Annotated in this window: 437 protein-coding genes, 11 tRNA genes, 1 other RNA gene, 4 pseudogenes and 1 riboswitch (2 of these 454 running past the window's edge); of the genes and pseudogenes, 231 read left to right on the top strand and 222 right to left on the bottom strand. The window is 62.1% G+C overall.

Annotation, left to right across the window (positions count from 1 at the left end):
- Positions 1-225: the 5' portion of a DUF5802 family protein gene (locus tag SM755_RS13550; RefSeq protein ID WP_323173235.1), read on the bottom strand. 198 nt of this gene lie to the left of the window's left edge; only the first 225 of its 423 coding nucleotides appear in the window; it begins with the start codon at positions 223-225; the stop codon falls past the left edge of the window.
- A 156-nt stretch (positions 226-381) separates the two neighbouring features.
- On the opposite strand from SM755_RS13550, the gene SM755_RS13545 reads away from it, so the two are divergent.
- A complete protein-coding gene (locus SM755_RS13545; protein ID WP_323173116.1) occupies positions 382-804 on the top strand; it encodes an ester cyclase in 423 nt (140 codons plus the stop codon).
- 121 nt (positions 805-925) lie between these two features.
- Here the strand turns inward: SM755_RS13545 and SM755_RS13540 are convergent, their stop codons facing one another.
- The 3 genes from SM755_RS13540 to SM755_RS13530 all read right to left on the bottom strand — a co-directional run bounded on the left by SM755_RS13540 (position 926) and on the right by SM755_RS13530 (position 3,858).
- Positions 926-1,984, bottom strand: coding sequence for a hypothetical protein (locus SM755_RS13540; protein WP_323173234.1), 1,059 nt, complete (start codon positions 1,982-1,984; stop codon positions 926-928).
- Positions 1,985-2,132: 148 nt separating this feature from the next.
- On the bottom strand, positions 2,133-2,699 hold the full coding sequence (locus tag SM755_RS13535; RefSeq protein ID WP_323173115.1) for an HPP family protein: 567 nt from the start codon (positions 2,697-2,699) through the stop codon (positions 2,133-2,135).
- A 73-nt stretch (positions 2,700-2,772) separates the two neighbouring features.
- Positions 2,773-3,858: a hypothetical protein gene (locus SM755_RS13530; RefSeq protein WP_323173114.1), complete on the bottom strand. Its 1,086-nt coding sequence runs from the start codon at positions 3,856-3,858 to the stop codon at positions 2,773-2,775.
- Between the two features lie 364 nt (positions 3,859-4,222).
- Here SM755_RS13530 and SM755_RS13525 point away from each other — a divergent pair, with 364 nt between their 5' ends.
- Entirely contained in the window at positions 4,223-4,789 is a 567-nt protein-coding gene (locus tag SM755_RS13525; protein ID WP_323173113.1) for an FxLYD domain-containing protein, read from the top strand.
- 79 nt (positions 4,790-4,868) lie between these two features.
- Here the strand turns inward: SM755_RS13525 and SM755_RS13520 are convergent, their stop codons facing one another.
- Entirely contained in the window at positions 4,869-5,750 is an 882-nt protein-coding gene (locus SM755_RS13520) for a PspA/IM30 family protein (RefSeq protein ID WP_323173112.1), read from the bottom strand.
- A 119-nt stretch (positions 5,751-5,869) separates the two neighbouring features.
- Between SM755_RS13520 and SM755_RS13515 the strand changes: the two genes are divergently transcribed.
- From SM755_RS13515 to SM755_RS13500, 4 genes are all read left to right on the top strand, one after another.
- On the top strand, positions 5,870-6,490 hold the full coding sequence (locus SM755_RS13515) for a CocE/NonD family hydrolase (RefSeq protein WP_323173233.1): 621 nt from the start codon (positions 5,870-5,872) through the stop codon (positions 6,488-6,490).
- A gap of 198 nt (positions 6,491-6,688) precedes the next feature.
- On the top strand, positions 6,689-7,012 hold the full coding sequence (locus SM755_RS13510) for an FRG domain-containing protein (RefSeq protein WP_323173232.1): 324 nt from the start codon (positions 6,689-6,691) through the stop codon (positions 7,010-7,012).
- Positions 7,013-7,150: 138 nt separating this feature from the next.
- Positions 7,151-7,552 (top strand): hypothetical protein, encoded by a 402-nt coding sequence (locus SM755_RS13505; RefSeq protein ID WP_323173111.1) that lies wholly within the window; start codon positions 7,151-7,153, stop codon positions 7,550-7,552.
- 127 nt (positions 7,553-7,679) lie between these two features.
- Entirely contained in the window at positions 7,680-8,075 is a 396-nt protein-coding gene (locus SM755_RS13500; RefSeq protein WP_323173110.1) for a hypothetical protein, read from the top strand.
- 123 nt (positions 8,076-8,198) lie between these two features.
- Here SM755_RS13500 and SM755_RS13495 read toward each other — a convergent pair whose 3' ends face one another.
- From SM755_RS13495 to SM755_RS13485, 3 genes are all read right to left on the bottom strand, one after another.
- Positions 8,199-10,082 (bottom strand): ATP-binding protein, encoded by a 1,884-nt coding sequence (locus SM755_RS13495; RefSeq protein ID WP_323173109.1) that lies wholly within the window; start codon positions 10,080-10,082, stop codon positions 8,199-8,201.
- Between the two features lie 52 nt (positions 10,083-10,134).
- Complete coding sequence (locus SM755_RS13490; RefSeq protein ID WP_323173108.1) at positions 10,135-10,896, bottom strand: hypothetical protein; 762 nt, start codon at positions 10,894-10,896, stop codon at positions 10,135-10,137.
- Positions 10,897-10,993: 97 nt separating this feature from the next.
- Positions 10,994-11,674: a hypothetical protein gene (locus tag SM755_RS13485; protein WP_323173107.1), complete on the bottom strand. Its 681-nt coding sequence runs from the start codon at positions 11,672-11,674 to the stop codon at positions 10,994-10,996.
- A 325-nt stretch (positions 11,675-11,999) separates the two neighbouring features.
- Between SM755_RS13485 and SM755_RS13480 the strand changes: the two genes are divergently transcribed.
- A complete protein-coding gene (locus SM755_RS13480; RefSeq protein WP_323173106.1) occupies positions 12,000-12,344 on the top strand; it encodes a hypothetical protein in 345 nt (114 codons plus the stop codon).
- Between the two features lie 135 nt (positions 12,345-12,479).
- Here the strand turns inward: SM755_RS13480 and SM755_RS13475 are convergent, their stop codons facing one another.
- Entirely contained in the window at positions 12,480-13,754 is a 1,275-nt protein-coding gene (locus SM755_RS13475) for a DNA double-strand break repair nuclease NurA (protein ID WP_323173105.1), read from the bottom strand.
- 163 nt (positions 13,755-13,917) lie between these two features.
- Between SM755_RS13475 and SM755_RS13470 the strand changes: the two genes are divergently transcribed.
- The 3 genes from SM755_RS13470 to SM755_RS13460 all read left to right on the top strand — a co-directional run bounded on the left by SM755_RS13470 (position 13,918) and on the right by SM755_RS13460 (position 16,630).
- Positions 13,918-14,181 (top strand): hypothetical protein, encoded by a 264-nt coding sequence (locus SM755_RS13470; protein ID WP_323173104.1) that lies wholly within the window; start codon positions 13,918-13,920, stop codon positions 14,179-14,181.
- A gap of 92 nt (positions 14,182-14,273) precedes the next feature.
- Entirely contained in the window at positions 14,274-15,845 is a 1,572-nt protein-coding gene (gene gpmI, locus SM755_RS13465) for a 2,3-bisphosphoglycerate-independent phosphoglycerate mutase (RefSeq protein WP_323173103.1), read from the top strand.
- Between the two features lie 293 nt (positions 15,846-16,138).
- Positions 16,139-16,630, top strand: a complete 492-nt coding sequence (locus SM755_RS13460) for an MOSC domain-containing protein (protein ID WP_323173102.1) — start codon at positions 16,139-16,141, stop codon at positions 16,628-16,630.
- Between the two features lie 110 nt (positions 16,631-16,740).
- Here SM755_RS13460 and SM755_RS13455 read toward each other — a convergent pair whose 3' ends face one another.
- On the bottom strand, positions 16,741-17,925 hold the full coding sequence (locus SM755_RS13455) for an aminotransferase class I/II-fold pyridoxal phosphate-dependent enzyme (RefSeq protein WP_323173101.1): 1,185 nt from the start codon (positions 17,923-17,925) through the stop codon (positions 16,741-16,743).
- Positions 17,926-18,134: 209 nt separating this feature from the next.
- Here SM755_RS13455 and SM755_RS24385 point away from each other — a divergent pair, with 209 nt between their 5' ends.
- Positions 18,135-18,455, top strand: a complete 321-nt coding sequence (locus SM755_RS24385) for an antibiotic biosynthesis monooxygenase (protein WP_369335244.1) — start codon at positions 18,135-18,137, stop codon at positions 18,453-18,455.
- A gap of 255 nt (positions 18,456-18,710) precedes the next feature.
- Here the strand turns inward: SM755_RS24385 and SM755_RS13450 are convergent, their stop codons facing one another.
- Positions 18,711-20,234, bottom strand: coding sequence for an NAD(P)H-dependent oxidoreductase (locus SM755_RS13450; protein WP_323173100.1), 1,524 nt, complete (start codon positions 20,232-20,234; stop codon positions 18,711-18,713).
- Positions 20,235-20,381: 147 nt separating this feature from the next.
- On the opposite strand from SM755_RS13450, the gene SM755_RS13445 reads away from it, so the two are divergent.
- The 5 genes from SM755_RS13445 (at position 20,382) to SM755_RS13425 (ending at position 26,590) form a co-directional block, all read left to right on the top strand.
- Entirely contained in the window at positions 20,382-20,789 is a 408-nt protein-coding gene (locus SM755_RS13445) for a hypothetical protein (protein WP_323173099.1), read from the top strand.
- 436 nt (positions 20,790-21,225) lie between these two features.
- On the top strand, positions 21,226-23,856 hold the full coding sequence (locus SM755_RS13440) for an alkaline phosphatase PhoX (protein WP_323173098.1): 2,631 nt from the start codon (positions 21,226-21,228) through the stop codon (positions 23,854-23,856).
- A 4-nt stretch (positions 23,857-23,860) separates the two neighbouring features.
- On the top strand, positions 23,861-24,688 hold the full coding sequence (locus SM755_RS13435) for a hypothetical protein (RefSeq protein WP_323173097.1): 828 nt from the start codon (positions 23,861-23,863) through the stop codon (positions 24,686-24,688).
- A 45-nt stretch (positions 24,689-24,733) separates the two neighbouring features.
- Positions 24,734-26,071: an O-acetylhomoserine aminocarboxypropyltransferase/cysteine synthase family protein gene (locus SM755_RS13430; protein WP_323173096.1), complete on the top strand. Its 1,338-nt coding sequence runs from the start codon at positions 24,734-24,736 to the stop codon at positions 26,069-26,071.
- Positions 26,072-26,203: 132 nt separating this feature from the next.
- On the top strand, positions 26,204-26,590 hold the full coding sequence (locus SM755_RS13425; RefSeq protein ID WP_006664901.1) for a hypothetical protein: 387 nt from the start codon (positions 26,204-26,206) through the stop codon (positions 26,588-26,590).
- A gap of 128 nt (positions 26,591-26,718) precedes the next feature.
- Here SM755_RS13425 and SM755_RS13420 read toward each other — a convergent pair whose 3' ends face one another.
- On the bottom strand, positions 26,719-26,988 hold the full coding sequence (locus SM755_RS13420; protein ID WP_323173095.1) for a hypothetical protein: 270 nt from the start codon (positions 26,986-26,988) through the stop codon (positions 26,719-26,721).
- A gap of 289 nt (positions 26,989-27,277) precedes the next feature.
- On the opposite strand from SM755_RS13420, the gene SM755_RS13415 reads away from it, so the two are divergent.
- Positions 27,278-27,514: a hypothetical protein gene (locus tag SM755_RS13415; protein WP_323173094.1), complete on the top strand. Its 237-nt coding sequence runs from the start codon at positions 27,278-27,280 to the stop codon at positions 27,512-27,514.
- 230 nt (positions 27,515-27,744) lie between these two features.
- On the top strand, positions 27,745-28,263 hold the full coding sequence (locus SM755_RS13410; protein ID WP_323173093.1) for a DUF5813 family protein: 519 nt from the start codon (positions 27,745-27,747) through the stop codon (positions 28,261-28,263).
- 15 nt (positions 28,264-28,278) lie between these two features.
- On the opposite strand, the gene SM755_RS13405 is transcribed toward SM755_RS13410, so the two are convergent.
- From SM755_RS13405 to SM755_RS13395, 3 genes are all read right to left on the bottom strand, one after another.
- A complete protein-coding gene (locus SM755_RS13405) occupies positions 28,279-28,509 on the bottom strand; it encodes an Lrp/AsnC family transcriptional regulator (protein ID WP_006110508.1) in 231 nt (76 codons plus the stop codon).
- A complete protein-coding gene (locus tag SM755_RS13400) occupies positions 28,509-29,234 on the bottom strand; it encodes a TrkA family potassium uptake protein (RefSeq protein WP_323173092.1) in 726 nt (241 codons plus the stop codon). The genes SM755_RS13405 and SM755_RS13400 overlap by 1 nt, the downstream gene beginning before the upstream one ends.
- A 465-nt stretch (positions 29,235-29,699) precedes the next feature.
- The gene (locus tag SM755_RS13395) at positions 29,700-29,975 is read right to left on the bottom strand and encodes a PadR family transcriptional regulator (protein ID WP_006664912.1); all 276 of its coding nucleotides are present in this window, start codon (positions 29,973-29,975) and stop codon (positions 29,700-29,702) included.
- 322 nt (positions 29,976-30,297) lie between these two features.
- Here SM755_RS13395 and SM755_RS13390 point away from each other — a divergent pair, with 322 nt between their 5' ends.
- The 3 genes from SM755_RS13390 (at position 30,298) to SM755_RS13380 (ending at position 33,289) form a co-directional block, all read left to right on the top strand.
- Positions 30,298-31,011, top strand: a complete 714-nt coding sequence (locus tag SM755_RS13390; protein WP_323173091.1) for a queuosine precursor transporter — start codon at positions 30,298-30,300, stop codon at positions 31,009-31,011.
- A gap of 148 nt (positions 31,012-31,159) precedes the next feature.
- Positions 31,160-32,269 carry an aminopeptidase gene (locus SM755_RS13385; protein ID WP_323173090.1) on the top strand — a complete coding sequence of 370 codons (1,110 nt, stop codon included), beginning with the start codon at positions 31,160-31,162 and terminating at the stop codon, positions 32,267-32,269.
- A 405-nt stretch (positions 32,270-32,674) separates the two neighbouring features.
- On the top strand, positions 32,675-33,289 hold the full coding sequence (locus SM755_RS13380; RefSeq protein ID WP_323173089.1) for a DUF309 domain-containing protein: 615 nt from the start codon (positions 32,675-32,677) through the stop codon (positions 33,287-33,289).
- Between the two features lie 114 nt (positions 33,290-33,403).
- Here the strand turns inward: SM755_RS13380 and azf are convergent, their stop codons facing one another.
- On the bottom strand, positions 33,404-34,147 hold the full coding sequence (gene azf / locus SM755_RS13375; RefSeq protein WP_323173088.1) for an NAD-dependent glucose-6-phosphate dehydrogenase Azf: 744 nt from the start codon (positions 34,145-34,147) through the stop codon (positions 33,404-33,406).
- Positions 34,148-34,288: 141 nt separating this feature from the next.
- Here azf and SM755_RS13370 point away from each other — a divergent pair, with 141 nt between their 5' ends.
- Both SM755_RS13370 and SM755_RS13365 read left to right on the top strand, forming a co-directional pair.
- A complete protein-coding gene (locus SM755_RS13370) occupies positions 34,289-34,681 on the top strand; it encodes a dihydroneopterin aldolase family protein (RefSeq protein WP_323173087.1) in 393 nt (130 codons plus the stop codon).
- Between the two features lie 144 nt (positions 34,682-34,825).
- Positions 34,826-35,305, top strand: a complete 480-nt coding sequence (locus SM755_RS13365) for a DUF5790 family protein (RefSeq protein WP_323173086.1) — start codon at positions 34,826-34,828, stop codon at positions 35,303-35,305.
- A 28-nt stretch (positions 35,306-35,333) separates the two neighbouring features.
- On the opposite strand, the gene SM755_RS13360 is transcribed toward SM755_RS13365, so the two are convergent.
- On the bottom strand, positions 35,334-36,071 hold the full coding sequence (locus SM755_RS13360; protein ID WP_323173085.1) for a creatininase family protein: 738 nt from the start codon (positions 36,069-36,071) through the stop codon (positions 35,334-35,336).
- A 107-nt stretch (positions 36,072-36,178) separates the two neighbouring features.
- On the opposite strand from SM755_RS13360, the gene SM755_RS13355 reads away from it, so the two are divergent.
- A complete protein-coding gene (locus SM755_RS13355) occupies positions 36,179-36,523 on the top strand; it encodes a hypothetical protein (protein ID WP_006664920.1) in 345 nt (114 codons plus the stop codon).
- Positions 36,524-36,559: 36 nt separating this feature from the next.
- Here the strand turns inward: SM755_RS13355 and SM755_RS13350 are convergent, their stop codons facing one another.
- Positions 36,560-38,482 (bottom strand): ABC transporter ATP-binding protein, encoded by a 1,923-nt coding sequence (locus tag SM755_RS13350; protein WP_323173084.1) that lies wholly within the window; start codon positions 38,480-38,482, stop codon positions 36,560-36,562.
- Between the two features lie 131 nt (positions 38,483-38,613).
- On the bottom strand, positions 38,614-39,105 hold the full coding sequence (locus SM755_RS13345) for a DUF192 domain-containing protein (protein WP_323173083.1): 492 nt from the start codon (positions 39,103-39,105) through the stop codon (positions 38,614-38,616).
- Between the two features lie 60 nt (positions 39,106-39,165).
- Between SM755_RS13345 and SM755_RS13340 the strand changes: the two genes are divergently transcribed.
- Positions 39,166-39,239, top strand: a tRNA-Val gene (locus SM755_RS13340).
- A 128-nt stretch (positions 39,240-39,367) separates the two neighbouring features.
- Here SM755_RS13340 and SM755_RS13335 read toward each other — a convergent pair.
- The gene (locus SM755_RS13335) at positions 39,368-39,814 is read right to left on the bottom strand and encodes a hypothetical protein (protein WP_006664923.1); all 447 of its coding nucleotides are present in this window, start codon (positions 39,812-39,814) and stop codon (positions 39,368-39,370) included.
- 224 nt (positions 39,815-40,038) lie between these two features.
- On the opposite strand from SM755_RS13335, the gene SM755_RS13330 reads away from it, so the two are divergent.
- From SM755_RS13330 to SM755_RS13295, 8 genes are all read left to right on the top strand, one after another.
- A tRNA-Phe gene (locus SM755_RS13330) sits at positions 40,039-40,112 on the top strand.
- A 518-nt stretch (positions 40,113-40,630) separates the two neighbouring features.
- Positions 40,631-41,974, top strand: coding sequence for an ATP-binding protein (locus SM755_RS13325; RefSeq protein WP_323173082.1), 1,344 nt, complete (start codon positions 40,631-40,633; stop codon positions 41,972-41,974).
- Between the two features lie 5 nt (positions 41,975-41,979).
- On the top strand, positions 41,980-42,690 hold the full coding sequence (locus SM755_RS13320) for a hypothetical protein (RefSeq protein WP_323173081.1): 711 nt from the start codon (positions 41,980-41,982) through the stop codon (positions 42,688-42,690).
- Between the two features lie 63 nt (positions 42,691-42,753).
- Positions 42,754-44,142 carry a DUF262 domain-containing protein gene (locus tag SM755_RS13315; RefSeq protein ID WP_323173080.1) on the top strand — a complete coding sequence of 463 codons (1,389 nt, stop codon included), beginning with the start codon at positions 42,754-42,756 and terminating at the stop codon, positions 44,140-44,142.
- A 154-nt stretch (positions 44,143-44,296) separates the two neighbouring features.
- Positions 44,297-44,611, top strand: a complete 315-nt coding sequence (locus SM755_RS13310) for a hypothetical protein (protein ID WP_323173079.1) — start codon at positions 44,297-44,299, stop codon at positions 44,609-44,611.
- A 371-nt stretch (positions 44,612-44,982) separates the two neighbouring features.
- Entirely contained in the window at positions 44,983-45,192 is a 210-nt protein-coding gene (locus SM755_RS13305) for a hypothetical protein (protein WP_323173078.1), read from the top strand.
- A gap of 4 nt (positions 45,193-45,196) precedes the next feature.
- On the top strand, positions 45,197-45,409 hold the full coding sequence (locus SM755_RS13300) for a hypothetical protein (protein ID WP_323173077.1): 213 nt from the start codon (positions 45,197-45,199) through the stop codon (positions 45,407-45,409).
- A 176-nt stretch (positions 45,410-45,585) separates the two neighbouring features.
- Positions 45,586-47,892, top strand: a complete 2,307-nt coding sequence (locus tag SM755_RS13295) for a winged helix-turn-helix domain-containing protein (RefSeq protein ID WP_323173076.1) — start codon at positions 45,586-45,588, stop codon at positions 47,890-47,892.
- Positions 47,893-48,085: 193 nt separating this feature from the next.
- On the opposite strand, the gene SM755_RS13290 is transcribed toward SM755_RS13295, so the two are convergent.
- The 6 genes from SM755_RS13290 to SM755_RS13265 all read right to left on the bottom strand — a co-directional run bounded on the left by SM755_RS13290 (position 48,086) and on the right by SM755_RS13265 (position 53,913).
- Positions 48,086-48,352, bottom strand: a complete 267-nt coding sequence (locus SM755_RS13290) for a hypothetical protein (RefSeq protein WP_323173075.1) — start codon at positions 48,350-48,352, stop codon at positions 48,086-48,088.
- Positions 48,353-48,489: 137 nt separating this feature from the next.
- The gene (locus SM755_RS13285; protein WP_323173074.1) at positions 48,490-50,547 is read right to left on the bottom strand and encodes a hypothetical protein; all 2,058 of its coding nucleotides are present in this window, start codon (positions 50,545-50,547) and stop codon (positions 48,490-48,492) included.
- Positions 50,540-51,469 carry a hypothetical protein gene (locus tag SM755_RS13280; RefSeq protein ID WP_323173073.1) on the bottom strand — a complete coding sequence of 310 codons (930 nt, stop codon included), beginning with the start codon at positions 51,467-51,469 and terminating at the stop codon, positions 50,540-50,542. The genes SM755_RS13285 and SM755_RS13280 overlap by 8 nt, the downstream gene beginning before the upstream one ends.
- Complete coding sequence (locus SM755_RS13275) at positions 51,469-52,023, bottom strand: hypothetical protein (protein WP_323173072.1); 555 nt, start codon at positions 52,021-52,023, stop codon at positions 51,469-51,471. Before SM755_RS13275 ends, SM755_RS13280 begins: the two co-directional genes overlap by 1 nt.
- Positions 52,001-52,819, bottom strand: coding sequence for a hypothetical protein (locus tag SM755_RS13270; protein WP_323173071.1), 819 nt, complete (start codon positions 52,817-52,819; stop codon positions 52,001-52,003). The genes SM755_RS13275 and SM755_RS13270 overlap by 23 nt, the downstream gene beginning before the upstream one ends.
- Before the next feature lie 71 nt (positions 52,820-52,890).
- Complete coding sequence (locus tag SM755_RS13265) at positions 52,891-53,913, bottom strand: site-specific integrase (RefSeq protein WP_323173070.1); 1,023 nt, start codon at positions 53,911-53,913, stop codon at positions 52,891-52,893.
- A 449-nt stretch (positions 53,914-54,362) separates the two neighbouring features.
- Here SM755_RS13265 and SM755_RS13260 point away from each other — a divergent pair, with 449 nt between their 5' ends.
- The gene (locus SM755_RS13260) at positions 54,363-54,968 is read left to right on the top strand and encodes a hypothetical protein (protein WP_323173069.1); all 606 of its coding nucleotides are present in this window, start codon (positions 54,363-54,365) and stop codon (positions 54,966-54,968) included.
- Between the two features lie 381 nt (positions 54,969-55,349).
- Here the strand turns inward: SM755_RS13260 and SM755_RS13255 are convergent, their stop codons facing one another.
- The 3 genes from SM755_RS13255 to SM755_RS13245 form a co-directional block, all read right to left on the bottom strand.
- Positions 55,350-56,666 carry a hypothetical protein gene (locus tag SM755_RS13255; RefSeq protein WP_323173068.1) on the bottom strand — a complete coding sequence of 439 codons (1,317 nt, stop codon included), beginning with the start codon at positions 56,664-56,666 and terminating at the stop codon, positions 55,350-55,352.
- Between the two features lie 139 nt (positions 56,667-56,805).
- Complete coding sequence (locus SM755_RS13250; protein WP_323173067.1) at positions 56,806-57,261, bottom strand: RDD family protein; 456 nt, start codon at positions 57,259-57,261, stop codon at positions 56,806-56,808.
- Between the two features lie 579 nt (positions 57,262-57,840).
- Positions 57,841-57,912 (bottom strand) — tRNA-His (locus SM755_RS13245).
- 259 nt (positions 57,913-58,171) lie between these two features.
- Between SM755_RS13245 and SM755_RS13240 the strand changes: the two genes are divergently transcribed.
- Positions 58,172-58,627 carry a DUF5814 domain-containing protein gene (locus SM755_RS13240; RefSeq protein ID WP_323173066.1) on the top strand — a complete coding sequence of 152 codons (456 nt, stop codon included), beginning with the start codon at positions 58,172-58,174 and terminating at the stop codon, positions 58,625-58,627.
- A 125-nt stretch (positions 58,628-58,752) separates the two neighbouring features.
- Here SM755_RS13240 and SM755_RS13235 read toward each other — a convergent pair whose 3' ends face one another.
- The 7 genes from SM755_RS13235 to SM755_RS13205 form a co-directional block, all read right to left on the bottom strand.
- Positions 58,753-59,202 carry a CopG family transcriptional regulator gene (locus SM755_RS13235; protein ID WP_323173065.1) on the bottom strand — a complete coding sequence of 150 codons (450 nt, stop codon included), beginning with the start codon at positions 59,200-59,202 and terminating at the stop codon, positions 58,753-58,755.
- A gap of 142 nt (positions 59,203-59,344) precedes the next feature.
- Positions 59,345-59,971: a DNA-binding protein gene (locus SM755_RS13230; RefSeq protein WP_323173064.1), complete on the bottom strand. Its 627-nt coding sequence runs from the start codon at positions 59,969-59,971 to the stop codon at positions 59,345-59,347.
- Positions 59,972-59,973: 2 nt separating this feature from the next.
- Positions 59,974-60,903 (bottom strand): replication factor A, encoded by a 930-nt coding sequence (locus SM755_RS13225; RefSeq protein ID WP_323173063.1) that lies wholly within the window; start codon positions 60,901-60,903, stop codon positions 59,974-59,976.
- Positions 60,904-61,021: 118 nt separating this feature from the next.
- On the bottom strand, positions 61,022-61,612 hold the full coding sequence (locus tag SM755_RS13220; protein WP_323173062.1) for a MogA/MoaB family molybdenum cofactor biosynthesis protein: 591 nt from the start codon (positions 61,610-61,612) through the stop codon (positions 61,022-61,024).
- A 192-nt stretch (positions 61,613-61,804) separates the two neighbouring features.
- On the bottom strand, positions 61,805-62,296 hold the full coding sequence (locus SM755_RS13215; RefSeq protein WP_323173061.1) for a hypothetical protein: 492 nt from the start codon (positions 62,294-62,296) through the stop codon (positions 61,805-61,807).
- A gap of 7 nt (positions 62,297-62,303) precedes the next feature.
- Complete coding sequence (locus SM755_RS13210) at positions 62,304-63,212, bottom strand: twin-arginine translocation signal domain-containing protein (protein ID WP_323173060.1); 909 nt, start codon at positions 63,210-63,212, stop codon at positions 62,304-62,306.
- A gap of 214 nt (positions 63,213-63,426) precedes the next feature.
- Positions 63,427-63,499: transfer RNA gene (locus tag SM755_RS13205), tRNA-Asn, on the bottom strand.
- Positions 63,500-63,595: 96 nt separating this feature from the next.
- On the opposite strand from SM755_RS13205, the gene cca reads away from it, so the two are divergent.
- Positions 63,596-65,083 (top strand): CCA tRNA nucleotidyltransferase, encoded by a 1,488-nt coding sequence (gene cca / locus SM755_RS13200; protein WP_323173059.1) that lies wholly within the window; start codon positions 63,596-63,598, stop codon positions 65,081-65,083.
- A gap of 44 nt (positions 65,084-65,127) precedes the next feature.
- Here cca and SM755_RS13195 read toward each other — a convergent pair whose 3' ends face one another.
- The 3 genes from SM755_RS13195 to SM755_RS13185 all read right to left on the bottom strand — a co-directional run bounded on the left by SM755_RS13195 (position 65,128) and on the right by SM755_RS13185 (position 68,140).
- Positions 65,128-66,153 carry a histone deacetylase gene (locus SM755_RS13195; protein ID WP_323173058.1) on the bottom strand — a complete coding sequence of 342 codons (1,026 nt, stop codon included), beginning with the start codon at positions 66,151-66,153 and terminating at the stop codon, positions 65,128-65,130.
- A gap of 7 nt (positions 66,154-66,160) precedes the next feature.
- On the bottom strand, positions 66,161-66,592 hold the full coding sequence (locus tag SM755_RS13190; RefSeq protein WP_006110538.1) for a histone: 432 nt from the start codon (positions 66,590-66,592) through the stop codon (positions 66,161-66,163).
- A gap of 63 nt (positions 66,593-66,655) precedes the next feature.
- Positions 66,656-68,140 (bottom strand): single-stranded DNA binding protein, encoded by a 1,485-nt coding sequence (locus SM755_RS13185; RefSeq protein WP_323173057.1) that lies wholly within the window; start codon positions 68,138-68,140, stop codon positions 66,656-66,658.
- Between the two features lie 341 nt (positions 68,141-68,481).
- On the opposite strand from SM755_RS13185, the gene SM755_RS13180 reads away from it, so the two are divergent.
- Positions 68,482-68,554: transfer RNA gene (locus SM755_RS13180), tRNA-Arg, on the top strand.
- Between the two features lie 448 nt (positions 68,555-69,002).
- Positions 69,003-69,317 (top strand): HalOD1 output domain-containing protein, encoded by a 315-nt coding sequence (locus SM755_RS13175; RefSeq protein ID WP_323173056.1) that lies wholly within the window; start codon positions 69,003-69,005, stop codon positions 69,315-69,317.
- A 159-nt stretch (positions 69,318-69,476) separates the two neighbouring features.
- Here SM755_RS13175 and rnpB read toward each other — a convergent pair.
- Positions 69,477-70,009, bottom strand: an RNA gene (rnpB, locus tag SM755_RS13170) — RNase P RNA component.
- A 151-nt stretch (positions 70,010-70,160) separates the two neighbouring features.
- On the opposite strand from rnpB, the gene SM755_RS13165 reads away from it, so the two are divergent.
- Both SM755_RS13165 and SM755_RS13160 read left to right on the top strand, forming a co-directional pair.
- Positions 70,161-70,760, top strand: a complete 600-nt coding sequence (locus SM755_RS13165) for a TIGR00296 family protein (protein WP_323173055.1) — start codon at positions 70,161-70,163, stop codon at positions 70,758-70,760.
- Positions 70,761-70,893: 133 nt separating this feature from the next.
- Positions 70,894-71,040 carry a hypothetical protein gene (locus SM755_RS13160; RefSeq protein ID WP_323173054.1) on the top strand — a complete coding sequence of 49 codons (147 nt, stop codon included), beginning with the start codon at positions 70,894-70,896 and terminating at the stop codon, positions 71,038-71,040.
- On the opposite strand, the gene SM755_RS13155 is transcribed toward SM755_RS13160, so the two are convergent.
- The 3 genes from SM755_RS13155 to SM755_RS13145 are packed head-to-tail and all read right to left on the bottom strand — an operon-like array spanning position 71,017 to position 74,368.
- The gene (locus SM755_RS13155) at positions 71,017-71,292 is read right to left on the bottom strand and encodes a hypothetical protein (protein ID WP_323173053.1); all 276 of its coding nucleotides are present in this window, start codon (positions 71,290-71,292) and stop codon (positions 71,017-71,019) included. The two genes, SM755_RS13160 and SM755_RS13155, sit on opposite strands and share 24 nt — an antisense overlap.
- 29 nt (positions 71,293-71,321) lie before the next feature.
- Positions 71,322-72,482 (bottom strand): nicotinate phosphoribosyltransferase, encoded by a 1,161-nt coding sequence (locus SM755_RS13150; protein WP_323173052.1) that lies wholly within the window; start codon positions 72,480-72,482, stop codon positions 71,322-71,324.
- Between the two features lie 47 nt (positions 72,483-72,529).
- Positions 72,530-74,368: an Hvo_1808 family surface protein gene (locus tag SM755_RS13145; RefSeq protein ID WP_323173051.1), complete on the bottom strand. Its 1,839-nt coding sequence runs from the start codon at positions 74,366-74,368 to the stop codon at positions 72,530-72,532.
- 148 nt (positions 74,369-74,516) lie between these two features.
- On the opposite strand from SM755_RS13145, the gene SM755_RS13140 reads away from it, so the two are divergent.
- Both SM755_RS13140 and SM755_RS13135 read left to right on the top strand, forming a co-directional pair.
- Positions 74,517-75,101, top strand: a complete 585-nt coding sequence (locus SM755_RS13140) for an isochorismatase family cysteine hydrolase (RefSeq protein ID WP_323173050.1) — start codon at positions 74,517-74,519, stop codon at positions 75,099-75,101.
- Positions 75,102-75,182: 81 nt separating this feature from the next.
- The gene (locus tag SM755_RS13135) at positions 75,183-75,344 is read left to right on the top strand and encodes a hypothetical protein (protein ID WP_323173049.1); all 162 of its coding nucleotides are present in this window, start codon (positions 75,183-75,185) and stop codon (positions 75,342-75,344) included.
- A 98-nt stretch (positions 75,345-75,442) separates the two neighbouring features.
- On the opposite strand, the gene SM755_RS13130 is transcribed toward SM755_RS13135, so the two are convergent.
- Positions 75,443-75,940 (bottom strand): PaaI family thioesterase, encoded by a 498-nt coding sequence (locus SM755_RS13130; RefSeq protein WP_323173048.1) that lies wholly within the window; start codon positions 75,938-75,940, stop codon positions 75,443-75,445.
- Positions 75,941-76,056: 116 nt separating this feature from the next.
- Positions 76,057-77,070, bottom strand: coding sequence for a hypothetical protein (locus SM755_RS13125; protein WP_323173047.1), 1,014 nt, complete (start codon positions 77,068-77,070; stop codon positions 76,057-76,059).
- A gap of 73 nt (positions 77,071-77,143) precedes the next feature.
- Here SM755_RS13125 and SM755_RS13120 point away from each other — a divergent pair, with 73 nt between their 5' ends.
- Entirely contained in the window at positions 77,144-77,848 is a 705-nt protein-coding gene (locus SM755_RS13120; protein WP_323173046.1) for a lipoate--protein ligase family protein, read from the top strand.
- Between the two features lie 150 nt (positions 77,849-77,998).
- Positions 77,999-79,066, top strand: coding sequence for a hypothetical protein (locus SM755_RS13115; RefSeq protein ID WP_323173045.1), 1,068 nt, complete (start codon positions 77,999-78,001; stop codon positions 79,064-79,066).
- 257 nt (positions 79,067-79,323) lie between these two features.
- On the opposite strand, the gene SM755_RS13110 is transcribed toward SM755_RS13115, so the two are convergent.
- Together SM755_RS13110 and SM755_RS13105 are read right to left on the bottom strand one after the other, a co-directional pair.
- Entirely contained in the window at positions 79,324-80,175 is an 852-nt protein-coding gene (locus tag SM755_RS13110) for a hypothetical protein (RefSeq protein WP_323173231.1), read from the bottom strand.
- A gap of 323 nt (positions 80,176-80,498) precedes the next feature.
- Positions 80,499-81,260: a DUF5806 family protein gene (locus SM755_RS13105; RefSeq protein ID WP_323173044.1), complete on the bottom strand. Its 762-nt coding sequence runs from the start codon at positions 81,258-81,260 to the stop codon at positions 80,499-80,501.
- Between the two features lie 151 nt (positions 81,261-81,411).
- Here SM755_RS13105 and SM755_RS13100 point away from each other — a divergent pair, with 151 nt between their 5' ends.
- The 3 genes from SM755_RS13100 (at position 81,412) to SM755_RS13090 (ending at position 84,261) form a co-directional block, all read left to right on the top strand.
- A complete protein-coding gene (locus SM755_RS13100) occupies positions 81,412-82,548 on the top strand; it encodes a thiolase family protein (protein WP_323173043.1) in 1,137 nt (378 codons plus the stop codon).
- Positions 82,549-82,776: 228 nt separating this feature from the next.
- Positions 82,777-83,781 (top strand): M48 family metalloprotease, encoded by a 1,005-nt coding sequence (locus SM755_RS13095; protein ID WP_323173042.1) that lies wholly within the window; start codon positions 82,777-82,779, stop codon positions 83,779-83,781.
- A 117-nt stretch (positions 83,782-83,898) separates the two neighbouring features.
- Positions 83,899-84,261 (top strand): hypothetical protein, encoded by a 363-nt coding sequence (locus tag SM755_RS13090; RefSeq protein WP_323173041.1) that lies wholly within the window; start codon positions 83,899-83,901, stop codon positions 84,259-84,261.
- 35 nt (positions 84,262-84,296) lie between these two features.
- On the opposite strand, the gene SM755_RS13085 is transcribed toward SM755_RS13090, so the two are convergent.
- Positions 84,297-85,985 carry an aldehyde ferredoxin oxidoreductase C-terminal domain-containing protein gene (locus SM755_RS13085; RefSeq protein ID WP_323173040.1) on the bottom strand — a complete coding sequence of 563 codons (1,689 nt, stop codon included), beginning with the start codon at positions 85,983-85,985 and terminating at the stop codon, positions 84,297-84,299.
- Positions 85,986-86,123: 138 nt separating this feature from the next.
- On the opposite strand from SM755_RS13085, the gene SM755_RS13080 reads away from it, so the two are divergent.
- From SM755_RS13080 to SM755_RS13070, 3 genes are all read left to right on the top strand, one after another.
- On the top strand, positions 86,124-86,696 hold the full coding sequence (locus SM755_RS13080; protein ID WP_323173039.1) for a magnesium transporter: 573 nt from the start codon (positions 86,124-86,126) through the stop codon (positions 86,694-86,696).
- The gene (locus SM755_RS13075) at positions 86,693-87,292 is read left to right on the top strand and encodes a magnesium transporter (RefSeq protein ID WP_006664982.1); all 600 of its coding nucleotides are present in this window, start codon (positions 86,693-86,695) and stop codon (positions 87,290-87,292) included. Before SM755_RS13080 ends, SM755_RS13075 begins: the two co-directional genes overlap by 4 nt.
- 104 nt (positions 87,293-87,396) lie before the next feature.
- Positions 87,397-87,975: a hypothetical protein gene (locus SM755_RS13070; RefSeq protein ID WP_006664983.1), complete on the top strand. Its 579-nt coding sequence runs from the start codon at positions 87,397-87,399 to the stop codon at positions 87,973-87,975.
- 68 nt (positions 87,976-88,043) lie between these two features.
- Here the strand turns inward: SM755_RS13070 and SM755_RS13065 are convergent, their stop codons facing one another.
- On the bottom strand, positions 88,044-90,086 hold the full coding sequence (locus SM755_RS13065) for a long-chain fatty acid--CoA ligase (RefSeq protein ID WP_006664984.1): 2,043 nt from the start codon (positions 90,084-90,086) through the stop codon (positions 88,044-88,046).
- Between the two features lie 159 nt (positions 90,087-90,245).
- Here SM755_RS13065 and SM755_RS13060 point away from each other — a divergent pair, with 159 nt between their 5' ends.
- Positions 90,246-91,340 (top strand): phosphotransferase, encoded by a 1,095-nt coding sequence (locus tag SM755_RS13060; RefSeq protein ID WP_323173038.1) that lies wholly within the window; start codon positions 90,246-90,248, stop codon positions 91,338-91,340.
- A gap of 59 nt (positions 91,341-91,399) precedes the next feature.
- On the opposite strand, the gene SM755_RS13055 is transcribed toward SM755_RS13060, so the two are convergent.
- From SM755_RS13055 to SM755_RS13045, 3 genes are all read right to left on the bottom strand, one after another.
- Positions 91,400-93,442: a long-chain fatty acid--CoA ligase gene (locus tag SM755_RS13055; protein WP_323173037.1), complete on the bottom strand. Its 2,043-nt coding sequence runs from the start codon at positions 93,440-93,442 to the stop codon at positions 91,400-91,402.
- Positions 93,443-93,592: 150 nt separating this feature from the next.
- Positions 93,593-94,513, bottom strand: a complete 921-nt coding sequence (locus tag SM755_RS13050; protein WP_323173036.1) for an MBL fold metallo-hydrolase — start codon at positions 94,511-94,513, stop codon at positions 93,593-93,595.
- Between the two features lie 53 nt (positions 94,514-94,566).
- Positions 94,567-95,478, bottom strand: a complete 912-nt coding sequence (locus SM755_RS13045; RefSeq protein WP_323173035.1) for a cation diffusion facilitator family transporter — start codon at positions 95,476-95,478, stop codon at positions 94,567-94,569.
- A gap of 175 nt (positions 95,479-95,653) precedes the next feature.
- A riboswitch (Fluoride riboswitch) is annotated at positions 95,654-95,726 on the top strand.
- A 6-nt stretch (positions 95,727-95,732) separates the two neighbouring features.
- Between SM755_RS13045 and SM755_RS13040 the strand changes: the two genes are divergently transcribed.
- The gene (locus tag SM755_RS13040) at positions 95,733-96,158 is read left to right on the top strand and encodes a CrcB family protein (RefSeq protein WP_323173034.1); all 426 of its coding nucleotides are present in this window, start codon (positions 95,733-95,735) and stop codon (positions 96,156-96,158) included.
- Entirely contained in the window at positions 96,155-96,619 is a 465-nt protein-coding gene (locus SM755_RS13035; RefSeq protein WP_323173033.1) for a CrcB family protein, read from the top strand. Before SM755_RS13040 ends, SM755_RS13035 begins: the two co-directional genes overlap by 4 nt.
- A 158-nt stretch (positions 96,620-96,777) precedes the next feature.
- Here the strand turns inward: SM755_RS13035 and SM755_RS13030 are convergent, their stop codons facing one another.
- Positions 96,778-97,986: a TrkA C-terminal domain-containing protein gene (locus tag SM755_RS13030; RefSeq protein WP_323173032.1), complete on the bottom strand. Its 1,209-nt coding sequence runs from the start codon at positions 97,984-97,986 to the stop codon at positions 96,778-96,780.
- A gap of 118 nt (positions 97,987-98,104) precedes the next feature.
- On the opposite strand from SM755_RS13030, the gene serS reads away from it, so the two are divergent.
- From serS to SM755_RS13015, 3 genes are all read left to right on the top strand, one after another.
- A complete protein-coding gene (gene serS / locus SM755_RS13025) occupies positions 98,105-99,484 on the top strand; it encodes a serine--tRNA ligase (RefSeq protein WP_323173031.1) in 1,380 nt (459 codons plus the stop codon).
- A gap of 221 nt (positions 99,485-99,705) precedes the next feature.
- Complete coding sequence (locus SM755_RS13020; protein WP_323173030.1) at positions 99,706-100,653, top strand: ArsR family transcriptional regulator; 948 nt, start codon at positions 99,706-99,708, stop codon at positions 100,651-100,653.
- Positions 100,650-100,991: a HalOD1 output domain-containing protein gene (locus tag SM755_RS13015; RefSeq protein WP_323173029.1), complete on the top strand. Its 342-nt coding sequence runs from the start codon at positions 100,650-100,652 to the stop codon at positions 100,989-100,991. The genes SM755_RS13020 and SM755_RS13015 overlap by 4 nt, the downstream gene beginning before the upstream one ends.
- Positions 100,992-101,209: 218 nt before the next feature.
- On the opposite strand, the gene SM755_RS13010 is transcribed toward SM755_RS13015, so the two are convergent.
- The gene (locus SM755_RS13010; RefSeq protein WP_323173028.1) at positions 101,210-103,396 is read right to left on the bottom strand and encodes an elongation factor EF-2; all 2,187 of its coding nucleotides are present in this window, start codon (positions 103,394-103,396) and stop codon (positions 101,210-101,212) included.
- 218 nt (positions 103,397-103,614) lie between these two features.
- Here SM755_RS13010 and SM755_RS13005 point away from each other — a divergent pair, with 218 nt between their 5' ends.
- Entirely contained in the window at positions 103,615-104,376 is a 762-nt protein-coding gene (locus SM755_RS13005; protein ID WP_323173027.1) for a DUF5781 family protein, read from the top strand.
- A 37-nt stretch (positions 104,377-104,413) separates the two neighbouring features.
- Here the strand turns inward: SM755_RS13005 and SM755_RS13000 are convergent, their stop codons facing one another.
- The 3 genes from SM755_RS13000 to SM755_RS12990 all read right to left on the bottom strand — a co-directional run bounded on the left by SM755_RS13000 (position 104,414) and on the right by SM755_RS12990 (position 106,990).
- Positions 104,414-105,784 carry an MFS transporter gene (locus SM755_RS13000; protein WP_323173026.1) on the bottom strand — a complete coding sequence of 457 codons (1,371 nt, stop codon included), beginning with the start codon at positions 105,782-105,784 and terminating at the stop codon, positions 104,414-104,416.
- A 166-nt stretch (positions 105,785-105,950) separates the two neighbouring features.
- The gene (locus SM755_RS12995) at positions 105,951-106,559 is read right to left on the bottom strand and encodes a 30S ribosomal protein S7 (protein ID WP_006664999.1); all 609 of its coding nucleotides are present in this window, start codon (positions 106,557-106,559) and stop codon (positions 105,951-105,953) included.
- Positions 106,560-106,561: 2 nt separating this feature from the next.
- Positions 106,562-106,990, bottom strand: a complete 429-nt coding sequence (locus SM755_RS12990; RefSeq protein WP_004267302.1) for a 30S ribosomal protein S12 — start codon at positions 106,988-106,990, stop codon at positions 106,562-106,564.
- Between the two features lie 418 nt (positions 106,991-107,408).
- Here SM755_RS12990 and SM755_RS12985 point away from each other — a divergent pair, with 418 nt between their 5' ends.
- On the top strand, positions 107,409-107,963 hold the full coding sequence (locus tag SM755_RS12985; RefSeq protein WP_323173025.1) for a hypothetical protein: 555 nt from the start codon (positions 107,409-107,411) through the stop codon (positions 107,961-107,963).
- 89 nt (positions 107,964-108,052) lie between these two features.
- On the opposite strand, the gene SM755_RS12980 is transcribed toward SM755_RS12985, so the two are convergent.
- From SM755_RS12980 to SM755_RS12950, 7 genes are all read right to left on the bottom strand, one after another.
- Positions 108,053-109,564, bottom strand: a complete 1,512-nt coding sequence (locus SM755_RS12980; protein ID WP_323173024.1) for an aldehyde dehydrogenase family protein — start codon at positions 109,562-109,564, stop codon at positions 108,053-108,055.
- 316 nt (positions 109,565-109,880) lie between these two features.
- Positions 109,881-110,318, bottom strand: a complete 438-nt coding sequence (locus SM755_RS12975) for a NusA-like transcription termination signal-binding factor (protein WP_323173023.1) — start codon at positions 110,316-110,318, stop codon at positions 109,881-109,883.
- Between the two features lie 3 nt (positions 110,319-110,321).
- A complete protein-coding gene (gene rpoA2 / locus SM755_RS12970; protein WP_323173022.1) occupies positions 110,322-111,521 on the bottom strand; it encodes a DNA-directed RNA polymerase subunit A'' in 1,200 nt (399 codons plus the stop codon).
- The gene (locus tag SM755_RS12965) at positions 111,514-114,441 is read right to left on the bottom strand and encodes a DNA-directed RNA polymerase subunit A' (RefSeq protein ID WP_323173021.1); all 2,928 of its coding nucleotides are present in this window, start codon (positions 114,439-114,441) and stop codon (positions 111,514-111,516) included. Before SM755_RS12965 ends, rpoA2 begins: the two co-directional genes overlap by 8 nt.
- Before the next feature lie 4 nt (positions 114,442-114,445).
- Complete coding sequence (gene rpoB, locus SM755_RS12960; RefSeq protein ID WP_323173020.1) at positions 114,446-116,275, bottom strand: DNA-directed RNA polymerase subunit B; 1,830 nt, start codon at positions 116,273-116,275, stop codon at positions 114,446-114,448.
- A gap of 6 nt (positions 116,276-116,281) precedes the next feature.
- On the bottom strand, positions 116,282-117,862 hold the full coding sequence (locus tag SM755_RS12955; RefSeq protein ID WP_006665006.1) for a DNA-directed RNA polymerase subunit B'': 1,581 nt from the start codon (positions 117,860-117,862) through the stop codon (positions 116,282-116,284).
- Positions 117,863-118,090 carry a DNA-directed RNA polymerase subunit H gene (locus SM755_RS12950; protein WP_006110585.1) on the bottom strand — a complete coding sequence of 76 codons (228 nt, stop codon included), beginning with the start codon at positions 118,088-118,090 and terminating at the stop codon, positions 117,863-117,865.
- Positions 118,091-118,397: 307 nt separating this feature from the next.
- Here SM755_RS12950 and SM755_RS12945 point away from each other — a divergent pair.
- From SM755_RS12945 to SM755_RS12930, 4 genes are all read left to right on the top strand, one after another.
- A tRNA-Asp gene (locus SM755_RS12945) sits at positions 118,398-118,470 on the top strand.
- A 475-nt stretch (positions 118,471-118,945) separates the two neighbouring features.
- A tRNA-Asp gene (locus tag SM755_RS12940) sits at positions 118,946-119,018 on the top strand.
- 381 nt (positions 119,019-119,399) lie between these two features.
- Positions 119,400-119,810: a group I intron-associated PD-(D/E)XK endonuclease gene (locus SM755_RS12935; protein WP_006665007.1), complete on the top strand. Its 411-nt coding sequence runs from the start codon at positions 119,400-119,402 to the stop codon at positions 119,808-119,810.
- A 129-nt stretch (positions 119,811-119,939) separates the two neighbouring features.
- Entirely contained in the window at positions 119,940-122,054 is a 2,115-nt protein-coding gene (locus SM755_RS12930; protein ID WP_323173019.1) for a bacterio-opsin activator domain-containing protein, read from the top strand.
- Between the two features lie 222 nt (positions 122,055-122,276).
- On the opposite strand, the gene SM755_RS12925 is transcribed toward SM755_RS12930, so the two are convergent.
- The 6 genes from SM755_RS12925 to SM755_RS12900 form a co-directional block, all read right to left on the bottom strand.
- A complete protein-coding gene (locus tag SM755_RS12925) occupies positions 122,277-123,023 on the bottom strand; it encodes a protein-L-isoaspartate O-methyltransferase (protein WP_323173230.1) in 747 nt (248 codons plus the stop codon).
- A gap of 133 nt (positions 123,024-123,156) precedes the next feature.
- Complete coding sequence (locus tag SM755_RS12920; protein WP_323173018.1) at positions 123,157-123,855, bottom strand: protein-L-isoaspartate(D-aspartate) O-methyltransferase; 699 nt, start codon at positions 123,853-123,855, stop codon at positions 123,157-123,159.
- 155 nt (positions 123,856-124,010) lie between these two features.
- Complete coding sequence (locus SM755_RS12915) at positions 124,011-124,664, bottom strand: HVO_0476 family zinc finger protein (RefSeq protein ID WP_323173017.1); 654 nt, start codon at positions 124,662-124,664, stop codon at positions 124,011-124,013.
- Between the two features lie 136 nt (positions 124,665-124,800).
- The gene (locus SM755_RS12910; protein WP_323173016.1) at positions 124,801-125,856 is read right to left on the bottom strand and encodes a M23 family metallopeptidase; all 1,056 of its coding nucleotides are present in this window, start codon (positions 125,854-125,856) and stop codon (positions 124,801-124,803) included.
- A 77-nt stretch (positions 125,857-125,933) separates the two neighbouring features.
- Complete coding sequence (locus tag SM755_RS12905; protein ID WP_323173015.1) at positions 125,934-126,935, bottom strand: helix-turn-helix domain-containing protein; 1,002 nt, start codon at positions 126,933-126,935, stop codon at positions 125,934-125,936.
- Positions 126,936-126,961: 26 nt separating this feature from the next.
- Entirely contained in the window at positions 126,962-127,921 is a 960-nt protein-coding gene (locus tag SM755_RS12900) for an aminopeptidase (RefSeq protein WP_323173014.1), read from the bottom strand.
- Between the two features lie 193 nt (positions 127,922-128,114).
- Here SM755_RS12900 and SM755_RS12895 point away from each other — a divergent pair, with 193 nt between their 5' ends.
- The 3 genes from SM755_RS12895 to SM755_RS12885 all read left to right on the top strand — a co-directional run bounded on the left by SM755_RS12895 (position 128,115) and on the right by SM755_RS12885 (position 131,527).
- Positions 128,115-129,419, top strand: coding sequence for a PQQ-binding-like beta-propeller repeat protein (locus tag SM755_RS12895; RefSeq protein WP_323173013.1), 1,305 nt, complete (start codon positions 128,115-128,117; stop codon positions 129,417-129,419).
- A gap of 102 nt (positions 129,420-129,521) precedes the next feature.
- Positions 129,522-130,535, top strand: a complete 1,014-nt coding sequence (locus SM755_RS12890) for a type II glyceraldehyde-3-phosphate dehydrogenase (protein ID WP_323173012.1) — start codon at positions 129,522-129,524, stop codon at positions 130,533-130,535.
- Positions 130,536-131,125: 590 nt separating this feature from the next.
- A complete protein-coding gene (locus SM755_RS12885) occupies positions 131,126-131,527 on the top strand; it encodes an Hsp20/alpha crystallin family protein (protein ID WP_006110596.1) in 402 nt (133 codons plus the stop codon).
- A 156-nt stretch (positions 131,528-131,683) separates the two neighbouring features.
- On the opposite strand, the gene SM755_RS12880 is transcribed toward SM755_RS12885, so the two are convergent.
- Both SM755_RS12880 and SM755_RS12875 read right to left on the bottom strand, forming a co-directional pair.
- A complete protein-coding gene (locus SM755_RS12880; RefSeq protein WP_323173011.1) occupies positions 131,684-132,559 on the bottom strand; it encodes a RimK family alpha-L-glutamate ligase in 876 nt (291 codons plus the stop codon).
- Between the two features lie 253 nt (positions 132,560-132,812).
- Positions 132,813-133,343 carry a 50S ribosomal protein L16 gene (locus SM755_RS12875; RefSeq protein ID WP_006110598.1) on the bottom strand — a complete coding sequence of 177 codons (531 nt, stop codon included), beginning with the start codon at positions 133,341-133,343 and terminating at the stop codon, positions 132,813-132,815.
- Between the two features lie 232 nt (positions 133,344-133,575).
- Here SM755_RS12875 and SM755_RS12870 point away from each other — a divergent pair, with 232 nt between their 5' ends.
- The 3 genes from SM755_RS12870 (at position 133,576) to SM755_RS12860 (ending at position 136,789) form a co-directional block, all read left to right on the top strand.
- Entirely contained in the window at positions 133,576-134,838 is a 1,263-nt protein-coding gene (locus SM755_RS12870; RefSeq protein WP_323173010.1) for a site-2 protease family protein, read from the top strand.
- An 80-nt stretch (positions 134,839-134,918) separates the two neighbouring features.
- A complete protein-coding gene (locus SM755_RS12865) occupies positions 134,919-135,992 on the top strand; it encodes an ABC transporter ATP-binding protein (RefSeq protein ID WP_323173009.1) in 1,074 nt (357 codons plus the stop codon).
- Positions 135,992-136,789, top strand: a complete 798-nt coding sequence (locus SM755_RS12860) for an ABC transporter permease (protein ID WP_323173008.1) — start codon at positions 135,992-135,994, stop codon at positions 136,787-136,789. The genes SM755_RS12865 and SM755_RS12860 overlap by 1 nt, the downstream gene beginning before the upstream one ends.
- A 185-nt stretch (positions 136,790-136,974) precedes the next feature.
- Here the strand turns inward: SM755_RS12860 and SM755_RS12855 are convergent, their stop codons facing one another.
- From SM755_RS12855 to SM755_RS12835, 5 genes are all read right to left on the bottom strand, one after another.
- Positions 136,975-137,991, bottom strand: coding sequence for an NADP-dependent oxidoreductase (locus SM755_RS12855; protein ID WP_323173229.1), 1,017 nt, complete (start codon positions 137,989-137,991; stop codon positions 136,975-136,977).
- 283 nt (positions 137,992-138,274) lie between these two features.
- Positions 138,275-140,854, bottom strand: a complete 2,580-nt coding sequence (locus tag SM755_RS12850; RefSeq protein ID WP_323173007.1) for a DUF2309 domain-containing protein — start codon at positions 140,852-140,854, stop codon at positions 138,275-138,277.
- On the bottom strand, positions 140,847-142,346 hold the full coding sequence (locus SM755_RS12845; protein ID WP_323173006.1) for a proton-conducting transporter membrane subunit: 1,500 nt from the start codon (positions 142,344-142,346) through the stop codon (positions 140,847-140,849). Before SM755_RS12845 ends, SM755_RS12850 begins: the two co-directional genes overlap by 8 nt.
- Before the next feature lie 306 nt (positions 142,347-142,652).
- Positions 142,653-143,117 carry an Lrp/AsnC family transcriptional regulator gene (locus SM755_RS12840; RefSeq protein WP_323173005.1) on the bottom strand — a complete coding sequence of 155 codons (465 nt, stop codon included), beginning with the start codon at positions 143,115-143,117 and terminating at the stop codon, positions 142,653-142,655.
- A 141-nt stretch (positions 143,118-143,258) separates the two neighbouring features.
- Positions 143,259-143,453, bottom strand: coding sequence for a hypothetical protein (locus SM755_RS12835; RefSeq protein ID WP_006110606.1), 195 nt, complete (start codon positions 143,451-143,453; stop codon positions 143,259-143,261).
- Positions 143,454-143,817: 364 nt separating this feature from the next.
- Between SM755_RS12835 and SM755_RS12830 the strand changes: the two genes are divergently transcribed.
- The 12 genes from SM755_RS12830 (at position 143,818) to SM755_RS12775 (ending at position 158,480) form a co-directional block, all read left to right on the top strand.
- The gene (locus SM755_RS12830) at positions 143,818-144,012 is read left to right on the top strand and encodes a cold-shock protein (RefSeq protein ID WP_004267330.1); all 195 of its coding nucleotides are present in this window, start codon (positions 143,818-143,820) and stop codon (positions 144,010-144,012) included.
- Positions 144,013-144,203: 191 nt separating this feature from the next.
- Entirely contained in the window at positions 144,204-144,773 is a 570-nt protein-coding gene (locus SM755_RS12825) for a ubiD operon protein (RefSeq protein WP_323173004.1), read from the top strand.
- Positions 144,770-146,341, top strand: coding sequence for a UbiD family decarboxylase (locus SM755_RS12820; RefSeq protein WP_323173003.1), 1,572 nt, complete (start codon positions 144,770-144,772; stop codon positions 146,339-146,341). Before SM755_RS12825 ends, SM755_RS12820 begins: the two co-directional genes overlap by 4 nt.
- Complete coding sequence (locus SM755_RS12815; protein WP_323173002.1) at positions 146,338-147,777, top strand: prenyl carboxy-lyase; 1,440 nt, start codon at positions 146,338-146,340, stop codon at positions 147,775-147,777. Before SM755_RS12820 ends, SM755_RS12815 begins: the two co-directional genes overlap by 4 nt.
- A gap of 244 nt (positions 147,778-148,021) precedes the next feature.
- Positions 148,022-149,698: an AMP-binding protein gene (locus tag SM755_RS12810; protein WP_323173001.1), complete on the top strand. Its 1,677-nt coding sequence runs from the start codon at positions 148,022-148,024 to the stop codon at positions 149,696-149,698.
- Between the two features lie 127 nt (positions 149,699-149,825).
- Positions 149,826-150,992 (top strand): acyl-CoA dehydrogenase family protein, encoded by a 1,167-nt coding sequence (locus SM755_RS12805; protein ID WP_323173000.1) that lies wholly within the window; start codon positions 149,826-149,828, stop codon positions 150,990-150,992.
- 9 nt (positions 150,993-151,001) lie between these two features.
- Positions 151,002-152,801 (top strand): acetyl-CoA carboxylase biotin carboxylase subunit, encoded by a 1,800-nt coding sequence (locus SM755_RS12800; RefSeq protein ID WP_323172999.1) that lies wholly within the window; start codon positions 151,002-151,004, stop codon positions 152,799-152,801.
- Between the two features lie 3 nt (positions 152,802-152,804).
- The gene (locus SM755_RS12795; protein WP_323172998.1) at positions 152,805-154,646 is read left to right on the top strand and encodes an acyl-CoA carboxylase subunit beta; all 1,842 of its coding nucleotides are present in this window, start codon (positions 152,805-152,807) and stop codon (positions 154,644-154,646) included.
- Between the two features lie 78 nt (positions 154,647-154,724).
- Complete coding sequence (locus tag SM755_RS12790; protein ID WP_323172997.1) at positions 154,725-155,090, top strand: cupin domain-containing protein; 366 nt, start codon at positions 154,725-154,727, stop codon at positions 155,088-155,090.
- Positions 155,091-155,221: 131 nt separating this feature from the next.
- A complete protein-coding gene (locus tag SM755_RS12785) occupies positions 155,222-156,331 on the top strand; it encodes an iron ABC transporter permease (protein ID WP_323172996.1) in 1,110 nt (369 codons plus the stop codon).
- Positions 156,331-157,236, top strand: coding sequence for an ABC transporter ATP-binding protein (locus tag SM755_RS12780; protein WP_323172995.1), 906 nt, complete (start codon positions 156,331-156,333; stop codon positions 157,234-157,236). Before SM755_RS12785 ends, SM755_RS12780 begins: the two co-directional genes overlap by 1 nt.
- 122 nt (positions 157,237-157,358) lie before the next feature.
- Entirely contained in the window at positions 157,359-158,480 is a 1,122-nt protein-coding gene (locus tag SM755_RS12775) for an ABC transporter substrate-binding protein (protein ID WP_323172994.1), read from the top strand.
- 77 nt (positions 158,481-158,557) lie between these two features.
- Here the strand turns inward: SM755_RS12775 and SM755_RS12770 are convergent, their stop codons facing one another.
- The gene (locus tag SM755_RS12770; RefSeq protein ID WP_049903394.1) at positions 158,558-159,211 is read right to left on the bottom strand and encodes a hypothetical protein; all 654 of its coding nucleotides are present in this window, start codon (positions 159,209-159,211) and stop codon (positions 158,558-158,560) included.
- A gap of 204 nt (positions 159,212-159,415) precedes the next feature.
- Positions 159,416-159,982 carry a MarR family transcriptional regulator gene (locus SM755_RS12765; RefSeq protein WP_323172993.1) on the bottom strand — a complete coding sequence of 189 codons (567 nt, stop codon included), beginning with the start codon at positions 159,980-159,982 and terminating at the stop codon, positions 159,416-159,418.
- A gap of 386 nt (positions 159,983-160,368) precedes the next feature.
- On the opposite strand from SM755_RS12765, the gene SM755_RS12760 reads away from it, so the two are divergent.
- A complete protein-coding gene (locus SM755_RS12760) occupies positions 160,369-160,914 on the top strand; it encodes a hypothetical protein (RefSeq protein WP_323172992.1) in 546 nt (181 codons plus the stop codon).
- 125 nt (positions 160,915-161,039) lie between these two features.
- Positions 161,040-163,106 carry a DEAD/DEAH box helicase gene (locus SM755_RS12755; protein WP_323172991.1) on the top strand — a complete coding sequence of 689 codons (2,067 nt, stop codon included), beginning with the start codon at positions 161,040-161,042 and terminating at the stop codon, positions 163,104-163,106.
- Positions 163,107-163,271: 165 nt separating this feature from the next.
- On the opposite strand, the gene SM755_RS12750 is transcribed toward SM755_RS12755, so the two are convergent.
- Positions 163,272-163,526, bottom strand: coding sequence for a pro-sigmaK processing inhibitor BofA family protein (locus SM755_RS12750; protein WP_006826727.1), 255 nt, complete (start codon positions 163,524-163,526; stop codon positions 163,272-163,274).
- A gap of 82 nt (positions 163,527-163,608) precedes the next feature.
- On the opposite strand from SM755_RS12750, the gene SM755_RS12745 reads away from it, so the two are divergent.
- The 5 genes from SM755_RS12745 (at position 163,609) to SM755_RS12725 (ending at position 166,532) form a co-directional block, all read left to right on the top strand.
- Positions 163,609-163,681, top strand: a tRNA-Pro gene (locus SM755_RS12745).
- A gap of 88 nt (positions 163,682-163,769) precedes the next feature.
- Entirely contained in the window at positions 163,770-164,000 is a 231-nt protein-coding gene (locus SM755_RS12740; RefSeq protein ID WP_323172990.1) for a hypothetical protein, read from the top strand.
- A gap of 521 nt (positions 164,001-164,521) precedes the next feature.
- A complete protein-coding gene (locus SM755_RS12735) occupies positions 164,522-164,833 on the top strand; it encodes a hypothetical protein (protein ID WP_323172989.1) in 312 nt (103 codons plus the stop codon).
- Positions 164,834-165,258: 425 nt separating this feature from the next.
- A complete protein-coding gene (locus SM755_RS12730; RefSeq protein ID WP_323172988.1) occupies positions 165,259-166,038 on the top strand; it encodes a DUF5677 domain-containing protein in 780 nt (259 codons plus the stop codon).
- 239 nt (positions 166,039-166,277) lie between these two features.
- Positions 166,278-166,532 carry a hypothetical protein gene (locus SM755_RS12725; RefSeq protein WP_323172987.1) on the top strand — a complete coding sequence of 85 codons (255 nt, stop codon included), beginning with the start codon at positions 166,278-166,280 and terminating at the stop codon, positions 166,530-166,532.
- Between the two features lie 200 nt (positions 166,533-166,732).
- Here the strand turns inward: SM755_RS12725 and SM755_RS12720 are convergent, their stop codons facing one another.
- Positions 166,733-167,674: a M48 family metalloprotease gene (locus SM755_RS12720; RefSeq protein WP_323172986.1), complete on the bottom strand. Its 942-nt coding sequence runs from the start codon at positions 167,672-167,674 to the stop codon at positions 166,733-166,735.
- 323 nt (positions 167,675-167,997) lie between these two features.
- Here SM755_RS12720 and SM755_RS12715 point away from each other — a divergent pair, with 323 nt between their 5' ends.
- Positions 167,998-168,150 (top strand): hypothetical protein, encoded by a 153-nt coding sequence (locus SM755_RS12715; RefSeq protein ID WP_006665045.1) that lies wholly within the window; start codon positions 167,998-168,000, stop codon positions 168,148-168,150.
- Positions 168,147-168,535: pseudogene (locus SM755_RS12710) on the top strand (type II toxin-antitoxin system VapC family toxin). The gene SM755_RS12715 and the pseudogene SM755_RS12710 overlap by 4 nt, the downstream one beginning before the upstream one ends.
- A gap of 80 nt (positions 168,536-168,615) precedes the next feature.
- Here the strand turns inward: SM755_RS12710 and SM755_RS12705 are convergent.
- A complete protein-coding gene (locus SM755_RS12705) occupies positions 168,616-168,744 on the bottom strand; it encodes a hypothetical protein (protein ID WP_323173240.1) in 129 nt (42 codons plus the stop codon).
- A gap of 120 nt (positions 168,745-168,864) precedes the next feature.
- Between SM755_RS12705 and SM755_RS12700 the strand changes: the two genes are divergently transcribed.
- Positions 168,865-169,041: a hypothetical protein gene (locus SM755_RS12700; protein WP_323172984.1), complete on the top strand. Its 177-nt coding sequence runs from the start codon at positions 168,865-168,867 to the stop codon at positions 169,039-169,041.
- A gap of 95 nt (positions 169,042-169,136) precedes the next feature.
- On the opposite strand, the gene SM755_RS12695 is transcribed toward SM755_RS12700, so the two are convergent.
- The gene (locus SM755_RS12695; RefSeq protein WP_323172983.1) at positions 169,137-169,652 is read right to left on the bottom strand and encodes a type IV pilin; all 516 of its coding nucleotides are present in this window, start codon (positions 169,650-169,652) and stop codon (positions 169,137-169,139) included.
- 342 nt (positions 169,653-169,994) lie between these two features.
- Here SM755_RS12695 and SM755_RS12690 point away from each other — a divergent pair, with 342 nt between their 5' ends.
- A complete protein-coding gene (locus SM755_RS12690; RefSeq protein ID WP_323172982.1) occupies positions 169,995-170,828 on the top strand; it encodes a hypothetical protein in 834 nt (277 codons plus the stop codon).
- Positions 170,829-170,832: 4 nt separating this feature from the next.
- Here the strand turns inward: SM755_RS12690 and SM755_RS12685 are convergent, their stop codons facing one another.
- Together SM755_RS12685 and SM755_RS12680 are read right to left on the bottom strand one after the other, a co-directional pair.
- Positions 170,833-171,147 carry a hypothetical protein gene (locus tag SM755_RS12685; RefSeq protein WP_323172981.1) on the bottom strand — a complete coding sequence of 105 codons (315 nt, stop codon included), beginning with the start codon at positions 171,145-171,147 and terminating at the stop codon, positions 170,833-170,835.
- Positions 171,148-172,508: 1,361 nt separating this feature from the next.
- Positions 172,509-172,733, bottom strand: coding sequence for a MarR family transcriptional regulator (locus SM755_RS12680; protein ID WP_323172980.1), 225 nt, complete (start codon positions 172,731-172,733; stop codon positions 172,509-172,511).
- Positions 172,734-172,742: 9 nt separating this feature from the next.
- Here SM755_RS12680 and SM755_RS24380 point away from each other — a divergent pair.
- Positions 172,743-172,964 (top strand): annotated as a pseudogene (locus SM755_RS24380) (site-specific integrase); the annotation flags it as partial.
- Positions 172,965-173,199: 235 nt separating this feature from the next.
- Here the strand turns inward: SM755_RS24380 and SM755_RS12670 are convergent.
- Positions 173,200-174,354, bottom strand: a complete 1,155-nt coding sequence (locus tag SM755_RS12670; protein WP_323172978.1) for an ATP-binding protein — start codon at positions 174,352-174,354, stop codon at positions 173,200-173,202.
- 260 nt (positions 174,355-174,614) lie between these two features.
- Between SM755_RS12670 and SM755_RS12665 the strand changes: the two genes are divergently transcribed.
- Positions 174,615-175,298, top strand: coding sequence for a DUF502 domain-containing protein (locus tag SM755_RS12665; protein WP_323172977.1), 684 nt, complete (start codon positions 174,615-174,617; stop codon positions 175,296-175,298).
- Positions 175,299-175,445: 147 nt separating this feature from the next.
- Positions 175,446-178,964, top strand: a complete 3,519-nt coding sequence (locus SM755_RS12660; RefSeq protein ID WP_323172976.1) for an LAGLIDADG family homing endonuclease — start codon at positions 175,446-175,448, stop codon at positions 178,962-178,964.
- 93 nt (positions 178,965-179,057) lie between these two features.
- Here the strand turns inward: SM755_RS12660 and SM755_RS12655 are convergent, their stop codons facing one another.
- Positions 179,058-179,969, bottom strand: coding sequence for a transcription initiation factor IIB family protein (locus tag SM755_RS12655; protein ID WP_323172975.1), 912 nt, complete (start codon positions 179,967-179,969; stop codon positions 179,058-179,060).
- A gap of 289 nt (positions 179,970-180,258) precedes the next feature.
- On the opposite strand from SM755_RS12655, the gene SM755_RS12650 reads away from it, so the two are divergent.
- The 3 genes from SM755_RS12650 (at position 180,259) to SM755_RS12640 (ending at position 183,386) form a co-directional block, all read left to right on the top strand.
- A complete protein-coding gene (locus SM755_RS12650) occupies positions 180,259-181,026 on the top strand; it encodes a DUF2071 domain-containing protein (protein WP_323172974.1) in 768 nt (255 codons plus the stop codon).
- Between the two features lie 167 nt (positions 181,027-181,193).
- Positions 181,194-182,639 (top strand): sugar porter family MFS transporter, encoded by a 1,446-nt coding sequence (locus tag SM755_RS12645; RefSeq protein ID WP_323172973.1) that lies wholly within the window; start codon positions 181,194-181,196, stop codon positions 182,637-182,639.
- 135 nt (positions 182,640-182,774) lie between these two features.
- Positions 182,775-183,386 (top strand): hypothetical protein, encoded by a 612-nt coding sequence (locus SM755_RS12640; RefSeq protein ID WP_323172972.1) that lies wholly within the window; start codon positions 182,775-182,777, stop codon positions 183,384-183,386.
- Positions 183,387-183,514: 128 nt separating this feature from the next.
- On the opposite strand, the gene SM755_RS12635 is transcribed toward SM755_RS12640, so the two are convergent.
- Positions 183,515-184,567, bottom strand: a complete 1,053-nt coding sequence (locus SM755_RS12635) for an ornithine cyclodeaminase family protein (protein WP_323172971.1) — start codon at positions 184,565-184,567, stop codon at positions 183,515-183,517.
- Here SM755_RS12635 and SM755_RS12630 point away from each other — a divergent pair.
- Entirely contained in the window at positions 184,557-184,748 is a 192-nt protein-coding gene (locus SM755_RS12630; RefSeq protein WP_323172970.1) for a hypothetical protein, read from the top strand. The genes SM755_RS12635 and SM755_RS12630 overlap by 11 nt on opposite strands.
- A gap of 18 nt (positions 184,749-184,766) precedes the next feature.
- Here the strand turns inward: SM755_RS12630 and thsA are convergent, their stop codons facing one another.
- Together thsA and SM755_RS12620 are read right to left on the bottom strand one after the other, a co-directional pair.
- On the bottom strand, positions 184,767-186,431 hold the full coding sequence (gene thsA / locus SM755_RS12625; RefSeq protein ID WP_323173228.1) for a thermosome subunit alpha: 1,665 nt from the start codon (positions 186,429-186,431) through the stop codon (positions 184,767-184,769).
- 167 nt (positions 186,432-186,598) lie between these two features.
- The gene (locus SM755_RS12620; protein ID WP_006110632.1) at positions 186,599-187,159 is read right to left on the bottom strand and encodes a KH domain-containing protein; all 561 of its coding nucleotides are present in this window, start codon (positions 187,157-187,159) and stop codon (positions 186,599-186,601) included.
- Between the two features lie 118 nt (positions 187,160-187,277).
- On the opposite strand from SM755_RS12620, the gene SM755_RS12615 reads away from it, so the two are divergent.
- Positions 187,278-188,036 (top strand): PAC2 family protein, encoded by a 759-nt coding sequence (locus SM755_RS12615; RefSeq protein ID WP_323172969.1) that lies wholly within the window; start codon positions 187,278-187,280, stop codon positions 188,034-188,036.
- Positions 188,037-188,099: 63 nt separating this feature from the next.
- Here SM755_RS12615 and SM755_RS12610 read toward each other — a convergent pair whose 3' ends face one another.
- A complete protein-coding gene (locus SM755_RS12610) occupies positions 188,100-188,603 on the bottom strand; it encodes a metallophosphoesterase family protein (protein ID WP_323172968.1) in 504 nt (167 codons plus the stop codon).
- A 44-nt stretch (positions 188,604-188,647) separates the two neighbouring features.
- Positions 188,648-189,901: a tryptophan--tRNA ligase gene (locus SM755_RS12605; protein WP_323172967.1), complete on the bottom strand. Its 1,254-nt coding sequence runs from the start codon at positions 189,899-189,901 to the stop codon at positions 188,648-188,650.
- A gap of 488 nt (positions 189,902-190,389) precedes the next feature.
- On the opposite strand from SM755_RS12605, the gene SM755_RS12600 reads away from it, so the two are divergent.
- Entirely contained in the window at positions 190,390-190,779 is a 390-nt protein-coding gene (locus SM755_RS12600; protein WP_323172966.1) for a hypothetical protein, read from the top strand.
- Positions 190,780-190,821: 42 nt separating this feature from the next.
- Here the strand turns inward: SM755_RS12600 and rio1 are convergent, their stop codons facing one another.
- On the bottom strand, positions 190,822-191,697 hold the full coding sequence (rio1, locus tag SM755_RS12595; protein WP_323172965.1) for a serine/threonine-protein kinase Rio1: 876 nt from the start codon (positions 191,695-191,697) through the stop codon (positions 190,822-190,824).
- Positions 191,698-191,923: 226 nt separating this feature from the next.
- Between rio1 and SM755_RS12590 the strand changes: the two genes are divergently transcribed.
- The 3 genes from SM755_RS12590 (at position 191,924) to SM755_RS12580 (ending at position 195,158) form a co-directional block, all read left to right on the top strand.
- Positions 191,924-192,382 carry a 2Fe-2S iron-sulfur cluster-binding protein gene (locus SM755_RS12590; protein WP_323172964.1) on the top strand — a complete coding sequence of 153 codons (459 nt, stop codon included), beginning with the start codon at positions 191,924-191,926 and terminating at the stop codon, positions 192,380-192,382.
- Positions 192,383-192,488: 106 nt separating this feature from the next.
- Positions 192,489-194,576, top strand: a complete 2,088-nt coding sequence (gene ligA / locus SM755_RS12585; RefSeq protein WP_323172963.1) for an NAD-dependent DNA ligase LigA — start codon at positions 192,489-192,491, stop codon at positions 194,574-194,576.
- A 180-nt stretch (positions 194,577-194,756) separates the two neighbouring features.
- Complete coding sequence (locus SM755_RS12580; protein WP_006665070.1) at positions 194,757-195,158, top strand: pyridoxamine 5'-phosphate oxidase family protein; 402 nt, start codon at positions 194,757-194,759, stop codon at positions 195,156-195,158.
- Positions 195,159-195,265: 107 nt separating this feature from the next.
- Here SM755_RS12580 and SM755_RS12575 read toward each other — a convergent pair whose 3' ends face one another.
- The 3 genes from SM755_RS12575 to SM755_RS12565 all read right to left on the bottom strand — a co-directional run bounded on the left by SM755_RS12575 (position 195,266) and on the right by SM755_RS12565 (position 197,498).
- Positions 195,266-196,192, bottom strand: coding sequence for an ABC transporter permease (locus tag SM755_RS12575; RefSeq protein WP_323172962.1), 927 nt, complete (start codon positions 196,190-196,192; stop codon positions 195,266-195,268).
- The gene (locus tag SM755_RS12570) at positions 196,189-197,115 is read right to left on the bottom strand and encodes an ABC transporter ATP-binding protein (protein WP_323172961.1); all 927 of its coding nucleotides are present in this window, start codon (positions 197,113-197,115) and stop codon (positions 196,189-196,191) included. Before SM755_RS12570 ends, SM755_RS12575 begins: the two co-directional genes overlap by 4 nt.
- A gap of 113 nt (positions 197,116-197,228) precedes the next feature.
- Positions 197,229-197,498: a hypothetical protein gene (locus tag SM755_RS12565; protein WP_323172960.1), complete on the bottom strand. Its 270-nt coding sequence runs from the start codon at positions 197,496-197,498 to the stop codon at positions 197,229-197,231.
- A gap of 185 nt (positions 197,499-197,683) precedes the next feature.
- Here SM755_RS12565 and SM755_RS12560 point away from each other — a divergent pair, with 185 nt between their 5' ends.
- From SM755_RS12560 to SM755_RS12535, 6 genes are all read left to right on the top strand, one after another.
- Positions 197,684-198,451 carry a hypothetical protein gene (locus SM755_RS12560; RefSeq protein ID WP_323172959.1) on the top strand — a complete coding sequence of 256 codons (768 nt, stop codon included), beginning with the start codon at positions 197,684-197,686 and terminating at the stop codon, positions 198,449-198,451.
- 26 nt (positions 198,452-198,477) lie between these two features.
- Positions 198,478-200,289, top strand: a complete 1,812-nt coding sequence (locus tag SM755_RS12555; protein ID WP_323172958.1) for an excinuclease ABC subunit C — start codon at positions 198,478-198,480, stop codon at positions 200,287-200,289.
- Positions 200,290-200,438: 149 nt separating this feature from the next.
- Positions 200,439-202,112 carry a Na+/H+ antiporter NhaC family protein gene (locus SM755_RS12550; RefSeq protein ID WP_323172957.1) on the top strand — a complete coding sequence of 558 codons (1,674 nt, stop codon included), beginning with the start codon at positions 200,439-200,441 and terminating at the stop codon, positions 202,110-202,112.
- A 170-nt stretch (positions 202,113-202,282) separates the two neighbouring features.
- Positions 202,283-202,579, top strand: coding sequence for a translation initiation factor (locus tag SM755_RS12545; protein WP_323172956.1), 297 nt, complete (start codon positions 202,283-202,285; stop codon positions 202,577-202,579).
- Positions 202,580-202,645: 66 nt separating this feature from the next.
- On the top strand, positions 202,646-203,128 hold the full coding sequence (locus tag SM755_RS12540) for a GNAT family N-acetyltransferase (protein ID WP_323172955.1): 483 nt from the start codon (positions 202,646-202,648) through the stop codon (positions 203,126-203,128).
- Positions 203,129-203,263: 135 nt separating this feature from the next.
- Entirely contained in the window at positions 203,264-204,490 is a 1,227-nt protein-coding gene (locus tag SM755_RS12535) for a putative manganese transporter (RefSeq protein WP_323172954.1), read from the top strand.
- 24 nt (positions 204,491-204,514) lie between these two features.
- On the opposite strand, the gene SM755_RS12530 is transcribed toward SM755_RS12535, so the two are convergent.
- Entirely contained in the window at positions 204,515-205,675 is a 1,161-nt protein-coding gene (locus tag SM755_RS12530; RefSeq protein WP_323172953.1) for a PQQ-binding-like beta-propeller repeat protein, read from the bottom strand.
- A 115-nt stretch (positions 205,676-205,790) separates the two neighbouring features.
- Positions 205,791-207,848: an excinuclease ABC subunit UvrB gene (gene uvrB / locus SM755_RS12525; RefSeq protein WP_323172952.1), complete on the bottom strand. Its 2,058-nt coding sequence runs from the start codon at positions 207,846-207,848 to the stop codon at positions 205,791-205,793.
- A 217-nt stretch (positions 207,849-208,065) separates the two neighbouring features.
- Here uvrB and SM755_RS12520 point away from each other — a divergent pair, with 217 nt between their 5' ends.
- On the top strand, positions 208,066-208,332 hold the full coding sequence (locus SM755_RS12520; protein ID WP_323172951.1) for a hypothetical protein: 267 nt from the start codon (positions 208,066-208,068) through the stop codon (positions 208,330-208,332).
- A 63-nt stretch (positions 208,333-208,395) separates the two neighbouring features.
- Here the strand turns inward: SM755_RS12520 and SM755_RS12515 are convergent, their stop codons facing one another.
- The 5 genes from SM755_RS12515 to SM755_RS12495 form a co-directional block, all read right to left on the bottom strand.
- Positions 208,396-208,809, bottom strand: coding sequence for a GNAT family N-acetyltransferase (locus SM755_RS12515; protein ID WP_323172950.1), 414 nt, complete (start codon positions 208,807-208,809; stop codon positions 208,396-208,398).
- A 191-nt stretch (positions 208,810-209,000) separates the two neighbouring features.
- A complete protein-coding gene (locus SM755_RS12510) occupies positions 209,001-209,417 on the bottom strand; it encodes a DUF2267 domain-containing protein (protein ID WP_323172949.1) in 417 nt (138 codons plus the stop codon).
- 79 nt (positions 209,418-209,496) lie between these two features.
- Positions 209,497-209,892: a DUF2267 domain-containing protein gene (locus SM755_RS12505; RefSeq protein WP_323172948.1), complete on the bottom strand. Its 396-nt coding sequence runs from the start codon at positions 209,890-209,892 to the stop codon at positions 209,497-209,499.
- A gap of 113 nt (positions 209,893-210,005) precedes the next feature.
- Positions 210,006-211,136 carry an ORC1-type DNA replication protein gene (locus tag SM755_RS12500; protein WP_323172947.1) on the bottom strand — a complete coding sequence of 377 codons (1,131 nt, stop codon included), beginning with the start codon at positions 211,134-211,136 and terminating at the stop codon, positions 210,006-210,008.
- Positions 211,137-211,287: 151 nt separating this feature from the next.
- On the bottom strand, positions 211,288-213,372 hold the full coding sequence (locus tag SM755_RS12495) for a helix-hairpin-helix domain-containing protein (protein WP_323172946.1): 2,085 nt from the start codon (positions 213,370-213,372) through the stop codon (positions 211,288-211,290).
- Between the two features lie 214 nt (positions 213,373-213,586).
- Here SM755_RS12495 and SM755_RS12490 point away from each other — a divergent pair, with 214 nt between their 5' ends.
- Positions 213,587-215,890, top strand: a complete 2,304-nt coding sequence (locus SM755_RS12490; RefSeq protein ID WP_323172945.1) for a PAS domain S-box protein — start codon at positions 213,587-213,589, stop codon at positions 215,888-215,890.
- Between the two features lie 146 nt (positions 215,891-216,036).
- A complete protein-coding gene (locus tag SM755_RS12485; protein ID WP_323172944.1) occupies positions 216,037-216,255 on the top strand; it encodes a hypothetical protein in 219 nt (72 codons plus the stop codon).
- 101 nt (positions 216,256-216,356) lie between these two features.
- Here SM755_RS12485 and SM755_RS12480 read toward each other — a convergent pair whose 3' ends face one another.
- The 5 genes from SM755_RS12480 to SM755_RS12460 form a co-directional block, all read right to left on the bottom strand.
- A complete protein-coding gene (locus SM755_RS12480) occupies positions 216,357-216,701 on the bottom strand; it encodes a hypothetical protein (protein ID WP_323172943.1) in 345 nt (114 codons plus the stop codon).
- A gap of 76 nt (positions 216,702-216,777) precedes the next feature.
- Positions 216,778-217,728 carry a metallophosphoesterase gene (locus SM755_RS12475; protein ID WP_323172942.1) on the bottom strand — a complete coding sequence of 317 codons (951 nt, stop codon included), beginning with the start codon at positions 217,726-217,728 and terminating at the stop codon, positions 216,778-216,780.
- Between the two features lie 81 nt (positions 217,729-217,809).
- Complete coding sequence (locus tag SM755_RS12470) at positions 217,810-218,646, bottom strand: phosphosulfolactate synthase (RefSeq protein WP_323172941.1); 837 nt, start codon at positions 218,644-218,646, stop codon at positions 217,810-217,812.
- 390 nt (positions 218,647-219,036) lie between these two features.
- Positions 219,037-220,386 (bottom strand): MmgE/PrpD family protein, encoded by a 1,350-nt coding sequence (locus SM755_RS12465; RefSeq protein WP_323172940.1) that lies wholly within the window; start codon positions 220,384-220,386, stop codon positions 219,037-219,039.
- Between the two features lie 161 nt (positions 220,387-220,547).
- Positions 220,548-221,120: a DUF6789 family protein gene (locus SM755_RS12460; protein ID WP_006665095.1), complete on the bottom strand. Its 573-nt coding sequence runs from the start codon at positions 221,118-221,120 to the stop codon at positions 220,548-220,550.
- A gap of 159 nt (positions 221,121-221,279) precedes the next feature.
- On the opposite strand from SM755_RS12460, the gene SM755_RS12455 reads away from it, so the two are divergent.
- The 4 genes from SM755_RS12455 (at position 221,280) to SM755_RS12440 (ending at position 224,702) form a co-directional block, all read left to right on the top strand.
- Positions 221,280-222,560 (top strand): MFS transporter, encoded by a 1,281-nt coding sequence (locus tag SM755_RS12455; RefSeq protein WP_323172939.1) that lies wholly within the window; start codon positions 221,280-221,282, stop codon positions 222,558-222,560.
- 115 nt (positions 222,561-222,675) lie between these two features.
- Positions 222,676-223,512, top strand: a complete 837-nt coding sequence (larE, locus tag SM755_RS12450; protein WP_323172938.1) for an ATP-dependent sacrificial sulfur transferase LarE — start codon at positions 222,676-222,678, stop codon at positions 223,510-223,512.
- Between the two features lie 261 nt (positions 223,513-223,773).
- Positions 223,774-224,130, top strand: a complete 357-nt coding sequence (locus SM755_RS12445) for a hypothetical protein (RefSeq protein ID WP_006665098.1) — start codon at positions 223,774-223,776, stop codon at positions 224,128-224,130.
- A gap of 191 nt (positions 224,131-224,321) precedes the next feature.
- A complete protein-coding gene (locus SM755_RS12440; protein ID WP_323173227.1) occupies positions 224,322-224,702 on the top strand; it encodes a hypothetical protein in 381 nt (126 codons plus the stop codon).
- 93 nt (positions 224,703-224,795) lie between these two features.
- Here the strand turns inward: SM755_RS12440 and SM755_RS12435 are convergent, their stop codons facing one another.
- The 3 genes from SM755_RS12435 to SM755_RS12425 form a co-directional block, all read right to left on the bottom strand.
- Positions 224,796-226,634, bottom strand: coding sequence for a ferredoxin--nitrite reductase (locus tag SM755_RS12435; protein ID WP_323172937.1), 1,839 nt, complete (start codon positions 226,632-226,634; stop codon positions 224,796-224,798).
- A 376-nt stretch (positions 226,635-227,010) separates the two neighbouring features.
- Positions 227,011-229,173: an assimilatory nitrate reductase NasA gene (gene nasA, locus SM755_RS12430; RefSeq protein ID WP_323173226.1), complete on the bottom strand. Its 2,163-nt coding sequence runs from the start codon at positions 229,171-229,173 to the stop codon at positions 227,011-227,013.
- Positions 229,174-229,513: 340 nt separating this feature from the next.
- Positions 229,514-230,494 carry a twin-arginine translocase subunit TatC gene (locus SM755_RS12425; RefSeq protein ID WP_323172936.1) on the bottom strand — a complete coding sequence of 327 codons (981 nt, stop codon included), beginning with the start codon at positions 230,492-230,494 and terminating at the stop codon, positions 229,514-229,516.
- Between the two features lie 175 nt (positions 230,495-230,669).
- Between SM755_RS12425 and SM755_RS12420 the strand changes: the two genes are divergently transcribed.
- Entirely contained in the window at positions 230,670-233,066 is a 2,397-nt protein-coding gene (locus SM755_RS12420; protein WP_323172935.1) for a twin-arginine translocase subunit TatC, read from the top strand.
- 50 nt (positions 233,067-233,116) lie between these two features.
- A complete protein-coding gene (locus SM755_RS12415; protein ID WP_006110673.1) occupies positions 233,117-233,293 on the top strand; it encodes a type II toxin-antitoxin system ParD family antitoxin in 177 nt (58 codons plus the stop codon).
- 58 nt (positions 233,294-233,351) lie between these two features.
- Here SM755_RS12415 and SM755_RS12410 read toward each other — a convergent pair whose 3' ends face one another.
- Positions 233,352-234,128, bottom strand: a complete 777-nt coding sequence (locus SM755_RS12410; RefSeq protein ID WP_323172934.1) for a 23S rRNA (uridine(2552)-2'-O)-methyltransferase — start codon at positions 234,126-234,128, stop codon at positions 233,352-233,354.
- A gap of 161 nt (positions 234,129-234,289) precedes the next feature.
- Complete coding sequence (locus SM755_RS12405) at positions 234,290-235,204, bottom strand: hypothetical protein (protein WP_323172933.1); 915 nt, start codon at positions 235,202-235,204, stop codon at positions 234,290-234,292.
- A gap of 177 nt (positions 235,205-235,381) precedes the next feature.
- Here SM755_RS12405 and SM755_RS12400 point away from each other — a divergent pair, with 177 nt between their 5' ends.
- Both SM755_RS12400 and SM755_RS12395 read left to right on the top strand, forming a co-directional pair.
- Positions 235,382-236,125, top strand: a complete 744-nt coding sequence (locus SM755_RS12400; RefSeq protein WP_006665106.1) for a DNA polymerase sliding clamp — start codon at positions 235,382-235,384, stop codon at positions 236,123-236,125.
- Positions 236,126-236,322: 197 nt separating this feature from the next.
- On the top strand, positions 236,323-236,703 hold the full coding sequence (locus SM755_RS12395) for a HalOD1 output domain-containing protein (protein ID WP_323172932.1): 381 nt from the start codon (positions 236,323-236,325) through the stop codon (positions 236,701-236,703).
- Here SM755_RS12395 and SM755_RS12390 read toward each other — a convergent pair.
- Positions 236,700-237,668 carry an alpha/beta hydrolase gene (locus SM755_RS12390; RefSeq protein WP_323172931.1) on the bottom strand — a complete coding sequence of 323 codons (969 nt, stop codon included), beginning with the start codon at positions 237,666-237,668 and terminating at the stop codon, positions 236,700-236,702. The genes SM755_RS12395 and SM755_RS12390 overlap by 4 nt on opposite strands.
- A gap of 198 nt (positions 237,669-237,866) precedes the next feature.
- Here SM755_RS12390 and priL point away from each other — a divergent pair, with 198 nt between their 5' ends.
- Positions 237,867-239,069 carry a DNA primase regulatory subunit PriL gene (gene priL / locus SM755_RS12385; protein WP_323172930.1) on the top strand — a complete coding sequence of 401 codons (1,203 nt, stop codon included), beginning with the start codon at positions 237,867-237,869 and terminating at the stop codon, positions 239,067-239,069.
- Between the two features lie 26 nt (positions 239,070-239,095).
- On the opposite strand, the gene SM755_RS12380 is transcribed toward priL, so the two are convergent.
- Together SM755_RS12380 and htpX are read right to left on the bottom strand one after the other, a co-directional pair.
- On the bottom strand, positions 239,096-239,356 hold the full coding sequence (locus SM755_RS12380) for a hypothetical protein (protein ID WP_006110680.1): 261 nt from the start codon (positions 239,354-239,356) through the stop codon (positions 239,096-239,098).
- A 122-nt stretch (positions 239,357-239,478) separates the two neighbouring features.
- Entirely contained in the window at positions 239,479-240,366 is an 888-nt protein-coding gene (gene htpX, locus SM755_RS12375; protein ID WP_323172929.1) for a zinc metalloprotease HtpX, read from the bottom strand.
- A gap of 426 nt (positions 240,367-240,792) precedes the next feature.
- Here htpX and SM755_RS12370 point away from each other — a divergent pair, with 426 nt between their 5' ends.
- Positions 240,793-242,412, top strand: a complete 1,620-nt coding sequence (locus SM755_RS12370; RefSeq protein ID WP_323172928.1) for a PQQ-binding-like beta-propeller repeat protein — start codon at positions 240,793-240,795, stop codon at positions 242,410-242,412.
- A gap of 211 nt (positions 242,413-242,623) precedes the next feature.
- On the opposite strand, the gene SM755_RS12365 is transcribed toward SM755_RS12370, so the two are convergent.
- Complete coding sequence (locus SM755_RS12365; protein ID WP_323172927.1) at positions 242,624-243,265, bottom strand: methyltransferase domain-containing protein; 642 nt, start codon at positions 243,263-243,265, stop codon at positions 242,624-242,626.
- 354 nt (positions 243,266-243,619) lie between these two features.
- Between SM755_RS12365 and SM755_RS12360 the strand changes: the two genes are divergently transcribed.
- From SM755_RS12360 to SM755_RS12345, 4 genes are all read left to right on the top strand, one after another.
- Positions 243,620-244,771: a 60S ribosomal export protein NMD3 gene (locus tag SM755_RS12360; RefSeq protein WP_323172926.1), complete on the top strand. Its 1,152-nt coding sequence runs from the start codon at positions 243,620-243,622 to the stop codon at positions 244,769-244,771.
- Positions 244,768-246,123 (top strand): class I SAM-dependent methyltransferase family protein, encoded by a 1,356-nt coding sequence (locus SM755_RS12355; protein ID WP_323172925.1) that lies wholly within the window; start codon positions 244,768-244,770, stop codon positions 246,121-246,123. Before SM755_RS12360 ends, SM755_RS12355 begins: the two co-directional genes overlap by 4 nt.
- 342 nt (positions 246,124-246,465) lie before the next feature.
- The gene (locus tag SM755_RS12350; protein ID WP_323172924.1) at positions 246,466-249,639 is read left to right on the top strand and encodes a S8 family serine peptidase; all 3,174 of its coding nucleotides are present in this window, start codon (positions 246,466-246,468) and stop codon (positions 249,637-249,639) included.
- Positions 249,640-249,770: 131 nt separating this feature from the next.
- Entirely contained in the window at positions 249,771-250,775 is a 1,005-nt protein-coding gene (locus SM755_RS12345; RefSeq protein WP_323172923.1) for a hypothetical protein, read from the top strand.
- 537 nt (positions 250,776-251,312) lie between these two features.
- Here the strand turns inward: SM755_RS12345 and SM755_RS12340 are convergent.
- The gene (locus SM755_RS12340; RefSeq protein ID WP_323172922.1) at positions 251,313-253,202 is read right to left on the bottom strand and encodes an ATP-dependent DNA helicase; all 1,890 of its coding nucleotides are present in this window, start codon (positions 253,200-253,202) and stop codon (positions 251,313-251,315) included.
- A 180-nt stretch (positions 253,203-253,382) separates the two neighbouring features.
- Between SM755_RS12340 and SM755_RS12335 the strand changes: the two genes are divergently transcribed.
- Positions 253,383-253,482: transfer RNA gene (locus SM755_RS12335), tRNA-Gly, on the top strand.
- Positions 253,483-253,724: 242 nt separating this feature from the next.
- Here the strand turns inward: SM755_RS12335 and SM755_RS12330 are convergent.
- Positions 253,725-253,991, bottom strand: coding sequence for a hypothetical protein (locus SM755_RS12330; protein WP_323172921.1), 267 nt, complete (start codon positions 253,989-253,991; stop codon positions 253,725-253,727).
- 111 nt (positions 253,992-254,102) lie between these two features.
- On the opposite strand from SM755_RS12330, the gene SM755_RS12325 reads away from it, so the two are divergent.
- The gene (locus tag SM755_RS12325) at positions 254,103-255,194 is read left to right on the top strand and encodes a YkgJ family cysteine cluster protein (RefSeq protein ID WP_323172920.1); all 1,092 of its coding nucleotides are present in this window, start codon (positions 254,103-254,105) and stop codon (positions 255,192-255,194) included.
- Positions 255,195-255,348: 154 nt separating this feature from the next.
- Here the strand turns inward: SM755_RS12325 and SM755_RS12320 are convergent, their stop codons facing one another.
- Positions 255,349-255,522, bottom strand: coding sequence for a DUF5786 family protein (locus SM755_RS12320; RefSeq protein ID WP_006110690.1), 174 nt, complete (start codon positions 255,520-255,522; stop codon positions 255,349-255,351).
- A gap of 130 nt (positions 255,523-255,652) precedes the next feature.
- Between SM755_RS12320 and SM755_RS12315 the strand changes: the two genes are divergently transcribed.
- Positions 255,653-256,660, top strand: coding sequence for a DUF5784 family protein (locus SM755_RS12315; protein ID WP_323172919.1), 1,008 nt, complete (start codon positions 255,653-255,655; stop codon positions 256,658-256,660).
- A 98-nt stretch (positions 256,661-256,758) separates the two neighbouring features.
- On the opposite strand, the gene hisG is transcribed toward SM755_RS12315, so the two are convergent.
- Together hisG and SM755_RS12305 are read right to left on the bottom strand one after the other, a co-directional pair.
- Positions 256,759-257,613 carry an ATP phosphoribosyltransferase gene (hisG, locus tag SM755_RS12310; protein WP_323172918.1) on the bottom strand — a complete coding sequence of 285 codons (855 nt, stop codon included), beginning with the start codon at positions 257,611-257,613 and terminating at the stop codon, positions 256,759-256,761.
- 67 nt (positions 257,614-257,680) lie between these two features.
- Positions 257,681-258,541 (bottom strand): annotated as a pseudogene (locus SM755_RS12305) (stage II sporulation protein M); the annotation flags it as partial.
- A gap of 178 nt (positions 258,542-258,719) precedes the next feature.
- Here SM755_RS12305 and SM755_RS12300 point away from each other — a divergent pair.
- From SM755_RS12300 to hjc, 8 genes are all read left to right on the top strand, one after another.
- Positions 258,720-259,013, top strand: coding sequence for a hypothetical protein (locus SM755_RS12300; RefSeq protein ID WP_323172917.1), 294 nt, complete (start codon positions 258,720-258,722; stop codon positions 259,011-259,013).
- Between the two features lie 331 nt (positions 259,014-259,344).
- Positions 259,345-259,770 (top strand): hypothetical protein, encoded by a 426-nt coding sequence (locus SM755_RS12295; protein ID WP_323172916.1) that lies wholly within the window; start codon positions 259,345-259,347, stop codon positions 259,768-259,770.
- A gap of 462 nt (positions 259,771-260,232) precedes the next feature.
- A complete protein-coding gene (locus SM755_RS12290; RefSeq protein ID WP_323172915.1) occupies positions 260,233-261,531 on the top strand; it encodes an amidohydrolase in 1,299 nt (432 codons plus the stop codon).
- 160 nt (positions 261,532-261,691) lie between these two features.
- Positions 261,692-262,444, top strand: a complete 753-nt coding sequence (locus tag SM755_RS12285; RefSeq protein WP_323172914.1) for a hypothetical protein — start codon at positions 261,692-261,694, stop codon at positions 262,442-262,444.
- A gap of 251 nt (positions 262,445-262,695) precedes the next feature.
- Positions 262,696-263,979, top strand: coding sequence for an adenosylhomocysteinase (locus tag SM755_RS12280; protein WP_323172913.1), 1,284 nt, complete (start codon positions 262,696-262,698; stop codon positions 263,977-263,979).
- A 167-nt stretch (positions 263,980-264,146) separates the two neighbouring features.
- Complete coding sequence (locus tag SM755_RS12275; RefSeq protein WP_323172912.1) at positions 264,147-265,022, top strand: hypothetical protein; 876 nt, start codon at positions 264,147-264,149, stop codon at positions 265,020-265,022.
- Positions 265,023-265,095: 73 nt separating this feature from the next.
- Entirely contained in the window at positions 265,096-265,923 is an 828-nt protein-coding gene (locus SM755_RS12270) for a type II CAAX endopeptidase family protein (protein WP_323172911.1), read from the top strand.
- A gap of 57 nt (positions 265,924-265,980) precedes the next feature.
- Positions 265,981-266,502, top strand: a complete 522-nt coding sequence (hjc, locus tag SM755_RS12265) for a Holliday junction resolvase Hjc (protein ID WP_323172910.1) — start codon at positions 265,981-265,983, stop codon at positions 266,500-266,502.
- A gap of 29 nt (positions 266,503-266,531) precedes the next feature.
- Here hjc and SM755_RS12260 read toward each other — a convergent pair whose 3' ends face one another.
- Positions 266,532-268,370 carry an acyl-CoA dehydrogenase family protein gene (locus SM755_RS12260; protein ID WP_323172909.1) on the bottom strand — a complete coding sequence of 613 codons (1,839 nt, stop codon included), beginning with the start codon at positions 268,368-268,370 and terminating at the stop codon, positions 266,532-266,534.
- An 89-nt stretch (positions 268,371-268,459) separates the two neighbouring features.
- Positions 268,460-269,092, bottom strand: a complete 633-nt coding sequence (locus SM755_RS12255) for an SWIM zinc finger family protein (RefSeq protein ID WP_323172908.1) — start codon at positions 269,090-269,092, stop codon at positions 268,460-268,462.
- A 233-nt stretch (positions 269,093-269,325) separates the two neighbouring features.
- On the opposite strand from SM755_RS12255, the gene SM755_RS12250 reads away from it, so the two are divergent.
- The 5 genes from SM755_RS12250 to sufU all read left to right on the top strand — a co-directional run bounded on the left by SM755_RS12250 (position 269,326) and on the right by sufU (position 273,182).
- Positions 269,326-269,931 carry a hypothetical protein gene (locus SM755_RS12250; protein ID WP_323172907.1) on the top strand — a complete coding sequence of 202 codons (606 nt, stop codon included), beginning with the start codon at positions 269,326-269,328 and terminating at the stop codon, positions 269,929-269,931.
- A 290-nt stretch (positions 269,932-270,221) separates the two neighbouring features.
- Positions 270,222-271,466, top strand: coding sequence for an aminotransferase class V-fold PLP-dependent enzyme (locus tag SM755_RS12245; RefSeq protein ID WP_006665132.1), 1,245 nt, complete (start codon positions 270,222-270,224; stop codon positions 271,464-271,466).
- A gap of 183 nt (positions 271,467-271,649) precedes the next feature.
- Complete coding sequence (locus SM755_RS12240) at positions 271,650-272,294, top strand: HD domain-containing protein (RefSeq protein WP_323172906.1); 645 nt, start codon at positions 271,650-271,652, stop codon at positions 272,292-272,294.
- Between the two features lie 103 nt (positions 272,295-272,397).
- Positions 272,398-272,646 carry a hypothetical protein gene (locus SM755_RS12235; RefSeq protein WP_323172905.1) on the top strand — a complete coding sequence of 83 codons (249 nt, stop codon included), beginning with the start codon at positions 272,398-272,400 and terminating at the stop codon, positions 272,644-272,646.
- Between the two features lie 116 nt (positions 272,647-272,762).
- The gene (gene sufU / locus SM755_RS12230) at positions 272,763-273,182 is read left to right on the top strand and encodes a Fe-S cluster assembly sulfur transfer protein SufU (RefSeq protein WP_323172904.1); all 420 of its coding nucleotides are present in this window, start codon (positions 272,763-272,765) and stop codon (positions 273,180-273,182) included.
- A gap of 257 nt (positions 273,183-273,439) precedes the next feature.
- On the opposite strand, the gene radA is transcribed toward sufU, so the two are convergent.
- From radA to SM755_RS12205, 5 genes are all read right to left on the bottom strand, one after another.
- On the bottom strand, positions 273,440-274,471 hold the full coding sequence (gene radA / locus SM755_RS12225) for a DNA repair and recombination protein RadA (RefSeq protein WP_323172903.1): 1,032 nt from the start codon (positions 274,469-274,471) through the stop codon (positions 273,440-273,442).
- A 131-nt stretch (positions 274,472-274,602) separates the two neighbouring features.
- On the bottom strand, positions 274,603-275,805 hold the full coding sequence (locus SM755_RS12220) for a PQQ-binding-like beta-propeller repeat protein (protein ID WP_323172902.1): 1,203 nt from the start codon (positions 275,803-275,805) through the stop codon (positions 274,603-274,605).
- 289 nt (positions 275,806-276,094) lie between these two features.
- The gene (locus tag SM755_RS12215; RefSeq protein ID WP_323172901.1) at positions 276,095-276,976 is read right to left on the bottom strand and encodes a hypothetical protein; all 882 of its coding nucleotides are present in this window, start codon (positions 276,974-276,976) and stop codon (positions 276,095-276,097) included.
- Between the two features lie 100 nt (positions 276,977-277,076).
- On the bottom strand, positions 277,077-277,370 hold the full coding sequence (locus SM755_RS12210) for a DUF424 domain-containing protein (RefSeq protein ID WP_323172900.1): 294 nt from the start codon (positions 277,368-277,370) through the stop codon (positions 277,077-277,079).
- A 123-nt stretch (positions 277,371-277,493) separates the two neighbouring features.
- A complete protein-coding gene (locus SM755_RS12205) occupies positions 277,494-278,333 on the bottom strand; it encodes a tetratricopeptide repeat protein (RefSeq protein WP_323172899.1) in 840 nt (279 codons plus the stop codon).
- A 238-nt stretch (positions 278,334-278,571) separates the two neighbouring features.
- Between SM755_RS12205 and thpR the strand changes: the two genes are divergently transcribed.
- The 5 genes from thpR to SM755_RS12180 all read left to right on the top strand — a co-directional run bounded on the left by thpR (position 278,572) and on the right by SM755_RS12180 (position 281,551).
- Positions 278,572-279,132: an RNA 2',3'-cyclic phosphodiesterase gene (gene thpR / locus SM755_RS12200; protein ID WP_323172898.1), complete on the top strand. Its 561-nt coding sequence runs from the start codon at positions 278,572-278,574 to the stop codon at positions 279,130-279,132.
- A gap of 149 nt (positions 279,133-279,281) precedes the next feature.
- Positions 279,282-280,331: a hypothetical protein gene (locus SM755_RS12195; protein WP_323172897.1), complete on the top strand. Its 1,050-nt coding sequence runs from the start codon at positions 279,282-279,284 to the stop codon at positions 280,329-280,331.
- 109 nt (positions 280,332-280,440) lie between these two features.
- A complete protein-coding gene (locus SM755_RS12190) occupies positions 280,441-280,593 on the top strand; it encodes a 50S ribosomal protein L39e (RefSeq protein ID WP_004267621.1) in 153 nt (50 codons plus the stop codon).
- Positions 280,594-280,597: 4 nt separating this feature from the next.
- Positions 280,598-280,876 (top strand): 50S ribosomal protein L31e, encoded by a 279-nt coding sequence (locus SM755_RS12185; RefSeq protein ID WP_006110715.1) that lies wholly within the window; start codon positions 280,598-280,600, stop codon positions 280,874-280,876.
- A gap of 9 nt (positions 280,877-280,885) precedes the next feature.
- Positions 280,886-281,551, top strand: a complete 666-nt coding sequence (locus tag SM755_RS12180; RefSeq protein ID WP_323172896.1) for a translation initiation factor IF-6 — start codon at positions 280,886-280,888, stop codon at positions 281,549-281,551.
- 464 nt (positions 281,552-282,015) lie between these two features.
- Here SM755_RS12180 and SM755_RS12175 read toward each other — a convergent pair whose 3' ends face one another.
- Positions 282,016-282,327 carry an ASCH domain-containing protein gene (locus tag SM755_RS12175; protein WP_323172895.1) on the bottom strand — a complete coding sequence of 104 codons (312 nt, stop codon included), beginning with the start codon at positions 282,325-282,327 and terminating at the stop codon, positions 282,016-282,018.
- Positions 282,328-282,431: 104 nt separating this feature from the next.
- Between SM755_RS12175 and SM755_RS12170 the strand changes: the two genes are divergently transcribed.
- From SM755_RS12170 to thiM, 8 genes are all read left to right on the top strand, one after another.
- Positions 282,432-283,382, top strand: a complete 951-nt coding sequence (locus SM755_RS12170) for a DUF6159 family protein (protein WP_323172894.1) — start codon at positions 282,432-282,434, stop codon at positions 283,380-283,382.
- Between the two features lie 409 nt (positions 283,383-283,791).
- Complete coding sequence (pfdA, locus tag SM755_RS12165) at positions 283,792-284,244, top strand: prefoldin subunit alpha (protein ID WP_006665147.1); 453 nt, start codon at positions 283,792-283,794, stop codon at positions 284,242-284,244.
- A gap of 140 nt (positions 284,245-284,384) precedes the next feature.
- The gene (ftsY, locus tag SM755_RS12160) at positions 284,385-285,821 is read left to right on the top strand and encodes a signal recognition particle-docking protein FtsY (RefSeq protein ID WP_323172893.1); all 1,437 of its coding nucleotides are present in this window, start codon (positions 284,385-284,387) and stop codon (positions 285,819-285,821) included.
- 152 nt (positions 285,822-285,973) lie between these two features.
- Entirely contained in the window at positions 285,974-286,681 is a 708-nt protein-coding gene (locus SM755_RS12155; protein WP_323172892.1) for a hypothetical protein, read from the top strand.
- Between the two features lie 119 nt (positions 286,682-286,800).
- On the top strand, positions 286,801-287,523 hold the full coding sequence (locus SM755_RS12150; RefSeq protein WP_323172891.1) for a phosphatase PAP2 family protein: 723 nt from the start codon (positions 286,801-286,803) through the stop codon (positions 287,521-287,523).
- 70 nt (positions 287,524-287,593) lie between these two features.
- Positions 287,594-288,211, top strand: coding sequence for a GNAT family N-acetyltransferase (locus tag SM755_RS12145; RefSeq protein WP_323172890.1), 618 nt, complete (start codon positions 287,594-287,596; stop codon positions 288,209-288,211).
- Between the two features lie 24 nt (positions 288,212-288,235).
- Positions 288,236-288,904: a thiamine phosphate synthase gene (thiE, locus tag SM755_RS12140; RefSeq protein ID WP_323172889.1), complete on the top strand. Its 669-nt coding sequence runs from the start codon at positions 288,236-288,238 to the stop codon at positions 288,902-288,904.
- Positions 288,901-289,740, top strand: coding sequence for a hydroxyethylthiazole kinase (gene thiM / locus SM755_RS12135; RefSeq protein ID WP_006665153.1), 840 nt, complete (start codon positions 288,901-288,903; stop codon positions 289,738-289,740). Before thiE ends, thiM begins: the two co-directional genes overlap by 4 nt.
- A gap of 47 nt (positions 289,741-289,787) precedes the next feature.
- Here thiM and SM755_RS12130 read toward each other — a convergent pair whose 3' ends face one another.
- From SM755_RS12130 to SM755_RS12120, 3 genes are all read right to left on the bottom strand, one after another.
- Positions 289,788-290,444, bottom strand: a complete 657-nt coding sequence (locus SM755_RS12130; protein WP_323172888.1) for a rubrerythrin family protein — start codon at positions 290,442-290,444, stop codon at positions 289,788-289,790.
- 49 nt (positions 290,445-290,493) lie between these two features.
- The gene (locus SM755_RS12125; protein WP_323172887.1) at positions 290,494-290,703 is read right to left on the bottom strand and encodes a hypothetical protein; all 210 of its coding nucleotides are present in this window, start codon (positions 290,701-290,703) and stop codon (positions 290,494-290,496) included.
- A 168-nt stretch (positions 290,704-290,871) separates the two neighbouring features.
- Positions 290,872-291,738, bottom strand: coding sequence for a sulfurtransferase (locus SM755_RS12120; RefSeq protein WP_323172886.1), 867 nt, complete (start codon positions 291,736-291,738; stop codon positions 290,872-290,874).
- A 281-nt stretch (positions 291,739-292,019) separates the two neighbouring features.
- Here SM755_RS12120 and SM755_RS12115 point away from each other — a divergent pair, with 281 nt between their 5' ends.
- Positions 292,020-292,820, top strand: a complete 801-nt coding sequence (locus SM755_RS12115; protein ID WP_323173225.1) for a sulfurtransferase — start codon at positions 292,020-292,022, stop codon at positions 292,818-292,820.
- Between the two features lie 127 nt (positions 292,821-292,947).
- Here SM755_RS12115 and SM755_RS12110 read toward each other — a convergent pair whose 3' ends face one another.
- The 5 genes from SM755_RS12110 to SM755_RS12090 form a co-directional block, all read right to left on the bottom strand.
- Positions 292,948-293,130: a hypothetical protein gene (locus tag SM755_RS12110; RefSeq protein WP_323172885.1), complete on the bottom strand. Its 183-nt coding sequence runs from the start codon at positions 293,128-293,130 to the stop codon at positions 292,948-292,950.
- A gap of 289 nt (positions 293,131-293,419) precedes the next feature.
- Positions 293,420-293,743, bottom strand: coding sequence for a hypothetical protein (locus SM755_RS12105; protein ID WP_323172884.1), 324 nt, complete (start codon positions 293,741-293,743; stop codon positions 293,420-293,422).
- Between the two features lie 287 nt (positions 293,744-294,030).
- Positions 294,031-295,485, bottom strand: a complete 1,455-nt coding sequence (locus SM755_RS12100; RefSeq protein WP_323172883.1) for a dihydrolipoyl dehydrogenase — start codon at positions 295,483-295,485, stop codon at positions 294,031-294,033.
- Between the two features lie 81 nt (positions 295,486-295,566).
- Positions 295,567-296,106: a hypothetical protein gene (locus tag SM755_RS12095; RefSeq protein WP_323172882.1), complete on the bottom strand. Its 540-nt coding sequence runs from the start codon at positions 296,104-296,106 to the stop codon at positions 295,567-295,569.
- A gap of 93 nt (positions 296,107-296,199) precedes the next feature.
- Complete coding sequence (locus SM755_RS12090; RefSeq protein WP_006665162.1) at positions 296,200-296,421, bottom strand: hypothetical protein; 222 nt, start codon at positions 296,419-296,421, stop codon at positions 296,200-296,202.
- A gap of 359 nt (positions 296,422-296,780) precedes the next feature.
- Here SM755_RS12090 and SM755_RS12085 point away from each other — a divergent pair, with 359 nt between their 5' ends.
- Both SM755_RS12085 and SM755_RS12080 read left to right on the top strand, forming a co-directional pair.
- Positions 296,781-298,166, top strand: coding sequence for a signal recognition particle protein Srp54 (locus SM755_RS12085; RefSeq protein WP_323172881.1), 1,386 nt, complete (start codon positions 296,781-296,783; stop codon positions 298,164-298,166).
- Between the two features lie 257 nt (positions 298,167-298,423).
- Complete coding sequence (locus SM755_RS12080; RefSeq protein ID WP_323172880.1) at positions 298,424-299,440, top strand: hypothetical protein; 1,017 nt, start codon at positions 298,424-298,426, stop codon at positions 299,438-299,440.
- Positions 299,441-299,486: 46 nt separating this feature from the next.
- Here the strand turns inward: SM755_RS12080 and SM755_RS12075 are convergent, their stop codons facing one another.
- Entirely contained in the window at positions 299,487-299,900 is a 414-nt protein-coding gene (locus SM755_RS12075; protein WP_006665170.1) for an RNA-binding domain-containing protein, read from the bottom strand.
- Positions 299,901-300,004: 104 nt separating this feature from the next.
- Complete coding sequence (locus SM755_RS12070) at positions 300,005-300,739, bottom strand: AAA family ATPase (RefSeq protein ID WP_323172879.1); 735 nt, start codon at positions 300,737-300,739, stop codon at positions 300,005-300,007.
- 358 nt (positions 300,740-301,097) lie between these two features.
- On the opposite strand from SM755_RS12070, the gene SM755_RS12065 reads away from it, so the two are divergent.
- The 6 genes from SM755_RS12065 (at position 301,098) to SM755_RS12040 (ending at position 304,874) form a co-directional block, all read left to right on the top strand.
- On the top strand, positions 301,098-301,526 hold the full coding sequence (locus tag SM755_RS12065) for a hypothetical protein (protein ID WP_323172878.1): 429 nt from the start codon (positions 301,098-301,100) through the stop codon (positions 301,524-301,526).
- 160 nt (positions 301,527-301,686) lie between these two features.
- Positions 301,687-301,790, top strand: a tRNA-Arg gene (locus SM755_RS12060).
- 171 nt (positions 301,791-301,961) lie between these two features.
- The gene (locus SM755_RS12055) at positions 301,962-302,201 is read left to right on the top strand and encodes a hypothetical protein (protein ID WP_323172877.1); all 240 of its coding nucleotides are present in this window, start codon (positions 301,962-301,964) and stop codon (positions 302,199-302,201) included.
- A gap of 239 nt (positions 302,202-302,440) precedes the next feature.
- Entirely contained in the window at positions 302,441-302,962 is a 522-nt protein-coding gene (locus tag SM755_RS12050; RefSeq protein ID WP_323172876.1) for a hypothetical protein, read from the top strand.
- Positions 302,959-303,252, top strand: coding sequence for a hypothetical protein (locus tag SM755_RS12045; protein ID WP_323172875.1), 294 nt, complete (start codon positions 302,959-302,961; stop codon positions 303,250-303,252). Before SM755_RS12050 ends, SM755_RS12045 begins: the two co-directional genes overlap by 4 nt.
- 2 nt (positions 303,253-303,254) lie before the next feature.
- The gene (locus SM755_RS12040; RefSeq protein WP_323172874.1) at positions 303,255-304,874 is read left to right on the top strand and encodes a DNA-binding protein; all 1,620 of its coding nucleotides are present in this window, start codon (positions 303,255-303,257) and stop codon (positions 304,872-304,874) included.
- Between the two features lie 326 nt (positions 304,875-305,200).
- Here SM755_RS12040 and SM755_RS12035 read toward each other — a convergent pair whose 3' ends face one another.
- Together SM755_RS12035 and SM755_RS12030 are read right to left on the bottom strand one after the other, a co-directional pair.
- A complete protein-coding gene (locus SM755_RS12035; protein WP_323172873.1) occupies positions 305,201-305,713 on the bottom strand; it encodes a hypothetical protein in 513 nt (170 codons plus the stop codon).
- A gap of 284 nt (positions 305,714-305,997) precedes the next feature.
- On the bottom strand, positions 305,998-307,020 hold the full coding sequence (locus SM755_RS12030; RefSeq protein ID WP_323172872.1) for a hypothetical protein: 1,023 nt from the start codon (positions 307,018-307,020) through the stop codon (positions 305,998-306,000).
- A 242-nt stretch (positions 307,021-307,262) separates the two neighbouring features.
- Here SM755_RS12030 and SM755_RS12025 point away from each other — a divergent pair, with 242 nt between their 5' ends.
- Together SM755_RS12025 and SM755_RS12020 are read left to right on the top strand one after the other, a co-directional pair.
- Positions 307,263-307,517: a hypothetical protein gene (locus SM755_RS12025; protein ID WP_323172871.1), complete on the top strand. Its 255-nt coding sequence runs from the start codon at positions 307,263-307,265 to the stop codon at positions 307,515-307,517.
- 127 nt (positions 307,518-307,644) lie between these two features.
- Positions 307,645-308,541 (top strand): hypothetical protein, encoded by an 897-nt coding sequence (locus SM755_RS12020; protein WP_323172870.1) that lies wholly within the window; start codon positions 307,645-307,647, stop codon positions 308,539-308,541.
- A 56-nt stretch (positions 308,542-308,597) separates the two neighbouring features.
- Here the strand turns inward: SM755_RS12020 and SM755_RS12015 are convergent, their stop codons facing one another.
- From SM755_RS12015 to SM755_RS11990, 6 genes are all read right to left on the bottom strand, one after another.
- A complete protein-coding gene (locus SM755_RS12015; protein ID WP_323172869.1) occupies positions 308,598-308,981 on the bottom strand; it encodes a hypothetical protein in 384 nt (127 codons plus the stop codon).
- Positions 308,982-309,141: 160 nt separating this feature from the next.
- Positions 309,142-310,308, bottom strand: a complete 1,167-nt coding sequence (locus tag SM755_RS12010) for a hypothetical protein (RefSeq protein ID WP_323172868.1) — start codon at positions 310,306-310,308, stop codon at positions 309,142-309,144.
- A complete protein-coding gene (locus SM755_RS12005; RefSeq protein WP_323172867.1) occupies positions 310,301-311,101 on the bottom strand; it encodes a hypothetical protein in 801 nt (266 codons plus the stop codon). The genes SM755_RS12010 and SM755_RS12005 overlap by 8 nt, the downstream gene beginning before the upstream one ends.
- Positions 311,098-311,661 (bottom strand): hypothetical protein, encoded by a 564-nt coding sequence (locus tag SM755_RS12000; RefSeq protein WP_323172866.1) that lies wholly within the window; start codon positions 311,659-311,661, stop codon positions 311,098-311,100. Before SM755_RS12000 ends, SM755_RS12005 begins: the two co-directional genes overlap by 4 nt.
- Positions 311,662-311,663: 2 nt before the next feature.
- On the bottom strand, positions 311,664-313,370 hold the full coding sequence (locus SM755_RS11995) for a hypothetical protein (RefSeq protein WP_323172865.1): 1,707 nt from the start codon (positions 313,368-313,370) through the stop codon (positions 311,664-311,666).
- A gap of 109 nt (positions 313,371-313,479) precedes the next feature.
- Positions 313,480-313,911 carry a hypothetical protein gene (locus SM755_RS11990; protein ID WP_323172864.1) on the bottom strand — a complete coding sequence of 144 codons (432 nt, stop codon included), beginning with the start codon at positions 313,909-313,911 and terminating at the stop codon, positions 313,480-313,482.
- Between the two features lie 99 nt (positions 313,912-314,010).
- Here SM755_RS11990 and SM755_RS11985 point away from each other — a divergent pair, with 99 nt between their 5' ends.
- A complete protein-coding gene (locus tag SM755_RS11985; protein WP_323172863.1) occupies positions 314,011-314,196 on the top strand; it encodes a hypothetical protein in 186 nt (61 codons plus the stop codon).
- Between the two features lie 17 nt (positions 314,197-314,213).
- Here SM755_RS11985 and SM755_RS11980 read toward each other — a convergent pair whose 3' ends face one another.
- Both SM755_RS11980 and SM755_RS11975 read right to left on the bottom strand, forming a co-directional pair.
- Positions 314,214-316,379: a hypothetical protein gene (locus SM755_RS11980; RefSeq protein WP_323172862.1), complete on the bottom strand. Its 2,166-nt coding sequence runs from the start codon at positions 316,377-316,379 to the stop codon at positions 314,214-314,216.
- Positions 316,380-316,419: 40 nt separating this feature from the next.
- Positions 316,420-316,671, bottom strand: a complete 252-nt coding sequence (locus tag SM755_RS11975; RefSeq protein WP_323172861.1) for a transcriptional regulator — start codon at positions 316,669-316,671, stop codon at positions 316,420-316,422.
- A gap of 668 nt (positions 316,672-317,339) precedes the next feature.
- On the opposite strand from SM755_RS11975, the gene SM755_RS11970 reads away from it, so the two are divergent.
- Positions 317,340-318,395, top strand: coding sequence for a tyrosine-type recombinase/integrase (locus SM755_RS11970; protein ID WP_323172860.1), 1,056 nt, complete (start codon positions 317,340-317,342; stop codon positions 318,393-318,395).
- A 1,155-nt stretch (positions 318,396-319,550) separates the two neighbouring features.
- On the opposite strand, the gene SM755_RS11965 is transcribed toward SM755_RS11970, so the two are convergent.
- On the bottom strand, positions 319,551-319,754 hold the full coding sequence (locus SM755_RS11965) for a hypothetical protein (RefSeq protein WP_323172859.1): 204 nt from the start codon (positions 319,752-319,754) through the stop codon (positions 319,551-319,553).
- A 569-nt stretch (positions 319,755-320,323) separates the two neighbouring features.
- Positions 320,324-320,812 (bottom strand): hypothetical protein, encoded by a 489-nt coding sequence (locus tag SM755_RS11960; RefSeq protein WP_323172858.1) that lies wholly within the window; start codon positions 320,810-320,812, stop codon positions 320,324-320,326.
- Positions 320,813-321,124: 312 nt separating this feature from the next.
- Between SM755_RS11960 and SM755_RS11955 the strand changes: the two genes are divergently transcribed.
- The 4 genes from SM755_RS11955 (at position 321,125) to SM755_RS11940 (ending at position 324,016) form a co-directional block, all read left to right on the top strand.
- On the top strand, positions 321,125-321,760 hold the full coding sequence (locus SM755_RS11955) for a VOC family protein (RefSeq protein WP_323172857.1): 636 nt from the start codon (positions 321,125-321,127) through the stop codon (positions 321,758-321,760).
- Complete coding sequence (locus SM755_RS11950; protein ID WP_323172856.1) at positions 321,757-322,434, top strand: dienelactone hydrolase family protein; 678 nt, start codon at positions 321,757-321,759, stop codon at positions 322,432-322,434. Before SM755_RS11955 ends, SM755_RS11950 begins: the two co-directional genes overlap by 4 nt.
- A gap of 114 nt (positions 322,435-322,548) precedes the next feature.
- Positions 322,549-323,082: a hypothetical protein gene (locus SM755_RS11945; protein WP_323172855.1), complete on the top strand. Its 534-nt coding sequence runs from the start codon at positions 322,549-322,551 to the stop codon at positions 323,080-323,082.
- Between the two features lie 154 nt (positions 323,083-323,236).
- Positions 323,237-324,016: an SDR family oxidoreductase gene (locus SM755_RS11940; protein ID WP_323172854.1), complete on the top strand. Its 780-nt coding sequence runs from the start codon at positions 323,237-323,239 to the stop codon at positions 324,014-324,016.
- A 25-nt stretch (positions 324,017-324,041) separates the two neighbouring features.
- On the opposite strand, the gene SM755_RS11935 is transcribed toward SM755_RS11940, so the two are convergent.
- Positions 324,042-324,458 carry a universal stress protein gene (locus SM755_RS11935; protein ID WP_323172853.1) on the bottom strand — a complete coding sequence of 139 codons (417 nt, stop codon included), beginning with the start codon at positions 324,456-324,458 and terminating at the stop codon, positions 324,042-324,044.
- A gap of 93 nt (positions 324,459-324,551) precedes the next feature.
- Positions 324,552-325,793 carry an MFS transporter gene (locus SM755_RS11930; protein WP_323172852.1) on the bottom strand — a complete coding sequence of 414 codons (1,242 nt, stop codon included), beginning with the start codon at positions 325,791-325,793 and terminating at the stop codon, positions 324,552-324,554.
- A 171-nt stretch (positions 325,794-325,964) separates the two neighbouring features.
- On the opposite strand from SM755_RS11930, the gene SM755_RS11925 reads away from it, so the two are divergent.
- The 3 genes from SM755_RS11925 to metX all read left to right on the top strand — a co-directional run bounded on the left by SM755_RS11925 (position 325,965) and on the right by metX (position 329,367).
- Positions 325,965-326,633 carry a DUF6517 family protein gene (locus tag SM755_RS11925; protein ID WP_323172851.1) on the top strand — a complete coding sequence of 223 codons (669 nt, stop codon included), beginning with the start codon at positions 325,965-325,967 and terminating at the stop codon, positions 326,631-326,633.
- 134 nt (positions 326,634-326,767) lie between these two features.
- Positions 326,768-328,108 carry an O-acetylhomoserine aminocarboxypropyltransferase/cysteine synthase family protein gene (locus SM755_RS11920; protein ID WP_323172850.1) on the top strand — a complete coding sequence of 447 codons (1,341 nt, stop codon included), beginning with the start codon at positions 326,768-326,770 and terminating at the stop codon, positions 328,106-328,108.
- On the top strand, positions 328,105-329,367 hold the full coding sequence (gene metX, locus SM755_RS11915) for a homoserine O-acetyltransferase (protein WP_323172849.1): 1,263 nt from the start codon (positions 328,105-328,107) through the stop codon (positions 329,365-329,367). The genes SM755_RS11920 and metX overlap by 4 nt, the downstream gene beginning before the upstream one ends.
- Positions 329,368-329,529: 162 nt before the next feature.
- Here the strand turns inward: metX and SM755_RS11910 are convergent, their stop codons facing one another.
- The gene (locus SM755_RS11910; protein WP_323172848.1) at positions 329,530-329,709 is read right to left on the bottom strand and encodes a hypothetical protein; all 180 of its coding nucleotides are present in this window, start codon (positions 329,707-329,709) and stop codon (positions 329,530-329,532) included.
- A gap of 185 nt (positions 329,710-329,894) precedes the next feature.
- Between SM755_RS11910 and SM755_RS11905 the strand changes: the two genes are divergently transcribed.
- The gene (locus SM755_RS11905; protein WP_323172847.1) at positions 329,895-330,926 is read left to right on the top strand and encodes a hypothetical protein; all 1,032 of its coding nucleotides are present in this window, start codon (positions 329,895-329,897) and stop codon (positions 330,924-330,926) included.
- A 116-nt stretch (positions 330,927-331,042) separates the two neighbouring features.
- Here SM755_RS11905 and SM755_RS11900 read toward each other — a convergent pair whose 3' ends face one another.
- Both SM755_RS11900 and serB read right to left on the bottom strand, forming a co-directional pair.
- Positions 331,043-331,432 (bottom strand): hypothetical protein, encoded by a 390-nt coding sequence (locus SM755_RS11900; RefSeq protein WP_323172846.1) that lies wholly within the window; start codon positions 331,430-331,432, stop codon positions 331,043-331,045.
- 96 nt (positions 331,433-331,528) lie between these two features.
- Positions 331,529-332,173, bottom strand: coding sequence for a phosphoserine phosphatase SerB (serB, locus tag SM755_RS11895; protein ID WP_323172845.1), 645 nt, complete (start codon positions 332,171-332,173; stop codon positions 331,529-331,531).
- 240 nt (positions 332,174-332,413) lie between these two features.
- Between serB and serA the strand changes: the two genes are divergently transcribed.
- Positions 332,414-334,000: a phosphoglycerate dehydrogenase gene (serA, locus tag SM755_RS11890; protein ID WP_323172844.1), complete on the top strand. Its 1,587-nt coding sequence runs from the start codon at positions 332,414-332,416 to the stop codon at positions 333,998-334,000.
- A gap of 164 nt (positions 334,001-334,164) precedes the next feature.
- On the opposite strand, the gene SM755_RS11885 is transcribed toward serA, so the two are convergent.
- Positions 334,165-335,103 (bottom strand): hypothetical protein, encoded by a 939-nt coding sequence (locus tag SM755_RS11885; RefSeq protein WP_323172843.1) that lies wholly within the window; start codon positions 335,101-335,103, stop codon positions 334,165-334,167.
- A 453-nt stretch (positions 335,104-335,556) separates the two neighbouring features.
- Here SM755_RS11885 and SM755_RS11880 point away from each other — a divergent pair, with 453 nt between their 5' ends.
- The 3 genes from SM755_RS11880 (at position 335,557) to SM755_RS11870 (ending at position 337,437) form a co-directional block, all read left to right on the top strand.
- Positions 335,557-335,727 (top strand): hypothetical protein, encoded by a 171-nt coding sequence (locus tag SM755_RS11880; RefSeq protein WP_323172842.1) that lies wholly within the window; start codon positions 335,557-335,559, stop codon positions 335,725-335,727.
- Positions 335,728-335,853: 126 nt separating this feature from the next.
- Positions 335,854-336,267: a phosphoribosyl-AMP cyclohydrolase gene (gene hisI, locus SM755_RS11875; protein ID WP_323172841.1), complete on the top strand. Its 414-nt coding sequence runs from the start codon at positions 335,854-335,856 to the stop codon at positions 336,265-336,267.
- A gap of 9 nt (positions 336,268-336,276) precedes the next feature.
- Positions 336,277-337,437, top strand: a complete 1,161-nt coding sequence (locus SM755_RS11870) for a hypothetical protein (RefSeq protein ID WP_323172840.1) — start codon at positions 336,277-336,279, stop codon at positions 337,435-337,437.
- Positions 337,438-337,555: 118 nt separating this feature from the next.
- On the opposite strand, the gene SM755_RS11865 is transcribed toward SM755_RS11870, so the two are convergent.
- Both SM755_RS11865 and SM755_RS11860 read right to left on the bottom strand, forming a co-directional pair.
- A complete protein-coding gene (locus tag SM755_RS11865; protein WP_006665195.1) occupies positions 337,556-337,783 on the bottom strand; it encodes a helix-turn-helix transcriptional regulator in 228 nt (75 codons plus the stop codon).
- A gap of 4 nt (positions 337,784-337,787) precedes the next feature.
- The gene (locus SM755_RS11860; protein WP_323172839.1) at positions 337,788-338,192 is read right to left on the bottom strand and encodes a hypothetical protein; all 405 of its coding nucleotides are present in this window, start codon (positions 338,190-338,192) and stop codon (positions 337,788-337,790) included.
- A 179-nt stretch (positions 338,193-338,371) separates the two neighbouring features.
- Here SM755_RS11860 and SM755_RS11855 point away from each other — a divergent pair, with 179 nt between their 5' ends.
- Both SM755_RS11855 and SM755_RS11850 read left to right on the top strand, forming a co-directional pair.
- Positions 338,372-338,809: a universal stress protein gene (locus tag SM755_RS11855; protein WP_323172838.1), complete on the top strand. Its 438-nt coding sequence runs from the start codon at positions 338,372-338,374 to the stop codon at positions 338,807-338,809.
- Between the two features lie 107 nt (positions 338,810-338,916).
- Positions 338,917-339,426, top strand: coding sequence for an HPP family protein (locus tag SM755_RS11850; RefSeq protein WP_323172837.1), 510 nt, complete (start codon positions 338,917-338,919; stop codon positions 339,424-339,426).
- Positions 339,427-339,443: 17 nt separating this feature from the next.
- Here the strand turns inward: SM755_RS11850 and SM755_RS11845 are convergent, their stop codons facing one another.
- The 3 genes from SM755_RS11845 to alaS form a co-directional block, all read right to left on the bottom strand.
- Entirely contained in the window at positions 339,444-340,805 is a 1,362-nt protein-coding gene (locus SM755_RS11845; protein ID WP_323172836.1) for an AMP-binding protein, read from the bottom strand.
- 80 nt (positions 340,806-340,885) lie between these two features.
- Positions 340,886-341,692, bottom strand: coding sequence for an alpha/beta hydrolase (locus tag SM755_RS11840; protein ID WP_323172835.1), 807 nt, complete (start codon positions 341,690-341,692; stop codon positions 340,886-340,888).
- A gap of 293 nt (positions 341,693-341,985) precedes the next feature.
- Complete coding sequence (gene alaS / locus SM755_RS11835; RefSeq protein WP_323172834.1) at positions 341,986-344,766, bottom strand: alanine--tRNA ligase; 2,781 nt, start codon at positions 344,764-344,766, stop codon at positions 341,986-341,988.
- Between the two features lie 300 nt (positions 344,767-345,066).
- Here alaS and SM755_RS11830 point away from each other — a divergent pair, with 300 nt between their 5' ends.
- A complete protein-coding gene (locus SM755_RS11830; protein WP_323172833.1) occupies positions 345,067-347,340 on the top strand; it encodes a GAF domain-containing protein in 2,274 nt (757 codons plus the stop codon).
- 25 nt (positions 347,341-347,365) lie between these two features.
- Here SM755_RS11830 and SM755_RS11825 read toward each other — a convergent pair whose 3' ends face one another.
- The gene (locus tag SM755_RS11825) at positions 347,366-350,458 is read right to left on the bottom strand and encodes a replication factor C small subunit (RefSeq protein ID WP_323172832.1); all 3,093 of its coding nucleotides are present in this window, start codon (positions 350,456-350,458) and stop codon (positions 347,366-347,368) included.
- A 139-nt stretch (positions 350,459-350,597) separates the two neighbouring features.
- Here SM755_RS11825 and SM755_RS11820 point away from each other — a divergent pair, with 139 nt between their 5' ends.
- Entirely contained in the window at positions 350,598-351,749 is a 1,152-nt protein-coding gene (locus SM755_RS11820; RefSeq protein WP_323172831.1) for a polymer-forming cytoskeletal protein, read from the top strand.
- Positions 351,750-351,940: 191 nt separating this feature from the next.
- Here SM755_RS11820 and SM755_RS11815 read toward each other — a convergent pair whose 3' ends face one another.
- On the bottom strand, positions 351,941-352,378 hold the full coding sequence (locus SM755_RS11815; protein ID WP_323172830.1) for a DUF5518 domain-containing protein: 438 nt from the start codon (positions 352,376-352,378) through the stop codon (positions 351,941-351,943).
- Positions 352,379-352,751: 373 nt separating this feature from the next.
- Between SM755_RS11815 and SM755_RS11810 the strand changes: the two genes are divergently transcribed.
- Both SM755_RS11810 and SM755_RS11805 read left to right on the top strand, forming a co-directional pair.
- Positions 352,752-353,012: a ubiquitin-like small modifier protein 2 gene (locus SM755_RS11810; protein WP_323172829.1), complete on the top strand. Its 261-nt coding sequence runs from the start codon at positions 352,752-352,754 to the stop codon at positions 353,010-353,012.
- A gap of 632 nt (positions 353,013-353,644) precedes the next feature.
- Positions 353,645-353,995 (top strand): nuclear transport factor 2 family protein, encoded by a 351-nt coding sequence (locus tag SM755_RS11805; RefSeq protein ID WP_006665207.1) that lies wholly within the window; start codon positions 353,645-353,647, stop codon positions 353,993-353,995.
- A gap of 153 nt (positions 353,996-354,148) precedes the next feature.
- Here the strand turns inward: SM755_RS11805 and SM755_RS11800 are convergent, their stop codons facing one another.
- The 3 genes from SM755_RS11800 to SM755_RS11790 form a co-directional block, all read right to left on the bottom strand.
- The gene (locus tag SM755_RS11800) at positions 354,149-355,774 is read right to left on the bottom strand and encodes a BCCT family transporter (protein WP_323172828.1); all 1,626 of its coding nucleotides are present in this window, start codon (positions 355,772-355,774) and stop codon (positions 354,149-354,151) included.
- Positions 355,775-355,965: 191 nt separating this feature from the next.
- Positions 355,966-357,267: a threonine ammonia-lyase gene (gene ilvA, locus SM755_RS11795; protein WP_323172827.1), complete on the bottom strand. Its 1,302-nt coding sequence runs from the start codon at positions 357,265-357,267 to the stop codon at positions 355,966-355,968.
- Between the two features lie 4 nt (positions 357,268-357,271).
- On the bottom strand, positions 357,272-359,788 hold the full coding sequence (locus tag SM755_RS11790) for an FAD-dependent oxidoreductase (protein ID WP_323172826.1): 2,517 nt from the start codon (positions 359,786-359,788) through the stop codon (positions 357,272-357,274).
- Positions 359,789-360,725: 937 nt separating this feature from the next.
- Here SM755_RS11790 and SM755_RS11785 point away from each other — a divergent pair.
- On the top strand, positions 360,726-361,532 hold the full coding sequence (locus SM755_RS11785; protein ID WP_006665212.1) for a hypothetical protein: 807 nt from the start codon (positions 360,726-360,728) through the stop codon (positions 361,530-361,532).
- Positions 361,533-361,547: 15 nt separating this feature from the next.
- On the opposite strand, the gene SM755_RS11780 is transcribed toward SM755_RS11785, so the two are convergent.
- A complete protein-coding gene (locus SM755_RS11780) occupies positions 361,548-361,973 on the bottom strand; it encodes a hypothetical protein (RefSeq protein ID WP_323172825.1) in 426 nt (141 codons plus the stop codon).
- A gap of 214 nt (positions 361,974-362,187) precedes the next feature.
- Here SM755_RS11780 and SM755_RS11775 point away from each other — a divergent pair, with 214 nt between their 5' ends.
- On the top strand, positions 362,188-362,640 hold the full coding sequence (locus SM755_RS11775) for a DUF1467 domain-containing protein (RefSeq protein WP_323172824.1): 453 nt from the start codon (positions 362,188-362,190) through the stop codon (positions 362,638-362,640).
- 26 nt (positions 362,641-362,666) lie between these two features.
- Here SM755_RS11775 and solA read toward each other — a convergent pair whose 3' ends face one another.
- On the bottom strand, positions 362,667-363,821 hold the full coding sequence (gene solA, locus SM755_RS11770) for an N-methyl-L-tryptophan oxidase (RefSeq protein ID WP_323172823.1): 1,155 nt from the start codon (positions 363,819-363,821) through the stop codon (positions 362,667-362,669).
- A gap of 266 nt (positions 363,822-364,087) precedes the next feature.
- Here solA and SM755_RS11765 point away from each other — a divergent pair, with 266 nt between their 5' ends.
- Both SM755_RS11765 and SM755_RS11760 read left to right on the top strand, forming a co-directional pair.
- Complete coding sequence (locus SM755_RS11765) at positions 364,088-365,227, top strand: aromatic ring-hydroxylating dioxygenase subunit alpha (RefSeq protein ID WP_323172822.1); 1,140 nt, start codon at positions 364,088-364,090, stop codon at positions 365,225-365,227.
- A 29-nt stretch (positions 365,228-365,256) separates the two neighbouring features.
- Positions 365,257-365,682, top strand: a complete 426-nt coding sequence (locus SM755_RS11760) for a hypothetical protein (protein WP_323172821.1) — start codon at positions 365,257-365,259, stop codon at positions 365,680-365,682.
- Positions 365,683-365,752: 70 nt separating this feature from the next.
- On the opposite strand, the gene SM755_RS11755 is transcribed toward SM755_RS11760, so the two are convergent.
- The gene (locus SM755_RS11755; protein ID WP_323172820.1) at positions 365,753-366,400 is read right to left on the bottom strand and encodes a helix-turn-helix domain-containing protein; all 648 of its coding nucleotides are present in this window, start codon (positions 366,398-366,400) and stop codon (positions 365,753-365,755) included.
- Positions 366,401-366,635: 235 nt separating this feature from the next.
- On the opposite strand from SM755_RS11755, the gene SM755_RS11750 reads away from it, so the two are divergent.
- Both SM755_RS11750 and SM755_RS11745 read left to right on the top strand, forming a co-directional pair.
- A complete protein-coding gene (locus SM755_RS11750) occupies positions 366,636-367,088 on the top strand; it encodes a GNAT family N-acetyltransferase (RefSeq protein ID WP_323172819.1) in 453 nt (150 codons plus the stop codon).
- Between the two features lie 97 nt (positions 367,089-367,185).
- A complete protein-coding gene (locus SM755_RS11745; RefSeq protein WP_323172818.1) occupies positions 367,186-367,833 on the top strand; it encodes an SHOCT domain-containing protein in 648 nt (215 codons plus the stop codon).
- Positions 367,834-367,893: 60 nt separating this feature from the next.
- Here SM755_RS11745 and SM755_RS11740 read toward each other — a convergent pair whose 3' ends face one another.
- Entirely contained in the window at positions 367,894-370,266 is a 2,373-nt protein-coding gene (locus tag SM755_RS11740; protein WP_323173224.1) for an ATP-dependent DNA helicase, read from the bottom strand.
- Positions 370,267-370,622: 356 nt separating this feature from the next.
- On the opposite strand from SM755_RS11740, the gene SM755_RS11735 reads away from it, so the two are divergent.
- From SM755_RS11735 to SM755_RS11725, 3 genes are read left to right on the top strand one after another with little or no spacing between them, the layout of a single operon-like run.
- The gene (locus SM755_RS11735; protein ID WP_323172817.1) at positions 370,623-370,859 is read left to right on the top strand and encodes a hypothetical protein; all 237 of its coding nucleotides are present in this window, start codon (positions 370,623-370,625) and stop codon (positions 370,857-370,859) included.
- The gene (locus SM755_RS11730; RefSeq protein WP_323172816.1) at positions 370,859-371,257 is read left to right on the top strand and encodes a hypothetical protein; all 399 of its coding nucleotides are present in this window, start codon (positions 370,859-370,861) and stop codon (positions 371,255-371,257) included. The genes SM755_RS11735 and SM755_RS11730 overlap by 1 nt, the downstream gene beginning before the upstream one ends.
- A gap of 2 nt (positions 371,258-371,259) precedes the next feature.
- On the top strand, positions 371,260-371,457 hold the full coding sequence (locus tag SM755_RS11725) for a helix-turn-helix transcriptional regulator (protein WP_323172815.1): 198 nt from the start codon (positions 371,260-371,262) through the stop codon (positions 371,455-371,457).
- A gap of 32 nt (positions 371,458-371,489) precedes the next feature.
- Here SM755_RS11725 and SM755_RS11720 read toward each other — a convergent pair whose 3' ends face one another.
- Complete coding sequence (locus SM755_RS11720) at positions 371,490-372,443, bottom strand: CPBP family intramembrane glutamic endopeptidase (protein WP_323172814.1); 954 nt, start codon at positions 372,441-372,443, stop codon at positions 371,490-371,492.
- 210 nt (positions 372,444-372,653) lie between these two features.
- On the opposite strand from SM755_RS11720, the gene SM755_RS11715 reads away from it, so the two are divergent.
- Positions 372,654-373,289, top strand: a complete 636-nt coding sequence (locus SM755_RS11715; protein WP_323172813.1) for a DUF1684 domain-containing protein — start codon at positions 372,654-372,656, stop codon at positions 373,287-373,289.
- 224 nt (positions 373,290-373,513) lie between these two features.
- Here SM755_RS11715 and SM755_RS11710 read toward each other — a convergent pair whose 3' ends face one another.
- Positions 373,514-374,194, bottom strand: a complete 681-nt coding sequence (locus SM755_RS11710; RefSeq protein ID WP_323172812.1) for a class I SAM-dependent methyltransferase — start codon at positions 374,192-374,194, stop codon at positions 373,514-373,516.
- Positions 374,195-374,533: 339 nt separating this feature from the next.
- On the opposite strand from SM755_RS11710, the gene SM755_RS11705 reads away from it, so the two are divergent.
- Positions 374,534-375,112: a hypothetical protein gene (locus SM755_RS11705; protein WP_323172811.1), complete on the top strand. Its 579-nt coding sequence runs from the start codon at positions 374,534-374,536 to the stop codon at positions 375,110-375,112.
- 98 nt (positions 375,113-375,210) lie between these two features.
- Here SM755_RS11705 and SM755_RS11700 read toward each other — a convergent pair whose 3' ends face one another.
- The 5 genes and pseudogenes from SM755_RS11700 to SM755_RS11680 all read right to left on the bottom strand — a co-directional run bounded on the left by SM755_RS11700 (position 375,211) and on the right by SM755_RS11680 (position 378,408).
- Positions 375,211-375,999, bottom strand: a complete 789-nt coding sequence (locus SM755_RS11700; RefSeq protein ID WP_323172810.1) for a hypothetical protein — start codon at positions 375,997-375,999, stop codon at positions 375,211-375,213.
- Between the two features lie 222 nt (positions 376,000-376,221).
- A complete protein-coding gene (locus tag SM755_RS11695) occupies positions 376,222-376,401 on the bottom strand; it encodes a Zn-ribbon containing protein (protein WP_006665230.1) in 180 nt (59 codons plus the stop codon).
- A 756-nt stretch (positions 376,402-377,157) separates the two neighbouring features.
- A pseudogene (locus SM755_RS11690) lies at positions 377,158-377,295 on the bottom strand (hypothetical protein); the annotation flags it as partial.
- Between the two features lie 60 nt (positions 377,296-377,355).
- Positions 377,356-377,763 (bottom strand): DUF2073 domain-containing protein, encoded by a 408-nt coding sequence (locus tag SM755_RS11685; protein WP_006110825.1) that lies wholly within the window; start codon positions 377,761-377,763, stop codon positions 377,356-377,358.
- Positions 377,764-377,769: 6 nt separating this feature from the next.
- The gene (locus tag SM755_RS11680; RefSeq protein ID WP_006665232.1) at positions 377,770-378,408 is read right to left on the bottom strand and encodes an Era-like GTP-binding protein; all 639 of its coding nucleotides are present in this window, start codon (positions 378,406-378,408) and stop codon (positions 377,770-377,772) included.
- Positions 378,409-379,546: 1,138 nt separating this feature from the next.
- Here SM755_RS11680 and SM755_RS11675 point away from each other — a divergent pair.
- Together SM755_RS11675 and SM755_RS11670 are read left to right on the top strand one after the other, a co-directional pair.
- Positions 379,547-381,532, top strand: a complete 1,986-nt coding sequence (locus SM755_RS11675; protein WP_323172809.1) for an AAA family ATPase — start codon at positions 379,547-379,549, stop codon at positions 381,530-381,532.
- Positions 381,533-381,618: 86 nt separating this feature from the next.
- Positions 381,619-382,224 (top strand): hypothetical protein, encoded by a 606-nt coding sequence (locus tag SM755_RS11670; protein ID WP_323172808.1) that lies wholly within the window; start codon positions 381,619-381,621, stop codon positions 382,222-382,224.
- Between the two features lie 49 nt (positions 382,225-382,273).
- Here SM755_RS11670 and SM755_RS11665 read toward each other — a convergent pair whose 3' ends face one another.
- On the bottom strand, positions 382,274-383,353 hold the full coding sequence (locus tag SM755_RS11665; RefSeq protein ID WP_323172807.1) for a S26 family signal peptidase: 1,080 nt from the start codon (positions 383,351-383,353) through the stop codon (positions 382,274-382,276).
- Positions 383,354-383,484: 131 nt separating this feature from the next.
- Between SM755_RS11665 and SM755_RS11660 the strand changes: the two genes are divergently transcribed.
- On the top strand, positions 383,485-385,071 hold the full coding sequence (locus SM755_RS11660; RefSeq protein WP_323172806.1) for a DNA-directed DNA polymerase II small subunit: 1,587 nt from the start codon (positions 383,485-383,487) through the stop codon (positions 385,069-385,071).
- A 127-nt stretch (positions 385,072-385,198) separates the two neighbouring features.
- Here the strand turns inward: SM755_RS11660 and SM755_RS11655 are convergent, their stop codons facing one another.
- Positions 385,199-385,813, bottom strand: coding sequence for a TetR/AcrR family transcriptional regulator (locus tag SM755_RS11655; RefSeq protein WP_323172805.1), 615 nt, complete (start codon positions 385,811-385,813; stop codon positions 385,199-385,201).
- 163 nt (positions 385,814-385,976) lie between these two features.
- Positions 385,977-386,420: a hypothetical protein gene (locus SM755_RS11650; protein ID WP_323172804.1), complete on the bottom strand. Its 444-nt coding sequence runs from the start codon at positions 386,418-386,420 to the stop codon at positions 385,977-385,979.
- A gap of 226 nt (positions 386,421-386,646) precedes the next feature.
- Between SM755_RS11650 and SM755_RS11645 the strand changes: the two genes are divergently transcribed.
- Together SM755_RS11645 and SM755_RS11640 are read left to right on the top strand one after the other, a co-directional pair.
- Entirely contained in the window at positions 386,647-387,825 is a 1,179-nt protein-coding gene (locus SM755_RS11645; protein WP_323172803.1) for an aspartate kinase, read from the top strand.
- Between the two features lie 221 nt (positions 387,826-388,046).
- Complete coding sequence (locus tag SM755_RS11640; protein WP_323172802.1) at positions 388,047-389,393, top strand: tryptophanase; 1,347 nt, start codon at positions 388,047-388,049, stop codon at positions 389,391-389,393.
- A 99-nt stretch (positions 389,394-389,492) separates the two neighbouring features.
- On the opposite strand, the gene SM755_RS11635 is transcribed toward SM755_RS11640, so the two are convergent.
- A complete protein-coding gene (locus SM755_RS11635) occupies positions 389,493-389,861 on the bottom strand; it encodes a hypothetical protein (protein ID WP_323172801.1) in 369 nt (122 codons plus the stop codon).
- A gap of 62 nt (positions 389,862-389,923) precedes the next feature.
- Positions 389,924-391,009 carry a thiamine ABC transporter substrate-binding protein gene (locus SM755_RS11630; protein ID WP_323172800.1) on the bottom strand — a complete coding sequence of 362 codons (1,086 nt, stop codon included), beginning with the start codon at positions 391,007-391,009 and terminating at the stop codon, positions 389,924-389,926.
- A gap of 118 nt (positions 391,010-391,127) precedes the next feature.
- Between SM755_RS11630 and SM755_RS11625 the strand changes: the two genes are divergently transcribed.
- Positions 391,128-391,859 carry a DUF5518 domain-containing protein gene (locus SM755_RS11625; RefSeq protein WP_323172799.1) on the top strand — a complete coding sequence of 244 codons (732 nt, stop codon included), beginning with the start codon at positions 391,128-391,130 and terminating at the stop codon, positions 391,857-391,859.
- Between the two features lie 15 nt (positions 391,860-391,874).
- Here SM755_RS11625 and SM755_RS11620 read toward each other — a convergent pair whose 3' ends face one another.
- Complete coding sequence (locus tag SM755_RS11620) at positions 391,875-393,185, bottom strand: ABC transporter permease (RefSeq protein ID WP_323172798.1); 1,311 nt, start codon at positions 393,183-393,185, stop codon at positions 391,875-391,877.
- On the bottom strand, positions 393,185-393,955 hold the full coding sequence (locus SM755_RS11615) for an ABC transporter ATP-binding protein (RefSeq protein WP_323172797.1): 771 nt from the start codon (positions 393,953-393,955) through the stop codon (positions 393,185-393,187). The genes SM755_RS11620 and SM755_RS11615 overlap by 1 nt, the downstream gene beginning before the upstream one ends.
- A 126-nt stretch (positions 393,956-394,081) precedes the next feature.
- On the opposite strand from SM755_RS11615, the gene SM755_RS11610 reads away from it, so the two are divergent.
- Together SM755_RS11610 and rpiA are read left to right on the top strand one after the other, a co-directional pair.
- The gene (locus SM755_RS11610) at positions 394,082-394,840 is read left to right on the top strand and encodes a S26 family signal peptidase (protein WP_323172796.1); all 759 of its coding nucleotides are present in this window, start codon (positions 394,082-394,084) and stop codon (positions 394,838-394,840) included.
- Positions 394,841-394,946: 106 nt separating this feature from the next.
- Complete coding sequence (gene rpiA, locus SM755_RS11605) at positions 394,947-395,708, top strand: ribose 5-phosphate isomerase A (protein ID WP_323172795.1); 762 nt, start codon at positions 394,947-394,949, stop codon at positions 395,706-395,708.
- A gap of 6 nt (positions 395,709-395,714) precedes the next feature.
- Here rpiA and SM755_RS11600 read toward each other — a convergent pair whose 3' ends face one another.
- Together SM755_RS11600 and SM755_RS11595 are read right to left on the bottom strand one after the other, a co-directional pair.
- A complete protein-coding gene (locus SM755_RS11600) occupies positions 395,715-396,140 on the bottom strand; it encodes a hypothetical protein (protein ID WP_323172794.1) in 426 nt (141 codons plus the stop codon).
- A gap of 110 nt (positions 396,141-396,250) precedes the next feature.
- Positions 396,251-396,667 carry a hypothetical protein gene (locus SM755_RS11595; protein ID WP_323172793.1) on the bottom strand — a complete coding sequence of 139 codons (417 nt, stop codon included), beginning with the start codon at positions 396,665-396,667 and terminating at the stop codon, positions 396,251-396,253.
- Between the two features lie 139 nt (positions 396,668-396,806).
- On the opposite strand from SM755_RS11595, the gene fni reads away from it, so the two are divergent.
- Positions 396,807-397,877 (top strand): type 2 isopentenyl-diphosphate Delta-isomerase, encoded by a 1,071-nt coding sequence (gene fni / locus SM755_RS11590; protein WP_323172792.1) that lies wholly within the window; start codon positions 396,807-396,809, stop codon positions 397,875-397,877.
- A 134-nt stretch (positions 397,878-398,011) separates the two neighbouring features.
- Here the strand turns inward: fni and SM755_RS11585 are convergent, their stop codons facing one another.
- Entirely contained in the window at positions 398,012-398,179 is a 168-nt protein-coding gene (locus SM755_RS11585) for a DUF1931 family protein (protein WP_006665251.1), read from the bottom strand.
- Positions 398,180-398,437: 258 nt separating this feature from the next.
- On the opposite strand from SM755_RS11585, the gene larB reads away from it, so the two are divergent.
- From larB to SM755_RS11570, 3 genes are all read left to right on the top strand, one after another.
- Positions 398,438-399,196, top strand: a complete 759-nt coding sequence (gene larB, locus SM755_RS11580) for a nickel pincer cofactor biosynthesis protein LarB (RefSeq protein WP_323172791.1) — start codon at positions 398,438-398,440, stop codon at positions 399,194-399,196.
- 118 nt (positions 399,197-399,314) lie between these two features.
- Positions 399,315-399,473 carry a hypothetical protein gene (locus SM755_RS11575; protein ID WP_006665253.1) on the top strand — a complete coding sequence of 53 codons (159 nt, stop codon included), beginning with the start codon at positions 399,315-399,317 and terminating at the stop codon, positions 399,471-399,473.
- Positions 399,474-399,566: 93 nt separating this feature from the next.
- Complete coding sequence (locus tag SM755_RS11570) at positions 399,567-399,878, top strand: GIY-YIG nuclease family protein (RefSeq protein ID WP_323172790.1); 312 nt, start codon at positions 399,567-399,569, stop codon at positions 399,876-399,878.
- A 1-nt stretch (position 399,879) separates the two neighbouring features.
- Here the strand turns inward: SM755_RS11570 and SM755_RS11565 are convergent, their stop codons facing one another.
- A complete protein-coding gene (locus SM755_RS11565; RefSeq protein ID WP_323172789.1) occupies positions 399,880-400,479 on the bottom strand; it encodes an NADPH-dependent FMN reductase in 600 nt (199 codons plus the stop codon).
- Between the two features lie 153 nt (positions 400,480-400,632).
- Between SM755_RS11565 and SM755_RS11560 the strand changes: the two genes are divergently transcribed.
- Both SM755_RS11560 and SM755_RS11555 read left to right on the top strand, forming a co-directional pair.
- Entirely contained in the window at positions 400,633-402,108 is a 1,476-nt protein-coding gene (locus SM755_RS11560) for a phosphoglucomutase/phosphomannomutase family protein (protein WP_323172788.1), read from the top strand.
- Between the two features lie 94 nt (positions 402,109-402,202).
- Entirely contained in the window at positions 402,203-402,580 is a 378-nt protein-coding gene (locus SM755_RS11555) for a hypothetical protein (protein WP_323172787.1), read from the top strand.
- A 101-nt stretch (positions 402,581-402,681) separates the two neighbouring features.
- Here SM755_RS11555 and cysE read toward each other — a convergent pair whose 3' ends face one another.
- From cysE to SM755_RS11540, 3 genes are all read right to left on the bottom strand, one after another.
- Positions 402,682-403,194 carry a serine O-acetyltransferase gene (gene cysE / locus SM755_RS11550; protein WP_006665258.1) on the bottom strand — a complete coding sequence of 171 codons (513 nt, stop codon included), beginning with the start codon at positions 403,192-403,194 and terminating at the stop codon, positions 402,682-402,684.
- Between the two features lie 305 nt (positions 403,195-403,499).
- On the bottom strand, positions 403,500-404,168 hold the full coding sequence (locus tag SM755_RS11545) for a metallophosphoesterase family protein (protein ID WP_323172786.1): 669 nt from the start codon (positions 404,166-404,168) through the stop codon (positions 403,500-403,502).
- Between the two features lie 100 nt (positions 404,169-404,268).
- Positions 404,269-404,865: an IMP cyclohydrolase gene (locus tag SM755_RS11540; protein ID WP_323172785.1), complete on the bottom strand. Its 597-nt coding sequence runs from the start codon at positions 404,863-404,865 to the stop codon at positions 404,269-404,271.
- A 107-nt stretch (positions 404,866-404,972) separates the two neighbouring features.
- On the opposite strand from SM755_RS11540, the gene SM755_RS11535 reads away from it, so the two are divergent.
- The 3 genes from SM755_RS11535 to SM755_RS11525 all read left to right on the top strand — a co-directional run bounded on the left by SM755_RS11535 (position 404,973) and on the right by SM755_RS11525 (position 406,799).
- Positions 404,973-405,746 (top strand): homing endonuclease associated repeat-containing protein, encoded by a 774-nt coding sequence (locus tag SM755_RS11535; RefSeq protein WP_323172784.1) that lies wholly within the window; start codon positions 404,973-404,975, stop codon positions 405,744-405,746.
- A 143-nt stretch (positions 405,747-405,889) separates the two neighbouring features.
- Positions 405,890-405,962 (top strand) — tRNA-Gln (locus SM755_RS11530).
- Between the two features lie 126 nt (positions 405,963-406,088).
- Positions 406,089-406,799 (top strand): rhodanese-like domain-containing protein, encoded by a 711-nt coding sequence (locus SM755_RS11525; protein ID WP_323172783.1) that lies wholly within the window; start codon positions 406,089-406,091, stop codon positions 406,797-406,799.
- A 2-nt stretch (positions 406,800-406,801) separates the two neighbouring features.
- On the opposite strand, the gene SM755_RS11520 is transcribed toward SM755_RS11525, so the two are convergent.
- The 5 genes from SM755_RS11520 to SM755_RS11500 form a co-directional block, all read right to left on the bottom strand.
- Positions 406,802-408,178, bottom strand: a complete 1,377-nt coding sequence (locus SM755_RS11520) for an NADH:flavin oxidoreductase (RefSeq protein ID WP_323173223.1) — start codon at positions 408,176-408,178, stop codon at positions 406,802-406,804.
- Between the two features lie 93 nt (positions 408,179-408,271).
- Positions 408,272-408,787, bottom strand: a complete 516-nt coding sequence (gene cgi121, locus SM755_RS11515; protein ID WP_323172782.1) for a KEOPS complex subunit Cgi121 — start codon at positions 408,785-408,787, stop codon at positions 408,272-408,274.
- Positions 408,787-411,201, bottom strand: a complete 2,415-nt coding sequence (locus tag SM755_RS11510; RefSeq protein WP_323172781.1) for an ATP-dependent DNA helicase — start codon at positions 411,199-411,201, stop codon at positions 408,787-408,789. Before SM755_RS11510 ends, cgi121 begins: the two co-directional genes overlap by 1 nt.
- 123 nt (positions 411,202-411,324) lie before the next feature.
- Positions 411,325-412,725: a hemolysin family protein gene (locus SM755_RS11505; protein WP_323172780.1), complete on the bottom strand. Its 1,401-nt coding sequence runs from the start codon at positions 412,723-412,725 to the stop codon at positions 411,325-411,327.
- Positions 412,726-412,905: 180 nt separating this feature from the next.
- On the bottom strand, positions 412,906-413,967 hold the full coding sequence (locus tag SM755_RS11500; protein ID WP_323172779.1) for a poly-gamma-glutamate hydrolase family protein: 1,062 nt from the start codon (positions 413,965-413,967) through the stop codon (positions 412,906-412,908).
- Positions 413,968-414,158: 191 nt separating this feature from the next.
- Here SM755_RS11500 and SM755_RS11495 point away from each other — a divergent pair, with 191 nt between their 5' ends.
- Complete coding sequence (locus tag SM755_RS11495; RefSeq protein ID WP_323172778.1) at positions 414,159-414,404, top strand: ferredoxin; 246 nt, start codon at positions 414,159-414,161, stop codon at positions 414,402-414,404.
- Positions 414,405-414,429: 25 nt separating this feature from the next.
- On the opposite strand, the gene SM755_RS11490 is transcribed toward SM755_RS11495, so the two are convergent.
- Positions 414,430-415,086, bottom strand: a complete 657-nt coding sequence (locus SM755_RS11490) for a helix-turn-helix domain-containing protein (protein ID WP_323172777.1) — start codon at positions 415,084-415,086, stop codon at positions 414,430-414,432.
- A gap of 80 nt (positions 415,087-415,166) precedes the next feature.
- On the opposite strand from SM755_RS11490, the gene SM755_RS11485 reads away from it, so the two are divergent.
- A complete protein-coding gene (locus SM755_RS11485) occupies positions 415,167-416,603 on the top strand; it encodes a cytochrome P450 (protein WP_323172776.1) in 1,437 nt (478 codons plus the stop codon).
- A 17-nt stretch (positions 416,604-416,620) separates the two neighbouring features.
- On the opposite strand, the gene SM755_RS11480 is transcribed toward SM755_RS11485, so the two are convergent.
- Positions 416,621-417,295: an HAD-IA family hydrolase gene (locus tag SM755_RS11480; protein WP_323172775.1), complete on the bottom strand. Its 675-nt coding sequence runs from the start codon at positions 417,293-417,295 to the stop codon at positions 416,621-416,623.
- 223 nt (positions 417,296-417,518) lie between these two features.
- The gene (mdh, locus tag SM755_RS11475) at positions 417,519-418,433 is read right to left on the bottom strand and encodes a malate dehydrogenase (RefSeq protein WP_323172774.1); all 915 of its coding nucleotides are present in this window, start codon (positions 418,431-418,433) and stop codon (positions 417,519-417,521) included.
- Between the two features lie 90 nt (positions 418,434-418,523).
- Here mdh and SM755_RS11470 point away from each other — a divergent pair, with 90 nt between their 5' ends.
- From SM755_RS11470 to SM755_RS11450, 5 genes are all read left to right on the top strand, one after another.
- A complete protein-coding gene (locus SM755_RS11470; RefSeq protein WP_323172773.1) occupies positions 418,524-418,982 on the top strand; it encodes a TIGR00725 family protein in 459 nt (152 codons plus the stop codon).
- Between the two features lie 132 nt (positions 418,983-419,114).
- A complete protein-coding gene (locus SM755_RS11465; protein WP_323172772.1) occupies positions 419,115-419,552 on the top strand; it encodes a GNAT family N-acetyltransferase in 438 nt (145 codons plus the stop codon).
- A gap of 158 nt (positions 419,553-419,710) precedes the next feature.
- Positions 419,711-420,490 (top strand): Sjogren's syndrome/scleroderma autoantigen 1 family protein, encoded by a 780-nt coding sequence (locus SM755_RS11460; RefSeq protein WP_323172771.1) that lies wholly within the window; start codon positions 419,711-419,713, stop codon positions 420,488-420,490.
- Positions 420,491-420,662: 172 nt separating this feature from the next.
- Positions 420,663-421,820, top strand: coding sequence for a multicopper oxidase domain-containing protein (locus SM755_RS11455; RefSeq protein WP_323172770.1), 1,158 nt, complete (start codon positions 420,663-420,665; stop codon positions 421,818-421,820).
- Between the two features lie 156 nt (positions 421,821-421,976).
- Positions 421,977-422,855 (top strand): phosphatase PAP2 family protein, encoded by an 879-nt coding sequence (locus SM755_RS11450; RefSeq protein WP_323172769.1) that lies wholly within the window; start codon positions 421,977-421,979, stop codon positions 422,853-422,855.
- A gap of 45 nt (positions 422,856-422,900) precedes the next feature.
- Here the strand turns inward: SM755_RS11450 and SM755_RS11445 are convergent, their stop codons facing one another.
- From SM755_RS11445 to SM755_RS11410, 8 genes are all read right to left on the bottom strand, one after another.
- Positions 422,901-425,405, bottom strand: coding sequence for a DEAD/DEAH box helicase (locus SM755_RS11445; protein ID WP_323172768.1), 2,505 nt, complete (start codon positions 425,403-425,405; stop codon positions 422,901-422,903).
- A gap of 339 nt (positions 425,406-425,744) precedes the next feature.
- Positions 425,745-426,794, bottom strand: a complete 1,050-nt coding sequence (locus tag SM755_RS11440) for a poly-gamma-glutamate hydrolase family protein (RefSeq protein WP_323172767.1) — start codon at positions 426,792-426,794, stop codon at positions 425,745-425,747.
- 151 nt (positions 426,795-426,945) lie between these two features.
- Positions 426,946-428,151 carry a Mur ligase family protein gene (locus SM755_RS11435; RefSeq protein WP_323172766.1) on the bottom strand — a complete coding sequence of 402 codons (1,206 nt, stop codon included), beginning with the start codon at positions 428,149-428,151 and terminating at the stop codon, positions 426,946-426,948.
- Positions 428,148-429,281 (bottom strand): poly-gamma-glutamate biosynthesis protein PgsC/CapC, encoded by a 1,134-nt coding sequence (locus SM755_RS11430; protein ID WP_323173222.1) that lies wholly within the window; start codon positions 429,279-429,281, stop codon positions 428,148-428,150. Before SM755_RS11430 ends, SM755_RS11435 begins: the two co-directional genes overlap by 4 nt.
- Before the next feature lie 836 nt (positions 429,282-430,117).
- Positions 430,118-430,720 carry a dolichol kinase gene (locus SM755_RS11425; RefSeq protein WP_323172765.1) on the bottom strand — a complete coding sequence of 201 codons (603 nt, stop codon included), beginning with the start codon at positions 430,718-430,720 and terminating at the stop codon, positions 430,118-430,120.
- Between the two features lie 102 nt (positions 430,721-430,822).
- Positions 430,823-431,056, bottom strand: a complete 234-nt coding sequence (locus SM755_RS11420; protein ID WP_323172764.1) for a DUF2061 domain-containing protein — start codon at positions 431,054-431,056, stop codon at positions 430,823-430,825.
- A gap of 182 nt (positions 431,057-431,238) precedes the next feature.
- Positions 431,239-433,143, bottom strand: a complete 1,905-nt coding sequence (gene glyS / locus SM755_RS11415; protein ID WP_323172763.1) for a glycine--tRNA ligase — start codon at positions 433,141-433,143, stop codon at positions 431,239-431,241.
- Positions 433,136-433,987, bottom strand: a complete 852-nt coding sequence (locus SM755_RS11410; RefSeq protein WP_323172762.1) for a CBS domain-containing protein — start codon at positions 433,985-433,987, stop codon at positions 433,136-433,138. The genes glyS and SM755_RS11410 overlap by 8 nt, the downstream gene beginning before the upstream one ends.
- 140 nt (positions 433,988-434,127) lie before the next feature.
- On the opposite strand from SM755_RS11410, the gene SM755_RS11405 reads away from it, so the two are divergent.
- Together SM755_RS11405 and SM755_RS11400 are read left to right on the top strand one after the other, a co-directional pair.
- Positions 434,128-434,289, top strand: coding sequence for a hypothetical protein (locus SM755_RS11405; RefSeq protein ID WP_006110879.1), 162 nt, complete (start codon positions 434,128-434,130; stop codon positions 434,287-434,289).
- Positions 434,290-434,425: 136 nt separating this feature from the next.
- Positions 434,426-434,935: a hypothetical protein gene (locus SM755_RS11400; RefSeq protein WP_323172761.1), complete on the top strand. Its 510-nt coding sequence runs from the start codon at positions 434,426-434,428 to the stop codon at positions 434,933-434,935.
- Between the two features lie 223 nt (positions 434,936-435,158).
- Here SM755_RS11400 and SM755_RS11395 read toward each other — a convergent pair whose 3' ends face one another.
- From SM755_RS11395 to SM755_RS11370, 6 genes are all read right to left on the bottom strand, one after another.
- Positions 435,159-435,317: a hypothetical protein gene (locus SM755_RS11395; RefSeq protein ID WP_006665285.1), complete on the bottom strand. Its 159-nt coding sequence runs from the start codon at positions 435,315-435,317 to the stop codon at positions 435,159-435,161.
- A 199-nt stretch (positions 435,318-435,516) separates the two neighbouring features.
- The gene (locus SM755_RS11390; protein WP_323173221.1) at positions 435,517-436,875 is read right to left on the bottom strand and encodes an oligopeptide/dipeptide ABC transporter ATP-binding protein; all 1,359 of its coding nucleotides are present in this window, start codon (positions 436,873-436,875) and stop codon (positions 435,517-435,519) included.
- 31 nt (positions 436,876-436,906) lie between these two features.
- Entirely contained in the window at positions 436,907-438,121 is a 1,215-nt protein-coding gene (locus SM755_RS11385) for an ABC transporter ATP-binding protein (RefSeq protein WP_323172760.1), read from the bottom strand.
- Positions 438,122-438,184: 63 nt separating this feature from the next.
- Positions 438,185-439,183 (bottom strand): ABC transporter permease, encoded by a 999-nt coding sequence (locus SM755_RS11380; RefSeq protein ID WP_323172759.1) that lies wholly within the window; start codon positions 439,181-439,183, stop codon positions 438,185-438,187.
- Positions 439,184-439,259: 76 nt separating this feature from the next.
- Positions 439,260-440,258: an ABC transporter permease gene (locus SM755_RS11375; RefSeq protein ID WP_323172758.1), complete on the bottom strand. Its 999-nt coding sequence runs from the start codon at positions 440,256-440,258 to the stop codon at positions 439,260-439,262.
- Between the two features lie 97 nt (positions 440,259-440,355).
- The gene (locus tag SM755_RS11370) at positions 440,356-441,972 is read right to left on the bottom strand and encodes an ABC transporter substrate-binding protein (RefSeq protein WP_323172757.1); all 1,617 of its coding nucleotides are present in this window, start codon (positions 441,970-441,972) and stop codon (positions 440,356-440,358) included.
- 607 nt (positions 441,973-442,579) lie between these two features.
- On the opposite strand from SM755_RS11370, the gene SM755_RS11365 reads away from it, so the two are divergent.
- The 5 genes from SM755_RS11365 (at position 442,580) to SM755_RS11345 (ending at position 448,922) form a co-directional block, all read left to right on the top strand.
- Positions 442,580-442,999 (top strand): PPC domain-containing DNA-binding protein, encoded by a 420-nt coding sequence (locus SM755_RS11365; protein ID WP_006826967.1) that lies wholly within the window; start codon positions 442,580-442,582, stop codon positions 442,997-442,999.
- Between the two features lies 1 nt (position 443,000).
- Positions 443,001-446,765 (top strand): DNA polymerase II large subunit, encoded by a 3,765-nt coding sequence (locus SM755_RS11360; RefSeq protein WP_323172756.1) that lies wholly within the window; start codon positions 443,001-443,003, stop codon positions 446,763-446,765.
- 437 nt (positions 446,766-447,202) lie between these two features.
- Positions 447,203-447,415, top strand: a complete 213-nt coding sequence (locus tag SM755_RS11355; RefSeq protein WP_006826969.1) for a hypothetical protein — start codon at positions 447,203-447,205, stop codon at positions 447,413-447,415.
- A 262-nt stretch (positions 447,416-447,677) separates the two neighbouring features.
- Positions 447,678-447,977: a small CPxCG-related zinc finger protein gene (locus SM755_RS11350; protein ID WP_006665294.1), complete on the top strand. Its 300-nt coding sequence runs from the start codon at positions 447,678-447,680 to the stop codon at positions 447,975-447,977.
- Positions 447,978-448,016: 39 nt separating this feature from the next.
- A complete protein-coding gene (locus SM755_RS11345; RefSeq protein ID WP_323172755.1) occupies positions 448,017-448,922 on the top strand; it encodes a 2-dehydropantoate 2-reductase in 906 nt (301 codons plus the stop codon).
- A gap of 114 nt (positions 448,923-449,036) precedes the next feature.
- Here the strand turns inward: SM755_RS11345 and SM755_RS11340 are convergent, their stop codons facing one another.
- Both SM755_RS11340 and SM755_RS11335 read right to left on the bottom strand, forming a co-directional pair.
- Positions 449,037-449,396: a NifU family protein gene (locus SM755_RS11340; RefSeq protein ID WP_006665296.1), complete on the bottom strand. Its 360-nt coding sequence runs from the start codon at positions 449,394-449,396 to the stop codon at positions 449,037-449,039.
- Between the two features lie 59 nt (positions 449,397-449,455).
- Positions 449,456-449,785, bottom strand: coding sequence for a DUF5783 family protein (locus tag SM755_RS11335; RefSeq protein WP_006665297.1), 330 nt, complete (start codon positions 449,783-449,785; stop codon positions 449,456-449,458).
- 176 nt (positions 449,786-449,961) lie between these two features.
- Between SM755_RS11335 and SM755_RS11330 the strand changes: the two genes are divergently transcribed.
- Both SM755_RS11330 and SM755_RS11325 read left to right on the top strand, forming a co-directional pair.
- On the top strand, positions 449,962-450,351 hold the full coding sequence (locus tag SM755_RS11330) for a hypothetical protein (protein WP_323172754.1): 390 nt from the start codon (positions 449,962-449,964) through the stop codon (positions 450,349-450,351).
- 178 nt (positions 450,352-450,529) lie between these two features.
- Positions 450,530-451,291, top strand: coding sequence for a PHP-associated domain-containing protein (locus SM755_RS11325; RefSeq protein ID WP_323172753.1), 762 nt, complete (start codon positions 450,530-450,532; stop codon positions 451,289-451,291).
- On the opposite strand, the gene SM755_RS11320 is transcribed toward SM755_RS11325, so the two are convergent.
- The 4 genes from SM755_RS11320 to hemC form a co-directional block, all read right to left on the bottom strand.
- Complete coding sequence (locus SM755_RS11320) at positions 451,283-452,857, bottom strand: DHH family phosphoesterase (protein ID WP_323172752.1); 1,575 nt, start codon at positions 452,855-452,857, stop codon at positions 451,283-451,285. The genes SM755_RS11325 and SM755_RS11320 overlap by 9 nt on opposite strands.
- Before the next feature lie 79 nt (positions 452,858-452,936).
- Positions 452,937-453,710: a uroporphyrinogen-III synthase gene (locus tag SM755_RS11315; RefSeq protein ID WP_323172751.1), complete on the bottom strand. Its 774-nt coding sequence runs from the start codon at positions 453,708-453,710 to the stop codon at positions 452,937-452,939.
- The gene (cobA, locus tag SM755_RS11310) at positions 453,707-454,546 is read right to left on the bottom strand and encodes a uroporphyrinogen-III C-methyltransferase (protein WP_323172750.1); all 840 of its coding nucleotides are present in this window, start codon (positions 454,544-454,546) and stop codon (positions 453,707-453,709) included. The genes SM755_RS11315 and cobA overlap by 4 nt, the downstream gene beginning before the upstream one ends.
- Positions 454,547-455,683 carry a hydroxymethylbilane synthase gene (gene hemC, locus SM755_RS11305; protein WP_323172749.1) on the bottom strand — a complete coding sequence of 379 codons (1,137 nt, stop codon included), beginning with the start codon at positions 455,681-455,683 and terminating at the stop codon, positions 454,547-454,549.
- Positions 455,684-455,902: 219 nt separating this feature from the next.
- On the opposite strand from hemC, the gene SM755_RS11300 reads away from it, so the two are divergent.
- Positions 455,903-456,265 (top strand): group 1 truncated hemoglobin, encoded by a 363-nt coding sequence (locus tag SM755_RS11300; RefSeq protein WP_323172748.1) that lies wholly within the window; start codon positions 455,903-455,905, stop codon positions 456,263-456,265.
- Between the two features lie 63 nt (positions 456,266-456,328).
- On the opposite strand, the gene SM755_RS11295 is transcribed toward SM755_RS11300, so the two are convergent.
- Positions 456,329-456,505: the 3' end of a hypothetical protein gene (locus SM755_RS11295; RefSeq protein WP_323172747.1), read on the bottom strand. It continues 495 nt past the right edge of the window; only the last 177 of its 672 coding nucleotides appear in the window; the start codon falls outside the window, past its right edge — the gene reads right to left on this strand; the stop codon is at positions 456,329-456,331.

Raw genomic sequence — 456,505 nt, 5'->3', positions numbered from 1 at the left:
CGCGAGCGTGTTCGTCGGGACGGCACTGTCGCCGTGGACCGAGAAGTGCTGCGAGTCGAGTTTCATCACGAGCGGCGTTTCGAGCGATTCGATCCCCTCTCCGGTCGCGTACACCGCCTCGTTGATCCGCTCGTGTTGTTCGCTGTCCATTAGCGCGCGGTCGGCATCGGTCGGAGTCACGTAGAGTCGGCCGAGGTAGTAGCTTCGGGAGAACTCCTCGAACATGCTAGTTATACCCATGTTCCAGAGTACCATAACTATTGGCGAACACCCTTATACCGCACCGCAATCAGGGACGATGTCGATCGCAAGCGGATGGGTATCCGCCGCCGTATCGACGGGGGGTGGAACCTATTTGGCCGTGGCCGATGACCGTCACTTATGTCCGCAGACAACGAGTACAAGGCGATCGCAAAGCGGTACGTCAATGTCGTCTGGAACGATGGAAACGTCGATGCGATGGACGACGTGCTCACCGACCAGCAAGTGTACCACGATCCGACGGGGTCCGGCGAGGAACCGCTCTCCGAGTTCAAGTCGTTCGTTTCGAACTACCACGAGACGTTTCCGGACCTGCATTTCGAGGTCGAACACTACATGCGGGACGCGGACTACGTCGCGTTCTGGGGACGAATAACGGGGACCCACGAGGGGCCGTTCATGGGCATCGAGCCGACGGGCGAATCCGTCGATATCATGAGTATCCACGTCGTTCGCATCGCGGACGGAAAAATTGCGGAACGGTGGGCGAACGTGGATCTCTTCGGGCTCCTCCAACAGATCGGACACGATCCGCTGGCCTGAGGCGGTCTGGTGTACCGATTACCGATCGTCCGGTACACTCGCGGACGGTCGCGGCTGCGCCGGCACTGCTCCACAGCAGTTCGACTGAGGCGGGCTGACGACAATCGGCGCGGTATCGACCTTAGCCGAGATCCTCGTCCCGCTCGCTTTCGCGCAGGATGAACGGCCCCATCGCGAGCGTTCGCTTCGCGACCGTCACGATCCGGAGGATGTACGTCGTGAACAACACGAACGGAGAAAGCCCGACGACGAACCCCATGCTGGAGACCCAGACGAGATTATCGATGCCGAGTGTCACTCCGGGAAATGAACTCGCATCGACGTACATGAGCAGGGCACCCATGACTGTGAGCGCCGAAATTGCGACATAGAGGAGTACTCGCGAGAGGTTGATCAGTTCCCACTGGAAGTAAAGCGTCTTGAAGTGCTCCCGGGCCGGTGCAAAGAGTCGCAGCGTCGAAATCACGTCTTCGAGATTCTCCTCTGCCTCGTCCGAGAGCGAGTCCGCGTGGTCGACCTGAATCGAGCGAGCGTCATAGATTTTTCGCGAGTAATTATACTGCAGTGCGCCCCAGAGCACCTCGAACGTGCCGAACTGAGCGTCTTCGAGATTGTCCTTGACAGTCTCGGCGTTCTGACGAATGTCGTTCGTGTACTCATCGACGGTCGACCGCAGCTCCTCGTCCCGACTCTCCGAGACGGCCGACTCGAGTTCACCGGCGCGTTCTTGCACGCCGTCGACAAGTTCGTAGAGGAAGGCACCGGGTTCCGGCGGGCTGATGTCCTCGCTGATGGTGTCTTCGGTGTCCTCGCGGAAGGTAGTCGCTTCCTCCATCCGGCTGCGCTGGCTGCCGATCGCACCGAGTTCCTGTGAGAGCACGAGTTGGTTGATCGTAACGACGATGGACGTGCCGGTGATGATCGCACCGATGAACGACGAGAAGATGAAGGCGATACTGCCCTGCGTATCGACGATCCATCGGTGGGGAGCAAAGCCGAGTTGACTGGTGCCGATCAGGATGACGAAAATCAGTACGAGAATCGCGCCGGTCAGAGCGAGTCGATTGACCCGAAGTAAGAGCCACATCCGGAATCCGCCGAGTCTATCACCCCCGTTCTCGTCGGTGATCGAGGGACCATCCGAGGCCTCATCTGTCGCATCCGAACTCGCGGTGTGCATCGACTGTGATGGAGCGACCACGCGGGTGGATAAAAGCCATTGGTTGGAAGACGACGGGTGACGGGTGGTTACAACGGGTGGACGACAGCTGACCGGTAGCGGCTGATAACTAGTGGCCGGGAACTGGTGATCGGTGGAGCCGTTTCTGTCAACGAGGGGCTTCCGGTTCGACCCCATAGAGATCCTGCACACGGTCGACGATTGTATTGTGGAAGCCGACGAGCAGTGCAACTGCGAGGACGATAATGACGACCTCGAGCAGCGTCGACATGAGCCCGAGGGCGACGATCAGGGTCGTCGCGCAGGCGGCAGGATGGTTCGTGTCGGACCAGAGCATGCCGATCGTCGTGAGAAACATCGAGACGATACCGCTGATAACGAGTCGACCGACCTCGGGCGAGAAGGGCTGGGCCTGTTGGAAGGCGTCGACGACGACGACACCGTTTGCGAACAGGACGTAGGAGAGCAACCCGCAGACGGCGGCAACGGCGTGCCCGCCGATCACGTGATACGGTCCTTCTGCACGGTCTTTCTCGCCCGTCGCGAGGAGGTACGCGGAGGGACCGAGACTCGGAAAGAGAAACGGCTGGCCGGAGACCCACGCGAGCGCGCCGAGAAAGAGAAAGTGAAGCGTGACGTTGGTTCCGGCGCTCAGGTCATCGCGGACGTTGATCGACTCGCTGGTGGTGACACGGAGCTTGTTCCAGAACCCCATCGATTGTGGGTAATCACAACCGGTCACATAAACACCGGGCCGGACTGACCAACTGACCGATCCCGGGACCGATCTACTCCAGCGTATCGGTATCCGAATCTGCAAACGGTCCCTCATCAGGATCTTTCTGTGGCATCATCGGACCGACCGATGCGGTCCGGCGCGTGACGGCCGCCGTCCGGAGGATGTACGATGCCAACAGCGCAAGCGGCGAGAGAACGATCGTTATGAGCACACAGACGATGTACGGCAAGACAGCGATCGTCACGTTCGCGCCGGTGATATCCGCATAGAGAAACCCGATCAGCAGCGACGATATGATCGCCGGAACGCCGGTAAGGATCGTCAACTGTGAAAACCGCGTCAACTCACGCTGCAGGTATGTCGTCTTGAAATGCTCCCGGACGGTCGAAAACAACACCAGATCATTGATCAGCGAATCGAGCGCATCGCTGCCTTCCGCCGGCAACGAGTCGCCGTAGCGCCCGCGTATCTGGCGCGCGACGTACAGTTGCCAGGGAGCATCGTACTCGATCGCCGCCGAGAGTGCCCCGAAGGTATCGAGTTGGGAACGCTCTAGGGTCTCGTCCATCCGTTGGCTGCTCTCGGAGGTGTCGGTTGCAAACTGGGTGATCAAACGCCTCGACACGTCGCCCTGACCGCCGGCTTGCGTCTCGTCAGCGCCCGACTCCGGATCAACGGCCTCGGAAAGCGCAACTGCGCTCCCGTGAATCGACTCCGCGAGCAACTCGAGCAACCGCGTCGGCGACGCCGGAGCAGCCGGGACGGCAGCGGTCTCCGCAATCTCGTCGCGAAACGAGAGGACGTCCTCGAGTTGATCGTGCGCGCTCGCCGCCGAGACGAACTCCTGTGAAAGGATCAACTGGTTGATCGAGACGACGAGCGTAACGAGCGAAAACGTCCCCGCAATCATCCCGCTTGCGACCCGCGTCACCGAATTGGCGTTCGTAAACGAAATCAGCCCCACCTCGTACAACCCTACGAACAGCACGAAGACACCGACGGAGATGAGTGCAGCAACCGCCAGTCGATCACCCTCGACCACCAGCCATTCCCGAACCCGCATCAGCGAGTTCGGCTGCTGATCCGTATCGGACCGGTACGACTCGACCGTCTCGTTCGCCTCCGGAGCTGCCATACCACATCGCTCGACGGATATGACAATAAGAACTCACGTTGCATATCCCGTTGCTGCCCCGTTACTGGCGGGCGCGTACGTCGTTCGAGATGCCGGACGGATACGGAACGAGTGACGGGATAGCCAGGCACTGCAAGACACCAAGAAACAGGGAGCGAAAGACAAGACCGCAAGGAACCCAGAAACGAGTTCACACCCACCACGAACCAACCACCCATCACGAACCAGTAGCAGCGACGGTTCAGGGCCCACACTGAAATATATCGGCGGTGATGTCGGAACCAGACATGCCCGGGTACGGTCACGACGAACAGCTGGCAAACCACCGGTTTCGACGGAGGAACACACGGAGGACCACAACTCGATGACCCGACCACCGAACTCGTCTCACGGGTCGTCCCACTCCGCGCGGCCGGATGGAACTCGGCGAGACGGGCGGTACCGTCGACGCTTTCTTGCGTCACTGGGCCTCGGAGCCACCGCAGCACTCGCCGGTTGTACGAGCGGCGAATCCACTCTCGGCGTCGAAACCGGGCCGAGCTACGAACGGGGACAGATCGACCCACCCAGCGACGCCGGGAATCGGTCGGCTGAACAGTTGACCGCCGCAGCAGCCCTCGCAGAACAGGAACCACAGGAAGGCGTCACACCGCTCAACCGCCTCGAGATCACGACCCACGAGTTCACGTTCGAAAGCGGATTCAAGGGATCGACGATTCAGGGAACGATCGAGAATACGGGGTCGGAGCGGGTTCGGCGTGCGGAGGTGCGCGTTCGGGTGTACAACGAGATGGGAGAGCAACTGGGCCGCTATCTGTCGACGAACGGTGATCTCGACAGCGGTGACGTGTGGGCGTTTACGGTGGTCATCCTCAAGTCGCCGTCCGTCCTCGACGAATACGATATTACGGTGCTCGGAACGCCGTCGTAGGTACGCTGTGCGGACGGTAGCGGTTCGGTGCGAGAAGTGTGTAGTGGTGTAGTGGTGTAGTGGCGTGAACCGTCCGGCGTTAGGCGTTTTCCTCGTCCTGTAGCTCCGCGAGTTCGGAGTCGATTTCGGCGTCGTCGATATCAGAGTCGACATCGACATCAGCGTCGTTCGCGGGTTCGGGTTCTGCTTCGGGTTCGCTACCGGTCTCGGCTTCAGCCTCGGATTCGGACTCGGTTGCAGCCTCTGTCTCCGTTGCACTCTCGCCCTCGCCCATCTCGGACTTGAGCGTATCGAGTTCGGCCTCGACGCCGCTGCCCGTCGAGAGATCCTCGAGTTCGCGGTCGATCTGGTCCTTGTCGGACAGCACGTCGTCGAACGCACCCGTTTCGTGGAGTTCGTCGAGAGCGGCTGAACGGGCCTCCATGTCTTCGGTCTGCTCCTCGGCGCGCTCGATGGCGCGGCCGACATCCTCGAACTCCTCGCCGGTTGCGGTCATCGCCTCGGAGACGGTCGAACTCGCTTCCGCGGCCTCGTATCGGGCCTTCATGGTCTCCTTCTTGGTGCGGAACTCTTCGATACGGGTCTGGAGCTCGTTCTTCTGGTCGATCAGGCTGTCCTGTTGGCTCTGGAGCTCCGAGACTTGCCGTTCCAGATCCTCGATCTGGTTCATCTTCGTCTTCTTCTTCTCGAGTGCGCGTCGAGCCAGGTCCTCCCGGTCCTGGCGGACCGCCGTGCGAGCCTGGTCGTTGTGTTTCTCGACGTTTTCCTCGAGTCGGCGCTTTTGCATCTCGAGGCGCTTTTTCTGGGTGGTAAGATCGGCGATACCGCGTTTGACCTCCTGCAGCTGGTCGCGCATCTGCTCGTAGGAGTAATCGAGGGTTTCGGTCGGGTCCTCTGTACGGTTGAGCAGAGAGTTGATTTTCGACCGGATGACGTAGGAGGTCCGAGAGAGGATGCCCATACTCGTACCTAACGCTCGTCACCCTTAAAAACATCACATCAACGACAGACGACGTGAGAATCGACGGACGATCGGCGTTGCTCGCCGTTTTGATTACGTCCCAGTCCAAACGGATGGGTATGACCGACGTACTCGTTCCGGGCGGTCGCGACGTACGCGCTACGCTTACGGAACCGGACGCTGAGACGGATGCCATCGTCGTCGCTTGCCCGCCCCATCCCCAGCAGGGCGGCTCGCGAACCGATAGCCGACTCGTCGCCGTCGCGGATCGACTCCGCGAAAACGCGGTCGCCTGCCTGCGCTTTGACTACGGGGAATGGGACGAGGGATACGGCGAGCGCGAGGACGTACGAAACGCGATCCGGTGGGCCACGGAGCGCTACGACCGCGTCGGCCTCTTCGGCTACAGTTTCGGCGCGTCGCTGGCCCTGCTCGCGGCTGCCGATGTCGATCCCGCTCCCGACGCCGTCGCCGTTCTCGCCCCCGCAGCGCGGCTCGCGAACGACCTCGACGCGGCTGCGGCGCTCAGGTCTCTCTCGAGTGAGACGCCCGTCCGCATTCTCTACGGGGAACGGGACACGACCGTCGACTGGGAGCCGGTGGTCGAACGCGCTCACGAGCGCGGCGACGAGGTCACCGGGCTGCCGGCAGACCACTTCTTCCTCGGGAAACGCGAGGCCATCGCCGAGGCGGCCGCGGGGTTCTTCGAGGGCGAACTGCTCGAGTCGGGGTCACAGTAGCTCGAGACGGCCGAACAGCTCGAAGCGGAACGGAGGGTCGCTGCGAATCGATCGACAACGGGGGCGCGCTGCGCACCGGGCGTTCGATATTTTTGCAGCGCCGTTATTTCCGCGATGGCGCTAGGGTCGAGAATGCTGAACCGGCCTCTCGAGGAGTCCCATTGGACCGCTCACAGCGACCGATGACCGACGACACGGATACCCAGTCGATCGTCCGCGCCGAATCGTGGTCGAAGCTACAGGAGCTGGTCACCGCGGAGATGTGGATACCCGACATCTCCCGGTATCGCTCGCCGTACGTCTTCCGGGGAGCCTCACGTCGATCACCCCCTCGAGACATCGATCAACCGCTTCGTCGTCGAGTCCGGAAAGTGGAACCTCGAGCCGCTCTTGCTTCGGAATTTCGCCCAGTACGCGGCCGACGAGATCGACGAGATCGACGAGTCGCAGTCGATCTGGCACCTGCTCTCGATCGCCCAACACTACGGGCTGCCGACGCGGCTGCTCGACTGGTCGTTCTAGCCACTCGTCGCGGCCTACTTCGCGACGCGAACCGGTGACACCGACCACGACGGAGCGATCTGGGCCGTCGACTACCGACAGCTACACGCCGACCTGCCCGACTTCTACCAGTCGGTCCTCGAGATGACGGAGACCCACATGCTCGACACGCATCTCCTCTCGAACGTGACGCTGGACAACGAACCGCGCGAGTCCGGCCCCGACGACGCCGGATCCGGCCTGACTCGAACCCTCGACGACGTCACCCGCATCGACGAACTCTGGCAGGAGTTGTGGGCACCCGACGAGGGCTTCGAAGACGAGTACGTTGTCTTCTTCCGGCCGCCGCCGATCGACGACCGGATCGCCAACCAGTTGGCCGTCTTCTCGTTCCAGTCCGATCCGCGGCTACTCCTCGATCGGTGGCTCGAAGACCACCTCGATTGCTACCGGAAGATCGTCATCCCGGGCGAGCGCAAACTCGAGTTTCGCGACAAACTGGATCAGATGAACGTCAACCACCGAACCCAGTTCCCCGACCTCAAGGGGCTGGCAACGTAGTTGAAGCAGTACTATCAGCCCCAGTCGGGGGAGTAAACCACGGAGACAGAAATATCCAATTGCGATAGGCACTCCATTATAGACGATATCCCCCGTTTTTTCTATTCCCTCAGTAATCATAATCAATATGGGGAAAGATTCCAGACGATCCCTACCTGACAAAACAGAAGCACTTGGGTTAATTCTATGTAGTATAATAATCATCGCGCTAGCTGTTCAAGCCATTGACAATCCAATTAGCGTGCGTGGGGTAGGACAGATCGTCGGCATTAGCATGGTCTATCTTTTGGTTATCTGGTGGTTGTATGCCAAACCAGTCTCTGGCTTGACTGTCTCTGATTTATGGCTTGGGATAGGCTTATTCTTTATTTCATCTTGTATTATAATAGCAGTCCTTCTTGTTAACTCGCCAATTAAACAAGACTCCATGTTTAGTTTTGTTTCAATTTCAATAGTTATTTTATTATGGTCATTTATTATTGTCTTTCGTCCAGTGATTAGAAAATATTCTGAAAGGAGATGAATTATATACTATTAACAAATATAAAATAATATTAAAGAATCGTTCTAAATGGCTATTTTGATGGAGTCACACGATGCGGAAGTGAAAAACAACCATCGACGGACTACAAGAGTCCGTATAGACTCAGTCCCGTCCGTGACGGGTCAGGCACTTCGAGAGCCCGATCAGTTCCACGGGTTCCGAATTGTCCGGCGAGTAGACGACCATCTGTCCCTTCTCCATGTAGGGCACCTTTGATTCGAGGTTGCTCGGAATGTTCACGCTCTTGATCGCGTCCTCGTCGCCCAGGTTCAGGACGATAGTCGTGTTGATCTGCTTGAAGACCGCGTCGTGGATGTCCTGGGGGTCCTGCGTGATGAGAAAGAGTCCGAGTCGCTCCTTACGCCCCTGTTTGGCGGCCTCGGTGAACTTTTTGATGACCTTCCCCGCCTGCACCGAGTCCGCGTCGGTGAGGAAGTTGTGCGCCTCGTCCATCCCGAGGACGAGCGGCGTCTCCTTGATCCGGTCGTAGGTCGGGTCGTTCGAGAGCTTCTGGTCGATCAGCAGCGAGGATAGCGCCAGCACGATCGTCTCCGTCGCCCGGGTATCGTTGATGTGGTAGGTCGGCACCACGGTCAACCCGCCGGGGCGAACGAACTCGTGTACCAGGTCGGTGATCGGCCGCGCGTCCTGATCGAAGACGTGCCCGAAGCCGAGCACGCGCCGCCGAACCGCGTCGAAGGTCGCCTCGTGAACCCGCCCCGACTCGTCTAGCTCCTCGCGCAGCGCGGGGTCGTCGAGAAAGCGCGTGAACTCGTCGTAGGTCGCGTCGGCCCCGTACTGCTCCCGAAAACGCGGCAAGAGCACGCTGACCAGCGCGCCGTACTGATTGTCGTTCAACCCGCTGCCCGCGACCAGCCACGGGTTCTCGTGGACCATCGAAAACGGAATCGTGAACTCGACCTGCTCCGCGCGGTGGTGGCCCGCCGCGTACGATGACGAGCCCACCTTGGGGATGAACGCCGTCGTATCGTCCACCCCGCCGTAAGCGATCCCCTCCCGCTCGAGTCGGCGGGCGAACTCGTCGTCCAGATCGGGGTTGTCGTCGTGCATCTGGGCGTACTCGTCCTGGGGGTCGAACTGGACGACGGCGGGACCGACCTCGCGGCCGTCTTCCATGGGATACCGCCGCTCGTCGGCGAGGTACTGCCGGAGGACGTTCTTCGCGCCGTGGGTCTTGCCCGACCCGGTGCCGCCAGCGACGAGCGTGTGCCGGAAGACGAGCGGGTCACCGGCCTCGTAGTCGTCTTTCAGCCGGTAGTCGATCGTCGGCGGCGAGGCGGCGGTTCGGACCTTTTCGCCGCCGACCGAGAGGTGCCCGAGGAAGACGCCGTCGTCGGGCATCTTGAGGCCGGTCTTGATCGCCTCGGTGTCGTCGGCCTCCCGAATCACCGTCTGGGGTTTGGGGACGCGGTCGGTCATCCGGCGCTTGAGTTCGCCGTCATCATCGTAGAGGATGGCCACCGGCTCGAGGTTCGCGACGAACTTGTAATCGGCCTCCTCGATGCCATCCGTGCGCATCGCCCGCCGCGCGTGGATCTCCGTCGCGTCGTCGGCGTGATACTGTTGGGCGTACTCCAGGCCCGTAATGCGACAGAACAGCGTCTCGCCGGTCGACGCTCCGCGGCCGCCGTCCGGATACGGCGCGAGCAGGTAGCTCCCGATACGGATCGACGACCGGTTGCCGCGCGTGATATAGGCCCGAAGCGTCGTATCATCGTTGTCCTCGGCGATTCGCAGCCCCTGGGAGACACAGATCGCTCCGATACCGACGTCCTCGCCGCGCGGTTCGACAGCAGTCGACTCGAAGGAGTCATCAACAGTCCCGGTTCCGGCCTCGGTGGCGCCCGCAGACTCGCTCGCACGCGCCCAGTCTGCCCGCGCTGTGTCGTCCGTACCGCCGTCCGACATCCCGGAATCGCCGTCGCCGTCGGCGCTGAACTCGCCGAAATCTCCCAGATCGGTCATACTCATCCCATCTGACCGGTTCCTAAAACGCGTTTCCCTCCTCGGATGACAATCAGTCAGACCGCACGGTTCGAACAGCGAGAACGACGAGCCCGGATGCGATGACGAAGCCGACGCCGAGTGCAGGAACGGAATTCGAGAGCGCATCGAGCGGACCGGTGGTCGCGTCGGTATCCGAATTCTCGTCCGCAGTCGTCGCGTTGGCATCCGCCGACAGCGAATCCACGGGTGGATGATCGAACGACTCGAGTTCAGTCTCGCCGCCGTCGATCACGACGGTCGCCGACTCGCCGACGACCGGCATGGGCCAGTCGGTCGCGAGTTCGACCTCGCTCTCGCCGAAGGCGATCGCGGTTTCGCCGGGCGGGGCGTCCGGCGCGACCGAGACGGTCAGCGTCGCGAGCCGAGCCATTCCCGTCGCGCCGCCGGCGACCGGGTCGCGCCACTGCGTCGAGAGCGCCGTCCCCTGCTCGTGAGCGAGCGTCTGGGTCGCGTACACGTCGGTCTCCTCGTCCTGTTCGAGCCACGGCCCGCGTTCGATGTCGGTGATCTCGAGATACTCGGGATGGTACTGCGCGGCGAGGGTAACGCTGGAAGCGCCGCTGCCGTCGTGGCTCCCCTCGCCGTAGAGGACGACATCGACGGTGAACTCGTCGCCGGGCTGGGCCGTAATCGTCGCGGGGTCGGTCGAGATGATCGCGACGCGGTCGCCGGCAGCGACGGACCCAATCCCGCCGAGCGTCAGTGCGCTGACCAGCACAACGACGAATATGGCGATTCCCAGTCGTCGTGCGTGTCGGCCTGGAGGGGTCACGGACATGCGTCTCGTCGGCACCGTTCGTGGGCCATTCGTATATGATTCTCGGGAGTGGTTGAATCAGGGGAAGCGAACGCGGTAATCGGAAAACAGTCTATAGAAACGACTCCATCTCCGCCGACTGCGAAACTTGGCTTGCCTGTCGATCGTACGCGATCGCGTCGATGTCGGCGAGCGCGGGCAGATGGTTGTGGTGTAGTTCGATCGTCGCCTCGCACCGCTCCGTCGGACCGACCTCCAGCCGCGTCGCAAGCACCGTCGCGAGTTCATCGACCGAAACCGGTTCGTCCTGCGTCTCGATGAACTCGAGCAGGCGGAGTCGGACGGGGTGGACGAGCCGGTCGAGGAGGGTGGCACCGGCGTCGGTGTCGGCCTCGAGGAGCAGGGAGAGGATTGCGGGGGAAAGCGGTGGTTCGTCGATGAGTGAGATAGTGAACGCTGTAGACTCGGTGTCGGTGTCGGTATCGGTATCGCTTGCAGCGGTAGCGGCGGCCTCCCTGTCGAGTTCGACCAGGCCGTGATCAGCGAGTCGCGGCAGGTGAGCGTGAACGAGGCTGAGACGAACCTCGTGGCGGGCCTGGCCGTCCGAAGCGGATGTGTCTTCCCGTTGTAAGAGTTCCGTCGTCAGTTCGGACAGCGAGAGGAAGTGTTCGTCCATGAGAACGGAGAGAATACGGAGACGTCGAGGGTGTCGAAGTGCGTCGTAGCGTTCGTTAGGAACGGTCACTACCGGATTCCGGTCCCCTATATCTCCGAGATGAACGTCCGAACTCATTACCGAACACAACTGCTAGAGCGGGGATAAACCCGTTTCCAAAACGATTTGGTCTCGATATCTGACGGTATTCGGCGTATGGGTTTCTCCGCCGAACAGATAGTTGAGAGTCGGACGGAAAACGGATGAATAGAACGGAGTGACTCTCAAGAATGGTTGATTGTGGGTTTGGTGTGTAGGTATTAATAGCGGACTAAGATTCCAGTAGAGCCGTCGGATCTAGGTATGGGGGCGAGGATAGCCGGACCCGGTCCGGTTTCGAATCAAGTTTTTGGTTCTCGGATCGTGCACGATATTTTTGCGGCTACGGAACATAGTTGGACGTATGCTCATGGTATGCGGGTGTGCAGGAGACACCGAACTTACCGGGACGCTGTACGAACGCGGCGAGCGCGCCCCGTCCTTCGAGGGTGCGCCGAACGAGGACGCTGCATACGTTTGGGTCTGCGACGAGTTCTACGAGGTCGATAGCGGCGGAACCAGTCAACAGGTCGACGGCAGAGAGGTCAATCTCGCGTTCGAGTCGCCGATGCCGCGTGGCTTCGATACGCGAGAACAGGCTGTCGAGAACGCCCGCGAGCACGTCCGAACGCAGTTCGCCAGGATCGGCGTCGATCCGTCGACGGTCGAGTTCAACATCGAGAAAGTGGAGTTGGATACGGACCTGTAGCACGGTTTCCGCCGATGGGAATCGCGGGAGGAGGCGTTCAGGGGGCAAAGCGCACGGTGGCGGGCGAAACACAGCCGTAATACCGGACACCAATACGTGAGGTTCACAACGATTGGGTAGCGCCTCAGTAGCCGCTCAGTATTCGTCGGCCCAGCGGTGATCGTCGTACGTCCGCTTGCGGGACGTGTCGAACTGCGTCTCGAGCGTCTCTCGAAGCGATTGCTTCTCCGGCGCGCTGATCCGCGCGAGTTCGTCCGCCTTCTCGACGATGGTCGGGGGACCGTGGGCGATCGCCACGTCCTGCAGGAGCTGCATCGTCAACCGCTCGCGCGTATCCGGATCGCGCGTGAAGGCGTAGGGGGCCTCGATCCGAAAGAGGAGATCCTCGCGCGGGTCGTAGACGACGAAGAACGTGACCTCGTACTGCTCGCGGTCGAGACGGCGCTCGACGCCGAGCGCGTCGCCCTCGGCCGAGAGGGGCCGGTCGACGCCGCCCCGCGAGCGAAACCAGTTCGTGTAGGTGAGCGCGTCGGTATCTCGCTCCCAGCGCGTTCCCTCGATGTCCTCGACGAACTCGCCGCGCTCGAGCAGTTGGGTGAACAGCGCGGTGTCGTCGGCCCAGGGGACGCTCACGTCGACATCGCGTTTACCTTTCAGCGTCCGTGTGACGACCCGTGTGGCGGGGTTCTTGACGAATCCGACGAGCGGCACGCCGCGGTCGACGAACGACTCGACCAGTCGCACGTAGTTCTCGAGGACCGTCGTCGGGCGCGGGTCCTCGAGCAGGAAGTCGGCCAGGTCGGGGTGCTGGTCGGCCCAGCGGAGCAGCCCGCGCGGATAGAGCGGGCCGTCTAAGACGAGCAGGTCAGACACGTCCTCGGCGTGTGCCAGCGCGTGCTTGCTCTCGGCGAGGTAGAGCGCGAGCGCGTGGACGACGCCCTCCGCAAAGCGGGGTAGCGGCGGAATCTTCACGGCCCGACTGCGACTGTAGCCCGCGTCGAACTTGCCCCACTCCTCGTCGACGGTCATCGTCTCGTCGTTCGAGTGGACCGTCATCACCGTCGTCCGCGAGCGGTGGAGACCGAGTTCGCTCGGCGTCGTGCTCATGGCCGCCTGGGCGATGTCGATGACGAGCCCGTTTTTGAACGTCGTCGGGTTGATCGTCCCCGCGTCGAGGCCGTGCTGGGTCGGAAACTCCCGCTCTCGCAGGGCGACGGCCTCGCAGTCGACCAGCCGTCGGGACCGCTCGTCGACCGGATCGAGGATCGTCCGCCCGTCGTCGCGCAGGGGGTCGAGGAACGACTCCCAGACGGTTTCGGCGAACTCGCGGCGGTCGCGTTCGTCGGCACCGTGATCGATCCGCCTCGCGAGTTGCGCGATGCCGTCGAAGTGGACCGGATCGAGTGTCATGCCAGTTGGCTCCCGCCGAACTCGCAAAAAGCCAGTGGTCGATGGCGGCGGGGCGAAAACGGGCGGCGATCCGGCGCACGCGGGCACAGGGGGTTAACTCGTGAGCGGGTAAATTATCATCAGAAAAATTATATGAGTGGGTCGCATGGCTGTCAGTGTCCCGATGTCCAACCGAGGTATGGAGACCGACGAGCGCGAGGAACACACGGTCAACTGGCGACAGACAAACGGCGAGGTTACCCTCTACGAACCTGACAATCCCGACGCCTGGATTCGGGCCAAATTCGAAGCCGGCGTCGCCCCGGAACATCGACTCTATATGGTCTGTCCCGAGTGCGGCGCGACCCTCGCGCAGCGATGCACGCCCGGCAATGGGACGATCTGTGGCGATTGCGGAACGGCGTTCGATCACGAGTCAGAGGCATAACTCCACACACTCTCGGATTCTTATATGTTCGGTAGGAGTGGCATGTCGCCGACAGCGACAGCTAGTTACGCCAGGCCGGATATCGCCCTGACATGGACGCTGCGTTGATCGTACTCGACGGCTGGGGACTCGGCACTGACGACGGACGAGACGCCGTCGCCGCGGCCGACACCCCCAACTTCGATCGGTTCACAGAGCACGGTGCCACCGGTGAACTCGAGGTCTCGGGCCGGCGGGTCGGCCTGCCGGACGGCCAGATGGGAAACAGCGAGGTCGGTCACCTGAACATCGGTGCTGGCCGCGTCGTCTACCAGGAGTACACCCGCATTGCAGACTCAATCGCGGACGGCTCCTTCCGAGAGAACGACGCGATCAACGCGGCATTCGAGAGCGCACGCGACAACGGCGGACGCGTCCACTTCGTCGGCCTCGTCAGCGACGGCGGCGTTCACTCGGACCAGGAACACCTGCACGCGCTCATCGAACTCGCCGCGGACCGCGAGGTCGAGGCCGTCACGCACGCGATCACCGACGGGCGAGACACCTCGCCGACCGGCGGCCGGGAGTACCTGGAAACGCTCGAGAGTGTCGTCGAGGAGCACGGCACGGGCCATGTCGCGACGGTCTCGGGTCGGTACTACGCGATGGACCGCGACCAGAACTGGGAGCGGACGAAGCGAGCGTACGACGCGATCGTCGAGCGCGAGGCCGACCACGAGGCTGCCTCGGCGGTCGCAGCGGTCGAGGAATCCTACGACCGCGGCGACACCGACGAGTTCGTCGAGCCGACGCTGGTCGAGAGCGAGGCGCTACCTGCCTCGGAGAGCGAACGGCGGAGCCGTGAGCAAGGCGGGCCGGCGCTCGAAGACGGCGACTCGGTCGTCTGGTTCAACTTCCGCTCGGACCGCGCTCGCCAGTTGACGCGCATGCTGGCCGATATCCGTCCGGAGGACTGGTCCGACGAGTTCAGCATCAGTCCGCCGGACGCCGAGGTCGTGATGATGACCCAGTACGACAAGACGTTCGACCTGCCGGTGGCGTACCCGCCGAACCAGCCCGAGAACGTGCTGGGGGAGGTGCTCGCCGACGAGGGACGGACGCAGCTTCGGATCGCCGAATCGGAAAAGTACGCCCACGTCACCTACTTCTTGAACGGCGGCCGCGAGGTCGAGTTCGACGGCGAGATCCGCGAGATCGTCGAGAGCCCGGACGTGCCGACCTACGACCTGCAACCGGAGATGAGCGCGCCCGCAGTGACAGACACCGCGATCGACGTGATAGAGAGCGACGATCCGAACGTGCTCGTGCTCAACTACGCCAACCCGGACATGGTCGGCCACACCGGCGACTACGAGGCCGCGATCGAGGCCGTCGAAACCGTCGACGCGCAACTCGGGCGACTCGTCGCCGAACTCGAGGCGGCCGGGTCGAACGTCCTCATCACCGCGGACCACGGCAACGCGGACGACATGGGAACCCCGGAGAATCCGCACACGGCACACACGTACAACGACGTGCCGCTGGTCTACCTGTCCCCCGACGGCACCGACGGCGGGCGAACGGTCCGGGAGGGCGGCACGCTCGCCGACATCGCGCCGACGATGCTCGAACTGCTCGGCATCGACCAGCCACCGGAGATGACCGGCGAGTCGCTGCTGGAGTAGCTGACTCGCCGTCTCGAGCGATGTGACTTTGTTGAACTCGGGCGGTGATAGATTCAGTACGCTCTGCGCTCGATACAGGGCAAGCAGATACCGAAGCGGCTATCGGTCTATCCGAGATCTACCAAAAATCACCTGCTGAATATTGAGGATGAGTTCAACGCGGCAATTTCGTTTGTTCACTTGGTAGCCAATGACCCAGCTACTCGGTATGATTTGCGGACATACCGCTGAGTTACCTTGGCAACAACACCCACATCCGAGTGTTTATACTGTGTTAAACGCGCATAGAACACATGACCGGGAGTGGCACTGTCGAACGGATTTTTATCGCACCTGAAGCCGAAGCGGAGATGGAAGAACAGACCGACGTTGAAGCAGTTGCTGGGAAGGGACTCCGAGGTGATCGCTACTTTAGCGAGATTGAGACGGGAACCTTCGTCAAGTGGGAGCCAGATGAGGAACGCCACGATGGGTACGACCTCACGTTGATCGAGCAAGAGGCTGTAACAGCAATCGAACGTGAAGCGGGAATCGAACTCGCACCGGGAGAACACCGACGAAACATCGAAACCCGTGATGTCGCACTCAATCATCTCGTTGGACAACGATTCCGAGTCGGTGACGCCATCTGTCGGGGCGATCGGCTGTGTGAACCCTGCAACCATCTTCAGCGCATCACGCAGGACGGCGTATTGCAGGCACTCACCCACCGAGGTGGGCTCCGAGTGGACATTCTCGAAGATGGGATGATTCGCCCCGGAGACGTAATCGAACCGCTCGAATAATCCACGTTCTCTCGTTTAGAAACAGTTCATATTCCGCTTGCGGCTACCATATCTAGTGGGCGATCGACCCGCTTGTAGTACGGGTCGTCGAGGGAGAGAAGAACGTGCGCCTACGGTAGCGCCCTCCGGAGATCCTCGCAGAGGTCATCGGCGTCTTCGAGGCCAACGGATACCCGGACCAACGTCTCCGGGATCTCCGCTGAATCCTCACTCCGACTGAACTCGTCGGGGATCATTAGTGACGGTACCTCAACAAGGCTCTCGACCCCACCGAGACTGGCTCCCGGCGTGAATACCTCAAGTCCCTCGATGAACGCCTCAAGTTCGATGAGCGTACCATCGAACTCGAAGGACAGCATCCCGCTGTACCCCGACATCTGCTCGCTCGCAAGATCGTATTGCGGGTGGCTTTCAAGACCCGGGTAGTGAACCCGAGCGACCCGATCGTGGCTTTCGAGGAACCGGGCAACTGCCATTGCGTTCTGCTCGTGAGATTCCATCCGCGCGGGCAGCGTCTTGATGCCTCGTGCAACGAGATAGCAGTCGAACGGCGAAAGCATATTCCCAAGCCCAACTCGCTGCGCGAACGCCAATTGCTCGTAAACTCCCTCATCGTCGGTGATAACGGCACCACCGATCGAGTCGGAGTGCCCGTTGAGATACTTGGTAGTGCTGTGGACAACGATGTCGGCACCCAGTTCGAGTGGGACTTGGCAGTACGGACTCGCAAAGGTACTGTCCACGCCGAACAGGGCATCGTGGTCATCGGCGATGTCGGCTATCGTTTGGATATCGCACAACCTCATCAAGGGGTTCGACGGTGTTTCTGCCCAGATCAAGTCAGTGTCCGCATTGACTGCATCGGCAACGTTGTCGGGGTCACGGGCGTCAACAAAGTCGATGTCAACGCCGAGATGTCCGGCCATATGTTCCGTGAGCAGTTTTTCGGTTCCGCTATAGATGGTGTCCGAGGAGACGACGTGGCCTCCTGGGGGGACCAGCGACAGCATCGTCGTCGATGTGGCGGCCATTCCGGAGGCGAACGCCAACCCATACTCGCCGCCTTCGAGGCGGGCTAACTGCTCTTCAAGGGCTGCCCGCGTCGGATTGCTCTCGCGCGAATAGTCGTGTTCATTGGCGTCCTCCCCGCTGGCCCACTCGAACGTAGTCGAAAGATGGATCGGCGGGACGACATCGTTCGTTCCATCTCTATGAGGATGCCTCTCGGTTTCAGCTGCGCCGACTGCGATGGTTGCGAATCGATTCCTGTCGGATTGGCTATTGTGTCGTGTCATCAAATACTCTCCACGGGACCCACATAGACCCGATTTAGAGGGGTGTTCACAGGAATGTTCTCAGTTGCGAAGGATAGGTGTGAAGTTTCCGGCGAGGGTGGCCAGAATCCCAAACCCGACTTGGACGTGGGTCAGCGAGTCGTTGGTTGCTACCCGTTGTATGCTCCGAGGGAAAGCGTCTTGTTCGCATGGACGAGTGAATCGTCCTGGTGTATTTGGTAACGTTCCGCCTCGCTCCGGGTGAGTACGATACGGAGTTTCACGAGTTGAATGACGCGATACAAGCGGCTGCTGAGGACACAGAAGGATATCCGGGCAAGCAGACGTGGCATGCACCGGATAGTGAGGAGGTTCTTGTCAGCTACTATTGGGAGTCGTTGGACGCACTCGTGTTGTTTGGAGCGGATACGGACCACAAACGCGCGAAACGGCGGTGGACAGAGTGGTACGATGCGTATGAAGTCACCGTTACGGAAGTCGTTGAGAGATATGGGAGTGGGTTCGGTGACGATCCGAGCTCACTCGTGTAGGGAGATCACCAACTGGTTTGATTAGTGAAGTCCGTAAGTGGATAACGAGTATCTCCCTGTATCGGCCAATTCAATAGCCTCGTTCGAAATTTCCTGTTCTGGAAGATACGCGCCCTGTATTCAGTACGACCGACAAACCTCATTCAAGCCTGATAGAACGCTTACTGGTCAATACACACATGTAGTGGGCGGATATTTCACGATAAACCACCCCGAAGATAGAGCGTCAACAGAGACAACCGGAACCGACCGATATCAGATGAGATTGAGCAGCGGCACGATGGCGAACCAGACCAGAAAGCTTAGCGACGCAACCATCAGCCCGTCGATGCGTGCGGGGGTCGTCCGGTTCCCCAATCGAGTTCGAAGGAGCCAGACAAGTGCGAGCGCGTGGGGCACGCTGAGGGCGACCAGCGGCCCGTAGAGGCCGCCCCCAACACCGAGGGCCGCCCAGACGACCCCCGTCAGGCTGGCAAGCAGCGCGGTCGCCGCCGCGACGGTCGCAGCGCCATCGATTCCGAAGCGGACGGCGATCGTCTCCTTGTCGGCGCTCCGGTCTGCGGCGCGGTCCGGAACGCCCGCCAGCGTGATCGACGGGAGCACGGCCAGCAGAAACGGGATCGAAAGCAACCACGGCAGCGAGTCGGTCGCCGCACCGCCCTGGACGACGTACCCGCACAGCAAGACGCCGGTGCTGTGGGTGAGGGCTACGTCGAGTTCACCGAGCGTTCGGTAGGAGAACTCGAGCGGCGGGAACGTGTAGCCGAGCGCCAGCGCGCCGAGGGCGATCATGACGGCCGCTGTGATGGGGGTCGAACCAAGGCCGACGGCGAGGGCAGCCCCGCCGGCACCGACGGCGAACAGGAGCGCGACCCCGATTCCGCGGCGCAGCGCCGCGAAGTCGAGTTCACCGTCGACGAGCACCCCCGAACCGCCGGTGAAGGGGCCGGCGAACGTATTTTCGCGGTCGGACGGATAGTCGATGAACTCGTTGGAGAGTACCGTCGCCGCCTCGAGAAAGAACAGGAAGGCGAAGCCGAGCCAGTACGGGAGCGACGAGACGGTATCGCTCGAACCCGCTGCCGCCAGCGCGCCGATCGTGTACGCCGCCCACGCCATCGGGTAGAATTGCAGTCGAAGGGCTTTGAGCCACGCCGTCGCCCGGCGGCGAACGCGCGTCGAGCGGGAGTCGGGGCCGTCGTCGAGGCTGCGCCCCAGCCGGGTTGCTTTTTCGAGCCACGCCTCGCGTTCGTCGGGCGTCGACTCCTCGACCGACCCGAGCATCGTGACACGGGTGGTTCGGATGCCGGCGTAGCCGAGCGTCGCCCGTTTGACGGCGTTGGTTCCCGGCTGGCGGTAGATCCAGCGGTAGACCCACGGGGGCATGTCCATCGTGACGAGCAGTTCGGCGGTCGTGTCGTCCAGTAGCCCTTCGTGGCCCGCGCCTTCCCCCTCGTCGTACTCGACGAACGCGAAGCCGGGCGTGAAGACGCGGTCGAAGAATCCCTTGAGCCGCGCCGGCATCGTCCCCCACCAGTTCGGGTAGACGAAGACGAGGTGGTCCGCCCAGCGGATCGATTCCCGGGCCTCGCGGAGGTCGGGTTCCAGTCGCTGGTCGCTGGGAGAGACCTCGTGGACGTCCGGATCGAACGCGAGTTCAGCGACGGCGAGTTCGCGAACGTCGACGCCGGCCTCGAGCGCCCCGTCGCGGTATGCGGCGGCCAGCGACCCGCACAGGCTGTCGGTCCGGGGGTGGCCGAGGACGAGCAGGACGTTCATCGTCGCCGTGATCGTCTCACCGTGGGACGCGGCCGTCCTAAAAGACGGTGCTTGATGGGGTCGGTACGAAGTGCTCCCGAGTGCACAATAGAGCTCATATCAACGTTTAATACTATTTCGAGTCCCGGTAGGGGTAGAGAGACCGTCATGGCAACGTCCGATACTGCACCCGAGACCGAGGCCGTCGTCGAGGAGTACGTGCTTGGCGTTCGGATCGTCGCGACCGATGCCGGCGAGCGCTATCGCTTCGAGGCCCCCGAACACACCGAGATCGTTTTCGACAGCCCCGAAGACGCGCGGCGCTACGCCGATGTCTACTTCGATGTGAACGGCTTCGTCGAGGAGGGAACCGGCGAACGCGGCGTCCCGCCGGAGGTCGTGCAGGCCGGGAAGGATACCCTCGCGACCTACCTCGTGACGCTCCCCTGGGCCGACGTTAACTGGGTCGCCTCCTTCTACGGCGCGACGCCGACCGAAATCGAGCGATATCTCTCGTGGGTCCGCGAGCGAGCGACGGAGATCCGCACGCAGATCGCAGATCGGGACATCGAGTAGGCCGACTGCGAGTTCCGTTCGCTTCGGAACTCGAACGCGATCGTTTTTCTGGCGAATCGGCGGTTCATACTGTCGGATAGAAGTCAATACGAAGTCAGTCGCGAATTTGCGGCCGTCACCCGTGGGAACGGCCGCAGCGGAGCGACCGATCGTCACGCCGTTCTGTCCGACAGTATCAGTTCTCGACGCGGGACAGTGAGGATCGCGTAGCGCAGGCGCTGTGCGCGCCGGCTCCCGGCGCGTCGAAGGCCGAAGACCGAAGCCGTGACATCGTGTGTTCTCGTTCGAAGCGGCCGACCGCGGCTACACAAATCGGCCAGAAGCTATATATGGTACAATAGGGGACAGAGCGCTCGGTGCCGGTCCGGATCGGGATATAATGCACTAGTCACCTATTATAAAATTTCACGTCATTCTCGCTTCCTGAACCGAGTACATGGTCGAATACACCAGGCGGACGCTGATGGCATCGTCGACGGCGGCGGCGCTCGGGGCGGGATTACTCGGGACAGCCCACGCGGCCGAGGGGGAGGACGAACACGACACGAAGACGGCACCGTACGTCAACGGGAACATCAAGCGGTTCTCGACGACGGCACGGGGGGCGGAGGTTACGGGTCCGTTCGTCTTCGAGACGGGCGAGTTGCTCTACAGTCTCCAGCATCCGAGCGGAGACAACCCCGCGCCGTTCGACCGCGGCGGCGTCGGCGTCGTCGACGATTTCCAGTTCACGTTCGACGGGACGAGCGACGAGTTCGACGAGTTGGACGCGCCGCGGACCAACGCGGAACAGGCCGAAGTGCAGTCCGCCGCCGGCCAGTATCGGCTCCTCGTTCAGGCGGGAGACGAGATCAACGGCGGGACCGAGCGCTTCGGCCACCCGCAGACGCCGGCCGGCGAGGACCTCGGCGACATCGTCGAGGAAAATTACGAGGGCATCGGCGAGCAGGCCGACATGAACTTCTTCGTCGCGACGAACGACGACGGGACGGAGGGCTACCTCTTTACCAACAACGAGACGCGACCGGGGGCGATTTCGCGGACGCCGCTGTACCGCGACGCGGACGGCTACTGGCAAGCCGACCTCGAGAACGCGATGGAACTCGAAAACACCGACGCGTTCCGCGCAATCGGCGGCACGAAGATCAACTGCTACGGCGATCTCAGTCCGTGGGAGACGCCGCTGTCGGCCGAGGAGGAGTACGGCCACGCGCGGGTGAACGGTCTCGCGACGGTCGGCGACATCGTCGAGCAAGGAAGCGGCGTCGGCCTCCGCGGGGGCAGCGAGTTCTGGAATCGACCGAACATCCTGGACGTCGAGAACTCGCTCGAAGAGATCTTCGGCGCGGACAGCTGGTACCCGATGGGGCTGAGCAACAACAGGGGGACCGAGAAGATCGCCTACCACCTCGGCGCCGAGCCGGTCGACATCGCCGACGGCGAGAACACGCCCCAGCCCATCGAGGACGAGGTGTTCCCCAACCGCTACCGCTACGGGAAGATCGTCGAGATCACCGAGCCGACCGCCGACGAACCGACGCCCGTCAAACACCACGTCTTCGGTCGGTCCGCCTGGGAGTGCCCCGAAGTCCTGCCCGACGAGCGCACCGTCTACCTCGCCTCCGACGGCGGCGCGAAGGGGATTTACAAGTTCGTGGCCGACGAGCCGATTCCGGCGTACGACGACCCGATGGACGTCCGCGGCACGCTGTACGCGATCAAGGCGAGCGAGATCGGCGAGGGCACGGTCGGCGAAACCGACCTCGCCGTCGAGTGGCTCGAACTCGGCACCGCCAGCAACGCCGAGGTCGAGTCCTGGATCGCCGAGTACGACGGCGTGACGCAGGTCGACTATCTCGAAACCCACGCCGAGACCGACTGGGAGGACGACCTCGAGACGGCGCTCGCCGAGGCCGACGAGGAGGTCGCCATCAACGGCAACCGGGATTACATCACCGACGAGGAAATCGTCGAGTGGGCCGCCCAGTACGAAGAGCGCGGTCCCGACGGCGTCGACGAGGAACTCCGTCGCGTCCCCTTCCTCGAAACCCGCGCGGCCGCCAAGGAGATCGGTGCCAGCATCGAGTTCAACAAGGCCGAGGGGATCGACTCCCACGACGAGGCCGCACCCGGCGACTTCATCTACTTCGGCATCTCCTCGCTCGGCGGCTCCATGACCGACGACGAGGGAGAGCTGCGATTCGACGAGGTCGACACCGGCGTCGTCTACCGCGCCGAACTCGAGTCGGAGTACAACGTTTCGCGGCTCGAGCCGGTCGTCGTCGGGCCGAACGCGAGCGATTCGGAGTCGCTGCAGGACGCCTCGCTCATCAACGTCGACAACGTCATGGTGATGGACGACGGGCGGGTGCTGCTCTGTGAGGACAAGGGAAGCTTCGGTCGTTCCTACCCCAACGACGCCATGTGGGTGTACGAACCGCCGGCGGTGATCCGCGTCGACTCGCTGGCGGTCAGCCAGGAGGCGACCGGCGAGATCGACCTGACGCTATCGTCGCTGCCGAACGGCATCGCAGGCGGTCGCGTCACCGTGACACTCGATCACACTGATGTCGCGTCGATTACGGACGCCACCTACGGCGACGGGTTCGAACTCACCGCAGCGCCGGAGATCAGCGAGGACGGCTCCGCGGTCGAGTTCAGGTTCGCGGACATCGAGAACGAGATCGAGCCGGGGACGACGGAGGCGACGCTGGCGACGATCGAACTCGAGGGTGTTGGCGCGGGAGCGACAGACGTGACGGTCGAGGTTCACGATCTGGACGACGACTCGGGGATGCCAATCGAACCGCAGCGCCGGCCGGGCGTCGTCGTCACCGGCCCGCCGCCGATCGGTGGCGGACCGGGCGGCGGTTCGCCGACCGACCCCGACGGCGACGGGAAGTTCGAGGACGTCAACGGCAACGGCCGGGTCGACTACGACGACGTGGTCGTGCTGTTCGAGAACATCGACGACGACGCGGTCCAGTTGAACGAAGACGCGTTCGACTTCAACGAGAACGGCCAGATCGACTACGACGACACCGTCGCCCTCTACGACGAGTTGTAAGTCGATGTATCGCCACGATAGCGAGCCGGTTTCGGAGACGCGAGATCAGTCGCAGACTCAAAGTCGGACCAGAATCGCGGACGCGGACTGGTCGCGCAGACTCTCCCGCGCGGTCGTCGCCATCTTCGCCCTCGCGATCGCGATCGTCCTCGGACTCGGCGTCGTCGCCCCGGTCAGCGGTGCCGGCTCGACCGCCGGCGTCGCCTCGTCCGGAATCGCCGCCGCGGAAGCATCGACTTCGGCCTCCGTCGCCGCAGACGACCCCGAACTCGTCGTCTCCAACGGGACGATCGCTCCCGGCGACACCGGCACGCACCGCATCGCGCTGACCGACGCGCCGGACGGGCTCGCGGGCTACAAACTCGAACTCGAGTTCAGTCCGGAGGGCGTGGCGACGGTCACAAACGCTAGCTACCCCGATCGGTTCGGGCTGACGAGCGATCCCATCGTCAGCGCGGACGGCCAGTCGCTCACCGTGGAAGCCGCGGACCTGAACGACGAGATAACGGCCGGTGCGACGAACGTCACGCTGGCGTGGATCGAGGTCGACGGCGTCGAGGCGGGAACGGCCGACGTGAGCGTCGCGTCGATGCAGGTCGACGCCGACGGCGGGAGTCCCGTCGAACCCGCGGTCGAGGCGGGAACCGTGACCGTCGGCGATGGTGGGTCCGAGGCGGGCCACAATCGATCCGCTGACGGCGACGCGGAATCCGGCGAAAGCGGCCTCCTCACCGATACCCCCGCCGAGTCGCTGCCCGGCTTTACGGGGACACTCGCGCTCGTCGCAGTTATGGTGGCGATCGTAATCGGGACGGCCGCTCGCCGGGATTGACGCCATCTAGTGGCTTTACGCGCTTCGGCCCTGAACCGTGGTGACATGGGAGACGACCCCACCGACCACCGGTTCGCCACGAACAGCATCCACGCCGGACAGGCGTCCGATCCGACGACGGGGGCGCGCGCACCGCCGCTGTACCAGACGACCTCCTACGAGTTCGACGATACGGATCACGCCGCCGCCCTGTTCGGCCTGGAGGAGTTCGGCAACATCTACTCGCGGATCATGAACCCGACGAACGCGATGTTAGAGGAGCGCATCGCCGAACTCGAGGGCGGCGTCGGCGCGCTCGCCACCGCGTCGGGAATGGCCGCGTTCGATCTCGCGACCTTCATCCTCGCGGACGTGGGCGACAACATCGTGTCGGCCTCCTCGCTGTACGGCGGCACGTACACGTACCTCACCCACACCGTCGCAAAGCGCGGTATCGAAACGAAGTTCGTCGACACGCTCGATTACGACGCCTACGCGGACGCGATCGACGACGACACCGCCTTCGTCCACCTGGAAACGATCGGCAACCCCGCGCTCGTCACACCGGATATCGAACGCGTCGCCGACATCGCTCACGAGCGCGACGTGCCGCTGTTCGTCGACAACACCTTCGCGACGCCGTACCTGTGTCGACCCCTCGATCACGGTGCCGATCTGGTCTGGAACTCGACGACGAAGTGGCTCCACGGGGCCGGGTCGACCGTCGGCGGCGTCCTCGTCGACGGCGGCTCGTTCCCCTGGCCAGAAGGGGAGTATCCCGAGCTCACGGAGCCGAACCCGGCCTATCACGGCATCAACTTCCACGAGACCTTCGGCGAGCAGGCCTTCGCCCTCGCCGCCCGCACGCGCGGCCTGCGCGACCTGGGGAACCAGCAGTCGCCGTTCGACGCCTGGGTCACCCTCCAGAAACTCGAGTCGCTGCCGCTGCGGATGGAAAAGCACAGCGAGAACGCGATGGCCGTCGCCGAGTACCTCGCGGACCACCCGGCAATCTCGTGGGTCAACTATCCCGGCCTCGAGAGCCACGAAACCCACGAGAACGCCCGAAAGTACCTCAAGGGCGGTGAGGCGAGCCAAGCAAGCCGATCCTCGGCGGACGAGACCTCCGCCGTCGGCTACGGCGGCATGATCACCTTCGGTCTCGAGGGCGGGTACGACGCCGCCGAAACCGTCTGCAACGAGGTTGAACTCGCCAGCCTGCTCGCAAACGTCGGCGACGCGAAGACGCTCATCATCCACCCCGCGAGCACGACCCACCAGCAACTCACCGAGGAAGAGAAACTGGCGAGCGGCACCACGGACGACCTCGTCCGGCTCTCGGTCGGAATCGAGGACGTCGACGACATCATCGCCGATCTCGACCGGGCGATCGAACAGATCTGATACGGGATGCTGTCAGTCAGTGCCGGCGTAACCGCGGGGTGAGTCGCAGTTGTACCGGGAAATCGGTACAGCAGCCCGTATGAATCGTCCGGGAGACGAGAGATTAAGGGCTCCGCGTCCAACGGGTCCACTATGGCCACGAGCCTTCTGACCCCGGGAGCCACGGACAAAATCATCACGACCTGCCGAACCGCCATCGGCGATAGCCTCCGCTCTGTCACCTACTTCACCCGCGACGACTACGAACAGCTCTACCTCCGCGACGACCTCGAACGGGACGCCGACCTCTCGACGTTCATCGGCCACGAGTGGCGCGGCTTCAAGACCGTCCAGACCGCCTACGAACGCTCCGAACTCGGCGAGTACAACTACACCATCCGCGTCTTCGACAACGGATTCTTACTCCGTGTGACGACCGACAGCGACGGCGTCATCATCACCACCGACGGGCTCACGCTCAAGGACTTCGAAGAAGTCGCGACCGCGCTGAACTCGGTGCTTCCCGAACTCGGGGCGTAGATCCACACGTCACACACTACACTCCGAGTTCAGTTCGCGATCGAACGCGCGAGGAGGCAGAGAGCAGTGGACGATCGGACGGGAGCCGAAAAGCAGTTTGCGTGGCGAATACCCGCGGTGAACGGCTGTTAGTCCTCTCGTTTCGTTCCGGATGTCGGCGCTTCCCGCACTGGGGTCGAAGCCGCGTGATGGGTGGTTGCATCCGGGTCCAAATCCGAATCTGAATCTGAATTTGAATTCGACTTGAGATCGGACCCTAGACTGGAGGGAGACCCAGACGCGCGCCCGGGATGCCGACGCGAACCAGCGCCGATCGGCAGCCCGGAACCGGGATCACTATCAGTGCCGAGCAATCGCGCGAATCGGCGGCGTTCAGCGGCGTGTCTATCGAGATCCATGCCAACGGAACACGTCGATATCGGTTGTAGTTATGCACGCCATTTATCCCGGAAATCGGGGACTGCGATCGTGAAACGGTCCCGCCTTCTGCTGGCGGTTACGTGCTGTAACAGTTCCCACTAGACGACTCTCACCGCGAGGAATCGCTCTGGATATACACGGGGTGAAAGGGCGTCATAGAAGCCTTCTCACGGAGTTTATCACAGCCGCTTTTCCAATGAGCGGATCGAGACGTGGAGATACTTATTGACCATTGGGTTTATGTGAGAAAGCTATATATAGTGGCGTATGAGAAATGGGTTGAAAAAGAGACTATTTCGACTTGATCGCGAGGGATGGAACAACCCGTGGTACGGCTTCGTTGCTGCGCCAGTTTTGGCGATGGTTGGCGTATTGATCGGTCGGCTGTTCGGTGTTCATCTCGCCTCATCGGCACTTGGAGAAGGGCTAATTGTACTTCTCTGCATAGGGATTACAATGGTTGTTGGATTCACAGGAGTTGCGTTGGTTGACATGAATCGTTGATCTTCCAGAGATGCGGTAGTGTCTTTCCCGTACTTATCGAATTTGGATGCCTACAGAGGAGATGTGAGGCCTATTCTATGACACCTCCGGGGGTGGACCAGTGACAACCGGACCGGAGACGGCTTCGGGAACGGGCGCGGAAGCCGAAGAATGCTGCCTCCGAGACGGGAACCAAGCGTGCAGCGAACGTAACACCCTTTCCGACGAGACGCGTTTTCTTATCCACGCTCATGACGACACTCCCCGATCCGATCGCTACTGAACTCGCGGCACACAATGATTTCGAGGCGGTCGACGACGATCACTACGCGCTCACGACGACGGTATTCGATGCACTCGTTACGGCAGCGGATGCAGCAGGAAAGCGCGACGGGCGGATGACGATCACGGTGACCCTGCCGACACTCGACGCCGCCGTCGCGGGGGAAACCGTCGCGCCAGTCGTCGAGGACGGCTGGTTCGAAACCCTGGAGCGGCGACTCGAGGACGCATTTACCGTCGCCCAGACGGATACCCACGACGAACCGCAGATCGACCGCGACGCCGATACTGTGACCGTCGTCCTCGAGTTCACCGCCTGGGATGCGCGGGACGGCGTCGAGGATGCCAAGGCACTCATCGAGTTCGTCGAGGGGACGTTTGCACAGGGAATCGTACCCGGCTACGAGTACGGTGGCCCGGCGGCGACGCTCCTCGAGAGTGCACAGAATCGCGGCCAGCAACCGCAAAACAGCGATACGCCGATGTGACCGGTCGGTGCCGCGTTAGTCCATCGCGATGTATGTTTGCGTGTCTTCGACGCCGTCGATGCCCTGTATCTGTGTCGCCGCGATTTCCTTGACCGCGGCGGGCGTCTCGACGCGCGCCTTGGCGATAATATCGACGTCGCCGGCGACGATGTGTGCCGACTGGACGCCGTCGATCGCGGTCATTTCGTTTCGCAGTCGGTCCGCCTCGCCCGTGTTCGCTTTGACCATAACGAATGCTGTAACCATCAGTGGATCCCTCCAGTATCAGCGTCGATGCCGGAATCGGCGTCGGCGTTAGCGGTCGCTTGCTTCGGATCTTCGCCGACCAGCAACTGGCGAACCTCGCTCAACACCGCGAAATCAGCCAGGACGATAAGCCGATCCCCGACCGCGAGCGACTCGTCTTCGGACGGGATTCCGAGCGGCTGCTCGTGCTTGCCGAAGGCGAGAACCGTCGCGTCGGCCGGGAGTTCCAGTTCGCTGATCGTGTATCCGTTGACGGGTGCCGCCTCGGTGATCGTCAACTCGACGATCTGCAGGTGCGGGGCGATATCCGCGATCGCGCGAATCGTCCCGCCGAGAAGGGCGTTCTTCGCGCCGATCGCACCCAGTCGCTCGGGGTAGATCACCTCGTCGACCGCATCCGCGTACTTGCGGTAGATACCCTCTCGATAGGCCTCGTCGATGCGCATGACCGTCCGACAGCCGTGGTACTTGGCGATCATACAGGCCGTGAAGTTGACGTTCAGATCGCCGGTCAGGGCACCGAGGACATCCGCTTGCGCGATGCCGGCCTCGTCGAGAACGTCCTCGCGCGACCCGTCACCCTCGACGACGGTGAACTCCTGCGTCCGGGCGCGCCTGATCATCGCCTCATCGCGCTCGATGATCGTCACGTCGTGGTCTTCCTCGCGCAGGACACGCGCCGTCCGAAGGCCAACACGGCCAGCACCGATAATCACGAACCGCATGGACTGGGGTACGTTCGCACCCATCAATAAGGTTGTGCCACAGAATCACACAACACGGATCACGACGAGGGCCAGTGCCGGTCGGTCACATCGCCGGATCGGTTTGTGTCATCACCCGTCGGAGATGGCTGGTTTAATGACTCCTGAGGACAAAACGGATCGTGTCCGGGTTGGCAACTACCTACCACCACAACCACCTACCGACCACCCGGACACACGGTCTCGATGCTGTTCTCGACTCGACGAGCTCGGACTCTGTACGGTGACAGCAGTGGCCTCAACCAACCGCTGGAGACACCAGCGGGAGCAGCGTGGGCGAACGAGGAAGTACAATCTGTGAGTGACTTGTCGGTAGCCCGTCACCGTCTTCAGGATATCAGGCGGAGAGCAGTGGAGGAGTACTCGATGGCGAGGACGAGGCAGCTCAGCGAACGAGTCGGCAAGATGTTGCCATAGGAGACGCGGTCAGGGTTCGACGTACTGGCGCTCCCACTGCCGACGGTCTTCGATCGCGCGTCGACCATCGTCGCTGATCGCGTAGTAGTTCGTTCGTCGATCGAGTTCACCTTTCTCGACGAGTTCCTTATTGACAAGGGTGTCGAGGTTGGGGTACAACCGTCCGTGGTTGATCTCGGCGCTGTAGTAGGTCTCGATCTCGTCCTTTACGTCTTGGCCGGATGGCTGGTCCGCTCCTGCGATGACGTACAGGAGGTCCCGCTGGAACCCGGTCAGATCGTCCATGTTTCACCCATGTGATCACACCACGACACTGACTATTTGTTATCTATCGCGTATCTGGCCCGAGAACGGGGTTGTCGGCGGACTACTGTGCGTTTGGAGGCGCTACTCGAGGCACCGGCCACACGGGGATCAAGCGCACGAACGCAATTCGAACGAGGCGTCCCACGGGCGGCATCCGGATGGCATCCGCGAATTTGACTCGAATATACGGTATCCCTTGCTATCGAATGGCAAGATTAGCACGGCCTTGTGACCGCGTAATCCATCGCATAGCGGCTCCGGATAGTATCGTTTAGGTACGTCGGGCCGAGAGGCGGCGGATATGAACCACCAGCGTGCCACGCCGACGGTCGCCCAGGTCGCACTGATCGGCCTGTTCGTCACGGCGCTCGTCACGGCGCAGGTGACGGCTTCGAAGATCCTCGCGTTCTCGCTCCCGTTTTCCCTCCCGATCATCGGCGCGGAACTCGCCCTCCCCGGGGCGGCGCTTGCGTACGCGGTGACCTTCCTCGCCAGCGACTGTTACGCGGAGTTGTACGGCCGGAAAGCCACGCAGATCGTCGTCAACGTCGGATTCGCGCTCAATTTCGTCGTGCTCGCGCTCGTCTGGTCGACCATCGCGGCACCGGCCGCCGACCCGGCCGTCGCAGCGGAGTTCGCAACGGTGCTCGGGGCGTCGACGAACGTCGTCCTCGGAAGCTTGCTCGCGTACGTCGTCAGCCAGAACTGGGACGTGATCGTGTTCCACCGCATTCGAGCCCACACCGGCCGGGAGAAACTCTGGCTGCGCAATATCGCCTCCACGGCGAGCAGCCAGGCGATCGACACGGTCATCTTCGTCTCCATGGCCTTCGCGATCGCGCCCGCTATCCTCGGCATCGGCACCGTCAGCGGCGGGAGTGCACTGTTCGCGCTGATCGTCGGCCAGTACCTGCTGAAACTCCTGATCGCCGTGCTCGATACGCCCGTCGTCTACGCCGTCGTGTCGATCGTCCGCTCGCGAAATGGGGACGGGACGGTCGAGACGCCGTCGTAGCTGCTATCGACGACTCATAGTCCATGGGTCACGGCTCACGGCTCACAGTTCACGGTTCACAGTTCACGGCTCACGAGTTACGAATTGCGAATTGCGAGCCAGCGCCACAGACGATGACGATTTTATAGACCCGTCCACACGTCCCCGTATGGACGACCGCATTCGCGAACACGCAACCGTACTGGTCGACTGGAGCGCCCGCGTCGAGGCCGGCGACAACGTCGTCCTCTCCGTCGGGCCCGACGCGCACGAACTCGCCGTCGCCGTCGCCGAGCGCCTTGGCGAGCGCGGAGCCAACCTCCTCGCTACCTACAGCTCCGGCGAGATTACGCGCGCCTATCTCCGCGCACACGACGCCCAGGACCGCGAGTTCAGCGAGGATCCGAGTCACGAACGCGCCTTGCTCGAGGAGACGGACGTCTATCTCTCGCTGGGTGGCGGTCGGAACACGAGCGCGACGGCGGACGTGCCGGGCGACGTTCGGAGCGGCTATCGCCGCGCCCGAAGCGAGATCCGCGAGGCGCGCTATGACACGCGCTGGGTGTCGACAGCGCACCCGACGCGCGCGCTCGCCCAGCAGGCCGACATGGCCTACGCGGAATATCAAGACTTCGCCTACGACGCGATACTTCGGGACTGGGAGTCGCTGGCGGACGAAATGGCGCACATGAAGGAGTTGCTCGACGACGGCTCGACGGTCCGACTCGTCTCGGAGGGAACCGACCTGACGATGCGGATCGACGGGCGGACCGCGGTCAACAGCGCCGCCTCGGTCGCCTACGACTCGCACAACCTTCCAAGCGGCGAGGTGTTCACCGCTCCCGCCGGAACCGAGGGCGAGGTCACGTTCGACGTCCCGATGACGCTCCGCGGCGAGACCGTCCGAAACGTCCGCCTCGAGTTCGCGGACGGCGACGTCGTCGACTACGATGCCGACCAGGGTGCGTCCGTGATCGGCGACATTCTCGACGCCGACGACGGCGCTCGTCGCCTAGGTGAACTCGGGATCGGGATGAATCGCGGTATCGACCGCTATACGGACAATATCCTGTTCGACGAGAAGATGGGCGATACTGTCCACCTCGCGCTCGGACGGGCCTACGACGCGTGCCTGCCGGCGGGCGAGTCGGGCAACGACTCCGCCGTCCACGTCGACATGATCACCGACGTGAGCGAGAACTCTCGGCTCGAAATCGACGGCGAGGTCGTCCAGCAAAACGGCCGATTCCGCTGGGAGGGTAATTCGGACGCGGAGTAAGCGCGGCCAAATTCGGGACAGGGCCGGCGTACTGAACGTAAGCGAGCCGTAGTACGGTCGGGAGAGCGAGACTGGCCTCACAGCACAACGGAACCCACTGCATACTAATACGGACCCGCGTACTCGGATCGAGTACCGCCTCACCGGTGGCGGTGAGTAACCGGTTGAGAGTGCGCCCGGCGTCCAGTTTCCGTCATGGTTCGTTCGCACTCTCCGTTCGACAGTTGTCTGCCCGCCCCGCCGGAGGCGGCACGTATCCGGCATTCCCCATTTCCGTTCCCCACTTCCCCTCTTTCTGTAGCTCCCATCGCAGTTCGTCGTCAGCCATCAATAAACCGGTCGTTGGCCGGCCAGCCACCGACGGCCGACCGACAAACCCTCGACGCTCGACCGCCAACCCCGACCATGCGCGATCAGCTCCGGGCCGGCATCGCCATCTACAACGACGCGTTCTACCACGCCGCTCACGATGTCTGGGAGCCGACCTGGCTCGATCTCGAAACCGAAACCGACGACGAGCAGTTGCTTCACGGCCTGATCCAGACGAGCGCGGCAGTTCACCACGCCCACAGTCGCAACTGGGAGGGAGCCGTCGGGCTGGCCGAGCGTGCACACGGCTATCTCCGCGCGCTACCGCCGACGTATCGCAACATCGAGCTTCAGCCGATATGGTCGTTTCTCACGTCGCTCGCCGACGACCCTGAACTCGTCGAACGGCGACCGCCGGTCCGAATCGAGCACGAGGGGACTGTCCCGTCCCTTGCGACGCTCGATCTCGATTCGACGCTGATCGCAGCGCCCGTCCTCGCCGAGGCAACGGGCTACGAGACGGCACCGATCGAGCAAGCCCGCGAGTACGCGGAGAACGATCTCGAGGCGGGGGGAGACGACAGCCGATTCATCGCGTTGCTGTTCGATTTCGTTCGCGAGGACGACGCTCGCGGTATCGTCTACCAGCGATTGACGAGCCACGTCGAGCGACGACAAACCCGCGAGTCGGACGTGGAAGGGCTCTTCTGAGATTGCTGTCGAAACTCGGTCGCAACGGTGCGTGTGTGCGTAGAATCGCGACCGGCCGTCGGCCTGCCAGTCAGCCCGTCGGCGCGTCAGTCAGCCCGTCGGCCCGCCGGCCCGTCAGTCGTGTCGTGCAGAATTATCCTGCGGCTCGTACCCCAGCGCCTCCTTCGCCCGCTCGATCGAGTAGTACTTGCGGTCGTTATCCGAAATGCCGTAGACGATTTCGAACTCGTAGTCGGCGCAGATACAGCGGTCGAACAGGTGCGCACAATCGCGGTAGGACAACCACATCGCCTGCCCGCGCTCGTAATCGATTGGCGGATGCCCCTCCGTCAGATTCCCGATACGAACGCAGGCAACCGACAGTCCGAACTCGTCGTGGTAGTACCGGCCGATCGATTCGCCCGCGGCCTTCGAGACGCCGTAGAGATTCCCCGGCCGCGGGAGTTCGGTACCGTCTAACAGGTAGTCGTCGTGTTCGCGGTACAGATCGGGCGTCCGTTCTTCGGTCTCGTACGCGCCGACGGCGTGATTCGAGGAGGCGAAGACGACTTTCTCGACGCCGGCGTCGACGGCAGCCTCGAAGATCGTCTGCGTGCCGTCGATGTTGTTCGTCAGAACGCTGTCCCAGGGCGCGTCCGGTCGCGGGTCGCCTGCGAGGTGGATCACCACATCGACGCCGTCCATCGCCTCGCGGACGGCCTCCTCGTCGGTGATGTCCGCAACGACGAACTCGCCCGGATGGTCGTCAGTCATCGGGTCGCGATCCATCAGCCGCCACTCGTGTTCGTCCGCGAGGTCGGCGAGGATCGCCGTTCCGACGCGCCCCGCAGCCCCGGTAAGCAGGACCGACTGTGCCATTCGTACGATGGGAGGGAAAGCGTCGATAAGAACCATGCGGTTCTGGATCGGTAGCGCCGCCGACCTCGCATCGCTCCACCCGACCACCGCCCCGTCGCGCCGATCGGAACGCCCTTCCTCCCGGCCCGCGAGCACACGGTCATGACCGACGACTCCGAGACCAACGGCTCCACGACGCCGACGGCCGCCCAGACCGCCTGTTTCGAGGCCGGCATCAAGTTCGGCTCGCTCTACCACCAGTTCGCCGGCACTCCCGTCTCGCCCAGCAGCGCCCCGAGCCTCGCACGCGCGATGGAGGAATCGATCGAGAACCAGCCCCACTGCAGCGCCGTCACCGTCGACGTTCGCACCGACGAACTCGAACGCGAACTCGCCGACTCGACAGCTGACTACACCGAACTCACCGGCCGCTTTCTCGAAGTCGAAATCGTCGTCGACTACGAGGGACGCGAGGTCGTCACCCGAATGGCCATGGAAAACGGCTATCCCCTGATGGAACTCGTCTCCGTCGACGGCCGCGAATCCGACGCGTAGTTCGACGGCATCCCAACCGACGCACGGCAAACGACCTCCCTTTCGAAACCCGTCTGCCGTTCGGTCGATACCGACTCGCTTCTCCCAAATTTCACTTTCACTTTCGGGCGACCTTTTAACCTCAGTCAGCGTGAACGTGGTGACATGAGCCAAGCGACGCTCGGCGACGACGAGGAACTGTTCGGCGAAGCAGCCAACGAGATGCGCGAGGACGTCGAATCCTCGCTTGCCGACGCCTGGGACGCACTCCCCGACGCGGACGACATCTGGGAAGCCGACGCCGACAACGTCCTCGGCGTCCTCAACGCCCTCAACTCCGCGCTCGACCCCGGCGACGCCGAGTCCCACCTCCGGGATGCAAAGAAGTGGTTCACCATGGGCCAACGCGCCGACGCGTTCGAGGATGCGGCCGACCTCGAAGCGGAGATCGAAGCGCTCGAAGAAACGATCGCGGACATCGGCGACGCCGGCGAGCAGGTCGGCGATCTCACCTCGACGATCCCGGCACTCCGCGGGACGCTCGAGGATGCAGGCCCGGCCGACGAGACTGAGTCCAACGAGGGCGACGACGAAACGGACGACGACGCGACTGCCGACGACGAAGAAAGCGACGACGCGGAGTAAGCGCGAAAACGACGCCCGGCCGACAGCGCTATCGGCCGTCCGGACGCGACACGTCCCGTTCAGCCACCGCGTCGAGCAACCGCGCCAACGAATCGGCTGCGAGTTCGAGCAGTTCCTCGCCTCGCTCTTTCTCACCCGCGGCCGGATCGCCGACGACACCGTTCTCGCTGAACTCGGCCGAGTCGTAGGCCAGATTTGCGTGACTCGTCCACTCGCCCCAGCCGTCAGCAGCACCAGCGCGGGCCGTCTCGATCCGCTCTTCGCGGACGAGTTCAGGTGCGACGCGACGCAGGAGTGCAGTCTCGAGCGGCCCGCCGTGGCCCATGTCCGCGGAGTGGTCGCCGACGGCCTCGAACCAGGTGAACGGAACGGTGTAGGCGTCGCCGTCGCGCGTGAGTCGCGCGCCGATCTCTCGGAGGGCATCGACGTTGCCGCCGTGGCCGTTGACGAGGACGACGCGCTCGATTCCGTGGTGAGCCAGGCTCTGCACGGACTCGCGCACGTAGCTCCGAAAGGTGTCCGGCGAGACCCACATCGTCCCGGGGAACTGGCGGTGCTCCTCGGCGATGCCGACCGGAATCGCCGGCGTGCGGATGACCTCGTGATCGACGCGTTCGAGTCCGGCGTCGGCGACGGCCTCGGCGGTGAGAACGTCCGTCCCGAGCGGTGCGTGCGGGCCGTGCTGTTCCGTGCTGCCGACGGGAACGACCGCGAGTTCAGGGTCGCTGTCGCGAACGTCGGTCCACGTGGCGGAAGCGAGGTCCATGCGTGAGTAGGCTCCCCGTTCGACCATGAAACCGTCGGTGGTGTGACCGGCCGTCGCGTGGCGAACGCAAGGTCAACCGGTTTCCGAATCATGGGTGAAATCCCACTATGAGCAACGACAACCGCGAACTCGGCGTCGAACTGGGCGACCTGGCCGACGACCTCGAATCTCAGGAGTACCCGATCGGCCACGACGAACTCCTCGAGAAATTCGGCGACGAAGAACTCGAGATGGGCGAGGAGACGACGACGCTCGAGGACGTGATCGGCCCGCTGAACGAAGACGAGTACGAGTCGGCCGACGCGGTCGAGGACGCGATCATGACCATGGTCAGCGACGACGCGATCGGACGGAAAAACTACAGCGACCGGACGCCGCCCGCGACCGGCGAACAGCGACAGGACGAGGGTGCGCCGGATCAGGAGGGACAGAGCGAACAGGAGTCGTTCTAAGGGCGTCCCTCGGAGACGAACCGAGAGGACTCAGACTCAGTCGTCGTTGATTTCCGTCCGCGCGTGTCGCCGCTGGGCCCGCTCGATGAACTCCTGTGGCAGTTCGTCGATCTCGCCAGCCTGTACGCCCCAGAGGTGCGAGTAGAGACCGCCGTTTTCCAGTAGCTCGTCGTGTGTGCCGCGTTCGACGATCCGACCACCCTCGAGAACGAGAATCTGATCCGCGTCCTTGATCGTCGAAAGGCGGTGTGCGATAGCGAACGTCGTTCTGTCCGCCGTCAGCTCGTCGATCGACCGCTGGATGAGCATCTCGGTCTCCGTGTCGACGTCGCTGGTGGCCTCGTCCAGGATCAGAATGTCCGGATCCTTGAGCACGGCCCGCGCAATGGCGACCCGCTGGCGCTGCCCGCCCGAGAGTTTGACGCCGCGTTCACCGACCATGGTGTCGTAGCCGTCCGGAAGGTTCTCGATGAAGTCGTGGGCTTCGGCGGCTTTGGCCGCCGCGACGATTTCCTCGCGGTCTGCGTCGAAGGTGCCGTAGGTGATGTTCTCCTCGACGGTGCCGTAGAAGAGATAGGACTCCTGACCGACGTATCCCATCGATTGGCGGAGACTGGAAAGGGAGACCTCTCGAATGTTCTGTCCGTCGATTCGGATCGCCCCCTCGTCCGTGTCGTGCAGGCGCAACAGCAGTTTCAGTACCGTCGACTTCCCCGCCCCCGTCGGGCCGACGAGTGCGACCGTCTCACCGCCGGGCACGTCGAACGAGATATCGTCGATGATCGTCTCCTCGTCCGTGTAGCCGAAGGTTACGTCGTCGTACTCGACGTGACCCGCTTCGATATCGAGCGGTTCGGCGTCGGCGTCTTGCTCGATACGGCCCGTTTCGTCCATCAGGCCGAAGATGCGCTCACTCGAGGCCTCCGCGCGCTGGTACATGTTGATCACCTGTCCGAACTGGGCCATCGGCCAGACGAGTTGCTGCGTGAGGAGGATGAACGTGGCGAACTCGCCGACATCGAGCGTGCCGGTAAACGGACCGGGCGCGCCCTGAAACACCCAATAGCCGCCCACGAAGAAGGTGAGCACGAACCCGATTCCGGAGAGGACCTGGAGCCCGGGGAAGAACTTGATCCGAAGGTTGATCGCTCCCCAGTTGGTGTCGTAGTACTTCCGGGAAACGTCATCGACGCGCTCGGATTCGTACCCCTCGGTGTTGCTCGCCTTGATCACCTGAATACCGCCGAGGTTGTTCTCGAGTCGGGAGTTGACGTTGCCGACAGAGGAGCGAACGGCGGCGTACTTGGGCTGGATCTTCTTGACGAAGACGTAGGTGAACGCGGCGATCAACGGCACAGGCGCGATCGAAATAAGCGCGAGCTGGGGATTGATCGTAAAGAGCACCACGCCGACACCGACGACCATCACGCCGAGTCGAAACGCGGAGTTGAGGCCGTCGTTGAGGAATCGCTCGAGCTGATTCACGTCGTTGCTCAGAATGGACATCATCTCGCCGGTCTGCTTGTCGGCGAAAAATTCCATGTCAAGGCGCTGCATCTTGTCGTACGTCTCGGTCCGCACGTCGTGCTGGATGTCCTGTGCGAAGGAGTTGAACCCCCAGTTGCGGACCCAGTGAAACGCCGCGCCGACGAGAAACGACAGGGCGATGATGACAACCGTAAACGTAAACTGGCCGGTCGAATCCGTCGGAAGCCACCCGTCCGGCACGAACCGAACGCTAAACGGCTTGTCTTGCAGGAAAATCGCGTCGATCGCGACCCCGAGCAAGATCGGCGGGATCAGATCGAGCAACCGCGCCAGCACGCTCCCGATAATACCGGCGGTCACGGACCCCCAGTACGGCCGACCGTACTCGAAGAGCAACCGCTTCATGGGACTATCGATGTTCTCCCGTTGCTCTTCGAACGGGTCGTCATCGTCCCAGTCGACACCACTCATTACACTCGCTTGAATGGACGGCCAGCAATAAGCATTTCCTACGAATCGAAACACCACGGTCGAGCGGACCGTCCACCGCGGAAACGGATCACGCCACTCGAAACGCACCCACTCCGTGAACTCGTCGATGGTCACTCCTCGTCGATCACCACCCTGTCACCGACCTCGATCCCCGTCTCTGTCGCGTATCCGCGCGGCACTTCGAGGACCCACTTGGCCTGACCGGTGTACTGGATGTCTTCACCGTCTTCCCCCGATTCCGGCGCTCGGGCGTGCTCGATCGACGTGATTTCGCGATCCGCACCGACGAAGATGATATCGATATCGAAGTCCATCTCTCGCATGACGTAGGTCTGTTCGCCTTCACTCGCGTGGACGAACAGCATCCCCTCACCCGACTCGAGCGAGTTGTGATCGCTCAGACCAGTATACCGTTCCGTGGCGCTGTCGGCGATTTCGGCCTCGACCGTCGCCTTCGGCTCGCCGTCCGCGTCGAGAACGCGGACTGTCGCCTGGTCGGCCGCCCACGGTGCCGACACGATACCGGCCTGCACGACGAGGAAGCCGCCGAGTAAGAGGGCGATAATGACGAGCAACCCCTTCCAGGCGCGCTCGAAAGCCATATCGACAGTGCGGCGTGAGAAAGTAAAGGTTATTCGGACGGGGGGACTTGTTCCGGATGCGGGCTCGTGGTCTAGCTGGTCATGACGCGGCCTTTACAAGGCCGAGGTCGGTGGTTCGAACCCGCCCGAGCCCACTTCCTGCTGCGAGCAAATCCGCGAGCAGCAGGTGCGTGGATCGAGGTCACAGTCAGTACTGAACTCGACGAGAGAGGAGACGGCAAGCGGTTATTCGACTGCCAGAGAGGTGAAACAAGAAGCGCAATTACTGTTTGAAGCGAGCGACGTTCTCGCGGATTTGGCTGAAGAATCCCTCACCGGTCTCGGTTTCGAGGGCAGCGTACAGTGTTGAGTTCTCTGGTTCGTCCTTGACGACGATGCGGAGGTACGGTTCGAGTTGGTCGAAACTGTCCGCGAGGACGACGGTGTGGTTCTCTTCGTCGTGGTCAACGACGCCGGCGTCGGCCAGTTTCGGGACGTGGCACTGAACGGAAGAGACGTAGACGCTTTTGTATTCGTTCTTTGCGACCTCTTCAGGGGGAACATCGTGTTCCCAACCGGCGACCCGTTCTGCGAGTGTCGAGAGTTCGATCGGACTATCCTGGCCACGGAGGGCATACAGGAGGTACCGACGGCGACGGTTTGCCAGTAATTCGAGGATAGTGTCCGCCGAGAGGTCGGACTCCGCTTGGCTCGAGGTAAGTGCCCCCATAACATGATATTACCCACGAGTGCGGAAAAACGTGTCTTGAATATCTATATATCCAACAGACGGGCGTTACTCCGAGCCATCGGAGACTGTATTCCGACCATTATAGAGTGTTGGATAGCCTACTGATGATGAGCGCATCAGGGCAGAAGTGTCACGAGATGTACGTAATGACTGGATGCGATTCGAAATCCTTTTTTATGTCATGGCCGGAGATGTAAGTGCGAGCCGCCTTAGCTCAGACTGGGAGAGCACTCGACTGAAGATCGAGCTGTCCCCGGTTCAAATCCGGGAGGCGGCATAGCGGTTTTCCTCGCTTCTAATTCACGAGACGGCGCTCTACCGTATTTATACACCGCCGCTGCGCGGCGGGAGATTTGACAGGGGACTTTTGCGCGCCTCAACTCCGTCTGGCGTTCTGATTCATTTGACGCCCGGAACCATCATGAAATTACCTCTGGACCGGACTCGGCAGGTAATTCTAATATCGAAGACAGAATCTCTCAGACAAGAACAATGGTCGCAGTCATCATCTATACAGACCCGCGGGAGGAATCGAAAGAGATTGCTTAAGTCACCATCGAAGGCGAGGGAATCGAGAATACGCCAACTGCTGAAACTATCCGGGACAGGATATGCGACGTGCAGGACTCAATCATCAGCAACTACTCTGCCGGGCGAAAAATCCTTCGGGACGCTACAATACGTGGGCAATACGCCCTATGTGTCAGTATCTCTCTCAGTTGAAGGCAACGGGACCCACTACAGAAACGGAGGTCAAAAGTAAACCATTTGAGTGGTAGATGAAATGTAGGACCTATGGATAAACCGGACGTTCTGAGTTTAGTTGATGAGCTTGGGGGTGACGAACACGAGTGGGTAGATTTCAAACAGGATTACTTTGTGAGCGGTGACGGGTACCATACTGCTGAATTCATCAAAGATGTAGCATCATTTTCAAATACCGTCTCTGGGGAAGACCGGCACTACATATTCATAGGATTCACCGAATCCGGTGAACTCGTTGGGATTGACACGGACGAACTTGAGTACTCGGGAGAAGGTCGCCGGCATATCTTAAGCTGTGATGTGGCCGACCTCCGACAAGACCTGAGCGAACATCTAATCCCCACTCCTGATTTCTCGCTACATACATTTGAGGAAGAAGGCTCCCAGTTCGCGGCTCTCTGCATTCAACCGCTAGAACAGCCCCCTTGTGTGACCTCTCGGAAGATTCATGACAGCTCTGGTAACCGTGTAATGCACAAAGGCGCAGTATACACCCGAAAATCGGGAGGAAAGAAAATCATTGGACGGGATGACCTAGAAAAGATTGTTCGCCACCGTATTGAACTCGAAAGGGATTACGTGACTGAAGGTCTTCGACGAGTGGTAGATATTGGACCTGACAAACTGGCCGAGATTGGAACATTAAAACCTAATCAGACCGGGAACGTCGATATATCATATACTGTTAGTGAACAGGGAGACTATGAGGTGACACAAGCGACAGTCACCCGGGACGAATTCTCAAGTCTGGAGGAAGAACTAAATTCTGAAATTCGGAAGTGGAAACGCAGGGACAGCTACTTAGCTGATTTCGAGACTCTGATTGACTATTACTCTAATCCAAGCGAAATCACGATAGACGAAACCAGCGCGAAATTCCTAACCCTAAGCTCGATGGATAATTGGATACCTGGTATTTTCTGGCTCAACCAGGTCTCAGAAACATCCCAGACAGAAATAATTGGTGAGGTGGTTTCTGAGGATATGTACCCCTCGATATATTCCGCTTGCAAAGTTCTCCTACTCCAAGGTCAAACAGACCAACTAAACGAGACTTTGGATACATCTGGTTCCATCAGCACCAGTCAGATGGATTGCGCAAAATACCGGGAGTTGGTAGATAAAGAAATCGCCTCGAGATGTGATTACTTATTCAAAGACTCGTATAAAAATCTGGAACACAATGATTGGACATACCAGATTAAGCCCGCAGAGATGAGTACTGGTGATATCGTTTCGGCTATTCCATCTGTAGCTGACCAGTTGTTAACTGTCGTTGAGAACGGGAAAACCTCAAAGAAGAGCGAGTTGAAATACGGTTTAGTAAACTTAGAACTTGAATTGGCTCGTGAAATTTTCAACGAGTCAAGCTAATTCACATGACACGCTCAAAAGATATCAGTCAGTTCTATGACCTTCTCGAACAGTTAGAAGACGTTGTCGGCGGAAAACAGACACTCAAGAACTGTACCGGCTACATGGACTGGCCCGACCGGGGCGTCTACATCTTCTTCGCTCCGGACGAATACCGAGAGTCTAGTGACCAGCTTCGAGTGACTCGTATCGGAACTCATGCGGTTTCCGAAGGAAGCAGTACGTCGCTCTGGAACCGACTTCGGACGCATCGGGGAGCGATGCGCGGAACATACGAAGGAGGTGGGAACCATCGAGGCTCAGTGTTCAGAAAGCGAGTTGGTGAGGCCTTCGTTGAGCGTGACTCCCTGCATGATGAGTATCCTCTTTGGGGTGAGGGTTCAAGCGCGAAACGGGAACGGCGACTTAGTGAACTCGAGATGGAACAGCGAGTAAGCAATTATCTCCGAGACCTCCCGTTCCTCTGGCTGAATGTGGACGACGAACCAAGCGCCGATAGCCAGCGGGCTTACATCGAACGGAATACGATTGCACTCCTCAGCAACTACCAGCGAGACGCCATTGACGCACGCTCAGATAATTGGCTCGGCAAACACAGTCGAAGCGAAAAAATCCGCAAATCAGGACTGTGGAACGTGAATCATGTTGATGAAGACTATGACTCAGAGTTCCTCAGCTTGCTCGCAGAGCAAATAAGAGAAACATCACCAGTCTAAGGACCAACTGGCCTCGCGACGACAGGGCTACTATTATAACAGTAATGTCTGTACTGCAATAGTATGGCAATTTACGTTGACGACCCTCTCAATGCGAACGACGAAGACTGGGACATCAGCAAGTTCCACAGCGATAGCGAATATTTCGTCAAGCGACCACCCTACCAGCGAAAGAGCGTCTGGGATACGGGAAAAAAGAAGGAACTAATCGACAGCTTCGTTCGCCAACTCTACGTCCCGCCTGTCGTCATCCGACAAGTCGTCCTCGACGGCAATGACCTCCGCCTCGAAGTCGTCGACGGCCAGCAACGAATTACCGCGATTCAGGAATTCTTCGAAGACGAATTCGCGCTTCCCGATAGCCCAGAACTCCGCGAACTCAACCCGGAGCACGAGATTTCGGGGAAACGATATTCCGAACTCAGCGAGGACGTCCAGGAGTATATCGACTCTCAGTGTTCGCTCAAAGTCATCAAGCTGCGTGGAATTGATGACCCCGACGATAAGCGGCATCAAGAGTTAGCAACCAAAGTCTTCTGGCGACTCCAGCAGGGAGAACACCTGACCAACATCGAGAAGAATCACAGTAAGACATACAGCCCCGTTCGGAATTTTATCGTCCAGACGGCAGACGACATCAGCTTTGACCGAGAGAATTACGAGAGCCGTGACGACAATCCGAATCGCCATAAGTTCTTCACCCTTCTCGCTCGGAACAACGACCGACTCCAGCAACTTTCGCTTCTCGCTCGTTTCATCCTGATTGAGATTGATGAAGGTCCGACGAAGGTCACCGGGAAGGAGGTCACCAAACTATTCGACTGCAAGCGTGAGGGATTCACCGTTCACGAGGACCTCGAGGAATTCAAACAACGACCCGAGATTCATCGCGTTCAGCGGATGCTCAACCTCCTCACGGAACTCTACCAAGATACTGACCTCAAGAACTCGAACGGCGAGATAGAGTTCCTGAATAAGGAATACTTCATCCTCAGCCTGTACTCTCTCATCCGTGAATTGGAGTTTGGAGACTACAACTTCGGGCGAGACAACTATGACGAGGTCCGGAATTTCACCGAGCAGTGGTTCAAGCGATTCGAGGTCGAGGATACAGACGACAGCGAAATGCTCCAATTCAAGGAGGCGCGCCAGCAGAATCGAGGCGCGGTCAACAAGCGGCACTATATCCTCGAAAACGCGTTCTGGGAGGCGGAGCCCGATATTCAAGATACCGACAGTCAACGGGCTTTCTCCCGAGCGCAACGGATTAAGCTCTTCATCGAGAGTGACCGTATCTGCGAGATGTGCTTAGAGGACGGGAAAACCGAAGAGGAGGCGAAGGTCTCGTGGAGCAATTGGGATGCCGACCACATTGAGGAGCATTCGCAGGGTGGCCAGACTGTTCTTGAAAACGCGCGGGTACTCTGCCCCTATCATAATCGGAGCCGGTAACTTACTCCAGTATCATTAATATCCTGACAGCCATCCGATTAGATGGCGATTCCAGATAACAGATACACCACTAGCACTGCGTCGACCGAGCCGAAGGGGAAAAAGTACTACCAGAACTCCATCAAGGAAATCCGCTTAGAGCGGGGATAGAAGCATGGTCGAAATCATAATCTATAGAGACCCGCTGAAAGACCCAACAGAGGTAGCTCGTGTTACCATCGAAGGAGAGGTCAAAGGCGATACTCCGACGGCGGAATCGCTTCGAGAGAGGATAGCCGACGAAGATGACCCTATCATCAGCAACTACACGGATGGCCGCGAACTTCTTCAGTACCTCGAGTCCTCGTATTCGAACGGCTATGTCATGGCCGGCTACGATAGCGAAGAATCTCGGCGAATCGTTGAGGACCTGAACGACGAAGCATATCTGGACTGGATTCGAGATTCCGAGCTCGACGCCCAACTCTGAATCCCTCAGACTGTACGCTGGTCGCAATTGCTCAACTGCTCACGCAGTCTTGACCGAATCGAATAGATTGGCTCTCGGTCATTCTCGAACGGCTCTCTACCTCCGATAGGTCACACTCAGTCCTATGCTAGCTTGGGACCGTTGAGTACCGAGATTTAATCTATCAATCGGTAGGTGTCCGCAGGTATCATGATTGCTCCAGAGAACGGTCTTTGGTTCCAGAGGATGACTGATATTCGATTGATGGTAGACGCGTTCTCTGTCACTCACCTTGGGCCTCCTTGCCGTTACAGACCAATAGAGGCTGAATCGGTCCGTTTCTCGGGAGTCTTATGATGGAACAGAGTGATTATCGAGTAAGGTGACTCGAGGTGGCATTGCTCTTTCTGGGACTTAATGAGGACCGAGGCGGCTGGGACGTCCTCGGGAAGATTGTTGATGGCGAGATAGTCGAGGACCCGACCGGCGAGCTTGAGGAGACAGTGAAGGGAGCGTACGATTTGAGTGATGAAGACCACCTAAGGCGAGCGTTCAATAACCACTATATCAACGCTGTCCCGCTGGCAGAGGACGAGGGGTAGACCAATGCGAATTCTCTTTCAGATGTACCACGCCGGCGAGCTACACGACCTCGGAATCATAGAGGACGGCGACGTAGTCGAGAGCATTGAAGAAGGATTTGAGGGCTGGATACGCGAGGAACTAAGCCAACCAACGACTCCAGACCTTGACAACCCTGATAGAATTTTGGAAGCGTATGAAGGACCACATATGATTGCGAAGCTCGTCGACGAGTGACTATATTAAAAATACTATAAATAGGGGAATTCACGACGACATCATTCTACTGACGTCACCTTGTGTGCTTTCCAATGTGGAATGTAATTCCTATCTCGTCCTTAGGTTGACTCCTGAGTTCGGTTGTTCTCCCGAGTTGTTATTACGGTATACGCGAGACAGAACGCAAGACAACAATGACCTCGCTAGAGAACTGGGACCATTATTGGAATACGGTTTCTTCGAGTCGGAAAACGGAGCGTGATAGATTGAAAGATGGCGAAGCGCTGGGAGGAGGAACGCCATTGGCTCAGGATACCCAGTTGGGGTATTTGAGAGAATTGTGCGAGGAGGCGGGTATTGATGACTGGGTTGGCGAGATAGACCACACGATAACGTACGAGTCAAACAAGCAGAAAATAATGGATAGATATGGGGTGCGGGGCTTCAAAGAGGACCAGAAAGCAGCAGCAGCGAGAGGGAAAGCCGAGCAGAAAGAACACGAGGAGCAAGCCCCAGACGACGCACCGTCGTCTCTTGAAGAACAAATGCACCAGCAAGCGAGTGGGAGGAACCAGACGCCAAATAATGTCGGTGTTGAATCTATTGGCAAGAGTTCACAACGCTCATTGTCTCTCTCACAAGTACGCCGCCGATGCCTCGAAGCAGTTGAGGAAGCTTATGCAGAGAATCGCCCAGTTCTAATTGATGCTCTTCCGGGGACTGGGAAAAGCTATGCTGCGATAGAAGCGGTCTCAACTACTGAGACGCCGATTACCATACTCACATCTCGAGGACGGAAGGGTAGATACGCCGAAATCAAATCGTGGTGCCAGAAGCATGGACTCTCTTCCAAAATTCTACCCAGAGCTGACAAGGAGTGTCCTACATTTGCTGGGAAACATGGTTCTCAGGTGGAAGCGAGATTCAAGAGATATCGGGGTTTAGGAGTAACAGTATCAGACCTACACACTTATAGGAATCCACCGTGCCAGAGCGAGAGCAGATGTCCCTATAAGTCTGCGTGGGACTTCAACACAGAGAATTATGATGTCCTCATTGGCCATTACACCCACGCATATGTCGAGAAAGTCATAGAAAACAGAATCGTCGTCATTGACGAGGCACCATCGGATGCTTTCCTTACTAAATTCGAGGACCCTCAAACTACTATTACAAATTTCCTGCAACAAACAGGCTCTATTCCTTTTCCTAATTATCACGGCCTAATTTCTAACACTGACAGAGGGAAAGAGGAATCAGCGCTTGACTGGTTCGAGAACAGAGGAATAAACATTGGTAATTCAAAACAGATTCTCGACCAGAGCACTAAGGACTACCACATTCATGCACCACTCCTTGTCTTAGGAATCCTTGTTTCTAGGGACCTCGGTAATAGTTGGAGTACTGCCGCGCTTGGCGGCGGACAGGTGTTTGCACATAACCAGAACGCAAACGAGATGTATGTTCTTACCCCGCCAACATTGGTCAACGCTAAGAACGTAATTGCACTAGATGGAGCACCGACGCCCCGCCTCTATGACCTTATGTTCGCCCTGGATTTTAAACACAAGCAGGTACTCACGGACACCGAACGAGAGAAGTACATACGCAATACACAAAAATTGCGAATAGTCCAAACGGAAATAAGAAGCATATATCCGTACTCGAGCGGGAAGCATGCAAACGTCGACCGTGACGAGGCACTTCTTCGAGAAGTCGCTGGAAAACACAATTGTGAACCAGCTGTAATTACTTCAAAGAGAGTTCTACCTAAGTTAAAAAGCAGGAATATTCCAATATCGACAAAGAGTACCAACTACGGGAATATCAAGGGTTCAAATGAATTAGCAGACGAGAATGTAGGCGTAATCCTTGGAAGCCGTCATTTCGGTGATAAGTATGTCGAGCAGTGGGCTGCTTTATTCGGAATAGCAGCCACTGGGAGTGGTCAGGGTTCGGCAAAATCATACGGACCATTTGGCGACGAAGTCCTCCAACACATGCGAGAAAATGAGGTTCTACAAGCAATCTTCCGGTTTGCCCGTGATGACACTGAGGCTACTGTCTACGTGAATACTGCTGCAATTCCTCCTTGGCTCTCGAGAGAAATTGCACTCGGCGTAGTACGGACCCGAGTTGATACCGAACGGGACATCATCGATGCGCTTTCAGACGTAGGTACTGCCTCTGGAGCAGATATCGCTAGAAAAACCGGCTATAACAAAAATACAGTTCGTTCTCACCTTCGCAAACTCCAAGATGAAGGGATAGTCCGCAAAACCGGCGAAAAGAAAGGAACAGAGTGGCACGATAACGGTTTGTCGGATGCTAACAAATGTGGTATAGTCGACCTCAGCAGCCTCACTAATCAAACCCATAACATATCTATAGGGGATGTTGGCGATAAAATCGAGCAGCGGTTAGAGCAGTACGGAATTGACCAACAGGAACGAGACCGCCTGCTGGGCGATAGAAGAATGAGCAGTTGGCGTACCAATTAGACCCGACAGCATAACAAGCAAAAATTGACCTCCTAATGGAAACCGCTAGGAGGACAACAGCACGCTGGTCTTCATCAGTCGCTTTCTCACGCAGTCCTCACAGCATTCGATAGATATGATTTACTCAGGTAGCAATGACGTCCAATTACAAACATGAGGACCTCCGTACAGTCTTCGACTCTTGAAGCCTGAATCAGTCCTCAGAACTCCCCTCCTCGTAGCCAGCTTCGTATTCCTCACGTAGCGTGTCCGTGGCTTTCTTCGATGCCTCGAGAACGCCCTTATTGAGTCGACGGATGGCGATGTAAATATACAGCAGGAGCAGATACGGCCAGAGAAATAGTCCGATGACGGCGTATACGACGAGTTTGAGGAATCGATACTCTATCGGACCGATATGGATGCCACCTATTTGGATACCGCGCGATTCGTCTTGCTGGCCGCTGTCTGAATTAGTCATAAGGTTCAACATTGGACCTAATTCAGCGGATAGACTTCTGTCTAGGTCCCATTGATGAATTGTGGGGAGATAATATCAAAATACCTACTTAATTTAGTAGTGCCTCACAGCCAAATCCCTCAGTCGGCTTCAAAAGACTATATTTCGGCGAAGTTCAAAAGCTGAATTCCATTATTACTGAATAGCTCCATTCGCTCATCATCTGGTTCTGCCATTGATACAATTGTCTGATATGATTCTAGATAACTGGGGAGTTCTGTTATCAATGAAGTTACATCTTCTTCATTATGCGGGTCGATATCGTTAGAATAGGGGGAATCAATGACAAAAAGTCGCAGTGGGAAACTATTGTCCCTCTTCGATAGCAGTTTCAGAACTGCGGTATGGAATACTAGAGCATGTAACGTGGCCTCTGCGGCTTCTCTATCTGCCTTTGCAGAATCATATTCTCGTTCTGGAGTGTGGACGACGAATTGGTAGTTTTCATCATTTTTGAAGCTAACTGAGGTGGCATTAGCAAAGTTGCCCGTAGTGAAGAAATCTAAAACGTTCACCATCTCATCTGCAATTGTCTTCTTTAATTTTTTTCTCTGTTCTTTTCGAACAGTTTCGACTATACCTGAGAGTCGGTCTAGAACTTCCTTTTTCCTCTTCCTCTCTTCTAATATATCGACTAGGTGTTCATTCGCCCAGACCTCTCTTTTCAAATCAGCAACCACAGACTCGAGTCTTTCAATCCTAACTTCAGCGTTAACTGATTCCTGGCGCAATTCACGGACTTCTCGCTCAAGGGATTCCCGTTCAGAAATTATCTCATCGAAATCGCTATCGCTAATCCGCTGCTCAATAGCCGAAATGTCTTGTTCAGTTGACTCAATCCGTTCTTCGTACTCCTCAATATCGTACTCCAGTTCGTCTTTCTGTACCTTGAGTTCATCTAGTTCCTGCTGTTGTTGCTCTCTCCGCTGAAGCAGAGAGTCATCTGCTTGATACTCCTGTTCCTTTCTCATTCTGTCATCTGGCATCTCCTTGTCACACAACGGACAATGACCTTCGTGGAGGAGCTGTTTTCGCTGAGCGCCATCCACTGAATTAGTACAAACTGGGCATCTGTCTGGAACCGTCATGAGGTCCCTTAATTCGTCCCCAAGGGCACCAATATCATCTACCAGTTCTGAATCCTCATATCGTTCAATAAGACGTTTTGTCTTTGCTAACTCAGAAACAGATTCAGCACGCTGACTCTTGAGGTCAGCTAACTTAGAACGAAGTGTACTTTTCCGAGACCGGAGCTCATCTAGCTGGTCCTCGGCAGTTGAAATTTGCCTCAAGGCCTCTAAAGACTCTATCTTATCAGCAATCTCTGTTTGAAGTCGCTCCTGTCGTTCTCGGAGCATCGATAGCTCCTCCTGCGTCTCTGCGAGTTCGACTTCTTTTAATTCAAGTTGTGAAGGAGCGCGTGCACTAGCATCTGGAATTATAGCTTCCTTCTCTCTTTTATCATCTACTGCATTTACTACGTTAGTCAGATATACACCGAATAGAGTGTCAATTACCTCGGTGGATTTATTCCAATCTAGGAAGTGGAGGAAATTTCTAGCCATGAGGAAAAATAGAGACATTAGCTCATAGGGTTCATACCCACGATTAATTAGCGGGAGAACGCCGAACCGTTCAAAAACCTCCGATGACTGGTTGTGCCGGTCGTATGGAATGTTGTTTTCGTCTGGATTTTTCAATAGAAGCGGTTCATCATATTCACTTAACTTTCCACCTCGCCCGCTCTGGAGGAGATTCCGAATTAGTAGGTGTTTCTCTTCATCAATTTTCCACCTCCCTTTAGAGACCATTCGCTTTTTTCCACTCGTTATGAGTCCTGTCATCCCATGGGTTTGTCTATCAGTTGGGAGGCCCAAGAGATTGAATTGTATCGATTTTAATAGACTAGTCTTTCCTAATGCATTCCGACCGTATATGATTGCATTTCTATCTTCAAAATCTATCGATTTGGGTCTTGAAATGTTATTGAAGTTTTCCACCTCAAACTCATCTAGAGTTACTTGATGAGGTCCGTAGGGGATTTCGTAATAGTGGTCTAAGACAAATTCTTTGAAATCCTCTATCTCCTCTTCTGAGAATTTACCTTCAGCTTCTATTCTCTCATTGATGTCGTCAATTGGATTAAGGTTATGCAAATTGCATCCCCCCTGCTATTGTAGAGATAGGACCTGCATCATTTGAATCAAAGATGCGAGTACGGCCTGTGAGAATAATGTCTCCATCATTTTTATTGGCATAACTGTCGATGCTAAGCACATAATCACGCAAGCTTTCTGTAGACATTTTCCCAAAGCGCTGAAGCACGTCTTTTTGGCAAATAGCCCATTCTCTCAACAAGTCGCTATTCAACGAGTCTATACTATTGAGGGTCGATTGGAATCTGGTTGTGAAAATTTTTCCAGAAGACCCAAGTTGTATTCGAAATGGGCGGAACTCATTAGGATTTGTGTTTTCAACAATTTCTTTGTCGAATAGGTTCCAAGCATACATTCTATCGACATCTCTAGACAATAAAACGGAGTATGGACCTGAATCCGCTTTTCTAAATGTGTATCGATATCCAGTTCTCTCAAGCAGCCCCATTCCGAGACTTTGCTGAATTGCCGAGTAATCCTTCTGGTTTTTGAGTTCGTTATTGGTTAGAAGCAACAAATAATGTAACCGGTCCTCTGGTTCAATCCAGCCGTCTCCTTGGCTCGTAGGATGGTCATGAACGAGCTTTATGAGCATAATGAAATCAACGAGTTCATCAAGACTATAATTGACTTTGGTGCTCGTTCTGTAAGCGTCTTGGATAGAGTATGACTTGGATTCTAAACCATCTACAAATGACTGGGGAGCATTCAATTTGTGGAGTTTATCAGTAACTCTTTCATCGGGGAACACTTCTTGTTCAAGAAACACAAAGTATTGACTATCAAAATCATAATCTCCTACGCATTCAGAGAGTTTCTCTCTATGAACCTCCCGTGCGAGGTCTAGATAATCCTCTAAAGACTCCCCAGATAACCCAGCAGATTGTCCGACTCGCTCAAGTGCCCGCCATTCATTAGCCATTATCCAAGTGCCTGTTGTATTTCGTAGACGCGGTTGTTCCAATCGATGATGCTTCCAGACCCAAACATAGGGTTTGCAGCGTGTTGAAGGTAATCTTCTAGTTTTCCACATAGCCTCCGTTCACTATACACTACTGCTGCTTTGTCAGAGATTGTTTCGAGTGTATCCCTATCTTCCTCAGTCAAGTCATGACAGTCTTCGTCAGCCCAAATTATGGCGTTCCCCTGCCAAGGGAAAGTGCGAAGCAAATAGATAATATCACTCCTGCTGGTTTGGTCAAGAACAGAGTTGCAATCAATGAGCCAAGCACTGTTTGCAATCAGGGAACGATGGTCTTCCACACTACAGTCAATAGCTCGATTTAGTCCATCTGAGTGTGGTTCAACAACCAGCGAATCATTATACCCAATCAGTTTTGGCTCAATATTTTCGATTATTTCTGTTACTCTCTTCCCGTAGCACTTATCATTCGTACTGAAAAGAACAACTCCTTCTGTGTGGGAATCTAAATCCGTTCCAGGTTCAATATACTCAACGGTCGTTTTTCCTGGCATGGACTACCTTATCGAAAGCAGAAGAATTCATGTCACTTAGTTCTTTAGTGATGGAGACATATTGACTGTAGTACTGAGACCATGGTTCGGCCATCTCTTCAGGAGAAGATGACTCGCCCACCATTTTATTCCGTCCAGTTGTGCTATACTGTTCAAATTTCCTAATCCAACTCTCTAGTTCTTCTTGAATTTGGCTACTAGCTCTAATTGGTTCATCATCTAATTCAGATATTAATGAATTTGCACTATCGATGATATCCTGTTCAATAGCTGAAGACTTTTTGTGACTACCTTGCCGAAATTCTGAGACATAATTCCTGAATTCGTCTATTTTCGATTCCTTCTGCCTGACATCCGTTACCGAAATGATTGACGAAGTATGTGAACCAACGAGTAGTAGCGAATATATCGATGTGATGATTAATCCCGCCCCCATATCCTTGAAGGAAGGGAATAGACGGTTGTGATAGGGGTAAACGAGAGAAAGGTAGCCTAAGTAGACCAGCACGACTGATAATAGAAAGAATAGCAGGCTGGTTCCAGTAATATATCTCGGGGTGTGATGGAGTGGAGAGTATGTTCTATATCCAGATTGTGAAAGAAGAAAGAACAAAACTGGGAAAATAATAGCGGTAGAAAGTATTCCAAGGAACCAAATCGTAGTCGTAGTCATGTCCGCGAAAAATTGGGGAGGCATATCTAATAGAAGAGCAAATAGGATTGGGATAGAAACAACTAACATACCGATAAGAGACACTACCCCTCGACCAAATGAAATTCGCTCCACCAAGCTCATCTCTTTTTCAGTCTATACTCAGAGACAATAAGAATCATAGATAAGAAGTCACCTGAAAGTAGAATAGTTCACTATATATTTGACAGAAACTTTCGTCTTTGCTCCATCTTTTGGCCCGCGGTCCGTTTATCATAGTGCTTATCGAGGACGTCCTGTCCAACATTCATCCGGTCGCTAACAACAGTCTCGGGAACCTCGTTGAGCAGAAAGTGTGTAATGCTGCCTCGTCGAATGGAATGAGGACTCACGTTCAGAGGGCATTTGCTGTAGTGTCCATAGTTCATAGCCTCACAGATATCCATATCTCTGTTGTGAGGGCACTTGTTTGTGTAATAGCAGGGGCGAGTAACTCGATAAACGGCATCACGAATAGAAGCGCCTACCATTCGTCCTCCGCTTGTCGTCAATAGAGGATTCCGGCCATATTCATCTATTATCCCCGTTCGATTCTGCTCAATCCAGTCATCAAGCGCATCGCAGATGTCGGGGTTCAGAGCGACTAATCGCTCTCCCTCCGGTCCATTCTTCAGAGGCGTTTCCTGCTCTGGTCGATGCCGAAGTGTGAGATGCTGATTGTCCGAATCGTAGTCCTCGAGGTCGAGGGAGCGAAGAGCGCCGAGTCTCATTCCCGTGTGCCAGAGGAGTTCCAATATGATGTGTGCCCGCGAGGCGTATTCGAAGCGCCGGAGATAATCAAGAACTTTCTCAGCCTCCTCTGCGTGTAGCGTCTCTTCCCGTTGTTCATCGCTCTTCGAAAGGACAGGCATGGTGATTTTCTCGTGCAATCCTTGTTCTACGCCGTCAATCGATTCGCACCAGCGAACGAAGATTCGGAGTGCATCGAGTTGTCCCTGGAGTGTTATTGGCTTGAGGTCCCCATCGTCTCTCCTCCAAGCTCGGAATTTCTGTAGCTTTCGTCCCGAGAGGTCATTCATATTGTCGAGGTCTTCGACATCCTTGCTCCAGCGAATGAAGTGTTTGAGTCTGTAGTGATAGCCGCTGAGTGTGCTTTCCGATACCTCTCCTTTTCTGGCGTTCAGGTACATCTCCTTGGCTTCGGCTGGGGAGATGGGTTCGAGTTCTGTTTGGCTCATGTTTTCTCCGAACGCCAGCCAGAGTGAGAATGCGTGCTTTGTTTCAGTTGAGCTGTCCCCGGTTCAAATCCGGGAGGCGGCATACCTCTTTTTATGCCTTCGGGTTTCCTCGCTCACTACGTTCGCTGCGGGAGTCTCTCGGTCACAAAAACGAGGTGAAAACACCTCGACACTCCCGTCGGTCAGGTCGGGTGAAACTGCGACTCACTTCGCTCGCCGCGGTACGCTGACGCTCCAGAACCGTATCGTCAAAAAGCTTATGTAGCAATAAGATGGTTGATTTTTTGATGGGAAGACGTGCTTTCCTCACGACGGTTACAGGCTCGGCCCTACTGCTTTCTGCTGGCTGTCTCTCGAACTCGTCACAATCTCGAGATCCGAGTGACTCCTCATCGTCGACTACAACCCATTCTTGCGATGCTGTTGAGATTACCCGAGCGTCCGTATCCGTGGAACCCGTGTGTGATGGCGGCCCAAGGAGGACAGGGAGTGTAGAGGGACAAGCAGGGGACTGCAAGGCGGAACTACTCCTCGAGATCGTCGACGAGGACGAAACCATCGAGGAGGTTACCTTCGAGACCAACAACGGTAGGTGGTCGGTCGGTTTCGGTGAGGGACCAGGACAAGTATGGACGATTCCCAGTCAAGGCGACAAACGTGTACGGATTCGTGGCCCGGATGGGGAGATTCTTGCCTCGGAACGGCTCACCGTTTCTCACTATCTGGATTCACCAGACCTCGCTGTTTGGCGGTCTGAGTTCGAGCCTGAAACAGTGTCAGTCGGCGAGGATGTCACGGTGGTATTCAGCATTGCAACGTTCGGTTCTGAGACGTCATTCACTGCCGCACTCTTGGTCGACGGCAAAGCGGTAGAAACTCGCAACGGAACGGTTGACAGTGGTCCAGACTGTCAACATGCCAGCGGCCCGGAGTACGAGTTCAGTTACACCTTCGAGGAACCAGGAGAGTACGAACTGGCGGGCAGAATTACCGTCGACGGTTCCTCAAAGGGAGATCACATTAGGTCGATTGGAACGGTGACCGTGACTCAGTGAGCCAGGACACATAAGTTCAACACCGGGGGACGGCACTTCTCACGGCGACCAACTTTGGGAGCCGTTCGAAAGCGATCCGAGTGGGTTTGAACTGGACCGAGGTTCTGCGAGCAAGCGAGTTCACTGGAGTAGCTCACAATCCGGGAGGTGGCATCCGTTTGCAACGAGTTCGCTCGCGAGTTCAGGGACGGAGCGCGAACGGATCTGAGGGTGAGAACGCCAAGCAGTGATGAGAGTTCGCAGAGTTCAAATCGGGGGCGGTGGATTTCCACACGATCGAGATTCGAAACGTACGGCATTCGATGAGCCAACGGTTCCAGCCAGTTTGTGAGTCTATGGACGATCAAATTTGAGAGCAACACTCCAGATAGTGGCCCACAATTACTCGTCGAAGCGTGACACGAGACGATGAGAGACATCGGTAAGGTATACTGAGCCCCAGATTGCGACGACAATGGCACCGACGAGATCGTAGAAGAGATCACCGATCGTATCGGTGATGCCGTGCTGGGCGAGGATGACCTCGGAGCCGAACCACTGGGCAAAGAGACCGAGGGTGAACTCCATGAGTTCCCAGATGACGCCGAAGGCCAGCACAAACAGCAGGATGAAGACGAACAGCATTCTCGGGGGAAGGTAGATATCGTCGGTGTACAGGTCGATGGCTCGAACGACCGTATACCCCGTCCCGGCGACGATCGATGCGGAGACGGCGTGAGTCAGGCTGTCCCATGGGCCGAGGAAGCCGTACAGCCCTGCTGAGCCGAGTGCATGGAGAAAGACCGCACCGGTGATCCAGAGGACGAGTTCAGGTTCGAGCGGGAGGCGGAGGTCGCGTTCGAGAAATGCCGGAAGACCCGTGATGGCGAGTGCGATGCCGGCATTGGTGATGGTCGTCGCGTCGAGAGTAAGGAGGCCGTAGAGAAACAGGAAGCCGAGAGCGAGCTGAAGAAGTCGGGAGAGTCGCCTGATGGTTTGGTCGGAGGCGTTGAGGCGGCTGCGGAGAAACGGCGGGACGGTATCGCTCTCGGAGGGCGAGCCGGGCGCGTTTTGTGGGGCCGATTCGGATGGGGAATGGTCGTCGACGGAACGTGAAGGCGGAAATCCGCCGTCGGAGGGTGTCGATCGCATCGCGTATCGGTTGAAGACGATACCGGCGAGGAAGCCGGCGATCGTGGCGTACACGAAGTCCATCATCATCGCGTGGTTGGCTGCGTCCGCCGAACGACCGGCGTCGATGGAGGGCGTTCCGAACGCGAGGGCGGATGTCCACTGGGCGACGTTCCACGTTGCGGCGACTGCAAGGGTCGTAATTACGACGAGCGCAATCGCAAACGAGTGGGTCATTCGAACGGCGGTAAATCGGTGGATCTCGGTGACGGCGACGAGTGCAACGGCAGCGACGGCGATGTAAACGGCGATCGACGTCAGAAACGTCTCTCCCAGTATCGTCGCATCGACGACTGGAACCGCAACGAGCACGAGCAGTTCCCAGGGTGGCATCACACGCGGGTCGCGGTGGGAAGCTGCAGGGAGGAGAACAATCGCGACGGCGAGCCCCGTAAAGACGAACCACCGGAAGGACGACTCGAACGCGTGGATCGTCGCGAGTATGCAGAGGACGGCGACGATGATCCATCCGACGGTAGCGTTGCGATGGGTCTCATCGAGCAGGCCGTCGAGTCGGTCCGTTTGCATGCACAGACGTATGTGATAGACCACCAAAACGTGCTGTCCGGAATAATACACCGCGTCAGTAGCGGCTGGCAGACTACTGTTCGAACAGTCGACAAGCGACGAACTATCGGAAGAAAGCCGTTCCGCTCGAGACGAGACGTTACTCGTCGGTCGAGACGACGATCGTTCGGGCTGCGTGGTCTCCGACTCGCTGGTGTTTCGAGGAGAGATATGCGGTTCCGATACCGATGAGATAGAAGAGCGGAAGGATATCCACGACCCGCAGCAGGTTTCGGAGGGTTGCCGCGACCCACGTACAGCGAGACCCGTCATCTTTGACGACGACGATTCCCCGGGCTCGCTTGCCGATCGTCTGGCCATAGTAGCCCTCAAAGAGGATCTGGTAGACGAAAAGAACGACCGGGGCGAGGAATTGGAGCCCCAGAATGAGTCCGCCGAGACCACCCAGGGAACTGCCGAGGATAATCGTCCCGCCCCCGTATCCGAGGATGCCGCAGACGAGAGCGACTATTAGTGCATCGATCAGCAGTGCTTCTGCACGACTATCGAGAATGCCTGCAGGACTGTCTTCGTTAGGAACTGGATATCGATCCATAGCATACAGTCACGATATATTGTATATCAAACTTCCCAATAACATCTGTTTATATCTATTGTCTAATAATATCAAACTTAAAGAATCATTCGAGAGGAGTCTCTCTGGAATCAGGAGTCTAATCGATGGAAATACAACTAGGAGGACGGATATCACCGAGTCCACCGCTATCTCTCGACTCATTCCTGTTGAGCCACGGTGACAACACGCTTCACCAAGAAACCGATCAGAATTACATCAAAAGGTAACGATGACCAGAAAGCATTACTAATAGTGACAACAATTTATAGCGGTCGAAGGGCACAACGAAGAGGGCCTGCTTACTGTGTCCTATGGCTTCTCATAGGGGCTGTAGCAAGTCAGTTCCGGCACACCCGCGCCCCGTCCTGCGGGTGCGCCGAGAAATCGGTACCGCAGACCGTGTCAGCACGACCGCATCAATACTCGAGTGCAGTAGCGTCAGAGACGGCGAAGGTACATCCAACGTGGCAAATTCCGCGTCACAGGTACCCAAGTCGCGGTATCACACAGGCTCGGCCTGCGAGCTGAACTCGACTGCGAGTGAGACGCGATGAAAAAGTCCGGGTGCGAGAATCGAACCCGCGTCTCAGCCTCCACAAGGCTGAAGGATAACCACTACCCCAACCCGGACACGCTTGCACACTGATGTAGGTCCGGTTGGCCTGAAATACGTTACGACTCACGTTCGATATTATGGTAGCAGCTACCGCGAGAGAGCTGCTCACAGTGCTCAGAACTCAGCACTCAGTGAACAGTGCTCAGCGACAGAGACGAGAAACACTCGGAAACTGCGACAGGAGCAAGTCCTCCGATCCAGGTGTGTGCCGATGCTGTCTGGAGAACGCGACCGAGACGCTTTTCGGCCATGCACCCATAGGAAGGCCAACGCGTGGCCATCACCGACAAAATATACGTCAAGAACCATCGCCAGCTCAGTTCGCAACTCGAGACGAATATCCCCAAAGGGGCGTTCAAGGGTGCAACACTCGATATGCTCTTTCAGGGAGAGGGACTCGAGAAGCTAGACGACGCCACCCGTGATCGAGTTCTCGAGTTCACCGAGGATTTCCTCGACTGTGAGTGTGACAACAATCCCTACTGTGGGTGTCCGGAGCGAAAGTTCATCCAGTACCTGCTCGATCTACGCGCGCAGGGTCTGGGTCCCGACGCCATCGTCGACGTGATGACAGACGATTACATGGTCTATGCCTATCCTGGAGACGTGCTCTCGTTTCTCGATAGCGGGGTCCGAACGCTGGAGGCTGCCGAACACCTCGCGAACGTCGACGGGGCTGTGGACAAACGTGACGAGATTCGGCAGGCAAAACAAGACCTGGCGCGGTAGGAATCGAACCGACGCAGTCCGTATACGGGCGTAAAACCGGCTATTGGCCACGTTGCTTCCGTGCTCTGTGCTCCGTGCGGATTGCAGTTCAAGAGGCAGAGACGAGCGCTGTCAGCGCCCTGTTCTCACCGGAACTGATATGTGCTAGTGTCATCTGACTGCTCCCCTGTCTCGAAGTCGTCGAGATCATCGAGCAAGAGCACCTCGTCTTGCTCGTCGTCGAGTCGGTCCTGCAGATCGGTGACGTAGGCTTTGTACTCGTCTAACTGCTCTCGCAAGTGCTCGGCCTCGAGTTCAAGTCGTTCGTGCTCGCGGATGAATCGCTTCGGTACTTCGACGGTTGGCGGGAACGAGAGATCGGCCTCGTCGCCGGCGTCGCCGTTTTCGCTGGCCGACCGGACGGCGAGTTCGTGCTCGGGGACGACCGTGACCTGGCCGTCGTGGTCGACGAGTTGGTCGACGTAGTCCCGGAAGACGGCCGACAGCGAGATATCGCGCTCTTCGGCGATATCCTGCAGGGATTCGAACGCATCCTCGTTGACGCGAAACGAGATCGTCTTGTTCTTGTTGCCCATGCGTGTTCGTCAGTACGTCACGGGGCGGTCCACTTAACGGTTCGTCAGACGACAGTACGTGCCGTGCCGTATTGTGGTGTGTGGTGTTATGTTGTGGCTGGCTGGAAGCAAGCAGGAAAAGAGTGAAAACCGAGGGCCGTGGTCAGGCAGTCGCCTCGTTTTCCTCGAGTTGTTCGAGGGCCTGAATCACGTCGTTCCGGTAGTTGACGACCGGCGAGTCGTACTGATCGCGAGCCATCTGGGCGTACTCGTTCGTCGGTGCGGTCGAGCCGCTTTCGGGCGCTTCCTGTTCGGCTTCCCACGCCTCGACGGATTCGATGCGGTCGAGCGTTCGTTCTGCGGTCTCGACGACCCAGCGGTCGCGGGTGGCGGCGTCGACGACGGCGATCGATTCGGGTCGCAGAGAGACGTTGACTGTGCCGTCGTCAGTCTGGTAGGTTCGCGGTTTCCCGACAACCGAGACGTAAGCTGGTGGTTCGGTCTCGCGCAGCGTCGAAGCCGCTTCGGGCTGGTACTGGCCGGCGTAGACGAAGAACGTCCCGGTCGGGTCGACGACCCGGCCGCGCCAGTACTCGCTGTCCTCGCCGACGTCCTCGGTTTCGGTGAGCGTTCCGACGACGAAGACGCGGTTCGCGCGATCGCCCGTCGGCAGCAGGGCGAAGTTCGGCGCGCGCTCGTCGTCCGATTCTTTGAACGTGTACGTCGAGTCGTTGAATTCCGATGCGAAGACGCGACGGGCGACTTCGCGGGTGAGTTCTGCCTGGCTCATGGTTACATCGACCTCGCTTTGATCAGCAGTTCCTCCGCATCCGCCGGCCCGTCGAGTTCAGTCACGTCGTCGGCCAGGACGTAGCGGCCGAAGGTTGGACCCTCGATGCGGTAGTAGGTGCCGACGATATCGGCTGCGATTTCGTCGGCGACGACGGTCGTATCGAGGGCGTCCATCGCCATGTCCTTGGCCTCTTCGAGGGAGAGCCCGGTCAGGTTCTCCGTGGCGTCCTTGTCGAAGATGACTTCGTGGGCGTCGAGGCCGTCGTCGACGACGGCTTTGATTCGGAGATCGAACTCGCCTTCGACCTCGCCGTGTTCGTTACAGCGGCCGTTCTGAAGGACTCGGGTGCAGTCGTCCTCGGGGCAGCGCTTGATGAGGCCGCTCCCGTTTTGCATGTCGACGAGTGCGCCCTCGATCTCGCTCGTGTCGTCGCCGACCTCGATGTCCTCGTCGCGTTCTTCGATGATCGTCGTACTGTTGAGTTTGACCGAGTACCGGCCCTGGTACTCGTCGGTGACGACGTTCTGGAGGGAGTAGACGCCGCCCTCCTCGAGTGCCGGCAGGTCGGATTTGGCCCACTTGGTGAACTTGATCGTTCCCGTCGGGTCGCCGAGCAGGCCGACCTGGGCGACGGAGTCGCTCCGTGGGTCCCAGAGTTCGATGACTTTCGCCGTGAGGTCGACCCACTCCTCGGGTTCCTCGACGTCTTCGACGTTCACCGCCTCGCTGGAACCGCTCGAGAGGTCATCGCGCTCGAGGCCGGCCTCCTCTAAGTAGTGGTTGGTGACGCTCCGGCGCGCCTCGTCCATCGGCACTTTGTACTCGTCGACGAGCGTGGCCAGGCGCTCCTCAACGTCCTCGACGCTCACGTCGAGGTGGTCCGAAAACTGGTCGTGGATGTCGTCCGCGTGCTGTCGTACGTCGCTCATTGTGTCACGCCTCCTCCTTGGTTTCACTGGGAGGCATACGTCCATTCGCGCCCGATAGTATTTAAAGTGCCGCCACCGGAGTGAAAGTGAACAGCGATCGGATTCGTCTCGCGGGTACTCACTCCACGCGGTGTCGCGTGGCAAGTCCCGCGAGGTGGGGCGCTTCGGGAACGATCAAGTCCTCGCAGGCGGTCCGGCAGGCGCTTTGGCTCCCGGGCAAGCAAAACACCGGCGTATCGACCGCGATCCCCGCCGTCGCGCGCGATGCCATCGCCCGCGTGCCGACCTCGTCCCACGAGAGCGACCGGAAGAGTTCGCCAAAGCCGGGCAACTCGCGCTCGAACAGCGATGCCGTCGCCTCCGGCGAGACGTCGTCCGCGGTGACGCCCGTCCCGCCGGTGGTGAGCACGACGTCGATATCGTCGCGCGCGACAAGCCCGCGAACCGCCGTTCGGATCGCGGCGTAATCGTCCCGGACCAGCAGCCGTTCTCGCACCTCGTGGCCCGCGTTCTCGAAACACTCCTGTATGGTGTCGCCGCCCGGATCGTCCGGCGCAGCGTTCGAGTCATCGGCCGCCGCCTCGGCGCGTGAACTCGAGACCGTCACGATCGCGGCATATAGCGGGTCAATAGTATCGTGCCCGTGGTCGTCGGTCTGACGGCGAGCTGTCGTCTCGGCGGTATCATCGTGGCGTTCACTGGGTGGCATAGTCGTGTCCATCTGTCTCGCCGGAGTGCGATAATTGCTGTCTTCCGAACGGCAAGCCAGACCGGTGTCGGTAGCGCGACCGGACCGAGCTATCCGAGCAGTAGAATCCGCTTCGAAAGCACAGTGGGAAGAGATATCCTCAGTTACTATCGGAACTCGCCTCGCAGCGGCTAGGAGGTCTGTCCCGAACTGTCAGTCCTGTTCCGACTCACCGGAGCAGTCGTAGCTGAACGCTTGCCATGCGAGGACAGCGTCACCGTCCGTGACTTCGACCCGGAACCGGCCGCCGACTGGCATGGTACCGATCGCCTGCTCTTTGTACACGACCGCGCCGTCTTCACTGGGGTTCGTCGGTCCGGTTTCGCCCACGCTAAGCGGGATCGCATACTCGGGATTCGATGCGTCCATTTTCGGCTCGTACACGTTGATCCACTTCGCACCCGTTTCTTCTAACTCTTCGGCAACAAGCGTCACCCGGAGTGTTGCGTTCTCTCCGTCCCATGGCACTATCTTCGTGTTCCGTAGTGGGGGGTTTTTCTCGCCGTCCTGATCGAACATCGTACAGCTCGGTTCGCTATCGTCGCTCGTCGACCCGATCGTTGATCCAAGACAGCCGCTCAATCCGGCGATTGAGGCTATCGGAGCGGCTTGCAGGATCTTCCGTCTCGGGACCGTGGTGTTCATCGATAATTTAGCACACGACGGGACACTTATTGTATCTGTCTCCATCGACGGAAACCTCCCAATCCCACGTTACGGTTCCACCTGATGGGTCCATCTTGCCCACACACATGCCTAGCAGTTCACACGTGGCCTCGGTCTGCCCTTCGAACGCGGGACAGAACGTGTCCGCACCCATATCCATCTTCGACCGGTGAGGACGGACGGTCCCGCCCCCGATCGTGAACGAACCCGAGAGCGTGGCTGAACCGCCGACACCGCCGGGTTCCCCGGAGACTTCCATCGACATGTCCATTTCGTAGCCGTGTCGGTCTCGGTCACCGCCGGGTTTGTACCGGACCATGTCACCGTTATCCGACGTGAGTTCGATCTCGACTCGCGCGTTTTCCAGGTTGCCGGTCCAGGCAGCGCGGTCCTGCGGTCGGAGCCCGCCCCAGGCGTACCACATGAGATAGCGGTTGCCATCCTCGTCATAGATGGCCGGTTTGTAACAGGTCATGTAGTAGTCCGCATCGACCAGCGACGCGCCCGTGACGGTCGTATCCGAGACGCTCGTCGATTCGCTCCAGACCTGATTTCCGGGAGCATCCGTCGGATCTTCCTGGAGGATATCGACCGTCTCCGACTCCATCGAGGACGCTTCGTCGGACGTCTTCCGAGAGCGTTGCAGAGTCTGCGTGGAATCTCCGTCCCCGATCTCCGTCATAAGAGTTCGGATCCGTTCTCGTTCTTCCTTCGAGATAGTATCACCCGTCGTATCTCCCGACCCGCTCGCCGAAAGGGAATACCCGGAGACGTCCCGCTTTCGCTCCGTCTCTCCCTCGCTGGCGATCGCTGTACCGACCAGTGGAACCGTGGCGGATCCGACGGCCGCTGTTTTCAGGAAGTTACGCCTCGTACCGCTATTTCCATTCGACATTGCGCCTAGATATTCACATAATATGATAAGTATGTTTCGATAACCAGACCAATTATTTGACATGAGGGCGGACAGAGATCCGAGACGGATTGTAACCGGAAGAAGAACGTCAACTCACGGAGCCACGGCAATCTATCCCGCCAAAACTCGCGAGTAACGGTGAAAACGGCACAAATAGCCCGTTATGCGTTCCAAGTAGCTCGAAAAATTCGAACGCCGAAGCCAGGACTCGAACCTGGGACAACCTCGTTAACAGCGAGGTGCTCTACCATCTGAGCTACTTCGGCTCAACTCGTGATTGGCGGGTTCTTTTGATAGGGCTTTCGTTTTCGCTTCCGGCGGTTCGACACCCTTTCACGCACCGCACGAGTAGTTGCGCGCAAATGAGCGACGACGATGCAGTCGACGAATCCAAAATGGATTCGGGGCCCAACTCAGATCCAGACGCAGGTTCAGGCTCAGACGCAGCCTCCGACGAACGCGACACTGGAACCGACAGGCACGACGAAACCAGCAAACGGGACGAGTTCAGTCGCGTCGTCGCCACCGTCCGAGATCGCATCGACCCCGACGAGGCGGAGCGCGAACGGCTACAAGAAGTCGCGAACCGCCTCGCCACCCGCGCCGCCGACGCGGCGACCGACCGCTGCCCCGACGCCGACGTGATACGGGTCGGCTCGACGGCCAGGGACACCTGGATCAGCGGCGACCGCGACATCGATATCTTCGTCCGCTTTCCGCCCGAACTCGACCGGGAGACGCTCGAGGAGTACGGCCTCGACGTCGGTCACGCCACCCTCCCCGAGGGTCACGAGGAGTATGCCGAGCACCCCTACGTCACGGGCACCGTCGACGAGTTCGATATCGACGTGGTCCCGTGTTTTCGCCTCGAATCCGCGACCGAAATCCGCTCGGCCGTCGATCGGACCCCCTTCCACACGCAGTATCTGGAGCGGCGACTCGACGACGCCCTTGCAGCCGACGTGCGCGTCGCAAAACAGTTCCTGAAGGGGATCGGAGCCTACGGCAGCGACCTCCGAACCCGCGGCTTCAGCGGCTACCTGACGGAACTGCTCGTCTGGGAGTACGGCGGCTTCCGACCGCTCCTTGCGGCTGCCGCCGACTGGCAGCCGCCGGTCGAACTCGACCCCGAGGATCACGGCCGGGAAACGTTCGCCGACCCCCTCGTCGTCATCGATCCCACGGACCCCGAGCGAAACGTCGCCGCCGTCTGTTCCCCCGAGAACGTCGCCCGCCTCCAGCACTACGCCCGCGAGTTCATCGACGCGCCGGCCCTCGCGTTCTTCGAGACCGACGACCCCGACCCGCTGACCGAAACCGAACTCTGCGAGCACCTGACGGCGCGGCAAACGACGCCGATCGCCGTTCGGTTCGACGCGCCGAACCTGGTCGCAGATCAGCTCTACCCGCAGCTCCGGAAGTCCCGCGACGGCATCACCCAGGGGCTCGACGACCGTGGGTTCGACGTCTTCCGGACGACGACGTTCGCGGATGAGACCGCCGTGGTGTTCGGCGAACTCGAGGTCGCGGAGCGGCCGGCGGTCGAGCGCCACGACGGCCCGCCGGTCCACGTGCGGGCCCACGCCGAAGGATTCTACGAGACCTACGCAGACGATCCGACTGCGTACGGACCGTTCATCGACGGCGACCGGTACGTCACCGAGCGCGAGCGCGAGTTCACGAGCGCGCGGGCGTTCCTCGAGAGCGAGCGACTGTTCGACGTGGGACTCGGCGCACACGTCGAGACTGAACTCGAATCGGGGTACGAGGTGCTGGTCGGTGACGAGGTGACGGTGTTACTCGGCGAGTTCGGACGCGAACTGCGGGCGTATTTCGAGCCGGAGCCCTGAGGACGCGACTGGTTGCTGGTGCGGCGGCGACGAAACGCGACGACTTACAGGTCGATAGCTACGTCGTGGGCCGCGAGAACGTCTTCGAGCACCGAGACGACCTGCTCGTCGAGTTCGTCATCGTCGGGTTGGATCGGGTCGCGGCCGTCGAACGTCTCGTGGACGATCGAGACGCTGTCCGCGAGGACGTCCAACCCGTAGCCGCCTTCGAGGACGAACGCGAGGGACGCGTCGGTGTCGTCGGCGAGCGTTCGGAGGCGGTCGGCCAGCAAGGCGTAGGCTTCAGTCGAGAGGCGGATGCGCGAGATGGGGTCGTGACGGTGGGCGTCGAACCCGGCGCTGACGAGCAAGAGGTCGGGATCGAACGACTCGAGTGCGGCCGCGATCGGGCCGTCGACCGCCGCGAGGTAGCCGGCGTCGTCCGTTCCGGCGGGCATCGGGATGTTCATCGTCGTCCCGGTGGCGTCGCCGGTACCGGTTTCGTCGATATCCCCGGTACCGGGATACAGCCCCTGTTCGTGGATCGAGACGAAGAACACGTCGTCGCGGTCGTAGAAGATGTCCTGCGTGCCGTTGCCGTGGTGGACGTCCCAGTCGACGATCGCGACTCGGTCGACGTCGTAGTCGTCGTGATCGAGGGCGTGCTGGGCGGCGACGGCGACGTTGTTCACGAAGCAAAAGCCCATCGCGTCGTCCTCGACGGCGTGGTGGCCCGGCGGCCGACCGATCGAAAATGGCGTTTGACGACCCGTTTCGCCCGATAGCGCAGCGTCCACGGCCCAACAGGCCTGGCCGGCGCTGTACCGAATTGCATCCCAGGTATCCTCGACGGCGGTCGTATCGGGGTCCCAGTTCCCGCCGCCGTCGGCGCAGAACGACTCGACCGATTCGACGTACGCGCGGTCGTGAACGGCCGCGATCTCGTCGAGCGAACAGGGATCGCCCTCGACGTACGCGACGCCGTGTTTTTTCTTCAGTCGCTCTCTGATCGCCCGTAGCCGGTCCGAAGACTCCGGGTGGCGCGAACCGGGATCGTGTGCGAGGCAGACCTCGCTGTAGCCAAATTGCATCTCACACTCACTCGAACAGCGAGAAGTACGTCTCGATGTCGTCGTCGATAATCGTTCGCCGATCCGCGTGGCGGGCGAGGATGGCCGATGCTCCTGCGACGTTATCCGCGTAATCCTCGAGAATGTCCGCCAGCGCGACGCGAGCGTCCATCGAGACCCGGTAGCGGTCGTCGATCTCCAGTCTCGCGATCCGGTCGACCGGCGCGACCGGCAACTCGAGTTCGTCCTTTTCGACGACGGTTTCGACCTCGAAATCCGACGCCATCAGCGTCTTCCGTCCGTCCGCGGTGGCGCGGTCGGCAGCGTCGATCGCGAGGTCGCTCCCGCGGTCCTGAATCCGGGCTGCGAGTTCGGCCGACGCGTCGGCGCTCACCCGAAGATCACCCGCGTTCCGCCGGATAATCGTATCCACCGGCGCGAACGGGAGTTCGACGTTCATATCATGCTAGGCGAAGCTAACTCCCTTAACGCTTTTCCTCGCCGATCGCGAGGCGAGGACTGCCTAGAACACGTCGTTTGCATCGAGTCGCCCCTCTCGAACGACGCCCCGCGCGGTGACCTCCTCGCCGAGGCCGACATCGGCCTCGGTCTCGACGCTCATCGTCGTCTCGCCGTCGTCGAGCACGACCGGGCTGCCGGCCTGCACCACGACGCCGGTGAACTCGAGTTCATCGCCGTCCGACGGCTCGCCGGCGTCGGTGGCTCCGGCCTCGTCCGCGGTCGCGCGGCCGTTCTCTTCTTCAGCGGAGTCGGCTGCGGATTCATCACCGGTCGCCCCGGCGTCGTCGGCAGCCGCGTCACCCGCGAACGCAGAGAGTCCCGCGTTTTCGTCGCTCGTCGAACTCTCGTCGCCGGCTGCGCTCGCACCGCCGGCGCTGTCGGACTCCGATTCGAGGATCGTGATCGTCGACTGCCAGCCGGCGGAGGCCTCGAGATCGTCCTGCCAGCCGTCTTGAATCTCGACATCGCCGAGTGCGACCTCGTCGCCGGGGCCGATATCGAGATCCGCCTTCTCACCCCAGAGTGCGACGCGAATGTCGCCGGTGGCATCCTGGACGCGGACGTTCTTGACCTGGCCCTCGGAGCCGTCGTCGCGGTCGAACGTCCGCTTCGGGTCCGTCGATCGAACGACGCCAGCGAGGTCGACCGTCTGGCCGATCTCGAGGTTCTCGATCGGCGTGCTTTCCGGGACGTACTCGATATCGGCGTCGACCGTCTCGACTGCCCCCCGGTTGCCGACGTGGAGTTCGAGCGAGCCGTCGCGCTCGCGAACGTAGCCGTCGACAACCTCGACGGTCTCGTCGGCCTCGAGTTCGGTCGCGAGGTCCGCCTGGTCGTCCCAGAGCGTGACGCGGACGCGGCCGGTCGAGTCGCCGAGGACGAGATTCGAGACCTTCCCCTCGGAGCCGTCGTCGCGGTCGAACGTGCGAACGGTGTCGGTGTCGAGGACGAGTCCGACGAGATTGACGTTCGAAAGACCGAGCGAGAGGTTCTCGACGGTGTAGGTATCCGAAATCTGTACGTCGATTTCGGTGTCGGGATCCGGTTCGACCTCGTCGACGCTGACTTCGACGCCGCTGAAGCCGTCCTTCGGGCGACCCTTGATCCGCAGGACCTGGCCTTCTTCGAGTTCGTCGATAGCGGCGTCGGCGTGCTCGTCCCAGAAGGCCGCGCGGACGGAACCGGTCTCGTCGGCGACTTCGACGTTGACGACCTGGCCGTCCTCGTCCTCGCCGTCGCGTTCGAAGGTGCGGCGCTCGCCGACCGAGAGCACTTTGGCGACGAACTTCGCTTCTTCCATGCCAGGCTCGATATCGGCGATGCCCCCGACCTCGCTCTCGCCGACCTCGTGAGCGATCAGCATCGCCGCCGTCTCCTCGTCCGCGAGTCCCCCCATCTGCTCGACTTTGTCCTCGACGGCCTCGCGAAACTCCTCCAGAGAGATGTCGGCCTCGAGGTCTTCATAGACGCCCTCGATGTCGCTCATTCTATGCTCGTGCATGAGTAGCCCGCGCATAAGCGTTGTCCATTCGTCGTGTGCGCGCTCGATAACCTGACTCCCCGGTCGTGAACCGGAATCGATATCGATACCCCCGAACTGTGACGGTCTCCATCTGTACCCGTTTCTGGGCTCGCCTCCGTACTTGAACTCGCGGTCCGGTCTCTCAGCCGTCCCAGGTGGTACTGAGTGCAGTCTATAACGTGAACTCGAAGCCACCAGCGACCCTAAATCGTGGGTGAGTAAATCAGGCATAATCGGCCGAACCAGGCCCGTTTTCCGGTCACTTTCGAAAGGGCTTTAATGGTCACCGGGTTACGAAGAGATGAGTCCTGATAGGGTAGTGGACTATCCTCTTGGCTTGCGGAGCCAGGGACCGGAGTTCAAATCTCCGTCAGGACGCTTCTCTTTAGTGCAATACCGGTAGCGGGCAGTACGTGGCGAAATCGATACGCAGAAGCAGTACGCGGCGGTCAGTAGCCGCGTTCGAATCCGGAGAACGAACGACGCGAGTGATCGGGACGGCTCCGATATGGACTGCTGTCAGTCAGTGCTGACGCATCCGGACCCGTCCTGCGGGTACGCCGGGAAATCGATACAGAGACCGTCTGAGAATCCACCACGCCAGGACGCACGGTTCTGTGTGATCCGAAATATCCGGTTTTCATCGTCCACTCGATCCCGTTGAGGCAGTTTTCGAACTGAGACGCCGAGTTCAGGTTTCCATTGAAGTGAAGAAATATGCTATTAGTTTAGAAAATTTCCAATGGAAATTGGCAAACGGAGGGAAACTGGACGCGGTTTAGACAGACTTTTATAAGATGGTGTGGCCCTTCTTCCAAGAAGTGGGATGGACTCGGAACTGGGACAGCAGAAAAATGCACGTACCGCATCGTCGACTACCGTTCACCGCGAGTTCGAGATCTCACAGCCCGCATCGCTTGCCGCCGTCGAGACGGTCTCGACGGCTGCCGACTGTGACCCGACCGAACTCGTGCCGCTCTACGAAGTGATCGACCCTGACGCGCTCGATGCTCTCTTTGGTTCACAGAGCGACGTAGCCGATCCGGAGACACGGGTTTCGTTCGGATACGAGGGGTTTACCGTGACCATTGCTCGTCACGGGCAGGAGTTGACAGTGAAAGCGACCCAGCAGGCGGAGTGAGACGGATACTGTCAGAACCGAGAACTACGAAACACGAAACGCGAAACTGCGAACCGTGGGCTTCAAATCTGGGATCTGCCGCGTGAGAGGAGTGATATCGTCGTTGCGATGGTTGCTGTAGACTATCGCTGAAGACAGGCGGTGCTGTGCAGCGAAAAGCGGTGAGAGGAGTAAGCCCCCTTCTGTTCGTCCCGGCATTCGGCTGAGCATCCGTGCCGTTGCGGCGTGGCCGCGTTGTTCGGGCTACCACGGCACGGACTTGCACCGGTGAGGATTCGCCGTTCCATCGGTCCTCGGTCGTCTGAGCGCAGCCGATCGCGTCGTTTGCGGTTGACGGCACGAGCCGCCCGCCCGTGTGATCTCCCGATGGGACACCACGAACCGTCGCGACCCGTGGGTTCGAACCACGGCCAGACTGCACACCCTCTGCGGGTCAACTGCCCTTCCTCGCGGTCGGGGTCGCACGCATCATCGGTCGGACCGAGACGTGTCGTTTCTGTTCCAGAGCCAGCGGTCTCCCGCTCTGGACTTGCGTCCAGTCACCTGCCCGAACAGGTGGGGGGACTTTCCTCGCGGGCGTGACCCCTCCTGGCAGGAGGAGTCACGTTCATCGCGGGTCACCGATCGGTGCCCGCAGTCAACGGGTGCGTCGTTACCGACTCACCCGCCGCGGCAGCCAGGCTCTCTCTCCACCGATTGTAGGTCCCGCTGGTGAATAAGTCCCTCGGTTGGCATCGTCTCGATTCCCGCCGATACGACGCCGTTCTCGCGGGTCACAGCCCTGGTCTGACTCTCGAAACGGAATGGAAGCGTTTTAGGACGCCTATCCCCATGTACATCTGTATGTCCCAGGGACAGGGCGTCAACCTCTCCTACGAAGACGGTGCACGTGCAGTTGAACTCGCGCGTGAATCCGTCGAATCCTACGTCGAACACGGGCAACGAGAACAACCGGGCAGTATGCGAGAAAGCTTCTACGAGCGAACTGGTGCGTTCGTTCGACTCGAATCCACGCGAGGCCGCGGAAGCCTGCGTGGCTGTGCCGGTGGCTACCGTTCGGGTGAACAGCTCGGCCACGTCATCGTCGACGCGGCCATCGAAGCAGCCAGCGAAGATTCGTGCGGCTCCGAGATTAGCCCCTCGGAGCTGCCGAATCTCACTGTCTCGGTCTGTGTGGTGAGAAACGTCATCCTCACCGACGATCCGCTCGCCGATCTCGAACTCGGCACGCACGGAGTCGCCATTGACGGCGGCGAAGGCGGCTGGCTCTACCCGACGGTGCCGGTCGAACACGGCTGGAGCGCGCGCGAATATCTCGACCGGACCTGTCGAAAGGCCAAGCTCGCCCCCAACTCCTGGCAGGACGACGACGTGGTCGTCACCCTCTTCGAGGGCCAGGTCTTCCGCGAGCGCGAGGCCGACGGCAGCATCGAAGAACTCTGAGCAGGCGTCGTCTTCGTGGAAGAACTCGCATCCGAACAGCGACGCGTCGCGAACGCTTCTCGTGCGGAGATTGCCACTGCTGTACCGACGATCATATCGACGGTCTCGAACGGCCACGGCAGTCCGTCGTGCAATGGCACCGACGAGAGTTCAGTTTACCGAAGCCGTCGAGACGATAAGCGCGGCCGCTGCGAGTTCAGTTGTGAAATCGGCGTCGAGTTCGATCGAAACCGTCCCGCCGAGGACGCTTCGCGGGCTACTCGCCGTGCTCCGCGGATGATCGTGCCGGAGAGTGACGGTTCGCCTTGAGCAGTTCGTCGATCGCCGCGAAGAACGCGTGTAACACGAGCCAGAGAACGGGGGTATTCACGAGCAAGAGGAAAATAAAAGCGAGCGGCCCGAACGGGCCGATCTGCCCGGCAAGAAGCAAGGCGAATCCGTTAAAGAAGGCGGCACCGAAACCGATGATGGCGAGTTTGAAGAAGAGTTTGTTCGTGATTTCGATGTGCGGCGGGGAAGACTGTTCCGTCATTATACTAACCGATTTCCGAGAGCGCGTGATTACGCTTCCGATTCTTCGAATCCGACCGCGTCCGCGTCCGCCAGACAGCGCTCGCTCGCCTCGTCGAGGTCGAACTCGCGAACGAGTTCACCGTCGCGGACGAGCGGTTCGAGCAGCGGGTCGGCGTCGTCCGGCGCGTCGCCGTCGGCGAGGGCGACGTGATGACCGCCGTCGGCGGTCCGGTAGACTTCTTTCACGCCCGAGAGCTTGCCCCGCTTGGAGATCGGTTCGCCCTCTATCTCGACGATGTCGAGACTGAAGTCCAGCGACGCTGCCTCCGTGATGTGACTCCCGACGCCGAAGCCGTCCGCAACGTCTCGCAGTTCGCGGATCGAGTTCGGGCCGATCCCGCCGCTACAGAAGATGTCGACGTCCTCGTAGCCGCGGGCGTCGAGTTCCCAGCGCACCTCGCGGACGATGTGGCGAAAGTCGCCGCGACGCGAACTCGTGGTGTCGATGCGCACGCCGTCTAAGTCCTCGCCGAGCGTCTCGGCGGCCAACAGGCTCTCGCTCGTTTCGTCCCAGAACGTATCGACCAGCGCGATTCGGGGCACGTCCTCGGGGACGGCTTCGTCGAAGGCCTCCCAGGCCGCCGCCTGGTTGCCCTCGCCGAAGCAGAACATGAGCGCGTGGGGCATCGTGCCGCTTGCCTCACGATCGAGGATGTCTCCCGCCGCGACGTGTGAGAACCCGTCGAGCCCGGCGAGCAGCGCCGCGCGTTCGACCGTCGATGCGATCGAGGGATGGACGTGGCGAGCGCCGAACGAGAGGACGGACGACTCCGGCGCGGCCAGTCGCGCCTTGAGTGCGGCCGTCGCGAATCCGCTCGGTTGCGACAGAAAGCCGAGCAGCGAGGTTTCGAGTTCGGCGAACTCACGGTACGGACCCTCGATGCGGAGAACGGGACCGCCGTCGAACAGTTGCCCGTCAAGAAGAGCGTCGACGTCGACGGCACAACCCTCGAAAAGCGTCGCAACATCTTTGATGCCGGTAAAGACGTCGAACTCGCCGGTCGGGAACTGGTCTGCGGTCACTTCGGCGACGACGTGCGGGTTCTTGCCCGCGTGCTCGAGAGTCGTGTGGGTACGCTCGAAGTAGGCGTCCGTCGCGGTCCCCTCGAGAATCGCAGCAGGGGGAATGGTTCCGAACGGGTTTGACATAGCGTCGATTTCCTCCGGGGAGCAAAAAAGCTACCCGTCTCCGGCGCTCACGGCGGCGAGGCGGGACGCTGAATCGACGGCTCGATCGGAAGCGAGAGCCCGGACGGAAGCGAAAGCAGGAGCGAGGACACGGTAGCGGAGACGGCGTGGGTTCGACGCAGAACGATCCAGCCGCCAGTCGCGAGGATGAGAACCGACCCGAGAGCGACAGCTCCGATACCGACTCCGCTATCCGGGATCAGCGCGCCGATGAGCGACTGGTCGTCCTCCGAGTCGTCCGAAGCGGTAGAGCCGTCATCCCCGGTACCACCGGCGCTAGCTGTGATCGTATCATCGCCAGCGGGTGCGGCCCCGTCCTCGACGGCGTCGAGTTCAGCGACCGACGGCGCGCGCACGATCGACACCGTCTCGCCGCTCACGTCAAGATAGTACGCTCCCGGGTAGTCCGATTCGATCTCGTAGGTGTTCTGGCGGTCGTCGACCGGTTCGGCATTGTGGTTGGCAAGCAGTTCGAGGTAGGCACCGGCGAACGCCTCGGCGTCGTCGGTCGTCGTCCACTCGGTCCGCCAGACGTATCCCGTTTCGGTGACCGCGTCGTCGACCGTCTCGTTCGAACCGCCGGCGGCGGCATCGGCGGCGTCGTCGGTCACGTACGTCACGAGTTCGTCGCCGGCCCACCCGTCGGTCTCGGGCTGGTCGAAGTCATAGCCCATGCTTGACTCGAGGAACTCGGACTGCTCGATCACGGGCTGGCGGCCCCACTCGAACGCGTCGGCGGTGAACATCGAAACCATGCCGGCTTCGCCGACGGTCTCGTTGGCGACTGCGCCGTCGACTTCGAGTTGCTGCCACCCCTCGGACGATCGGTCCGCGACCTCGACGGAGGCGGGGTCGCGTTCCTCGCCCGGTCGAATCGTCTCCGCCGAACTCGCCGGTGGGTCGTCGTAGGCCGCGTTGACGGCCTCCCAGTCGTACTCGCCCGCATCCCACGCCGTCTCGTCCGTAGCTTGCTCCAGCAAGAACTCGACGTAGTCGGGGCCGTCGTCGTAGGGCTGATAGATCGTCAGGTAGAGCCCCCAGTTGAGATCGGATTGGCCGGGCGTACCGCGTTCGGGTTGGAGACAGGCCCACGCCTCGCCGCAGCGGCGTTCGTACTCGGCGTCGACCCAGGAGGCGTCGCCCTCGATGAGTCCGTTCACGGCGTTGTCCTGATCGATGGTCTCGCGCTCGTAGCCGCTCAGTCCGAACTGCTGGTCCTGCAGCGCGTGGACGAGTTCGTGACCGAGCACGGGTTCGTTGGGCGTCGGCGTTCCCGAACTCTCGGAGACGATGACGATCTGTTCGGTTTCGGGGTCGTAGTAGCCGTTGACGGACCCGCCGTAGAGCGATTCGGCGGCGTCCGCAGCATCGGTGTTCCGATCCACCATGAACAGCGCCTCGTAGTTGACGTTCTGCTGCAGTCGCACGGCACCGGTGGCGTTCGTGAAGACGCTGCCGTTTTCGGTCTGTTCGTCCTGGTATTCCTCGCGGGAGACGACGTCGACCGAGACGTCCTCCTCGAAGGTCAGGTTTCGAATGACCTCGACGCGAGCCATCGACCGCGAGATGACGGCGTCGAGTTCACCCTCGGCGAGCGTCTGGTTGTCGCGGGTGTCGACGGGGAGTTCGTCGTCGTACCAGTAGCCGTCGACGTAGCCGATCGTGTCGTTGGTCGATGGATCGGCCGGTCGGTCGTCCGTCGCCGGGGAGTTCGGTTGCCCGTTCTCATCCGAGTCGGACGGGGGGCCGACGGCGAACGGCAGGAAGCCACCGGCACCGGCGACCACGAGGACGAGAAGTGCGAAAACAGCCAGACCGCCCAGAAGCCGTGTGCGCGTCGAGTTCATCGGGATAGGATAGTCAGTCGTACGAAAGCAACCGGCAAAAGGACGACGGTCGGTGGCCGACCCGTTTCATCGGAAGACCACACTCAGCCGGCGTCGATCACGGACAACCGCCGCGAACGTTTTTGCGAGCGCGTTCGTAGGGACACCCATGACCCTCGACCTCGATCCGACGCGCACGGCGGTCGTCGTCGTCGACATGCAAAACGGGTTCTGTCATCCCGACGGCACGCTGTACGCTCCCGGTAGCGAAGCCGTCATCGACCCCATCGCCGAACTCGTCGCCCGCGCTCGCGACGCCGGCGCGCGGGTCGTCTACACCCGGGACGTGCACCCGCCCGAACAGTTCGAGGACGCCCACTACTACGACGAGTTCGCCCAGTGGGGCGAGCACGTCCTCGAAGACTCCTGGGAGGCCGAAATCGTGGACGGTCTCACCGTCGGTCCCGACGACCACGTCGTCGAAAAACACACCTACGACGCCTTCTACAACACCGAACTCGAGGGCTGGCTAAACGCCCGCGGCATCGACGATCTGGTCATCTGCGGCACGCTCGCGAACGTCTGCGTGCTCCATACCGGCGGCAGCGCCGGCCTGCGCGACTTCCGCCCGCTCATGATCGAAGACTGCATTGGCGCGATCGAAGACGACCACCACGAGTACGCCCTCGAACACGCCGACTGGCTGTTCGGCGAGGTACTGAGCCGGGACGACGTAGCGTTCGACGCGGCCTAACGCAGTGGGCATCCGCTCGTTGATCCAGCGAGACAGCGCCGGAGCAACGAGCGTTTTATCCCTGCGTCCGAATCCCTCCGCATGGAACTGAACTCGCGTCGCCTGCAGTCGATGTACGCCCTCGGGATACTCCTCAACGCAGTCGCGCTGGTGGCCTCGGCGACGAGCGGTGAACTCCTCTACGCCGGCACGTTCGGGCTCATTATGTGCTATCTGGGGCTTCGGCTGTGGATGATAGCCTAACGTAACCAGGAGCCACAACGAGCCACACTCGGCTGTTATCTCTACGGTCGAGTCAGGAGACACTCACGAGAAACAGTCGATGAGCGAAATCGGCACACTCAGTCCGATCCCTGACGGAACACGCGATAGGAGCCCTGGCCCGTCGCAACCTCTCTGGTTTCGCCATCCGGCGTTGTACTCTCGACGGTCACTTCGCTGACGCCGACCGTCCCGCCGACGCGAACCACGTTTGCCGTCGCCGTCAGATCGCCGGTCGCCGGCCGCAGGTAGTTCACGTTGAGATTGATCGTCGCGATCGAGGCGTCGACGGGCTGTTCGAGTTCAGTTCGGAGCGCGAGACCGCCGGCGGTATCGATGAGCGTGGCAGCGATGCCGCCGTGGATGTCCGGGCGCTGGTCGGAATCGGTCGCGGGTGCCGGGCGGACGTTCGTCAGTTTTTGGTCGTAGGGAATTGAGATGGTCATCGAGCCCGGACCGACGCTGTCGACGGTTGTGCCGATCCACGAGAGGAAGTCCTGGTGGTCGTCAATGTACTGCTGGAGGAACTGTGCGATAGCGTCGTAGTCGCCCGTCGCGCCTGCGGTGTCGTCGGTCATGCCCTGTGCTCTGTCACCAACTGTCTTGATGACTGCGCTTTGGTGTTTCTCTCGTGGCGAATATTTCGATCGCTCGGCGGCGAACCGCTTCCGCGGGAAACGAGCGATCGCGTCGCTTATCGTTCCGGTCGAACGCGAACCTGCACTGCGTCGCCAGTCTCGAACGATCGGTCCGGGCAGATGAGTTTCACACCGAAGTCCGAATCGCGCGCACAGAACAGCGACAGCCCCGTTATCGACTCCCCGTTCGCCGTGACGGCCACGTCGTCCCACGTGATTGAGCGTCCATCGTCAGCAGAGCGGACGCCGAGTCGGTCCCCGTTTAGCGAGACGAGTTCAGCGGCGGCCGAACCGGCACCTGCACTTGCACCTGTCTCTGCACCCGATCCTGATCCTGGTCCAGATCTTGATACTGATCCTGAACTCGCGAGGAGTCCGCCGCCGTCGTAGTGCGGCAGGCCACCGTCGAGAACGCCGCGGCCGGAGTGGCGCTCCGACGAGGACCGGCTCACGCTGGTCGGCCCACCGGTGTCGGCGCGGACGCCGACGAACTCGGCACCCGAACCCGGATTCGGGTGTGCCGGGGCATCGAGGATAGCGTAGGTGTCGCCGGTTGCGACGACCGTCCCCGTGCCGTCCCAGTCGAGCGGTTTCGGATCGACGCCGAGTTCGAGCGGCAGCGACCCGGATGCGCGATAGAGGTTCTGTTCGGGGTCGCGAAAGCCGACGTGGAGGTGGTTGTCGACCCACGGGGCGAAGAACCCGGCACGGACGAGTTCGCCGAGCGAGTCGCCGCGGTCGACGCGGTCGCCGGCCGCGACCGTCGGGTCGACGTGGAGGAGCCGAGCGGTCAGGCCGGCGCAGTCGGCGGGGCCGTCGCAGTCGATCAGAACGAGGTGGTCGTGCTCGACGGCGTAGGGTTGCTGCGGCGCGCGGACGGTTCGCGTCTCGCGGACGGTCCCGGAGACGGGGCTCGGCGCGATGGTCGTCCGGCCGTCGCGGGGTGGCTCGGGGTAAAGGTCGATCGCACAGCCGGCGTCGTGTGCGGGATACGGCGAGTTATAGAGCGAGAAGCGGGCGTACTGGGCGAGTACCGACTCGGGGAGTGTAACGGAAGTTGTGGCGGCCATCGGCCGAGTTCACCTGGTCACGTTCGTCTGTGCAGCGGGACTGTTTAGGTGCGTCGACACGAACGAGCCGTGTATGCGAGTGCTCCGCGGTCGTGCCGAGACGATCGACGCGGATCGGCGGGTGACCACACGCCTGCTCGAGATCGCGGCCGACGGCGAGCCTGCCGTTCGCGTCTGGACGCCCCACCGGCAGGTCGCCTTCGGCCGCCGGGATCGCCGGCTGGAGGGATACGACCGCGCTCGCGAACTCGCGGACGAACGCGGCTTTCCATCGGTCGAGCGGGACGTCGGGGGCCGGGCGGTCGCCTACGACGGCGAGGCGACGCTGGCGTTCGCTCGCGCCGACCCCGTTGCGGACTTCCGGCAGGGGACCGACGAGCGCTACGAACGGCTCACCGCGGCCGTCGAGCGCGCGCTTTCGGAACTGAACTGCGAATCCGTCCGCGGTGAACCGCCGAACGCGTTCTGTCCCGGCTCGCACTCAGTTTCGATGCGGACGGCAGACGGCTCACTGCAAAAGCTCGTCGGGCTCGCCCAACGGGTCCGGCAGGACGCGGCGGTCACCGCCGGCATCGTCCTTGTGGACAATCGCGGTGAACTCGCAGCCGTCCTCGCCGCGGTCTACGACGAACTCGGCGTGGCGTTCGATCCCGACTCGGTCGGGACGATCGCGGCCGCAGACGGCCAGATCGATTCCGGCGTCATCCGAGCGCGGTTCGAGGATGCGCTCATCGGCGGGGAAGACGCGGCGGACGTGACGGTTCGTTCCGTGACGTAGGCGATCGAAGCGGGGGGCGACGGTAAACGAGTTCTGAAACCGAAAGCGAGGGACGGGTATCGCCGGACGGGTCTCGATCAGACGCCCAGAATCTGAAAACGTGTCTTCCCGGACAATTGGCCGCTACATTTACAATTCGATGGGAAAAAGATGCGGCCAGCGATCGATTCGAATCCGGCTCGCAGGCGAGAGCGGATACACCGGTCGATGCTCGCGCTTTCGGCGGCAGCGAACGGGGAGCGTTGCCAACGACCGTACGGACACGCACGGCGACCGGACAGCACCGAATCGCATCCGGAGGATCATGATCCGAAGCACGACACTGAGACGGACCAGGGGGATGAGGCGATCGAGACGAATCAGGCGATGGAACGCCTCGAGGAGACGGGTGCACTCGAAGCGAGAATGAGGCCCGCACAAACACTCCCCGACGGGTTTTTTCTCATCGACGTTGCCGATATCCTCACGATCGTCTTCGTCGTCATACTCGTAGTCCTGTTCTGGCGGACATACCAGATACAGGAACTCATGGCGACGATCCAGCAGACGCAGGCGGAGTTGATGGAACAACAGACGGCCTTTCTGAAGGCCAACCACCGGCCGATTATCGACCTCGAAGCGGTCGGTGCCGAGCAAAATACGCTCCACGTAACGCTCCAGAACCGAGGGAACGGCCCCGCACGAAACCTTCAGTTGCAGTGTGTCGTGTACAAACAGAACGGGGAGACGACGAACGGACCGACCGAATTGCGTGATAACGAACAGCATTCCGACTCCGTTGCGGACCCGGCCTGGGCTCACCTCTGGAAGACATCCGCCCCGCAACTGGAGGCCAACCGCGGCACTCAGAATCCCGGCCCGCACGACGGAATCGAACCGAACAGTTTACCGACCCAATTCGAAGCGGACATTTCGTTCGCGGGGACACTCGAAACACGCCCCCATGAATCGACCTTCTCCGAAGTCATGGAACAGATTCGCCGCGAGTGGTCCGTCGAACACATTGCACTCGACTTCCATATCGCGTTCACCGACGTGACGATCGAGACGCACACACAGCCGATCGGTTCGTTCGGCAATATTCCAACAACGACCGTCTACACCCTGGAAGAGGCCATCGACGACGCACAGATCCGCGCCCCCATCGGTGACGCCGTCTCGAGCGAGCACGTTTCGTCGGTGACCCCCGCCGAAATGCAACCGAATACGGCCGAATGACGTGACCCGATCAGAACCGCCCTTTCTCTCACTCTCTCACTCTTTCACTCTCTCACTCTCTCGCTCGCGATAACTGCAACTGCAACTGCAACTGCAACTGTAACTGGAAACATCGTCCCCACGTCGACCGTGCGACTCGCGAGTAACCGGCTCAGCGGACACCGCCCGCGAATCCGGGTCAGGCGGTCTGTATACCGATTTCTCGGCGCACCCGCGCCGTACTGCGTGTGCGCCGGCACTGACTGACAGCAGTCGTCTCAACAGGGATCGAACTCGAGTCGACCGTTCAGTGCCATCGAGTGGTCGTCGTAGTACGCATAGAGGTTCTCCGGCGCCTCGTATCTGCCGCCGTAGTGACCGGCCGGCCCGTTCGAGTCGATGATGTTGTTGTCGTGGTCCTCCGTGAACCGGAAGTTCGTTCGCTCGTAGACGAGTTCGTCATCGAGCCAGTAGCGGACGATGCCGTCCGGATTCGCCACGCCGTTCGTAATCGTGTTCACGCAGACGTAATACTTGAACTCGTACCAGTTGCCGGGGACGATTTCTGGTTGCCCGGAGGCGTACTCCTCGCCGTCCATGATGAAGTCGTGGTCCTGGTTCTGATCGAGGTGGTACGTGTGCGAGAGGAGGTAAAACGGGCCCTCGGGATCGGAATCCCGATTGGTGATGTACATCCGGTTACTCCAGCCGTTGGAACCGGTGGGCATACCGCCGCCGGCGCTGCCCTCGCCGAGTGCCATCGCACAGTTCCAGAGCCGGCAGTTCGCCGGGTAGCGGCCGGCCATTCCCCACCCGGTGTCGAGCCCGAATCGAACGCGGCCGGTGAGTTCGAACAATCCATCCTCGAAATCGTAGTGCGTGCTTGCGCCCCAGTGATTGCCCTCACGGACCTGCAGTTGCAACGCAGTGTTCTCGGAATAGACCGGATCGGTGACGAGGTCGAGCGTCTCGCTGTCACCGTTCGACAGCCGGTAAATGTCGTCCCAGCTATCGTAGTCGTCGTAGTCGAGATGAATCACTTCGTCCGGCCGGTCACACGCCGCTGCCGCGCGGTCGGTGCCAACGCCGAGAACGCCGAGGAGACTCCCCGCACCGAGCGCGCCGCCCATGCGTAGTGTTCGACGACGCGTGACGCCAGCGTCAGTTGATCCGGTCGAAGAACGATCGGTCGATTCCGCCTCGGAATGCCGTGCTGGCGCGTGCCCATCACCGCCAGCGGGATATTCAGCCATGCACGTCCCACTCTCAGACGCCGGTGGATAGTATCGAATTTGCTACCTGACTGTTCCGATAGCAAAAACAGTATTCCACGGTGATTACCATCTGGTCCGGATAGTTCCTGTTGCCACAACAGTCACGACAGCCCGGCTCGTTCCGGGCGCACCGCCAGTCCGCCGAGTGAACTCGATCGCTTTCGCCGTTTGGCGGTGGTTTACGAGTCGTCTTCCGCCCGCAGTTCCTCACTCGCCGCTCGAACCTCCCGCATCACGCTCGAGATGCGCTCTTCGGCCTCGAGTTCGTCCTCGACAGAGAGGTCGACGCCCTCGACTTCGAGCAGGAATTTCGCGACTTCCGTGGATTCGTACATCACGTCGTCGAGTTCTTCGGCGGTGAAAAAGTCACACATCGCGCCGTAGAGGAAGGTAGCACCGGCGGTGCGGACCTTGTCCTCGAAAGACGAGCGGGCCTGGTTGACCGCCTGGGGCGTGTAGGTGTCGGTCATGAACGGCACGAGTTCGGGCAGGTTCTCGCCGATCTTGGTCATCTCGACGCCGGTTTCGGTCCGGAAGTCGGCACAGAGGCGGGCGATGGCCCACTCGCGAGCGGTGATGTAGGTCCGGTCGCGCAGGAACTCGTTGACGCGGTCGTACTGTGCGCCGTCCATTTTCTTGAAGCGGGCGTATTTCTGAACGTCTTCCGGGACATCCGACCCCTCGGGTTCGGTATCCGGAACGCCCGGCATGGAACTGGCCGCCGCGTCGTCACGAGTCGAGTCGGGTTCGGCGGGGTCGGTTTCAGCGGGGTCGGTTCCGGCGGAGTTTGAGTCGGTTCCGGCGGATTCCGATTCCGTTTCCGTTTCGGAGCGGGACGCGGACCCGACTGCGTCGTCGGCTGTCACGGCGGCGGTGGCGGACTCATCAGCCGCGGTCGATTGATCGAGTTCTCGTCGCTCGTTCGGTCCGTCCTCGTCCATAGCCGTGTATTCCGAGACGGGCGAGATAAGGGTTGTTCTCGACGGCGACGCCGCCGCGCGACGGCAGTCGGTCGATGCTGTCCGGATAAACTCCGTCCGCATCCTTCGGAGTTCGACCGGATTTAAGTCCGTTAAGGATCTTCGGTACACTATGCCACAGACGCCAGTCGTAGTCAAGGCCGTGCGGACACCACAGGGCAAAGAGGACGGCGTGTACGCCGATCTTCGCAGCGAAGACCTCTCGGTCCCGCTCATCGACGAGATCCTGGCCGAAACCGGCCTCTCCGGCGAAGATGTCGACGACCTGATGTGGGGTTGCGCCCAGCAGCGCGGCGAGCAGGGCAACAACCTGGCTCGCGTCATCGCCCTGCTTTCTGAACTCGGCGAGAGCGTCCCGGCGACGACGATCAACCGCTGGTGTGCCTCCTCGATGCAGGCCGTCATCTCCGCCTCGGACGCCGTCGCCGCCGGCAACCGCGACGCCGTCATCGCCGGCGGCGTCGAGAGCATGAGCCGCGTCCCGATGGGCGAAAACACCCCGAACGTCCACCCGAAGATGGCCGAACTGTACAACATGGGCGAACTCCAGATGGGGATGACCGCCGAGAAGGTCGCCGAGGAGTACGGCGTCAGCCGCGAGGAGCAGGACGAGTACGCCGCCCGCAGCCAACAGCGCGCCGTCGAAGCTACCGAGGAAGGCCGCTTCGACGACGAAATCGTCCCGATCGAAACCGAAGACGGCACCGTCGAGGAAGACGAGGGCCTGCGCCCCGGCACGACCGCCGAGAAACTCGCCGAACTGCCGACCGTCTTCAAGTCCGAGGGCTCCGTCACGCCCGGCAACGCCTCCCAGATCTCCGACGGTGCGTCCGCCCTGCTGGTCACGAGCGAGGAATTCGCCGAGGACCACGACCTCGAGATCATGGCCGAAATCGGTATGAACAACGTCGCCGGCGTCGATCCGACCGTCATGGGCATCGGTCCGGTCCCCGCAACGCGGGGCCTGCTCGAACGCAACGGCCGCGACATCGACGAGTACGACCTCGTCGAACTCAACGAGGCCTTCGCCAGCCAGTCGGTCTACTCCCGCGACGAACTCGGCATCGACCCCGAGATTTTCAACGTCAACGGCGGCGCAATCGCCATCGGCCACCCGCTCGGTGCCTCCGGTGCGCGCCTGCCGGTGACGCTGATCAACGAACTCCAGAAGCGCGGCGGCGGCCTCGGACTGGCGACGCTGTGTGTCGGCTTCGGCCAGGGTGCAGCGATCGAGTTCGACGTGAACTGATACGGTCTACTGTAACGATTTTCTGGCGCAACCGCGCCCGTCCTGCGGTTGCGCCGGAAACGACTTACAGCAGTCTGTATGAGGCCACCCGTTCGGTCACGGCCGTCGCCGGCCGATCGCTGCGGGGGATCGATACACATTTTGTTACAGACACGTTCGTTCGAGTATGGTCGTCCCGGATAGACTCACCCATCGCTCTCCCCGGCCGTTCGAGTTCATCAATCGACAATGACGATGCCGAACGGGCGAGCACTGCTGGTACGGATGGTCGTCTCGATCGCGTTGCTCGCGCTCGTGATGGCCAGTCTCGTTGCGGGCATCTGGGGCGTGTTCTACGGCCTCCTGTCGATAGTCGGCGTCGGGAATCCGGCGACGCTGGCATCGGTGATCAGCGTCTGTCTACTGGGATCTATCGCTGCCCTCGAGTTCACCCAAGTTTCGACGGTCGAACGATTTGCGGGAGCCACGCCGGTCGACGACGACGCGGAACCGGAACTGTACCGGACGGTGACGGCGGTCGCGGCGATGCTCGACGTGCCCGTACCGACGATCGCGATTTCGGACAGCCGCGCGCCCGAAGCGATGGTCGTCGGCTACCGGCCGGACGCGATTCACCTCGTGCTCTCCGCGGGCACGATCGATGCGCTCGATGCGGATGCACTCGAGGCGGTGATCGCACACGAACTCGCCCACGTGAAAAACAGGGATGCGATGGTGATGACGGCGATTTCGGTTCCGGTGGTGCTCGCGGCGGGATTGCGAACACGCCTTCCCGAACCGGCAGGCAAGGGAGCAGCGTCGATCGTCATCGTTCCGTTGCTGTTCGTTTCGAACGTCGTCTGGATCGCTGGACGAACGATCACGGCCGTTCTCGCTCGCGTTCGCGAGCGCGCCGCCGACCGCGCGGCCGCCGAAGTGACGGGGTCGCCCGCGGTTCTCGCAACCGCCCTGGCCACCCTCGATGATCGAATCGAAGCGACGCCGACCAGGGACCTCAGAGCGGTCGAAAGCGTCTCCTCGCTCTCGATTCTGCCGCTCGAAGCCGATCCGGGGAGTCGAGACATTCGTCTCGGCCCGGAGGGCGATATCGAACCGTCGTACCAGTGGTTCGACCGGCTGAAGTGGCGACTCTTTACGACCCATCCGCCGACCGAGGACCGACTCGAGACGCTTCGGTCGCTCGAACGCGAACGGAGGCTGGAATCGGAACGAGACCGAGAAGAACGAGATTAAAACCGAGAAGAGCGAAATTGAGATCGAGACCGAACCGAAATCGAACAGAGCAACGCAATGCGGTCGCGAGCACCGACAGTCGATTTACAACCCTCGGGCACGTATATCGGCCATCCCATGGACCCGCTGCTCCTGGCCATCGTCGTCGGCATTCCTCTCGCCTGGCACGTCGGGCTGACCGTGTTCACCTACTACGACGCCGGGAAGGTCGGGCTCGAGCCTCCCGCAAAGTGGGCGGCGATCACCGCCGTACTCCCGCTCTTTGGCTTTTTCATCTACCTCTTCGAGCGCAGTGAACTCGACTACGATCCGGAAACGGACCCCTACCGGGGAAACAACTTCAATATCCATCCCTCGCGGGCCGACGACACGCCGCTTCGGTCCCGCGGGGACGACCGACTCACGCCGGAGGGCGAAGTCGGCGAGTGGACCGACGAGGACGCCGACGAAAACGATCGGACGAGTTCAGGTCCGGAGTAGTGCCATAGTGGCGACGGAGACGGCGTCGCGGCGGCTCAGTCGTCCGCGGGTGCCGTCTCCGAAATCGTCTCGAGTTCGCTCGCGGGAACCGTCCCGTCGTCGTTCCAGTCGCGTTCGTCGTAGTACTCGTCGAGACCCTGCTCGAAGTCCGGGATCTCGTAGGGCAGCGTGTCGTCCGCCCGGTCGAAGCCGCGCTGGTTGTTGAAGTGGCGTTCGAGGGCGACGACTTCGCTGCCGATCGCGAGCAGTTCCTCGTAGTCGGCGTCGAGTAGCGTCTCGAACCGCTCGGTGGTCATGAAGTCCCGGGAGAACTTACAGAGGACGGCGCTGTCTTTGATCGCGTTGATGTTCTCGAGTTCGACGAGCTTCGGCGGCTTGTTCTCGAGACCCGCCTTGTCGAAGGCGTCGTCGGCGTCGACCAGCGGGTACTCGTAGGGATAGAACTCGGCGTACATGTGGTCGGCACCGCGGTTCGAGGTCGCGAAGGCGAGCCCCTGGCCGTTCAGCGTGCGGCCGTCGTGGGCGGCGAACTCCATGCCCTTGACCGACCAGTTGTCGACGCCGAGTTCGTCGTGACAGCGGGCGACGCCCTCGGCGAGCGTGTCGCCGATTCCGTCGCGGTAGGCGATCTTCTCGACGGTTTCGTGAATGAGGTCGGCGTCGCCGAACTCGTCTTCGCTGGCGAGGTAGGCGGCGACGACGTCGCCGGCCGAGATGGTGTCGAGGCCGAGTTCGTCGCAGAGCTTGTTCGATTTCATCACGTCGACGATGTCGTCGACGCCGGAGTTCGATCCGAAGGCCATCAGGGTCTCGTATTCGGGGCCTTCGGTCTCGAGGCCGGTCTCTTCGTCTTTTGTCGGAAGCTTGCAGGCGAACGCGCAGGCCGAGCAGGTACCTTTCTTGTACTTTTTCTCCTCGACGCGGTCGCCGCTGATGTCGTCGATGTGTTCGTAGGAGAGTTCGGAGAAGTACCGCGTTGGCAGGGCCTCGACCATGTTCGCGTACGTCGCGACCGAGGTCGTCCCCTGGTCGCGCATCGGGCTGTCGGATTGGGCGGCCTCGCCGTGGATTTCCATCTGGAGCGCCGGGAGGTCGACCTCGCGGGTGGAGTCGCCGTCGAAGGTGATTGCCTTGACGTTCTTCGCGCCGAGCACCGCCCCGAGGCCGCCACGGCCGAACGCGCGCTCCTCGGAAGTCATGATCGAGGCGAAGCGAACTTCGTTCTCGCCGGCGGGACCGACGACGACGGTGTGCTCCGAGCCGAGTCCGTGTTCGTCGTCGATGTAGGCGCAGGTTTCGGGGACGGTCGCTTCTTCGAGTTCGGGGACGGCTTCGAACGAGACGCCGTCGTCGGTGACGTGGACGATGACGAGGTCGTCGCTCGCGCCGGTGATCTCGACGGCGCTGTAGCCGGTCGCGGTGAAGTTACGCGAGAGGAAGCCGCCAGCGTTGGAGGAGAGCAGGCCGTCGGTCAGCGGCGAGACGCCGGTTGCGGACATGCGGCCGGTAAAGCTCATGGTCGCGTGCTGGAGCGGGCCGGTCGCGAAGTACAGGTTGTTGTCCGCCCCGAGCGGGTCGGCGTCGAACGGGATGCGAGCGTGGGCGAGTTTCGTCCCGAGCGCGCGGCCGCCGATTGCCGACTCGAGGAGGTCGTCGATCCGTTCGGTTTCGCTCGTCTGTTCCCCGACGTCGATCGTACACAGTGGCCCCCGGACGTGCTTCATACGCGATACCGTGGGACGTGCGGTGGCAAAACGGTACCGGTACGTTGTCAGCGGATAACAGACGCGGCGTCGGTCTCGGGACGGCGAGTTCATCGAATCAGCCAACGCTTAATGTATCGGCACTGGACGACTTCGATAATGACCGGCCACGACTCCGCCGTCGACATCTATCGGCAGGCGTTACCGGTGATCCTCGTCAGTCTCGTCGCGGGCCTGTTCGCCGGCACGCTGCTCGGCAGCGAAACGATGCGTGAGGGAATCAGCCGCGTTCCCGGGTTGCTGTTGCTGTTGCCGGCCTTTCTCGCCACCCGCGGCGGGGTCTACGGCTCGCTCGGAGCGCGACTGTCGAGCGGGCTCCACCAGGGACTGCTCGACCCTCATTTCGAGTGGAGCGGGCGGCTCAGAAACGCCATCATCGCATCCTTCCTGAACGGCATGATCGTCTCGCTGTTTATCGCCGTGCTCACCTGGGTCGTAATGCTGGCCCTGGGACGGGAGGCCGCGTTGCTCGAACTCGTGATTATCCTCTTCGTCGCCGCTCTTTTGAGCGCCGTCGCGATGCTCGGCGTCTTGCTTCCCGTGATCTTCAAGGGCTATCGCCGCGGCCTCGATCCCGACAACGTCATCGGCCCCGTCGTGACGACCGTCGGCGACGTGTTCGGCGTCTTCTTCCTGCTGGTCGGGATCGCCGTGACGGAGGCACTACTGTGAGCGCCAACGAGGCCCGGGCCGGCGATGAACTCGGGCGAGATCACATCGGCGACTGGACGATCCGGAATATCGTCACGACGCTCGTCCCGCTCCTGGCCGTCCTGTCGGTGTTGCAGATGGTGTCGGGAACCGTCCTCGAGACCTTCGAAGCGGCGTTACTGACGAACCCCGCGTTGCTCGTGTTGGTCCCGGTGATGATCGGGACCGCCGGAAACCTGGGCTCGATCATGTGTGCCCGCCTCTCGACGCAGTTACACCTGGGGACGTTCGAGTTCTCGCCGACCAATCCGGATCTGCGAGCGACAGTCGGGGCGATCGTCGGCCTCGCGGGGACGGTATTCGTCCTGCTCGGTATCGCCTCCTGGGCTATCGGCCACCTGCTGGGCGGCGAGCTCGGACTCGCCCCGCTGCTGGTTATTACGATCACCAGCGGCATGCTGCTTGCCGTCTGGGTCGTCATCGTCAGTACGACCGCGGTCTACGCCTCCTACCGGCTCGGCTACGACCCTGACGACACGACGATTCCAGTCGTCACGAACGTCTGTGACATCACCGGGGTGCTCATCCTCTTTGCGGTGGTTTCAGTCGTTCTCTGAGGCGGTCTTTGCGGTGGTCTCGATCGGTCTCTGAGACGGCAGGACGGTACAATACCCGTTTGACCTATCCCAACATTGGTTATCGCGCGCGGTGAGATTCGAGTATGCACCGCCGTCATCTCCTCGCTGCTGCCGGCATCGGGCTCTCCATCACCGGCGGCTGTCTCCAGTCTTCGCTGCCGACTACCGGCGGCGAAAACCCACCTCCGGTAGCCGCCGAAACGACCGTCCAGTACGACATCCAGCAGTTGGGGGTTCGACACGGGTCATCGCCGCAATTCGACGGCGCAGCCGCGGGACAACTCGACGTGTTCGACTCGAGCGCGGCCGTCCATCGAACGCTTTCGGTTGCCGATTACGACGGCGAGACGCCTGCAAGTCGCGCGTTCGTCGACGAAACGAACTTCGACGCCGAACTTCTCGTCCACGTTACGTCGGTCTGGCCGAAACGGGATTTCCTCGGAATCCGCGTTCGTGAACTCGACAGAACGTCAGACACGCTCATCGGAACCGCAACAGCGATCGGCGACGACCCAACCGAAGGCAATGACGCACTGGCCTTTCCGGCCGCTCTCGTTCGCGTGTCTGTCGGGGAGGATACCCCCGAATCCGTCGAGTTCACGATCGTCGATTACCGGGAGAACGAGACGACCGTCGAAGAACCGATCTCGGCGGACGCATAACGAGCGTCGGATTGCGCCGCCACTAGGCGTGGTCACCGCCATCCGCGAAACGGAACAGCGGTCGCGTTTCAGGCCTCCGGAGCCTGTTCCGTCGCTTCGTCGGCGTAGATCGAGTTCACCTCGTCGGCGAACGCGTCCAGAATCGTCCGGCGTTTCTTCTTCATCGTCGGCGTCAGCATCTCGTTTTCCTCGGTGAACTCGATCGGCACGAGTCGGAACTCCTTGATCGTCTCGTGGGCCTCGAAGTCCTCGTTGACGGCCTCGACCTCCCGACCGATCCGCTCGCGGACCCACTCGTGATCGCAGATGGCTGCCGGGTCGTCCGGCAGCGCAACGTCCTCGGTCTCGGCACGCCGTTCGAGGGCGTCGATGTTCGGCACGATGAGCGCGCCGACGAACTTCTCGCCGTCGCCGACGACCAGACACTGCTCGACGAGTTCGTTCGCGGCGAAGGTGTCCTCGATCGGTGCGGGCGCGACGTTCTTGCCGGTCGAGAGGACGACGAGTTGCTTCGTTCGCTCGTGGAACTCGATGTAGCCGTCGGGGCGGACGGTGACGATGTCGCCGGTGCGGAACCACTCGGCGTCCGCGTCGGTCTCGGACGCGTTCCCGTCTCGGTCGGCGTCGCTCGCCCCCTCCCCCGGCGCGTCCGCCGTGAACGCCCGGTCGGTCGCCGCCGGCTTGTTCCAGTAGCCCTCGGTGACGTTCGGCCCGCGAACGAGGAGTTCACCCGTTTCGCCGGGCGTGCTGGCGGCATCGCCGTCCGGCACGATCGACCCGTCGACGGTCACGTCGCAGTCGATAACCGCCGGCCCGACAGTGCCGATCTTCGGTGCCTCCGGCGGGTTCGTCGTGACGACGGGCGAGGTTTCGGTGAGCCCGTATCCCTCCAAAATCGGCAGCCCCATGCCGTGATAGAGCGTGCAGAGATCCTCGGAGAGCGACCCGCCGCCGCTGACCAGCATCTCGACGTTCCCGCCGAGAGCCTCCTTGACCTTGCTGAACACCAGTTTGTCCGCAACCGAGAGCTTGAACTCGAGGATCGGTCCGGGATCGTCGGCCCGATAGTAGGCTCGACTCACGTCCGTCGCCCAGTCGAAGATGCGCTCTTTGATCGGAGACTCCGTGGCCTCCTCCCGAATCGCGTCGTAAATCTTCTCGTAGACCCGCGGGACGCTCGTCGCCCCGGTCGGCTGGACCGCGCGAAAGTCCTCCTTCAGCGTGTCCGAACTCTCGGCGTAGGCGACGGTCGCCCCCGCGGCGAACAGCAGGAAGTGCCCCGCCGTCCGCTCGAAGACGTGCGCCAGCGGCAGGTACGAGACGAGCGTACTGTTCTCGTCGATGACCGGCGTGTCCGCGTCCTTGTCCGGCCGCGGGCCGTAGCGACGGTAGACCTGATTGACGTTCGTCCGGAAGTTCCGGTGGGTGAGCATGACCCCTTTCGGCTTCCCCGTCGTTCCACTCGTGTAGATGATGCTCGCCAGATCGTCCGGGTCGCGCGCTGCGAGCCACTCCTCGTACGCCTCCGGATCGTACCGCTCGTCTCCCAGTTCGTAGACCTCCGCGAGCGTGTAGCAGTCCGTCGCCGCGTCCTCTCCCGCACCACCTACCTCGTCCATCGACACGATGAACTCGAGTTCGAGTTCGTCCTCGACGGCGAGCACCCGCTCTAACACCGCCTGGTTCTCGACAACGACGCCGCTGGCACCGGGATCGTCGAGCAGGTAGTGTGCCTTCTCGGGCGAGGAGTTCTTGTAGACGGTGGTCACGACTGCACCCGCGGCGAGTAGCGCGAAATCGGTCTGGGCCCACTCCATGCGCGTCTGGGCGAAGATACCGACCCGGTCGCCGGCCTCGACGCCGAGTTCGCGGAAGCCGGCGGCCAGCGCGCGGACGATCTCACCCGTTTCCGCGTAGGTCAGGCTTTCGTAGTCGCCGTGTGGGGCGGGGTCGACCGCCGTCCCGGCGAGACTGCGATCGTAGATGCCGCCCTGATACTGCTGGGCGATCGCGTTCGGATTGCGCTCGACCGACGCCTCGAACATCCCTCCCAGCGGTTCCATACCCAGCACCGGACTCGTGAACTCGCGCTCCGCGGTCTGCCAACCCATGGTATATTATACCAAGAGGAGCGGGGAACTCTTGAAAGTACAGGGAGTTCAGAGCAATTTATCACGATATTTCTGTGGGGGCGGCGGACGATAGTCGAGGTGTGAGGACCTAACCCATACCACCGAAACAGTTCTATCGGGTGCTCGGGAATCCCGCGTATGGGCGACGGTCCAGCGGCACAGGAGTTGTCGGAATCGACCATCGAAGAGATGCTTCGATCCATCGAACGGGAGCGAGAGTCGGGACCGAAACTGGAACTCGTGGAGGCAACAGCGGTCGAGCGCGGCTTTTGTTCCGTGTACCGCATCATTGGCTCCGGCGGAGAAGGTGCCGACAGGAATGCGACGCGAGAGGGATACCTGAAGGCCACCCCCGACGGGCAGACGTGGGGAATTCCAACCGAGTCGCGGATTCAGGCGGTTCTCAACGCTCACACGTCGATCCCGGTTCCGCCGGTCTGCGGCGTCGTCGACGATCACGACTCCCTGCCATCGCCGTTTTACCTCATGCGCGCACTGCCCGGCGAGGAAGTCGCCTACGAGCGCGTGTGCCGATTCGAAGACGCCTCGCTCCGGCGACTCGCTCGAGAAACCGGCGAGTATCTGGCCGAACTGCACGCGGTTTCGGCGGTCGACCGGTTCGGACACGTCCGTCACGACGGCCCCGAACTCGACGGCGGCCAGCCTGTCGGCGATCCGGCGACCCTGACCATCGGTACCCCACGAGAAGCGTGGCCAACCGCACTGCGGAACTACGCCGATCGTGAACTCGACCGGCACGCAAATTCCCGATTTTCGGATCTCACACCCGAACTCCGCCGGTGGGTCGAAACGGGCATCGACGAACTCGACGGACCGTTCGAACCCGTCCTGGGGCGAAACGATCACGGACTCCACAACCTCCTCATCGATCCCGAAACGGGCGAGATTACCGCGATGCTCGACTGGGGGTACACGCTCGCCGTACCGGCGGCTTTCGACTTCGAGTTCGCCGTGTACCTCTACAGCGGAGCCTTTCTCGCGGGACTGCCCGATGTCTCGGACCGGCGACCCCTCGTCCGCGAGGCAATGCTGTCCGGGTATCGGTCGACCGCGCCCGCCCGTGCTGAAAACGCTTCAGCGCCCGAACCGCTCTACGAGACGGTAGCGATGATCCGTATTATGAACGACTTCCATCATCTGGAATTCCCCGACGGAACCGAAATGGCGGTGATGGACCGCATCAGGGCAGACGTACGGGACCGTATCAGCTGATAACGCGACGCCGGAACGGGAACGGGCACGGACACGGGCACTCGAACAGTCGTACTGATTCACGCGTCCTCGTAGATCCGGTCCACTCGGTCCCCGAAGCGGTCCAGAATGACGCGGCGCTTCTTCTTCATCGTCGGCGTCAGCATCTCGTTCTCCTCGGTGAACTCGACCGGAACGAGTTCGAATTGCTTGATCGTCTCGTGTTTTTCGAAGCCCTCGTTCGCGCGGTCGACCTCCCGTTGGACGTACTCGCGAACGCGCTCGTCGTCGCAGATGGCATCGGTATCGTCGGGCAGGTCGATGCCCTGTTCGTCCGCCCACGTCCGGATGTGCTCGACGTTGGGGACGAGTAACGCGCCGATGAACTTCTCGCCGTCACCGACGACCATGCACTGCTCGACAACCTCGCTGGCGGCGAAGGCGTCCTCGAGCGGGCCGGGCGCGACGTTCTTTCCGGTCGAGAGCACGAGCAGTTGTTTCACGCGGTCGCGGAACTCGATGTAGTTGTCCCCGCGCAAGTGAACGACATCGCCGGTGCGAAACCACTTCTCGGCGGTCGAGTCGTCCGCAGTATCGAGTAGAGCGCCGCCGTCGGGCTGAGATAGAGTCTCAGCGGCGTCATCGGCCACAGCCTCGGTGAACGCCCGGTCGGTCGCTGCGGGCATATTCCAGTAGCCCTCGGTGACGTTCGGCCCGCGGACGAGGAGTTCGCCGACTGCTCCCGGATCGTCGAAGGCATCCTGGTCGACGACGCTCTCGTCGATCGAAATGTCGACGTCAGTCAGCGTCGGACCGATCGTCCCGATCCGCGGGTCGTCCGGCGGATTGACTGCGATGACCGGCGAGGTTTCGGTCAAGCCATAGCCCTCGAAGATCGGGAGTCCCATCGCGTGATAGAGCCGACAGAGTTCAGGCGAGAGGCTGCCGCCGCCGCTGATTAGGCTCTCGATTTCGCCGCCGAGTGCCTCGCGGACCGTCGAGAAGACCAGTTTGTCCGCAAGCGTTTGCTTCGCCGCGAGCACGGGGCCGGGCGAGTCGGCACGCTGGTACGCGACGCCGACGTCGGTCGCCCACTCGAAGAGACGCTTTTTGACCGGCGACTCGCTGGCCTGTTCGCGGATCGTATCGTAAATCTTCTCGTAGACGCGGGGGACGCTGGTCGCCGTGTTCGGCTGAACGATGCTGAAGTCCTCCTGGAGCGTATCCGGGTTTTCCGCGTAGGCGACACAGGCACCGCTTGCGAACAACAGGAAGTGCCCCGCCGTCCGCTCGAAGACGTGTGCCAGCGGCAGGTACGACATGGCCTGACTCTCGGCGTCGATAACCGGCACGTCCGCGTCTCTGTCCGGCCGCGGCGCGAAGCGCTTGCGGATCTGATTGACGTTCGCCCGGAAGTTGCCGTGGGTGAGCCGGACGCCCTTCGGCTGCCCGGTCGTCCCGCTCGTGTAGATCAGACTCGCCAAATCGTCCATCGCGGGGTCGTCGACCCACTCCTGGTAAGTCTCGGCATCGAACACCGTGGCACCGCGATCGTGAAGCTCCGCGAGCGTCAGCACGTCGTCCCGGTCGTCGTACGCCGTACCCGCCAGCTCGTCGATCGACACGATGAACTCGAGTTCGAGTTCGTCCTCAACGGCGAGCACCCGCTCTAGCAGTTCCTGGTTTTCGACGACGACGCCGTCCGCGTCCGGGTCGTCGAGCAAGTACGACACCTGGTCGGGCGAGGAACTCGTGTAGACGGTGGTGACGACCGCGCCGGCCCCGAGCAGCGCGAAGTCGGTCTGGGCCCACTCCATGCGAGTGTTGCTGAAGATACCGACCCGGTCGCCGGATTCGACGCCGAGATCGCGAAAACCGGCGGCGAGGTTCCGGACGATATCGCGCATCTCGGCGTAGGAAATCGCCCGGAAAGAATCGGGTTCGGCCGGCGGAAGCACGGCGTTCGAGTCGGTGCCGGTGAGCGAGCGATCGTAGATATCACCCTTGTACCGCTGGGCAGGCCGGTCTCTGTTCCGTTCTGCCGAGTTCTCGAACAGCCGACCGAGCGTCGTCGTCCCGATCACCTCGTCGTCGTACTCGCGTTCGGTGTCCCGCCAGTTCATATCCGTTCAGAGTCGTTCCTGTGCGATAAAACGTGATGAAACTGGTTTCAGTCGACGATTCGTTTATTCAGGTGTGAGCGCCGGCCGTCCCGAAAACGAGCGGATTCGGGAACTGAACTCGAAGCGCGAGAGCGTCGCGCAATCGGGAGTTCACTCTCGGTTGTCGAGATAGCCGATAACGCCGCGGACGTTCATCGCCGCCTCGGCGCTTGCTTTCTGCTCGTTCCAGGCCTCGCCCTTCTCGGTCGCGGACGCGAAGTGATCCATCACGTCCTCGTCGGCGTCGAGTTCAGCGCGTGTCGCCTCGACTGCGGAGACCCACTCGGTGAGGACGGTCGCGTACTCCTCGAGTACGCGTTCGGCGTCGTCGCCGACGTAACGAGGCCCGAAGTGCGTATAGAGGAGGACGTCGGGGCCGATCTCGGCGAGCAGTTCGACGTCTTCGAGACACTGTTCGAGGTCGAAGTCGGAGGGCGGGGAGGTTTCGACGATTTCCTCGCGGTCGGGAATCCAGATGCCGGCGGCGTCGCCGGTGAAGACGGCGTCGTTCGCGGGGTCCTCGAAGACGACCTGATGGAACGCGTGGCCGGGCGCGGCGTGAACGCGGAGTTCGTGGTCGCCGAGGTCGATCGCGTCGCCGTCTTCGAGTTCGACGATTCGATCTTCGGGGATCGGCTTCGGCTCGACGTAGAACTGCCACTGGTCGCCGACGGCGTTTTTCGTGCCGGCGACCAGTTTGCCGGGATCGGCGAGCAGGCTCGCGCCGGCGGCGGGGATACAGATGTCGGCGTTCGGGCAGGCCTCCGCGAGAAAGCCCGCGCCGCCCGCGTGATCGAGGTGGATGTGCGTCATCGTGACGACCTCGATGTCGGCGGGATCGATGTCGAGTTCGGCGAGCGCGTCGAGAATCAGGTTGTGGTTGGTGCCGATGCCGGTTTCGACGATAGCCGGCCGGTCGTCGTTTAGAATATAGACGGCTCCGTAGCCGCCCGTCTCGTACATGCCGGTATCGAGGTAGTACAGGTCCGAACAGTCGCCGGCGGTCACCTCGCGAACGTCACCGATGTCCATACCGGAAGCCCGTCGGCGGACGGGATAAAAGCTCGTGTCCCAGCACTCCGGCATTACCGTTCGAGTTCGTCCGGCTGATCCTTCCACTCGCCGATGCCGGACGGGTCGAGGTGGACGTGCGCGTCGCCGACGTCCTCGAGTCCGCGGAGCTGATCGACGAGTTCAGATTCGATGTCGTGGGCGCGCCGGAAGGGGAGTTCGCCGTCGACCTCGACGTGAACTTCGACTTCGAGGACGGGGCCGTCGTAGAAGACGGTTAGATCGTGGACGCCCTGCACGTCGGGGTGGGATCGGAGCACGTCGAGCACGGCCGTTCGCTTCTCGGGCGTCGGGGCGGCACCGACGAGGTAGTCGACGTTTTCGCGACCGATTTCGACACCCTGGTAGACGACCAGTAGGCTGACGAGTCCGCCGGCGACGGGATCGAGTTGTGGCTGGCCGAACGCGACGCCGATGATACCGACGACCGCGGCCAGCGACGTGTAGATGTCGTTGAGACAGTCGGCGGCCAGCGCCGCGAGGGCGGGCGAGTCGAGGTCCGCGTTGATCGCGACCGTGTACCGGTAAACGAGGTACATGTCGACGATGGCGAAGCCGAGCGAGCCGAGCAATAGCGGACTGAAGGTAACGTCGACCTCGGTGAGCAGTCCCTCGACGGAGCGATAGAGCAAGTTCAATCCGAGAAGTGAGATGACGGCACCCACGAACAGCGCCGTCAGCGGCTCGATGCGGTCGTGCCCGTGGGGGTGGGTATCGTCGGGTTCGTCGTACGAACTCTGTCCCCAGATATAGACGACGATGCTGGCGATGAGATCCGCGATCGAGTGTGCCGCGTCCGCGAGCAGGGCGACGCTCCCGAAGACGAGTCCCGCAGCCCCCTCGACCGCGATTTTCGCGACGTTGCCGAGGACGTTGACCCACGATGCCCGTCGGAACCCGCGTCGCTCGTCCTCGACACTGTCCATGGATGGTTTAGAGCCAGTCTAACCTTGGGTCTTTTCCTTCCGACCGCCCCTGACGGGGGTGGAAAACCGATCACAGGTCATAACGCTCATACGGCCGAGAAGCCGAGTGTATCGCAACGACGAACCGAGCGGCGATGTGGATCGGAAGCGCGCTGATTCCGAATCCGAACTCGGATCGTCCGAGGGCGATGGGGCCCGCCTGACCCAACCGCCGGCACCGACCGCCGGCTGACGGTCCCTGCCACTACACAGCCATGGCAGCCTCCCAACCCCAGCCCCACCCCCTCGTTCGACTCGAAACGCTCGCACTGATCGCCGTCGGCGGCTTCGCCGGTGCGAACCTCCGCTACTTCGCGATGGGCCTGCTCTCCGATGTCCAGTCCGTCCTGCTCGTCAACGTCATCGGCAGTTTCGCGCTCGGATTTCTCGTCTACGAAGCCCAGTACACCGGCCTCGTCGCGCCCAAATCGAGAGTCGTCTTCACGACCGGCTTCCTTTCTTCGCTGACAACCTACAGCACGTTCGCCATCCAATCCGCACTCGCGTCAACCCCCCTCCTGCTCGTCGCCATCGTCCTCGGCAACTACGGCCTCGGCTTTACCGGCGTCCTCGCCGGCCGTGAACTCGCCCGCCGACTCGGCGATCCGGCCGCCGCGACAACCGGCGGTGAGACGGCATGAGCGCGACCGCCGTGGCGTCGCTTGCTGAACTCTGGACGGCGATCGGCGGAGCGTTCGCGTCGGTGGCCGTCCCGAAAGTCGGTCTCGCAGCGGTCACGTTCGATCCCGAACCTGCACACATCGTGGGGACCGGCGGTGCGATCGGTGCGGTGTTGCGCTACGGCGTGTATCAACGGCTTCCGAGCGACCGATTCCCCTGGCCGACGCTGCTGGTGAACGTCGTCGGCAGTTTTGCCTTCGCGCTTGCGATGTTTGCGGGTGCGACCGAGTCGGTCCTACAGTTGCTTGGAACCGGTCTTTGCGGGGCGTTCACGACGTTTTCGTCGTTCTCGGTCGAGACGGTACAGTTGTACGAACGCGGCGATCGGCTGCTGGCAATCGGCAATGCCGGTGCGAATCTCGGCCTCGCACTCGCTGGAATCGGTCTCGCATGGGTCGTCGCCGCGCTGGGGCCCGTTTAGCCGTGTTCTACGGCCGTTCCGAGTCTGTAAGCGCCGAGATTCCCAGTCCGATTGCATCGACCTGCCGCGACTGGTTCTCGTTTGCCTCGTCGATGTCGTTTCGACTTGCCGGAAGTTCGTTACAACGCGGCTGAAACTATCGGTTCAGCCCGATCGGCTCACGCCTGAGACAGGTCGTCGAACGCCGCCGCGGCCGTCCGGGTCCCCTTCGAAATCAACACGTCGCCGGCCCGCAGCGTCGCGTCGGAGTCGCCGACGAGCAACCAGCCCTCATCGGGGCGGCGGATTGCGATCACCGACATGGTCGAATCGGTGTCGGGGACGCCGCTGGTGACGGTCGCACCGTCGAGGGTGCTCTCTGACTCGACCGGAACCCGGGTGATTATCTCGTCGCTCTCCTCGACGGCCATCTGGACGACCGGGTGAACATCGAGATCGCGGAGGACGCCCTCGCTAATGTCGACCGCAGCGTCGCTGATTACCTCCGTGCTGTTGCCGAGTTGGATGAGTCCCCGAAGGACGACCGGGTCGTCGGCGTCGGCGGCCGCTCGAAGCGTCCAGGCTTCGAACCGGGACTCCATCGCGTCGACTTCGACCTCCAGATTGCGGACCTCCTCGGCGAGAGCCTCGCTGTCGAACAGTACGCTGCTGTAAGCCAGATCGACGGCGAGTTCAGAGAGGTTCTTCATGTGGACGATGGTGTCGACCGCCCGTTCGAGGTCGTCGATATCCGGAACGTCGACTGCGGGGGATTCGTAGGGCGTGCCGGTGAGCGTCTCGTAAACCGATTCGATCGACGTATCCGGGCCGCGAAGGAGCGCAACGTCGTCGCTCGCGACCGTCGTGTTCGGGCCGGGATTGAGCAACCACTCGTTGCCGCGTCGAAGGGCGATCACTCGGACGCCGGTCTCTGACTCCAGATCGATGTCCATCAGCGTACGATCGGCGAACGCGGAGTCCGGCGAGACGACGCCCCGAACGAGCGTCTCGGTCGCTTCGGGAAGCGCCGCCCGCATCGCCTCCGGCAACCCGACTTCCTCCAGGATGATCTTCGCGATGTCGCCCGCGGCGTCGCTGATGTCGCCCGCTGCGGCGACGATCCCCAGAACCGGAGCCAGTTGCTCCGCATCGTCTGGATTTCGAACCGCCATCATGAGGCTCATCCGCGCCTGCAGTTCGAGGACGTCCATGCGCTCTTCTAAGCGCAACACTTCCCGCGCGAGGTCGTCGTTACGGTGCAAGACGGCCGAGTACGAGAGATCGATCAACAGCTCCGCCGTATCCTTCATCTCGACCAGGATATCCTTGACACTACGGGGCTCGTACTCGACCGACACCGCCGCGGTCTCCCCCTCGAACGGGTCCATACGTCGACAAACCCGCCGCGTCGAAAAAAACGTTTCCCGCCGGTCCCGTCACAGCTATCACGGAATCGCACGCCGCCTTCCGATACGGTTTTGGACGGCCACACAGAAGCCACGGGCAATGATCGATCGAACCCTTCTTCGCGAACAGCCCGAGACCGTTCGCGAGGCGCTCGACCACCGAGGCGATGACATCGACCTCGACAACCTCATCGACCTCGACGAACGGTGGCGCGAACTCAAAGCCCGCGGCGACAAACTCCGCCACGAACGCAACGAGATCACCGACCGCATCGGCGAACTCGTCGCCGACGGCAAAGACGAGGAGCGAGAAGCCGCCATCGAGGAATCCAAGGAGCTCAAAGCCGAGATCGAGACCGTCGAGGCCGAAGCCACGGAGTTGCGCGACGAACTCGACGAGCAATTGCTCGAAATCCCGCAGCTCCCCCACGAGAGCGTCCCGATTGGCGATGACGAGTCGGACAACGTCGAGGACCGACGCTGGGGCTTCGACGAACTGCGCACGATCCCCGACGACGTCGTCCCCCACTACGACCTCGGCGAGGACATGGACATCATCGACGAGGAACGCGGCGCGAAGACCACCGGCTCCGGCTTTTACTTCCTCAAGGGCGACGGCGCACGGTTGGAACACGCACTTATCCAGTTCATGCTCGACGTCCACCGCGAGCAGGGCTACGTCGACATCGTCCCGCCGGTCCCGATCACCAGCGAGTCGATGCGCGGCACCGGCCAACTCCCCAAGTTCGCCGACGACGCCTACCGACTCGGCGGCCGCAACGACGAACCCTACGAGGACGACGACCTCTGGCTCTGTCCCACCGCCGAGGTCCCCGTCACCAACATGTACGCCGACGACATCCTCCTCACGGACGACCTCCCGCTCAAACACCAGGCCTACACGCCGAACTTCCGGCGCGAAGCCGGCGAACACGGCACCGAAACCCGTGGCATCGTCCGCGTCCACCAGTTCAACAAAGTCGAACTCGTCAACTTCGTCGAACCCGCGGAGAGCTACGACCGACTCGAAACCCTCCTCGGCGAGGCCGAGGAAGTCCTTCGTCGTCTCGATCTCCCCTACCGCGTGCTCGAACTCTGTACCGGCGACCTCGGCTTCAAGGCGACCAAGCAGATCGATCTCGAGGTCTGGGCCCCCGCAGACGACATGGACGACGGCCCCGACGAAGGCGGTCGCTGGCTCGAAGTCTCAACCGCCTCGAACTTCGAGGACTTCCAGGCCCGCCGCGCCGGCCTTCGCTACCGCCCCGAGCGCCACGAATCGGCCGAGTACCTCCACACCCTGAACGCCTCGGGCGTCGCTATTCCCCGCGTGATGGTGGCCATCCTCGAATACTACCAGAACGAGGACGGCACCGTCACGGTCCCCGAGGCGCTGCGCGCCTACATGGGCGGCCAAGAACGCATCGAGGGCCACGAAAAAGTCGGCGAGAGCGCACTCGGTGCCGGCGAACGAGAGTAACGGCTTGCTGACGGCGATCGAGACACCCGACGAATCGATGCCGTTGGGACCCCCAACGCGCACCCGCACCATCACTCGTGACGCCCAAACGAACCGCCAGAGCGAACTAACAGCGGAAAATAGCACCGTCTCTTGAACGATTTTCCAATACCAATTGGAGCGTTGACTGCAGCATCGAACCACCGGTCACGTTTAACTGTGAGACAACCGAACGCATAGCTATGGCGTCATACGAGGAACGGGTCATCAGACTGATCGCCAACCCGGACAACCGCGCGATTCTGACGATTCTCGACGACGCATCCCGACCGCTCTCCGTGGCATCGCTCGCCGACCGACTCGTTTCTCGCGACGCAGCCGTCGTCGACGCAACAACCTACGACCGCCGTCTCGACTCCACGCGTCTCTCCCTCCACCACGCCCGCTTACCCCGCCTCGCCGGCGCTGAACTCGTCGCGTACAACCCCAAGGAAAACATCGTTTCCGCGCGGGAACACGCCATCATCGACCCCGAATGGCTCGAGTTCACTCTCCTCGACGAGTTCCTCTCGCAATTCGGCGGCAAACGTGGCCCCGACACGATCGGTATACTCGAGACCCGAGCAGCGATCTACGACTACAGCCGCGAACTGGCGGACAAAGCCGACGATGAACTCTTCATCATCTATACGTCCGCCGACCTGCTCGATGAGAGCTGTCTTCCGCACACGACACGGGCGATCGAGCGCGGGGTGGACTTTTATGCCGGGTCGCAGAATCACGAGGTCAGGCGGTTCTTCCGGAATAACGTTCCGGAAACGACCATCTGGGAGCCACAGCTAGACTGGATGAACGAGCCATCGCGGTATCCGCGCGTCAGTCGCCTCATCGTGGCCGATCGCGACAAGGTACTGCTATCCCTGCAAGAGGAGCCACCGGTCGATAGCGAGGCGACGGCAACTGAAACGGAGCCCGGGATCGAAGCCGCGGCTGAGACTGAAACCGAAACTGAAACCACGACCAACACAAAAAGCGGGGACGAGACCACCGAACCCGCCGAAACCGCGATGATCGGCGAGGGAGCGACCAATCCGCTCGTCGTCCTCGTCCGGGAACTGCTCGGACCACGCCTCGACCACCTTGATTATCAGAGCGACCACTTCACGGGCGAACTTCCATTCGAACCATGACCGACATTTCACGATCCGGCGGCGACGACGAACCGCCGCCAGCAACTGTCCAATCGACCCACGAGTTCACCGATGACCAACCCCCGAGCGAGACGATCGTTCGGGCCGTCGCCGCACTGACGAACACGCCGGTCCTTGAGCTCGAGCCGCTGTATACGGTTATCGACCCGACGCAGATCGACGAGACGTACGAGAAGACGAGTGCGGCGGTCGAGGCCGAGTTTTCGTTTACCTACAGCGGTTGCGACGTGACGGTGACCCGTGAGGGGGTTCACGTGCGGCGGGTGAGAGACGGAAACGGAAACGGAGACGGAGCGAACGAGGACACGGACGTCTAACCGGGCTATCGCGGCTCTGCGTTCGGCGATTGTCTCTCGTTTTCGGTGGTCGATCAGCCCGGCGGAACTCGTGAGTTGCGAAGATGGTGGTCACCGGTCGGGCGACCGGAACATGGTGTGGCGGCTTCGCTTTGCTGTGTGTCTGTATGACTCGACCGCTCGGGACAGAAGACACAGGAAAGACCGACGGCGTCGGTCGAAACGAAAGGCGCTTGGACTTAGATGTAGTCGATGGCCGGCGGGAGTTCGAGCTTCATGCCCTTGCGCTCGCGGATCTCCATGATCTTCTCGCGCTGGAGCGAGTCGGCCATGACTTCGAAGCCGGCGTTTTCCGTGTTCCAGGAGGCGCGGCCTTCGGTTGCGGAGCGAATGTCGCTGGCGAAGCCGATCATCTCGCCGACGGGGGCGATACCCTCGACGACCATCAGATCGCCTTCCTGGTACATGTCGTCGACGCGGCCACGACGGCCCTGGATTTCGCCGGAGGCGGCACCCATGTGGTCGTTGGGCACGTCGATACGAACGTCCTGCATCGGTTCGAGCATCTTGATCTGGCCGTCGATCAGCGACTTGTGGACGGCCTCGCGGGTTGCCGGGATGACCTGTGCTGGGCCGCGGTGGATGGTGTCCTCGTGGAGTCGGGCGTCGTGCAGGCGGATTAGCGTCCCCTGAACCGGCTCGTTGGCGAGTGGGCCGTTGTCGAGTGCGTCCTCGAGCCCTTCGATGACGAGTTCCATCGTCTCGTTCAAGTGCTGGATACCCTTCGTGTCGTCGATGAGGATGTTCGTCCCGTGGATGTGCTCGACGTTCTGGGACGTGTCCTTGTCCATGCCGGCATCCTGCAGGGCCTCGCGGCGTTCCTGTTCGGGCATGTCCATCGAGGCCTCGCCGAGTTTGATCGTCTCGACGAGTTCGTTCGTCATCGGTTCGATGGAGATGTAAAAGCGGTTGTGGCGGTTCGGCGAGATGCCCTCGACTTCGGCGCTTGCCTGCTGGGGCTGCTCGCGGTAGACGACGATCGGTTCGCCGGTGTTGACGGGAATGCCCTGGTTCTTCTCGATGCGCTGGGTGATGACTTCGAGGTGGAGTTCACCCTGGCCGGAGATGAGGTGTTCGCCGGTGTCCTCGTTGATGGTGATCTGGATCGTCGGGTCCTCCTTGGAGACCTGTCGTAGCGTCTCGATGAGCTTCGGCAGGTCGTCCATGTTCTGGGCCTCGACGGATTTCGTAATGACCGGCTCGGAGATGTGTTCGATCGATTCGAACGGCGTCATGTCGACGCTCGAGACGGTCGAACCGGCGATGGCGTCCTTGAGACCGGTGACGGCGGCGATGTTCCCTGCCGGGACGCGGTCGACTTCCTCGCGCTCGCCACCCATGTAGATGCCGACGCTCTGGACGCGGTTCTTCCCGGCGGTACCGGAGACGTACAGCTCCTGGCCCTTCTCGAGCGTGCCGGAGAAGACGCGGCCCGCGGCGATTTCGCCGGCGTGGGGGTCGATCCCGATGTCGGTGACCATCAGAACGACGTCTCCCGTTTCGTCGACGAGGCGCATGCCCTCGGCGAGATCCGAGTCGGCGTCGCCGCGCCAGATGCGTGGGATACGACGGGGCTGGGCGTCGATGGGGTTCGGGAAGTGCTCACAGACCATGTCGAGCACGACGTCCGACAGCGGCGTTCGCTCGTGGAGTTCCTGGCGCTTGTCCGCGCGCTCGAGTTCCATGATCTCGCCGAAGTCCATACCGGTTCGCTGCATCGACGGCATGGAGACGCCCCACTTGTACAGGGCGGATCCGAAGCCGACGGTGCCGTCTTCGACGGAGACGGTCCAGTCGTCGACGTCGTCCATGTCCTCGGTCATGCCGCGAATGAGTTCGTTGACGTCGCTGATGACCGAGAGCAGACGCTGTTGCATCTCCTCGGGACCTTCCTGCAGTTCGGAGATCAGGCGGTCAACCTTGTTGATGAACAGGGTCGGCTTGACGCCCTCGCGGAGCGCCTGTCGCAGGACGGTCTCGGTCTGGGGCATGGCCCCTTCGACGGCGTCGACGACGACGAGCGCACCGTCGACCGCACGCATCGCGCGAGTCACGTCGCCACCGAAGTCGACGTGGCCGGGCGTGTCGATGAGGTTGATGAGGTGGTTGGTGTCCTCGTACTCGTGGGTCATCGAAACGTTCGCCGCGTCGATGGTGATCCCGCGTTCCTGCTCGTCTTCCTCGGTGTCCATCGCGAGCTGCTCGCCGGCGGTCTCGTCGGAGATCATGCCCGCACCGGCCAACAGGTTGTCGGTAAGCGTCGTTTTTCCGTGGTCGACGTGAGCGGCGATGGCGATGTTCCGGATGTTCTCCGGGTCGTCCATCAACCGTTCACACTCTTGAACGATTTTCTTACGTCGGCCCATATACCCCCCAATACCGGTAGCGGGGTCAAAAGGGTAGTGTTTCGTCGGCGGCAGAATCCGACGCGTATCCCCGTTCGTGCCGTTGAATATCCATTTTGCGTGAGTGAATAACATGCACTAAGAGGGCCGGCGGAGTCGCGGCCCGTTCTGCACTCGAGTTCCACTGACTGCCACCCGGCGTAAGAGACATACCTGCCCATCCCTTGCTATCCTTGCACATGGACATTCGTATCCAGGGTCCCGGTCCGACCTCTCCCTTTCTCAGCGCCCGAGATCTCTTCGAAACCGAACACGACCTCTCACGGCCAGTCTACGTGCGCTTGCGCGATGACCCCGACGAACGTACGTGGGCCGGCCACTACGAGGACCACCACATCCTCAACATCTCCCGGCAGGCCGCCTCCAGCGCGATGGCCCGTGAACTCGCCCTCCACGAGTTTGCCCACATGGCCAGACACGAACAGGAACATCCCTCCCACACCCAATCGACCGAAGAAGTCCTCTATCTCGCACTCGCCGGCAAGAGCGTCGAGCGGCGAAAACTCTCTCACTGCTACCAGATCGCAAACCACATGAAAGACATCTACGCCGACGACATCACGCTCTCGGTCGGTCCCGGAGAGAAGCTCCTCTCCTTTCTCGAGTCCGGCCTCGCAACGGCCGTCGCGAACCGCCCGGACACGCCGTCGCGGCCGGGACTGCGACGGCTCTCGCCGAGCGCCGATCCCGAGATCACGGCCGTTAACGCGGCGTTCGCACTCGCGCTCGCGGAGCGCCACGACCTCGTCGACGACGCGCACACGCACCGCCTGTACGATCTCGCCCACGCGGCCGCCATGGACGCCCCCGAGGTCGACTTCGACGGCTTCAGGCGACGCTTTCGTGAACTCGGGCAGGAGACGGATTCGAGCACGTATCGGAAGGCGCTCGTCGACGCGACGCGCTCGTACGTCTCGATGAGTGACCCTGCCGCGGACTGATGGCCACTCGTCCGTGGGTTCCGGCGGCCGGAGCCAATCACGCGCGTTCGGACGGCGTCGTGTGACGCTCGGCGGATACGACGCGCCGAGCGGAGACAAGCGAGAGCGTCGCTCCCCCGAGCAGGAAGAACCCGCCGAGCAACGCCACGGTTTCGAGCGGACCGGTGAGATCGGCGACGTACCCCGCAACCGGCTTCAACGGGGCACGGACGACTGCATAACACATCGACATCGCACTCAGGACGGTCGCACGCCCGGTCGACCCGATTCGATCGTTGACGTACGCGGTGACCAGCGGCTTCGATAGCGCAGCGGCCCCTTTCAGAAAAACGAACACCGGAATTGCAAGCAGCGGGAGAACCACCGGTGCGACAAGCGCCACTGCGACGGCGACGGGTACCCACACGAGCACCGCACGAATCCCGACGAGTTCCCGAACGCGGGCCGCGCTATCGCTCGCGATCGCGCTGATGACGGCAAAGCAGGCATAGAGCACGCCCAGGAGTGCGGGCTCCGGGAGTCCGGTAGTCACCCCGATCGCTGTGCCAGCCCCCGTCCCGCCGCCCGCGCTCGCACCCATCACCGCCATCGAATCGAGTACCTGACCGAGTACGGTCTCCGCAATCGGCTGGATGAAGGTATCCGCCGCGTTGACGACGGCGAAAAACAGTGCGATGAAGGCGACGAACGGACGCAACGACCCCGAAAGCAGGTCCGTCCGGATGATCGACAGCGACTCGCGAACGCCGACCCGGTCCGTCGCAATCGTTCCCTCATCACCGTGTCCGTTCTGCGGGAGCGAAAGAACGATGCCGATCCCACAGGCGTGCAACGCCGCCGATGCGACGAACGGGTACGTCGGATGGACCACGTAGAGCAGTCCGCCGACGATCATCGTCATCGCCGACGTGTACTCGTAGATCGCCCCACCGCGACCGCGCACGCGAGTGAACTCGTCGTTGTCCTCGGTGCTGTCGTTGTCGCCGTTGCCGCTGTTGTCGTCGTTGTCGTCATTGCGCAGGTCCGTTGCGAGCGTCTCGTACAACCAGGCGTCGGCGGTTCCCGATTGAAACGCGATCGAAACGGCCCACAGCGAGTAGAGGACGACGAACTGCCAGTACGCATCGGCGACGACGAATCCGGCGACTGATGCGGTCATCGACGTCATTCCGAGCGCGAGGGCGTTCCGGTGACCGATGCGGTCGGCAGCGTAGCCGGTCGGGACCTCGAGAAGGACGACGAGCACGGCGGAAATGGCACTCAGTAGCCCGATCTGAGTAAACGAGAGGTCGTTCCAGAGCAAAAAGAGCGTGAAGACCGGCCAGATGAATCCGACCGAGTCAGTCACCTGGTAGCCGTAGTATGTCAGAATCGTCGTGTTCGGAAGCCGATCAGCAGGGGACAGCACTAGGCTATCGTCGTATGGCGTCCCGTTTAGTCGTTCCCTGATCGCAGTTTCTGTAAGTAATTCTACGTGTTTGCCACACGGAGTTGTTCAGTGAGCCACGCTGCTCGAGTTCAGTTGTGACTGCGAGCGGTGACGAAATCGACAGAGGAGAAAGACTCGATCGGCGTTAGCGAGCGGCCGCTGCGACGCGCTCTTTTTCCTCTTTCTGACTGACCGCGTAGGTCTGGACGTCGTAGTTCGCTGCGCCGGTGAGCTGAGAGGCGATGGCCTCAGGAACCGACGTGGACGTCTTGAACGAGGCGTTGTGGACGCCTTCGGCGAGGAACTTCAGCGCCTGATCGACGCGGCGCTGGGGCGCGACGTCGACGGCCTTCGGGACCGAGATGCCACCGTACTTGAGGCGGACGGTCTCCTCGCGCGGCGCTGCGTTCTCGACGGCCGTCACGAGAATCTGGATCGGGTTCTCCTCGGTGCGCTCGTGGATGAGTTCGAACGCCTCACGGACGTAGCTGAGCGTCTTTTGTTTCTTGCCCGTGTTCTCCTCGGTCTGCATGAGCCGGTTGATAAAGCGCTCGACGATGGAGATCTGGGACTTCTGGAACTGCTTGCTGGCGTGGCGACCGGCGGTGTGTGCGACCGGCGTTACGGTGATGTAGCGCTCGGTCGAGGGGTCCTCGTAGGCGATTTCGTCGATTTCCCACGTGCCAAAGAGCTGTGCACCGACATCTGCACCGCCTGCTGGGGCGTCCGGGTCCGGTTGATCTTCTGCCGCCATGGTTATCGCACCGGTTTCTCCGCGTTTCCGCGAACGAGTTCTTTCAGTGCGACGCCGTTGACCTTGTCGACCTTGTAGTTGACGCCGGAGAGGTCACCCATTGCACGACCCTTTGCCCCGCCGATACCGGCGATGGTAACTTCGTCGTGCTCGTCGATGAACGAAATTGCGCCGTCACCGGGACAGAACGCGGTGACCTGCTTGCCGTTCTTGATCAGCTGCACGCGGACGCACTTTCGGATCGCCGAGTTGGGCTGCTTGGCTTCGATGCCGACCTTTTCGAGTACGATACCTCGTGCCTGTGGCGCTCCCTCGAGAGGGTCGGACTTCTCGCGAAGTCCGCGAGCGCGGCGCGCGTAGTCAGAGTCGGACCACCGCTGATTCTGGCGGTCCTTCTTGAGCTTACGCGCGGCGTACTTGCCGTTTGCCATAGTGTCCGTCGCTATCCGACGAAGACACTTAAGCATCCCTGTTTCGATCCGCCGTTACGCCACGAGAGCGCTCGATGTACCCCGCTCGCCGGATCTGAGCGTGTTTCGTGAACTCGAGTTATCGCTCGAGCGTCGATTAGCGGGCCTCGGCAGACTGGAGGTTCCCGAACGGCACCGGTCGTCCGTGCCAGACCACGGTCGGTGTGAACGAAGTGGCAGCCGTTCCCGTGAATTCTTATTTGGTGACAGTTCTACCGATATGATCAAAATCGTATGAGTAACGAGAAGCTATTAGTTAGGTGGGTCACATTCTGCAACCAGTATGACAGTCACTACGGTACTTCTTGGCAATTCATGGATTCAGCGACTTCTCGGTTCTAGTGACAGTAGCTCACAATCAGATGATGAACTGCCGACGGTGCACGATCGAATCGGATACGAGGGATCACTCGAGGATGCGGAGGTTATCGGTCGGAGTCCGCAGTCGTATATCGCTGCCGGCGAATCGGTCTCGACGTTCGTCGGCAAACAGGTGACTACCAAACTCGCCCAGCATGGCCTCGAAGACATCGAGGGCGAGGAGTGGTACTCACTCAAAATCCCACTCGCCGCACTGTACGATATGCGCGATGAGTACGGCGATGTCAGGATGCGGAATATGGGTCGAAACGTCCCCGAGCACGTCGAATTCCCGCCAGAACTGTCCGAGGTCGAGAACGCGCTACCGGGAATCAATCAGGCGTATACCCAGAACCACCGCGGCACGGAGATCGGATCCTACGAGTTCGAGCAAGCAGGATCGAACGAGGGAGTGATGATCTGTGAGAACCCGTATCCGTGCGAGTTCGACAAGGGACTTATCAAGGGCGTTGCGAAGAAATTTGCCGACAGCCACGTCACGGTCGAGGAGGTCGGCGATCAGTGTCGATCGGAGGGCGGCCAGCACTGTGAGTACCGCGTCGAGTGGATATAGCCGAGTACGGGTTCGAATTCTGATTTGGGTTCGGGTTCGAATTCTGATTTGGGTTCGGGTTCGAATTCGAATCGAATTCGAATTCGACGTCAGTACGGATACTCGCGCGGTTCGCGCTGGATCGAGATCCACTTCAGCGTCGTCAGGGTGTCCATGATCCACTCGTCGTTGTACCGGCCCATGCCCGACGCACCGACGCCGCCGAAGGCGACGTGGGGTTCGTCGTTCAGCGGCTGGTCGTTGATGTGGACCATTCCAGTCTCTAACGCATCGGCCACGTCACGCGCGCGAGCGACATCAGATGAGTGGACCGATCCCGACAGCCCGTAGTCAGTGCCGTTGGCGATACGGATCGCCTCCTCGTCGGTCTCGAACGGGATAACCGGGGCAACTGGCCCGAAGTGCTCGTTGCAGGCGGCCGGCATATCGGCCGTGACAGCCGAGAGCACCGTGGGTTCGATGAACAATCCGTCGTGGTTACCGCCGGCTTCGACCGTCGCGCCGCGTTCGATCGACTCCTCGAGGAATCCGACGATTTTGTCGCGCTGGCTCTCGTTGATGACCGGTCCGACGAGCGTCCCCTCTTCGCGCGGATCGCCGATAGGGAGCTGTTCGGCGCGGTCGGCGAGCCCTGCGACGTACTCGTCGTACAGCGACTCGTGGACCAGATGGCGGTTGATCGAGATACACTCCTGGCCCTGGTGAGTGAACGAGCCGAACGCGCCAGCGTCGATCGCACGCGCTACGTCGGCGTCTTCGAGCACGATGTGTGCGTTGTTGCCGCCCAGTTCCAGCGCCGGTTCCGTATACGAGCCGACGGCGCGCTGGCCGACGCCTCGCCCGACTTCCGAGGAGCCAGTAAACGCCATCACTGACGGAACCGAGTGTCCCGAGAAGTGGTCGCCGATCTCGTGGCCGTAGCCGGGGACGACGTTCAGGACGCCCGCCGGCAGACCGGCCTCCTCGAAGACCTTCGCGAGCACGAGCCCGCCCGTCAGCGGGGTGTGCTCGTCGGGCTTTAGCACGACGCTGTTGCCAAGTGCGATGGCCGGTGCGACGACCCGACTGGAGAGATACAGCGGGAAGTTCCACGGCGTGATGACGCCGACGACGCCGGCGGGTTCGCGCACGAGCAGGTTCTCCTTGCCCGGCGTCACCGACTCCTTGCGGCGGCCGCCGTCGCGCATCGCCAGTCCGGACCCGACCTCCATCGTCCCCTGGGCAAGTTGCGTCTCGAAGTCGGCCTTCAGCTGGACACCACCGCACTCGACCGCAAACAGTGTTGCAAGGTCCTCGGCGTACTCACCCAGCAACGCACAGGCATCCGCGACGATCCCGGCACGTTCCTGCGGCGGTCGCTGCGCCCATGCTTCCTGGGCCTCGTCCGCGATCGCGTACGCCTCGTCGACATCGTCCTCGGTACTCGAAGGAACCCTCGTCAGGGTTGTCCGCGTCGCGGGATTTTCGACTTCGATCGGGTCTCGGTCACCGGCCGGAACCCACTCTCCGTCGAGATACAGCGCGTTCCATCCGTTCTCCGGCGCAATATCGAGTTCATCTACGGCACGCTCTTCGGCAGGGAAATCGTTCGTACCCGGCATACGAACTCCGTCTCAGTGAACGCTGTTTACTGTTTTGGTTATGATATTCACAGCCAAAAACTACTTGTACAACACTATACAGTAATGACTATCACCGAAGAGAACACATACGAATTGTTAGATGTCTCCGACCAAACAGTCGAATCGAAACCGGTGAGATCGGCGTCAAGCTAACCGCTTGTGTCCGGTGTCTTGGCCGTTCAGTGACGAGAAACGAAACGAGCGGCGCACCCGCGAGTTCAACAGAGCGGCTTCAACAGGAGAAGTTCAACACAGAAGGCAGATACCGAAACGACCGGGAAACGACCGGGACCGCTCAAATAAGCTGTACGTCGTCGATCTCGCAGTGTCGATCGGCGAGTCGACGAACGGTCTCGATCGTGCGACCGTTCGATCCGATCGCAACGCCGCGGTCGGAATCGGCGACTTCGACGTAGGCGACCGTATCGTTGTTTTCGCTGATCGTCACGTTGTACACCGCTGCGGGTGCAAACGCGTTCGCGACGAACGCCTCGGGATCGTCGGCATCTTCGACGAGTCGAACCGGCAGGCCGATACGCTCCTGAAACTGCGTTACCGTCCGTCCGTCGGGCCCGATCGCCTCGCCCAACTGACCGCTCGCGACGACGATCGTCAACTGAACTCGTGCGCCGTCAGCCTCGGTGTCGATAATGCAGTCGATGCCATCTGCACCCGTCACCTCCTCGAACGTCTCGAGATACTGCCGGGCGTCGTCGTCGAGGGTTACCGCCATCGATCAGTCTGCTTGGCCGCCGGGTCCGGGATTGATCGATCCCATCCGCAGATCGACGTCGCCGGTCCCGAGTTTGATCGGTTTGCCGACGATGACGTTCTCCGCGACACCGTCGAGTTCGTCGATCTCGCCATGGATCGCTGCGTTCAGCAAGTGATTAACCGTCACCTCGAACGCCGCCCGTGCGAGGACGGAGTCTTTCGATCCAGAGATGCCGTGGCGACCGATCGACTCGATCTCGCCGCGATTGGTCATGATGTCCGCGACGAGCATCAGGTGACGAACGTTCACGTCGTCGAGCCCCTGCTCTGCGAGCGTGTTGTTCGTCTCCTCGATGATGGCCTCGCGAGCGGCCTCGATACCGAGGTTGCGGTGGATCTCGTGGATGTTGTTACACGTCGTCCGTGAGGCGTCGACGCCCTCGATCTCGAGCACGTCGCCAAAGGCCGACCCCTCGGTGTAGAGGACGAACTGCTCGTCGCCGTCGTCCAGTTCCTCGCGGCGGATGACAACGCGGGAGACCTCTTCGATCCCCTTGAACGTGATATCTCGCAGTTCCTCGACGAGTTGGAGCAAGTCGCGGTAGGACGGCTCCTCCGGACCGAACTCGATCTCGGTGCCGTTCTGAATCGCCTTCACGCCGAGGTTGTCCTCGATGATTTCAGCCACCTTGTCGGGCGTGATTAGGCGCTCTTCGAGCGTCTCCTCGTTGAGCGAAATCTGCACGCGCATGTCGGCAACGTTCGTCGACACGTCACCCAGCGCGAGGATCTTCGTCGCCTCGATATTCCAGACGACTTCGTGGGCCTTCTCGCGCTCGGTTGCATATTCGTCCTCGAGATACACCGTCATCATCGGCGTATCCGGCGTCTTCCGAGCGTCGACGAGTTCGATCAATCGCGGCAGCCCCTGGGTCACGTCGATCTCTGCGACCCCCGCGTAGTGGAACGTGTTCATCGTGAGCTGCGTCCCCGGCTCCCCGATCGACTGTGCGGAGACGGTTCCGACGGGTTCGAGCGGTTCGACGCGGGTGTCAATGTAGCGTGCCTCGACCGCCTTTGCGAGTTCGTCCGCGTCTTCGACGGTCGCGTCGCCGCGGTCCTCCAGGGTTTCGTAGACTTCGTCCTTGAGTCGCCGCGGGAGGGTGGTGTCCTCGACGACGGCGATCGTGTCGTCGTCGACAGCGTAGTCAACCTCAGTCATCCGAGGGCACCTCCGTTTCCTCGGCAAAGCGAGTATCCGCGTACTCGGAGAGGTTCGTCGGCTGGCGCTTCATGCCGAGGAACTCCTCTTTCTCGGCCTCGGAGGCGAACTCCGAGTCCAGGACGCGATCCGCGATCTGGGCGACCTCGATATCGTTGTCGTCGCCCGAGGAAACCTTGACCGGCGAGGTACCATCCTCGCCGAACTCGAACTGGACGATCGTATCGCTCGTGTCCCGAACCGTGCCGTCGTACTGCGCTTCGAGTTCGGAGAGCGCGTTGATCAGCCGCCGCTGCAGATAGCCCGACTTCGAAGTCCGGACTGCCGTGTCGACCAGGCCCTCGCGGCCACCCATCGCGTGGAAGAAGAACTCTCGCGGCGTCAGACCGCTGGTGTAGGAGTTCTCGACGAAACCGTGTGCCTCCGCGGAGAGGTCGTTCGGCTGATAGTGGCTGAGGGTACGATCCTCGTACCCCCGGTTGATCCGCTCGCCGCGAACCGCCTGCTGGCCGACGGCACCGGCCATCTGGGTCAGGTTGAGCATCGACCCACGCGCGCCGGAGTTCGCCATGACGACCGCCGGATTCTCGTCGGAGAAGTGCTCGTCGGCGATGTTCCCGGCGTTGTCGCGGGCCCGCGAGAGCGTCTGCATGATCTTCATCTCAAGGGTTTCATCGAGCGTCCGACCTGGCAGCGACTCGAGTTCGCCGCGCTCGTAGGCCTCGATGAGTTCCTCGACGCGATCGTTTGCGTCCTCGATCGTCTCATCGATGCGCTCCTGTGCCGCCTCCGGGATCGTCTCGTCGTCGATGCCGATCGAGAACCCGAAGTGCATGATCGCACGCATCGCCAGCGTCGAGACCTCGTTGATGAAGATCCGCGAGCGCGTGTTGCCGTAGACCTTCGTAATAGTGTCGACGATCTCGCCGCCGAACTCGCCGACCTCGTCCTCGGCGACCGTTCCCTCGATCAGCTGGCCGTCCTCGATGACGACCTCGTCGCCGACCGTGCCGGTGAACTCGAGGTTCAGGTCGTCCGGCAGGAGTTCGGAGAAGACATCGTAGCCAGTCCAGAACGGCTCTCCGGCGTCGTCGATACCGCTCGGTTCGGGCAGTTCGTCGATCCGGGTCGCACGCAGCAGGTCGAGCGCCTGCGTCTCGTTGAACCGCGGATTGTCGTGGGTCAGGAGGTACATCCCACTGATGTGGTCCTGAATGGCACCGATGATGTTCTCGCCAAAGCGCGGCGAGAGAATCTGCTCCTGCACTCGCATGAGCACGCGGGCCTCGGCGCGGGCCTCCTCGTTTTGCAGCGCGTGCATGTTCATCTCGTCGCCGTCGAAGTCTGCGTTGTACGGCGGGCAGACGACGGTGTTCAGCCGGAACGTCTTGTACGGCATGACCACGACCTCGTGGGCCATGATCGACATCCGGTGGAGCGACGGCTGGCGGTTGAAGATGACGATGTCGCCGTCGACCATGTGGCGGTTGACCTCCCAACCGGCCTGGACCTTCTCCGCGAGTTGCTCGCAGTTCTTCTCGGTGACCTTCAGTCGGCGACCGTCGGGTCGGCGGACGTAGTTCGCGCCGGGGTGGGCCTCGGGCCCGTTGGAGACGTAGCGACGAGCCTCCGCCAGGTTTCGCTCCGTGACGTTCATCGTCTGGGTCATCTCCTTTGCGACCCGGTCCGGAACGCCGACCTCGTTCAGGCTCAGGGTCGGGTCCGGCGAGATGACGGTCCGTGCGGAGAAGTTCACACGCTTCCCGGACAGCGAGCCGCGGAATCGACCCTCCTTCCCCTTCAGGCGCTGCGAGAGGGTCTTGAGCGGCCGACCCGAGCGGTGGCGAGCCGGCGGCGTTCCCGAAATCTCGTTGTCCATGAAGGTGGTGACGTGGTACTGCAGCAGTTCCCAGAGGTCCTCAATGATTAGCTGTGGCGCTCCCGCCTCACGATTCTCCATAAACCGCTGGTTGATCCGGATGATGTCGACCAGTTTGTGCGTAAGGTCGTCCTCGCTGCGCTGGCCGTTGTCGAGCGTGATCGACGGTCGCGCCGTCACCGGCGGGACGGGGAGGACGGTAAGGATCATCCACTCCGGGCGCGAGCGTTCGGCGTCGATGCCGAGCACTTCGATGTCCTCGTCCGGAATGGCCTCGAACCAGTCCCGGATGTCGCTCGGCATCAGCTTGTTCGTGTCCTCTTCCGTGAGGTCGATATCCAGCGCCTTCTCGATCGCTTTACGCTGACTCTCGCGCGGGCGGAACGATCCCGAGAGAATCTCGTTGATCCGCGAGAGTTCAATATCGGTCTCCTCGGCGAGTTCGTCCGGCGAGGTTCGCTCGATGCCTTCCTCCTCGTCGCCCTGCATCGCGCCGGCGATTCGCTGGGAGTACTCGCTGGTGAGGACCTGCTGGACCTCGTAGTAGGTGGTCGGCTTCTCGTGGTCGATGTCGTACTGGATCTCGCCGCAGAACGGACAGCGATCCTTCTTTCGGGCCTGCCGAATCGCGGCCTTCGTCACGTCGTTTAGGTCCCGACCGAGCTTTCGCGATTCGTCGATCTGGTCGCGGAACTCGCCGCGTTCGTCTTCGGTCAGCAACAGGCGCGAACACTCGCGACAGGTGCCACGCAGGAGCCGGCGGATGAGCTTCGTAAAGCCGACGTGGATGACCGGCGCGGCGAGTTCGATGTGCCCGAAGTGGCCGTTACACGACCCCGAGTGCTTCCCGCAGGTCTTGCACTCCAGACCGGGGTCGATCACGCCGAGCCGTGGATCCATCAGCCCCATGTCGATGGGGAAGCCGTCGTCGTCGTAGGTGTCGGCGGTGATGATCTTCGTCGCGCTCATCTCCCGGTACTCCTCGGGCTCCATCAGCCCGAAGTTGATCGATCCGATATCTTTTGGTGTACTGTTTCGCATTGTTTTAGACAGCGTCTGCCAGTTCCAGTCGCGGTGCGATTCCCAGCGCCTTCATTTCGTCCAACAGGAGCTTGAACGCGTAACTCATCTCGATTTCGTGGATGTCCGTCTCCTCGCCACAGTTCGGACAGTAGACGCGCCGTTGCTCGACGTTCTCGACCGCGCTCATCCCACACTGCCCGCAGACGTTGATGAACTCGCGGTCGGATTCATCAAGCAGTCGTTCCTTGAGCGTCATCGCGGCACCGTGACCGATGAAGACGTCGCGCTCCATCTCCCCGATACGGAGGCCGCCCTCGCGGGCCCGCCCTTCGGTCGGCTGGCGGGTCAACACCTGCACCGGCCCGCGCGAACGGGCGTGCAGTTTGTTCGAGACCATGTGGTAGAGCTTCTGATAGAAGATGATCCCGACGAAGATCTCGGCCTCGATTTTTTCGCCCGTCACGCCGGAGTACATCGTCTCCTTCCCGGCGGAGTTAAAGCCGGCATCCTCCAGCCCGTCACGGAGTTCGGACTCGTCCTCGCCGAGGAAGGGCGTCCCGTCGACGCGCCGTCCTTCCATCGCGCCGAGCTTGCCACCGATCATCTCGAGGATGTGCCCGACCGTCATCCGCGACGGCAGCGCGTGCGGGTTGACGATGAGGTCCGGCACGACGCCGTTCTCGGTAAAGGGCATGTCCTCCTGGGGTGCGAGGTGGCCGACGACGCCCTTCTGTCCGTGGCGGGATGCGAACTTGTCCCCGAGTTCAGGAATGCGCTCGTCGCGCACGGAAACCTTCGAGAGTTTCGAGCCGTCCTCGCCTTCCATCAGCGTGACGGTGTCGACGACACCCGACTCGCCCGAGCGCATGGTAACGGAGGTCTCGCGTCGTTTCTGTGGCGAGAGGCCGCCCATGTCGTCCGGCTCTTCGAGGAATCGCGGCGGGCTCGTCTTGCCGAGCAGGACGCTGTTTTCGTCGACGTCCGTCTCGGGGTTGACGAGGCCGTCTTCGTCCAAGTGCGCGTAGGCGTCCTCACCGCGTGCCCCGCGGACATCCTGGGAAGGGACCTCGAAGCGGTCCTCCTGACCGCCCGGATACCGTCGTTCCTCGCCCTCGTAGGTCCGGAAGAAGTGCGAGCGGGCGAGTGCGCGCTCGACCGAGGCCTTGTTCATGACGAGTGCGTCCTCGATGTTGAACCCCTCGTAGCTCATCACGGCAACGACGAAGTTCTGGGCTGCGGGCCGGTCGTCGAAGCCGATCTGCTCGGTCGTCTGGGTCTTGACCATCGAGAGCTGCGGGTAGTGCAGCAGGTGCTGGCGCGTGTCCGGCCGAATTCGGTAGTTGGCCGAGGGCAGCCCCAGCGACTGCTTGACCATCCCCGCCCCCATCGTAATCCGCGGCGACGCGTTGTGTTCCGGATACGGAATCATCCCCGCACCGATCCCGAAGATGAGCTGCGGGTCGATTTCGAGGTGGGTGTGATCCTCGTTTAGATCGTCCTCGTCGACAGCGACGTAGATGTCCTCCTCCTCCTCGGCGTCGATGAACTCGATATAGCCGTGATCGACGAGATCCTCGAACTCGAGTTCGTCGTTCTGGAGGGCTTGGATCTCTTGGTCGGAGATTCGCGGTTCGCCGTCTTCGACGACGAGTAGCGGGCGGCGAGCGCGGCCCGCATCGGCGTTGACGATCACTTCGCGGGTGCGTTCTTTGACCGAGACGTTGACCATCTCGCTGACGTCGCCGATTCGTCGTGCTTCGCGGATCTGTGCTGCAAGCTCGTGCGGGTCTGGGTGCGTTCCCACCAGCGACCCGTTGACGTAGACCTTGGCGTCTCGTTGTTGGCTGCTCATATTTGATTAGTCGTCTGCCGGTGATGTCGTTCGTTCGATACCTTCGAGACCGGGAATCCCTTCGACCCCCATCGAGGCGAGTTCACGTTTGAGCGCTTGCTCGTCCTCGATGTTCTGAGAGAGTTCCATCGCCTGCGCGAAGTTCTTGACCAGTCCACAGTTCGGTCCCTCCGGCGTCTCGGAGGGACAGATGCGACCCCACTGGGTCGCGTGGAGGTCTCGCGCTTCGAAGTGTGGCTGGCTGCGAGAGAGCGGACTACGCAGGCGACGAAGGTGCGAGAGAACCCCCATGAAGTCGGTTCGGTCCACCAGTTGGGAGACGCCGGAGCGGCCGCCGACCCAGTTGCCGGTCGCGATCGGGTGCTCCAGGCGTTCGGTGAGCACGTCCGAGCGGACGACCGTGGAGACCGACAGGTTCCGATTTCGCATGTTGGCGCGCTCGAGCTGGTACTTCACGTCGCGTGCGAGCTTGTTCAGCGCCGTCCGGAACAGGTCTTTCATCAGGTCGCCGGAGACCTTCAGCCGCTTGTTGGCGTAGTGGTCCTTGTCGTCCGCCTCACGACGGTTGAGCGCGAGCTCGAAGCAGGCCTCGGCCATCCGGCAGAGGTAGTGGGCTTTGTTGATTCGGACGTCTTCTTCCTCGACGCCGTCCTCGTGGAGATGCGGCAGGAGATAGCGGTCGATAACGTAGTTCGCTCGTTTGAGCTGGTAGTTCTTGCCCTGACCGGAGGCGACGCGTTTTCCGAGTTCTTCGATGGCACCCTCCTCGGTCTGGACGTCCGCCTCCTCCAGATTTTCGAGCATGTACTTGACGACCTCGGGGTCGTTCGAGACCTTGTGGACGATCTCTTCGTCCGATTCGAGGCCGAGGGCGCGCACGAGCGTCACGAAGTTGATAGAGCCGGAGACGGAGGGGAAGCTCACCTCGAGCAGGCCGTCACGAGTTCGTTCACAGAGGACGAGCGCGCGGTAGCCACGGCGCTGGGAGAAGGTCTTTGCGACCTGAATCTCGTCGCCGTATTTGGTGTCGTATTCGGCGAGGATCTTGTTCGGCGCGAGGTCCTCGCTGGTCATCAGCACGCGCTCGGAGCCGTTGACGATGAAGTATCCGCCGGGGTCCGCCGGATCTTCGCCGATCTCGATCAGCTCCTCGTCCGAGAAGCCGGCGATGTTACACTTATCGGAGCCGACCATGATCGGCATCCGGCCGATCTTCGTCTCCGTGGAGTCGACGACTCGCTGGTCGCCTTCCTCGCCCTTGACGATCGACATCTCCATGAAGACCGGTGCGGAGTAGGTGATGTTTCGGAGGCGGGCCTCCTGTGGGTAGAGGAGTTCTTCGGAGCCGTCGGCCTCCCGAACGCGGGGCGTGACGACACGCACGTCGCCGAGTTCGACGTGGACCGGTTCTTCGCCTTCCTTGTCGCCGATGTCCGTGTCGATGGTTTCCTTCTCGTCAACGACCTCCTGCATCCCCCGGTTGAGGAAAGAGTTGAACGAACGGTAGTGATGTTCTGCGAGCCGTTCCCTCGAGAAGTATTCGCGTGAGATGTCCCGTCGTTTCTCGCGGTTGAGTTCCATTGCCATTTATTCCACCACAAGTCGGTATACGACTGCCTGATCGGTTGTACGTGAGTCGCGGACGATTTTGATGACGTCGCCGAGCTCCGCCTCGTCCGGGATCGCGGGATCGGTCCGTTTGATTTTCGGCAGATCTGTGCGGTCGATGTCGTACTCGGAGAGGACCTCCTCGAGCGTCTCCTCTTCGAGGATGGAGTGGTCCGGCACGAGTTCGTGTTGGCTTACGTCTACCATGTATTGATGTGCGTGTGCGCTATTGGGAGAGAAGCGGCTGTCACGAGATACTACAGCCACGTAGCGGCGGCAGGCATTTAACGGTTTCTAACTCGATTCAGAAGCGTCGCTGTTCGACCGGGCGGACCTGACCGGAGTAACCGATCACACTCGTGAATAGCCGATTCTCAGTTAAATTCCTTGTGGGTCATGTGAAGGACCCACACAATAATGCGAAAGTCACGGGCAGTTGTGTCCCGATTTCCCGTACCACGGCGCGTTCAATTGGAAACCCTTAATACTCTCACCGGGAAACCAAGAGTTGCAAGCCCGGGTGGTGTAGTGGCCCATCATACAACCCTGTCACGGTTGTGACGCGGGTTCAAATCCCGCCTCGGGCGTCTTCTTCGATTTCAACTTCGTGAGCGACCGGTGTAGCCGTGTCGCGAATACACTGAATCGAGGAGCGACAGAATCAGGATTTGAAAACAAAGAGTCGCACGCCCGGACCGGTCGAACAGAGTGAGACCGCAGCCAGGAACGTCTCTGTCGGGTTCAAATCCCGCCTCGAGCGTCTTCTTCCGAGCACAAGTTTGGTAAGCGACGCGTCTAGGTTCAATACCGGTTGATGATCTACGCGGTGAGTCACGCCGTTATCCGGACGAATTGGAAACAATCCGTGACAGTCGAGTCGCGTGAACTCGTTTCGGATTCCAGAACACTTTCCCGATCTACTGGATGTTGTTGATGTCAACCATGGTTCCGTGTGCGAGGTAGGATTTACCAGCGGCGAGTTCGTAGATGTCCGAATGACCACATGATGGCGGGTGCAGAACAAAACCCTTAATACTCTCACCGGGAAACCAAGAGTTGCAAGCCCGGGTGGTGTAGTGGCCCATCATACAACCCTGTCACGGTTGTGACGCGGGTTCAAATCCCGCCTCGGGCGTTCTCTTCGATTTCAACTTCGTAAGCGACCGGTATAGCCGTGTCGCGAACACACTGAATCGAGGAGCGACAGAATCGGGATTTGAAAACAAAGAGTCGCACGCCCGGACCGGTCGAACAGAGTGAGACCGCAGCCCGGAACGTCTCTGTCGGGTTCAAATCCCGCCTCGGGCGTCTTCTTTCGCGAACAAGTTCGACGAGCAATGCGGTAGTATTTCTCTTTGTCTAGAAGTGGACCACTCGATGGATTTGAATCAGCGAGTTCAGGAGGTCGCGGATAAATTGGGCTCGGCCGCAGGTTAGCGGTCGAAGTGGTAGAGAACCGCTGTGCTCGGACAGCGACGCTGCGATCATTTTTATCGGATTGAGAGCCAACTACGCTATGCGGAACTCAAAGGACATTGGAGACGAGACAGAAGCCAAAGCAATAGCAACACTACTTTCGTGTGGGTACAGCGTCTCGATCCCGTTCGGAGACAACGATAAATATGACTTACTCGTTGATAACGAGGGCGAGATCTATCGCATTCAGTGTAAAACCGGATGGGAAAACAAAAAGAACACGTTCCGGTTTAATACACACACTCAAACGACACGTAATGGGACATATCACGAGGACATATACCAAGGTGAAATCGACGCGTTCTTCGTCTACTACCCCGAAAACGGCACGTTTTATTGGATCGATGCAACCGATGCCACTGAACAGAAAATGGAACTTCGATTCGAGTCTGAAATCGATCATCCATCGATAAATTGGGCAGAAGAGTACGTATTTACGGGCGAGATATGAGAAGCAGGGAGTAGTCTGCAGACGGAACAACGAGCGAACGTCCGCTACTGCGTCACAAACAGTATCTATTTAGTACTTGTTTCGATAGTGTCCAATAATACTAGCTAGAATTCCCCTCTCTTTAAGACAATGTCACAGTCGATCACCGTCCTCGTCGTCGACAACGAGCCAGGATTCGCCGACCTCGCCGGAGAGATGCTCGAACGCGAACGATCCGAACTCGTCGTCGAGGCAGCAACGAGCGGGGAGGAGGCGCTCGAGTTCATCGAGCGACACGATGTTGATTGTATCGTCAGCGATTACGAGATGCCGGATTTGACGGGACTGGAGTTACTCGAGCGCGTTCGAGAGGACGACCCGGAGATTCCGTTTGTGCTCTTTACGGGACGGGGGTCGGAGGCGGTTGCGAGCGAGGCGATCGATGCGGGAGTGACCCAGTATCTACAGAAGGGGACGGGCCGGGAGCAGTATACGTTGCTCGCGAATCAGATTACGAACGCGGTCGCCCAGTATCGGGCGGAGACGGAGTTGCGCGAGAGCGAGCGCCGCTACGAGCGAACGGTGACGACGCTTCACGAGACGACGCGGGAGTTAATGCGGGCTGAGACGAAAGCCGAGATCTACGAGACGGCAGTTGCGACGGCAGCGGAGATGGGTGCGGTGATCGCGGCGGGGGCGTACGCGTTCGAGTCGACGGCGCGGGTGCTTGAACACGTCGCCTCGGCGACGGCTGAGGAGACCTGCGGGGTTGTCGATTCCGAGATCGAAGCCCCGCGCGAAGACGACCTCGTCTGGGAAGCGTTCTCGGCGGGGACGACGACCCGGTACGAGGCGTGTACGCGGCCGGGTGGGATTTTGAAGACCGAACTGGTCCAGCGAAGCGAAATCGTCGTTCCGCTCGGCTCTCACGGAGCGTTAGTTGCGGGGACGGACGCGGAATCGTTCGACGAGACGACGGCCGAAGTCGTCGAGATACTGGCGGCGAATACCGAAGCGGCGCTCGATCGGGCGGAACGCGAACAGTTGCTCCGCGAGCACGACCGGACGTTGACCCGCCAGAACGAGGAGTTGACGCGGCTCAACCACATCAACGAGATCATCCGTGAGATCAACCACGGGGTCGCACAGGCCTCGACACGCAGCGGGATCGAATCGACCGTCTGTGAACGGCTTGCCGACACCGACCGCTACCGGTTCGCATGGATCGCAAGCGATGATCCACCGGTGCCGACGGCCTGGACAGGCGTCGATGCGGCGTACATGGATCGCATTCGAGATGCGGACAATCATGCCCCGGAGGTGACGCTGATTCAGCAGACACTGGAAACGGAACAGCCCTGTGTCGTACGGGATGTACTCGAGGCTGAATCGTGGGAGCAACGCCGAGCGGAGGCGCTCACCTACGGCTTCCAGCGCGTCCTCGCCGTGCCGCTCACGGACGGCGAACGCGAGTTCGGCGCACTCCTGGTCCACATCGGCGGCGGCGACGAGATCGGCGACGCCGAGCGCGAGGTACTTGCTGAACTCGGCGAAACCATCGGCCATGCGATTCACTCGGTCGAACGAACGCGAGCGATGCTTACGGACAGCCGACTCGAACTCGAACTCGAGTGTCGAGACCCCCGGTTGCTTTTCAACCGGCTGACGACCCGTATCGACGAACCGCTTACCGTCGCGGGCGTGATCGACCGACCGAACGACGAGTTCGTCTGTTTCGTGAGCGCGCCGTCGTCGGTGGATCTCCGCCCGGTTGCGGACGAGTGGGCGGTGATCGAGACCTGTTCGGTCGTCTCGGACGGCGACGACGAGACGCTCTTCGAGGTGACGGGATCGACGACGCCGCTTATCGACGTACTGCGGACGTACGACGTGACGGTTCGGACTGCGGTCGCCGAGGCGGGGACCTCGACGCTCGTCTTGGAGGTGCCAAAGCAGGTCGAAGCACGCACGCTGTTCGAGGCGATCAGCGAACGCTACCCGGACACCGAACTCGAAGCGCGCCGCGAGACGGCGAGTGCGCGGTCGGCCCAACAACTGGATACGCATCTCGAAGAGGAGTTGACCGACAAGCAGTACGAGGCGTTACAGGCGGCCCACTACAGCGGCTTTTTCGAGTGGCCGCGGGAGAGTACCGGTGAGGACCTCGCAGGGGTGCTCGACGTCTCTTCGCCGACGTATCAGTACCACCTTCGGGCCGCGGAGCGAAAGCTCGTCACGCTGGCACTTGGTCGGTCATCTAAATAATTAGTATATCTATGAGTGACTACCTACATAGCTAGAAATTATACTTAACCACCAGCCAATCGTATCCGTAAGTGGCGATCTGCGAAGGCTGTCGCCACCCCCTAATCCCCCACCCCCCACTTTCCGTAATTCCGCACACCGTAACGTAGCGATACTATAACGACACCGGTGAGCCAGTGCTGTGCCGATCGTTCCTCCCGGCAAACACAGGGGCGTCAGTCGTCAGTGATCGACCGCGCGATCCCACTCGATCCAGTCCTGTTCCCAGCCTCGTCTGGACTCGGCGCGCCGACGGGCGTGTTCGCGGTCCTCACGAGCCGTCCGATTTCGTTCGATAGCGCCGAGTTGCTCACCGTCGACGAGGAGCGGATCGAACGAAACCGGGCCTCGCTCGGAGCGCGATCCATCGGCCGAGACGGCGACGAGTCGCTGTTGCTGGGTTCCCTGTGGAACGACCAGCCGACCGTCTGCGGCCAGTTGCTCGACTACGGCACGTGGAGGTGAAACGACGGCGGCTTCGAGCAGAATGCGATCGAACGGGGCGTACTCGGGGAGACCGTCAGCACCGTTCCGGCAATCGACGAGTACACCGTCGTAGCCCGCATCCGCAAGGTTCCGGCGGGCTTCGATCACGAGCGGCCGTGCGATGTCGACGGCGTGGACATTCGTCTCGCCGACGAGTTCAGCCGCGAGGGCGGCAGTGTAACCCACACCGGCACCGATGACGAGGACGGAGTCGTTGGCGGTTGGCGCGAGTGCGTCGAAGAGCCGAGCGACGGTGCTCGGCGCGAGCACGCGCGTCCCGAGGACTTCGTGCTCGCGATCGGCGTAGGCCGTGCGATCGTCGTCGACGAACTCGTGGCGGGGCACGTCCCGCATGGCGACGGCGACGGCTTCGTTCTGGAGGACGTCCTTGGCCGGGGACTCGAGTCCGTCGACCATGTCCTCTCGCAGTACCGCGGGGTCCATAGTCGACGTATCCGACGAGCGAGTATGAATGGCGCGCTTGCGCTGCGGCACTGCGATCGGTTCGCGGACGCCGTCTCGGACGACCCCGAGGTACTCGCCTCGTCCATCCGTAAAGAGCACCGTCACCGAACGATCAGCCGCGCATCTGGACGAATCGAACCGCCCCGTGTTCGGTTCGATCGAGTGCCTCGGTTCCGGATTCCCCGGATTCTCCGTATTCAGTCGCGCGTTTCGTCGCCTCGACGAGCGTCTGCCGGCCGGTTCCGATCGGCGCGAGGATCGCTCCCTCGGGCTGGAGTTGCTCGATCACGGGGTCGGGTATCGACGCCGTCGCACAGGTGAAATAGACCCCGTCGTAGGGGGCGTGTTCGGCCCATCCCTCGCGACCGTCGCCGACGCGAACGGACACGTCACCGTAGCCGATCTCCGCGAGCGTTTCTCGGGCCGATTCGGCGAGTTCAGCGCTGAACTCGACGCTGTAAACGTTGGCCGCGCCGGCGAGTTCGGCGGTGACGGCGGCGTGGTAGCCACAGCCGGTGCCGATTTCGAGCACGTCGTCGCCCGGGCCGGGATCGAGCCGCGCGGCCATGATCGCGACCATGTGTGGGGCGCTGATCGTCTGGCCGTCGCCGATGGGCAGGGGCCGATCGGCGTAGGCACTTTCGCGTCGATTCTCGGGGACGAACTCGTGACGCGGGACCGACTCGAGGGCGTCGAGCACGCGCTGGTCGTCGATACGGCGGGCGACGGTTCGAACCAGGCGCTTGCGGGCGGTCTCGTAGTCGTTGGGGTCGTTGCGGCCGTTACGGCCGAAGCGATCGAACGGGGTCATGGTTGTGTGTCGTCGCTCGCGAGCAAGAGAATGACGGGCGCACGTGCTGGCCGTGTGCGGAATCAGGTGTCTCAACGCGTTTTGTGCGGTTCGTCATCGAACGGAACCGAACGAAACCGATGGAGCCGGCGACAATCGCGCCACCGTCTTCTGGGCTACCAGGCGGACCACGCACTCGTCGTCTGATCGTACGCGTAGACCCGCTTCGTGTCCTTTGCGGGCACCGTATCGCCTTCTATCTCGTATCGGTCGCGGTCGTACCCCTGAACCGTATCGCGGACGACGAAGGCGTCGATCTCGAACTCGTCGTCGCCGAACTCCTCGATCTCGCCGACCTCGAACTCGTAGTCGCCCGGGACGTGGACCGTAATGCTTCGGCTGTCGTCCCGCGAGCCGTCCTGCGGGTGGATCGTCACGCTGACCGAAACGTTGTCGACCTCGCGCGTCCAGACGGTCTGTATTTCGTCCGCAGGAGCCTCCTCGACACGTTTGTGCCCCTCGAGTTCGATGCTCGTCACGCGGACCGTCGAGAGGACGGCCTCCGTTTCGAGGATGAACTCGTCGCCGACTTCGACGGGTTCGTCTGCGGGGGTGGTGACGTTCGCCGAGAAGGACTCGCCGTCCTGGGAGACGACGACGTCGAGCGTGACCTCGCGCTCTCGTTCGGGCTGGATCTTGTGGACGTGGCTGCACTCGCTACAGCGGACGGTGAGGGTGCCGCCGCCTTCGGTGAGGACCTCGTGGACCGTCTCGAGGTCCGGCGAGCACGACGGGCACGCCGTCGGAATCCGCTCCGGAATATCGTTCATAGCACGTCGTAGACGCTACGTGCCTAAAAGGCGATTGGACCTCGAATCGGTCCGAGTACTCGATAGCAGCGGGCGTTCTCGCCCACTGTCTCGGGCGGGCAGTCGTCGCCAGTCGTCAGTCGGTCGTTGTCAGTCGTCACTCGGCCGGTTCGGTTTCGTCGCCGAGAGGCGTCACCCGCTGGCCAGCGTGGACGTATCCGCGCTCGTGCGAACGCGACTCCGTGTCCGGGTGCGCTGTCCTGACGTTCGCGAACTGCACCGGGAGCCCGGCCCCAAGGAAGAAATTCGGGCGATCCTGCACGTGAAAGTGGAGGTGCGGTTCCGTCGAGTTCCCCGAGTGGCCACAGCGGGCGATCCGCTGGCCCCGGTCAACGCGCTCGCCCGGTTCGACCGCGACGCTGCCGCGCTGGAGGTGGGCGAGCACGCTGAACTCGCCGCCCGCGTGTTCGATGATCACGTTGTTCCCCAGGATGCTCCGCTGGAGCGGGTCCAGCCAGCCGTCGGTCCGGTGGTAATCGCGGTGGTCGTTTCGCACGCTCACGACGGTCCCGTCGGCGGGAGCCAGGATCGGCTCCCCGAAACAGTAGAACTCGTCGGGCGGGCCGCGGTCGCCCGCGGTCGTTCGCCCATCCTCGTCGGCGATCACGAAATCGTAGGCGTACCGCTGGGCGTACAGCCCCCAGGAGTGTGAATACTCGCGGTCCGGACTCCCGTTGATGACCGTCCAGGTCCCCTCGAACGGCAGCCGGTAGTCAACCTCGCTCTCGTGGTCCGCAGGCGACGGCAGACTCCCCCGGTAGCGCGCAAGGACCGGCAACTGGCCGGCCATCTGTCCGATCCCGGTGACCAACAGCACGGGCTGGAACTGAATCAGGAGCATCGAAACGACCATCCGAAGGGACGTTCCCCGGTCGTCCGTCTCGAGCCAGTCCCTCGGTGCCGGATCAGTCCGGTCGCCGTCCGAATTCGCACCCGAGGGCAGTCCGGGGATCAACTGAAGAATCGGCCAGAAGGCCGCCAGAAAGAAGAGCGCGAACAGTTTGAGCTCCTCGAGCGAGTCGAACAGGTAGCCGGGAATCGACAGAAATCCGAGTAGCGAGACGGTTATCGGGTCGGGAAGGCGACGCATGATCGCCCTCAGCCGGCCCGGATCAGCCCCTGCATCCGAATCGACCGGATGTCGTATTGCCATACTGCTCCACACAGACCGAGTCGGGATCAACGTTTGGCGAAGAACGTTTCTATAACTATTCCGGTATCTTTCGCGACTCAGTCAGTCGTGAACTCGAGTTCAGCGACCGAACCCGTCTCGTCGAGGGTCGCCCGAACGGTCGTATCGCCGATGTCGACCGACAACCGAACGCGATTCGGGTCCGTCCCGCTCGACTCGAACTCGAGTTCGACGGCGGACGTGACGGGGTCGAGTTCCCACCAGTACTGCGTTCGCAGGGGGCGGCCCTGGCGGTGGTACAGCCGTTCGATTTCGGGGTGGGTGAGGAGCGCGAATCCGACCGGAACGGACCAGGCAGCGCCGCAGGCGTCGCAGGCGGCGGTAAAACGGACGGACTGGCCGGCTGTGTCGTCGCCGCTGCTGTCGTCAGCCGACTCGAACTCGGGTGAAATCGACGAATAGCACTCCGAACACGTGCCGTCGACGACCAGTTCGTACGACTGGAAGGCGAGCGTCGTCGCGAGTTCGATCAGGTCTTCGATCGACGCGCCCGCCGCTGCGTTCGGCGGCAGCGCCCAGACGAAAAGCGGATGTTCGTTCTCGCAGGAGACGGTGAGGATCCCGTCTCGGTAGGTTGCGGAGACGGCCGCCCCGCAGAACGTACACGCGCTGTCGACCGGCGTCGGTCCGAGTGCGTCAGTGTCGGTATAGGTTCCGGCGACGATCGCAGTGAGCACCGCGGAGCCAGCGTACGTGAGCCGGTAGCCGCCGTCGCACTTCTCGACGAACGTGCCCCGGAGTTGCTCGAGGTGGTAGCGAAACTGGCCGGAGTCGCGAAGGCCGACGGCTCGCCTAAGCGTCGAAAACTGGACGACCGGAGTGGCCGCCGCCTGCTGGTGCTCGAGGAACGCCCGGAGGATATCGACGCGAATCGAATTCCCGAGCGCGGCGAAGGCGTCAGCGGGATCGACGTTCGCGGGCGCGGCGGCATCCGTATCTGCGTTTTCCGCGGTGAACTCGTCCGGGTCCAGATCTGTGCCCGTATCTGTCTCTCCGTCCGCGTCCATTCCGGCGTCAGAATCGGTTGGCGTGTCGTCCATAGCGACTGGTGTGCGAGCGAAGCCGGTTACTGTCCCGGCAGGTCGAGTTCTTTCCCGTCGGCGTACACCGTCGGCTCGCGGATGATGCCGTCGAGGTGGATCGGCGCTTCCACGTCGCCGCCGATACCCGCGTCGTCGCCGACGGCGATGTGGACCGTACCGCCGGCCTTCTCGTCTAACAGGACCGAGCCGACGAGTTCGGTGACGGCGACGTTGGTTCCGATGCCGAGTTCCGCGAGGTTGCGGGCGGCGTCGCCCACGTCTTCGGCCGCGTTCTCGACGGTTTCGCGGATGTCGTCGTCCGAAATGTCCGTGACGAAGCCGTCCTCGACCTCGAAGGAAAGGGTCTGTCCGTCATCGAGCAGGCCGTGGGGCATCATCGTCCCGTCGACGACGAACGTGCCGGTCGCGGTCTCGGGGCTGACGAACACCTCGCCCGCGGGGAGGTTCGACATGACGCCGGCCTCGTGGACGATGCCGGTGTCCGAGCGGAACTCGCGGTCGCCGATGCCGAACGTGATGTCGGTTCCTGCGGGCGCGGTGACGCGGATTTCGTCCGCGCCGTCGACCTGTTCGCGAACGTCGGCGCAGTGGTCGGCGATCAGTTCGTAGTCGGCGTCGAGGCCGGTGGTGAAGACCTCCTCGGTGATGCCGGGGAGCGTGGCGACGCGCGCGCCGGCCTCGTTCGCCTCGGTGCGGGCGCGGGTGTGGCTCAGGCTCTTGGTCGTCGGGGCGAGGACGACGTCCGCGCCGGCCATCGCGGCCGCGACCGGCGCGGGCGGTTCGCCGCCGTGGGTCTCTCCCGGCGGGTAGCGGACGATCACCGCGTCGTCCGTGATCTCGCTCGCCACCTCGTAGAGGGTCTCGCCGATCGGTTCGCGCTTGTCGTCGGTAATGATCGCGCAGGATTCGTCCGGCTCGAGTGCCAGACACTGTTCGACGGCCGTTTCGGCCGGACCGCGAAGATCGGAATCAGCAGCGGACATACCTCAGCGTGGGCACGGCGGGCGAATATGTCTTCCCCTCCGGCGGTTCCACGCTGGTGAACTCGATAGCCGATCGGCTACGGTCGCCGGTGCGACGACGCCGTCGCCGACGCCGAACGTCCCTCTTGGAACCGCTACAACGACCATTTCACCTTGGCAGATAGTTATAGGAACGACTCGCGACGATCACCGTATGGACGAGTTCACTCGCCGAGGTGTCCTCCGTGCCGTCGGCGCGGCCGGGGCAGTCGGTACCGTCGCCGTTGCAGGGTGTCTCGACGCGTCGGCAGACGGTTCGCCGAACGGCGACGACGGGATCGACAAAGACGACGACTACGACGAGATCGCCTGGAGGTACGACACCGGCGGCAGCGTCGAGACGGTGCGAGACGGCATTCTCTACGGACAAGAGGATTTCGTGGACGGCACCGGCGGCGTCCTCGCTCTCGATGCCGCGACCGGCAAGCCCGAGTGGCGCTTCGGACGAACGGGCGGGTACAGTTCGTACACGGCACCCGTCGTCGACGAGTTCGTCTACACCGGCTACGGCGACGACGCGATCGGTAGCGGCTCGGGGTCAGTGTACGCGCTCGACGACGACGGTACCGAACGCTGGACGGGCGAAACGGGAAGCGTCTATCACCGGCCGCGTCTCGCCGACGGACTGCTGGTCGTCGGCAGCGACGACGGGGCCGTCCGCGGATTCGACCGCGACAGCGGCGACGAACGGTGGACCGTTTCGGTCGAAGGCGAGGGCGTGGGCGTGGGCGACCCCGCACCAACGAGTCCGACGGTCGAAACCGTCGCGGACGGCGTCGCGTACGTCACCACCGACGAGACCCTCTACGCGTTCGACTTCGCGAATGGCGACGAACGGTGGCGCTACGACGCCGGGAACCGGCTCTCGTCGCTCACGGTCACGGATACCGTCTACTTCACCACACGGGATCGCGTGGGAGCGATTTCGGTCGACGGCACCGAACGCTGGACGACCGAACTCGACTCGGTGAAGCGACTCCGCGCCGTCGTCCGGGGAACCGTCTTCGTCGTTCGCGGAGACGACCTTTTCGCGATAGACGCCGCGGACGGAACGGAACGCTGGAGTGACGAACCCGACGCCGGTGCTGACACCGATCGGACGATCCGCATCGCTGCAGGAGCGGAAACCGACGGCGACGAGCGCATCTACATCGCTGAGAGCGTCGGCTCCGATCCTGCAACCCTGCGCGCGCTGGCGCTCGACGGCGACGAACGGTGGTCGACCGCACTCGGCGACGTGAAGGAGTCAACGAAGCCCGAAGCGAAAACCGAAACGGAGCCCCGTTCGATTTCGACCGCCGACGGCTCGGTGTACGTCGTGACCGCCGACGCGATCCACCGGTACGCCTTCGGCGGCGAAAATCACTCGGCGGTGCCGATCGCCGACATCTGGAGTCACACCATCGGCGAACTCGCGTACGTCGGCACTCGCGACGCCGTGTACGGACTCCGCTTTTGAGCCCCCGATCGAATCCGTCTGGAAACTCTCAACCGAGTAAAAATCCCTCGAGAAGCCTCGAAACGGTTATCCGACTCGGTAGTGGACTGCCGGATACAGACAATGATCAAGGTCGCGATCAACGGCTACGGAACCATCGGCAAACGCGTCGCAGACGCCGTCCGGGCCCAGCCCGACATGGAAGTCCTCGGCGTCGCCAAGACGCGGCCGAACTTCGAGGCCGAAACGGCCATCGACAAGGGATTCCCCCTCTACGCCGCCATCGAGGAACGCGAAGACCAGTTCGCGGCCGCCGGCCTCGACATCGCCGGGCCCGTCGCCGAACTCGTCGACGCCGCGGACATCGTCGTCGACGCCACCCCCTCCGGCATCGGTGCCGAGAACAAATCACTGTACGAAGAGTACGACACGCCCGCGCTCTATCAGGGCGGCGAGGACGCTGCACTCGTCGACACCAGTTTCAACGCGCGCTCGAATTTCGAGGACGCCGTCGACGCCGACCACGTCCGGGTCGTCTCCTGTAATACGACCGGCCTCTCGCGCGCCATCGCGCCGCTTCGCGAAGCGTTCGGTGTCGAGAAAGTCCGCGCGACGCTCGTCCGGCGCGGCGGCGACCCCGGCCAGACCTCCCGCGGGCCGATCAACGACATCCTTCCGGACCCAGTGACGATTCCGTCCCACCACGGCCCCGACGTGGAGACGATCTTCGACGACTTGGACATCGACACGCTCGGAATGAAGGTGCCGGCAACGCTGATGCACATGCACAGCCTCAACGTCACGCTCGAGGAGGCGGTCGACGCCGCCGAGGTTCGCGACCTGTTCGGCGACGAGTCGCGCCTGTTCCTGATTCCGAAGCACATGTCGATCGACGGCAGCGGCAAGCTCAAGGAGTACGCCCTCGATGCGGGCCGTCCGCGCGGCGACATCTGGGAGAACGCCGTCTGGGAGGAGTCCATCTCGACCGTCGGCCGCGACCTGTATCTCTTCCAGGGAATCCACCAGGAAAGCGACGTGGTCCCCGAGAACGTCGACGCGATCCGGGCGGTCACCGGCAGCGCCGACGCCGAGGAAAGCATCCGGACGACCAACGAGGCACTCGGAATCGGACTGTAACGTTCTCTCTTGGTTTTGCGATTTCTCTTGGTACAATTCTACGGTCGGACAGTCTATTCCAGATAGCGTTCTATGGCTTAGAGAGAGTGTTGATATCCACCGGTAACCGATTCGTTAACTCCTGTTTTGAAAATAATCCAAAGATGACGACACGATCCCAAGTATTATGAGAAAGAATAATCCGATAGAGAGAAAGAGAAATAGTAATTCAGAATAAATATTGCTAGTTCCTAGAGTATTAAATGCAAGTGTGAATGCGATAATAGACAAGATTGTCTCTTCAACGTCCATAGAGAGGATCAAAACTGAGTATGTTTATAGTTTTCTCTACCAGTACCACAGTAATTGTGGCCGTATGAGTCATTCTGCCTCAATAGCATTCCAAACACACCCTCCCAGTATAGATACGATTCAAATAGGCATTTGAGAGGGGGAGAGAGTCGTCCTAACACTCAGATCAGCGTATGGGGTGTGAAATGAGTTCAGAGAATCATGCGTAGGATTATGGCCGATACTGGGTTTGCAATTACGTATCCGAAACAACTAGTTCCGACAGAAAGTTTTTCCCGCACGGGCCACTACCAGTTCCTATGCGAAGAGACGACCGCGACGAGCCCTTCGACGACCTCTTTCGTGAGATCGAGCGGATGATGAACGAGATGATGAACAACAGCGATGCGAACGTCAACTTCAACACCTCTCGCGATATCGACAGCGGCTTCGGCATGGACACCCACGTCGACATCCACGAGACGGACGACGAACTCCGCGTCGTCGCCGACCTCCCCGGCGTCGAAAAGGAGAATATCGACCTCGAGTGCGACGGCAAGACGCTGACCATCTCCGCCGGCAGCGACCACCGTCAGTACGACGAACGCATCACCCTCCCCCAGCGCGTCAACGAACACACGGCCTCCGCAACCTACAACAACGGCGTTCTCGAGGTCGTCTTCGATCCCGCAGAGCAATCCTCGGGAATCAGTCTCGAGTAAGTATCACTCGCGGTCAGACGGACGTTTCAGCCGCCCCGCCGTCCCCCTCGTCCTTCAGCGTTCAGCGTTCATCGAGTATCGACATCTCTGAGCGGTAGCACGAGAGCATGAGAGCGCGAGAGCAGCACATGGAAAGACGCGCTTGTCGAGAACACGTCAGTCGCCTGCTCGCGCCCGCGAACGAATCGCAGCCGCAAGCCGATCGTAAAAGTCCGGCTCGTACTTCGTCTCCTCGTCGATCGTCGGCCGCGCGTTCGTTTCGTTGACGACGACTGCCTCACCCGTGACGAGTAAATCGACCCCCACGAACGGAATCTCGAGCGTCCGCGCAACCGACTCGGCGAGTTCACGCCACGGTTCCGGCAGGTCGACGCCGGTGGCCTCCGCCCCCCGGTGGACGTTGTGTTTCCACTGCCCCGACGAAACCGCGTCGTCGGGCAGCCGTCGCTCGACCGCGCCCGCGTACTCGCCCTCGAGAACCATCACCCGGTAATCAGTCGCCCCAGGGAGGAACTCCTGGACGAGAAACGAGCGGTCGTCGGTCGCCCGGTAGTCGTGGACCAGCGAGAGGTAGTCGCAGATACCGAGAAACGAATCCAGGTCGTGAGCCTTCGCGACGCCGACACCCCGCGTCGTCGAGTTCGGTTTGACCACGACGGGCGGCTCGAACCGATCGAAGACGGCCGTCAGTTCGGACTCGGACACGTCGTTCGAGACGTACTCCGTCCGCGGGACCGGGAGCCCGGCCCGGTCGAGCCGGGCGAGCACGTCGGCCTTGTTCCGCGAGGTGAGCACGGCGTCGCGGTCGTTGAGCCACGCCACGTCGAGCAGCGCGTCGGCGACGCCACCCTCCATCATCCGCCCCGGATAGACGAAGCCAGCGCTGAACTCGTCGGGCGACCACGGCGGGTCCCCGAGCGGGACAACGCGTTCGCTTACGGGGACGTGGTGGGCGCGAACGCCGCGCTCGGCGAGCGGGTCGCGCATCCGCTGGAACGTCTCCTGGTCGTTGGCGACCGCGAGATCGATCATGCTCGGGAGTCAGGATGGAAGCGATAAAAAGCTGCTCGAGACTGCGACCTGAATGAACTCTGTGGCCGGGAGTGCGACTCGGAGGAAGGAGGAATCACACCGTTCCCAATCGCGAGTGAGCCGAGCCAACGAGCGGGCCGACGACCGATGTGGACGTACGACTCTCTGGAGCGAAAGAACGGAAGGAGAAGTGCTTTTACTCGAATTTTGCCGAGGGCGCGGCGAAGCCGCGTCCGCAGAGCAAAACTCCGAATTACGCGATCAGCTGCTCTTCGCCCTTCTCGACGACGACGCGACACGGCGGCGAAATTTTGTTGTACGCACGACGGAGTGCGTCCTTGGCGAACTCGGCGTCGTCGACGTCACACCAGATCGTGAAGATGCGCTCGCCCTGATCGATCCGGGCGGCGGTGCCGACGATCTTCCCGAACGCCTGGCGCATCCCGTCGGAAACACGGTCTGCACCCGCGCCAGTTGCCTGCTTGTTCTCCCGGATGACGTGGTGGGGGAATTTGCGCAGGATCATCTTGTAGTTGCCCTCGCCGGCGTTTTTCAGCATGTGACGGTTCGCCGAGAGCCGGGAAGCCTCGAGACTACCGTGGCGGAGCTGGACTTCCTCTTCCGTGATGAGGCTAATCTGGATGGGGTAATCCTCGGCGTCTGCCTGCAGGTCGCCCATCTTGTGCTGTGCAATCTTCGAGCCGGGAATGCCAGTGATGTACTCGCGTCGCGTGTAGGCTGGCTTGCTGATTTCCCGGTACATGGAGGCGGGTTTGTCGGACATGGTTGTGGTTACTTACGAAAACGCAGGCCTACCGTCCGGATAAAGCCTTCGAAGCACGCGCTCGAGTTCAGTATCGGCACGTCGTCCGATGGATCGATCCATCGGGGTTCGAAACGACTGCTCGATCGGGCCGGCCACAGTGTGAGTCGCGGATCGTACGCCGCGACATGAACCGCCACAGTCGGTGGAATTCGGCGGCGTCTTTATGGTTCCGCCGCGGGTAACACAAGGCATGTTGAGGAGTTTCCGGATCGGCTCTCTCTTCGGAATCCCGATCAAACTGGATATCACGTTCTTGCTGGTGCTCCCGCTGTTTGCGTACCTCATCGGGTCCCAGATCAGCGATGTCTCGGACATCCTGAACACGACTCTCGGTGCGGGAATCGACATCGGGTACATCACGTCCGGGGTGAATCCGTGGCTCTTCGGCCTTGCGGCGGCGCTCGGGTTGTTCGTGGGCGTCGTGTTACACGAGCTCGGGCACTCGCTGACGGCCCGGCGGTACGGATTTCCGATCGACTCGATTACGCTCTGGCTGTTCGGTGGGGTTGCATCGTTTACCGAGATGCCCGAGGACTGGCGACAGGAGTTCGCAATCTCGATCGCCGGGCCGATCGTCTCGGTTCTCGTCGGCGTCGGCTCCTTTGTGCTCTTTACCGTGACGCCGGTCGGATTCGACGGCGCGCGGTTCGTCCTTTCGTATCTTGCAATCCTGAATATCGCCCTCGCCGCGTTCAACATGTTGCCGGCGTTCCCGATGGACGGCGGACGTGTGTTGCGGGCGTTTCTCGCCCGGTCGAGACCGTACGCGCAAGCGACCCAGCAGGCCGCGAGCATCGGGAAGTTCCTCGCGGTTCTGATGGGGCTGTTCGGTCTGCTTCAGTTCAATATCATCCTCATCGGGATCGCCTTCTTCGTCTACATCGCGGCCTCGAGCGAGGCCCAGCAGGTGACGATGAAAGCCGCCTTCCAGGACGTGACCGTCGCCGACATCATGACCCCTGCAGGCAATCTTCACACCGTATCACCCGAGACATCGGTCGCAGAGTTGGTGCAGCGGATGTTCAGCGAACGGCACACGGGCTATCCGGTCATCGACACGAGCGGATTCGATAACGGACGGCTGGTCGGCCTCGTGACGCTCTCGGACGCCCGCGAGATCAAACCCGTCGAGCGCGACGCCTACACGGTCGAGGAGATCATGACGACGGATCTCCAGACCATCTCGGCAGACTCGGACGCGATGACCGCGATCGAACGGATGCGAGAGCACAATATCGGACGCCTCCTCGTCGTCGAACGACAGTCGCCGACACAAACCCAAACCCAGCCCCTCGGCACCGATGGCTCTACGGAACCCGCCACGGAACTGAGAGAGCCACAGGAAGGCGACGATCTCGTCGGCCTGATCTCGCGGTCCGACGTCATGACCGCCTTCGATATCGTCCAGAAGAGCGGTGCCGTCGGACTCTCACAGACACAGCGTGCGGACTGACACCCCGTTCTCCCGCTAAAACCCCGTCTCCCGTGCCGAGACCAACATTCTTAACCGCAGCCGTGGCCGACGATGTGTCGATGCCACCGGCCATCGATACTGTCGATCTCGTGAAGGATTACGGTGATCTCCGAGCGCTGAACGAACTCTCGCTCACCGTCGAGTCGGGCGAGTTCTTCGGCCTGCTCGGCCCCAACGGGGCCGGCAAAACGACGTTCATCAACACGCTGGTCGGCCTCGTCCGCAAATCCGGCGGCGAGGCGCGGGTCTTCGGCTACGACGTCGAGGACGACTACCGCCAGGCACGCGACGCCATCGGCCTCGCGCCACAGGAGTTCAACGTGGATCGGTTCTTCCCCATCAAGGAGGTGCTGATGCACAAGGCCGGCTACCACGGGATTTCCGAGGACGAGGCCGCCGACCGGGCCGACGAGGTACTCAAGCGTGTCGGCATCTACGACAAGCGAAACGAGCGCTTCGACTGGCTCTCGGGAGGGATGAAACGGCGACTGCTGCTTGCGCGGGCGCTCGTCACCGACCCCGACCTTCTCATTCTGGACGAACCGACGGCCGGGGTCGACGTGCAGTTGCGCCACGACCTCTGGGACCTCGTCACCGAACTCAACGACGAGGGCACGACGATCCTCCTGACGACCCACTACATCGAGGAGGCCGAACGCCTCTGCGACCGCGTCGCGATCATGAACGAGGGCCACAAGGTCACGGTCGCGACGCCGGACGAACTCAAACAGCGCGGCACCGATACCGTCGACGTGCGCCTCGAGTCGCCGCCCGCAGCCAGCATCGCGACCGAACTCGGCGCGTACGCCCACGACGCGACCGTCACCGGCGACCGCCTCGAAGTCCGCGTCGACGACGGCGGCTCGACCGCCCCGCAACTGCTCAGTGAACTCGAGACGATGGGCTACGAGATCGCCGATCTCGAGATTTCGCGCACGTCGCTCGAGGAGATTTTCGTCGACATGACGAGACAGGAGGATCGCTCGGTGACGCGGTCGGATGCACCGAGTGCAGCTACCGGTACTGCCGATGGGCCGAAATCCGAACGCAACGATGGCCGGACAGGTGGAACGCAGGAAGCGGCGACCGACCGAGAACCCGACTCCGAGCGGGAACAGGAGGGGATCGCCTGATGCTTTCCGTCGGCTTTCGCGCGCTCTTCAAGCGAGAGGTGTTACGGTTCGTCCGTCGGCCGAAGAACACGTTCATGCCGCCGGCGATTACGAACGTGCTCTACTTCGCCGTCTTTGGGGTGATTCTCGGCGGGCGCATCGACGAACCAGTCGATGGGATCGGATACATCCTCTTTCTCATTCCGGGGCTCGTCGTCCTCGGAGTGATCTCGAACGCCTTCGAGAACGCCTCGTTCTCGATCTTCCACGGGCGGTGGAACGAGTACATTCACGAGACGTTGACCTCGCCGCTGTCCTACGTCGAGATGGTCGTCGCCTACGTCGCCGCGAGCGCGGTTCGCGGGCTGATTGTCGGCGTCATCGTCGCCGTCATCGGCGCGCTGTTCGTCCCGGTCACTGTCGAACACGCCGTGTTCCTCGTCGTAACGATGGTCGTTATCGCCGCGCTCTTCGCCGGGTTTGGGATCATCGGCGGGCTGATCGCTCGCGACTTCGACGACCTCACCGTGATGAACCAGTTCATCCTTCGCCCGCTGGTGTTCTTCGGCGCGGTCTTCTACTCGCTGACCATGCTCGAGCCGATCTGGCAGGCCGTCTCGCTGTTGAACCCGATGGTATACATGGTCGATAGCGTCCGGTACGGGCTGCTCGGCCACTCCGACATGTTCGACGTCATGCCGGCCGCCGCCGGCGAGTTCGCACCGCTGCTCTCGCTCGGCGTGCTCGTCGTGCTCACCGCAGGCGTCCTCGCGCTCGACGTCTATCTGTTCAAGATCGGATACGGGTTGACGGACTGACACGGACTGCTGTCCTGTCAGTTATTTCCGGGCACCCGCGACACGTCTGCGGTTGCGCGGGGAACTCGTTCCGATAATCCGTACGAGTCGTCGAGCGAGCGATGTACACCTGGCTCAGCATCGAACGATGGGAGGAGAATGACCGTTTGAAATCCCCGTCGAAGTTCGCCGACGGATTCCCGCCTCTAGGCGTCGAGTTCAGCAACCTGGACGAGTTGTTTCCCGATGTTCTCGCCCTCGAACAGACCGAGGAACGCATCGGGTGCGTTCTCGAACCCGTCGACGACGTGGTGACGGTAGCGGAGGTCGTTGTCTGCGACGAACGTCGAGAGCCGATCGAGGGCTACGTCCCAGCGGTCGTCGTAGTCGCCGACGAGGAACCCCTCGACGTGTGCGCGGGTTTCGATCAACTTGGCGAGTTTTCGCGGTCCGGTCGGTACGTCCGTGGCGTTGTAGATCGAAATCTGCCCGCAGACCGCGACGCGGGCGTCGACGTTCAACAGCCGCCAGACGGCATCCGTGATCGGGCCGCCGACGTTGTCGAAGTACGCATCGACGCCGTCGGGACACGCTTCGGCCATCGCCTGTCCAAGATCGTCGACCTCCTTGTAGTTGATCGCGTCGTCGAATCCCAGATCGCCGGTGAGCCAGTCGCATTTCTCGTCGCTGCCGGCGGTTCCGACGACGCGCGCACCCGAAAGGCGGGCGAGTTGACCGGCGACGGAACCGACTGCGCCAGCGGCGGCCGAGACGACGACGGTGTCGCCGGGGGACGGATCGGCGACATCGAGCATGCCGAAGTACCCGGTCACGCCGGGCATGCCGAGGACGCCGAGGGCGGTCGAGACCGGGCCACGGTCGGGATCGACGGGGCGGAGTTCGTCCCCGTCTGCAACGGCGTGCTCGGCCCACAGGAGATTGCCCGTGACGACATCGCCTGCCTCGAATCGATCGTGGTTCGACTCGAGGACTTCGCCGACGATGGCGGCTTGCATCGGGTCACCGACATCCCAGGGTTCGGCGTAGGATTCGGCGTCGCGCATTCGACCGCGCATGTAGGGATCGACGGATTGGTACAGTGTTCGGACAAGGACCTCGCCTTGACTGGGCTCGGGACGGTCGACGGTTACGAGTTCGAAGTTGTCGCGGGTCGGTTCGCCGGTGGGGCGGCTGGCGAGTCGCCACTGTCTGGTTTCTGCCATACCGAACCTAGCGGTCGGCGACGGATGAAACGCCGGCTCGCGGAAGTCAGTGCCGGTGCTGCGATCGACGGGGTCAGTGCCGGTGCTGCAATCGACGGGGAATGAGAGGGGCCTCGAAAGCTGGGCGGCCTCGTCGTTGGCTTCCTGCTTTTCGTGCTCGTCCACTTCATTTCGATTGCGATCCACCGGCTCGAGAAGCGCGAGGAACTGTAACGGCGGGGTAGCATCGAGGAGGACGAGACGGAGAGAAAGAGTCAGCAATCAGCGCTCAGTAAGCAACGGATCAATCCTGTGCCGCTGTTGAAACCGGTCCCTGTCCCTGATCGCGGGCCGCCATTGCCGTCTGTGACTGCGACGTCCACTCGAGGTCGCCCCGATAGTGGAACGCCTCGTTATCGCGCTCCGGATCGATGACGGTCAGGTCGCCGACCCAGCCGTTGTCGACCAGCCGTTTGACGTCCTCGTGGTGACGGAGGATGTCGGTCACACGCTCACGGGGTGCGTGGATGACCGCTGTCAGGCGGAGCGGCTGGTGGTACGGCTCGTCGTCGGAGCACTGCAGCGACTGGAGCGGGAGACCGGTCATCAGATCGCCGCCGTTACCCTGCACGACGCCGACGTTACCGAGCGGGTTCTGCGTGATCTTCGAACCGCTGCCGTAGACGCCGTTGTCCACCGTCGCGAAGTAGTACTGGTTGTTGATCCACTGGGTGACGACCAGCGGGCCGGTCATGATGGCCTCCAGTGCCTCGCCCTCGGGATCGGTCGTCCAGTCGTAGGAGTGGAGGAACGCGCGGCCGTCTAAGCTCTCATCGTCGGTCAACTCTCGCGGGCCGATGACGAACGAGGCGTTGCCGGCCAGCCCCCACTCGGGGCGAGTTTCCGCCCAGTCGGCGGCCTTGCGCTCGACTTCGGCGACGGCCTCCTGGGGGTCGACATCGGTCTCGTCGGTCATCGACTCGAGGCGCTCGGCCGCCGCGTCGGCCTGTGCGCGCTCGAGGTCGGCGCGAAGCTGCTCGAGGTCCTCGCGGTGGCTCTCTGGGACGGCGTCGTCGAACAGGTCGATCTCGTCGGTCGTCGTGTTGTGCTCGCCCGCGAGGAAGACCGTGTCGTCGGGGATCTGGAAGCCGCGCTCGCGGAGTTCCGCCTGCACGTCCGGATTGTTGCAGATTTCGGCGAGCACGCGTGCGTTCGGCCCGCCGGGGTTGCCGGCGCAGGCCCCGCAGTCCAGACTCGAGTCAAACGGATTGTTCGTCGTCTCGCTCGCGTGGCCCGTGAAGACGACCAGGCGGGCGAACTCCGTCCAGCCCATGAGCGCGAAGGCGTTCTGGGCGTACTCGACTTTCTCCTCGAGGGTCATCCCCTGCGGAAGGTCGTGGTCCGCGTGACTGTGATCGTGGTCGTCGTAATCGAGAACGGGCGAACAGAACTCGTGCTGGCTCGGGATACGGTCCTCGACGGCGTTCTCGAGCGAGGCGATCGCCGAGGGGGCGAGCGTCCGCGCGGCCATCGCCGAGCCGTACGCGGCGCCGCCGCCTTCGACGAACGGGAAGGCGGCGACGACGTTGGCCTTGAGCCGCTTGAAGTGTTTCCGGGTCGCCCTCGCGAGGCCGGTCCAGCGGTCGCGTTTCGTCGCCGTCTCTTCGTCGTCGGGCCGATCGACCACGCGGTGTTCGGGGTCGACGATCGGCGGACACGCGTCGACGGCGGCGGTCGCGTCGTAGCCGCGGTAGCGCATCGGGACGCCGAAGAAGCCGGCGTAGCCGTGGGTCTCGTAGCGGCCCTGCCCCTCGATGTGGCGGCGGATGATCTCCGAGCGCGTGTCGATGCAAAACACCAGTTGGGCGGCCGGCCGCGACGACTCGCCCGCGTCGGCGGGGTCGGTCACCGAACCGTCGAGTTGCTCGAGCAAGCGCTCGCGATAGCTTTTCTCCCAGGCGGTCAGCCAACGGTCGGAGAGTGGGGGCGTCTCGTCTTCACCCTCGCTCTCGTCGCCAGCATCGGCGCCGCGCTCGTCGTCGCTCGAGGGCTCGATCGGCGCGTCCAGCAACTCCGCGAGCGTCAGCCGCACCGCGAGGTACTCGCGCAGCGTGATCGGATACGTCGATTGCCAGGGGTCGGTGTCGTCGTCGACGCGCTGTTTGATGAATCCGGTCCAGCCCGGCAGCGCGGCAAAGTGGTGCTCGGCGATGTCGGTCCACTGGCCTTCGGGAAACGCATCGAGGACCGACTCGAGCGCCCCGGTCGCCGTCTCGGGGAGGTCCGACGAGTCGTCGCAGCCGGGTACGTCGCCGTCGTAGGGGACCATCGAACGCCAGGCGGCATAGAACCCCTCCTCGCGGTTCGGCATCGGCCACTTGGCCAGCCCTTCGTCGAGGAAGGCGGCGAGCCACTTCGAGAGCACGCGGTCGAGAATCTCGGTCGCCTCGTCGGACTCAGTGTCGGCGTCGCGCGCCGCTTCGGCCGCGGCCATCTCTTCGAGGAGGGCCTCGGGATCACGATCGATCCCGTGGGCCTCGAGTTCACCGGCGAGCACGTCGGGGTCGATCTGGCCGCGCTCCCAGGCCGTGCGAAAGATGTCGGGGTGTGGATACCCCCGCCCGCCGAACAGGCGCTCGCCGTCGGCGACGGCGCGGTGGAACGGCTGGTCCTCGAACCCCGAAAGAGGGTTGGCCGTGACGAACGAATACAGCGGCCAGACGGCCCCGACCCGCTCGACCGCGCGCTCGATCGTCGTGGCGATGGGGTCCTGATCGGCGTCGGTGTCAGTCTCGGGGTGGTCCGTCGCCTGATCGGATTGCTGTAGCGTCTGTTCGGCTCGGGCGTCGCGTTCGAGTTCGGATTGGGAAGGCTGCTTAGACATCGTTGTACTCCTCCTTGGTCGTGAGCACGGTCGCGGAATCCGGCTGCGAGAGGTTCACCAGCGAGACGTAGAGGCGCTCGCTCGAGCGGTGCCACCCGAGTTCAGTCGCGAGGTAGGCCCCGACGAACAGGGCGACGACGAGGCCGTGGGCGATCGTCACGTCGGTCGGCGCGTGGGTCATCGCGGAGGGGACCACCGCCGAGATCGCGTTGTACAGCAGCGCGTAGCCGCCGATCGCGGTGAGGACGACTAGCGGGACGCTGACGAACCGGACCGACCGGGGCAGGGTCGTCCGGTTGAGGATGTCTCGCGCTGCGGTCAGCGTCGTCAGGACCACCACGAGCGTCAGGATCGTCCCGCTGTCGAACGCCAGACCCGTTGCCTTTCCGGTGAGGGCGCCGAAGAGCACGCCGCCGCCGACGGCCGTCGCCAGGCTGACGGCAGCGCTCGCGAAGCCGAACTCGGTGTGGCCGGCGTGTTTGGCCGTCGATGCGGGCGCGGCCTCCTCGACGGCGGCCCCCGACGAGAGGAAGAGGTAGGCCTTGTAGAAGCCGTGAAGGATCAGGTGGGCGATCGCGGCTGCGAAGAAGCCGAGACCGCACTGGAGGATCATAAAGCCCATCTGGGCCATCGTCGAGCCGCCGAGCTTGCGCTTGACGTTCGTCTGGACGAGCAACATCGCCTGTCCCAGCAGGGCGCTGACCGCGCCGAGGACGACGACGGCCGACATGATCGCGAGGTGGTCGGAAACCAGCGGCGCGAAGCGGGTCAACAGGACGCCGCCCGCGTTGACGAAGCCGGCGTGCATCAGCGCAGAAGCCGGCGTCGGAGCCGTCATCGACGACAGCAGCCACCCGTGGAACGGGAACAGTGCCGACTGGATCAGCGCCGCGAGGACGATCCCGCCGGCGGCGACGAGGCCGACCGTCGCGGAAACCTCCTCGAGACCGCCGAGGATACCGGCGATCGATGTCGTCCCGGTCTCCCAGGCTAGCAGCGCCAGACTGCCGGCAAGCACTGCACTGCTGGCGACGAAATAGCGACGCGCAAGCGAACCGGCGGCCTGCGCCTGCTCCCAGTCGCGGACGTGTCCGATGAGGCCGGCCATCAGCAGCCCCATCGCGAGCCACGCCGCCGCGAACAGCGCGACGTGATCAGCCGCGGTTAGCGTCATCACGACGAGCGTGAACCCGAACACGCGGGCGAAAAAGCGCTCGAGGTCGCGGTCGCCCGCCATGTAGCGCCGGGAGAAACTGTGGACGATACCGCTGAAGAAGGTAACCACGATCCACAGCACCGCGGTCAGGCCGTCGACGACCACGTAGTCGACGCCGGTCCACGGCTCGCCGCGGTTGACCGTCAGCGCGAGGACGCCGACGCTACAGAGAAACAGCGCCCACACCAGCCGCGTCGACGCCCGGGGGACAACCGAATCGTCCGTCGTCGTCAGTTCCGAGAGTTGTACGGCGTCGAGCGAGCGTTCGTCGGTCATGTGTCGAGTATCACCTTCGACCAGCGCGGGCGTTCATACGGGTCAATCCGTCTGGTCGACGTTACCCGCTCTTTGAACACCCTGGTTATTATATCCTTCTGTTCGAACAAATCGTTCGCTATTCCCCGTGTGAGAGAACACCATGGTCTGCCGCAAAAAATGCCGTGAACGAACCTGCCGATCCGACGACGATCCGGAGGGTCAGTCGCGCCACTATGACAGAGACGCCGCTCACCCGCCGTTATTGCCGAAGATGGGCGAGAAGAAGTAGTATAAAAACCGAGCCGGGAATCTGCGCCGATGCGGTCACTCTGCGGAGAACTCGTCGAACGAGGTCGACTTGTGGCTGCGCACGAGCACCTCGTCGGTTATCGTCAGGCCCATGTCCGAGAGGTCTTGAGCGATCGGCGTGATGTCCCGGTCGTTCTTGACGACGGCCGTCACGAGGAGGTTCTCCTCGCCCGTTACCAGTTCCTGCACCGAGACGACATCGGGAATGTCCAGAATGTTGTCGATGTAGTCGCCTCGGTCCGGAATCGGCGCCGTACAGAAGAGGAGCATCCGGATCGGATACCCGGACTTCATGTAATCAATGTTGGCGCTGTACCCCTTGATGACCCCCTCCGACTCGAGGCGCTGGATGCGCTTGCGGACCGTACTCGAGGACGCGTCGGTCCGTTCGGCGATCTCGCCGGACGAAAGGTTCCGGGCCTCCTCCTGGAGCGCGTAGAGGATCTCCCGGTCGACCGCGTCGAGCTCGTACTCGGACATACCGCGTCGTTTCGACCGGCGAATATAAGGGACTTCGCCTGCGTCCCGCGGACCGGGTCCGAGCCCACCGGACCGGCGCTCGCCGGTCTCGAGCCGGCCTCGCACGTCTCACTTTCGACTCGAGGAGAAGCAGCGGCTCGGTTAGTACCCGCCCGCGTCGGAGAAACAGCGACCACACCGGGAGACGTTTCGGTCCGTCGTCGTCCGGTCGATCGAGACGAGGCGGAGTCGGTCGTGAGTCACGTGCGATGTCGCGCCGCAGTGCGTTCTGAAATCGGAACGGCCGGTCTTGTGCTTGTGAACAGTGTTCGTCGTTTCGTTTAGAACCCCATCCATGACACATGGTGGCACTCCCAAAGCATATAGTTTCAGTCCCGGAGTACGTAGGCGACCCGCGTTCTGTGACGCGATCGATTGGCCAGTCGAATCGAAAAGAAAGGCGATGAAGCGCTATTCGGGTTCGAGACGAGGTGCTACGGCACGGTTGACCTCTCCGTTCGTGCCGGTAACGTCTCGATACCGATCCACCGTCACGAAAACGGCGAGTACGCTTTGGCGACTGTACTCGAGTTCACCGCACCAGGGCATCGGAGCGACCGCGATTCGTCTGAACTCGCCAAAAGAGGACGTACGAACGATCTATCCGGGGATCCGGCGAGTCGCAGGGTTTATGCATACAGGGACGTTCTCTTTAGAGGCAATGGCGAAAGGAACCGTTGATTTCTTCAACGACACTGGCGGCTACGGATTCATCGAGACTGAGGACGCGGACGACGACGTGTTCTTCCACATGGAAGACATCGGCGGCCCGGACCTTGAGGAAGGACAGGAACTCGAGTTCGAGATCGAGCAGGCCCCCAAGGGCCCGCGCGCGACGAACGTCGAGCGCCTGTAAGGCGGATTCGTACGGTATCGGCACTTGACTGCAGTATTTTACTTCCGGTGAGCGACGGCGCTTGCAAGCGACGGACGAGTCCCCGCCGACGGACGTGAACGCGACCTTTTATCTCGCTCGACTCTGTACTCCCGAGGTAGTTCACTCGCGGATCGCGTCGCACACGCGGCTACGATCCAATCCACTCGACTATGGCGAACCAGTACATTACCGCCGACGAGCATCTGCCGGAGACGGTGGCGGACGAGACCGTAACGCACCTTCAGATCCGCGACCCGGAGACGAAGGAGATCTTCGAGGCGCGAGTTCACGTCGCGAGGGAGTCGGATCGGCTTGACGACCCGGAGCCGCTGTCGGTCGTCAGAGGGCCGCACGAGAACACGACCGAGCAGTGGTACGTCGAGTTCGTCGACGAGGCGGTCGAGACGGAGCGACTCGAGCGACTCGCCGACGAGCAGCGCGAGCGTTCGAACGTGGTCAACACCCGGTCCGACGATCTGACGGTTCTGTTGCGGTATCTCGTCGAGACCGGCCGCTACGAGTCGACATCGGCGGCCGTCAGAGCGATCTTGTTCGAGCACCTCGCCGACCGCGATCCAGCGGTGCTCGAAGCCTACGACGAGATCCGGACGGCTTACGACGCGGATCCGTTGCGGGAGGCGCTCGCGGATGCAAAACATAGCAACGCCGGCTCAGACGACGAGCCCGCCGTCGTGGTGACGGAGCAGGAGACGGAAACCGACCGGTCCGGGGCCAGATGACCGCCGAGACGTTTCGGGACTTTCTGGGGCTGCTCGCCGACGTCGGCGCAACGAACGAGATCACGACGCCGGTCTCGTGGGATCTCGAGGCGAGCGCGATTACGATGCGGGCGAACGCCACCGACGAGCGGATTCCGGTCTTCGAAACCGTCGAGTTCGACGGCGTGGACGCCCGCCTCATCGGCGACCCGTATCGAGGGCCGCGCGGGCGCGTCTTCGAGCACCTCGCGCGGGCGTTCGAACTGCCCGATCCGGCGGGACTATCGGGACCGGCGTACTACGAACGGGTGATCGATCGACTGGCGAACCAGCGCGATCCGATCATCGTCGATCCGACGACAGCCCCCTGTAAGGAGGTCGTCCGAACCGGCTCGGCGGCCGACCTGCTCGAGTTTCCCTGGCCGTACATCCACCGGCAAGACGGCGGTCGGTACGCGACGCTGACGACGCTCGTCGCGCCCGATCAGGACGGCGAGTGGGGCCGGTGGTCGCGCCACCGCGCGATGATCCACGGCCGCTCGCAGGCGAGTCTGTTGTTTCTCGCCGGCGAACAGCTCCCGAATCGCTACTACTACGAGTTCGAGCGCCGCGGCGAGGCGATGCCGGTCGCGCTGACGGTCGGTGCGCCGCCGGCCGTAACGGCCGCAAGCGAGATGTGGATTCCAGTCGGCCGCCAGGAAGCGACGTTCGCCGGCGGCCTCCAGGAATCGCCGGTCGACCTCGTCCCCTGCGAGACGAACGACCTCCGTGTCCCGGCGTCGGCCGAACTCGTTATCGAGGGCCGCGTGCTTCCGGACGAACGCCTCGACGAGGGGCCGTTCGGCGACTACTTCGGCTACGTCAACGGCCCGCGGCGCTCGATGCCCGTTCTCGCGGTCGACGCGATCACCCACCGCGAGCGGCCGTCTCTCCCCTTCTGTGTGGCTGGATCGGGCGTCGGCTATTCCGAGAACTCGACGAGTTCGCTCCAGGTCGCAGCGGGTGGGCCGGACGCCACCCTCGGACTGCGTGCCGCGGGCTACGACGTGGCGATGGCCGCCCCCTGGCCGTTCACCGAGCGGACGGTCTGGGTGATCGCGACGGAGCGCCCTTACGCAGGCTACCTGCACGAACTCGCGAACTTCATCTTCACGACCTGGGGGATGCTCCACATCGACTTCTTCGTCTTCGTCGACGCCGGCGTCAACCCGCTGCACTCGCGCGCAGTGGTGGAAGCGCTCGCGCTGCACGCCGATCCGGCGACGGACTTCCACCAGTTTGGCGTCGAGCGGATGCCGAAGGTGCCGCTGAACATCTACCAGACGCCCGACGAGAAGGGCAACGCGGCGGTTGGAACCTCGAAGTCGAAGACGGCGAAGGCGTACGTCGATGCGCTTTCGGACGGAGACCGACCGACGCGGGCGATCGGCGAGCGCGAGGACCGCAAGCGCGCCCGCGACCTGCTCTCGGCGGCCGGCGTCGACGGCGCGTTCGAACCTCACCGTGTGACCGACGCCGGCATCGACGCCGATACCGACACCAGAACCAACACCAACACCGAGACCACGATCCACCGATCCAACCGATGACCGCCTTCCGGAATCACCTCGAGTTCCTCCGCCGAACCGACGACTGCTGCGCGCTCGACCGTCCCGACGATCTCTCTCCACAGGTCGTCGCCGCGGAGGCGCTTCGAGCCGACGGCCCCGCGATCGAGTTGACGACCGATGGGCGAGCCGGCGTTGAACTCGCGAGCGGCGTCTACGGCGGTGTCGACCAGACGCGCGGTCGAACGCGGGGACAGCCCCGCAGCCGGTATCCCTGGACCCGTCTCGGCCTCGGCCTCGGAGTCGACCGCGATCCGGCGTATGTCGACGTGCTCGAAACCCTGCTCACACTCGGCGAGCGACGGGCGGAACGCGACGTGACCCACGTCGAACGCGCAGCCGCGGCGACTGAACTCGGCGTGCGGGAACTCGGCTTGCCGACGCCGCCGGACGAGGCCTGGCCACGGTTCACGCTCGGCGTACTCTCGATCGGCACCGACGCGGGATCGTACTGGGCACCGATCCACGGCGCGATCCTCGACGGACGGACGATCCGCGCTCGCGTTCCAGAGGCGATGGCCGCCCACGATCGGCTCTCGACGGGCGCGTCCGCCACGATCGCGCTCGGCGTCCCGTCGGAGGCGCTCGCGGCGGCGCACGTGCTCGCGATCACCGACCGGCTCGCGACGCCGATCGAGGACCGCGGCGTCGGCGCGACGGTCCCGCTCATTCCAACCGCGGGCGGCGTCGTCCCGAGTTCAGCGGAGGTCGTCATCGAAACCAGCGTTGCGGACCGCCAGCCCGACACCCGGTCCGAGAAGCGCGAGTTCTGGGAACAGCTGGTCCCGAGTACGACGCTGACGCTCGACGCCGAGGCCGTCTTCTCCCGCGAGGATGCCGTCGTGCCGTACACGCCGCTCGGAGCGGCGCTGTCGGACGATCTCCAGTTGGCGGCGCTCGCGCTGTCGGCGACGCTGTACGATCGGGTCAACAGCTACTGGGGCGTGTCACCGGTCGACTGGCTGTTGCTCCCGGCGGAGGGACGGCTCGGGCTCTGCCTGGTCGCCTCGGAGATCCTCTATGCCGGCTTCGAGTGGCAACTGGCGAACCTGCTGTTTTCGCTGTCCGACTGCTTCGATACGGTGATCGTCGTCGACACCGAAACCGGCCCGCGAAATCTCGGGCGAGTGCTCGGCGATAGCTGGGTCAAGGCCCACCCCTCGCGGGACTGGCTGTTCAGCGAGGCCGACGCCCCGGCCGCACGGCTGCCGGCCTACGGCCGGGACGGCGAGACGGGTGCGCGACTGTACGTCGACGCCACCTGGGACCCCCGTTGGAAGGACGAGTTCATCGCGCCGCGCGTGTCAGTTACCGACTCCTATCCGCCGGAGATTCGCGCGGCGGTTCGCGACTCATGGGCTGAACTCGGTTTCGAGTCCGGCGGTGCGTTCGAAGAAACGAACGGCTCCGGGAGCTAGCGTGTGCCGTCAGTGCTGGATCGGTGGAAGGGCTGGACGAGTAGCGTCGATCCGATTCTGCGAGTTCGATTCGCGATCGAGTTTGGAGGGAGAGTCGTAGCCGTGTCTTGCGTATACGAAACTGTTTACGCAAGCGGGCGTCGGGGTAGTTCGCTTTCTTGGCAGCGATCAGCGTTCATTGTTCCGCTCGATGGCGCAAAAATTACCGGAACAGTTATCACGACCGGAGTAACCGCTTCGGAGTATGCCAGCGGACCACAACCTGCCGGCCTACGACGAGACGCGCCAAGCGTTTTCGTGGGACGACAGCTACGAGGAAGCCGACTGGGACGCCCCCGAGCGAATAAATATCGCACACGAGGTCTGCGATCGCCACGCTGACAACAAGGAGAAGGTGGCGCTCTACCAGGTCGGCGAGGACGGCGAGTTGACGACGCTTACCTTCTGGGAACTCGCCGAGCGAACCAACCGGTTCGCGAATCTCCTCGCTGAACTCGGAATCGAGCGCGGCGACCGGGTCTTCTCGTATCTGCCGCGCGTTCCGGCTCACTACGTGGCGCTCGTCGGGACGCTCAAGCGGGGTGCCGTCTTCGGCGGTGTCAACGAGCGGTTCGGGCCGGACGGCATCGCCTACCGGCTCGACGACTGCGACGCGAAGGCGGTCATCACGACCGCCGACAACCGAGATACCGTCGAGGCCGCGCTCGAAGACGCGCCGTCGGTCGAGCACGTCATCGTCGTCAGCGACGACGGAACGGGGCTGCGCCGCGGCGACGTGAGCTACCACGCGGCCATGGAGCGAGCGAGCCGCGAGTACGAGACGGCCGAGACGAGCGGCGAGGACGACGCGCTGTTGTACTACACCAGCGGAACGACCGGACTGGCGAAGGGCGTCCTCCACAAACACCGGTGGGTTGTCGGCGTTGCCACGACGCAGCGCTACGCCGCCGACCTCCAGCCGGGTGATTTGTACTGGTCAACGGGCGACCTCGGCTGGCTGACCGGCCCCATCAACACGCTCGGAGCCTGGTTCTGGGGCACTGCCCTGTTCACCTACGAGGGAGAGTTCGACCCCGAGACGTGGGCCGACCTGCTCGATACCTACCCGATCAGCGTCCTCTTCTCGGTGCCGACGGCCTACCGGATGCTCCGGGAGAACGAGAGCGTTCTCGAGGGCACTGCACTCGACCTGCGCCATGCGCTGTCGATCGGCGAACCGCTCTCGGCCGGCGTCGTCGAGTGGGGCGAGGAGACCCTCGGCGTCACCATCCACGACACCTACGGCCAGACCGAGACGGGGAACATGATCATCAACAACTACCCGACGATGGAGGTCCGTCCGGGATCGATGGGCAAACCGCTGCCCGGCATCGAGGCGGACGTGGTCGATCCCGAAACCGGCGCGGTGCTCGACCCCGGCGAGACGGGCGAAATCGCCCAGCGCGGGGACTACCCCTGCTTCTTCGCTGAGTACTGGGAGAAACCCGACAAGACGGCCGATTGCTTCGTCGACGGTCCCGACGGTAAATGGTACCTCTCGGGCGACCTCGCGCACAAGGACGAGGACGGCTACTTCTGGTTCGAGGGGCGGGCAGACGACGTGATCCTCTCCTCGGGCTACCGCATCGGCCCCTTCGAGGTCGAGAGTTCACTCGGCGAGCACGAGGCCGTCGCGGAGGCGGCCGTGGTCCCGAAGCCCCACCGCGAGCGCGGCAACATCGTGAAGGCGTACGTGGTGCCGGGCGGCGACGCGACGCCCTCGGAATCGCTCAAAGACGAGATCACGGACCACGTCAAATCCGAACTCTCCGCCCACGAGTACCCCCGTGAGGTCGAGTTCCGCGAGGAGTTGCCCAAGACGGTGACGGGGAAGATTCGACGGACGGAGTTACAGGACGAGGCGGCGGCGGAGGCCGAATAGCGAGTCGCAAGTAGCAAGCAACGAGTAGCAAGCAGCAAGCAGCGGATGGCGGGTCCCGAGGAACAACTACCGAGACCCGAACCGACGCGAGACAGCGACGACGAAATCAGACACAACGAAGAACACCATGAACTTCGAATCCACGCAGGAACGCGAGATGATCCGACAGACGGCGGCCGACGTCGCCGCCGAGTACGGACCCGAGCACTGGCGCGAGAAAGAACGAGCGGGCGAGTTCTCCGAAGCCTTCTGGGCTGAACTCGCGGACGCGGGCTTTCACGGCCTGTTGATCCCCGAGGAGTACGAGGGTGCTGGCATGGGGATGCAGGAAATGGGGCTGGCGATGGAGACCCTCTGTGCCGAGGGCTGTGGCATGGCCGGAACCTGGTACCTCGTCCTCACCGCAGGGATGGCCGCGGTCGGCATCCGCGAGTACGGTACCGCGGAGCAAAAGGAGACCTACCTCCCGGACATCGCGAACGGGAAGCGCAACTTCTCGATCGGGATCACGGAACCCGAGGCGGGGACGAACACGCTGAACGTGGCAACGAAGGCCGAACGGGACGGCGACGAGTTCGTCCTCAACGGCCAGAAGGCCTGGATCACGTTCTCGGATCGCGCCGAGAACATGATCATCGTCACGCGGACGACGCCCCGTGAGGAGGTCGACCGCGGGACGGACGGGATCAGCCTGTTCATCGTCGATATGGACGACCCGAACATCGACGTCTCGCCGATCGAGAAGCACGGGATCAACTACTCGAAGTCCTGTGAAGTCTTCTTAGAGAACGTCCGCGTCCCGGCCGAGAACATACTCGGCGACGAGGATGACGGCTGGTGGGTACTGGTCGACATGCTCAACCCCGAGCGGATCGGCTTCGCCGCGGCGGGGACGGGGATCGGCAAGCTCGCCGCGAACACGGCGATCGAGTACGCTAACGAGCGGGAGGTGTTCGACGCGCCGATCGGCTCCCACCAGGGCGTCTCGTTCCCGATCACGAAGGCATACGCACAGATGGAGACCGCCGCGCTCATGCGCGAGAAGGCGGCCTGGCGCTACGACCAGGGCGAGGAGTGCGGCTACGAGACCAACGTCGCGAAGGCGACCGCGGTCGCAGCCGGCATCGAGGCCGTCAAGCAGTCCATGCAGGCCTTCGGCGGCTGGGGCTACGCCACGGAGTACGACGTCGAGCGCTGGTGGCGCGAGATCAATCTGACCCGACTCGCACCGGTCTCCCAGCAGATGGCGTACAACCACATCAGCCAGCAGCTCGGATTCCCGAAGTCCTATTGATCTACTAGCATGTTCGACAAACTACTCGTTGCGAACCGCGGCGAAATCGCCGTGCGCGTTATGCAGGCGTGTGAAGAACTGGGAATCGACACCGTCGCGATCTACAGCGACGCGGACCGCAACGCGGGCCACGTCGAGTTCGCCGACGAGGCGTACAACGTCGGCCCCGCGCCGGCGAGCGAATCGTACCTCGATCAGGAGACGATCCTCGAGACCGCCGACCGCGCGGGCGCAGATGCGATTCACCCGGGCTACGGCTTTCTCGCCGAAAACGCCGCGTTCGCCGCCCGCGTCGAGGACGCAGAGGGGATCACCTGGGTCGGCCCGCCGAGCGAGGCGATGGAAGCCCTCGGCGAGAAGACGACGGCCCGACAGGTCATGCAGGCGGCCGACGTGCCGGTCGTCCCCGGCACGAGCGATCCCGTCGACTCCGCCGCAGAGGTTCGCGAACTCGGCGACGAGTTCGGCTACCCGGTCGCGATCAAAGCTGCCGGGGGCGGCGGCGGTCGCGGGATGAAGATCGTCCGCAGCGCGGACGAAGCCGAAGACGCCCTCGAGAGCGCGAAACGCGAGGGGGAAGCCTACTTCGACGACGCGACCGTCTACGTCGAGAAGTACCTCGAGTCCCCGAAGCACGTCGAGGTGCAGATTCTCGCGGACGAGCACGACACCGTGCTCCACCTCGGCGAGCGGGACTGCTCGCTCCAGCGGCGTCACCAGAAGGTCATCGAGGAAGCGCCGAGTCCCGCGCTTGACGCGTCGCTTCGCGAGTCGATCGGCGAGGCGGCCCGCCGCGGCGTCCGCGAAGCGGGCTACACGAACGCGGGTACCGTCGAGTTCCTCGTGGAGGACGGCGAGTTCTACTTCATGGAGGTCAACACCCGGATCCAGGTCGAACACACCGTCACCGAGGAGGTAACGGGGATCGATATCGTCCGGGAACAGTTGCGAATCGCGGCCGGCGAGGAACTCCCGTTCGCGCAGGAGGACGTTGCGATCGACGGCCACGCGGTCGAGTTCAGAATCAACGCCGAGAATCCGGCCGCGGAGTTCGCGCCGACGCCGGGTGAACTCGAGACCTACGTCCCGCCCGGAGGGCTTGGCGTGCGCGTCGACGACGCCGTTACCGAGGGCGACGAAATCGCGGGCGACTACGACTCGATGATCGCGAAACTGATCGTTCGCGCGCCGACGCGCGAGCGGTGTCTCGAGCGCTCCCGGCGTGCGCTTCGCCATTTCGATATCTCGGGTCCCGAGACGATCGTGCCGTTCCACCGGCTCATGCTAGACGATGCGACCTTCCGCGCGGGCGAGCACACGACCGACTACCTCGACAGCGAGGTCGGTGCGGACGAACTCGCGGCGGCGGTCGAGCGGTGGGGCTCGGCGGCCGGAAGCGGGGGCGGTGGCGAGAGTGCGAGCGAGCACGAACTCGTCGTCGAAGTCGACGGGCGGCGGTTCGACGTGCTCGTCGAGGACGATCTTCCGCGGGTGGCGCACAACGGCGGAGCCGGCGCAGGTGCATCCACGGGGTCGGCGGGATCGGCGAGTTCAGGTTCGAACAGCGGCGCAGCCGCAACCGAGCAGGTCGCGGCCGGCGATGCCATCACGGCCGAGATGCAAGGCACCGTGCTCTCGGTCGACGTCGAACCCGGCGACGAGATCGGTGGCGGGGACGTGGTCTGCGTGCTCGAGGCGATGAAGATGGAAAACGATGTGGTCGCGCCGGGGGCCGGCACCGTCGCCGCGGTTCCCGTTTCCGAGGGCGACTCGGTCGACATGGGCGACCCGCTGATCGTACTGGAGTGAGCAATGACGATGGAACTCAGACTCAGTGTAACGGAGACGGGAGGACAGGATGAAAGCGAGATACAGGCGGTTGCAACGGCGCTCGCCGCACACTTCGGCGAATCTGTCGATCTGTATCCCGAGACCGGCGACGAACTCCTCGCGAGCGCGTCGCCGCCGGACAACGGAAGCGGAACCGGAACCGAAACCGAAACCGGGAGCGCCGGCAGCGGTCCGGGACCAGTACAAAGCGCCGGTCGCAGCCGCGACCGAGGGAGCGAGCAGGACGACCTCGAGCCGACCGAACGCGAGGAACTCCTGCGCGAAGAGATCGCAGAGATACTCGAGGGCGGCCCGGAGAAGTACAAAGAGCGCCTTCCGGAGCAGGGAAAACTGTTCGTGCGCGATCGGCTCGACCTCTGGTTCGGCGACGGCGACGAGTCGGGCGGTGGCAAAACGAGCGGCATCACGTTCGAGGACGGAAAATTCGCCAACTTCGACGACGACGACGACGACCTGCCGGCGGACGGCCTCATCACCGGCGCGGCCGAGTTCGAGGGCCGGGACTTACACTTCATGGCCAACGACTTCACCGTCAAGGCGGGTTCGATGGCCGAAAAGGGCGTCGAGAAGTTCCTCCGGATGCAACAGCGCGCGCTGAAGACCGGCCGTCCGGTCCTCTACCTCATGGATTCCTCGGGCGGCCGGATCGACCAGCAGACCGGCTTCTTCGCCAACCGCGAGGGCATCGGAAAGTACTACTACAACCACTCGATGCTTTCCGGGCGCGTCCCGCAGATATGCGTGCTCTACGGCCCCTGTATCGCCGGTGCAGCCTACACGCCCGTCTTCGCCGACTTCACCGTCATGGTCCGGGACGTGAGCGCGATGGCCATCGCCTCGCCGCGGATGGTCGAGATGGTCACCGGCGAGGACATCGACCTGCAGGACCTGGGCGGCCCCGATGTCCACGCCCGCCACTCCGGCAGCGCCGACCTGATCGCCGAAGACGAGGAGCACGCGCGCGAACTCGTGGCGAAGTTGATCGGCTACCTGCCGGACAACAGCGACGAGAAACCGCCGCAAACCGAGGGGACGGCCCCGCGGCTCTCGCCCGACGGCATCGACGCCATCGTCCCGCAGGAACCGAACCGCGGCTACGACATGTTCGACGTCATCGAGCGCGTCGTCGACGCCGACTCGGTGCTCGAACTTCGGCCGGAGTACGGGAAGGAGATCATCACGGCCTTCGCCCGGATCGACGGTCGACCGATCGGCATCGTCGCCAACCAGCCCAACCACCGCGCCGGGGCGATCTTCCCCGACGCGGCCGAGAAGGCCGCCGAGTTCATCTGGACCTGCGACGCCTACGACGTGCCGCTGCTGTACCTGTGTGACACGCCGGGCTTTATGGCCGGCTCGCAGGTCGAGAAAGACGGCATCTTAGAGCAGGGCAAAAAGATGATCTACGCGACTTCCTCAGCGACGGTGCCGAAGCAGTCCGTCGTCGTCCGCAAAGCCTACGGCGCGGGGATCTACGCGATGTCCGGGCCGGCCTACGACCCCGAGAGCGTGATCGGACTCCCGAGCGGCGAGATCGCCATCATGGGTCCCGAAGCCGCGATCAACGCGGTCTACGCGAACCGGCTCGCGGATATCGACGATCCGGACGAGCGCGCCGAGCGAGAGCAGGAACTGCGCGAGGAATACCGCGAGGACATCGACATCCACCGGATGGCCAGCGAGGTCGTTATCGACGAAATCGTCCCGCCGAGTTCACTGCGCGATGAACTCGAGAACCGCTTTGCGTTCTACGAGACGGTCGAAAAGGACCTGCCGGACAAGAAACACGGGACGATCCTCTAGGCGTCCGGCCGCGGTCGGTTTCGAGTGGAAACAAGAGAATCGGATGCTGTTTTAGTCGTGGCCACCAAAGCGACAGGTATGACCGACCCGCTGATCCGCACCGGAGACGAGATCGAGTACGATGCCGTGGATGCCGCGGACGGCCTGGAAAAGGGCATCCTGATCGCCGAGGAGCACGGCGCGCCGAACTTCGCGATCCGCCGGTTTGAACTCGAGGCGGGAGCCACAGTCCCGGAACATACGAACGAGGTCGAACACGAGCAGTACGTACTGCAAGGAGCGTATACGGTCGGTATCGGCGACGAAGAGTACGAGGTCGAAGCCGGCGACTCGCTGCTGATTCCCGCAGGAACGGTCCACTGGTACCGAAACGAGAGCGACGACCGGGGTGCGTTCCTCTGTGCGGTGCCAAACGGCGACGACGAGATCGATCTGATCGAGTGAGACCGCTCGTAGTCCTCGAGTGCACGCGTCGGTCCCGTCCCCGGCCGTCGCGCCCGGATCGTTCTGTCCATCGTTGACATACGATTTCGCAACCGCAACTACTATAACCTTTTTAGGGCTACCTAAATTAGATGGCAGAAGCGCAGTCGATCGACGAGCACGCGGCCGTCCGGGAGCGGGAGGGATGGGTGACCGGGCGGCTCGTCCTCTTTTGTCTGGCAAGCGTGGGTATCACCGTCGTTGCCGGATTGGTACAGGTGAGTTTCGGGGAGTACTCGATGACGTTTGTCGAGGCTTGGAAAGCCGTTTTCAACCCCACGGTGATCTTCAGCCTCGACGCGTGGTCGGCGTTTCTCTTCGGCACTGAACTCCCGAACATGAGCACCGGGAGCGTCGTCGTCTGGAATCTCCGGCTGCCGCGAGTGTTCGTCGGGATCATCGCCGGCGCGACGCTTGCGGTCTCGGGAGCGATCTTCCAGGCGGTAACGCGAAACGAACTGGCGAGTCCGTTCATACTGGGGGTCAGCTCCGGTGCAGGATTCGCCGTCCTGGCGACGCTCGTCGTTTTCAGCGGGCTCTCGCATCTTCTGCCGCTGGTCGCCGCTCTCGGCGGAACGGTCGCGTTCGTGGTCGTGTACATGATCGCCTGGAAAGGGGGAACGAGCCCGGTCCGACTCGTGCTCGCCGGCGTCATCGTCAACATGATCTTCCAGTCGCTCCAGCAGGGACTGTTCTTCTTCGCGGACGACCTGGGAGTCGTCCAGACGGCGATCGCCTGGCTGACGGGCTCGCTGACGGGCACCGGCTGGGGAGAAGTTCGGGTCGCGATCGTGCCGGCGATCATCGCGATCGGCATCGCACTCGCCGGCTCGCGGCAGTTGAACGTCCTGATGCTGGGCGAAACCACCGCCCGATCGCTCGGGATGCAGGTCGAACGAGTTCGGTTTTTCCTCTCGGCCGTCGCGATCCTGGCGGCCAGCGTCGCGATCGCCGTCGCGGGCATCGTCAGCTTCTTCGGCCTCGTCGTGCCCCACATCGTCCGCAACACGCTGGGCGGAGATTACCGGCGGCTGATGGTCGGCTGTCTCTTCGCCGGCCCCGCGTTGATGGTCACCGCCGACGTCGGCGCGCGGCTCGCACTGAGCGGCACTCAGATTCCCGTTGGCATCGTCACCGGCCTGATCGGCGGCCCGTACTTCCTCTACCTGATGCGCAAACAGCAATCGATGGGTGAACTCTGATGGCACACCAGCAACACTCCGCGACGGAGGAGCAAGACCACGACCAAGAACAGGCACAGGAATACGAACACGAACACGAGCAGATCACCGACAGCGACGGCGTGACAGTCGAAAGCGCACTGGTCGGCGACGGTCTCGAACTCAGCTATCCCGCGAGCGAGGAAACCATCGTCGACTGCGCTCGCCTCGACATTCCCGAGGCCGCGGTGACTGCGCTCGTCGGTCCGAACGGGAGCGGAAAGAGTACGCTGCTGAAATCCCTCTCGAACCACCTCGAACCGGACACGGGAACGGTTCAGATCCACGGAGAAGACCTCGACTCGTTCAGTCAGAAGGAACTGGCGCGCGAACTCGGCGTCCTCTCACAGGAGAACGATTCGCTGGGTTCGATCACCGTCGAAGACCTCGTCTATCACGGCCGCTACCCGCACCGCGGCTTTTTCGACTCGGTCAGCGAGGAGGATCACCGTGCGGTCGACCGCGCGATCGAACTCGCGGGAATCGACCACATCTGCGACACCGAACTCGGACAACTGAGCGGCGGCCAGAAGCAACTGGCCTGGATCGCGATGGTGCTTGCACAGGACACCGACGTGCTGTTGCTCGACGAGCCGACGACGTTCCTCGACATCCACCACCAGTTCCGCGTCCTCGAGACGATTCGCCAGTTGAACGAGCAAAAGGGCGTCACCGTGGCCGTCATCCTGCACGATATCTCGCAGGCGGCCCGCTTTGCGGACTACCTCGTCGCGATCCACGACGGCGAACTCTACGACTGGGGCCCGCCCGAGGAGGTCGTGACCGAACAGTTGCTCGCCGACGTCTTCGGCGTCGAGGCGACCGTCAAATACGAGCCCGAACTCCAGGTCCTGCCCAAGCAAGCGCTGCCAGATAATCGGTCATAGTTCCTCCGTGCGGGAGAATCGGTGGTACGCCCGACTATCGACGCTCGTTCGAGACGCCGAAGCGAACCGGTAGACGGCCACCTTCGGAACACTTTTATGATTTTAGGCTCACCTAAACCGTGATGACCGACCAACGACGGTGGACGAGACGAACCGTCCTTCGAACCAGTGGTGCAATCGCCGGCGTGGGTGCGATGGCCGGCTGTCTCGATTCCCTCGGACAGAGCGACCAGGAAAACGAATACACGGTGTCGATGCCGCCAGTTGGCGACGTCGAGTTCTCCGGCGTTCCGGAAACGTGGGCCGCCAACAACGGCACCTGGGCCGGCATGGGCGTCGCGCTCGGCCAGGATCCGCCAGAAGCCGTCTACCTCACCGAGCGGTTTCACACGCAACACTACGAGGAGATCCCGGGCCTGAGCGTCGACAAAGAGGATGTCGGGATGGACTCTCTCTGGGGGGACGAACTGACCACGGAGGAGTTTCTGGAACTCAGCGAGGACGTGGACATCTTCATCATGGATCCGAACTTCATCCGCGGTCGAACCGATAACTGGACCGAGGATGACATCGAAACCATCGAAAACACGGGTACGCCCTTCTTCGGCAACAGCATCTTCTCGCGGGGCTACGAGTGGCACGACTATGACTACCTGACGCTGTACGAAGCCTTCGAGTACCTCTCGCAGGTATTCCAGGAGGAAGATCGCTACGAGGCCTTCGAGACCCTCCACGACGAGTTCCAGAACGAACTCGACGATATCGTCCCGCCGGAAGACGAGCGACCGTCGGTCGCCATCATGTGGCCCCAGCCGGCCGAGGAGCCAGAGACGTTCTCGCCGTACCTCATCGACGAGGGGACGAGCTTCAAGCAGTGGCGGGATCTGGGTGTCGAGGACGCGTTCGCAACAACGGATGTCGAGGACTTCCACGCCGGCCGGACCGAAGTCGACTACGAACTGCTCCTCGAGATCGACCCGGACGTGCTGTTGATCCGCGCCCACGAGCAGAAAAGCGCCGACGAGTTCAGCGACACGGTCGTCTCGCACATGGAGAACCACAACGTCGCCAGTGAGCTGACGGCCGTCCAGAACGGCGACGTCTACCGCGGCGGCCCGCTCCATCAGGGGCCGATCGTCAACCTGGTGCTGACCGAACGCGCAGCACAGCAGGTCTACGGCGTCGACGAGGAACTGTTCGACCGCGACCGCGTCGGCGATATCGTCGCCGGCGAACTGTCGTAACGCCGAACTCGAAAGTGGACCGGTGGCCGTCGACGATAAAAACGCAAAAACGGAGACGCTTTTCCGGCGATCGAATTTCAGACCCGATAGTGACCCGTATATGCGGCCGTGTACGGTCCCTCGTTGCCGACGAACGCGTAGTAGTCACCGGACTCCTCGACCTCGACGGTAACAGAGCCCTGTCCGTTCGACTCCTCGGCGCAGACGATCTCGCCATCGGGAGCCATGAGACCGAGACAGAGATCGGAATCGGCGGCATCCCACGAGACGTCCACTGTCAGGGACTCACCTGCAGCCAGCGAGTGCGGACCGTATGCGGTCCCCTCACCCGGATCGATCGTCCCGTCAATGTCGTACGTTGCAGTCGGACCGGCGTCGTCCGCACCGTCTCCGTCGACGGTTGTCACGTCGAACTCGTCGGCTGCGATCGTCCGGGTATCGTTCGTTGGTGGTTCGAGGACCGTCGTTTCGTCGTCGGTCGTGATGGCTATTGATTCATCAGTGGACGCGTTCGTATCAGCATCGATGACCGATATCGATGTTTCCTCGAAGTCGGTCTCGTCGACTCGCTCGATCGTGAACTCGTCATCGGATCCCGTCTCGGCATCGTCCGCACCGACGATCGAAACGTCGGCGTCGATACTATCGCTCGCAACAACACCGCCAACGCTGAGCGCGAGCGTCATCATCGTGACGAGCGCGAGCATCAGCGAGCGTCGATTTCGTTTCATGGTTGTCAATATATTTGAGATCGACCCGAACCGGTACCACAGCAACCCGTGACCAGATCTCGTCACCTACTGCCACTCTCGTCAGTTCCGGACCGACCTCAAATAAGTCTTGGAAGAAACAACATATAAACAATAGTTGGAAAGCCGTTCCGAAACTCGTGCAGAGCAACTGAAACAGCTGTTACACCCGTTACGATGTCGGACTCAGCGAAGGAACACGACCTTTCCCATCCCTCGACGCCGTCTTTCGACGAGATTTTTCCCTTCCAGGCGGTCGAGTTTCCGGCTGACAGTCGCTTTTGAGTGGTCAGTCTGCGCAACGATGAGACGCTGCTCAAGGACGCCATCAGCGTCGGGGATCTGCTCGTAGATGTCTCGTTCCGCTTGAGAAAGCTTCGGTGCGATCGTGTCCCACTCACGGTGTCGTCGTTCGAGGAGTTCGTCGGATATCGTTACTGAACCGGGTTCGTCTTCAACTTCCAATTGTTTTGAAGTCGGCTCCGCGTCGTCTTCCGCTGGAGAGCGCTCCGTTTCTGCCCGCCAGTCGAGAAAGAGGTACGTACTGCATGCACCGAGGACGAACGACGTAACGAGGACGACACCGACATCACGATACGCAAAAAAGCCGGGAAGGCGTGTCGTCTCCGAACTCGATCCGCTAACGGAAACGACGACTGGTGACGGATGTAATAACTGCAGACACAGTAAGAACGCTGCGACAACGAGGGTCGCCGCAACCAATCGGGAACCGAGGCGGAGACGTGTCTTCATTGCTCGTGACTGATGGTTGAGCCGATTATGATTATAAGATTGAGGATTTCACGGTTGTCGCGTTTTGATAGGCAAATATCGCGGATAGAGGCGACATACTGCAGCCATAGCGGGAATGAAACTATCTGAAACAGTCACGAAACACGAGTGAAACGCGTGTGAAACACGTGTGAAATAAATTGTTAAATAGTATTTCGCACAGAGATACAGATCACGCTTCGAGAGCGGACCGGCAGATAATGGACAGAAATACGATTCAGTCGATCCTTCGAGGCCGTTCAGCTCGGATACTGAGTTTGATCTGTGTCGGGATGGTTTTCGCTCTCGTCCTCTCAAGCGCAGGTATCGATGGAACGGCCGATAGAACCCCTGCAGCAGAAGTACACGTGACAGACGAAGCCGTCTCTCTGGAGTCGGAACCGTTCACCGATCCAGTCGATATATACACGATGTCGGACGAGAAAGACGAACGGCTCCGAATTGCCCGCAACGACAGTGGCATCGAGATTACGGTCGAGTCGCCACCGGTCAACCAGTCCGCGTTCGAAGACAAACCAGCGATCTCGAACGAAACGCACGTACAAGAAATCGTTCGAACCAACGAGACCGTTCAGTCACTCATTGCCAACAGTAGCGAATATGATATCTCGACGCGGGTGGCACTCGATCTGTCGTACAGAGAAGGGGAAGAACCCCGATCCGCAGAAAGCGACCAGACAGCATTCGAAGTCACCGCGTCCAGCGAAAACGAAATCCGAATCCGGCAAACGACACCGCCAAATCTCGATACGACAACTGCAACAGTGGTTCTCCAAGAGGAAGGACAGCAAACGACGTATTCGGTTGCGGTCGATGCGGTCAACGAGACAGTGACCGATATTACTGCGACTACTTCGGAGAACGATGGCGCTCGTGGGACAGGGTCAGGATAGCCGGACGTGAACGAATCGGAACGACCGAATCTGATACAGACACCGACGTGCATTCACTTTCTGACGCGCGACGACAACTGCCGGAGTCCGAATCGCTCAAGTACGCCACGCGTGTATCACGTCTCGTGTCGAAGCAGGTCCAGCAGGTCGAAACGATCTTCTGCCACGAAACCGGCGGCGACTATCTCCTCGTCGTCCAACGGGACGGCAAGCGGCTGTTCCGTGCGAAGCTCGGCCTCTCCGAAACGTCGGCCGGCCCTCGCCCCGCCAAGTTCCGTCTCAAAGACGGATCGAGCGAAGAGCCGCGCCAACCCGACGAGTTCATCGAACTCGCACGCCGCGCAAAGCGCATTCGGATCTCCGAGCAGACCTCCCGAGAGGGCCGCCAGGAACTGACCGAGATGCTGTCGGGCTACCAGCTCGCGGACAAAGCCAAGACCGTTCGGACCTGTCGCTACTGCGCCTCCGCCGGGCGCTACTCACCGATTACGACGGAGACGGCGGTCAAAGACGATGCGGACTGGATCTGCCAGGACTGTGCCCGCCGCGAACTCGAGCGCCAACTGTCCTACTCGGGCGGCGGCGAAGTGACGGGGGCAGCGAAGGACCGACTCGAGGACCTCATGCTCGAAGTGCAGGACCTAGATCGGATCGTCAACCTGCTTCAGGGGCGACTCGATCCAGACCTGACGAAGTTCGATACCATCTCGGCGACGACCGACGAGGTCGATCCCGTTCGCGTGGATTCGCTGAACCTGCACCCGGGACTACAGGGGTTGCTCGAGGACCGGTTCGAGACGTTGCTGCCGGTGCAGAGCCTCGCCGTCGAAAACGGTCTCTTCGACGGCGAGGATCAGATGGTCGTCTCGGCGACGGCCACCGGGAAGACCCTCGTCGGCGAGATGGCCGGAATCAACCGCGTTCTCAACGGCAAGGGGAAGATGCTCTTTCTCGTTCCCCTCGTCGCCCTCGCCAACCAGAAACACGAGGACTTCAAAGCGGAGTACGGCGACCTCGTCGACGTCTCCATTCGCGTCGGGGCGAGTCGGATCGCCGACAGCGGCAACCAATTCGACCCCAACGCCGACGTCATCGTCGGCACCTACGAAGGGATCGATCACGCCTTGCGAACGGGCAAGGACATGGGCGACATCGGTACCGTCGTCATCGACGAGGTCCACACCTTAAAAGAGGAGGAGCGCGGCCACCGACTGGACGGGCTGATCTCGCGACTCAAGCACACCTGCGAGCAGCGGGCCCAGCGCCGCGACGACTACCAGGGTGCCCAATGGGTCTACCTCTCTGCAACCGTCGGCAACCCCGAACACCTTGCCGGCGCGCTGGAATCGACGCTCATCGAGTTCGAAGAGCGTCCCGTCCCCATCGAACGCCACGTCACCTTCGCCGACGGCCAGGAGAAAGTCCGCGTCGCAAACAAACTCGTCAAACGCGAGTTCGACACGGAATCCTCCAAGGGATATCGGGGCCAGACGATCATCTTCACGAACTCGCGCCGGCGGTGTCACGAAATCTCCCGAAAGCTCGAGTACTCCTCGGCACCCTATCACGCCGGGCTGGATTACAAGCGCCGGAAAACGGTCGAACGGCAGTTCGGCAACCAGGAACTGTCTGCCGTCGTCACGACCGCCGCGCTCGCGGCAGGGGTCGACTTCCCGGCCTCGCAGGTCGTCTTCGACTCGCTGGCGATGGGCATCGAGTGGCTCTCGGTCCAGGAGTTCCACCAGATGCTCGGCCGCGCCGGCCGCCCGGACTACCACGACAAGGGGACCGTCTACGTCCTCGTCGAACCCGACTGTGCCTACCACAACTCGATGGAGATGTCCGAGGACGAAGTCGCCTTCACACTCCTGAAAGGCGAGATGGAGTCGGTGATGACCCACTACGACGAACGCGCCGCAATCGAGGAGACGCTCGCAAACATCACCGTCGGCGGCAAAGCCGCGAAGGCGCTCAACGACCGCATGCTCGGCGATGTCCCGACGAAACACGCCATCGGCAAACTCCTCCAGTACGAGTTCATCGACGGCTTCGAGCCGACACCGCTCGGGCGCGTCGTCACGGAGCACTTCCTGGCACCGGACGAAGCGTTCACCCTGCTCGACGGCATCCGCAAGGACGCCGCGCCGGCTGAACTCGTGGCGGATATCGAACTTCGCGATGCGGAGTTGTGACGGGGTGAGTTGCGTGGCTGGTCGAGTAGCGTGTCGTTGTGTCGTTTTCAGGTGAAGAGAGTACGGCGGTTTAGGGTTGAGTGTCGAGTGGACAGTGGATAGCGGAAAGCGAAGAGCAGAGGGGGGATAGCAGAGCGGTGCGAAGAGAACGGTGGCGGTCAGCTGTCAGGGGACGAATGCGACCCCGAACACCGACAGGAGCATGACGAGCAGGGCACCTGGGAAGCCGCCGATCGCGACGATGACGAGGACGATCGGCGTAACGGCAACTGGAAGGCCAAACAGTTGCGCGAGGAATAACGCGATGAGTCCAACGACGGCGTTGACGATGAAGGGGCGGACGGTCTGGACAATCGTCGACGCGCCGACAATAACGGCGAGGACGAGGACCAGGAGGAGGATTTCGAGTCCTGTAACCATAGGCGACACTAGCGTGGCAAGGAACAAAACCATTCGGAACGGAACGAAACCCTTTATGGGCTCCACTCAAAAGGGTTGATACGGGATCGTGGGTTAGCCTGGTATACTTCGGGCCTTGGGTGCCCGTGACCCCGGTTCAAATCCGGGCGATCCCATACGGTATATAAGTGAAGCGGCTGGTTTTGCCGCTTTGCGCTCACCGCTCTCACATCGACCAGCCACCGCATTCTGGGGGTGGTCGGGATGTCGGTAGCGTTCCGCCCACACTCTACCAGCGGCTGCTGTCGCCACTGCGGAGCCCACGTCACTGATCGGTTCCGGCGCGTCTTCGGCGACGACCAGGACCGGGCACACCGTTGCGGTGATTGCGATTCGTACGCGCGACTGACCCGCGGGTCTGCAGCTGGCGTCGACGTTCCGGTCCCCGATCCGGAAACCTCACCCGGCCGTCACGGAGGTGAGGCCGATGCGTAAGCCGGCGTTCGTTCCTGCGAGTCGGCTGTACGACCTCGAGAGTCAGACGCCCATCGCCCATCCAGCCCACCAAGCGACCGACGAGGAAGTTCGGCAGGCGATTGAGAACCAGGAGGCCCGAACGGACGGCGGGGTCGATGTAGACGGTACTGTGGTGCCTGCAATGAAGGGGGATCGGGAAAACAGGGACGAAGTCCCTGCCGAAATGACGAAATCTGCGTTTGCAGATGCTGGTGGAATTCGGTCTCGTAGTGGGTTGCAGGGTGCCTACGAGGCCAGTTTGGAATGGGGAATAAACGCCCATAAACAGACTAGCTGTTTACAACTCTTGCCAAAGAGTGAAAACGGAACTACACAACCTGACTCACAATCTGAGAACTCTACGCGAAATGGAGGGGGTTCGCGATGAGCCACCTCGTCGAATCAGCCGAGTGCGAACGGTGCGGTGACCGAATCACCGGGCTTCGACGACTCTGTACGGACTGTACGCGAGCCGTACGTGACGCGCGGGAGGGACCGCTATGAGTTCTCGAGCGTCGGCGCTGGAGAGTTCGAAGGCCAGTGGTGACGCGCTCGAGCGCGGCGATCGTGACCTCGCCGCTGAACTCGAGTACGACGCGAACGGGAATCCGAAGAAGCTCCGTATCGACGTGATTCTCTCACTGCTGAAGCGCGATAGCTTCGAAAACGCCCGCCAGGTCGCACAGGAGGCGATAGATGCCTGGCAGCACTCAGGGAACGATGTAGTGCCGTTCAGTAAGGTATCAATGGTCTGGCGGACACCTGGCGGCGGGAAAGACTGCCACCGCGTGGGTTCGATCGCCGACTGGTAGCGCAGCCCTCGTGAGTGGCAACGCTCTCTCGACACTTCTTTTCAGCAACTCAGTTTGTATTCTATCGGTGACTATCCAGTTCTGGTTGTAGTCCTCGGCTCAAGGCCGGGGCCGGCAGCCTGATCGCGCCGCGCCGCATGCGGGTCGATTTCGCGCTGCGCGCGAAACGCCCCTTGCCGGGTGTCCCCAAGGGGACAGCGCCAAAAAATTACACCGCCCCGTCCCCTGCTCCGCACGCCGAGTTCCAGATGAAGCACTTGAAGCGGGGGTCTGAATTTCGTCATAGGAATTCATCAACAAGGTTTCTATAACTATTCTGGCTAATCTGGGTTAGATGAACTCACTATTCATGTATCTAAGCTAGTCTTTTACAGTGAATTGCTAGACCGCAATTATTAATATTCAGCCACCTTGATAATCAAGGGATGTATTATAAGAATGATTTTGAACCTTTAGAAGGAGCTTTGATTAGAAATAGTGAGGATTATACTTATAGACATCCGAACTATAATCTTGCCAGCACTTATTTGACAAACATACAGAGTTTTCAAGATGTTCATGACGGAGTTATGGAGACATTCAGTGATGAAATTGAAAACGAGCACAAGTCTCAGTTAATGATGGAACTTCGGGGTGTAAATGCTCTCAAAAGCCTATACTGGTTAGTGAAACACCATTGTTACACTGCGGCATATGGTCGAGTTAGGTTCCTTTTGGAGACGTACCTTATTCTTCGCGGGTTGAATAGGGATAAAAAGAGAGCTAAGAAAAAGTATGAAAAAGCAGTTAAGAAGATAAGGAACAGTGAGGAAAGTTCCAATCTTTTCAATACTATATATTTAACTGAATACCTTTCCGGCGTACGGAGGAACGAAAAAGGCGAATTAGGAAAAGTTGATAAATCGTATTCAGATATGTACGATCACTTGAGTAATATCGGGTCACATCCACAATCGATTACATCAATGTCGAACGATGGATCATGGACACATTCTCAGGAAGGAGATTTATTCCGATTTGGTCTAATTTTTGTTTTTGGACTTGCTTCACAATATGTACAAACTTTCTCTAATACTTCTGCTTATATGGACCTCTTCCAGGCTATTGACCCTATTTTCGTATCTGTGAGATTGACTCTTGATTCAGGCGTGCCCACATTTATGAAAGGAGATTTGAAATATCTTTCCCCATCTGAGTATTGGTGAAAATAAATAATTTCGTGGTAATTCCTTATTCAACCAATTCACCTCGGGGTCGCACGGTGACAAGATCAGTTTCCGAATATGCACACGAGTTCAAGCAGGCCGTGTGCATATTCCGTGCCGATCGACGCCGCGAGATAGGATTCTTCTCTGGTGGGCCGACAGGTTCGGCCGAGTTTGGGCCGATATGGGCCGTTCAGTGAGTCGAAAAAACTAGGATTTTGGGGGTCGTGTGTACGAGTATGCGAATCCGAACCGATGGCGATCATGCGTATCGACGAGACGCTATCGAACGCGCAGCAGACTTCTACGACTGTAACAAGACCAAGGCGGTCGTAAGTGCCTGCGATGACGCGCCGCATTTCGTCCAGGCGGTTCGACAGGTGCTCGCCCGTGATGATCTGACGCTCGAGCAGCGCCGGGAGATCGCCGAGGCGTTATCGACGAGAGCAGTGAATTTCGAGGTCAACACCGAGATCGTCGTCAACACCGAATAGACTACGTCGAGGGTGTCATATGACGGTTCGCATATCCATCCTATGACTACCCAACAAACGGTAAATACAGATGGGCGACGTATCGCAATACAATATGACTCATACGTCAACTGTCAAAAACAGCGCGCAACATTCAGAGGACAGCACGACAGTTCCGTTTGTTACACCAGAGCTACTTCGGACCGGCGTCCCGACTCCGGTCAGGCAGCCACCGACCGAAGCTGCTTGAGGCGCACCTCAAGCGGGGGATGCATCGCACGAAAACCACCCGGATCGCCGTCTCCGTCGAGTGTCGGCAGGACGTTGACTGCGCTTCGCGACCGAGTGTGACGGAGGTCCATCGCTGGTCGTCGCGAGCGACGCTCAGCGAGGCGCTCGAGAGCCGACGCGAGCGTGCCCGGATTGCCGGTTGCCTCGACTGCAGCTCGATCCGCAGCGAGTTCACGGCCGCGAGAGAACACCCCCAGACCGACGAGCGCGACGGCCATGAGCGTCCAGCCGAATGGATCGAATTGCCACTTCTCGTCCTCGTCGTTCTCGTAGACGAACTCGGCGGCGAACAGCGGGACGAGTAGCCACGAGGTCAACTGCAGATCGTCGTTCCCCACATGTGCAAACTCGTGGGCGAGCACGGCCTCGATTTCCGTCTTCGAGAGCGTTCTGACGAGTCCTCTTGAAACCACCACGAACGGCGTCCCCTGCCGTCGAATGGCGACGACGGGATCAGTCGGTCCGTACGTCGTGTACGCAAGTGGTTCATCCGACGGATGTAGTCGGACCTCGGGCGTAACGACACCAAACTGTATGCCAAGTCGCGTCGCCGTAGCCTCGAGTTTCCGGGCCGTTTCGGCGTCGACTGCGTCGGCGCTAACAGTTTCCTCGAGCAGATGCTGTCGCTCTCGCCTGATTGTGTGGCCGATGACGAGTGCAAAGCAGGGGAGGGAAAGGACGGAGCCGGCGGCGAGCGCCCACAGGAATCGCGTCTCAGTGAACTCTAGCAGCCCGAGTTGCATCGGGAGGACTATGAGGAACGCTGCAACGAAGACCGTGACCGTATATGCGCTCACGAGCAACGCCCCGACAGTGATAACGGCCGCGAGAATGGCACGGACGGCCAGACCGATTGGTCCTGTCAGTCGCATATCAGGCCATCACCCGGCGAAGCAAAAAACAGTTCGACTCCTAATCGTTCTCGTCGGTGGAAGTACTACTGCTCTCAGTCTGTGCCGCATATGCGCCCTGTCTTCATCACGACTTCTCGAAGAGAGTCACTGATTGATAGGAATCTCGGCGGTCAATAAGCAGGTGTAGGGAGCAGTCTATTCAGTCCAGAAGGGACGAAAGGAAACGTGTGCGAATCGCTCTATGACTCCTCCAGTGATCCCCTATCGATGTTTGGAACTCCAACACACGTTGTGTTTGAATCACCAGCAACCTTTTGCAACCAGCGGTGGAATCATGGAGTATGAGCCTCACTACCGACGACTTCGCTGAGTTCATGGCCGGTGATCCGGAGGACGACGAAGAGGTTCCGCTGGGGGACGCCCTCAACGAGTTAGCCGTTGACGTTGAAGTGGACGCTGTCGAAGAAGTACGGGACGTTCGCGAGCGGTTATGAAGCTCTTTCTCGATACAAACGTCATTGTTCTGCTGTTACAAAGGACACCGAGCGGTCCGATACCGCCGTCCGTGCACTCAACGAGTTCGATGAGACCTATACATCTGTATTGAATCTCATGGAACTCCGAACCGTGCTCACGAAAAAGAAGAAGATCGAACGGGACCGTGTCGATCAAATCGAGCAGCGAATTAGTTCGCGAGCGACGGTTACGTTCCCCGATGCGTCGGATATGGTTGCGGCAAATCAATTGCAAGAGGAAACCCTTCTGTACCCGATGGACGCGATTGTTCTTGCCGCAGCGAACGCCATCGATGCGACACTCGTCTCGTTCGATGGCGAACTGCGAGAGCACAGGGCAAAACAACCACAAGAAATCGTCTAAAGAGCTGGAGATACCGGTTAGAAAATAGAGTCGATAGAGATTTTGGCCTGCTGGGTCCCACGGTGATCACCGCCGCCGTGTCAGCGAAGTAGGTATACCGAGAACGACGCCAGGACGAAGATCGGCGCGAGCACGCTGTCTGTCGCGTCAATACCGTCTTCCCGACGAATCGTGTCAGTAACGTACTTCTGTGGTAGGCTGAGTATCATACTTCCCCGCGTGGAACCTCCCTGCACGAAAACCTCAGCAAAACCGTGGTACAGCCTTGGTGACACCTTGGTATCGCCGATAGTCACCAACCTTATACGAAGGCGGGTTGCCCGCCGGATATGGTACTGAACAAACTCCGAAAACTCGATCAGAACTCGCTCGGTGTAACGCTTCCAAAGGACGATCTTCGTGTTGAGGGACTGCTCGATGAGAATGGCGACCTACGAGACGAGCACCACATCCACATTCGCCATGTCGCCGAGGGCGAATGGATACTTGAAATAATTGGAAAATGAATTGGGAATATGTCGTTATAATAGCGAAAGAAGATAATATGCCTGTTGTACCTTCACTTGATAATGAGTGGTACAGTTTTGATGAATTTTAGATGTTATGGGGCCGTTCCTTCCTCACTATTTAGGATAGTGTCTGTTGGGTTGTGAATGATTGTTATTTCATAATCGTCTCCAGATGAAATTTCACTGCCGTCAAGAGCCTCAATATCGAGAGAGTCACCAACAGTGAATGTATCTCCGGTGTCAAAGTTGGGCATTTCCACGTCACCACTAGAGAAGCCATTATTTGCGTCTAACGTAACTTCTCCACTGTCTGACTCGAGTTGAACTTCAACTTCATCTGCTTCAACTTCGTCACCACCTTCATGATTGAAGGTACCAAGTACCTCAACACTACCACTACTACCATCCCACGCAGCATTTGATTCATATCCAATCTGACTATTTGGTGTAGAATCACCAATGCTGTCACCCATATCCAGCACGAACGCTGCAATCACAGCCGCGAGAATGACGGTAATTGCAACCATCAGAATAACTCCGATAACGGGCGATACGGCGCGCTCTTCTTCGTTGCCAATCAGCTTGGCGCGGTATTTTGTAAGATCCATTGTTTGCTTTGGTTTCGTTTGCGCACCCACCAACGGTGAGAAGACTTATTCCAGATACCCTGGTAGGCGTCCAGTGACGTTCGAGGGGGTTGGAAATCGCAGCCTCGATCGTCGTCTTCTCGTCGTCTTCCGGTGCTGATAGCAACCAGTGGAGTACCGGTATATATAACTAATCGATAGTGTACTCTTTCGGGTCACATCAGGTACTCCATGAGTTTCAGATCTGATAATCAAGGCCGTGAAGAGAGCTTACAGCACTCCCTTGAACCCACGCCGTCTTGCATTCTCACATCTGATAGTGTCGACGGCAAGAATTTTGTCGATTTACTCAAACTACCATCCATGGAGTGGGACCAGCCGGTGATCGACGAGCGCGACCTTGCGCGCACCTACGATGGGGGTGCGTATGCCGATCCGTGGACCGTCGTTCTCGACTACCAGGCGGTTATGCGCTACGCGAGTCACCACCCAGACAACGGTTCCTATGCGATCTCGACGGCACTCGATATCCCACGGTCGCGAGTTCGCCCATGGACCGAGAACAAGAGTAAGCCAGACCCGGTTCGAGGAATCGAAACTGCCCGGGACTACGGGTGGCTCGACGCAACGTACCAAGATACCGAGTTCACGATACTGAACACGCTCGTCGCGAATATCTTCTCGGGTGGGTCGATCGATGCTGAACGGTACCAGCCGTGGTTTGCGCTCAATCACCGCCACCGGCGCTCGCACGTGATCGACGTGCTTGAGGAAACTAGACTGGGATTCGAGTTCTACCACGACGATGATGCGGGCCGCGCAACAGAGGTTCGGCCAACGGAGGATGCGACTGTACTCGGCCGAACGCTCGCCGTGTTGGGCGCGCCGCTCGGTTCGAAGACCGAAATTGAGGATCTAACGCTTCCGTGGTATCTCGAGGAAGCCCCATACGAGACACGCGAAATGTTCGTCCTCGCCTATCTTGCAAACCGAGCGATCCACCATCGAGACAAGGATACGGTCCATATTCAGGAAGAACGCCCGCAGTCCTATCTCGACGAGCTGGCTGTGCTTATCGAAGACGTTTCGAAAGAAGCGGTGACCGTAGGTGAACAACAGGTGACGATCTCGGCCGCCGCTGCGCGCTCACTTGGGCTACAGCCGCGGTATCGAACGCCGGCAACGACATCGGAATAGCGGGTCAGTGGAGCGATGACGAGAACAGCCCGAGTACGATTAGACTCCAGCCGACGAGCCCGATCCCGTAGAAGAGAAGTCGCACCCGAACTGAGAGGTTCGGGGATGACCCCGGCCAGAGATCCATATCGTCCCCCATCAGGTGTAACCCTGAATCGTCATTGTATCCCGACCCTCCGGCAGGGGCCTGTGCAGCAGCGCCACCGCCGAGTGCGACGAACAGAACCCCGAGAGCAGCCAGTCCGATGATGTACGGCCCGGAATAGGTGAGAGCGTACACGAGCCCAACGGTCAGAAGCCCCAATACGCCGGTATCCATCACCAGTGGTTTCAATAACCGAGTTAGATCCATAGTCACAAGTGTCAATAATTGTTGAAAATGTTATCAACTTTTCTGTGTCAGCGATAAATTTGCAGGACTAGTAAGTGGTCAGTCCACCGTAAAAGAGAGTGGAACCAACACTCTGGATAGTGTGGAAAGTTCGACTACGAATTGATCAGAGATTTGTTTGGAGTGGCGAGGGTGTCATAGAACGGTTCACATACCATCTCCGCGACTCCCCGACGAGAGATAAGTACACGTGAGCGTGTCATCGAACAGTACCCATACCCTCTCTATGACTACCCGACAAACAAGAGTACAATATGCCCACAAATCGATCGGTTCAGGAAGTATAGCCCGGTGTGAGGCCATAGCTTCGATTTGATATAGACTTTTAATGCTAGACACTATATCGGGAATAATGTCTAACCAGCCCTCCAATAGCGATTCACTCAAATCACGTCTTCTGTTCTTCATCGCTGGAATAGTCGTCGTAGTTCTACTGTCTACATTGGATAGTGGCGGAACATGGGTCGTTCTCGCCGGTATTATCGCCTTCATCTTATTTGGTGAGACTTATCTGTCTCTTACAGGTAATCAGTCATCCAGTCAATAAGCAAGTGTAGTGAACGGATGGTTCGCTCCAGATTGGGTGAAAAGAACGCCATGCGGACTGTTCTATGCCATCCTCACAGGGGCAAACGTATCGCTTCATACGGCAAATTGCATACTAATCCCTAATGGCAGAAATTCCGAACAGATATCAACTGGTAGACTCAATTTCGAATTATGCGTGATGAAGACGCCACCTGGATTGTGTTCTACTTAAACTCAATACGTTCTGCTGTAGCCTCTATGACGACTGCCGTCTTGGCCTTTTTATTTGTTTATGTAGGTTCTGATGATATTGGTTTGCTTCTCATTGTTGTCAGTATAGTTCTTCTCATCCATTCCTTCGCTCCTGCATCGCCAAACTCGTAGGTGCTCAATTTGTAGACCTATTTAGCGGGCAATTTACCATAAAAGATAGATGAAATAAACATCCTGGATAGTATGGAAAGTTCGACTATGAATTGATCAGATTTCTCCTGTAGCCTGTCTGCAGAAGAGAGTTCATATGAATCCATTGTTCTTAACTCTCAGACGGAGAGACTATATTTCATGGGTATTCTACTTCAAATTGCTGCGGTCGTATCAGTAGTACTCGGGTTGGCCTATATTGCTGTCCCACAAACGATGCATCGTTTTGACTTACGATACCTCCGTGGCAACTCGTCTAAACTATCTAAAAAAGAAGTCTGGCTCTATCGTTTGGTTGGAATGGCACTTATTGTGTTAATGTTGTCACGGCTGTCCTTCTAGATCTCGGTGTCGAGTTCACCTGCGAGATACGCGCGCCCGTGATCAGTGATCCGATACAGTCCCTCGTCGACGCGATCGACGAGTTCGGCGTCGCGCAATTTTCCGAGCTGCGTGCTCAGGTAGTGCCGCGAGTAGTCGGTGTTGACCGCAAGAACTCGGGGTGAGAGGATCAGGCCGCTGTCTGAGAGGGTTTCGAGAATGCGGTCATCAGCCTGCGTCATCCACGAAAGAGTCACACCCACGCGAGCAAGTGCCCTTCGGCGAGGTCGCCGCACCACGTTCGAACCGGTTCGATCGCTTGGCATCAGGATCGCGGTGTTCCGCGAGAGGTGACGGCGGAACGGGTGAACGCTTCGCAGGACGTTATCGATCGGTACTACGACAAGGCGACCAAGCGCGAGCGGATGGAGCTTCGGCGGCGTCCGCACCTCGAAAAGCTCGAAATCGAATGAGAGACATGACGACGAAATTCAGCAGTTCGATCGCGGTACAGCCCGGCAAAAATCGTCCTAGTACCTATCCGGGCGATCCCATATTGTTGTCGTGAACAAATTCATGAGCGACAGTCATTAAAACCGATCGTACGACGGCTGTGCGGCGGTGTGAGAATCGTTGTGGTCGGTGCTATAGTCGGCAGTTCACGGAGCCGTCTTCAGGGATAGTTACGGGTTTGCGGTCGCCGCGTGATCACTGTGGACGATCGGTTACTGCTGGTAACGAAAACGAGAACGTCGATCCGTCGCCGGGTGTAGAATCAACCCAAATTTCGCCGCCGTGGCGTTCGACAATCCGCTTACAGAGGGCGAGCCCGATTCCCGTCCCTGACGTTTCTTCATGGGTGTGGAGCCGCTGGAACACGTCGAAGATACGATCTTGATCCGCGGGATCGATTCCGATGCCGGTATCTCGAACCGAGATGACCCACTCGTCAGCATCGCGTTTCGCGGAAATACTGATCCGGGGCGGCTCGTCGCCGCTATACTCGATCGCGTTCGAAAGCAGGTTCTGGAAGAGTTGTCGTAACTGTCTCTTATCGCCCACAGTGCGCGGTAGTTCCTCGGTTTCGATAGTGGTGCCAGTCTCGGCGAGTTGGAGTTCGAGATCCTTTCGAACGGTCGCAAGCACCTCGTCGAGAGCAACGGGTTCGAGCGATTCGCCCCGCGTATCGACGCGTGAGTATTCGAGTAATCCCTCGATCATCGCTCGCATTCGTTCCGAGCCGTCGATCGCGTAGCCAAGAAATTCGTCGGCGTCCTCGTCGAGTTCACTCCCGTAGCGACGCTCGATAAGTTGCAGATAGCTCGATACCATTCGGAGCGGCTCTTGAAGGTCGTGGGAGGCCGCGTACGCGAACTGTTCGAGCCGTTCGTTCGATGCCTCGAGTTGCGCCTGGGTTCGTTCGAGAAGGCGGTTTTGCTGTTCGAGCCGATAGGCGTGTGTTTTCGCCTGTGCAGCGTAGGTCCCGACGCCGTATCCGGCGACAGAACTGAATCCAGTGAGGATGAGAACGGATCGGACCGGGTTAGAGATCGCCGGACCGGGCTGGAGGTTGTAGAGCACGAGAATGGCGAGCATCACCCCGATGCCGACGAGACACCAGCCCGCAATAGTGGCGTAGAATCGCGGGTGAATGTCAGTCCGGGGCAATCGATACCCGCCGCCGAGAAGGACGATGCCGGGCCCGGCGATGAAACTGGAGACGATGAGGATGCTCGAGAGGGACAGTTCCTGGGCAACCGGCAGGGATACCCAGATTCCGGCAAGTGCGAGGTACAGGCCACCGAGCACGATAATTACGGTTCTCCCACTGGTAACGGATCTCAAGCGATCCCATGGGAGCATAATGATACGTGTGGATTGACGGTGATTATAGCCCTTGTGTGTTAATCGGATGTTACCTGTTCGGTGTCGGTTCGAACGCTCGTCGGAAAGGGCCGTCGTGGAATGCGATCGAGAGACGACCGCGGGAAACGGACTGACCAATGTGACTCGTGTGCGCAGAAAGGGAGACAGGAAGGCGGTTCTGTGCGGTTGCGTACCCGTACCGACGGGGACTCCTGCAAGCCGAACGACTACCCCCGCCCACAGTACACGCGACACGCATGACGGCTCGTCGAACTCGCGTTCGGACCGCGCTTAAACGATGGCTCGTCAACGGTGTCGCCGTGACGATTCCACTCGTGATGACGCTCGTTATCTTGCTCGTCGTCGATTTCGTCCGCAGCGTTCTCTCGCCCGTCGTCGACGGAATCATTTACACGCTCCCGAACGATCCACCGACTGCAGTCGTTCAACTTGTCACGCTTACGTCGCTGGTTGCCTTCTTCCTCCTCGTCGGTATTATCGTGGACTACACCCCCGGACGATACATCTCGAAACGAGTTCACGCCACGATGGAAACCGTTCCCGGCATCAGCACCGTCTACGAGAGCGTCCGCCGGGCCAGTCGGCTGTTGCTCGACGACGAGACGGGCCAGTTCAAGGACGTGAAACTCGTCAAGTTCCCTCACAGAGACGCCTACACGCTCGCCTTTCTCACCGCAACGACGCCATCCGCGATCGAAGATCAACTCGACAGCGGCGCGATGGTGACGGTCATGGTTCCGCTCGGACCAAATCCGACGACGAACGGCTTTGTCATGCACATGCCTGCGAAACACGTCTACGACGTGGATATCACCGTCGAAGAGGCCATTCGATCCATCGCGACGCTAGGCGTTGCCTCCAACGAAATCGGAACCGAGGTGGAGACCGAACCGTCCACCCCCTCCGAATCACCGGTTTAATAGGGAAACAGATAGACGGCAGAGAACCATCGACACCCGCTATCATCCGATCTTCGCACCGCACGTCAGCCACAGTGAGACTCACCGCTACCAGTTTCGATCTGCTTTGCAACCATTTATACCCGAAGGCAGCCCTACCACAGTGTAATGGCGCAAGCGGGAAATTCTGAACTCGTCGACGCATTCGAGCAGTTCTTCCGCAACTACTACGACAACGAGATCAAGCAGCTTGCGCAGCAGTATCCCAACGAACAGCGGTCGCTTCACATCGACTGGCAGGATCTCTACCGATTCGATCCCGATTTGGCCGACGACGTCTTAGCCCAACCGGAGCAACTCCAGCGCTACGCCGAGGAAGCGCTTCGCCTCTACGACCTCCCGATCGACGTCAGCCTTGGCCAGGCCCACGTCCGCATCAAAAACCTGCCCGAGACGGAGACCCCCGAAATACGCGAGATCCGCGCCCGCGACATGAACTCGCTCGTGGAGGTCCACGGCATCGTCCGCAAGGCGACGGACGTCCGCCCGAAGATCGAAGAGGCAGCCTTCGAATGCCAGCTCTGTGGCACCCTCAGCCGCGTTCCCCAATCGAGCGGTGACTTCCAGGAACCCCACGAGTGCCAGGGCTGCGAGCGACAGGGACCGTTCAAGGTTAACTTCGACCAGTCCGAGTTCGTCGACTCCCAGAAGCTTCGGATTCAGGAGAGTCCCGAAGGGCTCCGCGGTGGTGAGACGCCACAGTCACTCGACATACACGTCGAGGACGATATCACCGGCGAGGTAACGCCCGGCGACCACGTCTCTGCAACCGGGGTATTGCGACTCGAACAGCAGAGCAATCAGGGCGAGAAGACGCCGGTGTTCGATTTCTACATGGAGGGGATGTCCGTCGACATCGACGAAGAACAGTTCGAGGACATGGACATCACCGACGAGGACAAGAAGGAAATCTACGAGATTTCGAACCAGGAGGAGGTCTACGAGCAGATGGTCGCCTCCATCGCGCCCTCCATCTACGGCTACGAGCAGGAAAAACTCGCGATGACACTCCAGTTGTTCTCCGGCGTCACGAAGCACTTACCCGACGGGTCGCGGATCCGCGGGGACCTGCACATGCTGCTGATCGGCGATCCGGGTACCGGTAAGTGTGTTCGCGGGGACACGAAGGTAACGCTCACAGACGGACGAGACGTGCCGATCCGCGAACTCGTCGAATCGAATCTCGACAATCCGAAGCCAATCGACGACGGCTGGTGGGACGAGGTTGACTTCGACGTCCCGTCTTTGCAGGACGATGGCACAGTCGCATCACAACGTGCGACGAAGGTCTGGAAGCGCGAAGCACCCGAGCAGATGTATCGAATTCGGACCTCGAGTGGGCGTGAACTCGAAGTAACGCCGTCACATCCGCTGTTCGTACAGCAAGATGGGAGATTCGAGCCAACCGTTGCAGACGATCTCACAGAAGGGCAGTTTGTGGCTGCACCCCGATGTATCGAGACAGAAGGAAACGATGTGCTTGACGTTACGTTCCGACGTTCACAGTCTCGAAATGCGGTTCAACTCGAGTTACCAGAAAAATGGACGCCGTCACTGGCTCGACTAATCGGATACATCATTGCAAAAGGGTATGTCGAACAACGAGACAACAATACGGGATTCGTTTCAGTTACAAATAACGACCAAGAAGTACTGGACGATGCAACGAACGCGTTAGAAAGCCTCGGTCTCAACGTGACGGAGCGGGACCCGCACGAGGCTAAAGAGGCGCGTGAAGTGCTCTGTTCAGCGGGAGAGTTCGTAAGCTTCCTCAAGACCCTCGAACCGTGTATTCTTGAGTCGTCCGCTAAGCAACGTGTTCCGGATGCTATTTTCGCAGCCACCGACCGGACGAAATCGGAGTTCCTGAAATCGTTTATCGAAGGCGAAGGCCATGTTTCTGAATCCCAGCGAGAGATAACTGTCGCTTCAACAAGTCGTAATCTTCTCGAAGATATTCGAACGTTGTTGCTAGCCGTCGGTATCCGCTCACAGATTCATGAGCGACACAACGACAGCTATCGACTCAGAATAAGTGGCGATGCATTTGCAAAGTACGTGACTGAGATTGGATTCGTGACGCAGCGAAAACGACAAGCTGCTGAGCAGTACGCCGATACAAAAGGGAATACCAATCTTGCCATCGTTCCCGATATCGGTTCTGAACTTCGACAGATTCGAGAATCTCTCTCGCTCACACAGGCAGAATGCGGTCTTCCGCGATCAACGTATCAAAACTACGAACGAGAGTCAAAAAACCCGAGTCGGACCGGTCTTCGAACGGTTCTTACTGCTTTCAAAGATGCTTTGCCGGCGAAAGGAACTCGAAGTGAAGATGTTGCCGTCCCTGATGGAGGTTCTGTACGAGCAAGCATCAATGCTCTAGAAAAGTACGTCGATGGGGACGTTTGTTGGGACCGAATCGAGTCTATCGACAGTATCGAACCTACCTACGAGTGGGTATACGATCTCGAAATCGACGGGACCCACAACTACGTCTCGAACGGCATCATCTCGCACAACTCACAGATGATCGGCTACATCCAGAACATTGCGCCCCGCTCCGTCTACACCTCCGGGAAAGGCTCATCCTCCGCCGGCCTCACGGCCGCAGCCGTCAGAGACGACTTCGGCGACGGCCAGCAGTGGACACTCGAAGCCGGCGCACTCGTCCTCGCCGATCAGGGCATTGCAGCCGTTGACGAACTCGATAAGATGCGCTCGGAAGACAGGAGTGCCATGCACGAGGCCTTAGAGCAGCAGAAAATCTCTGTCTCGAAGGCCGGCATCAACGCCACCCTCAAATCCCGCTGCTCGCTCCTCGGGGCGGCCAACCCCAAGTACGGTCGCTTCGATCAGTACGAACCCATCAGCGAACAGATCGACCTCGAACCGGCACTCATCTCGCGGTTCGACCTCATCTTCACCGTCACGGACACCCCCGACGAGGAGAAAGACCGCAACCTCGCAGAGCACATCCTCACCACCAACTACGCCGGCGAACTGACCACCCAGCGCGAACAGATGACCAACCTCGACGTCAGCCAGGGTGAACTCGAGGAGATGACCGAGCAGGTCGATCCGGAAATCGACGCTGAACTCCTCCGGAAGTACATCGCGTACGCCAAGCAGAACTGTCACCCGCGGATGACCGAGGAAGCTCGCGAGGCGATCCGAGACTTCTACGTCAACCTTCGTTCGAAGGGGACCGACGAAGACGCGGCCGTCCCCGTCACGGCGCGAAAACTCGAGGCACTGGTCCGCCTCTCGGAGGCGAGTGCACGAGTTCGGCTGTCGGATACCGTCGAGCAGTCGGATGCGGAGCGGGTGATCGAGATCGTTCGCTCGTGTCTCCAGGACGTGGGGGTGGACCCGGAGACGGGCGAGTTCGATGCGGACATCGTCGAGGCGGGGACATCGAAGTCCCAACGCGATCGGATCAAGAATCTCAAGCAACTCATCAGCGATATCGAGGAGGAATACGACGAGGGTGCGCCGGTCGATATCGTCATGGAGCGGGCCGAAGAGATCGGACTGGATCAATCGAAGGCGGAGCACGAGATCGAGAAGCTAAAGCAGAAAGGAGAGGTGTACGAGCCGAGTATGGACACGTTGCGAACGACGTAATAGTCCCACGAGCCGGAATGCGGCGGCAGCGCTCGAGACGGTCGAAAGAACACGAGGTCGGGCGGACGAGCGAGGAGGACGAGGCGGGACCGATCAGGAGTCAGCAGAAAGCGAGCGGAGTTCAGTGAGTGTCGAGCGGATCGTTACCGTTGCGACATCGGCGACTTCGGCAGCGGCGGTTTGCGTGATCGATTCGGTGTGCGGACAGTCACAAGCAGCCTTGTAGAGGCAGGCAGCGGCGACGCCGCTTGGATTGCGGCCGCCGATGCGGTTGGCGGTGACGAGGGCATCCAGGTGCTCGCGAGCGCGACGCTCGACGGCTGTGTCGAGATCGAGGTTCGAGGCGAAACGCGGGAGGTATTGACCGGGATCGATCGGGCCAGTTGGAAGGCCAAGATCACGGTTAAGCGCGTCGTATGCGGCTTTAAGTTCCGCCTCGGTGGCGGCGGCGATGGTGACGACTTCGTCGATCGTTCGGGGGAGCGATCGAACCCGACAACTCGCATAGACGCAGGCAGCCGCAAAGCCTTCGATGGACCGGCCTTGCAGGAGATTTTCGGACTGGGCGGAGTCGAACAGCGCACAGGCCTGTTCACGGAGGCAGTCGGGAAGGGAGAGTCGTGCCGTAATCCGTTTGATTTCGGTGAAGCCGAGAACCTGGTTGTACTCGGCTTTCGACGAGATTGTGGCTCGAGTGTGTTCACGGCGGAGGCGCGAGAGTTGTCGCCGTTTCCGACCGGTAATGCGGGTACTATGGTCGGAGACCGAGTCAGTACCGTAGCCGATCTTCGTCGACAGACCGCGATCGTGTCGAGAACGGGTCAGCGGCGCACCGGTTCGACGACGGTCGGTGTCGTCGTCCGCAAACGAGCGCCACTCGGGACCGCGATCGATCGGGTCTTCGCCGAGAACGAGTCCACAGTCCTCACAGACGGTTTCGGTAGCTGTCAGTCGGAGGAACCCACCACACTCCGGACAGGTCGGAGACGAATCGGATTGTGCCATCGGTAAGTAATCTTCATATTGTGTTGAGTGGTCGGGACTATTTAAAATAATCGAAGTATAGAAAAACAAGAGAGTTTGTAGCGGAACGGAACAGGTTTTCGAGAAAGAGGAGAGGTTAAAAAAGAGCGCTGAACGGCCACCGGTTTTGACAGACAACGGGTCGTTTTATGCATCTGTTCAGTGGAGTGGACGGACAGAATCAGGGATCGAGATGAGAGGAACACAGGCGAGACGGCATCAGTCCCCGCACACGCCGAGATCAGGACGGTGGCTGCCACACGTTGGATCGATGACGTTGCGACACGGACTGTTCGTGAATTGGCCGATCGATCCCGAGCGGATTCGGCCCCACGTTCCGTCCGAGTTGACGGTCGACACCCGGGACGGCACGGCGTGGCTTAGCGTGCTCCCGTTCGTGCTCACGAACGTCGGTTTCCGCGGGACGCCGGCGAGTACGCGAGTCGCGTTTGCGGAACTCAACGTTCGGACGTACGTGACGTACCGCGGTGATCCGGGGCTGTACTTTTTCAGCGTCGATGTCGGCCAGCACCTCCTCGCAAGCGTCGCCGGATTGCTCACTCGACTCCCGGTTTTCCCCGCGGAGATGCACGTCAGTGGCGGCAGTGAGGGCATTCGGTTTTCGAGTCGGCGACTGCAAGCATCCAGTTGGCAGCGACGATTTCAGGACGCGATCGGATCTGAGCGGAAACCCGAGGCAACGAGAGGGGCGAACGCGAATGTGGATGCGAGTGCGGATGGTGATACGGAACCGCCCTGGTTCGCCGCGACCTATCGCCCAACGGGACCGATCGCGACTCCCGATTCGGGAACACTCAAACACTGGCTGACCGAACGGCGGCGGTTCTATGCGCCGAATCGCGACAGTGTGCTGGTCGGCGAAGTCGCACACGATCCGTGGCCGCTCCAGCCGGCCGAGGTGACCATCACCGAGAATACGATACTCGACGCGCTCGGGTTGGCACCGACGCGCGATGAACCACTCGTCTACTACTGCGACGAACTCGAGATGACGGGCTCGATTCCACGCCGACGCTGAACGGGGCCGGTGATAAGAGAACCAGATGCCAGAATTCCGCCGGTAGAACCTGTATTGTGGGCGGGTATGCTACTCGGTAGACGTATTTGTAGCGGCATTGAGTGGTTCCTGCCGAGATCGATAGATATGTTACTATCATCCGAGATAATTATTATGGCACACAATCGATGGCACTCTCAGAGACAGACACAGCCTCCGGGAATCAGAACTCGTTCGTGTACGTAGTTGCGGGGTTAGCTGCGCTCAACGGCCTTCTATTCGGGTTCGATACCGGCGTGATTTCCGGTGCAATGCTGTACATCAAGGACACGTTCGACATAACGGTGTTATTCGGCCAGTCGATCCACCCGTCTCTCGTCGAAGGGGTGATCGTTAGCGGCGCGATGGTCGGAGCGATCGTCGGTGCCGCACTCGGCGGCCGACTGGCGGATCGACTCGGACGGCGGCGGCTCATCCTGATCGGGGCCGTCGTGTTCTTCGTCGGTTCGCTCATCATGGCAATTGCGCCGACCACTGAGGTACTGATCGTCGGTCGTATCCTCGACGGCGTTGGCGTCGGCTTCGCCTCCGTTGTCGGACCGCTGTATATCTCGGAGATCGCACCGCCGAAGATCCGCGGGTCGCTAGTGGCGTTAAACCAACTGACGATTACGAGCGGAATCCTCATCGCCTATATCGTGAACTACGCGTTCTCGAGCGGCGGCGAGTGGCGCTGGATGCTCGGGCTCGGGATGGTCCCCGCAGCGATCCTGTTCATCGGTATGCTGTTCATGCCCGAGAGCCCGCGCTGGCTCTACGAACACGGCGACGAGGAGACCGCCCGCGACGTGCTCTCGCGGATTCGAACCGAAGGCCAGATCGACGCCGAGTTGCGCGAAATCACCGAAACGATCCAGAGCGAAACCGGGGGCCTGCGCGATCTGTTCCAACCGTGGATCGTTCCGATGCTCGTCGTCGGCAGCGGACTGGCGATATTCCAGCAGGTGACCGGGATCAACGCGGTCATGTACTACGCCCCACGGATCCTCGAGTCGACCGGGTTCGGAGATACGAACTCGATCCTCGCAACCGTCGCAATCGGTGTCGTCAACGTCATCATGACCGCCGTCGCGGTGGCGTTGATCGACCGAACCGGTCGCCGACCGCTGCTTCTAACCGGGCTCGCCGGAATGACGGCGACGCTCGGCATCGCCGGCCTCGTCTACTATCTGCCCGGCCTCTCGGGCGGACTCGGTGTGCTCGCGACCGGCAGCCTGATGCTGTACGTGGCGTTTTTCGCCATCGGTCTCGGGCCGGCGTTCTGGCTGCTCATTTCGGAGATCTATCCGATGGAGGTTCGCGGCATCGCGATGGGCGTCGTGACGGTACTCAACTGGGCCGCAAACCTGCTCGTCTCGCTCACGTTCCTCCGTCTCGTCGACATCATCAGCGAATCCGGAACCTTCTGGCTGTACGGCATCCTCTCGCTCATCGCCCTCGTCTTCTGTTACCGGCTCGTTCCGGAAACGAAGGGGCGTTCGCTCGAGGAAATCGAGGCCGACCTCCGGAATACCGCCATCGGAACCGATCCGGGCGAAACAGACCGGACCGACGCCGTTCAAACGGACGACTGACGGCCACCGACGCTAGACGAGAGGGACAGACGACAACCGAAACCGAACCGAACTGATCCACACTGTACTCGGTTCGCCGTTCACTCTTTTCCCCGACCCCCATATCATTATCTCCACTACCCGCCTGCTTCGACTATGGACGGACCAACACTGTTTCACCTCCACTTCAATACACCCGACGTAGAGAGCGCGGCCGAGCGACTCGAGCGAGAGGGCCTTCCCTGCACGCGCCGTTTCGGAACGGTTCGTGGAGAGAGTCGATCGTTTGGTCCCGAAGACGACGTTCCGGACGAGTTCAGATTCAAGCTCCAGGTCCATCGCCGCGGGAACGTCGATATCACGCTCGCCCCCGGGAAACGCCCCCGAATTGATCATCTCGGCCTTCGCAGTTCGGATTTCGATGGGACACTCGAGCGGGCGCGCGCTCGCGGCTCGTCCGTTCGGCAGAACAGTCGGCGGACGTTCGTGATGACGCCGTGGGCGTTCCGGGTGGAGTTGCATCCGAGGGCTGACGAGGATCGGGGAGCGGCGGAACGGAGTGAGAGTGACGATACCGTATACCGGATCGAAGACGCGTTGCTCTCGGTGCCGGACGCCGGTGCGGTGCGGACGTATTTCGATGCCGTATTCGGGGCTGTGCCGGGGTTGGCGATCGAATCCGGCGAGGAGATTTGGCTGGAGTCGTTTACGGTCGCTACCGACCGAAAACAGCGGAGAATAGACGTCGCGGAATTACTCGGGGCATAGACGATCCGTTGCGAGTCGCTGCTACATGGGTTAGAACTGCGATCGGGAAGAGGCGTGCTGGGAGAACGAGCCGCCCAGTTCGGGAGACGGAACCGGTACCCGACACTCGACAGTTCCGTTCCTTACCGTTACTGTACGTCCGTATCGATCAGCCCGAACCGCGAGCCGCTGTCGCTCTCGCTCGCGTTTTCGTACACCACGTGTGCTGCGGCAACGTCCTGAATCGCCAGTCCCGTCGAGTCGAACACCGTCACATCCGTCTCGGCCGTGCGGCCGTCCGTCGTGCCGATGACGAGTTCACCGAGTTCGGCGTGGATGTCGGCGTCGGTGAGCGTGCCGTCGGTGTAGGGCACGTTGATCTCGCCGGAGTGAGTGCACTGCTCGTGGTCGTCGATGACGACCGTCGCCGCCTGCAAAAGCTCGTCTGCGAGTTCGTGCTTGCCCTCGGCGTCGGCACCGATGGCGTTGATATGCGTGTGCTCGCCGACGTCCTCGGGTGTGACGACCGGATCGCGGACGGGCGTCACCGTCGAGAGCACGTCACAGTGGCCGGCCTCAGAGATCGAGCCGGCGCGCACGGTGAACTCGTCGTCGTAGGCGTCGATGAATCGTTGGACGCGTTCGTCGTCGAGGTCCGAGACGACGACTTCCTCGATCGGACGAACTTCACTGATCGCGTCGAGTTGGGTGTACGACTGGACGCCCGCACCGACGAGGCCGAGACTCGTCGCATCGGAGACGGCGAGATGATCCGTCGCGACGGCCGCGGCGGCTCCGGTCCGTTTCATCGTGAGCGTCGTGCCGTCCATGATCGCAAGCGGGAACGCGGTTTCGGGGTCCGAGTAGATCATCGTCCCCAGCACGGTCGGCAGGTCGTGGTCGGTCGGGTTGTCCGGGTGGACGTTGACCCATTTCAGGCCGGCGGCGTCCCACCCACCGGCATCGTCAGCATCGCGCTGCGATCCTGATCGGCTCGAGGAAGCGTCGCTTTCTCGAACGGACAGGTAGGCCGGCATCGAGCGAAAGTCCCCGTTGTACTGGGGTAAATCGATATAGGACTTGGCCGGCATCTGGGTGTCTCCCCGTTCGAACGCGCCGAAGGCCTGCTCGACTGCGTCGATGAGCGCCCCCATCCGAATGTTCTCGTCGACATCGTCGCTATCCAGCAGAATGGTGTTCATATCCGCGAATATTGCGGGCGGCACCTTAAGTGATTCTTCCTGTGGTCGCGGCGTGATCGCGGTGGACGCGAGCGACGAATTGAGCGATCGCTATCCGGTTGGGAGTGCAGAGACGAATCGGCAAACGGCAGAAAATGGGCCGCCGCAAGCGGTTGTGATAGCGGTCGAAATCGCGGTGTGAGCGGGGGTTTCCCCTCGCTTACATCATGCCGCCCATACCGCCACCCATGCCGCCCATGCCGCCGCCCATACCGCCTGGGCCGCCGGCGGGCATGTCTTCCTCGTCGTCGTCGTCGGCAACCGCGAGGTCGCCGGCGGCGATGACGTCGTCGATGCGAAGCAGCATGACGGCCGCTTCGGTGGCGGATTCGATGGCCTGGGTCTTCACGCGAAGCGGCTCGTAGACGCCTTCCTCACCCATATCGATGGTGTCGCCGGTGAACGCGTCCAGTCCGGCGGCCTCGTTGCCGCCGTCGTGGTCGGCGCGCAGTTCGACGAGCGAGTCGATGGGGTCGAGTCCTGCGTTCTCGGCCAGCGTGCGCGGGATGATCTCGAGTGCGTCCGCGAAGGCCTCGACGGCGAGCTGTTCGCGCCCGCCGACGGAGTCGGCGTAGTCACGCAGCGCGAGCGAGAGTTCGACTTCGGGCGCGCCGCCGCCGGCGAGCACCTTGCCGTCCTCGAGGGTCGTCCGCACCACACCGAGGGAGTCCTCGATGGCGCGGTCGACCTCGTCGATGACGTGCTCGGTGCCGCCCCGGAGGATGAGCGTGACGGCCTGTGCGTCGTCGACGTCCTCGACGAAGATGCGCTGGTCGCCGGCGATCTCCTTCTGGGCGACGCTGCCGGCGAAGCCGAGGTTATCTTCGGTCAGGTCGTCAACCGTGGAGACCGGCGTTGCGCCGGTTGCGCGAGCGAGTTGAGACTGGTCGCTGGACTTGACGCGGCGGACGGCGATAATGCCCTCCTGTGCGAGGTAGTGCTGGGCCATGTCGTCGATGCCGCCGTCGACGAAGACGACGTCAGCGCCGACATCGGCGACCTGCTCGGCCATCTCGCGAAGCTGGGCCTCCTCCTGCTCTAAGAACTGCTCGAGCTGGTCGGGGTCGGTGACGTTGACTTCGGCGTCGATCTCGGTCTCTTTGATCTCGAGGTCGCCGTCGACGATCGCGACCGAGGCGTCCTCGGCGAAGTACGGCATGTTGTCGGAGACGCGCTCTTTGTCGACGATGACGCCCTCGACGAGTTCGGAGTTCTCGATCGAGCCGCCGACGACCTTTTCGACTTTGACGTTGTCCGTGTCGACATCGTCGCCGTCAGAGACGGACTGGACGGCGTCGACGACGAGGTCGGCGAGCAGGTCGCGGGCGCTCTCTGCGCCCTTGCCGGTCATCGCGGTAGCGGCGATCTGGTGGAGGATCTCGTCGTCGTCCTCGTCGACGTCGACCGCGATCTCTTCGAGGGCCGCCGTGGCCTCTTCGGCGGCCTGGCGGTATCCCTGTGCGAGCGTGGTTGCGTGGATGTCCTGATCGAGGAGGTCCTCTGCCTGGCTCAGGAGTTCACCGGCGACGACGACGGCGCTCGTGGTGCCGTCGCCGACCTCGTCCTCCTGGGTTTCGGCGACTTCGACGATCATGTCGGCGGCCGGGTGGTCGATTTCCATCTCCGAGAGGAGGGTGACGCCGTCGTTCGTCACGATGACGTTGCCCGACGAATCGACGAGCATCTTGTCCATCCCCTTCGGTCCGAGTGTCGTGCGGACGGACTCGGCAACGGCCTTGCCGGCCTGTACGTTCATCGACTGCGCGTCTTTCCCGGAGGTTCGCTGGCTGTCCTCCGAGAGAACGATAAGGGGCTGGTTGCCCATCTGCTGTTGCGCCATAGTCACCCGAAGGATTGATTGTTATTCTATATAAATATTTTGGTGTCGATTCACTCAGAGCGCCTGAATCGACGGGGGCTATCGCTTCGAGAGAGAACGACCGGCGGTTATTTATGAGTGAATCGGACGAAAAACGGGAGTCAAGCGACAGATCAAGACGAGCCGGAGCCGGGGAAGCGGTGGTACTGCATCCCCTGGTGTTTCATCTCGTTGTGTCGCTCCTCCAGGAACGAGTAAACGGTGCCGTGTGGCGCGCCGTCGAGAAGCATCTCTGCGGCGCTGCGGACCGCATCGACCTGCGGCGGCGTGCCGATGATACCGAGCGTCGAGCCGTAGATGACGACTGATGCGCCCGACAGTTCTTCCATGAGTTCGCGCGTTCGGCCACCTTCGCCGATGAGTCGGCCCTTCTGGCGCTTCAGGTCGTTCTTGTTCCGGGCCGCCGCGTCGATGTCGACGACGTCGAACAGCATCATGTCGTCTTCGAGCAACTGCAGCGCCTCTTCGGGAGCGAATCCACGCCCGATCGCACGGACGATTTCGGGGCCTTTGAGGCCGCGAACGGGGTCGCCAACTGTCTCGACGGCAACGGCACCGTCCTCCGAGTCGATGTCCAATCGCACTTCGGCTTCCGCCTCGATCTCGCGCATCGTCTCGCCGCCCTCGCCGATGAGAACTCCGATCCGGTCCTGCGGAATCTTCACGTGCTGCATACACTCGGGTATTCGCTGCGTGAGGTTAAGACCTTGGTCCCCGCGCCAGCACCAGCACCAGCGCCGCCGACCCGCCCGCGGGGCCGACAACTATACTCGAGTTCAGCGTACCGGTCGTATGGCGACCGACCCACAGTATGAACTCGTCACGAGTGCCACCGACCGGCTCGAGGGACCGCTGTTCCTCGCTCTCTCGAATATCGGGTTGGCGGGCCTCACCGCCGCCGATTACCTCGTCCAGCAACTCGAGTTCGACCAGATCGGCTACGTGCGGACGAGAAACCTGCCGACCGTCGTCCCGTTCCGAAACGGCGAGCCGCGGCGGCCGATCCGACTCTACGCGAGCGACGACGCCGACTGCTGCGTGCTACTCAGCGAAACCGTCATCCCAGTCTGGACCGCCGAGACCTTCGTCGATGCAGTCGTCGACTGGCTCGCCGAAACGGCGCTGGATGAACTCGCCGTCTTGCACGGCATCCCGTTTCCGCACGGTCCCGACGAACACGAGGTCTTCTCGGTCGCGACGCCGGACTACCGACGGCGACGGCTGGCCGACGACGACACGCCGCTCGGCGGCGGCGTCTTGGACGGCGTGCCCGGCGAACTCGCGACCCGTCGGTTCGACGGCGACGTTCCCCCGATCGGCGTCCTGGTGACGCCGAATCACCCGCCGGGACCGGACCTCGATGCGGCACTCCGCTATCTCGCGTTTCTGACCGCGCACTACGACCTCGAAATCGACACCGAGCCGTTGCGCGAACGCTCGGAAGCGCTCACCAGATACTACGCCGAACTCGCAGAGCGCATGGCGGCGATGGAGTCCCAGGAGACTCCGCTCGAGGGACGCACGCTTCCCGATGATCGAATGTACATGTAGCACGTGGCTCACCGGCCGAGCAGCGGCTGGGAGAACTCGGACAGCCCCGGCCCGACCCCGGCACTACTCCAAGACAGAGCGGAACCGCACCGACTCCGAACGTGTCTCAAGGATCGCAACCGTCCGGTCCGCCGCGGCCGTCGTCGGAAACTGCGCTCCTGGGTTCAACAACGTTGTTCCCCCATACTCGGTGCGTTCGCTGACGTGGTGGTGACCGTAACAGACGAACTCGTACTCGTCGGCGGCAGCGATCGCCCGCACCTCGTCCATCGACTCGCCGTGGAGAACGGCGATCGAGAGCCCGTCGAACTCGAGATCCGCGAACCGACCGTGGAGTTCGCTCTTACCGCCGAGCGAGTCGAATGCCGCCTGCAGATTGCGAGCGTCACCGTCGTTGTTTCCGAGGACGCCGTGGAGTTCGAAGTCCTCGAAGTAGGGGACCACCAGCGGGGCGACGAAGTCGCCGCAGTGGACGACGATTTCGACGCCTTCGTCCTCGAAAATCTCGGCGATGCGTTCGACCGCGTCGACGTTGTCGTGCGTGTCGGCGACGATGCCGATGTTCATACGCAGTTCCCCGCGGGCGACCGACAAATAGTGTTGGGTCGAACTTAGGTCCCGACGACCGGCGACACCCCGGCGCTGTCGAGCGCCCGTCGCCGTTCCTCGTCGGTGAGCCGGTAAGGTTCGAGTTCAGTTGCGAGTTCATCGAGGGCGTTCCGCCGGCGCTGGTGGGCGGCGAGGAAGTCGGTGATGCGCTCGATCGCGAGGTCTTTCAGGTCGCCGCTCAGCAGGTCGCCCGCGCGGTAGGCCGCGCCGATGCGCTCGAGTTCGTCGTCGTCCGGTTCGAAGAAGAATCGGAGATACTGGAAGGGGACATCAACCGTCGGGTCGCCGCCCTTCTCACGGTGTTCCTCGAGCGTTGCCCGCCCGCCGGTGTAGGCGTGGGTGTGGATCGTCTCGGCGACGGTTTCCGGGTCGTCGGTGAGTTCGATCGAAGGCGCGTCGCCGGACGAACTCATCTTGCCGGGACCGGCGAGGCTCGGGAGGAAGCGCCCCAGGAGCGCACCCGGTTTTCGGACCGGAAGCGCCTCCTTCGCGGCCACGTCGCGGCAGACGCGGACGTGCGGGTCCTGGTCGACGGCGATAGGGACGAGCGTCGGCTGTCGTCCGGCGACGAGTTGCGGGAGCAGGAGGTGGGTCGCCTGCACGGCGGGGTAAAACTGCAGGCCGACGGTCTCCTGCTCGCCGTAGACGGCCTCGACGGTTGCCGGCGTGAGGTGCTTCGCGAGGCGGACCGCGATCGGATAGAGCACGTCCGCGTCGGCGGTGTCGATCACGATCCGCGTCTTTGCGGGGTCGAAACCGACCGCGAGGATATCCCGCAGGTTCTCGCGGGTGTGCTCGCTGATCGACGCAAAGGACTGCTCTTTCGCGAGAAACTTTTCGTCGTCCGACAGCGGGATGTAGACCGTCGCGCCCGTCTCCTGCTGGAAGCGCTTTGCGAGATAGAGCGGCAGGACGTGCCCGAGATGCATCGGCCCCGACGGCCCCCTGCCGGTGACGACCGCGTGCGGGTCGCCCGCCTCGGCGGCCGCGAGGTAGTCGTCCGCATCCCGACCGGCGTAGAACGTCCGCCGCCGGAGCAGCGGGTGGTCGGGAAAGCGTTCGATCTGTTCGTCCGTCAGCGGCTCGGCACCGAAGCGTTCGAGCAGTTTGTCGTAGTCGATCTCCCCGGAGACGGCGTAGGGCGTGACGGTGAACTCGTCGGCATCGGCGCGGCTGTCGGCATCATCCGGTTCGGTACTGTCGCGATCGGGCTGGGAATCGGTCGTCGTTATCTCGGTGTCGTTGGAGTCAGACATCGTTTCGTATCCGTGGTGGTGAAACTACAGCGGTAGCTGGAAGTCGAAACAGCGGAGAACGAACGCAGGGAGCGCCCCTCGCCGCAACCGACCGGTTAGGCCGCGTCGGCGACCGCGAGGACACTGTCCGCTCTCGAACGGGGCTGCCAGCGCCACTGCCACTCGAGAGCGGCCGTCATTACGTGATACTTCGGGGCAGGATAGATTAGCGTTTCGGGGCAGTGAAGACGGACGAGCGGGCACCTGGTGGCGCTGTCGCCACGTGGCCTATTGGAACGCTCGATGGCCTTGTCTTCCCGATTTCCTTGCGAGGATGACAATAGTTAACACGCCCGGCGGCGTGATGAAACAATAGCGCCAGCTATGCGACACGTTCCGACGGGGACCGTTGTATCAGGCGCACCACACGGAGGAGTCGATGGCGACAGCAATAGAGGCCGAAAAAGAAGCGGGACAACGCGGCTGCAAAGCTACCCGGAGGAGACAAAATGACTGATACCATCGTCTACATTGACCGATCATCGGTACATGAGGGGAAGTTGGACGAGCTCAAGGCAGCGATGGCGGAGTTGGTGGACTTCGTCGAGACCAACGAACCCGAGATACTATCCTACAACGTCTACTTCAGCGCCGACGGCGAGCAGATGACCGTAATGCATACGCACGCTGATTCGACGACGCTAGAACAGCACCTGGAAGTTGCGGGTTCAGAGTTCCCGCCGATTGGGGCGTTCATCACGCTCGAGTCCATCGATGTGTACGGTCAGTTACGCGACGAGCTCGTTCAGCAGTTGCAAGCAAAGGCTTCGACACTGGGAACCGGGAGGGTCGTCATACACGACCGCTTCCAGGGATTCAACCGCGTTATAGGCGACTGAACAAGAGGGATCTAACGGAAGAGATCTTTCACAGAGTCACTGTCAGTTGCGAGACGGATCCGGCTCGGGATCGGTCACGAACTCGAGGAGGTCGTCGGCGTCGGCGTCCAAGCCCTGCCGGGAGAAGAAACTCGACACGTTCTCGCAGTCGCGCTCCAGGAAATCGCGGCTGTTGGGATGGTGAACGGTGACGGCCTGTCCGAGGTCGATCACCACGAGTTCACCCTCGTGGAAGACGACGTTGTACTCGCTCAGGTCGCCGTGGACGATGCCGGCCGCGTAGAGGCGGCGCATGTACTCGCGCATGACCTCGTAGGCGGTCCGGGGATTCTCGATGTGAACCTCGCCGAGGCGCTTGGCGCGGCCCTCGTCGTTGCCGATGTACTCCATGACGAGCACGTTTCGTTCGGTGGCGATCGGTTCGGGGACGCGGACGCCGGCTTTCTTGGCCCGCCGGAGGTTCGCGAACTCCTTTTTGGTCCAGGCGAGAACGACGTCTTTCTTCTTGCCGCCCAGGCCCTCGAAGCGCGGGTCGCCCTCGAGATAGTCGCGCATCTGGCGGAAGTTCGAGGCGTTGATCCGGTAGACCTTGACCGCGACTTCGCGGTCGTCGCCGAGCGCATGATAGACGTTCGCCTCCTTGCCCGTCGAGAGCGGCCCGCCGAACGCCTCGACGTAGCCGTCCTGGACGAGTTTGTACAGCGCGGCGAAGGTTGCATCGTCGAATACCGACTGCTCAACCTTGAACTGGTCGGCGTCCGTGATGCGTTCCTCGAACTGCTCGAACTTGCGGTCGCGCTTGCGGGCGATCCGGTCGGCGTCGGTGTCCGATACGTCGATCTCCTCCCACTCGTCGCCCGGCGTCTCGGCCTCGTCGAGGTCGACTAACCCGAACTCCGCGTCCGTTCCCTGTCCCATCTACTCCGTCGTAGGGGGCGCAGGCGGGTAAAGGACCGGGTATCCCTCGCGGTGCACCGACGGCTTCCACCCGCCTCGAATCGGTATGTCGGGCCTGGCTTTTTTCGCTTGGCGTTGTAGAGGTACACGTGAACGGAACGCAGAACGGAACCATGAACGCGAACGGGCCCAGGACCACGATCACGACCGGGCGCGCCACCGCCCAGCCGAGGGTGACGGCCAGCCGATGACCAGCTACGACGTGACGCTCGAGCGGACCGACGGTCCGACCCAAACGATCGCGGTCAACGAGCGTGAGACGATACTCGAGGCGGCCCAGCGGGCCGGCGTCCGGCTCCCGTCCGACTGCCGGAAAGGGACGTGCACGACGTGCGTGGGACGAGTGGTCGCTGTCGAAGCCGAACCTGAACCCGAATCCGAAGTCGAAACCGAACCCGAGGCCGGGGCCGAAGTCGAAGCCGAAGCCGAAGCCGAACCTGAACTCGAAACGCCGTCCGGCGATCGGAGCGGCCACCAACCCGACGCCGCGACCGCCGTCGACTACCGACGGCCGCCGCGGGCGCTCGAGGAGCGCGAACGCACCGACGGCTATGCGCTGCTGTGTATCGCGCTGCCCAGAGCCGACTGTCGAATCGAGGTGGGGCCGAGGGTGCGCGCGGAAGTCGGCGACAGTCCGTGGAAATAGTCGCTCCCGGCGTCCCTCTCAGACCGGGAGCCGGCATCGTCGCGACACCGACGGACAAGCGACTGCGGTAACGTTAACGGGTGCGCATAGCAACGCTCTACCAAGAATGTCTCTCGCCGACGAGAACGCAGACGAAGACAATCCGTATCTTCGTGATCCGCCGACCGAGTTCAGTCCAGTCGATGCGCTCTCAGCAGAAGAGGCCCGTAGACAGGTCGCACAGTTACGCGAGGCCATCCGCGAGCACGACCGCCGGTACTACGTCGAGAACGACCCGATCATCGCCGATCGGACCTACGACGCGCTCTTCTCTCGCCTCCAGGCACTCGAGGAGGCCTTCGACCTCGCCCATCCGGACAGTCCGACCAAGAGCGTCGGCGGCGAGCCCATCGAGGCGTTCGAAACCGTCGAGCACGTCGCGCCGATGCTGTCGATCGACAACAGCGGAGACGCGGCGGCCGTCCGCGAGTTCGACGAGCGCGTCCGGCGGGAGGTCGGCGACGTCGACTACGTCTGCGAGCCCAAATTCGACGGCGTCTCGATGGAGTTCGTCTACGAAGACGGCAGCCTCGCGCGGGCGGTCACCCGCGGCGACGGCCGCGAGGGCGACGACGTGACGCGAAACGCCCGCACCATCGGCTCGGTTCCCCAGCGTCTCCACGGCGATTATCCCGACTTTCTCGCGGTTCGGGGCGAGGTCTACATGCCCAAAGACGCCTTCCAGAAACACAACCGCGAGCGGATCGAACGCGGCGAGGAGTCCTTCGCCAACCCGCGCAACGCGACCGCCGGGACGATCCGCCAGCTCGATCCCTCGGTCGTCGCCGACCGCCCGCTCGACGTCTTCTACTTCGACGTGCTCGAAGCGAGCGATCTGGAGGAGAGCCACCGGGACGAACTCGAGCGCTTCCCCGACTACGGCCTGCGGACGAACGAGCGCGTCGAGGTCGTCGACGACATCGAGGGGGCGATCGACTACCGCGACCGCATGCACGAGATCCGCGACGACCTGAACTACGAAATCGACGGTGTCGTCATCAAGGTCGACGAGCGCGAGGCTCGCGAGGAACTGGGCCGCACGGCGCGCCACGACCGCTACGCCTTCGCCTACAAGTTCCCCGCCCGCGCCGAGGTGACGCCGATCACCGACGTAGCCGTCCAGATCGGTCGCACGGGCCGCGTGACGCCCGTCGCCCTGCTCGAACCGGTCGACGTCGGCGGCGTCACGGTCTCGCGGGCGAGCCTGCACAACCCCGAGGAGATCGAGGCCAAAAACGTCAACGTCGGCGACACCGTCCGCGTCCAGCGCGCCGGCGACGTGATCCCCTACGTCGAGGAAGTGGTCGAGAAAGGCAGCGACGGCCACTACGAACTCCCCAATAACTGCCCCGTCTGCGACAGCGCAATCGAGCGCGACGGCCCGATCGCCTTCTGCACCGGCGGCCTGGCCTGCGACGCGCAGCTCCGCCGGTCGATCGAGTACTACGCGGGCGACGGCGGCCTCGACCTCGAAGGACTCGGCGAAAAGAGCGTTCGGCAACTCGTCGACGCCGAGTTGGTGGAATCCGTCGCCGACCTCTACGAACTCGAGCGCGAGGACCTGACCGAACTCGAGGGCTGGGGCGAGACCAGCGCCGAGAACCTGCTGTCCGAAATCGAGGACAGCCGCGAGCCGCCGCTTCCCGACTTCCTCTCGGCTCTCGGCATCCCCCACGTCGGCCCGGCGACCGCGCGCGAACTCGCCCGCGAGTTCAGGACGTTCGACGCCGTCCGCGAGGCCGCCGAGGACGATCCCGAAGAACTCGAGACCGTCGACGACGTGGGTGAGACAGTCGCCGAGACGATCCACGAGTTCTTCGCGAGCGAGGCCAACGCCGAAGCGGTGGACGCGATTCTGGCGCACGTCTCGCCGCGGGAGGCGACGACGGAGGCCGGCGGCGACGAACTCGACGGGCTGACGTTCGTCTTCACGGGTTCGCTCGCGGAGATGACTCGCAGCGAGGCGCAGGAACTCGTCGAAGCCCGCGGTGGGAACGCCACGGGGAGCGTCTCCGGAAACACGGACTTCCTCGTCGCTGGCGAGAGTCCAGGCGCGACGAAACTGGAGGCCGCGGCGGAACACGACGTGCCGGTCCTCGACGGCGAGGACGAGTTCAGGACTGCACTCGCGGCCCGAGGCATCGAGTTGGACTGAGACGGTCTGTTGTAACGATTTACCGGCGCGACCGCGCCCGTCCTGCGGTTGCGCCGGAAATGATTTACAGCAGTCCGTATGAGAGGAGCGATCAGGTCGGAAACTCCCTTCAACGGCTAGTAGTCACCGACAGTGGCAGGCAGGGTGCGTAACTTAGTACCAGAACGGTGTACCGCGGCTATGGCGTCGATTCCAGACGACTTCCACGACCTGTTCGAGAAGAAAACGTTCGCCCACGTGGCGACGGTGTTACCGGACGACGAACTGCACGTCACGCCCGTGTGGGTCGACTACGACGCGGACGCGGATCGCCTGCTTATCAACACCGAACGAAATCGACGGAAAGCGAAAAACGCCAGCAACGACTCGCGGATCGGCGTGAGCATGACTGACCCCGACAATCCCTATCGGATGCTCTCCGTGACGGGGACTGTCGACGAGATCACGACCGACGGCGCGCGCGAGCACATCGACGAACTCGCACAGCGGTATACGGGCAACGAAGAGTACCAGAATCCGATCCAGAGCGAGCGGGTCATCATCTCGATCGAGCCCGAGGTGGTGCGCCACGCCGCACAGTAGTGTGAACTCGAACGTGGCGGCGAACGAGAACAGGAACGGGAACAGGAACAGAAACAGAAACAGAAACAGAAACGCAACCTCGAACGCAAACTACGAGACGACTGCGCTCAGAGGTCGACGCGGTCGAACCGAAAGAGCGCGATCGCGATCGGGACGACGATCCAGGCGAGCAGGATGATAAGCGAGAACCAGTCCTGGAGATAGAACGGGACGCTACCGAACATCCCCTCGAGTACCATCTCGGTCTGATCAGTGAACCCGCCCATCGAGGTGACGAGTGAGAGAACGTTCTGGTAGGCGCTGTTGAGCGAGAGGCTGTTGAATAGCAAGGCGATCTGGGCGGTCGTTTCGTTCTGGGGAATATAATCGAGATTCATCAGCATCCAGAAGGCGGTAAGAAGGCCGTTCCAGACGGCATAAAACAGCATGAAGATGCCGAACATCGCAGCACCGGCGATTGTCGTCGACCGCGTCACGGACGAGAGCGAAACCGCGAGGCTCGTGTAGGCGACCCCATAGAGGATCGACACCGCGAGTAGTCCGACGTAATCGGCGACGTCGAAACTCCCGAGTAACGCGGCGACGACGGCGGCCGCGAGGACGAAGCCGGTAATCAACGAGACCGACAGCACGGCCGATCGGCCGATGAGTTTGCCGAGCAACACGTCCTTTCGCGAGTGCGGGAGCGAGAGCAGGATCTTGAGACTCCCTGACTGGCGCTCCCCTGCGATCGACTTCCAACCCAATACCAGCGCGATCAATGGGATAATGAGACTCGTCATACTCTGAACCATCCCAACGAGGGCCTCCGTCGTCTGCCCCTGCGCAGCGATGTCGCTCCCGAAGTACGAGAGGAGTCCCGTCGTCCCGACCAGCAGCATGAAAAAGAGGAAACTCAGAGTCCAGAACACCCACGAGCGAATCGAATCCCGAAAGTCCTTGCGCGCGACTGCGCGAACGCTGTCCGGGTTGATCGAACTCGCACTGGACGTCGGTCCCGTTCTCGACGTGCCGGTGTCGGCCTCGGTGCTCATCGCGCCGTCACCTCCGCACCCGTCGTGTACGACTGGAACACGTCTTCGAGCGACGCCTCCGTCGTCGAGAAGTCCCGCACCTCGACGCCGTGATCCTCGAGTTCAGTGAGGACGGCCGTCTTCGAGCCGTCGACCTGGGCGGTGATCGTCGGCGGATCGCGGTTCTCGACGGCGACGTTCGAGACGGCCGGCAGCGACCGAACCGCCTGGAGGGCGTCGTCGTCGACCCGGTCGACGGTGACCCGGAGCGAGGTGCCGCCGCCGATGGAGTCGCGCAGCCCCTCGACGGAGTCGACGGCGACCATCTGGCCGTCCTGAAGGATGCCGACGCGGTCACAGACTGCCTCGACCTGTTCCATGCTATGACTCGAGAAGAAGACGGTCGCGCCGCGAGCGTTCTCCTCGCGGACGATCTCGCGCATCTCGCGGGCACCGTTGGGGTCGAGGCCGGTAGAGGGTTCGTCGAGGATCAGCAAGTCCGGCTCGCCCACGAGCGCCATCGCGAGCATGAGCCGCTGGGCCATCCCCTTCGAGTAGCCGCCGGCCTTCCGGTCGATCGCGTCGGTCAGGCCGACCCGTTCGAGGAGCGCCTCCGGCTCGTCGTCGCTGCCTTTCGACTCGATGGCGAACTCGAGGTGCTGGCGGGCGGTGAGGCGGTCGTAAACCTGATAGCCTTCGGGGAGGACGCCGGTCCGCGAGCGGATCTCGCGGCTGTGGGCCTGAGCGTCGAGTCCGAGGACCTCGACTCGTCCCGCCGTCGGTCGGATGAAATCGAGCACGACGTTGATCGTCGTCGACTTCCCTGCGCCGTTCGGGCCGAGAAAGCCAAACACCTCGCCCTCCTGAACCTCGAAGGAGAGGGTATCGAGCGCGAGTGTCTGCCCGTAGGACTTCGTCAGTTCGTCGACGCGAAGTGCAGGCATGGCTGAGTCATCTCGGCGTTCACCGATAAGAGTTGCCACTTGGGGTGGATAATACACCCGAACACGATCGGTGAAGAAACCGATTCCGACTAGCGAGGCCGACTCGGCGGCGTTCAGATCGAGTCGTCCGGCTCGTATTGCTCTCGGACGCGGTCAACTTCGGTCGCGTACCGATCGCGCGTTTCCGCATCGTCGACCGATTCGAGGTCCGATTCGGGAACGTCGGTCGCCGCGGTAACCGCAGATCCCGTCCGAAGCGCCGTCGAGGATCGTTCGCGCTGATGGTACCGCGATCCGTCGGGCGTCGCGTAGACGAGTGTGACGATGTTTCTCGCACCGAAGTCGCGTTCGACCAGCCAGCACCGGACCGTCGGGTCAGACATACCCGGAGGTTGCGGCCGGACCACCGAGAAAGTATCGCGTCGCTCCCGGGTGTCGGGCCAGCGCAGCCAGCCGTCGCGTGGCCGCCCGGTCAGCGTTCGCACACACAGCAGAACGCCCCAGCGTACTTGACCCCCGGCGGTGCACTCTGAGGCGACGACTCACGTCGATTCCGAATCAGATTCAGATGGCCGTCAACTGGACCCACCACGTCGACACCCTGCGCTACGACGGCGAAACAGAACAGCGGCGACTCGAACTCGAAACCGCGACGATCGTCGTCACGAGCCACCGCGTTCTCGCGTTCGATCGCTCCAGCCGCTCACACTCGCCAGGGACACACCCCTATCGTCACGCCGACCGTCCGAACGTCCAGCACGTCACCGTCAGCCAAAGCGGCTCGACGAAACACCTGCTCCGGAGCCTCCTGGCCGGCGCGCTCGGACTCACGCTGCTTACCATCGCGGCAGTCGTCTCCTTCGGCGAGTTGATTCCTGAACTCGAACTCGACGGAACAGCCGCCGGAGACGGGACGGGGGCGGGAGCGGGAACAGGAACGGGAACGGCAACCGACGCCGGAGATGCCGCCGGGACGACTGCGGCTGTCGACAGCACGTTCGAGACGCTCGGGGTGCTGTTCCAGGTACTCGATACCGGGATCCTCATCGGCGGCATCCTCTCGCTCGCGCTCGCCGTCGTCTTCGCCGGGCTCTACGTCCGCTCACGATCGAGACAACTCGTCCTCGAAGTCGCCGGCGGTGACGACATCGCCGTTCCGCTCGGCGAGACCGACGATGCCGCCCCGATCACCCTCAGCCTCAGCGAGGCCATTCAGCCGGGTCCGACGGCCGATCAGCGCTCGCCGGCCGAAAAAGCCGAGTTCAGCCAGTCCTCGGAGTCGGGCGAGTCCCGCCCGCGGGGCGACCGCCGGCGCGGTCGCGATGAGTCAGGCTGAAAGCCGTCGACGCCCTAGGACCGGCGATGAACGCTGACGGGGTTCGCGACCGCGCGCGATCGCTGCCGCGTGAGCCCGGTGTCTACCAGTTCCGGGCCGACGGAACGACGCTCTACGTCGGCAAAGCCGTCGATCTCCGGAGTCGCGTCGGCTCCTACGCCGACCCGCGGAGCGCGCGCATCCGACGGATGGTCGACCGCGCCGACGGGATCGAAATCGCCATCACCGACACCGAGACGCAGGCGCTCTTGCTCGAGGCCAACCTGATCAAGCGCCACCAGCCCCGCTACAACGTCCGGCTCAAGGACGACAAGTCCTACCCGATGGTACAGTTGACCGACCACCCGGCCCCGCGGATCGAGATCACCCGCGATCCCGACGGCGAGACCCAAGGCGCTACGAGCGGGCCGACCGTCTTCGGCCCCTACACGAACAAACGGCAGGTCGAAACCGTCGTGAAAGCCCTCCGGGAAACCTACGGCGTCCGCGGCTGTTCGGACCACAAGTACGCAAACAGGGACCGCCCCTGTCTCGACCACGAGATGGGACTCTGCACTGCCCCCTGCACTCGCGAAATCGAACTCGAGGACTACGTCGCGGACGTGACGGCGGTCGAGCGCTTCTTCGAGGGCGAGGCGGGCATCCTCACCGATCCGCTGCGCCGGGAGATGGAGGCCGCCGCCCAGGACCAACAGTTCGAGCGCGCGGCGAACCTCCGCGATCGACTCGAGACCGTCGAGGCCTTCCACGGCGAGGGCGGCGAGGCGGTCCAGTCGGTCGGCGACGAGCGCGCGGTCGACGTGCTTGGCGTCGCGATCGAAGGCGAGGACGCGACCGTCGCCCGCCTGCGCGCCGAAGACGGCAAACTCGTGGACCGCGAGCGCCACACGCTCGACGCGCCCGGTGCGGCCGCGGCGGGGGCGGAGGTGGAGGTGGAGGAAGAGGAAGCAACCGGACGCGACAAACGCGGCGGCGTCCCCGCCGTCCTCGCCGCCTTTATCGTCCAGTACTACGCCGAACGCGACCTCCCCGACGCGCTCCTCCTCCCCGAGCGCCACGGCGACGAGGAGGTCGCCGCCTGGCTCGACGCCGAGACCGTCTCCGTTCGGGTTCCGGGTGCCGGTCGCGAGGCCAAACTCGTCGACCTCGCGCTCAAGAACGCCCGCCGGAACGTCGGCCGCCGCGACGAGTGTGGCATGCTCGCCGACGCGCTTGAACTCGATGCCGCCCGGCGGATCGAGGGGTTCGACGTGAGCCACGCTCAGGGATCCTCGGCGGTCGGCAGCAACGTCACGTTCGTCGACGGAAGCGCCGAGAAGGCGGATTATCGCCGGAAGAAACTGCGCGATCAGAACGACGACTACGATAACATGCACGCGCTGCTCGCGTGGCGCGCCCGCCGCGCCGTCGAGGGACGGGACGACCGGCCCGACCCCGATCTCCTGCTGATCGACGGCGGCGAGGGCCAGCTCGAGGCCGCCCGCGACGCGCTCGCCGAGGTCGGCTGGGACGTGCCCGCCGTCGCGCTCGCGAAGGCCGAAGAGACGGTCATCACGCCGGACCGGCAGTTCTCCTGGCCCGCAGACGCGCCGCATCTGCACCTCCTCCAGCGAGTTCGCGACGAGTCCCACCGCTTTGCCGTGCAGTACCACCAGACGCTGCGCGACGACGTGTCGACGGTGCTCGATGACGTGCCGGGAATCGGCCCCGAAACGCGAAAGCGGCTCCTCGGGCGGTTCGGCAGCGTTGAGAACGTCCGCGAGGCGAGCGTAGCGGACTTGCAAAGCGTTTCGGGCGTCGGCGAGAAGACGGCGCAGACGGTCAAGGAGCGGCTGTAGTCCCGTCGACCGGCGGCTGCGGTCAGGAGTGTTACTCGGTCGGAAGTACCATTCGTCGCGGGCCGGAAGTCCAGCCCACGACGGCCGAATCAACGAATCGCGGACTATCACAGCACCTTTTAAATCATGCTATCATGAACCACGTTAGCATGACATCAGAGTTCGGAGCGCTGTCGTTGGTGCCGCCACTGCTCGCGATTGCACTCGCCATCATCACCCGTCGGGCGCTGTTGTCGTTGTTCATCGGCATCTGGGCGGGCGGCGTGATCATCGCGGCCGACGGCGCGGAGACCGCACTCGAGTTCGCGGCGGTCCCGCTCCTGGCCGTCGTGGAAGCCTTCGGGTGGATCGTCGCCTCCTACGGAGACGATACGTTCCACGCCGAGATCATCGCGTTCACGTTCCTGTTGGGTGCCGGTATCGCGCTCGTCTGGCGGATGGGCGGCTCGGTCGCCGTCGCTCAGGCCGCCACCACGAGAGTCGACTCGCACCGCCGGGTCGGGCTGGTCGCGTGGCTGCTCGGGCTGGTGTGGTTCTTCGACGACTACGCCAACACCGCCATCGTCGGCTCGGCGGTCAAGGATATCGCCGACGAGGTCCGGATGTCGCGCGAAAAGCTGGCGTACATTTTGGACTCGACCGCCGCGCCGGTCGCGACGTTCGGCATCTCGAGCTGGGTCGCGTTCCAGATCGGCCTCATTCAGGACGTCTACGACTCCGAGGCGATCAGCGGGGAGACTCCCTCGGCCGTCGGAACGTTCCTCCGGTCGATCCCGTTCAACGTCTACTGCCTGCTGGCGCTGTTGATGGTGCTTATCATCGTGCTCACCCGGCGGGACTTCGGCGAGATGCTCGACGCCGAAGCGCGCGCGCAGCGAACGGGGAAGGTGACCCGGGAGGACGCCACCCCGCTCCAGAGCATGAAGAAGGATCTCGGCGAACCCGCCGTCGACGACCCGCTGCTCCGGACGTTCGTCGTCCCGGTGGCCGTCCTCGTCACCGTCGTCGTCGGCGGCGCGACGATCACCGGTTTCCAGGCTGCAGGCGTGACGCCCGGGGAGGCCCTCTCGGAGACCGGCGCGCTCATCGACGTAATCGACAACACGGACTTCACCGGCGCGCTCGTCTGGGGCTCGTTCTCGATGGTCGCGACGGCCGTCGCGATGGCGCTGTACGACGACGTGCTCACCCTCGAGGAGTCGATGGAGACCATCCTCGACGGCTTCGGGATCATGCTCACCGCCGTCAGTATCCTCGTGATGGCGTGGTCGATCGGCACCGTCGCCGAGGTCCTCGAAACCGGCCAGTACGTGACGGCCCTCGCCGAGGGAATCGTCACCCCCACGTTGCTTCCGGTCGTCGTGTTGCTGTCGACGGGGATCATCGCCTTCTCGATCGGAACGTCCTGGGGGACGATGGGCATCGTGACGCCCATCGCGGTGCCGATGGCCTACGAGATCGGCGGCGGATCGCCGGAACTGCTCTCGGTCGCCGTCGGCGCGATTTTCTCCGGGGCGATCTTCGGCGACCACTGCTCGCCGATCTCCGACACTACCATCCTCTCGTCGACGTTCGCCGGTGCCGACCACATCGACCACGTCCGCACGCAACTGTACTACGCCCTCACCGTGCTCGCCGTCTCCATCGTCGTCTACCTCCTGTACGGCTTCTTCGGCCTCTCCCCGTTCGTCCTGGTTCCGATCGGTGCGGTCGTACTCGTCGGGCTCGTCTACGCCCTCTCGGAACTCGACGCCGCCCGCAAGGACCTCGTCGCAAAGCCGTTCGCCGGCGCGAGAGAGCAGGACGTTCCGAGCGACGACTGAGACGGTCTGCTGTAACGATTTACCGGCGCGACCGCGCCCGTCCTACGATTGTGCCGGAAATGACTGACAGCAGTCCGTATGAATCGAGTTCAGGTCCGCCCGACGCTCGAAACGAGTCGGAAAACCGGACGATGGACATTTCTATGCCCTTCGCGAGCGTAGTCTATCTCGTGTCTAACGACGACCCGCTCGATGACCTGCTCGACGAACTCGACAGCCAAAGCGACCTCGAAACGGCGGAACAAGTTCTCTCGATCCGCATGGAAGAACGACGCTACGGCAAACCGGTGACGATCGTCGAGGGCTTCGACCTCTCCAAGTCCGAGATCGAATCGACCGCCTCCGAGCTTAAATCGTCGCTCGGAACCGGCGGGACCGTCGACGAGGGTCGCATCGAACTCCAGGGCGACCACCGCGACAGAGTGCCGGACCTGCTCCGCGACCGCGGCTTCGACGTGCAGACCTAACCCAGTTGTCCCAGTACAAGTCGAGTTGCGAGTACAACTTTGTGCATTGCTGTCGTGGCCCATACTATGGAGATTCGCCCAGCAACCGCCGACGACCGCAGCGCGATCCGCGACATCGCCCGCGACGCGTGGCACGACACCTACGACGAACTCGCAAGCGACGTCATCGATGACACCGTCGACGACTGGTACGCCGACGACGAACTCGAGCGTGCACTCTCGAAACCCGGAACCGCCGTCCTCGTCGCCGAAACCGATGCCGGCGTCGTCGGCTTCACCCACGGCGTCGTCCAGGACGACGAAGGCGACGTCCTCCGAATGTACGTCCACCCGGATCACCAGCGCGAGGGCGTGGGAACTGCACTGCACGAGCGACTGCGCGACGATCTCGCGGACTTCAACATGAACCGCATGCGAGCGATCGACCTCGCCTCGAACGCGACCGGACGCGCCTTCTACGAAGAACTCGGGTTCGAAGAAACGGACACCGGGACGGTCGAGTTAGGCGGCGAAGCGTACGAGGAAGTCGTCTATACGCTGTCGTTGTAGGCGACGGTCGCTGTCTCACCCACTCCCGGTGTGTAATCGGCGACCAGCGGCAGCTATTTATACCATGATGCTAAAGATATTTTTAGAGATGTCTAATAATCGTGCCGTCGGATCGCAGGTTCCGAGTGAGAACTCGTGAACGAGGCGCTGACGGTCCTTTTGGAATCACTTCGAGATGGTTACGTGCAGGTGAGTGCGTTCGTCGCGGTGACGATCCTCGCGTTCGGGCTGCTCCAGTACTACACCGACGGTGCCGTGCTCGCCGCGATCGAAGAGAACGAGCGATTACAGGTACTGTTCGGCGGTCTGCTTGGATTGACGCCAGGCTGTGGCGGAGCGATTATCGTGATGCCGCTGTACGTCCGGGGAACGGTCAGTTTCGGTACCGTCGTCGCCACGCTCGGGGCGACCGCCGGCGACTCGGCGTTCGTCATCCTCGCGCTCGCCCCCGAAGCCGCGCTGTACGCCTACGCCATCGCGTTCGCGGCGTCCGTGGCGACCGGCTACCTCGTCGACTCGGTCGGTCTGGGCGTCTCCCGGATCGATGCCGCCGTCGCACGGCTCTCGCCCGCCGCGACGCCCGACGGCGGAACCGTCGTCAACAGCAGCGTCGGGCCGAACCCGGCCCACGATTATGGGGGCCCGGCACCGACCCACTCTCACGAAACCGGACCGGATCGCCACTCACGAGTTCTCACGCCGCTCTCGCATCTCGTCCACGTCGGCTGGTGGCTGAGCGCCGTCGCCGGGCTCGTCCTCGGGACGCAGTACCTGCTCCTGGGCGGGCCCGAGGTTCCGATCCGACTCGGCACCGGCTTCGCGGGCGCGTTTACGGCCGTCGGCATCGTCGGTGCGGTACTCTCGTTGTACCTCTACATCGTCGGCCGCCACTACGTGGGTGAAGGAGAGGTCGCCCGCGCTCGCGATTCGTTCGGCTCGGTCTACGAGACGCTTACCCACGCGGCGATGGAGACCAGTTTCGTCACCGTCTGGGTACTCGTGGCCTTCCTCGTCTACGAGTTCGGCGTCCTCTTGACGGGGATAAACGTCGCGACGGTCGCGGCGGCCGCGGGCGTGTTCGCGCCGATCGGCGGCGCGGTCGTCGGGTTGATCCCCGGCTGTGGCCCGCAGATTTTGCTGGCGAGCGTCTACGCCGAGGGAGGATTGCCGTTTTCCGCGCTGACCGCCAACGCGATCTGCCAGGACGGCGACGCGCTGTTTCCGTTGCTGGCGGTCGACGCCAAAGCGGCCATCATCGCGACGGTGTACAACTTCATCCCAGCGGTCGTCGTCGGCGTCGCGCTCCACCTGCTGTGGGGGCCCGTATTCGGGATGGCTGAGTTCGGATTCGGCGTGCTCTGATCGGTTCGTCTTCTCCACTATGGGTCACTCGAACGCGACGAGACGGCCCTCGTCAGTCCCGACGAAGACGGCTCCGTCGGCGACCGCCGGCCCGGTTGCGAGCTCGCCCGCGAGCGAGCGGGTCCACCGCAGTTCGCCCGTCCCAGTATCGAGTGCGACCAGTTCCGGACCGCCGGCCGTCAGGTAGACGCTCTCGTCGGTGATCGCGGGAGCCGAGATCGGCCGTTGACCGACCTCGACGCTCCAGTACACACCGACATCGCCGCGCTTTGCGGCCGCGACCTGACCGCCGGTTGAGCCGACGACGATCGCGTCGCTCGTCACCGCGGGCGACGAGCGGATGTGGCCCGCGAATCCGAACCCTGCACGGGGTCTGCCGGCGTGAGTGAGCACCGAGATCGTGAGCGACGGCGCGACGACAGCACCCCCGGCGATCGTCGGCGACCGCATCCGATCCCCCTCGTGGAGCCACCGCTCGTCGCCGTCGGCCGGATCGAACGCGTGAAGGCCGCCGTCTAAACCCTCCTCGACGCCAACGTAGACGCTGTCGCCGTCGACCGCGGGGTAGTCGACGGCAGGCGAGGCCAATTCGGTCGTCCACCGCTCGGTGCCGTCGGTCACATCGACGGCAGACGCGACCGGAACCCCGCTCGTCCCGACGTAGACAACGCCGTGGGCCGCGGTCGGTCCCGCCGCCGGGCCGGCCAGATCAATCTCCCACTCCCGGTCGCCGTCGGCCGCTGAGAGCGCGACGAGTTCACCCGCGTCGGTGCCAACGACGACGAACCCGTCGGCGACGCAGGGACAGTGCGAACAGCTGCCGGCGAGCGATTCGGCCCACAGTTCATCACCCGATGCCGCCTCGAGCGCGTGAACCGTTCCGTCAGCGGTCGACGCGTAGACGGTGCCCTCGACGACGGCGACCTGCGCCTCGAGCGCACCGGAAAGCGTCGTCGACCACCGCTCGTCGGGATCGGCCGTCGGTGCGGACGAGAGGATGTAGCCGCTGTTTCCCGGCGTCCGCTGGAACGACGGCCAGTCGTCGGTCGGGACATCCGTTCCTGCGTGCTCGGGTTCGCCGCCATCACCGGTACCAGCGTCCGCCCCGTCGCTCTCGCTCTCGCCGGCGTCGCCCCCAACCGAACTCGTACAGCCGGCACCGATACTCAGGGCTGCTACACTCACACTACTCGTCAAATACCGCCGTCTCGACACGCGCATGCCCACTACCGTTCAGTAGCGAATAATAAACCCAATGGAACGAACGGCGACGAGTCACGGCCGAGCCCCGACGACCGATTCAGAACTCCTCGGTCGGCGGCGCGATTCCCTCGTCCTCGTCGGCCCCGAGTTCGAATTCCTCGCGGACCTCGCGAATGCGATCTCGAATGTCGGCTGCCAACTCGAACTCGAGGTTGGACGCGGCTTCCTGCATCTGCGTCTCGAGTTCGTCGATGTAGCGGGCGGCCTCGTCGTCGTCGTCGAGTTCGCGGCCGGAGATTTCGGTGGTATCGGTTTTGCTGCCGGGGAGGGTCGTCTCGCTGACGGCCTTGTCGATGGTGGTCGGTTCGAAGCCGTGGTCGTCGTTGTACGCCTGCTGGATGCGCCGGCGACGCTTGGTTTCCTCGATCGCGGATTCCATCGCGTTCGAGGGGTCGTCGGCGTAGAGGACGACCTCGCCGTTGACGTTGCGGGCGGCCCGGCCCATCGTCTGGACGAGGGTGGTCTCGCTGCGCAGGAACCCCTCCTGGTCGGCATCGAGAATTGCGACGAGGCTCACTTCGGGGATGTCTAACCCTTCCCGCAGGAGGTTGATGCCGACGAGGACGTCGATCTCGCCCAGTCGGAGCGAGCGGATGATCTCGTGGCGTTCCAGGGTATCCGTCTCGTCGTGCATGTACGCGACGTCGACGCCGGCTTCCTCCAGATACTCGGTCAGGTCCTCGGCCATCCGCTTCGTAAGCGTCGTCACGAGCGTGCGTTCGTCGCGCTCGATCCGCTCGTCGATGCGGTCCATGAGATCGTCGACCTGGCCGCTCGCGGGCGAAACGGAGACCTCGGGGTCGACGAGGTGGGTCGGGCGAACGATCTGTTCGGCGATCCGCGCGGAGTGGTCGCGCTCGTAGTCGCTCGGCGTCGCCGAGACGTACAGCGTCTGATCCGTTTTCTCCTCGAACTCCTCGAAGGTGAGCGGACGATTGTCGTACGCGGTTGGAAGTCGAAAACCGTTCTCGACGAGCGAGTCCTTGCGGGACTTGTCGCCGGCGTACTGGCCGCGGATTTGCGGGATCGTCTGGTGGGACTCGTCGATGACGGTCAGGAAGTCGTCGGGGAAGTAGTCGAGCAGCGTGTACGGTGCTTCGCCGGATTCGCGATCCGAAAGGTAGACCGAGTAGTTCTCGATGCCCGAACAGTAGCCCGTCTCCTGCATCATCTCGAGGTCGAACGTCGTCCGCTCCTCGATGCGCTGGGCGGCGAGCATGTCGCCCTGGCGCTCGAAGTACGAAATACGGGAGTCGAGATCGTCGCGGATCTCGTCCATCGCGCGCTCGAGTTTCGGTTCGGGAATCGAGTAGTGCTCCGCCGGGTGGACGAGGACGGCCTGCTGCTCGCCCTGCATCTCCCCCTCGAGCGGGTCGACCTTTACCATGCGGTCGATCTCGTCACCCCAGAGTTCGACGCGGACGGCGTAGCGGCCGTACATCGGATAGATCTCGATCGTGTCGCCGCGAACGCGGAACGTCCCCTGCGTGAAATCAACGTCGTTGCGCTCGTAGTTCAGGTCGACGAGTTGAGCGAGCAACTCGTCGCGGCCGATCTCCTCGCCGACTTCGAGTCGCAGCGACATATCGACGTAGTTTCGCGGGTCGCCGAGGCCGTAGATGGCGGAGACCGAGGCGACGACGATCACGTCCTCGCGGGTCAACAGCGAGCGCGTCGCGGAGTGGCGCAGGCGGTCGATCTCGTCGTTGATCGAGGCGTCTTTGTCGATATAGGTGTCCGTTTGTTCGACGTAGGCTTCCGGCTGGTAGTAGTCGTAGTAGGAGACGAAGTACTCGACGGCGTTTTCGGGAAAGAGGCTGCGGAACTCTTCGTATAACTGCGCCGCGAGCGTCTTGTTGTGGGCGATCACCAGCGTCGGTTTCTGGATCTCCTCGACGGTCCACGAAACGGTGTTGGTCTTCCCCGATCCCGTGACGCCGAGGAGCGTCTGTTTCTCCATGTCCGACCGGAACCCGTCGGCGAGTTGCTCGATCGCCTCGGGTTGGTCACCCGCGGGTTCGAACGGGGCGTCGACCGCGAACGGCCGGTCGACATCGGGACGGTCCGGCTGGAGTGGCCCTCGAGAATCACTCATATCCGTTACACGGACTCGAACCACTTTACGCGCTCGCATGCGGATCGAGACGCGCGTCACGTCCGGGCCGAGCGGTTGTGATCGGCGACCGCACGACACACTCATCGGCGTCAGTTCACAGCTCTCGGCCACTGGCTCACCACACTATCAGCGAAGCAAGTCGTACGTGGCGACTGCTCGCCAAACCGTTATGAGCCGACTCGTTGTGGACCGAACCATGACAGAGCAACTCCAGGCGGCCCGCGACGACCTCGAAGAGGCGGCGAAGTCCGCCGACGACGACGTCCGGGACGACATCCGCGAGACCACCGACGCGTTCGCCGACTACGTGATGGGCGACACGGAGCCCGATCACGCCCTCCTCGACGAGCGACTCAATACGCTCCGCCAGGTCCGCGAGCGAGCCGACGGCAACACCAAAGCGAAGGTCGACTCGGCTATCGAGACGGTCGAAGACTATCGCGAGACGATCGACCAGGCCTGAGTCGACGACGGCTTGAGACCGCGGCGCTATCCGACGGGGGTGAAACGGCGGGCGTAGCGCGTGTCAGTGGAGTTCTTTCTCGACGATGTAACCCCATTTCTCGTAGTTACGGTTTTCGTAGTACTCGTGAACGGCCTCTTTCGCCGATGGTGACGCTAGTGCGACGTACTCACACCCGCTCTCCGTCGCCCACTCTTCGATGAACGCGATCAGTTCGGTTCCGTATCCGTTCTCCCGCCGGGATTCGTCGACAACGAGATCGTAGAGCCACGCGTGGCGAGCGTGATGGAGGACGTGCGTAACGAGAACGCCCGCAACGCCGACTACCTCGCCAGCGACGAACCCGCCAAACAAGCGGTAGTCATCATCCGCCGTCCATTCCAACACGTCCGCCGGGTCGGTATCACGCCATAATTGACGGAGGATCGGAACCGCTTCGCGACGCTCCGCCTCGGCGGTTAGCTCCCGTATTTCCATGCTGTCCGTGACGAGTGACCGGTGAAAAATATAATCGAGGGACGTTACCAATTGGCAGTTGGAACCGAGATCGAGAAACCGCTGTGTCAGTTCCGACCGACGATTGACCATCCGTTCGCGCCTGAAGACGCGCGAATCCCGAGCAGTGAGAGACAACGGATTCCAGAATCAACAGCCGAACGATAGCACGCTCAATACTCGTCCGGCGTCCGCTCGCCCACGTCGACCGCCGCATCCGTCTCCGCGAGCAACTCTTCAAACCCGTACTGACGGAACTGATCGACGACCGCCGCCCGATCCCGCTCGTCGACCGCCTCGAGAATTACCCCCAGAACGCTCGTCGTCGCGTCCTGGGCCGGAACGTCGACAGTATCCATGCGCTGATCGACCCGCGAGACGAACGCTTCCTCGGAGAACCGTTGGCCCGATTCTCCCTCGGTAAGGTGCCGTCCGAGGTCGCCCGGAAGCTGTGCGGCCAGCTCCTCGCTCTCGTCCGCGCTCAATCGCTCGCCGAGCGTCTCTATCACCGCCCGCGTGGCGTTACTTGCTGCCTTCTCGTCCGTATCGAGCCGGTCGCTCACCGTCTCGAATAACACTGATTGCTCCATGTCCCTGCTAACGGCGACTCGGCCCCTCACGGTTCGGGCAGCAACTGCCGGGTCCGACGGATTGGGGCGGAAAACACTCTCACACGGCACCGGGGCCGGATTCCGGTACGACCGACTCGTACCCGAGTTCAGCGAGACGCTCCCGAAGCGCCGCTTGGTGCTCGTCGTCGACGTGCTCGAGCAACGTCGCGACGACGACCCTCGCGAGCCGGTCGGGATCGTCGGCGTCGGCGTGATTACTCCGTTCGTCGACGCTGTCGATGAACTCGTCGTAGGAGCGGTTTCGTCCCGAGGGACCGTCGGTGAGGTGGTCACCGATCTCGTGGGGGAGCTGTCCGTCGAGATGCTGCGAGCGGGTCTCGTCCAGTCGTTCCCCGAGAGCCGAGAGGACGGCCTGTGTTGCAACGCGTGCATCATCCTCTTGCGGGAGGTCCGCCTGTCGTTGGACGGCCTGGTAGAAGTCGTGGCGTTCCATATCGGTCGTTGGACGGAACTGGCCGTGGCGGTTGGGCCGGCGATTGCCGGCCGGCGTCTTCGAGGGGGTCCTGCGGTCGACTACTGTGTCTCGTCGGCACTACTGCGCGAGGGTCACTCGAGTCGATCTAATACAGCCTCTTTTTCGTAGGACAGCGACAGCGACCGCGACCGACCGCGTCCGTCTACCTCCGTGTATTCGGCGTCGATCAGGCCGAGCTGGTCGAGTTTGTTGACGATTTCGGAGTAGCGGGTGTAGCCGAGTTCAGTTTGGTCGCGGAAGGCCTCGTAGACCGCGCCGGCCTGCTCGCCGTCGTGGTTGGCGATGACTTCGATGAGCGTCCGTTCGGTGTCGGTGAGTCCGGACAGCGAGCGCGAGAGGTTGACGTACTTCGACTGTTCGTAGGCTTCGTCGACGTCCTGGCGTTCGACGGTGCGGCTGGCGCGCATTTCGGCGTTGAGTCCGGCCCGGCGCAGGAGGTCGATGCCGACGCGGAGGTCGCCGCTGTCGGCGGTGAGATCGGCGACGTGTTCGAGCGTGTCGCGGGCGATGACGCCGTCGTGGAAGCCCCGCGTGACGCGTTCGTCGAGGATGTCGACGATTTCGGGGCTGTCATAGACGGGGAAGTAGACGTCTTCGGGGCGGAAGACGCTCTGGACGCGCGAGTCGAGTTCGTCGATGACATCGAGCGCGGGGTCGGAAGAGACGACGATGACGCCGATCTTCGCGCCGGGGTACTCCTCGTGGGCGCGAAGGAGCGAGTAGAGGGTGTCCGACGCCTCGTTTTCGTAGAAGAGGTAGTTGACGTCGTCGAGGGCGACGACGAGGACGCGGTCATCTTCGACGAGTTTCTCGGCGATCTGGCCGAAGAGTTTCTTGAACGAGATTCCCGAGGAGGGAGGTTCGTAGTCGAAGGTACCCTCGAACAGGCGCGAGAACACCGAGTAGCGGGTGGCGTTGACCTGGCAGTTGACGCGGATCGTTCGAACGTCGCTGGTCTGGGCACCGACCTCGTCGAAGAGCTTCTGGATGGCCGTCGTCTTGCCGGTTCCAGGCGGCCCGCGGACCATGACGTTGAGGGGACGCGAACCGCGTACGGCGGGGCGAAGCGCGTACGTCAGGTTTCGCATCTGGCCTGCTCGGTGTTTGAACGTCTCGGGGACGTAGTCGATTTCGAAGACGTGCTCGTCTCTGAACACGGACTCGTCCCACGACAGCATCCCCTCTTCGGGGTCGTCTGGCATCACTTTCACCACGCTGTCCGAGTTACTTAGTTGTTTGCCGTGTATCGTATTCTGACCCGCTCGACGTGGCAGTTTCTTCCGACCGACCGCCGATCGGTGATCCCGAAACGGTCGGTTCCCACCGGCGACCGTCGGTGCGCCCGCCCGCGGTTCACTCGAACTTCTCGAGTAACCTCGTGTAGAACTGCGGCTCAGAGACCGTTTCGGTGCCGCCGTTTGTGCGGGCGGACTCGGCCGCCGTTCCGCCCGCCGCGTCCGTGCCGGCCGCACCCGCCTCCGTCGCCAACTTCTCGACGATCAACTCCGGCGTCGACCGCGCGAGGTGGTCCTTCACCGGCGAGCGGTTCACCTCGAGTTCACCGTCGACCAGGCCGACGGCCTCGATGCCGTCGACGGTGACGTCGAAGCCGGCCATCTCGCGGATTTCGTCCGCCAGGTGGGAGACGAAGACGGCCGTCGCGCCGTTCGCCGCCAGCGCTTCGAGGATGCCGGCGATGATCTTCGCCGACGCGCCGGGTTCGGTGATACTCTCGAGTTCGTCCACGAGTACGAGCGAGCCCTCGCCGCCCTGGGCGAGGTCGGCGAACTCGCGGACGGTAGACTCGAACGCGCCGGCGTCCAGCGTGCCCTGCGTTTTGGCGTGGTAGTGCAGGTCGTCGAATCGCCGCAGGCGAGCGTGCTCGGCGGGGACGGGCAGTCCCATGTGTGCGAGGACGACGACGCTCGCAACCAGGTCGAGCAGCGAGGTCTTCCCGCCGCTGTTGACGCCGGAGAGGAGCGTAACGCCCGACACGTCGTAGTCGACTGGATCGATGTCCGCGAGCGACTCGTCGAGCAGCGGGGAGCGGCCGGCCTCGATGTCGAATCCCGCCGCTCTCTCGTCGGCGCTGTCCGCCCCCCAGACGAACGTCGGCATCGTGCAGCCGAACTCGTCGGCGAATCGGGCGACCGCGAGTTCGACATCGAGTTCGAGCGCGTTCCGGGCGAGGTCGCGCGCGCCGGCACGCTGGTCGGCGAGATCGGCCGCGAGGTCGCGCTTGAGTTTGCCCGCGCGACGCTCCTTGGCCGCGGTGAGTTCCTCGCGTAACCGGGTGGTCGCGTCCTCGTCGCGCTCGACCGGAAACGTCGGTTCGTCGCCGAAGACCCGTCTCGCGACCTCGGCCTCGCCCGAATCGAGGTCGAGCGCGTCGATCAGGTGCTCGCGGGCGGCCGCGACGGCCGCGGCGAACTCGTCGGCCAGTTCCCGGGAGAGCAGCGAGTCGACGCCGGCGCCGCGTTCGACGAGCGAGAGGAGGTCCGACCCCTCGATGGTCACGTCCTCCTCGCGGATCGCCTCGCGGAGGTGGTCGTTCGCGACGGTTTCGGCCGTGCCGACAGCCGCGTCCAGGTCGTCGACGGCGACCGTCAGTCGGTCGAGTTCGTCGTCGCCGGCGACGGTGCCGTCCGCCTCGAGCCGCGAGAGGCCGTCTTCGAGGGCGTCGATGTCGCAGTCGGACGGTGGGTCGAGATCGGCGGCCCGGTGGACCGCGATGGCGGCGGTGATCCGGTCGCGATTGCGGGCGAAGAACGAGAGCGGCCGCTCGGGGACGATTTCGGCCGGCTGCTCCAGGGCGTCGGGTCGAACCTGGACGTCGCCCTCGACGGTGACGCCCGCGAAGGATTCGTCGAGCGCGATGACGGTCGAGTAGCCGCGGGCGAGTTCGGCCAGGCCCTGGGCGTCCTCGACGACTTCGACGGAGAGTTCGGGGATCGCCTCGCGGGCCGCGGCGTAGCGCTCGGCGTCGGTCGTCGCCAGACAGCGCTCGCGAACGCGAACGTCGCCCGGAGTTGCGAGCGGTTCGACGCCCTCGAGCGCATCGAGTACAGCGGGGGACGGCTCGCGAGTGATCGCCTCGCGGGCGAACGCCTGGACCTGCTCGATGCGCGAGCGTTGTGAACTCGGGTAGAACGTCTCCACGCGCTGGGCGGCGTAGTCGGTGACGGTCCGTTCCGTGAGCAGTGAGAGGACCTCGCGGTAGATCTCTCGCGCGCGGTCGGTCGCGAGGAAGCCGCCGGGGTCGTCGTGGTCGTGGCGAATCGCACCGCGAGCGATGCGGGCGGCCCGTCCCTGACTGATCCCGGGTGCGGTAGCGAGCGCCGCGACGTCGCCCGCGCGAAGCGCCTGCTCGGGGTCGTCGAGTTCCGACAGTGCCCGAGCGGTCTTCTCGCCGACGCCCGGGATCGACTCGAGGTCCATTGCTTCTCGACGGTCGTATCAAACCGGAGCGAGAAAAAGCTCCCGCCCCGGCCCTTCGATTGCTGTGCTACCATTGATCACGGGCGCGGACGGAGAAGGAAGGCTAGTCGACCGGTGATATATCACGACTCCGTCCAATCGGTATCGACACCGATGTGAGTAAGTACCACGAGTCGGCAGGAGATTTATCCCGTTCAAACCCCATCAGAAAGATATGGGTAGCCGACAGGATAGGACGACGCAATCGCTTTGGGGGGATCTCGATGACGACGGTGCACTCACGCGATATCGGGCGCTCGTAACTGCGATCGACGACGGTATTTGTCAACTCGATACAGCAGGACAGTTCGTTGCGGTCAACGACAGTATTGTCGAACTCACTGGATATACCGATGCCGAACTCCGCGGCGAACACGTCTCTGTAATTCTCGACGAGACCGACACCGAAACGATCGAACGGAAGATCGCCGGCCAGGCGGCGGCCGATACTGCTGCGGTTACCCCGTTGGAACTGGACGTTCAGACGGCTACTGGAACCGTAATCCCCTGTGAATTCCGGCTGACGGGGATCGACGAGGACGGTTCGTTTCGCGGAATCATCGGCGTCGTTCGAAAGCGTTCGGAGACGACACAACGGGTGAACTCGTCCGAATCGGCAGCGGCGAGTGATGACACCGCCGACCAAGAGCGATCCGAACGGGGGATCGGAGAGAGCCAGGAAGCGTTCCAGTCGCTCGTCGATGCGGTCGAAGACTACGCGATTTTCCGGCTGGACGAGGACGGATACGTCACCACCTGGAACCGGGGTGCAAAACGGATCAAAGGGTACGATCGCGCCGAAATCATCGGAAACCACTTCTCGACGTTCTACACTGCGGAGGATCGGGAGACAAACGTCCCCGAGCGAAACCTCGAGGCCGCGATGGAGAACGGTTCCGTCGAGGACGAAGGCTGGCGAATCAGAAAGGACGGCACGCGATTCTGGGCGAACGTCACGATCACGCCCGTCTGGGACGAGGACGGTACCCACCAGGGCTATCTGAAAGTCACCCGCGACATGACCGACCGGCGGAAACGCGAGATGGAACTCAAGAGCGAGCTCCAGCGGATCTTCGATCGTATTTCCGACGCGCTGTACGCGGTCGACGAGGAGTTCAGATTCACGCTCGTCAACGAGCGCGCCGAGGAGTTGCTCGGCTATCCGGAAGAAGACATCCTCGGCGAGAAGCTCTGGGACGTCTTCCCTTCGTCCGCCGAGATCGACGAGGTCTGGGACGCCTTTCACACCGCTCGGGACGAGCAGGTCGCGACCAGCTACGAACTCTACTACGATCATCTCGGGTTCTGGGTCGAGGCGAACCTCTATCCGTCCGAGACGGGGATCTCGGTGTACTTCCGCGACGTGACCGAACGAAAGCGCCGCGAACAGGCCTTAGAAGAATCCGAACAGCGCTACCGAACGATCGCGGAGTACTTCCCGAACGGAATCGTCACCCTGTACGATCACACCCTCGACTACACGCTCGCGGCGGGACAGGGCTTCGAGAGGGTCGACGAAGAGCCGAGCGACGTCGAGGGCGCTAACTTTTACGACGCCTGGTCGGCGGAAACGCGCGACGACCTCGAACCGATCCTCCGCGCCGCGTTAAACGGCGAGAGGCGCTCGGTCGAACTCTGGCACGACGGGAGGGAGTGGATCATATACGCGGTCCCCGTCACCGACAACGAAGGAAACGTCTTCGCTGGCGTGACGATGGCCCACGACATCACCGAACGAAAGGAGAACCAGCGGAAACTCGAGGAGACAATCGCACAACTCGAAGAGTCGAACAAACGGCTGGAACAGTTCGCCTATGCCGCCTCGCACGACCTGCAGGAACCGCTCCGGATGGTCTCGAGCTACCTGCAACTCATCGAACACCGCTACGGCGACGCGTTCGACGAGGACGGCGAAGAGTTCCTCGAGTTCGCCATCGACGGCGCGGACCGAATGCGAAAGATGATCGAGGCGCTGCTCACGTACTCTCGGGTCGAGACCCGCGGTGAACCGCTCGAGCCAGTCGCACTCGACGACATTCTCGCGGACGCCCGCCAGGATATACGGGTCCAGATCGAGGAAACGAACGCCGAGATTACGGCCGTCGATCTGCCGCGGGTCGAGGGAGATGCCGACCAGTTGCGGCAGGTCTTCCAGAACCTGTTGGGCAACGCCATCGAGTACAGCGGAGACGACCGACCACGAGTGCACATCGACGCCGACCGGTGCACGTCTGACCAACGCCAGGAGTGGGTGATTTCGGTTTGCGACGAGGGGATCGGTATCGAAGCGGACGAGCAGGACCGGGTGTTCGAAGTGTTCGAGCGGTTGCACACCCGCGAAGACCACCCCGGGACGGGGATCGGACTCGCGCTGTGCCAGCGGATCATCGAGCGCCACGGCGGCGAAATATGGGTTGACTCTGAACCGGGAGCGGGAGCAACGTTTTCGTTCACGCTGCCGGCGGTAGAAGGCTCGTGATCGCGCCGGGATGCGGGTAGAAGGCTCGTGATCGTGCCGGGATGCGGGTAGAAGGCTCGTGATCGCGCCGGGATGCGGCGTCACCCGCCGAGAGGGCTTGCGCGATCCGGGTGACTCGTTATCCGATCAGCATTCCAACCACGAGTATGGTATTCAAGCGTCTTCTCGGTTCGAAAGTGACTCGGTCGCTCACCGTTGCCTCGGTGCTGCTCGAGATGAAGCGAGCGCTCAACCACGGCAACAACGTCCGTGCACTCCTGTTGCTCGGTGTCGCCGTCCTCGCCTGGCAGTGGGCAGTTATCGGCCTGGTCGCACAGGGGCTCGCAAGCGTGATCCGTCGTGGGAGCCCGTCGGATTCGGGATAAAAATCAAAAATCGCGTACATCCTGAGCGTTTACCGAGCACTCGAAACGCACTATCACGCATCGACAGCAGTACTTCTCGCCAAAATCGGTATTCGACAGTACTACTCCCCGCCAAAGTCGGCATCGTCGAAGTGGTCGTTCGCCAGGTCGTCGAGTAGCGATTCCGTTTCTGCCTGTACGTCATCGTCGAGGTCCGAAACCGCACCGACGCCGTGACCGCCGCTTTTCGCCGTCTGGAGGGCGTTCCGGTTCAACTGCCCGCTCGGATCGACGACGGGGAGCTTCAGGTCGGTGAAATTTGCCGGCGGAAAGCCGGTCGCCGAGAGCAAAAAGTGATCGGCGACGTCGCCCAGGTCGTCGGTCTCGAAGTCCTCGAGTTGGGGCTCGGACCACTCGTCGGTCGTCGTCCCACTGAACTCGGGGTCGTGCAGTTCGTACTCGGTCATATTCGAACCGACGCGCGCGGCGTCCATCGATGTCGCCCCTGCAGTGGCAACGACGCCGAGTGCAGCCGGCGACGGCTCAAACGAAATCGTCGACGAGCGGAAGCGTCGCCAACTGCGCCGCCGACAGGAGGACGCGGTCCTTCTCGAGGCCGTGGGCGATCGATTCAACCATGCCGTCGCTATCGGTGAGCGGAATCAGTCTCACGACCGTCCCGCGTTCGTCGACAGCGAGTTCAACGAGCGCGTGTGGAAACGAGGAGACGGCGGGGACGGTAAGCTCCGTGATGCCGTCGGCGCGTTCGAGCGCGGGAAAGTGGAGGTGCCCGGTGATGACCAGAGAGACGTCGTGGCTCACGAGCAGGTCGACCAGCGGCTCCGGATTGGAGAAGCCGGGGACGCTTCCCTCGACGGGGAGTTCAGCGCTGTATCGTTCATAGAGCGCACCCGTCGCGGGCAGGTTGTGGTGGACGACGACGATCGACGTATCGGCAGCGGACGCAGACTCGGACTCGGACAGCGCCTCGTCGAGCCACATCAACTGCGCCGCGTCGATGCGGCCATCCCACGTCTCCGCGGGCGCATCCGGCGTCGCCGCGTGGCTGTTCAACCCGAACACGTCGAGGCCGCCGAACCGGACGTGAAACGGCAGCCCGCCGGGGGTGTATCGATCCTCGAACGCCCCGATCGGCAGCGAGTCGTGCTCGTCGAACGCCGTCGGGAAATCGTGATTGCCGGGCACGGCGACCGCCGGCGGATCGAACCCGGCGAGTTCATCGAACAACCTGAACTCGTCGGGGTTGCCGTTTCGCGTCAGGTCGCCGGCGATGACGACGCCGTCGTAGTCGCGGTCGTTGACGGCGTCGACGGCGGCTCGGAGGCGGCGCTCCGTGCGGTGAAAGACCTTCCAGGTGCCCGTTGCGTCCGTCGCGAGATGAACGTCCGAGAGGACGCCGAGCCGGGTCGGATCGGTCGCCGTTGGCCGTTCGAGGCGTGCGAGAACCTGTCCGGAATGCGGACGAGTTGGCATCGGTATCGTCCCCAACGGCAACGAGCCGTGTAAGCGCTAGACCGTCATTCGCCGTCGGAACGGGAACGGTCTCCGCCGCGGTTAGCCACCGTCGCCGTCGTAGCTCGCGATCCGCCCCCACGTCGATTTCTTCCCCCAGAGCCCCGAGCGCATGCACTCGAGTTCGACGATCTGGGAGTTATCGACGAAGAGGTTCACCCGCGGTCCGAACTGCTTGATGTACCACTCGAACACCGCGGGATCGGCGGCCTCGAAGACGCAGTGTTCGATCCCGAGTTCGGTCGCGATCTCGAAGGCGACGTCCGTCCGCCAATCGCGAACTCGTTCGGTGATCCCCTCGGATTCGACCATAACTTTGTACGCACCGGCCTCCAGGTGTCGTTTGCCCTCTTCGATCGCGCTCGTCGGATCGATCGCGGACTCGCTTTCGAGTTCTTCGACGCTCGACGCGCCGCCGGCACCGAACTGGACGTTGATCTCGGGTTTCGCCTGCAGGCCGTGGTCCTGGACGAGTTCGGTGAGTGCGACCGTGTCGTCGACGTCGATCGCGAGGAAGCCGCTCGAGATTTCGACGATGTCGAAGCCGAGGTCGGCGGCTTCCTCGATGTACCGTTCGACCCGGTCGTGGTCGCGGATCAGAACGTTCTCGATGAAGCCGCCGGTCGAGACCAGCACGTCGTGGTCGTGGCAGACCTCGATCAGCTCTCGGACAGCGTCTTCGGGCATCAGCGCGAACGAGCCGCCGGAGAACTTGTAGATGTCGACGTACGCGCCCATCGTCTCCAGGATGTCGCGCAGTTCGCGCGGGCCCATCGGATCGTAGTAGGGGCCGCGGATCTCGGTGATGCCGTTCTCACGGGGTTTGTCTTCGCGCTCGTTGACGTGCAGGAAGTCGAACGCACGGTCTGTGTCGGCCATAGAGAGCCCGACCACGAGCAGGCCCAAAACGCTGTCACGCCGCTCGATTGAACTCCTCCGCCGGTGATAGATCCCCGTGGGGGAAGCGACTGAAAGACTATACCGTTCCAAACGCAATTCGGACTATGCCGTCGCTAGAAGGCCTAAAGGCCTGGTTTTACTATGAGGTCCGAATCATAGCGTTCGCCGTCTCCCTGTTTATTATTTTATGGGCGATAAATCGGATTACAGGATATTTAGATGGTCTCCCGCTCACAAGTCCGCAATTTGGACTCGCTATCACGGCGATCTGGGTTGGCACGGTCCTGGTTCTGCTCTGGCTGGCAGGACGATACAACTGACCGGGACGAAGCTCTACGAATCGCCGTTTTCGCACGAGTTCGAACGCGGTCAGGCGAGGAGTGCCGTCAGGTCGGCCACTCTGTGGTCTTCGATCGATCGAATCAACTCCTGAATGTCATCGCGACGCTCGGCGTCGATGAACTCGTCGGTGACCGTCTCGAATTTTTCCGTGAGGCCGTCCCACCCGATCGGATCGGTTGGATGGCCCCGGAAGGCGTCCTTCTCGACCCGGTAGGTGGTCCCGTCGTCCATCGTGACGTCGATGACGGCGGGCATCTCCCCGTTTTCGAAGCGTTCGGTGAGGTCGGGGTCCTCGGAGACGTCGACGACCCGGAGCAACTGCTGGATGTCGTTCCGTCGGATGCGGTCGGGTTCGTACTGCGCCAGCGAGAGGTCGCGATCGAGTAACGCGACGGCGAGCATGTACGGCAGCGAGTGGTCCGCCTGCGCTCGATTGGCGACCTCGTAGCGGTTGCCCTCGCCGCCGCCGATGATGAGCTTCGCGCCGCCGAACGTCTCGAGTTTGATGCCGGCGACCGCCGTCGGATCGAGCTCCTCGCGCTCGGCGAGTTCGACGACGCCTTCGACCGCGGACTGGGCGTAGGTCTCGGCGACGTACCGTTTCGTCATCACGTCGTGAACTCGTTCGCCCGGCGTCAGTTCGACTTCGAACGGCCCCGAGATCACGTCCTGCCACCCTTTCTGCCCCTCGAAGACGTTCCGCGGGCCGGCCACCCCATGTTTCGCGAGCATCGCCGCGTAAACCGCGTTGCGAGCGGCGTTGGCCGACGCGAGCCCCTTCCACTCGTTGATCTCGCCGGTACGGGTCACGCGAAGGGCGTTGTGACCTGTCGCGGCAATGGCGATCGCACTCCGTGTTTCCTCGAGATTGAGTTCGAGTACCTTCGACGCGCCGGCGGCGGCCGAGACGACGGTGTGGGTGACGTGATCGAATCCCCGCTCGCGGACTGGCGCGTTCCAGGCGAGTTCGGCCTGGATCTCGTAGGCGACCGCGAGGCCGGCGAGCAGGTCGGTGCCGGAGTGGTCGGCGAACTCGGCGGCGGCGACGACGGCCGCGACGTTGTCGCTCGGGTGTGGCGTCTCGCCGGGCGCGAGAAAGGAGTCCATGTAGTCGAGGTAGCGAACGAGCGCCGTGTTGTGCATCGCCGCGCCGACCGGAGACGCGGTTCGCTCGCGGCCCCAGAGCGTACAGGGACCGTCGTCCTCGAGCGCCGTGACCGTCCGGAAGACGGCCTGTGGCGGACCGGCGACTTCGGCGGGGATAGCGATCCCGACCGCGTCGAAAAGCCGTCGTTTGAGCGCGTCGCGAACGTCCGGGGAGAGGTCATCGTAGTCAGTTTCCTGAACGAACTCGGCGAGTTCGAGTACGGTCGTCATACGGCCGGTACCACGACGACCGCCAAACGTCTTGGCGTGGTCGGCACGGGTAGCGATCAGCGTCGATGCTATCGTCGATCGCGAGTGGCCCGGTCATCCCGAACAGGAGACGCGCGTTCGATAGCTCGACGGGGCGTCTAACCGGGTAACCGGGTTCCCGGTCAGGGATCGTCGTCGTTGTACCCGTACTCCCGGTCCGGGTCCTGAACGCCTTCCGTGCGCGAGCCGACCCAGGCCCCCAGGGCGAGGCCGTAGACGAGGTGGCCGGCATGAAACAGCGCGAGTTCGTCGGTATCGAGTCGGATGTCGAGCAGTTCCTTCAGCATGATCTGAGAGCCGAACGCGGAGAGAGCCATCCCGAAGACGGTTCCCCAGACGAGGCCGCGTTGCTCCGGTTCGATCGACTCTTCGGCGTCCTGGAGAGCGAAGAGCGCGCCGAACACGGCACCGGCCTGGACGCCGTAGAGGAGATGCAAGGCGATGCCGGCGATCGGATGGTCATCGGGGTCGCCGCCGGAGACGTACTGCGCCCAGAAGTTGGCGGACGGTGGCAGCGAGCGCAAGATTGGAAGCCGAAACGCCGTCATGATGAGCGTCGCGACGAAACCGGCTTGAAGCCCGCGAACTGCGGCACCGCCGGCGTGTGCGAGACGCGACTTGTCGGTTACCGATTCGGAACGCTTCGGTGCCGACGAATCCGACCCGAACTGCTGTAACCGATCGAATACTGACATGGGGGTTTGAGACGCTACCACTGGGAGTTCCTTAACGCTCCGGCGTGATCCTGACTGCAAGCTGTGCGGAAATTGTGTCTGTACAATAGATCGACGTGACTGCCGGTATCGATAGACGGTTACGTCGAATTGACCGACTAGTCAGACGGGAGTGCAAGCGTGGACGAGACACCGGGGACGGACGAGACGGCACAATACAGTTCGAGACGGCAGTATCTGATCATCGGCTCGGTCGTCGCCAGCACCTTTTTCGTCGGCTTCGGCGGGGGCGTTATCTTTCCGATCCTACCGAATTTGGGCGAACTACTGGGTATCTCGCCGTTTCTCGTCGGCTTTATCCTCAGTGCAAACCGGTTCTCGCGGCTCCTCGCGAGCGCGCCGGCGGGCGGACTCGTCGACCGCGTCGGCACGCGAACACCGTTCATCGTCGGCCTGCTCGTCCAGAGCGTCGGCACGTTCGGCTACGTCGTCGCGATGGTCGCCCCGCTTCCCGAAGCCTGGTTCCTCCTCGCGCGCATCGTCTGGGGCCTCGGGAGCGCGCTGGTCTTCGCAACCGCCTATACCATCGCCGCCGACGTCAGCGGGGCCGACTCGCGCGGGACCAGCATGGGCCTCATCCGCGGCGGCAGCATCTTCGGTTTCCCGACCGGCCTCGTCCTCGGCGGCGTCGTCAGCGAACTCGCCGGCATCCGGGCCGCGTTCCTCGTCGCGACGGCGTTCTCGTTACTCGCAAGCGTGATGGCCGCCCTGACCGTTCCGGAGACCCACGTCACCGACACCCGGGAGGCCGTCGCGCCCTGGAACGTCGACACCAGCGTGACGACGATCATCGTCGGCCTGGTCAACTTCGCCGTCCTGTTCGCCTACATCGGCGCGCTGTTCGCGACGCTCGTCCAATTCCTCTCCGTCCACGGAATCGGCGTCCTCGGCTTCGACGCCCAGGGCTCTTCCGGCATCTTCATGGCCGTCACCGTCCTCGCCGCGGCCACGTTCATGTTCGCCGGCGGCTACGTAAGCGACCGAACGAACTCGCGGGTGCCGACGCTGCTCGTCTTCCTGCTTGTCTCGTTCGTCGGCTTCGTCCTTTTGGCGGGTGCGAGTTCAGCGGCGACGCTGACCGTCGCCTGTCTCTTCATCGGGGCCGGACAGGGCGGGACCAGCGGCCCGCTCATGGCGCTGCTCGCCGATCTCACGCCGGACGAGCGCATGGGCCGCGCGTCCGGAACGACAAACGTTCTCGGCGATGTCGGCGGCGGGCTCGGGCCGCTGCTCTCGGTTCCGCTCGTCGATGCGCTCGGCTTTGCGCCGGTGTACGCCGCGTGTGCGATCATGCCGTTGGTCGCGGGCGGAATCCTGCTCGTCGGCATCTACCGCGAGACGGGCGCGTTGCTTCCAGCAACGAGAGAGCAGAGCAGGGCCAGCGAGTCACTGGACGACTAGTATTGGCGCTCAAGATGGCGAGAACTGCCGATGCCAGAACACATCCACCAGGCCGCCGAGTCATAGACGCCATGACGACAACGCGCTTTTGCATATCCGGTCCGAACCAGGCCCCATGACAACCGTCGAGGCCAAACTGGCGGCCGCCCGCGACGAACTGGCGACCTACGACGGCATCCTCGTCGCCTTCTCGGGCGGGGTCGACTCGAGCGTCGTCGCCGCACTCGCTCACGACGCCCTCGGCGACGACGCCGTCGCCTGCACCGCAAAGAGCGAAACCCTCCCCGCCGCCGAACTCGAGGACGCAAAACGCGTCGCCGACGAGATCGGCATCCGCCACGAGATCGTCTCCTTCTCCGAACTCGAAAGCGACGAGTTCGTCGCGAACGACGACGATCGGTGCTATCACTGTCGGACGATGCGCCTCGGGGAAATGGAAGACGCCGCGCGCGAACTCGGCATCGAAACCGTCTGCGACGGCACCAACGCCGACGACCCCGGTGCCGGCCACCGCCCCGGCCTGCAGGCCGTCGACGAACTCGACGTGCACTCGCCGCTGCTCGCCCACGACATCGCGAAGGACGAGGTTCGCACGATCGCCGAACACTACGGCCTCTCGGTCGCCGACAAGCCCTCGATGGCGTGTCTCTCCTCGCGCATCCCGACCGGGCTCGAAGTCACCGACGACCGACTCACGCGCGTCGAACAAGCCGAAGCCCTGCTTCGACAGTGGGGCTTCGACCAGTTCCGCGTGCGCGATCACGACGGCCTCGCCCGCATCGAGGTCGCCCCGGACGAACTCGATCGGGCGCTCGAGCGCGAGTTCGTCGAAACGGTACGCGACGCGCTCTCGAACCTGGGTTTCGAACACGTCACGCTCGACCTCCACGGCTACCGAACCGGGAGCGTGAGTCCGGTGACGGACGCCGCCACGACCGAATCCGACGACTGACTCCCCGTTTCTGATGGTCTGTTGTACCGATTTCCCGGCTAACCGCAGGACGAGTTGCGGGTGCGCCGGCACTGGCGTCCGGTAGTCCGTATCGAACGAGATTCCCGAACGGGCGAATCGAGCGAGAAGAAGCGCCCAATCGACCACAATATAATCAGATTCTGTCCTTGTAATACACCAATAGTACAGAGACTACGAGAGGGACAGACAATATTGCACAATACGATACGAACGTAGCATCTCCCCGAGTATCACGGATCGATGGCTGCCGACGTACCGCCCGACTGGACCGTCCACGTCTCCCGGACGTACACACCCGCCGACACCGACCGAGAATTAGAATACCGCATCTACCGCCACGAATCGGACGACCTCCGGATAAAGGTCGCCCCCGCCTCCCTCGACGGTGACGACCGTCCGGGATACGCACTGACGGCCACGAGCTACCCCGAACTCGAGTTCAGCGAGACACACCAGATCAGGACCGTTCTGACGTTCGAACGCTGCGTTGAACTCGCGCGGGATTTCATGGTGCTGTTTTCGACCAGTTACGACGGGGCGGGGTCCCTCGAAACGGCGCGGGAGTACGCGGCCGAGCGGACGCGGTCGCACCGGTGACACCGGCCTCGTCGTAAACGACGGTGCTACTTCTACGACCGGGATAGCGATACCCGTCCGGGGTACGTGAAGAGCGATCGGCGTCGGGAGGACGAATTCGAAGACAACCACGAATACGCAATTGTCCGGTATGCGGACGGTTCTCAACACCGAGAGACTTTTTACTCATAATCGAGTAAGCGATTACGATGATGGAAATGATGTGGCAAGATCTGGTCTTTCTCGCAGGGAGCGTTCTCTCGATCGTCTTCCTCGCACCGACAATCAAAGACACCTCCGCACGCGTACCGCTCGGATCGAGCATTCCGTCGATGACGATCGGCGCGATCTACGCGCTTACGTACGGCACGATGGGGATGACGTTCTCGGCCGCCGGCTCGTTCGGCGTCGCCACAATGTGGTCGCTGATCGCGTGCTATCGCTCGCCCGGCGAGCAGAAAGGCGTGCTGAACATCCTGCGGTTTGCCCGGACGGTGAACCGACGCCTTCGTGAACTCGTGGGCACTGCCGTTCCCGGACTCGAAGGCGGACGGAGCAATGCGCAGTCGGGCCACCAGCAATCCGCTGATTAACGCTTGTTGTTCGTTTCTCGTTCCTTTCGATCATCTCACTTCGAACTCTCGACGCGATCGCGCGCTCGAACCCTCGACGGTATCGCGACGACGTTAATCGTCCGACGATACCGGGGTTTCACTCGCCGCGGGTGACTCCGCCTCCGCGAACGGATACCACGCCTGTTTCCCGTCGGTCATGTAGGGAGCCTCGAAGTCGGTCTCCTCGGGCTCGCAGAACTCGACGAGTTGCTCCTCGGCCGTCGCGTCGACCCACTGGCGGAACGTCTGTCCCCGGACGGCTTCTGTCTGTGAGCCCGAGGCGCTTCGCGCCTCGCTGTCACCGTCCGCTCGAGACGCCGCCGGAGCCTCGCACTCGCGATGGGCAGCGTAGGCCTCGAGCAGGTTTCGGATCGCGCCGGGAGCCTCGTCGGCCGGCACGCGTTGACGCACCCAGTCGATGAAGGATGGATCTTCTCCAACACCGCCGCCGACGCCGATATCGAAGGCCTCGACCATCTCGCCGTTCTTCCGGGCGCGCATCCCCTGGAGTCCGATGTCGGCGGTCATCGCCTGTCCGCAGTCGGCGGTACAGCCGGAGTAGTGCATCTTGATTTTACCGACGTCGTCGGGCAGGTCGACGTTCTTGTTGAACCAGCGCAGCATCCGCGCCATCCGCCCCTTTGTCTCGGTCAGCGCGATCGAACAGAACTCGGTGCCGGTACAGGCCATCGCGCCGCGTTCGAACGGACTCGGCTCGGCGGGGTATGCCTCGAGCAGCGGTTCGGCGAGCAGCCCCTCGAGTTCGTCGTCAGCCACGTCGACGATGACGGGATTCTGCCGGCGGGTGAGCCGTACCTCTCCGGAACCGTACTCGGCGGCGAAATCGGCCAGTTCGATGGCGTCGTCGGCCGGCAGGCGACCGACGGGGACGCTCAAGCCGACGTAGTTGCGGCCGTCCTGCTGGTCGCCGACGCCGACGTGGTCGTGCTGGCCGTCTTCGACGGGGCGACCGGCGTTGTAGGTGTACTCCGTCCGGAAGTCCTCGCCCGCGGTGTGCATCTCGAAGTCGACGTACTCGTCCTGGAGCGTCTCGCGGATCTTCTCCATCCCCCAGTCCTCGGCGAAGAACCGGGCGCGGTTCTTCGAGCGGTTCTGGCGACCGCCGTACTCGTGGTAGAGTTCGACGAAGCCGCGGCCGACCGCGTAGGCGTTTTCGGGGCGAACGAACACGTCGAGCGGGGTCGCCGCGCGGGGCTGCCGACCGCCGAGACCGCCGCCGATGCGGACGTTGAACCCGCGGACCCGCTCGCCGTCTAACTCCTTAGTCGCCGGCTCGAATCCGATATCGTTGATCGAATCCTGCGCGCAGCCGACCGTACACCCCGACACGCTGATGTTGAACTTCCGGGGCATGTTCGCGAGTTCGTCGTCGCCGCGCAGTTCCTCCTCGAAGCGCTCGAGGAGGGGCCCCGACTCGACGAACTCCTCGGCCTTGCCGTGGAGCGGACAGCCGGAGATGTTGCGCATCGTGTCCCCGCCCGAAGAGCGCGTGTGGACGCCCACCGACTCGAGTTTCTCCCAGATTTCGGGGACATCTTCCAGATCGATCCAGTGCAACTGGACGGACTGGCGCGTCGTCAGGTCGAGCCACCCGTTGCCGAACTCGGGATTCTCGACCGGGCCCGTCGCGTAGTCGCGGGCGACCTCGGCGATCGCGCGCAACTGTCCCGGTTCGAGGACGCCGCTCGCGTTGGTCAGGCGCATCATGAAGTACGATTCCTGGCCGTCGCGCTGGTGGAACAGCCCCCAGAACTTGAAGCGGGTGAACCACTCCTCGCGTTCGTCCTCGGGAATCGCCTCGAAGCCGCCGTTTGCGGCGAACTCGAGAATGTGCTCGCGCACCTCGTCGCCGTAACATCCCTCCTTGATTCCCTCTTTCTTATGCGCCATCGCAAACCACCGCCGGAGGAATTGAACGATCGGTCCCGACGACACGGGATTTGTCACCAAACATATTTCGAGTCACGGTAGAACGACACGATAGTGTGGAATATAATGCTAATCGTTGACATACATCTGTTTTTCACTCTGTTTAATCGAATAGCTCAGATGTTCAATCGAATATGGTCTGTATTAGGGTGTATATCCGAAGGAAATGGCCCACTCTTTTGGGATTGGGCAGCACGCACCACTTGGCGAAGACGCCTCGTTCGGCGGAGAACACGGCAGCTATTGACGGGAAGATCCGCTCACGAGAACGGTCAGTTCGGAAGCGACGGTGGAGACACATCCCCTTCGAAAACCGGCCCGCAGTAACGGACGATCGCTATCGTGAACTCGGCGTCGCAACCGGCCTGTTCTCGCGAGTGCGCACCGGTTCGAGTCGCACCGCACACTGCTTGAAGTGGGGTTCTTTCGAGCGCGGATCGACGACCGGTAGCGTGAGGTCGTTGACCGCCGGGTGATGAATAGGAAGCCAGACGACGCCGTCGGGAATCGACTCGTCGGACTCGAGTCTGACGTGGACCGATGCACGCCGCGAGACGACGCGGCCATCCTGAGCGGAGAGGGGCGCGTCGGCTTCCGGCGATCCCCGTTCCTCGTCCCCGAGTTCAGTCGCAAACGCGAGCGCCGTCGCGGGACTGACGCGGGCGACGGGGGCGTCCGCGTCGGACGGGCGGGTTCGAACGCCGGTGTTGTACGCGTCGGGCTGCCGGCCCGTCGTCAGCGTGAGCGGGAATTCCTCGTTGGGCGGCTCGGGAGCGGGAGCGGCCCGGCCAGCCGAAAACCGTGCGCGTCCCGACGGCGTCGGGAACGACCACGATTCCGCGGCACCGTCCCGATCATCGTCCGGCAACTCGGATTCGTAGTACCGATAGCCACCCGCCGCGTCCGGCTCGGGCGCAGGCCAGCGGACCGCCACGTCTCGCTCGAGGCGCTCGTAGCTGATCCCCGAGAGATCGGCGTCGGTTCCCGCGGTCAGCGCCGCGAGTTCGTCGAAGACCGTCTCGGGCGTCGGCGGCTCGTCGAACAGGTCGGGCGCGAGTCGCGACGCGAGCGTGCCGATCAGGTCGAGATCGGATTTGACGCCGGCGGGCGTCTCCGTCGCGGCGCGGACGCGGGAGACGGTCCGTTCCATGTTCATCGTCGTTCCCTCGGACTCGCCCCAGGTCGCCGCCGGCAACACGACGTCCGCGAGTTCGACCGTCTCGCTGCGGAAGGCGTCCTGGACGACGAGGAACGTCTCCGCAAGCCGCTCGCGAACGCCCGTCGCGTCGGGCATCCCCGCGGCGGGGTTCGTCGCGACGGCGTAAACGGCCGATACGTCCTCGCCGATCGCATCGGCGATGCCGACCGGTCCCGGTCCGGGGTCGTCCGGAAGTCGCGAGAGCGGAACGTCCCAGGCGTCGGCGACGAACTCGCGGTGTTCGGGCGCGTCGAACGGCCGGTGGCCGGGCCAGGTTCCTTTCGACGAGCACACGCGCGTCCCCATCGAGTTCGCCTGGCCGGTGAGCGAGAACGGGCCCGAGCCGGGCCGGAGATTGCCCGTCGCGAGACAGCAATCGATCAGTGCGCCCGCCGTCGCGGTACCGTTGACGCTCTGGTTGACGCCCATCCCCCAGTAGACGAGCGTCGACGCGTCGAAGGCCGCCGCAAGTCGATCCACGTCGGCCGTCGAGACGCCCGCGCGCTCGGCGGCTGCGGACACATCGGGAAGGCGCTCGCGGAGCTCCTCGAATCCCGCCGTCGCCCTCGCGATGAACTCGTCGTCGAGGCGATCAGTTTCGACGAGTCGCGCGAGAACCGCGCGAGCGAGGGCGAGATCGCCGCCGGGGTCGGGTGCGACGTGGCAGTCGGCACCGTCGGTCGTCTCGCTCGCGACTGGGTCGACGACGAGCAGTTCGGAGTCGTCCTCGCCGGCCGATTGCTGAATCCAGCGAAACAGAACCGGATGCGCAACGGCGGGGTTTGCACCCCAGACGAGGTGTGTCCGTGCTGCCGGGATATCGTCGTATGTCGGCGGCGGCGCGTCACTGCCGAAGGCGTCGTAGTAGGCGGTGACAGCCGAGGCCATACACAGGGTCGTGTTGGCGTCGTAGTACCGGGTTCCGAAGCCGCCGCGGGCGAGTTTTCCGAGCGCGTAGGCGGCTTCGTTGGTCTGTTGGCCGCTGCCGAGGACCGCGACGCTGGTGCTGGCGTTTTCGAGCGCTCGGCCGAGTCCGGCCGTCGCGTGTTCGAGGGCGGTCTCCCAGGTGGTCGGCACGAGTTCGCCGTCGCGGCGGACGAGCGGGCGGGTGAGCCACTCGCCGTCGGGGTCGGCGGTCTCGCGGATGCCGCGCTGGCAGGCGAGGCCGCGGTTGACCGGATGGGCCGGATCGCCGCGGACGATATCGAGGCCGTAGCCCTGTTCGACCGGTTGCTGGACGTGTCCACAGCCGACGGCACAGCGCATACAGGTGGTTGGAACCGGGTCGGTCACGCCGCCCACCTCGCGGGGCGATGGGGTGTTCGTCCGCGTCCTAAAAGCGGTGACGCGGAGTACCCGGTTTGGTTCACAATCTCGCACATAGGTACGGAAAGAGAGTACAGACACAACACCTAAACGGTATTCGTTTACAAACGATTGATTTTAGAGCCATAGAATGCGCATCCATCGATATAAGAACGGATACCAAGAATATAAGGAGTAGTACCAGACGAAGGCTGCCGATGACTGCCCGAACGGGCACCAGCGGGCGCATGCGCTGGCGAGAAAAGCGGAGAGAAGCCGTCGCGTAGACGCGACTAAACGTCGACTGAAAGACGGAAAACGGGAGGACGGACCGGTCTCACTCGGTTCCGACCCACTTCAGGATGAACAGCGTTCCCTCGAACAGGAGGATCATCGTGATCCCGACGATAATGGGGGCCATCCCCGTCGGGTCGAACGTGAACATGAACGCCAGTCCGAAGAAGGCCGCCCAGAAGTACAGCCGCTTATTGACGAGCCAGCGACGGGTCGTCACACCCATCATAATCGCGAGCATTATAAAGAGGGGAATCTGGAAGACGACGGCGAGAAAGCCGATCAGCGTGATTATCAGGTCGAACGTATCACCGAGTGCATAAGCGATCTCTGCGCTGCCTTCCGCGTAGAACGTGAAGTACTCGAAGAGCACCGGCAACACCAGCACGTAGGAGAACAACATCCCGACGCCGGCAAGAACCACGCTCGTCGGGACAGCCGCGAGGTAGTACTTGCGCTCGTGCGGATACAGCCCCGGTTTCATAAAGCGATAACACTGGTAGACGAACATCGGCAGCGCCACCATGATCCCGAGCAGCGTCGAAACCTTGATTCGTGTTAACCACAGTTCGAGCGGCTGGTAAATATGTGGTAAGGGCACCTCCTCTGCCGCGTACGGGAACACGTTGTACCAGATGTGCTCGATCGCCCACGAGGCACCCAGTAGCCCGATCGCCGTCCCCGCAGAACCGAAGAGCAAGACCACGGCAAACCGAAGCACCATCTCCTCGATGTGGTCCGCAAGCGGCATTTCCTCGTCGTCCGGGGGCGTCGAGATTCCACCGACATCGTCGTCCGGATCGGGGTACTCGGGGCTTCCGGTCCCGGTCCCCGAGTCGTGGCCACCACCGACGACTCCCTCACCGTCGGTTTCAACCGGTGGATTGGCATCGGTCCCGGTCGACGCCTCGGGTGAACTCGAAGGCGACGCTTCCGATGGCGAGTGCTCCTCGTCGGACCCGCCGTCTTCACGTGGTTCGTCGGGGTCCGCACTGTTCCCCGTCTCCGCCGACTCGTCCGGCATCTATCGGGATATAGATAGGCGGGCAGTTATAGGCCTTTTTCTTGTGCGCACTGGGTCACGGTACCGATCGACGCGTTCGTTCGCGCCGGTCGCCGTCGAATCCGGTGAACGAGCACGATGCGCGGTAGGAGACTCGAAAGGTTGATAACTGGATGTCAGTTACCCATGGTAGTAAATGAGTTCTGCCGTCGACGAGGATACCGCCCGTGCGATCAATACCGGGCGCGAAACTCTTGGTGCGATGCTCTCGAGCGTGCAGACACACCTTCAGAAGGTGTTTATCGTCTTCGTTATCGGCTTTATCGGCTCGTTCTACGCGTTGCGCGTCTTCATCTGGGACTTTCTCAAACAGACTGCAAAGGCGGAAATGTCGCCGTACATCGCCGATTCGACGGAGCTTATTACGCGGACTCCGTTCGAGGTTATTCTCTTGCAGGCCAAGATCGGGATGCTCGTCGGTATCGTCGTGGCGGTTCCCGCGTTACTGTACTTCTCGAGGAATAAGTTGCGCAAACGCGGCTACGACACCATCGTACCCATCTCTCGAAGCTATATCGCGGGCTTCGTCCTGACCGCGATCACGTTGTTCTGCCTCGGGGTCGTCTACGCCTATGCGGTGTTCTTTCCGTACACGTTCGACTTTCTCGCCGGAAACGCCGTCAGCGCCCACGTCAAACCGAGCTTCGGGATCACCGAGTTCACCGAGTTCATCGCGCTGTTGACGCTCTCGTTCGGGCTGGCGGCCCAGTTGCCGCTGTTTATGGGTGTCCTCTCGTACACCGAGATCGTCCCCTACGAGACGTTCCGGGACAAGTGGCGGCACGCGATCGTCGGGATCACCATCTTCGGCGCGCTGTTCTCGCCGCCGGATCCGTTCACGCAGATCATGTGGGCGACGCCGATGGTCGGGCTCTACATCATCAGTCTCAGCCTCGCAAAGGTAGTTGCAAACATCCGCCGACGCGGTGCGGCCGAGAGCGACGGGACCGGGACCGATCATATGAAACGGGTCGTCCTCCGATTCGTCGGCGTTCTGGCTGTTGTCGCCATCGGAACCGGCGCGTTCGTTAATCAGGGTGGATTCGACTACCTCGGGGAAGCGGTCTACCCCAGCCTGCCGGCGTGGCTGCAACCCGGTCCCGAGGGCCCGTTCGGACTCGAATCGCTCGCTGCCGAGCACGGACTCCTCGGTGAGGCCGCTGTTGGGCTTACCATCGCTGCAGGCGTCGGCGTGCTCATCCTGTTCGCCTATACGATCAAAGTGCTCCAGGCACCGATCTACCCGCGGGAGGGAGCCATTCGAACGGCCGAATCGCCCGACGACGTCGACTTCGAGATGCTCACCGCCGAGGACGTGGAGGAAGTGCCAGCGTCCGTCTTCCTCCAGATGAAAGAGGAACAGGCGCTCGAGGTTTCTCGACAGGCGATGTACGACGACAACCGGGAGAAAGCCCAGGCGATCTTGAACCGGTTCGACTCGCTGCAAGACCAACAGGCCGAGGACGGCACAACCGGCGACGGCGAGAGTGCAGCGCTCACCCAGACCGATGACGGTGGCGCTACCGAGGAGGAGGAAGGCAGCTTCCTCGCGGGTACGGCCGCCGGAATGCTCGATCCCTTCACCGAGGAAGAGACGACTGAGGACGACATCGGTGGCTACGCCTACGACATCGCCTTCATCCTCAACAGTCTCACCTCGAAGATGTTCCGCATCGTCGGCGTGTTTATGCTCGTCATGGGCGGAACCTTCTTCTGGCTTTACCAGGGTGGGATCGGCCAGATTCTCACGACGTTCCTCCATCGCGTTCCCGAATCGATCCTCCACGAGGTGGCCGTCCGTAACGGGGTCGACCCCGCCGGGATGACGCTCCAGGAACTCATCACCGAGATGGACATCGTCATCGCGCTCCACCCCGTCGAAGTGCTCATCTTCGAGGTCAAAGTGAGCGTCATCGCGGGGATCATCGCCTCGCTCCCGCTGGTGCTGTACTACGGCTGGCCCGCGATGAAAGAGCGCGGGCTGGTCCGGGGCGACCGCCGCATCTTCGTCGTCTGGGGCGGCTCGCTACTGGGCGGGTTCGCGTTCGGAACCTACCTCGGCTTTTTCTGGGTCGCACCGGCGGTCATCTCCTATCTCGTCTCCGACGCGATCGCCAACGGAATGGTCGTCTCCTACCGGATCAGTAGCTTCTTCTGGATGGTCATCTTCACGACTCTCGGCATCGGTTTCCTGTTCAACATCATCGTCACGATGGCGCTGTTCCACGTCGGCGGCATCATCAACTACCGGACGATGCTCCGACGCTGGCGACCGGCCGTCGTCGGCATCTTCACCGTCGCGGCAATCGCCAGTCCGAAGGGCGTTCTCACCATGCTGATGGTCGCCATCCCGATCGCTCTGACCTACATGCTCGGCCTCGGCGTCCTGTATATCCTCACCGGCGGCGGGCGGCTATTTGGTGGTAGCGGTGGCGGTGGTAGTGGCGAACAAAACGACGCAGACGCCGCCGCTACTGAAGGCGACACCGGCACCGATACCGGCTCCGGACCCCAACCCGACCCGACCACGTAGCGAACTCGTCCGACGGCTTAAGATGGGAGGCATGCGAACGCGTCCCTACGATGCCAAAGATCAGCGTCGAAATCCCGCAGGAACTACTCGAGGACTTAGACGACCACGTTGGCGACGACGGCAAGTTCGTCAACCGAAGCGATGCGATCCGGGCCTCGATCCGAAAAACGCTCGACATTCTCGACGAAATCGACGACCGACACGATCGACTCGACTCCGACGAATAAGCCCGTCTGTACCCGGAAATACAACCGAACAACAACAGGTCGTTACACCACGGACCGCTCAGTCTCGATCGATCCGTTGTGCGAAGCCGAAATTCGGCTTCACGTCCTCGACTCGCACCGTCACAACATCTCCCGTCTCCGTCGCCGGAACGAACAGCCTGTAGCCATCGACCGATGCGATACCGTCACCCTCGCTCCCGACATCGGTGATCTCGACCTCGAGTTCATCGCCCGGTCGCACCGGTGCGGTGAGCCGTCCTTTTCCGATAAAGAAGAGTTCGGAGGATTCGTCCCGTGAGGCCTTCGGACTCGTGGCGCGAACGTACTGGAACTCCGCCTCGACGTCCGCTCTGAACTCATCGACGTCGGGGCCTTCGAAGATCTTCACGACGAAGTCGCCGTCGGTGTCGAGGAGTTCGAGTGCGGTTTCGAAGGCCTGGCGCGCGAGGTGGAGCGAGCGGGCCTGATCGAGCGAGTACTCGCCGGACATGTTGGGTGCCATGTCGGACAGCACAGCATCGACCTCGCCGCCGGCGGCGTCGATGACCCGGTCGCGCGTTCGTTCCTCGGTCATGTCCCCGCGGATGGTTTCGATGGTGTCGTGGCCCTCGATGTCTTTGATGCGCTGAAGGTCGACGCCGATCACCTGCCCGTCGGGGCCGACGGCTTCGGCGGCGACTTCGAGCCAACCGCCGGGCGCGGCACCGAGGTCGACGACGGTATCGCCGCGCGAGAGGACGTTCTCGAGTTCGTCGAGTTGCTTGAGCTTGTAGGCGGCTCGGCTCCGGTAGCCTTCCTGCTTTGCCTTGTTGTAGTAGTGGTCCTTTCGTGCCATGCTCGGATAGTCAGTTGGCTGTGGTACACGGCGAAGACGGATAGGTGTCGCGAAGCGGAGTCACGCGTTGTGCGCGCGAAGTTTCAAGAAGCTGTCGGGGCTTGTGGAGACGTCCAACGAGGCGCGTTATCGGGGCTTGCGGAGACGTCCAACGAGGCGCATTATCGGGACTCCGAGTCGCCGTCTGCTGCGTCGGTATCGGTATCGGCGTCGTCACCGGCGCGTTCGGCGCTCAAATCCGCGTCCTCGACGCGCTCTCGTTCCTCGAGATCGGCCTCCTCGTCGACGTCCAAACCGTCCCCGACCTCGGAATCGATCCGCTCTGGGTCGACGGCCGCGTCATCCCGTCGGCGTTCGTCGATGTTCCCGGGGGCGAGTTCAGCATCCGAGCGCTCATCGAGTTCCATCTCGGGCTCGACTTCGGCGTCCGTGCGTTGGCCGACATCCTCGTCCGGGTCGAGTTCAGCGTCGGGATCGCGGCCGGTCAGTTCGGAGGGATCGACCTCGAGTCCGCGCCCTGCTTCTTCTTCGATCGCGTCCATTTCGTCGGCTGCGGTGTCGGCGGACGATTCCGTCTCGTCCAGTTGCTCGTCCGGGTCGATCCGGGGTTCGTCCTCGAGATCATCGTAGAACTCGTCATCGCGCATCGGCTCCGAGTGGTCGCGTGCCGTCGATCCGGGGCCTTCTTCGGTTCCGTCGACGCCGGTTTCGGATTCGGTGCTGGTTCCGGAGACTGGTTCGCCGGGGGTGTAGTCCGTATCGCGCCGGTCTGATCGGCGCTCGGCGGCTGCTCGTCCGTCCTCCTGTTGCTCGTCGCTCCTGAGACTCTCCTCGGGGAATGCCGCATCGAGTCGAATCGTCTCGTCAGTGATCTCGGTGACGGCGTCGTCGGTGAGCGCCACGGGCTCCTCGGTCTGGTCGCCCCAGTTGAGCGTCGCTTTGATCGAATCGGTAACGCCGGGATCGGGGTCGACATACACGGTTTCCGGCTCGACGGAGACGACGACACCGAGAAGGGCACCGTTTGCACTTTCGACCGTCTTACCGGCATCGTCGGCGGTGAACGTGGGGCACATGGCTGGGCGTAGCGTCGGCGGCGGGAAGCCACTCGTGCCTGCACACCACGGCAGAAAGAATCGAGACGGTCGGGTAGATATCGGGACCGACGGGAGGACGATCGACTACACGAGTAGCCTCCGAAGACCGATCGCAAAGGGTGCCTTTTTATGCCAACCGTTCGTACCCCGACGCATATGTTCAAGGCCATCGTGAGCGCGGAAACGCTCACCAGCGCGCTCGATTCGATCAGCGTGCTGGTCGACGAGTGTAAGATCCACCTGGAGGAAGACGGACTCGAGATCCGAGCCGTCGACCCCGCCAACGTCGGGATGGTCGACCTCTCGCTCGACGCGGCTGCCTTCGAATCCTACGAAGCCGACGGCGGGCTGATCGGCGTCGACCTCTCCCGACTCGAGGACATCGCAGGGATGGCCGAATCCGGCCAGCTCATCCAGTTCGAACTCGACGAGGAGACCCGCAAGCTCCACATCCAGATCGACGGGCTCGAGTACACGCTCGCGCTCATCGACCCCGATAGCATCCGGCAGGAGCCGGACATTCCGGATCTGGACCTTCCCGCCGAGGTCGTCCTCGAGGGCAAGGACGTCAACCGCTCGGTTACCGCCGCAGATATGGTTTCGGACCACATCGCACTCGGCGTCGACGAAGGCGACGACGCGTTCTACGTCAATGCGGAGGGCGACACCGACGACGTTCACCTCGAACTCACCCAGGAAGATCTGATCGATCTGCAGGCCGGTCCCGCTCGCTCGCTTTTCAGTCTGGACTACCTGAAGGACATGAACAAGGCGATCCCCTCGAACACCGAGGTCACGCTCCACCTCGGCGAGGAGTTCCCCGTGAAGATTTACTTCGGGTTTGCGGAGGGCCAGGGACAGGTCACGTACATGCTCGCGCCACGGATTCAAAGCGACTGAATCTGCCCCAGACTGCTGAACTGCAACGAATTCACGCCGGTCGGCCGTGTGGTGGGAATACAACGCCTTTCTTTCCTCGACTGCATCTTGCCAGTTTTGACGAAACGTGTTAGGTGTCGAACGCTCTCACGGGTCGGAAATAAAGCCTGCACAGCGACAGGACAGTCATTACGTGGCCACTACTGGAGGACCGGAGTATGCCCTCCAACGATGACTCGCCAGATAGCGCGATCGCTGCAGATACCGATATCGCGGATGAACCGCACAGACACGCCAGTTCGTCGCTGGACGATCTCGACTATACAACCACGTTCGATCCGACTACCGACTGTGCAAGCGAAACGGTAATTATCACCGTCGCCGCCCTCACCGACTCGACGCCGGTCGATCTTCCGGCACTCGCACGCGTTATCGACCCCGATGCACTCGATGCACTGCTCGATCGCGCGGCACGGGACGACGACCGTGGCGTCCAAGAACTCTGGTTCACGTACGCCGGCTTCGATATCGGGCTGCGAAGCGATGGCAAACTCAGAATAACGCGAGCGACTACGTCGACGAATACAACGACGGCTTAGGTATCGGTGTTGGTCTGAGCGCGGGTCCGTGAACGGTTCCGCGTTCCAGTTCCAGTTCCAGTTCCAGTATCCCGTTCGCCGAGAAACGACACCAGCGCGTCGGAGACGGCGTCCGCCCGTTCGATACACGCCAAGTGTGAGCCACCCTCGATCAGTTCGAGTCGGGCATCGGGAATCGCCTCCTCGAGCAGTCGCGCGTTCGACGACGGAACCACCGCGTCGTCGGTCCCGTGGATCACCAGCGTCGGAACGCGAACGCGATCGAGTTCAGCGCTGGCGTCGAACGCGAGGGCCGCCCCGAGTTGGGCTTCGATCGCCGGGTCGGTTGCGTCTTGCTCGCGTCGCCACTCGATGATTCGGTCCATCAGGTGCGGGTTCCGGTTGGTGAACGACTCGCCAAAGACGGGACGCATCCGGTGACGGAGCGTTTCCCGTTCGTTCGCGCCCGAGGGCGTTTCGAGCAGCCGACCGGGGATATCCGCGGGAATCGCCATCGCGTCCGGACCGCCGTGGGTTGTCGCACACAGCGTCAGCGACGCCGCGCGGTCGTGCTGGATCGCGTACTGCTGGGCGACCATCCCGCCGAGACCAATCCCGACGAGATGCGCGCTTCGAACCCCGGCATCGTCGAGAACTGTTTCGAGATCGGCCGCCAATCCATCGACCGAGTAGCCGGCCGGCTTTCGAAGGAGCGGCGACCGAATGCGACCCGGAAGTCGCGGAACGAGCGGTGGAAGTCCGGCGTCCGAGCGGCCGGTCCCCCGCATGTCCGGCGCGATCACGGGCGCGCCGAACTCGCGGGCAACGGCCTCGCGCTGCCAGCGCCACAGCCACCGCCCGTAGCCGATATCCTGCAGAAAGACGATCGGGGTTTCGATCGCGTGACTCTCGTCGGTCGGCTCGCGTTCGTCGCGGTCGTCGAACTCGTAGTAGATCGACACGCCGTCCCGCATCGCCCGTGGCATGCTCGACACAACGTTCCGGCCCCTCTTGAAATCGAGCCTCCCGTTCCGACCCGTGCGATCACCCGACGAAGCGACGGTGGACCAACGGGCGAGAACCGACTCGATCGAGGGGTAGCGGGGTAATACTATGTTATCGACACTATCGCACTCGATCGACAATCAGTGGACTTAATCCGTCAGAGTAGCTTTCAATTACCGATGCAGCGACTGCACGCTCGATACCCGTTTCTCGAAGCCGCCCGCGAAACCGTGGCGACGGAGACGGTCGATTTAGCAACCGTCGTCGAGCAGGAGCGAGCAGTCGTCGAGCGCGCACGGAAACGCGTGATTACCGCGCTCGAAGACGGCGAGATCGGCGAGCCACACCGCGATCCCCGCACCGAACTGCTCTCTTACCCCGTCGCTCGCGTCCTCGTCTCGATGGTCGACGAACGCGTCCTCGTCCGCAAGTACGCTCGCGCCGAGGCGGCCACCGCTCACGAGCGGTTTACCGCCGACCTCGAATCGACGACCGAACTCAAAAGCGTCGAGTCGACCGGCCTCGAACTCGAGACCCTCCTTGAGGAGTTCAATTTACAGGAGACAGTGACTCCCGCACCCGCAAGTACTTCCCGCGGGGCTGGGACCGCAGCTGCGACCGGCGACATCGACGGCGGCGACGACATCGACGATGTCGACGAGTTCAGGATCGATGTCGGCACCTACCTCCCGCTGGCTGCGGACCTCTGGGACGACGAGTGGGGGCTGGTCAACCAGCCGCTGACGAACGGCGAGGTCCCGGTCGCGCGAGACGACCTCCTCGTGCTGTTGCGGGAGGCCATCCGCGACCGAATCGAGGAGGGCCTTCCTTTCGAGGTTCCCGACCCGGTCGCGACAGGGCTCGAAGACGACGTCGCCGCCGTCCGGGACGTCCTCGCCGATCTCGATCTCACGCGCGATATCGACACCGTCGTTCCCGAACTCTTCCCGCCGTGTATGCAGGCGCTGTTGGATCAAATCCAGAAGGGCGAGCACCTGCCTCACCACTCGCGGTTTGCGATTACGGCCTTCCTGTCGAGCATCGGGATGACGACCGACGAGATCGTTGACCTCTATCGCGTGAACTCGTCGTTCGGCGAGGAAATGACCCGCTATCAGACCGATCACATCCGCGGCGAAACGTCGCCGACGGAGTACTCGCCGCCGTCGTGTGCGACGATGCAGTCCTACGGCGACTGCGTGAACAAAGACGACCTCTGCGAGCGCATTCCCCATCCGATGGCCTACTACGAGGAACGGATCGATGAAGCCGACGAGGATGAACTCGAGGACTGGCGCGAAGGGGACGCGGAGACGGACGCCGACGGGAACGGGAAACGAGAGGAGAGAAGCGAGGAGAGTGGAACGGTCAACAGCGACTGAGAGCGGCCGGCCACCACCGCTCGTACTTAAATAGCGTTCTGCGTCTCGAAGTCGTTGTCGTCATCGCCGTCCTCGGGGTCGTTCAGCATGTAGGCGACGCCGAATCCCGCTGACGTAATCACGAGAATAAAGCCGACGATTGCACCGACGAGCAACTGTGCGCCGCTGGGAGAGAGAGTCCCATCATCACCGCCGTACATCATTCCGATGGCGATCATCGTACCGAGCAATAGCAAAACGGCGGAGACGGCAACGACCAGTTCGATGAGACGCTCACGCTCGAGCATTACTGCTACTTTTATCGGGGCCGTCAAAAGCGCTTCGAACGGGCAACGGGGAGCGCACGGCAGGCGCGCCAGCCGGGTCGTGATTTAACTCGAATCGGTTACGGTTACGGTTACAGCTACAGTTACGCCGTTGCAACCGTTCGTTCGAGATCGCGCAACTGTTCGACACGGCGTTCCGTCGAGGGGTGGGTGCTGAACAGGCGACCGACGATGCCGGACTTCAGCGGGATGATGAAGAAAGCGTTCATCTCGGCTTCCTCGCGCAGGTCCTTATCGGGGACGTTATCGACCTCGCCCGAGATTTTCAGGAGTGCAGAGGCAAGGGCGGACGGGTTGCCGGTAATCGCCGCAGCGCCGCGGTCGGCGGCGAACTCGCGGTAGCGCGAGAGCGCGCGGATGAGCAGGTAGCTGACGACCCAGACGACGAGCGAGACGAGGATGGCGACGAGAATGCCGCCACCGCCGCGGTCGCCGCCGCGGCCGCGGCCGCCGCCGAAGAACGCGCCCCAGCGGACGATCATGAACGCGATGGTCGAGAGGAACGAGGCGATGGTCATGACCATCATGTCCCGGTTTTTCACGTGGGCGAGTTCGTGTGCGAGGACGCCGTCGAGTTCGTCGCGGTCGAGGGTGTTCAGGAGTCCGGTCGTGACGGCGACGGCGGCGTTGCGCTGGTTGCGACCGGTCGCGAAGGCGTTCGGGACGTTCGAGTCGACGACGGCGACCGACGGTTTGGGGAGGTCGGCCTGTTGGGAGAGGCGTTCGATCGAGCCGTGGAGTTGCGGGTACTCGTCGGCCGAGACCTTCTTCGCGCCCATGGTCCGGAGGGTGAGCGTGTCGCTGAAGTAGTACTGGACGAGCGAGAAGCCGCCGAACAGCAGCGCGATCATCCACAGTCCACCGCCGATGTACAGCGTGAGTACGCCGGCGAAGACGATGTACAGTGCAAATAGCAGGAACATCGTCAAAAACATTCGAGCCCGAAGCCCCCAATCCGACTGCCAGTTCATAACCTCCCCTAGGGGCCCTGAGGAAATAAGTATCATGACCGTGGTGGGCGGTTCGTCGGTCGAGTCGAACCGAACGTGTCACTGATAGAAGCGAGAAACAGACCGCCGCTGCAACCCCTTCGTTTCGCATGGAAACCCAGCGACGGGGGCCGTTCGATCCGGACGCATTCGACTGCCGTCTGACGAGCGACTGACGCCGCACGTGAACTCGTCGGACCCCCTCGTTTCGTGTCGAGTTCTCACGCTGTGAGACGTGATTTCAGAAATTCCCACCAAAAGGAAAGAGGGGGCGTCGCAGTGGAGTGTACTGCAACCGTCGGTCGACAACTCTTGTGCCTGCACGAACGGAAGCCACCGACTGTTCGGGGAGAGAAACAGTACTATCAATCGGATAGAAAAGGGGCGACCCGTCCGAGCATGGCCCGTATGGTCGAACATGATCGGCGGAACGTCCTGAAGTACGCCGGACTCGCGATGACCGGCGGCGCACTCGCAACTGGCAGTACAGTTGCTGATACCACCGGATCCGGAACCGGAGTGAACGGGATCGACGGATCGGCGGCTGAATCGCGCGGCTGGTCGTCGATCGGCGGGAATGCGGGCAACAACCCGGTCGTCTCGGCAGACGATGCGCCCGAGACACCGGTCACCGTCGCCTGGGAGTACGACCAGGCCGGTCCGGCGGCGGTCGTCGACGGCACCGTCTACCTGACGACCAACGGCGAGGTCCACGCCCTCGACGCGGCCGACGGCTCGGTCGAATGGCGGACGGACGCCATCGGCGCGAGCGGTACACCCGCCGTCGCGGACGACACCGTCTACGTCGGCGGCGAGCGCCTCACGGTGATCGACGCCGCAAACGGCGACCTCTGCTGTCAGCACGACCTGGGCTACGACGAGGACATCGCCTCGCCCGTCGTCGCAGACGGCCGCGTCCTCACCGTCGGCGACGGAACGCTGTACGCGCTCGACGCCGCCGAACGCGAACTCGCCTGGGAGTTCACACCCGACGGCGACCCGCTGTACGAGCAACCCGTCGCCGTCGGCGGCGACGCCGCGGTCGCGGTCAGCGAGTCCCGGGCGTTCGCACGTGAACTCGCGGACGGAACCGAGCGCTGGCGTCTCGACGAACCGGTCGGCGACGACGAACACAGTCGGTTCGCAAAGCCGAGCCATCGCCAGACGAGTTTCCCCGTCGCGACCGACGACGTGGTGGCGATCGGCAGCGCGGATACGGAGCCGGAAGCGATGTGGCCGCTCGGGTACACGACGCTGTACGACGTGGAAACGGGCGAACAACGCGTGAGCAGCGCTCGCGCGGCGTTCGATCCGGCAGCGATTACCGACGAGAGACTCTACGCACTGGAGTCGCACAACGCTCGGGGACACGACCGAGAAACCGGCGAAGAGGGCTGGGACACGGCGGTCAGCACGTATCAGGTGTCCTCGCTGGCTATCGGCGACGGCACCGTCTATGCGGGCCTGACGATTGACGGGGAGGCGTACGGTCCCGGCGAGGCACCCGAAGACGAAAACGGCGTGTACGCCTTCGACTCGGAGACCGGCGAGGTCGAGTGGAGCGTCGGAACGGACGACATTCCGACGATCGCGGTCACCGACGGGACGATCTACGCCAGTTCCGAGACGCTGGTCGCCATCCGCACTGAGGGCGACGACCGCGACGCTGAGTCTGCCGACGGGGAAGGGAACGAAGACGAGACCGACGGCGAAAGCGACGGAGAGGCGGACGGTAACGGAACCGAGTCCGATAGCTCCGATTCCACCGACGGAAACGATACCGGCGAATCGTCGACCGGCGGCGCGAACGAATCGGCGTCCGGGGCCGGGAACGGAAGCGAAACCGGAAACGGAAGCGGAGACGGCGACTTGGGCGAAGGAAACGTCGAATCGGAAGCCGACTCGAACGAGGAGAGCGAGGGTATGCCCGGTTTCACCGCCGGTGCGGGCGTCGTCGGTGCCGCGGCGGGAATCGAAGCCCTCCGCCGCCGAACCGACACGGACGAGACGGACGAGACGGACGAGTAATTCGGGACACTACCAGTAGTTGGGAATACGGTTTCTTTATTCAGTCATGGTGATGAACCTGAGTCGGTCGAGTCGTTACGTAGCGTTGCTTATCGACCAGTGAACGTCTACCGGGTCACTGTAATGTTCGTCCGTCCTGCTGAATATGGGACGTGATCTCGCGTGCGAACGTGGCCGCAGAGACGAGTCAATCGGTGTCGAAGAGTCAGTCTCACGAACCCCAACGCGCAACGACGAGTTCAATCGGGACGACGAGTACCCGCTCAACGTGGGTCTGAACGATCTCGAAACCGGCCTCAGCGAGGACGCCGCTGACATCGAAAGGGCGACTGTCGACCAGCGTCGGAAAAACCTCGTTGAGTCGCGCGTAGAGTAGGGGGATGGGATCGCTCACTGTAGCCGAGGGGCTGATGACACAGATTCGGCCCCCGGGTTCGAGTACGCGACGGAGTTCGCCGAGCACGGTTGTCCGGTGATCGTCTTCGAACAGTTCGAGCGTGAAGCTCACGAGAACGACATCGAAACTGTCGGAATCGAACGGCAACGCTACTGCATCGCCACAGACAACCGCGGACGGATCCTCGGTTTCGAGGCGATCCTGTGCGAACTGACACATCTGCTCTGCAACGTCGATCCCGACCACGTGGCCCTCGGATTCGACAGCGTGTTGCAACGTGACGATCCCGCGGCCGGTCCCACAGCCGACGTCGAGAACGCGGTCGTCGGGAGACACGCGGAGGGAATCGATTCCGCGTCGACGAAGACGACCCTGAAATGGATCGATGAGGACGTCGTAGTACCGGCTGAGCGCGTTATACCACGCTTTGCTGTGGCGCGTCTGTTCCCGCGTCACTGTCCTGTCCGCTCTTCCGATCCGCGAGAGAACCGACGGAAGAGATAGACGAGACCGAATAGTAGACCCCCACTAATCAGTCCGCCCACAAGTAGAATGAGCAGGATAAGGGTTGTGGGGATAGCAACGTTGGCAATCGGGAGCATCGTCATCGAGCGAGGATCCACGATGATGGACATCGATCAATGGTTCACTTTTGCTACATTTATAAGTTCGTTTGTATTTATCGGCCTCTGTGTATCACAGGAGGGGTCGTGTTGACCCGAGCGGCGAGGGAAACAACATTTGCTGAGCGACGACCGCCCACACGTACAGAGCGCGCCGTTTAACTCTCTCAGCCACCAATCGGTGATAATGAGTGATTCTCGCGCGTTCTGTCCCCGCTGTGGGGACCCTGTTCCCGAGCGATCGGCCGACGAGGCCGACGCCACCGACGCCGCCGACCCGCTGCGCCCCGGCAGCGAGGTCGATCTCTGTGACGCCTGCTATTTCGACGAGTTCGACTTCGTGGACGCGCCGGACCGAATCGACGTGCGTGTTTGCGCCCGCTGCGGGGCGGTCCACCGGGGGAACCGCTGGGTCGACGTGGGGGCGCAGGACTACACCGATATCGCGATCGAACAGGTGAGCGACGCGCTCTCGGTGCACGTCGATGTCGAGGACGTGGCCTGGCAGGTCGAACCCGAGCAGGTCGACGAGAACACGATCCGAATGCACTGTTTCTTCACCGGTGTCGTGCGGGGAACGCCGGTCGAAGAGCAGGTGACGGTCCCGGTCAAGATCGCCCGCCAGACCTGCACCCGCTGCGGCCGGATCGCCGGCGACTACTACGCCAGCATCGTCCAGATCCGCGCGGAGGGGCGCACCCCGACGAGCGAAGAAACCGAGCGTGCGGAGGAAATCGCCCACGATATCGTCGCCGACATGGAGGCGACGGGCGACCGCAACGCCTTCGTCACCGAAATCGGCGAGACCGACGACGGCCTGAACATCAAGGTCTCGACCAACAAGATCGGCAAGAAAATCTCGAACAAGATGGTCGAAGAGTTCGGTGGCACGATCAACGACGCCGAAACGCTCGTCACCGAAGACGAGGACGGCAACGAGGTCTACCGCGTCACCTTCGCCGTTCGCCTGCCGCCGTACACGCCGGGCGACGTTATCGAACTCGATGACGACGGCGAGGGGCCGGTCCTCGTCCGCAGCGCCCACGGGAACCTCAAGGGTGTTCGGGTGACGACCGGCGAGCGATACGAGGCCGATTACGAGGAGGGGGCCTCACCCGACGCCCGCAAACTCGGGGAACACGAGGATGCCGCGGAGACGACCGTCGTCACCGTCGAAGACGAGAACGCCGTCCAAGTGTTAGATCCGGAAACGTACCGAGCCACGACCGTCTCCCGGCCGGAGTACTTCGATCCCGACGCCGAGACGGTGCCCGTCCTGAAGAGCCGCGCCGGACTGCACGTTCTGCCCGACGAGGGCGAGACGGAGGAGCCGACGTGACGGACGACACTCCTGACGACGGCCCGCAGAACGGCGACGCCGGCCCGCAGAACGGCGACACCGGCCCGCAGAACGGCGACACCGGCCCGCAGAACGGCGACACCGGAGAACGGCGAACCGAATCGGCACTCGACCCGGCCGCCGCCGAAGTCCTCGGTCGAACGACCGCCGACGCGCCGCTCGCCGCCATCGTCGAAAAGCCGCGCACGGAGACTGCGATCGAATCGCTGCGCGCCGAGGGCGTCTACGACGACTCGCGACGCGTGCGCGAGACCGATGCCGAAAGAATCGCGCTGCCGATCACCGAGCCGCCCACTGAGACTGCCGTGCTCGATGTCGTCCGGCAACTCGATCCCGAACCGCGCACGACCGACCTTTCCGACCTGCTCGCCGAGCGCGGCTGGAGCGAGGCTGCACTCGAGTCGATCCCGAACTCGTGGGCCGTCATCGGCTCGGTGATCCAGGTCTCGATTCCGGAGGGATTTCCGGCCGACCGAAAGCAAACGCGAGAACGGGAGTTGGGTAACGCACTGCTCGAACTCCACGGCGAAGCCGACAGCGTGATCGCGGACGAAGGTATCGCCACCGAAGGCGAGGCGGGTCGCATGCGCGAACCGCGAACGCGGCACCTCGCCGGCGAGCGCGATACGGAGACGATCCACGCAGAACACGGCACGAAGTACGGTCTCGATCCGACGGAAGTCATGTTCTCGCCGGGCAACCAGGCCGAGCGCGTTCGGATGGGTGAACGCTGTGCGCCCGACGAGCACGTCTTCGACATGTTCGCCGGCATCGGCTACTTCACGCTGCCGATGGCCCGCGCCGGCGCGCGGGTGACGGCGACCGAGATCAACCCGACCGCGTTTCGCTACTTGGTCGAGAACGCACTCTTGAACGACGTGAGCGAGCACGTCGACGCCTACATGACCGACTGTCGCGACCTGGCCGGCGAGATCGACGCCGATCGCGTCGTTATGGGCTACTACGGCAGCGGCGGCCGTTCAGATGAGGAACCGAAAACGGGAACGGAAACGGAAGCAGAAGCGGAAGCGAACGCGGAATCCGAACACGAACTCGAAACTGAATTTGAAACCGAATCCGACCCCGAGTTCACCGCGAGAACAGCCGCCGCCCACACGTTCCTCGACGACGCCCTCGCCGCCCTCGTCCCCGGCGGGACCCTCCACTACCACGAGGCGACTCCCGAAACGCTGCTCTGGGAGCGACCGATCCAGCGCGTCGAAACCGCCATCGACGCCGCCGGCCGAACGCTCACTGAACTCGATCACCGCCGCGTCAAGAGCCACAGCGCCGGTGTCGACCACGTCGTTCTCGACGCGACCGTCGAGTGAGGGTCCTGTGGAACGTGCTGTCGCTTCCGTTGTGGGACTCGCCGTTGACCCTGAGCGGTGCAGTTAGAACCATTACATATCCGAAACCCGAGTTTTCAGAGACTGAGTAGTGGCTTGAGCGAGGAGAACGGCTGAAAACGAGAGTAGACGGTCGGTAACGCGAATTATTGCGCGCGTTTACCCTTACTACATATATACTTTTTGGCCGATTTCTACCGTAGAGAATGGTTATTACCATTTAACGAAATATTCATTAGAGTGTGACTGTGTCGCAAAAGAAAACGTTGCGACACAGACAGAGACATGAGTCGACACACATCGAAATCAGCGGTAATACGGAGTATGGCAGTCGTCTTTGCCCTCCTCATGATCACGTCGGTCCCGGCAATGGCGGGGATCAGCGGATCGAGTGGGGCAACGGAGACAACGCAATCAACATCGGCGGACGCTATCGAGGAGTCGCTCCGCACAGCGGACGGCACGACCGAGATGATCGTCCGGTTCGAGAGCGCAGACACCGCCGCTGCGACGAGTTCAGCCGATGCCGTCGAGATGATGCAATCGCAGGCTGACAAGTCGCAGGTGAAAGCCCAGAATTGGGCGGCAGAGACTGACGGCGTCGAGTTCGTCGAGAGCTTCTGGATCGCGAACGCGGCGCTGCTGGAGGTCGACACGGACGAAGTGTCGCCGAAGGAAGTGCTTCGGTACACCGGTGGCGAGCGCGTTCACGAGAACTTCGAGCTGTCGCTCCCGGAGAACCAGTCCGACGCTGACGAGAGCTACTCGCCGGCCAACGAGAGCGCCAACGTCACGTACGGCCTCGACATGATCAACGCGACCGAGGTCTGGGACGAACACGACACCCAGGGCGGGGGCGCTGGCGTCGCCGTGCTCGACACCGGCGTCGACGGCGACCACCCGGACATCGATATCGCCGACGAGAACTGGCAGGAGTTCGATAGCAACGGCGAGCCCGTCGACTCCGAGCCGAACGACGGCCAGGGTCACGGCACGCACGTGAGCGGCACGGTCTCCGGATCGGACGATCCGGCCGGCGACGTGCCCGCCTTCGGCGTCGCACCCAACGCTGAACTCTACCACGGGAAGGTGCTCGACGACAGCGGCGGCGGCACGTTCGCCCAGATCATCGCCGGGATGGAGTGGGCCGTCGACGACACCGACGCCGACGTGGTCTCGATGAGTCTCGGCGCGGACGGCTACGACAGTCAAATGATGGAACCGTCCGAGAACGCCCGCAACGCGGGCGTCGTGCTCGTCACGTCCGCCGGCAACTCCGGCAACGGCATCAGCGGCGTGCCGGGGAACATCTATCCAAACTTCGCGAGCGGTGCCGTTGACGCGGAGCACAACGTCGCCTCGTTCTCGAGCGGTGAAGAGATCGAGACGGCCGAGGCCTATCCCGACGCGCCCGAGTACTGGCCCGACAACTACACGGTGCCGAACGCTGCAGCACCCGGCGTCGACGTGCTGAGTTCGGTGCCCGGCGGAGGCTACGACGACACCTACTCGGGAACGTCGATGTCCGCACCGCACCACGCGGGGGCGTTCGCGCTGATGATCGCCGCCTCCGGCGGCGACGCCGACCGCGAGATGCTCTACGATGCGATGGAGGAGACCGCCTGGAAGCCGGCCGACTGGGACGAACCCGACGACGAGTACGACACCCGCTACGGCATGGGTATCATCGACGTCGCAGCCGCGACGAACATGGTCGCACTCGACAGCGGAATCGACGGCACCGTCACGGACGCCGCCGGTGAGCCGATCGAGGGCGCAACCGTCGCCATCGAAGACGGTCTCGAGACCGAAACGGACGCGAACGGTGAGTACAGCCTGGTCGCTCCGGCCGGCACCCACACCGTCACCGTCGACGGCTTCGGCTACGAGTCGACCAGCGCCGACGTGACCGTCACCGAAGAAAACACCACCGTCCAGGACTTCGAACTCGCCGACGCGCTCGACGCCGAACTGGCCGACGGCCAGCCCGACGGCGTCGAAGGCGGCGATGCGATCAACGTGACGACAACCGTTGCGAACGCCGAAACGGTCACCGTCGACCTCGCGGGCGACTACGACCCCGCAGACGCGACGCTGTACGTCGAGGGTGAGGAAGCCGCCTTCGGCGAACCGATCGACCTCGGCGGACCGATCTCGGGCGACCTGACGATCACCGTCGAAACGACCGAAGACACCGCGGGTGAACTCTCGCTCGAGCAGACGATCGGCGGCATGGGCGACGAACTGACCGTAAGCACCGGTCCGACGATGGTCTTCGAGGAGTACGTTCCCGTCGCCGTCGTGGACGACGCCGGTGCCCAGGGAGAGGCCGTCGCCGACACGCTCGACGGTTCGCTTCCGGAAATGTACGATCCCGTCGTGACGACGTCCGAGGACGCGATGGACGGCTACGACGTGATCGTCGTGCAGAACATCGAGACGGCGAACGCAGACGAGTTCGTCAGCGCAACCGAAGGGGGCGACACCGGCGTCGTCTACCTCGATCAGTGGGGCGACGGAAGTAACGGCATTCCGGCCCACTCCGAAGCGACCGGCGAGCCGGAATCCACGTTCGAGGACGACCTCGTCTCGCCACCGCTCGGATACGAACTGACCGCCGACCACGAGATCTTCGAGGGCGTCGGTGAGGCCGGCGATACCGTCGACCTCCACAACGCGCTCTTCGGCGATCACACCTGGTTTGAGGGCACCGAGTACGACGTGCTCGCGGAGACGACCGTCACCGGAGAGTCGGTCGGGTCCGGCTTCGCCGTCGACGACGAGAGTTCGACGATCCTGGCGTCGAACCTGGGATACACGGCCTTCGTCACCGGCGGTGACTACACGGCGGACGCCGACGCGATCCTGTCGAACTCGGTCGAGTACCTGGTTTCGGGTGCCGACGAGCAGGAGAGCGCCCTCATGTTCGGCGAGGGCGACTACATGGGATCCATTGGCGAGACGACGACGGTCGAGATCAACACGAGCGCTGAGGCCGTGGCCGGCTACGAGACGCAAGTCCACTTCGATCCCGACGTCGTGCAGGTAGAGGGCGTCGAAGGCGTCGACTTCGCGGACCCGGTCACGAGTATCGACAACGAGAACGGCACGGTCTCGCTCGCACAGGCCCAGAGCAGCACCGAAGCGATGCCGACCCTCGCCGAGATCGACTTTGAGTTCATCGCCGAGAGCGATACCGAAACCGACCTCGTGTTCGACGAGGACAACACCTACCTCAACGACGAAGCGGGCGAGGTCAACGTCACGCTGGTCAACGGAACGATCGCGTCGGCTTGGCCCGGTGACGTGAACGCCGACGGGACGGTCAACACGCTTGATGCGACGTTCACCCAGCAGTATCTCAGCGGCGAAGAACCGAACGGCACCTTCCACGAGGAACTCGCCGACATGAACGATAACGGCGAAGTCGATGCCGGCGACGTGACGAGCATCCTCGAGGAGATCGTCAACACGCACGGTATCCAAGCACTCGCGTAAGCGACCGACGGCACAGTCTACGAAACACACCATCGAATCGCCACGTGGCGATTCCGTCTGTATCCGCGGGTCGTACTGGGACCGACCTCGCGGCCGCAGGCTGCGGAGAACTCACATTATTTCCAGATCCAATGACACGTACGAGATTGACGCCACGACTGTTCGTTCTCACACTGATCGTCGTCCTCGTGACGACAGCGATGGCCGCGACAGCAGCGACGGCGGCGACACCCGTCTCCGAAACGGGCGCGGACGCACAGCCGACGATCCACACGACCAGCGACCAGGGCGCACTGCTTACGACCAATGCGGACGAGACGCTCACGCTCGAGGTCCTCGAGGAAACCGACGAGACCATCACCGTCGCCATCTCCTCGACGGCCGCCGATACCGCCGGCTTTCAGGCGAACCTGAGCTACGATCCCGACGCGACGAGCGTCGCCGACTTCGCGTTCGAGGATCTCGACGGGATGGCCGAGGACAACGTCGACCCCGACACCGGTCACCTCTTCCTGACCGAGTCCGTCGTCGGAGCCGACAGCCTCGACGAACCGACCCTCGCAACGGTGACGTTTACCGTCGGCGAGGACGGTCTGGACGAACTCGAGTTCGTCGACGACGACTCGCTCGTGAGCGACAGTGACGGCGAGGTAATCAGTGGCGAAGACGATGGCGACGACGGCGAGTCGCCGCCTGCAAGCGGTGGCGGTGGCAGTAGCGGTGACGACGATAGCTCCGGGAACAGCGGTGGGGGCGGCGCTGGAACGAGTGATAACGGCGACGAAAACGGAGACAACACTGACGATACCGACGGCGACGGCGGTAACGAAACAGATGACGGAGCGGCCGACGGCGGGTCGGACGAATCGGGCGACAGCGACGGTGACGGTGACGGAAGCGCCAGCGACGATGACGATGCCGGAACGACCGATGGCGACGACAGCGACGGCGATGCAGAGAGCGATGGCGATGACGGCGGGGTAAGCGACGATACGGACGGCGAAACGACCGACGACGGGAACGGTAGCGACGACGAGGGAAGCGACGGACTGCCGGGCTTCACCGGTGGCATCACGCTCGGCGTGCTGGTAGCCGTCCTGGCCGTTCTCGGTGCGACGACGCGCCGACGGGACTAACGGCTCCCGTCTGTGACGGTTTTCGTTGATTTGGCTATTTTGTGGTTTCAACGGGTTTGATTAGTTGACAACACGGATACAGACGAGTTCAGTGCAACTCGACGAGCGATTACGGGAGCGTCGGCGACGACGAACGCGACGTCGGCGACGGACGTGACATTCATACGATCGGAGCGAATCAAGGAAACCATGAACCGAAACCAGATCATCGCGCTCGTCTTCGCGTTCCTCATGGTGACCTCGGTGTTCGCAGGCGTTCTCGCTGCATTTTAGCGCGGGTACCGAGCCGGATTCGAAGACGGAACGCAAACGCCGATCGGACGACGGACGGGATGGGACGTCCGCGCCGGGCAGCGCAGGGCGTATCGCTGGCAGGCAGCGATAGGTAGCACGAGAGGGAGCGTCGGCTTTCATACGAACGACCGTTAGTGCCGGGACAGCCCCACTCGTCTGTGGCTCGGCATCCTCCATACTGTCGTCCTCCGTCCTGCGAGTGTGCCGAGAAATCAATACAGCAGTCCGTCTCAGTAACCCGAATTACGAACCGTCCGTCTCCCAGACATCGGCGAGCGGACTCGACGACGAACGCGACGAGTTCGATGAACTCGATGAACTCGATGAACTCGTCGCGGAGTTCGACGACCGGCCTGATCGGTGCGGTCGGCTCCCGGAACGGCCGCGACGACGCGCGTTCGTTTCTCCATTTGTTGAACGCCCCGTACCGCTTCCAGCGCGGGCGGCCTGCGGATCGAACGCCGGGAGGTCGGGGCGGGTCATACGATCGACCTGCGCACTGAACCAGTCCGGTGTGTCCGTGCGAGCGCGGTCGAACAGATCGAGGAGACTCGAGTCCGCGAGGTAGGTCGCGCCGTGGTCGTCCGGCGCGCGAACGACGCGCCCGCAGGCCTGGATGATAGTTCGTAACGCGGTGCGGTAGTACCAGGCCCACTGGCCCTCTTCGAGTCGGTGGGCGACCCGCGAATCGCCGGTGTTGAGATACGGCGCTTTGCAGAGGACCTGCCAGCGACAGAGGTCACCCTTCAGGTCCAGCGCCTCCTCCATCTTCACCGAGAGAAAGACATCAGGGTCGTCGCTTGCCTTCCACTCCTCTAAGTCGGCGTCGCGGCCGTCGCGATCGTGAACTCGGATGCGGTCGCCGACGCCGAAATCGCACAGGAGTTCGGCGAGCCGTCCCTGAATGTCGTAGGAGTGAGCGTGAATCAGCCCCTTTTCGTCGGGGTGGCGCTGCATGAGACGGACGATGGTGCGGGCGATATCCGGCGTCGTTTCGTCCCGGTGCTCGTAGGTCATCTTCCCCTGCGTCACGTCGTACAACGGCCGGTTTTCGACGGGGAATGTGTGGCCCACGTCGACCAGCGCGACGGCTTCGGGGTCGAGTCCGACCTGCCGGCAGAAGGCCGCCTTATTGAGGATGGTCGCCGAGAGGAGGGCGAACTTGTTTCCGCGGTCCCAGACGGTGTGTGCGAGGTACTTCTCGGGGTTCATCGGTTTGATGGTCAGGGGACCGCCCCGCGCCTCGTCGGTGTCGTCGTCCGTTCCGTCGCCGGTATCGCCCGCGTGCGGCTCGGATTGATCGACCAGCCACGTCGTCGGACTCTGCGGGTCGCGGTAGTCCGAGACGAACCAGTCGAGTTCGCCGATGAGTTCCTGCAGGCGGTCGCGTTCGCGAACTTCGCGTGGCGACAGCGACTCCTGGGAGAGGAGGTCGTCCTTCCGCCGGGTACAGGTCTGTTCGAGGTTTTCGGCGTAGCGGACGGCACGTTCGATGCCGTCGATCTGCGGGACGCGCAGGTCGTCCCAGAAGGGGACGGTTCGTGGGCCGAGTTGGATCGTCGCGTACATTTCGGCCCACTCGGCGAGGCCGTGGGCTTCGTCGATGACGACGACATCGCGCTTGCGAAAGACCTCGCTGCCGGCGGTCTGCATGAAGTACGCGAGCGTCATCGCCGCGATTTCCCGGTTCGAGGCGATGGCGCGGTCCGAAAAGTACGGACAGCGGTGTTTGACCGAGCAGTCGTAGCCGCGCTCGCGAACGCAGGGTGCCTGGTTGACCGGCGTATTGCGTTCCTCGGGGAGGATGCAGGTGTAGTTCGATTTCCCTCGAATGACGTTCAGGTCGGCGAGCAGGTCGTCGGCCGCCACGTCGTCGAGCTGGGACACCTGCGGCGTCGTGTAGTAGGCTCCCGTGGCCTCGCTCGGGTCGGCGTCCTCGACGGTCCGGGCACAGCCGGCGACGGCACGGGCCAGAAGGGACTTGCCGCTGCCGGTCGGCGCGCGAACGAGCACCACGTCGTTGCCGGCCGCGAAGGCATCGCGAATGTCGCGGAGGGCCTGCTCCTGGTTCCCGCGGTAACTGGGGGCTGGAAAGGCTTCGAAGAGCCGATCGGGATTCACCGTCTGACTCACGGACCGGCCGACTCCTAAAGGCTACGGAGCGTCGCTCGCGCTGAACCGTTCGGCTGCAGTGACCGAGTTCAGGCGAGCGATCGTGAACTCGTCAGTGCGGATCGAATCGGCGGTAGGCGCTGGATACTCGGGGGTAACTGACCGATTACAAATACGGATTCCGTCCTCGGATTGACGTGCGGAAGGGTCGCTCAGCGGTAGAGCACCGCGGTGCCAGCCGACACTGTCCCTGGCCCGCGGCGGCAGCATGCCTCGTGGCGTTCAAATCCCACCCCTTCCGTGTACGGTTGCGGGCAACATGACCGTTCCCGTTGCCATTGCCGCCACACGACGGGCGGCTTGCGTGTCCATGGCTCGCGTTCGGTCCGGCTAACGCGAACGCGGGCGATGACTCATGTCTCTTCCGAGGATCGTTCGGTACTGAGGGGTGTTGCGTTGTACCTCACGTTCACGAGATCCACGTCCGCTTCTACCGCGTCTTCGTGCTCCCCTTCCTGCTCCGCGGTCGTACTCAGATCAAAGCTACGGGTGGTTCGAGGACGAACGTGCCGGAGCCACCTGCGAGTTCTCGTGATCGACCCGTTCGAGCCGAGCGATATCGTCGGCGGTCGGGTTGTCGGGAACGACGTCGAGACAGGGAAAACACAGCAGGTGTTCCGTCCCGTCTTGCAGTTCGAGCGTGATCGCCGAGCCGTCGCTGCCGTCGTTTTCGCCGAAGGTCCAGAGGTTGGCGACGCCGCCGGCAACGGTGACCGGTCGCCCGCAGCCGTCGCAGGCGTTCGGTGTCATATCCGATGGTTGTTCCGAGCGCTGAAAGTCGTTCCCCCCGACTTGCGAGGTGAGCGCTGACCGTCTCCCTGCAGCCGGCGAGTTATACGGCATGCAATGGTACCATCGACTATGGAGGTGCACTGTGACGGCTGTGCGGGCTGTTGTATGGACTGGACAGCACTTCTCGAGCGCGACGGTGACGGGAGCGAGAACGGAACCGAACTCGAGTGCAGCACAGATGCCGACAGTGGCAGTTCCGAAGCGGGGCTCTCGGAATCAAGTCCGCGCGGTCGGGTCGGCAATTCGGACGCGGGCGCGACGAGCCGGCCTCCGTTCGACTCGGACGCCAACTTCGTGCCGCTCACCCGCGAGGAGGTTCGAACCTTGCTGGAGCGAGGGCTGGCCGCCGCGATGACGCCCCGGTTCTGGCACGCCCGCGACGAGAGCGAAGCGGTCGAAATCGACGGGCACGCCGTCGCCGCGATCGCGGACCGCCCGGTTTTCTTCGTCGGCCTCCGAAAACCGCCGAAACCCGTCACCCCTTTCGGTCGCACGGAGCCGACGTGGCTCCCAGCCTGCGTCTTCCTCGATCCGACGACGCTCCAGTGTCGCATCCACGACGAGGAGCACTTTCCGACCGAGTGCGGGGCCTATCCCGCCCACAATCTCGAACTCGACCAGGAAACCGAGTGCGAACGCGTCGAAGCCGCCTTCGGCGGCGACCGACTGGTCGACGACCGCGTCACCGACGACGAAATCGCAGACGAGCCGCTACTCGGCTTGCAGGCCATCGGTGAGAAACTCTTCTGTCATCCTCAGCCAACTGAACTCGAGGGCGTTATCGATCGTCTCGAGGCCGGTACCCTCCGACCGGCCGACCGCGCGGAGTGTCTCGCGGTCGCGAGCGCCTCGAGTTCGGGAACGCTGGCGGTCTCCGAATCCCACTACGAACAGGGGAAAGCGCGGGCGCTCGAGGCGATGGACGGCGACACCGGCAATGACAGTGATGACGGCCATGACGACGATACCGACGGTGACGCCGCAGCGGGCGAGTCGGAGACGCGCTCCTGGGTCGGCCCCGCCATCCGCGAGTGGACCCGGCGCTACCGCCACCACCAGCAGTCGACGCCGGGAGACGCCACCCCGCCAGCCGAACTCGCAGTCGACATCGAGGAAGCCCGTGGCGCTCCCGAGACGCCGGGCTGGGACGCGCTCGAGTGAACGAGGGCCGTCGGGTGCGGTCGTCGCTGAACTCGGCGATGTCTCTGTGAACGCGCGAGTGCAGGAGTACAGGAGTCAGTACGACAGTGGAGTGCAGCGGGTAGCCGCGGCTCAGGGCGTAATTGATGGGAAAACGGCGATGGATCGATCGCCACTAGTCCGACTTGATCTCCTCGAACTGGTCCAACAGATCCTCGGCGGATTCGCCGGCGTCGTACTCTACGCGGCCGTGATATATCGTTCGTTCGTCATCGAAGTCGGCATCGACTCTCGACGCCTGTTGTTCGCGGCGCTCGTGTTCGTCTTCGTCATAGGCACCCATTGACATGGCAAGTATGCACATAGTAGGGTCGGTTCGCATATCAATGTAACGGTCGTTCATATCCGAAGTCACTCACGAGGTCGGGACGGTTGAAACGTCTCGCAAAACGTATGCACGGCCGCCCCGTAACACGAGTGTGGCAAAGCCGCTTCGCTTTCGCTATTCGCCCACATCCTGGAGCGAGCAGCGAGTTCGACAGAAGATTCTCCAGCCACTTCGATCGAATATCGGTGCACGTGCAGTGACGCCGCAGTTCGAGATCGGTGCCGACTGGGAAACACACCGCTTCGAGATGCAAAACGACGACGTCGCCCTCTTTGCGCGTACCGACGACGAGGCCTACTGGATGGGCAACACCGAGACGCCCTCGTCGCTGTGGCGGACGGACAAGTACGGCTGGGACGAGATTCCCTATCACGTCTCGCGGTGGGCCCAGCGTGAACTCCTCGCGACGCTTCACGAGGGCGATCCGTGGCTCGCAGACTATCCGCACCTCTCGTGGTACTTTCTGCCGGTATTCATGTCGAAAGACGGGCGCGAATCGACGCGGGCGTTCTTCCGCCAGCACGCCGCGGGCTTTCCCGACGCGAGTCGGCGGGAGACGACGCGATTCTTCGAGGAGTTTCTCACGACCGGCGTTCTCGACGAGTATCGACACGTCATGTCGGGAAAACTCGGCACCAGCGCCCACGTCGACCGCGTTCGGATGAGCGCCGCGATGGGCGAGTTCATCGCCGCCAAAATCCTCGCCGACGCGGGCTATACGGTCACGCCCGAAATCGAGGTAACGACGGGCCACTCGCTCGATTTCCGGGCGGAGGACGAGGAGACGAACGTGCTCGTCGAGGTGACTCGTCCGCAGCCGCCGGGAAATCGGGCCGCATCCGGGCCGGTCGCGGCAGTTCGTGATACGGCGGAAACGAAGACCAACGGCCAACTCGCAGAACACGGCGGCGGCGCGGTGTTGTTCGTCGACTGCTCGAGTTTCCGCGACGACGCCTGGGCGGCGGTTCGTGGCGAGCAGCCGGACGTTCGCCACCGGCCAGCCGTCGTCTACCGGACCCGTCCGAACGGCCGCGTCGAGGGCTATCGAAAAGGATCGGTGCCCCTCGAGTTCGGCGACGCGATCGAGTTCATCGACTGAGACGGTCTGCTGTAACGATTTACCGGCGCAACCGCGTCCCCTGCGGTTGCGCCGGAAATGACTGACAGCAGTCCGTATGACTCGCGATTCGCCGCGACTTACTCGACCAATCGCTCGATTTCCGTCACCAGAATATCGCTCGCACCGGCCTGTTTCACGTCGGTGATCGTCTCGAAGACGGCCCGCTCGTCGACGACCGCGTGGACGGCGACCTTCTCGCCGCCGCCGTTCGCGATGTCCATCACCGTCGGCCCGCCCAATCCGGGGATCACGTCGCGGACATCGTCCAGTCGATCCTCGGGCACGTTCATCATCAGGTAGCGCTTGCCTTCGGCCTGTTTGACCGACGCCAGCGCGGTCCGCACCTCCTGAATCTTTGGCTCCTCGCGAACGTCCTCGCGGGCGAACAGCCGCACCGAACTCGAGAGAACCTCCTCGATGATGCCGAGGCGGTTCATCTTCAGCGTCGTGCCGGTGCTCGTGATGTCGACGATGGCGTCCGAAATCTCGACGTGTGGCGTTAACTCCGTCGCGCCGGTGACCTCCACGACGTTCGGCTCGAGTCCCCGCTCCGCGAAGAACTCGCGGGTGACGTTCGGGAACTCGGTCGCGACGGTTCCGCCCGCCAGGTCGTCGACCGACGCAATCGACCCGTCTTCGGGCGCGGCGAGGACGAGCCGACAGCGACCGAACTCGAGGTCGAGGAGTTCCGCCACGTCCGTAACCTGTGCCTCCCGAACCTGGTCGTAGCCGGTGATTCCCATGTCCGCGGCCCCGTCGGCGACGTACTCCGGAATGTCGGCCGCGCGGGCGAAGAGCACGGACACGTCGGGATCGACCGTATCGGCGTAGAGCTGGCGGTCCGCACCGTTCTCGAGGTGGAGCCCCGCCCGCTCTAACAGGTCGATCGTCGGCTCGTGCAGGCGGCCCTTGTTGGGAACGGCGATTCGCATTGCCACTCCCTTCGGTATCGGCGGGCAACTGTCTTTTCATCGAGGCGGGTTTCGCTGGTCGAACCGGTCACGGCGTCGTCGGGACGGGGCCCGGCTGCTGGACTTGCTCCGCAAACAGCATCTCGAGCAGCGCCGGCGTCACGTAGGCTTCGACGACGGCGGCGAGGACGAGCAAGAGCCAGGCAAACCCGACGAGCGCGGCGGTCCGAGCGAGATACGGCCTGGTGAGAAACGCCTCGCGGGACCCGAGGACGCGCTCGCCGAACCGAGTCACGAGTCGAAAGCCGACGCCGGCGGCGATGAACAGCGCCGGGAGTTCAAAAATACCGTGGGGAACCAATCCCGCGACGATGAACTCGACCCCGACGAGTTCACCGACGGCAGCGCCGACGTTACCGACGATAATGCCGTTGGCGACCATGATGAAGGCGGTGAGCAGGCCGAGCGAGAGCGCGCCGCCGATGGCCAGGAGGAACGGCACGGAGTTGTTCTGGATGAAAAAGGAGGCCGTGAGGTCGAGTTCGAGTTGGCCCTGTTCGCTCCCCGGCCCGGAGTCGGGGGCGAGCCCTTCCTGAAGCAGTTCGGCGAGCAGATCGAGTAAGTTGACGCCGGCGAGCAGGAGGCCGATACCGAGGAGGACGCCGAACGCGAAGAGGCCGGTCGCCGCCCAGGTGGCGCGGCGGTGTTCGTCCCACGCGGCGCTCAGGGCGTCGAACAGTCCCGGGACGGCGGTCCGCGAGACGACGGCGAGTGCCGCGAAGCCGAACCCGAGCGCGGTCGCGCCGATGACGGGGCTGCTATCAGGTTGCGTCACGGCCGTTATCGCGGCCGACAGGAACGAAGCGAGCGCGAGTCCGAGAACGAGCACCGTCCAGTTTCGCCGGGCGGTCGGGCTGGCGGTGGGGCCGTCTGTCATAGCAGTACCGTCAGAGACTGACATAGAACAACCCACACAGCCAGACTCCTATATAAGTCACGGGTGGTCCTCCCGAAATAGAATTATTAATTAACCACCGTTCGGCCACCAAATCAAGTAGGTTCCCAGAAATCCAAACAAGATATGACATAGCAGAAAACATTTCTATAATAATTAGACAAGGTAATCTATGCACAACCCAGGTCGTTCTGAACTGATTCTCGGGGGAGTGCTAATGATTCCGGGTATTATCGCCGGGATTTTTGTCGACGCTCTCCCGAAGCAGGTGTTATTTGATCCGAGAGTTGTTGCTGACAGTATCGTTGGTGCAATATTCATTGGGGGATGGGGACTGTCGGAAGGCGGTGGGAAAGCTGTTCTAGTGAGTATGGCGTTTCTTGGGCTTGCCCTTCTGTCTCTCCTTTACTACGTCGGGGCTGTTGCCGTCATCGTGAGCGTGGCGTCCATCGTCCGTAATAGCTGATAGAGAGGAGTAAACAGCATCTTCCTAGTTGAGGAAAGTATTCTCTCTCAGAGACGGTATCTGGATGGGTTCCAAAAAGGAAGTGTCCCAATCATTACATCCCTTCACCGACCGATCGATGGGAAGGCAGTAGGTATGATATTCGTTCTATGACACCCACGTACCGTCACGGAAATCGGGGATAAATCCGCCGACTGTGTCCGGGTGTCCGACCGCGGGGGCCGTCACGAGCGGTGCGGATCGTTGGTTTCGGTGGTGGTTCCCCGCGAGGCGTCGGCGTGTGAGATTGAAAATCAGAAGAAACATTGACAACTCGGTGGAACAGCATTACATGAGCGGTCGAGTTGGGCCGTCGATGTGGTTCCCGGACCGGTCCCCGACGCGGACGGATATCAGCATGATCGGGGTTGGAGTCGTGCTACTCCTCGTGAACGTGCCGTTTCACCAGCCGTTATCGTGGCGAGCAATCGCTGTCGGATTCGTCGCGGTTCTCTTCGTACTCGGCCCGGGAGCCAACACGCAGCTCGCAGCGTCCGTCGGTCAGTGGTTCCGAGAGATCGGAGCCGATGGCCGGATGGGCGTCATCCTCCTGTACTGCTGTGCGGTGGTCCTACTACTTGTAGTCGTTCCGATACGGCTTACGTTCCTCCCGCACGCCTTCATCGGTGGGATACTGGCGAACACGCTGTACGCCGTCGCCTACGTGGCGTGGGCCAAGAAGGGACGCGGATGGTGGATCAATCAGGACACTAACTGATACGGACTGCTGTAAGTCATTTCCGGCGCAACCGCAGGACGGGCGCGGTTGCGCCGGTAAATCGTCACAGCAGACCGTATGAGAGGGGCAGTGGCTGCCGTGAGAGTAGAAAGGGTGTGACAGAGCACTCCCACCGACCGATTCGCGAGTTCACTGTACCGATCACTAGTGAGCGGAGTCGAGATTTGGGCCGAGACAGGCGACCTCCACGGGGCGAGCGAAGCCAGCGAGCAGATCAGGGCCTACCGTGGATACTGCTGAGACGGTGAGTGCCACGAGAGGAACCCGCCTCGAGTTCGCACTCAAATACGACGGGAGTGGACCGGCGGTGCTCTCGAACGGGAACACCAGTTCCAGTGGAAATGAAGGGGCACAAGCGGCGGGACCAAACGCGACTGGCCACTACCGCGGCGGCGCACTCGTAACCGTTACGCTAACACGGCCGACCGCGAAACGATGCGTATGGCGACACTCGCGATTACCGGCGGACAACTCCTTCGCCCGGACGGCACGATTGCCCGCGCAGACGTGCTCATCGATCAAGACGAGGGGACGATCCTCGAACTCGGCGACGACCTCGCCGGCACCGGCGATGCGACCCTCGACGCCTCGAACGCGCTCGTCACGCCCGGCTTCGTCAACGGTCACTCACACGTCGCGATGACCCTCCTTCGTGGCCACGCCGACGACAAACCGCTCGACACCTGGCTCCAGGAGGACATCTGGCCCGCCGAGGGCGAACTGACGCCCGAGGACATCCGCGTCGGTGCCGAACTCGGCCTGCTCGAGATGATCAAGTCCGGCACCACCGCGTTCGCGGACATGTACTTCGAAGTCCCCGAAATCGCGGCTGCGGTCGACACGGCGGGACTTCGCGCCCGCCTCGGCCACGGCGTCGTCACCGTCGCAGCCGACGAGGCGGCCGCCCGCGAGGACGCCCAGACGAGCATCGACGTCGCTCGTGAACTCGACGGCGCGGCGGACGGACGCATTTCGACGGCCTTCATGCCCCACTCGCTGACGACGGTCGGCGAGGAGTACTTAGACGAGTTCGTTCCGAAGGCCCGCGAGATCGGGGTGCCGATCCACTACCACGCGAATGAGACGACAGACGAGGTCGCGCCGATCGTCGAGGAACGGGGAATGCGACCGCTCGCGTACGCGGCGGAGAAGGGGATGCTCGAACCCGAGGACTTCGTCGCACACGGCGTCCACGTCGACGAGAGCGAGATCGAACTGCTCGCGGAGGCCGGGACGGGCGTCATCCACTGTCCAGGCTCGAACATGAAACTGGCCAGTGGCATGGCACCGGTCCAGCGACTGCTCGACGCGGGCGTTACGGTCGGCCTCGGCACCGACGGCGCGGCTTCGAACAACGACCTCTCCTTGCTTGATGAGGCGCGCGATGCGGCCATGGTCGGCAAACTCGAGACCGGCGACGCGAGCGCGGTTCCCGCCGAGGCCGTCGCCGAGTTCCTCACGCACGGCACCGCCGACGCGATCGGGCTCGACACCGGCCGACTGGAGCCGGGCGCAGCCGCCGATCTCGCCGTGATCGACCTCGACGCGCCGCATCTGACGCCGCCCCACGACCTCGTGAGCCACCTCGCGTACGCGGCCGCCGCGGCCGACGTGAAACACACGATCTGCGACGGGCAAGTGCTCATGCGTGACCGCGAGGTGCAGACGCTCGACGAGCGTGCGGTGTGCGACCGGGCGAGCGAGCACGCCGCGGCACTGGTTGATCGCGCCGCGGAGTGAGGCGACCGACCGTCTCGGCGTGAACGGAATCCGAACGCTCAGAGGACCCAATAAACAGTATACTCGTCTTTTGGACGGTCTCGCTGATTCGAAAACCGACCGAACGAACCCGAACCGCCGGCGGGCTTTATTCACAAAACTCGAACTGTCGTGACTTGCAATGAGTTATCACAACCACGTTGCAATCGCAATCGCTGCACTGGTCGTCCTCTCCGTGGCCGCCTTCCCCGGCGCGGTCGCCGCGGACGAATCGACCAGCGAGCCAGCGCTCGAAATCGACGTTGCACAGGACGAGACGGTGACCGTTACCGTCACGGAAAACGACACCGTCGTCGACGAGATGAACCTGACCGTCACCGCAGTCGATGACAACGAAACGTACGCGGACGCCGGCACCTACACCGGCGTCGACGGCGAGTTCACTCTTTCGCCCCCGGACGGAAACGAGTCGATTGAACTCGCGTTCGACGCGACGGTCGGGAACGCGACGGTCGAAACGACCGAGACGATCGACGGAGCCGCCGCCGAGAACGAGACCCCCTTCGGCGAACTCGTCTCGCAGTTCGTCGCGGACAACAAGAACGAAACCGACGGACCGTTCGGCCTCGCGGTGGCCAACTTCGTCGTCGAGAACAACCCGGGTAACGCGCCCGATCACGCCGGACCGCCCGCACACGCGGGTCCGGGCAATGACGGCGACGCAACCGACCGGCAGGGCCCGCCGGCTCACGCCGGACCGGGCGGCGATGACCCTGCCGACGGCGATGTCAATAGCGAGAACTCGACGGCTGAACTCGACGACGCGGACGACGAGACGGTCGACGAGGAGCAGAACAGCGACGACGACACCGAAGACGAATCCAACGGCGGCGGTCCGCCATCACACGCCGGAGCGAACGGTAACAACCGCTAACGACACCGACCGTACGAAATACCACATCCGCCATCGGACGACAGCTCTCCCATCCAGAGGCACCACCCACCACGTCGCTTTCTCGTCGCCGATGCCGGTCTCGACCGCGGCGGTCATCGCCACCGGCCGTCCATGCCGCTGGCACACCGCCGTCGTCTGTCAGCCTGAACTCGATCCAGATTCGCAGGCAGCGCTCGTTTTGACTGGTTGCCTTCGGTAGCGTTTTGGCCCCCGTCGCACTCACTCGATGTATGAGCGACTATCAGCGGATCAGCGAACAGCTGGACGACATCGCCAACGCTCGCGAGGAGGGGCGTCGGAAGATGGACTGGGCCGCCCAACACATGCCCATTCTCGAACACGTCCGCGACGAGTTCACCGCGGACCGGCCGTTCGAGGGCGAGCGGATCGGGATGGCGATGCACGTCGAGGCGAAGACGGCGATGTTGGTCGAAACGCTCGCCGAGGGCGGCGCGGAGGTGGCCATTACGGGCTGCAACCCGCTCTCGACGCACGACGATGTCAGCGCGGCCTTGGACAGCCACGACAACATCACGAGCTACGCGAAACGCGGCGTCGACGACGAGGGGTACTACGCCGCCATCGAGGCCGTCATCGACCACAAGCCGACGATCACCGTCGACGACGGAATGGACCTCGTCGCCGCCATCCACGAGGACTATCCCGAACTGATCGAGACCATCATCGGCGGGGCCGAGGAGACGACCACGGGCGTCCACCGCCTGCGCGCGATGGACGAGGACGGTGCACTCGAGTACCCGGTGTTCGCGGTCAACGACACGCCCATGAAGCGCCTGTTCGACAACGTCCACGGCACCGGCGAGTCCTCGCTCGCCTCCATCGCCATGACCACGAACCTCTCGTGGGCCGGCAAGACGGTTGTCGTCGCCGGCTACGGCTACTGCGGCAAGGGCGTCGCGAAGAAAGCATCGGGCCAGAACGCGAACGTCATCGTCACCGAAGTCGAGCCCCGGCGCGCCCTCGAAGCCCACATGGAGGGCTACGAGGTCATGCCGATGGCCGAGGCCGCCGCGGTCGGCGACGTCTTCCTCACGACGACCGGCAACCGCGACGTCATCGTCGACGAGCACTTCGAGAAGATGCAAGACGGCGTCCTGCTCGCTAACGCCGGCCACTTCGACATCGAGATCGACCTCGACGCGCTCGCCGAGCGCTCCGTCGACCACTACGAAGCCCGCGACGGCGTCGACGCCTACGAGATGGCAGACGGCCGCCGGCTGAACGTCATCGCCAAGGGTCGCCTCGTCAACCTCGCCGCCCCCATTTCGCTCGGCCACCCCGTCGAAGTTATGGACCAGTCCTTCGGCGTCCAGGCCGCCTGCGTTCGCGAACTCGTCGACAACGGCGACGACTACGACGCCGGCGTCCACGACGTGCCCGACGAACTCGATACGGAAATCGCCGAAATCAAACTCGAGGCCGAGGGCGTCGAGTTCGACTCGCTGACGGACACCCAGCGCGAGTACATGGACAGCTGGGACCAGGGAACGTAACTGCCACACAACGCGTTCGTTCGGAACGCGGGCCTTCGGATCGGGCGTGCTGGGTCCGGATGCTCGGGCGTTCCGGTGTTCGTACGCCCTCTGTTGACTCTCGCGAAGTCGTTCGAGCGGAACGGCCATCACCCTGAACTGGGTCGGGTGTGAGAATCACCTATCGAATGCCAGAGACCCCGTCAGCGTCCGATGAAAGACCGACCGATTCCGCCGAAGCGATCGCTGACGAGAACGCGGGGAAAAGCGACGGCAGTCGCACGGACGAGAAGGAGGAACGCATAGGGGAGGAACACGGAGGGGAAGAACCACCAACGGATCCGCGGTCGTACTCGATCGGGCCGTTGCTCAAACGCTCACACATCGACTCGGACGGCCACCTGGAGGTCAGCATCTACGTCGAGGGCACCGGCTCCCTCGACGACATCGACCTCGACGTGTTTCTCAAACGCCCGCGGATCGACCCCGGCGAGCGAATCGAACTCGGCATCTTCGTCTCGGGCTGTGACTCCGTCGCCGAGGAAACGATCAGCGTCTTTCACGACCACGACGACGTGCTCGATCTGACCGATCCGGGAACGGTGCGTCGAAACCGCGTCGATTCGAGCGAGACCGCGGGACCAACGAACGGGGCGTCGAGCGGCGAGGCGAACGTGACCGCGGCCGACGACGAAACTGCACCCGAAACGGTGGCCTCGCCCTCGACGCTGTTTCAGCACGGAACGGCGACCGACGATCGAGAACTCCGACAGAAGCCGCTCGACGGCAATAGCCGCGATGATCCCGCCTACATCCTCGAGTTCAATACGCGAGCGAGTGCGACGCCCGGGCGATACCGGCTGCCGGTCGTGCTCACGTATCGGTCCGAGGCGGGAATCAAACAGGAGAAACACGTCCAGACCGTTCGCGTGAATAACTGGCGCGAACGGTGGGAGCCGTGGGTGACTCGCGGTGTGCTTCTGGGCGGCGTTCTCGGCGTCTGTAGCGCGGTCTATGGTGGCGGTTCCGTACCAATTCCTGGGGCGCTGGGAGTGGGGTTGTGAAAACGGCGATCGCCACCGGTGTGGCGGACAGGAGAGAGGAACGCCCAAGAGGGCAGCCCGCAAACGTCCGGGCATGGAAACGTCCACACGACAGCGGACGGATGGCCCGGTTCGGTCGACGCTCGTCGGCATCGGGCTGGCGGTGCTCGGACTGGTCGCCTCGCAGTTCACGTCGCTTCCGGCCGCGCTTCTCGACTCGACGTTGCTCACCAACCCGGGTGGCGCATCCAACCTCGCGACGTTCGTCTTTCTCACCCTGAACTTCGCCGGCTTCGTCCTCGTCGGCGGGGCCTACCTCTGGTGGACGGACCGCGGCTGGGGATGGCTGGATCTCGAGGTGCCGACGCGGCGCGGCTGGAGCTACATCGGCCTCGGCATCGTCGCCAGTATCGCGTTCGTCATGGTCGTCAACACGGTCGCAACGGTCCTCGAACTGCCCTCGTCCGAGAATCAAGTCATCACGCTGGTCGGGGACGATCCGACCATGGTCCTGCTCATGATCGTCATCGTCTTCCTCTTTAACGCCCCCGCCGAAGAGTTCCTGTTCCGGAACGTCATTCAAAAGCGCCTGTACGCCGCGTTCAGCCGGATGGGCGCGGTCGTGGCGACGAGTCTCATCTTCGCGGTGCTTCACATCCCTTCGTACGCCATCGCGATGGACGGCACCTTCGCCCCACCCGGCGCGATCGCCGTCTCGCTCGCCGTCGTCTTCGGCGGCGCGCTCATCTTCGGCACCCTCTACGCGAAGACCGACAACCTCTTCGTCCCGATCGCGGCCCACGCCGCGTTCAACGCGATCCAGTTCGGCATCCTCTATCTCGTGCTTCGATACGCCCCCGACGAACTCGAGACCGCGACGGCTGTGTCGCTCGAAACCGGCCTGGCAATCCTGCCGCTGTAGGCCGTCGCCGACCGCGGTCCCGCCCCGTTTATTAGCTCCCGCCGGTGATCCTTCCGTATGTCTCAGGCGAAGGGCGACCGCCGCGAACGCGAACTCGTCAACGAACTCGACGAGGCTGGCTTCGCGGTGATGCGTGCGCCCGCAAGCGGCTCGGCGACGGAACGCGAACTTCCCGACGTACTCGCCGGCGATAGCGAACAGTTCTACGCGATCGAGGCCAAGTCGAGTTCAGGAGATCCGATCTATCTCACCGGGGAAGAGGTCGAGGCGCTGATCTACTTCGCCCAGAATTTCGGCGCGAAGCCCCGCATCGGGGTTCGATTCGACCGCGAGGACTGGTACTTCTTCCACCCCGCAGATCTCCACGTTACCGACGGCGGAAACTATCGGGTCAAAAAGGAGACGGCGCTGGCCGAGGGCACCGACTTCGCCGAGTTCGTCGGCGCGTCCGAGAAGGTGACCCTCGACGAGGTCGGTACGGCGGAAGACGACGGCCCGGACGAGGACGTGCTTCGGGTACTCAACGCGGTCGAGCAGGGCGTGATGGGAGTCGAGGAGGCAGCAGACGCGCTCGAGTAGAGTGTGTCAACACCCAACTCTCAACGCTGCTAGTCCGATTCCGCCGCGATTTCGCGTACTCGGTCGGGATCGATCGGTTCGTAGCGAACGATGGGGTCGTACGCTTCGAGCGCGAACCGGTCACCGCTCGTGATACCGCGCGCCTCCCGGTCCGCGAGTTCGGTTGCGACGAATCGCTGGGCGACGAGCGCCAGCCGGCCGTTTCCGTCGTCGAGTTCTCGCTGGGCGCTCTCGAGCAACAGCGCCGCCGTGAAGACGTCGAACAGGTAGTGCGCCAGCCGTTTGGCCGACAGTTGCGCGTACTCGTCGTCCGCGCCGGCGAGCGTCGCGAGCGCGGTTAGCAGGTCGTGGTACTCGTCCTCGACTGTCGCCGCGGTGTCCGCGAGCGCCGGGTGCGAGACGGTTTCGAGTCGCGCCTCGATCGCCGCCTGCAACGGTTCGTGGGCGTCCTCGCGGGAGAGCGCCCGGAGCACGTCGAGCGAGAGGACGTTCTCGGTGCCCTCCCAGATCGGCAGGACCTGCGCGTCCCGAAGCAGGCGGTTGGTGACGAAATCGTTCACGTAGCCGTTGCCGCCGTGGATCTCCATCCCGTAGGAGGCCGTCTCGACGGCCATCCGAGCGGTTCGGGCCTTGGCGATGGGGATCAACAGCCGCATGAGCCGATAGGCGTCGTCGGCTGTCTCACCAGCGCGCTCGGCACGCTCGCGTTCGGAAAGCAACCGTGCCGCCTCGAAGACGTAGGTCGTTGCGGCCTCGTGGGTGACGGCCATGTCGACGAGATCAGCCCGCATCAGCGGATACTGATCGATTGTCTCGCCGAAGGCCTCTCGGTTCGCGGCGTAGATCTTGCTCTCCAGCAGCACCCGGCCAATGATTCCGCAAGAAGCCGCCGCGTTCGACAGGCGCTCGAGATTGAGCATCTCGGCCATCTGCCGGAAGCCGTTCTCCGTCTCGCCGACGAGAAGCGCCTTCGCGCCGGTGAACTCGACCTCGCCGGTCGGCACCGAGATGGTGCCGAGTTTGTCCTTCAACCGCCGGTAGAGCTGATCGTTGACCGCCTCGGAAGAGAGCGGGCCGTCCTCGAGCCGCTGTCCCTTGGTCAGCGGGCCGTTCTGACCCGAACGATCGGGGTCGGCGTGGGGAACGAGAAACATCGAGAGTCCGGCGGTTCCGTCGGATGCGTCCGCGGTTCGGGCGAGCGCGAGCGTCCCCTCGGCGTCGATATTCGAACAGAACCACTTCTCGCCGAAGAGTCGCCAGCAATCCGCTTCATCGTCCCACTCGGCGCGGGTTTCGTTCGCACCGACATCGCTGCCGCCCTGTTTCTCGGTGAGGAACATCGCCCCCTCGATCAGATCGTCGTACTCGCGGCTCGTCAGCGCCTCGTAGAACGGGGCGTGCTCGTCGCCGCCGAACTTCTCGAGGACGAGCGCGGCACCGGCGGTCATCGCGACCGGGCAGTCGAATCCCGGATCGGCGTAGCTAAGCAGGCACTGCATGGCGAGGTTGTGCGCCAGTCCCATCGGCTCGTCGCGCCCCGGCGGCGCTTCGAACGCGTCCGCGACGATCCCCCGCTCGTAGGCCAGCCGCTCGTTCTCGTACTGGCGTTCCGGGTAGCGGACCAGGTTCTGTACCTCGCCGTCCCTGTCGTAGGGCTCGAGTTCAGGTCCGTGATCGTCGATGTCGTCAGCGTTGGTCGCGATGGTGTGCCCGACGGTCTCGCCGAAGTCGGCGAGACGGGGCTCGGCCCAGGTGAACTCGTCGTCGGTATAGACCCGCCGCACTTCGCGTCTGAGCGTTCGGTCGAGGGTCCAGTAGTTGATGCCCCGCCCGTCGCTGAACTCGGCGTAGTCGATCCCTTCGTCCATACTCGCAATTGTTACCGTGACTCAATAAAATGGGCGTAACAAAACGGATTGTGCGTTTCGTCGCGTTTTCGCTGGGAGGGATTCGCTCGCTACTGAGATCGCTTCTCGAGGCGTGTTCGCGGGAAGACGTATACCTGTAGCGAGGCGGGGACGACGCCGTTCGCCTTCACGCTCGCGTGCGGATAGATTGCGCCGACGACGGGGACGTCCGGGTCGTAGGCCTCGTTCGTCCCGTACTCGGCGACGGTGCGGCCGGTCGTCTCGATCCGAACGGCGTCGGCGCGTCGGTCGGAAACGTCGACGACGGTGAGCCGGTCGCCCGTTTCGCGGTCGACGACCGTGTCGCCCGGCCAGATCGCGTGGTCATCGCAGTAGACCGGACCGCTGTCGGCGTCGTCTTCGTCGACGAAGACCGCGGTTTCGCAGTCGTGACACTGGACGGCGAGTTCACCCGGCGGCGGGGTGCGCCCGTCCGTAATCTCGATCGCAACGCGGCGGATGTGCTTACAGCGGACGCCGCGGAAGACGTGATCGGGACAGGTGCATCGACCGCCGGTGAGATCGACGAGGTAGGTGTGATCGCTGGCGGATTCGACCTCGTAGAGGCCGTCCCCGAGCGGGAGGACGGACATCGGCTCGGTTCGTGCGCGGCGCGAGCGCTGCTCGAGCGTGTCGGTGGACGGTGCTGGAAGTGTCGCTTTCGGTGACGCTGTTGTTTTCATGGATGCGTCAAGAGTGGTGCTGATGGTCGGGTTGCTATTCAACGAGTGTAGGGGCTCAAGGCCTATAACGGGTGTGTTCGTTCGAATTGCTGACTTTCGAACGTGGCTGACCATCGAGGTTCGTGATAGTATTCGCGACTCTCCGCGGTCATAACTGACAACCGGGCGGTGCGAGCATCGACCGGCGGCGCACAATAGGTGAGTTCTAAGAGGATGGCACCGTTCTCCTCGATATGGGACTGCTGGACGGACTCCGTGCCGCCCTCGGATTGCGCGCCGAGACCGACGCCAGACGCGACGCCGACCCCGAGGACCTCTTCGGGATGAGCACCGCCTACCTGACGATGGAGGCGGAGTTGGGCTACCGGTCGCTCGACGTCGGCGCGCTCTGTTTCTCCGGCGTCGACTCGCGAAGCTTTCGCGACACCGTCGCGGAGGTCGAGTCCATTCTTGAGGCCGGCCAGAAAGACACCGGAACCGAGTTCACCGTCACGGACGACGACCACGGCTATCACTGGGTCGTGCTCAGAGACACCGATCCGGAGGATCTGATCACAAGTATGCACTTCGCGGCGGACACGTTCATCGAACGCGACTACGGGTCGCGCCTGCTCGCAGCCGTGTTCGCGTACGAAAACAGCGACGGGCCGGCGTACTGGATCTACTCGTTCCGTCGCGGCGCGTACTATCCGTTCGCTCCACGCGCCGGCCGAGAGCGCGATTCGAGTACCGAGTTCAAACTCGAGTCGACGCTGGACGGCGAATTAGAGATCGAAAGCGAGAAGGAATACTGGTATCCGCTCTGGCCGAGCCAGCAGGGAACCCACCCCTGGGAGTAGGCGAACGGGTTGAACGAGGTCGAACCAAATATATTTGGCATCACGCACTTGTCACACAAGCCCATACGAAATGATACGGCAGGCTTGCCACATCATCCCCACCACACCACTTCACATCCGAACTGCGCCATACACAGTTCGTCGCCTGCCGCATACCACTTCCTTTCCATCCCCTTCGATAGCTGATAGCTGACTCGATAGTCAGTAGTGACTCATCGAGCCGTCTCTCGTGACCGGTTCCCTATCGCGGACCGAAGGAGTGTTTTGCATCGAAGACTTCCTAGAGAGCAATGAGTCACCAGCATCTCGAGGCGCTCGATGTCGCGGCTATCCGCGAGGAGTTCCCGATCCTCCAGCGCGAGTTCGACGGCCAGCAGGTCGTCTACCTCGACAACGCGGCGACGACCCAGACGCCGGACCCGGTCGTCGACGCGATCAGCGACTACTACCGGCGGTACAACGCGAACGTCCACCGCGGGATCCACCACCTGAGCCAGGAGGCCTCGATCGCCTACGAGGAGGCCCACGACCGCGTGGCCGAGTTCATCAACGCGGACGGCCGCGAAGAGATCGTCTTCACCAAGAACACGACTGAGGCGGAGAACCTCGTCGCGTACTCGTGGGGACTGAACGAACTCGGCCCCGAAGACGAGATCGTCCTCACGGAGATGGAACACCACGCCTCGCTGGTCACCTGGCAACAGATCGGCAAGCGAACCGGAGCCGACGTGAAGTACATCCGGGTGCAAGAGGATGGCCGTCTGGACGCGGAGCACGCCCGCGAACTGATCACCGACGACACCGCGATGCTCTCGGCGGTCCACGTCTCGAACACGCTCGGCACCGTCAACCCCGTCTCCGAACTCGTCGACATTGCCCACGAGCACGACGCGCTCGCGTTCATCGACGGCGCGCAGGCCGTTCCCACCCGGCCGGTCGATGTCGAGGATATCGGTGCGGACTTCTACGCGTTCTCCGGACACAAGATGTGCGGTCCGACCGGTATCGGCGTCCTCTACGGCAAGGAGCACCTGCTTGCCGAGATGGAGCCGTACCTCTACGGCGGCGACATGATCAAGAAGGTGACCTTCGAGGATGCAAAGTGGAACGACCTCCCCTGGAAGTTCGAGGCCGGCACCCCCCTCATCGCGCAGGGAATCGCGCTCGCCGCCGCCATCGACTACGTCGAGGAGATCGGCATGGACCGCATCCGGGCCCACGAGGAAGCCCTCGCGGAGTACGCCTACGAGCGACTCGCCGAATTCGACGACATCGAGATTTACGGCCCCGAGCCCGGACCGGACCGAGGCGGCCTCGTCGCCTTCAACCTCGACGATGTCCACGCCCACGACCTCGCCTCGATCATGAACGACTACGCCGTCGCGATCCGGGCGGGCGACCACTGCACCCAGCCGCTCCACGACAAACTCGGCGTCGCCGCCTCGGCTCGCGCCTCGTTCTACATCTACAACACCCGCGAGGAGATCGACAAACTGGTCACCGCGTTGGACGACGCCCGGCAGCTGTTCGCCTGACGATCACTGCTCCCACCGAACCGTCCGGTTCTGTTGGTGAGAGTCACCGTCTATCGGATACGCCGTTCTCAACGAGTCAATACGCTGGCGATTGCGCGGGTTGGCTCTGCCACCGATCCGAGCACGACCGATCAGCATCCAGCAGCGGAGCGCTTATCGGAGTCCCCCGAAAACGCGACCGACATGATAGAACTCGAGACCGTCCGTAATCGCGCCAAACCGTACTTCGAAGACGCGCCGCCCGCCCACGACTGGCACCACGTCCAGCGCGTCGAAGAACTCGCGGAAACGCTCGTCGAACGCCACCCCGAGCCGGAGACGGTCGACGAACGCGTCGTCTCCCTCGCCGTCCTCCTCCACGATATCGGCCGCGAGCGGGAGGACCGCGGCGAGATCGACGACCACGCGACCTGGGGCGCATGGGAAGCGGGCGAGATCCTCCGCGAGTTCAGCGCGACCGACGAGACGGTTTCGCAGGTCAAACACTGCATCCGCGCCCATCGGTACTCGAACGATGTCGACCCCGAAACGGTCGAAGCCGAACTCGTCTCCGACGCGGACAACCTCGATGCGCTCGGGGCGGTCGGCATCGGCCGCGTCTTCGCCCACGGTACCGCAATCGACTCGCCGATGTACGATCCGGCCCTCCCGGTGGCCGACGACGAGGCGGCGGCCGGCACGACGCAGTACAATCACCTCCACAAGAAGATCCTCGACCTACCGGCACGCATGTACACCGACGCCGGCCGCGAACTCGCCGCGGCGCGCGCGGCGTTCGTCCGCGAGTTCATCGCGCAGTTCGATGCGGAAGTCGCCGGCGAGCGGTAGCGTGATCGGTCGGTCGTTCACGGACCTATCAGGCACGATTCTAGAACTGGCACAGCGTTTTTGATTCTCAGGCCGGTACGTACCGGTGCCGAGGTGAGAATCAATGTACGAGAAACGTATCGGGAGTCCGCAACGCGACCCGTTCGATGTCCTGGTCGACGGTCTCGCCGCGGCCGATCGGTACGATTTCATCCTCGGGATCATTCCGATCGCATTCGCGGTTGCACTGGTCGTCGCGACCGTCGCAAACGTGCCGGTGACGCAGCCGCTCGCCGTCGCCGCGCTCGTCGGCATCGTCGCCATCGTCGATGCCTGTTATCGCAACCCGCCGATCGACCAGGGATCGACGTAACGGCGTGATATCGACTGCCAACATGCAACCGTTTTCCGGCGCGCGATCGCCGGTCTCGTCCGGCGAGCGTCGCCCCGGAACCCTTTTACAGGGCACTGGCATATCCGTACACACCGATGGGACTGGGTTCGGATATGTACCGACAGCAGATCCTCGATCACTACAAGAGCCCCCGCAACTACGGGGAACTCGAGGATCCAACGTTTACCCACGTCGGCGAGAACCCGATGTGCGGCGACGAGATTCGTATGGATGTCAAACTCGATGACGACGAGGAAACCATCGAGCGAGTCGCCTTCTCCGGCGACGGCTGTGCTATCAGTCAGGCCTCCGCGAGCATGCTCTCGGGTGAACTCCACGGCAAAACCGTCGACGAACTCCTCGAGATGGACCGTGACGATGTCATCGACATGCTCGGCGTCGATATCTCGCCGATGCGCGTCAAATGTGCCGTCCTCGCGGAGAAAGTCGCCCAGGACGGTGCCGAAATTTATCAGGGTGAACTCGACGTGGAGAAGACGACGACCGAGGACTAAGAACTGCGGACTGCGGGCTGACCGCCACACACTCGTTCTACCGCCGTCTCGATTTCGATTCGAACCGTAAGAACTCGAGAGTTCGGGTTCGGGTCACCGTACCCTGCCGCGTGATCCCGAGTTGGAAGTGTTGTGTAGCGAGTGCGCTCGATCGGTCATTTCGGACGCTGGTGCGTCGCTGGCGGATATCGAAGCACGAATGCACAACGCGCAAAACGACTGCAATGAGAGAGATGGCCAAAACGGCAGTACAGTAGTTACTCTGCTTTCAGCCCGCCGTCTTGGACACGCATAACCGCCTCGCCGTCGGCGAGGTTCGGCGCGTCGACCAGGCGGACGATCCGCTTGTCACCTTTGGACTTGCGGAGGTACATTCGGAAGGTCGACTTGTGGCCGAGGATATTGCCACCGATCGGCTGGGTCGGGTCGCCGAAGAACGAGTCCGGGTTCGAAGCAACCTGGTTCGTCACGATGACGGCCGTGTTGTAGAGGTTGCCGACCTTGTCCAGATCGTGGAGGTGCTTGTTGAGCTTCTGCTGGCGCTCTGCGAGTTCACCGCGGCCGACGTACTCGGCGCGGAAGTGGGCGGTCAGCGAGTCGACACAGAGGAGGCGAATCGGGTACTCGGCCTCTTCGTGCTCGCTGGCCAGTTCCTTTGCCTTCTCGGCCAACAGCATCTGGTGGTTGGAGTTGAACGCCTTCGCGACGTGGATCTTGTCGAGGATGTCCTCGACGAGTTCGTCGACGGCGGCCTCGTCGGCGGCCGAGCCTTCGATGTCGCGGTCTTCGAGCGTCGCGTTGATAACGTCATCCGAGAGACCGCGGACCATGTCGTCGATGCGCTCGGGGCGGAACGTGTCCTCCGAGTCGACGAACATCGCAGCACCGTGGAGGCCGCCGACCTCCTTGGGAAGCTGGACGTTGACGGCCATCTGGTGGGTGACCTGGGATTTCCCCGCACCGAACTCGCCGTAGACTTCGGTGATCGACTGGGTTTCGATACCGCCGCCGAGGAGGTCGTCGACCTCGTCGACCTGCCAGCTCAGTTTGCCGATTTTGTTCCGTCGTTCGAGCACCGTCGAGCCGGTTTCGAAGCCGCCGACATCGGCGGCGTCGCGGGCGGCGTTGACGATGTCGGCTGCAGTGGAGTCGCCGACATCGGCGGTGTTCGAGAGTTCAGCGGGGGCGGCGACGGCGAGGCTCTGGAAGGAGTCAAAGCCCGCGTCGTGGAGTTTGTCTGCGGTTGCCGGTCCAACGCCGGGGAGTTCCTCGAGGTCTGCGTCTGCCATACTCCGTCGTTGTCCCGGCGACCCCATAAACCCTCGTTAACAGGGAAGTGAAAGTGAAAGTGAGGGCAAGCGGCGGGGTAGACAACGATGAGACTAGAGGTTAAAGAGTGAAGGCGGCGAGAACGAGACGATCAACTTGTCGACGCGTCGGCGGGTGACCACTCGAAGCAGGTGAGACGGTCGCCGCTGGCGACGTAGAGGCGCTGTTCGGCAAGTGCGGGCGTGTTCGTGATCGCCCCCTCGAGTTGGGTGTGCCACCGGTGGCTCCAGTCGTCGGCGAGGTCGATACCGTAGAGCGAGCCGGTCGTATCCCCGACACAGAGGATGGTTCCAGCGACGACGGGGCTCGCGCTGACGGTGCCATCCAGCGCGACGCCCTTTTTCGAGAACAGCCAGCCGCGACGCTTTCGCCGGCCGACGGTCGTATCAGTGACGTGGGCATAGCCGTCGGCAGCGCCGACGATCGTTGCCTCATCCTGTGTGAGTACCGTGACGCCGGAGGTGAACTCGTCGGCGATGGAATAGGTGAACCAGGTCTGGCCGGTGTCGGCGTTCAACGCGAGGAGGGTGCCGCCGTCGTCGGCGACGTAGACGCGTCCGCCGGCGACCGTGGGTCCGGCGGGAACGTCGCCGTTCGTGGGGGCAGACCAGAGTTTGGTCCCAGTTCGTGCCTCGAGACACTCGACCGTGCCGCCCTCAGTGGCAGCGTAGAGCCGGGGGCCATCCCAGGAACGTCGTTCTCGTTCCGAGGGCAGCGGGCTGGTATCTGCGTTATTTCGGTCGAGTTGGTCCAGTCCCAGGTCCTGTATTTGCCGGTCGCGTTCCAACTCCCCGTCGTCGGCGATTGCGGGCGAACCCGTCACAGCTGTCTCGGTTTCGGTGGTCCACCGTTCCCGTCCGGAGGTACCGTCGAGAGCGGTGAGGCCGTCCTCGTGACCAACAGAGAGATCGCCGGTTTCGCCCGAATAGACGGGTGCAGTCGTGAGTTGTGCGGGTACTGTCGTCGCCCAGTGTTGCTCTCCCGTTGCTGGATCGAGGGCGTAGATCGTGCCATCGTCGGTGCCGAGATAGAGGTGTTCGTGAGTGACGATCGGCGCCGGCTCGGTTGCCGCGGTCGTCTCGAAAACCCAGCGCCGATGTCCCGTCTCGCGGTCGAACGCGTAGCAGTTGCCACGGCGTGTGCCGACGAAGACGGTGTCGCGGTCGAGAACCGGTGAGCCGACGTGACCGACGAGATCGGCCGTCCAGGCCACTGTAACCCAGCGTGGATCGGTCACGTCGCGTCGAACGCCGGCGTGGCGATGATCTCCCTCGAACTGTGTCCACGAAGTCACTGCCAGTGACTACTGAGCGAGCCGGGATAATGCATGCGGCCCGGTGTCGCAGACGAACGCCGCCGCTGGAACGACGAGAGAACGACAAGCAGAACCCGGCAGCTGAGAGCGGAACCGGAATACGGCACCGTTCGCGATCGTGATCCCCGTTAGATGACGACTGATCGCCTGCCGTATCCGCTACTGGTGAGGCGACTCGATAGGCGCAGTGTCTACAGAATGTGGAACGGCCTGCGAATCGAAGATGCTGGTACCGATACGTCTCACAGTCCGCGCCGGTCGTCGGTCTCTACTGTCTCACTTCGAGAATCCGCGCATCACACTCGTTACAGGTAATTGCGTAGACCTGATACGACCGACAGCAGGATTCGACGGTCTCCTCATCGAGCGAAATCGTCCCGTCACAGCCCGGACACTGCTCGACGAACGCCCGGAGTCCGTTCGCCAACTGACTCCGTTGCTCGAGTGACAGTTGCTCCCACTCCGGAACCTCCTCCGAGAGCGCGCGTGAACTCGCGAGATCGGCGACGAGAGCAGCGTCTGACTCCCACTTGGCGGCGACCCTGTCCTCCACGCGAGCACGAACCGGCGACGTTGCGTCGTCGGGGTGGTCGATCGATACCGACGCCGGCTCCGTTTCGAGAAACGCCGCAACCTGGCTCGCTCGCTCGCCGTCCTGAATCTCGTCGATCGCCCCCTGCCAGGTCGCCTCGAGGTCGTCCGCAAGACAGAGGTCTTCCTGCTCTTGCTCACCATCGTCCGCCGTTCGCGTGCACGGAACGACGAGTTCGTGGTCGAGGAACCACCGTTCGGGTTCGATCGGTTCGCCGGTTGCGTGAGAGCGAGTGGTATCGGCCCCCGTTTCGGCGGCATCGGTTTCGAGCGTCGAACCGCCCGGTTCGGGTGCCTTGTCGAACTTCGCGAGGAGCCAGTCGGGAAAGTATCGCTTCGTCAGTGCCGGCGTTCCCGGAACGAGGTACCCGCGGAGGCCGATGGCAGCAGCGGAGAGAACGAATACGGCGACCGCAGCGATGGGTGATGCGATCGCAACCGCAACGGTCAGGACACCTGCGATAACGAGATTGACGGCAGTGCAGGGGATACAGCGATTCTCACCGGTGTATTCGGGGTTGTGTATCTGGGCGAGGATTGGAAGCTGCGTGGGTCCCATATTTCACCCATTGTATGAAATTACAAAAACGTTTTCCCGCCGGTAATTGCCGGTACTATATCGGGCTCACGACGACGATTCCGCGATACACGCAGTACACTCAGTGCATCCGCAATAACTGCGCGTGGCGCGTCTCCCCGACATCGAGGACGTTCGCCTCGTCGATAAAGCCTTCCTCGATCGCGAGGGAAACGGCGCGGGTGCCGACGATGTTGGCTACGTCAGCCCGCGCGAGGCTGTCGATCACGACCGATTCGTCGACCTCGTCGCCGCCGTAGAACTCGTCGGTGACCGTCAGGGAGAGGTCCTCGGCTTCGAACGTTTCGCCGAGGATGTCACTGTCGCACACAGCGACGAGCAGTCCTTCCGGAGTCTGTCGTTCAGTCACGCGCATGATCGTATCCGCATCTCGTACGTACTGTGGAGTCGTGACCGTATTTGTGTTTATGGGTGTCTGCGGTCACGGGCGCTGGAGTTCGTTCGTCTCTCGGGTCACCGGAACACCGGGTCACCGTCGTCACTCGAGTTCCCACTCGCGATCGCGGTCGGCTTCGCGACCCGGGTCGCTGAGGTCGTCCACACCGGTCGGCTGGCCTTCCATCTCCCGGCGGTCTTCCATGATCTCCTGTTCGGCCTGTTCGCGCAGTTCGTTTGCCTCCTCCGCGATTTCCTCGGCCTCGTCGTACTCGCCGAGTTCTTCGAGAATCTCGGCTTTCTCTTCTAAGACCTTGGCGTTTCGCAGGCCGAGTCGGATCGCGTTGTCGATACACTGCAGGGCTTCTTCGGCCAGCCCGCGCTCCGAGAGGAAGAACGCGCGGTTGAACCAGCCCTCTGCGAAGCGCTCGTCGATCTCGATTGCGCGTTCGGCGTGCTCTAAGGCCTGGGCCGTCTCGCCGAACTCCCAGAGGGCGTAGGCGAGATTCGTCTCGGCCGTCGCGGCGTGTTCGCTCTGGTCATCGATGTCGAGCGCCTCGCGGTGGGCACCGATCGCCGCGTCCCACTCCTCGAGTTCGGCGTGGGCGACGCCCTTGTTGACCCAGGCTTCCTGTTCGAGTCGCTCGTCGTCGGCGAAGCGGGCGGTCCGCTCGAAGGCGTCGGTCGCCTGCTCGTAGCGGTTGATCTGCATGTAGTTCAGCCCGACGTCGAGCAGTTCGCCAGCGTCGACATCGTCGCTCGCGATCTGCTGGCTATCGAGCGTATCGGTGACGACCCGAGAGTCCACCGGGTCGACCTTCGAGGGGTCGATATCCAGTTCCGGCGGATCGAGATCGAACTCGTCGTAGGGGTCGTCGAACCCCTCGCCTTCGGAGAAACGGTGGTCGCGGGGCTCGTCTCCATCGCCCTCTCGGTCAGTCATTACCAGAATTTGGCGTCGCGGACTGTTAAGGGCTGCGACCTCGGGAGTACAGAGATCACAATCTCCGCGGCGAGGACGAGACCTCGATACGCACGAACCGTCTGTCGTCCGTAGTGCAATCGACTACCGGTTCGGAATGCTCGGCCAGTGCCGCGTCGCTCGATACCGCTTCGAGACGCACGATACAGGGCGGTACCAGTCCCCATCCGTTGAAGGACGTCCCGATCGAAGACGCCGTATGCGCCTCTTCGTCAGCGTCGACCTCCCCGACGACCTCGCGGAATCGGTCGCCGATCTCCAGGACGAGTTCAGCGGCGCGAGCGGCCTCACTTTCACCGACCCCGAGCAGGCCCACGTGACGCTGAAATTCCTCGGCGACGTCGACGGCGAGCGAGTGCCCGACCTCGAATCCGAACTCGAGGCTGCGGTCGCCGACGCCGGCGTCGACCCCTTCACGGTTCGCTACGGCGGCCTGGGCGTCTTCCCGAGTCTCGAGTACATCAGCGTGGTCTGGTTCGGCACCGAAACCGGCGGCGAGGAACTTACTTCGCTCCACGAAGCCGTCGAGGACCGGACGACCGACATGGGGTTCGAGCCGGAATCGCACGAGTTCACGCCACACGTGACGCTCGCGCGGATGGAGCACGCAGGTGGGAAAGAGTTGGTGCAAGAACTCGTCCGCGAGCGCGAGCCGACGATTGGCGAGGCGCGCGTCGAGGAGGTTCGGTTAACCGAGAGCACGCTCACCGAGGAGGGGCCGGTGTACTCGACGGTGGCGCGGTTCCCGCTCGACGAGTGACCGACTCCACCCGGCTGTGGCCGCCAGTATGCGTCGTTGTGAGTGCGCTATCGGTCGCCTACAGCCACTGTAGCGCCCGCATACGGCACGATAGCCGAACGATACAGCACCGGGAGTGATAGGGACCGATCCCGTAGCCGGACCGGTCGATGGGGAACTCGTCCACGGCGGATCACGGTCCCGACCACCCCGACCACCCTGACCGCACCACCGCGACCGGCAAGCGTGGCTCTCGCATCGGGCGAACCGCCTCGGTCAGCCGCCGCGAGTTCATCGCCGCGGTCGGCGGCGTCGGCGCAGTTTCGATCGTCGGTACGAGCGGAGGTGGCGATGCGCCCGACACCGAGACGCTCCGGATACGTGTCTCTCCGGGACCCATTCCGCCACCCGTCTGGTTCCGATACGGGATTTCGGGCCTGCGACGCGACTGGCCGGTCCCCTTTCGGGAGTGTTTCGCTGCGATCGAAGACGCCATGGCACAGCTCCAAACCTACGCCGTCTCCAACTCCGACCGCATCGATGCCGATTTCGACATTCGCGTCGAGCGCGGCCAATCCGTCCGGTTTCCCCTGCTCGCAACGCCGCGGCCATCCGAACTCGTCCTTCCCTCGCTGGCGACCGTCCTCGACGTCTTTCGCGAGCAGCTTCGGGACCGCGGTGAACTCGGCGGGCCGGCCTGTCACGTGCTGTTTTGCTGGTCCCCGCTCAACTACCGGGTCGGCTACGGCGGGACGATGTCGCCGAACGATCTGGTCGGTGCAACGGGTTCCAACGGAACCGCCGCGGACGGCGCACAGACCGTCGCCAACATCGGGGCAACCGAAGTCTGGGACTCGCGGGCCATCAGCCGGAACATCGCCATTCACGAAGTCTTCCACACGTTGCTCCCGCCTGAACTCGTCGAGGCGGTCGGCGGGACGGACTGTGACCACGACCTCGGGGCCGCGACTCGAGTTCAGACCGGCGGGGACGACCAAGCACTTCGCGTGACGCCGATGGCAACCGCCTACGCCGGCCCGGACGAACTCGGCGGTGGAACGCGCTTTCACGGCACCGGCTGCTACGATCACGACGAGTTCACCCGTCACGACGGCTACGAAGGCGTCGACCGATTCGAGTACACGACGAGGATGAGCGAGGCGACGCTCGCGGTGGCGACGCGGTACCTAGAACGGATCCGGGAGCGACGGCGAGCATGAGAGCGGAGAGACGATGAGGTGAACTCGTACCGTCCACGGACCACTGCTCACCGACCGGTCCCGAAAGATGGACAAGATTTTAAGCCAGCACGGGCTACGTCCGGCTACTATGGGTAAGAAGTCGAAGGGCAAGAAAAAGCGACTTGCCAAACTCGAGAACCAGAACAGCCGCGTTCCGGCCTGGGTTATGATGAAGACGGACATGGAAGTCCAGCGGAACCCGAAACGACGCAACTGGCGGCGTAACGACACTGACGAGTAATACAATGAGTGCAAGTGATTTCGAAGAACGCGTCGTAACCGTCCCGCTGCGGGACGTCAAGAAGGGAGCCAACCACGAGGCCGCGGATCTCGCCATGCGACTCGTCCGTGACCACCTCGCGAAGCACTTTGCGGTCGACGGGGACGCCATCCGACTGGACCCCTCGATCAACGAGGCAGTCTGGTCGAACGGGCGCTCGAACCCGCCACGAAAACTTCGCGTCCGCGCGGCTCGTTTCGACGAAGAGGGTGACGCCGTCGTCGAAGCCGAGGTCGCCGACTAACCACTACACTTGCAACGCCTCGCCTTCGCCGGGTCGGCCTACGTCGGCGTCTTCGCCCGCGCGACCGACTCGTGCGTGCTCGTTCGTCCCGACATCGACGACGACGCCGTCGCCGACCTGACCGACGAACTCGAGGTGCCCGCAATCGAAACGACCGTCGGCGGCTCCTCGACGGTCGGCGCATTAGCGACGGGTAACGAAAACGGCCTGCTCGTCAGCTCTCGCGTCCTCGAGTACGAACGCGAGACGCTCACCGAGGAAGTCGACGTTCCCGTGGCCGAACTGCCGGGCAGTATCAACGCCGCCGGGAACGTCGTCCTCGCGAACGACTACGGGGCCTACGTCCATCCGGACCTGCCTCGAGAGGCAACCCAGATCGTCAAAGAGACGCTCGACGTGCCCGTCGAACGCGGCGATCTCGCGGGCGTCCGAACCGTCGGTACCGCCGCCGTCGCGACAAACGATGGCGTCCTTTGTCACCCCAAGGCAACCGACGAAGAACTCGACGTCTTGGAGGACGTCCTTGACGTCCGAGCCGACGTCGGCACGATCAATTACGGCGCGCCGCTCGTCGGCTCCGGCCTGCTGGCAAACGAGTTCGGCTACGTCGTCGGCCAGGATACGACCGGGCCTGAACTCGGGCGGATCGAAGACGCGCTTGGGTATCTCGACTGATCCGTCACGCCACGGCTCGAGTTGTTTGACGCGGATCCGGACCCGGACCCTGGGAACCGGACGGCTCGTATTCGTTTCTGATAGCGGTTTCGTGACTGTATCGTGTTCGTAACGTGGCTCGCAGTGACGGGTAACCTCGGTGCGTATCTAGCGATGGGACAAAGACCCGGTCTCAGCGCCGCGGTTCCGGGTGCGCTTGCACTGCTCGGATCGGTAGCTCGCGGTCTCCGGTGACCGTCGCCCGCGCTGATTGATACGGTCTGCTGTAACGAGTTACCGGCGCAACCGCGCCCGTCCTGCGGTTGCGCCAAAAATGACTTACAGCAGTCCGTATGAGAGCGTTCGAACCGACGGAACGGAACTCGGCGTGCAGACAGTGGCGGGTGCTAGAGAAGACGTCGACACCTCGGGGTCCGTCGAAGAACGATCACAGCCGGTTCGCGGGCGCAGCCGGAATCGCAACGCTACTGTCGTTCGAATCGGTGGCGGACGACCTCGCTGTCGTCGTCCCACTCGAAGTCGTCATGGGTGCGGGCGAGCAGTTGCCGGTACGCTTCGAGATCGGCCATCCCCTCCGCTCGTGCGTCTTCGTCGGTTAGCTCGCCGAGCGTACGCTCGGTCACGTCGGTCACTTCGAACGTCGTCTCGTCGATGGTAAACGTATCGCCCACTGACGCGTACTGATGGCCGCGGTGGATCTGGGTGACATCACCTTCGAGTACCTGCGTTTGCAGTCGGTCGCTGGGGAGTAACTCGCTCGGGTCGAGTTCGCTCATACCCGTGCGTACGCGGCCCCGGGCAAAATCGGTTGGCACGCAGCGGACGCCCCGCGCTGTTCATATAGTCAATATTTATACTGTCTTCCAACGATACGTTTCGTATGGTCCTCCAATCGGTATTCGCCCGGTTTCGAACCGGGTTCGAGATCGCGAAGGCATCCTTCGGAGTCTTGCGGCGCGAGAAGTGGTTACTCGCGTTCCCAGTGTTGTACGGAGCATCCTGGCTCGTCGGGTTGATCGGCCTCGTTGGCGGGATCGTTGCGGCGCTCTTCGGCGTCGGCTACGGGATGGCGCTCCTAGAGCAGGTCACGAACGTCTCTCCCGGAACCGCCGATGCGGCTGTAACCGTCACGCTGGTCGCCGCCGCGGTCGGGTTCATGTTCGTCGCAACGTCGATTGCGACGTTTTTCAGCGCGGCGCTCGTCCACGCCGTCGGCACCCTCTTTACGGACGAACCGACGGGGATCCGCGCCGGCCTCGCGGGTGCCTGGGAATCGCGCCGGACGATTCTCGCGTGGGGCGTCGTCGGCGCGGCGGTCGGCCTGCTCTTTCGGGCACTCGAGAGTCAGGACGGATTGCCGGCCCAGATCATCAGATCGGTTGCCGGCTTTGCGTGGTTCGCGATGACGTTTTTCATCGTTCCCGTAATCGTCTTTCAGGACGGGAGCGTTCGCGAGTCGATGCGCGAAAGCGTCGGCCTGTTCCGCGAGACGTGGGGGCAGGTCGGTGGCATCAACCTCGGCGTCGGACTCGTACTGCTGCCGCCGATGATCCTCACCGGACTCGCTGGAATCGGCCTGCCGGTGTTCGTCCTCACCGATCCCTGGTCGGTTCTCACGTTCACGCTCGTGCCGACGCTGCTGGTACTCGGTTCGCTCATGGTCGTCTACCAGGCCGCAACCGGAGTCGCAAAGACGGCGCTGTACCAGTACGCACGCGAGGGGACGCTGCCGCCGGAGTTCGACGGCATCGATCCCGATACCCTGACACGGTCTTCCGGACCGGCCAGTGCGCTGAACCAGCCGCCGAATCAAAAGCCCGGCCAGATATAGACGGTAGTAGCCGCTGAAAGTCGGTGCATACCTGGTCGCGCGGCCACCGTGCGACCAGTGTGCAAACGGTTCAGTTGTGTTACAGAGGAACCCCCTCGAAACCCGACTCACACAGTCCGTCTCCCCCGGAGACGATCGGTCGCGTTGTGACGATCGAGACGCCAGTGCCGACGCGGAAATGGCTATGGAAGGGAAGATTCTTCCGACTGCCTGCCGGAGTGATAGCCATGAGTCAGTTTGCGGTCACCGGCCGGTTCACCGTTCGCGACGGCTACGCGGCGGGTGGAACTCGGCTACGGCCGGAAACGAGGCTGTTGCCCGCGAGTACTCCGAGACTCGTTTCGGCAGCCAGCGTGGACTCACGCGCACGGAAATCGAAGACGACTACGACAACGGAGGTTGATGCAGAATGAGCCAACAGCAACTTCAGCAGCTCTCCCAGGAACTGCAAGAGATCGAAGAACAGATCGACGCACTCGAAGCGAACGTCGAAGAAATCCAGCAAGAGCAGACCGAAGTCGACGAGGCCATCGACGCGCTCGACACCCTCGAGAGCGACTCGACGGTACAGGTCCCGCTCGGCGGCGGTGCCTATCTGCGTGCGACCATCGACGATATCGACGAAGCGATCGTCGAACTCGGATCGGACTACGCCGCAGAGTTCGAACAAGACGACGCGGTCGAGGTCCTCGAACGTAAGAAAGAGACCCTCGACGACCAGATCGACGACCTCAACGATGAGATCGGCGATCTCGAAAGCGAAAGTGACGACCTCGAATCGCAGGCCCAGCAACTCCAACAGCAGGCGATGCAACAGCAGATGCAGCAACTTGGCGGGCAGGGCCAGGAGCCCGACGAATAGTCGATACGCAGTAGTCAGTCCGCAGTTCGACGACCGATCGATTCCGTTCCCTGTTACGAACGCAGTACGCAGTTACCGGGTCCAAGTCACCACCGACCGATCACAGCCACCAACAGTTCCAGTCACAGTTACCGTTACCAATGTTCGATAACCTGAAGGAGAAACTCGGAAGCTTCCGCAAGGACGCCGAGGAAGCAGCCGAAGAGAACGTAGAGGAAGTCGACGAGACAGCAGCCGGAGCCGAAGCTGAAGCTGAAGCCGAAGCCGAGGGAGAAGGAGCAAAAGAAGGGGCAGAAGGAAACGAAATCGACCCCGACACTGCCAAAAGCACTGTCGCGGAAGCTTCCCCCACTCAGGACGCTGCCGCCCACGCAACGGACGAGTCCGCCACGTTAGACGACGCTGCAGCCGGTTCGAGTTCAGCGTCGGACCCCAGCGACGGTGGCGAGGAGACCGGGGCCGACTCTCGGTCGGAGCAAGCGCCGGCAACCGACGCGACACCCGGCTCTTCGCCGGGTTCCGAATCAGCATCACAACACGACAACGAGACGACGACACCGGAAGCTGCCACTGACGCCGACGCTGAACTCGAAGCAGACACTGCGTCGGTAGCCGACGAGAGTGGGGGCGAAGGCGAGGGAGAGGACGAAGACGAAGACGAGGCAGAAGCCGACGACACCACCAGTACCGGCTTCGGTCGCAAAGCCAAATCCTTCGTCAAGGGCAAGTTCGTCATCGAAGAGGAAGACCTCGAGGACCCGCTTTACGAACTCGAGATGGCGCTATTGTCGAGCGACGTCGAGATGGGCGTCGCCGAGGAGATCCTCGACAACATCCGCGATGAACTCGTCGGAGAGACGCGTACGTTTACGACTTCGACCGGAGACGTCGTCGAAAACGCGCTTCGAGAGGCGATCCACGACGTGATCAGCGTCGGTCAGTTCGACTTTGACGAGCACATCGCGGTCGAAGACAAGCCGGTCACGATCGTCTTCACCGGCGTCAACGGCGTCGGGAAGACGACCTCGATCGCAAAACTCAGCCGCTACTTCGAGGAGCGGGGGTACTCGACGGTGATGGCAAACGGGGATACCTACCGCGCGGGTGCCAACGAGCAGATTCAGGAACACGCCGACGCGCTCGACACGAAGCTCATCGCCCACGAACAGGGCGGTGATCCCGCTGCAGTGTTGTACGACGCCGTCGAGTACGCCGAAGCCAACGACATCGATGTCGTCCTCGGCGATACGGCGGGGCGACTGCACACGAACGAGGGGCTGATGGACCAACTGGAGAAAATCGACCGTGTCGTCGATCCCGACATGACGCTGTTCGTCGACGAAGCCGTCGCCGGGCAGGACGCGGTCAACCGCGCCCGCGAGTTCAACGACGCGGCCGAAGTCGATGGCGCAATTTTGACGAAGGCGGATGCGGACTCGAACGGCGGGGCGGCGATTTCGATCGCACACGTGACTGGCAAGCCGATTCTGTTCCTCGGTGTCGGTCAGGGGTACGACGATATCGAGCAGTTCGATCCGGACGAGATGGTCGATCGATTGCTCGAGGAAGACGCGTAGCGGGTAACGGGCCGCTCGTTTTGGACCGAAGAGGTGCCGCAAAAGGGCGACGGATGGCGACCGTGGCTGCACTTGGAATCGGCGGCTCGATTACCAAAGGAAACAGCGATCGAAGACGAAATGTATATTGATGTTGTGACTGACTGAAAAGTATGCGCCCTCCTCGATCTCGGCGGTCCCTTCTTGCGACGGTTGCGGCGATAGTTCCATTTACGGCCGGCTGTTCGGAAGCGTGGTTTGACGACCCCGAAACGCCAGCAGAGACGTCGACGACGGTTACTCCCGAATCGTACGACTGTACCGATCTCTCTCGTCCGGAACCCCGTCCCGAGGCCACGTCGTCCGCATCGACATTTGAGGATGGCTCGGCGGAGCAGTCGCTCGAGCCGCTCGAGTATCCGTCGACGCTCCCGGATGCCGAAACGACGACCGGGGCAGCCACACAGTACGCGATCGAGTTCGAGCAGGCGTATCGACAGAACGCACTGCTCGTCGAATACGGGGACCAGACGCGTACGTTCGATCTCTCAGTCACCGATCGGCAGTCGTCACCGGTCGGGGCGGACGGAGAGATAGACAGCAATGTGACCGAAGCGAACGCAGCAGAAACGGAGGAGCCAGCAACGAACGAGACCGAGTCGGCAACGGGATCGGGATCGAACGGCACCCTCGTCTCGCTCGTCTACAACCTGACAACTGAAACAACCGACGGTAACAACACGAAGTGGGGTGTACGAGCGGTTTATTACGTTGGCGAGGTCGTCCTGCGAGCCGTCTACGACGGTATCGCCAACGACCCGACGTTCGATCCCGACCCCCGAGAGCGAGCCCACAGCGAACTCGTCGCCTGCCTCCGATGAACGAGAACAAGACCGAGAGCGAGAGTGAGAACAAGACCAAAATCAATAGCCACTGCCCCATCGGCCCACCGGCGGCAAAACACCAGTAGCTTATGCGCACACCCTCCATAGCCCTCGATATGTCCCGCGGTATCGGCGTGTTCGATCCGATTCAAGAAACCATCCCCGAGTGGGCCGCCATCGTCGTCGCGCTCGTGACGCAACTCGGCGATATCTGGTTTCTCGCGGTCCTCCTCGGCGTGCTCTACTGGCGTCGCCCACGCGAGCGCGGGGAAATCCTCACCGTTGCCGGCCTCGGCCTGGCCGGATTCGCCCTGATTACGACGCTCAAGTACACCTTCGCGCTGCCGCGGCCGGCACACGCGCTCGTTGAACTCGAGACGCTTTCGCCGACGGTCCGCCCGTTGTACGAGTTCACCGGGACGGCGAGCGGCTACGGCTTTCCGAGCGGGCACGCGCTGGTGACGACGGTCGTCTACGGGAGTCTGGCGGTGCGGCTGTCGCTCTGGACGCTGCGACGGCGAGTGCTCGCGGCGGGAACGCTCGTCACGGTGGTCTGTCTCTCCCGGGTCGCCCTCGGCGTGCACTTCGTCGTGGATGTGGTCGCCGGAATCGGGATCGGGCTGGCGTTCCTACTCGCGGTCACGGGCCTGCTGACGCGATATCCGGACGACGAACAGACGGTCGTCTTCGCAATCGCGGCCGCTCTGAGCGTCGCCGCGGTGGTCGCGAGCAGCGCCACCCTCGATTCGATGCTCGTTCTCCTCGGGTCGCTCGGTGCGGTGGTCGGCTGGCGGCTCGTCGGCCGGGAGCGGCTGACAGCGGTTCCGGGAAGCCGGTGACGGCGATGCGGTGACGGCGACGCGGTGACGGTGACGGCGCGTTTATCACACCCGACCGAAAACGGAGGATATGGAATCCATCCGCGTCGCAACCCGCTCGGACGCGGCCGCCGTCCGGGAAATCTACGCCCCGTTCTGTACGTCCTCGGCGGTCACGTTCGAAGAGACGCCGCCGACCGAGTCCGAAATGGCCGACCGCATCGAGTCGACGCTCGAACGGTATCCGTGGCTCGTCGCCGAAACCGATGCAGGCGTCGCTGGCTACGCCTACGCGGGGCCGCTGCGCAAGCGTCAGGCTTACGAGTGGCTCGTCGAACTCTCGGTCTACGTGGCCGAGGACGCCCGCCGGTCGGGCGTCGGTCGCGCGCTGTACGAGGCGTTATTTGCGGTTCTCAAGCGGCAGGGCTACTGCGATGCCTACGCAGTGACGACGCTGCCGAATCCGGACACGGTCCGGTTCCACGAGCGACTGGGCTTCGAACGGCTCGGCGACTTTCCCGCGATGGGCTACACGCAGGACGCCTGGCACGACGTCTGCTGGTGGCGACGCCCGCTCGCCGAGAAGGAGGACGACCTGGATCGACCCACACCGTTCCAAGCGTTCAGCGAGGCGGGCGACGTGGGCTCGTTGCTCGCAGCCGAAACGGACGAGGTATTCGACACAGCGGGGTCGACCGAAGTCTCTTAGTGACCACCGACTGACACGGTCGCTATGGCACCCTCGAACTGGCGCACCTACCTCGTGACGCAGGCCTCGCTTTCGGCGGGCCGGTCGACGGCGGAGATCGCCCGCAAGGCCATTGCAGGCGGCGTCGACGCGATTCAGCTTCGGGAGAAAGACACCGACGCGCGAGCTCGATACGAACTCGGGCGCGAACTCCGCGAGTTCACGGCCGAGGCGGACGTCGCGCTCATCGTCAACGACCGGGTGGATCTCGCGCAGGCGATCGACGCCGACGGCGTCCACGTCGGACAGTCCGATCTCCCGGTCGCAGTCGCGCGCGACCTGCTCGGTCCCGACGCGATCGTCGGCTGCTCGACCTCGACGGTTGCCGAGGCACGGCGGGCCGAAGCCGACGGTGCGGACTACCTCGGCGTCGGCTCGATCTACGGAACGACATCGAAGAGCGTCGCCGAACACAAAGACGGCATCGGCCCCGAGCGCGTCGCCGAGATCACCGACGCCGTCTCGATCCCGGTCGTCGGCATCGGCGGCATCACCGCCGACAACGCCGGCCTCGTCGCCGACGCTGGCGCTACCGGCGTCGCCGTCATCTCCGAAATCACCGCCGCCGACGATCCACGGGCTGCGACCGAAGCGCTCTCGGCGGCTCTCGAAGCACCAACGCAAAGCCCCTCGAGCACGGAGGGACAGCCATGACTGACTCGATCGACGTACCCAGCGCTGAACTCGCGAATTCCTTACGGGCGATCGACGAGTCAGCGCCGCTCGTCCAGGCACTGACGAACGAGGTGACGATGAACGACGTGGCGAACCTTATCCTGCACTGGGACGGGCTGCCGGTGATGGCGGACTCGCCCGGCGATGCCGGCGAGATGGCCCACGGCGCGGATGCGCTCTTGCTCAACACCGGCCAGGTTCCGGCGACGAAAGTCGACGCCATGCGCGAAGCCGCACAGACGGCGACCGAGCGCGGAATCCCGATCGTCCTCGATCCCGTCGGCGTCGGGTCGACGCCGACGCGCAAGGACGTTGCACAGACGCTACTCACAGACACGACGTTCACCGTGATCAAGGGCAATTACGGCGAGATCAGCGCGCTCGCCGGGGTCGAGGCGGACGTGAAAGGCGTCGAATCGGTCGGCGACTACGAGGAGATCGAGGAGACGGCGCGGTCGCTCGCGGACTCGACCGGGTCGATCGTCGTCGCCTCCGGCGTCGAAGATATCGTCGCCGACGCCGACAGCACCTATCGACTCACCGCGGGCCACGAAATGCTCGGCGAAGTCGTCGGCACCGGCTGCATGCTCGGCGCGACGCTTGCGGCGTTCAACGGCGCACTCGAGGACAAACACGCCGCCGCACTCCACGGCACGCTCGCCTTCGGCATCGCCGGCGAACGCGCCGCCGAACTCCACTACGAGGGACCGGCGAGCTACCGGACGAACTTCCACGATGCAGTCGCCGGGCTGACAGCCGATGTCGTCTCCGAACTCGACCTCGAGTTCAGCGGCCGCGTCGAGCGGGTCGCGTGAGGCGGGTGTGCGGGTATGGCGGATGCGGCGGTGAAGATGAAGAACGCTTAGCAGACCGGCTTCGGGTTCGCGCCCATCGCTTCCATATTCTCGACGTACTCGGCGTAGGCGGCCTCGATAGCGCCCGTCGCGGCGTCCATCGCACGCTCCTGATCCGCCTCGGACTGACAGACGGCCGCGAATACCTCGCCGGTGCGTTCGAGTTGGGCATCTAGGTCGTCGCCGAACTCGCGGAAGACGGCGGCAGTCTGGGGGTCGGCGTCGCCGACGAAGTAGCCGACGACCTGTTCTTTCGAGCGCTTGCTCGCGAGGATGCGACCGGCGAGTGCACCGACGCGTTCGACCGTCGCGTCGATTCCGCGCAGGTGGTCGTGGAGGGCCGGGATCGCGTCCGGTTCGTACTCGTCATCGCCGAGTTCGTCGCGGACGGTCTCGAAGTGGCCCTCCTCCTCCGCGGCGGTCGCCTCGAACGCCTCGCGTGCGCCGTCGTGGGATTCGTCGTCGGCCCAGGCGCTGAAGGTCTGCCAGGCGGCGTACTCGGCGTCGGCGGTCGCCTCGAGTACGGGTTCGGTATCGATGTCCCCGCCCGTCTCGGCGTAGAGCGATTTCGAGGAGCCGAGTCGCGAGAGTTCGGTCTGGGCGGTTTCGCGGACTGTGTCGAGGAAGGCGTCGAAGTCGGCGACAGTGTCGCTATCGTCAGCCATACCGGTGCTTTGGGAACCCGATAGTTAGACCTATCGTCAGCCGCCGACGCTACGAGTCGTCGGTTCGAGCTAGGAGCGCGAGAAAGAGCGCGATCGAACAGACGAGTATCACGACGAGGAGCGTCTCCGCGACGAACCGGATCGACGCGGGGCCGATCTCGCCGACGCTGACGAATCCGGCAGCGAGAACGACGATCCCGAAGGCGAGCAACTGGTTCGTCGTTTTACGGCTCCTGAGCCAGTCGGTGTCGTCGATCATCGGAGTGGAGCCACAGTCGCAGCATCTCCTGTCGGGGAGATAGCAGTTTCGATCGCACGCGGCTTGAAAAAGAATCGGTACGAATCGGCGGAGCCGACGGTCGAGACAACCACAGCGAGCGGTGCCGGTCACCGCATGAGCGCGACCGCGATCGGTCTCGTGGTCCCGTTAGTTCGCGTCGCCGGTTTCGACGGGCGCGTTGACCAGGTTACCCCACTCGGTCCAAGAGCCGTCGTAGTTGACGGCGTCCTCGTAGCCGAGCAGTTCGTGCAGGGCGAACCAGGCGACCGACGAGCGCTCGCCGATGCGGCAGTAAGCGACGGTCGTCTCGCCGCCCGTAATGCCCTTCTCGGCGTAGAGTTCTTCGAGTTCGTCGCGGCTCTTGAACTTGCCCTCGTCGTCCGTAACGGCCGCCCAGGAGATGTTCTGCGCACCCGGGATGTGGCCGCCGCGCTGGGCCGTCTCCTGCAGTCCCGGCGGGGCGAGCACCTCGCCGCTGAACTCTTCCGGCGAGCGGACGTCGACCAGCGGAACGCCGCGCTCGATCGCCTTCTCGACGTCGTCGCGGTAGGCGCGGATGTTCTCGCGCGGGCCGTCGGCGTCGTACTCGACGGCCGAAAAGTCCGGTACCTCCTCGGTCGTCGGGTAGCCGTTCTCGAGCCAGTACTCGCGGCCGCCGTCGAGCAGGTAGACTTCGTCGTGGCCGTAGTACTTCAGTTGCCAGTAGGTGTAGGCGGCGAACCAGTTCGAGTTGTCGCCGTAGAGGACGATCGTCGAGTCGTCGCTGATCCCGTGAGACCCGAACAACTCCTCGAGATCCTCCTTCTCGAGGATGTCGCGGCGAGTCTGGTCCTGCAGTTGCGTCTCCCAGTTGAACCCGACCGCGCCGGGTGCGTGTTCCTCGTCGTAGGCCTCCGTGTCCACGTCGACCTCGACCAGCCGATGTCCGGGGTCGTCGCTCTTGAACTCGTCGAGACGGTCCTCGACCCAGTCGGCCGTGACCAGCACGTCGTTGGCGTACTCGTTCGTTGCCATACCCGATCCCAGGCACCCCAGGGTCATAGTGGCTCATGAACCGGACAATTCGGTCGCCGATCAACTGTTCCGGATGGTATTGCCGGTAGATGCGCGCCCGGATCGCCGATCAACGCCAACACGGCCGTAAGGTGGAGAGAGCCGGCGAACGCCGCCGGTTCCCGGACCCACACCGAGTTCAGTCCGCCACAATCGAGGATCATGTTGCCGCTATTCCGGTATCGAGGGGAGACGTGCCGGGATCGGTGTCCTCTCCGTGCTGGACCGAGTTCGAGCACGCAATGGACGAATCCGTCGTCGTCGATCTCGACTGGCTCGCAGACGCTCGTGAGGATCCGGAGGTACGCCTCGTCGACGTGAGGGACGCGTGGGAGTACGACGGGATCGGTCACATTCCCGGGGCCGTCAACATCCCGTTCGACAGCTATCGGGACGACACCGATATCGACCGGGGAACCCTCCCCGGGGCCGACCCGTTCGCCGACTTGCTCTCGACGGCCGGAATCAGCCCCGAGGATACCATCGTCGCCTACGACGACACCCACGGCGTCTTCGCCGCCCGCTTGTATCTCACCGCGCTCGAGTACGGCCACGACGACGTGCGACTCCTGAACGGCGACTTCAGCGCCTGGAACCTGGAGTACGAGACGACCTCGAACGAACCTGAGTTCGAGCCGACGACCTACGACCCCGAACCGCTCGACCCGGACGAAAGCCCGCTGGTCGACCTGTCGGCCGTCGAAGACGCCATCGAGCGCGACGCGCTGCTGGTCGACACCCGCGAACGCGACGAGTTCGAGGAGGCCCGCCTCCCCGGTGCCGTCCGGTTCGACTGGCGCGAGGCGGTCGACGACGAGACGCGGAGCCTCCTGCCGGCGGACGAACTCGAGGCGCTTCTCGAGGATCACGACATTACGCGCGACCGTGAGATCGTTCTCTACTGTAACACGGCGCGGCGGATCAGCCACACGTACGTCGTCCTCCGGGCGCTCGGCTACGAGGACGTGTCGGTCTACGAGGGCAGCCTCACGGAGTGGCTGGCGATGGACGGCGAGGTCGAAAGCGGACCGGTCGAACGGTAGCGAGTTCGCGAGTTCCGTCTCGGCTACCCTGGGACGCGGGCGTTGATAGTGAGGAGAACGTCGAGTATCACTTCCTTCTCTCGACCTCGTAGAGCGAACGCCTGCGAGAGGACGCCCGAGAACGGGATTACTGCTCCAATCGACTTCGAATCGCGTCGAGCGGAATCATAATCACAAAAAATAGCGCAGCGACGGACACGAGATACCCCCACTCGATCGAGTTCTGGACGTACTGAATGACCAGGAGCGTGAGAAACACGACGAGAGCCTGCACGATCCGGTCTCGAAGCGTCCGGCCGACGAGTTCCATAGTGAGAGTCCACCACGTGATGACAATATGATTTCGTTTTGAATCGAGTTCAGAACTCGGCTGAGCGGATCGGTGCAGGCACCGAGTCACTAGCGCGGACTTCGAACGAGAACTCGCGTCGCGATTTCGGGCCGAGTTCACCGCCGGGTGTGAGCGTGGTGGTTCGATGGGTGTGGTTGGATCGTGATGGTGGTCCGATCGTCTCGAACACCCGACGGCAACTCGGCTGCCCGCCGCGACGCGAGTTCACTCGCGGTGGAACCGCGCTACTGAACTCGGTTCGCGGGGGTTAGTTCGGTTTGGATCGGTCGGTGTCGGGAGCGGTATTGGGACCGGATGGGTTGGTGTCGGTGTCGGCATCGGTACCAGTACTGGCATCGGCAGCGGTGCCGGGGTCGGGGTCGGAGTCGGTGGAGGGGTCCGGCGGAGCGACGCGACAGCCGCAGGGGCCGGCGATGGCTTCGCCGGGGCCGATCATGGTTCGCTGTGCAATTGGCCTCCCACAGCGGGGACAGCGCGGGAGTTCACACTGGGCGAGTCGGTCGGGTTGGTCGGTGTCGTCTCCGTTCCTGCCGTCGCCACTCTGGGCGCTGTCGTCGGCGTCGTCGCTCATCCCAACCGACACCTCGTTGCGCTCGTAATTCGCCAGGAGATACCTGCTGCTGATCGAATAGTGCGATGCATCAGTCGTGCGGGATGTTTATATCCCGTGAGAATGTACGCAAACATGGCTGCAAACCCTCGTAGGTTTGGAAGCCACGTCTCGGATGTTCCTGCATCCGGGGCATTTCAATGCCCGTTTAATGGCTTCCGTCCTAATTGTTGATTGGTAGTGACTTATATCTACCGCTGAGCGCCGGGAAGGAGCAGCATCCCGAATGCTACCGCGATCCACTCCCGTCAAGCGCCGTCGGTATCTCTCCAATCCGGTGCCGTCGAATACCGCCGCGAGGAAAGTTCATCGAACGCCGCGTAGACCGCCTCCGACAGCGCCGGGTGCACGTGAACCGGTTCCGCAACGTCGTCGACGGTCCCCTCCCCGCGGTCCATCGCAGTGACGACCTCCTGGATCAGCGTCGAGGCGTGGGGCCCCACGATGTGACAGCCCAGAATCTCGCCGTCCGAAGCTGCAAGCACCTTGACGAACCCATCGTCGGCGTGGAGGATCATCCCCAGCGGCGCGGCGTCCACCGGCACCGTCACCGCACTGAACTCGCGGCCCGCGTCCTCGAGTTCACCTTCGGTCCGCCCGACGCTCGCGACCTGCGGGGACGTGAAAACCGCGTGGGGCATCGCGCCGTAGTCGACCGTCTCGCCGGCGTCCTCGAGGACGTTCGCGGTGACGACGCGAGTCTCGTAGTCCGCCGCATGCTTGTAGGGTTGCTCGCCGAGCACGTCGCCGAGCGCCCAGATCCCGTCGACACTCGTTTCGAGCCGGTCGTCGGTTTCGACGTGGCCCGACTCATCCGTTTCGACGCCAGTCGCCTCCAGGTTGAGGGTGTCGGTGTTCGGCCGCCGACCGGCCGCGAGCAGGAGGTCGTCGGCTTCGCGGTCGATCGCGTCGCCGCCGTCACCCTCGTCGCCGCTCGGCTCGGCCGTCACGACGATACCGCCGTCGGCTTCCTCGACAGCAGTCGCTTCGTACCCTGTCCGAACGTCACAGTACTCGCCGAGTGAAGTGGTCACAACGTCGCTGACGGCGTCGTCCTCCCGCGGTACCAACCGGTCGCTTCGCCCGACGATCGTGACCTCGGTCCCGAGCGCGCCGAAGAAGTAGCCCAGCTCCGTGCCGATGTAGCCGCCGCCGACGATCACGAGCGAATCGGGCTGGGAATCGAGGAAGAGCGCGTCCTCGCTCGTCAGGAACTCGACGGATTCGAGCCCGTCGATCGGCGGCACGACCGGACGACCGCCGACGGCGATGACGATGGTGTCACCGCGAATCCGCTCGCCGTCGTCGTCGCCCGAATCAGCGTCACCCGAATCGATCTCGATCGTCCGCTCGTCCACGAACCGCCCCGTACCGCGGTAGCGGTCGACGTTCTCGGCCGCCTCGAGCGAGTCAGCCTGCCGATCCGCCTTCTCGTAGACCGCGTCGTGAATCGCCGCGGTGAACTCGCCGTAGTCGACGGCCTCGAGTTCGGCGTCGACGCCGAACTCCGAAGCGCGGCGGAGTTCAGCGATGATGTCCGCCCGGTGAATGAGCGCTTTCGATGGAACGCAGCCGCGGGTGACGCAGGCCCCGCCGAGCGGCCCGGGTTCGACGACGGCGGCGGAGAGCCCGTCGCCGGCTGCTGCGGTCGCGACCTGACTCCCCGATCCGCCGCCGAGAACGACCAGATCGTACGCGTCCATACACGCCATAATCACGGACGGCCGCGTAAAACTGAAGCCTGCTATCCGAACGGACGGTGTCCGCCCGCGGTTCCGTCCCGGTCAGTCCCGGCCGGGATCCTGGCAGCTGACGATCGTCACTGCTCCCGTTCCGGCGAGCCCGTGGTTCCCGTCATCGGTGCGTTCCCACTCGAGTCGACCGCTCGATTCGTCGCCGTCGAACCCGGTTTCGTCGACCGGAAAGTGCAATTGGAGCGCCGTTCGCCCGTCCCCGTTCACATCGACTTCGTGACCGTCGTGCACCGGCCGCGCACCGCCGCCGTCGCCGACGACATCGGGTGCTCCGAACCGATACCGAACGGGCTCGCTCGTCGGATCGAACTCGTCCGTCTGCAAGACGACGACCGGAACGACGCCCTGGCTCCGCGGATTGATCGGGGCCGGATCGCTTCCGCTCCCCGGTTTGATCTCGATCTCGAGATCCGGCGGGAAATGGGCGGCCGCCTGCCCGCCGAGCGCCGCGATTCCGAGCGTCGTCGCCGCAAGTCCCGTCCCCGCCCGGAGAACTCGGCGTCGGTCGACTCCAGTCTCTGCGCTCGTCGCTTCGTCCCGTTGCGATGAATCGCGTCGTGGTCCGTCCATACTACAGGCCATCCCTCACGGTCCCCGGTGGTATTCGCTCTGGTACGGTTGTAGAACGAACCGAGCCGACAGCGAGGAGTACTCGGTCAGTTGTTAGAGCCAGTCGTCACCCGGATCATCTGCAGTCGCTTCCTCGTACGATTCGACTGCGGCCGCGAGGTTTTCGAGGGCCTCCTCCGGGGTCTGTCCCTGACTCGAGACGCCAGTCGCCTCGTCGTCGGCGATGTGAAGTCCGTGATCGTTGACTCGCAGCGTCACGTCCGCATCCTCGAGCGCGTCGTACTCCGAGGGATCGACGTCTGCATCGGAGCTCATACGCGAGTATTGTCGGGGTCGAGTGAAATACTCACCGACGTGCCGACGTACCGACGTGCCGACGTGCGGCCCGTGTGCCCTCACATTACAGATCACAGTTCGGATCGGTTACCCAGCGCGGACACGAGCCGTGTTGCAAGGACCGTGCTGAGAAACGCCTCGAACCCGGCGGGCAGTCGAACGCTCGCCGAGGAACGAAAGCGGATTCTCAGCTCGGACGACCCACAGTCCAGCTCAGCGCGCCACCGATGCGCGACCGTCACATTCGTTGCCGCCGGCCGCTCGTCGGCCAGACACCGGTTTGGAACGGCTGTCGTCTAGATAAAACCTTTAACACCGTCGTCCCGTAGACCGAGCAAATGGTACTCGACGATCTCGGGAGTTCTCTGCGGAGCAGTCTCGATAAACTCCGCGGGAAGTCACGAATCAGCGAGGAGGACGTCGAGGAGATCGTCAAGGAGATCCAACGCTCCTTGCTCTCCGCCGACGTCGACGTGTCGCTCGTGATGGAGCTGTCGGACAACATCAAAGAACGCGCCCTCGAGGAGGAGCCGCCGGCCGGCACGCCGGCGCGGGACTTCGTCCTCCGCATCGTCTACGAAGAACTCGTCGGCCTCATCGGTGACTCGACGGAACTGCCGCTCGAGGAACAGACGATTCTCCTGGCGGGGCTACAGGGGTCCGGTAAGACTACATCCGCCGCGAAGATGGCCTGGTGGTTCTCGACGAAGGGGCTTCGTCCGGCGGTCATCCAGACCGACACCTTCCGGCCCGGTGCCTACGACCAGGCAAAGGAGATGGCAGGCCGCGCCGAGGTCGACTTCTACGGCAATCCGGACAACGACGACCCAGTCGAAATCGCCCGCAAGGGACTCGAAGAAACCAGCGAGGCCGACGTGCACATCGTGGACACGGCGGGTCGCCACGCACTGGAGGACGACCTGATCGACGAGATCGAACAGATCGAGGGCGTCGTCGAGCCCGACACCTCGCTGCTCGTCCTGGACGCGGCGATCGGCCAGGGAGCCAAGGAACAGGCCCAGCAGTTCGACGAGTCGATCGGCATCGACGGCGTCGTCATCACGAAATTAGACGGGACCGCAAAGGGTGGCGGTGCCCTGACGGCCGTCGACCAGACCGATTCCTCGATTGCCTTCCTCGGCACCGGCGAGGAGGTCCAGGACGTCGAACGCTTCGAACCCGACGGCTTCATCTCCCGCCTGCTCGGGATGGGCGACCTCGGCCAGCTCGCAGAGCGCGTCGAGCGCGCGATGGAGCAGACCGAGATCGAAGAAGACGACTGGGATCCCGAGGACATGCTCCAGGGCCAGTTCACCCTGAACGACATGCAAAAACAGATGGAGGCGATGAACAACATGGGGCCGCTCGACCAGGTCATGGACATGATCCCCGGCTTCGGCGGCGGGATCAAAGACCAGCTCCCCGACGACGCGATGGACGTCACCCAGGAGCGCATGCACACCTTCAGCGTCATCATGGACTCCATGACCGAGGCCGAAAAGGAGTACCCCAAAGCCATCGGCGCGAGCCAGATCGAACGCATCGCCCGCGGCTCCGGGACGAACGAGGACCAGGTTCGTGAACTCCTCCAGCAGTACAAGATGATGGAGAAGACGATCAAGCAGTTCCAGGGCATGGGCTCCGAACAGGAGATGCAGCGCATGATGAAACAGATGCAACAGGGCGGCGGTGGCGGCGGCATGGGCGGTCTGGGGCCGTTTTAAGGGGATCTTCTCGGTTCTCTCCCGTCTCTCGCTCTTCGTCCTTGTATCGAGTTCAGCTTGGGAGTTGCAAAGAGCACGTATCGTGACTGTCTCTCCTGTCTCACAGGTACTGAAAGCCAGGTGACCACTCGATAGTTGTGAGTGTCTCCAGTGGGGCAATTTCGGACACAGAACACTTGGTTCGGACACTCACTGACTCACTCTATATGATATATCTACCAGCATGTTAATACAGGAGGACACACATTCTCGATTCGATGAACCGACGGCAGCAACTCGCACAGCTCGGCGGCGTTGGGCTCGCCGCTCTCGCAGGCTGTCTGGACACGCTTCGCAGCGACGACGCAACGGTCGTCGTCGCGGACCGTACCGGCCAGCGCGCGCTCGATCGTGCAATCGGACGCCTCAACGAGGTTGCGATCGAACTCGGAACGCAGACCGACGAGACCCTCGACCGCGGAGCACAGGAATCGACAGCGACGGAAACTGCGTTCGATCCGACCCCTTATTACGAGACGATCGACACCGCTCGCTCGGCACTCGATACGGCCGCCGCCGAACTCGAAGCCGACCGACAACCCGACGTTAAAACCGGTCGGGAGTACGCCGATAGCCTCGAGGAATTAGTTTCGGTAACTGCAACTGTTAGCGATGACGAACTGTCGGCGGAAATCGAGGAAGTCGGCACCGTCTTCGAGGGGGCCGGCGAAGAAACCGACGACACCGAAACGGATCTCGAGCAGGCCACCACGACCATCGAGGACCGAACCGCGCTCCTCGACAAGGCACGGACGACCCACGAGACCGCTCGGACGAGTATCGACGGCCTCGATGAGGACCGGTTCGAGGCCCTGCCGACCATCGATCTCAACCGGCTCACGGACGGCCTCTCGACCCTCGGAACCGTTCTCGACGCCCAAACCGCTCTCGCGGGCAGCTACGGCGACCTTCTCGACGGTTACGCTGCACTCGAGGCCGGCCGCGAGTTCATAGACGACGGTGCCTACCAGGAGGCCGAAGCTTCGTTTGTCGATGCCGAGTCGGCGTTCACGGCGGGACGGAAAACGGTCGCGGAGAGTCGCGACGAGGCACCCGCCGAACTCGCAGCGTCGTTCGAAACGGCACACTGTCAGAGTAGTCACTTGCAGTCGGCAGCGGCGGCGTTCACCGAGGCGGCAGCGGCTGCTGATAACGGAAACTATCTCACCGCCCGAGAATATCAAGACGAGGCCGACGAAGCGCTTGCGGCGGCGGGAGACTGCGGGGATCAGTAGACCAGTAGACGAGTAGGCCAGTAGCAGTAGGCCAGAAGGAGTCGCCTCACCCCTCGACCGGTTGTCCGTCTTCCGTCGGCGGCGCGATGTGATCGATATACTCCTCGACCGTCGGCTCCTCGACGCGGACGCGGACACTGATCTCGCCGAGTTCGTCCGGTTCGCCGACCGAGAAGGTGATCCGGTCCTCGAAGGCGGCCTGCTTTTTGAGCGCGAACGAGAACGTCTCGCCCTCGCGCGTCGAGAAGAACTCGCCGCGAGCGGTGTCGAGGATTTCCTGTCTGTGGAGCAGTTCGGAGAGGTGTTCCATCGAGTGTGTTTCCCCTCGGATTTCGCCGACTGATTCCTCGAGATCGGCGTTCGGGAAAATATTGGCGACGGCGTCGGCGACCCGACTCGTCACCTCGGTATCGTAGATCGGTGCCGTAATTTCGACGGTGACGCGGTAGATGTCGGTCATGTGTATCAGGGTCTCAGTGTCTCAGTAACGGAATCAGTATTGGTATCGATATCGATATCGGTGTTGGGATCGATGTCAGTCGTGGTAGCGGGTGAGTTCGATAGCTACGGCTGCGGTTCCTCTGTCTCGGCCTCAGCCTCAGTCTCGGTCGTCGTGTCGGCCCCGAGTTCAGGTTCAGGTTCAGGTTCAGATTCAGATTCAGGTTCGGGTTCGGCTTCGGGGTTGTCACCACCACTCCCGTTATTGTCACTATCGCGATCGCCATCACGATCGCGATCATGGTCATCACCAGTCGATCCCGTACGGATGATCGACCGGATGCGCTCGTGAAACGCCTCGAGCGAGTTGGTGTTTTCGACGACGACATCGGCGCGATCCATCGCATCGTCCATGCCGAAGCCGCGTTCACGTTCGTCGCGGGCGGCCAGCCCCTCCCCGCCGTCGGCTTCGCGGACGTCACGGCCGCGGGCATCGATGCGGTCGGCACGAACCTCGAACGGGGCTTCGATACTGATCAGCGTGAACGACTCGCCGAATCGCTCCTCGAACGTGTCGACTTCGGTATCCGAACGAATGCCATCGACCAGGACCGTCTCGTGGTTTTGCAAGCGGTCTTCGATCATGGGGAGCGAGCGCTCGGCGATGGCTGCCGGACCGTTCTCCTCGCGCAACGCCTGTGCGACCGTGCCGTGGTCTTTCGTCGGATCGAGACCGCGATCCGCCGTCTCCTGGCGGACGACATCGCCCATTGTCACGACCGGAATCCCATCCTCGCGTGCGACGGTGGCTGCCTCGCCCTTGCCACTGCCGGGAAGTCCCACCGTTCCGATGACGTGCATCGAGGAAACGTACCGGCGAGACGTGCATAAGGGCTGTGTTCGCCGACGCAAGATAGCCCGTGTCCGACGCCATCCAGAAGTTGTAGCTGCCGAAACTAGTTAGGACCGCGATAGTTTGTCCCCTACGGACTCGTTTCTTCCTCCTGAACTCGGTCGGTAGCACTCACAACTGCGCCGTTGAGGCAGTCTCGGAACAACAACGGAGGGAAAATTCGTTGCGTGAGTGAAACCAACACGCTCGGGGAAAACGAGTCGTTCTCGTGGATGGGACCATCGGTAATTCGTCTGAATCGGCATTGTTCGTCCAAACGGACGGTACGCATTATTTATCACTCCATCATCGGGTTCAGGTGCTGATATGACAGCACCAACCCTCAACAGGCGTCGGTTCACGGCAGCTCTTGGAGCCGGCATAGTTACAGCGGTCGCGGGCTGTAGCGACGACCAACAGGAAGACGATACCGGCGGTGACGACGGTATGGGCGGCGGCAATGGCGGCGGAGACGACGGTATGGGCGGCGGCAATGGCGGCGGTGACGACGGTATGGGCGGCGGCAATGGCGGGAACGGTCAGGAGGACACGGGCGGTGAAACGGGCGACGATGGCGGTATGGGAGCCGACGACGGCACCACCGACGGCACAGACGGCAACGAGACTGGCAACGGAGGAGACGGCAACGAGACGAACGAGTCCGACGAGGGCAACATGGACGGAACGACGGACGACACCGGCGGCGGCGATGAAACCGATACCGGTACCGGTACCGAAACGGACGACAGCGGATAGTCCCCTGACAGAGAGCCAGCCACCCTGAACGCAGACACCAGCACAGACCACACCAACCCCTTCCTTTTCGGTTCCCGATTCCGATCGTCCGACCCGCTCGGACCCATCAGTCAAAGGGTATAAATTGGCCTGACGAATACGGACGTGATGACGAACTCGTGGGCACGTAGCTCAGTCTGGACAGAGCGTCGGACTTCTATCCTCATTGGGATTGCAATGGGGGAAGCCATCCGATGGTCGTGGGTTCGAATCCCATCGTGCCCGTGCGAAAACTATCGGTTTTGGACTTCTATTCGAAAGTCCGTGTAGCGACGCCTACCGACCAAATTCGACACATTCGCGGTTCGATAGCCATCCTGAGAATCCGGATCCCGTTCAACAGTTGAACACCCCCCTCCGCCGGCTTGCGTTTTTCATTCTCGTACAGCACTGGGGGTGGTCAGCGTGACGACCGTCCCCTGGTCGCCCGTCGATCACTCGACATGCGAACACTGCGAAGCCCACGTTACCGATCAATTCCGTCGCGTCTTCGGTGACGACCAAGACCAGGCCCACCGGTGCAGCGAGTGTGATACTTACGCGCGGTTGAGCCGCGGGTCTGCAGCTGGCGTCGACGTTCCGGTCCCCGATCCGGAAACGTCGCCCGGCCGTCACGGAGGTGAGGCCGATGCGTAAGCCGGCGTTCGTTCCTGCGAGCCGGCTGTACGATATCGAGAGTCAGACGCCCATAGCCCATCCGGCCCACCAAGCGGCTGACGAAAAAGTTCGACAGGCTATCGAAAGCCGAGGTGAGTCGGCGTGAGCCGCCTGGTCGAATCCGACGAGTGCGAACGGTGCGGTGATCGGATTACCGGGCTTCGTCGTCTCTGCACGGACTGTACGCGCGATGTACGCGACGCGCGGGAGGGACCGCTATGAGTTCTCGAGTGTCAGCGCTGGAGAGTTCGAAAGCCAGCGGTGACGCGCTCGAGGCAGAACTGGTTCAGACGATCGACGCCCTGGAGTTCGTCGGTGATCGGACGGCCACCTGGCACGACGCCAGAACGACGAGTCTCCTCGAACCGGACGAGTCGCTGCCGTTCTACGGCATCGTTCTGGTCGAATCCGGGACACCGGTCGAAATCAAGGGCTGTCAGATCGAGACGAGCAATGGTGACCGCACGACGCGCGGGCGGTTCTACGTCAAGCGAGCCGCCCACGAGCAACTACTCGAAGCCGCCGGGATGTACCTGCTCGTCGTCTACCTGCCGCGGCCGGGACTACCCCAGGTCGCCCGCGCGATCGTACCAGCGACGATCGTCGATGAACTCCTGGCCGGGCGGTGGTACGAGGTTGGCGGGTCGCGTTCCGAACAGGAGGTCGCGAAACTCGCCTGGTCACACATCATCGATCCGGCGGGTGTCGACCCGTCGACGACGGTCGGTGATCGACGATGAGTTCCGGCCTCGAGCACGCCGATCGGGACCTCGCCGCTGAACTCGAAAGTCCTGCAGCCGGCCAGGTTGGGATTCCCGTCGACGCGATTTGCACTGGCTGTGGGCAAATTCGGGTGAAACGTGCGACGCTCAAAACCGTTCGTGAGTCAAGCACCACTACTGACCCGACTGAACTTGAGGTTCCTGACCTCACTTCATTCAAGCACGTCTGTCACCGCTGTCAGACCGCGACGTGGTGGAATCCTGTGGCAGTCCTCTCGGGACTGCTCGAACGCGAGGGAGGTGAGTAGCGGTGTCACAAGTCGAGACGACGCCGCACGAGAGCGAAGGCCGGTGGAAGTGGCCCGACTGGGGCCGCGGTCCCTACGACGCGCTGTCGTCAGTGATGCTCGGACCGCCCTTCGAGGGATACCTCGAACTGGATACGGAGATCGACGGCGAGCCCTGGCACGTCAAAGTCAGTTACAGCAAGTCCGGGTTCGCACCGCGGCTGTCCGACGGGATCAACGCGGAACGGCTCTACGAGTGGGATATTGTGGGCCGTGGGCGCGGTGAGAGCAAGGCGTCGTTCAATATCTCACCGCGGTTCCCGAACATGCGCCACTGGGAAACTGGCGACCCGGTGAACCTGCCCTGGGAAAATCAGGTCGGCGAAGTCGACGGCGTTGACGTCGAGTTCCACACGAGTAACATCGAACCCGAGCGTGGGCTCGAGCTGCTGCCGGAGTTCTTCGCGGCGATCTTCGACGAGGCGAACGAGCGCATTCATTCAGAGTATTTCCGAACGGACCCCCACGAAGCCAGCCGGATGTGGGCGTACGAGCGATATGTCCGTATTCGTCGCGAATGGGCCGAGAAACTGTCTTCGGCCGGTGTTCTGCAGAAAATCGCGCTGCACCTTTCGGACCTGGAGGGAGTCAAAGCCGAGCTGCACATCGACAACGAGGAAGTGATCAACCACCAGAACCGGCTGATACTGAACCCCGCCTCGGCGAAAGAACTCTTCCCGAGTCACACCTACGGCCGCAAGTTCGAGATCTACCAGCTGGCCGATCCGGATGCGGTTTCGAAAGACCACCCGTCGTACCACCCGAAGGTGGAGGTACTGGTAAACAAGAAGATGAACGACGGCGAGGCATGGGCATGGGCCGATCGGCACGAGGTTACCGAGCAGATTGAAGAGACGCTACTGAACGCGCTGCACTGGGAAGATATCCCGCTCGGACCGGACGGTAACGGTGTCTACATTGCCGACGATCATTTCGACGCGGTCGCTCGAGAGGAGTCCATTGAACTCTACGACGATCCCACGCCGCGGCTCGAGGCGAAGAGCGAGCACCTGCTCATGACGACGCTGCAGGACATGGGCGAGACACCGCGGGAAGTGACTGAGACGGTCGCCACCGATGGCGGTTCCACTGTCGATGAACTCGCCGAACAACTCGGCAAGCACCCCGCGACGATCTACCGCGCGATCCAGGACCTCGGCGAGATCTTCGAACTCGACCAGGGTGACGTATCGTTCCGAGTGCGGAAGTACCGCGAGGAGTTACGCGCGCTCGTCGAGTCGGCCGAGTACGCGATCGAGAGTTTCGCCGATCGGATTCAGCACGTGATGGGCCTGGCCGATCACGTCGCCGAGTCCTCGCCCTTCCAGCAGTGGCTCGCCGAGAACGGCGCTGAACTCGAATACGACCAAAACGGAAATCCGAAGAAGCTCCGTATCGACGCGGTTCTCTCGCTGCTGAAAGGCGATAGCTTCGAGAACGCCCGCCAGGTTGCACAGGAGGCGATAGACGCCTGGCGGCACTCAGGGAACGACGTAGTGCAGTTCAGTAAGGTGTCGATGGTCTGGCGGGCACCTGGCGGCGGGAAAGACAGCCACCGCGTGGGTTCGATCGCCGACTGGTAGAACAGTCCTCGTGAGTGACAACACTCTCTCGACACTTCTTTTCAGCAACTCAGTTTGTATTCTATCGGTGACTGTCCAGTTCTGGTTGTAGTCCTCGGCTCGAGGCCGGGGCTGGCAGCCCGATCGCGCCGCACCGCATGCGGGTCGGTTTCGCGCTGCGCGCGAAACGCCCCTTGACGGGTGTCCCCAAGGGGACAACGCCAAAAAATTACAACGCCCCCGCCCCTCCTCCGCACGATCTCCAGTTGAAACACACGAAATGAGGGGAAAGTCCCGATGCTATTGTTCCTGCAAAATGACCTACTAGGATTTTGTTTCTATTTCGGTTACCGAAGATAAAGCGTGACAGATTCGCTCAGTACACCTGTATTGTGTGAAAGATTAAATTCCACATTAGCTGTTTCTCGTCTATTTCGATCGTGGCGGAATTCAAGTTGTAGATCCTGTCTTGAATTATCGTCTACTATTACTGTTTTAGAAAACTCCGAGTTGACAAACTCCTCACCGGTTCGCACATCTTTTCCAACCACCCCCTCTGGTAGTTTCATAGACACATCTATCGTATACTCCACCTCTCCTTCATTTTTGATCTCAAACATCAAAGGAGTTCGTTGGCCCGAGTAGTCAGAATAGATTTTTACCTGTTCCGGTAGCAGATTCGTAGAGAGGTTTCTAGACAACCGAAAGGTGGGCAGACCGATAGTCCAGAATGCGCCACCCATGATAAGTGTGGGAATGAATGGGAGGAGCAGGTTTAAATAATTGACCACTGTTTCCAACCAGCGTTGAGAGGTATAGTCCGTAATAACATTGGCCAAATAATCCGGTGATGTGCTCACTATTATGTGGAAGACAAAGTAAATGAAGGAAAGAGAAACAATGAATAGAGTATTCTCTGACCAATTCTTAAGATTATTTAAATATGGAGATTGTATTTCAGAAAGTTGGTTGAATGCATAGTATGTTATCAATAATAATAAATGTGAAGTGGTAATGATAACGAAGACTATTCCAACACTGCTGTTGACATAATATTCACTATTTGACACACCCATGATTCCAAGGACAACTACAAGGGTAGATAGGAGAAATTGTACCTCAAACCGAATGCTTCGATCCATCCTCAATCGATATAATATTCTTCGTACAGCTCAGATAGGAATTCGAACGCCTCTCCAACAATATTGACACCGACTAACTGGCCTTTTTTCTTAACACTAAGACGGCCATAGTCATCGGTATATCCCACATTAAATGTAAAGTCTGTATCTCGATATTCAAACTCCCCTTTAATTCTAGATATTCTCCCACCTTCGTTTTCAGTAAGTTCAGTCACCTGATCATTGTCAAAGATATCGTCCCATCCCTCCAAATTTGCTCTGCGGAGCTCTCCAGACATTAGCTTAATCTTCACCTCATCAATGTAAAGGATATCTGGGCCATCATCATCATCAGAATAATCTGGAAGATTTCGTTGTTGTCTAATATCATTTAGGGATGAGCGGAGATCTGAAACAAAATCACGGACAGTTTCGTTCGCTTCAGCAGGATCGTCTATATTGTCTAATGTTACAGGTTCGAGATCAAAGCCAATTGATTCAAAAGCAGTTCGTAATTCCCCCACCTTTCCATAGTTATCACCTGTCATGTAGAGATGGTCGCTATCAAGATCAATTTCAAAACCGAAGTCGTATGTTCTTTCAAGGGATTGTAACCTTCTCAGAGCATCTAGTCTGAATGTTTGTGTTTTCGTCCAATAAATACCCGAAACAACTTCCTGATTAGCTTCTTCTACCTTAAATCCGCCCTCATCCAGACCATTTTCATTCAAGGACGCTTCATTTCTAAGAAGCTTGTTTTTTATCTCCTCATGCCTTGGTTGATCAGTTAGTAGTTCAATATTGTCAATTTTTAGCACATAGTGTCCTAAAGGGGCTTTTTCCCGTCGGGCCTTCGAAAATCGCTGTTTCAAATCTTCAAACTGCTCATCGTTCCAAGAGACAGAAAGCAGTGCTTCAATTAGTTCGTCCTTTTTCCGTGAAGTGATAGACAATTCTGGACGCTGGTCGATAATATCCCTAATCTCTCCGATGGGGAAATCTTCACTTCTAAGAATGTTCTCAATCTTCTCCATATCCGCTGTCATGTATCCTCATTATCTAAGGACCATATATGATTTACCTAGATAGCTCCCCGGGGTTGCACGTCAACAAAATCGGTTTCCCGAATATGCACACGAGATCGAGCAGGCCGTGTGCATATTGCGCGCCGATCGACGCTGCGAGACGTGACTCTTCTCTGCTGAACCGACAGATTCGGCCGGTTTTGGGCCGATATGGGCCGCTCAGTGAGTCGAAAAACTAGGGTCTCGGGGTCGTGTGTACGAGCATGCGAATCCGAACCGACGGCGATTATGCGTACCGACGAACCGCAATCGAACGCGCAGAGGACTTCTACGACTGCAACAGGACGAAAGCAGTCGTGAGTGCGTGCGATGACGTGCCTCACTTCGTCCGAGCTGCACGCCAGGTGCTCGCCCGTGATGATCTAATGCTTGAGCAACGCCAGAAGATGGCTGAAACCTTACCAACAAGAGTTGTAAATCTCAATATTGGCGATCAAGTTATTATCAACACAGACTGACAGCAGTTCGCAACTATAGTTCCCAAACACCAAAACTGAATTAATGGTAGCAGGATCGCATACCGAAATTGTAACTACTGGGTTTATCTGTTGTCGATGAAATTGACTATTCAACGGAGCTAGAAGGATGATCTCAGTTCAGTTTTATGGAGTGCTCGCTACCACAGCAAGTATATTTGTCGGTATTTTGACTGCATATCTTGTAACACGGCTTTCTGACTTAAAATCAGAAAGAGCACGTCTTAGACGGAGAATCGAGTCAATCGATGCTGAGCTCAGAGTATTAAGAAGCCGCCACGGTTTCCGTATGGATTGGTTAGAAGAGACCGAGAATCGGTGGGAACAGGAATCTGCTGAAGAGAACGTTGATAATTTCATTGAATTTAATGTTGGTGATGAATGGGACCCTCATCCTGACGACGTTTCTGTCGGTGATGCGATTGATGGAATGTTGGAACATAGAGATATGACTGAAGAAGATCTAATACAACATCATCTGGATACGGTTGAAGAAAGATGGGACGAGATAATTGATAAGATCCAACCACGGGATCCATTTCTTTTAAGTTCCAATATATCTGATGCGGTGATCGAAAGTGATGCGTATACTGCAGCAGGCTGGATCACAGATGCATTGTGGGAAATATATGACCGAGAAAAATACAATTCGAATAATGCGGAGGTGATGAATATTCGACGGAAAGCTAGCCAGTTGGAAAGTGAAAGAGATGTTTTAGTAGAACAATATGAGACGCTAAATCCAAAACAACTTAACGAAGGTATCAGAGCGACTATTGTCCCAATTACGCTCTCTGTAATACTACCTATTTTTGTTAGATTCCTTCATGAACTTGGATGGGTAATAACTGTTCCCTCTATATTGGCTTTTATTGAACCTATAATTGTTCTGATTGCCTGGTTTATTGGCTTCTTCTGGACATTGTATTTTGTGTGGGAGAGAATATCAAATGGGGATGATGAACTTCCCAACTCTCCACTTTCACAGGAAAGCCTTGGTGAGTAGGTCATCTTCCACCGAGATAGAGTATTGTTTATTATAGCTGTCTGCAAAGCTTTGGATCAAAAGATAGAGCCAATCGATATTTTCGCCTGTTGAGTACCACGGTGATCTCCGCCACCGTGCCACCGGAGTAGCGGGAGATCGCACGAACGAACCATCTTGTCCTGGAGGATTGTCAGCCCCGATCGCCCATGTGGTCGGTAGACGACGAAACAGTACCAGCCGTCGTGTCGCCGTAGTTTCTCGTGGTACTCGCGATAGACCTTCCAGTTTCCGGGCTGACCGTTCGAATGCTCGTGCATCGTCGATTTGATCTCAACGGGTGTGCCGTTGCCGAATCTGGCGTCGTGCCAGCTGGCACGCTCGAGTTCAAACCGACGCTTTTCAGCCACCCGTTTCTCGACGATCGTCCCGAAATGGTTCGCTCGCTTCGAGCGGTTCACGCAGACCACGCGCGTCGCGCGCCACTATATATACTGCGCCGGCCGAGATTCGAGTGAGGCGAGCGACGCGATGGGCCGCGGGGACGCGGTCCTGTCGGACCGCGCCGCCCATAACTACAGGGGGGTCGCTTACGCTTTACAGGTTGACACCCCGACGCCCTCATGCGATCACCTGTTCGACCGTGTTAACCCAGTCTGCCTTCTTCCCGCCTTTATCGATGTCTTTCCACCAATTCGAGACGGTAGCGTGGCTGTAGGGAACGAACTCGGCGGTTTCGCGGGCCGACATTCCCTGCCGACGGCACTCTTCCATCGTCCAGGCGGCGACGCGTTTCACGTCTTCCTCGGCGATTGCATCGCCGTCCTTGCCGCCTTCGGGTGCTTCCCAAGACCAATCGGCTTCGTCCTGCGTGTGAAAGTTCCAGTCGGTCGGCGGGATGCCTTCGAGCGGCCGCGGATCGACGTCGACGAGTTTCCCGCCCGAGACGCGATCGGCGACGACCGCGGTCTTCTGCGAGGTCTTTTTGATAATCGTGCCGACGCGCCACAGCAGCGGGTGAATCGACGATTCGTCGTGTCCGATATAGATGAGCGCGCCGCCGTACTTGCGGATCTTGAACACCAGCGGCCCCATCATCTGGCGGACTTTGTGCCCGTCTGCACCCGTCCCCGAAGCGTTCGTGCTGAACTCATCGCCGATGAATAGCTTCGGTTGCTGCGAGTTCGTCACCGGGTCGCCGTCCTGCTGCACCCACTCCTCGAGCAGCGGGTAGTGAGGAATCCAGCCGTCTTCCACACTGCCGTCGTCTTTCACCCAGCTATCGATTCGGTCCAGCGTTCGAATGTTGCTGCCGACGAGTAGATCACCGTCGACCCAGCGCTCACGGAGCTGGCCCAACAGCCCAGCAAAGTCGGTCTTCCCCGCGCCCATCTCGCCGAGCAGGACGATCACCGGCGCGGGCCCGGCGACGATCTCCTGCAGCCGGGTGACCGCTTTGATTCCTGCGAGATCGGCCTGTTGACTTGGGTCGCCGATGTAGTGTTTGAGCGTCACCGTGTCCCCGTTCTCGAGCGCCTGGCATGCAGTGTGGCCACCTTCGGCCTGGAGGATCTGCCTGTTCTTGCGGACGCTGAGGTAGTCCTTCGCGGCCTTGGCTCGCCACCGATCGGGATCGTGGTGCAGCGCCCGCACGGTGAGTTGGCGGTCAATCTGGTTGTCTCGAACGAATCCCGAGTGTGGCAGTACCTCGTCGGGGTCGGGCTCGAGGTTGTTCCGCTGGTACTCGCGAAAGCCGCCGACCGTGTAGTTGTCCTGCTCGTCACTCATCGGTGCCTCCATCGGTTGCTGCCGTGCTTGGTTGCTTGGTCGGGACTGGCGTTCGTGGGCCGTGTTCGTCGGTGTACTCGGTGACGTACTCGGTCATGTCCTGAATTTCGTCTATATCACGCTGTTCGGCGTCGTCTTTGGCCGATTCGAAGTGATCTTTGACTGTGGTTCTCGGGTTCATCAGCCCGCGTTCGTCGGCTTCCGCTTCCTCGTTGATCACGTCGCGCTGAATCTCGAGCCCCATTTTACTGATTCGGCCACGGAGCCGATTGTACTCGAGAAAGGCGTCGACGAGGTCGCCGTGAATGTCCTCGAGCATGGCTTTCGTCGTGACGAGTTTCGAATCCGCGAGTTGGCTGAAGTAACACCCGCGCACGACCAGTTGGTCCGTGTCCTCGTGATAGGTGAACTCGCGCACCTCGTAGGCGTCACCGTCGTTGCAGACGTATGGAGACGGCCCTTCGACAGTCTTCTCGGCCCACACTTCAGGTGCGACGTAGAGTTTCCGGCGTGTGTCGTCGACGCCGTTGATGTGGTACACTTGCTCCATGTGCCGGTTACGGAGCTTTCGAGCACCGGTGATGAACAGCCCGAGCAGCGGCGGTCCTAAGAGTAGCATCGCCGCGAAGATCCCTTTGGCAACCGGTGGGATTCCCGGAATCTCAGGACGAATCCAGATGAGCGCCGCGCCGAGTGAGACTGCAAGGCCGACGACGAGCAGTTGGCCTTCCGCGAGCAGGTAGGTCAACCGGTCGGACCACGAGCCGAACGTGCCGCTCGTGTCTCCGCTCATGCTTCGATCACTCCGTTCTTCTCACTCCTGATGACGTATGCGGCCCCGAGGGCTGCGAGTCCGGTCGTCATGATAACGCCGGTAAATAGCCCAGACTCACCGCCAAACGTGCGGAACGGATTCGATTCGGCCGTGCCCACACTTACAAACGCGCCGGTCTCCTGCTGGAGTGACCGCCGTGTCGCGATTGCAATGCCTGCACCCTGCCGATCGGTGACCGGCATTGTGACTGTGTTCGATCCCTCGTCTAACTCTGTCTCTTGGTAATTGAAGTTCCCTGTGCCCTCCTCGAAATCGCCGGCTTCAGTCATGGAGACCTTCGTTTCCGAGTCTGTCTCGATCTCGATTGTGAACATTCCTGGCTGGTATTCCCAGTCGGTGATTCGTGTCTCGCTGTCGATCTCCTGCATGTAGTCGTCGGTCGTCTCCACTGCAGTCTCGTTGTCCTGGTTGCTCGCGTTGCCGGGGTCCTCCTGCGCCGCAATCGGGACGGTCGCCGCGCCCATGCCCATCGTCAGGGCTACTGCTACGACGAGAGAAAACGAAAGAATCCGATTCATGATTACTCACCCAGGAACGGCAGCGCATTGCTCAGGACTGCGGCAACGACCGTCACGACGGTGAGGAGCAGAACCGCAAGTCCGACAAGCATCCCACCGTCTGCATCTCCCAAGCCAAAACTGGGGAATCCGAACAGTCCATCGTCGACGCCGGCTTCCCGTTGCATCCGCCGCTGTTCCTCACGAATCTGTTCTAACTGCTCCTGAATCGACTCGATGTCAGCAGGATCGTATTCCGATGACGGTTCGGGCTCGACAGTATCGACCTCGTTCCCATCGCTATCGGTAGCCTCGAGGATAGTGAACGGCTGATTGATTTCGGTGAAATCTGTTTCCTCCGTCGCCTCACCGTTCTCATCCTCAGTGATCGACGTATAACGCATCATCACTGCGAAATCCAGTGAGTCCGGATCGTAGGTCGATCCAACGTCGAACCCACCGTCTGGGGCCTCGGTTGAGTAGATCGACCCGGTGACCTCAATCCCATCACTCTCGAGACGGATATCCATCGGCTCCTCTGTGCGTGGAATACCAAGCATTCCAGCAGCGGTCGCCCCAGCGAACGCCTCATCATCTACCTTGTTCTTGAACTCGAGATACGCAGTCGTCGGATCGACAACGTCACCGAGATCAATATCACCCGGATCATAATGCGCATACATGTCCGTCACCAATTCGTTCAGCTCACCGTAAACGGAGTTCCGCGCCGCAGCGAGCTCGTCAAAGGCGGAATCATACCGACCCATTTCGAGGACGATATTGCTCTCATCAATATCTTCAAAGATCGGCTCACCGTCCTCCGTTTGAGAATAGAAGCCGACAAACGAATACAGTGCACCATCCGGACTAAGATCAGAGTTCAAATCAACAAAGTCAGGATACACCGTCATACCCGAATTACTCCCCGACTGGGAGTATTCAGGGACACTCACGTTATACGTCGAACCGTCGGCCAATTCGACATCGACACTGTACTCATCACCGAGATAATCCAGCTCCGACACATACAGATCACCAGCAGCCACGTCATCCTCGAACTCTTCGCGAGTCCCACGATACGCCCAGAGCACATCACTACCTTCAGCCACCTCGTGCTCATTCAGCCGTGCAACATACTGACTATACTGGTCACAGTGCGTCTGATAATGCTTTAAGAGGTCTTCCTGAACACCTGCCACATGAGCATCAATCGCATCAGCCATATTGTTCTCGGCTTCCTCTTGGCTGACCTCATCGTTAAGGGACTCAGCAACCGCTTTCATTCCCTTCGGGAGCAGGACGTTCTCGACGAACTCTGTCAGGTTCTCCAGCGACGAGAGCCCGATCTCGAAGGTCTCTTTCATTCGGACAGCTCCCTCTTCAACGGCTTTCCGAAGCGCGTTTGCGCCCGTGTAATGGTCGTAGTCGTTACTGTCTCCCAGGAAATGTGCCATCGCCACCGTACCAATAGGCCCAGAGACGAGCCCAGCAGCAGCAACAGCTGTAGCATCCGACTTATCATCCCAGTGAATCGGCTCGAAATCGACAGCAGCCGCTCTTCCAACTGGTGAGTGATTCGGTGCCAGTTCCGTCGTTCCGGCCCCAGCCGAAACGAGAACGCCCGACGTAACTGCCAGTCGTCGCATCGCTTCCCGGCGAGTTACCCCTGAGGCGTGGGCTGTGGGCTGTTGTGGGCCGCACTCGGATTCGGGCGTGTCTGAAGCCGCCACTCAGATCACCCCCAGGGCGGCCAGCAGCGTTCCTAGCAGGAGCCCGAGAACCAGGCCCCCGATCCACTCTTGGGTCTTGGATAGATTGTTGAACATTGTCTGAACCTCTCTACTTGTAGGCGATCAGGTAGAAGGCGGCTCCGTTCAGGAAAACGGTGAACCAGCCGACGTACCACATCGATTCGAGCGTGACTGCAACCGCCGGCACGAGCGCCCCGAGAACGTTCAGCAGGACTGCTAACAGCATCACGACCGTTTCCACGTCCGTGTAGTCTGCGGGCGTATTCTCGTTGGTCAGCCAGCCGATCACCAATACCCCCATCGAAATGACGAACGCGTAGGTGATCTCCGTTCCGTGGGCCGCATAGAGCGCATCCGTGAGCGCCAGGTTCAGCGGCTCGCCGAACTCGAGCGTGCCGACCGCCCCGATCGAGAACGACGCCAGGACGAAGATCGGCGCGAGGATACTGTCTGTGAGGTCGATGCCGTCTTCCCGACGAATCGTGTCAGGAACGTACTTCTGCGGTAGGCTCAGAGCCATACGCATGCCCGGATTCTCGGCGTCACAGTAGTCCTACGGAATACCTCGGTGAAACCTAGGGATACCAACTTTTATGAGAAGGCGGGTTGCCCGCCGGGTATGGCACTGAACAAACTGCGGCAGTTAGACCAAGACTCAGCCGGCATTACGCTTCCAAAAGACGATCTCCGAATTGAGGGACTGCTCGACGAAAATGGATTTGTGGACGGCGAGCACCACGTCCATATTCGCCACGTTGGTGAGGGAGAATGGCAACTTGAACTCGTTGATACAATTGGTACGTAATCAAGCGGAGATTGTGATTATATATCGACTGTTTCAAAATCTATATCTAAAAGGCGGAATTTTCTCGTATCTTCTTCTGGACTACAAATCATTGTGCAGTTCTCTTCAGTGCATGCGCGTATTATAGAGTTCTCAATATCACTGTTGGCTGCACTATCTAATCCTAAATTTATAGTTTTTACATTACAATTATCAATCCACCTTAATGTCTCTAAAGAACTTATTTGATCCGTCTCTTCTGCTCTAAACACATATTCAGAAGGTAATATGAAGGTGATATTTGGTCTATTCGTTGAGGATAATCCTCCAAAGGCACGGCGGAGTTTTTCTAAAGCATGATCTGATATGTATTTTCCACCATCTACATCTTCTATTTCTTGGATGATACTATTTATCATTGAGAAGGTTGGTAAGGCATCTCGGTTTGAACACAAAGATAACAAGATTGAATCGTCATCTGTTGATTTCATAATCTCATTATCTCGGATTTTTTCTTGTATGAGCTGTTCCGGATCTTTTTCTACAAGGTCATCTTCGATAGGAGTGTCTTGTAAAACATCAATTACTTCCTCATATTTAGTTGGACCATTTTGGGAAAGATAATCCTCAAGAAAATCCCAATAGGAATTCCGGTGATCTTTTTCTGAGAATCCACTTAGAGACTCAATTTGGTCAACATTTATCCCCATTAATGAGGAAATATTCATTAAATATTTATCACTCGTGAATAAGGTACCTTTTTCAGGGACAGAATCTAAAATAGATAGATCAGTAATCCCGGTATTCTTTTGAATAGAATTATCAATTGACTCGGGTATAGGCTCAAATTCTATATCAAAGAACCCAATCTTATCCATCATATCTATGATGGTCAGGTTTTTAATTCCCTGTTTCGATGCATTTCGTGTTTGTGAATTATTAGAATCTTTATGTCGATTTATCTCACAGAGCACTTGCCACGGGATGATGAATCTACTACCATACACTAATGGGTTTGTTAATATGAATTCCGAGATAGAATTATAATCCACATTCGGTTTCTGTCGATATACAGAGTTTGTATCTAAAACCCATTCACGATTTAGCAATACCTGTTTTGGGGATGGTTCTGAATAATATAACTCGCTTTCAGTACCAAGTGTCTCATCCAAAGCTATGGATATCTCTGGTATTAAGCGATCAAACACCTGGTATTCATTATTGGTTGCGTGTGAGAGAGTAATCTCAATACTATCACCAGCTTTCTGAAAATCAGCAAAGAATTTCGGTTCAAACATGACTTTTAAAAGCTCATCTGACTCATCTATTTCATATTCTAATTGATCGCCAACAATATCATGGTTATCGAATGTTTCTTCAATCGCATCTCTAATTGCACTTGAAGGTATATCAATATCCTCAATAAAATCAAACCGATATCTTCGTGAATTAGTGAACTCAATGTTGTCCTTTGTAGCAATCAACACGTCCCCATCGAAATCATTCTTCATCAACGGTCCATGTGCCTGAGTATCAGAAAGAGAATATTCATAGTTCTTACCAGTCATCATATATTTTTCATCAACAATATGCTCTTTAATCCGATTCTTTTGTTCATCCGTGGTAGATGTATGATATGTGCATATATGAATTGATTGTGGGACATGAATCTCTCCATCAAACGGACATATGTCTATTAGATCTGGTAATTCCCCTAAAAGAGCATCCGAAACGGTCCTCAATTTAACTCTAGAGAACGGTGTCGATATCTTGGAAAATTCACCATTTTCTGTGATAGAAACGATTATATCACTTATACCACATCCAATGATAATATCACTATCAGAGAACCGGTGATTGTTTATATGGTTTATTGATGATATATACTCCCTGAGGCCCTCATAGTTTTTTAGAGAGTCACTGATCGGGTTATCACCATCTATATCTGATGGTGTAATATCACTAAATAAGCCATAATGAAAATCCCCCATTCTATCCAAGCAATAGTGTAAAGAGAAAAATAGAGGATAGAGTTCTTTATCTACCTCAAAATTCGATTTGCTCTCACATTTAAAAACCATATTTTGATCGATTCCATTAAATGATAACATAACAGCATCCCCACCAGTAACATCTAAATCATCCATTTTCTCTTCAGAAAGGAATACTTTATGTTGATTGGCGAATGAAACTGTATAGTCCATAATCAGACATAATATTAGAATGTCTTAATAATATCTATATCTATTTGTCATTATCACCTTCTAACTCTTTAATAGGAAGTTCGCCATCAAGGTATGCTCTTCCTCTCTCAGAAATACGGTATCGGCCATCCTCGATCTTCTCAACAAGACCATGTTGAGTGAATTCAGAAAGTCTGTTAGAAACATGAGGTCTAGTCATATCAAGGTTATATGCAACAATTGTTGGAGACTGAATCTTCAGAATGTTTGGTTCAGCTAATGATTCAAGAATCCGAAAATCGTCACGCGACATCCATTGGGGTCGTTCTCGAATAGACATGCTTGGGTATCACTACTCGTAGATCACCTATTATGGTCATTGACTGATTACGGAACCGTATTTTTTAAAAACGATATCGTAATTAGAGTTAAGTAGTACCCGTTCAACAATAGTGATAACGGTAGTCAGACGGACCCGCCGCTGCCTGGTTGGGTCCCTGGAAGAACGCGGACCCGGTGTAAGGGCACCGGCCCGCCTGGCTCCCGTACCAAAGATACGGAAGCATGCAATCGCTCGACGCAACGGGGGATAAAGCCCCCGATCGGCAGTATCGATTAGGCTACGGCCCACAGCCCACGGCCGAGCCAAACGAGTTCAGAAACACTTCCGGAAACGGAATCGGAAATTATCGGAAATTATCGGAAATTATCGGAAACGCGCGAGAGCGTTCAGAAGTTCCGAAATTCAGTGAAACTGATTTATCGGAAAGAATCGGAAACAACCCTGCAACGACTAAGAACCATCCGTCCCTTCGCTCTAATCTACCGACGGACAGCGGCCGCGCGCGCCCCCAAGTACCAATCAACGGCACGCACGGCGAGTCCGCGGTCCCACAAGTGTGAGACCATGACGAACCAGACACGCGACCACGGTAAGCGTATCGCATTTTGTAACCAGAGCTGCGCGTCTGAGGTGCATCGATGAGTACGGACGGCTTGGAGCCGATCGCCCCGCACGAAGCGGTCGAGATGTACCACGACGCGATGCTTGACGAGCACGCGGAGTCGACCCGCCGAAGCGAGAAACATCGACTGCGTGCGTTCGTGCAGTTCTGCGATGAACACGAAATAGAGAATTTGAACAACCTCTCCGGACGGGAACTATACAGATACCGGACATGGCGTCGTGAAGGCCAGGGTGACGATCGCCAGCCGATCAAGTTGGTCACTCTCAAAGGCCAACTTGCGTCAGTTCGCCGTTTCCTGCGGTTCGCAGCGAACATCGATGCTGTGGAACCGGAACTGTACGAGCAGGTCACGCTACCGACGATGAAGAACGGTGAGGACGTGTCGGATTCGACCTTGGATCCGGAGCGGGCGATCGGGATTCTCGAATACCTCGAACGCGCACAACCTGGATCACGAGACCATATCATCGTGATGCTCCTCTGGCGAACTGGAGCGCGAAGCGGTGCAATTCGTGGGCTCGACCTTCGCGATCTCGACCTCGACGGTTCCCATCCGCGCGTCTCCGGCCCTGCGGTCCACTTCGTTCATCGCCCGGAAACCGATACGCCGCTAAAAAACCAGGACAAGGGGACTCGGTGGAACCGGATTAGCGAGAAAACGGCCCGCTATCTCGAGGACTACATCGAATACCATCGTCCCGAAGTTACCGACGACCACGGTCGAAAGCCGTTGATCACGACGGAGTATGGCCGCCCTTCAGGGAATACACTGCGAAAGACGCTCTACCGCGTCACTAGGCCCTGCTGGCGTGATGAATCGTGTCCGCACGACCGCGATACCGACACGTGCGAGGCGACATACTTGGACCACGCGAGCAAGTGTCCGTCGGCACGATCTCCGCACGACCTACGCAGTGGTCGCGTGACGTTCTATCGTCGAGAGGACGTTCCCCGACGAATCGTTCAAGATCGACTTAACGCAAGCGAAGATATCCTCGATCGGCACTACGACCGCCGTTCCGACCGAGAACAGGCCGAACAGCGAAGCGACTACCTTCCAGACCTATGAGAACCATGAACGCCAATAAGAGGGTCGCAAACCCCGAGATCACCCGATCCCATCGTGCCCGTGCAGAAACTATCTCCGCGTTGGGGGACTGCTCGACGAGAACGGCAACCGACGAGACAACCCTCACATTCGCAGTCGTCACGTTGGCAAGGGGAATAGCGTCTTGAACGCGTGGAATTGAATTACGACCGATAAATACGGAGAGTGGATTAGCTGAAGTCCCAACTCCCAGTAGAGGCCTGGCTTTCTGCGCTCCCGTCTTGTGCTACGACAGTGAATTCACCAGCCGAATCCAGCGTGTAATCGGAGGTGGAACCGTCAGTAGAGAACCCGCTGAAGTTAGACGTACTATTAGACAACGTCGCTGATTCGCCCGCAGCGTTCACGTCTAACTCGATTTCAGCCACATTGTTGAAATAATCACTATTATTGTAACCATGAGAATGACACCAATAACGGGCGAGGCGACGCGCTCCTCTTCGTTGCCGATCAGTTTGGCTCGATATTTCGGACTATCCATCGTCATTTGTGTTAGCTGAAGTCCCAACTCGCCGTTGCAATTTGACTCTCTGCACTTCCATCCTGCGCCACGACGGTCAATTCACCTTCTTGCTCACTAATCTCGTGAACGTTGGCGTTATTACTAATCTCAGATTGTTCAGCGGAATCCGGGTTATAATAGAACGTATCCGATTCGCCAGCAGAGTTCGAATCGAGCGTTGTCTCATCGATATTGTCTCCTCGGACAACAAATGAACTCGCATCCTGTGGGTTTTCAATAGAAATCTCGAATTCTCACATCTGATAGCTTCAGCGGCCGGATTTTGTCTCTCTGCACTGCTGTCACCGATAAACTGAAACCAGTCGGTGATCGACGAGCACGAACTCCCACGCCGACGATGGCGGGGCGGACTGGGTCACAGCACCGACCACTTGCGTCAGTAGTAACGGCTACAATTGCGTTCCTTGCTCTGGGAATTGCGATTCCAATGGGGACTGAAGTGAGAATCGGTACACCGACCATCGTTCAGTTTTGGCCTCGGTTGTACGACGCCGAAAATCAGCGCCGACCTGGTGGTCCATCAACGACAAACAACGAGTTCACCAAACGATCGAAGCCACGGCACGAATACACCGGTGGAGAGAGGAGAGCGACTAGCGGCCAGCCTCGAACCGCTGGAGCACAACAACCACCCTGTAGAGAAGATACGTCACGGCCAAGCCGATTCCCATCCAGAACCACGTGACAACGATTCCGCTGTCCGCTTCCTGCCCGCCGCCGAAAATACCGATTGCTGTACAGACGAGAAGGATACTGATCACTACCTGTCGAATATGAGAACGCTGATCGGTGGCCATACGTCCGGCATTCTGTCCGATTGCCATCACTATTACGATAACTACAACGTCAACGACGGAAACAAACATCAGTGGTTCGGTGTGGGAGGCGACACTCCGCTCGAGAGCTGAACGCGAGGTCTAATGGCCGTTTGGCAGCCGGGTACCGCTGTCAATCGAACGCAAACCCGGCTACAGAGACTGCAAGCCCAGCCGCGAAGAAGGGAAAACCGGGTTCGACGGCAAACCCGAGAAGTGTAAAGTGAAGTCCAAAGATCGTTAGTTTGAGCCCCGTCTGGCGGCTATCGAGTGGTGGCATCACTTCGAATATTCCGTTTCATTCACACCAGTGTTCGGATTTCGACCGGCAACGAGGTTGCGGCAGGCGACTCTCGCTCGCGAGAACGCCGATCCGCGGTGTTAACTGAGACGGCTATGAGCGCGGGAGCGAGCGGTCCACCGGTCCGTCGACAGTACGGAGAACGTATCTGATCAATTCCGTTGCTCAGCGTACGCATGCCGCTGCTTCTGCGAGTTCAGTTCGTTCGATCCGCGCGTCGCCGGAGCGCAATCGCAGCGCAAATCGCCGGTCACGCGGCGGACGACGAGTCTCGGTGAAAACCGATGCGGACGATGCCGTCGGCGAGTTCGTCCGTCGACTGTATCCGGTCGGTTCGGTACGTCGTCTCCTGGTCGAGATCGGCCTCGAACGGCGGAAAGAAGAGCACTCGTTCCTGCGTGTTCTCGTAGCGAATGAGGCGTGTATCGTAATCGCTCCAGTAGAGGTCTCCCAGAAACGTCTCGCCTTCCTGAACCGAAACGGCGGGTTTGTATTCGAGGGAGGAAGAGACCACGCGAAAGCGCGCAGCGGGATAGAAGTCGTTTCCGTAGAGTCGAGCCTGGAAGTCTGGTTCGGCCTCGGATTCAGGTTCGGCTTCGGGTTCCGATTCAGAACTGGACCCGGATTGCGCCGAGACGCGCGTAGCCCCGATCGATCCGGAGGCGAGCGCACCGAGGAGAAGCGACCCGGTTTGCACGACCGATCGTCGCGAGACGGAGTGGTGGCCTGGGTTTGACATAGTTGCCTCGCCGGTTGCCCGGTACTGCGTCGGTCTCGATCGCACGAGTTCACAACTACTCGCCGATCGGGAGGACCCCGCCGCTGGTACACGTCGGAACTGCATAAACGGCGACGATGAGAGTACAGGGCAGCGTAGTGACCGGCGGGGCGTTCCTGCGCCGGGCGAACTCCTCGCTGTCGGGTTCAGGAGGGAGCTGTTCGTGCGGTCTCGGTGGCAGCACTGTCCGGGCGGGTCTAGTAACACGGATGTCACGTGGTTGGTCCCGCGTCTCTGCAGGCTTCATACGTCGCGGTAACATAGTGTAACCACATGAGCGACGAGACGACATCATCGAGTTCGGTGCCGGTAACGCCGGAGCGCCCTGACAGCCCGGTCCACATGCAGGGGACCGACCACATCACGATCTGGGGGAGCAACGCCGAGGACACGATCGAGTTCTATCGCGACCTGCTGGGAATGCCGCTGGTGCTTCGCCAGCCGAACCTCGACGATCCCTCGCAGACGCACCTGTTCTTCGATACGGGCGACGGGCGGATTCTGACGTTCTTCGTCAGCGACGACCGGCCGTCGAACCGGCGCGGGCAGCGCGGCGGCGTCGGAGCCGTCCACCACCTCTGTTTCAGCGTCGACCCCGACGAGTACGAGGAGACGATGCGGGCGCTCGAGGACGCCGGCCACCAGTACAACGTCTTCGACCGGGGTATTTTCCACTCGATCTACACGACGGACAACAACGGGCTCGTCATCGAACTCTCGGCGGACAAGTACGAGATTCCGAACGACCGCCGCGGCGAGGTGCTGGCGAAAGCCCAGGAGCTGCGCGAGGCCGACGGTGCCGAGTACGCCAAGGACGAACACCTCCGCGGAGCGATCGAGGAACTGGGACTCGAGGTCGTCGAGAACGACTTGCCCGACGCGAGCGCGGGCGTCGGTGGTCTGGAATGAGCGACGCGAACGGCGGTATCGACGGTCCCCACCAGGACCAGCCACTCGTCACGGCCGGCACCGAACTCGGGGACGCCACGGCCGCGGTGATCCTGGTTCACGGACGGGGTGCGACCGCCCGGAGCATCGTCCAGATGGGGCGGGAAGTCCACCGCGAGGGCGTCGCCCTCCTCGCACCGCAGGCCGAGCGCAACGAGTGGTATCCGAACTCCTTCCTGGCCCCCGTCGAGTCGAACGAACCGGGCCGGTCCTCGGGGCTGCGGGCGATCCGGGATGCGATCGAGACGGCGACCGACGCCGGGATTCCGACCGAGCGCGTCCTGGTGCTTGGCTTCTCGCAAGGGGCCTGTCTCGCGAGCGAGTTCGTCGCGCGCAACCCCCGACGGTACGGCGGACTGGCGGCGCTGAGCGGCGGCCTCATCGGCGACGAAATCGAGGCCGAGGACTATACGGACACCGACGGCGACCTCGACGGAACGCCCGCCTTCCTCGGCTGTAGCGACGTCGACCCGCACATTCCTGAGGGCCGGGTCCACGAGACGGCGCGCGTTCTCGAGGCGTTGAACGCGGACGTCACCGAGCGCATCTACGAGGGGATGGGCCACGGGGTCAACGAGGACGAACTCGAGACCGTCGCGGAGCTGGTCGCTGAACTCGTCTCGGCGTCGCAGTAAGGTTTCGTCGCCGGCCCAGTTTCGAGTGCAGCGCCCGTTGTATCCGTTAGCAGCGACGACGTTCTGGTTGACGCGGACTGGGGCTTATGCTGCTCTCCGTGCTAGCACCAGCTAATGGCCTCGAACCGATCGGGACGGCGCGCGTTCGTGGCACGCGCTGGTCCGGCGGTCGTGGGAGCGGTCAGTGCCGGCTGTCTCGGATGGGGGAATAACTCGACGGGCGACGCCGAGACCGACGCCGGGACCGACGAGTCGGAGCCGGTCGTCGACGTGGCGGAAACGACGACGAACGACACCGATCCCGATACCTGGGCGTCCGTCTCGACGATCCGACTCGACGCTTTCGTCGGCGGGTGGGTCGGCGTCGAACCCGCACACATCGACCGCGTCGAGAATCCGACGCTCGTGCTCCTCGAGGGTCGGGAGTACGAGTTCACCTGCGAAAATCAGGATAACGTCAAGCACAACCTCGCGATATACGACGCGGCCGAGGAGGTCGTGAATGAACTCGCGACGGGTGTCGTGGCTGACCGGGGAGAGACGGCAAGTCTCACCGTCGAAGCGACGGCGGAGATGACGACCTATATCTGCGAGCATCAGCCGGTGATCCAGCGGGGTGAGATCGAGGTTATCGATCCGGACCGGTAATGGTGTGAGCGTGTGCGTTCGCGTTCGCGTGAGTGCGAATACGAGCGTGGGTGGGGCCGGAGTTCGGGGCCGGTGACGGTTCGAATGTGAGGACCTATTGGCGGGGTGACTGATGGACACTACTTAGCAGACTGGTGTGGTACGACGGTCGGCTATGGCACAGTCACAGATGCTCGAAGACGACGTAACGATCGTAACCGGCGGATCGAGCGGCAACGGACGTGCGATCGCGCGTCAGTTCGCGACGGAGGGATCGGATGTCGTCGTCGCGGATATTCGAGACTCGCCGCGCGAGGGCGGCACACCGACGCACGAGTTAATCGAGGAGGAAACGGACGCCGGCGCGACGTTCGTCGAGTGCGACGTGACGAACGTCGGCGACCTCGAGAACGCCGTCGGCGCGGCCGACGAGTTCGGCGGCGTGACCGTGATGGTGAACAACGCCGGGATCTTCCACGGGGAGGAGTTCCTGGAGGTCGGCGAGGACGACTTCGATCAGATGATGGACATCAACGTCAAGGGGGTCTACTTCGGGGCGCAGGCGGCGGCGAATCGGATGGTCGAGGCGGACGGCGGCCGCATCATCAACCTCTCGTCGATCGCCGGGCTCGAGGGGGCTGGCGATTTCGTCACTTACTGCGGGACGAAGGGGGCGATTCGCCTGCTGACCTACGCGATGGCGGCGAAGTTGGGTCCGGAAGGCGTTCGCGTGAACGCGATCCATCCCGGGCTGATCGAGACGACGATGACGACCGACGATGTCGAAATCTTCGGAACCGAAGCGGAGTCGGGATACCTCGAGACGATTCCCTCACGACGGGCGGGCCAGCCCGAAGACGTGGCAGACGCGGCGCTGTATCTCGCGAGCGACCTCTCGTCGTACATCAACGGCGAATCGCTCGTCGTCGACGGCGGGATGACGAACACGCAGTGAGTCGGCTGTGCCCGTCAGGGGGCGACTACCGAACGATCGTCACCGGCATCGGGGCCCGACGGGCGACGCGTTCCGCAACGCTGCCGAGGAGCACCCGAGAGACGCCGGAGCGCCCGTGACTGCCGACGACGATCTGATCGACATCGTTCTCCTCTGCGAACGCGACGATCTCACGATCCGGCCGTCCCACGACAGTTTCCGTCGTGAACTGGACGTTCTCGCTGTTTGCGAGTTCAGTCGCCTCGTCGCGGAGCGTGTCGGCCGCGGTGTCTTCTTCTTCCTTGAGGAGGTCCTGAGCGTAGTTGATGCTCGCGCCGGTCGAGCCGTCCGCGGCTTCGACGACGCGCAACAGGATGATCTCGTCGTCCGCGTGGGTGGTAAATGCGTACTCCGCGGCCTGCTGTGCCGGGGCCGAGCCGTCGTAGGCGACGAGGATTGTCATCGGTATTCGTTCGTATCGTGCCGGGAGCGTATAAAAACGGCTGTCGTCACGGGTGCACGGAGACGGTGGAGTCCGAGGGCGGAACAACGCGGATTATCGATTGCCGGTCTCGCGTCCGGTGCTGCCGTCCATGGCCGGATCGGACCCGAGCGAGAGCCGGACGAAGATCGGAATCGTGACGATCGCGATGGCGATTTCGAGGCCGCCGACGACGAGAAACGCCAGGCCGTAGCTGTAGGTGCTGGCGACGGTACCGCCGACGAGAAAGCCGCCGAGGAAGCCGAGGCTGCCGGCAAGATTGAATCCGGCCATCGCGAGACCGCGTTCGCGTTCTACCGCAAGGTCGGTCACGAGCGCCATGGTCGCCGGGGAGACCAGCGCGCCGAGGATGCCGACAACGACCATCGCCACGGCGGCGGTGCGTACCGACGGGGCGACGCCGACCCCGAGGATACCGAGCCCGTAGCACGCCGACCCGGCGACGATCGGGATCGTTCGGCCGATGCGATCCGAGAGCGACCCCATCGGATACTGGAGCAGGGCGAACGGCGCGAAGAAACACGCGAGCAAGAGGCCGGTCGTCCCGGCGTCGAGATCGAACGCGTCCTGGAAGTAAAGCGTTCCCACGAGGGCGAAAAAGCCCGCCGTCATCCGATCGATGAAGCCGAACGCGTAGGGGATCGACAGCGTCGGTCGCCGGCGGACACCCTCGAGCAGTGCCCGCGCGCTCCGGCTCGTTTCGGGCGTTCGATCGGCGAGTCGAGAGACGAGCGCGCCGACGCAGACGAGCAGGCCGGCCGCGACAAGCAACGGCGCGATCGGATCGAGTTCGGTGAGTTGGCCGCCGATCGGCGCGCCGAGGGCGGCCCCGAGGCCGATGGCGATGCCGGCCGCACCCATGTTGCGTCCGTGGCCGCCCTCCAGGTCCATCAGCATGGTCATCGTGAGCGAGAACGCGCCGATCGTCATCGCGCCCTGAAAGACGCGCAAGAGGAGGACGCCGCCGAAGGGGATCGAGCCGATCGCGGGAACCGCCGCGAGGACGGCATAGCCGACGGCCCCGGCGAGCGCGCTCGCGACGATGAGGGGCGTTCGCCGGCCGGTCACGTCGCTTATCGCTCCCCAGACGCCGACGAACGCGACGTAGGCGGCGAACTCGGAGACGAGAAACCACATGCTCGCGTCGAGCGTCGTCGCGGTAAGTCCCGAACCCGTCGTCTCCGCGCCTAGCACGGAGACGAGCGTGCCGATGCCGGGGTAGAGCAACAGTTGGGAGAACAACACGGCGAAGACGACACCCGCGAGCACCAGTCGGTCACGATCACTCGAGTGCACGCTGGCCCCTTCGGACTACGGCCCTATGAAGCCGTCCGTTTCGCCGCGTAGAGCGCCGAGTCGACCAGAAGCGGTCCTGCACGACGTCCCCGAACCGAATGACTGTCACTGAACTGTCCCGTTACGAGCCATATCGACGGCTTTTCACTGATCCACGACACCTCGTGAATGATGACATACACGCGTCGACACTTGCTGGCAATGGGTGGGGTGACCGCAACAGCGGCCCTGGCCGGGTGCTCCGGGCGACTCGAAGGAACGCTGTCGGCGGGGCCGGCGACCGTCTCCGCGGACGCACGAGCGGAAACCGGCTACGAAGAACACACCGTCGAAGAACTCGTCGTCGAACGGACGGTCGGCCGGTTCGGTATCGAGCGGACGATCGAAGCGACCAACTGGTACGCCGAGTACGACCGCGCAATCGCCCTCGACAGTCTCGGCCTGACGCGCGCGCAAGCAGCAGTTACTGCGGTGCTTACCACGCCGCAGGTATCCGTCCTCGGGCGAACGTTCAACCCCGTCGGCGACCTCTCGACGGCCGAACTCGTCACCATGATCCAGAACCGGTACGACGGGCTCGAGTCCGTCGAGTTCGAAGACGAGACGACCCTCTCGATACTCGGATCCGAGACGACCGTCGATCGGTACGTGGCGGAGGCGCGCCTGATCGACGCCGGGACGACGGTCGACGTGTTCCTGCAGGTGTCCGAACCGGTCGAACACGGCGAGGACTTCGTGATCTGCATCGCCGTCTATCCGCAGGCGCTCGGATTTGAAACGGAATCGGGCGCGGTCGAAACGATGTTCGAGGGCCTCGAACACGACGCGGAGGGCGACTAGCGAAGGCGCGGCCCACGGTGAACTCGTCTCGCGGCGAAGCGAGAGGCGGCGACTGCGTGCGATGTGTCAGCACGGACAGCGGATTTTGCCGTTACTGCGACGCATATGTGGATGGAGTAGTATGCATACTAAACATGAGTGACGACGCGAGCGACGGGACTGACGCCGAGTTCAGTGCGGACGGATTCGGTACGCGAAGCGTCCACGCCGGGCAGGAGGCGGATCCGGAGACGGGTGCGCGAGCGCCGCCGATCTACCAGACGACATCCTACACCTTCCCCGACGCGGACACGGCGGCCGAGCGCTACGCCCTGGCGGACGACGGCTACATCTACTCGCGGATCAGCAATCCAACGGTCGAGACCCTCGAAGAGCGACTCGCCTCGCTCGAGGGCGGCGCTGGTGCGGTCGCGACGGGCAGCGGCATGGCCGCGCTCGACTCGGCCACGCTGATCCTCGCCGAGGCGGGCGATAACGTGGTCTGTTCGACCGATACCTACGGCGGCACGACGGCCTACTTTTCGAAGACGGCGACGCGACGGGACATCGAACCGCGATTCGTCCCGACGCTCGAATACGACGCCTACGTGGACGCGATCGACGAGGACACCGCCTTCGTCCACGTCGAAACGATCGGAAACCCCTCGCTCGTCACGCCCGACTTCGAACGCGTCGCCGCGATCGCCCACGACAACGGCGTGCCGCTGGTCGTCGACAACACCTTCGCCACGCCGGCGCTGTGCCGGCCGCTCGAACATGGCGCGGACGTGGTCTGGGAGTCCACGACGAAGTGGCTCCACGGCTCGGGAACGACGGTCGGCGGGGTCCTCGTCGATGGCGGAACGTTTCCCTGGGGTGAGCACGGCTACGACGAAATCGCCGGGCAAAACCACGCCTACCACGACGTCGACTTCTCGCGGGACTTCCCCGAGGCTCCCTTCGCCGCCGCGGCCCGGTTCCGATCGCTGCGCAGCCTCGGCAACCAGCAGTCGCCGTTCGACGCCTGGCAGACCCTCCAAGGGCTCGAATCCCTGCCGCTTCGGGTGGAGAAACACTGCGAGAACGCCGCTATCGTCGCCGAGTACCTCGACGACCACGACGACGTGGCCTGGGTCACCCACCCTGGTCTGGAGTCACACCCGACCCACGACAACGCCACAAACTATCTGGCCGACTACGGCGGCATGGTCGCGTTCGGCCTCGAAACCGGCTACGACGGTGGCAAGACCTTCTGCGAGAACGTCGAACTCGCCGGCTTCCTCGCCAACATCGGTGACGCGAAGACGCTCGTGATCCACCCCGCCAGCACGACCCACGGCCAGCTCACCCCCGACGAACAGGAAGAAGCCGGCGTGACACCCGACCTCGTCCGCATGTCCGTCGGCATCGAAGCCCCCGAAGACATTCTCGCGGATCTCGACCAGGCCATCGAAACCGCGACGCGAACACCGACGGGAGGGCACCCGCACACATGACGAGAGACACCATCGACCTCGGCGAGTTCACCTTCGAATCCGGCGAGTCGATTCCCGAACTCGAGGTGGCTTACGAGACCTACGGCGAGTTCACCGGCGACAATGCGGTGCTCATCTGCCACGCGCTGACCGGGAGCGCCCACGTCGCGCGCCGGCCGGACGCCGGCGACGAGACCGCGGGGCAGGCGCGGGCCTGGTGGGGCGACGTGGTCGGCCCCGGAAAGGCGATCGACACGACCGAGTACTACGTCGTCTGTGCGAACGTGCCGGGCTCGTGCTACGGAACGACCGGCCCCGCGAGCACGAACCCCGAAACGGGCGAGCCCTACGGCACCGACTTCCCGCCGGTGACGGTCGGCGACTGGACCCGCGCCCAGCGCCGACTGCTCGACGAACTCGGCGTCGGTCGCCTCCACGCCGTTATCGGCGGCAGCGTCGGCGGGATGAACGTGTTGGACTGGCTCCGGCGGTATCCGGACGACGTTGGCCGGGCGGCCGCCGTCGCGACGGCGGGACGACTCGACGCGCAGTGTCTCGCGATCGATACGGTCGCGCGACGGGCGATCACGAGCGATCCCGACTGGAACGGCGGCCACTACTACGAGGCTGCCGAGACCGAAGCGAACGGCGGCTCGTCGGGCGAGTCCGACGGTGACGGTGGTACCGGACCCGAGGACGGCCTCGCCAGGGCGCGCCAGCTCGGACACATCATGTACCTCTCGAAGGCGTCGATGGCGCAGAAGTTCGGTCGGCGCTCGGCCGGCCGCGAAACGGTTCGCGAGGAGCCGCCGGACCCGGCGGCCGCGTTCTTTCCCTACCGCGAGGTCGAATCCTACCTGGACTACCAGGCCGAGAAGTTCGTCGACCGCTTCGACGCGAACAGCTATCTCTACCTTACACGCGCGATGGACGATTTCGACCTCTCGACGGGCTACGAGTCCGATACGGCCGCGCTCGCCGCCTTCGAGGGCGAACTGCTGCTCCTGTCGTTTACCGCCGACTGGCACTTCACCGTCGACCAGGCCGAAGCGCTCGCCGAATCGGCTCGCGAGGCCGCTCTCGATGTCGCACACCACGTCATCGAATCCGACCACGGCCACGACGCCTTCCTCGTCGAACCCGAAACGGTCGGGCCGCCGCTGTCGGCGCTCCTGGCTGACGGGCTCTCGGGGCGACCGATTACGGACACCGCCGAGTCGAACTCGTCGGCTCCGTCCGAAACGTTCGCCCCCGTTCACACGAGTCTGTTTTCGCAGTGATTCCCAACCGCTGCGCTCGGTCGCTGCGGTCATGAGGTCGATGAACTCGTCCGGGAGATCGGTCGTGCGGACTGTCAGGGTTTGTGGGCGTGTCCGAACGATGGAGAGCGGCGAAAGCGATGCATGGATGAGTTCAAACCGAGTCGACAGTCCAACGACTGCTCACGTCGAAAGACGAAGTGCGAGCACGTACGTGACGATAATCGCCGCAACGAAGAGGAGAATCTGTCCCTGCAAGAGGAAGAAGAACGCGCCGAGTACCCCGGCCGGATACACGAGCGTACTACCGAGACTGCGGTCCGGAGAGCAATCGCTGGGAAGTTCCTCGGTCTCTGCTGCCATACGTTCCGGTATGCGTGCCGAACTAATATGTGTTTATACTTTCATAACCACCTATGCGTCGAGGGTCCGTTCTAGCGAGGAGACGGTACCGTCGAATGCCGTTCGAGGGCACACGCGACAGGAGCCCGGACAGACGGATCGAAACTAGGCTTTTTTATATATCACGTTCGCTGGTGTATTCGTACATGACTAACAGCGGATCGCGGAGCGACCGCGGAAACGGTAGTAAGAAGCGCAGACGGTTACTATCGAAACGGCTCGCCCTCTTTGGCGTAGTTGCCGTGCTCGTGCTGACGGCCGGCTGTCTCGGCGTCCTCGGCGGTAGTGACGGCGAACCCGCCGAGCACGCGCCTGCGGACAGCAACATGCTCTTGCACGTGGACGCGGACGTGTTGAGCGACGAGGACAACCAGCAACTGGTCGACGCGTTCGCCTCCGTGGAAGACGAGGAGGCGGTCGACGACCAGGGAGACGTCGTCAGCGAGTTCGAGAACGAAACGGGACTCGACATCCGCGAGGCGAATCAGTTCCTGCTGTTCGCAAACACCGACGAGGGTCCCGTCGACGAAAGCGGCGGCATCATTGTCTACAGTGACTGGGAAACCGATGCCGTCATCAGTGCGATCGAGGAGGAAGACGAGACGGAGTACGAGCAGACCGAGTTCGAGGGCGAGAGCGTCCTCTACGAACCGGCTGAAGACCCCGAGTACGGAGCGCCGCAGTACGTCGGCGACCTCGGTGACGGCCGGTTCGTCTTCGGACCAGAAGCACCCGTTCGCGGAGCGCTCGAGGTCGAATACGGCGATGCAGACCCGGTCTCCGGCGACGTGCGGGAGGCCTACGACGAGACGCGGGACGGGCACGTGACCCTGGCGATGTCGCTTCCCGACGGATCGGTTCCGGAAAACGATCCGATGACCCCCAACGTCGATGTCAGCGCCTTCCAGAACGTCAGCGTCATCACCGGCGTCTACGACACGGACGGCGGCGAGGCCGGCATCGAGATGGGAATCCACGCCGACAGCGAGGACGACGCACTCGACGTGAAAGACGTGATCGACGGCGCGATCTCGATGTTCAGCGGCTCCACGACGAACGACGATCTCAAGGACACCCTCCGCGAGATCGAGGTCGAACAGGACGGCACGACCGTCGACATCTCGTACTGGAACGACATCGACGAACTCGTCGAGTTAATCGAATCGAACGACCTGTAAGTCAGTTCGAGCGAGAAGGGAAAACAGAAAAGAAAGAAAGAAAGAGCAGTACCGTTCCCGCTGCTATCGAACGTGAAAGCAGCGATTACCGAACAGCACCGGCCTGCAAATTACCCTTAATCGGCTGCGTTACGTTGTCCGTGCTGTTCGTGTCCCGGATTGGCCTGTGCGTACTGATCGACGACGCTGTAACTCGGCCGTCGTCGTGCCGCCCACCGTCGCAAGTCGCTACCGAGTAGGTCGAGGCCGGTCGCTCGCATGAACTGCCGTGCAGGCGGCGATCGAATCATCGTGATCAGGGCCCACATCGTTCCCGCCGTGAACGACCCCATCGCCGAGAACGTCATCCCGAGCGTCAGGAACGTCGCCGAATAGACGTATCCGATCGTCATCGACGGAATGCTCGTTCCGAGCGGCACTCGTGAACTCGGGTTCAACAGCGTCGGCCCGAGAAAGACGATAGAGAGGCCGCTTCCGATCATGAAGACGAAGTCTTGCCACATCATCAAACACGCTTACTCGATTGTGAGTTAAAACTCTCTCGGTCGGGAAATAAGCAGTTACAACCGACATTCGTGCTGAATCGAGGTACCAGATCCGAACTAGGAACGGTCGAGAACGCCCTCCGAAACCAGCGTCTCTTCGACGGCCGCCATCGAGGAGACGACAACATCACAGTGCGGTTCAACGGCCGGTTTCGGCTCGAATCCGATCGCGAGCGACGCAGCCTCAAGCATCGGTAAGTCGTTCGCGCCGTCGCCGACTGCAACGGTGTCCGCAAGCGAGACGCCGACCGTCTCCGCGAGTTCAGCGAGCGCATCGTCTTTGGTGCCCTCGATCAGCGGACCGTCGACCTCGCCGGTGAGTTCGGCCTCGGTTATCGGCAAGCGATTCGAGACGATGTGATCGACGGTTACGCCCTCGCGCTCCAGTGCGGCCGCGACGCCGCGTTCGAAGCCGCCGGTGAGAATCGCCGTCGTCACGCCGGCCTCGTTCAGCGTCTCGATGAGATCGGCCGCCCCCGGTCGGAGTTCGACCTGATCGAAGGCGGCGGTCGCGTCGGCCTCCGGCAGCCCTTCGAGCAGGGCCGCCCGCTCGCGGAGGCTCGTCGCGTACCCGATTTCGTCGTTCATCGCGCGATCCGTGATCTGGGCCATCTCGTCGGCGACGCTCCGGCGCTCGCCGAGGAGCACCGTCATCTCCGAATCCGAGAGCGTCCCGTCGAAGTCGAAAGCGACGACTGTCATTGCCCGCCGATTGTGGCCGGTCGGATAAACCAGTTCAGGTTTCGGGCAGGTTTCGACGGGATCCTGACTGGTTCGACCGGCCGCTCTGTTCGCTCGTCTTGGTCGAGAACCAGTCGAGAACCGGTCGAACGGGAACCCCTCACGAACGTCGCGAACACCGCCACCACCGCTGACACGGTAGTTTTTGCCACCCGTGTCGACAACGGAAGGGTTTACCTGCTCCGCCCGATTGTCTCGCGCATGAACGTGCTCGTCACGGACCCCATCGCGGACGCGGGTCTTGACGTACTCAGAGACGCCGGCCACGAGGTCGAAACGGGCTACGAACTCGAGGGCGAGGCCCTTCTCGAAGCGGTCTCGGACGCCAACGGACTCATCGTTCGCTCCGGGACGGAGGTCACCGAAGAAGTACTCGAAGCCGCCGACGACCTGGTTATCGTCGGCCGCGCCGGCATCGGCGTCGACAACATCGACATCGACGCCGCAACCGACCACGGCGTCATCGTCGCCAACGCACCGGAAGGCAACGTTCGCGCCGCCGCAGAGCACACCGTCGCCATGACCTTCGCCGCCGCCCGCTCGATCCCCCAGGCCCACATCCGCCTCAAGGACGGCGAGTGGGCAAAAAGCGAGTATCTCGGGGCCGAACTCGACGGCAAAACCCTCGGCGTCGTCGGCCTCGGCCGCGTCGGCCAGGAAGTCGCCAAAAAACTCGACTCGCTCGGCATGGACATCGTCGCCTTCGACCCCTACATCTCCGAGGAACGCGCCGACCGTCTCGGCGCCGAACTCGTCGAGTTCGACGACTGCCTCGCACGCGCCGACTTCCTCACCATCCACACGCCGCTGACCCCCGAAACCGAAGGCATGATCGGCGAGGCTGAACTCGACCTCCTCGAAGACGGCTACGTCATCAACGTCGGCCGCGGCGGCATCATCCAGGAGGACGCACTCGCCGCGAAGGTCGAAGACGGAACGCTCGCCGGAGCAGCGCTTGACGTGTTCGCGGCGGAACCGCTGCCCGCCGAGTCGCCGCTGCTCGAACACGACGACGTTATCGTCACGCCCCACCTGGGTGCGTCGACCGAGGCTGCCCAGGAGAACGTCGCGACCTCGACGGCCGAACAGGTCAACGCAGCCCTCTCTGAGGAGCCGGTTTCGAACGCACTCAACGCGCCCTCGATCGACGAGAGCGCGTTCCCCCGCGTCGAACCGTACATCGAAATCGCCGAGACCGCCGGCAAGGTCGCCGCCCAGTTGCTCGACGGCCGCATCGAAACCGTCGAAGTCACCTACGAAGGCGAGATCACCGACGAGGACATCGAGTTCGTCACGGCGTCGGCATTGAAGGGCGTCTTCGAGCCACTCGAGTGGCAGGTCAACGCGGTTAACGCGCCCCAGATCGCCGAGGATCGCGGCGTCGACGTGACTGAATCGAAGACCCACCAGGCCGCGGACTTCCAGAGTTTGATCTCCGTGACGGTCGGCAACGACGAGGACGAGATTTCCGTCGACGGAACGCTCTTCGCCGGCGACGACCCGCGGATCGTCCGCGTCGACGGCTACCGGGTCGACGCCATTCCCCACGGGAAGATGGTCGTCACGCGTAACACGGACGAACCGGGCGTCATCGGCCTGATCGGCTCCGTCATGGGCAAACACGGCGTCAACATCGCCGGCATGTTCAACGCCCGCGAAGCCCACGGCAGCGAGGCGCTGACGGTGTACAACGTCGACAGCCAGGTTCCCGACGCGGCGAAGGATGAACTCAACGAGGACGAGCGGATCATCGGCGTCGACTACATTACGCTGAACGGCCAGAACTGAGCCTGACGCTGAACGGCCAGATCTGAGCCTGACGCTGAACGGCCAGATCTGAGCCTGACGCTGAACGGCCAGATCTAAGCCGCGTTACACTCGATAGCCGGCGTTTGTATTCGAATCGCTGCTCCGGCGACCGTTGAACGTTATTCTGACTGCGTTTCCTGGTCCTATTCCTGATTCTGCTCCTGCTCCGCCGACGGCGACTGCTCCGGCGGCTCCGGCGGCTCCGGTGCCGACCCCGTGATCGTCACCGTCCGCCCCTCGACGCTGCTCTCGTGAACCTCGCTCGTAATCTCCTCAAGTTCAGCCACGACCTCGTCGGTCAGGTCGGTTCCCGGTTCGAGGATGAAGACCCAGGTCATGGTATCCGCCATCGGCGTCTCGCTGGAGACGCCCCAGATGTATATTTCGTCGAGCGTGACCGCATCGCCCGCCGGAGCGTTGTATTCGCCGGTAACGGTCGTCTCGTGTGGAAGTTGTCTGAAGAGGTGGGTGAACTCCTGGTCGACGTCTTCGAGGCGGTCGTGCTCGCCGTTGTGGGCGTCGATCCGCTCCTCGTAATCCGGCCCGACGACGATGGTCTCGTTGCTCACCGCGATGTCGCGCCGTCCCGACGAGTTCGGAATCGCACCGTCGATGACGGCGAAGTCCGCGTACTCCTCGACGAACTCGTATTCGTCGTCGTCCTCGACGCCGTCGACGATGGCCTGCTTGTCGAACGAGCCGAAGAAGACCTGCGTGAGCGACTGGATCAGGTGTGCATCGACGGTGTCGGCGGAGACGCCGAAGTACTCCGGGAAGATGGAGGAGAAATCGGTGTCTTCGGGGAACGACTCGGTGTAGTCGAAGCGTCGGTTACCGCCGTTGAACGGGTCTGCGTCGGTCAGCCACGTTCGGAAGGCGGCGGCCTCGTCCCAATTAGCGTCGATATCGCGGTCCGGGATGTCCCGGTCGAGGCCGTCCTGTTCGCCGTTGCCGTCAGTACTGTTCCCGTCATCTTGATTGCCGTTCCCGGTATCCTTGGAGTCGTTGCTGCCCATACAGCCCGCCAGTCCGACTGCGAGAAGCCCAATGACGCCGCGGCGCGTGACCGTTGAAGATGCCATGTCTATCTGGTAGGCGTCAATCACGGGCAGACGGATAATGACTCGTGACTGTCTATCCGCGTGAGAACGTCCGTAATGTTAAGGTGTCTCGTAGCGCTGCAGGCGCTGGAAGGGTGCGAACGCGGACCGCACATCGGGCGCAGTCCACGACGAGCGGCGTTCCGAGCGGGTAACAGTAGGTATAAGCCACTATAGATCAACAATTAGACCGGAAGCCACACTCCTGAGTGGGGACAACCGCGCAAGCTGAAATGTCCCGGGTGCTAGGCCCACCCGAGACGTGGCTTCCAAGTTTGCACCACTTCGAAGCCATGACCTGGTTCATTCTACCGGGATATAAACGTCCCGACAGATTGACGAATATGCGGGAGAATCAGTGGCATCCGCCGGGTTTGAATCTGACAAGAATAAGAGAAATACGGCCAACAGCTGCGAAGGATCGAGGTGAGTCCAATGGGTGATCGCGATCCACCCGATGACGGTGAGCGGCCGAACGTCCTTTCACTGTCTGCCTGTCCGGTGTGCGGCGGGTCGATCACCCACGTAACAGTTCACAGCCCCTCCAAGGCCGTTTCGACCCCCTGTGGCTGTCAGTTTCCGCCCGCCGGTCTCGAGTTCGAGTAGCCGGTCGCATCCGCAGTATCCACAGCCAGTCGGTACCGAACAGGTTCGGGTATCCAGTGCCCGCGTGCGCGATGTGCGATCGGTAGCGGCAAAAGACCTATCGCCCCAACGGCCAATCCATCACTTATGAACGACGATGCCGACGTCGCGGTCGAGTTCGACGACGACGGACTCGTTCCCGCCGTCGCACAGGACGCCGAAACGGGCGACGTACTCATGCTCGCGTACGTCTCCCAGGAAGCACTCGATCGCACGCGGGAAACCGGCCGCGCACACTACTACTCGCGCAGCCGAGACGAACTCTGGGAGAAAGGGGCAACGAGCGGTCACGTCCAGACTGTCCGGGAGGTACGCGTCGACTGCGACGCCGATACCCTCCTCTATCTGGTCGAGCAGGACGGCGGCGCGTGCCACACCGGCTACCGCTCGTGTTTCTACCGGACCATCGAGGGCGATGTCGTCGGCGAGCGGGTGTTCGATCCGGATGCCGTCTACGACGCGGACGCAGACGGGGAGGAAACGACCGAAACCGAGGGCTAACACGGACGAATGAGCGAACGCGTCCACCCCGCCGCCGACGACGGCGACGAGACACCCACGCCCCTCGAAGCGCTCGAAGCGGCCAGAGAACGGCTCGAGCAGGCAAATCGGCGCATCGAAGACCACGGCAGCGACGCCGTCGCCGAGGCCGCCGAAGCCTACCGCAACGCGGACGACCTCCTGACCGAGTACGTCGACCGAGCCACCGGCACCGGCCGCGAGAACTTCCAGGCCTACGTCGAACTCGAGGGCCAATTCTCGACGCTGGTCGAAAGCCTCCCCGACGACCTGAAAGCGCGCGCGGCGTTCGACGACGCACTCGACGCGATCGACAAACGCCGCCTCAGCGAAAGCGACTTCGAACGCGCACGCGACGCCCTCGAACCCGCCGCCCAGTACGCCGACCTGCTCGACGAACGCGAAGCCGCCCGCGAGGCCCTCGACGACGCCCGAACCGTCGCCGCCAAGCGCCGCCGCGAACTCGACGACGAGATCGGCGAGCGCGAACGACTCGTCGAACTCGGGACCGCCGATCTCGATGCCCCGGTCGAGCGGTTGCGAGACCCGATCGAGCACTACAACGAGGCGGTCCGCGAGGCGTTCTCGGCGTATCTACACGAGACATCGGCTCGCGATGTCTTCACCCTTCTCGAACGAAGCCAGTGGTACCCCTTCGTCGAGTTCAGACAGCCGCCCGCAGACCTGCGCGAGTACGTCGAAGCGAGCGCTGACGGCGAGGACACGATTCCGGAGCTGCTCGAGTTCGCCGACTACTCACGGTCGAAACTCGAGCACTACGTCGAGAGCGCGGACGTACTCAAACGCCGGGTTGCGACCCAGCAGACCTATCTCGACGGAATCGACGCCGAGCCGCTGACCGTCGAGTGGCCGCCCGGTCCCGCCGGCGCGCTCCGACGCCGAGTCCGGGAGTATCGCCCGTTCGTCGCCCGCGTCGCCGACGAGGAGACAGTCGATCAACTCCGAGCGGTCCGCGAGTGCACCTTCGAGGACGAGTACGACCGCCTCCAGACGGCCGCTCAGGCGGTCGTCCGGCTCACGCCCGACGAGCGCGAGCAACTCGCAAGCGGCGCACTCGACGCTGAACTCGAGGCGCTACGAGAGGAGCAGGCCGCACTCGAAGCCGCACTCGAGGTCGACGATCCGGTATAACGCGGTTCGAGACTGTGGCTGTGACGGGGTTTGAAACGCGCGTCTCGCTTAGTGAATAGTGAGTATCGGAGATCGATCATCGAGAAGCGAGAAGCGAGAAGTGAGCATCGAGCATCGATCAGTCGTCAGGACTCGTCCCGTTTTCCGCCGCGAGTTCACCTGGCTCGAAAATGTCCTCGATCGGGCAGTCGAAGTACGCGGCGAGTTCGAACGCGAGTTCGAGCGAGGGGTCGTAGCGCTCGCGTTCGATCGCGTTGATCGTCTGTCGGGTGACGTCGACGGCCGCGGCGAGGTCACCCTGGCTCAGGTCGGCCCGTTCGCGGCGGGTCCGAAGGTCGTTTTGCATACTGTTACGCTCGGAACCGGACGTACGTGTACGTACCGCCCCAGAGCAGCCAGAACGCACACCACGCCCAGAAGACGGAGAGGAGCTCCGAACTCCAGGTGAACCGCCCGAGGAGTTCGAGCGTCCACAGCGAGACGAAGACGGCGAAGCCGCCGAATCCGATCGCCGTCAGGACGAGGTCGCTCGTGCGAGCGGCCAGCGCCTCGTCGCGTTCGTCGTAGACCGGCTGCGGTGACGCTCGCGGGATCGTGACGCCGACGGCAAACGCGGCGACGTAGACGACAGTGCCGATCAGCGCCTCGCCGACGGCGAGACCGAGGAGGAGCGCGGCGATGCCGACGACGTAACTCGCGTTCGAGGCGCGGCGGTACGTCCGGGAACTGAACTCGGAAGTTGGGAGTGCGGTCATGGGTGGTCTCGACGGGAGCGGTGGAAAGCTCCCTTTACAGTAAAGGATGTTTTACACCCTTATGAAACTATCCACTGGTCGGATATCTGATACCGGATCGACCCGGTCGATACCACCGAAGGTGGGCAGAATCGACGGCCGAGCACGGAGTTTTCACCGTCGGTCGCATAACGTCGGCCATGACTCGCCACCTGCTCGTTCCCATGGATGACTCCGAACCATCTCGTGCGGCCCTCGAGCATGCGCTCTCGATATTCCCCCACGACGAAATCACGGTTTTGCATGCCGTCGATGAACTCGAGGCCGGGTACGCTGGCGAGCCGTCGGCCGCCACTGCCGCCGTCAACGAGGGCGACGAGAGCGACGAGTTCGAGCCCGAGTTCTTTGCGACTGTCCGATCGATGGCCGCGGAATACGACCGGAGCGTCGAAACGGCCGTCGTCGAGGGGACGTCGGCAGCAGCGATCCTCGAGTTCGCTCGCGAGGAGGGCGTCGATCAGATCGTCATGGGAAGCGAGGGGCGGTCGGGCGTTTCCCGGATGTTGCTCGGGAGTATCGCGGAGGGGGTCGCCCGACGCTCGACGGTTCCGGTGACGATCGTTCCGCGAGGGGAGTAAGCGAAGGGCTGCGAGTCTGGCGGGTGACGAACGGACGAGTGACGATCTGAGATGACGGATCGGTGGAAACCAGCGGGGTTTTCCACGGCACGTCCCAATCGAGACGTATGGACGACAGGGCGGGGACAACGCTACACACCGGCCTGCTAATCCTGACGACTGCCATGATCGCGTGGCTGTCCGGGCTGCCGATGCTGTTCCCGAGTCTCGGTCCGTCGGCGTTCGTCCTCGCGCTCTTTCAGGACAGCGACGCAACCTCGCCGCGGCGGGTGATCGGCGGGCACGCGATCGGCGTCGCCGCCGGATTACTGGCGTATCACCTGCTCGCGACCGGCGTCTCGATGACGAGTTCGCCGCCGCCGGGGTCGATCGAGGGACTTCGCCTCGCAGGGAGCGCCGTCCTCGCGACAATGCTCACGTCGGGCGGGATGCTCGCGACCGATACCCGCCATCCGCCCGCGTGCGCGACGACGCTGATCGTTTCGCTCGGTCTCCTCTCGACCGTCTTCGAGGGGGTGCTGATCGCGCTCACCGTCGTCGTCCTCGTCGCCGCACACCAACTCCTCCTCGCGACCGAGCGCGCGGGTGCGCGATACGAAAAGCGGCTCCGATCGTGAGGACGCACTCCCCGCGTTCAGCGTCGGACGTAGCGTCCGTCCTCGTCGCGGGCGAACAGGTGGCCGGTGTCGAACCAACCGTCGACGAACCGACCGGCGGCTGATGAGTCCGCATCGGTCGCGTCGGATTCTACTGTCTCGTGCTCCCGTTCCGTCTCCGCTCTCGTATCCGCCTTACTTTCGCTACCGACGGGCGGCGCGCGTTCGTCGGCGACGATCGGTCCCGTCACCTGCAACCGGCCGGTCCCCGCTCCCTCGAGTTCGGCGTCGCCGTCGCCGACCAGTCGCACGCGGCAGTCGAGCACCGGTCGGCCAACCGCGCCTGGGACGGACTGGGCGTCCGCTCGCTCGCCGTCTGGCGTCTCCCGGTTGCGCTCGACCGACTGCGCGAGAACGGTCGGACATTCGAGGCGACCGTAGGCCCGGGAAACGGCGATCCCATTCGCGTTCGTGTTCCTGCGCTCACTTTTGTTTCCGTTCCCGTTTCCATTCCCGTTCTCAGTTCCGGAAATCGCACCGGAGACCTCGCGGTAGGGCTCGAGAACGTCGTCTTCGACCGTCGCATCCGCGATCACCCGCTCGATCGATCCGATCGCGTCGTCGAACGCCGGTTCGGCCGCGAGATCCCGGAGCGCCGGCGTGCGTCCCGCCAGCAGCGTCGCGTTCTCGGCTGCGATCGCCGTCAGCGCGTCGCCGGGATCGAACGCCCGATCGAGCAGCAGTTGACCGCCGGCATAGAGGAGGGGAAGCGCGAGCCGAAACAGCCCGTCCGGCGTCGACAGCGGCGCGACGAGCGGTGCTACGTCGTCCTGCGTGATCCCCCAGGTCACGAGCGCCGTGATGCAGTTCCACTCGAGCGTCCGCGCGGAGAACCCGGCAACCGGCTGGCCGCCGTCACCGTGCAAGCACAACAGCGGGTTCGACGCGTCGGATTCGTCCCGCCAGTCCGCCTCGGGGGAGACGGTCGTCAGTTCTTCTAGCGTCACCGACTGATCGAACGGAATCGAGCGGACCAGATCGCGCTGAGCCGGCTCGGCGACGACGAGTTCGGGATCGATCGCGTCGAAGGGGCGTTCCACGGTCACCGGCGTCAGGAGGTGTGAGATCGGGGCGAGCGTCGCGCCGAGTCGGCGGCAGGCAAAGAGGAGCGCGAGCGAGAGCACGCGGTTGCGCGAGACCAGACAGACGGTATCGCCGGGGTCGATATCGAGCCCCGAGAGCCGGGCACCCGCCCAGTCGGCGAGCGTCGAGAGATCGCCGTAGGTGAGCCGCTCCTCGCTGATCGTCTCGGCGGGCGCGTACAGCCGTTCTTCCGAGATGTCGACGACGGCCGTTCGGTCGGGAAAGCGTTCGGCCCGTCGCGAAAGCGAAAGGGTCACGGGAGCACGAACGACGCTCGCAGCCGTAATACGAAAGGGGTCATTCGCAAGCACGCATCTGACGAGGCGTCGCCGGCCGCTTACGATCCGTCCGCCGGCGAGTTCACCTGCGATTCCAGAAATCCGAGCAACAGATCGTTCGCGTCTCGCGAGCGCTCGACGAACGCGAGGTGGCCCGCCCCATCGAGTTCGGTGAACTCGCCCCGCGGCAATCCCCGGGCGAGTTCGCGTCCGGCCGCGGGCGCGACGAGGTCGTCCTCGCTCCCGTGGACCACCCGCGTCGGCTGTGTCACCTCGACGAGCCACTCCGTCGCGTCGAACTCGTCGAGGGCCGCACGCTGTGCCTCCCAACCCGCCCGGTCGGCGTCGCCGTCGGCCCGCCAGTCGACGATCCCCTCGACCGCGTCGGGTTGGGCGGCGCTGAACTCGTCCGAGAGGGCCGCCTCCAGCGAGTCACGGATCGCCTCGCGATCGGTCGGGGGCGCGAACAGGGCATCGAGACCGAACTCGTCGCCGCGGGCGGCGGTGCCGAACAGCGACAGCGTCGTGACGCGAGTCGTGGTTCGGGCCGCCGCGAGCGCGATCGCGCCGCCGAGTCCGCAGCCGACGAGGTGGGCATTGTGGATATCGCACTCCGCGAGGACCGCCTCGAGATCGGCAACGAGTTCAGACATGGCGTACGGAGCCGGCGGAGCGTCCGAGCGGCCGGTTCCCCGGAGGTCCCAGACGACGGTTTCGAAGGGGCCGGTGAGCGCGGCGTGTTGCCAGCCCCAGAGCCAGCCACCGAGGCCGGCCTCGGAGACGAAGACGACGGGGGCGGCGTCGCCCGCGGTATCGCCCTCGCGGTCGTAGTACAGCGAGACGCTCCCGTTCGATGCGATCGGCATGGCTACGGCAAGGAGACGAGCGAGGGTGAAAGCGACGATTTCCTCACCAGACCGCGAACCGACGCGGGTTCGACCTCCACGTCACCGTCGAGGCGACGTTCGGGTCGGCAGGTAGCCTCGCCTCGGCCAAACGTAGACCCCGAGGGTGAACTCGTTCGGACGCTGCCGGGGATCGATCGGGTCGAGTGAGGAGTGAGATCGGTGCAGTCGATCGACTGCGTGGATTGTCAGTAGCAGGTCGTAGTCGTTCGAGCGAAGTCAATCGACGAACAGAGAAGATCCGAGTGAGCTCGTTACGCGTCCAGGACCTGCCGCAACACGTCCGGCGCATCCTCGAGTGCCGCATCCAGATCCTCGACGTTCGGCCCGCCGCCCTGTGCGAAGTCCGGCGGACCGCCGCCGCCGCCGCCGACCTTCGCGGCGAGTTCACCGACGACTTCGCCGGCGTTGACGGCGACGTCGTCCGGTACCGCGACGACGAACTGGGCACCGCTCTCGCCGCTGCCGAGAACGGCGATACTGCCCTCCTCGGCGATGGCGTTTGCGGTCGCGCGCAGTTCGTCCACGTCGGTATCGAGTCGGTCGACGACGGCCGTCCGATCGCCGATATCGAACTCGTCGCCGCCGCCACCGCCACCGGCGCGGGCGGCCGCGAGCTGTTCCGTGAGATCGTCGATCTGCTTGCCGCGATCCTTCCACTCCCGGAAGAACCGTGCTGCGGTCTCGGGAACGTCCTCCGGAGACACGTCGAGCGTTTCGGCGGCCTCGTAGAGGGCGTCCTCGTTGGCCTGGGTCGCCTCCAGTGCGGCTTCGCCGGCCGCGAAGGTGATCCGCTCGACGCCGTCTTGTACGCGTTCGGTGGTCAGGATCTTGATCGCGCCGATGTCGCCGGTTCGGGCGACGTGCGTGCCGCCGCAGGCCTGCACGTCGTCGGCGACGTGGATGAGCCGGATCTGCTCGCCCGGCGGGATGCCGCCCTGGTAGAGATCGAAGCCGTGTTCGGACTCGGCGTCGTGGCGGTCGGGCCACTCCTGGGAGACCGACGTGTTGTCCATCACGAGTTCGTTCGCGACGCGTTCGATTTCCTTGACGTCGTCGCGGGAGATGCGGTCGTAGTGGCGCAGGTCGATCCGCGAGGAGTCGACGCCCTTCTGGGCACCGGCCTGGCGGACGTGCTCGCCGAGGACCTCGCGCGCGGAGTGGATGATGATGTGCGTGGCCGTGTGATGGCGCATGAGCTGGCGGCGACGGCCGGCGTCGAGTTGGCCGTTGACGAACTCGCCCTTGCCGAGCTTTTCGTCGGTGCGGTGGAGGATGACGCCGTCTTCGATCTGCACGTCGCGCACGTCGACGGTCGCATCGTCGGTCGAGAGCGTCCCGTTGTCGGCGGGTTGACCGCCGCCTTCGGGGTAGAACATCGTCTGATCGAGGACGACGTCGTAGCCGTCCTCGCGTTCGAAGACATCGAGCACAACGGCCTCGAACTGGGTTCGCTGCTGGTCGTCGTAGTAGAGTCGTTCCGTCTCGGGAAGGTCCGCGAAGCGCTCATCTTCCTCGTCGGCCGCCTCCTCGACCGTTTCTGGGGTGTCGTGGCGTTTGGCGACGAGACTGTAGAAATCGTCGGGGACGGCGACCTCGGCACCGGACTCGTCGGCGATCTCCTCGACCATGTCCGGCTGGATGCCGTGGGAGTCGTAGAGTTCGATCAGTTCCTCGGTGGGGATCGGCTCGCCCTTCTTGGCGTACTCCTCCGCGAGGCTCTCGACGCGGCGGCCGCCGCGTTCTAAGGTTTCGCGGTACTTCTCGACCTCGGTGCGGACGATATCGCGGATGGTGTCGCGGTTCTCGTACTCCAGGCGCTCGGCTTGCATGTCGACGAGTTCATCGAGCGGTGCGTCGACGCCGACGGTGTCACAGAGGCGCTTGGTGCGCCGGAGAACCATCCTGGCGAGGTAGCCGGTGCCGACGTTCGAGGGGACGATGCCGTCACCGAGCATGTACGCGAGGGTGCGGGAGTGGTCGGCGATGGCGTAGATGTCCTCAAGGGGCTCCATCAGGTCCTCGAGTTCGCCGGCGTCGACGTCGAGTTCGGCCGCGATGTCGCCGCGGGCGGTTTCCATGTCCTCGGCCTCGTCGATGTCCATGTGGCCCGCGAGTTTGGCGGCGCGGTGGATGAGCGCCTCCTCGTCGTCGGAGTGGTCGATCCCCGCGTTGTCCTTTAGGAACTCGATCATGTCGGGGTAGACCGCCTCGTAGACCGTCGGGGTTCCCTGGGACACCCAGGTCCACCGTTCCAGGCCGTAGCCGGTGTCGACGATGTAGGTGTCCATGTAGGAGTAGCGGTTCCCGTCTTTCATCTCGAACTCGCCGTCGGGGTCTTGCTCCATGCACATGAAGACCAGCGTGGCGAGTTCGACGCCGCGGTAGATGACCTCGATCGCGGGGCCGGCGTTGCCGCCGCCGACCCACGGATCCTCGATGTAGATGACCTCTTCTAAGTCGACGCCCATCGAGTCGAAGAACTCGTCGCAGAGTTCGACGGTGTGGTCCTTCCAGTAGACCTCGCCCTGGTAGGCGTACTGGTCGGGGTCGTCCAGATCCTCGCGAGCGTTGAACGCGTGGTGGGCCATCATTTCGAAGGCCATGGTGTGGCGGCCGGTCTTCCCGACGTTGTCGATATCCTGCATCCGGATGCAGGGCTGGGAGACGGTAAGCGGGTTCGCCGGCGGCGGCGTCTCGCCGCTGGTGACGAGCGGTTGGAAGTCGTAGATCGACGCCTGGGTCAGCAGGACGTCGTCTCGCCAGCGGTTCGCCGCGACCGGATACGGGTCGATCCGTTCGTGGTCGTGGGATTCGAAGAACGAGAGGAACGCCTCGCGCATCTCCGTGAGGTTGTAAGCCTCGTCGAAACCGGGATTGTCGATGAAGTCGTACTCCTCGCAGGGCGGTTCCCCGCAGGTTTCCCGGTCGTGGTCGCGCGTCCAGAAGTGCGCACCACAGGAGGGACATTCCTTGCGGACGAATCCCTCCGTCTCGAAATACTCGAGACGATACTCCTCCTCAAGTGCACTCATTATACACGTGTTGGCCATGCAGGGCGTAAAACAGTTCCGCAACGTTCATTGTCCGAGAATCGCCTTGCCGTCGGCCGGTTCGTAAGAAGTTGAGACTGTTCAGTTATTAGTTATGTCGAGTACAAATAAGTCACAGTGAGATAAATCATCCGGAGAGAGCGTGTTCTCGAATAGTCGACGGCACGTGTATCCGATAATAACAGATAGTTGTATTGTTAGGAAAGGGAGACACTCAGCAGAATCTTTATCGTGGTGATACGGACAGTACGAATAGACGATCAGTCAGAGGGCACCACGACGATGGGGAACGAGACATCACGACACCGACCGCAGACGATCCTCTACGTGGCCGCAACCGACGAGGCGGCCCGGAGCGGAGCGACGGCGCTCGAACGGGTTCCTGCAGGGCCAAAGCGGGCCGTCCGGCCGACGACATCCGTCGAGCGCGTTCGAAACTGGGCTCCGAACGTCGATTGTGTCGTCTTCGCCGAAACGCCAACGACCCCCGCCGGCGCGCACCTCCTCGAGGTCGCCGACGCCTGCGGGTCGACTCCCCTCGTGCTCTTCAGCGAGTCCGCCTACGGCGCGACCGCCGCCCGTTCGACCGACGGCATCGACGGCTACGTCCGCCGTGACACTGACAACGCTATCGCGCATCTCGCCGACGAACTCACCTGGCTGTGCTACAGCGATGAGGCGGCCGCGACAGCCGAGTCCGCCGATCGATCCGCCGGAACGAGTTCAGTTCTCGCGGCCGCCGCCGACCTGATCGCACGCCGCGACCGGGACCGGTTGCTCGAGTGCCTCGTCGAGACCACCGTCGAGGCGATAGACACCGACCGGTGCTGGATCGCGACCGTCAACTTCGGTGAACTCGTGCCGCAGACGACGGCAGCGGGCGTCGATGCAACGGCGATCGAGCCGGTGTCGACCGGCGGCCCGCTCGGGGAGGCGTTCCGCGCGGGCGAGTCGCTCCGGCTCCCGGACCTCAAAGGGCGAACTGAACTCGAGTCGCCGTGGTCGGACGCACGATCGCTGTGTAGCGTCCCCATCGCCGATCTCGGCGTCTTGCAGGTTGCCGCCGACACCCCGGAGGCGTTCGACGATGCCGACGTGGCGCTCCTCGAGTCGCTCTGTGCGGTCGCGAGCGCCGTTCTCGAACGGAACCGTGCCGAGGCGCGCCTCACCGCCGAACGGGATCGGTTACGGAACGAACTCGACGACCGAACGAGCGAGCGAAACCGACTCGCCGAGGAGCAGGCGGTGATCGGGCAGGCCGCCGAACATCTTGCAGCCGAGCGCGATCGCTTCCGAGCGGCGTTTTCGAGCGCGCCGCTGCCGATGCTGCGGTACGAGATCGATGCCCCCCGCTCAAACGCAGACGCTGCGCGAGACGCACGTCCGGACTCAATCCCAGATACGCCGGATTCCGAGCCGGATCAGGCTCCCGAAGCGACCATTAGGGACATCAACACCGCCTTCGAGACGACGTTCGGCGAGGACCGAGCCACCCTTCTCGGCCAGCCGGTCAGCGACTACACCGTTCCCTCGGGAGTGCGCGACCGAGCAACCGCACTCACCGAGGCGCTCCGCGCGGGCGGCCGACGCGAACTCGAGTGTCGCCGCGAAACGACCGACGGCATCCGCGAGTTCAGCGTGACGGTCGTGCCGCTCGAACGGGCGGCGCGGGACCGGCGGGACCGGCAAGGTGGCGACGAAATCGAACCCGGATCGGATACCGAACCCACAACCGACAGCGCACCCACCGACCATCCGACCGGCATTCTCTACTTCACCGACATCACCGACCGGATCCGCACGCAGCGGGCGCTCACGGCCGCTACCAGACGCCTCGACGCCATCGCAGCCCTGCTCGAAGACGAGGTGCAGACGCCGCTTAACGTCGCCCGCGGCTACCTCGAACTCGTCGAGAAAACCGGCGACGGTGACCACTTCGAGGTGATCGACGACGCCCACCTGCAACTGACCGACCACGTCGAATCGCTGTACGAACTCGCCGCTACCGACGAGATCCTCGCCGACACCGAACCGGTCGCGATCCACGATGTCGCGAGACGCGCCTGGCTCACCGTCGACACCGGCACCGCCGAACTCGTGGTCGAATCGACCCTGATGCTCGAAGCCGACAGAGCGCGGTTACGCGACCTGTTCGAGTCGGTCCTGCGACTCGTTGTCTCCGGGGACGATAGCGAAAACAGGACGGGTACCGTCCCACCGTCGGTGACGATCACCGTCGGGGCGACCGAGGACGGCTTCTACGTGGCACGCGACGGGCCGGCAGCCGACGATCCGCGGTTCGATCCCGCTCCCGAGGACCCGGGCAAAGAGGGGGCGGCAGCCGCCGACAGCGACGGGACCGCGCACCGATCGACAGCGACAACGACAGCAAGCGCAACCGACCCCGACCACCCCGAACACCCCGACGCCGACGCCGACGGCGCACGTGAACTCGTCGAACAGATCGCCGATGCGCACGGCTGGGACGTCGGAATCGCTGCAGATGAGGCCCGGACGGCGTTCGCGTTTCGGGGCGTCGACGCGATCGATCTCTAGCGACGACGGCCCGTGTGAACTCTCGTTACTCGTCTTCGAGTGCCAGGGATGCGAGCATCGCTTCGAGCTGCAGACGCTCGTTCGCGCCCTCGGTGATCCGGAAGTCGACCTCGCCGAGTCGTTCGAGCAGTCGCACCGTCGCCTGTTCGGGGATGTCGAACGTCCAGGCCGACCGGTGCAACTGGTCGATAACGTCGCCGCCCGCGAGGCCGCGGTCGGTCAAGAGGTCCTCGAGCGTCGCGCGGGCGGCGGTGAAATCGCCGGCGATGGCGTGGTCGACCATCTCCTCGACCTCTTCGGGCCGAGCCGTGGCGGTGATCGCAAAGACGGTCTCCTCGTCGACCGTCTCGCCCATCACGGCCGCGGCCTGCAGGGCGTTGATCGCCTTGCGCATGTCGCCGTCGGCTGCATAGACCAGCGCGTCGACGCCGTCGTCGGTGACCTCGATCCCCTCCGTCTCGGCGATTTCGCGGACCTGCGCCTCGATGGCGTCCTCGGTGAGTTCGGTAAAGCGGAAGACGGCACAGCGGGACTGGATCGGGTCGATAATCTGGCTCGAGTAGTTACACGAGAGGATAAAGCGGGTGTTGTTCGAGAACTGCTCCATCGTCCGGCGCAGGGCCGACTGAGCGTCGGAGGTGAGTGCGTCGGCCTCGTCTAAGAAGATAATGCGGTGGTCGTAGCCGCCGAAGGAGGCGCGCGCGAAGTCCTTGATTCGGTCGCGGACGACGTCGATCCCGCGCTGGTCGGAGGCGTTGAGCTCGAGGAAGTTCTCGCGCCAGTCGTCATCGTAGACCTCGCGAGCGATGGCTTGCGCTGCCGTTGTGTTGTGCATAACCGTTGGTATGTCTCCCGCGACGTAGTTTCGGGTTCCGGGTACCGTAAGGTCGTAGACCCGCTGCTCGTCCTCCACTTGCTCTACAGTCGACACGCGATCGAAATAGAGCGTGCCGCGGGAGATCCGATCGAGCGCGACCAGTCGTTCGACAGTGTCCATCGAACACATCTCGTCGGCGATGTCGTGAACTCGATCAGCGACGGTCTCGAATCGTGGGAGGGACGCAAGATCGTGGTCATCGTTCTCGACGAGTTGTCGGACGTCTCTTCCGAGCAACTCCGTCCCCTCGGCGATACGATTGTCCGAAACGCCGAGTGCATCGATCACGGTCCGGAGCGATTGCTGTACGGAGGCGATATCCGGCGTTTCAGTGTGCGACTCTACCGCGGCAAGCAACTCTCCTGTGCGACTTGCGGTTGGCGACCGTCGTCCGTCGGAGTACTCGAGTAGCCGGTCCGTCCGGATTCCTGTTTTCTCCTCGACCTCTTTCCGCATCTCGAGCGGCCCCAGTGCGTTCCGCTGACCGATCCACGCCGTTGGAACGGCGGTCACCGACTGAATATCGGATCGAACCTGCTCTATCTCTTGCTTGGCCTGCTGTGCGGCCTCGAGACGATCTGACGCCGCCTCGAGAACGCGGTCGATATCCTCGAGGTGGGATTCACGACCGGGATTGTCGGGGTGCAGGCTCTCGGTCACCAGTGGCTCCTTTTTCAGTGCGAGCGTGCAACAGAGGTCGTCGACGGCCGCCTGTGCAGGCATCGTATCGTAATTCGGGTTCCCAGAGCCGGCCGTCGCGTCGGCGAGACGATCGCGCTTGTAGTCGATAGTGAATCCGACGGCGTCCTCGAAACGCGAGAGCGCCGACACACCCGAGACGTATAGGGTGTGGTATTCACGCTTCGTTTTAGAGCCGTTCGTCGCGGTCTTCTCGGCGCAGTCGCGTCGCGTCTGAATTCCAAACGAAGCGAGCAGATACGAACAGAGTGTGATCAGCGACTCGTCTTTCTGTGTCAGTTCGATCGTTCCCTGATCTGCGACGTAGGCCTCCGAATCGAAAACAGCCCGCAGGAACGCTGCTCGGACGTCTTCCGGGGCATGAACGAGGGTTGAACCGATAGCAGACGCCGACGAATCACCGAAGACATCGAAGGAGGATTCGAGGAGATGATGGAGCGATTTGGTCTGAAGTTCGACGTACGGCACGCCTTTCTGTACACCGCGGGCCGTCTCGACATCGAACAGGTCCTGTGCAATTCGTTCGAACGACGTACAGAGGTCGTCATCGGTGTTGTAGAACTTGATACGGCCGTTGTCGATCCGTGCTTCGCTGATCGCGAATCCAACGAAGCGCGCCAGGTCCGGAGTGAGTTTCCAGGGAGGTGTGATCGGGCTGGACCGCCTGTTGTACCGCGTAACGTAGCTGACGGATTCGACATGAGATCGAAGTTCCGATTCCTCGACATCGAGCGATCGAAGATACGTCAGTGAACAGGTCGTGGACGGTTCGTCGAGATCAACCGAAACCGCGCGTTTGTAATTTTGAGCGGTTTTACGAGAGACATCGGACTCGGCGACGATTTCGTCGATCGAATAGCCGCGGCGGAGACAGCCGATTACCGTTTTCTTCTGTCCGACGTAGTTCTCTTCCACCGGAATCTCGTATCGCTGAGCGAATGACTTCGAGACAGTGACGAACGTCCGATTGCCATCCATTGACGAGAGCCAGTCAAGCGACGGTGATGAGTCGTCGGCGACGGGTGTTTCTAGCGGCCGAGCAATTCGTTCTCCATCAGTGATCGACTCGGCTTGCTTCCAGGAGAGACCCGTCTCGTCAGCGACGAGGAGTTTGTGTTCGGGCGTAACCGTGATCTCGTTTCCATCCCGCGTCTCGATCGAAATGAGATTAGCCGCTTCTTTGGAGAAGACGTGCGACGGAGCGGCGTACTCAAACGAGCCGTCGTCGTTGTACGTGAGGATCTCGAGGTCATCGTCCGGTGTATCGAAGCCGTCAATAGCACCGACGACTGCAGATATCGGGGTGATCCCCTTGTTCGTCAATACCGGTGTCTTGCCGGTAACACACTTCCCGGTGCCGGCCGGCCCCGCAAACATGAGGTGAGGCAGGTCGTCTTGCTCGACGTACCGCTCGAGACGCGGAACGATATTCTCGTGGCCCTTGATCTCGTCGAGTCGCTCCGGGCGGTACTTCTCGATCCAGACCTCGGTCTTGCCGGGAGTCGACTCGGCGACCTCGGCGTCCACGTCGGCGTCGCTCATACCGGACCAAGGAGTGGCCCGAAGATAAAACGACCGAACGACACCGTCGTCGCCACTGCGACCGATCCGGTACGAAACCGACGTATCTAGCCATTGAACGAATGACAGATTTTTCACACTCGTCGGGAAAGATATACTCATGGTGACAAAACAGACGGCCCGGACGAGTTCACGTCGCGGATCAGTACTCCTCGTCCTGGTGCTCGTCATCCTCGTCGGCTGTAGCGTGCTTTCGACACCGGTCGCCGCACAGACCGACACGCGAACCGGGGGGACCATCACCGTCGAAGCGGACGAGACCGTCGATAGCCTCACCGCCGTCGGCGGCACCGTCATCGTCGAAGGGACCGTCACTGGCGATGTGAGCGCCGCTGCGGGCGAAGTTCGGATCGAGGGCGACGTCGGCGGCGATCTCGAAGCGGGGGCTGGGAGCGTCACGATCACCGGCACCGTCGACGGCGATGTCGACGCCGGGGCCGGCGGCTTTGAACTCGCCGAGGGCGCGACCATCGGTGGCGACCTGACGGCCGGCAGCGGCGGGGCGACGATCGACGGGACGATCGAGGGCGACGCCGAAATCGGGGCCGAAACGACCCGCCTCGGCGACGAGGCCGCGATCGAGGGCGACCTGCGCTACGGCGGCGATCTCGAGGGTAACACCGACGCCGTCGCCGGGACTATCGAGTACGACTCCACGTTGGGCAACGACTTCCTTCCCTCGTTCGACCCGATCGGCTCCCTCCTCGTGTCCGCGTACGTCCTCGCGCTGAACCTGTTGTTCGGAGCCATCTTGCTGGCGCTCTTTCCGCTGTTCTCCGATCGCGTTGCAGGCCGCGTCGCGGAGACGCCCGCTCGGTCGGGACTGGCGGGCCTCGGCGTCCTTATCGGTGTTCCGATCCTGCTCGTCGCGCTCGCGATCACGGTCATCGGGATTCCGCTCTCGATCGTCGGCGCGTTCGTCTTCGCGCTGCTCGTCTGGATCGGCGGCATCTACGGCTGGTTCGCCGTGGCAGCGTGGCTCCTCTCGCTTGCCGGCATCGGAAACCGGTGGATCGCACTCGTCGTCGGCCTCGTCGGCGGCGCACTCATCGCACAAATTCCCTGGGTCGGCGGCCCGCTCAACTTCATCGTCCTGCTGCTGGGACTCGGTGCGCTCGCGCTCGCGCTGTTCGGCCACCGGCGAGCGGTCCGCGAGCGGGAACGGCGACGGGACCGAGGGCCGCGGGCGGATACACGAACGGACCGCGACACCCGCGATAGCTTCGATTCCGACGAACCGGCGGCCGAATGAGACGGACCGGCTTTGGGAGGCCTAGCAAAACAAGAATAAATGCGACAGGGACGCCCACCTCGGTGCGTTAGTAGCAAGCGCAATCAACATTGAGAGTGAAATCCACTGATGGCGCTGTAGATGGTTACCGCGAGTTCACGACGCGAAACCACAACCAATAACAATAGATGATTATCCGGTTTGTCCATACTCTATTCGGATGGTCGAAGAGGCCGGAAGCGAGTGGTAACCTCCGCCACCCAATTTCCGACCATGGCACAGATCATCACCAGTATAGCAAGACAGATTACCAGTAAAACGAGTACAAATGGAATTGCGACGACTTCGAGCCTTGGACGTTCACCCAGGGAAGATCTTGCGACAACTTCGATGGCAAACGCCACAACTCCCCCAAGAGACGCCACGAAACCAGCAACCAATCCAGCCCGGTGACTATCCGCAGGCCTTGCATTGAACAGATATCCGACGAGAAGTCCGGTCACTATCATCGGAGCACTATGCAGCAGGGTTGTTGTCTCCCACGAGACGAAGAGTGTGAACGGAACCGAAGCGAAACCGAGAAGCGCGGCGATAAGAAACGGGCTTTCAGTCACCGCATCTACCGTATTCTGAAGGCTGTACTCAGACATATCCTGCTGATATTGTCGTCGAGCTATAATATTACTCCTCCTTGATGACCGCGGGTCTTCGCAGCCGGGCCACCGTATCGCAGACGCTCTATATCGCACACCCGTTCTTGACACATACCACTCACGCCGCTGTATCGATTGGTGTGTGAGTGACCTGGCTGTGACGCTCCCCGGGGCCGACACAATCGGTGCGCGAACCGTTCTCTGATGGCCGCATACCAATACGAACACCGATACGAACACCGACACGAACACCGACAGTACCCGGACCGCAACTCGATCCGCCATCAATTCGTACACCGACACCGCGCGAATACGAACTCGCGACGGACACGAACGACGCGCTCAAGTCCCGCCCTCAACAATCCCGTATATGCGCGTCACCGTCGATATCAAGGGCGAGGGAACCCACGAAATCGAACTCGCAACGCAGAACGAGGAGCGCAGCGACGGCGACGCCACGAGTTCAGCGCAGCCGTCGGTCGCGACCGAGCCGACGTATGCGGATCTGCTTCGCGAGGTTGATCTCAGCCCGCACGAGGTGAGCGTGCTGGTCGACGGACGGCCGGTACCGGAGGATCAGCCGGTCGAGAGCGAGCACGTGACGGTGTTACGGCTGATCAAGGGCGGCTGACGCTTCCGGCGTCGGGTAGAGTGAGTGGCGCGGATGGCATGTATCGCACGGGTGTACGGGTACTACGGCTCGGGAGGGACTTTTCAACGGGTCGATCACCTGCGATGAAGCTACTTAGAGCGAAGCACCGATGACAGTGGTATGTCAAGCACCATCAGAGACGTTGCGCCGACAGTCGCCGACGCCGTCGTGAACGAACGCGAGCGACAGGAGTCGACGCTCGGGATATTTCTCCGGCCAACTCTACGATGTCTTTCAGTACGAGGTCGACCCCGACGACGAGGACGTTCGAAACCGCGTTCGAGAGGGCTACAACGGCTCTGCGAGACGTACTCGATCGACGACTGATACGGATTGCCGTCTCGATTGCCCGGCGTAACCGTACAACTGCACAACCCATAGACGGGTCGCGAGTGGCACCGGAACTGACTGCCAGCAGTCCGTCTACGGCGGCCACCGAACCGAACTCGTTCTGCGAGAGAGCGCCGTCGCGGCATTGGTGTTAGCGGCAACTCACCGTCCGGTTGCCGTTCAGCCGCGTTTTCCCGCAACCCGACAGAACCGTTATGATGGATCGTGTTGAACCAGTACCAATCCCGTCGAGCGGATGAACTCGGCGGGGCCTACATTTCATGACTACGACCGAAGACGTACTGAACCACCACCTCGAAGCGTTCGAGAGCCAGGATCTCGACGCCGTCATGGAGGACTACACCGATGAATCGACCGTCGTCACGAACATGGGGACGTTTCGGGGACTCGCGGAGATCGAGGGACTGTTCGAGACGCTATTCGACGAGTTCGATGCACCGGACGCGTCGATAACGATGGACGAACAACTCGTCGAAGACGAGTTCGGCTACATCACGTGGACCGCCGAGACGCCGGAAAACGACTACGAGTTCGCGACCGACACGTTCCACATTCCCGACGACGAAATCGCGTTCCAGACGTTTGCGGGGAAGATTAGTCCGAAGGAGTGACCGAGCGCCCGATCGATCCGGCGGTGTGGGTCGATCGGGTGCACTCGGCGGCGAGTGCGAGTCGCGCGGGTGAACTCGAGTTCGAGTGCGGAGCGTCACAGAGTCACAGAGTCGGTTGCGATTGCGAGTCGCGTGTTCGAAGAGCGGAGCCGATCAGTCGTCGTCTTGGGCCCCGCCGGTGACGACGTCGCTGGAGCCGGGCATCTCCACGCTGTCTTCCTCGCGGAGGAACAGCGCGCGTTCGGTGCCGAACGAGTACGCCATCGACGCAACGGCGAGGAGGGCGATGATCGAGAACGGGCCGCCGGTGATGATCGCGGCCGCCTGCAGTGCGTCGACGCCGCCAGTGACCATCAGCAGCGACGCGAGCGCGCCAATGAGGACGCCCCAGATGACGCGGTTGATCGTCGACGGTCGTTCGGCACCGCCGGTGGTGAGCATGCCGAGTGCCAACGTCGACGAATCGGCCGACGTGACGAGGAACGTCGTCACGAGCACGAGGAACAGGACCGTCAACAGGCCGCCGAGCGGCAGGGCTTCGAACAGCGGGTAGCCCGAGCCGGCCTCGCCGAGTTCACTGATGACGGAGAGGATGTCGGCTTGACCGGTTTGTTGCATGAAGATTCCCGTGGCTCCCATGGTGGCGAACCACGGGATCGTGACGCCGGTCGAGGCGACGACGCCGGTGACGGCGACCTGTCGAACCGTCCGCCCGCGCGAAATCCGGGCGATGAACAGGCCGACGAACGGCATCCAGGAGAACCACCACGCCCAGTAGAAGATCGTCCAGTCGCCGACCCAGCCGGCGATCGCGCCGCCGGCAGTCTCCGCGGAGCCGGTGTAGAAGCTCATCGTAACGAACTGGTTGATGTACGCCCCGAGCGCCTCGGTGCCGACTGACATGATGTACGTCGTCGGGCCGAGAACGAACGTGATGACGGTCAACAGGGCGAACAGCGCCATATTGAAGTACGAAATTCGGCGGATCCCCTTTCGGACCCCGAGTGCGACCGAGACCGTGAACGCGACGGTGAGGCCGGTAATCACGAGGACGGTTCCGGCGTCGCCGACGCTCGCCCCCGTCATCCACTCGACGCCGACGAGGAACTGATTCCCGACGAGTCCCAGCGTGGTCGCGACGCCGCCGATCGTCGCGAACACCGCGAGGATATCGATGACTTTTGCGAGCGGACCGTCGAGGTTGTCGAGTCCGACCCACGGAGCGATCACCGTCGAGATGCGCAACGGGGCATCGTAGCAGTACGCGTAGTACGCGATCGGGAGCGCCATAACCACGTAGGCCGTCCACGCGGAGATGCCCCAGTGGAAGAAGGTGTACTGGACGGCACCGACGGCAGCCGCGGACGATTGCGATTCGGCACCGATTAACGGCGAAACAGTATCGTAGTGGAAGATCGCCTCGGCCGGCCCCCAGAACACGATCCCGGCGGCGATCCCCGCCGAGTACAGCATCGCAAAGTACGCGAGAAACGAAAACTCCGGTTCTTCGTCGTCGTCGCCGAGCGTAATGTTTCCCCAGGGGCCGAAGATGAGGAACGCGACGAACGCGACGAGGATGAACATCGCGATCAAGTACCACCAGCCAAGCGCCGTCCAGAGGAACTCGTTCGCGTTGTTCATGTATTCCGATGCCTGGTCCGGTCTGAGGATGAACGCGAGCACTGCGATGGCCGCAACGACGAATCCGACGCCGAAGACGACAGAATCGAGTTCATCGCGGAACCTGGTTACTGTACGCTGTGAGCCTGAGTCGTTCATGGGTTGTCACCGTATCACGCCGTGTCCGCCTGTCTCCGTGCTCTCGATCGGTCGACCGTCGATCGAGCGACGCAGTCTCCGTGCTGCGCCCCATCATGTGACGGACAGTCATGGCAATAATTGGCAAATAGGGCTATCAGTGTTCATCTTAATCAACGGTGGGGCTTTTAACTGGTCGAAAAAGAGGATCGTCAGGCGTTGACGTGCGTAACTTCGTAGCCGTGATCGCGGATCGAGCGGATGATCGCTCGTGCTTGCCCTGCGCCGCTGGTCTCGACCTGGAAGTCGAGGTGGGCCTCGCCGACGTCGAGTTCGGGTGCGGATCGATCGTGGCGGACGGTCTGGATGTTGGCGTTGTGATCGGCGATGAGTCCCGAAATCTCCTCCATCTTCCCGGACTGGTCGTCGATACGAACGCGCAATCGAAGCAGTTGTTCGCGGTCGCTCAGCGCGTGGACGAGGACCGTCTGGAGCATCGTCATGTCGAGGTTGCCGCCGCCGAGCAGCGCCACGACCGTCTCGCCCTCGACGTCGAGTTCGTCGCTGATGATCGCAGCGACCGCGGCCGCGCCAGCGCCTTCGACGACCTGTTTCGCTCGCTCTAACAACAGCAAGATCGCGCGAGCGATTTCGCCGTCCGTGACCGTTACGACCTCGTCGACGTGGTCCTCGATGAGCGAGAGCGTCAGGTCCGACACGCCGCCGGTGGCGATACCATCGGCGATGGTGTCGACCGACTCGAGCGCGATCGGGGCCCCCTTTTGCAGGCTGTCAGGAACGGTGGCAGCACCCGTCGCCTGCACGCCGACGACGCGCGTCTCCGGCGACAGTTCCGAGAAGGCGGTCGCAATCCCCGAGATGAGTCCCCCGCCGCCGATCGGGACGACGATCGTGTCCACGGACGGAACGTCCTCGTACATCTCGAGTCCGAGCGTCCCCTGCCCGGCGACGATCGCGGGGTCGTCGTAGGCGTGGACGAACTCGGCGTCGGTCTCGTCGACGAGGTCCCGAGCGTGAGCCATCGCGTCCTGGAAGTCGGTGCCGACGAGTTCGACGGTCGCGCCGTAGCCCCGCGTCGCGTCGACCTTGGCCTGAGGGGCGGTTCGCGGCATGACGATGGTCGAGTCGACGCCCAGTTTCGTCGCGGCGAGGGCGACGCCTTGCGCGTGATTGCCGGCGCTCGCGGCGACGACTTGGTCCGTCTTCGTTTTCGTTTTTGTTTCCGTGTCCGTCTCCGTTGCCGTTTCTACCCCCGTTCCCGACGCCGACTCACCGTCAGCGACGAACTGGGCGATCTTGTTGTACGCGCCGCGGGTCTTGAACGAGCCCGTCCACTGCAGGTGCTCCATCTTGAGGAAGACCTCGGCACCGGTTAGCTCGTCGAGGGACGTACTTCGCTCGACCGGCGTGTGTTTGACGACCGAATCGTCGTCGAGTCGGTCGCGGGCGGCCTCGATATCGTCGACGGTGACGGATTCGAAATCGTGAGTCATCGTATCAGCGCAACAGTTTCTTTCGGTCGGGGTCGAATAATGGTTCGTCTCGTACCGTCGCGGGATGGCGCTCGTTCTCGTACCCGATCTCGACCTCGCGGCCCGCCTCGGCCGCGGCAGCCGGCAGGACGGCGTAGGCGATCCCCGCGTCGATCGTGTAGCCGTAGTCGGCCCGGACGACATCCCCGAGCACGTCGCCGCCGTCGGGATCGAACACCGGATGGCCGGCGTCGACGAGTTCGCCCGGTTCATCGAGCGTAATCGGCATGATTTTCCGCTCGATTCCCGCCTCGCGCGACTCGAGCAGCGCCTCCTTTCCGACGAAATCGGTCTCGAGATCGACGGCGAAGCCGATGCCCGCCTCGTAGGGGTTGAACTCGGGCGTCAGGTCGGTTCCCCACAGCCGGAACCCCTTCTCCATGCTCGTCGAATCGAGGGCCGCCCACCCCATCGGAACGATGTCGTACGCCTCGCCGGCGTCTTCGATCCGCTCCCACAGCCGCGCGCCGTACTCCATCGGCGTGTAAATCTCCCAGCCCAACTCGCCCGCATAGGAGAGTCGAAGCATGGTCACTGGCAGACTCTCGAGGTGCGTCTCGCGCGCCGTATAGAACGGGAACGCGTCGTTCGAGAGATCCGCCTCGACGAGCGGAGCCAACACGTTCCGCGCGTCTGGTCCGAACACGCCGACGCCGCACCGACTCGAGTCGTGCGTGGTCACCGAGACGGAGCCGTCGTCGGGCGCGTGCTCACGGACCCCCCGCGAGTGAAGCGTCGCCGAGTTCCCGCCGCCCGTAAACAGCAGGTACCGATCGTCCGCCAGCCGACTGACCGTCAGATCCGCGAGGACGCCGCCGTCCCTGTTGCACATCGCGGTGTAGCGCATCCGGCCCGGAGAGACATCGACATCGTTGGTCAGCAGTCCCTGGAGGAACTCGCAGGCCCCCTCTCCCGTCACCTCGATCCCGGTGAACGTGGTCATATCGACCATCGCGACGCGGTCGCGGACCGCCTGGTGCTCGACGCCCTGGGCCTTCGACCAGCCGCGGTCGAGCCAGTCCGGCCTGTCCGGAACGTCGTACTCCTCGAGCAGCGCCTCGTTGGACTCGTACCACTGCGGCACCTCCCAGCCGCCCGAATCGTAGAACGCCGCGCCGAGTTCAGCTTGACGCTCGTAGAACGGACTCCGGCGGAGTTCCCGCTGGTCCGCCGGCTGTTCGCGCGGATGGATCAGCTGGTAGACCTCCCGATATTGCTGTGCGCCGCGGCCTCGGGTGTACTCTCGCGAGCCGGCGTGGGGCTGGAAGCGGGAGATGTGTGCGGGCGTCGCGTCGACGCGCTCGCCGTCGAGCCGCGGGACGCCGTCTTCCATCCAGTGGGCCACGATGTTCCCGGCACCCCCGGACTGCGTTACCCAGATGGCGAGCGCCCACCAGAGCCCGTCGATATCCTCAGTGGGCCCCAGGATCGGCATCCCGTCGGGCGTAAAGCAGAACATCCCGTTGATCGCCGACTCGAACTCGGCGTCTCGCAGGGACGGCACGAGTTCGGCCGCCGCATCGGCGGCCGACTGGTCGTGGTCAGGATGCGTGTTCTCGACGAAGTGCTCCGCGGTGAACTCGCGCAAGGACGGGTACTCGAGGCCGAGATCCGCGAGTTTCTCGGGGCCGTAGATGTCGGCAGGGTCGACGAGCAAGGATTCGTGGTTGTACGAACCGATGCCGTAGCGCTCGCCGTGCTGGCGGAAATACAGCGACTGGTCCTGGTGGCGAAGCAGCGGTTGTTCGATTTCCCTGTCCGCACCCGCGAGTGCAGCGAGTTCGTCGGAGACGAGGTACTGGTGGGCGCAGGGGACCAGCGGGATGTCGACCCCGACCATGTCGCCGAACAGCGGCCCCCAGATGTTCGTCGCGACGAGCACCTCGTCGGCCGCGATGCGCCCGCGATCGGTGACGACCGTCTGAATCTCGCCGCCGGCCGTTTCGAGGTCGGTTACCGTCGTCTGGCCGTAGAACTCGGCACCGGCAGCCCGGGCGCGCTCGGCCATCGCGGCGGAGGCGTCGACGGCGTGGGCTTTGCCGTCCGTCGGGACGTAGTAGCCGCCGTAGATGGTATCCGCGTCGATCTGCGGGATCCGTTCGGCGACCTCGGCGGGCGAAAGGAGTTCGCCGCCCTCGACGCCGTACGACTGCCCCCGTTCTCGCTTTCGTTGCAGGTAGTTCCAGCGGTCCTCGGTGGCTGCGACCTCGATGCCGCCGCACGTTCGAAATCCGTCGAGCGCCTCGTACAGTTCGCGCGTGTACGACGCCATCCGCGTCATCAGCTTGCAGCCGCCGGTCTGGAACACCAGTCCGGGCGCGTGTGACGTGGAACCGCCGGTCTCGAACAGCGGCCCCTGATCGAGCACGACGACGTCCTCGCGCCCGAGTTCGGTGAGGTGATAGGCGGCGCTACAGCCCACGCAGCCGGCACCGACGACGACGGTTCCCGCGCTGTCGGGAATCGTGTTCCGTGTACTCATATGACATGGAACGTGCCATGCGACCGACCATAGCTACCCGGGTGGATAACCTGGGGCGTATAACTGCCTTGGGTTAGCGCGACGATTTCAGCGGTGAAACGATCCGAACGGCGCAGGCCTCGCGGCTATTCGTGCTGTCGGATTCCACAGCACCGTCGCCCATCGAAGAACGCTACACGAACCGCCGGTCGCTCCCGTCTCATACGGTCTGCTGTAACGATTTACCGGCGCAACCGCGCCCGTCCTGCGGTTGCGCCGGTAAATGACTTACAGCAGTCCGTATCACGCACCCGGACCGATCCGGTTTCGGTTGCACTGGTCTCACATTTACCGGTCGCGCTGGTACCGCGTTCCACTCGATGAGAGTCAATTCGGAGCGGTGATGGTAACACCATGTTACCGACGCTTGTGACATTGCGGCGATCTCGCACCGCGTTCGAAAGCCGACCGTCACACTGCTTGCGGTCGACAGGCGAGTTCCCGTGCCCGCTCGCGGAGCCGGTCGCGAGAGCAACCGAACTCGTGCCGGCGGAGCCGGCGAGTCGCCGTCGCTCGAAGGCGACCGGGAACGGAACGCCTCATCGAGCCGCGTTCCGAATCGTATTCGGATCCGGATACTGAGCGAAAACTGAAACGATCGCCGAATCGGCGTCGGATCATGACGCCGACCGCAAGCCGATCGTCGATGGCGTCGGTGCCGATCGCGGTCCAATCAACTGTTATCGGCGCTTCGTCTCACGGTTTCGACGCTGCTCGTGGGCGGTCTCGTGTCGGCAAAACGCCTCGTTCAGCGTCGTTTCAAGATAATCCATCTGCCGGATAATTCGCCGTAACAGACGCTTCATCCATCGTATCGGTTGTGCTAGTGAACGGATTTTTACAGACTCTCGAATAGTTGGATAATTACAAAGAGTGGCGGAGCACAAGCGCGACACGTATGGTACAACTCCAACCCGCCCAACAGGTACAGGTACCGGAGTGGTTGCAGGATCCGGTCGCGGAACTGGTCGTGTTCCTCCCCCGACTGATCGGCGCGCTGGTCATCCTCCTCATCGGCTGGGTCGTCGGACGGTTCGCCGCACGGGTCGTCCGACGAATCGCCGACGGCATTGAACTCGACCGGATGGTCCTCGAGACGCCGCTGGGGCGAATACTCGGGGGGACTGAACGGGCCGTCTCCCGGGCATTCGGCAAGCTTGGAAAGTGGTTCGTCTACGCGCTTGCCATCCTCGCGGCCGCGAACGCGCTCGCGATCCCGACCCTCTCGGAGTGGATCGCGACGGCGGTCTCGTACTTGCCGGCGTTCATCGCGGGCCTGCTCGTCATCGTCTTCGGGTTCGTGGTCGCCGACTTCATCGGCGACGTCATCGAACGAACGCGAGCGGCAGCGGAGACGGCGTACGCGAGCTGGTTCGCGAACGGCGCTCGCATGTTCCTCTACTTTACGGCGATCGTCATCGGTCTCGACACGATGGGGATCGACGTCGGCATCCTGTACGTCTTCGCTCGAGCGCTCGCGTGGGGACTGGCGGCCGCCGTGGCCATCGGTGCCGGCGTCGCGTTCGGCTGGGGCGGTAAGGACTACGTCGCCGAAAACATCGACCGCTGGATGGGACGGACGAGTTCAGTCACGCCGACCGAGAGCGATACCAGTAGCGAGCGTCCCCGCGGCAGCGAGTCACGCGGTAGCGACCGAGAACCCGGAACTGAGCCGGGCCCTGGACGGGGCGCGGAAGACGACTAAGTCGCCGCAGTCGCCTCAGTCGGTTGGCGGAGCGGCGTTCTCCGCCGTCCGGTCGGCCTTGGCTTTAGCCTTGGTGCGCGGAAAGAGCGGTTTGACGGGCACGACGACGTAGGACGTGACGAGACGGCCGTCGATCGATCGCCACTTCTCGAGCTGTGCGAGTCGGTGTGTCGCGGCGTAGGCGTCCTCTATTCGCTCGAGTATCGCCTCGAACGCGTCCACATCGAACGTCTCAGCGGAGACGCGGTCCGTGGCGACCGCGATGCCCTGCGACCGAGCGTAGATGTCGAGTCGGCCCTCGAAGGCGTGCTCCAGTTCGTCGATTCGGTCGTGGATATCGCCGACCGGCCGATCCGCCCGCGACGGGAAAGCGACGTACGCCTGGTATTGGTCGGGGCGACCCGTAACGCGGCGTTTCCAGAGGTGTCGTAGCAGCTTCATCTATCCGTGGTCGGTGTGCGGCACCCGGCGTTCGATCGCCCGGTAGCGGTTTCGTTCGGAACCCTGCCGCACCCGGTTTCACGTTCGCCTTGTCCGCACGGGTAATACGTTCTTTGTTGTGCGCTGACGGGCGTCAGCGAACTGTTTCTTCACGGTAAGCGACGGTTCGAAGTTCGCGAAACCTTTGTACGATCCGCTGTAATCGGCGGGCAGTATGCGCCCCACCCTCCCCGCATCGTCGACGCTACTCCCGGCGGTTTCGGCTGGAATCGTCGCGGTCGGCGTGACGATTAATACCGGCTTTCCCGCCGCCGTCCGAACGGTACCCGCAGTGCTCCTGATCGCCGCCGGCCTCTTCGGCGTGGCCAGATCCGTTCGCGGCCGGTCCGTCGACTCCCTTCGACGCACCGCGAGACGGTGGTGGATGCTCGCGTTCGTCGCCTTTCTCCCGTACGGGCTCGCGACGGCACCCTCGAACGAGCAGGCCGCAGCGGTCGGCGAAGCGTTTTCGGGATCCCTTGCAACGACCGCGCTCGAGGGAATCGCCGGGGCCGCTATCCTGTGTGCGGTCGCGGTGACGGTGCTCTACTGGTTCGCGAGATACGGCATCCACCCGGGGCGACCGACGCCCGAAGAGCGCATTCTGGACGACCAGGGGAGCAAGTAGCGGGTCGGTGAGCGCCGTTCTCGGGATTACCCCGTCCCGTCGTCGAACCGGTCGAGCCGGAACATATCGATCGGCTGGTCGGTCTCGCCGTCGACCGCGAGGTCGGCGAGAATCTCGCCGATCACACTGGCGAACTTGAATCCGTGGCCCGAAAAACCCGCACCGACAGCTACCTGCGGATGGTCAGGGAGGGTATCGAGAATGAAGTGTTCGTCCGGCGAGTTCGTAAACAGACAGGTGGCGAGTCGCATCGTCGGCCCGTCGGCCTCGGGGAAGTAGTTCGCCACGACTTCCCGGAGCAGGCGCTCGTCGTCCCGGTCGGGGTCCGTCTCGTAGGAATCCGGGTCGACCCGTTCGTCGCGGTGATGGTACTTGCCGATCTTGAGTCCCGGAACGTCGTAGATCGGCAGCCCGTAGAAGCGCCCTTCGGGGACCTGCAGGTTCCAGACCGGGAAATTATCGGGTTCGAACGTCGATGGCCGCTCGGGTTGGAACCAGCCGAGAACCTGGCGTTCGGGAACAGCGAGTCCGTCGAGTTCGTCTGCGAACTTGTAGTTCCACGCGCCAGCAGCGAGGACCAGCGCCGACGCGTCGTAGGTGCCGCGGTCGGTCTCGACGCGCACGCCGCCTGCCGGCGTCGGCTCCCAGTCGTGAACTCGTTCGCGGGCGCGGACGTCCGCCCCGGCGGCTTGTGCGGTCTCGACGTGCCCAATGATCGACTGTTCGGGGACGACGAACCCGCCGTCGGGCTGATACAATGCCTTGTACCCCTCCGGAAGTCGGTAGCCGGGAAAGCGCTCGGAAACCTCCTCGCTCGTCAGGACCTCGTGTGGAATATCGTGTTGCTCGCAGGAGCGCAGCGAGCCCTCGAAGACGACGGTGTCCTCGGGACCGGCGTCGATCGATCCCGTCCGGCGGATGATCTCGCGATCGGTCTCGGCCGCGAGTTCATCCCAGAGGTCGTACGCCCGCTCGATGAGCGGAATGTACGACGGGTGTTCGTAGTAGGCCCGGCGGATGATCCGCGTGATACCGTGTGATGACCCCATCGTGTGCGGGATATCGTATCGCTCGAGTCCCAGCACGTCGAGTCCGCGCTCGGCGAGGTGAGCGGTCGTCGCGCTGCCCATGCCGCCGACGCCGACGACCACGACGTCGTACCGGTCGTCTGGTGAGTGCATACTCTCGGTCGGTTCGAGGACTGGCACCTTGGTAGTTGGTCTGTCTCACGCCATCCCTTTTTGGCGCAACGGCGGGCGACTTCGCGCTGTGTATCCGGCCCGGAAACGGACGTGTCATGCCTTCGAGACGGCGAGAGAGCAGAAATAAACGGTCCACGGTGCAGCCGTTCTCGATGGGATCGAGGCCGAATCCACCCGCCACTTATACGTCCGAACTACCTGCGATCAACCCTTATTGAACGGTACGCCTTGGCATACCATATAGTATGACGCGGTGGAACAACGGTCTCGACGAGGTAGAGCAAGTGAGCGCCGACATCACCGACGAGACGAACGCGCTCCCGGCGCGATACTTCACCGACCCCGCCGTCCACGAGATGGAGAAAGAGAAAGTGTTCGGGCGGTACTGGGTGTACGCCGGCCACGCGAACTGCATTCCGGAGGCGGGAGACTACTTCACCCGCACCATCGGCGACCGAGAGATCATCGTCCTCCGGAATCACGACGGTAACATACAGGTGTTCTACAACGTCTGCGCTCACCGCGGATCGGCGATCGTCGAGGAGACCCCGATGACCGATCCGGACAACGCACGACGGATACAGTGTCCGTACCACCTCTGGACCTACGATCTCGACGGCGACCTCGCGAGCACTCCGCGGAGTTTCGAGGAGGCGCGGCTGAACCCCGACCTCGAAGACGAGGACGTTCCCGACCTGAACGCCGAGGAAAACTCCCTCATGGAGGTCCACAGCGACCGCATCGGCCCGTTCGTCTTCGTCAACTTCGCCGCCGACCCGATGTCGCTCGCCGAACAGGCCGGCAAACTGAAATCCGAACTCGAATCGCTCCCCCTGGCGGAGTACGAACTCGCCCAGCGAATCGTCTCGGAAGTCGAGTGCAACTGGAAGGTCTTCGGCGGCAATTACTCCGAATGCGACCACTGTCAGGCGAATCACCAGGACTGGGTCACGGATCTCGAACTCCTCGACTCCGAACTCGAGGTCAACGACTACCACTGGGTGCTCCACTACAAGCACAGGGAGGACGTCGACGACGAGATGCGCATTCACGACGAGCACGAGGCACAGTTCCACTACTTCTGGCCGAACTTCACGGTCAACATGTACGGCACCGCCGACGGCTACGGCACGTACATCATCGACCCGATCGACGAGGAGCGGTTCCAGCTCGTGGCGGACTACTACTTCAAGGACGCCGAGTTGACCGACGAAGAAAAGCAGTTCATCCGAACGAGCAGACAGCTCCAGGAGGAAGACTTCGAGCTGGTCGAACGACAGCAGCGCGGTCTCAAATCCGGCGCGATCGCACAGGCCCAACTCGGCCCGAACGAACACACGGTACACAAACTCCACCGCCTCGCACAGGCGGCGTACGAGGCCTAGGTGCCCGATATCCCTCTCCGCAACTACGTATGCCCAACCACACCCATCACACCCATCACACCCACCACTCACACTCCGCACCGTTCGTCGCCACCTGCCCCGACTGTGAGATCGAACGACCCAGTGACTCGGCCGCCGAACTCGTCGCGTTCTATCGGCGACACCACCGGTACACGGGACACGATATCGTCGTCACCCGTGCCGATCTCGAGTTCGGCGCTGCACTCGACGCGGCGGACGACATCGCAGCAGTCGTCGACGGTCTCGACGCCCGGTACGGGGTCGATAAGCACGATAGTACCAAAAGCGGTACCGCCGGGGTGCCGATCGGTATCGTCGTCGCAGCGATGAGCGAGCGAGGATTCACCGTCGGTGAAACCCTCGAGGCGATCGCTGACGTTCGGATGACCGGGGCGCTCTACGAGCCCCGCGACGATCACCTCGCAGCCTTTTGAGCGGCACCGTCCGAGTGCATATCGTCGTCGCGACGGTGCATTCGGTTCTCTCGTCGCTGTCCCAGTGCGATCACCGTTCCTCGTACAACGTTGCTTCGACGAGTTTGCCCATGCCGCGCCGAATGCGGCCGCCGACCGCCGTCGGCGAGATGTCGAGGCGCGTCGCGAGTTCTTCGAGCGACGTTTCGCGGGGCTCTTCGAAGTATCCCTCCTCGTAGGCGTTCACCAGGGCCGCCTGCTGTTCGTCGGTGACATCGGTCGCCGGTCCGTCGACCCACTCGTCCTGGCGGAAGACACGGTGCAGTTCGACGGAAATGTCCTCGGCCTCGCAGAACTCCCACAGCGTTGCAAGCGCGTCCCGATCCGGCAGGTGCAACCGAACGGTCCAGCCGCGGTCGTTACTTTCCGCGTTGAGCATGAGCCCGCCGATTCCGGCGGTTTTCGGTGAGATGAGTTTCGTTCCCTCGGCGTGTTCCAGTCGGTAGACACGCGACGAACCGAAGTCGTCGATAAGCGTCCAGGCCGTGATCGTGTGATCGTTCTCGAGGGCCCGCTCGAACGACTCGTCCGCGCCTTCGACGAGGAAAAAGAAGAGTCCAGTTTCGGGGTCCGTCGTCGAGTGAGAGACGACCTGAATGGACACCTCGGAGCACTCGTCGATCGTCGGCGTCAGCGCAAGATCCGGATGTGCGATATCGAGTATCGCGATCAGACTCATTGGCGCTCACTTCTCAGTGCGGAGTAAACCGGTCGCTCCCTCGACCGTCCCCGCGTCGCCCGTACTGCGAGAACTGCTCGATCGAAGACGGCCACCTCTGCGACCCCACATTGGTGTGTCTTACCACACCACTCCCCTTAACGATTACTACAATCATGCGCGCGAGCCCGCACGAGCGATCGAACCGATTCGAAAGCGACGCGCTGTTGATCGACGCGAACCGAAGTCCCGTCGAATGCGCGTCCACGTTCGCACCGCCGACCCCGACGACGAACTCGATGTCCGCCGGATCATCGACGCCGCCATGCTCGATCTCGGCGATATCGAAGCCCGCATCGGCAACGAAGACGTGCTCGTCGCGGGCGACCAGCGCGGCGTGACCGACGAGTTCACTGAGACGGCCGAGACGAGCGAGCGGGAACGCATCCTCGGCGTGATCGTTCTCGACCCACACACGGACGAACGCGGGGCCCACATCTCGGCCGTCGCCGTCCGCAACCGCCACCGAAACCGGGGCATCGGGCGAGAACTCGTGAGCCGTGCACTCGAGCGCGAAGGGCGGTTGACGGCGCGATTCGATGCGGACGTGCGGCCCTTTTACGAGGCGCTCGAGTTCGCGATCGAACCGGTCGACGACCGCCGGTATCGTGGTGTCGTCGCGCGGTCGGGCGACGGGATCGACGGTTGACCGACGACCGACCGACTGCTGCCAGGTTGCACCCGAGTGCAGCGCCACCGACGCGCGAACAGTTGGAATTATTATATCGGGTCGCTGTCGTAATCACATGGGTCCTCGCCGCTCCGGGTCGAGCACGAACTCGCGTCGCAGGTGGCACGCACGGATCGAACAGTACACGCCGGACGGAGCGCTCGGGCGATGGCTCCTCGGTGCTCCGCTCGGAATGACCGGGCTCTGGCTGCTCGCACTCAGCGTCTTCGAAGTTCCGCGCTGGGGGCTCACCCTCGAAGCGTTATTCTGGGGGCCGGCCCTGGTCGGGGCGGGGCTCCCGACGTTCCTCCTCGCGGTTCTCGTCCTCTGGCCGGTGTACCTCTCGCTCATCGGAAACATCTCGTCGCCGGCGGCGTACTCGGTCGCCGACACCGCAGCGTCCGCGTCGAAACCGGCCGTGAACTCGTCCGGGCCGGTGGCAACCGGGGACGACGCCGGCGAACGCACCGCCGCCAAACGCACCGCCGCCGACTCCACCCGCAGAACGGCAACACCATCGTCGCCGCCGGACGTGAACTCGCCACCGTCGACGCCCGACCCGGTCGAGGACCTCAAACGACGGTACGCGGCCGGCGACCTCGGCGAGGAGGAGTTCGAACGACGAATCGAGGCACACTTTCAGGACGACAGCCGCGATCGAAACGCGGAGACGAACGACGAGCTATCGGCCCGCGAGTCCGAGCGACTCGGTGAGCACGACTAACGAACCACCCAAGCGCGAGCGGAAAAGCGGCGCAGGCGAGGCCAGCGCGAAGAGACACCGTCACGAGAGCCGCGACCGAAACCGGTCGAGGCCGTACTCGAGCATGTCCGGACTCACGGCCTGGAACTCATCGTCATCCGGCAGATACGGCACCACCGAATCCCAGCTTTCGCGGGCGTAGCGCTCGTCCAAGAGCACGCGAACGCCTACATCTTCGGGCGAGCGAATCACCCGACCGATCGCCTGGCGCGCCTTCCGGACCGCCGGAATCGTCAGCGCGTACGTAAAGCCATCACCGAACTCGTCGTCGTAGGCTCGCCGCACCGCCTTCGTGCGCGGACTCGAGGTGTTGACGATCGGAACGCCGCAGACGACGGCCGCAGAGAGGCGGTCGCCGCTGTAGTCGACCCCCTCCGTCAGCGTCCCGCGAAGGCTCGTCACCAGCACCTTCCCCTCACCTGCGAAGAACTCGCTTTTGAGCGACTCCGTCGTCTCGTCGTCGCTCGAGGCGTCGAGCAGGACAGGCTTCGAGAGACGGCCCTCGAGAATCCCGGCGATCCACTCGGCCTCGGCGTAACTCGGCATCCCGACGAGGACGTTACCCGGCAGTCGGCCGACCTGTTCGATCGTATCCGCGTAGTGAACTCGCGTCGGATTGTCGTCCCCCGTCCGTCCCCGATTGTCGTACGTGAACTTCGGCGCGGCGACCGCGAAACTCTCGCGGTTCTCCGCGGGGAAGTGCAGCCCGTACCGGCGTTCGACGACCGGGCGATCCTCCTCGCGCGCGAGGTACTGCAGCCCCGTCACCTCGGTGAATGCGTCCATCGGCTCCAGGGTCGCGCTCATCAAAATCCCGCCGCCAAAGGCCGCGAGTCGATCGCCGATGGCGTCGCTCGGGACGCAGTTGTGCAAGGCGAGTCGGGCCGTGTAGGCCCTGCGCCAGGAATCCGCGGGCTCCGCGTCGTTCCACGTGCGCTCGAGTTCGATCTCGCGGAAGTAGTCGGTGTGTCCGCAACGGTACCAGTCGCCGAGGACGCGCCCGACGGCGGGCGCGGCCCGGGTTCGGTCCTCGTCCTCGGCCTCGTTCAGAATTCGCGCGGCGACCGCGCCGACCGCTTCGGCGCGGACCCAGTCGGCATCGCCGTAGCCCGCGTTGCGCGCCCACTCGGAGAGTTCGTCTTCGGCAGGCTCTGCGGGATCACGAAGCGGAATTTCCTCGTCCGGGAGGTCAGTGAGATTCGACTGCCACCCCCTGTGTTTCCGGTCGAGATGGGCACGCACCCGGCGATCGAGTTCGCTCCGCAGATCCTGGATGAACTCGCGCGTGCGATTGAGTTCCTCGAAGGTAACGTCGCTGTCCTGCAGTTCGGCGCGGACGAGGTCGGCGTCGGCGGTCTGGGACCCGCCCTGTGCGCGGCGGCCCTCGCGTTCGAACTCGATGGGCTGGATGACCCGCGAGAGTTCGGTTTCGGCGTCCCGGAGGGTGGCGTCGGCGACGCCGTCGCTGACGAGATCGCGCACGCGCGGTTCGAGCATGTGGGCCTCGTCGCAGACGACGAACGTGGAGTCATCGAGTAGCGCGCCGGTGAAAGAGCCGGTCGTCCGCGGGTCGAACGCGTGGTAGTAGTTGCCAATGACGACCTCGGTGTGGGCGAGCGCCGCGCCCATGATCGAGTGGGGGCAGGTGCCGTGGCGGACCGAGCGGGCGACCAGGTCCGCGGGCGTGATCATTCCCGCGTCGGTGAAGTCGTAGGGGACCGCTTCGACCGCGTCGCCGTCGCTGCCCTCGTCCGGAAGGTCGTCCAGGAACTGGGCGTAGAACGGACAGAACTCGGTTTCGGCGCTCACGGGACCGCCGTCGGAGTAGGTCGGCATCTCCGGGGGGTAGGCGGCCGTCTCGCCGGCGGTCTCGAGAAAGCGACCGGTCGGCCCGGACTGGCCGCTGTCCGCGAGGCCGGTCTGTTGCTGGCGCGCGCTCGCGGTGAGCGCCGCGGCGGTCGTCTCGCCGCCCTCGCCGGTCAGGTCCCGCGTTCGGTCGCGCAGCGTTTCACAGCGGTCGTAGACGTTGCCGTCGTCGATGTCGCCCGCGCCCTCGCGGTTGTACGGGCAGACGTCGGCCTTGCCGACGAGCGTGAGCCCCGAAATCGGGTTCCAGTCGTCGGGCAAGTTCTCGTTGATCGTCTCGAGGTCGGCTTCAAACTGGCGCAGTTGCTGTTTGACGCTCGTGAGCACGAAGACGCGCTCGTAGTCGGTGTCGGGATCGCGAACGAGTTCGATCCCGGCGGTGAGCGCGATCATCGTCTTCCCCGTTCCGCAGGCTCCCTCGATGACGGTATAGCCGCCATCCTGCCCTGCGTCGATGGCGGTCTCGATGCCGTCTACCTGCGGGTCGTAGGGGTCGGCGTGGCCGAATATCGAGCGCCAGTCGGTCATGCTGGCCGAACTCGTCGTCGGGTAGCCAAAGCGTTGACGGACCGGCCGCGCGAGAACTCGTCCCGGGAGGCCGCGAGTTCGGCTGGCGGCCGGCGGCTGGCAGTTGGCAGTTGGCAGTTGGCAGCCGGTGAATGGCGGGTAGTGAATGACGGATGACGGACGACAAACGAGGATGACGAACGGCGACTCGCGCGCGGAGTCACAATCACAAGAGCGGTCGGCGACATCGTGTAGCGACGGAAGCGACCGAACCGGCACGCGTGCGACGAGAGCAGCCGGGACGCGGATGTTAAGCAACCCACTCATTTTGCAAAGGTAGCTTAACATTTATGTAGCATCAGTAAGGTAGTGAGAATATGGTGCAGAACCCACGGCAGGCGTACGGTGCCCTCTTCGTCGTCATCGTTGCGGCCATCAGCGGCGTTATCATCGCCGCCGGATTCGTCGCGCCCGAGTTCATAATACGGGGAGCAACCTTCTGGCTCTTCATCGGCGCGGTCGGAGTAATGGTCGTCTGTGCGATCATCAGCTGGCTCACGGATCTTCCGGGAATTCTCGCGCGCGAGTTCGGCTCGAACGGGGGTAACCACTGATGAGACGGTGGCTACCAGCGACGTACAACGTTCTGCTGTTTCTCGTTCCGGCACTCCTGTATCCGATTATGGGGCGTTTCATCGGCGAGCCGTTTACGGAGCCGACGATCGTGGAGTTGACCGTTGTGCCGGCTGCGATCGTCCTCGGCGGGAACGTTGCCTACGCCGTCCGCGCCGAGCACGGTGACTCCGGCGTCGTCGACGAGCGGGATCTGCGCAACATCCACACCGCGCTCGCGGGGACGGGTGTCGTACTCCTCGGGTCGCTCGTCGCCGTCTACGTCGGCTACGCGACCGCGACCCGGGCCGCACCGGCCGCCGTCGACTACATCGCGGTGGCCGGGGTCGCGACGGTCTTCGCCATCCTGGGAGGGACGGAACTCCAGCAACGACTGTAGACATGGAAAACAGACTGCGGGTCAAACGCGCGGAGGCAGAGATCACACAACAGGAACTCGCCGACGCGGTCGGCGTCAGCCGCCAGACGATCTACGCGATAGAGAAGTCGAAGTACGACCCCTCGCTCGAACTGGCGTTCAAACTCGCCGAGTACTTCGAGTGTTCGATCGAGGAAGTGTTCGAGCCGGATTTCGAGTAACAGCCGTTCAAACCGGAAGTCGAGTTGTGCCGTTACGTGCCGTTTTCGGGCCCGGTACTGTCGATCTCGGCACCGGAGCCGGTCGCACCCTCGCGTTCAGCCTCGCGCTCGTCGTCGAGCGCCCACTCGCGCGTCAGCGCCGGCGCGCCGCGAACGGCGATCGCAGCCGTCGCGAGGCCGAACACCAGAATTCCGACCGCGCCGACGGGGTTGACCACGAGTTCGGATCCGCCCTGGGCGAAGACGATCATGGTCGTGCCGAAGGCGTTGAACGTGCCGTGGAAGATCGACGGGGAGATGACCGACTCGGCGTTGAGCGTGATGTAAGTGTAGACCGGCGACATCGCGAGGCAGGCCGCGACCATGACCCCGACGCCGACGACGGGATAGTTCGGGTAGTTGTACCCCTCGAGGATCACCGGCGCGTGCCACAACCCCCAGACCAGCCCGGTCGCGGCCGAAGCCGGCCAGAAGCCGTAGGGGGCCAGTTCCGTGAGGAAGACGCCGCGCCAGCCGAACTCTTCGCCGAACGCGAACACCGCGTTGATCGTCACGCCGGCCACGACCGCGACGACGATCGTCACGAGGAGGTTGAGCGGCCAGTCCGGCAGCGACGGCCCGGCGGGTTGCTCCGCGTCGGTCGGCGCGAACTCGGTCCCCTCACCCGTCAACGGGTTCGCGTCCGGAACGAACGAAACGTCGGGGAGGAGCAAGGCGATCCCAGTCCCGAGGAGGATGAGCACGAGCGGGACGGCAACGGCGATTGCGAGCCAGCGAAGTCGTCCCCAGGGCGCGCGAAGCCCGGCTTGCTCGAACGACGGCGACCCGGTCAGACACGTCACGATTCCGGCCACCATCGGCGTGAACATGTACGCCGGCGCGAAGGCGATCATGCTCACGTCCGTCACGCCGGAGATGAGAACGAACGCGCCGGCGAGCACGATCAGCGAACTCAGAAAAACGACGATCGGGCGGCGGTCGGTCATCGATTCACCACCCGAAACGAGGGAGCGTCGTACTGTAACATGGCTGAACTGTACGCAATGGACGACTAAGTATCCTCCTTCTGATCCGGCGTCTGCGTCGGATCCCGAGTCCGGTTCCGGTTCCGGGGTGGGACACTCCCGCACCACAAAGCGGCTCCCGGCGGCCCGCAGAAACACAACACACACGAGTCGCGACACCGAACAGGCTGTATGAGCGACACCAACCGCGAGGAGAGCGATACGAAAGCCGGACCCGGTGCCGACGCTGACGCTGACGCTAACATCGATACCGACCAGTGGCGCGACGAACTCGAGGCCAAACGCGCCGAGAAAGACGAGTTCTTCGCCGAGCATCCACAGTCGCCGATCCCACCCGAAGAACGCGAGGACTTCGAGGGTCTCGACTACTTCGACCCCGATCCGGACTACCGCGTCACCGCGACCGTCGAGGCCCACGACGACCCCGAAGTCGTCCTGATGGAGACGACCGCGGGCCGAGAAATGCGGTACCTTCGAGCCGCTACCCTCACGTTCAACCTCGACCGGGCGGATGCCGACCTCGAAGACACGACGGCCGAACTCGCGGCGTACCAACTCGAGAGCCCCAACGAGGAAGCGTACTTCGTTCCCTTCCGCGACAAGACGACCGGCCAGCAGACCTACGACGGCGGACGCTACATGGAACTGGCAGCCGACCGAGACCTCGAAACCGGCGACGAACTCGTCGTCGACTTCAACCTCGCGTACTCGCCGTTCTGTGCGTTCAGCGAAACGTTCGACTGTCCGCTACCGCCGGAGGAGAACTGGCTCGACGTGGCGATTCCGGCGGGAGAGCGCTACGAGTAACGCTCGGCAGCGCACTGAGACTTTGTGACGCACACACGTCCGTTTCAACTGGACTCGAATAGCCAGTAGACGGGGATACACCATCGACAGAAGCGGTTCGAGTTGAAACAGAGGGGAATCCACCATCAGTGGGGAGGAACCGATGAGCGGCAACCATCAATCACCGCCCGTTGACTCTCTGTCACCGATACTGACACCGGACGTAACCGCCGATCAGCAACACCCTACGGGGCGACGCCGACGGTAAGCAGCGTCCCGAACTCGCGATAGCGTTCGACCATCTCCTCGCGAGTATCCCAGTTCTCCGTCGGGAATTCGGCCTCGGCAGGGATCGTGATCTCGCGGTCGGGAATGGTGTCCTGCTCGGCGACGTAGAGCCCCGACTCCCGGAAGGCATCGCGGTACTGCTCGCGGTCCCAGCGGGTCATCTCGATCGAGATTTTCTCTTGCCACTGGTGAGAGTGGACGTTTTCCTCGTAGTAGTTGACGGCGCAGTAGAAGGTTCCACTAGGACGAAGCACGCGAGCGATCTCCGCGAGCGTTTCGCGCGGATCTGCGGCGTAGTAAAATGCCTCCATCGACCAGACGTGATCGATCGTATTGGCGGCGAACGGAAGCGATCCGAAGTCACCGACGAGGTAGGAAACCTGCTCGTCATCCGTATAGCCCGCCGCGTTGTGTGCCATCTCGGGCGATCCATCGAGCCCGTAAATTCGACCCGCACCCTTGGTGTCTCGAAGCGCCCGGCCCGCATAGCCGCTCCCACACCCCAGATCGAGCACCGTGTCGCCGGGTTCGACCGGAATGCGTGCGAGTGCGTGCTTTGCCGTGTGCCAGTGGCGCTCTTCCATTCCTCGATCGCGACCGCTCGTGGCCCAGTCGTCGAACTCCTCGCGTACGCTCATGTCTCTTCTACGTCGCTCCGTGTGCAAAACGAGTTCGGCTTGCACCGACAGCCGAGACCGGCGACTGGCGTGTCACGATTGCGGTGTATTCTTACAGCGACAGATTCTTTAGGGTAGCCTAAAAATATACGCGTGGAGAGAAACAGGCCGGCCGAACTACCGTGGGCATCGGTGGTGGCCGTCACTGACGGCGCGACTCTCCGAATGGCGATCTTTTAGCGAGTAGCCGGAAACGTACGACAGCAAGAGCGGCATGGGGAACTCGACGGAGACGACGATGGGGGCGAGTTTACATCGATCCGCACTATTAAGTCGATCCCGGAAGTTGTTCACGCCAGTATGGATTACACGCTCGAGATCGAGGAGACACCCACCGCAGTACCGGGTGGGACAGGCATTCTCTTGCTCCATCCAAGTACCGGCGAAACCGACCGCATCGACACCGATTTTCTCAAAACCGATACGGATCATTTCCTCGTCGTCTCCACTCGAACGACTGCCCGCGAGGCCAAGCAGAAACTCGAGTACTACGATGTCGACGAAGACCGCGCCGAAATCCTCGACACCCTCAGCATCGAACACGGCTATTCGCGCCGCCAGAGCGACAGCGTCCACTACGTCGCTGCCCCCGACGACATCGACGGCATCGTCGACCACATCGACGGCTTTCTCGACGCCCACGACGGCAAACTCAGAATCAGCTTCGACTCCGTCACTGAACTCGCCTACTACGCCGGCGATGAAGAAGCACTCGACGCCGTCGACCGCATCCTCGAACTCCTCGCAACGTACGACGCCGTCGGCCTCTTTCACGTCTCCGAAGACCCCCACGATCCCGAACTCGTCGAGCGGTTCCGCGAGCGCTTCGATGGCGTGATCGACCTCGACGAAGACGGGAGCATCGACGTCGATTTCTGACGACGACCGCGGTGAGTTCCCGAAACGCGTCCGCATCGCTCCACCCGAACTCGAACCGCCAGGTGATGTCCGCCTTCTCGTCCCCCAGGACGTCGTTCTCACTCCGCAAGCGCATCGAATGTCTTCTCCGCCCATCTGATCGCGTACTCGGGTCCGTGGTGACGATACGCATCCGTATCGAGCGCCCCGAACGGTGCCGGTAACTCGATCGCGTGTTTGATCGCCGCACACGCGAGTTCAGTCGCGTCCGCAAAATCCGTGTCACCGCGTGCGACCGCCCGCGACAATTCCCCAACGCGGTCTTCGAGTCTCGTTCCCGCATCCTGCCAGGAATCGCCGAGGACTGTGCGGTCGGCCTGGTCGTGCCACGTCGCGAACGTCTCACGCGTCTGCAGCCCCAGCCAGCCGTCGTACAGCGCCGCAGCGATCTGGTAGGTGCTGTTGGGCCCGCGCTCGACCGCCCGATCGAGGTCGACGTACTGCTCTTCGAAGAACCCGAGGAAGTGTTCGGGCGTCTCGAGTCCCAGTTCGACGAACGCCTCCGCGAGCAGGAACTCGATGAACGGGTCTGGAGACCCCTCAACGCGCGGTTTGACGAGCACGATCGGCGGGTCGGTCTGGCGCGTCCAGACGACGCTGCCGTCGCCCGGCATCCCGATCGTCAAATCCGAACTCGCATAGCGAGCGAGCAGTGTCGGGGCATCTTCGGGGAGCCACGCGTCGGGATAGTTCACCGGGTCGAGTCTGTCGACGAGCAGGCCGAGATCCTCCGCCTGCGCCGGCGGCAGCGTCTCGAAGTCACGTTCACAGTCAATAACGAGTGCGTCCGGAGCGTGTTCGTCCCGAACGGCCTCGACCGGGGATGAAAGGTCGCGGGTCTCGAACATCAGGCGAAGACGCTCTGGAAGACCAGCAGGATCGACAGCAGCGCCGATACAGCGACCGTTGCGACGACAACCTTGGTTGCAGTGCTCATGGTCCGAACCTGTCGCCCGTCTCGCTTAAATCCATCTGTCCCGGCCGAACGGCATGCGGTCTTCGGTCTACGGCACGCGGTCTTTAGTCCGCGATTCACGGCTACAGGATCACAACCACAGGAGAAACAGCCCTCACTCGCCCTCATCGCGCCACGAATCCGGAACGTCGATTACGTATCGACCGTCCTCCTGCAGCGAAATAATGTACTCCTCCCGGTTATACAGCTCCATTAGATTAAGCTCGTACTGTCCGGGCTGGACGATCTTGATACTCTCGAACTGCTTGTTGAGTTCTTCCCGCAGTTCTTCCATCGACGGGGTCTCCCCCGTCGGTTCGCTGACGACACGCCCGTGGTCCGGTGACCCTTCGGCAGCCGCCTGTGCATTGCCGGAAGGCGAATCTGTCGGAGGAGCCGAACCCGGACCCGGTGCCGACGGCGATGCCGGATCACTGGGCGAGGACAGAGACGAGTCCGATTCGGACGACACTGTCGACCCGGTCGGCAACTCGTCCGTCGGAACCACCTCGCTCCTGGCGTCCGACTGCGCCGTATTCTCGCTGTCCGCCATCGTCATCCGACTCGGCCTTGTACTCGAATCCGGACCTGCACTCGAACTCGTCTCCGAGTCTGCAGGCGCGGCCGAACGCGGCTCCACATCCGAGCTCGGACTCGGACTCGAATTCGAACCCGAACTCGAATTTGAACTCGATTCCGATACATCACCGTGCCCGCCCTCCGGACTCGTCGATCGGTCTTCAGGACGGCGAGCAGTATCGGGCCACTCCTCGAACGATCCGAGTTCACCCGACTCCGCTTCCTCCGCCGTCTCCGCCGACGAGTCACCAGCTGAACTCGTATCTGCAGCCGCTGTTTCCGCTGTCTCGGAAGAGGAAGGAGACGAAGAGGAGGATCCGGTAGATGGCCACGCCGACGACTCGTCGACCGACGCATCCGCTTCGTCTCTCGAAACCCAATCACGGACGGTTTCTGCGGCGCGAGAGGTCATTCCGCTGGAATCGGGTTCTGATTCCACCCCCGATTTCGACGTTGACGACGACTTCGACTCCGCTCCCGTCTTCACCGAGTCGGATGGCTGCTCCGCCGCCGAGTTCCGGCCGGCGCTCGAATCCGCTGCTGACCCCATCGCCGACGACGGCGTAAACTGAAACTTGTTCCCGTTGCAGTCGGGACAGCCCGAGAGCATCTCCTTGGAGCCATCGGGAAACGTCCGACCGCAGTTCGTGCATTCGTGTGGCATGAGTTTCTAATCACGGGAGACGAGCGCGCTGATCAGCGTTTCGTCCTTGTGTAGGGTCTCGATCTGGTTTGCCGGTCCGATTACCGTCAACTTCGTCTCTGACTCGTTGTTGCCCATGATCCGGCCGAGCAACGACGAATCGCGCGTCTCCGATTTCGGATACGTCTCGATCTCGATCCCGTTGAACTCGTCCGGACTGATTTCCGACATCGTCACCTCGATGAGACGGCTCTCCTCGTCGGGCGTCAACCCTTCTTCTAAGATAACGATGTTGCCATCGTGAACGCCATCGAGGATCATCCGAATCTTCTCCATCGTCGCCATGTTGTCCATTCGCTCGCCGCTGATGAGATCGATCTGGACACCGTCAGAGTCCGGGGAATCCGAGTCGTCCGCGTTAGTAGCCTCTGGCATAGGCGATCACCCGAAGTACTCCGCGATAGAGTCGTACACTTCGTCCATGTTGTCGCCTTCCTTTGCCGACAGCGGGATCGTCTTGTGCTGTGGGAAGGCGTCTTCGATACGTTTGATGCTCGAGTCGTCGAGATCGATCTTGTTCGCGAAGATGAGCACCGGCAGATCGCGAGATTCGATGATGCCGATCAGCATCGTATTGACCTGCGTGATCGGATCCTCGGCACTATCGAGAACGTAGACGACGCCGTCGACGTCCTCTCGAAGCCAATGCATCGCCTCGGCGACGCCTTCGGTCGCCTCTCGCGAACGGCGGATGGCATCGTCTTCTTCCATCTCGTCCGTAAACTCCTCGTAATCGACCTTCGTCGTCACACCGGGTGTGTCGACGATATCGATCGTCACCGTCTTGCCGTCGCGTTCGATCTCGACATTTTCTTTCCTGCGCGCGCGCCGCGTTTCGTGTGGAACGTGGCTTTCGGTCCCGATTGCATCGCCAGTCCAGTCGCGGGCGATTCGATTCGCGAGCGTCGTCTTTCCAGCGTTCGGCGGACCATAGATACCGATTCGTTTGGGTTCCTGTTCGGAGAACAGGCGGTCCGTAACCCGAGAGATACTATCTTTGAGTTCTGTGAACAGTCCCATCTGTAGGGCCCTCCAGCACCGCGGGGTGCATCTGCGCGTACTACTGACTGAACTCACTTAAGCCTACGTCAAACGTATTGAGATTCAGACAACACAGAACGGATATCGATCATGTTCGACATTGATGATCCGTGAGACCGATCGGCGAGCTCCGATGAAAAATGACCCTTCGGGCAAACCGGTCAGTCAAAGCATGACACAAGACCACGTGGTATTATCTACCATCCATCCATGCTCGATACATCATTACGAGTTCAAATCTGCGTCCGGCGGTAGTGAGAAGAGTGAACATGATAGTGCATGAATGAGGATACATTCATTATAGAGTGTTATATACTTCTCCCTCCCCCACCCCTCCGTTTCAACTGGAGAGTTCCGAGAGAAGACGGCGATCTCGATGGCTGAGAGAGAAGAGAGGCCTCCGTTTCACCTCGAACGATGGTCTGAGCCGGTCTTCGTCCAGAATAGCCGGAAATCGACTATTCTAGTAACAGAAAAGAGTTCTCTAGTAGAGTAGATCGGTAGAGAACAGCAGTCTAGTTACATCTAGTAATATTCTTAGATATCCTAGTAAGATATATTCAACTGCTAGTGGTACGGACCGTATTTCTCACCCACCGACATAAATCCCTGCCCTCTAGATAACCCCCTCCCCCACCCCACCCGTTGTAACAGTTCCACCTGAAACGAAGGGGTGGGGGGCATCGGTCCAAACGACAACTCACAATTCACGGTTCGACGCTGTCCGGCTCATCGCTTCCATAATCACCATCACACTACTGGCAATGACATCCACCGACAACGCATGATCTTCAGCGAACCAGTTACGACCTCCCCGTTCGAACGACTCCCGTCCCGAGTACGGTCGGACTCGAGTTCAGTCGGAGTTCACCGGCCGATTGGAAGCGACACGCCGGGCCGAACGACTTTGCACCCGGTCCAGCCTTTGGACTCATCACCATCCGTGAACTGAAGGGAAGAATTTAATATCACGCTCTTCCTCTGTTTCGTTTGCATCAACTGGATCCGAATCGCGTTACTGAAACAGTAGACTAGCCGCTCTGGCTCGTCTATCCTACGAAATCTTCGCTGTCGGGTTCGGATCTGCACCCGAAACGAGGGGGTACGTGTACGACGAATGTCAGACGACGAAATGGACCGAACGAGTTCGGAGACAGCTACAGAGCGGAATGGAACCGAGAACGGCGAGTCCGCATCCAATTCGGGTTCACGTGCCGATATCGATACCGATACCGTCGATGCCGTGTCTGAGGCCGACGCTGATCCCGATATCGGGGATCCAGACGCCGAATCCGACTCCGCGCTTGATTCCGATCCTGCTTCCGCTGTTGCCCCGGACCGGCACGAGAGTCCGGGAGCAGATGGCGAACGCTCAGACGCTGGATCCGAGCACGGTCAGCGCTCACCGTCTGCGGATGCACAACCACACACGCAGGCACAATCACAGTCACAACCGGATACCACCGAATCCGATCGAACGCACGGATTTTCTAACTTGCCCGACACCGAACTCGGAGGCGGCGGAGACGAGGACGATTCGAACCAAGGGCTGTTCGACGATCTACTGAGTGGCGAACCCATCTTTGAGAACAAAGAGGTTCTGCGGCCGTCCTATACGCCCCACGAACTCCCGCATCGAAGCGACCAGATCAACAAGATGGCGACGATTCTGGTCGCCGCACTTCGCGGGGAAACGCCGTCAAACATCCTCATCTACGGCAAAACCGGAACCGGCAAGACCGCAAGCGCGAAATTCGTCAGCAAAGAACTCGAGAGCACATCCCAGAAGTACAGCGTGCCATGTGATGTCGAGTACATCAACTGCGAGGTAACCGACACGCAGTATCGAGTTCTCGCCCAACTTGCGAACAAGTTCATCGAAAAGAACAAAGCTCGGATCGACGATCGGATCGAGTCACTCGATGCGTTGCGCGATCGTATCGAGACGTACGAGAACGGTGAACAGACCTCTATTTCAAATCGAACTGATTCTTCTGAAGGAGCCTCTCCAAGTGGAGATTCTGGATCACGTCCAGTTGAAGGAACGGGGTACGATTCGACGAATGATCCGGCGACGGATTCGGTTGCTGGATCGCCCTCCACAGCGGACGATTCCCAGCCTCAGTCGACCGCCCACCCCCTCGATAGCACCGAATTCGACTCGATCGACGCGGTCGAAACACGGATCGACTCCCTGGAAGCGGACAAGGAATCCTTCGAAGAGGTTCCGATGACTGGCTGGCCGACAGACCGCGTCTACAGCGTCTTTTTCGACGCTGTCGACTACGACGAACGGGTCGTCGTCATCATGCTAGACGAGATCGACAAACTCGTCGAGAAAAGCGGCGACGATACCCTGTATAACCTCTCGCGGATGAACTCCGAACTCGAGAACTCGCGCGTTTCGATCATCGGCATCTCGAACGACCTCAAGTTCACGGACTTTCTCGATCCGCGCGTCAAATCCTCGCTCGGTGAGGAAGAGATCGTCTTCCCGCCGTACGACGCAAATCAGTTGCGCGATATCCTCCAGCACCGCTCCGAAGTCGCGTTCAAGGACAATGCGCTCTCTTCGGACGTGATTCCACTGTGTGCTGCCTTCGCCGCCCAGGAACACGGGGACGCCCGCCGCGCCCTCGACTTGCTCCGGACTGCCGGTGAACTCGCAGAGCGCGCCCAGGCGGAGACGGTCGTCGAAGAACACGTCCGCAAGGCCCAGGACAAGATCGAACTCGACCGCGTCGTCGAGGTCGTGCGCACGCTGCCGACACAGAGCAAACTCGTCCTCTTTGCGATCATCCTGCTCGAGAAAAACGGCGTTCACAGCATCAACACGGGCGAGGTGTTCAACATCTACAAGCGCCTCTGCGAGGAGATCGATGCCGACGTGCTCACCCAACGGCGGGTGACCGATCTCATCAGCGAACTCGACATGCTCGGTATCGTCAATGCCGTCGTCGTCTCGAAGGGTCGATACGGGCGGACGAAGGAGATCAGCCTCTCAGTGCCGATCGACGAGACGGAAGCCGTCTTGCTCTCGGATTCGCGTTTGAGCGATATCGACGACATTCAGCCGTTCGTTCAGGCGCGGTTCGAGAACTGACGTTCCTGCGGTGGGTCAGCAATTGGCGCTTCTTGGCGGGCGGAACTGTCGAAGCATAGATACCGCTGGACTCGCTTCGACAGCATATGCAACGACGAACGGTACTTTCGATGGCCGGTGCGACCGGTGGGATGCTCGCGCTGAGCGGTTGCCTCTCGAATGGCGGACTGTTCGGGTCGAACGATCGAATCAATAAGAACGGCGAAATCGCCATCACGGTCGACGGCGAGTCGTTCGAGACGAAATCACAGTTCCAGTCCGAAAACGTCGACAACGAGTCCGCCGCCTTCCACCTCCACGAATCGAACGGCCGCTGGTACATGGAGGGCAAGGAACCGGTGACGGTTGCGGAAGGGATCGACTTGCTCCCCTCCTTCGAGTTCGAAATGGCATCGGGAACGCCCGTGATGACGATCGACGGCACGGAGTACGACGCTGGCGAGCCGGGAACGGAAATTTCGTTCAGACTCGACGGAGAGGAAATCGATCCGACCGAGCACGAACCATCCGACGGAGATGAACTCGTCGTCGAAATTACGACCGAGGAGGAAGGGGAAGAAGCGGAAAGCGAGGGCGAGGACGCGGCGAACGTATCGGACGAGACGGAATCTGACTCCGAGAACGGAAACGAAGATGAAAACGAAACTGCCGCCGTCTCGGCCGCCTCGGCCGTCTCGAACGGGAACGACTGAAAAGCAACTCTTCGCTTGACGTACCGCGGCTCGCGTTCTTTCGTACTGGTTACGATCGATATCGGCCCGCTGCAGCGACGAGGCCGGCACTTGCGCTCATTCCCGCTCCGGCAACTGCTCCGGTACCGCCGAAACCGATCGGTGCGATGCCGGGTGTCGACGGTGCGAGCATGCCGCCGAAGAAGCTGTCGAACGCGAGTCGGATGTGGCCGAGCCACGGGATCCGGTACATCGCTTTTCCGGTGACCCAGTCTGGGTGAACGATGGTCGTCCTGGCACCGCCTTCGTACTGGTCGTATCCGTTGTTGTTGTCACCCTTCGTCACGAATCCGTCGTGTGGGGCCGGACAGGTGCGGACCTGATTACAGGTCACATCGCCGACGATGTCCTCGTCCGCCTTCGTCTCGATCCAGTTTTCGTCCTCCTCGACCCAGAAGTGGGCGCGGTGGATCACCGGCGTCTGCCGTGAATCGCCGTTCGGGAGGAAGACGATGACATCACCGGAGCCACCGAACTTGTCATACCCGCTCTCCTGTGCATTTTCGCGCGTGACTATCCCAGTCCCGTCGATGGGATTGTCGCCGACGAACCGGTTGTCGTCGACGACGAACACGAGATCGCCACGCTGCATATTCGGCTCCATACTTCCACTCTCAACGGCGACCAGCGGCGGCCAGATACCACTGACAGCAAACAGGAGCAATCCGACCGCCGCGACGATCGCAACGCTGCTCAATACGTCCCTGACGACGACGACACTGCCGTCGTCCGACTGCAGGAACCAGCGGATAAGTCCGTCGTCCTCGATCGTGACTCGGCTCCCATTACCGGTACCATCTCTGTCGGTGGTTCCTCCGTTCGGTCCGGTCCGTGCGCCCGATCGAGCGCTCGCGTGCCCGCTTTCGGTCTCCGTTTCAGTTTCACTCTCAGTCTCGGCCGAGTTCACCGGCGGACCCGTCGGTTGATCCCGGTCGTGCTCGCGCTCGTTATCGCCGGTCGTGTGTGCGGGGGGGCCGGGAGTGTCAGAGCGGTCAGTTGGCCCACGATCGTCGGTATCGTCCCACGCGGAGCCATCACCACTGCGGTCACCACCATCGTCATCGGTACCACCCGAATCAGGGCCGCTCATCGTCCCTGGTTTTGCCGGGGTTCGCAATCAACTTTCTGCTCGTGGTTCCCGAACTGTCTGAATCCGAACGCGTCGCCGGGAACGATAACTGATCCGCTACCCTTTTCTCTCCGGTCACGAATACGAATCGTGTGCCACTCGAGGGGGCAGCCAGGATCGTCAGCGAACTCACGAGCCGCGGGTACAACGCCGAGCGAGAGGCCGTCACGAAGATCGCATCGGCGGAGAACCCGCCCGCGGTGCTCGACCGCGTCGTCGACGAACTGCCGGCAGACGCGCTCGTCGTTCGAACCACCCACGTCGATGCGGTCCTGACGGCTGCGACGCACCCCTCGACGGCGACCGATCCGGATCGTCCGTCCGAACCGCTCGACTCGAAACAGGGGGCCGCTCGGAACGGAACACCATCCTCCGCTTCAACTGGAGTAGAAACAGCCAATACGCACGATTCTGCAGGCGATTCTCCAGTCGAAACAGGGGGGTCTCACATCGATCGTGAGGTCGACCTCTCGAAGCGGTCGCTCGAAATCGCCGGTGACATGACCGGTCAGAGCACGGGCACCGGCGCGTACGAGGATTTCGTGTCCGTCTTCCGGGACCGGCTCGACCGACTCGGCGGCAAGCTCCGCGGCCGGGTCAATCACCGCCCCGCGACGGCCATCCAGAGCATGCCGGGCGGGAGCGAGGCCGGGATGGTCGGACTGGTCAACGACATCCGCTCGACCGCGAGCGGCCACTGGCTGATCGAACTCGAAGACGCGACGGGGACCTTCCCGTGGCTCGTGATGAAAGACCGCGAGTTCGCCGATCTGGTCGATCAACTTCTCTGTGATGAGGTGCTGGCGATGGAGGGAACGCTCTCAGACGACGCAGGAATCGCGTTCGTCGATTCGCTATATTTCCCCGACGTGCCCCGCACGCACGAGCCGTCGACGGCCGATCGCCACGTCCAGGCGGCGTTGATCAGCGACGTTCACGTCGGCAGCCAGGAGTTCATGGCCGACGCCTGGAACGCCTTCGCCGACTGGCTGCATACGGAGCAGGCCCAGCACGTCGAGTACCTGTTACTTGCGGGCGACATGGTCGAAGGGGTCGGGGTCTATCCGGACCAGGATGACGAACTCGATATCGTCGACATCTACGAGCAGTACGAGGCGTTCAACGAGCACTTAAAGCGGGTGCCCGGGGATCTGGATATCGTGATGATTCCGGGCAACCACGACGCGGTTCGGCTGGCGGAACCGCAGCCGGGCTTCGATGAGACGCTCCGGGACATTATGTCCGCACACGATCCGCAGATCGTGAGCAATCCGTCGATGGTGACGGTCGAGGGCGTGTCCGTCCTGATGTATCACGGTGTCTCGCTGGACGAGGTAATCGCCGAACTCCCGGAGGAGAAAGCGAGTTACGAGGACCCGCACAAGGCGATGTACCAGCTGCTCAAGAAACGTCACGTCGCGCCGCAGTTCGGGGGCCATACGAGACTCGCCCCCGAGGAGAAAGATTACCTCGTCATGGACGAGGTACCCGACATCTTCCACACCGGTCACGTCCACAAACTCGGTTTCGGGAAGTATCACAACGTGCTCGCGATTAACTCGGGCTGTTGGCAGGCTCAGACCGAGTTCCAGAAGAGCGTCAACATCGACCCCGACTCCGGCTACGCGCCGATCGTCGACCTCGATACGCTCGATGTGACGGTTCAGAAGTTCAGCTGATCCGCTCGTTGTGTTCTTTGCATCGTTCGCGTTCTTTGTGTCGTTCACATCCGTCTCGTCGTTCGCGTCGGTTCCGGTTTCCGTCGGGTGACGGCAGTGACCGTCGCATTCCCGGCATCAACCGCAGTTACGGCTCTTCTTCGACGACCAACTGCGTTCGGATGTATTCGGAGAGTTCGTCTCGCGCGGCACGAATCGGTTCGTCGCTCCCCGTCGTGACGCGCTGCATTTGTGCGCCGTTGATCGTCGCAACGACGAACGCGGCGGTTCGTTCCGGATCGACCGGCCGGAAGACGCCGTTCTCGATGCCGTCGCGAACGATGTCGGCGAGGTGCGCGCGGAAGAAGTCGTCCGTATCGGCGAACTGCGTGCGGAAGGCGTCGTCGTACGGTGCCTGTCCGCGAAGGGCGGTGAGCGCGCCGAGGAAGTCGGCGTGATTCGAGTCGAAACTTCCGAGGGAGTACTCGACGATCGTCCGCAACTGCTCGCGGGCGTCGTCGAAGCCGTCGGTCGGCACGTCAGCTTTGAACCGCTCGAGGAGGAACTCGAGGAAGGCGACGAGCAACTCGTCCTTGCCGTCGTAGTGTTGGTAGATGAGCGATTTGCTCTTCGGGAACTCGTCGCCGATACGCTGGATCGTCAGGTCCGAATAGCCGTGTTTCTGGAGCGCATCGTAGGTTGCTTTCATCATTTCGGTGCGCGTCTCGTCGGGTGACGATTCGAACGGATCGGGTGCATCCATATGAATGAACATTCATTTACTAGCTATATACTTTGCCACTTCGGCTACCCGTGAGCGAGACGAACGCGATCGATACAACCCACATCGAACTAGCGGACGCTGGCGGGACGGCGGGCGGTCTGTCGTCCGCGGCTTCGCTCACGCGCGGGAGTTTGTGGCACCCCTACGGTTCGAGTCGAAACCGTACCGTCGGCGAGCCGTCGAACTGCGGTCCTCGACCCTGTTTCTCGAAGCCGAGTTCTTCGGCGGCGGTCTCGATCGAGTTCGTCTCGGGGGCGACGAGTACTTCGACGGCCATCGACTCGCCCTCGGCGAATCGGACCGGCTCCGCGAGGAGGCGTTTGCAGGCGTCGCTCGTCCCGTCGAGTTGCGTGACGTGGACGGTGTCCTCGCGCGCGTCGAAGCTGATGAATCCGAGCAGGTCCTCGGGATCGGAGCCGCTGTACTGTGACTCTGAACTCGAGATGTCGGCGTTCGGGTCGCGGCTGCTGTCTTCTGCGACGCGGACAGTGCGGTCGTGGACGAGATTCTGCATCACGTCTGTCGGGGAGTCGGCGATTGCCGCCAGCGCGTCCGCGTCGGCTTCGAGTGCATCCCGTACGTTCATCAATGTGTGGTAATGGCATGCACAAATATAAATCCAAGCCGCGACGTGATCCGGTACTAGAACGATCGAAAATGGAGGTTTTCGGCGACCACAGGGCGATAGAACACCGGAAAAATACGTGAAAGGGGACACAGTTATCTGCCCGCTCTGGTAACGGGGGGAGTATGAGCCACGCCACCAGTATTCGCTCGCAGCCGCGTGTCGAGAACGAGGATGAGGTGTCGGTATGCGCGTTGTAGCCAAGTTCGGCGGGACGAGTTTGGGAAGCGGCGATCGGATCAATCGCGCTGCGGACTCCGTCGCCGCTGCCGTCGAGAACGGCCACGAAATCGCCGTCGTCGCGAGCGCGATGGGATCGACGACCGACGAACTGTTAGACGAGATCTCCTTCGAGACCGACGAGGCGGACCGCGCCCAGATCGTCAGTATGGGCGAACGGACCTCCGTTCGTATGCTCAAGGCCGCGCTTTCGGCCCGCGACATCGACGCCACATTCTTAGAGCCCGGCAGCGACGGCTGGCCGGTCGTCACGGACGAATACGGCGAGGTGGACGTTCCGGAGACCCGCCGGCGCGCGCGGACCGTTGCCGAGGGAATGGACGGGACGGTCCCGGTCATCACCGGCTTCCTCGCCGAAGGACCCGACGGATCGATTACGACGCTCGGCCGCGGCGGCAGCGACACCACCGCCGTCATGATGGGCAAGTACATGGACGCCGACGAGGTCGTCATCGTCACCGACGTCGAAGGCGTCATGACCGGCGATCCGCGGGTCGTCGAAGGCGCGCGAAACGTCGGCGAAATCTCCGTCGACGAACTGCGCAACCTCTCGTTCCGCGGGGCCGAAGTCGTCGCCCCTTCCGCGCTGTCGTACAAGGAAGGCGGCCTCGACGTTCGTGTCGTCCACTACCAACACGGCGATCTCCTCTCGGGCGGCACGAGCATCGAAGGCGAGTTCGAAAATCTCGTCGACCTGCGCGAGCGCCCCCTGGCCTGCCTAACCGTCGCCGGCCGCGCGATCCGCAACGAGCCGGGCATCTTCCATCACCTCTCGGCCGCGCTCAGCGAGAGCGACGTCAACATCGACGCCGTCGCTAGCGGCATGGACACCGTCACGTTCTACATCGACGAATCGGAGGCCGAACGCGCCGAGAACATTCTCCACCGCGAGGTCATCGCCCGGGACGAACTCTCGAGCGTGACCGTCGACTCGCCCGTGGCCGTCGTCCGCGTCACTGGCGGCGAACTGCCCAACCAGCCGGGGATCGTCAGCGAAATCGTCACCCCGCTCGCCGATGAACGGATCTTCCTGCAGGACGTTATCACGAGCGCGACCAGCGTCGCCCTTTTCGTCGACTGGGACGACCGCGAGAAGACCCTCGAGCTGACGCAAGACCTTTTCTAACGCGCACGGTCCTTCGGTCGACCTGCCCTCACGTTCTCCTTACAGTTCAGTCCGCTCTTTACCGTTCGGCTGTCCATACCTCCCCGCAGCCGCGCCGAATCCGATCTGCGAACCCGTGCACCACTGTCCTGACCTGTCCCCTGACTGCCGCCTCGCACCGTCGGCATCCAGGTCCCGTCAATCGATTTGATCACAATCGCGGCCGTGATACGGAGATAGTTATGGTCGCATACAAATCGAAAATGGTCGAACGGATTCGACTTCCCGCACGGAACCAGCGCGAACGCAATCTCGAAGCCGCCGGCTACAATCTCTTCAATCTCTCCTCGGACGACGTCTTCGTCGATCTGCTCACCGACAGCGGTACCGGTGCCATGAGCGACGCCCAATGGGCCGCGCTGATCCGCGGCGACGAATCCTACGCCGGCTCTCGGAGCTTCGCCGAACTCGAAGATGCAGTCATGGACGTGATGGGCTTTTCGAACGTCGTCCCAACCCATCAAGGTCGAGGCGCGGAGAACGTCCTCTACGGCACGCTCCTCTCGGCGGACGACGTTGCGCTCAACAACACCCACTTCGACACGACCCGCGCGCACGTCTCGAACCAGGGTGCTGACCCGGTCGATTGCCCCGTTGCCGTCGCTCACGATCCGGACTCCGAAGAACCGTTCAAGGGCAATTTCTCGCTCGAGCGTGCCCGCGCAGTCGTCGACGAGGTCGGTGCCAATCAGATCCCCCTCGTTATCCAGACCATCACGAACAACTCCGCTGCGGGCCAGGCCGTCAGCGTCGAAAACACCCGCCGAGTCCGCGAGTTCGCGAACGAAATCGACGCGACGTTCGTCATCGACGCCTGCCGGTTCGCGGAGAACGCCTACTTCGTCCGCCAGCGCGAGGACGAGTTCAGCGAGGCGACCATCGCGGATATCGCCCGCGAGCAACTCGGCTACGCCGACGCGCTCGTGATGAGCGGGAAGAAAGACGGCCTGGTGAACGCCGGCGGCTTCGTCGCGACGGACGACGACGCGCTGTTCGACCGCTGTAAGCAGCGCGCGATCCTCTACGAGGGCTTTCCGACGTACGGCGGCATGGCCGGGCGGGACGTCGCCGCCATGGCCGTCGGTCTCCGCGAGGCCGTCGATGAGGCCTATCTCGAGGACCGCATCGAGCAGGTCCGCGAGTTCGGCGCGCGACTCGCGGCGGCCGGCCTCCCGGTGTACACGCCGACCAGCGGGCACGCCGTCTACCTCGATGCCGGCGCTCTGTTCCCGCATCTCGATCCAGAGGAATTCCCCGGCCAGGCCCTCGTTTGTGAACTCTACCGGGAAGGCGGCGTTCGCGGCGTCGAACTCGGCAGTTTCGCGTTCCCGGACACCGATCGCCCCGAACTGGTTCGCCTCGCCGTCCCGCGTCGAACCTACCACCGCGAGCACTTCGAGCACGTCGTCGAGACCGCCGAAACCGTCCTCGAAAAGCGCGAGACGGTCACCGGACTCGAACTCGCGAGCGATCCCGCGATGCCCGAGATCAGACACTTCACGGCTGAACTCGAGCCGCGCTCGTCGTAGCGACGCCGTTCCCGCACGGCGTACATTCGTCTGCGGGTAGTCACGATGTCGAGTCTCGAGTCTTATATATCGAGGAGAGTCTCCGCAAGATCGAGACCGCTATCGATTCGGCAAGAGCCCCCGCGCTCGGTCGCGGACGGTCGGCTCCGGTTCCGACTGCGAGCGCCGGAACCCGCGTTTCGCAGCCGTTCGAACCGCCTCTTTCGCCGCTGCTGATTCCGCAGCGTCGAGCGCCCAGTCGGGAACCTGCGACTCGATTTCCGATCGTTTCTCCGCTTTTAGCTGACTGTATTTCCGGAGTGCGAGACCGATACCGATGAACAGGCCGGCATCGGTGAGTTCCTGTCGAAATCGATTCCTGTCGTCACGGACCGCGATCGCCTTGACCAGCGAGATCGCGCCGATCACGAGGTAGAGCTTCGATGTCCGTGACGGATCGCCGCTGAGTATCCGTTGTGCGATAGCCATGCGCAACGTCGTACCACACTCGTCGTCATAAAACTGCACCGAGTTCTCACGCACGCGAGAAGTCACTCAGGGAACTCGTTCGCCCACTCTCCAAGCCAGCCGTCGAGTTCACCGCGCAGGTCGTCGTACCCGAGCGTTACCGTTTCCGGCGGTTCCCGTGCGTACCTGGGGAATCGATCGTCGAGATCGACGAACTCGGGTTCGACGGCCGGAAACTGGACGTTTCGGGTCGCGAGTTCGGCCTGGGCTGCCGACGAGAGCAGGAGATCGACGAACTCGTAGGCGAGATCGGTTCGCGCGGCCTCCGCGAAGAGGGCGACGCCTTCGGTCTGTCGGTAGCCCGCCCCGTTCAGTGGGGCAATCCGATGGCGTCGCAGGTCCCTGTCGGCGGCGCTGGCGGCGACGCGGTCGGTCGAGTAGGAGACGACTAACGGCCGGTCACCGTCGAGATAGCTGTCCCTGTAGGCCTCGGTCCAGTGCTCGCAGAGCCGAACGCCATTGTCACGAAGGTCGCGCCAGTACGCCGTGAAGTCAGACCCGAACTCGGCGACGGTCCACAGCAGAAAGGCCCGACCCGGATCGGACGTTCGCGGATCCTGGGCCAACAGCGCGTCTCGGAACCGGCCTGCGAGCAGGTCGTCGAACGTCTCCGGCGGCCGTTCGAGTTCGATGGCGTCGTAGACGAGCGTGATGTAACCGGTGTCGACCGGGAGCGCTCTGTCGCGCGGCTCCGCGAACTCGAGAGCGTCCCGCACGCGGTCCGCGTAGTCGAGTCGGCTTCGATCGAGGGACGCGAACAGCCGCGTTTCGTCGTCGAGTGTAGCATCGACCAGCGCGAGTTCGGCTGCGGTGAGCCCGAGAACCACGTCAGCGCCGACATCGGCACCGAGCTGGGCTCGCCGGATGTACTGGTCGATGCCCGATTCTGGAACGTGCCACTCGACTTCTTCGCTGAACTCGTCCGCGACGGTTTCTCGAAGCCACTCGCCGGCGGGTGTCGGGCCTGTTGCCATCGAGGAGTAAGTGACGACCCGGAGCGGTCCCTCGTCCACGGCCGGGTCGTCGGTTTCGCCGTTGCGAGTGAGACAGCCGGCGAGTCCGGCAACTGCCCCGCCGCCGACGCCGCGGACGAAGACCCGTCGGTTCATCAGTGTCCCCCTATGACGGGTGGGGTTAAGGACCTGTCCCGATTCGGAACGGTCTCGCTCGGCGGTATCGACTCTTTCGACCACCGACACTTTTCTCGTTGCCCGTCGTCCGTACGGTATGGTTAGTGGTCGAACCGTCATCCACGCGTTCATCGGTGCCGTTGCCGCCGTGATCCTCTCGTTCGTTCCCGTCTCGACCGTACTCGGGGGTGCGATCGCCGGGTTTCTCGAGGGGCCGGACACTCGAGACGGGGCGATCGCCGGCGCGCTCGCGGGTGCCATCACGTTCGTTCCGTTCGCCGGAATCGCCCTCCTCGTCCTGGGATTCATCGGACTCGGAATCGGCGCTGCCGTTCCGGCCGAAGGCTTCGCGATCGTGTTTTTCGCTTTCGCGATGATCTCGATGGTTGTCCTGCTCTATACCGTCGGCTTCTCGTTACTCGGCGGGATGCTCGGTTCGTACCTCGCACGCGAATATCCCGAGAAACGAGCGCGCACGCACCGGACGATCGGCACGGACCGCCGTAATCGGCGACGCCACGATCGACACTCGCGCCGCTCACGGAACGCACACGCTCGTTCTGACTCACGGCACGAAGCCGAGGCCTCGCGGTCTCGCCCCGACGATGCTGGCGAGTTCACCCGCGCCCAGCCTCGCTCTCGGTCCCAGTCTCGGTCCGAAGAGCCACGCGAGCACCGCTCGGACGCGGAGCGAACGCGAACTCGTGACCGGACAGAATCGGACGTTCGCTGGCACGAATCTCGTGATGAGGAATCCGAATCCGGACCCGAACCGGAATCCGACTCGCGCTCCGACAGTGACGAAACCCATGAGTCTGAACTCGAGTGATCGCTCGATGGCGACTCACTCGTAGCGAAGCGCGTCGATCGGATCGGTTCGCGCCGCCCGCCAGGCCGGATAGAGCCCCGAGAGAACGCCGACGAGGACGCCGACGGCGATTGCGAGGGCGACGTAGCCGTAGGGGTAGACCAGCGGAATATCGATGTACCAGGTTCCGGCGTAGCCGACGAGGAGCCCGAGGGCGGTTCCGAGTATCGCACCGATGACGCCGAGCACGACGGCTTCCGTCAGGAACAGTCCCAGGATGTCCCGGTTCTGTGCGCCGACGGCTTTCATGATCCCGATTTCGCGCGTTCGTTCGGTGACGCTGACCAGCATGATATTCGCGATGCCGATCGATCCGACGACGAGCGAGATGGCGGCGATGCCGACGATGAAACTCTGAAGCAAGTCGAGTACGTCCTGTAATTGCTGCAGTAACTCGGTGCTCGTTTGCATGGTCACCGCGAGTTCGTCGCCGAGCAGTTCGCTCGCATCGGAATCGTCGCTCTCGAGGTACCCGAGTGCGCTCTCGCGGGCGCGGTCGACGTCGGCGTCGTCGGCCGATTCGGCCTGGACGACGATCGCGAGAAAGAGCGCGTCCTCGCCGACGCCGGTGCCGCCTCCGGCGCTCGAACCGTTCTCCGAGGCGTTCTCGCCCCCGAGCCCCGCCGTCGCGCCCTCGACTTCCTCGGTGTAGTACGGGTCGGTCGGGACGTAGACTCGCGGCGACGGCTCGAACCCCTCGAACGGGCTCAACCCCTCGGAGGTGTCGGTGATACCGACGACGGTGACGGTCGTCCGCTGGCCGCCCTGTAACGCGATCGTCAATTCGTCGCCGACGGAGATGGTTTCCTCGAACTGGCCCGCGACGGCGGGGTTGATCACCGCTTCGCGCTCGCCCATCTCGAACTGCCGCCCCTCCTCCAGCGTGTCCGGTCTAATGTAGGGCGGTCCGGCGGCCACGAGCGCGTCGCTCTGGGGCGTGAGTTCGCCCTCGTACGCGAGCGCCTGCGTCGAGATCGGCATGTAGCCGTAGGCTGCGTCGACGCCATCGCGCTCGCTGACCGTATCGAGGTCGTTTTGACTGAACACCGGTTGGGCCCCGGCAAGCGGCCCGCCCTCGGTGTCGGGATCGGCGGCCCAGCCGTAGAGGTTCCGCTGATCGTCCGGACTGATATCGCCGACCAGCCCGGCCTGCAGGCTCGCTCCGAGCGTGACGAACGCGATGACCGCCGCGATCCCGATGACGATTCCGAGCGTCGTCAGCGCCGACCGGAGCCGGTGACTGCGGATCGCCCGCCAGGCGAGCCGACCGAACTCGAGCGGGCGCATCAGCGATCGGCTCCGGACGCCGCTCCCGTCCCGTCGACGCCGTCTCGTTGCCCCTGGGCTACGTCCGAATCGCGGCCGGCGTCCTCGAGTTCTTCGACGCGCTCGATCTTCCCGTCTAACAGGTGGACGATCCGCTCGGCGCGCTCGGCGACGTGGCGCTCGTGGGTGACGACGAGCATCGTCGTTCCTGCGTCGTAGAACTCGTCGAAGAGATCGAGCACGTCGGCTTCCGTGTCGGTATCCAGGTTTCCGGAGGGTTCGTCGGCCAGGACGATCGTGGGGTCGTTCACCAGCGCGCGAGCGAGGGCGACGCGTTGGCGTTGGCCGCCGGAGAGTTCGTTCGGCATGTGGTCGGTTCGGTCGCCGAGTCCCACGCGCTCCAGCAACTCGCGTGCGCGATCGCGGCGTGTGCTACGGCCGACGCCTTGGAAGAGTTGGGGGAGCGCGACGTTTTCGAGAGCGGACAGGCGCGGCATCAGGTTGAACGTCTGGAAGACGAAGCCGACGGTGGTGCCGCGGAGGGTCGTTCGCTCGCGGTCGTCGAGCGTCGTCACGTCCTCGCCGCCGACGACGACGGTGCCGTCGGTCGGCGTGTCGAGACAGCCGACGAGGTTCATCAGGGTCGATTTCCCGGAGCCGCTCGGTCCCATGATCGCGGTGTAGGTGCCCCGCGGGATCTCGAGCGTGACGCCGTCGAGTGCGTGAACCGGTTCGCCCAGTTGGTAGGTCTTCCGGACGTTCTGCAGGCTGACTGCGGTCCCCGTCGCCATGGGCGTTCGACGACAGGCGAAATAAAAAAGCTTCGCCGCTCTGTGGCGTTCGTCTCTCCCTGCGACCGGGGAAACCGATCGATAGCAACAAAACGTTGATAGTCAGTCTTGACAGAATACGAACGAATGAGCGAGCGCCGCCCCGAGGACCCTCCCGCGACCGAGTCAGATCCCTCGCCTGACAGCGTCACTATCGAAGACGACGGTCTGCTCCGCTGGTTGCTGCGGTCGGACGAGGGTGCCGTCGTCATCGTCCGGGATGTCGCGAGTACCGTTGCAATCGTCGCGCTGATCGGTCTGGTGCTGTTCGCCGCAAGCGGCGTCTGGCCGCCGCTGGTCGCCGTCGAGAGCGGGAGTATGGAACCCAACATGCACACCGGGGATCTCGTGTTCGTCGTCGACGACGACCGATTCGGCGGCGAGAACGCCGTCGACGGAACCGGCGTCGTCACGCTCGAGGACGGGCAACACGGCGGCGGTACGCACTTCGGTCGACCCGGCGACGTCATCGTCTTCGCCCCCGACGGCGACGCGAGCGAGACGCCGGTGATCCACCGCGCTCGCTTCTGGGTCGAAGCGGGCGAAAACTGGGTCGAGACGAAAGCCGACGCGGACGCGCTCGACGGAAGAACGTGCGCCGACCTGTCTTCCTGCCCCGCTCCCCACGACGGGTTCGTGACGAAAGGCGACGCGAACGGCCTGTACGATCAAGTTGACGGACAGTATGCCAAGACGACCGTCGTCAAACCGGACTGGATCTCCAGCAAGGCTGCGTTTCGGATTCCCTGGCTCGGCCGCGTTCGACTCGCGTTCGATTCCCTGTTTGCCGTCGTAACTCCTCAGCCGCTCTCCGGACCGTTCTCGTCGCCGATACTGTGGCCGTAACGATCGCAGGCCACAGCCACAACGACGGCCACAGTGACTCACGCCGGCTGCTCGACACGAGATGTACAACGTTTTTCCCCTCGCCGCCCGCCTGAGAAACCAGAGCATGAAGACGGAGGGCGGCAGCGAGACGGCGAAACGAAACGCGGGCGAACGCGCGGCCGAGGAGGTGACTGACGGCTCCGTCGTCGGTCTCGGCACCGGCTCGACGGCCGCCTACGCTATCGAAGCTATCGGTCAGGCCGTCCACGATGGCCTCGACGTGCAGGGTATTCCCACCTCGTTCCAGTCCCGACAACTGGCACTCGAGGTCGGCATCCCGCTGACCAGCCTCGACGCCGTCGATGGCGTCGACCTCGCGATCGACGGGGCCGACCAGGTCCGTGATGATCCCTCTCCGAACGCGGACGCAGATTCGAACGCAACGACCGACGCAGACGCGAACGCAACCGCAGACACCGCCAGCGCGCTCATCAAGGGCGGCGGCGGCGCACACGCCCGCGAAAAGCTCGTCGCCGCCGCGGCCGACCGCTTCGTCGTCGTCGCCGACCCCTCGAAACTCGTCCCTGAACTCGATCGATCCGTTCCAGTCGAAATCCTCCCCGCCGCTCACACGACCGTCGCCGAGCGCGTCCGCGAACTCGGCGGCGAGCCGACGCTTCGCGATGCCGAACACAAGGACGGCCCCGTCGTCACCGACAACGGCAACCTGATACTTGACGTCGCCTTCGGTCCGATCGACTCGCCGGCCGAACTCGCGCCGACGCTCGCTGCGATCCCCGGCGTCGTCGAACACGGACTGTTCATCGGGCTAGCCGACGCGACCTACGTTGGCACTGCCGACGGCGTCGAGAAGCGGACGTACTGACGCGCCTTAGTTGTCTCCCGTCGCGTTCTCTTCCTGCATCGGCGTCGCCACTCGTCTCGCACCCAGCGCCGCGACGAGATAGCACGCCCCCAGCACCCGAGTCAGCGGAACGACCCACGAGTTCACCTCGAGTTCGGCGGCGTTCTCGTAGGAACTCGCGAGCCCGAACTCGAGGGCCGATCGCGGGAACAGGGCCATCACCGCGCCGAGTGCGGCGAACAGCGGCCGGACGAACGCCGGTGGGCCGTCAGCACGCGCGGCGAACCAGGCGAAGAGGAGGCCTTCGAGTCGAGCGATCGGGATCGTCCACCGCCGAAGCCGTCCCGCCTCGGGGTTCTCGAACGCGAGGCGTTCGGCCGGCTCGATGATCCGGTTCGGTGCGATGGCTTCGAGCAGTCCGGCTACGATTACGAGCGCTCGCGTTCGGTGCATACCTCTCACGTCGACGAGAGGGACCAAAAAGATCACTCGCACGGAGAGGGGCGCAGAGAGGTGTTGAACTCGAAACGTGGGTGTGTCTGTGTCTGTATCTGTATTTGTATCTACGCGTCTTCGCCGCCCGTTGCTGTCGAATCACCGTTTACGGGGCGTGCGAGGGCGACGACGAGCAGGTAGAGCACCCCGAGTAGTCGCGTCGCGGGGACTACCCACGATTTCAACTCGAGTTCGGCCGTATTCTCGTAGACCAGCGACTGACTGAGTTCGATGATCGGACGTGGGAGCACGACGAGAATCGTGCCGGCCAGTCCCAGCAGTGCGGTGATGACGGTCGATCCGTCCCGTCCGCGGAGAAGCGCCCAGACGAAGACCAGTCCTTCGAGTCTGGCACCCCAGAGCGCCTGCGGACGGCGCTCGGTTGCGGACGGATTCTCGAGACCGATCCGCTCGCACGCCTCGATGACCGGTCGTGGCTTGGCGAGTTCGGCGAGTCCGAAGCCGAGTAAGAGCTTGCGAAGCATGCTCGAGGGTGTACACCGACCAGCCACAAAAACGCGGCTCCGGCCCTTGCTCGGTACCGGCCCCGTCGGCTCGCGAGGCGTGCGCTCGAATGGACACCTTTTCAATACCGTCCTCCCACCTTCCGGTGGAGACGATTCGATGCCCGAGACATCCGACAGGAAAGACGATCACATCCGTATCATCGAGGAGAAAGACGTCGAGACAGCCGGGACGGGATTCGCCGACGTCGACCTCGTCCACGAAGCACTGCCGGAGATTCACCGCGACGAAATCGACACGACGACGACGCTGTTCGGGCACGAGTTAGCGGCCCCGATCGTCATCGAGAGCATGACCGGCGGCCACGCGAACACGACGAAGCTCAACCGGGCGCTCGCCGAAGCGGCCCAGGAGACGAACGTCGCCATGGGCGTTGGCAGCCAGCGCGCCGGGCTCGAACTCGACGACGAGGACGTCCTCGAATCCTATACCGTCGTTCGCGAGGTCGCCCCCGACGCCCTCCTGTACGGCAACGTCGGGGCGGCACAGCTGCTCGAGTACGACGTCGCCGATGTCGAGGCGGCCGTCGAGATGATCGACGCCGACGCGATGGCCGTCCACCTGAACTTCCTTCAGGAGGCCGTCCAGCCGGAAGGCGACGTCGACGCGCGCGGTTGTCTCGCCGAAATCGAACGCGTCGCGAGCGAACTCTCGGTGCCGGTCGTCGTCAAGGAGACGGGCAACGGCATCTCGCGGGCGACTGCGACACGGCTCACCGACGCCGGCGTCGACGCCATCGACGTCGCCGGACAGGGCGGGACGACCTGGTCGGGCATCGAATCCTACCGTGCGGCTGCAGTCGGTGCTTCCCGACAGGAACAGGTCGGCCAACTCTTTCGCGCGTGGGGCGTTCCGACCGCAGTCAGCACGATCGAGTCCGCAACAGTCCACGACTGCGTGATCGCAAGCGGCGGCGTTCGCTCCGGACTTGACATCGCCAAGGCGATCGCCCTCGGCGCTCGCGCCGGCGGCCTCGCAAAACCGTTCCTCGGGCCGGCGGGACAGGGAACCGATGCCGTCGTCGATCTGATCGAGACGCTCACACTCGAACTGACCACGGCGATGTTCGTCACTGGCTCGGCGTCGATCGCTGAACTCCAGGAGACCGACTACGTCGTCTGCGGGCGGACGAAGGAGTACCTCGACGAACGGTCCGGTAACGACGCGTAACCCCCGTCTCTCTCCTGTTTCAGCCTGCGAATGCTGCTACTCTGTCGTGTTAGTACTGCTCTGCCAGCACGAGGTGCAACCAGGAGCTATCGCTCTCCAACGTAGCGCGCGAAAAAATTGTTTTGACGGTACCCTTACAGGTCGCGCGGCTGGACCGTCTTCCGGTCGTTGGCCTCTGCGCGTCGGGCAGCGTCGGCGAGCAGTTCGTCGACTTCCTCGTCGAGTGCGTCGTAGAAGTCGGAGGCGACGTTCTTGTCATCGAGCGCTTCCTTCACAGCAGCTTTGACGATAAGGTCTGCCATACGATGTAGCGGTTCCTTCTTCCATATTATAAAGGCTTTGGTTGTTCACGGAAATACCGGGGCTGGAGCGGTTGCGACGGCCGTTTCGACACCCGAATCCACCGGAAAGTATATGACTTATGAATCTGCGAACTGGGATTCGCCCCGCTCGAGTTCACGATTCCCGCTCGCGCGCGCCGTTGGGCGCTCTCGCGCGCACTTTCGAAATCCCATCTCGCAGGTCGACGGATTCGAGTAGCGGGACGACCCAGTAGCGATATGCGCGAACTCCTCGAAGCCGTCGCAGACGGCTCGATGTCGCCGGCAGCGGCGGAAGCCGAACTCAACGGCTACGTGACCAGCGAAGCGGGGCGTTTCGACGCGGCGCGCCAGCAACGGCGAGGGATCCCCGAAGCGATCTTCGCCGAAGGCAAATCCGCGGCGCAGGTCGTCGCACTCGCCGAAACCGCGCTCGAGACGACCGGGCGAGCGCTGCTTACCCGCGTCGATGACGAGCGGGCGACGGCGCTTCGGGCGGCGCTTTCCGATAGCAACCCCGAGGCGACCATCGAGCGCCGGCATTCGACCGTCCGCGTGCTCGCCCCGACGTACGACCCACCTGAACTCGATGCGACCGTCGGAATCGTCACTGGCGGGACGGTCGACGAACCGGTGGCTGACGAGGCAGAAGTCGTCTGTTTGGACGCGGGCGCGACGGTCGATAGAGTCGACGATATCGGCGTGGCGTCGCTCGCTCGGACGCTCGATCAGGTCGATCGCTTCCGCGGGGCTGACGTGTTGATCGTCGCTGCCGGACGCGAGGGGGCGCTCCCGACTGTCGTTGCCGGACTCGTCGATACGCCGGTTATCGCCGTTCCGGTCGATAGCGGGTACGGCTACGGCGGTGATGGAGACGCAGCCCTCGCCGGCATGCTCCAGTCCTGTACGGTTCTGTCCGTCGTCAACATCGACGCTGGATTCGTCGCTGGTGCCCAGGCAGTTTTGATTTCGCGCGCGATTGATCGTGCCCGAAGCTAATATTGTTTTCGAGTAGAAAAATCATTCTTTCCTGCCCCAAACTCTTGGGCTTGATCTAGGAAGGATTTTTATCTACTCTCCGAATAGTACTACCTGCCGGCGTTCGCCGGTGTGACCAATGCCCACGTGTGATCACTGCGATGCGCACGTTTCCGAACGGTTCGCTCGCGTGTTCGCCGACGAGCACGGAGAGATCCTCGCCTGCATTAGCTGTTCAGCCAACGCAGGAATCGCCGAAGCCGCACGCGAACGTGCGAATCGACCCTCCCACGACTGACGCGATCCGTCGAGAACCGCCCGTCCCGACCGACGAGTTCGTCTTCGGACGAGTTCGAGTTCCTTTTCGGATCTCCCGCCGTACGGTCGATCGATGTCGGAGCGCGATTCCCGGGGTGACGCTGCAGTCGGACCCGATTCTCGTCCAGCCAGTGGCAGTCACATCGTCTATGTCCTCGAATGTGCGGATAACTCGCTGTACACCGGCTACACGACGGACCTCGAACGGCGCATCGGTGAACACAATGCGGGCGACGGCGCGAAGTATACCCGCGGCCGCACGCCCGTCAAACTACGCCATCATGAGCGGTATGAAACGCGCTCTGCGGCTTTGTCTCGCGAGTACGAAATCAAGCAACTTTCGCGCGCACAGAAAGAACACCTCGTCAGGCTCGACGGCGAGTGATTCAGCCGTCCGCCTCCGTACGCGGGGAACTCACGTCCGGGTCGATGAACGCGTACTCGACGAGCATTCGGCCGAGTTTTTCGACGCGTTCCTGTAACTTCTCCTCGTCGAATACCCGTCCGTCGATCGCATCAGGTCCCGTGTCGTCGACGAACCGACTCGACGCGTTGCGGATGCCGACCTGATGGGGCAGTACCCAGCCGTGCACCCCTCGAACGGTGATTCGGAGGTGATCGAGCGTCGAGCCGTAACTCCCGCCGCCGGCGGTCGCGAGCAGCCCAACGGTCGTGTCCTCGTACTCGTCCCAGCCACAGTAGTCGTGAAAGTTCTTCAACGCTCCCGAGTACGAGCCGTGGTACACTGGCGTTCCGAGCGCGACGGCATCCGCTTCCCGCATGAGTGCGGTGACCTCGCGACTATCACCCTGGTCGCCGATATCGGGATCGTACAGCGGGAGATCGACTTCACGAAGATCGAGGAGCGTCGTCTCGGCACCCGCCTCGGCGGCGGCTCGAAGGACGTACTGGAGTGCGGTTCGGGTATAGCTTCTCTCGCGGAGGCTGCCGCTGACCGCGAGAACTGACGGTGTCGGGCGGCTCATGAGTCCGTCTTGGAGCGGCATCCGGAAAATGTCGTTGTTACTCGTCGGTTTTGCCCATTGCTCGTCTCACGGCCTTCGATTTCTCTGCACGGCCCGCGATCTCGGGGGAGTCAGCAGCGTCGCTTTTTTCGCACCCGACGGTGAGAACCGGATATGGACACGGACACGGACGCCATCACCTTCGGCACCGACGGCTGGCGGGCGACGCTCGAGGAGTTCACGACGCCGCGCGTCCGAACCGTCGGCCAGGCGGTCGCGACGTATCTCACCGACGAAGGACGGACCGCCCCCGTCGTGATCGGCTACGACGCCCGCGAGACCTCTCGCGGCTTCGCGGAAGAACTCGCGCGGGTCCTCTGTGCGAACGGATTCGACGTCCTCTTGCCCGAGCGGGACCGGCCGACACCGCTCGTGGCACACGCGATCGTCGAGCGCGACCTTGCGGGCGGGTTCGCCGTCACGGCGTCGCACAACCCGCCGGAGTACAACGGCGTGAAGTTCATCCCGCACACCGGCGCGCCGGCGCTACCCGCCGTCACGGACGCGATCGCGGATCGACTCGCGGAGCCCCGCTCGCTACCGGAACGCGATCACGGCACCGTCCGCGAGGTCGACCTCGCAACACCCCACGCCGATGCTGCGTTCGAACTCGTCTCGTCGATCACCCGCGGCGACAGCAATGGCGACGGCGAGAACGAAGACCAAGACCAGGACCAGGACCAGGACCAGGACGACCTCGATCGTTCCGATACCGATCTGACCGTCGCTTACGACGCCATGCACGGCAGCGGCCGCGGGACGACAGACACTGCGCTCGAACGGGCCGGTCTCGCCGTCGACCGCCTGCGCTGCGAGCGCGACCCCACCTTCGGCGGCGGCGCACCCGAACCGGCCGCCGAGAACCTCGCCGAACTGATCGAACTCGTCACCGATCCCGACAGCACTCCTGAACTCGGCCTGGCGAACGACGGCGACGCGGACCGGCTCGCCGTCGTCACGCCCGATCGCGGCTATCTCGACGAAAACCTCTTTTTCGCCGCGCTGTACGACTACCTGCTCGAATCCGACGCGGGCCCGGCCGTCCGCTCGGTCTCGACGACGTACCTGATCGACCGCGTCGCCGAGGCCCACGGGGAACCCGTCCACGAGGTCCCCGTCGGCTTCAAGTGGGTCGCTCAGGCGATGGCCGACCACGACGCTCTCGTCGGCGGCGAGGAATCGGGCGGCTTCACCGTCCGCGGCCACGTCCGCGAGAAGGACGGCATCCTCATGGCCTTGCTCGCAGCCGCGATGCACGCCGCCGAACCGATCGACGACCGAGTCGACCGACTGCTCGCCGAACACGGCACCGTCGTCCAGGACAAGACCAGCGTCGACTGCCCCGACGACGAGAAAACGCGTGTGCTCTCCGAACTCGAAACCGAGATTCCGGACGCCGTCGCCGGAACGGAAGTCGCAGATGTCAACACCGCAGACGGGTTCAAACTCCTGCTCGAAGACGGCTCCTGGCTGCTCGTCCGCCCGAGCGGAACGGAGCCCGTGCTGCGAGTCTACGCCGAGGCCGAAACTGAAGACCGGGTTCAGACCCTGCTCGTGGCCGGCACGGAACTCGTCGAGCCGCTCGTCTAACGGCCTGCAGTCGGTGAACCGATCGATCGACACGCCGGCTGGTTGCGAGTTCCGGGCCTGCACTTACCGGCTTCCTTACCGATAGCATACGCATATGCCCCACCGAAACGAGGACGCAGCCTACACCGAACTCACACCCGATACCTGGCACCAGAACGACGAGGGCAACTACTACATCGACTGTCCAGAATGTGGTTCCGCGGCCACGCTGATGAACGTCGTCCAGCATGGCCGCTGCAACGGCTACCTCGACCAACGGGAGGGCGAAACTGAACTCGACGAAGAAGACATGGGCTGTACGGCGAAGCTCTGGTTCGAACTGGGGTACGTTTCCGATCCGGATTCTGATTCCGACCCCACCGCCGACGCCCTAACTGATGAGCCGACATCTGAACTCGACGTAGAATCCGACGACGGCGTCCCGGCCGAGGGCGAACCCGCAGGCACCGACGGAACCGTCGACGACGAGTAACGGCCGCTCGACCGCTTTGATTCCCCAGTGCTCTCTCGGCGTCGTCTCCGTCGCCACGGTCGATCGCGAACTTCTCTCGTCGTCGCTCGCCGTCGCCTCTCTCAGTCGTCGATGCGCCGTGCGGGAACCCCCGCAACCGTCACACCGGGCTCAACGTCGTCGGTAACGACCGACCCAGCGCCGACCGCCGCGTTCTCTCCGATCGTAATGTCGCCGAGAAGCGTCGCTCGTGCGCCGATTTTCACCCCGTCTTCGACCGTTGGATGCCGCTTGACGCGTTCGTTCGTGTCCCCACCGAGCGTGACGCCGTGGTACATATGCACGTCGTCGCCGACCTCGGCCGTTTCACCGATAACGACGCCCATCCCGTGATCGATCGTCACCCGCTGGCCGATCGTCGCCGCAGGGTGGATCTCGACGCCCGTCAGGTGCCGCACGATATGGGACAACAACCGGGCGAGGAGTCGAAACCCACCGTTCCAGAGCCGATGTGTAATCCTGTAGCCCCAGATAGCGTGCACACCGGGATAGGTAAGTGCGACCTCAAAACACCGGCGCGCGGCCGGATCGCGGTCACACATCGCCCGCGTGTCCTCACGAAGTCGGTCGAACATTTGCCCCCGTGTTCGCGTTCAGCGCGACCGTCTGCTCGGCGTGACGACCCTGTCGAACCCGAGTCTGGCCCCACGTGGACCGACAACACCGACCCTCGACGTGACGCGGTTGCGTCCTGCCAATACACGCGAGGCCGCCGGTAACAACCATACTCGCAACTTTACCCGTGGCCCGCCTAAAGGATTCGATTCGCCCATTCTCCGTGCCACCGCTGCCATCAGCCGACATCCTCACACGCTCCGTGACACTGCTGTCGCCCCCTGACACCGCTGCCGCCGGACGACACACCTGCACTCGCTGTGACTTACTCCCCGCGAGCGAGTCGCGTTCCGATTCGCTCCGGAAGCCCCGCCTCCGTGATCGCCTGCTGGACCGCCTCGATGTCGTACTCGACGCGGTGCGTCTCGACGGTCAGCGCCGCCAGATCGACCACCGCATAGCCCGCCCGCGGATCACCATCTCGCGGTTGGCCGACGCTTCCCGGATTAACGACGATTCCCTCCGCGTACTGTGCAGCCCCCTGTACGTGCGTATGCCCGAGCACCAGCACGTCCTCATCGCCGAGCAGACCCGCGCTGAACTCGTCCGGATACGTATACCGAGCGTAACGCTGTGGATCGTCCGGATGTCCGTGCACCAGTTTGACGCGCCCGCTGCACTCGGTTCGTTCCGTCGGTAGCTCACCGAGCCACGCCAGTTGGTCCGCCGCGAGTTCCGCGTTCGCGTACTCGACCCCCGCACGGGCCATTCCGTTGAACCGAAACGGCGTCTCCCCGACGACGGCGGCGTCGTGGTTCCCGAGCACAGTCGGCACGTCTCGCCGGCGCAACTCGTCGACACAATCGCCCGGCCAGGGGTTGTACCCGACCACGTCGCCCGCACAGGCGAGTTCATCGACCGGCGGCATATCCTCGAGTACGGTTTCGAGTGCGACCCGATTGCCGTGGATATCCGAGATGAGCCCGACCTTCATGTGCCACTATAGCTATCCGAAGCCGTTTGTAGGTTAGCCGTGATTCGGGATTCGGGATCCGTGATCACGGATTCCGGCAGCGAGAACCCGGCGAGAAGCGCTAGTCTCCGTTCTCGATCGCCGTTTCGAACCCGTCATCAGTCCGTGCCACACCCGCCGCACAGATCGCGTGTTCGAACTCGAGTTCGTAACTCTCGCTGGCGGCCGTCCCGGCGCTGTCCGCGGTGAACTCGATCGGCTCGGGCGCGTTCTTCTCGTAGGTCGCAACGAGCGTCGGTTCGTCGACGGGTTCGACGAGCAGCGCGTCCTTGCGAACGGTGCCGATCAGCGCCTCGCCGTCGTCACCGATCGTCGCCGCGATCCGGGGGGTGTTGTAGTCGTCCTTTTCGTAATCGAGTGCGAGCAGGCTCTCGGCGAGCGCGTCGCGGGCCGGGTAGCCGCGTTCGAGTTTCTCCGCGATCGGATCGACGTGCGAGCCGTTGCCGAACGCGGCCGTCTGGCCGGTCGGCGTGCCGACGACGCGCAGGCAGTTGTAGGAGACGTATGGATTGTCCGTCTCGGGGGCATCTGCCGTGGGACCCACCGTGAGCGCGTCCTCTCTGGCGGTGATCTCGCGGTTCGGGAACGAGCGCGAGGAGACGCGGTACGCGCCGACCTCGGGCCCGACGACGACGAATCGTCCGACGTACGTACTCATGCCCGAATGTGAACCGGTGGGCGGAATAGTGGTATCGGTTCGAACTCGCGCTGAACGATTGCCGGAGCGGTACTGACGTTTATATACAAATCCACAGCAAACTGGGTGTGACGACCGAAGCGGAGTGTCTCGACTCGTTACGACGAGCCGCCGAGCAACTGGGTGAATCCTCGACGAAAGCGCAGTACGAAGCACTCGGGTTGCGGCCGGCGTCTGCGACGATCATTCGAACGTGCGGTGGCTGGAACGATGCGAAAAAACGAGCCGGTCTGGAAACCTCGCATTCGCGCGGAACTCGCGTCGATCCGAAGCCGGCTGCTGTCAACCTTCCCTCGGGAACGTCGTGGGATGAACTCTCCGTGGATCAGCGGTGGCACTATCGAAACCGTGACCGAAACGCGGAACGAACGTTACGTCGCCGCTCTCAACTGCGATCCTGGCTCGCCGAACAAAAGCGAGAACGCGGCTGTTCACGGTGCGGTGTCGATACTGCGGCGTGTCTCGATTTCCATCATACCGATGCGACGACGAAGATGATGGCAGTCGGACGGATGGTAACATTTGGGTACGGAAAGGATGAACTCCGTAACGAAATCAAGAAGTGTGTGGTAGTCTGTGCGAACTGCCACCGTACGATCCACTATGACCCGCCGAAACGAAAACTCCGAAAATGGGTTGCCGAACAGAAACGCGCTGCTGGCTGCAATCAGTGTAGTACGTCTGACCCCGCACGTTTAGATTTTCATCACGTTAGCGATGAGAAGGAAACGACAGTTGCGACATTGATTTCGGACGATCGGTCAAAAGACCGAATACGGTCCGAGATCGATCGCTGTCGCGTTCTCTGTGCGAACTGTCATCGAAAGGAACATCGAAACTAGATCCGCGTTCTCGGCCGTTAGTTGTCGAATTTAGTCGGGTTCACGTTCCGGTCCCTGTTGGCGGTCGAGTTCGTAACACTCTAATACGAACCCCAACTATCATCTGGTACATCGTCGGTAATCGGTGCCGTCGAAAACATGTCAGTCCATTAGGGTAGTGGCCAATCCTGAAGCCTTCTGGGGGCTTCGACCCTGGTTCGAATCCAGGATGGACTACTTCTCTCACATTTCACTTCGAGTTCTCCGACAGTACCGTCTCCGGATCTCCAGTTGAAACGAAGGGGTATACACCAATCGTTCCGCCACCAGAAGCCATATCTCTCTCACCGCTATAAACGAAATATGAATCGACGGACGGTCCTCGCCGTCAGTGGGGCGACGACGATCGGCGTGATCTCAGGCTGTCTCGGTGATGACAGTAATGCGACCGCAGCGAACGAATTCGACTACGAACTGAAATCGACACCCAGTGGCATCGACGTTCCGCTCGTACCGGTCCGAGACGCCTACCAGTGGTACAAAAACGATGAGGCGAAGTTCGCGGACGCGCGCACTCGAAATCAGTACGAGGAACGGCGGATCAAAGGCGCCGTCTTCTCACCGGCAGATGACGCTGGCGACGTCGAGGAGGATCCGGTCGAGGAATGGTCGACCGATACCCGGATCGTCACCTACTGTGCGTGTCCACATCACCTGTCCTCTCAGCGTGCCGCCTCTCTGATCGATGCGGGATACGAACACACGTACGCGATCAACGAGGGACTCGGCGGATGGATCAATGGCGGCTACCCGCTCAAGGGGTCAATGGTTGACGCCGAATGGGAACTGTACGAGATCGACGGAACGGCCGATTCTGAGTACGCCGGTGAGATGGTTCGACTTGAGCAGATCGAGGAGAACCGCGTCGAAGTAGCGCCGATCCAGGATGACGGCTCATACACGCTCCAGTTACACTATGCGGGGTCGACGGACTCACAGTTCAGAGTCGAGGCGCCCGACTACACCGTCGAGGGTACCCTTGAGGAACTGACGAGCGAAATGATTAGCGGCTGACGCTACGACTCGGGCCGGTCGTACGCGTCCTCGCGTTCGAGTTCGCCGCGCTCGCGCAACACCTCAGGCGTCCGGCAGATACCGGGGGCGCCTGTCACCTGCGGCACCGTACAGTTGTTACAGCTCTCACAGAGAACCCGCATGCGGTCGTGCTCTCTCCCCTCGGCTCCGTCCCCTAGTAGCCGCGCTCCCAACCGGGGTTCAGCGTAGAAGGGACGGGCCATGCCGACCATGTCGCAGGCGGGTTGTTCGTCGCCGGTACCGCTGTCAGCTCTGGGGTCTCCGCTCGAGCCGAGCAGGCGGTCCATCTCCGTGCGGTCGCGAATCCCGCCCTCTGCGAGCACCGGAATCGACACCCGCTCGCGGACCCGCCGGCAGAAGTCCTCGTTCCACGCCGGTTCGAAGTCGTACTGCAGCGACTGCACGCGGTTGGCGAGCGCGACGAGTCGCTTCCGGGTCGCGCCGCCGAACGCCGCGTCGTACTCCTCCTGTAGCCGTTCGTTTTCCCACGCCCGAGCCGGATACTCGCCGCGGATGATACTCATGTCCCAGACGACCGACGTCTGTACGGGGACCACCGCGTCGTAGCCGATCCGTTCGAGCCGCCGCGCGAGTTCAACGCCGTCTCCCAGCGAGAGTTTCCGGCGGACGACGGGCGGGGCGGGGGTCTCCGCCGGTACCTTCGTTAGTAGCGGTACGTCTCCCGCTCGCTCTCGAATCTCGTCGTGAACCAGCGCAAGGAACTCGAGGCGGGACTCGGGCGAGCCGCCGAACTCGTCCTCGCGGCGGTTGTAGAACGGCGAGAGGAACTGCTGGACGATCCCCATGTTCGCTCCCGCGAGGTGGATACCATCGTAACCCGCCTCGACCGCGCGCGCCGCCGCGCGGCCGAAGTCGGCCGCGAGTTCGTAGACTTCGTCGGTCGAGAGTACGTGCGGCTCGAACGCGAGGAATCCCAGCCGGTCCAGCACTCGCAGTTGCCAGGGCGGCGTCGATACCGCGAGCTGTTCGAGTTCGGAATTTGCTCGCCTGAACTCGGCGTGCCAGGTTTCCATGCTCCGGAGGCCGCCGTGTTCGAGTTGGAGGACGATACGGCTGCCATGGTCGTGGATGCGGTCGGTCAGCCGCGAGAGCTGGGAGACGAACGCGGGGTCGTGGACGCGGGTCATGCCGGGTGCGGCGCAGCCGCCGTCGCCGCGGACGATGGTTGCGCCCTGGCAGATGAGGCCGACGCCGGATTCGGCGGCCGGTTCGAGGTCGTCGATCAACGTGTCGACGGCGTCAGGGCCGGTGCCCGCACACTCGAGTAACGGAGCGCGATAGAGCCGGTTCGGGACGGTGAGACCGCCAATGTCGATGGGATCCTCGAGCGTGGCCATCCGTGGTGTTGTCGGCGTTTCGACGGGAACGACCAAGAGTATACCGTCGCTACCAGCCAATTGCTGCCGGCTCACCGAGTGGGTCGCGAGTGCTTACTTTCCAACGTCGAGTAGGGCCACGCGCTCGCCGACCAGCGCCGCGAGCGAGGCGTCCGTCGCGGCCCGTTCGGCGTCCGTGATGTCGAAGAACGTCTGCAGAACGTCTTCGTCTTGTTGATCGAGCGTCGGCTCGGTTCCCGCGAACGCCTCGAGTTCGGTCACCGCGGTGCGGGCGGCGTCGAGGTTGCTCTCGTTTTTGGGGCCGGCGTGGTCGATGAGCACGACGGCTCGATTCTCGCCCTCGTCGACGCCCATCTCGAGTGCGCGGTCGATCTGGCGGCGACCGGCGGCGTACAGGAGGATCTCGACGGCGCGGTCGTGGGCGACGTTCTCGCCCCGGTCGGTCGCGCGGTCGGCGCGTTCGACGGCGCGTTCGAGGTGCGCGCGGTCGGCGACGTATCGCGCGTCGAAGGCCTGGAGCGTCGTGCCGTCTCGCTCGCCGATCGCGGTCAGGTCCGCGACGAACGAATCGAGATCGTCGATGTCGAGGCGGCATTCGAGCAGGTCCATCAGAAGTCACCCAGGCTGGATTGGCTATCGTCCGCCTCGTCGTCGCTCTTGCTCGCGGCCGCGTCAGTTTCGCCTCCGTCACTCGAGTCAGTTGCCGAGGCGGAGCCGCCGTCGATCGGAACCGGCTCGACGCCGTCCATCGATGGGTCCTCGTGGCCGGCGCTTTCGAGGATATTCTCGGCCGTCTTCTCGCCCTTGAGAACATGCAAGATGATTCCCTTGTCGGCCGTTCGCAGATCTGCAGGTTCCTCGATACCAGCCTCGTAGAGTCGGCGAGCACGCTTTCGGCCGATACCGCTCACCGAGACGAGTTCGAGGAGTTCCTCGCCGACGCCGTGTTCGACGCGGGTGCGGGCCTCGCGGACGGCGACGGTCCACTCGCTGTCGATCTCGGCTGCGAGCGATTCGGCGGCTCCGAGCAGCCACTCGGCGGTGTCGACCTTGCCGCGGAGGTCGCCGGGGCCGATCTTGTAGCGTTCGGTGATCGTCTCCTCGTCGTCCTCCGTGGCCCAGTCCTCGAGCAACTTTCCCGTCTTCAGCGCGGCGAGCCAGTCCTCGAAGCGGTCCTCCTCGAACTCGCTAGGCGCGTCGCCCAGCAGTTCTGCCTCGCGCTCGTAGTAGAGTTCGCCGAACTTCTCGTCTTCGCCCGAGCGCAAGTAGAGTTCGTACATGTCGGGCGTACGCGAGACGAGTTGGTAGAGGCCAAGGGCGGTCGGGCGGTCGTCGGCGTCGTCGAGGCCGTGGACGATTTCGGCGGCGCTCATCGGATCGAGATAGAGCCGGGAGACGGTGTGGCCGAGGCTGGTGGCCTCGAGTTCTTCGTCCCGGCCGGTCGCGCTCTCGCTCCCGTCGCCGTCGGCCAGATCGGCCGCCGACGTGAACGCGCTCGCCGCGTCGGCGTCGGTGCCGAGGGTGTCTTCTAATCCGCCACTGGACTCCGAGGCGAGTGGCCGCTCGCGCTCGATGAAGTCGTTACGCTCGAGGTAGTCGAGTACGTCGTCGGTCACTCGCTCGAGGCGTCCGGCCTCGCTCGACTGGCTGGCGTAGAGGGTGGCTTCGAGGAACTCGAGGAGGCCTTCTCGCGTGCGGGCGAAGCCGGAGGCGATGGTCGCGAGCACGTGGGTTCGCAGCGCGGGCTCGGCGGCCAGTTTCGAGCGGACCGGCTCCGGATCGGCCCAGACGTACCGGTCGAACAGTTCCTCGCTCTCGTCGTGGTTTTTCGCGAGCAGGACGGCCTCGCCGTAGGGGTCGAGCCCCGGGCGGCCGGCCCGGCCCATCATCTGGTGGACTTCGAGCACGTCGAGCGGGCTCATTCCACCCGCGCTGGGGTCGAAGCGCCGCCAGTCGCGCACGATGACGCGGCGGGCGGGCGTGTTCACGCCGGCGGCGAGCGTCGGCGTCGCGGAGATCACTTTGAGGAGGCGGTCGCGGAAGGCGTCCTCGACCAGGCTGCGCTGGGTACTCGAGAGGCCGGCGTGGTGAAAGGCCGACCCGCGTTCGACGCAGTCGGCGAGATCCTGACTCGTTTCCGTGTCGCTGTCCTCGCGGATTTCCGCGGCCAGTTCCTCCAGGTCGGCCCGCTCGCCGGCAGTTAGCTCCCGGCTCGAGACCTTCCCGAGACGGCGGGCGGCGGCCTCTGCGTTGCGCCGCGAGTTCACGAAGACGAGCGAGGAGCCGCCCTCCTGCAGGATGTCCCGGACGAGCGCGGCCTCCTGTTTCTCGCCGCCGTCGACGGGCACCTCCCGGGTCGAGCCGTCGTCGAAGTTCAGGGCGTTGCCGTAGTGGACGCCCATCTGGAGGTCGATCGGCCGCCAGTCGGTATCGACGAGGGAGGCGTCGAGCCAGTCGGCGAGTTCGTCCGCGTTGCCGACGGTCGCCGAGAGGGCGACGACCTGCAGTTGCGGGTTTAGTCGGCGGAGTTTGGCGAGGGTGACCTCGAGCGTGGGACCGCGGTTTCGGTCGTCGATGAGATGGACCTCGTCGCTGACGACGCAGGTGAGATCGGAGAGCCAGTCTGCGCCGTTGCGCACGAGCGAGTCGACCTTCTCGCTGGTCGCGACGACGATGTCCTTGGTCGCGAGCCAGTCGCTCGTGCTCTCGTAGTTGCCGGTCGCGACGCCCGTCGTCACGCCGAACTCTTCGTAGGCGTCGAACTCGGCCTTTTTCTCGCTGGCCAGGGCACGCAGGGGGACGATGTACAGCGCCTTCCCGCCGCGTTTGACGGCGGAGAGCATCGACAGCGCGGCGATCATCGTTTTGCCGCTGGCGGTGGGGACGGCGGCGACGAGATTCTCCCCGTCGGTTGCACCGGCCTCGACGGCCTCGGCTTGTGGCGGGTAGAGTTCCTCGATGCCGTCCCGCTGGAAGTGCGAAATCGCCCCGGGCGGGAGCCCCGACAGCTCCTCGACGTTCATTACCCGTGATTGGCGCGTCCCGGGGTTTAAACTGTCGTCTTCCGGGTCGCGTCGTGCTCGCCTTTCGCCGGCCGAGCAGTTGTCCTCGGTGAACGAGAAATCGATGCCGTCGGCCCGCGATACTCAGCCTTCCGTGTCCGGTTTCGGATCGGTCCCGTCCGTTTCAGCCCCTGATTCCGACTCCGACCCCGAACCCGACTGCGGCCGAACGACGACGGTCGAAACACGCATCCCCTCGACGGCCGTCACCTCGAACGCGTAACTTTCGATGGTGACCTGATCACCGGTCTCCGGTGGCCGTCCCAGTTGGTCGAGGACCAGCCCGCCGACCGTCTCGACTGTCTCGTGATCGAAATCGGTTTGCAGCGCATCGTTGAGCGCTGCGAGAGTCACACCGCCGTCGACGACCGTCCCGTCCGCACGCTGTTCGTCGTCGATCGAGGGCTCCCGGGCCGCCACGTCGAACTCGTCGCGGATGTCGCCGACGACGACCTCGACGATATCTTCGATGGCGACGATCCCCTCGAGGACGCCCCACTCGTCGATGATGGCCGCCATCTGGGCTCGTTCCTCCTGAAGTTCCGCGAGGAGTTCGCCCACAGTCGTCGTCTCCGGGACGACCGGCAGCGCGCGTGCGAGTTCACCGGCGGTGATCGGCGTGGACGAATCGCTGGCGTCCGCAATCGTCTCGCTCGCGCGGATGACGTCCTTGGCGTCGACGAGGCCGACGACCTGATCCGGGTCGTCCGCGTCGACGATGGGGTAGCGAGTGTGTCCCTCGTCGACGATGAGCCGGCGGAGTTCCGGGAGGGTGGTGTCGGCGGGAACGCTGCGCACGTCGGGTCGGGGAACCATCACCTCGCGGACCGTCACGTCGTCGAGTTCGAAGACGCGCTCGACCATCTGCACCTCTTCGGTGGCGACGTTGCCTTCTTCACCGGCGCGGGAGAGGGCCATGCGGAGTTCCTCCTCGGAGAGCGTCTCGTCGGTCTCGGAGACGGGCGGAACGCCGAGTAGTCGGGTGAAGGCGTTTGCCGTCCCGTTGAAGACGATGATGCCCGGAATGAACACGTAGTAGAAGGCCTTCATCGGCAGGGCGACGGTCAGCGCGATTCGCTCGGCTTGCGAGATGGCGATGGTCTTCGGTGCGAGTTCGCCGAACACGACGTGGAGAAACGTGATGACGCTGAAGCCGATCGCGACGGCGACGAAGTGGATCAGTCCATCTGGAAGGACTTCGCCGAGGATCGGTTGGATGAGCGACGCGACTGCGGGTTCGCCGATCCAGCCGAGTCCGAGCGAGGCGAGCGTAATTCCCAGTTGCGTGACTGCCAGGTAGGAATCCAGGTTGTCCATCGCCTCCTGAAGCGTCGCCGCGCCGCGTCTCCCTTCGGAAACGAGGGTTTCGACCGCCGTCGCCCGCACTCGGACGTAGGCGAACTCGGCGGCGACGAAGAAGCCGTTGAGCCCGACGAGAAAGAGGGCGGCGGCAAGCCGGCCGAGCGAGAACGCGAGATCTACCATCGTCCTCGGCAGTGTTGTCGTTCGAAATCGACTCGACACGACGTCCGTCGGCGTGAATTCATGGGTAGTCCCTCTCGTGCCGATCACTAAACAGTATGGTCATTCTCGAACGCCACGGTAGGCGGTATCTGGCCGCATGCTCACGGATTCCCGATGGACTGGGTCCGCGAGCAAGCGGATTTACGCGCGCAGCGATTCGATCGCGTCCGTAACCCCGTCGGCCACCGCGGCCCAGTCCGACTGTCTGATATCGGTCGCCTGTTCGATCTGAATCGTCCGTCCGATCGGGGCGAGTTCGTTGAGCACGTTCTCGGGGTTTGCTCCGGTGTAGGCCGTCGCGTCGCGGTCGACGATCTCGACCGTTCGATCGGGCAGGCGTTCCGCGATGGCGTCTTTCACGGTGTCTTTGTCCGAGCGTTCGGCGGTTCCACCGATGAGAACCCCGTCGTCGGCGTACCCGTGGAAGGCAACGCTCCAGTCGAACTGCTGGTCGAGCAACGCATCCAGCGCGGGGAACGATCGACGGTGGAGTTCTGTCGAGTACGTGTGCCAGCGGGTGAACGCGCCCCCGCCGTCGTTGAACCCCGAACAGATCCATCCCGCCCCGTCGACCGCTTCGGCGACCCGGGACGCCTGGAAGTCCGTCCCGTATTCGATATAGCCGCCGTGGGGTGCGATCACTACAACACCGTCACCCTCGATACCGTACTCGACGAACTCGTCGTTCAGTTCCCCCGCTTGTCGGGTGTCGTAATCCGGGTGGGCCGCCTGCGCGCCGACCGCCCCCGTCGAGGAATCGCTTGCTCCGATTCGATCGAGCCCGCTCGCAGTCAGTCGAAGCATCTCGCCCTCGTGGTTCGACGCAACGGTGTACACCGCGTTTTCGAACCCGTCAGCCGTCGCTTCGCGTCCGATCCTGATCTGTTGCCCGACCATCACCCGCTCGTTCTCGACCCACTGACACGGCACCGAACAGTACTGCTCCGAACTCGATCGGGCACCCCAGTCCGCGGTGACCGCTTCGAACGTCGCTTCCCAGTGATCGACGTTCTCACACCCGCCCGCGTACACCTCTTGGCCGGATTCGCTTTGCGCCTTCACTCGTGAGTAGATGATTTGTCCGGCGCCGGTCGTCAACGCACCGATGCCGGTCAGCCCTGCGCCCGCCGCAATGATCTGTCGTCGGGAGCGAGTTCGTCGCTCGGTGTCACTCCTTTCGTTCCCGTTTTCGCTCTTTCCCATCATAATTGTTACCCGCTATTGAGTACAGTTTAATCCACTGGAATACGACATGGAGCCGTTTCTCATCGCGTTCGCTCACTCGCTCCTTTCCCGGTCCCGAATCACGACATGCCCGCTCACCGGCCCATGCCCTCGTTCGATCCCGGCATCGGTCCGGAAGCGGTATGTCGAAGACGCACCAACCATCGCCCATGCGAGTCGAGTTCGACGAGGACACCTGTATCGGGATGTACCAGTGCGTCGCCGAATGGGACGCCTTCGAGGAGGACAAATCGAAGGGAAAGGCGACGCTCGAAGGCAGCGAGGAGGTTGAGGACAGTCTCTTCGTTCGCGAAGTCCCTGACGATGCCGAACTCGATGCGAAGTTCGCCGCCCGGACCTGTCCGGTCGATGCGATCACGATTTACGACGACGACGGCGAGCAGTTGATCCCCTGACTGACGCGTCGATTTCCTAGTTTTCCTAGTAGTTCAGTGCTGTATCCACCAATTCTGACTCGACCGTTCGGAGGAGCGTCGAGGCGGCACTCTCCGAACACTCGAGTGCTGTCGCAACTTCTGAAAGCGACGCCGTCCGTGGAATGTCGTAGTATCCTGCTTCTCGAGCCGTTTCCATCGCCTCGAACTGCCGTGCGGTCAACCGTCCAGCGAGCGTCTCGGTTGTTTGCTGGTGAGCGCTCACTCGCTTAACTTCGACGCCGATATCTTCCGGAAATCGGTTGATCAGTCCCGAGAGGGCGTCGGATTCTCCGAGTACGGTGACGTGAACGGTCTCTCGTCCAGTGTACACAATTGGCGGAACGAGTACAAGGCCGGGTTCGTCGAACGCGCCCAGCAGCGTTTCGTCAGCAGCGCGGACATCCATCACGGCGTACGCGTAGAACGTGTCCCTATCGATCGGCATGAGTTCGAACCGATGGACGACATCCAAGTCGACCGCCGTCTCTCGGACTGCATCACAGTCGCCGACGATCAGTGAGAGGAACCGCACTCGTTCCGTCTCGGCGTCAACGTGCCACGAAAGCAACTCCTCGCGGTGAATCTCTAGTTCGGCGTCGGGTGTGGGAATTGGAAGTTGCATCCGCTCCGGAAGCTGAAGGGTCAGATCCGTCGACTGCATACCGACACATTCCGGACCAATATAAAGAAGTTCAGTGGTTCGAGGGAACGTCGACATCGCTTCCGGTCTCACTATCAGTTATGTCCGAGTCCGAGACCGAACCCTGCACTGATACCGAACCCGATTCCGCCACTGAGACCGATACCCACTCGCTGCAGGCCGACGATACGAGTTCCTCGGAGATTGATCTCTCGACCGCAGACCGACTGCCGGGACCGCGAGGACTCCCGCTGATTGGGAGTACGCTATCGATCGCCCGGGATCCATTCTCGTTCGTCGAGTCGGCTCGAGAATATGGCGATATCGCTTCCTATCGGGCGTATGGCACCGAGTTCGCGCTCGTCTTCGATCCTCACATCGTCGAAACAGTTCTCGTCTCGCGCTCGGACGAGTTCAGAAAGGGCGAGTTCGAGACGGCCTTTGGCAAACTCGTCGCCCCTGAGGGGATCGCGTTCACCGAGGACAGTCAGTGGCGTCGCCAGCGCAAGTTACTGCAATCGTCGTTTACGCCCGATCACGTTCGCGCCGCCGCTGACGAAATCGTCGCAGAGGCGAATGCATTCGTCGACGACTGGGACGACGGTGAGAGAGTCGCGCTCCGGGACACGATGTCGACGTACACCCTTCGCATCCTCACGCGAACGCTGTTCGACCTTCCGCTCGAGGACGACCGTGCAACGATCGTCAGGCGGGCGGCGAACGCCGTGAACACCTATGCGTCTCCGAAGCGACTCGCGCTGGGTTCGATCCTGCCGTCGTGGCTGCCGGATCGCGTCGAACGCGAGTACGAGGACGCGATGGCAGACCTCGAAACACTCACCACGGAACTCGTCGAGACCCGCCGTTCGGCGGATTCGACGGGTGAGGATCTCCTCTCGATACTGGCGCGGGCTGTGTACCCGGACGGCTCGCGACTCTCCCCCGAAACGGTGCGAGATCAACTCGTCACGTTCCTCTTTGCCGGCCACGAGACGACCGCGACGACGCTCGCAATCGCGTGCTGGCTGCTCGCGGACAATCCGCAAGTCCACGCCGAACTCGAGCGCGAACTCGCCGCTGTCTGCGGTGATCGGAAGCCAAATGCCGGCGATCTCGCGAGCCTCGACTACACCGAAGCCGTTCTCAGAGAGGCGATGCGACTCTATCCCCCAGTCACTGGAATTTATCGCGAACCCCTGACGGACACGGCGCTTGCCGGGTTTCGAATTTCGTCCGGGACAACGCTGCACCTTTCGGTGTACGGTATTCACCGCGACGATCGGTGGTGGGAGGATCCCGAAGCGTTTTGCCCCGAACGCTGGCTCGTAGACGCCGACCGACCCGAATGCGCGTACTTTCCCTTCGGCGGCGGTCCCCGTCATTGCCTTGGGATGCGCTTTGCAATGGTCGAACTACAGCTCGCGCTCGCATCTATTCTGCGCCGCGTCGAGTTCGAGTGTGTCACTCCAACTCTCGAGCCATCGCTCGGTGTAACGCTTGATCCAGGATCGGTCGAGACCCGATTTCGGAAACGATAGCGAACGAGTTGATCGTCTCAGCTACAGACCCGTGCCACTACATCGTGCAGATCCTCCACTTCGTAGGTCGGAGACGTTTCGAACGTAACGTCACGACAGTGCGCTCGGCGAACGAACACCGAGTCGAGTCCGGCGCGCTCGGCCGCGACGATATCGCTCTCGCTGTCGCCGACGTAAAGCGCCGACTCCGCCTCGAGATCGGCCAGCGCCCGCTCTAGGTAGTGCGTGTTCGGTTTCTTCAACCGGAGACTTTCGACTGTCATCTCGCGCCCGTAGTAGGTCTCGAAGAGCGCCCCGAGTTCGAAAAACGTCAGGATGAACTCGATCGTGCTGTGGTGATTGTTGCTCACGACGCCGCAGTCGACCGGGAGGTCGGCAATCGCGGTGATGTCATTGTAGCACCCTCGCGTGCCATCTCTGAACGCGTCGAGCTGGGACGCTTCGTCGTGGCGCTCGCGCGCCTCCCAGAACGTCTCGGCGTCGAGATCGTACGCGGTGCAAATCTCGTCCAGCACGGCGGGCGTGACGCCGCTGACGATGGCGTCGACGTGCTGCCGGCTGGGATCGTCGACGCCGACCGCTCGAAACGCGGCCCGCGCCGCATCGGATTGGGTATCGGCCGACGGGGGTTCGACGAGGACGCCGTCGTTGTCGAAGAGAACAGCGTCGTATGTGGGTTCCGGTACTGTCACACGATCTTACTGGTCGGAATCCGCGTTGATCCTTTCGGTTAGGATCCGGTACACCCGACTGGAGACGAACTCGACGAAAACGTGCGTGAGATGGTTGGAATCCGAACGGATTCCGGGCCCGCGTCTGCGCCTATATCTGGGCCCGTATCTGCGTCGCGATCCAGGTCCGGATCGACGTCCGAATCCATCCCTGCATCTGCCGAATCGGCGTAGCGTCTCCGGTTCAGGCGATCTTATCGTACTGTTCCGAGAGCTTCTCCGCCGCCTCGCCGAGTTCGTTGCGCTCGAACTCGGTCAGCTCCCACTCGACGATCTCCTCGACGCCGTTCGATCCTAACTTCGCGGGCACGCCGAAGGCCGTCTCCTCGTGGCCGAACTCGCCCTCGAGTTTCACGCTCGCCGGAAGCACCTCGCCCGTGTCGCGGAGGATCGCCTCGACCATGTGCCCGACGCCGGTCGCCGGGCCCCACTCCGTCGCACCCTTCTTCTCGATAACGTTCATCGCCGAGGCCTGGAGTTCTTCCAAGAGTTCGTTCTTCTCGTCGTCGCTGAACTCGTGATCCTGGCCGTCGACGCGAACCTTCGAGAAGACGGGGACCTGCGCGTCGCCGTGCTCGCCGAGGATGGTCGCCTCGACGTTCTGGACGGGAGCGTCGTACCGCTGGGAGATCACGTAGCGGAATCGAGCGGAGTCGAGGCGGCCGCCGAAGCCGATCACCTTCTCTCGGGCGCGCTCGCCCGTCTCGTAGAGGTGGCGGTTCAGCAGGTCGACGGGGTTCGACGTGGTGACCGTGATGAAGTCGTCGTTGTACTCCGCCACGGAGGAGCCGATGTCTTCCATGATCGGCGCGTTGTCGCCCGCGAGGTCGATCCGGGTCTGGCCGGGCTGGCGCGGGATGCCGGCCGTGATGACGACGACATCCGACCCTTCGGTGTCGGCGTAGTCGCCCTGCCGAATCGTCGTGTTCGAGTCGTAGGCGATGCCGTGGTTCGCGTCGGCGGCCTGGCCGATCGTGTCGTCTTCCTTGTCCGGGATGTCGACGAAGACGAGTTCGTCCGCAATGTCCCGGAGCGCGATGTTGTACCCTGCAGCGGCCCCGACGGTGCCGGCCGCACCGATCACGCTAACTTTCGTCATACCATCTCGTGGTGCGCTTGTATACACGTTAAATCCGTCGAAACCGGTGCTTCTATAGCCGCCAGTCTCCCAGTGGTGGGCAGTTTACACATGCGTGTGAGCGTCATTGGCGGCGGCACGATCACGGACGAGGAGGTCGAAACCGCGGCGGCGGTCGGCCGCGAACTCGGTGCCAGAGGGCACACGGTCGTCTGCGGGGGCCGCGGCGGGACGATGGAGGCGGTCTGTCGCGGGGCCGCTGCGGAGCGTGGGACGACCATCGGGATTCTGCCGGGGGCTGACCGGAGTCTGGCCAACGAGTTCGTCGACGTAGTGATCGCGACCGGGCTCGGACACGCGCGAAACGCGCTGGTGCCGTTGAACGGCGATGCGGTTATCGCGTTGTCGGGCGGCGTCGGCACGCTGTCGGAGATCGGCTTTGCGGGCATTTACGACCGGCCGATCGTGGGCCTCGATACGCACGACGTTGCGGGAGTCGAAATCGAGACGGTCGGGACGCCCGCGGCTGCGGTCGATGCCGTAGAAGCGGCGGTCGACGGGGAGCTGTAGGCGATCGGCACGAGTCGTAGCTGGTGGTCGTCGATCAATGCCCGATGCCTGACGATTGGCGACCGGCGGCCGGCAACCGGTGAGCGGGGGACAACCGATACCGATTTTATCACTCTCCGCGTCCGGTGTGCTATGTCTGACCCAAACTCGGAAGCCCGAGCGGACGCCTACGCGATCCGCGAGGCGGTACCCGATCCCGAAACGTTCGCCGCGCTGCGCGAGGCTGCCGGCTTACCCTCCCGGTCGCGAGAGGGTATCGAACGCGGCCTGCCGAACTCCGTCTTCGGCGTCACCGTCGTCCACGAGCCGACCGGCGACCCGGTGGGCATGGGACGGATCGTCGGCGACGGTGGCACCGTCTTCCAGATCACCGATATCGCCGTCCACCCTGACCACCAGGGACAGGGTCTCGGTACGCGCATTATGCACCGGCTCGACGACTATCTGGAGGCACAGGCACCGCCGCGAGCGTACGTCAATTTGGTCGCCGACGTCGACGGATTCTACGAGGCGTTCGGCTTCGAGGACACGCGCCCGCACTCGAAGGCCATGTATCGTCGCACCGAGTAACTGCTCCGTATCCCACTTGGTACGAGATATCACTTGGCACGAGTTCGGTATACGCGCCGGCCCACGGGTCTGCCGGCCCGCTGGCCCGCTCCTGCCCCTCGCCCTCGCCCCCGTCTCGCCCGTCCTCGTTCGCAGCTTTTTCGACTGTTGACCGCGTTATGGTGTATATGAGCGACTTCGACAAGGAAGCCGAGCGCGAGAAACTTCGTGAGAAGTACGAACGCGACAAGGCCGAACGGGAGGCCACCCAGCGCATGAGCGATCTGCTACTCAAGGGTGCCACGATGACGAACTCTCACTGTGGCACCTGCGGCGACCCGCTCTTCCAGCAGGACGGCACCACCTTCTGTCCGAGCTGCCACGGCAACCCGGACGCCGTCCAGGGAACTGAACTCGAAGCCGAATCGGCTGACGACACGGAAACTGGGCACGCGGCCGGCGAGGAACCGGTGGCCGACCGGAACGGCGAATCAAATGAGCGGGACGCTGCTGGCGAGCCCGACGCCGATGACGACGCTCGACCGGAACGGACGCGAACGCACGGTTCCGAACGTCGCCGGGAGCAACTTGACCCCGATCGAGGCGCTGACGCCTCCGATCGCGCCGAGCCAACCGACGAGCCAACCACCGAGGCGGTCGAGCCGACACAGCCGCGACAACCCGCCACGGCGGCTCCATCGCATCAGCCATCGACGCCGGATCGGCGCTCGAGTTCACGCGTCGACGCCGCCGGGTCCGAGTCGCCAGCCGGCACCGGTACTGGTACACCCCGTCGCTCGACCAACGGTGACAGCGAACTCGAGGTGGCCAGGGAGTCGCTTCGGCAGGCGCTCGAGAAGTTCGCGGGGGAGGCTGCGGCGACGGACGACCCGCGCTATGCGACGGCGTGTCTGGAAGCGGCCCGCGAGGCGAGCGAGACGTTGTCGACGCTTCGCTGATCGCGGTCCGTTTTCCACGACGGTTCTCGATGGGAATCTGCTTCTCTTGTCGGTGGTCTAGCGGGGGATTTCTCAGACATCATAAACGTACCGGCGAACGTATTCGAGCAATTCTTTCCCTGTAAGAACCGTCGAGCGCCATTATTCACCGTCGGTTCCAACGCTGACATGTATGACCGATCGCATTGGTGCTCCGGGGTTCGACATGTCGCGACGCGAACTGGTCGCTGCAACGGGTGGGATGACGGTGCTGGCCGGCTGTATGAGCCGGTTTGACGAGTCCGAGACGCCATCGTCCGAGGAGTCACAGCCGGCTGCGGAAACTGGGGATGACGAGGAGTCGTCGCTTCCGTGGACGAGTTCACCCGAAGTCGTGCAGGTGGACGAACAGGGTGGGAGCGTGACACTGCGGTCGGTGACGGCCCGCCACGCCGTCCATCCGCTCGATTCGATGGGCGGGCCGGTCGAGTTGCCGAAGGTCTGGGCGTTTCAGGCCGACGAGGGCGAGCCGAGCGTTCCAGGGCCGATTCTCCGGACGACGGAGGGAAACGATATCGAAGTGACGTTGGACAATACGGGTAACGTCCACCCGCACACGCTCCATTTCCACGGCGTGAGCAAGACCTGGGAGAACGACGGGGTACCGACGACGACGGGGATTCAGGTCGGTCCCGACGAGAAACACACGTACACGATTCCGGCGAACGTCCCGGGGACGCACCTGTATCACTGTCACTACCAGACTCATCGTCACATCGACATGGGAATGTACGGCATCTTCCGGGTCGATCCGAAGAGGTACGAACCGGCCGACAAGGAGTACTTCTTCACCGTCAAGGACTGGGATTCGCGGCTCAACCGGCAACTCGCCGGCGAGGATGTCGACTACAGTCCGCGCAATCGCAACCCGGATGTCTTCACGATCAACGGGAAGAGCCTTCCGCGGACGCTCCATCCCGAAGATGGGTCGCCGATCATTGTCGACCATGGCGATACCGTCCGGTTGCATATCGTCAACGCGGGGTACATGTCTCACCCGATGCACACGCACAACCACCGGTTCCGACTCGTCGAGAAGGACGGCGGCCAGGTTCCCGAAGCCGCCCAGTACGACCACGATGTCACGAACATCGCGCCCGCAGAGCGCCACACGATCGAGTTCACCGCCGACGCCGATCCCGGCATCTATCTCCTGCACTGTCACAAGGTCAATCACGCGATGAACGGCCGGGTCTACCCCGGTGGAATGGTGACGGGGATCGTCTACCGTGATGCGATGGACACCGACGTTTTCGCGGACCTGATGGAGTATGCCGGCTACGAGGGTTAACCCTTCCCGGGCCCGAACTGGGTAGTCGCTCGGCCTCGGTTCGACCCACTTCCGGCCTGGCGAACGGATCGGTCGCGTGGATTTCCCCCGATATATCTATGCATACTTATCCGAAAGTATCTTTAACTGAATCGATGAATATGATTGGTACGATACATGGCGCTTATCTCGATGGCGGTTTTGACCGCTCTCACCGTTCTCACTGGACTGTCGATAACGTGCCTGCTCTGTCTCGAACCCCGACAGCTTCGTCGGACGGCCAGTGAGTTCGGGCCCCGACTCCGAACCGTCGCCCCCTATCTCGGCGCTGCAGCACTGTTCTTTGTAACCAAACGGGCGACCCACGAGTACAGCGTCGAACTATCCCACGCGCTCGACTGGGACATCACCGCTGAACTCTACGCCATCGAAGGCGAGTTCGTCGCGGATCTTCAACACGCCGTTCCCGAGGCCACCCTGGAGTTCTTCTCGGTGATGTACATGTTCGGATTTCCGTTTCTCGTCGTGACGGCACCGATCCTCTATTTCCTGCTCCCGTCCCAACGACACCTCAAGGAACTCCTCATCGCGTACCTCCTCAACTACTTCCTTGGCGCGATCTGTTATACGCTGTTCATCGCGTACGGGCCGCGCAATCACCTGTCGACGGTCGACGGCCTGATGTATGACTTCTACCCGTCCACGCAGGATCTCACGGGGGCCGTTTCGGCGAACACCGACGTGTTCCCGTCGCTGCACACGTCGCTGGCGGTCGTCGTCCTCGTGTTCGCCTGGCGGTCACGCCGAGCGTATCCACGGTGGTTTCCGATTGCGGCGTTCGTGGTCTCCGGTGTCGTCTTCTCGACGATGTATCTCGGCATTCACTGGTTGCTCGATGTCGTAGCCGGTGTCGCACTCGGCGTCGGAAGCATCTACGCGGCCGAACGACTCGTCGACCGCGCGGAAGGCGATGCCGAGCGCGGTCGGGACCGAGAGCAGGACCCCGTTCCCGATCCCGATGACGAGGACGGCATCACGTCCGACGTGAGCGACTGACCGCTCTCGACCCGCAACTTCTCGAACGGCAGTCATCGAAGGCCATCAGCCGCTGTACTCGCTGCCGATAACCTCTCGAATTCGCTCGGCCGTTACCGTCCCGACGCCGTCGGCCGCCTGTAACTCCTCTTCGCTGGCGATCATCACGGCTTCGACGGTGCCGAACTCGTCGAGCAGCGACCGGGCCGTAACCGGGCCGATTTCGGCGATCGAGGCGACGACGTACTCCTGTTGCTCGCCGAGCGTCTTGGACTGTTTCTCGCCGTGAACCGATACCTCGCGATCCGTGAGGTCCTGTTCGCGGCTCGCGATCACCGCGAGGAGTTCGGTTGTTTCGTCCTCACCTTCGGTGCGAAGCACGCTCGCACCGAAGTCCACGGCGAGACTCGAGAGCGCACCCCGAACAGCGTTCGGATGAATATCGCGCTGATCGTACAACCCGTCACCTTCGACGACGACGATGGGTCGGGAGTAATGGCGAGCCATCGCGCCCACCTGCTCGAAGACCGATCGGTCGCCCCCGACGAGCGAATCAACGAAGTCGGCGACGGACTTCCGTTCGACGACAACGCGATCCGAACAGACGTAGTCGCCCACGTCGAGGGTTTCGAGTCGAACCTCGATCCCCTCGCGCCGGGAGAGTTCGCGGGCGATGTTGGCGTCCATCTCGCGCTGGTCGGCGACGATTTCGACGGCGTCGCCCTCGGCCGAGGGTTCGTGGGTTTCGACCGCCGGTGTGGCGTCTCCATCGTCGCCGTCTTCGTCCGGTTCGAACTTCCGGAGACCGGGCCGTTCCGAACCCCCCTCGCTTCCACTGGAACCATCGTCGCCTGCACCGAGTTTTCCGCCGCTAGCGTTTACTTTCGCTCCGCTGGTATCGGTCGTCGCGTGGCCCCCGTCATCGCCGCCGAAATCCGCGAGCGACTGCTGGGACTCGTCGAGTTCGTCCTCGATGTCGTCGGTCATCCCCTTCAGCTCGCGCAGTTCCGACTCCATCTCCTTCTCTCGCCGTTGGGAGATCCAGAAGTAGGCCTCATCGCGGGTGTCTTCGGCCATGAGCACGACGACGCGGCCTTCGGACTGGCGACCCGTCCGGCCCTTGCGCTGGATGGACCGGATCGCCGTGGGAACGGGTTCATAAAAGAGGACGAGGTCGACCTCGGGCACGTCTAAGCCCTCCTCGGCGACCGACGTCGAGACGAGCACCTCGAACTCGCCCGCGCGGAACTCGTCTAAGACTTCCTGCTGTTGCTTCTGGGTCATCCCGTCCGAGCCTTCGCGGTCGCCCTGGCCGACGAAGCGCTTTGCGTCACAGCTCTCTGCGAGAAACTCCGTCAGCGCCTCGGCCGTGTCTCGCGATTCGGTGAAGACGATCACGCGCTCGCCGTCCTCGATTCCGAGCGTTTCCGCGAGGAGCATCCGGGTCTTGCGGTATTTGGGGTGTAACTCGCTGAAACTCTCGGCCTTCCGCATGGCTTCGCGGACGCGCGGGTCCGAAACCATCCGCTGGCTGGCCTTCGACGCCCCCGACGAGCGGGCCTGGTTGCGCTGGCGGTCGAAGTACCGCCGCAGCGCCTCGACGCTCTGGGTTTCGACGAGCGTGACGGCCTGACGGAGCTTCATCACCTCCGCGTGGATCGACATCCCCTCGAACCCCTCCGACTGGTCGTTGTTGATCAACTGTTGTAACTCGGCGCGCATTTTGTTCAGATCCTTCTGGGACTGATCCGGTTGCGTCGACTTCGCAACCCCCAACTCTTTCAGCTTCTCGAGGCGGTCTTTGATCACCTCGTTTAGGGCGTCCCGAATCTCGAGTACCGCCTCGGGCAGGTCGATCCGCTCCCACTCGACCTCGGTGTCGTGGGTGAACTCGCCGACGTCGGCGTCCTCTTCGGTCATCACCTCGACCTCCTGGAGCCCGAGGTTCTCACAGACCTCGAGGATAGCCTCTTCGTCGCCGCCGGGCGAGGCACTCATGCCAGTGACGAGCGGATCGTTGGCGTCCGCGTGATAGCGCTCGGCGATGTAGTTGTAGGCGTAGTCGCCGGTCGCGCGGTGGCACTCGTCGAACGTCAGGTGGGTCACGTCGGAAAGCGAGATGCGGCCCCCGACGAGGTCGTTCTCGATCACCTGCGGAGTGGCCATCACGACCGTCGCTTCGTCCCAGATCTCGGCGCGGTCGTCCGGGCTCACGTCGCCGGTGAAGACGACGATTTCCTCGTTTTCAGCACGCTCTGCGTTCTGATCGCTCGACGAGCTTTGCTCGTCGGTGTCTGGAATCTGGAGCGCTTCGCGGTAGAACTCGGCGTGTTGCTGGACGAGGGGTTTCGTCGGCGCGAGCATCAGCGCGGTGCCGCCGACCTCCTCGAGTCGGCGTGCCGTCACGAGCAGGCTCACGGTGGTCTTTCCCAGCCCGGTCGGAAGGCAGACGAGCGTGTGGTCGTTCGCGGCCGTTCCGGCGAGTTTCAACTGGTAGAGGCGGCGCTCGAGAAAATTCGGCTCGAGCAATGGGTGCTCGATCGACGGCGGCTCCTCGTCCTGTGCTGCCATTGGCGCCCGATTCGACGCGGTCGCGGTTAAGGATTGAGAAAGCGAGGTGGAAGTAGAGCGTGCCTGCTAGAATCGAGTGTGTCGCTTCCGTGGACGAAGTGGTCAATATTTCCTCTCATACGAACTGCTGTAAGCCATTTCCGAAACGATCACGGGAGGGCCCGGTCGCTCCGGGAAACGCTTTCAGCAATTCGTCTCACGAACTATCCAACCAGCAGAAAAGACAGCTCCAGAAGGGCCATTTGTGGAACGCTCTATAATACTAAGATACCGTCTCTTGGGTACACTCATTTTCGAATAGCAAATAATTGCGTCTGATAACTGAAGACGATTCTTCAGCTATAGGCGGGTTTCAAGAACGCCAGCGACAGCGTTAGCGATTTCTGTTCCGTACTGCTCTCGTGACTCTTCATCTTGTCCGATCCAAATCCCACAGCTTGTGGTGAGACGGTTAGCAAGCGTCTTGTCGCCATCGACACGATACTCGTCGGTTCCGAGCACTGCGTTTAGATCGGTTCCCTTGAGCACTTCGTTGATCGCGTCACGAACCTCTTTGCGGAACGACTGTGGAGCCTGGCCTCCGATCTGGATCGTTGGGTCACAGGTACCGTGGAACGCGATCGCGTATTCGTATTCGTTCTCGCTCACCGCCTCGAGTTCGGGATACGACGCCGTGGACATACTGTAAGATGGGACGTACCAACTGACGAATGCACCGCTGCCATTGCGATACCCTCGAGTGCCCCAGTGATCGATGTTGCCGTTCAACTCATCGACGACCGTCTCGGCTTGTTCGCCAGTATGTGGTTGTATATCTCCGCCGTGCGGCGAGAGAACAATAATATCCGAGCCAGTCTGCTCGCTCACCTCGACGTAATCACCCGATTCCTGCGCTTCCTGGACGTTCATGTCCGGGTTAACAACCATCGGATCAACAGTGACCGCAACTTCGTCGTTATCATTGAGGGGGACACTCGTCTCTGGCCGTGGACAGACCTGACGGCAGTCTCCGATGTCTTCCCAGTTACTATTATTGAGATCGAGGCGTGCCCGCGAGCGGGCGTTGCCAGCAATATCAGTATCCTCTCCCGAGAGTTCGCTAGCGATCGTATACACAGCAACCTCATCGTCTCCTCGGGTGACACGAACTTGTTCGCCGACAGTTCGACCGAGGTTGTTCAGGAGATCAGACGTTGCGCTTAGGTAGGTGAACTCGTCACCGTCACCGCCGAATTCGTCGTCGATCTTTCCGAGTGTCGTTTGCGTAATCTCGCCGTCTCGGTCGACCGCCTTCCCTTCAACCGATTCGATTGTTTCACTCCTCGACGTTGCCTCGTATGCCCCAACTGCTCCACCAACTAGAAGGGGAGTACTTACTAGTCCACCCATCAACGCGCGCCTTGTTGTATTTCCTGACTGTTTTCCAGCCATGGTAATACATCCACCATACATGTATTAAAAGATACCGATTCACTATAATAATTTATATGGTATACATGTATGTACTAATAGAATTAGAAATGCGTTAAAACAGGAAAAACTATCCGATAGTCAGTGGCTGTTGTTCAGGTTCTTCGCTGTGAGTGTTCTCGATTGGCCGGTCAGTGTCGATTTCACGGGTCCTGATCGCACGCTCCAAGTCACGCATCCAGTCAGCAACTGTGTTTCCCATAATGAGTATCGGGTATTCCTCAGCGAGCAGCGAGTCAAGCACCTCATCTGCAGGATTCACCGTGTCGTGGGTTGTGACCGGAAACTCTGCCTTTCGATCGAACGCTTTCGTCGTCTCACCCGCGATATGGACGCCGTCGATAGCACCGGACTCATAGAGTTCCGTAAGGTAGTGTAAGAACGATACCGTCCGCCCACGTCGGTCGCCTCGGAGATAGACGAACGGTACAATCGTATCCATGGAGGGATCTCTTGAGACCAATGACTGACGAATCATTTCGGTACTCTGAACGTCGTTGACCTCAGCTGCATTGTAGACAATCCCGTTTTCGAGATGGGTCCATTCAACAGACATTTTCTCGCGGTATGTGGCGAGTTGCTTGTTCGAGAGAGGAACTTCGCCTATCGCCTGCAGTGTCTCGTCAAGCGCGTACACCAATTCGATACCAGGAACGTCTTCGTGTTCATCAGGAACAGAAACGTGGCTTACAGTCGCGCCACGCCGTTTTACCTCGGTTTCGATATATTCTCGGAGATGTGGATCCTGTTCCGCGTTAACGACGTGTGTCCCCTCCGGAATCGCTCTGACCAGCCCTCGAGCGACTTTGTATCGGTCAGTACCTAACGTCGAAAGGTGGTCTTCGCGAATGTTACTCAAGACGATCACATCGGGATCGGAAAACACGCTGTTGAACGTCCGCGTAGTGTAGGAACTGATCGCCTGATTCTCGAGGACCATCGCATCTTTCGGCGTGTGCTGTCGAAGTTCTCGTTCGTTTTCGTACAAGCGCACTTTTGAACCGCGTAAGATGGGCTTCTCGACGTTGTTGTGGATCGTTATCGGGTTATTCCCCGTGATCTTCGCCATGACATTGTACTCCCGCCCATAGAGGATATCGTGCATCCATTTCGCGAGAGATGATTTCCCTCGAGTGCCGGAGATAACTATCTTCACATCAATATCGTTGAGTCGACGTTTGTGTGCTATCCCACGGAAGAGTGTTTGAGACGCATGTTTAATCGAGTTGCCGATACCGCCGACCAAGGATTTGTTCACGTGTTGTTTCCCACTCATATGTTCACACCTCTGGCGTGATACTTCGCGACGGTCACGCGCCGTTGTTCGAGCGTCCAGATGCAGTAGGCCGCGAGTATCAATACGCTAATAATTGCCGAAACCTCAAGCACCGACGGATCGTTTAAGAGGCCATCAGCTGTCGGGTCGATAAATAGTCTGGTACCGACCAGTAGGCTCCCGAACAAGCCTGCCGACAGGCCGAGTGACTCAAGTCGCTCAGCGGGTGCGACTCGGTGGAAGTTGTATGCTCCAACTCCGGAGAGTAATACCACGAAAAACAGTGTGAACCCCGAAATTATGGCTGTGGTTGCTGCGACGAGTATCCCGCACATCATCGATGAAATAAGTCCGATGCTCAACAGCGCCCGGCCGTAGATGAGCGTCAGTCTGTTAATTGCGGTAATAGATGCAAAAGAGACTGCCAAGACAAGCAAGTACATGATGACGGTCCACGCGTTCGCAAGGGATAGTGTGACCAGAATTGGGATAGCAATAAGCCCGCCTAATCGAACGCCCCACCGGGAGCGGGACATCTCGGACGCCAGTAGACCCAATCCGAGTAGAATCAACATCCACATCTTGCTAATAACACTTTCCGCCGCTGGAGCCCCTTGGATAGCGCCACGGAACGCTGCGATGTCCGATCCGGAAGAGAATAGCACGGATGTCATTCCTGACCCGAGTTCCGTGGCAACCGTCGGGTTCACAATCGCCGCACCGAAAACGATGAGGCTAGTAACTAACCCACAACTCAACACCACATCGGACCAGCGTTCTTCCGGCTCCAGTTTGTGGTAGTTGTATGCCGTAATTCCAGGAAGGATTGAACCAAAGAACGCCATCTCCGGAGTTCCAGGTGACCACGTGGTAATGATGATAGAGAACACAACTGGTGTGATTGCCCCGACGCCAAGGCTCGTAAGAAGCAATTGTCGCCCATGTATGAGCGTATGCGCTCGTATGATTCCAACAAGATAGTACGCAATGACTGCGCTGACGAGAAACATTGGAAGGGCGTCGAACGAGTAAAGTGAATAGACCGCGAGCAGTGGTGTTACGATCACACCTCCTAACCGTAACCCGGTGGCCTGAGTTACGATAGCCCCAGTTGCAAGACCAATAATCATAATTAACGCAGCGGCAATCATATTTTGAGAGTCTTCTGAGGTCTGTGTTTACTGCACCAGTCTGAATTCATTCTAACAATAGATCAGACAATGTGAGACTTAAATGTTTATGATTGAGTGGGTTATTATATATCTAGATTAGTGAAATAACATAAGTCCTTACTATCATTATTTGCTGAAGTAACAAAATACCTGAATTAGATTGAAACAGCGTTATAACGATTCATTCCCGTCTTAACCCTGGTAAATCACTGCAGAGTCTCAATATGAGCAGACAGACTGGAAGAATGAAGCCGGAACGTGTTCAGTTAAAAGTATGTAATGATATGATTTTCCGAGTTTGCAAGATATTGCCGTTTGGCGGCTGTAACCACTGACTGACCCGGGTTTTGTAGAGCGAAAGCAGCCATCGAGTGTGTGGACGATATTTGCTATTCGTTCCTGCTGGCTTATTAATCGATTTTGACTCCGGACGGAGGTCTATTGGTTCGGCGTCGCTCGCTCGCTTCTGACCGTCGACAGAACATTCATCTGCAACCTGCCAGAGACGGAAGACCGGATCGCGCTGCGTTTACCGAAACTACGTTCCGAATCAAATCGATGGAGAGCAGTTTGGCCGTCCGCAGCTGCCGATCCGGAACCGAATACATCATCTCATTCGCTGACACTCGACTGCCAAACGACGGGTGCCTATTCGGTCCGAATGCCGGTTCGAAGAATTACGCACAATGTACCTCGTAGCCGAACTCGCTGCACCCGTGGCTGCGATATAGCGATCATCGTAACTACCGGTCAAGACGGCCTTCAACCGGCCGCTCCGCGTGCCGGTTTCGCCGTTAAACCGGTACGAACTCGACGACCAGCCACGCGAGCACGCCCGCGTAGATCGGAATCGTCAGATTGTCGTCGACGATATAGTCACCGAACTGCACCGTCACGCCGTCCGCGACCGTCGCCCCGAGCGCCGCCGCGACCACGGCCAGCGGCGTCTCGTAGAGAAACGGCGTCGCGATGATCGCGCTGACGAGGAACATCGTTCCCAGTACCTTCGGTCCCTTGACCCGCTTTAGCGTGTCGTCCGAAACGGTTCCGCTGATCGGGTCGCCGAGCGAGAGCATCAACATCGCCGGCAGGGCGATCGCCTGCTGGAAGAGACAGACGACGACCGTCATGCTGAGCATGTAATACCCATATCCGGCGAACTGTTCTTGCTCGTACTCGCGAGTCAACGTCTCGTAGAGGCGCTGGTAGACCCACCACTCGAGTTCGAGATGCAATCGCGTGAACTCGAGGAAGATCGTACCGAGGGCGAGGACCACCATCAGGATGCGAAAGCGCGTCCAGGAGAGGCCGAGGTCGAACGCGTTCGCGAGCAGATAGAGGGCGACCAATCCGGAGCCGCTGGCGTGGACGAGCCGTCGCTTCAATTCGTCGGCCATCACGTCACTCCTCGAAGGTGGTGACCTTCAGTGCGTCGGTTACGTCTGCTGCAGGTGGTTCTTTGACACTCGGGTCGCCCGCTGTCCGCTGATTCGCTGCTCTCAGGTCGTCACACCCCAGCTAATATGGGCCCACGTTCGCTCGTAGAGATAATACGTGCCGGTTTTCACGAGGTTTGTTACAAATCCGATATTTAGTGCCGCACCGACATCGCCGACGACCGCCCAGGCAACGGTAACGGTGATCAGAAGCATGACCAACCGATAACAGAGCGTCTTGACGAGCGCCCGTTTCTGGGCCTGTATTGCGGGCCGGGAGAGGACGTTCCAGTGCATACGCCCGGTTCGTCGGCCACCCAATAAGTAACGACGATCGGGTACATATTTGCTTGGTTGTAACCGGTATTGGTTTCGGGTACGATTCGGATCGACCGGCATCCGTACGGCTCGCTTTGACTGTGATGGACACGAAGAATGCAGCGCGAACGCGGCCGTCTCACAGCGAGTTCAGACGGATTCTAGCTCTCGTTCTTGCCGTCGAGGTCTTCGAACGCGAGTTCGCCGGCGCGCAGGTCCGCCATGATCTCCGGCAGTTCCGAAACGGGAAGGCGTTTCTGGGCCGTCGTGTCCCGTTCGCGGACGGTGACGGTCGCCGCCTCGGCTCGCGGGGCATCCCCGCTCGCAGTATCCGAGGCGCGTTGCGCCTCGCGCTCTTCGAGCGTCTCGTAGTCGACGGTCACGCAGAACGGCGTGCCGACCTCGTCCTGGCGGCGGTAGCGCCGGCCGATGTTGCCCGAGTCGTCGTAGGTGACCGATAGGCCGGCATCGCGGAGGTCGGCGACGATGTCGTTCGCGGTCGCCTCGAGTTCGTCGTCGTTCTGTAGTGGGAAGACGCCGACGAAGGTGGGTGCGACCTCGGGGTCGAGTTCGAGGTAGGTGCGGTCCTCGCCGTCGACTTCGTCCTCGCGGTAGGCGTGGTGGAGGACGGTGTAGACGAGGCGGTCGACGCCGAAGGAGGGTTCGATGACGTGCGGGATGATGTGTTCGCCGGCCTCGGTCTGTTCTTCGACCGCGAAGCCGGTTTTTTCGGTCGGGAGTTCGTGGCTTTCGCCGTCAAGTTCGATCGTGACGTTGTCGCCCTCGAACGCGGCCCGGTCGCGTTCCGCGAGGGTCTCGAGTTCGGAGACGACGGCCTGGGCGTCGCCGCCGAACTCCGGTCCCAGGTAGCTCATGTCGGGGTCGACGGTCGCGCGCTCGACGGTCTTGGGTTCGTCGTACTGCCGGAAGACGGTAAAGCGGTCCTCCGAGTGGGCGGCGTGTTTCGAGAGGTCGTAGTCGCCGCGGTCGGAGAAGCCGGCGAGTTCGATCCAGTTGCCGTCGAGTTCGCCCTCGGCGTCCCAGCAGTCGCTCGCGTAGTGGGCGCGCTCGCCCGCGAGGTGCTGGCGGAACCGGAAGCGGTCCATATCGACGCCGACGGCGTCGTACCACCGCTTTGCGACGCCGAGGAAGTACGCGACCCACGGACTCGCGATGACGCCCTCCGCGACGGCGTCGCCGATGGTCGTCCGAATCTCCTCGCCGCCTTCTCGCGGCTCCTCGCCGTCGCCGCTCGCTTCTTCCGCGGCGCGTTGCGCCGCGCTCTCTGCGGTCTGCTCGCTGGCCGGATAGAGGCGCACCTCGACATCGGCGACCGCCGAGAGGTCGGGTTCGTCGGTTTCGGGGTCGATGAAGAACTCGAGTTCGGCCTGGGTGAACTCGCGGGTGCGGATGATGGATCGGCGGGGGCTGATCTCGTTGCGGTAGGCCCGACCGATCTGGGTGACGCCGAACGGCAGTTGATTGCGCGCGTACTCTTTGAGCCGCGGGAACTCGACGAAGATGCCTTGAGCGGTTTCAGGGCGCAGGTAGCCGGGTTGGGAGTCGCCGGGGCCGATGTTCGTCCCGAACATGAGGTTGAACGTCTCGACGGCCTGGCCAGCGAGGCCGGTGCCGCAGTTCGGACAGACGAGTTCGTACTCGGCGATGACCTCCTCGACCTCGGGGATGGGGAGGCTCTCGGCGTCCTCGTACTCGGTGTTGTCCTCGACGATGTGGTCCGCGCGGTGGCTCTCGCCGCAGTCGGGACACTCGACGAGCATGTCGTCGAAGCCGTCGAGGTGGCCCGAGGCCTCGAAGACCGGTTCGGGCATGATCGTCGGGGCGTCGATCTCCATGTTGCCCTCCGCGACCGCAAAGCGGTCGCGCCAGGCGTCCTCGACGTTGCCCTTCAGGGCCGCTCCCTGCGGGCCGAACGTGTAGAAGCCGCCGACGCCGCCGTAGGCACCCGAGGACTGGAAGAAGTAGCCCCGGCGCTTTGCGAGTTCGACGAGTTTCTCCCCGATCGAGTCGTCCGTCTCCGCTGATTCAGTCTGTTGCTCACTCATACAGGGCCTCCAGAAGGTCGACGTCGCAGACGATGCCGACGAGTTGTTCGCCCGACACCATCGGGATCTGTTCGATGTCGTTGCTGATCATCTGCTGGGCGGTGTCCTGAATCGACTTCTCCGTCGCCACCGTCACCACGTCGTCGCTCATGAACTCGCGGACGGGTTCGGCGGGGATTTCGATGTCCCGCGTCGGGAGGTAGCGACTGCCGACGGCCTTGATTCCTTCCCAGGACCATTCGGAGTCCTGGTCCGGGAAGTTGTTGCCCGTCTCCTCTTCGCCCTCGACGATGCGGGCGACTTCGATGATGTCGACTTCGGTGAGGACGCCGCTCATCCGACCGTCGTCGTTTAGCGCGACGGTGTAGGGGACGTTCGCGTAGGACAGTTCGCGTTCGGCGACCGGCAGCGGCGTGCCCTCGTAGGTCGTGTTGACGTTGTCGCTGGCGTAGTTGCCGACGGTGTCGTCGGTTTTCTGATCGCCGGCCGCGATGGCGTGGATCACGTCCGTCACCGTGACGATGCCCTCGAACTCGCCGTCGACGACCGGGACGCGGCGCGCGCTCTTTTCGACCATCGTGCGGGCAACCTCCTCCAGCGCGGTCTCGCGCGTCGTCGTCGGCACGTCGTCCATCAGCATGACGAGTTGGTCCTCGTCGGGCTGTTCGATCAGCGTATCTCGCGAGACCAGTCCGCGGTATTCCGGGCCGTTATCGGTCGGTTTGACGACCGGAACTGACGAGAACGACTGTTCTTGCAGATACTCGAGGACGTCCGAACGGGTGCCTGGAAGATCGACGGTCACTACGTCTTCACGGGGTGTCATCGCGTCGGCTACGTTCATGTCCCCACTGTAGGGCGAAAATGAGTATAAACCCAGTGTTTCCTGTGCCTGCACTCGATGCCCAGCCGTTGGCCCGCCCACGCGCAGGTTCAGGGGTCCGATTCGACGGCCTTATATGTGTGAGGGTGAGACGTTCTACCATGGTGTTGAATCCCCACACCACGACGGCAGACGAGACGGTCGTCGGCTCGATCGATTCGACCGATTCGAGCGACGAGTTCGTCATTGCGGACATCTCCGCGGACGACGCGTGGCTTTCGATGCGAGCGGAGGAGGCCATGACACTTCCGGCCTGGCGATAGGGGGATTCGACCTGTACCGGTGGGGGCCGGTCAGGTGGGACGTTCGATTGTGGCTCTTTTCCGACGGAACGCCGGCTTTCTGCGAGCGTGTGACCGAGACGTAGCGTTTAGTACGTCGCCGTTGTGTCAGTAGTCGATGGCTGGCCGCCAGCGGACAGACCGGCGACCTGATACCGCAAGGACCGACGCCGGAGCGGACCGCAACGCGCGCTATACCCTTACCTCGCTGCTCGCGGCGCTCGTTCCCGTCAGCCTCGCCCGACGCGCGATTTCCGTCACCGTCACGCCGGACCGAACGGTCTACGACCGCGGCGACCCCGTCGAGTTCACCGTGACGTTTCGGAACCGGCTGCCGGTCGCCGTCGCCGTTCCGACGCCGCACCAGCGTCGCTGGGGGTGGACCGTCGCCGGCGAACTCGAGGCCAGCGACGAGCGGCGATACATGCGGTCACAGCCGTCGGTGTTTCGATTCGACGGCGGTGAGCGAAAACGGATTACGGTCACCTGGAACGGCCGTTTCGAACGAACCGCGGATCGTCACGAGTTCGTCGTGCCGGACCCGGGCGAGTACGAACTCCGGGCGTTCGTCGCGACGCGCGAGGGCCGGTATCAGCCCAGCGACACGGCGAGCATCCGGATTCGGTAGGTGAGGTGGGCGAAGCGGACAAGAGATGGGCAAAATGGGCAAGATGAGTGAGATCGAAGAGATGGATGAGAGAGGCGAATCGCCAAACGGACCGTGCGCCGGTTTGAGCGGCTGAAATCGACCGAGAGAAGCGGCCGCGGACGCGACAGGAGGGCAGTACGTGAGTGGCGTGCGGTATCGCGGCCCGATACTCACGCTTTCGCGTCAGCGTCCGTCGCGTCGCTTATCCCGTGAGGAAGCCGCCGGGCGGGATACGCGTCGTCGGCCGTCCGTCCTCGTCGGGGTCGTCGTCGCTGCCGAACTCGGGGGAGTGTTCGATCGTTCGTCGAGCCTTTGCGACCGTGCGGTTGCACGCAGCCACTGTAGCGAGAATCTTACTCATACACGAGTTACTAGTGGTGTCGGCCACATAAGTATTTATGATATGAAAGATTGTGTGGTTACTCACCGACGACTCGATCGACGCAAAATTTGAAACTCCACTTTTATCGCGCTATTCTGCCGTATGCTAGGGGACAGTATTTACTATCTATCGAGTAACCCTCTCCATAAGTTGTATTTGTAATGTGGTACTTCAGCACTCACCGGTGGAGGTGACACGCCGCAAAGTGCGTCCCGGAACCGTGTTCGGACTCGATCTCATAGGCCGGCCGCTCTCTCGCACAGATGCTCTGCTCGGCGAACGCCTCGAGCAAGCGGTCGGTCGCTTGCTCCCAGTCGACGGTCGTCCCGTCACGCTCGGTGCCCGCTTCGTCCGTCACCGCTTTCGCTTGCTCCCCCGTCTGTGTCCCCGCTTCGTGATCCGTCGCGATGAACTCGATCGCTTCCTCGACGATCCGTCCCGGTTCGCCCTGCGGGAGCGTGCCGCCGAAGAACTCCGCGCGAATCTCGGCGGCCGGCATCGGTTCGAACGTCCGGCGTTTGACCGCTCGCATGAACGATCGCGTCCGGTCCCACTCCTCGCCGTCCCACTCGTAGGCTTCGGGGGCGATCAGGCGCGGACACCGCGTGCGGAACCGACAGCCGGAGGGTGGATCAACCGGACTCGGGACCTCGCCCTCGAGCACCCCGCGCGCGCCGGTCTCCCGCGGGTCGGGAACCGGGATCGAGTCGAGTAACGCCTTCGTGTACGGGTGTTGGGGATTCTCGAAGAGTTCTTCTTTCTCGGCGAGTTCGACGATGTTCCCGAGGTACATGACCGCGACGCGGTCGGAGATGTGGCGGATCACCGAGAGGTCGTGGGCGATGAAGAGGTAGGTGAGGCCGAACTCGTCCTGGAGCCGCTCCATGGTGTTTAACACCTGCGCCTGAATGGATACGTCGAGCGCGGAGACGGGTTCGTCACAGACGATGAAGTCCGGATTGACCGACAGCGCGCGGGCCAGGTTGACCCGCTGGCGCTGGCCGCCCGAGAACGCGTGGGGATAGCGGTTGTAGTGGTGCGGGTCCAGCCCGGCCTTCTCCAGCAGGTCCTTCGCCCGGGCCTCGCGGCCTTCGTCGTCGAGCATCCCGTGGGCGCGCATCGGCTCCTCGATGATCTGGCCAACCGTCAGCCGCGGATCGAGCGAGGCCTGCGGGTCCTGAAAGATCATCTGGATTTCCGAGCGCTTGGTGCGCAGATCCTCCCCGCTGAGCGTCGCCAGATCCTCGCCTTTGAACGAAATCGTCCCCGCGGTCGGCTCGAGCAATCGTAGAATCGTCCGCCCCAGCGTACTCTTGCCACAGCCCGATTCGCCGACGAGCCCGAGCGTTTCGCCGCGCCGAATGTCGAAACTCACGTCGTCGACGGCCTGAACCCGTTCCTCGCCGACGCTGATCGGCGGAAACTGATCCGTATCGAGAGAGATTCCCGGCAACAGTCCCCCGCTCTGCGAGAAGTACTTCTTCAATCCCTCGACCTCGATCAGCGTCTCGCCGTACGGGACCGTCTCGCCCGTCATTTCGGACCCGAGTTGGCCGTCGGGTGAACTCTTACTCACGGTCGTCACCTCCGTGCCGACTACCGGTTTTGCTTGTACTCCCACTCTCACTTCCGCTCTGACTCCGACTCTCGACCCCACTCCCTTCGCTTTCGCCGCCATCAGTCGCACTCGCAGCAGTCTCCTGTGCACGCCCCTCGAGCGGGACGCTCTCCTCGTACTCGTCGCCGAACACGTCGTGTTTGATGCAGGCCGCTCGATGCGGCTGCCCGTCGGCCCTGGCGACCTCCCTGTTTTCGGGATGGATCCGCTTGCACGCCTCCCGCGCGTCCGGACAGCGCGGGTGGAATCGACAGCCTGCGGGCGGGTTGATCGCCTCCGGCATCACCCCCCTGATCGGATCGAGTTCAGCGACGGTCCGGTCGGGTCGGGGCATCGAGTTCAGAAGCGCCTCGGTGTAGGGGTGTTTGGTGTCGTAGAACAGTTCGTCGACCGGCGCTTGCTCGACGATCTCGCCGAGGTACATCACGTTCACCCGGTCGCAGATTTCGGCGACGACGCCCATGTCGTGGGTGACCCAGATGAAACTCGTCCCGTACTTCGCCTGGAGATCGTCGACGAGGTCGATGATCTGGCCCTCGACCGTCACGTCGAGCGCCGTCGTCGGCTCGTCCGCGATGATGAGGTTCGGCTCGCAGGCGAGCGCCATGGCGATGAGCACGCGCTGGCGCATCCCGCCGGAGAACTGATGAGGGTACTCTTCGTAGCGCTCCGCCGGATCGGGAATGCCGACCTCGCGGAGCATGTCGACCGCCTCCCGGCGCGCCTCGTCGCTCGACAGCTCGCGGTTGAGTTCGATGAACTCGCGGAGCTGACTGCCGACGGTGAAGACGGGGTTGAGCGATTCCATCGGATCCTGGAAGATGACGGCGATCTCGTTGCCCCGGATGCGGGTCCGAACCTCCTCGTTTGTCAGCATGTCCTCGCGCTCGCGGAGGTCGCCGTCGGGGCCCTCCTCGAGTCCGAAGATGGTTTCTCCCTTGTACGTAATTTCGCCGTCGACGATCTGGCCGGGGGAGTCGACGAGCCGGAGGAGGCTCATCGAGGCGACGCTCTTGCCGGCTCCGCTCTCGCCGACGAGGCCGACGATTTCGCCCTCGTAGACCTCGAATGAGATGCCGTCGACGGCGCGGACGGTGCCGGCGTCGGTGAAAAACTGCGTCTTGAGGTTCTCGACGCGAAGGAGTGGGTCTGAACGTGAACTCATCGGTGGTGTGGGATCGGTGTGGGAGTCGGGGGTGGAGTCTGGATAGCGGTCATGGTCTGTCTCTCAGTCGTTGATTCGCGGATCGAGCGCGTCTTGCAGGCCGTCGCCGAACAGGTTGAAGCCCATAATCGTCACCAGGATCGCGAGGCCGGGCCAGATCGAGAGCCAGACGTTCGAGTGCATGTAGCCGTGGGAGGTGTTGAGCATCTGACCCCAGTCAGGCGTCGGCGGCTGTGCCCCGTAGCCGAGGAAGGAGAGGCCGGCGACGATGAGGATCGTGACGCCGATCTGGAGCGTCGCGTAGACGAGAACGGGCGCGAAGCTGTTCGGGATCACGTGTCTGCGGATGATGTTGCGGTTCTTGACGCCGGAGGCCTTCGCGGCCTCGATGTAGTCCATCTCGCGGACGGACAGCACTTCGCTGCGGATGATCCGGGCGAAGACGGGGATGAACGTGATTCCGACGCCGAGGATGGCGTAGGTGATGTCCGGGCTGCCGCCGCTGACGAACACCGTGAAGACGATGATGAGGATCAGCGGCGGAATCGCGTACACCGTTTCGACCATCCGCATGAGCGCGTCGTCGACGCGGCCGCCGTAGAATCCCGAAACTGCGCCGATGATCGTCCCGCCGACGAAGCCGATCAGCGTCGAGACGATGCCGACGCTGACGGAGACCTGTGCGCCGTAGACGATCCTGGTGAAGTAGTCGCGACCGCTCGGGTCGGTTCCGAGCGGATTGCTCAGCGACCCGTCGGCGTGAAACGCCGGCGGCATGTTCTCCTCGCCCTCACCCGGTGGCGGTATTCGCTCGGGATGGTCGAAGATGGGGAGCGTCTCCGCGAACGTAAAGTCGGAGAAGGCACCGAACGTGAGCTGTGAGAGGTTGCTGTCGATGAACGTGTACGTCGAGATGAGCAGGACGAGCGCCACGACGTACAGCCCCCACCGCGCAGTCGTATCCTCCATCACCTTCGAGAACGTGTAGCGCCAGCCGTATTCGGCCTCGACGTCCTCTGACGGCCCGTGGCTCTCGTCCATCTGCGCTTCGCCGAGTGCCATGCTTACGCACCTCCTTCGTCGTGGCTGTGGTCGTGGTCGGACCTGCGATCAGTCCGTTCGCCTATTCCTGTCATGCTCAGTCGTGCTCTCCGTAGGTGACGCGGGGATCGATGTACGCGTAGGAGATGTCCGTGATGATGACGCCGACGACGAACATCGTCCCGATCACGATCGTGATCCCCATGATCAGTTGGTAGTCGAGGCTCTGGATCGCTTCCAGGAACAGCCGTCCGATGCCGTTGATGTTGAAGACGTACTCCGTGAGCACGGCACCGCCGAGCGCCGTCGAGAGATTGAGCCCGATGATCGTGATAATCGGGAGCTGAGCCACCTGGAAGGCGTGCTTCCGAAGGATCGTTCGCTCCGGAACGCCGTACGCTCGCGCGAGTTTGACGTACTCACCCTGCAGCGACTCGATCATCTGCGTCCGCTCGACGCGCATCAGCGTCGCCATCTGAAGCGTGCCGAGTGCGATCATCGGCAACAGCAGATGTCGTATCGTCTGATACGCTAATTCGGGATAGCCGCTGTAGCCGTACTGGTCAGGACTACGCCACGGATACACCAGCCCGCTCGAGGGCAGCCAGCCGAGCTGGATCGCGAAGATCAGGATCAGCACGATGCCGATCCAGAACGAGGGCGTGCTCACGCCGATCAGCGCGACGATCCGGGAGACGTGATCCGTCGGCTCGTTTCGCCGCGTCGCCGCGATGATCCCGAGCGGAATCGCGGTCGCGAGGGCGAACACGTACGCCGACAGAACCAGCATGAGCGTCGGTCCGGCCCGCTGGGCGAGCAGCGCCGTGACGGGCCGATCCCGATGGATACTGTGGCCGAGATCGCCCTGTAGAACGTTGCCCATGTACGTCAGATACCGCTCGTGGAGCGGCCTGTGGAGGCCGTACTGGCGTTCGATACGCGCGATAACCTCCTGATTGACCTCCTGGCCCTGCAACATGAGTCGCACCGGGTCACCCGGGGCCAGATTCGCGAGGATAAACGTGATTACGGTGATCCCGATCAACACGGGAATCGCCTGTACCACGCGACCTGCCGTATAGCGAAGGAGTCCCATTTGTCGTGTCGTGTTTCAGATTTCGGTTGGCGGCTCTCGATTTCGGAGGTCGGCTCGATTCTCGCGACCCGCGAGTTCGCGCTCGTCGCCGAGCGCGTCAGTTGTCGGTCCAGACGTTTCCGTACTCGGAGACGACGCGTGGGTTCTGCTGGACCATCGGGTGTGCGTGCAGATCCTTGACGTAATCGCGCGAGGCCATGGTGTTGTGGAACGAGTACGCCGGCAACGACGGCAGTTCCTCGAGGATCTCGACCATGACTCCCTCGTAGAGGGCGTAGCGTTCCTCCTGATCGGCGAGTTCGCGCGCCTCGGCGATGTCGTCGTGGAAGGAGTCGCTTCCCTCGTAAAAGTGCGCCTGGTTAATGCCCGTTTGGCTCTCGTGATAGAGGTTGTACAGGTACGCGTCGGGGTCCGGGCCGCCGGTCCAGCCGAGGAGGTATGCCTGGAAGTCGTCCGGGCTGGGTTCCTCGTTGTAGACGGTCCGGTCGAGCAGCGTCCCGAAGTCGAGCGTTTCGGCTTGCGCGCCGTCGTACCCGATCTCGTTGAGTCGCGTGACGATCCGCTCCGCCAGGTCGCCGCGGTGGTCTCCCGGCGCGACGATCGTCGGACTCCAGTCGTCGTCGACCGCGCCGTTGAGCAACTCCTCGGCCTGATCCGGATCGTACCCCGGATAGTACTCTTCCTGCCAGTCGTCGAGCGGGAAGTCCCACTGCTCGTTGGTGATCGGCGGGATCGGCGCGGACAACGGCTGTGCCACGTTCGGCAGCCGCGACTCGACGAAGTCCGTCATCGAAAAGGTGTGACAGATCCCCCGCCGCACGTCGGGGTCGCTCGTCGGCGCGTCGTCGCGACAGTTAAAGGTCAGGTGCATGTACGACGGGCTCTCGCTGATGTGGACGCGAATGCCGTCGTCGTCCTCGAGTTCGCTCCAGTCGTCGTTCGGCACGTCGGCGATCGCGTCGGTGTCGCCGGCCCGGATCTCGCCGATTCGGCTCGCCGCGTCGACGTTGTCGACGAACGTGATCTCCTGGAGGTACGGCTGTGGCTCGTCCCAGTAGTCCTCGTTTCGTTCGAGCGTGACGTACTCGTTGAACTCGAAGTCGCTAAAGACGAACGGGCCCGAACCGACCGGGTTCGTGTTGAACTCTTCGCGGTCGGATTCGCTTTCGCGTTCGCTTTCGGGGACGACCGAGATCGCCATCGTCTGGAGTTCCCACGGCCCGTACGGGTAGGCGAGGTCGACCTGCACCTGGTAGTCGTCGATGACCTCCGCGGAGTCGACCATCTCGTACTGGGCCAGGTTGACGCTGTCTTCTTCCTGGAAGGCCATGAACGAGTGGGCCACGTCGCTGGCGGTGAGTTCCTCACCGTTGTGGAACTCGATGCCCTCGTTGATCTCGTAGAGATAGCGCGTGCCGTCGCGCTCGACGTCGGGCATGTCCGTGGCGACTTTCGGCTCGAGTCCGAGTCCGTCGTCCCACTCGTAGAGGCCGTCGAACACCAGATTCGAGACCTGGACGCTGTAGGCGTCGTTGGAGTGGATCGGATCGAAGTCCTCGTCTCGCTCCAGTTCCTGGGTATATTCGATCGTACTCTGGCGTGCGGCTTCCTCGTCGTCCGGCTCTTCCCGCTCGTAATCATAATCCGACGGATCGATGAGCTCGTCTCCGTCGTCGTCATCGCCATCCCCCCCGATGCACCCTGCGAGTGCCACCGCTGATGCCGCCGTTCCCGATGCGAGAACCCGGCGCCGGGTGACATATGGTGACTTCCGTACCATCCTCTCGAGATACTCTGTCATCGACTCTTTGTTATCCTCACCCAAACCGGACGAATAACGACGATACTCTCGATCCACCTGCCGTAATGGGCTTTTACACGTCTTTTAGTGCGCTCTGATAACCAGTATTGTCGAGCGTCGGATGAATGTGGACATCTCCGCCGCTCCGGCGGACGGTTGTCCATTCGACCCGCGTTCATATGTTGGATAGAAGTCAATACGAAGTTAGTCGCGAATCCGCGGCCGTTGCGCAACCCGTCGGTTTGCGATGCCCAGCAGAACGCATGCGTTCTGCGGATGCCTCCACCGGCGACGGCCCCAGCGGAGCGACCACTCTTCACGTCGTTCTGTCCGACAGTATCAGCTGTGGCGATCGTTTTACAGCGGGTCCACCGACCGGTCGAACCGCCCGACACAGAGCGCCGAAACGGACGGTACAGGCCAGGACCATCCGACAGACGGCACCGCTTCGTACGGCGGACTACCGGTTCAGTTAGCAGGAACAGTGATCTTTTTCCATCGGCACATACAGTATCGCCGTATGAACTACCGAGCCGTCGACACCGCAGCCGAGTACGTCGCGCGCCTCGACACCGGCGCGGACTGGCGCGCCGAAATCGAGGCCCTCGCGGATGATGTCGAGGCCGACGCCGCCTGGTTTACCGCCCTCGGTGCCGTCCAGGACGCCGAACTCTGGTTCTACGACCAGGACGAGTGCGAGTACTATCCGATCGAGTTCGACGAGCCCCTCGAAGTCGCGAGCTGCGTCGGTAACGTCTCTCTGCTCGAGGGTGAGCGCTTCGCCCACACCCACGCCGTCCTCTCCGATCCCGACGGCACCACCTACGCCGGCCACCTGAACGAAGCCACCGTCTGGGCCGGCGAGGTCCACATGCGCGTCTTCGAGGACGAACTCGTCCGCGAGTACGACGACACTACTGAACTCGACCTCTGGCTCTGAAATGCGCGCGGAAGACGAACAGTACTTCGACCGACTCGAATCCCAGCTCGACGAGGCGTTCGACGTCGCCGAACGCGCCAAGCAACGCGGCGGCGATCCCGAACCCGAAGTCGAAATCCCGACCGCCAGAGACATGGCCGACCGCGTCGAGAACATCCTCGGCATCGACGGCGTCGCCGACCGCGTTCGTGAACTCGAAGGCGAGATGAGTCGCGAGGAAGCCGCACTCGAACTCGCGGAGGACTTCGCGGAGGGTCGCGTCGGCGACTACGAGACGAAAGCCGGCAAGATCGAGGGGGCGGTCCGGACGGCGGTTGCCCTGTTGACCGAGGGTGTCGTCGCGGCTCCGATCGAGGGCATCGATCGGGTCGAAATACTGCCGAACGACGACGGCACCGAGTTCGTCAACGTCTACTACGCCGGGCCGATCCGCTCGGCTGGCGGGACGGCACAGGCGCTTTCGGTGCTCGTCGCCGACTATACGCGCGCGCTCGTCGGCATCGACCAGTACGATACTCGTGAGGAGGAAGTCGAACGCTACGCAGAGGAGATCGCCCTCTACCACAAGGAGACCGGTCTGCAGTACTGTCCGAAGGACAAGGAGGCGAAGTTCATCGCAAAGCACCTCCCGATCATGTTAGACGGGGAGGCGACGGGCGACGAGGAGGTCTCCGGCTTTCGCGATCTAGAACGGGTCGATACCAACAGCGCTCGCGGCGGCATGTGTCTCGTTCTGGGCGAGGGGATCGCGCTCAAGGCACCGAAGATCCAGCGCTACACGCGAAACCTCGACGAGATCGACTGGCCGTGGCTCCAGGATCTCATCGACGGCAATTACGCGGCTACGAGCGACGACGCCGACGCGGGCACCGAAGACGAAGCCGGCGATGAGGACGAGAGTGAGATCGGGGCTGACGGCGCGACGGACGACGACGCCGCCAAAGACGACGAGGAAGTCCCAGCGAACGCCGACGGGGACGAATCGGCTGACACGGACGATCCAGCGGGCCCTCCGCGGGTCGGCGAATCGAAGAAGTTCCTTCGGGACCTGATCGCCGGCCGCCCCGTCTTCTCCCACCCCTGCGCGAAAGGTGGCTTTCGCCTTCGATACGGCCGCTCGCGCAACCACGGCTTCGCGACCGCCGGCGTCCACCCCGCCGCGATGCACCTCGTCGACGACTTCCTCGCGACCGGGACGCAGATCAAGACCGAACGGCCCGGCAAGGCCGCCGGCGTCGTCCCCGTCGACTCCATCGAAGGACCGACCGTGAAACTCGCAAACGGCGATGTCCGCCAGATCGACGATCCGGCGGCGGCCAAGGAGATCAGAAACGGCGTCGAGAAGATCCTCGATCTCGGCGAATACCTCGTCAACTACGGCGAGTTCATCGAGAACAACCACCCGCTCGCACCCGCCTCCTATACGCCCGAGTGGTGGATTCAGGACCTCGAAGCCGCCGGCGCGGACGTACAGGCGCTCGAGGACGATCCGCGTGTCGATCTCGAGCATCCCGATCCTGAGGAGGCCCTCGCGTGGGCCACCGACTTCGACGCGCCGTTACATCCCGAGTACACGTATCTCTGGCACGATCTCGCCGTCGCGGATTTCTGTACGCTCGCGAAAGCGGTGGCAGCGGGGCGAGTCGAGAGCGAGGGCGACGCTGGGGCTGGCGGGAACGACGACAGCAACGACACCGACACCGACACCGACGACACGCTCGTCCTCGAGTTCAGCGACGCCGTTTGCGACGCGCTCGAGACGATCGTCATCGAACACCGCCAGCGCGAGGACCGGATCGAGATCGACGACTGGCGGCCGCTCGCGCGATCGCTCGGCTGCGAGATCCGTCGGACGGCGACCGATGGGGCCTCGCGGTCGGCGGCGAGCGGCGATGGGCCGGCCACTGATCCGGCGACGGCCGAGACGGACGCCGCGACCGCGATCGAACTCGAACGCACCTGGACCGACGCCGACCTTTCAGAGCGCGCGCGGACCTGGAGTCACGAGGACGAACCCGACGGCGCGAACGCTATCGAGGCGGTCAACGAGGTCGCTCCCATCAAAATTCGCGAGCGCGCGCCGACCCGGATCGGCAACCGGATGGGCCGCCCAGAGAAGTCAGAGCGCCGAGACCTGAGCCCGCCGGTCCACACCCTGTTTCCGATCGGCGAGGCCGGCGGCGCACAGCGAAACGTCGCCGACGCGGCCAAACACGCCGAGACGATGTCGGATACGCCCGGCGTCGTCGAGCTTCGGATCGGCCGCCAGCAGTGTCCGAACTGCGGCACGGAGACGTTCAAGAACCGCTGTCCGGACTGTGAGACCCGGACCGAACCCGACTACCGCTGTCCGGATTGCGACCAATCGCTCGAGCCCGACGATGCGGGTCGCGTCGAGTGCGACCGCTGTGAGGTCGACGGCACCTGCGTCGAACCTCGCGAGATCGACATCAACGACGAGTTCAGAAGTGCTCTCGAAGCCGTCGGCGAGCGCGAGAACGCCTTCGAGATCCTCAAGGGCGTCAAGGGACTCACCTCGTCAACCAAGATCCCAGAACCCATCGAGAAGGGGATTCTCCGGGCCAAACACGACGTGTCGGCGTTCAAGGACGGCACCGTCCGCTACGACATGACCGACCTCCCGGTCACGTCCGTCCGCGCGAGCGAACTCGACATCGATGTCGGGCAACTGCAGGCGCTTGGGTACACGGAGGACGTCCACGGCGACCCGCTCACGCACGAGGACCAACTGGTCGAACTCAACGTCCAGGATATCGTCCTCTCCGACGGCGCGGCCGAGCATATGCTCCAGACCGCCGACTTCATCGACGACCTCTTAGAGCAGTACTACGGTCTCGAACCGTTTTACGAACTCGAGGACCGCGACGAACTCGTCGGCGAACTCGTATTCGGCATGGCACCCCACACGAGTGCCGCGACTGTCGGAAGAGTGATCGGATTCACGAGCGCCGCAGTTGGATACGCACACCCGTACTTTCACGCCGCGAAACGGCGCAATTGTGACGGGGACGAGGACTGCGTCATGCTTCTCATGGACGGACTGCTCAACTTCAGTCGGAGTTTCCTTCCCGACAAGCGCGGCGGGCGCATGGACGCCCCCCTCGTCATGTCCTCGCGCATCGATCCCGCCGAGATCGACGACGAAGCCCACAACATGGACATCGTCTCGCAGTACCCCCGCGAGTTCTACCTTGCGACGCTGGAGCAGGCCGATCCCGAGTCGGTCGATATCCGGATCGGCGAGGACACGCTGGGGACCGACGGGGAGTACACCGGCTTCTCCCACACTCACGACACGTCGAACATCGCGATGGGGCCCGACCTCTCGGCGTACAAGACCCTGGGCTCGATGATGGACAAGATGGACGCCCAACTCGAACTCTCGCGGAAACTAGCGGCCGTCGACGAAACCGACGTTGCAGAGCGGGTTATCGAGTATCATTTCCTGCCGGACCTGATCGGAAACCTGCGGGCGTTCTCTCGCCAGGAGACGCGCTGTCTCGACTGCGGCGAGAAGTTCCGCCGGATGCCCCTGACCGGAGACTGTCGTGAGTGCGGTGGCCGGGTCAACCTCACCGTTCACGAAGGGTCGGTCAACAAGTACATGCAGACGGCGATCCAGGTCGCGGAGGAGTACGACTGCCGCGATTATACGAAACAGCGTCTGGAGGTCCTCGAGAAGTCACTCGAGAGTGTTTTCGAGAACGACAAGAACAAACAGTCGGGTATCGAGGACTTCATGTAGCCGGTCGCAAACCACGCCTCTCACCCTTACACCCTCTCACACCCTCTCACCCTTACACCCTCTCACTCTCGAACTCGTGTTCCTCGAAATACCCGCTGTATTGTGGTAGTATTCACAGTTCGTCTAGCGGTCGTGCGCAACTGAAATCCGAAACCGCGGCAGATAGTGGGAACTGAGTGAGGAGACAGAGACACTTTTCGCGGCAATCCCATGCCAACTGGAGCGTGTGGGTCTTCACCCACGCGTAGAAGGACGTGTGCAGTTTGCTGAACGCCATGAACTCATACGAAAGCGAATCGTAGTAGTCGATAGTAGTGCGGTTCGTTATTCGGAACGGGGTCTCGAACACCCGCTACGTACCGGTCGTACAGTATCAGACAGCGTTGCTTCAAAGAGAGTGACAGAAACACTATACCTAAATGGCGTATATTCCGACTATGGTCCCCAACGAAACGGCCGATGAACCCCCTTACCTCGGCAACGTCTTATTCCTCGTCGGTGCCTTCTTCATCGCTGGAATAGCAACGCTCACGGTCGTATCTATCGTAGGTATTGAGGGAATAGTCGCATACGCGATTGCAACAATGGCATTCGTCGCTGCATTCATCGGCCTGCTACTGTTCTATAACTCCTATTACCTCGCCGATTGACGGCCAATAAGCATCCCTTCTTCCCGAACCTCCGTTTTCGATTTCAGCACCGAGACTGCACACCGAAATCGCGCTACTACCTACTGCGATACCGAAGACCAAGCGATTATTTCTGACGTGCCCGTCTTCGGCCACCTATTTTGTATCGCTATAATTGGTTTATGTCGAACGCCCCCTGAGACGAGTATTTCTCGTAAACCGGATATTCAGGACGTCTTCGTACGGAACTGGGTTTATACGCCTCCGAGTGGTAGCAACCCACATGAGTGAGGAACAACAAAATCCTCGGCTCGGCTTCGGTACCACCGTCTACAGCGAAGATGGATCCCCCGTCGGTCGCATTCGCGGCTTCGACGAGGAGGGGTTCTACGTGACGATTCGAGACGGTATCGAGGGGCTGAGCATTGAACACGTCCGCTCCGGCCACGAGTTCGGCGAGGCCCATCTGATGTGGCGCTGTCTCGAGTGCGGAGCGATGGACGAACTCGACAGCGAACTGCCGGAGCGGTGTCCATCCTGTGGCACCGAGCGCGAGGACCTGTACTACTGGACCGAGGACTGAGACGAGCGTTTTTATCGCGTCCGGTGCGCTACAGACGGTATGGAGATCGTGGTCTTCGGGGCCGGGAGCCTCGGCAGTCTCGTCGGTGGACTCCTTGCACAGCCTGGTGCACACGAGGTGACGCTCGTCGCCCGCGACCCACACGCGAGCGCGGTACGGACGGACGGCCTGCAACTCGCGGGCGAGTTCAGCGAGACCGTCGCTCCCGCCGCGGTCACGGACGGAACCGAACTCACAGCTGAACTCGCGGTCGTGACGGTCAAATCCTTCGACACGGCAGCGGCTGCTGATGCACTCTCGACCGGCTCGTTCGACGCCGTGCTCTCGCTCCAAAACGGGATGGGAAACGAGGCGACGCTCGCGGGCCGGCTTGACGTTCCAGTTCTGGCCGGAACGGCAACCTACGGGGCGCTATTGCGTGAGCCCGGCGTCGTCGAGTGCACCGGACTGGGCGAGGTTATCCTTGGCCCGCGATCGGGTGGATCGACCCCACTTGCCGACCGAATCGGCGAGGCGTTCGCGCTGAGCCCGCTCGAAACGACCGTCGCGAGCGATATGCCGACCCGACTCTGGCGGAAACTCGCTGTTAACGCCGGTATCAATCCGCTAACGGCGCTCACCGGAACGAAAAACGAGGCCGTGCTCGCCGATCCTGCTACTGAACTCGCACGCGCAGCCACCCGGGAAACAGCCCACGTTGCCCGGGCTGACGGCGTTTCCCTCTCGGACGAGACGGCCGTCGAGACGATGACTCGCGTGGCACGACGGACCGCGCTGAACTCGTCTTCGATGGCGCAGGATGTCCGTGCGGGCCGGCGGACGGAAATCGATGCGATCAACGGCTATGTGGTCGAGCGCGCCGACGAACTGGGCGTTTCGGTACCGACGAATCGGACGCTCACTGCGTTGCTTGAAACGTGGGAGCACGGGTGTGGGCTTCGATAGAAGGCGATAGAAGGCGATAGAAGGATCGGAGAGACTCTATGGATGAAAAGCGACCCGCAGCAACGGTGAGAACGGGCAATACGCTTGCGGCACGCAGAAACCGGTCGTGACCGATTAGAACGGCGCTTCGGGACCTTCGTCGGCCTCGCCGTCGTCATCGACGGTTTCGCCGGGGAACGACGGGCTCATGCCACCGCCCATGTCGTCGCCACCGCCCATTCCGGTCTGGGCGTTGACCTGCTCAATTTCGGGGATCTCTTTGACCATCCGGCTCTTGATCGCCTGGATCGTCATCGGCGAGATACCGCAGCCACTGCAGGCACCGCCGAGGGCGATCGAGACTTCACCCGTTTCACGGTCGAGGTCCTGAATCGCCGCACTCCCGCCGTGCATCTGGATCTGTGGGAAGTTTCGTCGCAGGAAGTTCGCGACACGGTCTTCGAGGTCGTCTCCGCCTTGGGTTTCGGTACTCATATCTCGCCGTTAGGGCTGAGCCTCCCTAAACCTTCCGTCGGTCCCCATCGTCGCGCCGCTCAGGCAAATCCGAAGACGCGTTCGAGTTCGGTTTCGATGGCATCGACGTGGCTGTCTAGAACGTCTTCGAATCGGTCCCGTTCGACGATAGTGCCGGTAAGTCGGTCGTAGGGGTCGTCGGGGAGTTCGACGCGGAACTCGCCGTCGCCCTCGTAGAAGGGTTCGCTTTCGTTTAACACCTGCTGGTCGATTGCGTGGACGAGTTCGGAGTCGTAGCGGTCGTTCATTCGGTTGAACGCGTTCTTGTAGGCTTGCTGGAGTTCGGGAAAGTAGTTCGCATACTTGTCCTCGAACTTTTCGGGGTCGAACTCGGTGTTCGTGTCTGCCATATCGTATCCGAACGCGAGTGAGGACAAAAGTCGGACGGTTGTCCCGGGTCGGTATTCGCGATGGTCGTTGTGACGAAGACTATACTCTCAGCGGTTGATATTGTAGGCGGTCCCTAGAAGGCGGCGTGCGTACGCAAGCGGAACGAACTCCTTATTCAGTGGCGATACTGTCGACTATGCCACTGGATACGCACCCCATTCCTTGGGAGAAACTCCCGCCGGACTGGGGGCCGACCGAGTACGGTGACGGTCGGTTTGTGTACCATCACGGCCAGTCGTCGATCGTGTTGGTGGCTAATCGGACGGAAGCGGCGCAGTCTCATCCTGGCTTTGGACTCTGTGGGTACTGGGAACTTCGCTATCGGTACTTGCTCGGTGATAGTACGGTTTCCGAGGCGATTGCTCGTGTCTCGAACCGGAGTGCTGCAGTCAGCGGCTTGCTCAAGTGTATGCATCGAGTTCACGACTCGGTCGAGCGGCCGTCGGACCCGATCGAAGTGATGGAGACGCTGGGCAAGATCTCGTTTTCGGATTTCGTCCCGGAGAACCGGTCGCCATCGGGCTGATTGTGCGTGACGGCTCGGGTACGGTGTAACCGCTGACCGCCGACTCTGAGTCGTATCAGCAGGGAACCTTCATCTCATAAACTCCATATTGCGATATAGAATCCGGATACAGTCGATCCTGCTCGCAACCGAGCGTTTAAGCTTCTATCGACAGTACACGTGTGCATCCCCGGTCCTCATGACAGCGCCGATTCCCTTCACGATCGACTTTCACGTTCACTCGGACGACTCCTACGACGGCCACGAGCCGGTCGAACTCATTCTCGAACACGCTGCCGACATCGATCTCGACGGCGTTGTTATTACCGACCACGACGAGATCGGCGAATCGCGCCGCGCCGCCGCGCTTGCTCCCGAGTACGGGCTGCTCGGGATTCCAGGCGTCGAGGTGTCGACGCGACACGGCCATCTGCTCGCAATCGGTGTCGACGAACGCCCCGACCCTGGCCAGCCGTTCATGGACACTGTCGCCGCCGTTCGAGAACTCGGCGGCATCGCGATTGTCCCACACCCGTTCCAGCGAAGTCGCCACGGTGTTCGCAAACGCCGCATCCGGGATGCAGATGCGATCGAGACCTACAACTCGATGCTCTTTACCGGCTACCGGAATCGCCGCGCGCGGACGTTCGCTCGCCGGCGTGAGTATCCCGAAATCGGCGCGAGTGACGCACACTACCTGCCAAACGTCGGGAAGGCGTACACTGAGGTACGCGTGACGCCCGAGACGGACAACGGAACGCCGACGAAGGCCGATATTGACGGTGATGACCTCGTCCAGGCCATTCTCGAGGGCCGGACACAGATTCGAGGGAAGCGAACGCCGATCCACAAGAGTTCGGTGCAGTACGCCAAGGGAGCGGTTCGGAAGTCGGCGTTCGTACTGACCTCGCACGCGCCGCTCGTGCCGACGGTTCCGGCGTCGATGGAGCGGTCAGGATAGCTGGTCGCCGACGAGTTCGTCGGCGCGGTCGACGAACGCCCGTTCTTCGCCCTTCGGGACGGTTGCGCCGGCCGCCACGTTGTGGCCGCCGCCGTCGCCGCCGACGGCCCGTGCGGCCTGGCTCATGACGGCCGAGAGGTCGAGTCCCTGGCGGGTCAGGCTGTGCGTGGCGCGGGCCGAGACTTTGACGTCCTGGGTTTGCTCGTGCTTTTCCGAATCGTTCTTATCTGGCGCATCCGAGCCTGCCTCGTCGCGTTTGTCGGCGAAGGCGATGATCGGCTTGGAGCGGCTGATGCCCGCGTTGCCCATCGCCATCCCGGCGACGATGCCGACGATGGTTTCGCGGATGCGATCCTCCGCGTGGAACCACTGGACGTTGTCCGCGTGGGTGACGCCCTCCTCGGTGACGAGTTCGATGCCGTTCGAGAGGTTTCGCCGGTGGTCTCGCAGGAGGGTGCGGGCTCGGTCCAGGGCCTCGTCACGGTCGCCGAGACAGACGCCGAGGCCGACGTCGGCGCGGTCGTAGCGCGCGGTCGCGTTGAGCAGCGTCGAGAACTCGCTGGCGTCGCGGAGTTCGGTGCCGACGGGTTCTTCACTGAGGACGTAGGCGGTGCCGACGAGTTGGTCGATTTTCGAGGCGGGGACGCCGCGGGAGACGGCGCGTTTGACGAGGGCGCTGGCGACGGTTTGCTTTTCGTCGCCGGAGAGTTCCGCCCAGCGCCGCCAGTTGCCGTCGCTGGTGCTGGTGCTGGTGCTGGTGCTGGTACCGGTGTTGTCCCCGCCACCCGTCCGTTTCAACTCGAGATCGAGGTCATCGAGAAACGAAAGCGCACCGCGTTCGCTGCCCGAAATCCCGGGGATGCGGACATCGGTGGCATACTCGAGGAGTTTCGGGAGCGGGCGGGTTTGTTTGCCGTAGAGTGCGAGATCCGTGCTGGTTTCGATGACGCCGGCGTCGACGCCCTCGGCGACGATTCGTTCGTTCGCGCCGTAGAGTTCGCCGCCGGCGGCTTGCATATCGCCGACTGCGCCGACGACGGCGAGGGCTGCGAGGTCGCGGTTGTCGGCGCGGGCGGCGGCTGCGCCGCCGTCCGTCGTCATCGTCCGCTCCGCCGTTTGCCCCGAAACGTCCGCGAGCGCCCGTGCGAGAACGTAACTCGCGCCCGCGCCGGAGAGTTCAGATGCGCCGTCGATGCCGAACAGGAGCGGGTTGAGGTGATAGTGCGTTTCGCTGTCGGCCGGCTGGTGGTGGTCCGCGATGATAGGCGTGAACGCGCCCTCGTCCTCGTGGACGGTGATTTCGTCGAGCTGGCCGCTCCCGAAGTCCGTAAAGAGGACGGTGTCGTACTCGGTCGCCGCGATTGCGGCAATCGCGTCCGCGTCGAGTTGTTTCTCGAAGACGGTTTCGAAGGGAATACCCGCGCGCTCGAGCGCCTGCGAGGCAATCGCAGCGCTCGTCAGTCCGTCGGCGTCGATATGGGAGGCAAGCAGGACGCGGTCGGCGTCGGCGAGTCGCCGTGCGCACGCAGTCGCGCGTTCCTCGAGTTCGGGGATCGGGCCAGCCATCGGTCGACTGTGGGTCGGCTTCGGGGATAAACCTGCGGTCCTCGGCTCGCAGCGGGGGCCGTGTCGTGCTCGTGGGCGGTCAGTCGCGATTCCGTTCGGTCACCGCGTCGACCGTCTCGCTGGCCAGCGTTTCGAAGGTTGCTTCGCTCGCGACGAGATCGACGGCGAGGCCGTGCTCCGCTGCGGTTTCTCGGGTCGGCTCGCCGATGACGCCGACGACGGCTTCCTCGAGTCCCGCGAGTGCCTCCTCGCGAACGCCCCGTTCCGCGGCGGCCTCGAGGAAGTGCGCGACGGTCAGCGACGAGGTGAAACAGGCCCCATCGAGTTCACCCGCGGCGGCCGCGGCGGTCGACGCGCCGCTGCCCTCCGGGCGGACCAGCCGGTAGAGGACGGTTTCGTGGCAGTACGCGCCCGCGCTCTCGAAGCCCTCGAGCAGCACGTCGCTGCCGTGATCGCTGCGGGCGACCTCGACGCGCGCGCCGTCGATCTCCGCGGCGAGTTCGGCGACGAGGCCGCTCGAGGTGAACTCGTCGGGGACGCGATCCACCGCGTAGCCTGCCTCGCGGAGCGCGTCGGCCGTCGCGGAGCCGATCGCACAGACGGTCGCGTCGCCGGGGTTCCAGCCCGCGTCGGCGACGAGTTCGGCTCCGGTCTTGCTCGTGAGGACGGCGTAGTCGGCGTCGGTTCGCGGGACGGCGTCGGTCGGTTCGACGGCGAGCATCGGGTCCGGAAGCGGTCTGACGCCGAGGGATTCGAGGCGGTCGGCCGCCGCCGCGAGGCGTTCGTCGTCAGGGCGGAAGACGGCGACGGTCGGTGTCTGTGTCTCCGTTTCCAGCGGTGTGGCGTCGCTCATCGGTTTCCTCCAGTCTCCTCATCGGCTGTCTCCCTGTACTCGTTCCGGATGAACTCGACGACCGACTCGCGGGTGCCCGCAACGTCGCCGATCACGGTCACGGCCGGCGGCGAGATATCTTTCTCATCGCGCACGTCGACGATGGTTTCGAGCGTTCCCGTGGCCACTCGCTGTCCGGGCCAGGTGCCGCGTTCGACGAGCGCGACCGGCGTTTCGGGAGCCATGCCGGCCTCGAGCAGCGCGGTCGTATAATCGGGGAGCCGGCCGACGCCCATCAGGACGACGATGGTGCCGCCGGTCGCGGCCAGGGCATCCCAGTCGACGGACGACTCGGCCTTCGTCGGGTCCTCGTGACCGGTGACGAAGGAGACCGACGAGGCGTGGTCGCGGTGGGTGACCGGGATTCCGGCGACGGCGGGTGCCGCGATTGCGGAGGTGACAGCAGGGACGACCTCGAACGGGATCTCGTGGGCCGCGAGGTACTCGGCCTCCTCGCCGCCGCGGCCGAAGACGAACGAGTCGCCGCCCTTGAGCCGCACGACGGACTTGCCCTCGCGGGCGAGTTCGACCAGTCGCTCGTTGATCTCCGACTGGGGCGTGCGCTCGCCGTCGGCGCGCTTGCCGACGTCCTCGCGGCGGTCCTCGGGAAGCATTTCGATGATCTTCGGGCCCGGGAGCTTGTCGTGGAGGACGACGTCGGCCGATTCGAGGAGGCGTTTTGCCTTGACCGTGAGCAGGTCGGGATCGCCGGGGCCGCTGCCGACGAGGAAGACGGTGCCGGGCTCGGGTTCGAGTTCGTGCTCGGCGCCGGACTCGGATTCGGCCGTGCGCCCCATCTACTTCCCCTCCGGCTGGTCCTCCTGACTTGGCTCGGCGTCTCCGTCGGCGTCCTCGCGCGCCGTGTCGATCAACGCCGCAGCGCCCTGGTCGGCGAGGTCGGCGGCGAACTCGCGGGCTGCTTCGGCGTGGGTTTCGATCGGCAGGTCGCGGGTCGCCGTCACCGATTCCTCGCCGTCGCGGTCGAAGACGCTCACGCTCGTGTGGACGAACTCGCCCTGGACGATCGCGTAGATACCGATCGGGGCGATACAGCCGCCGCCGAGTTCGGCGAGGATGGTTCGCTCGACGGTTGTCTCGACGCGGCTGCGCGGGTGGTCGATCGCGGATTGGATCTCGCGTGCGGTTTCGCCGTCGGTCGCGGTGACGGCGAGTGCGCCCTGTCCCGGGGCGGGGACGAACGTCGACGTGGGGAGTTCCTGGGTGTCGACGTAGTGGGTGAGGCCGCTGCGTTCGAGGCCGGCCTGTGCGAGGACGATGGCGTCGTACTCGGTGTCGACCTCGCGGCCGAGGGCCTGCTTTTCGAGTTCGGAGAGGTCGTCGAACCAGTCGTCGACGGTGCGGTCGTACTCCGGTTCGAAGTCCTCGTTACCCGTATTTCCCTTCCGTTCTTTGTCGGCATCGCTACGTTCCTGGTGTTCGGCCTGCAGCGCGGGCGCGAGGAGTTTCTCGAGTCGGGTGTCGACGTTGCCGCGGAGCGGTTCGACGGTGAGGTCGGGCCGTTCGGACAGGAGTTGTGCGCGCCGGCGGAGACTCGAGGTACCGACCGTTGCACCGTCCGGGAGTTCCGCGAGGGAAGCGCCGTCGGGCGTGACGAGGAGGTCGCCCGGGCGGCCCCGTTCGGGGATGGCGGCGGTGACGAGTTCGTCGGGCTGTTCGGTCGGCATGTCTTTCATCGAATGGATCGCGCCGTCGAGGTCGCCGTCGAGGACCCGTTCGTCGAGTTCGCGGACGAAGGCACCGGTCTTGCCGAGGCGATGAATGAGTTCGTCTCGGATCTGGTCGCCGGTCGTTTCGACGGTCACGAGTTCGACCTCGTACCGGCGGTTCTCGAGGGCTTCTTTCACGAGTGCGGCCTGCCGCCGGGCGAGGGCCGATCCCCGTGTCGCCAGTCGCAACGTCCCACGCGTTCTCATAGGGAGTAGTCCTCGCCTGAGGTATGAAAAGCGCACGCTTGTCCGGCGCTGGCTACACTGTCCGGTTCCGGGGCCGTCGTCGGGGCTTGCCGAATCGTCACGAAGCTCGCGGGAAGTCGCGGAAGCCGGCCGAAACGGCCGATAACGGGTGAACTGACCAGGTTCGAATAACATGTTCGGGACGGGACTTATCATCAACCGTCGATAATATCGATTCAGATGACAGAGACGCTCTATACGCGCCTCGGTGGCGAGGACGCGCTGACCGCAGTCGTCGACCACTTTTACGATCGCGTTCTCGCCGACGAGCGCCTCGCCCCCTTCTTCGAGGATGTCGACATGCAACAACAGCGCGCCCACCAAGCGCAGTTTCTCAGCGCGGTCACGGGCGGCCCGGTCGAGTACACGGGCGCGGATATGGAGTCCGTGCACGCCGATCTCGACATCGGTCGGGCCGACTTCGACGCCATCGCGACGCATCTGGACGACACGCTGGCCGAGTTCGACGTCGACGAAGCCGACCGGGAGGCTGTCCTCGCGGAGTTCGGCAGTTACGAGGATGCGATCGTCACGGCCGATTGAGCCGTCTTCGCGCCCTGGCCGATTGCTCTGGGGGGTGGTGGGTGTGGATGCGGATGCGCCTTCTCACTCGCCCACTACCGCTCGGCGCTTGTACAGATAGTACCCCGCAAGGAGTGGTTGCAGCGGCGCGACGGGGAGGCTCAGAAACGCGAGCCCCAGATAGACCCCGGGGTTCGGCCGCCACGAGTTCGGCTGCGTGCAGACGTACGCCGCATCCCGGTGGATCGCGACCGGGAACGA

This window comes from Natrialba sp. PRR66 (assembly GCF_034808065.1).
In the GTDB taxonomy this organism is placed as follows: Archaea; Halobacteriota; Halobacteria; order Halobacteriales; family Natrialbaceae; genus Natrialba; species Natrialba aegyptia.
Note: the sequence above shows the minus strand (reverse complement) of the source record. Positions and strands in the feature narration are given on the sequence as shown.

Coding starts and splice junctions, on each gene's coding strand:
- SM755_RS13545 (WP_323173116.1), top strand. CDS start 382: ATGTCCGCAGACAACGAGTACAAGGCGATCGCAAAGCGGTACGTCAAT.
- SM755_RS13540 (WP_323173234.1), bottom strand. CDS start 1,984: ATGCACACCGCGAGTTCGGATGCGACAGATGAGGCCTCGGATGGTCCC.
- SM755_RS13535 (WP_323173115.1), bottom strand. CDS start 2,699: ATGGGGTTCTGGAACAAGCTCCGTGTCACCACCAGCGAGTCGATCAAC.
- SM755_RS13530 (WP_323173114.1), bottom strand. CDS start 3,858: ATGGCAGCTCCGGAGGCGAACGAGACGGTCGAGTCGTACCGGTCCGAT.
- SM755_RS13525 (WP_323173113.1), top strand. CDS start 4,223: ATGACCCGACCACCGAACTCGTCTCACGGGTCGTCCCACTCCGCGCGG.
- SM755_RS13520 (WP_323173112.1), bottom strand. CDS start 5,750: ATGGGCATCCTCTCTCGGACCTCCTACGTCATCCGGTCGAAAATCAAC.
- SM755_RS13515 (WP_323173233.1), top strand. CDS start 5,870: ATGACCGACGTACTCGTTCCGGGCGGTCGCGACGTACGCGCTACGCTT.
- SM755_RS13505 (WP_323173111.1), top strand. CDS start 7,151: ATGCTCGACACGCATCTCCTCTCGAACGTGACGCTGGACAACGAACCG.
- SM755_RS13500 (WP_323173110.1), top strand. CDS start 7,680: ATGGGGAAAGATTCCAGACGATCCCTACCTGACAAAACAGAAGCACTT.
- SM755_RS13495 (WP_323173109.1), bottom strand. CDS start 10,082: ATGACCGATCTGGGAGATTTCGGCGAGTTCAGCGCCGACGGCGACGGC.
- SM755_RS13485 (WP_323173107.1), bottom strand. CDS start 11,674: ATGAGTTCGGACGTTCATCTCGGAGATATAGGGGACCGGAATCCGGTA.
- SM755_RS13480 (WP_323173106.1), top strand. CDS start 12,000: ATGCTCATGGTATGCGGGTGTGCAGGAGACACCGAACTTACCGGGACG.
- SM755_RS13475 (WP_323173105.1), bottom strand. CDS start 13,754: ATGACACTCGATCCGGTCCACTTCGACGGCATCGCGCAACTCGCGAGG.
- SM755_RS13470 (WP_323173104.1), top strand. CDS start 13,918: ATGTCCAACCGAGGTATGGAGACCGACGAGCGCGAGGAACACACGGTC.
- gpmI (WP_323173103.1), top strand. CDS start 14,274: ATGGACGCTGCGTTGATCGTACTCGACGGCTGGGGACTCGGCACTGAC.
- SM755_RS13460 (WP_323173102.1), top strand. CDS start 16,139: ATGACCGGGAGTGGCACTGTCGAACGGATTTTTATCGCACCTGAAGCC.
- SM755_RS13455 (WP_323173101.1), bottom strand. CDS start 17,925: ATGACACGACACAATAGCCAATCCGACAGGAATCGATTCGCAACCATC.
- SM755_RS13450 (WP_323173100.1), bottom strand. CDS start 20,234: ATGAACGTCCTGCTCGTCCTCGGCCACCCCCGGACCGACAGCCTGTGC.
- SM755_RS13445 (WP_323173099.1), top strand. CDS start 20,382: ATGGCAACGTCCGATACTGCACCCGAGACCGAGGCCGTCGTCGAGGAG.
- SM755_RS13440 (WP_323173098.1), top strand. CDS start 21,226: ATGGTCGAATACACCAGGCGGACGCTGATGGCATCGTCGACGGCGGCG.
- SM755_RS13435 (WP_323173097.1), top strand. CDS start 23,861: ATGTATCGCCACGATAGCGAGCCGGTTTCGGAGACGCGAGATCAGTCG.
- SM755_RS13430 (WP_323173096.1), top strand. CDS start 24,734: ATGGGAGACGACCCCACCGACCACCGGTTCGCCACGAACAGCATCCAC.
- SM755_RS13425 (WP_006664901.1), top strand. CDS start 26,204: ATGGCCACGAGCCTTCTGACCCCGGGAGCCACGGACAAAATCATCACG.
- SM755_RS13420 (WP_323173095.1), bottom strand. CDS start 26,988: ATGGATCTCGATAGACACGCCGCTGAACGCCGCCGATTCGCGCGATTG.
- SM755_RS13415 (WP_323173094.1), top strand. CDS start 27,278: ATGAGAAATGGGTTGAAAAAGAGACTATTTCGACTTGATCGCGAGGGA.
- SM755_RS13410 (WP_323173093.1), top strand. CDS start 27,745: ATGACGACACTCCCCGATCCGATCGCTACTGAACTCGCGGCACACAAT.
- SM755_RS13405 (WP_006110508.1), bottom strand. CDS start 28,509: ATGGTTACAGCATTCGTTATGGTCAAAGCGAACACGGGCGAGGCGGAC.
- SM755_RS13400 (WP_323173092.1), bottom strand. CDS start 29,234: ATGCGGTTCGTGATTATCGGTGCTGGCCGTGTTGGCCTTCGGACGGCG.
- SM755_RS13395 (WP_006664912.1), bottom strand. CDS start 29,975: ATGGACGATCTGACCGGGTTCCAGCGGGACCTCCTGTACGTCATCGCA.
- SM755_RS13390 (WP_323173091.1), top strand. CDS start 30,298: ATGAACCACCAGCGTGCCACGCCGACGGTCGCCCAGGTCGCACTGATC.
- SM755_RS13385 (WP_323173090.1), top strand. CDS start 31,160: ATGGACGACCGCATTCGCGAACACGCAACCGTACTGGTCGACTGGAGC.
- SM755_RS13380 (WP_323173089.1), top strand. CDS start 32,675: ATGCGCGATCAGCTCCGGGCCGGCATCGCCATCTACAACGACGCGTTC.
- azf (WP_323173088.1), bottom strand. CDS start 34,147: ATGGCACAGTCGGTCCTGCTTACCGGGGCTGCGGGGCGCGTCGGAACG.
- SM755_RS13370 (WP_323173087.1), top strand. CDS start 34,289: ATGACCGACGACTCCGAGACCAACGGCTCCACGACGCCGACGGCCGCC.
- SM755_RS13365 (WP_323173086.1), top strand. CDS start 34,826: ATGAGCCAAGCGACGCTCGGCGACGACGAGGAACTGTTCGGCGAAGCA.
- SM755_RS13360 (WP_323173085.1), bottom strand. CDS start 36,071: ATGGACCTCGCTTCCGCCACGTGGACCGACGTTCGCGACAGCGACCCT.
- SM755_RS13355 (WP_006664920.1), top strand. CDS start 36,179: ATGAGCAACGACAACCGCGAACTCGGCGTCGAACTGGGCGACCTGGCC.
- SM755_RS13350 (WP_323173084.1), bottom strand. CDS start 38,482: ATGAGTGGTGTCGACTGGGACGATGACGACCCGTTCGAAGAGCAACGG.
- SM755_RS13345 (WP_323173083.1), bottom strand. CDS start 39,105: ATGGCTTTCGAGCGCGCCTGGAAGGGGTTGCTCGTCATTATCGCCCTC.
- SM755_RS13335 (WP_006664923.1), bottom strand. CDS start 39,814: ATGGGGGCACTTACCTCGAGCCAAGCGGAGTCCGACCTCTCGGCGGAC.
- SM755_RS13325 (WP_323173082.1), top strand. CDS start 40,631: ATGGATAAACCGGACGTTCTGAGTTTAGTTGATGAGCTTGGGGGTGAC.
- SM755_RS13320 (WP_323173081.1), top strand. CDS start 41,980: ATGACACGCTCAAAAGATATCAGTCAGTTCTATGACCTTCTCGAACAG.
- SM755_RS13315 (WP_323173080.1), top strand. CDS start 42,754: ATGGCAATTTACGTTGACGACCCTCTCAATGCGAACGACGAAGACTGG.
- SM755_RS13310 (WP_323173079.1), top strand. CDS start 44,297: ATGGTCGAAATCATAATCTATAGAGACCCGCTGAAAGACCCAACAGAG.
- SM755_RS13300 (WP_323173077.1), top strand. CDS start 45,197: ATGCGAATTCTCTTTCAGATGTACCACGCCGGCGAGCTACACGACCTC.
- SM755_RS13295 (WP_323173076.1), top strand. CDS start 45,586: ATGACCTCGCTAGAGAACTGGGACCATTATTGGAATACGGTTTCTTCG.
- SM755_RS13290 (WP_323173075.1), bottom strand. CDS start 48,352: ATGACTAATTCAGACAGCGGCCAGCAAGACGAATCGCGCGGTATCCAA.
- SM755_RS13280 (WP_323173073.1), bottom strand. CDS start 51,469: ATGGCTAATGAATGGCGGGCACTTGAGCGAGTCGGACAATCTGCTGGG.
- SM755_RS13275 (WP_323173072.1), bottom strand. CDS start 52,023: ATGCCAGGAAAAACGACCGTTGAGTATATTGAACCTGGAACGGATTTA.
- SM755_RS13270 (WP_323173071.1), bottom strand. CDS start 52,819: ATGAGCTTGGTGGAGCGAATTTCATTTGGTCGAGGGGTAGTGTCTCTT.
- SM755_RS13265 (WP_323173070.1), bottom strand. CDS start 53,913: ATGAGCCAAACAGAACTCGAACCCATCTCCCCAGCCGAAGCCAAGGAG.
- SM755_RS13255 (WP_323173068.1), bottom strand. CDS start 56,666: ATGCAAACGGACCGACTCGACGGCCTGCTCGATGAGACCCATCGCAAC.
- SM755_RS13250 (WP_323173067.1), bottom strand. CDS start 57,261: ATGGATCGATATCCAGTTCCTAACGAAGACAGTCCTGCAGGCATTCTC.
- SM755_RS13235 (WP_323173065.1), bottom strand. CDS start 59,202: ATGGGCAACAAGAACAAGACGATCTCGTTTCGCGTCAACGAGGATGCG.
- SM755_RS13230 (WP_323173064.1), bottom strand. CDS start 59,971: ATGAGCCAGGCAGAACTCACCCGCGAAGTCGCCCGTCGCGTCTTCGCA.
- SM755_RS13225 (WP_323173063.1), bottom strand. CDS start 60,903: ATGAGCGACGTACGACAGCACGCGGACGACATCCACGACCAGTTTTCG.
- SM755_RS13220 (WP_323173062.1), bottom strand. CDS start 61,612: ATGCCACCCAGTGAACGCCACGATGATACCGCCGAGACGACAGCTCGC.
- SM755_RS13215 (WP_323173061.1), bottom strand. CDS start 62,296: ATGAACACCACGGTCCCGAGACGGAAGATCCTGCAAGCCGCTCCGATA.
- SM755_RS13210 (WP_323173060.1), bottom strand. CDS start 63,212: ATGTCGAATGGAAATAGCGGTACGAGGCGTAACTTCCTGAAAACAGCG.
- cca (WP_323173059.1), top strand. CDS start 63,596: ATGAGCGACGACGATGCAGTCGACGAATCCAAAATGGATTCGGGGCCC.
- SM755_RS13195 (WP_323173058.1), bottom strand. CDS start 66,153: ATGCAATTTGGCTACAGCGAGGTCTGCCTCGCACACGATCCCGGTTCG.
- SM755_RS13190 (WP_006110538.1), bottom strand. CDS start 66,592: ATGAACGTCGAACTCCCGTTCGCGCCGGTGGATACGATTATCCGGCGG.
- SM755_RS13185 (WP_323173057.1), bottom strand. CDS start 68,140: ATGAGCGACATCGAGGGCGTCTATGAAGACCTCGAGGCCGACATCTCT.
- SM755_RS13175 (WP_323173056.1), top strand. CDS start 69,003: ATGGACTCGGAACTGGGACAGCAGAAAAATGCACGTACCGCATCGTCG.
- SM755_RS13165 (WP_323173055.1), top strand. CDS start 70,161: ATGTCCCAGGGACAGGGCGTCAACCTCTCCTACGAAGACGGTGCACGT.
- SM755_RS13160 (WP_323173054.1), top strand. CDS start 70,894: ATGGCACCGACGAGAGTTCAGTTTACCGAAGCCGTCGAGACGATAAGC.
- SM755_RS13155 (WP_323173053.1), bottom strand. CDS start 71,292: ATGACGGAACAGTCTTCCCCGCCGCACATCGAAATCACGAACAAACTC.
- SM755_RS13150 (WP_323173052.1), bottom strand. CDS start 72,482: ATGTCAAACCCGTTCGGAACCATTCCCCCTGCTGCGATTCTCGAGGGG.
- SM755_RS13145 (WP_323173051.1), bottom strand. CDS start 74,368: ATGAACTCGACGCGCACACGGCTTCTGGGCGGTCTGGCTGTTTTCGCA.
- SM755_RS13140 (WP_323173050.1), top strand. CDS start 74,517: ATGACCCTCGACCTCGATCCGACGCGCACGGCGGTCGTCGTCGTCGAC.
- SM755_RS13135 (WP_323173049.1), top strand. CDS start 75,183: ATGGAACTGAACTCGCGTCGCCTGCAGTCGATGTACGCCCTCGGGATA.
- SM755_RS13130 (WP_323173048.1), bottom strand. CDS start 75,940: ATGACCGACGACACCGCAGGCGCGACGGGCGACTACGACGCTATCGCA.
- SM755_RS13125 (WP_323173047.1), bottom strand. CDS start 77,070: ATGGCCGCCACAACTTCCGTTACACTCCCCGAGTCGGTACTCGCCCAG.
- SM755_RS13120 (WP_323173046.1), top strand. CDS start 77,144: ATGCGAGTGCTCCGCGGTCGTGCCGAGACGATCGACGCGGATCGGCGG.
- SM755_RS13115 (WP_323173045.1), top strand. CDS start 77,999: ATGCGGCCAGCGATCGATTCGAATCCGGCTCGCAGGCGAGAGCGGATA.
- SM755_RS13110 (WP_323173231.1), bottom strand. CDS start 80,175: ATGGGCGGCGCGCTCGGTGCGGGGAGTCTCCTCGGCGTTCTCGGCGTT.
- SM755_RS13105 (WP_323173044.1), bottom strand. CDS start 81,260: ATGGACGAGGACGGACCGAACGAGCGACGAGAACTCGATCAATCGACC.
- SM755_RS13100 (WP_323173043.1), top strand. CDS start 81,412: ATGCCACAGACGCCAGTCGTAGTCAAGGCCGTGCGGACACCACAGGGC.
- SM755_RS13095 (WP_323173042.1), top strand. CDS start 82,777: ATGACGATGCCGAACGGGCGAGCACTGCTGGTACGGATGGTCGTCTCG.
- SM755_RS13090 (WP_323173041.1), top strand. CDS start 83,899: ATGGACCCGCTGCTCCTGGCCATCGTCGTCGGCATTCCTCTCGCCTGG.
- SM755_RS13085 (WP_323173040.1), bottom strand. CDS start 85,985: ATGAAGCACGTCCGGGGGCCACTGTGTACGATCGACGTCGGGGAACAG.
- SM755_RS13080 (WP_323173039.1), top strand. CDS start 86,124: ATGACCGGCCACGACTCCGCCGTCGACATCTATCGGCAGGCGTTACCG.
- SM755_RS13070 (WP_006664983.1), top strand. CDS start 87,397: ATGCACCGCCGTCATCTCCTCGCTGCTGCCGGCATCGGGCTCTCCATC.
- SM755_RS13065 (WP_006664984.1), bottom strand. CDS start 90,086: ATGGGTTGGCAGACCGCGGAGCGCGAGTTCACGAGTCCGGTGCTGGGT.
- SM755_RS13060 (WP_323173038.1), top strand. CDS start 90,246: ATGGGCGACGGTCCAGCGGCACAGGAGTTGTCGGAATCGACCATCGAA.
- SM755_RS13055 (WP_323173037.1), bottom strand. CDS start 93,442: ATGAACTGGCGGGACACCGAACGCGAGTACGACGACGAGGTGATCGGG.
- SM755_RS13050 (WP_323173036.1), bottom strand. CDS start 94,513: ATGGACATCGGTGACGTTCGCGAGGTGACCGCCGGCGACTGTTCGGAC.
- SM755_RS13045 (WP_323173035.1), bottom strand. CDS start 95,478: ATGGACAGTGTCGAGGACGAGCGACGCGGGTTCCGACGGGCATCGTGG.
- SM755_RS13040 (WP_323173034.1), top strand. CDS start 95,733: ATGGCAGCCTCCCAACCCCAGCCCCACCCCCTCGTTCGACTCGAAACG.
- SM755_RS13035 (WP_323173033.1), top strand. CDS start 96,155: ATGAGCGCGACCGCCGTGGCGTCGCTTGCTGAACTCTGGACGGCGATC.
- SM755_RS13030 (WP_323173032.1), bottom strand. CDS start 97,986: ATGGACCCGTTCGAGGGGGAGACCGCGGCGGTGTCGGTCGAGTACGAG.
- serS (WP_323173031.1), top strand. CDS start 98,105: ATGATCGATCGAACCCTTCTTCGCGAACAGCCCGAGACCGTTCGCGAG.
- SM755_RS13020 (WP_323173030.1), top strand. CDS start 99,706: ATGGCGTCATACGAGGAACGGGTCATCAGACTGATCGCCAACCCGGAC.
- SM755_RS13015 (WP_323173029.1), top strand. CDS start 100,650: ATGACCGACATTTCACGATCCGGCGGCGACGACGAACCGCCGCCAGCA.
- SM755_RS13010 (WP_323173028.1), bottom strand. CDS start 103,396: ATGGGCCGACGTAAGAAAATCGTTCAAGAGTGTGAACGGTTGATGGAC.
- SM755_RS13005 (WP_323173027.1), top strand. CDS start 103,615: ATGGACATTCGTATCCAGGGTCCCGGTCCGACCTCTCCCTTTCTCAGC.
- SM755_RS12995 (WP_006664999.1), bottom strand. CDS start 106,559: ATGGCGGCAGAAGATCAACCGGACCCGGACGCCCCAGCAGGCGGTGCA.
- SM755_RS12990 (WP_004267302.1), bottom strand. CDS start 106,990: ATGGCAAACGGCAAGTACGCCGCGCGTAAGCTCAAGAAGGACCGCCAG.
- SM755_RS12980 (WP_323173024.1), bottom strand. CDS start 109,564: ATGCCGGGTACGAACGATTTCCCTGCCGAAGAGCGTGCCGTAGATGAA.
- SM755_RS12975 (WP_323173023.1), bottom strand. CDS start 110,318: ATGGCGGTAACCCTCGACGACGACGCCCGGCAGTATCTCGAGACGTTC.
- rpoA2 (WP_323173022.1), bottom strand. CDS start 111,521: ATGACTGAGGTTGACTACGCTGTCGACGACGACACGATCGCCGTCGTC.
- SM755_RS12965 (WP_323173021.1), bottom strand. CDS start 114,441: ATGCGAAACAGTACACCAAAAGATATCGGATCGATCAACTTCGGGCTG.
- rpoB (WP_323173020.1), bottom strand. CDS start 116,275: ATGAGCAGCCAACAACGAGACGCCAAGGTCTACGTCAACGGGTCGCTG.
- SM755_RS12955 (WP_006665006.1), bottom strand. CDS start 117,862: ATGGCAATGGAACTCAACCGCGAGAAACGACGGGACATCTCACGCGAA.
- SM755_RS12950 (WP_006110585.1), bottom strand. CDS start 118,090: ATGGTAGACGTAAGCCAACACGAACTCGTGCCGGACCACTCCATCCTC.
- SM755_RS12935 (WP_006665007.1), top strand. CDS start 119,400: ATGCGGAACTCAAAGGACATTGGAGACGAGACAGAAGCCAAAGCAATA.
- SM755_RS12930 (WP_323173019.1), top strand. CDS start 119,940: ATGTCACAGTCGATCACCGTCCTCGTCGTCGACAACGAGCCAGGATTC.
- SM755_RS12925 (WP_323173230.1), bottom strand. CDS start 123,023: ATGGACCCCGCGGTACTGCGAGAGGACATGGTCGACGGACTCGAGTCC.
- SM755_RS12920 (WP_323173018.1), bottom strand. CDS start 123,855: ATGACCCCGTTCGATCGCTTCGGCCGTAACGGCCGCAACGACCCCAAC.
- SM755_RS12915 (WP_323173017.1), bottom strand. CDS start 124,664: ATGAACGATATTCCGGAGCGGATTCCGACGGCGTGCCCGTCGTGCTCG.
- SM755_RS12910 (WP_323173016.1), bottom strand. CDS start 125,856: ATGGCAATACGACATCCGGTCGATTCGGATGCAGGGGCTGATCCGGGC.
- SM755_RS12905 (WP_323173015.1), bottom strand. CDS start 126,935: ATGGACGACACGCCAACCGATTCTGACGCCGGAATGGACGCGGACGGA.
- SM755_RS12900 (WP_323173014.1), bottom strand. CDS start 127,921: ATGTCCGCTGCTGATTCCGATCTTCGCGGTCCGGCCGAAACGGCCGTC.
- SM755_RS12895 (WP_323173013.1), top strand. CDS start 128,115: ATGGACGAGTTCACTCGCCGAGGTGTCCTCCGTGCCGTCGGCGCGGCC.
- SM755_RS12890 (WP_323173012.1), top strand. CDS start 129,522: ATGATCAAGGTCGCGATCAACGGCTACGGAACCATCGGCAAACGCGTC.
- SM755_RS12885 (WP_006110596.1), top strand. CDS start 131,126: ATGCGAAGAGACGACCGCGACGAGCCCTTCGACGACCTCTTTCGTGAG.
- SM755_RS12880 (WP_323173011.1), bottom strand. CDS start 132,559: ATGATCGATCTCGCGGTCGCCAACGACCAGGAGACGTTCCAGCGGATG.
- SM755_RS12875 (WP_006110598.1), bottom strand. CDS start 133,343: ATGTCCGACAAACCCGCCTCCATGTACCGGGAAATCAGCAAGCCAGCC.
- SM755_RS12870 (WP_323173010.1), top strand. CDS start 133,576: ATGTTGAGGAGTTTCCGGATCGGCTCTCTCTTCGGAATCCCGATCAAA.
- SM755_RS12865 (WP_323173009.1), top strand. CDS start 134,919: ATGCCACCGGCCATCGATACTGTCGATCTCGTGAAGGATTACGGTGAT.
- SM755_RS12860 (WP_323173008.1), top strand. CDS start 135,992: ATGCTTTCCGTCGGCTTTCGCGCGCTCTTCAAGCGAGAGGTGTTACGG.
- SM755_RS12855 (WP_323173229.1), bottom strand. CDS start 137,991: ATGGCAGAAACCAGACAGTGGCGACTCGCCAGCCGCCCCACCGGCGAA.
- SM755_RS12850 (WP_323173007.1), bottom strand. CDS start 140,854: ATGTCTAAGCAGCCTTCCCAATCCGAACTCGAACGCGACGCCCGAGCC.
- SM755_RS12845 (WP_323173006.1), bottom strand. CDS start 142,346: ATGACCGACGAACGCTCGCTCGACGCCGTACAACTCTCGGAACTGACG.
- SM755_RS12840 (WP_323173005.1), bottom strand. CDS start 143,117: ATGTCCGAGTACGAGCTCGACGCGGTCGACCGGGAGATCCTCTACGCG.
- SM755_RS12835 (WP_006110606.1), bottom strand. CDS start 143,453: ATGGATGGGGTTCTAAACGAAACGACGAACACTGTTCACAAGCACAAG.
- SM755_RS12830 (WP_004267330.1), top strand. CDS start 143,818: ATGGCGAAAGGAACCGTTGATTTCTTCAACGACACTGGCGGCTACGGA.
- SM755_RS12825 (WP_323173004.1), top strand. CDS start 144,204: ATGGCGAACCAGTACATTACCGCCGACGAGCATCTGCCGGAGACGGTG.
- SM755_RS12820 (WP_323173003.1), top strand. CDS start 144,770: ATGACCGCCGAGACGTTTCGGGACTTTCTGGGGCTGCTCGCCGACGTC.
- SM755_RS12815 (WP_323173002.1), top strand. CDS start 146,338: ATGACCGCCTTCCGGAATCACCTCGAGTTCCTCCGCCGAACCGACGAC.
- SM755_RS12810 (WP_323173001.1), top strand. CDS start 148,022: ATGCCAGCGGACCACAACCTGCCGGCCTACGACGAGACGCGCCAAGCG.
- SM755_RS12805 (WP_323173000.1), top strand. CDS start 149,826: ATGAACTTCGAATCCACGCAGGAACGCGAGATGATCCGACAGACGGCG.
- SM755_RS12800 (WP_323172999.1), top strand. CDS start 151,002: ATGTTCGACAAACTACTCGTTGCGAACCGCGGCGAAATCGCCGTGCGC.
- SM755_RS12795 (WP_323172998.1), top strand. CDS start 152,805: ATGACGATGGAACTCAGACTCAGTGTAACGGAGACGGGAGGACAGGAT.
- SM755_RS12790 (WP_323172997.1), top strand. CDS start 154,725: ATGACCGACCCGCTGATCCGCACCGGAGACGAGATCGAGTACGATGCC.
- SM755_RS12785 (WP_323172996.1), top strand. CDS start 155,222: ATGGCAGAAGCGCAGTCGATCGACGAGCACGCGGCCGTCCGGGAGCGG.
- SM755_RS12780 (WP_323172995.1), top strand. CDS start 156,331: ATGGCACACCAGCAACACTCCGCGACGGAGGAGCAAGACCACGACCAA.
- SM755_RS12775 (WP_323172994.1), top strand. CDS start 157,359: ATGACCGACCAACGACGGTGGACGAGACGAACCGTCCTTCGAACCAGT.
- SM755_RS12770 (WP_049903394.1), bottom strand. CDS start 159,211: ATGAAACGAAATCGACGCTCGCTGATGCTCGCGCTCGTCACGATGATG.
- SM755_RS12765 (WP_323172993.1), bottom strand. CDS start 159,982: ATGAAGACACGTCTCCGCCTCGGTTCCCGATTGGTTGCGGCGACCCTC.
- SM755_RS12750 (WP_006826727.1), bottom strand. CDS start 163,526: ATGGTTACAGGACTCGAAATCCTCCTCCTGGTCCTCGTCCTCGCCGTT.
- SM755_RS12740 (WP_323172990.1), top strand. CDS start 163,770: ATGTCGGTAGCGTTCCGCCCACACTCTACCAGCGGCTGCTGTCGCCAC.
- SM755_RS12735 (WP_323172989.1), top strand. CDS start 164,522: ATGAGTTCTCGAGCGTCGGCGCTGGAGAGTTCGAAGGCCAGTGGTGAC.
- SM755_RS12730 (WP_323172988.1), top strand. CDS start 165,259: ATGTATTATAAGAATGATTTTGAACCTTTAGAAGGAGCTTTGATTAGA.
- SM755_RS12725 (WP_323172987.1), top strand. CDS start 166,278: ATGCGAATCCGAACCGATGGCGATCATGCGTATCGACGAGACGCTATC.
- SM755_RS12720 (WP_323172986.1), bottom strand. CDS start 167,674: ATGCGACTGACAGGACCAATCGGTCTGGCCGTCCGTGCCATTCTCGCG.
- SM755_RS12715 (WP_006665045.1), top strand. CDS start 167,998: ATGAGCCTCACTACCGACGACTTCGCTGAGTTCATGGCCGGTGATCCG.
- SM755_RS12705 (WP_323173240.1), bottom strand. CDS start 168,744: ATGATACTCAGCCTACCACAGAAGTACGTTACTGACACGATTCGTCGG.
- SM755_RS12700 (WP_323172984.1), top strand. CDS start 168,865: ATGGTACTGAACAAACTCCGAAAACTCGATCAGAACTCGCTCGGTGTA.
- SM755_RS12695 (WP_323172983.1), bottom strand. CDS start 169,652: ATGGATCTTACAAAATACCGCGCCAAGCTGATTGGCAACGAAGAAGAG.
- SM755_RS12690 (WP_323172982.1), top strand. CDS start 169,995: ATGGAGTGGGACCAGCCGGTGATCGACGAGCGCGACCTTGCGCGCACC.
- SM755_RS12685 (WP_323172981.1), bottom strand. CDS start 171,147: ATGGATACCGGCGTATTGGGGCTTCTGACCGTTGGGCTCGTGTACGCT.
- SM755_RS12680 (WP_323172980.1), bottom strand. CDS start 172,733: ATGACGCAGGCTGATGACCGCATTCTCGAAACCCTCTCAGACAGCGGC.
- SM755_RS12670 (WP_323172978.1), bottom strand. CDS start 174,354: ATGCTCCCATGGGATCGCTTGAGATCCGTTACCAGTGGGAGAACCGTA.
- SM755_RS12665 (WP_323172977.1), top strand. CDS start 174,615: ATGACGGCTCGTCGAACTCGCGTTCGGACCGCGCTTAAACGATGGCTC.
- SM755_RS12660 (WP_323172976.1), top strand. CDS start 175,446: ATGGCGCAAGCGGGAAATTCTGAACTCGTCGACGCATTCGAGCAGTTC.
- SM755_RS12655 (WP_323172975.1), bottom strand. CDS start 179,969: ATGGCACAATCCGATTCGTCTCCGACCTGTCCGGAGTGTGGTGGGTTC.
- SM755_RS12650 (WP_323172974.1), top strand. CDS start 180,259: ATGACGTTGCGACACGGACTGTTCGTGAATTGGCCGATCGATCCCGAG.
- SM755_RS12645 (WP_323172973.1), top strand. CDS start 181,194: ATGGCACTCTCAGAGACAGACACAGCCTCCGGGAATCAGAACTCGTTC.
- SM755_RS12640 (WP_323172972.1), top strand. CDS start 182,775: ATGGACGGACCAACACTGTTTCACCTCCACTTCAATACACCCGACGTA.
- SM755_RS12630 (WP_323172970.1), top strand. CDS start 184,557: ATGGTGTTCATATCCGCGAATATTGCGGGCGGCACCTTAAGTGATTCT.
- SM755_RS12635 (WP_323172971.1), bottom strand. CDS start 184,567: ATGAACACCATTCTGCTGGATAGCGACGATGTCGACGAGAACATTCGG.
- thsA (WP_323173228.1), bottom strand. CDS start 186,431: ATGGGCAACCAGCCCCTTATCGTTCTCTCGGAGGACAGCCAGCGAACC.
- SM755_RS12620 (WP_006110632.1), bottom strand. CDS start 187,159: ATGCAGCACGTGAAGATTCCGCAGGACCGGATCGGAGTTCTCATCGGC.
- SM755_RS12615 (WP_323172969.1), top strand. CDS start 187,278: ATGGCGACCGACCCACAGTATGAACTCGTCACGAGTGCCACCGACCGG.
- SM755_RS12610 (WP_323172968.1), bottom strand. CDS start 188,603: ATGAACATCGGCATCGTCGCCGACACGCACGACAACGTCGACGCGGTC.
- SM755_RS12605 (WP_323172967.1), bottom strand. CDS start 189,901: ATGTCTGACTCCAACGACACCGAGATAACGACGACCGATTCCCAGCCC.
- SM755_RS12600 (WP_323172966.1), top strand. CDS start 190,390: ATGACTGATACCATCGTCTACATTGACCGATCATCGGTACATGAGGGG.
- rio1 (WP_323172965.1), bottom strand. CDS start 191,697: ATGGGACAGGGAACGGACGCGGAGTTCGGGTTAGTCGACCTCGACGAG.
- SM755_RS12590 (WP_323172964.1), top strand. CDS start 191,924: ATGACCAGCTACGACGTGACGCTCGAGCGGACCGACGGTCCGACCCAA.
- ligA (WP_323172963.1), top strand. CDS start 192,489: ATGTCTCTCGCCGACGAGAACGCAGACGAAGACAATCCGTATCTTCGT.
- SM755_RS12580 (WP_006665070.1), top strand. CDS start 194,757: ATGGCGTCGATTCCAGACGACTTCCACGACCTGTTCGAGAAGAAAACG.
- SM755_RS12575 (WP_323172962.1), bottom strand. CDS start 196,192: ATGAGCACCGAGGCCGACACCGGCACGTCGAGAACGGGACCGACGTCC.
- SM755_RS12570 (WP_323172961.1), bottom strand. CDS start 197,115: ATGCCTGCACTTCGCGTCGACGAACTGACGAAGTCCTACGGGCAGACA.
- SM755_RS12565 (WP_323172960.1), bottom strand. CDS start 197,498: ATGTCTGACCCGACGGTCCGGTGCTGGCTGGTCGAACGCGACTTCGGT.
- SM755_RS12560 (WP_323172959.1), top strand. CDS start 197,684: ATGGCCGTCAACTGGACCCACCACGTCGACACCCTGCGCTACGACGGC.
- SM755_RS12555 (WP_323172958.1), top strand. CDS start 198,478: ATGAACGCTGACGGGGTTCGCGACCGCGCGCGATCGCTGCCGCGTGAG.
- SM755_RS12550 (WP_323172957.1), top strand. CDS start 200,439: ATGACATCAGAGTTCGGAGCGCTGTCGTTGGTGCCGCCACTGCTCGCG.
- SM755_RS12540 (WP_323172955.1), top strand. CDS start 202,646: ATGGAGATTCGCCCAGCAACCGCCGACGACCGCAGCGCGATCCGCGAC.
- uvrB (WP_323172952.1), bottom strand. CDS start 207,848: ATGAGTGATTCTCGAGGGCCACTCCAGCCGGACCGTCCCGATGTCGAC.
- SM755_RS12520 (WP_323172951.1), top strand. CDS start 208,066: ATGACAGAGCAACTCCAGGCGGCCCGCGACGACCTCGAAGAGGCGGCG.
- SM755_RS12515 (WP_323172950.1), bottom strand. CDS start 208,809: ATGGAAATACGGGAGCTAACCGCCGAGGCGGAGCGTCGCGAAGCGGTT.
- SM755_RS12510 (WP_323172949.1), bottom strand. CDS start 209,417: ATGGAGCAATCAGTGTTATTCGAGACGGTGAGCGACCGGCTCGATACG.
- SM755_RS12505 (WP_323172948.1), bottom strand. CDS start 209,892: ATGGAACGCCACGACTTCTACCAGGCCGTCCAACGACAGGCGGACCTC.
- SM755_RS12500 (WP_323172947.1), bottom strand. CDS start 211,136: ATGCCAGACGACCCCGAAGAGGGGATGCTGTCGTGGGACGAGTCCGTG.
- SM755_RS12495 (WP_323172946.1), bottom strand. CDS start 213,372: ATGGACCTCGAGTCGATCCCGGGCGTCGGCGAGAAGACCGCTCGGGCA.
- SM755_RS12490 (WP_323172945.1), top strand. CDS start 213,587: ATGGGTAGCCGACAGGATAGGACGACGCAATCGCTTTGGGGGGATCTC.
- SM755_RS12485 (WP_323172944.1), top strand. CDS start 216,037: ATGGTATTCAAGCGTCTTCTCGGTTCGAAAGTGACTCGGTCGCTCACC.
- SM755_RS12480 (WP_323172943.1), bottom strand. CDS start 216,701: ATGACCGAGTACGAACTGCACGACCCCGAGTTCAGTGGGACGACGACC.
- SM755_RS12475 (WP_323172942.1), bottom strand. CDS start 217,728: ATGCCAACTCGTCCGCATTCCGGACAGGTTCTCGCACGCCTCGAACGG.
- SM755_RS12470 (WP_323172941.1), bottom strand. CDS start 218,646: ATGGCCGACACAGACCGTGCGTTCGACTTCCTGCACGTCAACGAGCGC.
- SM755_RS12465 (WP_323172940.1), bottom strand. CDS start 220,386: ATGACGACCGTACTCGAACTCGCCGAGTTCGTTCAGGAAACTGACTAC.
- SM755_RS12460 (WP_006665095.1), bottom strand. CDS start 221,120: ATGTCAGTATTCGATCGGTTACAGCAGTTCGGGTCGGATTCGTCGGCA.
- larE (WP_323172938.1), top strand. CDS start 222,676: ATGACAACCGTCGAGGCCAAACTGGCGGCCGCCCGCGACGAACTGGCG.
- SM755_RS12445 (WP_006665098.1), top strand. CDS start 223,774: ATGGCTGCCGACGTACCGCCCGACTGGACCGTCCACGTCTCCCGGACG.
- SM755_RS12440 (WP_323173227.1), top strand. CDS start 224,322: ATGGAAATGATGTGGCAAGATCTGGTCTTTCTCGCAGGGAGCGTTCTC.
- SM755_RS12435 (WP_323172937.1), bottom strand. CDS start 226,634: ATGGCGCATAAGAAAGAGGGAATCAAGGAGGGATGTTACGGCGACGAG.
- SM755_RS12425 (WP_323172936.1), bottom strand. CDS start 230,494: ATGCCGGACGAGTCGGCGGAGACGGGGAACAGTGCGGACCCCGACGAA.
- SM755_RS12420 (WP_323172935.1), top strand. CDS start 230,670: ATGAGTTCTGCCGTCGACGAGGATACCGCCCGTGCGATCAATACCGGG.
- SM755_RS12415 (WP_006110673.1), top strand. CDS start 233,117: ATGCCAAAGATCAGCGTCGAAATCCCGCAGGAACTACTCGAGGACTTA.
- SM755_RS12410 (WP_323172934.1), bottom strand. CDS start 234,128: ATGGCACGAAAGGACCACTACTACAACAAGGCAAAGCAGGAAGGCTAC.
- SM755_RS12405 (WP_323172933.1), bottom strand. CDS start 235,204: ATGTGCCCCACGTTCACCGCCGACGATGCCGGTAAGACGGTCGAAAGT.
- SM755_RS12400 (WP_006665106.1), top strand. CDS start 235,382: ATGTTCAAGGCCATCGTGAGCGCGGAAACGCTCACCAGCGCGCTCGAT.
- SM755_RS12395 (WP_323172932.1), top strand. CDS start 236,323: ATGCCCTCCAACGATGACTCGCCAGATAGCGCGATCGCTGCAGATACC.
- SM755_RS12390 (WP_323172931.1), bottom strand. CDS start 237,668: ATGCCACGGGCGATGCGGGACGGCGTGTCGATCTACTACGAGTTCGAC.
- priL (WP_323172930.1), top strand. CDS start 237,867: ATGCAGCGACTGCACGCTCGATACCCGTTTCTCGAAGCCGCCCGCGAA.
- SM755_RS12380 (WP_006110680.1), bottom strand. CDS start 239,356: ATGCTCGAGCGTGAGCGTCTCATCGAACTGGTCGTTGCCGTCTCCGCC.
- htpX (WP_323172929.1), bottom strand. CDS start 240,366: ATGAACTGGCAGTCGGATTGGGGGCTTCGGGCTCGAATGTTTTTGACG.
- SM755_RS12370 (WP_323172928.1), top strand. CDS start 240,793: ATGGTCGAACATGATCGGCGGAACGTCCTGAAGTACGCCGGACTCGCG.
- SM755_RS12360 (WP_323172926.1), top strand. CDS start 243,620: ATGAGTGATTCTCGCGCGTTCTGTCCCCGCTGTGGGGACCCTGTTCCC.
- SM755_RS12350 (WP_323172924.1), top strand. CDS start 246,466: ATGGCAGTCGTCTTTGCCCTCCTCATGATCACGTCGGTCCCGGCAATG.
- SM755_RS12345 (WP_323172923.1), top strand. CDS start 249,771: ATGACACGTACGAGATTGACGCCACGACTGTTCGTTCTCACACTGATC.
- SM755_RS12330 (WP_323172921.1), bottom strand. CDS start 253,991: ATGACACCGAACGCCTGCGACGGCTGCGGGCGACCGGTCACCGTTGCC.
- SM755_RS12325 (WP_323172920.1), top strand. CDS start 254,103: ATGGAGGTGCACTGTGACGGCTGTGCGGGCTGTTGTATGGACTGGACA.
- SM755_RS12320 (WP_006110690.1), bottom strand. CDS start 255,522: ATGTCAATGGGTGCCTATGACGAAGACGAACACGAGCGCCGCGAACAA.
- hisG (WP_323172918.1), bottom strand. CDS start 257,613: ATGCGAATCGCCGTTCCCAACAAGGGCCGCCTGCACGAGCCGACGATC.
- SM755_RS12300 (WP_323172917.1), top strand. CDS start 258,720: ATGCACAACCCAGGTCGTTCTGAACTGATTCTCGGGGGAGTGCTAATG.
- SM755_RS12295 (WP_323172916.1), top strand. CDS start 259,345: ATGAGCGGTCGAGTTGGGCCGTCGATGTGGTTCCCGGACCGGTCCCCG.
- SM755_RS12290 (WP_323172915.1), top strand. CDS start 260,233: ATGGCGACACTCGCGATTACCGGCGGACAACTCCTTCGCCCGGACGGC.
- SM755_RS12285 (WP_323172914.1), top strand. CDS start 261,692: ATGAGTTATCACAACCACGTTGCAATCGCAATCGCTGCACTGGTCGTC.
- SM755_RS12280 (WP_323172913.1), top strand. CDS start 262,696: ATGAGCGACTATCAGCGGATCAGCGAACAGCTGGACGACATCGCCAAC.
- SM755_RS12275 (WP_323172912.1), top strand. CDS start 264,147: ATGCCAGAGACCCCGTCAGCGTCCGATGAAAGACCGACCGATTCCGCC.
- SM755_RS12270 (WP_323172911.1), top strand. CDS start 265,096: ATGGAAACGTCCACACGACAGCGGACGGATGGCCCGGTTCGGTCGACG.
- hjc (WP_323172910.1), top strand. CDS start 265,981: ATGTCTCAGGCGAAGGGCGACCGCCGCGAACGCGAACTCGTCAACGAA.
- SM755_RS12260 (WP_323172909.1), bottom strand. CDS start 268,370: ATGGACGAAGGGATCGACTACGCCGAGTTCAGCGACGGGCGGGGCATC.
- SM755_RS12255 (WP_323172908.1), bottom strand. CDS start 269,092: ATGAAAACAACAGCGTCACCGAAAGCGACACTTCCAGCACCGTCCACC.
- SM755_RS12250 (WP_323172907.1), top strand. CDS start 269,326: ATGGGACTGCTGGACGGACTCCGTGCCGCCCTCGGATTGCGCGCCGAG.
- SM755_RS12245 (WP_006665132.1), top strand. CDS start 270,222: ATGAGTCACCAGCATCTCGAGGCGCTCGATGTCGCGGCTATCCGCGAG.
- SM755_RS12240 (WP_323172906.1), top strand. CDS start 271,650: ATGATAGAACTCGAGACCGTCCGTAATCGCGCCAAACCGTACTTCGAA.
- SM755_RS12235 (WP_323172905.1), top strand. CDS start 272,398: ATGTACGAGAAACGTATCGGGAGTCCGCAACGCGACCCGTTCGATGTC.
- sufU (WP_323172904.1), top strand. CDS start 272,763: ATGGGACTGGGTTCGGATATGTACCGACAGCAGATCCTCGATCACTAC.
- radA (WP_323172903.1), bottom strand. CDS start 274,471: ATGGCAGACGCAGACCTCGAGGAACTCCCCGGCGTTGGACCGGCAACC.
- SM755_RS12215 (WP_323172901.1), bottom strand. CDS start 276,976: ATGGGACCCACGCAGCTTCCAATCCTCGCCCAGATACACAACCCCGAA.
- SM755_RS12210 (WP_323172900.1), bottom strand. CDS start 277,370: ATGCGCGTGACTGAACGACAGACTCCGGAAGGACTGCTCGTCGCTGTG.
- SM755_RS12205 (WP_323172899.1), bottom strand. CDS start 278,333: ATGACTGACCGAGAGGGCGATGGAGACGAGCCCCGCGACCACCGTTTC.
- thpR (WP_323172898.1), top strand. CDS start 278,572: ATGCGCCTCTTCGTCAGCGTCGACCTCCCCGACGACCTCGCGGAATCG.
- SM755_RS12195 (WP_323172897.1), top strand. CDS start 279,282: ATGGGGAACTCGTCCACGGCGGATCACGGTCCCGACCACCCCGACCAC.
- SM755_RS12190 (WP_004267621.1), top strand. CDS start 280,441: ATGGGTAAGAAGTCGAAGGGCAAGAAAAAGCGACTTGCCAAACTCGAG.
- SM755_RS12185 (WP_006110715.1), top strand. CDS start 280,598: ATGAGTGCAAGTGATTTCGAAGAACGCGTCGTAACCGTCCCGCTGCGG.
- SM755_RS12175 (WP_323172895.1), bottom strand. CDS start 282,327: ATGAGCGAACTCGACCCGAGCGAGTTACTCCCCAGCGACCGACTGCAA.
- SM755_RS12170 (WP_323172894.1), top strand. CDS start 282,432: ATGGTCCTCCAATCGGTATTCGCCCGGTTTCGAACCGGGTTCGAGATC.
- pfdA (WP_006665147.1), top strand. CDS start 283,792: ATGAGCCAACAGCAACTTCAGCAGCTCTCCCAGGAACTGCAAGAGATC.
- ftsY (WP_323172893.1), top strand. CDS start 284,385: ATGTTCGATAACCTGAAGGAGAAACTCGGAAGCTTCCGCAAGGACGCC.
- SM755_RS12155 (WP_323172892.1), top strand. CDS start 285,974: ATGCGCCCTCCTCGATCTCGGCGGTCCCTTCTTGCGACGGTTGCGGCG.
- SM755_RS12150 (WP_323172891.1), top strand. CDS start 286,801: ATGTCCCGCGGTATCGGCGTGTTCGATCCGATTCAAGAAACCATCCCC.
- SM755_RS12145 (WP_323172890.1), top strand. CDS start 287,594: ATGGAATCCATCCGCGTCGCAACCCGCTCGGACGCGGCCGCCGTCCGG.
- thiE (WP_323172889.1), top strand. CDS start 288,236: ATGGCACCCTCGAACTGGCGCACCTACCTCGTGACGCAGGCCTCGCTT.
- thiM (WP_006665153.1), top strand. CDS start 288,901: ATGACTGACTCGATCGACGTACCCAGCGCTGAACTCGCGAATTCCTTA.
- SM755_RS12130 (WP_323172888.1), bottom strand. CDS start 290,444: ATGGCTGACGATAGCGACACTGTCGCCGACTTCGACGCCTTCCTCGAC.
- SM755_RS12125 (WP_323172887.1), bottom strand. CDS start 290,703: ATGATCGACGACACCGACTGGCTCAGGAGCCGTAAAACGACGAACCAG.
- SM755_RS12120 (WP_323172886.1), bottom strand. CDS start 291,738: ATGGCAACGAACGAGTACGCCAACGACGTGCTGGTCACGGCCGACTGG.
- SM755_RS12115 (WP_323173225.1), top strand. CDS start 292,020: ATGGACGAATCCGTCGTCGTCGATCTCGACTGGCTCGCAGACGCTCGT.
- SM755_RS12110 (WP_323172885.1), bottom strand. CDS start 293,130: ATGGAACTCGTCGGCCGGACGCTTCGAGACCGGATCGTGCAGGCTCTC.
- SM755_RS12105 (WP_323172884.1), bottom strand. CDS start 293,743: ATGAGCGACGACGCCGACGACAGCGCCCAGAGTGGCGACGGCAGGAAC.
- SM755_RS12100 (WP_323172883.1), bottom strand. CDS start 295,485: ATGGACGCGTACGATCTGGTCGTTCTCGGCGGCGGATCGGGGAGTCAG.
- SM755_RS12095 (WP_323172882.1), bottom strand. CDS start 296,106: ATGGACGGACCACGACGCGATTCATCGCAACGGGACGAAGCGACGAGC.
- SM755_RS12090 (WP_006665162.1), bottom strand. CDS start 296,421: ATGAGCTCCGATGCAGACGTCGATCCCTCGGAGTACGACGCGCTCGAG.
- SM755_RS12085 (WP_323172881.1), top strand. CDS start 296,781: ATGGTACTCGACGATCTCGGGAGTTCTCTGCGGAGCAGTCTCGATAAA.
- SM755_RS12080 (WP_323172880.1), top strand. CDS start 298,424: ATGAACCGACGGCAGCAACTCGCACAGCTCGGCGGCGTTGGGCTCGCC.
- SM755_RS12075 (WP_006665170.1), bottom strand. CDS start 299,900: ATGACCGACATCTACCGCGTCACCGTCGAAATTACGGCACCGATCTAC.
- SM755_RS12070 (WP_323172879.1), bottom strand. CDS start 300,739: ATGCACGTCATCGGAACGGTGGGACTTCCCGGCAGTGGCAAGGGCGAG.
- SM755_RS12065 (WP_323172878.1), top strand. CDS start 301,098: ATGACAGCACCAACCCTCAACAGGCGTCGGTTCACGGCAGCTCTTGGA.
- SM755_RS12050 (WP_323172876.1), top strand. CDS start 302,441: ATGAGTTCTCGAGTGTCAGCGCTGGAGAGTTCGAAAGCCAGCGGTGAC.
- SM755_RS12045 (WP_323172875.1), top strand. CDS start 302,959: ATGAGTTCCGGCCTCGAGCACGCCGATCGGGACCTCGCCGCTGAACTC.
- SM755_RS12030 (WP_323172872.1), bottom strand. CDS start 307,020: ATGACAGCGGATATGGAGAAGATTGAGAACATTCTTAGAAGTGAAGAT.
- SM755_RS12025 (WP_323172871.1), top strand. CDS start 307,263: ATGCGAATCCGAACCGACGGCGATTATGCGTACCGACGAACCGCAATC.
- SM755_RS12020 (WP_323172870.1), top strand. CDS start 307,645: ATGATCTCAGTTCAGTTTTATGGAGTGCTCGCTACCACAGCAAGTATA.
- SM755_RS12010 (WP_323172868.1), bottom strand. CDS start 310,308: ATGAGTGACGAGCAGGACAACTACACGGTCGGCGGCTTTCGCGAGTAC.
- SM755_RS12005 (WP_323172867.1), bottom strand. CDS start 311,101: ATGAGCGGAGACACGAGCGGCACGTTCGGCTCGTGGTCCGACCGGTTG.
- SM755_RS12000 (WP_323172866.1), bottom strand. CDS start 311,661: ATGAATCGGATTCTTTCGTTTTCTCTCGTCGTAGCAGTAGCCCTGACG.
- SM755_RS11990 (WP_323172864.1), bottom strand. CDS start 313,911: ATGGCTCTGAGCCTACCGCAGAAGTACGTTCCTGACACGATTCGTCGG.
- SM755_RS11985 (WP_323172863.1), top strand. CDS start 314,011: ATGGCACTGAACAAACTGCGGCAGTTAGACCAAGACTCAGCCGGCATT.
- SM755_RS11980 (WP_323172862.1), bottom strand. CDS start 316,379: ATGGACTATACAGTTTCATTCGCCAATCAACATAAAGTATTCCTTTCT.
- SM755_RS11975 (WP_323172861.1), bottom strand. CDS start 316,671: ATGTCGCGTGACGATTTTCGGATTCTTGAATCATTAGCTGAACCAAAC.
- SM755_RS11970 (WP_323172860.1), top strand. CDS start 317,340: ATGAGTACGGACGGCTTGGAGCCGATCGCCCCGCACGAAGCGGTCGAG.
- SM755_RS11965 (WP_323172859.1), bottom strand. CDS start 319,754: ATGGCCACCGATCAGCGTTCTCATATTCGACAGGTAGTGATCAGTATC.
- SM755_RS11960 (WP_323172858.1), bottom strand. CDS start 320,812: ATGTCAAACCCAGGCCACCACTCCGTCTCGCGACGATCGGTCGTGCAA.
- SM755_RS11955 (WP_323172857.1), top strand. CDS start 321,125: ATGAGCGACGAGACGACATCATCGAGTTCGGTGCCGGTAACGCCGGAG.
- SM755_RS11950 (WP_323172856.1), top strand. CDS start 321,757: ATGAGCGACGCGAACGGCGGTATCGACGGTCCCCACCAGGACCAGCCA.
- SM755_RS11945 (WP_323172855.1), top strand. CDS start 322,549: ATGGCCTCGAACCGATCGGGACGGCGCGCGTTCGTGGCACGCGCTGGT.
- SM755_RS11940 (WP_323172854.1), top strand. CDS start 323,237: ATGGCACAGTCACAGATGCTCGAAGACGACGTAACGATCGTAACCGGC.
- SM755_RS11935 (WP_323172853.1), bottom strand. CDS start 324,458: ATGACAATCCTCGTCGCCTACGACGGCTCGGCCCCGGCACAGCAGGCC.
- SM755_RS11925 (WP_323172851.1), top strand. CDS start 325,965: ATGACATACACGCGTCGACACTTGCTGGCAATGGGTGGGGTGACCGCA.
- SM755_RS11920 (WP_323172850.1), top strand. CDS start 326,768: ATGAGTGACGACGCGAGCGACGGGACTGACGCCGAGTTCAGTGCGGAC.
- metX (WP_323172849.1), top strand. CDS start 328,105: ATGACGAGAGACACCATCGACCTCGGCGAGTTCACCTTCGAATCCGGC.
- SM755_RS11910 (WP_323172848.1), bottom strand. CDS start 329,709: ATGGCAGCAGAGACCGAGGAACTTCCCAGCGATTGCTCTCCGGACCGC.
- SM755_RS11905 (WP_323172847.1), top strand. CDS start 329,895: ATGACTAACAGCGGATCGCGGAGCGACCGCGGAAACGGTAGTAAGAAG.
- SM755_RS11900 (WP_323172846.1), bottom strand. CDS start 331,432: ATGATGTGGCAAGACTTCGTCTTCATGATCGGAAGCGGCCTCTCTATC.
- serB (WP_323172845.1), bottom strand. CDS start 332,173: ATGACAGTCGTCGCTTTCGACTTCGACGGGACGCTCTCGGATTCGGAG.
- serA (WP_323172844.1), top strand. CDS start 332,414: ATGAACGTGCTCGTCACGGACCCCATCGCGGACGCGGGTCTTGACGTA.
- SM755_RS11885 (WP_323172843.1), bottom strand. CDS start 335,103: ATGGCATCTTCAACGGTCACGCGCCGCGGCGTCATTGGGCTTCTCGCA.
- SM755_RS11880 (WP_323172842.1), top strand. CDS start 335,557: ATGGGTGATCGCGATCCACCCGATGACGGTGAGCGGCCGAACGTCCTT.
- hisI (WP_323172841.1), top strand. CDS start 335,854: ATGAACGACGATGCCGACGTCGCGGTCGAGTTCGACGACGACGGACTC.
- SM755_RS11870 (WP_323172840.1), top strand. CDS start 336,277: ATGAGCGAACGCGTCCACCCCGCCGCCGACGACGGCGACGAGACACCC.
- SM755_RS11865 (WP_006665195.1), bottom strand. CDS start 337,783: ATGCAAAACGACCTTCGGACCCGCCGCGAACGGGCCGACCTGAGCCAG.
- SM755_RS11860 (WP_323172839.1), bottom strand. CDS start 338,192: ATGACCGCACTCCCAACTTCCGAGTTCAGTTCCCGGACGTACCGCCGC.
- SM755_RS11855 (WP_323172838.1), top strand. CDS start 338,372: ATGACTCGCCACCTGCTCGTTCCCATGGATGACTCCGAACCATCTCGT.
- SM755_RS11850 (WP_323172837.1), top strand. CDS start 338,917: ATGGACGACAGGGCGGGGACAACGCTACACACCGGCCTGCTAATCCTG.
- SM755_RS11840 (WP_323172835.1), bottom strand. CDS start 341,692: ATGCCGATCGCATCGAACGGGAGCGTCTCGCTGTACTACGACCGCGAG.
- alaS (WP_323172834.1), bottom strand. CDS start 344,766: ATGAGTGCACTTGAGGAGGAGTATCGTCTCGAGTATTTCGAGACGGAG.
- SM755_RS11830 (WP_323172833.1), top strand. CDS start 345,067: ATGGGGAACGAGACATCACGACACCGACCGCAGACGATCCTCTACGTG.
- SM755_RS11825 (WP_323172832.1), bottom strand. CDS start 350,458: ATGAGCGACGCCGACGTGGACGCCGAGGTCGCCGAGTCGACTCCCGGC.
- SM755_RS11820 (WP_323172831.1), top strand. CDS start 350,598: ATGGTGACAAAACAGACGGCCCGGACGAGTTCACGTCGCGGATCAGTA.
- SM755_RS11815 (WP_323172830.1), bottom strand. CDS start 352,378: ATGTCTGAGTACAGCCTTCAGAATACGGTAGATGCGGTGACTGAAAGC.
- SM755_RS11810 (WP_323172829.1), top strand. CDS start 352,752: ATGCGCGTCACCGTCGATATCAAGGGCGAGGGAACCCACGAAATCGAA.
- SM755_RS11805 (WP_006665207.1), top strand. CDS start 353,645: ATGACTACGACCGAAGACGTACTGAACCACCACCTCGAAGCGTTCGAG.
- SM755_RS11800 (WP_323172828.1), bottom strand. CDS start 355,774: ATGAACGACTCAGGCTCACAGCGTACAGTAACCAGGTTCCGCGATGAA.
- ilvA (WP_323172827.1), bottom strand. CDS start 357,267: ATGACTCACGATTTCGAATCCGTCACCGTCGACGATATCGAGGCCGCC.
- SM755_RS11790 (WP_323172826.1), bottom strand. CDS start 359,788: ATGAGTACACGGAACACGATTCCCGACAGCGCGGGAACCGTCGTCGTC.
- SM755_RS11785 (WP_006665212.1), top strand. CDS start 360,726: ATGGTACAACTCCAACCCGCCCAACAGGTACAGGTACCGGAGTGGTTG.
- SM755_RS11780 (WP_323172825.1), bottom strand. CDS start 361,973: ATGAAGCTGCTACGACACCTCTGGAAACGCCGCGTTACGGGTCGCCCC.
- SM755_RS11775 (WP_323172824.1), top strand. CDS start 362,188: ATGCGCCCCACCCTCCCCGCATCGTCGACGCTACTCCCGGCGGTTTCG.
- solA (WP_323172823.1), bottom strand. CDS start 363,821: ATGCACTCACCAGACGACCGGTACGACGTCGTGGTCGTCGGCGTCGGC.
- SM755_RS11765 (WP_323172822.1), top strand. CDS start 364,088: ATGACGCGGTGGAACAACGGTCTCGACGAGGTAGAGCAAGTGAGCGCC.
- SM755_RS11760 (WP_323172821.1), top strand. CDS start 365,257: ATGCCCAACCACACCCATCACACCCATCACACCCACCACTCACACTCC.
- SM755_RS11755 (WP_323172820.1), bottom strand. CDS start 366,400: ATGAGTCTGATCGCGATACTCGATATCGCACATCCGGATCTTGCGCTG.
- SM755_RS11750 (WP_323172819.1), top strand. CDS start 366,636: ATGCGCGTCCACGTTCGCACCGCCGACCCCGACGACGAACTCGATGTC.
- SM755_RS11745 (WP_323172818.1), top strand. CDS start 367,186: ATGGGTCCTCGCCGCTCCGGGTCGAGCACGAACTCGCGTCGCAGGTGG.
- SM755_RS11740 (WP_323173224.1), bottom strand. CDS start 370,266: ATGACCGACTGGCGCTCGATATTCGGCCACGCCGACCCCTACGACCCG.
- SM755_RS11735 (WP_323172817.1), top strand. CDS start 370,623: ATGGTGCAGAACCCACGGCAGGCGTACGGTGCCCTCTTCGTCGTCATC.
- SM755_RS11730 (WP_323172816.1), top strand. CDS start 370,859: ATGAGACGGTGGCTACCAGCGACGTACAACGTTCTGCTGTTTCTCGTT.
- SM755_RS11725 (WP_323172815.1), top strand. CDS start 371,260: ATGGAAAACAGACTGCGGGTCAAACGCGCGGAGGCAGAGATCACACAA.
- SM755_RS11720 (WP_323172814.1), bottom strand. CDS start 372,443: ATGACCGACCGCCGCCCGATCGTCGTTTTTCTGAGTTCGCTGATCGTG.
- SM755_RS11715 (WP_323172813.1), top strand. CDS start 372,654: ATGAGCGACACCAACCGCGAGGAGAGCGATACGAAAGCCGGACCCGGT.
- SM755_RS11710 (WP_323172812.1), bottom strand. CDS start 374,194: ATGAGCGTACGCGAGGAGTTCGACGACTGGGCCACGAGCGGTCGCGAT.
- SM755_RS11705 (WP_323172811.1), top strand. CDS start 374,534: ATGGATTACACGCTCGAGATCGAGGAGACACCCACCGCAGTACCGGGT.
- SM755_RS11700 (WP_323172810.1), bottom strand. CDS start 375,999: ATGTTCGAGACCCGCGACCTTTCATCCCCGGTCGAGGCCGTTCGGGAC.
- SM755_RS11695 (WP_006665230.1), bottom strand. CDS start 376,401: ATGGAAGAACTGCGGGAAGAACTCAACAAGCAGTTCGAGAGTATCAAG.
- SM755_RS11685 (WP_006110825.1), bottom strand. CDS start 377,763: ATGCCAGAGGCTACTAACGCGGACGACTCGGATTCCCCGGACTCTGAC.
- SM755_RS11680 (WP_006665232.1), bottom strand. CDS start 378,408: ATGGGACTGTTCACAGAACTCAAAGATAGTATCTCTCGGGTTACGGAC.
- SM755_RS11675 (WP_323172809.1), top strand. CDS start 379,547: ATGTCAGACGACGAAATGGACCGAACGAGTTCGGAGACAGCTACAGAG.
- SM755_RS11670 (WP_323172808.1), top strand. CDS start 381,619: ATGCAACGACGAACGGTACTTTCGATGGCCGGTGCGACCGGTGGGATG.
- SM755_RS11665 (WP_323172807.1), bottom strand. CDS start 383,353: ATGAGCGGCCCTGATTCGGGTGGTACCGATGACGATGGTGGTGACCGC.
- SM755_RS11655 (WP_323172805.1), bottom strand. CDS start 385,813: ATGGATGCACCCGATCCGTTCGAATCGTCACCCGACGAGACGCGCACC.
- SM755_RS11650 (WP_323172804.1), bottom strand. CDS start 386,420: ATGAACGTACGGGATGCACTCGAAGCCGACGCGGACGCGCTGGCGGCA.
- SM755_RS11645 (WP_323172803.1), top strand. CDS start 386,647: ATGCGCGTTGTAGCCAAGTTCGGCGGGACGAGTTTGGGAAGCGGCGAT.
- SM755_RS11640 (WP_323172802.1), top strand. CDS start 388,047: ATGGTCGCATACAAATCGAAAATGGTCGAACGGATTCGACTTCCCGCA.
- SM755_RS11635 (WP_323172801.1), bottom strand. CDS start 389,861: ATGGCTATCGCACAACGGATACTCAGCGGCGATCCGTCACGGACATCG.
- SM755_RS11630 (WP_323172800.1), bottom strand. CDS start 391,009: ATGAACCGACGGGTCTTCGTCCGCGGCGTCGGCGGCGGGGCAGTTGCC.
- SM755_RS11625 (WP_323172799.1), top strand. CDS start 391,128: ATGGTTAGTGGTCGAACCGTCATCCACGCGTTCATCGGTGCCGTTGCC.
- SM755_RS11620 (WP_323172798.1), bottom strand. CDS start 393,185: ATGCGCCCGCTCGAGTTCGGTCGGCTCGCCTGGCGGGCGATCCGCAGT.
- SM755_RS11615 (WP_323172797.1), bottom strand. CDS start 393,955: ATGGCGACGGGGACCGCAGTCAGCCTGCAGAACGTCCGGAAGACCTAC.
- SM755_RS11610 (WP_323172796.1), top strand. CDS start 394,082: ATGAGCGAGCGCCGCCCCGAGGACCCTCCCGCGACCGAGTCAGATCCC.
- rpiA (WP_323172795.1), top strand. CDS start 394,947: ATGAAGACGGAGGGCGGCAGCGAGACGGCGAAACGAAACGCGGGCGAA.
- SM755_RS11600 (WP_323172794.1), bottom strand. CDS start 396,140: ATGCACCGAACGCGAGCGCTCGTAATCGTAGCCGGACTGCTCGAAGCC.
- SM755_RS11595 (WP_323172793.1), bottom strand. CDS start 396,667: ATGCTTCGCAAGCTCTTACTCGGCTTCGGACTCGCCGAACTCGCCAAG.
- fni (WP_323172792.1), top strand. CDS start 396,807: ATGCCCGAGACATCCGACAGGAAAGACGATCACATCCGTATCATCGAG.
- SM755_RS11585 (WP_006665251.1), bottom strand. CDS start 398,179: ATGGCAGACCTTATCGTCAAAGCTGCTGTGAAGGAAGCGCTCGATGAC.
- larB (WP_323172791.1), top strand. CDS start 398,438: ATGCGCGAACTCCTCGAAGCCGTCGCAGACGGCTCGATGTCGCCGGCA.
- SM755_RS11575 (WP_006665253.1), top strand. CDS start 399,315: ATGCCCACGTGTGATCACTGCGATGCGCACGTTTCCGAACGGTTCGCT.
- SM755_RS11570 (WP_323172790.1), top strand. CDS start 399,567: ATGTCGGAGCGCGATTCCCGGGGTGACGCTGCAGTCGGACCCGATTCT.
- SM755_RS11565 (WP_323172789.1), bottom strand. CDS start 400,479: ATGAGCCGCCCGACACCGTCAGTTCTCGCGGTCAGCGGCAGCCTCCGC.
- SM755_RS11560 (WP_323172788.1), top strand. CDS start 400,633: ATGGACACGGACACGGACGCCATCACCTTCGGCACCGACGGCTGGCGG.
- SM755_RS11555 (WP_323172787.1), top strand. CDS start 402,203: ATGCCCCACCGAAACGAGGACGCAGCCTACACCGAACTCACACCCGAT.
- cysE (WP_006665258.1), bottom strand. CDS start 403,194: ATGTTCGACCGACTTCGTGAGGACACGCGGGCGATGTGTGACCGCGAT.
- SM755_RS11545 (WP_323172786.1), bottom strand. CDS start 404,168: ATGAAGGTCGGGCTCATCTCGGATATCCACGGCAATCGGGTCGCACTC.
- SM755_RS11540 (WP_323172785.1), bottom strand. CDS start 404,865: ATGAGTACGTACGTCGGACGATTCGTCGTCGTCGGGCCCGAGGTCGGC.
- SM755_RS11525 (WP_323172783.1), top strand. CDS start 406,089: ATGAATCGACGGACGGTCCTCGCCGTCAGTGGGGCGACGACGATCGGC.
- SM755_RS11520 (WP_323173223.1), bottom strand. CDS start 408,178: ATGGCCACGCTCGAGGATCCCATCGACATTGGCGGTCTCACCGTCCCG.
- cgi121 (WP_323172782.1), bottom strand. CDS start 408,787: ATGGACCTGCTCGAATGCCGCCTCGACATCGACGATCTCGATTCGTTC.
- SM755_RS11510 (WP_323172781.1), bottom strand. CDS start 411,201: ATGAACGTCGAGGAGCTGTCGGGGCTCCCGCCCGGGGCGATTTCGCAC.
- SM755_RS11505 (WP_323172780.1), bottom strand. CDS start 412,725: ATGGTAGATCTCGCGTTCTCGCTCGGCCGGCTTGCCGCCGCCCTCTTT.
- SM755_RS11500 (WP_323172779.1), bottom strand. CDS start 413,967: ATGGGAAAGAGCGAAAACGGGAACGAAAGGAGTGACACCGAGCGACGA.
- SM755_RS11495 (WP_323172778.1), top strand. CDS start 414,159: ATGCGAGTCGAGTTCGACGAGGACACCTGTATCGGGATGTACCAGTGC.
- SM755_RS11490 (WP_323172777.1), bottom strand. CDS start 415,086: ATGCAGTCGACGGATCTGACCCTTCAGCTTCCGGAGCGGATGCAACTT.
- SM755_RS11485 (WP_323172776.1), top strand. CDS start 415,167: ATGTCCGAGTCCGAGACCGAACCCTGCACTGATACCGAACCCGATTCC.
- mdh (WP_323172774.1), bottom strand. CDS start 418,433: ATGACGAAAGTTAGCGTGATCGGTGCGGCCGGCACCGTCGGGGCCGCT.
- SM755_RS11470 (WP_323172773.1), top strand. CDS start 418,524: ATGCGTGTGAGCGTCATTGGCGGCGGCACGATCACGGACGAGGAGGTC.
- SM755_RS11465 (WP_323172772.1), top strand. CDS start 419,115: ATGTCTGACCCAAACTCGGAAGCCCGAGCGGACGCCTACGCGATCCGC.
- SM755_RS11460 (WP_323172771.1), top strand. CDS start 419,711: ATGGTGTATATGAGCGACTTCGACAAGGAAGCCGAGCGCGAGAAACTT.
- SM755_RS11455 (WP_323172770.1), top strand. CDS start 420,663: ATGACCGATCGCATTGGTGCTCCGGGGTTCGACATGTCGCGACGCGAA.
- SM755_RS11450 (WP_323172769.1), top strand. CDS start 421,977: ATGGCGCTTATCTCGATGGCGGTTTTGACCGCTCTCACCGTTCTCACT.
- SM755_RS11445 (WP_323172768.1), bottom strand. CDS start 425,405: ATGGCAGCACAGGACGAGGAGCCGCCGTCGATCGAGCACCCATTGCTC.
- SM755_RS11440 (WP_323172767.1), bottom strand. CDS start 426,794: ATGGGTGGACTAGTAAGTACTCCCCTTCTAGTTGGTGGAGCAGTTGGG.
- SM755_RS11435 (WP_323172766.1), bottom strand. CDS start 428,151: ATGAGTGGGAAACAACACGTGAACAAATCCTTGGTCGGCGGTATCGGC.
- SM755_RS11430 (WP_323173222.1), bottom strand. CDS start 429,281: ATGATTATTGGTCTTGCAACTGGGGCTATCGTAACTCAGGCCACCGGG.
- SM755_RS11425 (WP_323172765.1), bottom strand. CDS start 430,720: ATGGCCGACGAATTGAAGCGACGGCTCGTCCACGCCAGCGGCTCCGGA.
- SM755_RS11420 (WP_323172764.1), bottom strand. CDS start 431,056: ATGCACTGGAACGTCCTCTCCCGGCCCGCAATACAGGCCCAGAAACGG.
- glyS (WP_323172763.1), bottom strand. CDS start 433,143: ATGAGTGAGCAACAGACTGAATCAGCGGAGACGGACGACTCGATCGGG.
- SM755_RS11410 (WP_323172762.1), bottom strand. CDS start 433,987: ATGAACGTAGCCGACGCGATGACACCCCGTGAAGACGTAGTGACCGTC.
- SM755_RS11405 (WP_006110879.1), top strand. CDS start 434,128: ATGGTGTTGAATCCCCACACCACGACGGCAGACGAGACGGTCGTCGGC.
- SM755_RS11400 (WP_323172761.1), top strand. CDS start 434,426: ATGGCTGGCCGCCAGCGGACAGACCGGCGACCTGATACCGCAAGGACC.
- SM755_RS11395 (WP_006665285.1), bottom strand. CDS start 435,317: ATGAGTAAGATTCTCGCTACAGTGGCTGCGTGCAACCGCACGGTCGCA.
- SM755_RS11390 (WP_323173221.1), bottom strand. CDS start 436,875: ATGACGGGCGAGACGGTCCCGTACGGCGAGACGCTGATCGAGGTCGAG.
- SM755_RS11385 (WP_323172760.1), bottom strand. CDS start 438,121: ATGAGTTCACGTTCAGACCCACTCCTTCGCGTCGAGAACCTCAAGACG.
- SM755_RS11380 (WP_323172759.1), bottom strand. CDS start 439,183: ATGGCACTCGGCGAAGCGCAGATGGACGAGAGCCACGGGCCGTCAGAG.
- SM755_RS11375 (WP_323172758.1), bottom strand. CDS start 440,258: ATGGGACTCCTTCGCTATACGGCAGGTCGCGTGGTACAGGCGATTCCC.
- SM755_RS11365 (WP_006826967.1), top strand. CDS start 442,580: ATGAACTACCGAGCCGTCGACACCGCAGCCGAGTACGTCGCGCGCCTC.
- SM755_RS11360 (WP_323172756.1), top strand. CDS start 443,001: ATGCGCGCGGAAGACGAACAGTACTTCGACCGACTCGAATCCCAGCTC.
- SM755_RS11355 (WP_006826969.1), top strand. CDS start 447,203: ATGGTCCCCAACGAAACGGCCGATGAACCCCCTTACCTCGGCAACGTC.
- SM755_RS11350 (WP_006665294.1), top strand. CDS start 447,678: ATGAGTGAGGAACAACAAAATCCTCGGCTCGGCTTCGGTACCACCGTC.
- SM755_RS11345 (WP_323172755.1), top strand. CDS start 448,017: ATGGAGATCGTGGTCTTCGGGGCCGGGAGCCTCGGCAGTCTCGTCGGT.
- SM755_RS11340 (WP_006665296.1), bottom strand. CDS start 449,396: ATGAGTACCGAAACCCAAGGCGGAGACGACCTCGAAGACCGTGTCGCG.
- SM755_RS11335 (WP_006665297.1), bottom strand. CDS start 449,785: ATGGCAGACACGAACACCGAGTTCGACCCCGAAAAGTTCGAGGACAAG.
- SM755_RS11330 (WP_323172754.1), top strand. CDS start 449,962: ATGCCACTGGATACGCACCCCATTCCTTGGGAGAAACTCCCGCCGGAC.
- SM755_RS11325 (WP_323172753.1), top strand. CDS start 450,530: ATGACAGCGCCGATTCCCTTCACGATCGACTTTCACGTTCACTCGGAC.
- SM755_RS11320 (WP_323172752.1), bottom strand. CDS start 452,857: ATGGCTGGCCCGATCCCCGAACTCGAGGAACGCGCGACTGCGTGCGCA.
- SM755_RS11315 (WP_323172751.1), bottom strand. CDS start 453,710: ATGAGCGACGCCACACCGCTGGAAACGGAGACACAGACACCGACCGTC.
- cobA (WP_323172750.1), bottom strand. CDS start 454,546: ATGGGGCGCACGGCCGAATCCGAGTCCGGCGCCGAGCACGAACTCGAA.
- hemC (WP_323172749.1), bottom strand. CDS start 455,683: ATGAGAACGCGTGGGACGTTGCGACTGGCGACACGGGGATCGGCCCTC.
- SM755_RS11300 (WP_323172748.1), top strand. CDS start 455,903: ATGACAGAGACGCTCTATACGCGCCTCGGTGGCGAGGACGCGCTGACC.